Genomic DNA, 456,020 nt, shown 5'->3' on the forward strand with positions numbered 1-456,020 from the left:
GCAATGGCAGTGGTGGTAATAATCGCCGGGATCAGCGCGGAGAACGACGCGGCCACGTTAGGCGGCACGGTGTCCGGCATTCGGATCTTCAGCCCCGGGCGGTTCTCCAGCCAGCAGTAGATTTCAACGGACAGAATGGCGATAAACATGCCGAGGAACAGGCTGCGGGTATCTGAGAACTGGCGCAGCAGCACATCTTTCACCACGTGCATTTCGCCATCCACCAGCATCTCCACGGTGGTGGGCGTCACGCAAATAAAACAGATCACCGCCAGCAGCCCCGGGAAAAGGGATTTGATACCGTTGATGCGCCCCAGCTCAATGCCAATCAGGAATACCGCGCCAATGTTGAGGAAGTTCAGCGTGGCGTAATTCAGCGCGCTGGTGATCGGCTTTAGCGCGGCGAGGAACGACAGCGACGAGAAGCTCGCCAGGCCGTTTTTCGGATCCAGCACCATATTGGAGATCAGCACAGAGAACGCCCCAACGATGATGACCGGCATTAAGGTAATGAAGGCTGACTTGATCGCCATGATATAGCGATAGCTGTTGAATTTAGTGGCGAAACTGCCCAGAGCGTCGATCAGTTTTTCCTGCAATGCCATAGGGTATTACCTCAGTAAAAGGGCTTTTATTGGATAAGGTGTACAGCCGGATACTATTGGCATACCAAAAATAGCTTTATGAGGGTAATGGTTCTGTGATTAAGCTCTCAACACCACCAGCGGTATTCCAGATCGTGATTTATGACCAATTTGGTATACCAATTGCAGCAATTTCTTCGGTTATGTTGGATCGTTACTGAAAAGCGTGATCGTGATGGGCGTTTTGCCCTTCCCGCGTCGCTTATGCGCCGGATGGTCTGTGTTAAACTGCAGATCGTTACGTGGAATCAGGAATGTCTAATGGCAACAATGCTGGATGTCTCACTGCGCGCAGGTGTATCAAAAGCCACGGTATCGCGCGTGCTGAACGGCACAGGTCAGGTCAAAGAGAGCACGCGTCAGCAGGTGTTCGCGGCAATGGAAGAGCTGGGGTATCGCCCGAATTTTCTCGCGCGTTCGCTGGCTAACCAGACCAGCAACAGCATTGGTCTGGTGGTCTCGACCTTCGATGGCTTTTACTTTGGCCGCCTCCTTCAGCAGGCCTCCCGGCAGACCGAAACGCACGGGAAGCAGCTGATCGTCACCGATGGTCATGACGCGCCGGAACAGGAAGAACAGGCGGTACAGATGCTGGCCGATCGCAAGTGTGACGCCATTGTGCTCTACACGCGCTACATGAGCGAAAAAGCGATCATGAAGTTGATCCACTCCGTGCAAACCCCGCTGGTGGTCATCAACCGGGAAGTCAGCCAGGCTCCCGATCGCTGCGTCTTCTTCGAACAGCAGGATGCCGCCTTTAAGGCCGTGGATTACCTGATAAACCAGGGCCACCGGGAGATCGCCTGTATTACCGTCCCTATCCACACCCCTACCGGTAAAGCCCGCCTGATGGGCTACCGTAAGGCGCTGGAAAAGCACGGCATTCGTCTGGATGAGCGCCGGATTAAGTACGGCGATGCGGGCATGACGCGGGGGTATGAACTGTGCAGGGAGTTGATTGCTGACGGTGTGCCGTTTAGCGCCCTGTTTGCCTGTAACGATGATATGGCGCTGGGAGCCTCCAAAGCCTTGCGCCAGGCAGGGCTGAAGATCCCGCAGGATATTTCACTGTTTGGCTTTGACGATGCGCCCAGCGCAAAATGGCTGGAGCCTGCGCTCTCATCGGTCTATCTGCCGATAGATAATATGATTGTCACGGCCATCGACCAGGCGATCCGGCTGGCAAAAAACCAGCCGGTAGAAGCGATCCCGCCGTTTACCGGTACGCTAGTACTACGCGACTCGGTAACCACGGGGCCATATTTTACTCAGACGAGTTCCAGCGCCAGCAGCTCCTGAATGGTCTGGCGGCGACGGATCAGCCGCGCCTTGCCGTTATCAAACAGCACTTCCGGCAGCAGCGGGCGGCTATTGTAGTTAGAAGACATCGACGCCCCATAAGCGCCGGTATCGTGCAGCACCAGATAATCCCCGGGTTTCACCTCCGGCAGCGCGCGGGTTTCTACTTTACCCCCTTCCTGCTGGGTAAAGACATCGCCCGATTCACACAGCGGGCCTGCGACAACCGTATCAATACGTGGGGCGTCGGTTAAATCGCGGCCATCGGCGGCGAGCGCTGAAATATGGTGGTAGCTGCCATACATGGACGGACGCATCAGGTCATTAAAGCCCGCATCAATCAGCACGAAGTGTCGCGATCCCATCTCTTTCACGCTACGCACCTGAGCAACCAGCACGCCAGATTCCGCCACCAGGAAACGACCCGGTTCAATTTCGAGCTTCACCGGATGCCCCACATGCGCGGCAACTTTGTCGCGGGCGGCGCTCCACAGGCCGTAATAGTGATCGGTATCGATCGCCTCTTCCCCTTCACGATAAGGAATCGAAAGGCCGCCACCGGCGGAGATCGCCTCCAGATCCTGCCCAAAGTCGATAACCTGACGCACCATCGCGCCGCACACCTGTTCCAGGTGACCGTAATCCACGCCCGAACCAATGTGCATATGAATGCCCACCAGCTTCAGGTTGTAACGCTGTAATACCTCAAGGGCGGCGGGCATATCGGCATACCAGATGCCGTGTTTACTGTTTTCACCGCCAGTGTTGGTTTTCTGGCTGTGACCATGGCCAAAACCGGGGTTCACACGTAGCCAGACGCGGTGGCCGGGAGAAACCTGTCCAAGCTGTTCCAGCATATCCACAGACCCGGCATTAACCGGGATCTGCAGTTCATGCACGCGGGCAAGCGTCGCGTCGTCGATCAGATCCGCAGTAAAGACAATTGCGTCAGGATCGGTTTTAGGATCGAAGCCAGCCGCCAGCGCGCGCTCGATTTCACCCAGCGACACGGAGTCAACCTTCACGCCCTGCTCGCGCATCAGGCGCAGGATATGGATATTGGAGCACGCCTTCTGGGCAAAACGCACCACGTCAAACTGATGCAGCGCGGCAATCTTCTCGCGAACGATTTGCGCATCGTAGACCCATACCGGGCAGCCAAACTCGGCAGGCAGGCGCAGCAGGTTGTCGGCATTTAAATCGGTGTCAGTCTGGTTAAGCGGGCGTGGCATGGTCTTCTCCGGGTGGTCATCTTTTTTATGATTACGCCACAGCAGAAAGAGAATAAAAAATATCGTTTTATCGCGAGTCTATGCAAAAATGATATGGACAGTCCTTCGCTTCCAGGTGCCCTATGCCCGCCGTCAACTTACGCCATATTGAGATTTTTCACGCCGTGATGACCGCCGGCAACCTCACCGAAGCCGCGCAGATGCTGCACACCTCGCAGCCTACGGTAAGCCGCGAGCTGGCACGGTTCGAGAAAGTGCTGGGACTGAAACTGTTTGAACGCACCCGGGGCCGGCTGCACCCAACGGTACAAGGGCTGCGTCTGTTCGAGGAAGTGCAGCGCTCGTGGTATGGGCTGGACAGAATTGTCAGTGCGGCGGAAAGCCTGCGCGAGTTTCGTCAGGGCGAACTGTCGATTGTCTGCCTGCCCGTCTTTTCACAATCCTTTTTACCGATGCTGCTGCAGCCTTTTCTGGCCCGCTATCCGGAGGTCAGTCTCACTATCGTGCCGCAGGAATCTCCGCTACTGGAAGAGTGGCTTTCAGCGCAGCGTCACGACCTGGGGTTAACCGAAACCCTCACTACCCCCGCAGGTACGGAGCGCACGGAACTGCTCACGCTGGATGAGGTTTGCGTGCTTCCTGCCGGGCACCGGCTTGCCAGTAAAGCAATGCTGACCCCCGCTGATTTCCACGGGGAAAATTACATTAGCCTGTCGCAGACCGACAGCTATCGACAACTGCTGGACACGCTGTTTGCCGAACATCAGGTAAAACGCCGGATGGTGGTGGAAACGCACAGCGCGGCCTCAATATGCGCGATGGTACGTGCCGGGGTAGGCGTAGCCGTGGTTAACCCGCTTACGGCACTGGACTATGCCGGGAGCGAGATTGTGATTCGCCCGTTTAGCCTCTCCGTCCCGTTTACCGTCAGCCTGATCCGCCCCCTGCATCGCCCGGCGTCGGCACTGGTAGATGCCTTTACCGGGCATTTGATTGAGCATGCGCGTGAGGTGGCGCTTCGCTTACCTGACCGGCAAAATCCGTTATGACAGCATAAACTCAACGGCATCGGCAGCGTGAATGGCGGCAGTGTCGAATACCGGGATCGCGCTTCGCTCAGCCGGTACCAGCAGGCCGATCTCGGTACAGCCGAAGATCACCCCTTCTGCCCCCTGCCGGGCAAGTTGTTCAATCACGCTGACGTAATACGTCCGGGAAGACTCACTGAAGGTGCCGAGGCAAAGCTCATCAAAAATAATCTGATTAATGCGCGCCCGGTCGGCGTCATCCGGGATCAGACTTTCGATACCAAACTCACTGCTCAACCGGCCACGGTAAAAATCCTGCTCCATGGTGTAGCGCGTACCCAGCAGCGCCACGCGACGCATCCCCGCCGCGCCAATCGCGCGCCCGGTCGCATCCGCAATATGCAAAAACGGCAGCGGGCAACGCGCTTCAATGTGCGAAGCGACTTTATGCATCGTGTTGGTACAGAGCAAAATCCCTTCGGCACCGGCACGCTGAAGCCCGAGTGCCGCCTGCGCCAGTATCTCTCCGGCTTTGTCCCATTCACCGCTCGACTGGCACGCTTCGATCTCATGGAAGTCCACGCTGTGCAGCAGCAGACTGGCAGAATGCAGTCCCCCGAGGCGCTGCTTCACCCCTTCATTAATTAAACGATAGTAGGGAATGGTCGATTCCCAGCTCATGCCACCCAGCAGGCCGATTGTTTTCATTATCCCTCCTTCTCTGTTTATCTCAGTGAAGCAAACTTGTGATCGCGTTTCCAGTTCTTTGTCGCGCCGTTTCTTTTTAAAAAGAGGTGATATAAATTAAATGAAACAATATTTCATTTTATAATGAGGGAAGGCATGTTTATTTTCCACAACGAGACCACGCTTGACGATCTGGGTAACGGCGTAACCCGTCGGATCCTGGCCCATAGCGGTAAGATGATGGCGGTTGAAGTGAATTTCGCCCAGGGCGCGATTGGCCCGATGCATAGCCATCCGCATGAACAGCTAACCTATGTGCTGTCCGGTGAGTTCGAATTCACCATTGGTGAAGAGAAGCATATTGTCAGGGCCGGCGATACGCTCTACAAAGCGCCGCATGTCATGCACGGCTGCGTATGTCTTCAACCCGGCACCCTGCTGGATACCTTTACCCCCGTACGGGAAGATTTTCTGCAATAAAAAAGGGCGCTGATTTCAGCGCCCTTTTTCTCTGCGTCAGTTATTCCGCTACCGGCTCTGGCAGCGGGTTACGGCTAAGCATCGCTTCACGAAGCAGCACGCTACCGCAGGCGAACAGCCCACCCAGGATCCCCGCCAGCATGACAATCAGCGCTTTCCCCGGGCCATCTTTTTTCACCGGCATGGAAGGTGAAAGCTGATACTTGAAGGGTTCCAGTTTAACGTCTTCAACGGAGAGTTTTTTCAGCTGCGCCAGATAATATTCACGGTTCTGGAAGTCTGCATTCAGCTCAGACACATCCTTAAGATTTTTCTCAATCTGCAATTTCTGCGCGATACCGTCAGCGCCGAGGGCAACGGAGTAATCCGGATCGTCTTTTACGGCCTGTCCGTTGCTGTAGACAGGTTTCTTAATACCCGCCGCGTTAGCCACTTCCAGCGAATAGTTAAGACGCTGCAGATTGGTGTTGTGAATATTGGTCAGACGCACCCGATCCAGATCCAGCTGCTGCTCTACCACCTTCGTTTTCAGGGCGAGCTGGTTACGGATATTCAGCATGATCTCTTGCTCGACAATCGCGGCAATATACTTGATATACCCTTCCAGAACGGTTTGCGCATCTCCCGCCGTGGGGGCGGTAAAGCTGAGCGTCCAGGAGACGTAAGGCGCTTTATCCGCGTCTTTTACCTGAGTGTTATCAATCGCTTTCATCTTCTCAGAGATATTGACCACCGCACGATGCAGCTCCAGCGGATCCACGTTTGTCCCCTCAAGCTGTGACATAACGTAAGGGGAGGATTTCATATACTCTTCAAGCAATGACTGCGACTGAAACTTTTTGATAAACAGTCCAAACACTTCATCACGGGACACTTTTACGTCCACATCCAAAACCTGGAGTGCCACCATCATCTGGCGCAGCGGGTTCCACTGCGTCTGTTCGGCAGGCGTGATCACCGCTTTACTGGTCCATTTCTGCGGCAGTAAAAAGGCAATCGCCAGTCCGGCCAGCGCAAACGCGAACGCAATTGCGATGATGCGTTTTTTGGCGGCAAGCAGGATGTCTAACAGCCCCAAAAGGTCGATTTCTTTAGTGCTGACAGCCGGGGTGGCATAAGAAGGAAAATCGAGGTCCGTGTTTTTTTTGAAATCCATCGCTGACATAGACGTTCTTCTGTTAAGAGTGCAGGTAATTTCTGCCTCGTGAGTTCAAGTGGTCCGATGATACAAGAAAGTAAGAATAATCTGAACGCGATATTGATCTATCTGTGTACTGGCTATCAAAGTTGGTAGTTAGTACCTTTCCGGTATTATTGTTATTAATCATCCGCTTTTCTTTCTGCTTACATGCAAGACCTGCCTTGATCGCCAGAAATAGCGGCAAAATGCCACCCTCCTCACTTTATTGAAACAGCGTTTCGATGCTGATCACATTTCCATCATTAAGCGAATGACGCGGGAAAAAATAGCCATAATATAAAATAAAACACTGTTTTATTATTCGAAAACTACGGTTCGGATGTCATGAAACTCATACCGTCATTTCACCCACTGATTGCCAGGTAGGTCTGTATGAATGAAAACAAGCTGCTGGGGCTCGCATGGATATCACCCTACATTATTGGGTTGATACTCTTTACGGCTTTCCCCTTCGTCTCATCGTTTTTCCTCAGTTTTACGGATTACGATTTGATGAGCCCACCGGTGTTTAACGGCATCGAAAACTATCGCTATATGTTTACCGAAGACACGCTCTTCTGGACATCAATGGGTGTCACGTTCGCGTATGTATTTTTGACCATTCCGCTGAAGCTCGCGTTTGCATTAGGGATTGCGTTTGTTCTCAACTTCAAATTACGCGGGATCGGCTTTTTCCGTACCGCTTACTATATTCCGTCGATCCTCGGCAGTTCCGTGGCGATTGCTGTGTTGTGGCGCGCCTTATTTGCGATAGATGGTCTGCTGAACAGCTTTATTGGCGTATTTGGCTTCGACCCGGTGAACTGGCTGGGTGAGCCCTCTCTGGCGCTGATGTCCGTGACCCTGCTGCGCGTCTGGCAGTTCGGCTCCGCGATGGTCATCTTCCTGGCGGCGCTGCAAAACGTTCCGCAGTCTCAGTATGAAGCGGCAATGATCGACGGCGCGTCCAGATGGCAAATGTTCATGAAAGTGACCGTGCCGCTGATTACGCCGGTGATTTTCTTCAACTTCATCATGCAAACCACTCAGGCATTCCAGGAATTTACCGGGCCGTACGTCATTACCAGCGGCGGGCCAACCTACTCGACCTATCTGTTCTCGCTCTACATCTACGACACGGCGTTCAAATATTTCGATATGGGTTATGGCGCGGCGCTGGCGTGGATCCTGTTCCTGGTGGTGGCCGTCTTTGCAGGTATCGCCTTTAAGTCGTCGAAATACTGGGTGTTCTACTCCGCCGATAAAGGAGGCAAAAATGGCTGATATTCAACACCTTTCCGCGGCAAGAAGCGTCGCCGAACGCGAGGTTGCCCGTACGCAGCGCAGAGAGAAAATCAACGCCACCGTTCGCTATACGATCCTGCTGTTTGTCGGCCTGCTGATGCTCTACCCGCTGGTGTGGATGTTCTCAGCGTCGTTCAAACCGAACCACGAGATCTTCACTACCCTGAGCCTGTGGCCGGCGCATGCCACCTGGGACGGGTTTATCAACGGCTGGAAGACCGGGACCGAGTACACCTTCGGCCATTACATGCTGAACACCTTTAAGTATGTGATCCCCAAAGTGATCCTGACCATTATCTCCTCCACCATTGTGGCGTATGGTTTTGCCCGCTTTGAGATCCCGTGGAAAAAATTCTGGTTCGCCACGCTCATCACCACCATGCTGCTGCCCAGCACCGTGCTGTTGATTCCGCAGTACCTGATGTTCCGTGAAATGGGCATGTTGAACAGCTACATGCCGCTGTACCTGCCGCTGGCCTTCGCCACGCAGGGGTTCTTCGTCTTTATGCTGATCCAGTTCCTGCGCGGCGTGCCGCGTGACATGGAAGAGGCGGCGCAAATCGACGGCTGTAACTCCCTTCAGGTGCTGTGGTACGTGGTGGTGCCGATCCTGAAACCGGCCATTATCTCCGTCGCCCTGTTCCAGTTCATGTGGTCAATGAATGACTTTATCGGGCCGCTGATTTACGTCTACAGCGTGGATAAATACCCGATTGCATTAGCGCTGAAAATGTCCATCGACGTTACCGAAGGTGCGCCGTGGAACGAAATTCTGGCAATGGCGAGCATCTCCATTCTGCCATCCATCATTGTGTTCTTCCTGGCCCAACGCTACTTCGTGCAGGGCGTCTCCAGCAGCGGAATTAAAGGTTAAGAGGGAAATATCATGGCTGAAGTTGTCTTCAATAAACTGGAAAAGGTTTACTCCAACGGCTTCAAAGCCGTACATGCTATCGACCTGAAGATCGCCGAGGGGGAGTTTATGGTGATCGTCGGTCCATCCGGCTGTGCCAAGTCCACCACCCTTCGCATGCTGGCGGGGCTGGAAACCATCAGCGGCGGTGAAGTGCGGATCGGCGATAAGATCGTGAACAACCTCGCACCGAAGGAGCGCGGCATTGCGATGGTGTTCCAGAACTACGCGCTCTACCCGCACATGACGGTGCGCGAAAATCTGGCCTTTGGTCTGAAGCTGAGCAAACTGCCGAAAGAGCAAATTGAGTCGCAGGTAAACGAAGCGGCCAAAATCCTGGAGCTGGAGTCGCTGCTTGACCGCCTGCCGCGTCAGCTTTCCGGTGGACAGGCCCAGCGCGTCGCGGTTGGCCGCGCGATTGTGAAAAAGCCGGACGTGTTTCTCTTTGACGAACCGCTGTCAAACCTTGATGCCAAGCTCCGTGCCTCGATGCGTATTCGTATTTCAGATCTGCATAAGCAGCTGAAGCAGTCCGGTAAACCGGCCACCACCGTCTACGTCACGCATGACCAGACCGAAGCGATGACCATGGGCGACCGTATCTGTGTAATGAAGCTGGGCCACATCATGCAGGTCGATACCCCGGATAATCTTTACCACAAGCCCAACAACATGTTCGTCGCAGGATTCATCGGTGCACCGGAGATGAACATTCGTAAAAGCCAGTTGGTGGAAAAAGCCGGGCAACTGCACATCACCCTCGGCAATGAAACCATGCCGCTCAATGCGCAAACGCAGGAAAAAGTCGCTGCTTACGCCGGTCAGGACGTGTTCTACGGCGTGCGCCCGGAATTTGTGTCGATCTCAGACTCGCCTTTCCCGGATGGGTGCAGCGGCGAAATGGTGCGCGTGGAGAACATGGGCCACGAATTCTTTGTGTACCTGAAGGTAGCAGACCACGAACTGACCGCCAGAATCCCTTCGGAAGAGGCTAAGCCGATGATTACTAAAGGGCTTAATCGCAAAGTCTATTTCCGCTTCGACATGAATAAGTGCCATATTTTTGACGCAAAAACTGAACTGAACCTCTCTCTCTGATGGAGCAAGAAAAATGAAAAATGTGCTTTTAAGCGCAGCAATCTCCGCGACCCTGGGCCTTACTGCTTTGCCATCGATGGCGCAAAATACCGATTTACGTATGTCCTGGTGGGGCGGTAATGGCCGTCACCAGGTGACGCTGAAAGCGTTAGAAGAGTTCCATAAACAGAACCCTGACATTAACGTTAAGGCGGAATATACCGGCTGGGACGGGCATCTTTCCCGTCTGACCACCCAGATTGCAGGCGGCACAGAGCCGGATGTGATGCAAACCAACTGGAACTGGCTGCCGATCTTCTCGAAAACCGGCGACGGCTTTTACGATCTGAACAAAATGAAGGACGTGATAGATCTAAGCCAGTTTGATGCCAAAGAGCTCCAGTCCACAACGGTCAACGGCAAGCTGAACGGGATCCCAATCTCCGTGACCGCGCGCGTCTTCTACTTTAACGACGAAACGTGGAAAAAAGCGGGCATCGACTACCCAAAAACCTGGGACGAACTGATGGCCGCCGGTAAAACCTTCGAAAGCAAGCTCGGCAAGCAGTATTACCCTGTCATACTGGAACACCAGGACACGCTGGCGCTGCTGAATTCTTACATGGTTCAGAAATACAACATCCCTGCCGTGGACGAGAAAACCAAAAAATTCACCTACAGCAAGGCGCAATGGGTGGAGTTCTTCCAGACCTACAAAAAACTGATTGATAGCCATGTGATGCCGGACACCAAATACTATGCGTCGTTTGGCAAGAGCAACATGTATGAGATGAAGCCGTGGATCCAGGGGGAATGGGGCGGCACCTATATGTGGAACTCCACCATCAATAAATACTCCGATAACCTCAAGCCACCGGCAAAACTGGTGCTGGGCAGTTACCCGATGCTGCCGGGTGCCACGGATGCGGGCCTGTTCTTCAAACCGGCACAGATGCTGTCGATCGGTAAATCGACCAAAAACCCGGAAGCGGCGGCAAAGCTGATTAACTTCCTGCTGAACAGTAAAGAGGGCGTGGAGACGCTGGGCCTGGAGCGTGGCGTACCGCTGAGCAAAGTGGCGGTTCAGTACCTGACTGAAGCCGGTACCATTAAAGAAAACGACCCGTCGGTTGCAGGCCTGCGTCTGGCGCAGTCGCTGCCTGCAAAACTCAGCGTGTCCCCTTACTTTGACGATCCGCAGATTGTGGCGCAGTTCGGCACCTCGCTGCAGTATATCGACTATGGTCAGAAATCGGTGGAAGAGACCGCTGCAGATTTCCAGCGTCAGGCTGAGCGTATTTTGAAGCGGGCGATGCGTTAAAAGTCGACGCCTTACCGGGCCGACAAGGTATTGTAGGCCCGGTAAGCGAAGCGCCACCGGGCAATAACATTACACGCCAATATTACGTAATTTCTCCCCGCTCATCAGCTTGCGTTCAATATGCTCCAGCGTCACGCCTTTGGTTTCAGGAATCAGCCAGAAGGTCACCCCGATAAACACCACGTTCAGTACCGTGTAGAGCCAGAACGTTCCTGCTGCACCAATGGCATCCAGCAGCGTCAGGAAGGTTGCGCCGATGATCATGTTCGACACCCAGTTGGTGGTGGTGGAACAGGTGATGCCAAAGTCGCGGCACTTCAGCGGCTGAATTTCAGAGCACAGGATCCACACCACCGGTGCGGCGCTCATGGCATATCCGGCGATACACATCATGGTCATCCCGACAGAGAGCCAGGAGAGACCGCTCGAGGCGGTGCCATTATCAAACTGCATCAGACAGTAACCGAGGATCAGCGTACCGAGCGCCATTACGCTAAAGCCAATCTTCAGCGCCGGTTTACGACCGGCTTTATCCACGGTAAATACCGCGATAAACGTGGCAAACATAAAGGTCAGCCCGACCACCAGCGTTGCAATCATCTGCTGTTCAGTGGTGGTAAATCCGGCCATTTTGAAGATACGCGGCGCGTAATACATGATGATATTCATCCCGGTGAACTGCTGCATCGCCTGCAGCAGCATGCCAAGGAACACCGCGCGACGCACGTTGCGGTTGGCTTTAAACAGCGACCAGCCGCCCTGCTTCAGCTTCAGGCTTTCACGGATCTCGTTCAGCTCTTCACGCGCTTTCTCTGAGGTATCACGCAGCATGCGCAGCACCTCTTCCGCTTCCACGTGACGACCTTTCTGCGCCAGCCAGCGCGGGCTGTTCGGCAGGAAAATCACCAGCACAATCAGCAACAGCGCGGGCAGCGCCAGCACGCCCAGCATGGCGCGCCAGTTACCGCTGTAGCTGAAGTAAGTATCTGACAGAAACGCCAGTACGATACCCAGCGTGACCATCAGCTGGTACATACTGATCATCTTGCCGCGCACGTTCTCGCTCGCCATCTCCGAGAGATACAGCGGCGCGGTGTAGGAGGCAATCCCGACCGCCACGCCCAGCAGGACGCGGGAGAGCAACAGCACTTCCACGTTGGTGGCGAACGCAGAGCCAATGGAGCCTGCCACAAACAGGATCGCCCCAACCATCAGGCTATATTTGCGCCCGAGACGGAACGAGAGCCAGCCGTTGAACAGCGCGCCGATGGCCGCGCCAAGCATCATGCTGCTCACCACCCACTCCTGCAGGCGACTGCTCAGCGTAAAGTGATCGGTAATAAACGGTAATGCGCCAGCAATGACGCCGATATCCAGTCCAAATAACAAGCCAGCCACTGCCGCCGCAATGGAGACAAACTGGTTCATGCGGCGAGTATCGCGCAGCGCCGCGGGCATGAGGGTAGAGTCATTTATAGATGTCATAGTTTCCTGCCTGAACAGAGAAATTCGTTAAGTGAAATTACGAGATAGGGAAGAAAAGTGTCAGGCCGGAATTCGCGAAGATATGGATTATTTCGCTATGGCATGGCGATCTGTGATGGACATTACAATTTCAACTCGCGGTGAAATATCGCCATATTTTACTAATTGATTAATATTTAAGTAATAAAACTGTGATGCGTGTCATTTATGATTTTTTAGTATGGATTTTTCATCTTTGTCGATATGGATAATGACAATTTTTGAGCAAAAAAAACCTCCACCCGCAGGCAGAGGCTCTTTCGTCAGCGCGAATTAACGCGCCAGCCAGCCGCCATCAACCGCTACGGTATAACCGTTGATGTAGTCCGACGCCTTCGATGCCAGGAACACCACAGGTCCTTTCAGATCGTCCGGCAGCCCCCAACGCCCTGCCGGGATTCGGTCAAGGATTTCCGCGCTACGCTGCTCGTCCGCACGCAGCTGCTGGGTGTTGTTGGTCGCCATGTAGCCCGGGGCAATGGCGTTAACGTTGATATTGTGCTTCGCCCATTCGTTCGCCAGCAGACGGGTGACCCCCATCACTGCGCTTTTTGACGCGGTGTAAGACGGCACCCGGATGCCCCCCTGGAAGGAGAGCATGGAAGCGATATTGATAATCTTGCCGCCGTTCCCCTGAGCGATGAAGTGTTTCGCCGCCGCCTGAGACATAAAGAACACGCTTTTGATATTCAGGTTCATCACGTCGTCCCAGTCGCGCTCGCTGAAGTTAATCGCGTCTTCACGGCGGATCAGCCCGGCATTATTGACCAGAATATCGATATGACCGAATTCCGCCACGGCGCGATCCAGCAGGTCAGGAATGGCGTCGATTTTACGCAGATCCGCGGTCAGGCTCAGGAAACGGCGGCCCAGCGCGGTCACGCGCTCGATGGTTTCCGTAGGCTCGACGATGTTGATGCCCACGATATCGCAGCCCGCTTCTGCCAGCCCTAACGCCATGCCCTGGCCCAGACCGGTGTCACAACCGGAAACCACAGCCACTTTACCTTGCAGAGAGAATGCATCCAGAATCATGTTTGTTCCTTACTCTTTCGATGCCTGTCAGCAACAGGCAGATTTATGCTTAACTGCCCGCGACTAGCGCAGATCTTTTACCGCGACGTGGTCCATGTCATCAAAGACCTGGTTTTCACCGACCATTCCCCAGATGAAGGTATACGCCTTCGTCCCCACCCCGGAGTGAATTGACCAGCTTGGAGAGATAACCGCCTGCTCGTTATGCATCACGATATGGCGTGTTTCCTGCGGTTGCCCCATCATGTGGAATACGCAGGCATCCTCATCCATGTTGAAGTAGAAATAGACCTCCATACGGCGCTCGTGGGTATGGCACGGCATGGTGTTCCACAGGTTGCCCGGCGCCAGCTCGGTCAGCCCCATGCTGAGCTGGCAGGTCTCCAGCACATCCGGAACGAAGTATTTGTTGATGGTGCGACGGTTGCTGGTGAGGTTATCGCCCAGCGTCACCGGGGCTACGTCTGCCGGGGTAACTTTTTTGGTAGGACAAGTGGTGTGAGCCGGGGCGCAGTTGTAGTAAAACTTCGCTGGCGTGCTGCCGTCGACGCTGGCAAAAACCACCTCTTTCGCGCCCTTGCCGACATACAGCGCGTCACGGTGACCAATTTCGTAGCACTGGCCGTCAACCGTAATGGTGCCCGGCCCGCCAATGTTAATCACGCCCAGTTCACGCCGTTCCAGGAAATAGCTCACGCCGAGCTGCTTACCCACTTCCCCACCCACGGAGACAGTTTTGGTCACCGGCATAATTCCGCCCACAATAATGCGGTCAATGTGGCTGTAGACCATGGTGTAGCGATCGGCTTCGAACACCTGCTCAACTAAAAATTCACTGCGCAGCCCCTGCGTGTCGAGGGTTTTGGCGTGCGCGCTGTGGATGCTTTGTCTGACGTCCACGATAACCTCCAGAATGGATCGTGCCCGAAGGCAGAAAATTAACGAAACGACGTTCCGTTTTAAGGATAAGCACAGTGTAAACGCCCATAATGGGGTTTTCAATTACATTTAAAACATCGTTTCATTTTTTGTGATTCTTTATACCAGAAATGGTGTTCCGATCACGGAAGCGTCAGGATTCGCCGCTTCACCTCACTCAAACTGACAAACTGCGCGATAAGTCACACTAAATAAAACGGCGTTTTGATAATTTAACACCTACTTTTTAATCTTATTTTTATTGCCGAAAGGAGCGCATTATGGCTAAAGGTATGCGGGTCAAGCTGAACTACGAGATCGGCCGGGATCCGGATACAGGCGTCGAAGTCACGCGTCTGACCCCGCCTGAAGTAACCTGTCATCGCAACTACTTTTACCAGAAGTGCTTCTTTAATGACGGCAGTCATCTGCTGTTCGCCGGAGCGTTCGATGGTCACTGGAACTATTACCTGCTGGATCTGCAGAACGCCGAAGCCGTACAGCTGACAGAGGGCGCAGGCGATAACACCTTTGGCGGATTTCTCTCCCCGGACGATCGCGCCTTCTACTATGTGAAGAACGATCGCACGCTTATGGAGGTCTCTCTTGAGACACGGGCAGAGCGTGAAGTGTACCGCGTCCCGGATGACTGGGTCGGTTACGGCACCTGGGTGGCGAACAGCGACTGCACCAGCCTTGTGGGCATTGAAATTGCGAAACGCGACTGGACACCGCTGAACGACTGGCAAATTTTCCACGACTTCTTCCATAAAGGGCCACACTGCCGGCTGCTGCGCGTGGATCTGAAAACCGGCGAGAGCTCAATCATTCATGAAGAGAAGAAGTGGCTGGGGCATCCTATCTATCGTCCGTTTGATGACCATACGGTGGCGTTTTGTCACGAGGGACCACACGATCTGGTCGATGCCCGGATGTGGCTGGTCAACGAAGATGGCACCGACATACGTAAAGTCAAAACGCATGCACAAGGTGAAAGCTGTACCCACGAATTCTGGGTCCCGGATGGCTCCGCGCTGGTATACGTCTCGTATCTGAAAGGCCAGCAGGGTCGTTCCATCTGCCGCTTCGATCCACGAACCGGCGTAAATGAGACGATAATGCAGATGCCATCCTGTTCACATTTGATGAGTAATTTCGACGGCACGTTACTGGTAGGCGACGGTTCCGGCACACCGGTGGATGTGAAAGACACCCACGGTTACACCATCGATAACGATCCCTATCTCTACGCCTTTGACGTGGCCAAAAAGCGCTACTATCGCATCGCCCGTCATGACACCTCCTGGGCGACGGTAGAAAATAGCCGCCAGGTCACCCATCCGCATCCCTCCTTTACACCGGACGAGAAAGCGGTGCTATTCAGTTCCGATAAAGACGGTAAACCTGCCCTCTATATTGCGAAACTCCCCGCGCAACCGGAGATGTTGTCTGCATGATTTAAAAATGTGTTTCTGTAACTGGCCTTGCCCTCCTTACGGAGGGCTTTTTTTGCTCTGAACGTTTTGCCCGGTGACGCTGCGCTCACCGGGCCTGGAGGGAAATATCAGAAGGAATACGCCACGCCTAAACGGAAGCGGGTCTGACGTTCATCGCTCTCTTTCACACCCACGTTACCCACCTCAACATATGGCGCCCAGTTTTTATCCCATTTATACGCCAGCTTCGCGTTATATTCGGTGGAATAATCTTTATTATTATTACGGACCATCCCTTCCGTACTTTTTGCATAAACATAATTCAGTTCGGTACGCCAGTCTCCCATGACCCAGCCGACCCAGGCATCACCACGGTTAACTTTGTCATCGTCTTTATTAGAGCTCGACGGATAACGGGTATATTCATAACGGTAGCGCGCGGCCACGTAAAAGCCATTATCGAAACTGTATTGCAGGTGCAGGTTCGGTTTATAAATGGTACGGCTGTCGTTACTCTCAAGCGTGAACGCGGGAGTCAGCGCAATATTCTCTGTCGCTTTCCAGCGCCAGCTAATTTGATCTTCATGACCGTTACCCACCACATCCGCAAACGGCTGGTCGGCCTTATCACCACCCGATTTCCATTTCGCTTCTACAGAAAAACCGACGCCATTCGCAAAGCGATGCGAGACTGAAACACGGTCTGCATTTGCGCCGTTGTCGATGTATTCATGACGCAGATCGACGGTCACCGCCTGCGCGGCGAAAGAAGTACCAATAAGAGAAGCTACAACCAGAGATTTGTTAAACATGACAAAAACCCTCAATTAAAATAATGTTTCATTTTTATGAAATGGCAGTTTATTTTTTAATAAATGCTATTTTAGTGAGCAAGATCGTAATTATTTGTTTCATTTTTTTCGGTACAAATCGGCGTGATACACGTCAACAAACAAGTGGGATTTAGGCGAAATTAATGGAGGGAGATCACGTCATGCAGGAATAACGCGCATAAAAAAACCTCCCATCGGGAGGTTTTTTTATGAAGGAAGGGATTAACGTTCGATAGCCAGCGCTACTCCTTGCCCACCGCCGATACAGAGCGTGGCAATGCCTTTACGGGCGTTACGCTTTTTCATCTCGTGAACCAGCGATACCAGAATGCGGCAGCCCGAAGCACCGATGGGATGACCGAGCGCAATCGCACCGCCGTTGACATTCACCCGCAGCGGATCCCACTCCAGCATTTTGCCCACTGAGATCGCCTGCGCGGCAAAGGCCTCGTTGACTTCAATCAGATCCACATCGGAAAGCTGCCAGCCCGCGCGATCCAGGCAGCGGCGGGTCGCATACACCGGCGCGATCCCCATTAACGCCGGATCAACCCCCACGCTGGCAAACGCCTTAATCCGGGCCAGCACGGGGAGATCCAGTTCCTGCGCTTTGCTTTCGCTCATCATCATCACCGCTGCCGCACCGTCGTTAATCGAAGAGGCATTTCCCGCCGTGACCGACCCTTGCGTTTCAAAAGCAGGATTGAGCATGGCCAGCCCTTCTGCGCTGGCATCGGTTCGCGGCTGCTCATCGGTGTCGACGACAATCGTCTGACCGTTCTGGCGCTGGGTGCACACCGGGACAATTTCATCGCGAAAACGCCCGGAATCAATCGCGGCACGCGCTTTCTGCTGCGAGCTCAACGCGTAAGCATCCTGCAGCTCACGGCTTATACCGTACTCACGCGCCAGGTTTTCCGCCGTCACGCCCATATGATAATCATTAAACGCGTCCCACAGCCCGTCATGCACCAGGCTGTCGAGCAACTGGCTGTTACCCAACTGCGCGCCGGTGCGGCTGTCGGTGAGGACATGCGGCGCGCGGCTCATGTTCTCCTGCCCACCGGCAATGACCACATCCGCTTCGCCACACTGGATGGCCTGCGTGGCAAGATGCAGCGCCTTTAACCCTGAGCCACAGACGTCGTTGATGGTGATTGCCGAGACGGTGTTGGGCAGGCCGCCTTTTAGCGCCGCCTGACGGGCAGGGTTTTGCCCGGCGCCGGCCGTCAGGACCTGTCCGAGGATCACCTCATCGACTTCATGTGCCGGGATCCCGCTGCGCTCCACCAGCGCTTTCACCACCACGCTACCCAGTTCAACAGCCGAGTGACGCGCCAGCGCTCCCTGAAAACAGCCGATAGCTGTACGCAACGCACCCACTATAACGACATCTTTCATCACCACCTCTGCGTTAAAGGACATGACGATAGTAGAGGATTGTTACTGGCATTTATCTTAATTGTTTAAAAATAGTGAGTTTAATCACAAGGTTCAGCGTGCGTCCTGCAGATACTGCCGCAGCCAGCTTCCGGCGACGCCGGGAGGGGATCGTTTATTCCATAGCAAATCAATACCGATCGCGCGAGGCCAGCCAGGGACATTCAACTGCACCAGCGATTTCGCGGCGGCAAATTCTTCCACCAGCGCACACGGCAACACGCACCAGCCAAATCCCTGCACCGCCATACTCAGCAGTAACAGGTAATTCGGTGCCGACCAGACCGGCCCCCGGGCGAGCGTTGCCTCGCGCTCAAGGTAGGTGCTGAGCCGCAGTTCCCGCCAGCCGTGCAGCTCATCGGCCTGCACTTCATGTTGCCCGGCCAGAGGATGCGTGGTCGCGACATAAATCGCCATCCGGGTTTGCATCGGCAGCCGGGTGACGCCAATATCGGTCGGGTAAACGTCACGCGCCTCCGTCAGGCCAACCTGCGCCCTCTCCTTTTGCAGCAGATCGATGACGTCCTCTTCCTCGCCAATCAGGCACTCAAATTCCGTATGGGGAAAACGCTGGTCAAACTGGTTCATCAGATCTTCCAGCACGTCCGGGTTAAGCGTATCAGAGAGGACAAACGTCAGGCGCGCCTCCGTTTGCGCGGTCAACGATACCGCCAGTTCGTCCAGCCGCGTGCTGGCGGCGAGGATCGCCTGGACATAGCCCAGCACCTGCTCTCCCTGAGCGGTTAACACCGGCTGGCGCGCCGAACGGTCGAACAGATCAAAGCCGAGGTCAGCTTCAAGATTGGCAATCGAGGTGCTGATTGTTGACTGGCTTTTACGCAGCCGCCGTGCGGCAGCAGAGAAAGAGCCCGCTGCCACGGTTTCAACAAACGCGGTAAGGGCTTCAGGTGAGTAGCGCATAACCTATCTACTTTATCGATGGATACCATCTTTAATATATCACCTTTAGCGATAAAAATAGGCGCCATCAACGCCCATACCGGCGAATTAACGAGGTCGAAAGCTATGCAACATCAGGATGCACTCCAACGTAAACTGCCGGAGCGGATCTTCCACGCGGTCTGCTTTGAGGGGATTGCCACGGCGATCCTCGCCCCAACGGCAGCGTGGCTGATGCAGCGTTCCGTGGTGGAGATGGGTGGGTTGACCATTATCCTCGCCACTACGGCCATGCTCTGGAACATTATCTATAACTTCGGTTTCGACCGTTTCTGGCCTGTCCAGCGCGTAAAACGCACGGCAAAAGTCCGCGCGCTGCATGCCCTGGGGTTCGAATGTGGGTTTATCGTGATTGGCGTGTCGATTGTCGCTGCGGTTCTTGGCGTCACGCTGCTGCAGGCATTCACGCTGGAAATAGGTTTCTTCCTGTTCTTCCTGCCCTACACCATGTTCTACAACTGGGCGTATGACACGTTACGTGAGAAATTCCTGAAGCGCCGTCAGCAGCGACGCGCCCTGGCGGGCTAACTCCCCTCTGGCCGGACGACTGGTCCGGCCAAACTCCGTCGAAGCAACTGCGCTCTCAACGCATAACTATGGTAAATTGCACTCCATTCTGAATGGTTTGCTAGTTGATACGTTGCTCTAATGTCGAAAATTTGGTCAAAAGATGAGACTCTGTGGAGTTTCGCTCTCTATGGCACGGCCGTGGGCGCAGGAACGCTGTTCTTGCCCATCCAGCTGGGCTCCGCAGGCGCTATTGTCCTGTTCATTACCGCCCTTGTGGCCTACCCATTAACCTACTGGCCGCATAAAGCGCTGGCGCAATTTATCCTGTCGTCAAAAACGAAAGGCAATGAAGGGATCACCGGCGCGGTCTCCCACTACTACGGCAGGAAAATCGGGAATCTGATCACCACGCTCTATTTCATCGCCTTCTTCGTGGTGGTGCAGATTTACGCCGTGGCCATCACCAATTCATTAACCGAGCAACTGGCAAAAAGGATGACGGTGGATACCGCCACTCGCGTGTTGGTCAGTTTTGGCGTGGTACTGGTATTGAATCTTATCTTCCTGATGGGGCGACATATCACGATCAAAGTGATGGGCTTCCTGGTGTTTCCGCTGATCGCCTATTTCCTGTTTGTCTCCCTGTACCTGACCGGCAGCTGGCAACCCTCACTGCTCACCAGCCAGATGGCGTTTGATCGCCACACTTTGCATCAGGTGTGGATCTCAATCCCGGTGATGGTGTTCGCGTTTAGCCATACGCCGATTATCTCCACCTTTGCCGTCGATCGCCGCGAGAAGTTCGGTGACGCAGCCATGGACAAGTGCAAGAAAATCATGAAGGTGGCGTATCTGATCATCTGCCTGAGCGTGCTGTTCTTTGTGTTCAGCTGCCTGCTCTCGATTCCGCCGTCCTATATTGTGACCGCAAAAGAGCAAGGGGTGACGATCCTGTCAGCGCTGTCGATGATGCCCTCTTCTCCGGCCTGGCTCGGCATTTCCGGCATTATTGTTGCGATTATTGCCATGTCGAAATCGTTCCTGGGCACCTATTTTGGGGTGATTGAAGGGGCGACGGAAATCGTGAAGTCGTCGCTGAATCAGGTCGGCGTGAAGAAGAGCCGCGCCTTTAACCGTGCGATTTCTATTCTGGGCGTGTCGCTGATCACCTTTGCGGTCTGCTGCATTAACCCGAACGCCATTTCGATGATTTACGCCATCAGCGGTCCGCTTATCGCCATGATCCTGTTTATCATGCCGACGCTGTCGACGTACCTGATCCCCGCCCTTAAGCCGTATCGCTCCATTGGCAGCCTGCTCACGCTCATTGTTGGCGTGCTGTGCGTGTCGGTGATGTTTGTCGGCTAACCCTCGCGTGCCCGGCCTTCTGCCGGGCGCGTCTGATTTTTACAGTGGAAACGGTCTGTCCTGCACGACCGTTTTCATCACCAGCGTAGAGCGAAGATGCTGTACGCCTGGCATGGCAGAAAGTTTCTCGTCATACAGTTTCTGAAAAGCCGACAGATCGCGGGTGACAACATGCATCAGGTAGTCGGGATCGCCAAATAATCGTTGGGCCAGCACGATTTGCGGGATCTCTTCCACCGCCTCTTCGAACGCGCTGACCGCTTTCTTATCACCCTCTTTCAGGGTGGCAAACACAATCGCCAGGAAATTAAACCCCATTTTGGCGGGATCGAGATTGGCGCGATACCCCGTAATGGCTCCGTTCTGCTCCAGCGCACGTACGCGTCGGTGACACGGAGAGAGGCTCAGGTTCACCCGCTCCGCCAGCTCCGTAAGAGATAAACGGCCATCAGCCTGCAGTTCAGCAAGAATTTTTCGATCAATGCTATCCATATGGAAGATTTTCTTAATTTTAGCGTTTTATGAGCATAACATTGAAAACTCATTTCGTACCGATACCGATATTCTTTCTCTCCGGGTAATTCAGGTACAGGAGTTTCACAGACGATGGAAATGAGTATTGTGGCCGGTTTTTGGGTGGTGTCCTTCCTGCTCATCATGACACCGGGTGCAGACTGGGCCTATGCGATCAGCGCCGGGATCAACGGGCGGCGCGTAGTGCCGGCGGTGATGGGACTGATGTCCGGGCATCTGCTCGCCACGCTGGTCGTAGTGGCGGGCGTGGGTGTGTTGATGGCTCAACATCCACTGGCATTATCAGGGCTGACAATTGCGGGGGCGGTTTATCTGCTGTGGCTCGGCATCACGCTGTTACGCCATCCTGCCGCGCCGGAAAGCACCGTACAGCATGCAGGAAACTGGAAACAGTGGGCGGTGAAGGGATTATGTATCAGCGGGCTCAACCCAAAAGTCTTCTTACTGTTTCTGGCGTTGCTTCCGCAGTTTACCGATCCAAAGGGAAGCTGGTCGATTGCCACGCAGATGTCAGCCTTGGGTGTGATGCATCTTATCACCTGCACACTGGTCTATTTGCTGGTGGGATATGGTTCGAAAGCGGTGCTGGCGACCCGTCCGCAGGCGGCACGTGCGGTGAGCATGGCCTCAGGGGGGATTATGGTGGCGATCGCGCTGGGATTGCTGCTGGAGCAGGTGAGATAAAAAAACACCGGCCATCGCCGGTGTGTTTTACGCCCGAATATCGTCATATTCCCGCGTGTTATCAAACTCATGCTTTGCAAACGGGCACAGCGGGATAATTTTGCGATTCTCACCGCGCATTTTCTCCACCACCTTCGCCACCAGCTGCTTACCAACCCCTTGCCCCTTCAGGCTCGGATCGACATCGGTGTGCTCAATAATACTCAGATGCTCACCTGTGGGCACGAAGACAATCTCTGCAACCTGATTGCCGTTCGCATCGTTCACATAAAACTTGTTATGGCCTTCCAGAATATCCATGGTTCCTCGCTTATTTTTGGCGATACTGCAGCGCACCGCTCGGGCAGGTATCAATCACGCGTACAACGGTTTCCACGTCCACTTCATCAGGAATGATCCACGGTTTACGTTTCAGATTAAACAGCTTTGCGCTGCCGCGCACGCAGTTACCGGAGTGTTTGCAGATCCCGGTATTGAAGTAGACGTCAATTTTCTCCCCGGTATAGGCCCGGTAACCCGCTTCCAGTAGCTCTTTATCCATGACATTGCCTCTGTAATTATTATCGTGCTGAATGAAGCATAGCCTTACGGGATCCTGATGGCTATAACGTATAGCGTTTTCTTGCCGGATTGTTTCCCCCGCGTGCATGACTGACGCAGACGGGGTGGCTGCGTCAGCCTGGCTGATTATTCCCGCCGGGATATTTAAAATTAAACAAGTTTAATCTGAAGATGTATCGGTTGTTTACGATAATGTCCGCTCTGCTTATTTAACACGAGTCCCCCATGAAGAAACGGTCATTATTACTGACTCTGCTCAGCCTCAGTTTATTAACCGCCTGCAGCGCGTCTGCGCCTGATAAGGTTGAACAAATCCATCATCTGCAGATCCCATTAGTTTTGCCAGGAGAAAAACCGCCAGAAATTCCAGCATCGCGTATCGCTGCGCTGTATCAGGAAAATAAAGTTCAGATTGACCGTTTAACTGCGCAGTTGAAATCAGATTATTTACAACAGACTACCGCGAAAGATATTTTTACCGAAGATAGCCCTGTTCAGCCGGTCTTCGCCTCGCTGACTAAACTTGAGCAGCTGGAAATGGTTAATCAGCAGTACCTGAAAGATAAAAACGTCACGGGACTGCAAAAGATTAACATTGTCCTTCAACCTTTAGTCACCGGTTAAATGCCAAAAGCCCAACTGCTGAACAGTCGGGCTTTTGTAACGGAAAGGATGGCAAGGATTAATCGTGCTGTCCAAATCGCCATGTCAGTCCAGCAGTCACAGAGCTTACGTCGCTGCTGACGCCAATCTGGTTGGCATTACCCACGTTGCTTACCCATTGATATTCCAGACGGCCCGCTAAATTTTTGTTAAACGCATACTCCGTCCCGACTGCGGCAAGCGGGCGAACGCCTGTTTCAAAACGATTGTGACCACTTACATCAGATTCAGCACGATAGGCCATCGCCCCAGCACGACCATAGATATCCCAGCTGTCGGTCACGGCATAGCTGGCTTTTAAGGACATCTGCAGCCCCTGGCTTTTCATTTGTGCCCCCGCGCTATGTTTGCCTTTAATCTGCATATTGCCTAAATAATCGTAACCGCCTTCCAGTGCAAGCCACGGAGTCATCTGATAACCCGCGTATACCCCACCACCGACATTATCATGATCAATATTATACTGGTTCGAGCCATTATTATTATCGCTCGCTTTCGATCCGGTGCTGGCGTCAAAATAGTGTGACCAGCCGAATTTAGCACCGCTATACCAGGTGCCTGTATCTGCCGCTGCAAATGCAGCCGTTGCGGTAAAAGCGTTAGCCAGAATTAATGCAACAAGTGTCTTTTTCATAGAAATCCCGTTTACTCTGTTGAATATTTCAGTGAGCAAACGATATCGACAAACACGACAATCGCGAAATCATTTTCTGTTTATTTTTAAATTTTAAAATGACTCTGGCAAATGCCCTACCTCCAGTAAATATCCGCCACGTTTGAACGCGATATATTTACCTTGCTTAAGTGCAGATAATACATTGAGAATACTGCTGCGGGAAAGCAGCGTACGATCCTGAATATATTCCAGAATAGTTGTTCGCATCCGCACCTCATCGGGCAGTAATATCATCTCCTGCAGATAGCTGCGAATCACGGAATAGGTGCGCTGCTGCACAACCTGGGCATCACGATAAATGAGATAGGCCGTATGGTACGACAGCAAGGCTGCCACATCCTCCCAGACGCCCTGTTCACGAAATCGCACGGCGGCTTCATCTGCATCAGCACGCAAAATCAGAGACTCCTGTTCTGCGCGTAGTATATGTCCTTGCGTCGGCTGGATCATCTCGGCAATGCCGAACAGATGAGGCTCAAAAACGCTAACTAACAGCAACCCGTCAGATGCCCGCAGCAAAGAAAGCTCTCCTTCCTGAAAAAGATACATTTGCTGGCGGCCTTTATGTTTCCAGGTAATCCGCTTACGCGGCGCGAGCTTCACTTTTTCCGCAATGGGTTCAAGTACCGCCGTCAGACGTTCAATGGAGTGTTCAGGGCGAACAGGAGGCAATATATGCATGACACCACCTTTGGGTATTCGATAATGGCCAGTATAGACCACAGCGGCCATCACTCAGACTGGTATGAGGGAATGAAGGTATATCAGAGGGTATGGCATACGTAAAAAGATAATTTGTTTATTTTTGAACTTTACCCGCATGACACGTGATAAGTATGCCCGATTTCCTGAAGTGCTTACATGATTATCAACGTAAATAATGGGGAGAATAAACGATTAAAAAAACCCTGCACCCACTCTCTTATTACTTAAGATTATTCCTAATTCAGCGATAATTATTTTATTATTTTTAATTGATTACAAAATCGCAACCCTTAATAAAGCTTTTAGCGTTTTGAATTGTATATACCACCTGACTATTCTCATTCCTGCCGATAACAACCGGGTAATGATGATGAGAAGTTCGTGCTTCTCAGAATTTTATTTATTCAAATTATCAGGCGGTTAGCAGAACTGAGTGACTTAAATCACGCATTTCGTAAGGACTATCTTTCAATGGCGAAATTCTTCGCCACGCTGTCACAGGAGTCAGACATGAGCGAAAATTTAATCTGGTCAGGAAAAGTTGACGCAAAAAATGCCGAAGGGACAAATACAGGAATTGCCCTCAAAGCGGGAGAGATAATTACTATTCTGGCCAGTGGTTGGGCCAGGAATGGAAGTGAAAATTTTGCGCTTACCGCACCACAGGGGCGTATTCCCCGAGAGGGTGAAACGCTAACGTTACGCAATCCTTCGCTTCAGGCACGCCTTGGTAACGAAAATTATCCGGTTGGTAATCATAAATACCGCTGGTCGGTTCCAGCTGAAGGGACGTTGACGCTGTTTTTTGCCGATGGCAAAGACCAGTACAAAGACAACGCCGGTGAATTCAGCGTTGAAGTGTATCGCGAGGCGGATATTTCCGCCGCGGCGGCAGCTCCGTTTGAAGATTTAACCAACTTTGAGCGCGATAACTGGAATAACTGGCAGGCCGGACCTGCCGGGCACGATCTTTACCTGGTTGACGCCAGCACCCGCGCCGTCGAGTTTATTACCAGACCTAATAAAAACCATGCCGGTGAGATCCTCAAAAAGACGCTGACAGGTCTGACTGCCGGGCATGAATATACCTGGACGGTGAAAATTGCGCGCATCATAGGAAAATATGAAGCGCCAAAGGTTTCGCTGCGTGCTGATGGCAAAGACATTTCCACCCCCCTGGAACTGAAGCAGGCGAATGAATGGGTAACCCTGAGTGGAAAATTCAAAGCCACCGGCAGTCAGGCTGAACTCGCGGTAGTCAGCCATGTTTCAGCCAGTATGGGAAATGATTTCCGCATCAAGGAACTGAAAATAAAGGGTTAACGTCAAAAAAGTCGGACTGCTATTTAGCGAGAATGCTGGATGGCAGTGCGATGTTCAAAATTGCTTACAGTAAGTAAATCAGCCAGAAAGCTTTAAACAGAGTCGCTTAGGATTTAGTCTTTAAGAAAGGTCTGGAGCGGGCGAAGGGAATCGAACCCTCGTATAGAGCTTGGGAAGCTCTCGTTACTCCATCCCGACATTGTACATATGGCTGTACCTGATGGCGTGATTTTAGAGGATCAAAATCATGTCTATCAAGAACAATCAGTATCTTTTTCAAAGTCATTCGGGCGTATGGATCTTTCAAGTCTTTGTACCTGCGTACATGCGTCATCTGTTCGACAATAAACGAGCCTGGCGAAAATCCACAGGGACAAAGGACATACTTAAGGCTCGACACTTCAGAAATCACATGTTGATTGAGTTCAACAACCTGAAAGCCCTGTTGAACCCTGACCGCGATGACATTCGCATTCAGAATGCGATCAGCACTCTCCATACTACAATCAAACAGGCCAAGAGTGCGCCTGTAGCAATCTCCCCTATCCCAACGTTGGCAGTTATCCGTGATGAATACATGACGGTCTACAGCGAGCGCCGGGCATTCTCCACACTCAGCAAATCAGCCCGAGCGGTGGAAGTGTTTCTCCAGAGTATTGGTAAAGTTGATATTAGTCTGAACAAGATAGGACGCAGAACCGTTACTGATTTCATTGAAGGCCAACAGAAAAAAGCAGCACCGCAGACCGTGCAAAACTGGCTAACCTCTTTGGGGAGTCTGTACGAGTTCGCCAAACGTCGATATGACGCAATCCCGGACAGTAACCCGTTTCACGGTCACAACCTTGAAGCGCGGCGCACAATTGAAAGCTATCAGCCGTTTGAGCCTGAACAATTGCAAACCCTTGTCAGAGAAGCCGATGACGTTCTACGCGATGTAATATTGATTGGGCTGTACTCAGGCATGAGGTTAGACGAAATCGCCAGCATTAAGCGGGAGGAGATTGTGATGATGGAGGGTGTAAGGTGTTTCTTCGTCAGCAAATCTAAAACTGTCGCCGGAGTGCGATATGTTCCGATCCATTCGCTACTAATGGGGATTGTTGATAAGCATCTGGCAAATAACAGCGGTGAATATCTTCTGGCTCAGTCTAATAACATCATCCGGAAGGATGGCAAACGCGGTCCGTGGTACAGCCAAAAATTTACCCGGCTGCGTGATAGCGTCTTGCCTACAGCTACAGATAGGCAATGCTTCCACAGCTTGCGCGGGATGTTCATCACATGCTTAGACAGAGCAGGCGTACCAGAACAGCGCATAGGTGCTATCACCGGGCATACTGAACAGAAGGCCAAAACTGAAGCATTCAGGACATATAGCAAGGGCGCAGGTATGAGAGAGTTAGCCAAATATATTGAGTGTGTGTATTATCATGCTCTATAGATTAAAGGGGGGCTGCCCCCCTTATATTATTGTGGCCATTCAGCTTGAATACGAGCAGAAACTTCATCAGGAAGATTATACCAATAAGCATTATTATTTGTTGCATCCACAACAATTAATCTATCATCATTATCCATTGCAGCCTTAACTATCTTCGCTGCATTTTCAGCAGAATAGCCACTATTGACATACCAGTTAGATTCTGTCGCCTTTGCCCAGTTACCCAGCGTTTTAATGGCAGCATGAACAGCCGTGTAATCCTTATCTTTTATAAGATCATAGGTAATAAATAAGTTATTAGCCATTAACTTTCTCCCAAAGGACAATAAAAAATAAAGCGCCCCGTAAGGCGCTCATATTTCAATGGTCTTTAAGCCAAGCCTGCACTTTTTTAGCCGAATGACCTACGGCTTGAACAGCTTGAATAAGTTTAGCCTCACTAACGCCGAACTTTTTAGCCCAATCACGTCTTTCGTAATCCTGTTTGATACTTATTAAATCATTGTCAGGTGTACCAATTTTGGTCTTATCATCAGCCATTTTACTGATTCCTCGTGATACAGGCTTATACCTGCACACTACTTATATGACTCCTCTGCCGCTTCGTAAACGGTCAGTTATCAAACAATTGACACTGGTCATAAAACCAGTAAATAATTTTTTCCGAGCTTGCTAACTTTGCCGCTTCGCTTCTATCATAACCACTACATATTGTGTTTATTAATATAAGAAATACAATATATCCAAACATCCATCCTGTGAATAGGTGTTGAAATGGCGAACAATGATAAGCAATCCTCGAAAGATGTAGCACATCTGGCAGCAGAGACTCTAAACAACCCAAACGCCTCTGCGATTCAGAAAAGTTTAGCGGGTTCGGTGCTATCACAAGCAGGAACAAAAAATCAGACTGGCGCAAACATGGAAGCCAAAGCATCCGCAGCACTGAAAAACCCACGCTCAAGCGAGGTTACTAAAACCTTAGCTGGTTCGGTTGTTTCCCAATCGAATAAAAAGCGCTAAAAAAAAAGCCGGGATTAACCCGGCTCTCATGTTTTCAGTTTTCGTTGTCGCTGTTCGCTCAAGTAGTACTTGATAGCGCTGTCGAATCCATGCGTATGGATGCGGTCAAGAAGGCTGGAACGACTACACTCAAGCCTGCGTGCTAACGCTGACATGTTGATGATCGCATCATCGCCTTTACCGTCCAGAATCCACTGCATCAGCGGCATGTTGCCAGTACCGATCAAAGCTAATTTCATATGTATCTCCTCTTCTTTGCCTCGCCAGCAGCGGGGGCAATGCGCCCCCAAAATCCGCTGTCTTACGCTGCGTCGTCCATAGTGACCTTCAGAACGAAGTCCGGACGCATTGGGATCTGAATCTGTGATAACTCACTGACCACCTCATAGTTCATGAACTTATCACGCAGAACGTAATGGTAAGACGGATAAACCGGACCATTAGCAACTTCAGCATGACGGCTCGCCGGAGTCTGATAAGTCATATAAGGTGAAAGGTCGCCTTCAACAACATTGGAGAACGTCGCCAGCATGTAGCCTTCACCATCTGCAATGCTGTATAGCGGATCGTCAACCTGCACTACAGTTACGCGCCCAATGTTGTATCGATCATATGCGCCCAAAGTGTCAGGGAAAATGATGTCACGGGACGTAGCACCAAACAGAGCCGCCTGATATGCGGTTGGGTTGCCTTGAATGGCGGTGAAAAGACTCGGACTCGCCAGCAGATAAACCTGCTTGATGCTGGAAGACCAGCCACCCAGATTTTTCTTCAGTAGCGTGACAGCATTCTGCATCTCAGTAATGACGTTGGCACTGATGCCAGTTTTCACCACAGCAGACGGCTGGTTAATACCCCAGAACTGGTCCCAGTGAATGGTTGGGCCTTCGCGTAAATGCGTTGCTTCAGTCACGTTATGCAAAAGACTCTGCGCCATCTGGAATTCTACGTCACGGCGGGTTTGCAGGTAGTGCTTCAGGGTATGACTAGCAACTACATCTTCAGCGGTCATCTGGCGATTTGTTCCCGGCTGACGTTTCCCCTGCCAATCCTGGCTAGTGATGGTTGAGCTGTAGACATGCAGTGGAGCCTGAACGGTCACGTTAGCCGCTTTAGGGAAGTTTAGACCCGACATTTCAGAACCATAACGGGCAACTGATTTAGTCACTTCACGCTGCACATCTTCCAGTGTGTCGAGCGCGATGATTTGTGTGTCACTTGGACGGCTGGTAAAGATCCCCAGGCTGGACAGAAGGAACCCCTCGCCGCTTGGCTTCACGAACTGACCGGAAAGGTTAGTAAAATCACTTAATTTCATATTGTTATCTCTCCTTGATTAGATTGCGGTGTTTGCATCAGCAATGCGGTTGCCTTGCTTAACAAGGGCGGCGTAAGCAGCATCTTTTGCAGCCCCCGCCACAACCAGACCAGATGGATTGAACACACAGCCACGGTCTGAAATGACCAGGCTACGGGCATCACCTGCAATTTGGTTTTGCAGAGCTACAGCACAGTTATCAGCATCGGCTGCAACGTATGCCGCGCCAGTGGTCGGGTTAATCACATCACCACAAGTCACATCAGCAGCCAGATCAAGGATCACGGTGCGCTTATGAAAGATCGGTGAATCGGTATAAACCAATACATCTTGTGGGGTTTTGCTTTCGTATTCGAATGCCATATTTTGTATCTCCATACAGTTTTTATAATCCGGCGAATATGCCGGGTTGAGTTGAAAAAATACCGTCCATCGGACGGCATTCTTCTATTCGTGTTCCAACAGAAAAAGACCAAGGCGAGAATATCCCGCCTGGTGTAGGTCAGTAGTTTTCTGATGGAGAGATTTGGAAAGCATGAGTGTGGTTCACGCTTAAAAAATGAAGGAGCACGACAGCGGGAGACCTCATATCTTCGTTGCCGCACTCAATGCCAGTTTGCATCATGGCTGATGACCGGAGGAGAGCCGGATTTAATGGCAAATCCAGACCAGAGGCCCAGACTTTGTACGCCCTAAGGCGAATCTTTTGTGATGTACCGCCCGTTGGCAAACGTCCAGTGAGAGTCTGGAAGCGACACATCACAAAAGAGGCTCCACGGTGTCACAGAGCCTGCTTTATATTTCGGAATGACAATGGCTGTTGTAATTCAACTTGTATATTATTTTAACACGAATGATTATCATTTACAACAAATTTCACGAGAGATCTTTGATTTGTCGCTAAATTTGATACATGCGCATTGCGGTATTGAGATAGGGGCGACGAATTCGCCGCCAGTATATTAATTAGCCAGAAATACCCAAAATGAGATTGGTATTTTTCCTATCCTGCTCTTGTACTTCGGCCTTAATTGCATCGCTGAATTTGCTATCGTCAATGCTGAGTTTAACTTCGTTGGTCACAGTCAGATCGGCCTTACCTTCAATACTGAATGGCTTGCCAAGGTTCATACCATAAGCAAGATTATCAATGCCCGGTAGTTGTGCCATGCCTGCGGTAGCTGGTTGAATTCCAGGTAAGGTATTCATCCCCGCAAATGCATTGGTGAAACCTTGAGCATGATCAGCAAAGAAGTTTTTGATGTCAGTCCAAAGGGTAGGCCTGTCGTTGTTGGCCTGCACCTTCTTCATGAAGGCATCAGGATCAGCCTGAATCTCGCTAAGACGATTATTGAGACTTACACCAGCCATGATCGCAGGAAGACCGATAGAGAAGCCCCCACCTTTACCGCCTTTAGCTGGTTTGCCGTCTTTCCCTGGTTTGGTGTTGTCGGTTCCTGGGGTGGCAATGCCACCAAGAGCACCGATTCCGGCAAGAGTACCAAGCAGACCTTTCAACGGATTCGCGAAGCTGACAAGCCACCTCAACGCACCAGCTAACTTGAAGATCGCCCCAGTGAAGATCGCAATTCCTGCCGCATATGCTGCTGTATTGCCGAATCCCTCGAATGTCTTGGACAATTGAGGAGCATACTTCTTGATCAGCGCTTCAATGAGAATGAAGCTGTTATAGACCGTGTAACCAGCATCAGTGAAACCTTTAATCACGTTGCCTGCAATGGCTCCCAGCGTCTTAAATGCATCCTGGTTGCTGTCAATTGCATCTGTCAGACCGTTAAACGTATCGGTAAGCTGACTGCCGAAGCCCGATTCAAAGAAATTCTTCTGTGCAAGCTGCATCGTTGTGCGCAAGCGCATCATAGCAACACGGTTAGATTTCAGTGACTTCTCGAAAGCTCCGCCCTTCTGTGCTGCCGCTTTGAACTCGTCACCAACAAGGGGAAGGATATCCTTCGCCAGCAGTTCACCGTTTTTCATCATTGCCATGAGGTCTTTTTCGGTAAGGTCTGTCCGGCCTTTTAGCTTATTCAATGCCTTGACGAAGATTCCGACTGCGTTTGGTAAAGCGTCACCAAGCTGCCCCTTAAGCTCTTCGGCCTGCACCGTGCCTTTAGCATACATTTGGTTAAGGGCAAGTAGAGCGCGGCTCTGTTCTTCGCCTGTGGCCCCTAACACCGTTCCGTACTGGCTGACACCTTCAAACAGATTCTTGATCTGGCTGTCGGTCGCCTTGCCAGCGGCTGACGCATAAAATTTAACGTAGTCTTTCGATGTCTGTTGCAGGTCAAGACCAAGGGAAAGAGCCTGCTTCTGTAAGTAGGCCATTTGGTCAGATGCTTTTTGACTATCACCAGTAACCGCCTGTAAACCAGAAATCATTGATTCGAAGTCTTGCCCGGTCTGCATGATGGTTTTGCCGATCCCAATGGTCGCCGCGATGGTGATTGCTGTGCCTGCATGATCAAGGAGACTGGTATCAAGGCCCGTCACTTTAGCCTTAACGGGAATGGTCATCGGCTTTTTAACTAAACCGCCCTGCTGCCTTAATCCCTGCTGGAGCTTGCTTACACGGGCGTTGTACTCACCCAGCGCCATTGAGCCAGCATGATATTGTTTTGTGAGCTGGCTGAAGTCACTGATCGCCTGTGCTCGCTGACGTGGGGTCAGGTTGTAGCTATTGCTCGCAGTGCTGAAACGAATACCTTTAGCGCGGATCTGCTGAGTGCGTTTCTCTAGGTCGGCCTGTTCACGCTGTGCTCTGATTGCCTCACTGAGACCACGGACACTTTTAGGAGCCAGACCGCCCGCCGCTGGGTTACGTGCTGCAATCGCAGCCATACGTTGGGCGTGACGCTGTTCGTTGGTCGCCATACGTGCATTTATAGCACTTTGTTTATGAGCTTCAGCGCTTAATCGCTGATTGAGCTTCAATCTCTGTGTTTCTGCTCGCGCCTGCTGTAGCTGGGTCTTGCCGTTGGCTTGTTGTAGCTTTCGTGTCGCCTGATCGAAAGATTTTCCCGCTGACTCCGCATATTTTTTCAGGCTCTTGATTTTGTTGCGGGCGCGGTTGAAGGAGTTTTGATCGACCAGCCAGGAGACTGTATTAACCAGGCTGGTAACAATCTTATTTGTGCCAGACATCACACCCCCTGATTGATAACGTAGCCCAGACGCTCAAGCGCGGCGCGTTGTTCAGGTGTTAGCTCATCAAGGCTTGCCTTCATCATGAGGCTGACCGGACGCAGATTAGCGCTATAACCTTGGGCCTGGTGGCAGAGTGCGATACCCTTCTCTTTAAGGGTCTTGCCAGCTTTCGGGGCTGATTTGCTGGCTGTTGCAGTCGAAGCGGTCAGATATCCCTCGATAGCATCAGCCAATACCTGATCGGCGCTTTTATTCAGATCTCCGCTCTCCGGTTCGGCAGCGGCCTGCATTGCGGCGAGAATATCGGCGCGGATGTCGTTTACGTTTTTCATTTTTATGTTTCCTGTAGAGGTCCAGGCCGTCACGCAGCCATAGAAAACCGGCTACCGATAACGGCAGGTAAGATAAATATTCAAGTAAGGTCATAGTCCCCGGCAGGGGTATTAATAATGCAAACGTGGTGAACGTCGCTGCGGGTTCTTCTGTTTTCTGGCGACTGTTTCACGATAGGCCACAAACAACGGGTCATCACGATCCGGCATTCGGGATGCCATTTCTTTTTCAGTGATTCCTTCACGCTTAAGCAGCGTCACCACGGTGAATAGTGGCAGTTGAAGGTCAGCACAGATTTTTGCCAGCATTGCGCCGGATTCGTAGTACATTCGGGCCATTCGCTTAGTGGCATACTGACTGGTATTGCTTATCTTGCGACAGCGAGGATTCCACGAGTTATCGTAAAGGCCTTTTACCAGGTCATACGGCAAGCGTAGGAGCAGCGCCGTTTTGCCTGGGGTGTAACCATGCACGAGCATTTTTTTAGCAGTCTCGATCAGCGAAGAATCACGAGAGCGGGATTTGTAAAAGCGGGACAAATCAGGGGTTTCAGCACCGGAGGTGTTTACCTCTGGTAAAGTGCTTCGCACCGTAGGGTTTTCAGCCGTCAGGCTGTTGGCAATATCACACAATTATTCCTCCAGTATCAGAAAGGTATTTTTTCATCCCATTGAGGGATCTCTCCGGGTATCTGATGTGATACAGGCATCTGATAACGTTGGATAAACAGTGCCATACTGTCAGTATCATCATTTACACCCTGTGACAAACAGAATACCCGCGCCTCATCATCTAGCCCCCAATTGCGCCATTTCCTCAGCTTGGTGCTTAATTGTTCGCTGGTGTACTCGGTCTGTTCAGCCTTCATCGCATCAGTACTCCTTAACGAGTCTGGCTCTACCAAATCACTCAGTGATGGATCATCACCACCGGATAGATCAGCATCGCCGCCAGCATCCACAGGAGGTATAGATTTTCCGACTCCAGCAGCAGGCGCGGCAGTCGCAGGGGCATCAATAACAGGTTGTTTTTTAGTCTTTTCACCGTCGCTCTCCTCTTTCGGCGTGACCTTCTGATCTGTCCTCATCAGTAGAAATTGCTCTACAGATGTAGCGGTATAAATACTGCTCGTGCCTTTCCGTTTCTCAATTGTGAGCAAACCTAGTTCCTCAAGCCGTGCAGTTCGGCGGCTTACGGTGCGCTCATCACAGTCAAACCGATCTGATATGGTTTTCCGTGTCTGATAACACAGCGTTTTCTGGTGAAGAAAGGTAAAAAAGAACATCCACCACACAAGATCATCACCATCAACTCTCATGACTCGGCCATCAGGTGTGCGAATTTTTTTACCCAGCAGACTCAGGGCTTCAACTGGAAGCATCTCGAATTTGCCGGATATTGTCTGGTCGGTATCAGTTTTTGCTGTCTCGGTCATGGTCTTCTCCCTGTGGGTTCGTCATTTTTTCGTCGTTGGTTTTCTGGATGTGTTTTGCCAGGCGCTGGCACATGCTGCGGATCATTTTTGGAACCGGGATCCCTAAGCGGTCCGACTCTTCGCGTAAAATGAAATATGTTTCATCGTCTAATGAAAGTTTCATATGTGTCTCCTCGTTTTTGTTACAAAAGACCTGCCGCCAGTGGTCGCCAAAAGGCGAACCGGCTCAAGGTTTTATGGATGTGTTTAAACTGCTGCGGTTGAGGTCGGGAAGTCGCCCACGCACTGATAGCCGTAGCTCTCGAGCGCTTCGACACCGTCACTTGCGATCAGGAAAAGGATCACTTGTTCAGGGGTCAACTGTAGGTTCAGCTTATCGCGGTACAGCTCCTGATATCCACGGATCACCGGGTCCAGGATCTCAGTCAGTGTATGACCTTCAGCGTATTTATTACTCAGTGGTTTGAGGATGGTCTTAACTGCGCGAGCGTGCTTCGCTTTCTTCCGCTCCTGGCGGAGGATATCCATCGCCACGGCAAGTTGTGGGTAACGGCTGTGTGCAGCGTCTGCGCCGCCATTCCGATTAATAAAGGCCCACAGTGCAGGTTTAGTGTAGTTGCCGAACAGGATCGCTTGTGCAATTTGCTCGCCCGTCATGGTGGTCAGGTCGAGACGTGCATTTTTTGGTTTGTTCATTTTGGGTTCTCCGTATAGTTAAAAAATATTTTCGGAGGTCTTTTTGTACCCATTTAGTCGCACCACCGGGCGGCAGTGCTATTTCATTCGAGGATTCAGGTAAATCAATACCCTATAGATCTATTATATCAGTGATGTGCTTAAATAGGAAGTGTTATTTCACTTATTTTTATAATACTCCATGATCACATTATCAAGCATGGAAATCTTTGTCAATAGGGCTAAAACGCTCTAGGAAGCGTTTTGCGGGGCTATGTTGTTAAGCAGTACCATCGCATTACCAACATCATTTAAAGGCCGCAGAGAGACACTGAGGAAGTCAGTTAATGCAGTGCAAGATTGAGGGGGGCCGCCGACCCTCCAAGGGGGAGCTACGTCGCGTTTAAAGCTCCTGACTGCATCGCAGTCGTTCACATTGGACTGACGTGCTCGCGCTTGTCTTCCACACAGAGTGTAAACAGGCGTAGCCGTTCACATAACATCAACACCACCAACAATTGAACGCATGTTCAATCTGGCTTTGACTTAAAGTCTTTGAAAGATCTATTAAGAGATTTATTGGTTAGATGTATTAAAAGATATATTAGCGGGACACTATGCTGTCCCTACCCCTGGACTCTATGTTGTCCCTACTACCAGAGACACTATGCTGTCCCTACCCCCTGGACATTATAGTGTCCCTGCCTTACCACTCACATAGTCGAGACACTATGTGTCCCTACCCATTAGTGATGGTTTTTACGGGCGTGTGACGACCTTATAAAACCGATGACTTCACCGGGGCGCTATGTGTACAACTCGCCCATTCTCCTCAAAAGGATCTGATTCACAACCGCATACTGGTTTTGTGTAAAAATTTGGTGGATGATCTTCACTATCGATCAACCTGTGAACAAGATAGATTAAATGCACCTTAATAGGCCATTAATAGCAGAAAATTATGCTGACATGGTCGCTATGTGTACAACTCGCCAGCCTGAACCTGCTCACCGTTATGGTGTAAGATACACAACGAAGCCGCGCTATTGCTGGGTGCGTTAAATATGTCAACCAAATGTGTGTCAAACCAGTTTACGCCCCTCCTCATTTCAAGCCGCAAAAATTAATTTTCTTCGAAAAAACAATTGAAAACCCTCCATTCCTGGGCCTGTGAGAGCCTCTCAGCGGGGCGCTGTGATATGGGTGGGTCAGTTCACGATTGTGTGGAGATAACGCCGCTACGGGCTTCTGGTGGAGCATACGGGCTATTGGTGGGTTGGCTGTTTACATTGTTATAGGAAATGGTACGAAGTAGTGGCGGCCTGGCTCGGTGAATATAACCTGTTGGTGGCTGACGTAGTGGCCTGCTGGCAGGTATTAGAACTCACCTCTAACTTACACAATGTACATGTGTAATTTAGCAAGCTATTGATTCTTATGGATTGTGTTGTAGATGAACATCTAAGGGGTTGTCTTATGCAGAATTTATGCAGAATCAGGCAAGGATTATTCACTGGCAGAGCCAGCATGTGTGGTGTGCAAAGGACTACCCTTCGATATTTTAAAATGACGGTTCATTTTTATTGAACCACTGGAGAGACTGTCCAGCAGATCCCCAAGTGAGACCGGATCTTTTCCGACACTAATATCTGAAGAGCGGCCCCCACTTTCGTTTCCCACCGCGCAGGAGTGGGTGAAATAACATATAAAAAACCCTTTACAATGATCATATTATGATCAATATTTTCTTTGTAACTTACTTAATGAGACAGCAATGGGGGATTTTATGAAGAAGGTCGAACCAGTCAGAGACAAAGAGAAGATTGCAGAGGTTGAAAGACTGCTGCGCCAGAATAACAGCAGCGCTATCTACGGTGATTTGTGGGTGTTCCTGAATCAGACAGCGGCGCGGATTGGTGATGCTCTTAAGTTGCGGTATGCCGACTTTAACCATATCGAAGGGAACGTGTTGAACCTGAAGGAACAGAAGACCGGGAAGACACGCTCAATTATGTTGACACCAAAAGCACTTGAATTGGTGGCACAGCGCCGTGCTGATAATCCAGGTCAGGAATACCTGTTCGAAGTGGACAGCAACCGGGCCAAAGGAAAACCGATCAGCCGGGTGACGGTCTCAGCCAAATTCAAAGAGGCCGGGGATATGCTCAATCTTCACATCGCGGCGCACAGCCCACGCAAGAACCTTGGTTATCACGCTATAAAACGTGGGGTCAGTCTGCCGACACTCACGAAGCTTTACGGGCATTCATCGCAGGCGGTCACGCTGGCGTATTGTGGGATCATGGAAAAGGATGTTGAAGACGTATTCCAGGCAATCGATTATTGAGGGTGCAACTATGAAGAAAGTTTTACTCTGTGTTGTGGCAGTGCTGCCGCTGGCGGCTCATGCAGGAAAAATCACCCTGAGCAACCCCGACGAACAAGAGTTAAAGGGGGGAAAGCGGCTTTGCACCTACCAGAACAACATCTATCTGTTCACCTACGTAACTAGGGGGAAATGTCCGTATGCAAAAACATTTGACACAGAGGAATCAGAAGATTGAATAAGGAAGACAAGCCGATCACCAGCTTTGTCTGGCGCGGTGCATAAGTAATCACCGCTTCGTGTCACGAAGGATCATAGACAATATCCACCACCAGCGGCGACGCAGCCAACTAACATCACTGAACAGCTTCCCATCAGATGTAGTAACATACACCCCTCCGCGATGGTGCACCTTATTATGGTGAGCCTTATTGATGAATGGTACTTCTAAGATCATTTCATCACGGGCTTTTAATCGACGTGGCAACATGGGGCTGATCATGTATTCATCGCAATGTTCGTTAGAACAATCGCTAAGGCGTCCGCTTGCGGTTACTACGCCCGCCGAACTTAACGTCACATCATGGGCGCTTTTGTTGGAAACATAAATTCTGTCTTCATACTGATCGCAACCTAAGAAAAGGCGTAGAGCTGTTCTGGATTTTAATAGCTGGAAAATGGATAGTGCAAACCCAGCCCATGCGGCAAGCATGGTCAGATTATCAACATTTAGCAACCAATCTATCAAAGTTCCATCCCTTGAGAGCAAAGATAATTAGCAATTCCTTGATGCTGTAAGTCAGTCAATTGGAAGTAGGAATCGAGTACGCTTATGACTTGCGTGGCATTATCAGCATGAACAGAACCAGGGGCATCGGGATGAAGCGAACCATCAAGGATGGTAGTAAAGTAACCCGAGGAGATAGAGACTTTCAGGAAGCAACTGGGTAAGAATTCGTAACGTTCACTCATAACCACCTCATTTTCAGATTGTTTCTTCAAAGCGTACAGTACGAATTTTATCCTTTTACCGCATTTCAAGCCAAATGACAATTCCATTGAATCAGTGGAGGATTTTAACCCTCACCGAAGATAACATAACCTCAAAATGTCTATCGCTTCATTGAGGAAATGTATGTCTACAGAAAATTTTGTCACCTTCTGGCTAGCCAGAGCCGATCTTCCATACTTTCTTGAACCTCATGAATTTTACGTTTCTGAGGCAAGGCATCGTCTTCTCTCTCAGTTTGGTGATTTAGAAAAAGAAGCGGAGAAGAGAGAACAACAGTTTATGGAAGCTACTGCTGAGTATTTTGATCCCGATAACGATGATCCAATGGCTGCCCGCGAGCAAGCCTATCATGAAGGAATTAATTATGTATGGTCGCTTTTGGAGATGCAAAATACCGTGTTATTAGCAGTAACGGCAGGAATGTATCACCAGTTTGATAAAAAACTAAGAGAACATACGATCAAGCAGCTAAGTAACTGGTGTAAAGAAGAAATTATCATTCCAATGATCTGGAATTTCACCTTCAATCAACTGATTGATTTTCTTGAATGGATTGGACTTAAAATCAATGGAACTGCATACGGTGAAAAGATCAAAGCCTGCAACCTGGTCGTGAACGTTTACAAGCATGGTGATGGAGATTCTCATCATACCTTATCGTTAACCCATCCAGAATATTATCCTCATCCTACCGGTGTTAAAGATTATCAGACTATCCCTGTTCATGATGACTTGCAGGTTACGGAAGAGCAGTTTGTTGAATTTGCTGATGCAATAACTGCGTTCTGGAAAGCAGTTCCAGAGTATTGCCACTATGCAGACCTCGAAGATGAGCCTAAATGGATAGATAAAGTTATAGCAAACATCGAGCGAAAGAATAAAAAAGGTAATAGCAACCATAAAGCGCCGTGATGGGACACCATAAAAGCGCTGTAGGCGCATCATCAGGGGTGTTTGTCAGTTAACCGTTCTCTTATCGAGTACCGTTCGTTTATGGCACGGTGAACACCACGAGAGAGCCAGCCCCTTCCCCGGACTGGTTAGGATTCCCATCATTTGCTCGTTTATCCGTGGCGTGTCATCACGACAGGCCGTTACGGGACACCGCGCTAAGTGTGGAACGGTAAACTGTTTGGGAGTTATGCCAGGTATGCGGCTTTTTGTTCGTTGTTGTGCTGTCGCGGTAAGAACTTGGAACCACCGCCAGCGTGATGATATGCTCCCTTGTACCACAGACCAATCACGCGACAGGTGCGGGCGTAGAACAATGGGTAGTTTAAGTTGTACCTGCTAAAGCGGGGCAACGTAACTAACTGATAAATCATAACTTGTTGATTTATCAGGAGACTGGAGCGGGCGAAGGGAATCGAACCCTCGTATAGAGCTTGGGAAGCTCTCGTTCTACCATTGAACTACGCCCGCTTTGAGGTGCGTAAAGCATTATAGACCTTACGCCTCTTCATACAAGCCTCTTCGCAACTAAATGGCGATAAAATAATCACTTAGCACTTCGGCTTGCTGCCCTGTGCCGGAAGATAACGCTGCGGGTCGATGGCGGTGGCCTTATAACGGATCTGGAAGTGCAGCTTCACCGTATCCGTGCCCGTGCTGCCCATGGTGGCGATCTTCTGCCCCGCCTTCACGTTCTGGCCGTTATTAACCAGCATTGTGTCGTTATGCGCATAAGCCGTGATGTAGTCTTCACCATGCTTAATCATGATCAGATTACCGTAACCGCGCAGCTGGTTGCCCACGTACACGACCTTCCCTGCCCCGGAGGCATAAACCGGCGTACCGCGCGCGGCTGCAATATCGATTCCCTTATTGCCGCCTTCAGATAAGGAGTACGGCAACACAACTTTACCGCTGGCCGGCCAAATCCAGCAACGCTGTCCGACAGGCGGCCAGGAGGATTGCGGCACCGCATAGGATGGCGTCACTTTGGCGGTTTTGCCTTTCGACGACGATTTTTTGCCCGAGGATGAACCACCATTAACCTTCAGCTTCTGCCCCACTTCGATGGTATATGGCGGAGAGATATTATTCAGACGCGCCAGCTCCTTTACGCTGGTCCCCGTCGCGCGCGAAATCCGGTACAGCGTATCCCCGCGCTTCACGGTATAGACCGCACCGGAATAGCTGCCCATATCCGAAGATTTACTCCCTGAACAGCCTGCCAGTAATAGCGTCAGCATCAGGCAGAACACGGCAGTGATGGGGTTTCTCGTCAGGCTTCCTGCAAACAAAACAGATCCTCGGTCAGCGTGAATGGCGCCCTATAATACCAGCCCAAACAGATATGGGTCAGCCCTTTTCCGCTCTGTGGAACAAACCGTTCGTACCGGAATGCAGTATAATGACATCGCTGGTGGTGCTGAACCATCCGCATGGTTAGCACTGGAGCATCAATGAGTATTCAAGAACACGTTATTTTGGTAAATGACCAGGGAATGGTGATTGGCACTCAGGAAAAATACGCTGCACATACCTCCCATACCCCACTCCATCTGGCGTTCTCTTCCTGGCTCTTCAATGCCAAAGGGGAGTGTCTTATCACCCGTCGCGCATTAAGCAAAAAAGCCTGGCCGGGCGTCTGGACGAACTCAGTCTGCGGCCATCCGCAATCTGGTGAAGCGATTGATCAGGCCATTGTGCGCCGCTGCCGCTATGAAGTGGGAGCCGAAATTACCGGGATCACCCCTGTCGCCGCTGAGTTTCGCTACTGTGAAACCGATCCTTCCGGGATCGTCGAAAATGAGATTTGCCCGGTCTTTGCCGCCAGGATAACGAATGAGCTGACGATCAACAGTGATGAAGTGATGGCATACGAATGGGTTGATCTGGATGCGTTGTTCCAGGCTCTGGATGCCACACCGTGGGCCTTTAGCCCCTGGATGGTGATGGAAGCGACGGCGGCACGCGAAAAACTGCGGGCCTTCGCCGCCAAATAAAAAAGCCCCGGCGACTATCGCACGGGGCTTTTTACGATCTGCAGACGTTATTTTACCGGACGCATCGCCGGGAACAGGATCACGTCGCGGATGGTGTGGCTGTTGGTGAACAGCATTACCATACGGTCAATACCAATACCCAGACCCGCCGTTGGTGGCAGGCCGTGCTCCAGCGCCGTCACGTAGTCTTCGTCGAAGAACATCGCTTCGTCGTCGCCTGCCGCTTTTGCGTCAACCTGATCCTGGAAGCGCTGCGCCTGATCTTCTGCATCGTTCAGCTCGCTAAAGCCGTTGCCGATTTCACGGCCACCGATGAAGAATTCAAAGCGGTCAGTAATCTCCGGGTTCTCGTCATTACGACGCGCCAGCGGGGACACTTCAGCCGGATATTCAGTGATGAAGGTCGGCTGAATCAGGTGCGCTTCTGCCACTTCTTCGAAGATCTCGGTCACGATACGGCCCAGACCCCAGCTCTTCTCCACTTTAATACCGATGCTTTCAGCGATCGCTTTTGCAGAATCGAAGTTATCCAGATCCGCCATGTTGGTTTCCGGGCGGTATTTCTTGATGGCTTCGCGCATGGTCAGTTTTTCGAACGGCTTGCCGAAGTCGAACACTTCTTCACCGTAAGGTACCTGCGTGGTGCCCAGAATGTCCTGCGCCAGGGTGCGGAACAGGGATTCGGTCAGCTCGATCAGATCTTTGTAATCTGCATACGCCATATAGAGTTCCATCATGGTGAACTCTGGGTTATGACGCACGGAGATGCCTTCGTTACGGAAGTTACGGTTGATTTCGAACACGCGATCGAACCCACCTACCACCAGACGCTTCAGGTACAGTTCCGGCGCGATACGCAGGTACATGTCCAGGTCCAGGGCATTGTGATGGGTGATGAACGGACGTGCGGAAGCACCGCCTGGGATCACCTGCATCATCGGGGTTTCCACTTCCATAAAGTCGCGGTTAACCATGAACTGGCGGATACCGGCCATGATCTGGGAGCGAATTTTGAAGGTCTTGCGGGACTCATCGTTAGAGATGAGGTCCAGATAACGCTGGCGGTAGCGCGCTTCCTGATCCTGCAGGCCGTGGAATTTGTCCGGCAGCGGGCGCAGGGCTTTGGTCAACAGACGCAGTTCGGTGCAGTGGATAGACAGTTCACCGGTCTTGGTTTTGAACAGTTTACCTTTCGCGCCCAGGATATCGCCCAGGTCCCACTTCTTGAACTGCTCGTTGTAGATGCCTTCTGGCAGATCGTCACGGGAAACGTACAGCTGAATGCGGCCGCCCACGTCTTGCAGGGTAACGAAAGAGGCTTTACCCATGATACGACGGGTCATCATACGGCCCGCAACGGCCACTTCGATGTTCAGCGCTTCCAGCTCTTCGTTTTCTTTAGCGTCGAAGTCAGCGTGCAGTTGGTCTGAGGTGTGGTCACGACGAAAATCGTTCGGGAACGGCACGCCCTGCTCGCGCAGCGCTGCCAGCTTCTCGCGGCGGGTTTTCAGTTCGTTGTTAAGATCGACTACCGCGTCAGCGCCCTGTGCTTGTTGTTCAGACATGTTGGTTCCTCATAACCCTGCTTTCAAACTTGCTTCGATAAATTGGTCCAGGCTGCCGTCCAGCACCGCCTGCGTGTTACGGGTTTCAACCCCGGTACGCAGGTCTTTGATGCGGGAGTCATCAAGGACGTAAGAACGGATCTGGCTGCCCCAGCCGATATCAGACTTGTTGTCTTCCATCGCCTGTTTCTCAGCATTTTTCTTCTGCATCTCCAGCTCATAAAGCTTCGCTTTCATCTGCTTCATGGCCTGGTCTTTGTTCTTATGCTGGGAACGGTCGTTCTGGCACTGTGTTACCAGCCCGGTTGGAATGTGGGTAATACGTACCGCCGATTCCGTACGGTTAACGTGCTGTCCGCCCGCGCCAGATGCGCGGTAAACGTCGATACGCAGATCTGCCGGGTTGATTTCGATATCGATATCTTCGTCAACTTCGGGGTAAACAAACGCGGAGCTGAATGAGGTATGACGACGACCACCGGAGTCGAACGGGCTCTTACGTACCAGGCGGTGAACGCCGGTTTCAGTACGCAGCCAGCCGTAGGCGTAGTCACCAATGATCTTGATGGTGACGGACTTAATGCCAGCCACTTCGCCTTCAGACTCTTCGATAATCTCGGTTTTGAAGCCACGCGCTTCAGCCCAGCGCAGATACATGCGCATCAGCATGCTGGCCCAGTCCTGCGCTTCAGTACCGCCAGAACCTGCCTGGATATCGAGATAGCAGTCAGCGCTATCGTATTCGCCGGAGAACATACGACGGAACTCAAGCTGCGCCAGCTTCTCTTCCAGCACGTCGAGCTCTGCCACGGCTTCGTTAAAGGTTTCTTCGTCGTCGGCTTCTACAGCCAGCTCCAGCAAACCGGAAACGTCTTCCAGCCCCTGAGCCATTTGATCCAGCGTATCTACGATAGCTTCGAGAGAGGAACGCTCTTTACCCAGCGCCTGCGCGCGTTCAGGCTCGTTCCAGACGTCCGGCTGTTCCAGCTCGGCGTTTACTTCTTCAAGACGCTCTTTCTTGGCATCGTAGTCAAAGATACCCCCTAAGAACGTCAGAGCGCTCCGTGAGGTCCTGAATACGGTTTTTTACCGGATTAATTTCAAACATGGTCTGTTTTCTTTTATGGACTTGTCAAAATGCGGTGATAAGAGCGGGATTGTACCGAATCCACGCCCTTTTTTATAGAGATTACTGCCGCTAAATTGGCCAGATATTGTCGATGATGATTTGAAGGGAGCGGTTACCGCGAAACTCGTTGATATCCAGTTTGTAGGCCAGTTCGACCTCGCGTACGCCATTGTCCGGCCAGACAGCGGTATCGACGTTAAAGGCAATACCATCCAACAGCGGGCCGCCGCCCACCGGTTCCACCATCACTTTCAAGTGACGTTCGCCCACGATGCGCTGTTGCAGCAGACGGAAGCGGCCATCGAACAGTGGCTCCGGGAACATCTGTCCCCACGGGCCTGCATCGCGTAGCATTTGCGCCACTTCCATGGTCATCTCCATCGGTGCGAGCTCACCGTCGGAAATCACTTCACCCTGCAGCAGAGCAGGGTCGATCCAGTCAGTCACCAGTTCGCCAAACAGACGCTGGAACTCGTCGAATTTCGCCTCTTCCAGCGACAAGCCTGCCGCCATCGCGTGACCACCGAATTTGAGCATCAGGCCCGGGTAGAGCGTATCCAGACGCTCCAGCGCATCGCGCATGTGCAGCCCCTGAATCGAACGACCGGAGCCCTTCAGCGTGCCATCGCCTGCGGGCGCAAATGCAATCACCGGACGGTGGAAACGCTCTTTAATACGCGACGCCAGAATGCCCACCACCCCCTGATGCCACTCAGGGTGGTACATCGCCAGCCCGCCTGGCAATGTTTCACCGCTGCGTTCAAGCTTTTCACACAGGGTTAGTGCTTCAGCCTGCATTCCCTGTTCGATCTCTTTGCGGGTCTGGTTCAGCGCATCCAGTTCATTCGCCAGCACGCGCGCTTCACCAATGTTATCGCACAGCAGCAGCGCGACGCCGACGGACATATCGTCCAGCCTGCCAGCCGCGTTCAGGCGCGGGCCGAGGGCAAAGCCCAAATCGCTGGCGGCGAGCTTGAGCGGATCGCGGTTCGCAATCTCCAGCAGCGCCTTAATACCCGGACGACACTTGCCCGCACGAATGCGGCTTAACCCTTGCCAGGTGAGGATACGGTTATTGGTATCGAGCGGTACCACGTCCGCCACGGTGCCGAGCGCAACAAGATCGAGATACTCGGCCAGATTGGGCACGGCGATCCCGCGGGACTCGAACCAGCCTTTATCCCGCAGCAGGGTGCGCAGCGCCAGCATCAGATAAAACGCCACACCCACGCCCGCCAGTGATTTCGACGGGAAATCGCAGTCCCGCAGATTCGGGTTAATAATGGCTTCGGCGGCCGGCAGCGTTTCACCCGGCAGGTGGTGATCGGTGACCAGCACCGGGATCCCCAACTGATGCGCGTGATCGACACCCGCATGGGAGGAGATCCCGTTATCTACGGTCAGGATCATCTGCGCGCCACGGGCATGTGCCTGATCGACCACTTCCGGGCTAAGGCCATAACCATCTTCAAAGCGGTTAGGCACCAGATAGGTGACGTTTTCGCAGCCCAGCGCGCGCAGACTGAGCACGCTCAGCGCGGTGCTGGTGGCGCCGTCGGCATCGAAATCCCCCACCACCACAATGCGCGTGCCTTCACGAAGCGCGTTGTAGAGCATTTCAGTGGCTTTTTCGATGCCGTTCAGCTGCTGCCAGGGCAGCATCCCTTTGACGCTGCGCTCAAGATCGCCTGCACTCCGCACGCCGCGGCTGGCGTAGAGCCGCTTTAACAGCGGCGGAAGATCGGCTGGCAAATCAACCTGTTCAACCGCGTCGCGGCGGCGCAATTTTATTGGGGCTTTCACGCGGATTATTTACCACCAAACTGTTTCTGGTGCGCGTCGAGGAACTCTTTCATCTCTTTTGGCCCCTGATAGCCCGGGACAACGTAGCCGTTGCTTAAGACAATGGCTGGCGTACCGGTCACGCCAAACTGCACGCCCAGCGCGTAGTGGTTGGCAATATCAATATCACAGGAAGCCGGCTGTACACCCTTACCGTTCATCGCGTCATCAAACGCTTTGTTACGATCTTTTGCACACCAGATGGCCTTCATGTCCTGCTCAGGCTGGCTCTGCACACCCGCGCGAGGGAAAGCCAGATAACGCACGGTAATGCCCAGCGCGTTGTAATCTTTCATCTCTTCATGCAGCTTGTGGCAGTAGCCACAGGTGATGTCGGTAAAGACGGTTATAACGTGTTTTTCCTGCGCCGCCTTATAAACGATCATCTCTTTTTCGAGCGCATTCAGGTTTTTCATCAGCAGCTGGTTGGTCACGTTCACCGGCTGCGCGCCGCTTACGTCGTACATCGGACCCTGAATAATGTGTTTGCCATCTTCGGTCACGTACAGCACGCCGCTGTTGGTTAAAACGGTTTTCATCCCCGCCACCGGCGCAGGCTGAATATCGCTGCTGGTTACGCCGAGTTTCGTCAGCGACTGTTTGATAGCGGCGTCATCCGCATGGGCAAAACCGGTAAAAGAGGCTGCCAGCAGGGTGAACAGCGCAAAAGACTTTTTCATATAAGATCCTGTAACAATTCGTCGGCACTCACGCGCGAGGGTGGTGCTGTTGGTGTAGCTGCCGCAGGCGTTCCGTCGCGACATGGGTGTAAATTTGCGTCGTGGAAAGATCGCTGTGTCCCAGCAGCATCTGCACCACGCGCAGATCGGCGCCGTGGTTCAGCAGATGTGTCGCAAAGGCATGCCGCAACACGTGCGGCGACAGCTTTTCGCTGTCAATGCCCGCCAGTGTGGCGTAATGCTTGATGCGATGCCAGAACGTTTGCCGCGTCATCTGCTGCGCACGCTGGCTGGGGAACAAGACATCGATAGAAACGCCGTTCAGCAACCACGGACGACCGTGCTCCAGATACGTTTCCAGCCAGTACACCGCCTCTTCTCCCAGCGGGACCAGCCGTTCCTTGTTCCCTTTACCGATCACACGAACCACGCCCTGACGCAAGCTGATGTCGCTCATCGTCAGGCCAACCAGTTCCGAAACGCGCAAGCCGGTAGCATACAATAGCTCAAGCATGGCTTTATCGCGTAACTCCAGCGGCAGGTCAACAGCCGGTGATTGTAATAATCTCTCAACTTGTGCTTCGCTGAGATCTTTCGGTAGCCGCTGCGGGAGTTTAGGCGATGCCAGGAGGGCGCTGGGATCGTCCGCGCGAATTTTCTCGCGGTACAAATGCTGGAACAGTCGACGCATTGCACTGAGCAGACGCGCGGAACTGGTGGCTTTGTATCCCCCTTCCATACGCTCGCCCAGCAGCGCCTGCAGGTCGTCGCTTTGTGCGCTCTCCAGCGACAGTCCACGGTGTGCCAGCCACTCCACCAGCATGGTGAGGTCCCGCCGATAGGCGCTCAGCGTATTTTGGGCCAGGTTTTTCTCCAGCCACAGCGCGTCGAGAAACTGTTCGATGAGTGCGAGATCCTTTTCCACATCAGCCCCTTTGATTCTGCAATCCGGGCATTATGCCTGATTGCGAGCGGTTTCTGGTACACTACGCGCAAAGTCATAGCAAGAATTGAGATAGATACGCGATGAATATTGGTCTGTTTTATGGTTCCAGCACCTGCTACACCGAAATGGCGGCAGAGAAAATTCGCGACATCATTGGCCCGGAACTGGTGACGTTGCATAACCTGAAGGACGATGCGCTCACGCTGATGGAGCAGTACGACGTATTGATCCTCGGCATCCCGACCTGGGATTTCGGTGAGATACAGGAAGACTGGGAAGCCATCTGGGATCAGCTCGATACGCTCAACCTCGACGGCAAAATCATTGCCATGTACGGTATGGGCGACCAGTTCGGTTACGGGGAATGGTTCCTGGATGCTCTCGGCATGCTGCACGATAAGCTGGCACCAAAGGGCGTCACGTTTATCGGCTACTGGCCAACGGAAGGTTACGAATTTACCAGTAAAAAACCGATTATCGCAGACGGCCAGCTGTTTGTTGGGCTCGCGCTGGATGAAACCAACCAGTACGATCTGAGCGACGAGCGTCTGCAAACCTGGTGCGAACAGATTCTGGGCGAAATGGCCGAGAAGTTCAGTTAACGCGTATTATTCCTGCGTCGGTTGCTGCTGCAGTAGCATCCGGCGCAGTTCCCGCCACTCCGCAATATCCATACTGTCGGCGGCCAGCCACAGATGCTGGCACTTACCGCCGCCCACCTGGCGTAACCGTAGCATCATGCCGGAACTGAGCATCCAGGGCATACCGAGGATATCCCACTCTTTACCCTGCCAGCGCAGGCGGGAGTCCATCAGTAATTTGATCTCACCCTGGCGGGCATTGATCCGGCGCTGGCTGCGCACGCTGTCAAAAACGACGAACGACAGCAACAACAGCCACAGCGGCGTATAGCTAAGCGGCCACGGCATCAGTAAAACAAATGCCGCGACCAGGCCGTGGAGCAATAACGACATCCACTGCGAGCGCCACGAGACGCGAAGATCAGATTGCCACAGGACCACGTTCCCGATTCCGTGTTTGAATTAATTGCACCATCCGTTGCAACTCGGTGTCGGCGGGCTTGCCGTGGTTCATCAGCCAGTTGAATAAATCGGGATCGTCAGACTCAAGCAGGCGAACAAACAGACGCTTATCCTCATCGCTTAAGCTGTCATACTCATATTCGAAGAAAGGCATGATGGAGATATCAAGTTCACGCATGCCGCGTCGGCATGCCCAGTGAATACGGGCCTTGTTGTTAATATCCATGTTCTGTTTCCTGCATTACGTTTGGCACAGTCGGTACCCCGTTCAGTCTTCTTTATTTCTCTGCGGGGACACTCGCTAGTGTAACGTGTTTTTGACCGTTTCTTTACTGGAATATTGCGAAGCTGAAGCGGGCTTCCAGAATAACCCCTATAAAGACAGCGGATTACACTATTTTGCGTGGCGCTACGCATTGCTGCGTTATGGCACGAATGGCCTGCTGAAAGCACTTGCAATGGCTGTAGTCTCTTTTACCATTAGGCATTATCAAAGCGTTAAGCAATTCAGGATACCGTTATGGCATTTACACCATTTTCTCCTCGCCAGCCCGCCGCCTCTGCGCGTCTGCCGCTGACGCTTATTTCTCTTGATGACTGGGCACTGGCCACACTCGTTGGTGCCGACGCCGAAAAATACCTTCAGGGCCAGGTCACGGCAGACGTGAGCCAGATGACCGAACATCAGCACCTGCTGGCTGCGCATTGCGATCCAAAAGGCAAAATGTGGAGCAACCTGCGTCTGTTCCGCCGTCAGGATGGCTTTGCCTTTATTGAGCGCCGCAGCCTGCGTGATGACCAGCTTAAAGAGCTGAAGAAATATGCGATCTTTTCTAAAGTCACGATTGCGCCAGATGACGAGCACGTGCTGCTGGGCGTGGCCGGTTTTCAGGCGCGTGCCGCGCTGAAAAACCTGTTCAACGAACTGCCGGATGCAGAAAAACAGCTGGTTAGCGAAGGTGAGACCTCCATCCTGTGGTTTGAACATCCTGCAGAGCGTTTCCTGCTGGTGACCGACGCCGCGACCGCCGAGCGCGTAACTGAGGCCCTGCGCGGTGAAGCCCAGTTCAATAACAGCCAACAGTGGCTGGCACTGAACATTGAAGCGGGTCTGCCGGTGATTGACGCGGCCAACAGCGCGCAGTTTATTCCGCAGGCGACCAACCTGCAGGCGCTGGGCGGCATCAGCTTTAAAAAAGGCTGTTACACCGGCCAGGAGATGGTCGCGCGGGCAAAATTCCGCGGCGCGAATAAGCGCGCGCTGTGGACACTGGCGGGTCACGCCAGCCGTGTACCGGAAGCAGGTGAAGATTTAGAACTGAAGATGGGTGAAAACTGGCGCCGTACCGGCACCGTGTTAGCCGCCGTTCAGCTGGATGATGGCCGTCTGCTGGTGCAGGCGGTGATGAACAACGACATGGAAGCCGACAGCGTGTTCCGCGTGCGTGATGATGCCAATACCTTGAGTATTGAGCCGCTGCCGTATTCACTGGAAGAGTGATGCTGTATCGCCCGGTGGCGCTGCGCTTACCGGGCCTACGGTTTTGATGTTCTCCCTCTCGCTGTGGGAGAGGGTTAGGGTGAGGGCAACAGGCCGCAAGATGTAAAAACTACACCTGCCCCACATACAAATAAATTGCCAGGAAGTGACACACGCTGCCCCCAAGTACAAAGCCGTGCCAGATGGCATGGTTATAAGGGATGCGCTTGCAGACATAGAAAATGACGCCCAACGAGTAGACCACGCCGCCTACGGCAAGCAGGGTCACGCCCCCTACCGCCAGCTTAATCGCCAGCTGATAAACCACTATCAGCGACAGCCAGCCCATCGTCAGGTAGGTCACCAGCGACAGCACCTTAAACCGGTGCGCAATGGTCAGCTTAAAGAGGATCCCCAGCAGCGCCAGGCTCCAGATCACAATCATCAGGCCACGCGACAGCGGTGAGTTCAACCCCACCAGCAGGAATGGCGTGTAGGTGCCTGCAATAAGAAGATAGATAGCGCAGTGGTCAAATTTTTTTAGCCATATCTTCGCCCGCTGATGCGGAATGGCGTGATACAGCGTCGACGCCAGAAACAGCAGGATCATACTCCCGCCATACAGGCTGTAGCTGGTAATGGCCATGGCACTGGCGTTGGTGTCCACCGCCTGCACCAGTAATAACACTAAACCGACAATCCCAAACACCAGGCCAATGCCGTGGCTGATGCTGTTGGCTACTTCCTCAGCCAGTGAATATCCCTGTGCGATTAATGGTCTGCTCACCATACAAAACTCCGGGAAAACGAAAGATGATTATTCATCGCATGACTATGCTAACTGAGAATGATTCCAGTGAACACCTGTTAGCTAAAATAATTTCAATCCATAATTTATATATAAAAATCATAGATATAAAAAACAGTTTCACCTTACATTTGTTCACATTAAAATTTAATCATTATGAATCAAAGGCATAAAAATGGATCCTGCCCTCTGGCTGCATGTTATGATGGGCCAATGAAGTCTGAATGAGAGTTATGCCACTGTGAGTATGTTCACCCACGCCGCCATTGCCAGTCTCAATAATCTGGAGATGATGGTCTACAACTATGTCATCAAAAATCGTGACAAAGTGATGTACATGACTATCCGCGAACTGGCGGACGCGGCGGGTGTCTCCACCACCACTATCCTGCGCTTTTGCCGCAAACTCAACTGCGAAGGCTACTCTGAATTTCGCGTACGCTTTAAGCTCTATCTGGAGCAGAATGAGCCTCAGCAGATAAATTTTGGTGCCAGTGAAATTATCAGCTTCTTTAAAAGCGTTAATAATGAAGAGTTCGATACATTATTAGATGAAGCGGTGGAGATAATATTATCGTCCGAGCGAATTATCTTTGTCGGTGCGGGGACCTCAGGCTCGCTGGCAAAATATGGTGCACGCTTCTTTTCTAATATCGGTAAATTCAGCAACCATATCGACGATCCTTATTTCCCGGTGACCAATGATATGGCCAAAAATGCGCTGGCGATTGTACTGTCGGTATCCGGTGAAACGGAAGAGATCCTGCGCTTCGCCAGCCAGTTCAGCCTGCATCACTGCAAGGTACTCTCCATTACCAGCCATGAGCACTCGCGGCTGGCAAAACTGGCCGATTTTAATCTCTCCTGGCATGTTCCCCAGACGCGTATTGCAGGCGTGTATGATATCACCACCCAAATCCCCGTTATTTATATTCTGGAGTCGCTCGGGCGTAAACTGGCGAAGAAATTAACAGAATAAAACATCCTGTTTTTTGCATGTAACAAATTACAATTCAGGCAAATTGTTATATCGTGACATTTAATGTCGCTTTGCTAGACTCGATTCCAATAAGTCATGAATTGAGAATAGCAACGATGAAAAAATTAACCTTACCAAAAGATTTTTTATGGGGCGGCGCGGTTGCTGCTCACCAGGTGGAAGGCGGCTGGAACAAAGGCGGCAAAGGGCCGAGCATCTGTGACGTGCTGACCGGTGGCGCGCATGGCGTTCCCCGTGAAATCACCCAGGAAGTGGTGCCGGGTAAATACTACCCAAACCACGAGGCCATCGACTTTCACGGCCACTACAAAGAAGACATCAAGCTGTTTGCCGAGATGGGCTTCAAATGTTTCCGCACCTCTATCGCCTGGACGCGCATCTTCCCGAAAGGTGACGAAACGCAGCCCAATGAAGAAGGGCTGAAGTTTTACGACGATCTGTTCGATGAGTTGCTGAAGTACAACATCGAGCCGGTGATCACCCTCTCCCACTTCGAAATGCCGCTGCACCTGGTGCAGGAATATGGCGCCTGGACCAACCGTAAAGTGGTCGATTTCTTTGTCCGTTTCGCGGAAGTGGTCTTCGAGCGTTACAAAAACAAGGTCAAATACTGGATGACCTTCAACGAAATCAACAACCAGCGTAACTGGCGTGCCCCGCTGTTCGGTTACTGCTGCTCCGGTGTGGTCTATACCGAGCACGACAACCCGGAAGAGACCATGTACCAGGTGCTGCATCATCAGTTTGTGGCAAGCGCCCTGGCAGTGAAAGCTGCGCGTCGTATTAACCCGGAAATGAAGGTCGGCTGTATGCTGGCGATGGTGGCGCTCTATCCGTTCTCCTGTAAACCGGAGGACGTGATGTTTGCCCAGGAATCCATGCGTGAACGCTATGTCTTTACCGACGTTCAGCTGCGCGGTTATTACCCGTCTTATGTACTGAATGAGTGGGAGCGCCGTGGTTTCAACATTAACATGGAGCCGGGTGATGAGCAGATCCTGCGTGAAGGTACCTGCGACTACTTAGGTTTCAGCTATTACATGACTAACGCCGTCAAAGCAGAAGGCGGTACCGGCGATGCAATTTCAGGCTTTGAAGGCAGCGTGCCCAACCCGCATGTGAAAGCCTCTGACTGGGGCTGGCAGATTGACCCTGTGGGTCTGCGCTACTCTCTGTGTGAGCTATACGAGCGTTATCAGAAACCGCTGTTTATCGTCGAGAACGGTTTTGGCGCCTACGATAAAGTGGAAGAAGATGGCAGCATTAACGACGACTACCGCATCGATTATCTGCGCGCTCACGTGGAAGAGATGATCAAAGCCGTGACGCATGATGGCGTGGACCTGATGGGTTATACGCCGTGGGGCTGTATCGACTGCGTGTCGTTCACCACCGGCCAGTACAGCAAGCGCTATGGTTTTATCTACGTGAACAAGCACGACGACGGCACGGGCGACATGTCGCGCTCCCGTAAGAAAAGCTTCGAGTGGTATAAAGGTGTGATTGCCAGTCACGGTGAGACGCTTTAACTCTGTAACGCCGGGCGGCGCTACGATTGATCCCCTCTCCCTTTTGGGGAGAGGGTTAGGGTAAGGGGTTTACTTCCCGCCCGCTAACTCAATAAAACTGCCCGTCACGTACGACGCTTTCTCGCTCAGCAGCCAGACAATCGCCTGGGCTACCTCTTCAGGCTGGCCGCCGCGCTGCATCGGCAGCAACGACTTAACGCGATCCACACGTCCCGGCTCTCCACCGTCGGCATGGATGTCGGTATAGATAAGCCCAGGGCGCACGCAGTTAACGCGGATACCTTGCGCCGCCACTTCCAGCGCTAACCCGGTTGTCAGTGAATCCACCGCCCCTTTGGACGCCGCGTAATCCACATACTCACCCGGTGCGCCCAGTCGTGACGCCGCGGAGGAGACATTCACAATCGCCCCACCCTTGCCGCCATGTTTGTGCGACATACGCTTTACCGCTTCACGGCAGCAAAGGAAATACCCCGTGACGTTGGTTGCCAGCACGCGATTAATGCGTTCAGCCGAAAGATTTTCGATAGTGGATTGCTCAAACAGGATCCCGGCGTTATTCACCAGCGCGGTCAGCGGCTCAGCTTCTCGGTCAAGACTGTCGAACATCGCCAGTACCTGCGCTTCATCGCTAATATCTGCGCGCAGGGCAAAGGCTTTACCGCCCGCCCCGACGATCTGGTTGATAACGTCCGTCGCAGCCTTGATATTGTGGTGATAATTCACCGCCACGGTGTAGCCTTCGTTTGCCAGCTGCAGCGCGGTGGCTTTACCGATACCGCGGCTGGCGCCTGTTACAAGTGCAATACCCATTCTTTTCTCCCAATAAAAAAGCCGGGTATGGCGGCTTCGCCATACCCGGCCTACGTTACTACATCAACACGATTACTGGTATTCGCTCATTGGTACGCAGGAGCAGAACAGATTACGGTCACCGTAGACGTCATCAAGACGTTTCACGGTTGGCCAGTATTTGTTTGCCACACCGGCCGGGAAGACCGCCAGTTCACGGCTGTAACCGTGATTCCACTCCGCCACCATTTCATGCTGCGTGTGCGGCGCATTGACCAGCGGGTTGTCTTCCAGCGTCCATTCGCCGTCCTGCACGCGGTCGATCTCCATGCGGATGGCCAGCATCGCATCAATAAAGCGGTCCAGCTCGGCTTTGCTCTCGGACTCCGTTGGCTCCACCATCAGCGTACCCGCAACCGGGAACGACATGGTTGGCGCATGGAATCCATAGTCGATAAGACGTTTGGCAATATCCAGCTCGCTAATGCCGGTCTGCTCTTTCAGCGGACGAATATCCAGAATGCACTCGTGCGCCACGCGGCCATCACGACCGGTGTAGAGCACTGGGTAGGCCGACTTGAGGCGGGTCGCGATGTAGTTAGCGTTCAGGATCGCCACCTGGCTTGCCTTCTTCAGCCCTTCCGCGCCCATCATGCGGATGTACATCCAGCTGATTGGCAGGATAGAGGCGCTACCAAACGGTGCCGCTGACACCGCGCCCTGACGGGTCAGCATCCCTTCGATCTGCACCACGCTATGGCCTGGAACAAACGGTGCCAGGTGTGCTTTCACGCCGATTGGCCCCATACCCGGGCCGCCACCGCCGTGCGGAATGCAGAAGGTTTTATGCAGGTTCAGGTGCGAAACGTCCGCGCCGATGAAGCCCGGCGAGGTGATGCCCACCTGCGCATTCATGTTCGCACCGTCGAGATAGACCTGGCCGCCAAACTGATGCACCACTTCACACACTTCACGGATGGTCTCTTCGTACACGCCGTGAGTCGACGGGTAGGTCACCATGATGCAGGAGAGCTTATCGCCCGCCTGTTCGGCTTTCGCACGCAGGTCAGCGAGGTCAATGTTGCCGTTCTTATCGCACGCCACCACGACCACTTCCATCCCCGCCATCTGGGCGGAGGCCGGGTTGGTGCCGTGGGCAGAGCTTGGGATCAGGCAGATATCACGGTGGCCTTCGTTACGGCTCTCGTGATAGTGGCGGATCGCCAGCAGACCGGCGTACTCACCCTGCGCACCTGAGTTTGGCTGCATGCAGAGCGCATCGTAACCCGTCAGTTTCACCAGCCAGTCGGAGAGCTGGTTGATCATCAGGTGATACCCTTCCGCCTGTTCGGCCGGGCAGAACGGGTGCAGCTCGGCAAACTCAGGCCAGGTGATAGGGATCATCTCCGCCGCCGCGTTCAGCTTCATGGTGCAGGAACCCAGCGGGATCATCGCCTGGTTCAGCGCCAGATCCTTGCGCTCCAGAGAGTGCATGTAACGCATCATCTCGGTTTCGCTGTGGTAGCGGTTAAAGACCGGGTGCGTCAGGATCGCATCGTTACGCAGCATGCTTTCCTGAATTGAGCGGCTGTCGAGCGCGACCTCTTTGTCCAGCGTATCAATATCCAGACCGTGCGCGTCGCCCAGCAACACGTTAAACAGGTTGACGATATCTACACGGGTGGTGGATTCATCGAGGGTGATGCCGACCGCGTTATGGATGTCGCTGCGCAGGTTGATTTGCGCCGCATCAGCACGCGCCAGCACCGCCGCTTTGTCCGCCACTTCAACGCACAGGGTGTCGAAGTAGTGAGCGTGACGCAGTTTGAGGCCTTTCTGCTGCAGACCGCAGGCCAGAATATCGGCCAGACGGTGAATGCGGCTGGCGATGCGTTTCAGGCCAACCGGACCATGGAACACCGCATACAGGCTGGCAATGTTAGCCAGCAGAACCTGCGAGGTACAAATGTTGGAGTTCGCTTTCTCGCGGCGAATATGCTGCTCACGCGTCTGCATCGCCATGCGCAGCGCAGTGTTACCGGCAGCGTCTTTTGACACACCGATAATACGGCCAGGCATGGAGCGTTTGAATTCATCTTTTGCCGCAAAGAATGCCGCGTGCGGGCCGCCGTAGCCCATCGGCACGCCGAAGCGCTGCGCAGAGCCGAAGACGATATCCGCACCCTGTTTGCCAGGCGCCGTCAACAGTACCAGTGCCATAAAATCAGCGGCGACGCTGACAACGACTTTGCGGGATTTGAGTTCGGTCATCAGCGCGCTGTAGTCATGCACTTCGCCGGTGGTGCCCACCTGCTGTAGCAGCACGCCAAAGACATCCTGGTGATCCAGTACTTTGTCGGCATCGTCGACAATCACGTCGAAGCCAAAGGTTTCCGCACGAGTGCGTACCACGTCCAGCGTCTGCGGATGAACATCCGCCGCCACGAAGAAGCGGTTGGCGTTTTTCAGCTTGCTCACGCGTTTCGCCATTGCCATGGCTTCTGCCGCGGCGGTCGCTTCATCCAGCAGAGACGCAGAGGCGATGTCGAGACCGGTCAGATCCAGGGTCACCTGCTGGAAGTTCAACAGCGCTTCCAGACGGCCCTGGGACACTTCCGGCTGATAGGGGGTATACGCGGTATACCAGCCCGGGTTTTCCAGCATGTTGCGCAGGATCACCGGCGGTAACTGCACGTTGGTATAACCCATGCCAATGTAAGACTTATAGCGCTTGTTAAGGGCTGCAATGGCCTTTAATTCTGCCAGCGCAGCAAATTCAGTCGTCGCCTCGCCCACCTGTGGTGGCGTGGCAAGCTGGATGTCTTTTGGCACGATCTGGCCGATCAGTGCGTCTAATGAATCCGCGCCAACTGTCTTCAGCATCTCCTGCTGTTGCTGAGCATCCGGCCCTATGTGACGTTCAATGAAGGCGCCACGGTTTTCAAGCTGGCTTAAAGTCTGTGTCATGAGCGATGGTTCCTGAAACGTGCAGTGAATATAAGTTCCCTCTCCCACCGGGAGAGGGTTAGGGTGAGGGGAAGATGGGCACCCTCACCCCTGTCCTCTCCCGGAGGGAGAGGGATAATGGCTTACTCGTCTTCTAACAGGGCTTCGTATGCGGTGGCATCCAGCAGCGCAGCAACCTGTGATTCGTCGCTGGCTTTGATCTTAAAGATCCAGCCGCCTTCATACGGTTCGCTGTTGACCAGTTCCGGGGAGTCGCTCAGCGCGTCGTTGACGGCAATGATTTCGCCGCTCACCGGTGCATAGATATCGGATGCCGCCTTAACAGATTCCGCGACAGCGCAGTCATCGCCTGCGCTAACGGTCGCGCCCACTTCCGGCAGGTCAACAAACACCATGTCGCCCAGCAGCTCTTGCGCGTGCTCGGTGATCCCAACGGTATAAGAGCCGTCCGCCTCTTTGCGCAGCCACTCGTGTTCTTTGCTGTATTTCAGTTCTGCTGGCACATTGCTCATTGAAGTTCTCCTGATAAAAATGATTAGGCGACCGGCTTACCGGCGCGAACAAAAATCGGTTTGGTCACGTGGACCGGCATTTCGCGGTTGCGGATCTGTACCACCGCCGTTTCGCCAATGCCGGCCGGCACGCGTGCCAGTGCAATACTGTAGCCCAGCGTCGGGGAGAAGGTACCGCTGGTGATCACGCCTTCACGCGGATTGCCGTCTGCATCGGTAAAACGTACCGGCAGTTCGCCGCGCAGCACGCCTTTTTCCTTCATCACCAGGCCAACCAGCTGTTCAGTGCCCTTTTCGCGCTGCATCTCCAGCGCTTCACGGCCAATAAATTCGCGGTCAGCCGGTTCCCACGCGATGGTCCAGCCCATGTTAGCGGCCAGTGGAGAGACGCTTTCGTCCATCTCCTGACCATAAAGGTTCATGCCCGCTTCCAGACGCAGCGTATCGCGCGCGCCCAGTCCTGCTGGCTTGACGCCCGCTTCCACCAGCGCACGCCAGAAGTCGGCGGCTTTTTCATTCGGCATAGCAATTTCATAGCCCGCTTCACCGGTATAGCCGGTGGTGGCGATAAACAGATCGCCCGCCTGCACGCCGAAGAACGGCTTCATGCCAGCGGTGGCTTCACGCTGCTCGTTGTTGAACAGCGTGGCGGCTTTCGCCTGCGCGTTCGGCCCCTGTACGGCGATCAGCGACAGATCATCACGGACGGTGATGTCGATGGCATACGGTTCAGCGTGTTGGGTAATCCAGGAGAGGTCTTTTTCGCGGGTGGCGGAGTTTACAACGAGGCGGAAGAAATCTTCAGTGAAGTAGTAGACGATAAGGTCGTCAATCACGCCGCCAGAGGCATTTAGTATGCCGGTATAGAGCGCTTTACCTGGCGTCTTCAGTTTTGCGACGTCGTTTGCCAGCAGATAACGCAAAAACTCCCGGGTGCGGCTACCGCGCAGGTCGACAATTGTCATGTGGGAGACGTCGAACATACCGGCATCGGTACGCACTGCGTGGTGTTCATCAATCTGGGAGCCGTAATGCAGCGGCATCATCCAGCCATGAAAGTCCACCATACGTGCACCGCATAACACGTGTTGTTCGTACAAAGGAGTCTGTTGAGCCATCTTTTCCTCGTTGAAAAATTCACCGTGAATCCCGGTATCGGCCCCGTCATTCGGCACCGACGCAAACGTTCTCTTTTACCTGAACTTACCACCGAAACCGACGGTTAACCATAAGGTAAAACAGGTCATCACATTAGCTTATGACCAAAAAACGCTGAAAAGCCTACAGAGTTATTCACTGGTAAAATGCGATTCAACCCGCATAAAATTAACAACGATCTAACAATATTTAGCACATGGTGATATTTCATGCGGAAAAACGGGCCAAATTTCCGTAACGTAAAAATAGCCAGATTAGATTATCTAATGCGAAAAATGGCGTGAAATTAGATTATTTCAAACGAGGATATTTACCCGGCGCAGAGGCCGGGTAAATAAAGTGTGACGGGGATCGAGATTAACGTAACCAGTCGGGCAGATCGTTAAGACCCATCGCCTGACGAAGGAGTTGAGGTTTTACGCCCGGAAGGGTGTCGGCCAGTTTCAGGCCGATGTCGCGCAGCAGTTTTTTCGCCGGATTTGCCCCGGCAAACAGCTCGCGGAAGCCCTGCATGCCTGCCAGCATCACCGCCGCGCTGTGCTTGCGGCTGCGTTCGTAGCGACGCAGGTAGAGATGCTGGCCAATGTCTTTACCTTCGCGGTGCAGACGGCGCAGCTCATTCACCAGCTCTGCCGCATCCATAAAGCCAAGGTTAACTCCCTGTCCGGCCAGCGGATGAATGGTATGCGCCGCGTCACCCACCAGCGCGAGACGGTGCGCCGCAAACTGGCGCGCGTAACGGCCGGTCAACGGGAATACCAGGCGTTCGCTCTCAAGGGTGCACAGACCAAGACGGTTATCAAACGCCATGCACAGCGCCTGATTAAACGCCTCTGGCGTCGCCTCGCGCATCAGCTGTGCTTTTTCCGGCACCAGAGACCAGACGATCGAGCACAGGTGCGGATCGCTCAGCGGCAGAAATGCCAGAATACCGTCGTTATGGAAAATCTGGCGCGCAACGCCGCCGTGCGGCTCTTCAGTACGGATGGTTGCTACCAGCGCATGATGACGATAATCCCAGAAGGTCAGGGGAATATCCGCCTTGTTACGCAGCCACGAGTTTGCGCCATCCGCGCCCACCACCAGCCGCGCGGTAAGCATGTCGCCGCTCTGCAGGGTGAGAAACGCTTCGTTTTCGCCCCATGCCACCTGCTGGATTTGCGCGGGCGCCATCAGGGTGATATCGCTGCAGGATTGCGCTTTTTGCCATAACGCATGGTGAATGACGGCATTTTCGATGATATGACCCAGATGGCTATAGCCCATGCTTTCATCATCAAACGCGATATGGCCAAAGCTGTCTTTATCCCACACTTCCATTCCGTGATAGCAACTGGCACGCTGCGCCACGATATCTGACCAGACGCCAAGGCGCGTCAGTAGTTTTTCGCTGGCGGCATTGATTGCCGAGACGCGCAGTTCCGGCGGCGCATCGTGCGCAACGGGCTGAGGCAGATTTTGCTCCAGCACGGCCACGCGCAGACCGCTGCCCTCTAAACCACAGGCCAGCGCCAGCCCTACCATTCCGCCGCCCACAATGGCGACATCAACATTTTGCACGATGATAACTCCTTAACGCGCGACCCAACCAAGGGTCCGCTGCGCCAGCACGTCACGTGCCGGAATGAATAATTCCATCGCCATCAGCCCAAGGTTGCGGCCTGCAACCAGCGGTGCCCAGCGATTGGCAAACAGATGTACCAGGCCATCGGTGACGCCGATAGTCGCTTCTTTATCGGCCCGGCGTCGCTTCTGATAATGGCTGAGCACCGGATACGCACCGCAATCTTTTTGCTCATGCCACGCCTGAGACAGAGTCTCTGCCAGGCTCATCACGTCGCGTAGCCCAAGGTTGAAGCCTTGCCCGGCGATTGGGTGCAACGTCTGCGCGGCATTGCCGACCAGCGCCACGCGATGGGAGATGGACTGAGATGCCGTGGTCAGCGACAGCGGGTAAACAGCGCGTTTTCCCGCATGGGTAATACGCCCCAGCCGCCAGCCAAAGGCTTTTTGCAGTTCGGTACAGAAACGGTCGTCGGACCAGGCCTCAACGTCAGCCGCTTTATCCTGGGGATGACACCACACCAGCGAGCAGCGTCCGTTTGACATCGGCAGCATGGCCAGCGGGCCGTGCTGAGTGAAACGTTCAAACGCCCTGCCGTTGTGTTCTCCCGCCGTAGAAACGTTAGCAATAACGGCGACCTGTCCGTAAGGCTGGGCGCGCCATTCCACGCCGCACTGGGTGCCAAGCGCAGAACGTGAACCATCGGCGGCGACCAGAAGCTGGCCATCCAGAACCGTGCCGTTTTCCAGCGTCACGCTGACCGCCGCTTCGCTGCGGCTGAAGCTGGCGACGCGTGCCGGGCAATGGAGCGTCACGCCCGGGGCATCCTGCAATAAACGGAACAGACGCAGCCCGACGTCGTGAAGTTCAACCACCCGACCCAGGGCATCAATGCGGTAATCCTGCGCGTCCAGCGTCACAAACCCGGCATGGCCACGATCGCTGACGTGAACGGTGTTAATTGCCGTCGCACAATCCGCAATCGCCTGCCAGATGCCAATTCGAGCGAGCTGCTGGCAGGTCCCCTGAGCCAGGGCAATGGCGCGGGCATCAAAACCGGGATGGTCGGACGCCTCTGGCGCCACGGCCTCCACCAGATGGACCGGAAGTTGCCCTTTCGTCAAATGCGAGATGGCCAGCGCCAGCGTAGCTCCCGTCATCCCCCCACCAACGATAATCACGCTCATGGGCGTGCCGCTGCCATCAGCGCCTCAATGTCATCGGCGTTTTTCACCACGCCCGCGGTCAGGTTTTCGTTACCGGTTTCGGTGATGACAATGTCATCTTCGATGCGAATACCAATTCCACGGTACGCTTCCGGCACGTCGGCATCCGGCGCAATGTAGAGCCCCGGTTCAACGGTCAGCACCATACCCGGCTCCAGCACGCGAGAACGTTCTGAACCATACGCACCCACATCATGCACATCCAGCCCCAGCCAGTGGCTCAGGCCGTGCATAAAGTAGGGGCGATGCGCATTTTCAGCAATCAGGGTATCCACATCACCATTCAGAATCCCGAGCCTTACGAGGCCGGTAATCATGATGCGCACCACTTCGCCGGTCACTTCCTGGATGGAGGTGCCGGGGCGATAGAGCTTCAGCGCGGTTTCAAGTGATTCAAGAACGATGTCATAAATTTCGCGCTGCGCGGGAGTGAACTTACCGTTCACCGGGAACGTACGGGTGATGTCGCCCGCATAGCCCTGATATTCACAGCCTGCATCAATCAGCACCAGATCGCCGTCACGCAGTTCACTTTCATTTTCGGTGTAGTGCAGAATGCAGCCGTTTTCACCGCCGCCGACAATGGTGTTGTAAGAGGGATAACGCGCGCCGTGGCGGTTAAACTCGTGGTGAATCTCGCCTTCCAGCTGATATTCAAACAGGCCGGGATGGCACTTTTCCATCGCCCTTGTGTGAGCCAGCGCGCTGATTTCGCCTGCACGACGCATCACGTCCAGCTCTTCCTGCGATTTAAACAGGCGCATCTCGTGGACCACCGGGCGCCAGTCCGTCAGCGTGGCCGGGGCGGAGAGATTCTGCCGGGAGCCTTTACGCAGCTTATCCAGCGCGGTGAAGACTATCTCATCGGCGTACGCATACTCACCCTGCGCGTGGTAAAGCACATCCAGCCCGTTCAGCAACTGATAGAGCTGCTGGTTGATTTCGCTGAACGCCAGCGCACGGTCCACACCCAGTTTCGCGGGCGCGGCCTCTTGCCCCAGGCGGCGACCAAACCAGATCTCCGCGCTGAGATCCCGTATGCGGTTGAAAATCACGCTGTGGTTGTGGGTGTCATTGCTCTTGATCAGCACCAGTACCGCTTCCGGTTCATTGAACCCGGTGAAGTACCAGAAATCGCTGTTCTGGCGATAGGGGTATTCACTGTCAGCACTGCGCGTCACTTCGGGCGCGGCAAAAATCAGCGCAGCGCTTCCGGGCTGCATTTTTGCCAGCAGCGCCTGACGACGACGGGAATACTCTTGATGCGAGATAACCATGACACCCTCCTGTGCGTTATTTTTCTTAATGTAAGGTTGGCTTACGAACTTCCGGTGCGGTTGGCTGCGAGCGGGTGAAGTTATCGTGGCACAGCAGTGCCGCCACGCGAACGTACTCGATAATCTCTTCGAGAGACATCTCCAGCTCTTCCTGATCTTCTTCTTCGTCGTAACCCAGTTGCGCGATGTTACGCAGATCGTCGATCGCTTCACCCGCTTCGCCGGTCACTTTATCAAGCTTAGGCTGCGTTACGCCCAGCCCCAACAGATAGTGGTTTACCCAACCGGCCAGCGCATCGGCGCGATCGAACACGCTGACATCGTCGCCTTCAGGCAGATAAAGCTGAAAAAGGAAGCCATCGTCCTCCAGCGAATCGCTGATTGCCGAGTGCATTTTTCGCAGCGCTTCCGCCAGTTCATGACCAAACGCCAGCCCTTCGTTCGTCAGGTCGTGGATCAGCGGCTGCCATGAGCTGTCGCTGTTTCCGCCGCATAGCATGCCACTGATCAGACCGTGCATTTCGGCAGGGGTTAAACCCACACCCTGCTGGTTCAGTAACTGGTTTAAATCGTTGTAACCAGGCATTTCGTTCTGTATAGACATGAGCTTTCGTCATCAAAGGGAGGAATATTCATGATATGCTACCACTTTGGACCCTGGTGATACCAGAAAAGGGCTTGTATCTTCACATCAGGGTAGCTATAGTGTCGCCCCTTCGCAGCCCCCGGGGCAGTAAGCGAAGGCAGCGCAGTCAATCAGCAGGAAGGTGGCATGTCTGCACAACCCGTCGATCTCCAGATTTTTGGCCGTTCACTGCGAGTGAATTGTCCTCCTGAACAAAGGGATGCTTTGAATCAGGCTGCGGACGATTTGAATCAGCGGTTGCAAGATCTCAAAGAACGCACTAGAGTCACAAATACTGAGCAGCTGGTTTTTATCGCCGCGTTGAACATCAGCTATGAACTGACTCAGGAAAAAGCGAAGACCCGCGACTACGCGGCAAGCATGGAGCAGCGCATTAAAATGCTCCAGCAGACCATAGAACAGGCGTTGCTTGATCAAGGTCGCAATCCCGAAAGACCGGGACCAAAGTTTGAATAACACTTCTCAGTTGACTATGGTAGAGTAACTGTGAAGACAAAATTTCTCTGAGATGTTCGCAAGCGGGCCAGTCCCCTGAGCCGATATTTCATACCACAAGAATGTGGCGCTCCATGGTTGGTGAGCATGCTCGGTTCGTCCGAGAAGCCTTAAAACTATGACGACACATTCACCTTGAACCAAGGGTTCAAGGGTTACAGCCTGCGGCGGCATCTCGGAGATTCCCTCACTCTTCTTCTACCACTACCATGACTCAATTCCCTGAAGTTTCTGCCTCACGCCAGGATATTCGTCAACTCATTCGACAACGTCGCCGGGCGTTAACCCCTGAACAGCAAGCGCATTTTGCCCAGCAGGCCGCGGCACGCATGATGGCGTATCCGCCTGTAGTAATGGCGCATACCGTCGCGCTGTTTCTCTCTTTTGATGGTGAGCTGGATACGCAGCCACTCATTGAACAACTCTGGCGAGCCGGAAAGCGGGTCTATTTGCCGGTGCTGCATCCGTTTAGCGCAGGGAACCTGCTGTTTCTGCACTACCACCCGCACAGCGAACTGGTTGTGAATCGTCTGAAAATCACCGAGCCGAAGCTGGATGTGCGCGACGTGCTGCCGCTGTCACAGCTGGACGTGCTGATTACGCCGCTGGTGGCGTTTGATGAACAGGGCCAGCGTTTAGGAATGGGCGGGGGGTTCTATGACAGAACGTTGCAAAACTGGCAGCAGTACGGGTTGCAGCCGGTGGGTTATGCGCATGATTGCCAGGCGGTAGACGCCTTGCCGGTCGAGAAGTGGGATGTGCCGTTGCCGGCGGTGGTGACGCCATCGAAGTTGTGGGAATGGTGAAACAGGCGTGCAGCCTGATGCCCTCACCCCAGCCCTCTCCCACCGGGAGAGGGAGAAAAAAATAAAAAACGGTAACTATCGTTACCGTTTTGCATTTACCTCACACCCTCAGTACAGCAGACGCGCGCGAATCGTCCCCGGAATGGCCTTCATGCTCTGCAGCGCTTTCTCGGCCACATCTTCATCTGCTTCGATATCAATAACCACATAGCCCATCTGCGAGTTGGTTTGCAGATACTGCGCGGCAATGTTGACACTCTGCTCAGCAAAGATCTGGTTGATGGCGGTCAGCACGCCCGGACGGTTTTCGTGAATGTGCAGCAGACGACGGCCACCGTGCAGCGGCAGCGACACTTCCGGGAAGTTAACGGCAGAGAGCGTTGAACCGTTATCGGAGTATTTACTCAATTTACCCGCCACTTCCAGACCGATGTTCTCCTGCGCTTCCTGAGTAGAGCCACCGATGTGTGGCGTCAGGATCACGTTGTCGAACTCGCACAGCGGAGAGTTAAATGGATCGCTGTTGGTTGCAGGCTCCGTCGGGAAGACGTCGATAGCCGCCCCCGCCAGATGCTTACGCTTCAGGGCATCGCACAGCGCGGGAATGTCGACAACCGTACCGCGTGCGGCGTTGATCAGCAGGGAACCTGGCTTCATCAGCGCCAGCTCTTCCGCGCCCATCATATTTTTGGTTGAGGCGTTTTCCGGCACATGCAGGCTCACCACGTCGCTCATGTTCAGCAGGTCAGAAAGATGTTGAACCTGAGTGGCGTTCCCCAGCGGCAGTTTGCTTTCAATGTCGTAGAAGTAAACATGCATGCCCAGGGATTCAGCCAGGATACCCAGTTGGGTACCAATGTGGCCGTAACCAATGATACCCAGCTTTTTACCGCGCGCTTCATAAGAGCCCGCGGCCAGTTTGTTCCACACGCCGCGGTGGGCTTTGGCGTTGGCTTCCGGAATACCACGCAGCAGCAGCAGCAGTTCGCCAATCACCAGCTCCGCCACGGAACGGGTGTTGGAGAACGGGGCGTTAAAGACCGGGATACCGCGTTTTGCGGCAGCATTCAGGTCAACCTGGTTGGTACCGATGCAGAAACAGCCGATAGCGACCAGCTTTTCCGCCGCCGCAATAACATCTTCAGTCAGGTGAGTACGGGATCGCAGGCCGATGAAGTGGGCATCACGGATGGACGCTTTCAGCTCTTCAGTATCCAGCGCGCCTTTGTGAAATTCGATGTTGGTGTAACCTGCCGCGCGAAGGCTATCAAGTGCTTTTTGATGCACGCCTTCTACTAGCAGGAATTTAATCTTGTCTTTCTCCAGTGATACCTTTGCCATTTACCCGACCCTGTTTTTTTGTCTGAACTGATGTTGTGCTGGATTGAAATCCGCTTAGCCAACATATCAAAAAAAACTATTGCAGCAATATGAACGTTTGCGTCGGCACTCTGAAGAAAAGTCATACAGTGCAAAATAGCAGAGTAAAATGCTGTAAATATTTGTGAATGCGGAAGGTTCAGCAAGAGAGGGGCAAAAAACGTGACACAAGTCACCGAATTTAGCTTTTCAAAATTTTTTTAGCGGGGGGAGGACTCCCCCCGTCAGATCATTTTACGATGGTTTTCACGCCATCAGCCGTGCCGATCAGCGCAACATCCGCGCCACGGTTGGCGAATAACCCTACTGTTACCACGCCCGGAATGCCGTTGATGGCGTTTTCGAGCGCGATCGCGTCGAGAATTTCCAGGCCATGAACGTCGAGGATCACGTTGCCGTTATCGGTGACCACACCCTGACGGTATTCAGGACGTCCGCCCAGTTTTACCAGCTCACGTGCCACGGCGCTGCGCGCCATTGGGATCACTTCAACCGGAAGCGGGAATTTACCCAGAATATCAACCTGCTTGGATGCATCCGCGATACAGATGAATTTATCGGCCACGGAGGCGATGATCTTTTCACGCGTCAGCGCTGCGCCGCCGCCTTTGATCATCTGCATATGCCCGTTGATTTCATCCGCGCCATCAACGTAGATCCCCAGACGGTCCACTTCGTTCAGATCGAAAACGGTAATGCCGAGGCTTTTCAGCTTTTCCGTGGAAGCATCGGAGCTCGAAACCGCGCCCTCGATTTGCCCCTTCATCGTGCCCAGCGCATCGATAAAGTGTGCCGCCGTCGACCCCGTACCCACACCGACGATAGTACCCGGTTGCACGTACTGGAGCGCGGCCCATCCTACTGCTTTTTTCAGTTCATCCTGCGTCATGATCGTTTTGCCTGTGGTATGAAAACTTAGGGCGCATTATAGAACACGTGAGGTGGAATTCGTCTGCCACAAAGGGAAAATTGTGTCATAGTGCAGATTAAGCAAAATTAAGGAGTAAGCCAGAGCAATGAAACGTCCGGACTACAGAACACTACAGGCACTTGATGCAGTTATTCGTGAACGCGGTTTTGAGCGCGCAGCGCAAAAGCTGTGTATTACTCAGTCCGCCGTATCACAGCGTATCAAACAGCTTGAAAACATGTTCGGGCAGCCACTGCTGGTGCGTACCGTGCCACCGCGTCCAACAGAGCAAGGACAAAAGCTCCTCGCCCTGCTGCGTCAGGTTGAACTGCTGGAAGACGAATGGCTGGGTGATGAACAAACGGGTTCTACGCCGTTGCTGCTGTCACTGGCGGTGAACGCCGACAGTCTGGCAACCTGGCTGCTGCCCGCCCTCGCCCCGGTCCTGGCCGATTCCCCTATCCGTCTTAATCTGCAGGTTGAAGATGAAACCCGCACCCAGGAACGCCTGCGTCGCGGTGAAGTGGTCGGGGCAGTCAGTATTCAGCCTCAGGCACTGCCAAGCTGCCTGGTGGATCAACTGGGCGCGCTGGATTACCTGTTTGTCGGTTCAAAAGCCTTTGCGGAGCGCTACTTCCCCAATGGCGTCACCCGCGCCGCGCTGCTTAAGGCACCTGCCGTGGCGTTCGACCATCTGGATGATATGCATCAGGCTTTCCTGCAACAAAACTTCGACCTGCCGCCGGGCAGCGTGCCATGCCACATCGTGAACTCGTCTGAGGCCTTCGTGCAGCTTGCGCGTCAGGGAACCACCTGCTGCATGATCCCGCACCTGCAGATTGAAAAGGAGTTGAAAAGCGGTGAGCTGATTGATTTGACGCCGGGACTGTATCAGCGCCGGATGCTTTACTGGCACCGTTTTGCGCCGGAAAGCCGCATGATGCGCAACGTCACCGACGCGCTGCTGGCATACGGGCACAAGGTGTTGAGACAGGATTAATCGCTTGAATTCCCTCTCCCTGTGGGAGAGGGTTAGGGTGAGGGCAAATTACTGCGCCTTAGCCGTCTCAGTTTGCTGAGTTTGCGTCGGCTCCAGCTGGAACACCACATCAACCTGATCGTCGAACTGAATGGTCGGCTGCTCATAACTTTCCTGAGCAGATACCGGCGCCGCATCGGCTTTCATCATCCGTACCATCGGGCTTGGCTGATAGTTAGAGACGTGGTAACGCACGCTATACACCGGGCCGAGCTTACTCTTAAAGCCAGCGGCCAGCTGCTGCGCCTGATGCATCGCATCGTCAATTGCCGCTTTACGCGCTTCGTCTTTGTATTTCTCCGGTTGCGCAACGCCCAGTGAGACGGAACGAATTTCGTTCAGACCCGCCTTCAACGCGCCATCCAGAAGGGAGTTCAGCTTATCCAGCTGGCGGACGGTCACCTCAACGCTACGCACCGCGCGATAGCCTTTCAGGATACTTTTGCCGTTCTGGTAGTCGTAATCGGGCTGAGTACGCAGGTTCGCAGAGCTGATGTCTTTTTTGGCAACACCGTTCTGCTCCAGGAAAGAGAGATATTGCGCAACACGATCGTCAGCCTGCTTCTTGGCGGAAGCGGCATCCTTCGCGGCTACGTTGACTTCAATTGCCAGCGTCGCAACATCCGGTACCGCATCCACGCTGGCGGTGCCGGAAGTGACGATGTGCGGGCCATTTGGCAATTCATTCGCCTGAACAGACACCGCACCCAAACTTACTAATGCCGCCAGGGCCATCACGTTAAACTTCACTGTCATTCCTCCATGTTGCGAAGAGTGCCCTAACAACAGGGCGCATGCCAGCAAGCTTAGCGGGTCCTGCTCAGTTGTCCATAAGACAACGCTTAGTTGAACAATCCCTGAACATGATGAATCCCCTCTTTCGCCAGCTGAAAGGCAATGACCCACATCACCAGGCCCACCAGCGTGTTGATGATCCGCTGGGCTTTAGCGGTACGCAAACGGGGTGCCAGCCACGCCGCCAGAATGGCGAGGCCAAAGAACCAGAGGAAGGAGGCGCTCACCGTGCCCAGGGCAAACCAGCGCTTCGGCTCAACGTCCAGTTGCCCACCCAGGCTCCCGAGCACCACAAACGTGTCGAGATAGACGTGCGGGTTAAGCCACGTTACCGCCAGCATGGTGACGATGATCTTCCAGCGCCCCTGCTTCATCACTTCGGCGCTCGCCAGCTCCAGGTTACTACTCATTGCCGTTTTTAACGCACCGAATCCGTACCACAGCAGGAAGGCGACCCCGCCCCAGGTCACCAGCGCCAGCAGCCAGGGTGACTGCATCAGCAGCGCACTCCCGCCAAAAATCCCGGCACAAATCAGCAGTAAATCGCTTACCGCGCACAGCAGGGCAATCATCAGATGATACTGGCGGCGAATCCCCTGGTTCATGACAAACGCATTTTGCGGACCGAGGGGAAGGATCATGGCTGCGCCTAACGCAAGCCCCTGAAAATAATACGATAACATGACATTTATCTCGCAGAATTGTCTTTGGAGCAGACTATACTGCGAGAAGAACATTAGAGGAAATTGATAATATTAATTGGGTATTAGCATAGCTAATAAAAGATAAGCCCGGTGGCGCTAACGCTTACCGGGCCTACGGGAGACGTTATTCGGCTTCTTTTACTTTTTTGACGTTTACGTCCATCTGCGGATACGGGAAGCTGATGCCGTTGGCGTCAAACTCGCGCTTAATGCGCTCCAGCACGTCCCAGTACACGTTTTGCAGATCGCTGCTTTTGCTCCAGATACGCACCACGAAGTTAATAGAGGAAGCACCCAGCTCATGCAGGCGCACGGTCTGCTCTTTGTCCTTCAGAATGCGATCATCGGAGGCGATGATGTTAGCAATCAGCGATTTCACCTGATCAATATCGGAATCATACGCCACGCTGATAATTAACTCGTTACGGCGCACCGGCTCGCGAGAAAAGTTAATAATGTTGCCCGCGATGATTTTCCCGTTCGGGACCACAACGATACGCCCGTCAACGGTACGCAGAGTGGTAGAGAAAATTTGTACCTGCAGTACGGTACCGGCAATGCCGCCCAGATCAACATACTCACCGGAACGGAATGGACGGAAGGTGACCAGCAGAACGCCTGCAGCCAGGTTTGAGAGCGAGCCCTGTAACGCCAGACCAATAGCCAGACCCGCGGCACCAAGCACGGCGATCACCGATGCCGTTTGTACCCCCACGCGCCCCAGTGCAGCAATCAGCGTAAACGCGATGATGCCATAGCGCACCAGCGCAGAGAGGAAGTCAGCCACCGTGGCGTCGATATGTCGCGCTACCATCACCCGGTTGACCGCATTCGATACAATACGCGCCACGATCATCCCGACGATGATGATGGCAATCGCCGCGACGATATTCACGGCGTAGCTCAGCAGCAGCGCCTGGTTGCGCACCAGCCAGTTACCGGCGTTATTGATGCTGTCTACAACATCGAGTTGTTCCATTTATTCTTCCTTTTGTTAAACCAAAACACAAATCCATCCCCCATGGAGACAGGCAGGTCCGTAAAGGGTAAACAAAAAGCGCAAGTTTTGCCAAACAGATCACAAAAACCGATCTGACAGAGTATTGAAAAAGCATAAAAAAAGGCCCGCGTTTGCGGGCCTCCTGATGCTGTCAGCAGCTCAAATTACAGAACGTCGATCGCGTTCAGCTCTTTGAATGCCTGCTCCAGACGGGTCACCATGGACGTCTGCGCTGCGCGCAGCCATACGCGTGGATCGTAGTATTTCTTGTTCGGCTGGTCTTCGCCTTTCGGGTTGCCCAGCTGGCCCTGCAGGTAAGCTTCGTTCGCTTTGTAGTACTGCAGGATACCGTCCCAGGTTGCCCACTGGGTGTCGGTATCGATGTTCATTTTCACTACGCCGTAGCTTACGGAGTCTTTGATTTCCTGAGCAGAAGAACCGGAACCGCCGTGGAAGACGAAGTTCAGGCTGTTGTGCGGCAGGTTGTGTTTCTTGGACACGTATTCCTGAGAGTCACGCAGGATGGTTGGGGTCAGAACCACGTTACCTGGTTTGTAAACGCCGTGTACGTTACCGAAGGACGCTGCAATGGTGAAGCGTGGGCTGATTTTGCTCAGCTCGGTGTAAGCGTAATCAACGTCTTCTGGCTGAGTGTACAGAGCAGAAGCGTCCATGTGGCTGTTGTCCACGCCGTCTTCTTCACCGCCGGTGCAACCCAGTTCGATTTCCAGGGTCATGCCCATTTTGGACATACGCGCCAGGTATTTGGAGCAGATCTCGATGTTCTCTTCCAGAGACTCTTCAGACAGGTCGATCATGTGAGAAGAGAACAGTGGCTTACCGGTAGCCGCGAAGTGTTTTTCACCCGCGTCCAGCAGACCGTCGATCCACGGCAGCAGTTTCTTCGCGCAGTGGTCAGTGTGCAGGATAACTGGAACACCGTAGTGTTCAGCCATCTGGTGTACGTGGTGCGCACCAGAGATAGCGCCCAGGATTGCAGCACCCTGAGGAATGTCAGTTTTCACGCCTTTACCTGCGATGAACGCAGCGCCGCCGTTAGAGAACTGTACGATAACCGGTGCTTTAACTTTTGCAGCGGTTTCCAGTACGGCGTTGATGGAGTCAGTACCCACGCAGTTAACTGCTGGCAGAGCAAAGTTGTTTTCTTTAGCTACCTGGAACACTTTCTGAACGTCATCACCAGTGATCACGCCAGGTTTTACGAAATCAAAAATTTTAGACATGTTGCTTAGTCCTGTATCTTCGGCCGTTAGAAAAGGTGCGAGCTCTTAAAGCGCGCTGAAAATTGGGCAGGTTTCCCTGCCCTTGAATGGCTTACTTCTTAGCGCGCTCTTCGAGCATTGCTACTGCTGGCAGAACTTTGCCTTCCACGAATTCGAGGAATGCGCCGCCACCAGTGGAGATGTAGGAGATTTTGTCAGCGATACCGAACAGGTCGATTGCTGCCAGGGTGTCACCACCGCCTGCGATAGAGAACGCTTCGCTGTCTGCGATAGCGTTAGCAACAATTTCAGTCCCTTTACGGAAGTTCGGGAATTCGAACACGCCAACAGGACCGTTCCACAGGATAGTTTTTGCGTTTTTCAGGATTTCAGCCAGTTTCTGTGCAGAAACGTCGCCCAGGTCCAGAATCTGCTCTTCATCTTTGATGTCGTTTACAGATTTCAGGGTAGCAGTCGCCGTTTCGGAGAACTCAGTGGCAACGCGAACATCGGTTGGAACCGGGATATCACAGGTGCCCAGCAGGCGTTTGGCTTCGTCAACCAGGTCTGCTTCATACAGGGATTTACCAACGTTGTGGCCCTGAGCGGCAACGAAGGTGTTCGCGATACCACCGCCAACGATCAGCTGGTCAGCGATTTTAGACAGGGAATCCAGAACGGTCAGTTTGGTAGAAACTTTAGAACCACCCACGATGGCAACCATTGGACGAGCAGGCTCTTTCAGTGCTTTACCCAGCGCATCCAGTTCCGCGGCCAGCAGAGGACCAGCGCACGCAACGTCTGCGAATTTACCGATACCGTGGGTAGACGCCTGCGCACGGTGCGCAGTACCGAATGCATCCATTACGAATACGTCGCACAGCGCCGCGTATTTTTTGGAGAGTGCTTCGTCGTCTTTCTTCTCGCCTTTGTTGAAGCGAACGTTTTCCAGCACCACCAGCTCACCGGCAGCCACTTCCACGCCATCCAGGTAATCTTTCACCAGGCGAACCGGGCTGGACAGTTTGTCTTTCAGGTAATTAACAACCGGCAGCAGAGAGAACTCTTCGTTGTACTCGCCTTCAGTTGGACGACCCAGGTGGGAGGTCACCATCACTTTCGCACCCTGCTTCAGAGCCAGTTCGATGGTTGGCAGAGATGCACGGATACGCGCGTCACTGGTCACTTTGCCATCTTTAACTGGCACGTTCAGATCCGCACGGATGAAAACGCGTTTACCAGCCAGATCCAGATCGGTCATCTTAATTACAGACATGGTGAATCCTCTCGTTGATTCTTAAAGTTTTGCAGACGCACGATGCGTCTTACCTGAAACCTTTGGCAGCCATTGCTAACGTGGTGTCGAGCATTCGGTTAGCAAAGCCCCATTCGTTATCACACCAGACCAGCGTCTTGATAAGGTGTGCGCCACTGACGCGCGTTTGCGTGCCATCAACAATGGCGCTGTGCGGGTCGTGGTTAAAATCCACTGAGACCAACGGTAATTCCGTATAGTCAACTATACCATGAAATGCCCCCTGTGCCGCTTTTTGCAGCAACAGGTTGACTTCACAGGCTTTTACCGGTTTTTTTACCGTCACGCTGAGGTCAATTGCGGTGACGTTTATCGTCGGTACACGCACGGCAATCGCTTCAAAACGGTCATTAAACTGCGGGAAAATTCGGGTGATCCCGGCAGCCAGTTTTGTGTCCACCGGGATGATTGACTGGCTCGCAGCACGCGTGCGTCGTAAATCCGGGTGGTAGGCGTCGATGACCTGCTGATCGTGCATGGCGGAATGAATCGTGGTCACGGTGCCGGATTCAATGCCATATGCATCGTCTAACAGTTTAATGACCGGAATAATGCAGTTGGTGGTGCAGGAGGCGTTGGAGACAATACGGTGTTCGGCTTGTAGCTCATGCTGATTGACGCCGAAAACGACCGTTGCGTCGAGGTCGTTACTGCCGGGATGAGAGAACAGGACTTTTTTCGCGCCGGCGGTGAGATGCGCTTCGCCGTGTTCGCGGTTGCCATATACGCCGGTACAGTCAAGCACCACATCCACACCCAGTTCACGCCACGGTAGCGCGGCAATACTGCGCTCATGCAGTACGCGGATCGTATCGTCACCGACAAACAGCTGATCCCTTTCCTGGCGCACGTCCCAGGCAAAGCGTCCGTGGCTGGTGTCATATTTCAATAAATGCGCCATGCCCGCAGCATCCGCCAGTTCATTGATTGCCACCACGGTAATTTCCGCCCGACGCCCGGATTCATATAAAGCACGAACCACGTTGCGCCCGATGCGACCGAAGCCATTAATCGCTACGCGTACGGTCATAGATCTCCTGCAAAGCTATCCCTGAGTTCGAGGTGGCTGAAAGAGTAATCCAGCTACGCCCGAAGGGGAATCTTTGCTATCACAAACTGCGATTGATTGGTCAATTGTCGAACATTTAATCGACTGAAACGCTTCAGCAAGAATAAGCGAATCGGGGAATAAAAGGAATGTCTGTCCAGATGAATAAGCGAGCTATATGACTTGCGTCACATTTTAGGTGGAATAATGCTTACAAAAAAGCCGGGTGGCGCGCTAGCGCTTACCCGGCCTACTTTCGAGCCATTTGTAGGCCCGGTAAGCGTAAGCGCCACCGGGCAAAACGGCAATTACAGCAGTTCTTTCGCCTTAGCGACAACGTTCTCAACGGTGAAGCCGAACTCTTCGAACAGCTGCTCTGCCGGAGCAGATTCACCGAAGGTGGTCATACCGACGATAGCGCCGTTCAGACCCACGTATTTGAACCAGTAGTCAGCGATACCCGCTTCAACCGCCACGCGTGCGGAAACGGCTTTAGGCAGTACGGATTCACGGTAAGCAGCATCCTGCTTGTCGAACGCATCGGTAGACGGCATGGAAACCACGCGCGCTTTAACGCCTTCGGCAGTCAGTTTGTCCCAGGCTGCAACAGCCAGCTCAACTTCAGAACCGGTTGCGATGAAGATCAGCTCTGGCTGTCCCGCGCAATCCTTCAGCACGTAGCCACCGCGGGCGATGTTCGCCAGCTGCTCTTCGGTACGATCCTGCTGCGCCAGGTTCTGACGGGAGAGGATCAGCGCGGTTGGACCGTCCTGACGCTCAACGCCGTATTTCCATGCCACTGCAGATTCCACCTGGTCACATGGACGCCATGTGCTCATGTTCGGGGTGACACGCAGAGAAGCAACCTGCTCTACCGGCTGGTGAGTTGGACCATCTTCGCCCAGACCAATGGAGTCGTGGGTATAAACCATCACCTGACGCTGTTTCATCAGCGCAGCCATACGCACGGCGTTACGTGCATATTCCACGAACATCAGGAAGGTAGAGGTGTACGGCAGGAAACCACCGTGCAGGGAGATACCGTTCGCGATAGCGGTCATACCGAATTCACGTACACCATAATGGATGTAGTTACCGGCCGCATCTTCGTTGATTGGCTTAGAGCCAGACCACAGGGTCAGGTTAGACGGTGCCAGGTCAGCGGAGCCGCCGAGGAATTCTGGAAGCCATGGACCGAACGCTTCGATCGCATTCTGAGACGCTTTACGGCTGGCGATTTTAGATGGGTTCGCCTGCAGCTTAGCGATGAACTCGTTCGCTTTCGCGTCGAAGTCAGACGGCATTTCACCTTTCATACGACGGGTGAATTCAGCCGCTTCCTGTGGGAAGGCTTTAGCGTAAGCCGCGAACTTCTCGTTCCAGGCCGCTTCTTTCGCCTGACCCGCTTCTTTGGCATCCCACTGGGCATAGATTTCAGATGGGATTTCGAATGCAGGGTGTTTCCAGCCCAACGCTTCACGGGTCAGCGCGATTTCCGCGTCGCCCAGTGGCGCACCGTGGGAATCGTGGGTGCCCGCTTTGTTCGGAGAACCGAAGCCGATGATGGTTTTGCACATCAGCAGGGATGGTTTGTCAGTGACCGCACGCGCTTCTTCTACTGCACGTTTAATCGAGTCAGCATCGTGGCCATCAACGCCACGCACAACGTGCCAGCCGTAGGCTTCGAAACGTGCCGCAGTGTCATCAGTGAACCAGCCTTCAACATGACCGTCGATGGAGATACCGTTGTCGTCGTAGAACGCAACCAGTTTGCCCAGCTTCAGGGTACCTGCCAGGGAGCACACTTCGTGAGAAATGCCTTCCATCATGCATCCGTCGCCCATGAACGCGTAGGTGAAGTGGTCAACAATGTCGTGACCAGGACGGTTGAACTGCGCCGCCAGGGTCTTCTCAGCAATCGCCATACCCACCGCGTTCGCAATACCCTGACCCAGTGGGCCGGTCGTGGTTTCAACACCTGCGGTGTAACCCACTTCCGGGTGACCCGGGGTTTTGGAGTGCAGCTGACGGAAGTTTTTCAGCTCTTCGATAGGCAGATCGTAGCCAGTGAGGTGCAGCAGGCTGTAGATCAGCATTGAGCCGTGGCCGTTAGACAGCACGAAACGGTCGCGGTCAGCCCATGCCGGGTTCTGCGGGTTGTGGTTCAGGAAATCACGCCACAGGACTTCGGCGATATCAGCCATACCCATAGGGGCCCCTGGGTGGCCAGATTTGGCTTTCTGTACTGCGTCCATGCTCAGCGCACGAATAGCATTAGCAAGCTCTTTACGTGAGGACATTTTAACTCCAGATCGGACTGTTAAAGGCCATGCCCTTGACGACAGCGCGTTTTGGGCTACGCCGGAAAAAAGTGCCAACAATGTAACCCAAGCGGCATGCCATGTACATGGAGCATTCTTTTGCCGCTTAAGAAATCTCTGGATCATGCTCGCATGTTGCGCAATCTGCTCGCCCGGGCCCGTCGATATTCCTTATACTTAGCCCGACCCCGGCTTCGCTGTCGGTGTACTTTTCGGATTTTATTCAGATTAACGAGTACGGAAGCAACCTCATGAAAATGCGTGCATTAGTGCTGGCCCTGGGTACAACGTTCCTGCTGAGCGGTTGTCAGAGTATGGATTCTAACGGCCTGATGTCCTCAGGCGCAGAAGCTTTTCAGGCCTATTCCCTGAGCGACGCGCAGGTTAAAGCCCTGAGCGACCAGGCCTGTAAAGATATGGATGGAAAGGCTACGATTGCCCCGGCCAACAGTCCCTACACGCAGCGTCTGAATAAAATTGCCTCTGCGCTTGGCGATAACATTAACGGTCAGCCGGTGAACTATAAAGTGTACGTCGCGAAAGACGTGAACGCCTTTGCCATGGCGAACGGCTGTATCCGCGTTTACAGCGGGTTAATGGACATGATGACCGACAACGAAGTGGAAGCGGTGATCGGCCATGAAATGGGCCACGTTGCCCTCGGCCACGTGAAGAAAGGGATGCAGGTCGCCTTAGGCACTAACGCCATCCGCGCGGCGGCGGCTTCTGCGGGCGGTATTGTGGGCAGCCTGTCCCAGTCACAGCTTGGCGATGTGGGCGAAAAGCTGGTTAACTCCCAGTTCTCTCAACGTCAGGAGTCCGAAGCGGATGACTACTCCTACGATCTGTTGCGCAAACGCGGTATCAATCCAGCAGGTTTAGCCACCAGTTTTGAAAAGCTGGCTAAACTGGAAGCCGGACGTCAAAGCTCCATGTTTGACGATCACCCGGCCTCAGAAGCGCGTGCACAACATATTCGCGACCGTATGGCCGCAGACGGAATTAAATAATTTTGGAAGGAGGCAAATTTGCCTCCTTTTTATTTCGCATGAATTGCTAACTTAACCGCACATATCGGTAACACCCACAAAAGCCCCGTCACACCTGCCCTTCACCATTGAAATGTCTGGTCACATAATTATTGCAATCGGTTACTTTTCGGGTAATTATCGAATCCGCAGTAATTCAAATTAATATATTAAGACAGAGACGTTCCCTCCGTGAAAAAAGAATTATCGTTAGTTGCGTTAAGCATATTTGTCACATTACCTGCCGTTGCAAGCCAACAATCAGACAGCCAGGGTTTTATTAATGACAGCCATTTAGATCTGTTTTTACGCAATGCGTATATCAGCCGTGATTATCATCAGGGCCAGCAGGATAAAGCAGAATGGGGTCAGGGTATCATCGCCACCTTTGAATCAGGTTATACCGAAGGAGTGGTTGGTTTTGGCGTAGACGGCATTGCGCAGTATGGCGTGCGTCTGGACGGTGGCCGCGGTAAGAGCGGCGCAGGTGGCATTGACTTCTTTAAACAGGAAGACGACGGACGCGCAAAATCCGATCTGGCAAAATTTGGCGCGACCGCCAAAATGCGCATCTCGAATACCGTACTCAGCTACGGTAATCAGCGTCCCGAGCTGCCAATCATTAACGCCGACAGCTCCCGCCTGCTGTTTGAAAGCTACACCGGCACCATGCTGACTTCTAAAGAGATCGACGGTCTGGAAATCAACGCCGGTTATTTCACCGACGAGCAGCGTAAAAGTGACGATCGCCACGACAGCGGCCTCAAGGGTTTCTCCTTCGGCGGGGCGAGCTACCAGTTTAATGACCAGTTCAGCGGCGCGCTGTACGCCTCCCATAATGAAGAGGTGATGAACAAGCAATATCTGGGCATGAATTTCAAACAGCCGTTCAGCACTGGCCAGCAGCTGGTACTCGACTTTAACGGCTACAACTCGCGTCTGGATCAGGGCTACGCAGACAGCCTCGACACGGGCCGCAGCAACACCATCTGGAGCCTGGCGGCGAGCTACATCTGGGATATCCATACGTTCAAAGTGGCGTACCAGCAGAGCAGCGGAAGCACCGGCTACAACTATGGCGGCTACCGCGACCAGGGCGGTGTTGGTGACGGCGGCAACACCATCTGGCTGGCGAACTCCTACTGGTCTGATTTTAATGGTGAAGACGAACGTTCATGGCAGGCGTCTTACGGGCTGGACTTTGGCGGTCTCGGTTTGCCGGGTCTGAGCTGGACCACCGCCTACGTGCGTGGCGACAACATTAAAACCGCTGAAACCAGTAACGGCAAAGAGCATGAATGGTTTAACCAGATCCAGTATCAGGTGCAGGACGGCCCGGCGAAAGATCTGAAGCTGAAACTGCGCTATTCCGTACTGCGCGTCTCCAGCAACGCCAGCGATTACAACGTGGGTGGGGATGAGATCCGCGCTTACGTGGAATACCCGTTTAACGTGTTCTGAGTTTGTCCCCTCACCCTAACCCTCTCCCTTTGGGAGAGGGCCGGGGTGAGGGAAAAACAGCTAGTAAAGCGTCTTCTGTGGGGGCCCGGCAAACTTCAGCGCGCCAATTTGTCCCATCCGCACTTCCACTACCGACGGTCCCGGCATCGCCAGCGCTTCCGTCATCACCGCATCAAAATCCTCTGCCCGCTCAACGCTCCATGCCTGCAGGCCAATCGCCTGTGACAGCAGGGTAAAATCCGGCGTATGCAGCTCGTTATAGTACTGACGGCCACCGAAATACTTGTCCTGTATACCGCGCATAACGCCGTAACCGCCGTCATTCATGATAAGCAACGTCACGTTGGCCTTCTCCTGCGCCAGCGTCGCCAGTTCGCCCAGATTCAGGCTCAGACCGCCGTCCCCCACCAACCCCACCACTTTGCGTTGTGGGTTGGCAATCGCGGTGCCAATCGCCATCGGCAGGCCCATGCCAATTGCCCCGGCCAGAGAGTGAATATTCATCAGCGGCCCCCTGGCGCGGAACAGTCGGCTGCCCCACAGGCTGCCGGAAACGGTAATATCGCGCACCAGCAGGCCATCTTCAGGTAGCGCTTTCTCTATGGCATCGTTGAGTTGCGCATAGGCGCCGCACTGTTCACGCAGCCCACGTTCTGCCTGTGTCACCGCCTCCTGAACCAGACCATCCCACTGAGCATTCCCCCATTCACGCCCCTGTGCTTTTTCAGCCAGCGCGCTCAGCAACGCTGAGCAGTCGGCTACCAGCGTGTTATCCATCAGATAGTTACGGCTTGCCGCCGCCGGGTCGATATCGATCTGTACGCGCGGAGAAGGCAGTTCGAGCGTCCATGAACGGGTCTCATTGCTGCGCAGACGTGAACCGGCGATCAGCGTAAAGTCACACTGCGCGATCAGCGCTTCAACCGATGGCGAGTTGTGAAATGCCCGCAGGCTGGCGCGATGGCTGTCCGGCAGCACGCCGCGCGCGTGAGTGCTGGAGATCACGGTGATACCTGCATCCGCCAGCTTTTTCACTGCGTCCGCGCAGCCCAGCGCACCGCCGCCCAGCCACAGCAGCGGCTGTTTCGCCTGCTTGAGTTGCGCCCAAAGCGCAGTAACACTCCCGGCATCTACCGGCGAAACCGACGCCGGTTTCGCCGGTGCGGTCACCAGCGACAGCGGAATTTTCGCGCCCTGAATATCAATCGGGATCTCCACGGAGACCGGCCCGCACGGCGGCGTCTGCGCCTCCTGAATCGCTTTATGCAAAATCGCTATCGCCTGGCTGGCATTGCTGATGCGATACGCCCGTTTTGAGCTGGCCTTCAGGAAAGTCAGCTGGTCGCGGGTTTCATGGATAAACCCGGTGTCGGCATCCAGCCAGGCTTTTTCTACCTGCCCGGTCAGGTGCAGCAGCGGCGTGCAGGCGTTCATCGCCTCCACCAGCGCGCCTACGGCGTTACCCGCGCCCGCGCCGGTGCTGGTCAGCGCCACGCCAAGGCCGGAAAAACGTCCGTGGGCATCAGCCATGGTGACAGACCCCGCTTCGCCGCGTGCCGGTACAAAGCGGATGTTGCCGCGCTGCCCTACTGCATCCGCGATGGGCAGGTTGTGAATAGAGATGACGCCGTAGATGGCCTCAACCTGATACTGCTCCAGCGTTCTGGCGATGGCGTCGCCGACGGTTATCATTTCGCTCATTGCTCACCCTTTCTCAGTCACACCAGTGGTTGACGCTGTTACCCGTCGCCAGATAAATGCTCTTTTGCTGCATCCAGGCTTTCAGCCCCTGAATGCCCTTTTCGCGGCCCAGACCGCTCTCTTTAAAGCCCCCGAATGGGGTCGAAATCGCAAACACTTTGTAAGTGTTGATCCACACCGTGCCCGCCTCAAGCTGCTCGCTTAAGCGCAGCGCGCGCCCGGTATCGCGCGTCCAGATCCCGGCGGCCAGACCGTAAACCGAGTCGTTGGCCTCGCGGATAAGCGTGGCTTCATCGCGAAACGGCATCGCCACCAGCACCGGGCCGAAGATCTCCTCCTGGCAGGTGCGGGCGCTGTTGTTCAGCCCTTCAATAATCGTGGGCAGGAAGAAGCTGCCGTTTGCAAGATTAGGATCGGCCGGGATCTCCCCGCCACACAGCACGCGGCCCCCTTCACGCTTCGCCAGCTCAACGTACGCCTGTACGCTCTGACGATGGCTGGCGCTGATCAGCGGCCCAACGTGGACACCGTCGGTAAACGGATGTCCGACGCGCAGACCGCGGGTTAACTCCAGCAGCCGCGCCATCAGCGGCGCGTAAAGGCTCTCGTGGATAAACAGCCGCGAACCGGCGATGCACGCCTGCCCCGCCGAGCTGAAAATGCCGTAGCAGATCCCGCGCGCGGCCTGCTCGATATCCGCATCATCCAGCACGATAGTCGGCGATTTTCCGCCCAGCTCCAGCGATGCCGGGATCAGTTTTTCCGCCGCCACGTGCGCCAGGTGACGGCCCGTGGTGGTGCCGCCGGTAAAGGAAATTTTGCGTACCTTAGGGTGGCGTGCCAGCGCATCGCCAATCACCGAGCCTTTGCCCGGCAGCACACTCAGCAGCCCGGCGGGCAGCCCGGCCTGTTCAAATATCCGCGCCAGCTCCAGCGCCATCAGCGGCGTGGCTTCGGCGGGCTTGAGGATCACCGCGTTACCCGCGGCAATGGCCGGCGCGACCTTCTGCATCTCGCTGGCAATCGGCGAGTTCCACGGCGTGATGGCCGCCACCACGCCGAGCGGCTCATAGCGGCTCAGGGTCAGTAAATCCGGCTGGCGCGGCGTCGGAAGTTCCCCTTCCAGCAGCTCGCAGGCGGCGGCAAAGTAGCGCGCCGTTCCCGCCGCGCTCATTACCAGCCCGCGGGCCTCCGCCAGCGGCTTGCCGTTATCGCGGCTCTGCATCTGCGCCAGCTCGTCGACGCGGGATTCAATGAGATCTGCCACCTTGTGCAGGATCTTCGCCCGTGTATGCGGCAGGCTGTGGCGCCAGGCGGGATCGCGCCACGCGCGCTCGCCGGCCTCGATCGCGTCATGCAGGTCGTCCAGACTTGCCGCATTCAACGTCGCGTTGATCGACCCGTCAGCCGGAAACTGGCTCTGCATCGGGTTGCCGCTGCCGTGTCGCCAGTGGCCGCCGATAAATATCTTCAGATCGTCCATCGTCACTCCTCAGCTCAGGGCCAGCTCGCGGCAGGCGCGTACCGCGCTGAGTGCCGCCAGGGTGGAGGTTTTCGGGTTAGAGGCAAGCGGCAGGCCGCTTAGCTCCAGATGGAATTCACCAAACGCGCCCTCCACGTGCAGCGTGTGGGTGTTACGTTTCGTTGACGGGTCGACCATCAGCTGTACGCGCGTGTCGTCCATTCCCACGCCGCCGAGCGCCACGGTGGCCGCCACGTTGGCGTTGGCCGGGAACAGACGCGCCGCCTCGCGGGCGCTGCCTTCAAAAAAGACCTGCGCAACAGCCACCGAATTCAGATCGATAAGCTGCTCGGCATAGCTGCCGCGCCAGCTGGCCGGGCTTTTACGCGACTGGTAGGTCACGCGCGCCAGCCCGCCCTCTTTCGCCGCCGCCAGCCCGTCAATACCGGCCACCGCCCCGGAGAGCAGCGTCAGCCTGCCGCGTGCGTTGAGCAGGCGCTGTTCGAGCGCGCTGTCCGCCAGTGCGCCGGTCGAAATAACCGCCAGATGCCAGCCACGACGTAAAATGTCCTCGCCGTACTGCGCCACCGCCTGCTGGCTGGCGCACTCGAGCACCAGGTCGGGCGTTTGCGCGCATTGCAGCGGTGAGGTCAACGCCACTACCGCATCACCAAACTGCGCGTGAATCGCCGCATGATGGGCCTCGCGCGCCACAATCCAGCCGATAGCCACGCCAGCGGGCAGGCGCTCAATCACCGCCTGCGCCATGGCACCAAAACCAATCAACATAACCTTTTTCATGATGTGTCCTTACAGATGGCGGCAAAAGCCGCCGGAAACGTCCAGCGCCGCACCGGTGGTAAACGAGGCCAGCGGCGAGGCGAGGAACAGCAGCGCCTGCGCGGGCTCCTGCGGCTTGCCGAGGCGCGCCATCGGAATACCGCGTTTGCGGGCGATCTCCGCCGTCCACTCCGGCCAGCTCTGGCTTTTGTCTGTCCGGTTTTCAAAGCGACGCTGCCACTGCCCGGACTCCACCATGCCAAGCAATATCGAATTCACGCGAATGCCTTTACCCACCAGCTCTTTTGAGAGCGTCAGCGTCATGTTCAACAGCGCCGCGCGGGCGGCAGAGGTGGCAATCATGTGCTCCTCCGGCTGGAGCGCCAGCAGGGAGTTCACGCAGGTGATGGAAGCGATGTCGGACTGCTCCAGCAAAGGCTGAAACGCCTGCACCGGGTTGATCACACCAAACAGTTTGAGTTCGGCTTCATGCAGCCACGCCTCGCGCGGGGTGTCATGGAAATGCGCCACGTATCCCTGCCCGGCGTTATTGATCAGCATGTCCACAGCACCAAAGCGCGCCTGAACGGCAGCCGCGAAGGCCTGCATCTCGTCAGCGTTCAGTACGTCACAGCGATAAGAGAAAACCTCCCCGTCGGGGTATTCGTTATGCAGCGCGGCATGGGCGCTGGCGAGGCGATCCGGATCGCGGCCACAGAAGGCCACTTTTGCCCCCTCGCCCAGCAACAGGCGCAGCGTTTCGAAGCCAATACCAGAAGAACCGCCGGTGACGACCGCTACGCGTCCGTCAATTTGTGCATTCATCGCGCACCTCTTCGTTAATACGTAAAAGCTGTTGGTTAAAAAACGCATCGTTATCGAGATAGCTGGCGTGACCGGCCTGGGCAATGGCGATAAACGGCATGCCGTAGCGCAGCGCCAGCCCCTGCACCAGCTCGGGTTGCGTGATCGCATCCTGCTCGCCGCACCACACTTCAAAGTTGCCTGAATAGCGCTTCAGCCAGCCATGAATATCGTCGTGCGCCAGCATCCACGCGGCGGCGAGGTAGCCCTCGGGGCGAAGCCTGCGCATGCCCGCTGCCACGGTGGCGATATCCGCTTCACGCGCGCCGGGACGCAGCAGTTTTGCGGCGCGGGTCTGCGCGAGGATTTCGCCGCCGAGTGCCATCTGCTGCTCGCGACTGCGCCAGACCTGCTCGCGCTGCTCCGGCGCGGCGCGGCCGTAACCTTGCGCGGCGTCCGCCAGCACCAGATGCAGCACACGATCCGGATATTTCGCCGCAAAGGCGCTGGCAACCAGTGCCCCGAGTGAATGGCCCACCAGCACCGCCTGCCACACGCCAGCCCGGTCAAGCATCGCCGCCAGCGCATCGGCGTAATCCCCCGCGTTCGACCGTTCCGCGGCCAGCATCGGGCTTTCGCCATAACCGGGCATGTCCCACGCCAGCACGCGAAAACCGTTCAGCGCCATCTGCTTGTGCCAGGAGGCTGCGCCAGAGCTGATCCCGTGCAGCAGCATCAGCGGAATGCCGCTTCCCTGTTCACGAAAACCCGTCATCATGCCCCCTTAGTTCCGCTTCACTTTCGAGAGCGGATGGTCCGCCGGGTAGGTCGGAATTTCCGGCTTGTTGGTGCCCAGCATGACGCACATCAGCGCCTCTTCTTCGCCGTGGTTAAACAGCCCGCGATAGATCCCCGGCGGAACGGAGATCAGGTCACGCTCGCGCAGCACGGTTTCGGTGTAGTTATCGCCGTCCTGGATCATCAGCGTGATCTGCCCTTTGAGCATGAAGAACACCTCTTCCACATCGTCGTGCAGGTGCAGCGGCCCTTCGCACTTCGATGGCAGTACCATGGTGGAAAAGGTAAAATGCTCCGCCTGTACGGTGTTGGTGTCGCTCGCCACGCCGGTAGCACCGGTGCCGATATAGCGCATCTGCGCGCGGCGGTATTTCGGGTCAAAATCGGCCTGGAACTTCAGCGCGTTCCAGTCGTATTTACGGCCCTCAAAGCGCGCAATACGCGACTCGACCCACTCTTCCATCGTCAGGTGGTCAGGTTTGATGCCAGATGGGTTGGTTACGGTTGAATCAGTCATGACACTCTCCTCAGTAACGTCTCAGCAGCGGCAGTAACAGGACGCAGCCCACCGCCGCCATCACCGCCAGAAAAATCAGCCCGGAATCCATGCTGTGGGTGAAGGCGATAAGCGCGCCCATCACCGCTGGCGACAGCGCGCCCGCAAAGTTTCCCAGCCCGTTGAAAATGCCGCCCGCCGTGGCGCTCACCCTTGGATGGGTGGCCTTTGCCAGCAGGGCGAAAATGTTGGGTGCCCCGGTGCCCCACATGAATGTGCTGAAGCTCATCGCCGCAATGATGGTCAGCGGGGTATCGAGGTGCATTACGGCCGTGAGCCCGACAGCGGCCCCCGCCATGGAGATGAAGCAGGCCGCCGCGCGCTTATCGACCCGGTCAGAGAGCCATGCGCCAATCACTTCCCCCGCCAGCATGGCGATGAACGGCATCGACGACAGCCAGCCCGCATGCTCCAGATGAATGCCCTTCCCCTTGATCAGGTAGCCCGGCAGCCAGCCGTTAATGCCCCACAGGTAGGTCAGGAAAGCGATGTTAAAGATGCAGATGATCCAGAAGTGCGGGCTGACAAACAGCTCGCGCCGTGCGGCACGCCGTTCGTCCCGGGAGGTCTGTGACGTACTGCTCTTCGCCTCCAGACGGATCCCGCGCAGACCGACGCGCACGAAGATCAGCACCGGTACGGTCAGCATCGCCATCACGAAGAAGGTGCTCTGCCAGCCGAAGGTGTTCAGCAGCCAGAGTGAGAGCGGGAAGCCAATCGCCGCCCCTACCGGCGTGCCCAGCAGCCACAGCATGGTGGCGCGCGCCTGCAGATGCTGTGGGAAGTTGTGGCGCACAATGGCGAAGGCCAGCGGGAACAGCGGCCCCTCCGCCACGCCCAGCAGAATGCGCAGCACGATCATCAGCGTGTAGTTATGGGTAAAGCCCATCGCCACCATCAGCACGCACCACACCACCATCATCCCGGTGAGCAGGCGCAGCGGGGCAATTTTGTCCCCCAGCCCACTGAGAAAGACCGATGAAAAGCCGTAGCTCAACAGGAAGGCGCTCATCAGAATGCCGAGGCGCGTGGTGTCAAAATCGATGCCCATCGCCTGCTGGAAATGGCCATCAGAAAACAGCGCGGCAATGCTGATTTTGTCGAAAAACGCCAGCAGCACGCAGGCCAGCAGCGACAGCGGGATGGCCCAGCGCACCGCTTTTTCAGGCGTGCGGGTCCCCTCACCGCTCGCCTCAACGGGCGCGGTGTTAGTGTCTAATGTGGTCATGTCTCCCCCTACGGGTGCGGGTTAGCTATCGCAATGACATCAGTGAAAAAGTCGGGTCGGCGAGCGGCACGTCTGATAAATCCCGCCCGGCCGCCATCCAGCGCTTTGCCAGCTTGACGGTGCGCGCATCGTTGAACGCCACCAGCTGCGTCAGGCGCCCGTTTTCGTCCAGCGAAAAGTACAGCGCGTCTTCACGCACTATGGTGCGGCTGCCCGGCTGCGGAATGCCGAGGATCTGAATGTTGTGCTGGTATTGATCCGACCACAGCCACGGCGCGTCGTCATAGCCTGCGGCATCGGGGTTAAGCATCGCTTTTGCCGCCGCCACCGCCTGATTCTGGGCGAAGGCCCAGGACTGAATACACAGGCCGTAATGATGATGCTGTGCCACATCCCCGGCAGCGAAGATGGACGGATCCGACGTGCGGCCCTGCGCATCCACCACGATCCCGCGTTCGGTTTGCAGCCCCGCGTCACGCGCCAGTTCCAGATTGAGATCGACGCCGATCCCTACCACCACCGCATCAAAGGTTTCACGTTTGCCATCACAGTGAATGACCGGCAGACCGTTATCGTCCTCCAGCTCCAGCGCGCCGCAGCCGGTTCGGATCTCCACGTCCTGCTCACGGTGAATGGTCTCTAAGCGCTGCGATACCTCGCCGCTCACCGAGCGCATGCACAGCGCATGCTGCTGCTCGAACAGGGTGACCGCGACGCCGCTTTTGCGCGCAGAAGCGGCAATCTCCAGGCCTATCCAGCCGCCGCCCACAATCGCCAGCTTTTGACTTTCCGCAAGCCGACGTTTCAGGCGCTGCGCGTCCTGCCAGTGGCGGAGGGTGTAGACCTGCGGATGCGCAGCCCATGCCTCGCCCGGCAGGCGCGCCCGCCCTCCGGTGGCAATTAAAAGTATGTTGTAACTAAGATGTTCGCCGTTGCTTAAACGCACCGTTTTTGCGTTGCGGTCAATCTGCTCCGCGCGCAGCGGACGGTACCAGGTCAGATTCAGCGCCTGCTGAGCCTCTTCAGTAAAGAGTCGCGGAAGCGTCGCGTCCGCCTCCAGCAGAGCCGCCTTCGACAGCGGCGGACGTTCATAGAAATCCCACGCCTCTTCCGCCACTACGCAGATCTCACCGTCAAAGCCTTCGTCGCGCAGGGTTTTCGCCGCCCAGCCTCCCGCCTGACCGCCACCAATAATGACAATGCGCGACGTCATACCGCCTCCGGTTTTTTCTGCTGGCGGCGCGTGTCGTGATCGATCCCGCCTTCCACCGCCCACTCGGTAAAGGAGACCAGCGAATGCTCCAGCTCGCGCGGCTGCCAGTTTTCCGTCAGGTAGTCGTCATTGGTGTAATACTCGAACGCCCCGCCGGTCGGGCTGTTGACGTACCAGAAGTAAGCTGACGACACCGGATGGCGGCCGGGTCCGATAAACGTGCTCCAGGCGTTTTTGTTCATCGCAATCCCGCCGCCGATCACTTCGTGAATATCGCGCACGGTAAAGGCCACGTGGTTCAGGCCGCGCTTGCGGTTCGGCAGCTGCAGCAGGAACAGGTTGTGATGACCCCCGCGCACGCCGCAGCGCAGAAACACGGCGCGGTTGATGTAGCGGTCAGAGACCTGGAAGCCGAGCACCTCGCGGTAAAATGTCTCCACCGCCGCGAGCTCCTCCACGAAGAACACCACGTGCCCCACGTTAATGGGCTGGGCGCGATCGTAAACCGGGCTGGGGGTGTCGATACGGCGAGCGTCGCCCCACTGGTTGATCGGCTCAACATTCAGTTCCACCTCAGTCTGCTGGCTGACCTGCACACGCAACGTCATGCCGTTCGGGTCAAGACACTCCAGGGCGTCACCCACTTCGCGAAAGCCGGGCTGCTGCGCAAGCTTCGGACGCAGCGCATCCAGATCGGACTGTGCGGCAACCGCCCATGTCATGCGGCGCAGGGTGTTGCCCGCTTCAAACGCCGGGGGCAGGTCGGGGCTGTCGATCGGGTTTAGTTCCACGCGCGCGCCGCTCAGGGTGGTAAAACGCTGGCCGCTGGCATCGCCCGTCAGGCCAAAATCACGCATAAATTTGGCGCAGTGCGTCAGGTCTTCAACGCCAAATTCCAGCTTTTCAATTCCGGTTACACTCATCGTTCGTTGCCTCATCTGGCCCAAATTGGGCGTAAAACATGCCCGACGCAGCAAAGCGCCTGACGTTAACTCACTGATTTAACTGGCCTGTGATAAATACCCTAAGAAGCCAGAAATTTTGTCCGCCGCCAGACGAACCTCGTTTTGCAGTCGCTCGCGGTCGGCTTGTGGGATCTCTTCCGACGGCACCAGAATGCTCACTACCGCCGCCACGCGATGGCTTCGGTCAAACACCGGATAAACGATGGAGGAGATACCGTGGCGGAAGAAGGATTCACCGATCACGTATCCGCGGGCTTTATCCTGCTGCACCATCTGCCACAGGGCTTCACGATCGTGAAGCTGACCCGGCGTGTTGCCCGGCAGGCGCTCCTGCGGGAACAGCTGTTCGAAATCGGCGCGGGAAATATCGGTCAACAGCATGCGGCCAAGCGAGGTGCAGTGCACCGGCAAACGGGTACCAATGCTGACCTGGTTGATGCGTGATCCGGCGGCGCTGACGCGGGCGATGTAGATGATGTCGCGCCCGTCGCGGATCGCCAGATGGCTGCTGCACTGGCTCACGTCGCGCAGTTGTTCAATCACCGGCTGACCCACCTGCGCCACATCCAGCGAGGCGATGTACTCAAAGCCCAGACGCAGCACGTTCATGCCGAGCGAGAAGGTATTGGTACGGGTGTTGCGCTCCAGAAAGCCCATATACTCCAGGGTCTGCACCACGCGGTAGGCGGTGGCCTTCGGCATATCCACCAGTCGGTGCAGCTCGGCAAAGGTCAGTTCGCGATGCTGCTCGCCAAAGGCTAACAGCAGCTGCAGGCCACGCTCCAGCCCCGGCACCAGATACTTCACTTCCTGATCGTTTGCCATCATCGCCCTACCTTAGTTAAAGACAAAACCGCCGTTGACCGGGATCAGCTGCCCGGTGATAAACCGCGACAGATCGCTTAACAGCCAGACCACGCTGCCGGTGACATCTTCCGGCTGCTGTGCCCCCGTTAACGCCCGGCCGTTTTCGTAGAGTTGGTGTCGTTCGGCGGGAACATATTCCGTTGCCTCGACGCGAGTCAGCCCCGGCGCGATGGCGTTGATTCGAATACGCTTTTCACCAAGCTCGCGCGCCATTGAGCGGGTCATGGCAATCACGGCCCCTTTGCTGGCGACGTAGGCCATCAGGCGCGGCGCACCCCAAAGTGCTGTGTCGGACGCCACGTTCACGATCCCTGCGCCATCGCGCAGCAGCGGCACGGCGGCGCGCGTCACCAGCCAGGTGCCTTTGACGTTGACGCGCATTACCCGGTCCCACAGATCCGGGTCGTAATCGAGCATGTTTTTGCCGCCCACGCCGGTCGCCATCGCCGCGTTATTTACCAGCCCGTCAATCTGCCCCTGCTCGCCAATCGCATTGAACACCTGCTCAATGGAGGCCGGATCGGCGAGATCGATAACGTGCGATTCGATCGTAAAACCCTGTGCCCGCAGAGCGTGTGCGCTTTCGGCCAGCTCGCCTTCAAGAATGTCGCACATCACCACCGCGGCACCCTGCTCCGCGCAGGCGCTGGCGAAGTGATAGCCCAGCCCGCGCGCGGCGCCGGTCACCACGATGCGTTTCCCGCTCAGCAGCGCATTCATCAGGCCGCTCCCTGCTGCGCTTCACGCATCGCCAGTTGCTCTTTAGCGGCCTTTTGCATCATGCGGCGCAGGCGCGAGAGGCCGACATCATGCTGGTACAGGTATTCGTGGTCGCGGGCGTTTGGCGCCAGGCTTTCCAGCACCACGCGGTCCTGCTCCAGTACCTCCCAGTGCAGTTTTTCCAGGCGGTTACGGTACATGAATCGCCACATATCGCGCTGCCAGCCCTGTACGCGGCGGATACGCCAGAAGAAGACGCGGCAGTTGTCGTTATCTTCCGGCACCACCATGCCAACGATGAAGAAGTGGCCACCCGGTCCGAAACGCTTCTTATAGGGAATGGAGAGTCTCATCCAGCAGGTGCCACTATTGCCCAGCTCCACCCAGTCGAAGTTGACGCCGCTCTGCCCTTTTTTCTCGAAGATAAAGCCGGTCTTCGTCGGCTGCAGGACCATGTCGGCCTTGCGATCCCCTTCCGCCATCGAGTGCGAGGAGGAGTGGAGATACGTACCGTGCATCGGATCCATCACGTTTTCCAGCGCGTACTGATAGTTACATTTCCAGGATGCGGTGCAGAGGAAGTTGCTGAAATGTTCCGTGTCGGCGAGTTCATCCGGGAAGGTCAGCTCGTCCGGCTGCTGATCGGCGGTGACGCCAAACCACAGGAAGATGGCACCGTGCGCCTCCTGCACCTGATAGCTGCGCACGCACTGCTGGCCGACCAGCGGACATTTGTCCACGGCGGGCACGTCTTTCACTTCACCGTTTCCCGCCACTTCCACGCCGTGATACCAGCAGGCGATGCGGTCGCCGAGATTCCAGCCCATCGACAGACGCGCACCGCGGTGCGGACAGCGGTCTTCCAGCGCCTGCACCTGACCATCGTTATTGCGCCAGACCACAATCTGTTCGCCCAGACGAGTAATGCCCACGGGCGCAGACTGCACTTCCCAGCTCGCCAGCACCGGATACCAGAGGCCACGCAGACCTTTATCGAGATAGTTTTGTACGGTAGTTGTCATCGCGTCGTCCTCAGTAGCCGTTAACCTGTAAGAATGCCTGGAAGCTGGCGTCGCTCCACGGCTCGCCCTGCTGGTCATGCATGCGCACCGCATTCAGCCCGTTGACCAGCTCCGGCAAGGTTTCAACGCCCTGCTCAAAGAGATCTTCCAGCGTGGCGATAAGGCTCATTTCCCAGTTTTCCGGCACCCGGCTGCGGGTCTGCCAGATCAGGTTCTGATACTCACCCGGTTTATGAATGGCGCCGTTCCCGCCCTCTGCCGGGGGCGTAAACTGGCGGCTTTCTGGCAGCGCCGGGTTGAAGTTCAGGATGTCGCTCATGCCACGGTCTCCTCGACAAAAGTAATCTGGATTTGGTTTTCAAATACCCGAACCGGGTAGCGGTTGAGGTTTCGGCCGCCGGGGCCTTGCAGGCACTGGCCGGTTTTGACGTCGAACACCGCCTCGTGCAGCGGGCATTCCACTTTGCCGTCCTCGACAAAGCCCTGACTCAGCAGCGCATAGGCGTGCGGGCATACGTCTTCCAGCGCGTAATATTCGCCGTCGATTAAATAAACGCCGATCTCTTTACCTTCAACGTTGCCGCTAAAAGGGAAATCTTCCTGTACTTGTTCTGCGTCACATACGCCTATCCAGCTCATCACGATCCTCCAGGCTTTTGTTTCATATATGAAACTCTGTTTCTTATTTAATACGGTCAATATAAAAGCGATGAATGTTTCGTCAAGCGTCAATGTGACGAATTTGTTAATCAATCGACAATTAATAAGCTAAGTGTGCAAGGGATCACGAAAAAATGCAGCGATATGAAATTTTCATTATTAAGGCGTGAATGAATACGTTTTAGTGATGAACTCAAAGCGCAAATAAAAAACATTGACTTCTTTTCTTTTTCTTCCTTAAAAATAAACAACTGAAAAAGCACCGTGTTTCACCTGTGAAACACATTTAAAAATACATCTTTAAAAACAACAAGTTTCACTGGTGAACCATTTTACATCCGTGACAATCACATTGATAAAAATATAAATGCGAGAACGCATAAGGCGGGCAATATGACGGCAAGATGGCAAGGCACAATTGCACTGTTATTTCTCATTATTATTTCCTACATTGACCGGGTAAATATCTCGGTGATGATTTTAAACCCGGAATTTGCCGAACATTTTCAGTTAAATGAAAACAGAATGTTACAGGGAATGTTAATGACCTGCTTTCTTATGGGTTATGGATTATCGGCTTTATTATTAACACCGGTTATCGAAAGCAAACTGCATTATCGACATGGATTATTAAGCAGCATTGCGATTTGGGCTCTGGTCTGCGCCATTTCTCCCTTACTCGGATCGCTAATGGGAATGCTCATCGCCCGTGTGATTCTGGGGATCGCTGAGGGACCGCTCTTTTCACTGAAAACCCGCTTTATCAGCGATAACTTTCGTGCGGAAGAGGTTGGCAAACCCAACGCCGTGACCGCACTGGGCGTCTCACTCGGTCTGGCCGTGGGCTTTCCGCTGGTGACCTGGCTGATGGCGCATCTGGGCTGGGCCGGGTCGTTTTATGCGCTGGCGGCAATCAACCTGGTGCTCGGTGGCGGCCTGATCTGGCATTTCCTGCCGGCACCGCGCGGTACAGTAAAAATGCACAAACGGGGGCTTGCAGAGACAGTGATGCTTGCGTGGCAAACCCCGTTGTTGGGCTGGATCCTGCTGGTTGAAATCGCCACGCTGAGTTATCTCTGGGGGAGCAGCGCCTGGCTCCCGGCGTGGCTACGCGACGAACATCACTTCTCACTGCACGCCACGGGCATGCTCGCGGCCATCCCCTTCCTGTTGAGCCTGGGCTCAAAATTCCTTGGCGGGGTACTGCTCGATAAAATGCGGCCGGAACAGGCACCGCTGCTGTTTGTCGCGGGCGGGGCGCTGACGGCGTTGTCCGTGATCGCGCTGATGCTCAGCCATCAGCCTGCCTGGCTGGCGCTGTTTATGCTGTCGGCTAACGTCTTCTGGGGACTTCAGGGCGCGGCCATTCCGGCGGTGATCCAACATCACGCCGCGCGGGAGGCGGTGGGAAGCGCGTACGGCATCATTAATGGGATCGGCAATCTCTGCGCCGCCTTTATTCCGCTGCTGATGGGGATGGTGATGAGATCGGTGGGGTCGGTCAGCTCTGGCTTTTCCGTGCTGGTGGTGTCGCAGATTATCACTCTGCTGGCGGGGGGAATGTTGCTGCTGCGCATGCGTCGCGCAGCAGCAATCAGCGCGTAAGGTTTATTCGCCTTTTTTCGCAGCCTGGATATAGAGCATTTCCAGTGCCAGGGTCGCCGCGGCCAGCGCGGTGATCTCGGACTGGTCATAGGCAGGCGCCACTTCCACCACGTCCATCCCGACAATGTTCAGATCCTTCAGGCCGCGCACCAGTTTGATGGCGCGGTCTGAGGTCAGCCCGCCGATCACCGGCGTACCGGTGCCCGGCGCAAACGCCGGATCCAGACAGTCGATGTCGAAGGTCAGGTACACCGGCATATCACCGACGATCTGCTTAACCTGCGCGATGATGTCATCCACGCCGCGATCGTTGACCTGGCACGCGTCCAGCACGGTGAAGCCGTTGTCTTTGTCAAACTCAGTACGGATACCGATCTGCACGGAGTGGTTAGGATCGATCAGACCTTCGTTCGGTGCGGTGTAGAACATGGTGCCGTGGTCGAACTCGCAGCCGTTCGCGTAGGTGTCGGTGTGCGCATCGAAGTGCACCAGCGCCATTTTACCGAAGTGCTTCGCGTGGGCGCGCAGCAGCGGCAGGGTCACGAAGTGGTCGCCACCGAAGGAGAGCATGCGTTTACCGGCAGCCAGCAGTTTCTCGGCGTGGGCCTGCAGCTTTTCGCTCATTTCACGCGCGTCACCGAAGGCGTACACCAGGTCACCGCAGTCCACCACGTTCAGGCGTTCGCGCATGTCGAAGTTCCACGGGAAGCGGTTATGCTCCCAGGCCAGGTTGGTGGAAACCTGACGGATCGCCGCCGGGCCGTGACGACCGCCCGCACGGCCTGATGTGGCCATATCAAACGGCACGCCGGTGATGACCCAGTCTGCGTCGCTGTCGTACGGCTGGAAGTTCATCGGAAGGCGTAAAAAACCAAACGCGTTAGAAACCAGAGAGTTGTCGTACTGATGACCTAAAGTGCTCATGTCCTGACCTCTTTTAAAGTCGATGCGTTAAAAACAGATGAAAAAAAATCCCCTCCGCGTCGTTAAACCCGACGAGGAAGGGATTGATTCGTAAATCGCTTATTGGGGCGAATTATCGCCGTTAATTCATACGGGTTCAAGTGAGTATAGCATTCTGCCGGATGACGGCTCCGCCTTATCCGGCCTACATTCGTAGGCCCGGTAAGCGCAGCGCCACCGGGCATCAGCGGCACAGCAGCCTGTTGCCCTCACCCCGGCCCTCTCCCACAGGGAGAGGGAGGTCAACCTACTCGTCTTCCAGGTAGGTGTACCCGTACAGACCCGCTTCAAACTCTTCCAGGAACTGCTGCTGCAGCGCGTCATCCAGACCGGTGTTTTTCACCTGATCGCGGAATTGCGTCAGCAGGGTTTTCGGATCAAGCTGCACGTATTCCAGCATGTCCGCCACGGTGTCACCTTCGTCAGACAGCTCCACTTCCACGCTGCCGTCAGGGAAGACAAACACGTCAACCGCTTCGGTATCACCGAACAGGTTATGCATGTTGCCAAGGATCTCCTGATACGCGCCGACCATAAAGAAGCCCAGCATTGGCGGGTTCTCCGGGTCGTATTCCGGCATTGGCATGGTCGTTGCGATACCGTCGCCGTCAACATAGTGGTCGATGGCACCGTCGGAGTCACAGGTGATGTCCAGCAGCACCGCACGACGTTCCGGGGCGTGATTCAGCCCTTCCAGCGGCAGAACCGGGAACAGCTGATCGATACCCCAGGCATCCGGCATCGACTGGAACAGCGAGAAGTTGACGTAAATCTTGTCAGCCATACGTTCCTGCAATTCGTCGATAATCGGACGGTGCGCACGGTTGCTCGGGTCCAGCTGTTTCTGCACTTCATGGCACATGTTCAGATAAAGCTGCTCGGCCCACGCGCGCTCCTGCAGGCTAAAGGTGCCTGAAGAGTAGCCGACGTGAATATCATGCAGGTCCATCTGGCTGTCGTGCAGCCATTCGCGCAGTGAACGGCGCGTGCCCGGCTCGTGCATCTCCTGCCAGGTTTCCCACATGCTTTGCAGCGAACGCGGGGCATCGTCTTGCGGAGGCGTCGCTTCGGTGATTTCGCTGCGCTCAACGCCGATGATGTTCGAGACCAGCACCGTATGGTGCGCGGTCACCGCGCGGCCAGACTCGGTGATCACCGTCGGGTGCGGCAGGCCGTGCTCTTCACAGGCATCGCCAATCGCCCAGATAATGTTGTTCGCGTATTCGTTCAGGCCGTAGTTTACGGAGCAGTCGGACTGCGAGCGGGTACCTTCATAGTCCACGCCCAGGCCGCCGCCCACGTCAAAGCACTGAATATTGACGCCGAGCTTGTGCAGCTCAACGTAGAAACGCGCTGACTCACGCACGCCGGTGGCGATATCACGAATGTTGGCCATCTGCGAACCGAGGTGGAAGTGCAGCAGTTGAATGCTGTCCAGACGGCCGCGCTCGCGCAGAATTTCCACCAGCTGCAGTACCTGGTTTGCCGCCAGACCGAATTTAGATTTTTCGCCGCCGGAGGACTGCCATTTACCGGAACCCTGCGAGGCCAGACGCGCACGCACGCCAAGACGTGGCACCACGTTCAGGCGCTCGGCTTCTTCCAGTACGATGGCGATTTCTGTCATCTTCTCGATAACCAGATAGACCTTATGGCCCATCTTCTCGCCAATCAGCGCCAGACGAATGTATTCACGGTCTTTATAGCCGTTACAGACGATCACTGAACGGGTCATGCCCGCATGCGCCAGTACGGCCATCAGCTCTGCTTTTGAACCCGCTTCCAGGCCCAGCGGTTCGCCGGAGTGGATCAGGGATTCAATGACGCGGCGGTGCTGGTTCACCTTGATGGGGTAAACCAGGAAGTAGTCGCCTTTGTAACCGTAAGATTCACGCGCACGCTTGAACGCGGCGTTAATAGAACGCAGACGGTGTTGCAGGATCTGCGGGAAGCAGAACAGTGCAGGCAAACGCTGGCCCTGCGCCTCACGTGCTTTCACCAGTTTGGCGAGATCCACGCGCGCTTCAGGGACGTCCGGGTCCGGGCAGACGCTGATGTGGCCCAGCTCGTTGACGTCGTAGTAGTTATTGCCCCACCAGGCAATATTGTAAGTGCGCAGCATCTTGCTGGCTTCCTGGGAGCTCATCGCAACCTCCTGCATGGAACGTAGTACACCCTGTTCGCCCGCTGACGAAGGCGAAAAAGAAGACATGTCGTCAGACATAGCGAACCTCAACTCTTTGTATTAAGTGTAAAACAGTTGACTACTATCGCAGCGTTATACGGCGATAACAACCCATAAACGGCTCCGTTTCCCAGCAGAGTATGCTGAAATCCAGACCGTGCGACCGGTTTCTTATTCATATCATTGTAAAACACGTATCCGAACTCTGTATGACAAGGTTCGGCGAAACCACGAGAAAACTCTTGTATTAACAAGAGCGCCCTTGTTCAGTTTTCACAAAGCGTGACCGGCCCTGGAATCCTGAGAAGCGCCGAGATGGGTATAACATCGGCAGGTTTGCAGACTAGAAATGCGGGTTGCGGGAATCAAATGCGCGCCAGAACGGCTGCGCTGAATTAGCGGAAAACGATGGTTCATTATCTCGTATCACCTCCACGGCCGCCTCTGCTGAAACGGACCACAAGCCAAAGCTAAAAGTTCACTGCTTAACCCGGCTGGAAGTGGCGACACGATGAGTTCATCGAGCGCTTTTTTGGTATGAGCCGCGCGCCGCGTTTTATACCGAGAACAGGGGTAAAAAGCAAAAGATAAATACGCGGGTTGCCAGGAGCGTCAGGAAAAATTTCCAGTAATGAATTCAACTCAGTGAGAGCGTTGTCAAAAAAAACTGGAAATCGGGCGAAGAAGTGACCTAAAATAGCCATCCAGATGTTAATCCATCTATACTGATTAACACTCATACTGCCAGTGTCAAAAAACCTGCGGCCTTGGTAGAATTATCTCCTTTGGCTATTCCACACAGCAGCTTGAGCTAACCAAATTCCTCTTAGGTGAAATAAAACATGGCAAAACACCTGTTTACGTCCGAGTCCGTATCAGAAGGACATCCTGATAAAATTGCTGACCAAATCTCCGATGCGGTGCTGGATGCGATCCTGACTCAGGATCCGAAAGCGCGCGTAGCGTGTGAAACCTATGTCAAAACCGGCATGGTTCTGGTTGGCGGTGAGATCACCACCAGCGCATGGGTTGATATCGAAGAGATCACCCGTAACACGGTACGTGAGATCGGTTATGTACATTCTGATATGGGCTTTGATGCCAATTCCTGCGCGGTTCTGAGCGCAATTGGTAAACAGTCTCCAGACATCAACCAGGGCGTTGACCGTGCCGATCCGCTGGAACAGGGCGCGGGCGACCAGGGCCTGATGTTCGGCTATGCAACCAACGAAACCGACGTGCTGATGCCAGCACCGGTGACCTACGCGCACCGTCTGGTGCAGCGCCAGGCTGAAGTGCGTAAAAACGGCACCCTGCCATGGCTGCGCCCGGATGCAAAAAGCCAGGTGACCTTCCAGTACGACGACGGCAAAATCGTCGGCATTGACGCGGTGGTTCTGTCTACCCAGCATGCCGAAGATATCGATCAGAAATCCCTGCAGGAAGCAGTGATGGAAGAGATCATCAAGCCTGTTCTGCCAACCGAATGGCTGAGCAGCGCAACCAAATACTTCATCAACCCAACCGGACGCTTTGTGATTGGCGGCCCAATGGGTGACTGCGGTCTGACCGGTCGTAAAATCATCGTTGATACCTACGGCGGCATGGCGCGTCACGGTGGCGGTGCATTCTCCGGTAAAGATCCATCAAAAGTGGACCGTTCTGCTGCTTACGCTGCACGCTATGTGGCAAAAAACATCGTTGCTGCAGGCCTGGCTGACCGCTGTGAGATCCAGGTTTCCTACGCCATCGGCGTGGCAGAGCCAACCTCCATCATGGTTGAAACCTTCGGTACTGAAAAAGTGCCTTCAGAACAGCTGACCCTGCTGGTGCGCGAGTTCTTCGACCTGCGTCCATACGGCCTGATTCAGATGCTGGATCTGCTGCACCCAATCTACAAAGAAACCGCAGCATACGGTCACTTTGGTCGCGAACATTTCCCATGGGAAAAAACCGACAAAGCCGCTCTGCTGCGTGAAGCTGCCGGTCTGAAGTAATCGACTACCCGCTGCTTAAACAGGCCAGCCTTTGTGCTGGCCTTTTTTATGTCGGGTGGCGGCAATGTTTGGAACCGCTTACACCTCACTTTCTATACCCCGCTTTCAGAATATTCTCTTTGCATGATCGCCTTTCTTCTGCTGTTACATTTCCTTTCAGTTAAGTCTGAAATTCAAACAAACGCGATGCACATCAATTAATTTACCTCTATATTTTCAAAGCTTTAATTATTTTTACGGTTGCAGCTTAGTGTAACCGATTACACCATTGTGATTTGTCTCACATATTTTTACGGGTCGCTCACCTACCCTTAACATCGATAAAACTGATAACCCAACTGGAGGGCATAATGCCTGACAATAATAAACAGGGGCGTACGTCCAACAAGGCGATGACTTTCTTCGTCTGCTTCCTTGCCGCCCTGGCAGGATTACTCTTTGGCCTGGATATCGGCGTGATTGCCGGCGCTCTTCCCTTCATCGCAGACGAATTCCAGATTAATGCACATACCCAGGAATGGGTGGTCAGCTCCATGATGTTTGGCGCGGCCGTCGGGGCCGTCGGCAGCGGCTGGCTCTCTTTCAAACTGGGACGTAAAAAGAGCCTGATGATTGGCGCGATCCTCTTCGTCGCCGGTTCCCTCTTCTCTGCCGCCGCCCCTAACGTTGAAGTGCTTATTCTTTCCCGCGTGCTGTTGGGGCTGGCCGTGGGCGTCGCGTCTTATACCGCGCCGCTTTACCTGTCAGAAATCGCGCCGGAGAAAATCCGCGGCAGTATGATTTCGATGTACCAGCTGATGATCACCATCGGTATTTTGGGCGCTTACCTGTCCGATACCGCGTTCAGCTACAGCGGCGCATGGCGCTGGATGCTGGGCGTGATCATCATTCCTGCCGTTCTGCTGCTGATTGGCGTATTCTTCCTGCCGGACAGCCCGCGCTGGTTTGCCGCCAAACGCCGCTTCCACGATGCTGAACGGGTACTCTTACGCCTGCGAGATACCAGCGCAGAGGCGAAAAACGAGCTGGAAGAGATCCGCGAAAGCCTGAAGGTGAAACAGTCTGGCTGGGCGCTGTTCAAAGAGAACAGCAACTTCCGCCGCGCGGTATTCCTTGGCGTGCTGTTACAGGTAATGCAGCAGTTCACCGGGATGAACGTCATCATGTATTACGCGCCAAAAATCTTTGAACTGGCGGGTTATACCAATACCACCGAGCAGATGTGGGGCACCGTGATCGTGGGGCTGACCAACGTGCTGGCGACTTTCATCGCCATCGGTCTGGTCGACCGCTGGGGACGTAAGCCAACGCTGACTCTGGGCTTCCTGGTGATGGCCGCCGGTATGGGGATTCTCGGTACCATGATGCATATGGGCATTCACTCTCCAACCGCGCAGTACCTGGCGGTAGGTATGCTGCTGATGTTTATCGTCGGGTTTGCAATGAGTGCCGGTCCGCTGATTTGGGTTCTGTGCTCTGAAATCCAGCCGCTGAAAGGGCGTGATTTCGGTATCACCTGCTCTACCGCGACCAACTGGATTGCCAATATGATCGTCGGTGCCACGTTCCTCACCATGCTCAACACGCTGGGTAATGCGAACACCTTCTGGGTCTACGCCGGTCTGAACCTGTTCTTTATTGTTCTCACCGTCTGGCTGGTTCCTGAAACCAAACACGTTTCACTGGAACACATTGAACGTAACCTGATGAAAGGTCGTCCGCTGCGCGAAATCGGCGCACACGACTAATCCTCTTGCGGGAGGCGCCTCTTGCGCCTCCCCGCTTCGCGCTTTATGCTCTGCCCCTATGAAAGCACCCCGTCTCCCCATCGCCATTCAGCAAGCCGTTATGCGCAGCCTGCGGGAAAAACTCGCCCAGGCCAACCTGAAGCTCGGCCGTAATTATCCGGAACCGAAACTCGTCTACCAGCAGCGAGGAACCGCGGCGGGTACCGCCTGGCTGGAATCCTATGAGATCCGCCTGAACCCGGTTCTGATGATGGAAAACCAGCAGGCGTTTATCGAGGAGGTGGTACCGCACGAACTGGCACACCTTCTGGTATGGAAACACTTCGGCCGCGTGGCTCCGCACGGCAAAGAGTGGAAATGGATGATGGAGGCGGTGCTCGGCGTTCCGGCACGCCGGACTCATCAGTTTGAACTGGAATCGGTACGCCGTAATACCTTCCCCTACCGCTGCCAGTGCCAGCAGCATCAGCTCACCGTTCGTCGCCATAATCGTGTGGTACGCGGCGAGGCAACCTACCGCTGCGTGAAGTGCGGCGAGCCACTGGTCGCAGAATAACCAACTGAACTTTCAGGAACTTTCCTGATCTGGCTGATTGCATACCGGAACAACTTTCGCTACGTTGCGGGCTCGTTTTGACACGGAGTGTAAGATGTCCCGTAATTTCTCTCTCGCGGTTGCCTTTTTGACAACGGCCCTCTCCGGCCAGGCTCTGGCCGACGGTATCAACAGTTTTTCCCAGGCCAAAGCGGCAGGCGTGAAGGTCAACGCCGACGTGCCGGGCGATTTCTACTGTGGCTGCAAAATTAACTGGCAGGGTAAAAAAGGGATCGTTGACCTTGAATCCTGCGGCTATAAGGTGCGTAAAAACGAAAACCGCGCCAGCCGCATCGAGTGGGAGCATGTAGTTCCGGCATGGCAGTTTGGCCATCAGCGCCAGTGCTGGCAGGATGGCGGACGTAAAAACTGCGCCAAAGATCCGGTCTATCGTCAGATGGAAAGCGATATGCACAACCTGCAGCCGGCGGTTGGCGAAGTCAATGGCGATCGCGGCAACTTTATGTACAGCCAGTGGAACGGTGGCGAAGGTCAGTATGGCCAGTGCGGTATGAAGGTTGATTTTAAAGAGAAAGTCGCTGAACCACCCGCCCGGGCACGCGGCAGCATTGCCCGCACGTACTTCTATATGCGCGATCGTTACAACCTCAACCTTTCCCGCCAGCAAACCCAACTGTTTAACGCCTGGAATAAACAATACCCGGTCACCGAGTGGGAATGTCAGCGCGACGAACGCATCGCCAGGGTCCAGGGGAATCATAACCCTTACGTCCAGCGGGCTTGCCAGGCGCAAAAGAGCTAACCTACACTAGCGGCAATTCGCTTACACAGCATGACACATGGAATTTTTGACTATGCGTATTCCTCGCATCTATCACCCTGAACTGATTACCGCTGGCCGCGAAATCGCCCTGTCTGACGATGCCGCCAACCACGTTGGCCGCGTGCTGCGCATGGGGGCAGGCCAGGCGATTCAGCTGTTTGACGGCTCCAACCAGGTTTTCGACGCGGAAATTACGCGGGCGGATAAAAAAAGCGTGCACGTCAATGTGCTGCGCGGCGAAATCGATGACCGTGAATCGCCGCTGCACATTCATCTGGGCCAGGTGATGTCGCGCGGGGAAAAGATGGAGTTCACCATTCAGAAATCCATTGAACTGGGTGTAAGCCTCATTACGCCACTTTTTTCTGAGCGCTGCGGCGTTAAACTGGACGCGGAACGTCTGAACAAGAAGATCCAGCAGTGGCAGAAAATTGCCATTGCTGCCTGTGAACAGAGTGGCCGCAACCGTATTCCGGAGCTCCGCCCGGCGATGGACCTGGAAGACTGGTGTGCAGAAGAGGAGAGCGGGCTCAAGCTTAATCTCCATCCGCGCGCCAGCGCCAGCATCAATACGTTGCCGCTGCCCGTTGAGCGTGTACGCCTGCTGATTGGCCCGGAAGGCGGCCTGTCGGCAGATGAAATTGCCATGACGGCGCGTTACCAGTTTACTGATATTCTGTTGGGACCTCGCGTTCTGCGCACTGAGACAACGGCACTCACAGCCATCACCGCGCTACAGGTGCGGTTTGGCGATCTGGGTTGACCCATTAACGGAGAAGAACATGATCAAGCTCGGCATCGTGATGGACCCCATCGCAAACATTAACATCAAGAAAGATTCCAGCTTCGCCATGCTGCTGGAAGCGCAGCGACGCGGCTATGAGCTCCACTATATGGAGATGAACGATCTTTATCTGATCAACGGTGAAGCCCGCGCACTCACCCGCATCGTTAACGTCGAGCAGAATTACGACAAATGGTACGAATTCGGCAGCGAGCAGGATATTGCGCTCGCCGATCTCAACGTCATCCTGATGCGTAAAGATCCTCCGTTCGACACCGAATACATCTACTGCACCTATATCCTTGAGCGCGCAGAAGAAAAAGGGACGCTTATCGTCAATAAACCGCAGAGCCTGCGCGACTGCAACGAAAAGCTCTATACCGCCTGGTTCTCCGATCTGACGCCGGAAACGCTGGTGACCCGCAGCAAAACACAGCTTAAGGCATTCTGGCAGAAGCACGGTGATATCATCATGAAGCCGCTGGACGGCATGGGCGGTGCGTCTATTTTCCGCGTAAAAGAAGGCGACCCGAATATCGGCGTGATTGCCGAAACGCTGACCGAACTGGGTACGCGTTACTGCATGGCACAGAACTATCTGCCCGCGATTAAAGACGGCGATAAACGCGTCCTGATCGTGGATGGTGAACCCGTGCCTTACTGCCTGGCACGTATCCCGCAGGGGGGCGAAACCCGTGGCAATCTGGCGGCCGGTGGTCGTGGCGAACCGCGTCCGTTAACCGAAAGCGACTGGGAAATTGCCCGCCGCGTCGGCCCAACGCTGAAAGCCAAAGGCCTGATCTTTGTTGGCCTGGATATCATTGGCGATCGTCTGACCGAAGTGAACGTTACCAGCCCGACCTGCATTCGTGAAATTGAAGCGGAATTCCCGGTCTCGATCACCGGAATGCTGATGGACGCCATCGAAAAACGTCTCCAGAAATAACTTACCAATACTATTAGTGACAGCACCCCGGTTTGTCCGCATACTGGGGCTGTCGCTTTTTAAACCAGGAAACAGTACCTCTGACAATGAATTTACAGCATCACTTTCTTATTGCCATGCCTGCTCTCCAGGACCCGATTTTCCGCCGCTCCGTGGTTTATATTTGTGAATACAATGAAGACGGCGCGATGGGCATTATCATCAACAAACCGCTGGAAAACCTGCAGGTTGAAGGGATTCTGGAAAAGCTGAAAATTACAGCTGAAGCGCGCCTGCCGGAAATCCGTCTTGATAAACCGGTAATGCTGGGTGGCCCCCTTGCAGAGGATCGCGGTTTTATCCTGCATACGCCGCCCATTTTCTCTTCCAGTATTCGTATCTCTGACAACACGGTAATCACCACCTCCCGCGATGTGCTGGAAACGCTGGGCACCGCAGAGCAGCCTTCCGAAGTGCTGGTGGCTCTGGGTTACGCCTCCTGGGAGAAGGGTCAGCTTGAACAGGAGATCCTGGATAACGCCTGGCTCACCGCACCTGCGGATATGAATATCCTGTTTAAAACCCCTATCGCCGATCGCTGGCGTGATGCGGCGAAACTGATTGGCATTGATATTCTGACCATGCCAGGCGTAGCGGGGCACGCGTAATGAGCGGCACACTTCTGGCCTTCGACTTTGGCACGAAAAGCATTGGCGTCGCCGTCGGCCAGCGTATCACCGGCACCGCTCGCCCGCTCACGGCCCTTAAGGCGAACGACGGCACACCAGACTGGAACCTCATTGAGCGTCTGCTCAAAGAGTGGCAGCCAGACGATGTGATTGTCGGTCTGCCGCTGAACATGGATGGCACTGAACAGCCGCTTACCGCCCGCGCGCGTAAGTTTGCCAATAAAATCCACGGTCGCTTTGGCGTCTCCGTGAAGCTCCACGACGAACGATTGAGTACCGTCGAAGCGCGTGCCGGCCTGTTTGAGCACGGGGGTTTCCGCGCACTCAACAAAGGCAGCGTCGATTCGGCTTCTGCCGTCATTATCCTCGAAAGCTATTTCGAACAGGGTTACTGAGCGCCGGAGCCTACAACCGCCCCTGCGCCCGTCGCTCTGCCAGGCTCTGGTCAAAGTTCTGCATCCCCGCCTGCTGACCGGTTTGAATAATCCCGGGCAACTGCCACGTTTTACCTTCGCGGATAAGGTTCGCTGCCGCTGGCGTATTCACCAGCAGCTCATACAGCGCGACGCGACCACCCTGCAGGTCGGGAAGCAGTCTTTGCGCCAGCACCGCCCGCAGGCTGCCGGCCAGCTGATTACGCACCGGGTCTTTCTCCTGCGCCGGGAACGTATCGACCAGCCGTTCAATCGCCTGAGAGGCACCGCGCGTGTGCAGCGTCGCCAGCACCAGATGCCCGGTTTCAGCGGCCGTCAGCGCCAGGCGGATCGTTTCGCTGTCGCGCAGTTCTCCCAGCAGGATGACATCCGGATCTTCACGCAACGCAGCGCGCAGCGCCTCGGCAAATGAGGGACTGTGCAGGCCGATCTCTCGCTGCTGAATCAGGCAACGTTCACTCTGATAGACAAACTCCACCGGATCTTCCAGCGTCAGAATATGCCCATCCGTCTGGTGATTAAGAAAATCCACCATTGCCGCAAGGGTGGTCGATTTGCCGCTGCCGGTTGCCCCCGTCACCAGTATCAGCCCGCTGTCGTGGGATAAGAGTTCCGGGATAGCCCGGGGAACCCCCAGGGCGGAGAGCTGCGGACAGGCCCGGGGCAACAGGCGTAGCGTGATTGAGTTGCCCTTCATCTGTTTAAAGGCGCTTGCGCGCAGGCGCTGGTTTCCCGTAAGGGTCACGGCAAAATCCACCTGCCCGCTTGCCCACCATGCCCCCTGCTGCTCATCGTTGAGCCACGTTTTCAGTAACGCATCCACATCGGGAGAGGGAAAGGGAGCCGGTTCAAGGCGGCCTACTCTGCGCCAGCGCGGTGGCGAATCACTGCACAGGTGTAGATCGGAGACATTATGCTTTACACTAAGGGCCACAATTTCTTCCACATCCATACATTACTCTTCGGAAAATGAACAACATTGCGCATAACCTGGCACAGGTCCGGGACAAAATCTCAGCCGCAGCAACACGTTGCGGCCGTGCTTCAGAAGAAATTACGTTACTTGCAGTGAGCAAAACCAAGCCTGCGAGCGCCATCGCAGAAGCGATTGATGCAGGCCAGCGTGCATTTGGTGAAAACTACGTGCAGGAAGGCGTGGATAAAATTCGCTACTTCCAGGAGCAGGGGAATACCGGCCTGCAATGGCACTTTATTGGCCCACTGCAGTCGAATAAAAGCCGTCTGGTGGCAGAGCACTTTGACTGGTGCCACACCATTGACCGTCTGCGCATTGCCACACGTCTGAACGATCAGCGCCCGGCGGAGCTGCCCGCGCTTAACGTGCTGATTCAAATCAACATCAGCGATGAAAACAGCAAGTCCGGCATTGCGCTGAGCGAGCTGGATGCGCTGGCGGCTGAAGTGGCCGCGCTGCCGCGCTTAACCCTGCGCGGTTTGATGGCAATCCCGGCGCCTGAGTCAAGTTATGAAAGGCAGTTTGCCGTGGCACAGCAAATGGCTGTAGCATTTGGGGCGCTTAAAGCGCGCTATGAAACGGTAGACACGCTTTCTCTGGGCATGTCGGATGATATGGAAGCCGCCATCGCGGCAGGCAGCACTATGGTGCGCATCGGCACGGCAATTTTCGGTGCGCGCGACTACACCCAATAATAAGGAAACCTGAGGAACGCCATGAAGACGTTGACTTTCCTGCTCTCAACGGTCATTGAGCTGTATACGATGGCGCTTTTGCTGCGCGTCTGGATGCAGTGGGCCCGCTGTGATTTTTATAACCCGTTCTCGCAGTTTGTCGTGAAAATCACCCAACCTGTTGTGGGGCCGCTGCGCCGTATTATTCCGGCGATGGGCCCCATTGACAGCGCATCGCTGCTGGTGGCGTTTATTCTGAGCGTTATCAAAGCGATTGTGCTGTTTATGGTCATCACCTTCCAGCCGATCATCTGGATTGCTGCCGTCCTGATCCTGATTAAAACCATCGGTCTGCTGATCTTCTGGGTGCTGCTGGTCATGGCCATCATGAGTTGGGTCAGCCAGGGCCGCAGCCCGGTGGAATATGCATTGATTCAGCTGGCGGAACCGCTGCTGCGCCCTATCCGCAACCTGCTCCCGTCAATGGGCGGCATCGACTTTTCCCCGATGATCCTGGTTCTGCTGCTGTATGTCGTTAATATGGGCATTGCCGAGCTGTTACAGTCCACGGGCGATATGCTGCTGCCGGGGCTGTGGATGGCGCTATGAGTGCAGTAAGCACCTGCGCTGATGGGCTGGTTTTACGGCTGTATATTCAGCCGAAAGCCAGCCGTGACAATATTATTGGACTGCATGGCGACGAGTTAAAAGTCGCCATCACCGCCCCACCGGTAGATGGCCAGGCAAATGCGCATCTGACCAAATATCTGGCAAAACAGTTTCGCGTTGCTAAAAGCCAGGTCATCATAGAAAAGGGTGAACTTGGGCGGCATAAACAGGTAAAAATCCTTAATCCGCAATCCATCCCGACGGAAGTCGCGGCTCTGATTTAACAGGATAAAACGATGCAGAAAGTTGTTCTCGCTACCGGCAACGCCGGTAAAGTGCGCGAGCTGGCCTCGCTATTAAATGATTTTGGGCTGGATGTGGTGGCGCAGACCGAGCTGGGCGTGGAGTCCGCCGAAGAGACCGGCCTGACGTTTATCGAAAACGCGATCCTGAAAGCACGCCATGCCGCACAGGTCACCGGCCTGCCCGCGATTGCCGATGATTCCGGTCTGGCGGTTGATTTTCTGGGCGGTGCTCCGGGCATTTACTCTGCCCGCTATTCAGGCGTGGACGCCACCGACCAGCAGAATCTGGAAAAGCTGCTTGTCGCCCTGAAGGATGTGCCAGACGAACAGCGTACCGCGCAGTTCCACTGCGTGCTGGTTTATATGCGTCACGCTGAAGACCCCACGCCTGTCGTCTGCCACGGCAGCTGGCCGGGGGTGATTACCCGTGAAGCCACCGGTAACGGCGGCTTTGGCTACGATCCGATTTTCTTTGTCCCGACTGAGGGCAAAACCGCTGCGGAACTGACCCGCGAAGAAAAAAGCGCGCTTTCCCACCGTGGACGCGCCCTGAAACTGTTACTGGAAGCCCTGCGTAATGGCTAATTTGCCGCCTCTGAGTCTTTATATTCATATCCCCTGGTGCGTGCAGAAATGTCCGTACTGCGATTTCAACTCGCATGCGCTGAAAGGTGAAGTGCCGCACGATGATTACGTTGCACATCTGCTGGCCGACCTGGATGCCGATGTACCTTACGCACAGGGACGTGAAGTGAAGACCATTTTTATTGGTGGCGGTACGCCGAGCCTGCTGTCAGGCCCGGCGATGCAGACGCTGCTGGACGGCGTGCGTGCGCGCCTGAATCTGGCAGCGGATGCTGAAATTACGATGGAAGCCAACCCCGGTACCGTTGAGGCCGACCGTTTTGTCGAGTATCAGCGGGCGGGCGTGAACCGGATTTCCATCGGCGTGCAGAGCTTTAGCGAACCGAAGTTAAAACGACTGGGGCGTATTCACGGCCCGGAAGAGGCGAAGCGGGCGGCAAAGCTGGCTACTGGGCTGGGTCTGCGCAGTTTTAACCTCGACCTGATGCACGGCCTGCCGGATCAGTCGCTGGAAGAGGCGCTGGACGATTTGCGTCAGGCGATTGCCCTGAACCCGCCGCATCTTTCGTGGTATCAGCTGACCATCGAGCCCAATACGCTGTTTGGCTCTCGTCCGCCGGTGCTGCCGGATGACGATGCGCTGTGGGATATCTTCGAGCAGGGCCATCAACTGTTGACCGCCGCAGGCTATCAGCAGTACGAAACGTCGGCCTATGCGAAGCCGGGCTACCAGTGCCAGCACAACCTCAACTACTGGCGCTTTGGCGACTATCTGGGCATTGGCTGCGGCGCGCACGGTAAAGTGACGTTCCCTGACGGGCGTATCCTGCGTACCGCAAAAACGCGCCATCCGCGCGGATATATGGAAGGTCGTTATCTCGAACGGCAGCACGATGTCGAGGCGGTGGATAAGCCGTTTGAGTTCTTTATGAACCGCTTCCGCCTGCTGGAAGCCGCGCCGCGTAAAGAGTTTGCCCTTTATACCGGGTTGCCGGAAACCGTGATTCGCCCACAAATTGACGAGGCGCTGGCACAGGGGTATCTCACGGAATGTGAGGAATACTGGCAGATCACCGAGCACGGCAAACTGTTCTTAAACTCCCTTCTTGAGCTGTTCCTCGCCGAAGAATCTGAAGGCTGATTCAGGATTTTGCATCCCGTTCTGCCAGCTGAGGGAAAGGCTGGCAGAGTGTGGGGATGGAAAAATCAAAACAACTCCGCAAACAAATGACACCCGAAGAGATACGCCTCTGGTATTTGCTCAGAGGTCGTCGCTTCTTTGGGTATAAGTTTCGCCGTCAGATGCCAATTGGTGCGTATATCGTGGATTTTGCCTGCTTTAAGGCAAAGCTAATTGTTGAGCTGGATGGGGGGCAACATCAGGAAAAAGAGGAGTATGACTCGCATCGTACCGAGTTTTTAAATACCAACGGATGGGAAGTCGTACGGTTCTGGAATAATGAGTTTCGCGTTAACGAAGAGGAAGTGTTGCATATCATTCTTCAACGACTGCAGAGCCTGATGCCCTCACCCTAACCCTCTCCCACAGGGAGAGGGAACGGTTACTCCCTCACCCCAGGGGAGAGGGGCCCTGCGCGCAAAGGGGCTACTTCAACGTACCCACCAGCGCCTTCCTGCTATCTTCCAGCGACACCACGCGTTTACACACGTCTTTACCGAACTGCTGGAAATCGGCTTCCTGATTCTTCCACTCGTTCTGAATCGAGGTCTGCAGACCGCCCAGGCTACCCAGCACGCCCTGCAGCGGGTTACCGCCGCCTTTCAGTACCGCTTTGGCGCCCATCTCGTTAATGCTGTCCTGCAGGATACCGCCCATGGCCTGATTCACCAGCTGCTGGCCGTCAGCACGCACCTGATCAATCGCTTTGTAGTGGAACGTCAGGCCGTCGGTACGATGCTCGATAATCCGGTTCATCTGCTCTTTCAGCTGTTTGTCGAGCTTCGTCAGGCGGGTGCGCATGTTGCTGCTCTCACCCACCTCTTTGGTAATGATCTTATCCAGCGCAACGCGGCCTTTCTCAACGCGGGTCAGCGCACCTTCGTCAATCCACGGCAGCGCAGTACGCAAATCGGCCTGGTAGTCTCTGGCCTGCTCACGCTGCGCGGCGGTCAGGTTGTACTGTTTGCCATTGAACGTGACATCACCCTGCGGCGTGATGACCAGATTGCCGTTCTCACCTTTAACCTGAACGGTTTGCGGACTTAACACCACGTCATCACGCGGGGTGACGCTACATTTATACTCCGCATGGGCGGTGAATCCGGTTGCCATTAAGACAACAGCCAGCAACGTTTTGCGCATCTTTAACACTCCCTCAGACAAAATGGGCCAGCTAATGCTGGCCCCTGACTTCTTTATTAGTCCCACCAAACGTCGAAAAGTTCGCTGACGCGGACATCTTCCAGTTTGTGGTCTTCAAGCCATTTACGTACCAGCGCCTGATGTTCTTCGGTGCATTTACCCACTTCCTGGGTGCAGATAAGACCTTCCCACGCCAGATAGCCGCTACCGTCGAAGGCCAGCTTGTTTGGCTCGATCACCTCGTTGATGAACGCATCAACGTCCTGATCGATCTGCTCAACGCTGGTGCCTTCCGGGAAACGCCAGGCAACGGAGAAGCCCACTTCCTGGAATTCTTCGATGTGCATCTTTTTACGCAGACGACGGCTACGATTCTTTGCCATTATTTCACCCTCTCGAACATTAAGTCCCATACGCCGTGACCAAGACGATGGCCACGCTGTTCAAATTTCGTTACCGGACGCGATTCCGGACGCGGTACATAGTCGTTGCTCTCTGACTGGTTTTTATACCCGTCCAGAGACGACATCACTTCCAGCATATGTTCCGCATACGGTTCCCAGTCGGTCGCCATATGGAAGACACCGCCCAGTTTCAGCTTACTTTTTACCAGCTCAGCAAACGGCGCCTGAACGATACGGCGCTTATTATGACGTGCTTTGTGCCACGGGTCAGGGAAAAAGAGCTGAACCATGTTCAAAGAATTGTCAGGAATCATTTTGTGCAGCACTTCCACCGCGTCGTGACACATCACGCGCAGGTTCTCGACCCCCTCTTCGTGGGCGGTGGCCAGACACGCGCCAACGCCTGGAGAATGCACTTCTATGCCGAGGAAGTTCTGGTCCGGGCGGGCTTTCGCCATGGTCACCAGCGAGGTGCCCATACCAAAGCCGATCTCCAGGGTCACTGGCGCATCGCGACCGAACAGGTCGGCAAAGTCGAGCGGCTGCTCGCTGAACTCAACGCCCATCACCGGCCAGTAGTTGTCCAGCGCGTGTTGCTGCCCTTTTGTCAGGCGACCCTGACGGCGGACAAAGCTGCGAATACGGCGCAGCGGGCGACCGTTTTCATCAAATTCCGGTGAAATGACGTCGTTTTTCATAAAAGAGTTGTCTGCTTGTGAGAATGTTCGGGAAACGGGCATTATCCAAAGTTAAGGCTTCTATGCAAGCATGGGAAAGATCCGGTTTACAGCAGATTGACGCTGTGCTGCAATCGGCGTCCCTGATTATACGAATCGATGACCATGCAAGCCTCTCAATTTTCAGCCCAGGTGCTGGACTGGTACGACAAATACGGGCGTAAAACCCTGCCCTGGCAAATTGAAAAAACGCCTTACAAAGTATGGCTCTCCGAAGTGATGTTGCAACAAACGCAGGTTGCCACGGTGATCCCTTATTTTGAGCATTTTATGGCGCGCTTTCCCACGGTAACCGATCTGGCCAACGCGCCGTTAGACGAGGTGCTGCACCTGTGGACAGGGCTTGGCTATTACGCCCGCGCGCGCAATCTGCACAAAGCCGCACAGCAGGTCGCGACGCGCCACAACGGTAAATTCCCGGAAACCTTCGACGAGGTGGCGGATTTACCCGGCGTTGGGCGATCCACCGCGGGTGCCATCCTCTCACTGTCCCTCGGCAAACATTTCCCGATCCTTGACGGTAACGTGAAGCGCGTGCTGGCACGTTGCTATGCGGTTGACGGCTGGCCGGGGAAAAAAGAGGTCGAAAAGCGGCTGTGGGAGATCAGCGAAGCGGTGACCCCGGCAAAGGGCGTGGAGCGGTTTAACCAGGCGATGATGGATCTCGGTGCGATGGTCTGCACGCGCTCGAAACCAAAATGCGAGCTCTGCCCGCTTAATAACCTGTGCGTGGCGTACGCAAATCATTCCTGGGCGCAGTATCCCGGTAAAAAGCCGAAGCAGACGCTGCCGGAGCGCACCGGTTACATGCTGTTGATGCAGCACGGGGACGAGGTCTTTCTGGCGCAGCGCCCGCCGAGCGGCCTCTGGGGTGGTCTATACTGCTTCCCACAGTTTGAAGATGAGGCCACGCTCCGGGCCTGGCTTAAACAGCGCGGCATTGCTGCCGATAACCTGACGCAGCAGACCGCGTTTCGCCACACTTTCAGCCATTTCCATCTGGATATTGTGCCGATGTGGCTTCCCGTGTCCTCCTTCGCCTCGTGCATGGATGAAGGCACCGCTCTCTGGTATAACTTAGCGCAACCGCCATCAGTCGGGCTGGCGGCTCCCGTGGAGCGCCTGTTACAACAATTACGTGCCGGTGCAATGGTTTAGCATCGGCTAAAAAAGAGGAATGAGTATGGCCAGAACCATTTTTTGTACTTTCCTGCAGCGCGACGCTGAAGGCCAGGACTTCCAGCTCTATCCGGGCGAACTGGGTAAGCGCATTTATAACGAGATCTCCAAAGAAGCCTGGGGACAGTGGCAGAAAAAACAGACCATGCTGATTAACGAGAAAAAACTCAGCATGATGAACCCGGAACACCGCAAGCTGCTGGAGCAGGAGATGGTGAACTTCCTGTTCGAAGGTAAAGACGTGCACATCGAAGGCTATACGCCGCCGGAAAAATAACAGCGCGCGGGGGAAACCCCGCCGTTCAAGCAAACACAACACGCACTCCCGGAATGATGAAAAAAATTTTAGCGCTAGCCCTTGTTGCGCCGTTGCTTGTCTCGTGTTCATCAAAAAAAGGCGATGAATACAACGAAGCCTGGGTTAAGGACACCAACGGTTTTGATATTTTGATGGGGCAGTTTGCCCACAACATCGAGAACATATGGGGATTTAACGAAGTTCTTATCGCCGGACCTAAGGATTACGTTAAGTACACCGACGCCTACCAGACCCGTAGCCACATCAACTTCGATGACGGTACGATCACGGTTGAAACCATCGCGGGGACTGACCCTGCGGCGCATTTACGGCAGGCCATCATCAAAACCCTGCTGATGGGCGACGATCCGGGTTCTATCGATCTCTACTCCGACGCCGACGACATTACCATTTCTAAAGAGCCGTTCCTGTACGGTCAGGTCGTGGACCAGACCGGTCAGCCAATCCGCTGGGAAGGCCGCGCCACGAAATTCGCCGACTATCTGCTGCAAACGCGTCTGAAAAGCCGTACCAACGGCCTGAAAGTGATTTATAGCGTCACAATTAACCTGGTGCCGAACCACCTCGACAAGCGTGCGCATAAGTATCTGGGCATGGTGCGTCAGGCGTCACGTAAATATGGCGTGGATGAGTCGCTGATCCTGGCGATCATGCAGACCGAGTCGTCCTTTAACCCGTACGCCGTGAGCCGTTCCGACGCGCTGGGGCTAATGCAGGTTGTCCAGCACAGCGCCGGTAAAGACGTGTTCCGCGCACAGGGGAAATCGGGCACGCCGAGCCGTAGCTATCTGTTTGACCCGCAAAGCAACATTGATACCGGTACGGCCTATCTGGCGATGCTGAATAATGTTTATCTGGGCGGGATTGATAACCCAACCTCACGTCGTTATGCGGTCATTACCGCTTATAACGGCGGTGCAGGCAGCGTGCTGCGTGTCTTCTCGAATGACAAAGTGCAGGCCGCAAATATCATCAACAGCATGGCGCCGGGGGATGTCTACGCCACCCTCACCACCCGCCACCCGTCTGCGGAATCCCGTCGTTATCTGTATAAGGTGAATACGGCGCAGAAGAACTACCGTCGCCGCTAGAAAATAACACCCCTCACCCTGCCCTCTCCCAAAGGGAGAGGGTATTCAAGTTCCCTCTCCCTTTGGGAGAGGGTTAGGGTGAGGGGGCATCAGGCCGCACCTACCCCATCTCACCCCACCCATACGAAAATGTTATTTGCATCACAATCCAAACTGCAAATTAATATGGATTGCATTTTTTTGCGGGAGGTAACAAAACATATCGTTGCCAACTGATAGAATTGCATCAAATAACAACCCTGAATGTTCCTATAACAACATATCTCCCGCTCACTTGTGAGGAAAGTAACATGAACCTTAAGCTGCAGCTTAAAATATTGTCGTTTCTGCAGTTCTGCCTGTGGGGTAGCTGGCTGACTACACTCGGCTCCTATATGTTTGTGACGCTCAAGTTCGATGGTGCGTCAATCGGTGCCGTCTACAGCTCGCTGGGTATCGCGGCGGTCTTTATGCCAACGCTGCTGGGGATCGTGGCGGATAAATGGTTGAGTGCGAAATGGCTATACATGCTTTGCCACCTGGTGGGCGCGGGCACGCTGTTTATGGCAGCCCAGGTCACCACGCCGGGGGCGATGTTTATGGTGATCCTGCTTAACTCGCTGGCCTACATGCCAACACTTGGGCTGATCAACACCATCTCCTACTACCGCCTCAAATCCGCCGATATGGATATCGTGACCGACTTCCCGCCTATCCGTATCTGGGGCACCATCGGTTTTATTATGGCAATGTGGGGCGTGAGCTTCGCGGGCTTTGAACTGAGCCATATGCAGCTCTACATCGGTGCGGCGCTCTCCGTGGTGCTGGCACTGTTTACCCTGACGCTGCCGCATATTCCGGTATCTAACCAGCAGAAAAACCAGAGCTGGAGCACCATGCTCGGCCTGGACGCCTTCGCGCTGTTTAAAAACAAACGCATGGCGATCTTCTTTATCTTCTCCATGCTGCTGGGCGCGGAACTGCAAATCACCAACATGTTCGGCAATACCTTCCTGCACAGCTTCGATAATAACCCGCTGTTCTCAGGCAGCTTTATCGTTGAACATGCCTCGGTAATGATGTCCATCTCGCAGATCTCTGAGACGCTGTTCATCCTGACCATCCCGTTCTTCCTGAGCCGCTACGGCATCAAGAACGTCATGCTGATCAGTATTGCCGCGTGGATGTTGCGCTTCGGCCTGTTCGCCTACGGCGACCCAAGCCCGTTCGGCACCGTGCTGCTGGTTCTGTCGATGATTGTTTACGGCTGCGCCTTCGACTTCTTCAACATCTCCGGTTCGGTGTTTGTGGAAAAAGAGGTGAAACCTGAAATCCGCGCCAGCGCACAGGGTATGTTCCTGATGATGACCAACGGCTTCGGCTGTATCCTGGGCGGTGTGGTGAGCGGTAAAGTGGTTGAGATGTATACCACCAACGGCATTACCGACTGGCAGCCAGTGTGGCTTATCTTCGCCGCATACTCGCTGGTGCTGTTCTTCGCGTTTATCGTGCTGTTCCAGTACAAGCATGTACGCGAACCGCACGGCGCACAGCCAGTCGCGCATTGATTATTGTGCCGGGTAGGCGAAGCCGCCACCCGGCTATTTTATTGCAGCAAGCACCCACCCCACCGACAGCAAATCCGCGCTGCCGCCCGGGCTCAGGTTGCGTTCAATCAATGCGTTATCCATTCTACGCAACGCTTCACCATCCCAGCCGTCAGCCAGCAGTTCCCGCGCATAGTCCTGAACGTAGCCCAGCCCCTCAATGCCGCCGCGCGACACCAGATTGCTGTCCTGATTGATTGCCATCAGGCGTAACAGCAGGCCATGAAGCGAATGTCCGTTCCACTGCGCCAGCGCCTTACGCACCGTCGCAAAACCGCTCTCCGCCTCGCCGCGCGCGCCGGTTAAGCCGTACTGCCGGAACTGCCGCTCCCCCGCCGTCGCCTGCCCGCTGCGTGTGGCCAGCTCTCGCGAAACCAGCCCGTTGCAGATGTTACTCACCTCACAACAGAGGCTTTCTGCGGAGATATTTTTCACACGCCCGGCGGCAAAGCACAGTAACCCCAGGGCAAAAATGCCCCCTTTGTGCGTGTTCACCCCGTTCGTCGCGGCATACATCGCCTGCTCACAGGCCATCCCCATCGGGCGGAGGATCCGTAACTGTTCGCCAGCGGGTTTCTCGGCATGCGCGTTACCCAGCTCAGCAAAGCGCGAAAACCACGGCGTAATCGCCATAATGCTGCGGACAAACAGCGCGTGATCCATATCGCGATGGGAGCCGTTATTGAGCCTGTCCACCAGCCCCGGTTTCGGTGTCAGCTCCAGCTCCTGCCACAGCGCTTCTGCGGCAAGCGCGGGGACGTCAAGCGGGCGCGGTTTAGTCGCGAGCAAACCAGTCATCGATCATCTTCTCCACGCGCGCCACCACCTGCTCCACAGGATGTTTGCGCGAACGGGAACAGGCGTGGGCAGGTTCATCGCAAATCAGGCAGCGTCTGAGATGTGAGCCCAGCGACTGGCGTCCAACGTGGCCGTTTTCAGGGCAAATCACATCCAGATCCCACAGCCTGCCAAGCGGATGCGTCTGCTCCAGCTCCGCACAGTGGGCTTTGATTTCTGCCGCAGGATGGGCCACGCACCACAGCGCTTCGGGCCCGGTCGGCAGCCAGAGCACCTGGCGGTCCAGCACCTGCCAGCGGTTTTCCCACAGCAGCTGATCGCACATCTGTAACGCCACGCCCATGGTGTTGCGATAACGCAGGCTGTCTTTGATCTCCCCGGGTGTTACCAGCGTGAGGGAGATCACCGGTTGTTGATAGTGCGTAAGCCAGTCAGCCTGACGGGCTGCGCGGCGCTCTTTCGCCGCCAGCAGCGCGTCCAGGCTGACACCCGCCCGCACGGGTGTCGCAATGGTCATATTCACTCCTTTACCTGTCGAACGGTGTCGAGCACGCTGCCGTCGCGGTAGCGGATCACCCCGACAATTTTGTCTGTGAACTCAATCGGTTTCGGTACGCCTGTCAGCGAAATTGCCCGCTCATAGAGGGCGTTGATATCAACAACCTTCAGCCCTGCTTCCATGAGGCGTTCGCGGATCTCCGGGCGTGCCGGGTTAACCGCAATGCCGTGATCGGTGACCAGCACGTCGATGCTTTCGCCCGGCGTGAGGCGAGTGGTAACGCGCTTCACCACCGTCGGAATGCGGCTACGCAGCAGCGGCGCAACGACGATGGTCAGGTTCGCCGCGGCGGCCACGTCGCAGTGACCGCCGGACGCGCCACGCATCACGCCGTCGGAGCCGGTAATGACGTTAACGTTGAAATCGACGTCAATCTCCAGCGCGCTGAGGATCACTACGTCCAGCTGGTCGCAGCTTGCCGCCTTACTGCCGGGGTTGGCGTAGACGTTAGTGGAGATCTCCACGTGGTTCGGGTTGCGCGCCAGCGAGGCCGCCGCCTGGCCGTCGAAGCACTGGGTATCGAGCAGCTTTTCGACCAGCCCCTTCTCGTGCAGATCTACCAGGCTGCCGGTGATGCCACCCAGCGCAAAGCGTGCCTTCACGCCGCTGCGCTCCATCTTCTCTTCCATAAAGCGGGTGCAGGCGGTGGCCGCCGCGCCGGAGCCGGTCTGCATCGAGAAGCCCGGTTTAAAATAGCCGGAGTGCTCAATCACATCCGCCGCATAGCGGGCATTCATCAGCTCGCGCGGGTTACTGGTGACGCGCGCCGCGCCGACGCTGATTTTTGCCGGATCGCCCACGCTCTCCACCTGCACGATGTAGTCCACCTGATCCTGCACCAGGCTGGCAGGCATATTGGGGAACGGCACCAGCGCTTCCGTCAACAACACCACCTTGCGGGCAAAATGGGCGTCCACCATCGCGTAGCCCAGCGAGCCGCAGCACGATTTACCGTGCGTGCCGTTGGCGTTACCAAACTCATCGCTGCACGGCACGCCAAGAAACGCCACGTCAATGTTCAGCTCACCGTCCTGCAGCAGCTTTACGCGCCCGCCGTGAGAGTGAATTTGTACCGGCTCGTCCATCAGCCCGTGGGAGATGGCATCCGCCAGCTTGCCACGCATGCCGGAGGTGTAGATCCGGGCGATCACCCCGCTTGCAATATGCTCGATCAGCGCGTCGTTGCAGGTCATCAGCGAGCTGGAGGCGAGGGTCAGGTTTTTGAAGCCCATCCGCGCCAGCAGCGCCACGACGGTGTTGATCACCCGGTCGCCTTCACGAAACGCATGGTGGAAGGAGATGGTCATTCCGTCCTTCAGGCCGCTACGCCTCACCGCCTCTTCAATGGAGGCGCAGAGTTTACGGCTGTGTTTCGCGTCGCTGTCCGCCAGCCACGGCGTGGCGCTGTGGGCGGTATCAAACGGTTTTAACTCCCGCAGATGGGGAAAATTCACATGGAGAAGTTCTGTCTGGTTCATTGTGTCATCCTTACCGACGCACGCCGGAGGCCGCCGCGCGTTCAAGCACCACCTGCGCGTGGTTAATAATCGGTGCATCCACCATTTTGCCGTTGAGCGACACCACGCCAAGGCCGTTACGTTCGCCCTCTTCTGCCGCTTCAATCACCCGCAGGGCGTGATCCACCTCTTCCTGGGTCGGCGCGTAGGCGTTATGCAGCAGGTCTATCTGGCGCGGGTTGATCAGCGATTTGCCGTTAAAGCCCATCTTGCGGATCAGATCGACCTCGCGCAGGAATCCAGCCTCATCGTTAACGTCTGACCACACCACGTCGAAGGCGTCGATGCCTGCCGCGCGGGCGGCGTGCAGCACGGCGCAGCGGGCGTAGAACAACTCGGTGCCGTCGCCGCGCTCGGTCTGCATGTCCATCACGTAGTCAAAAGCCGCCAGCGCAATGCCGATCAGGCGAGGCGAGCTGCGGGCAATCGCCACGGCGTTGATGACGCCAATGGCCGATTCAATCGCCGCCATCACGCGGGTAGAACCAACCTCGCGCCCGCACTCCTGCTCGATACGCTCAAGGTGGCCTTCCAGCTCGTAGATGTCGTCCGGGGTGTCGGTTTTCGGCAGGCGGATCACGTCCACGCCGGCGCGCACGGCGGCTTCCAGATCCAGCAAGCCAAACGGCGTGCTCAGCGGGTTTATGCGCACCACGGTTTCGATGTCCTGATACATCGGGTGCTGCAGGGCGTGGAACACCAGCATTCGCGCGGTGTCTTTCTCGCGCAGAGCAACGGCATCTTCAAGGTCAAACATGATGGAGTCTGGACGGTAGATAAACGCGGTTGAAAGCATGGCGGCGTTGGCGCCCGGCAGGAACAACATACTGCGGCGGAGTTTGCTCATTTCAGCGCCCCCCAGTTAATGGCCTGTTCATCGGCAGCACGCAGAAGCGCACTTTGCAGGCGAGCGCGGATCACACAGTCCAGCGCCCCTTTGTCTTCAATAATGATAAGTCCCTGGTGCACGTTCATGGCGCGCAATGTCTCGTTGACCACCTGGCGAATTTGCTCGCCAAACTGCTTAATCACTTCACTGTGGATGACTATCTCCAGCTCGCCGTGAGCGGGAGCAATTTTCACCATCAGGTCGCTGGACTCCTGCGTTCCGGCCAGCGCCTCCCTTACAATTTTCATGATAAATTCCTGGTAGTTAAGCGACTTCGGCACTCGCACGGTAGTGTGTTTCGAGGTGCGCGAAGGTGGAGTCCGGGACAATCTCCCGGATCCGGGAAAACTGCTGAGTCTTGAGCAAGCGGCGCACTTCGGACGCTGAAATGGCATTGCCGGTGGCCTTGATGCGCGGCATTTCCACCACCTCAATCTGCGGGCTCAGCAAGGCGTGCAGCGTCTGGTTGTACTGACGGGTGATATCGCAAAACGGCTCGGAGCCGATAAAACGATGGGTAATGCCCAGCGCCGGTGCGATAAAGTCGCGGAAGATCAGCACGTCGATTTCGCTCCACGCCTGCTGCACTTTGCCGGTCTCTTTCAAAAAGTAGGCCGGGAAGGTGGCGCGGGAGATGATGTACTGTGAGCCTTCGTGCACGGTCACATTTGGCAGATGCGCGACGCCCGCACGCACCATTCCGAGGCGCGCGCTGAACGGAAAGAACGAGGCATCTTCACGCACCACAAACAGGTGCAGGGCGTCACACTGCTTCGCCGCCTGCTCCACCAGATGACGGTGGCCGAGGGTGAACGGGTTGGCGTTCATCACTATCGCGCCAGTCTTCTCCCCGCCCTTGCGCATCCTGCCCAGGGAACGGCAGTAACGCTCGATCCCCTGCGGGGTGTTCTCCATCAGCACGGCGTTGTTGCCGCTCTGGGCAATGGGCCAGAAGCCGCTGCGCGCAAAGCGCTCCTTATTGCACGGTCGCGTGCAGAGGAAGAGGTGAAAATGACCGCGCTCCAGCGCCGCATTCTGCACCTCCGCCAGCAAGCGCGCGCTGAGGTTCTCGCCGCGAAGCTGCTCGTTCACGGCCACACACTTGATGACGTTGGCGGCAAGACCGGCGCAACCCACCAGTTGCGCGCCGGACCAGGCTTCGACAAACAGCGTGATGTCGTTGTCCAGGCCAAGGCCGCTGTCTGCCAGCAGGTAACGGATCTGGCTTAAGCGTTCCGGGTGTTTCGCCACCAGCGTGTGGCGAAAATCGATGGGTTGACTGTTCATGCCGCCTTTCTCAGTGTGCCGCCGCAAGCCCGGTGGCTGGCGCTTCCACAATCACGTTGCTCAGATGACCGATATGCTCGATCTCCACTTCAATGCGATCCCCCTCTTTCATAAACAGCGGCGGATTACGCTTTTTACCCACCCCGCCCGGGGAGCCGGTGATGATCACATCGCCCGGACTTAAGCGGGTAAAGGTGCTGATGTACTCGATCAGCTCCGCAACCTTGTGGATCATGCTGCTGGTGTTATCTTCCTGCACCATGCGGCCGTTCAGCCAGGTGCGGATCGCCAGCCTGTGCGGGTCCGGGATCTCATCGGCCGTTGCCATCCACGGGCCAAACGCGCCGGTCTGACGCCAGTTCTTACCGGCTGTAAACCAGGTGTGCTGCCAGTCGCGGGCGGAGCCGTCCATGTAGCAGCTGTAGCCCGCCACGTGGCGCAGCGCCTCGTCACGGCTGATATTTTCCCCGCCCTTGCCGATGATCACCGCCAGCTCGCCTTCGTAGTCGAATTCGCTGGAGTGACGCGGCTTCAGCACCGGCTCGTTGTGGCCGGTCTGCGAATCCGGGAAGCGCACGAACAGCGTTGGTGCCGGGTTGTGCTGGTCAAACTCCTTGCGCTTGTCGGCGTAGTTCATGCCCACGCAGAGGATTTTTTCCGGCTGCTCAATCACCGGTAAGAAGGTGATGGCGCTCATCGGCACGTCCACGGCATCGTTCAGGTAACGGGTGGCCTGCGCCAGCCCGTTGCCCTGCAGCAGCGCTTTGAGGTCGCTGTAGCGGTCGCCGAGACGGCGACCTAAATCAATCACACCTTCGGCCTGGACGATGCCGTAGCTGCGTTTTCCCTGGTATAAAAAGCTTGCGAGTTTCATTGTTCTTTCCTGAAAACTTAAACGAGGAAGTTGCCCAGAATCAGCAGTGAGATAGAGACGTTAATCGCGCCGCCGATACGGGTAGCAATCTGGGCGAAGGGCATCAGGCTCATACGGTTGCCTGCGGTCAGGATTGCCACGTCACCGGTACCGCCCTGACCACTCTGGCAGCAGGAGACGATGGCGACATCAATCGGGTGCATACCAATTTTTTTGCCGACGAAGAAGCCGGTCGCCACTAGCGAAGAGACGGTACTGATAATCACCAGCAGGTTAGTCAGCGTGAAGGCCGCGACCAGTTCATGCCATGGGGTGATCGCCACACCGACCGCGAAGAGGATGGGATAGGTCACCGAGGTCTGGAAGAATTTGTACACCACCTGAGAGCCTTCCAGCAGACGCGGAGAGGCACCGTTGCAGAGCTTCACCAGCACCGCCATAAACAGCATGCCAACCGGCGCAGGCAGACCAATCAGCTTGTGGCCGAGCATGCCCAGCATGTAGAGCAGCACCGCCAGCAACGCACCGGAGGCGATGGTGGTGACGTCCGCTTTGCCAGAGAACGCCGGTTGAGAAACGGTGGCATCGGCATTCGCGCGGTTCGGCATCAGCTGACCTTCACCGGTCAGGTGTGGATAACGCTTGCCCAGCTGGTTCAGACAGCCGGAGATGATGATAGCGGTCAGCCCGCCGAGCATGACCATCGGCAGCACGCGACCGAGCGCCACGCCCTGATCCATGTGCAGCAGGGTGGCGTAGCCGATGGAGAGCGGGATAGCCCCTTCGCCCACGCCGCCTGCCATAATCGGCAGAATGATAAAGAAGAAGATCTGGAACGGCTCAAGACCCAGCGCCAGACCCACGCCCATCCCCACCAGCATGCCGACGATCTCGCCGCACAGCATCGGGAAGAAGATGCGCAGGAAGCCCTGAATCAGCACGGTGCGGTTCATGCTCATGATGCTGCCGACAATAATGCAGCAGATGTAGAGATAAAGAATGTTGGTGGATTTATAGAACTTAGTGGTGGATTCCACTACCACATCCGGCAACAGGCCGTAATAGACCAGCGCGGAGGGGATAAAGGTGGCGCAAATCGCCGCCGCGCCGAGCTTGCCGACAATCGGCAGGCGTTTGCCGAACTCACCGCAGGCAAAGCCGAAGAACGCCAGCGTCGCCACCATCACCACGATATCGCTTGGCAGTTTTCCGCCCAGACAATCAATGGCAATCAGCGCGCCCGCCAGGACAAACAGCGGCAGAGGAATAATCCCGATTTTCCAGGTATCCATAATATGCCACCAGCGCTCTTTGAGCGATGGCCGCTGAATATCAATCGGGTCGTGGGTAACAGAGAAAGAATCGTCAGTTGTGCTCATAATAAGCCCCTTAGTTATTTTGTGCGTTCAGCTTAGAGTCACAAAGGCTTACTTTATGTGAGGAATGGCATATTAAAAGCGAAGTTTTAATGGCGACTATGGTTTTAATGGTTTCTTTTATTTAATGTGATTTGCCCCTTATTTATTGCCGTGGTTTTTATGGTTTCTTTTCTAAACCGAACAAACAAATAACATTTACACGGTCGTGTTTAAGGGAAAACCCTTTCAGATAATCCTTTTGCAGGCCTTGCTGTGCAAGGGATCACAAGTTTTCGGCAAAGCGGGTATCCACGCGAAAAAAGATGATATATTGACAAACTTCGTTGATACCACGCGTGATTGTTATGAAAGTATCGTTTCAGATTAAGCTGTTTGTTTCGCTGGTTGTCTTTTTCTCAGTGCTTTTTGCTTTGCTGGGCGGATATTATTATGTCGACGTTAGCCGACAGCTTTATCAGGAAATGAGCGCACGCGCAAAAATACAGGCAGAAGAGATCGCCCTTATTCCATCATTACGAAAAGAGGTCGAACAAAAAGATATCAACGCCATTCACGATTTTATGCAGAAAATAGCCACCCACAGTGATGCCAGTTTTATTGTGATTGGCGATAACAAAGGGCTGCATCTGTTTCATTCCGTTTTTGCGGACAGAGTGGGCCATACGCTGGTCGGCGGAGACAACGAAGAGGTGCTGCGCGGTAAAAGCACCACCACTATCCGCAAGGGAGGATTAGGCATTTCGCTGCGCAGCAAAGCGCCCATTTTTAACGATGCCGGTCAGGTAGTGGGAATTGTCTCGGTAGGCTATCTCACCAGCTATCTTGAAACCATCACCGTCAGTAAAGTGGTTAACATCCTGATCGCCGCCGTACTGTTACTGCTTGCCCTTTTTATCTTCTCCTGGTTCTTTACCCGCAGTATCAAGAAGCAGATTTTCTCCCTGGAGCCGCGAGAGATTGGTCTGCTGGTGCGCCAGCAGAAGGCGATGATGGAGTCCATTTATGAAGGGGTGATCGCCATTGACGATGAACGGCGAATAGAAGTGATTAACCAGGCGGCACGCAAACTGCTGGGCCTGAGCCAGCCGGCCCGGGAACTGCGCGGGCAGCTGATAAGCGAGGTAATCGATCCTGTTCCGTTCTTCGAAACACAAACGATGCTCGCCAAAGATACCCATGACGAGATTTGCCGTTTTAACGATCTCACGGTGATCGCCAGCCGGGTGCGCATCATGCTTGAGAACTCTCTGCAGGGCTGGGTGATCACCTTCCGCGATCGCAACGAGATCGACTCGCTCAGCGCCCAGCTCAGCCAGGTCAAACGCTATGTTGATAACCTGCGCATTATGCGTCACGAGCAGCTAAACCGGATGACCACTCTCTCCGGCCTGCTGCATATGGGCCGCTACGAGGAGGCGATTGGCTACATTCAGGCGCAGTCGGAACACGCTCAGGAGCTGCTGGACTTTATCTCTTCGCGCTTCAGCTCCCCGACACTGTGCGGCCTGCTGCTGGGGAAAGCCGCGCGGGCGCGGGAGAAAGGCGTCGAGCTGAACTTCGACCCGACCTGTCGTCTGGACAGACCGTTCCTGGCGCTGCCTGAAGAGGCGCTGATTTCTATCATTGGCAACCTGCTGGATAACGCCATTGAAGCGACCCAGCGCTCGCCGCTTCCGCATGCTCCTGTGGAAGTGCTGATAAAACTGAGCGAACAAGAACTCATCATCGAAGTGGCCGATCAGGGCGTTGGCATTAAACCGGAGATCCGTGACAGGATATTTGAGCGCGGCATCACCACCAAAACGCGCGGCGATCACGGCATTGGTTTGTATCTGATCGAAAGCTATGTCACACAGGCTGGCGGTGCAATTGAGGTTGCCGATAATACGCCGCGGGGGGCGATTTTCTCACTGTTTATCCCCGCCACGGGAACCGCCCGGCATCCCGCACAGGAACAGGAAGATACCGATTATGCAACATGAACTTATCGACGTACTGATAGTTGAAGACGAGAACGAACTGGCGCAACTGCACGCAGAGCTGATCGGCAAACATCCGCGTCTTAGACTGGTGGGGATTGCCTCGTCGCTGGCGCAAGCGCAGGTTGAGCTTGAAAGTAAACAGCCGCAGCTGATGTTGCTGGATAACTACCTGCCGGACGGGAAAGGCATCACCCTTATCAGTAACCCGATGCTCGCCCGCGCCAACTGTTCAGTGATTTTCATCACCGCCGCCAGCGATATGGACACCTGCAGCCAGGCCATTCGTAACGGGGCGTTTGATTACATCCTGAAGCCGGTTTCCTGGAAGCGGCTCAGCCAGTCGCTGGAGCGTTTTGTGCAGTTTGCTGAGCAACAGCGGGTCTGGAAGATTGTTGACCAGCAGAACGTCGATTCTTTATACCAGCTACAGGCGAAAAACTACCGCCAGGACAACGGCAGCAAAGGTATTGAGGAAAATACGCTGGCGCGGGTGCAGGCGCTGTTTAACGACAAGGCGACGCACTGTTTTACGGTGGATGAGGTGGTGAGTGAAACGGGGCTGAGTAAAACCACCACCCGGCGCTATCTGGAGCACTGCGTGGAGGCAGGTTTTCTGACGGTGGAGATGCTGTACGGCAAGATTGGGCATCCGCGGAGGATGTACAAGCGTAGTGCGGCTTAACACCCCTCACCCCGGCCCTCTCCCCAAAGGGGCGAGGGTGAAAAGACGGCTCCGTGCAATCCCCTCTCCCCTTTGGGGAGAGGGTTAGGGTGAGGGGGCTACTTTAACACATACCCATAAAGCCGCTTAATCCCGTCGGCATCCTTTTCGCTGTAAACGCCCTGCAGCTCCGGCGAGAAGCCCGGCAGCAGGTTAATCCCCTCTTCCAGCGCCAGGAAGTAGCGCTGCACCGCCCCGCCCCAGACTTCTCCCGGCACCACGCACAGAACGCCAGGCGGATACGGCAGCGCGCCTTCAGCAGCAATGCGCCCTTGTGCATCACGGATGCGCACCAGCTCCACGTTCCCGCGAATGTACGCCTGATTGGCATCCTGCGGATTCATCACCACCGCGGGCAGGCTCTCCTTGCGGAACATCGCCTTCTGCAGATCTTTCACATCAAAACTGACGTAGAGATCGTGCATCTCCTGACACAGCTGGCGGAGTGTGTAATCCCGGTAGCGTACCGGGTATTTCTGATAGATGGTCGGCAACACGTCCGCCAGCGGCGTATCGTCTTCAATATGCTGTTCAAACTGGCCAAGCATCGCCACCAGCTGCGCCAGCTTCTCGCTGCTTTCGGCAGGCGTCAGCAGGAAGAGGATCGAGTTCAGATCGCACTTCTCCGGCACGATGCCATTTTCCCGCAGATAGTGCGCAAGGATGGTCGCCGGAATACCAAAATCAGTATATTCCCCGGTTTCAGCATCGATGCCCGGCGTGGTCAGCAGTAGCTTGCACGGATCGACAAAGTACTGATCGCGGGCATAGCCCTCAAATCCGTGCCATTTGGCCCCCGGCTCAAAGCTGAAGAAGCGACGTTCGCTGGCGATGACCTGAGTTGGGTGATCCTGCCACGGACGGCCTGCCACCACTGGCGGAATAAACGGTTTGATCATATGGCAATTTGCAATGATCGCCTTACGCGCTTCAATCCCCAGCTCGACGCACTCCGCCCACAGCCTGCGTCCGCTCTCCCCTTCGTGAATTTTTGCGTTCACATCCAGCGCCGCAAACAGGGGATAAAACGGGCTGGTGGAGGCGTGCAGCATAAATGCGTTGTTCAGACGTTTGTGCGGACAGAAACGCGCCTGACCCCGGATGTGGTTATCCTTTTTATGGATCTGCGAGGTTTGCGAGAACCCGGCCTGCTGTTTATGCACCGACTGGGTCACGAAAATGCCCGGATCGTTCTCGTTCAGCTCCAGCAACAGCGGGGAGGTTTCCGCCATCATCGGAATAAATTGCTCGTAGCCCACCCAGGCAGAGTCAAAGAGGATGTAATCGCACAGATGGCCGATCTTGTCGATCACCTGACGGGCGTTGTAGATCGTGCCATCGTAAGTACCAAGCTGGATCACTGCCAGGCGGAACGGGCGGGTCTCGTCTGCCTTCTCCGGCGCAACGTCGCGGATCAGATTGCGCAGGTACGCGTCGTCAAAGCAGTGTTCGTCAATCCCACCGATAAAGCCAAACGGGTTACGCGCCGCTTCCAGATACACCGGCGTCGCGCCCGCCTGAATCAGGGCCCCGTGATGGTTAGATTTGTGGTTATTGCGATCAAACAGCACCAGATCGCCACTGGTCAGCAGCGCATTGGTCACCACCTTGTTGGCCGCCGACGTACCGTTCAGCACGAAGTAGGTTTTATCCGCGTTGAACACTTTCGCGGCGAACTTTTGCGCATGCTTGGCGGAACCTTCGTGGATCAGCAGATCGCCGAGCTTCACGTCGGCATTGCACATATCGGCGCGAAAAACGTTCTCACCAAAGAAGTCATAGAACTGTCGTCCCGCCGGGTGTTTTTTGAAAAACGCCCCGTGCTGGTGGCCCGGACAGGCAAAGGTGCTGTTGCCCATTGCAACATACTGGCTCAGGGTGTCAAAAAACGGCGGTAACAGGTTCTCTTCGTAACGACTGGCGGCAGATTCCAGTTCCAGGAACTCCTGCGCTTTACCCGAGATGACAGCCGTGGCGCCCTCGGGCACGTCCGTCGGCTCTTGCGAGAATAGAAAGACCGGTAAATGAAAGCCCGTGCGTTTCAGCAACGCAAGAATGCCGCTGCGACTCTCCGCGAGCGTAATGACGACTGCCGCCACATCGGTAAAATCAGTGTTATCCAGCGTCACCTTTTCGCGATGCGTGGACACAGTGGAAACCAGCTCACGGCTGACGGCGATTTTCATGGTTTTCATAGGCGCTATATACCCTCACCGAACGGTGAGACAGGGAGGAGAAAATTCGCGCAATAATGTCACCTTTTATTTTGAGGTGCAAGAAGGAATCAGTATGCACTTCACCACCCAAAGCTAAGCGTAAAAAAGCGCTGGCGTGTCATAATCATGCAATACCTATGATTAAGTAACAGGAGTTTTCCGTGGTTATCGGGCCATTTATCAACGCGAGTGCCGTATTGCTGGGCGGCGTACTCGGTGCAGTGTTAAGTCAGCGATTACCGGAGCGTATTCGCGTCTCTATGCCCTCCATTTTTGGCCTGGCCTCCCTCGGGATTGGCATTCTGCTGGTGATCAAATGCGCCAACCTGCCGGTTATGGTGTTGGCCACTCTGCTCGGGGCGCTGATTGGTGAGTTTTGTTATCTGGAAAAGGGGATTAACAACGCGGTCAGCAAAGCGAAAAACCTGATAGCCCGTCCGGGCAAAGCCAAACACGGCACCCATGAGACGTTTATTCAAAACTACGTTGCCATCATTATTCTCTTTTGCGCCAGCGGCACCGGGATTTTCGGTTCGATGCAGGAAGGGATGACCGGTGACCCCAGCATTTTAATCGCGAAGGCGTTTCTCGATTTCTTCACCGCTACGATTTTTGCCACCACGCTCGGTATCGCGGTGGCCGCGATTTGTGTGCCAATGCTGCTGATTCAGCTGGCGCTCGCCACCTGCGCCACCCTGATCCTTCCGCTGACTACGCCCGCGATGATGGCGGATTTTACCGCCGTTGGCGGTCTGCTCCTGCTGGCAACAGGGCTGCGCATCTGCGGGATCAAAATGTTCGCGGTGGTGAATATGCTGCCCGCCCTGCTGCTCGCCATGCCGCTTTCCGCGCTGTGGACCCACTTTTTCGCTTAAGATTGCGACGAACTGGTGAGAGATTGTGCATCCTGTAACGAAAACAACATTTTTCGTTGACGGCGGAGAGTGAATCGGGTTTAATGCGCCCCGTTGCCCGGATAGCTCAGTCGGTAGAGCAGGGGATTGAAAATCCCCGTGTCCTTGGTTCGATTCCGAGTCCGGGCACCACTCATTTTAAACCCTCGCTTAGGCGGGGGTTTTTGCTTTCTGAGTCAGCAAAGTAGCTACCGCCCTTTTCTTTCCTCCATCCCCCGCTTCCCTGTGGTACGCAATTGGCGTGTTTACCGTCACATAGAAACAGAAAAACCTGACCTTCACCGATCTGTTCAAGTATTGTAAAGCACATATCAACCCCACAAAGCCCGACAGAATGGCGTCACGTATGCGTGAAGTGACTTCTGCTTCAGACCACGTAACCACATTGCTACTATATGGTGCGTTGGTACGCATGGCTGTCATGGGGAGTCGTTTATCAGTCTAAGCAGTGGCCGGTAAAGCAATGGAGAGAAATTACAATGGATGCAGCATTACTTAACATGATGCACTCAGGTGGAAGAAATAAAGCCTGGGCGGAAACTATGGTGAATATGGAAGCCAGGAAGCTGGTAAATACAGCCAACACTCTGTCGGCTTTTCATCTCAGCGATAGTCTGACTCGAATGAAGTTTATTCAGGAAATTCGTGACCTCATAGAACAACAGTTTACATTAGCTCGTCGGGCTAAATCAGATGAAGAATGCATGGAATGCGTTAAAGTTCTGAGAGAAGAAAACTGTAACCTCCTGGAACAAGCTCGTTTATTACGAACGAGGGCAGCCAAACTTTACGCTAAAGTCGAGTTCATCCGAGAGAATAACAAAATTGTTGGATATGTGATCTCGGCAGTTAGTGTTGTGCTGGCCGGTGCTGAAATAGCTGCGGGGCTTACCCTCATTGGCACTATGACCCCTCTCGGGGTTCTTGCTGGTGCGATACTGGTTACTGACGGGGCAAACAGCATCAGTAAAGAAGTGGCTCGCTACGCAACTCACAACACTACCAGTGAAGGGCTGGTCGCGAATGCCGCGATGTCTACAGCTGAGTTTATGGGCTTTAGTCGTGAGAATGGGTTAGGCGTCTACAAATCAATCTCACTGGCCGCTAATGCGTACACCATTTTTGGCTTGTTACGGCGACCTGGTACCTGGCGACTGTTTCGATATCTGCCTGCTGACTATTACCGAAAGGTAAGCACACTGAGCCGCCCGCAGCTAACAATGAAAATAGCGGGTTATGGCGTGAAAGCTAAGATTGTTTTTGATCTGTTGTCCGTCAGCGATCCGTCCCAGAATTAGTCTGCATTTTACGATAACGCCAGGATTTGTAGCCAAGTTTTGCTGGCGTTATATACCAGATAAAAGGTAGTACAATCAATAACGTGAGCGCAAGTGTCAGACTTGTATCCTTAGATGCAAGTAAAAGAGTTAAAGCCAGTATGATGAAGGCAATAATAGTTATCCACTTCATTGCCTTAAAACGATTGGCCAGATCATGAGTTACGCTATCAAACGAACCACCGTAATTCTCAATATTGTTTTTTAGCTTTTGAAGATCTCGTTTGCTAAAACCTGATTTTAAAAGTGCTTCTTCGCTGGTCATTCTGTTATCAGTCCCATAACTCACTGAACCTGGGACGAAGTTTAACTTAATTTGACGGATAAATCGCTACCTGACGATATTCGTCAAATTTATATTTATATCAACTAGTTGAACATATCTTAGAGTATACGCTCGAAAACTGACATCTACCTGGTACAAGAAACGTGCAGGACACCGCGAGCTAGCTGGCCTTACAGCCTGGCGACCGGGAGCAGGCAGTGAAGCTCAACGCTGCTGTCTATTCCCCTATCCACGACTCCCCGACCACTGTGTCAGCAGCGCATGAAGTTTAGCCGGCTCCAGAGGCTTGCGTAGCACCATGTACCCTTCCTGCTCCGCCTCCAGCAGAACCGGCGAATTAAATTCGCCGCTGACCATCGCGCCACTCATGTCCGGCAGACGTTCAAATAGCGCTTTCAGGATGTCGAAGCCGCTTTCACCGGATCGCAGACGCTGGTCGCACAGCACGGCGAACGGCGTGAAGCCATCGTCGATGATAGCGAACGCTTCTTCAGCGGAGGCCGCACAGCGCACGTTGATTCCCCAGATGCTCATCAGGCTCTCCCAGGCAGACGTCACCAGCGGGTCGTCATCAACCACCAGACAGGAACCGTGCAGCGGCGCATAGCGTACCGGCGTGGCGATGTTGTCATAGACGGGTGGCATCTCCGGCGCGATCTCTTCGCCAGCATATTGGGTAAAGCACATCCAGAAGCGTGAACCTTTACCTTCAATGGATTGCATCCCGTACTTCACCTTCATCAGCTTGGCACAGCGGGCAACGACGGCCAGACCCAGCCCGTGTCCTGCACTGTCGATCTTCCAGGCCAGTTCGGGGCGATAGTAAGGTGAGAAGATTTTACCTTTCTCGTCATCGGCAATACCGACACCTGTGTCCCACACCTCCACCCTACACCTGTCACCACGTGGTCGGATGGCGACCAGCACGCCGCCCTGTAGCGTGTAGCGGAGGGCATTTTGAATAAGGTTAATCAGCGATTGTCGCACCAGCAGCGGATCGCCCATCACGTAGATGCGGCGTTTAGGCCGCCAGGTGCGCAGCCTGAGTGCACGGCTGTTGGCCTCTTCGCGAAACAGCGTGATCACCGAGTCGAGCAGCGCGCCGATGTCCACTCTGGCAGGGGCAGTAAGCACATTCCCGGATTCAATCTTGCTGAGGTCAAGGAGGGAATTGAACATCAAATGCACCGAGCGGACGCTCTGCTGCAGATCAAGCAGCTGGGGCGTGAGGCTGTCGTCCCGGTTTCGGTGGATAATCGCTTCGATCAGAAACCCCATGGCGTGTACCGGCTGACGCAGGTCGTGGCTGGCGGTCGTCAGGAACTGATTTTTATCCAGCAGCGCCTGCTCAGCTTCCTCTTTGGCCTGGCGAAACTGTTCTGCCAGGCGTGAGCTTTTTTCCTCAAGCAGCGCCTGCTGAATAAAGAACGCGTGCGATGTTAATGCATGGCGGTAAATGGCGAAGCCGTACAGCAGGTTCAACATCAGCACAATGAACATCAGATCGTCCAGCCGCCAGATAATGCCAAGATTCAGTACACCCCAGGAGGCGAAGAAAAAGCATGTAAAGGTGCTGATGACCGGCGTCAGATGCGTCGCATTGGCGGCAACGATGGCGGCAATACTGATATTGAGGAGCAGGAAAAAGTCAAAGTTCTGCGTCTGCGGCGTAATTAAATAGAGAGATGAAATCCCCAGCCCGTGAATAAAAGCGATCTTATTTATACGCGGCAGCCAGCGGCGCAGGACGTCCGCTTCATCATGCTCTTTCGCTTCGCGCTGGTAGCGTCGGTGCAATATTCGGATCGCCACGGCACATAGCAGGTAAATAATTATCCAGGTAATGGTTGGGCCGAGTTCATCGCCCAGCAAATTAATCCAGATGGCGAAAGGAATACCGACGAAAGGGACAGCGCTGAAACTGAACACCAGCCGCAAAAAGGTATTATTTAGCAAACGGATCTGCGCGGGAGGAGAGATGCCAGCGTTCTGTAAGCTCTGTAAAAATCTCATTCCGACGGTTCCCGTTTGCCATGCAGAAGCGTGATGGCTTCGACCCGACTGTTAACGCCTATCTTTTTCAATATATTGCTGATGTGCTCTTTGACTGTAGGCTCAGAAATAGAAAGTTGCGCGGCAATTCTTTTATTTGGCAGGCCACGCATAATCATATTTAACACGTCTATTTGTCGCGGCGTTAAGTTAAATTTACTTAACTTCTCATTATTCGACTCAACGGAAAATTCGTTTCCCTCAGGAAACCAGGTGAGATTATCAGTGAGGGCAAAAACGGCCCGTGAAAACATTTCAGGTGGCTCGCTTTTCAATACGAAACCGTGCCCCCCGGCGGCGTGAACTTTCTGCCAGATATCGTTATTGTCATCCCCACTAACCACCAGGAGCCTTACCTGTGGGTAAAGTTGTTTTACTTCTTTGAGTAATTTCAACGCGGTACCGGACGAGAGCCAAAAATCGATTACCAGCAAACGTGGCGGGCCATTATCCCTAATTTGACGGTAGCAATCATCCTCATTCGTCACCACACTCGCCTGCTTAAATCGGCAATGTGTAATCAGAAAATTGGCGATACCGCTTGCTACCAATGGATGGTCATCAACGACCAACGCATAATTCTGCCCCAAAGGATCCTCCTTTTACCTTCGCATATTAGAGAGTACGGATGAATTATTATCTACCCACCCTACTTTAGGAGGGTTTTTTCGATTAGGAAAGGGAAATATATTATTCGCAGATTTGAGTAATAGAAAACATAAATACAATCAGCGAAATTAACTGATTGGATATAAAGGATAATTTATGAAAAAACCACTACTCTTTTTAACCGTTACGTTGATGCTAGCCGGTTGTTCCACGCTAAAAACCGATCAGGCCATTCCACTTCTGCAGGCGGAAACCGCTAAAATGCTGGGGCTGGGCTCATCGGATGAAATAACCGTAACCAATGTTAATGGCGCCCAACCGGATGCACTGGGAGGGCAAAAGCTGTCTTATCGCGCTACGACGGAAAAAGGGCGTATTTTCGATTGCTCATCGATGATGATGCCAGGGATTTTAGGATCCGCCCCGACGCTGAGCGCGCCAACCTGTACACCTGTGGTCACCCATAAATAATTAACTTCACATCAAAAGGCGTACACATATTACGCCTTTTACTTTTTCTGTCGTATCGCATTTTTCATATAAAACCGATTTTCCAGACATCACGCTAATGAGTACGGAGATACCCTGTGAATAACTCTACATCGCATTCTTTAGCGGTAAAGACGCCGCTTTCCAGGCTTTACCTCGCTCTATTTTCCGCGCCGCTGTTACTGCTTTCACCTGCCGATTTCGCGCGTGCAGCCGATGCCATTTTTGATGGCGACTCACGTATTACCGAAACGCTGGGTTACACCGGAGACGTTTACGTTGGACGCAATCAACGCGGAAACCTGCTGATCGATAATGGCAAAATCACCGCCTATAACATCAATATCGGTCGGCTGTTCGACGGCCAAATTTATGAAAGCGTGGTCACAGTCCGTGGGCCAAACGCTGAGCTTAACGCGGTGAACGATCAGTACGTCCTGCGCGGCGACCTGAATCTTGGCCTCGGCACCCTGCGAGTCGAAGAGGGCGCGCTGGCGAGCGCAAAAGAGATCGTTGTCGGCACCACCCGCGGCTACGACAGCCACCTTATCGCCACGGGCGCCGGATCTCGCGTAACCAGTAATTTCCTTAGCGTAGGTACCGATCTGGGCGCACGCTCCACGCTGGCTATTGAGGACGGCGCCGCGCTCAATACCACCTACGATGCGCGCATCGGCAATGGTACCGGGCCAGATGAAACCGACACAGTGAGCCCGAAAGCCACCGTCATGGGGAGCGGCTCACAGTGGAATGTTGGCCGTACGCTGACGCTTAATGGCGACCTGGACGTGCTGAACGGCGGAGCGGTTAACGTTGGCGGCGTGCAGGTGGCGGGCGTCTCCGGGGCCGGAAAAACCGCCGAGCTGGTTATTGCAGGCAAAGACTCGCGCTTTACCAGCGACAGCAGCGTTAGCGTGGGCGATTATGGCAATGGCGTGCTGTCGGTTATTGACGGCGGTTCATTTTCCGCAGGCAGCAATGCGCTGATTGTAGGGACATCGGGCTCCGGTTCGAACCGGGGGGCGCTCATCATCGGCAGCCGCGGCAACATGGACACCGGCACGGGTATAACTGAGCCAACGCTTGGTACGGCAGGCGGCGCGGGTACGCTCGATGCGAAGACGGCAATCAGTCTGCGTGGCGGGCTATTCGGCAGCTATGTCTATTTCAACCATACCGACGAAAATTACGTCTTCAGCAACAAGATGAGCGGCGAAGGTGAGGTGATAAATACCTCCGGACAGACAACGCTGAACGGCGATCTTTCGGCGCTTCAAGCGAACGTGACCGCGCGCGGTGGCAAAGTCATTATTGCCAGCAACATCAACACCCAGCCAGAAGACGATATTTTTGAGATTCAGACCCTTAGCGCCGAGAACGGCGGTACGCTGATCCTCAACGCAACGGCGGGATCCGACGTTAACAACGGACAAGGTTACAGTAGCGCCGCGTCAATCAAGGCCGGTGGCACGCTGGGGGGGAACGGCACGTTGGGCCAGACTGAGATCCTGTCCGGCGGGCATATCTCACCAGGGGATGGCGATATCGGCACGCTGACGCTGAAACGTTATCTGAATTTTATCGGCGAATCCTTCTATGACGTTGATATCGCGGGAGATGGCCGCAGTGACCAACTGCTGGTATCGGGCAAAACCACCATCAGCAATCAGGCTAAGGTACAGGTCACCGCGCTGGATCCGCAAACCAGCTACAAAACGGGCCAAAGCTATCGCATTTTAACCTCGAACGGGGGTATTGACGGCCAGTTCGCCGGAGCGATTTCCAAATCCGCCTTCCTGGACGTGGCGCTTAAGCAGAGCACCGACGCCGTCGATCTGACCATCGCGCAGAAAGAGACCGGCGGCGAGAATCCTGGAGGTGAAAACCCGGGCGGTGAAAACCCGGGGGGTGAGAATCCAGGAGGAGAAAACCCCGGCGGTGAAAACCCGGGTGGTGAGAACCCGGGAGGAGAAAACCCCGGCAGCGGCAAGCCAGGGATTTTCCAGACCGTGGCAAAGAGCAGCAACCAGTGGAATACCGCCGGCGCGCTCTCCACGCTCACGCAAAGCGGCCCGTCGCTGGCGCTGTATAACTCACTACTGGTGCTGAGCGCACCGGAAGCGCGCGAGGCGTTTAACCAGCTGTCCGGAGAAGTTTATCCGTCAATGCAATCCAACCTGATAGCCGGCAGCACGCAGGTGTTTAACGTGTTAAACCAGCGTATGCAGCGCGCGTTTGATAACGACAGCCTGCCGATACCACCGTTAGCGATGTCGCTGGTGCAGCAGCCGGAGCCGCAAAACAATGGCGTCTGGGGCCAGACCTTCAGCTCCTGGAGCCGAAGCAGCGGCGACGGTAACGTGGGCAAGCTGGACGGCAACACCACCGGTTTCCTGCTGGGGGCAGATCGTAAGCTGGCGGATCATAACGTACGTGTCGGTGGTTACTTCGGCTACAGCCGCGGTGATTACGACGTCGACAGCCGTCGTTCCTCAACAGATACCGACAACTATCACCTCGGCCTGTATGCAGCGGGTCAACAGGATGCGTTCTCCCTTCGCGGCGCACTGGGTTACACCTGGCACAAGATCGAAGGCGAGCGCAATGTTGATTTCAGCGGCTTCTCGGATCGGCTGAAGTCTGATTACGACGCCAACTCGCTGCTGGCGTTCACCGAAGCGGGCTACCGTTTCGGCCAGCCAGAGATGAATGTCGAGCCCTTTGTTAACCTCTCCTGGATTCGACTGCATACCGACAGTTTCAGGGAAGACGGCGGTGCCGCCGCGCTGAGCGTTCACAATGAAACCATGAACACCTTCTATTCCACGCTCGGGGTGCGTGGTGTGACCGGATTGCCGAAGAACGTTAACCTCTACGGTTCGTTGGGTTGGCAGCACGCCTATGGCGATAAGAATACCTCTTCGCGTATGGCATTTGCGGGCAGCGACGCGTTCATTACCCAGGGTCAGGCCGTGGATGAGGACGTGATGGTGGGTGATATCGGCGTGAGCGTACAACTGTCGCGTGCTGCGACGCTGGATGTGGGCTATCAGGGGCAATATGGTGCCGATACCCGCGTCAACTCGGTTAACGCTAATCTGCGCTGGTCGTTCTGATTGATATCAACGCTAAAGTGCCGGGTTGCGCTACGTCGACCCGGCCTTCGTGGCGGTTTTTTTTGGCCTATGACCCAATCAGGGATCGTTCCCATCTCCATCCAGCAGTTTGTTTTTAAAGATAAACAAACACGCCTCGTTAAAATTCTCCGCCCCCAGTCGTTCAGAGAGCGCCGTTCGCGTCCGGTAGAGGCTTTTAATCGAGGTGTTCAGTTCGTCCGCCACCTCTTCCATCGACATGCCCGCCCTGAGCAACCGCAGCATAATCGCTTCATGGGTACTCAACCGTAAGTTAAGCAGCCATTTGGTCGTCAGGCGCCTGCCTTTCATATTCAGCACCAGATTAAACAACGACGCCATGTCAGCCACCGGAAGCGCAGTATTCATAAACATCCTCATGCTGAGCTGATTCTCCTCCCGGTGCCGCATATCGAGCATGACGCAGCCGATTGTTTTTCTCGTTCTGGCCGGATGGCGTATCAGATAATCATACAGACGGAGCGGTGAACGGCTGTCAATCAGCACAGAATATTCATCTGCACTGTTATCAAATATCTTTCTGTCAATCGAGTCCAGCAGGATAATATCCGGAAAAAATATCCTCATTCCTCTGACGAGGTAGCGATCCTGTGTCACTAACACTATTGAAGTTGCCACTAACCATCCCTTTTAGATTAAAGCAAGAACGACCCTTCAGAAAGAAGACGCCTTCGTTTTATAGCGCTTTTACATGAACGATAAATGTATTCTGGCTTTGATCATCCCTCGACACGCACATTGATTTGTAAGACTTCCCATAGACTATCACTCAATGTCTGCTATTAATTATAAGTAAAAAACAATCGCAGAAAAGTCACCTCTCAAGATATTAAGAATTTTTGTCACGAAACTTCCCAAACATGCACCAGAAAGTACTTTAATTTATGCACCAAAGCCGCATTAAAAATATAAACAAAAACGTCACAATAAAAATAAATACATTATATATCAACACATTACAAATATTGGATTCGTTAAAAATAATCATAAAAATCACCCGGATACAGAATTATCTCAAAACAACAACCCAGCTTTTCAACATATTTATCCGTCAACATATCAGGTGTACATTACCTTTCACCGGTCCATAACGATAAGGATCCATAATTACCTTTAAGTAAGTACCTCATAACGTAACTGCATTCACATTTTACGCTCTCATTTATGGCCTTTAACGCTACGTATAAAGGCGGCCGTGTTGCGCAATGGATTTATGATAAACAAATGGCAAATAGATATGGAAAGATCACTTCGCTTCAATACTTTATTCTTTTACCGCGTTCCAAAATTATTGTGTCTGCTATTACTGTTTCCCATTCTGGTTCAGGCTGCCGAATCCGTATATGAGCAACAGATTCAGCAGGCGCGTAATGGTAATTACACTTCGTTTCTCCATTACCTGCAGCGTTATCAACAACAGCATGCCCTGACGCCAGAACAAGTGGCAGACTGGCTGCAGGTTGCCTCCTGGGCGGGACGCGATGATGAGGTTATTGAGGTGTGGTTGCGTTATCACGTTTATATGCCCCTGCCCGCCCGGGGAGTGGCCGCAGCCGCGCAATCCAGGAGAAATCAAAAGCAGTGGCAATCTGCACTCGCGCTCTGGAAGCAGGCCTGTAGCCTTGCACCGGAGAACGACGACTACCGTATCGGGTATATCAAAACCCTGGCCGATGCCCGCATGGATCGGCTGGCCCTGCAGGAAGCGCAAAAACGGGTAACAGCGCACCCCAGCCCGATAAACCTTGAGACGCTCGCCTATGTGTACTTACGCGAGGGGAAAAGCTGGGATCGTCTATTAGCGGACACCCGCGCCCTGAAGAGCGCCCCCGAGAATCACGTACTGCTCAGCGCGCTCGTCGACGCCCTGAACGATAACCGGGTCAGTACGCCTGCCCTGCGGCTGTCACAGGGGATTTCTCTGCCGCCCGCACAACGGCGCCAGCTTGAACTTAACGCCGCCGCCGAACAGGTACGCCTTGCCGATGCGCCGGGCCGGACGGAAAACGAGCGCCTGCGTCTCGCGCAAGCCGCACTGAATCGCTATGACGCCCTGCTTGCCCGCTGGCAACACGAACCGCAGGCGGCAGAAGATATCATTCGCGCCCGCGTCGACCGCCTTGGCGCGCTGTATGCGCATGGTGATTACCCGCAGGCGATCGCTGAATATCGCGCGCTGACGTCAGCTCACCATCCGGTGCCGGGCTGGGCAATCGGCTGGGTGATCTCTGCGTATCTGCAGGAGCAAAACGCCGATGCAGCCCTGGCACTCCTGCAAAAGTACCCTGACTATGCGCGTAACCCGCAGGATGAAGAACATCAGCTTTTCTATGCATATCTGGACACCGGTCAGTATCAGGCCGCCCGTCACTATCTTGCGCAGATAACCCGCAACGTTCCCTGGGCTCGCTACGATTACGGCTCGCCAACCGCCCAGCCCAACGATCAATGGCTTATCGGCCAGTCGCTCACGTTTCAGTATTTGCTGGCAACCCATGCCCTGCCGCAAGCAGAAGCCGTGGCGCACCGTCTGGCTGCCACGGCACCCGGCAACCAGGGGCTACAGATTGATTATGCCGCCCTGCTTCAGGCTCGTGGCCTGCCACGGGCGGCAGAGCAAAAGCTCAAAATGGCGGAGGTACTGGAGCCGTCAAATACAGAGCTGGAGCAGCAGCAGGCTTACGTCGCGATGGATCTGCAGGAGTGGCGACAAATGGAACTTCTGACCGACGACGTGCTCGCCCGTGCGCCACGTGACCGCAGCGTCCAGCGCCTGGACAGGCTCAGAAATGTGCATCATATGTCTGAACTGCGTCTGAACGCAGGCAAGGGATTGCACTCCGACAACCCGGTCAGCGGGACACACGATCTGAACTGGGACGCCACGCTCTATGGCCCACCAGTCGCTGATAACTGGCGACTATTTGGCGGCACCCGCTTTGCCGAGGGCAATTTTGACGAAGGCAAAGGCACCAGCCGCCATCTGGTCGGCGGCGTCGAATGGCGATCACGGGATATCTGGCTTGAAGCGGAGCTCTCCGGCAACCGTTATCACGGCACCCACACTCCTGGCGCTCGCCTCTCCGGTCAGTACAGCCTGAACGATCGCTGGCAATCTGGCGGCAGCCTTGAACGGCTGTCACGCACCACGCCGTTGCGGGCGTTACGCAATGGGATCCGTGCAGACCGCGCAGAAGGCTGGGTGCGCTGGTATCAGAACGAGCGTCGTGAGTACCAGCTCAGCGCCGCCATCAGCCATTTTTCCGACCATAACCGCCGACAGGAGTACACCCTCACCGGCAAGGAGCGGCTCTGGCAAACGCCGACCCTGACGCTGGATCTTGAACCGGGCATCTCCGCCAGCGCGAATAGCCAGCGGGATACGCTCTATTACAACCCCGAGCGGGATCTGTCCGCGACGGCTGCGTTGTCCGTCGATCATCAGCTGTACCGCTATTACGACACCCTCTGGAGCCAGCAACTGGTCGCCGGAGCCGGAGGATACTGGCAGAAAAATCAGTCTGCTGGCGCCATCACCCTGCTCGGCTACGGGCAACGCGTTCAATGGAACAACGTCGTGGATACCGGCGTGATGTTGAACTGGGATAAGCGCCCTTACGACGGCAAACGAGAAAGCAATCTCGCCGTCACTTTCGATGCGACTTTACGGTTTTAAGGATGAATATGTTGACCATTCGTTTTCCTGTGGGCCTGCTCATCATCGGCTGGTTATGCCTCAGCGCGAGCGTCTGCGCCCAGGCCATTTCGTTTATTTCGCCCAACGAGAGACCTCAGCCGGAAGCCAGTAAACCCTGGCCGAAGAATCACTTTTTCGTGCTGGCCTATCACGATGTGGAAGATGACGCCGCCGATCAGCGCTATCTCTCCGTGCGGACCAGCGCCTTAAACGAGCAGATAAGCTGGCTTGTGCATAACGGGTATAACGCCATCAGCGTGCAGGATATTCTGGATGCCCACGACGGTAAAAAAACGCTGCCGCCAAAGGCCTTTCTGCTCAGTTTTGATGACGGCTACAGCAGTTTTTATACCCGCGTCTGGCCGTTGATCCAGGCCTGGAATGTGCCGGCGCTGTGGGCCCCTGTTGGCAGTTGGGTGGATACGCCAGCACATCAAAACGTGAATTTTGGCGGTTTGATGACGCCCCGGGACCGTTTCGCGACGTGGGACATGGTGCGCGAGTTAAGCCAGTCCCCGCTGATTGAGATCGGCTCGCATACCTGGGCTTCGCATTACGGTATACCGGCCAATCCACAGGGAAGCCGCGAACCGGCTATTGCCAGCCGCTTTTACGATAACGCGACAGGGCGCTACGAAACTGACCAGCAGTTCAGCCAGCGCATCGGCAATGACGTGCGGAAAGTCACCGAAAAAATCGCGCAGGTGACGGGCAAAGCGCCGCGTGCCTGGGTGTGGCCCTACGGTGCTGCCAACGGCACGTCGCTCGCCATTGCCAGACAGCAGGGTTATCAGCTGGCCTTTACCCTTGAGGACGGGCTGGCAGATGTGCGTCACCTGGACAACATCCCGCGCCTGTTAATCTCCGGGAATCCCTCGCTTAAAGCCTTTGCCAGCAGCATCGCGCAGATTCAGGAGACCGACCCTGTGCGCGTGATGCATGTCGATCTGGATTACGTTTATGACCCCGATCCGGCTCAGCAGACCAAAAACATCAATACGCTGATCCAGCGGGTCTACGACATGAAAATCAGCCATGTTTTCCTGCAGGCATTTTCCGATCCCCTCGGCAACGGCACGATTAACGCGCTCTACTTCCCCAACCGTCGGCTGCCCGTGCGTGCCGATCTCTTTAACTTTGTCGCCTGGCAACTGCAAACCCGCGCGGGCGTAAAAGTCTACGCGTGGATGCCGGTTCTCTCGTTCGATCTCTCCCCTGCACTGCCGCGCGTGCAGCGTCGGGATCGGCAAACGGGCCAGGTACGCGCCGCCACCGAGCCCTATACCCGGCTTTCGCCGTGGGATCCGCAGGTTCGACAGCAGGTGACCGAAATCTATGAAGATCTGGCCCGCTATGCCAGCTTCAATGGGATCTTGTTCCATGACGATGCGGTGCTGACGGATCAGGATGATGCCGGGCAGCAGACAACGCGCCAGAAAAGCCAGACGCTAATCGGGTTTACCCACGCCCTGAGCCTGGCGGTGAAGCATATCCGCGGTCCGCAGATAAAAACCGCGCGCAATATGTTCGCCCTGCCGATCCTCGACCCGGCGAGCGAGGCGTGGTTTGCGCAGAATCTTGATGACTTCCTGGCGGAGTATGACTGGACGGTGCCGATGGCCATGCCGCTGATGGAGTCCGTCCCGGCAGACGAGAGCAACGCCTGGCTAACGCGCCTGGTTAAGACCGTCGCCACTCGCCCCGGCGCGCTGAATAAAACCATTTTTGAGCTGCAGGCTCGTGACTGGGCGCAGACACCACAACGCGCCGTACCCGATAGTCGCCTGGCGGAGTGGATGCGCGTGCTCCAGCTTAACGGCAGCAAACATTACGGTTACTACCCCGACGATTTCATCCATAACCAACCTGATCTTTCCCGTATCAGGCCTGAATTCTCTTCGTACTGGTATCCTGACAATGACTGATCGCCTTATCGCTTTCTCAATTTTGTGCCTGGTATTTGGGTTGCCATTAGGCGTGGCCGCCCTCTTTACCGGCGAACTGATTCTGGATTTTGTCTTCTTCTGGCCCCTGTTCATGTCCGTATTCTGGATCACCGGGGGGCTCTATTTCTGGTTTCAGCTGGAACGACACTGGTCATGGAACAGAAAAACACCCGCCCCGACGTTAGAGGGCGATCCGTTAATCTCGATCCTCATTCCCTGTTTCAATGAGGAACGCAACGCCCGGGAGACGATCGGTGCCGTGCTGGCCCAGCGTTACCCGAATATCGAGGTCATCGCCATCAATGATGGCTCTTCGGATAACACCGCGCAGGTGCTGCAACAGCTGGCGCAGGAGCAGCCGCGTCTGCGCGTCATTCATCTGGCGGAGAATCAGGGGAAAGCCGTGGCGCTGAAAGCGGGCGCAGCGGCGGCCAGGGGAGACCTTCTGGTCTGTATTGATGGCGATGCCCTGCTCGATCGCGATACCGCCGCTTATCTGGTTGCCCCGCTGATCCACTACCCCCACGTGGGCGCCGTGACCGGGAACCCGCGTATTCGCACGCGCTCCACGTTGATTGGCCGCATTCAGGTGGGCGAATTCTCCTCCATCATAGGGCTCATCAAACGCACGCAGCGGATCTATGGCCGGGTCTTTACCGTCTCTGGCGTCATCGCGGCCTTTCGCCGTCAGGCGCTGGCGGACGTGGGATACTGGAGCCCGGATATGATCACCGAAGATATCGACATCAGCTGGAAACTTCAGCTTCGCCACTGGGATATTTTTTTCGAGCCGCGCGCGCTGTGCTGGATCCTGATGCCGGAGACGCTAAAAGGGCTGTGGAAACAGCGCCTGCGCTGGGCTCAGGGCGGCGCGGAGGTGTTTCTGGTCAATCTTCGCAAGATCGTGCGCTGGGAGCATCATCGCATGTGGCCGCTGTTTTTAGAGTACGCCCTGTCAACGCTGTGGGCGTTTGCGTATGCGGTGACGGTGCTGTTATTTATTATCAGCTCCCTCACGCCGCTCCCGGCAAACCTGACCGTCACGAGCCTGTTCCCGCCGGAATTCACCGGGCTCCTGCTGGGGGTGATGTGCCTGATGCAGTTCCTCGTCAGTTTGTATATCGAGCGACGCTATGAACGTAACGTGGCGAGTTCGCTTTTCTGGATCATCTGGTTTCCGATGGTGTACTGGATGATCGGCCTGTTCACCACCCTCGTCGCCTTCCCAAAGGTCATGCTTAAACGCCAGCGCTCACGCGCGCGCTGGATCAGTCCGGACAGAGGTAAAGGGAGCATTCAATGAACGAAAACACGTTAATCCTGACTGAACATCGGCTGGTGCCCCGGCTGTTTGATGCAGCGTTAACCCTGCTGGCCTGGGGAGGATTTCTCTTTTTCCTCTATGCCAACCTGTGGATGCAGATAACCAACGAGAGCGACTACCGCTGGGGCGTGATTATTGCCTCCTTTAAGACGGTGCTGATCTATTTACTGATCGCCGCGCTAAACGGCTGGCTGCTGATCCTGTGGTATCAATATAATCGCCGCCGCGCGCATGCAAGACGACATCACCGCCCTGCAACGCTTAAGCACGACGAGCTGGCCCGCAGCTTTAACGTGACGCCGCAAATCATCTCAGAGATGAGTCAGTACAATTTACTGACGGTCTATCATGACCAGATTGGACGCATAATTGATTTGAAAATCAGTCAGCAGGACGAGGAATAAGGCTCGGGCATCCGCAGGTTCTCCCTGCGGATGCTGTTTCTGCGGGTCACTCTCAGCGCTTATACTGTGGCTGCATAGCGTCACAGGCGAGCTGACGTTTGCGTTGATATTGCTCCAGTAACGCTCTCTGACTTTTACCTTTATTATCGTAAAAAAGCGCGCCGCCTTCGTTAAGCACCTCGTAACACGCCTGGATCGACTGAGTAATGTACTCAATCCTTTTCAGGGTCAGTGGCGTACAGCTTTGCCCATGTAAATCATCCTCGACATCCAGAACGTGTGAGCGAAACGCCTCAAGGGTGAAACCGCGCTGCAGGCTTTGATTATCACGCAGTGCCTGTTGCCAGCGGGTAATAATCGCATCCAGCCAGACGAGCACCGCCGCATCCGCGCCTTGCGACGCCAGTTTTTCTCTTTTATGGCGATAATGCTTCAGGGCCACTTTTTTCAGGGCACGATACTGCGACAGTTGCACTGCTTCAGGCTGATTTTCTTCGAGCAGCCTTCCGAAGAAAAAGCGGGTTTCAAAACGCTCGCAGGCGTGAAAGAGGGGATCCTGCAGGCCATTGCTGTTGTAGCTGTGCAGTGGCTGGAAAGGATACATATACCCGAAATCGAATAACCAGAGATGTCCGTTATCCATAAGAAGATTGCCGGGACACAGATCCCACTCCATAAGACCGGCCTCTTCGCATGCCATTAGCGTTGATAAAACCTGTTCAAAAAGATCTTCATCGACCTTTACTGGCGAGTGGCCCGGCAACCAGGGCGAGAGAATAATCCCCTGGCGAAAGTTGGCATAAATCGTCGGTACGATGTGATCAAATCGTCCCGCCCACAACGGATCGTTTTTAAGCCGGGTGAAATCAGCTCGTCTCTGTACTTCATTGAGGAACGAGGTCTGGCCATCGGTATTTCGCACCAGCGCCTCGTGTCGTTTCTGCTTGAGGGTGTAGTGTCTGCCATCAATAGACAGATGCAGGACCTGAGCGGTAAGGCCGCCATCAAAGCATTCAACGACGCAGGGATCGGAAGACGAAAGCTGCATTAATTTCTCAGGGGACATCGGGCAATGGCGGCTGTCACCGACGACAATATTCTCTGCTGAGTCAATAAAAGAGAGCTGGGCTTGCTGGCGGGCATGGGTGAAAGTGTTCATACGCTGTCCATCAGGTTGAGGGTCATCATCAGCCTGGCCTGGCCGCAGCCAGAAATCTTCCTCCATGAGGCAGGATTTGAGGGAGGAACCTGAGGGTGGAGAGAGACAAAGAAAAGCCTCCGCAAGCGATCCTTGCGAAGGCTCGGTTACTGCCCGGTTACTTATCCTTCACCACAATCAGCGGTTCAATATCGCTCTCTTTTTTCACCACCAGCGTTTCATCCCCACGCAGGCAGGTTCCGCCGTAATTCCCGCCCACGGTAAAGGTACAGACCTGAATATATTTGCCGTCCACCTTCGGCAAACACCACAGCTGCTGGTAGATATTCTTGCGATCGACAAACTTGCCGCTGGATTTATCCAGCAGTTCATCCTGGGCGCTGATCAGATCGATATTACTGCCGCAACGGCCGGCAATGGGTTTGACGGCATAACCGGTCTGCTTCAGCAGTTCGTTAACCTCAAAATCGGTATCGAGCAGGTAGCGGTGGTTCGGGAACAACTGCCACAGCACCGGCAGGATCGCCTTATTGCCTGGGATCACCGTCCACAGTGGTTCAAACACCAGCACTTCCGGGCGCAGCAGGACGTCAATCAGCCGCACCTCGCCTGCCGGGTGGCCGGTGCGGATCGGCACGGCAGCGTATTCGGTTTCGCTGACCTCCCGAATCTGCTCGATTGCCGTCTCCCACGCCCAGGTTTTCCACACGCAGTTGACGTGGCGACCTTCGTCGTCGATTAACTGCCCGGCAGCATCCCAGCTCAGCGCGCCCAGACCGTGCAGAATTTTGGTGTCAAACCCGGCCTGCAGCAGCGAGCGCTGAATAAAGAGCGCGTGGTAGTCTTCTTCGACATCGTTGTCCTGCATGATGTGCACGAACGGACGCGCATGGCTGTGTTTCCATGCGCCGGTCAGCTCTTCCAGCAGACCTTCTGCCGGGTTGTGCCCATTGCCGCGATAACCGTTTTTGACCCACTCTTCCAGAATTAACCCGCCCTCGGTGTGGCAGGAGGCGGAATCAGCGTTGTACTCGTAAACCTTAATGCCGCGCTCATCCATACAGAAATCCATACGACCAGTGATCATATGGTGGCGACGCCACTGCCAGGAGAGACGCAGGCGCGGCCAGAGGATTTTGGGGATGTCGAAAAGCGCCAGTAAGTTATCATCTTTCAGCACTTTGTCGGTGGCATGCAGGTACATCAGATGCAGTTCATTGGTCGCTTTAATCAGCTCCTGCTCGGCGCTTTCGGTAATCGTGAAATAGTGGCAGGGATCGTTATTAATAACGTGGCCGTTGGCGCGGATGTAGGCCTGCTGCAGGGCGTCATTTTCGTTGAGCCATTTTCCGTCGTATTGACGTTTATTCTTCAACCGCGCACCGCTGATTTTCAGCAGTTCGCCGTCAGGTTCGGGCTGGAGAATGCTGTGCTCCGTGTCGTCCGTCTGGATCATCCAGCCAAGGATTTCAGTATCGCTGAAGGTGTCATGAAGCGTGTAACAGCCGTTCTCAACAGTCATGCGCAGCTCACGGGTCCACTGCTGTCCGAGCGGAAGCGGGGAGTGAATAACATTCTGCTCGGCAATACGGACCTTACCATCTAAAAGCTGGGTGATTACCGCGACATGGCCGGTTTCATGGAACTCGCCGCCCTTTTGCCAGATAAGCAGCGCCCCGGCCTGCGGCGCACGTTTCGAACCGTTGGCAAAAGCCTGTAACGGCAGAATATTATCGTTCACCACCTGGCGCAAAAAGCGCAGGGAGAAGATCTCCCACGCCATCCCGACATCGGTAAACACAAAGCCATAGTTGAGGAACAGAAAACGGCGGGCGAACTCCACACACTGCCACTTGTGGCCCATGTATTCGTTGCCGATATAGCTGCGGAAATCCGCGTCTTGCGGGTACTTACGCGGGTCCAGACTGCCGTAATTTGAAGAGTAAATCGCCACGCCACCGGGCGCATAGCCTAACAACGTCCCGAATGGCGCATCACTGCTTAACTTTCCTTTACGCATGTATCCAACCTAAAACAGGCAGGCGGCAATTTTTGGAAGGGTTGTCGTCTGCACGTTGTAATTAACCTGACAGAGGTAGGGTTATCATACACCTCCCCTGGCCTTTGCGCTCAGTTCGTTAAACGGTCTATTCATCTCCTGCTACACTGCCTCAACACATCACAAAAAAGGCAGGCCAACATGTCAGACGAAAATACCTATCAGCCACCCAAAGTGTGGGAATGGAAAAAGAACGGCGGCGGGGCGTTCGCCAACATCAACCGTCCTGTTTCTGGTGCCACGCATGAGAAAGATCTGCCCGTCGGTTCGCACCCGCTGCAGCTTTACTCCCTGGGCACGCCGAACGGCCAGAAAGTGACGATCATGCTCGAAGAGCTGCTGGCGCTGGGCGTAACGGGCGCGGAGTACGACGCGTGGCTGATCCGCATCGGTGAAGGCGATCAGTTCTCCAGTGGCTTTGTTGAGGTGAACCCGAACTCGAAAATACCGGCGCTTCGTGACCACTCCACCACCCCGCCAACGCGCGTATTTGAATCCGGCAACATCCTGCTCTATCTGGCAGAGAAGTTCGGGCATTTCCTGCCAAAAGATCCGGCTGGCCGCACGGAAACCCTGAACTGGCTGTTCTGGCTGCAGGGCGCGGCCCCGTTCCTCGGTGGCGGTTTCGGCCATTTCTACAACTATGCGCCGGTGAAGATCGAGTACGCGATTGACCGCTTCACGATGGAAGCCAAGCGCCTGTTCGACGTACTGGATAAACAGCTCGCCCGCGGCCGTTACGTGGCGGGTGAAGAATATACCATCGCCGATATGGCGGTCTGGCCGTGGTTTGGCTGCGTGGCGCTGGGCAGCGTCTACAACGCCGCCGAGTTCCTGGACGCAGAGAAGTACACCAACGTCCAGCGCTGGGCGAAAGACGTAGCGAACCGTCCTGCCGTGAAGCGCGGACGGATTGTGAACCGCACCAACGGCGAGCTTAACGAGCAACTCCACGAACGCCACGCGGCGAGCGACTTCGAGACCAAAACCGAAGATAAGCGTCAGGCGTGATGCACTGCCGGGCGGGTAACCGCCCGGTCGCGCAAATCCTTGCCCAGGGCATGATTAGCTTAAGGGTTGGGCCGGTATTACTGGCACTATGCGGACGTTTTTCTCCAGCCAGACGGCGAGAAGCGACGTTTCAACCGACAGCAGTCACAAAGGATTTGTTATGAAAGCAATCAATACAGCGCTGGTGATCAGCATCCTTCTTTTTTCTACCTCAGGTATGGCGATGGATAAAACCGCCGCCGGTGCGGTAGCAGGCGCGGCGATTGGGGCGGCCACAGGTAAAGATCTGAAATCCACCGTAGGCGGCGCGGTCGTGGGTGCAGGCACGGGTGCGATGTTCAAAAACGGTGACAAAGGTAAAGCCGCGCGTAAAGGCGGTGCCGTAGGCGCTGTTGTTGGTGCAGGTGCCGCTGCCGTGACGGGCAACAGCGTGCTGAAAGGTGCCGCTGTGGGTGCGGGTTCAGGCGCGCTGATTGGTGAAGCGACACACTGATAAACGCCGTGGTTCTGCTTTTCGAGCCGGTAGGTTGAGTTTAATGACACCCCCCCGCTATCAACAACTGAACCGCTTGTTTTGCCGGGTGGCGCTACGCTGACCCGGTCTACAATCGACAACAATATCAATAAATTGGCACTGTTCGTTGTAGGCCCGTGCAAGCGTAGCGCCGCCGGGCGAGGGGCACATCTCGCACGATGTCAGCAGCCTGAACCCAGCGCTTACGCTGGGTTTCTTGTTTTCTCTGGTCAGGCAACCAACCGCAACATTATGCCGTGAGACGGAACTTCTGCACCGAACGCTGAAGCTCTTCGGTCTGCCGCTCAAGTGCCGCTGCCGCGGCGGAGACCTGCTCCACCAGCGAGGCGTTTTGCTGGGTCACACCGTCCATCTGCGTAATGGCAACCCCGACCTGGGAAATGCCTTTGCTTTGCTCCTCAGAGGCTGACGCAATCTGCTTCATGATGGTGGTCACTTCCGTTACATCGCGCAGAATCGCTTCCATGGTGGTCCCCGTGTCGTTCACCAGTTGAGCCCCCTGCTCGACGCGAGCGACGGAATCGGCAATCAGCCCTTCAATCTCTTTCGCCGCGTTGGCGCTGCGGCTGGCCAGATTACGCACCTCACCTGCCACCACGGCAAAGCCACGGCCTTGCTCACCCGCTCGCGCCGCTTCCACTGCTGCGTTGAGCGCCAGGATATTGGTCTGGAAGGCGATACTGTTAATCACGGTGGTGATTTCAGCAATTTTCTTCGAGCTGTCGGAAATACCGCTCATGGTGGTCACCACCTCCTCCACCAGCGAGCCACCGCGGCTGGCCGTGGTCGATGCCACATCCGCCAGCTGGCTTGCCTGACGTGCGCTTTCGGCGTTCAGCTTCACGGTGGCAGTGAGTTGCTCCATGCTGGCTGCTGTCTCTTCCAGCGCGGCAGCCTGCTCTTCGGTACGGGAGGAGAGATCGTTGTTACCGCTGGAGATCTCGGTCGCCCCGCGCCAGATATTTTCACTGCCCGCGCGGATCGTGCTAACCGCCTCGCGCAGGCTGTCCTGCATGGCACTCAGCAACGGCACCAGTTGTCCCACACAATTACGACCAAACGGTTCAATGGGCTGGCTGAGATCGCCCTGCGCAATCTGGCGGAACTGCTGACGAATTCGGTCCAGCGGTTTCACCAGCATCGCCACCAGGTAACGGTCGCTAAAGAGCAGGATCAGCAGACCAATCACGGTGGCGGCAATAATCACCGTGCGGGTCATGCTGGTCAGGCCATCCACCACTACGCGGGTACTGTCGAGGGTCTTTGCAGCGGCGTTATTGAACTCCTCAGCGGCCGCACCGAACGCGCGGCTCAGCTGTGGCGTGACGTTATTAGCCTGCTGGCGATAACCATCCAGCGCGCCCAGCTTCGCCTGCTGCATTTGTGGCGTAACGCCCTGCTCGAGCAGCGCCTGCCAGGTGCCGATCACCCGGGAGGAGACCTGTTCATCCATCGGCCCCGGAGAGATCGCTTTCATCTCGGCCAGTTTTTTGCCCATGTTATCCAGCGCCTGCTGGGCGGAGGCCAGATCCGGCGTACCGCCGGCGGCTTTGACTTCCATCGCGCGGCTCAGTCGGGTGACAAAGCGGAAATACTGATCGTTGCCCTGGCTGAGTATGGTCATCTGTTTCACCAGCTGGCGATCGACTTCATTGCCATCCGAAACGCGAGAGAGGGACCAGGTGCTGTAGAGTCCAACGCCTGCCCACATTAAACAAAAGATCCCCAGGATCGTCAGCATGACGAAACGGATCGTGAAATTACGGAGCATGTTCATAAGTGTTCCTTGCCGTGAGGGTGAGTTCGCCCAGAGGCGAGTACTACTCTCGTTATCGGCAGGAAACGCGGAAATTATAACCTTTTGTAACTATTTTTCGTTAGCGTGACTTCACAGGTACCACAGCACCGATTAACGCTTAGAGGCCTTTCCCGCCGCGACATCGCTTCACGAACAGATTTATGGTTTGATAATCAAAGAATGAAAACGCTGTTTCGAAAATTCATCGATAAGAAAGGAGACATCATGTCCTGGCACCCTAACCCCGGCCGTTATGAAAATATGCAGTACCGCTACTGTGGCAAAAGCGGGCTGCGCCTGCCTGCGCTGTCGCTTGGCCTGTGGCATAGCTTCGGCCACGTTCAGCCGCTCGACACCCAGCGTGCGCTACTGCGTAAAGCCTTCGACCTCGGTATCACCCATTTCGATCTTGCCAATAACTACGGCCCGCCTGCGGGGAGCGCGGAAGAGAACTTTGGTCGCCTGCTGCGGGAGGATTTTGCCGCCTGTCGCGACGAGCTGATTATCTCCACCAAAGCGGGTTACGACATGTGGCCGGGACCGTATGGCTCGGGCGGCTCGCGCAAATATCTGCTCGCCAGCCTCGACCAGAGCCTGAAGCGTATGGGTCTGGAATATGTCGATATTTTCTATTCCCATCGCGTGGACGAGAACACGCCGATGGAAGAGACCGCTGCCGCGCTGGCCCATGCGGTGCAGAGCGGTAAAGCGCTGTATGTCGGAATTTCGTCCTATTCAACGGCGCGCACGCAGAAAATGGCTGACCTGCTTCGCGAATGGAAAATCCCACTGCTCATCCATCAGCCGTCGTACAACCTGCTTAACCGCTGGGTGGATAAAACCGGCCTGCTGGAGACGCTAAAGCAAAACGGTACTGGCTGTATTGCGTTTACCCCACTGGCGCAGGGGTTGCTGACCGGAAAATACCTCAACGGTATTCCTGAAGGTTCGCGGATGCAGCGCGAGGGGAATAAAGTGCGCGGGCTGACGCAGAAGATGCTGACCGAAGCCAATCTGAACAGTCTGCGCTTGCTCAATGAGATGGCACAGGCACGTGGTCAGACAATGGCGCAGATGGCGCTAAGCTGGCTGCTGAAAGATGAGCGCGTAACGTCCGTGCTGATTGGTGCGAGCCGCCCGGAACAGCTGGAAGAGAATGTTCAGGCGCTGAAAAACCTGCGCTTTAGCGAAGAGGAGCTGATACGCATTGATAAGCATGTTGCGGATGGAGAGTTGAATCTGTGGCAGGCGTCGTCGGATAAATAGTGCGGTCTGTTGCCCTCTCCCACAGGGAGAGGGTGGTTAAGAAGGAAATTACTTCTTGCTGATCTTATCCAGATACCCCATCACAAACGCCGAAAGCACAAACGTGAGATGGATAATGACATACCACATCAGTTTGTTGTCCGGGACATTCTTTGCGTCCATGAACACGCGTAACAGGTGGATGGAGGAGATCGCCACAATCGAGGCGGCCACTTTATTCTTCAGCGACGTGGCATCCATTTTGCCCAGCCAGCTCAGCTTTTCTTTACGCGCGTCGATATCAAGCTGGGAGACAAAATTCTCATAGCCAGAGAACATCACCATCACCAGTAAGCCCCCCACCAGCGTCATATCCACCAGTGACAGCAGAACCAGAATCAAATCTGCTTCGGCAATGGAAAAGATGTTCGGCAGAACATGCAAGATTTCCTGGAAGAACTTAATCGTGAGCGCAATCAGCGCCAGCGAAAGGCCAAAATAGACGGGTGCCAGTATCCAGCGCGAGGCGTACATAGCGTTTTCAAAGAAGCGTTCCATAAAGTCCTGTCTGCAAACGAAACCAGCACTCAGTATATCGCAACGGCGCTAACTGTTTGCAACAACTAACCATTACACGTTGTCAGGATCCACCTCAGGGCGCGCATACTCCGGCCAGACCAGCACCACCAGCTCCGGATAGGCTTCCAGGCTGAACTCGCGAAAGCACTGACGCAGGTTTAATACGTCTAAATCGGAATACGAGACCTTCTCACCATTCAGACAGCGCTTTTTGATATTGTCGTAATATTTATAGACCGCTGAATTCAGGTCACTGCAGCGACGCTGCGCTTCAAACAGGCCCGGCGTGTCATTAATTTCCGACATTTTCATCCGCTTTATTGTCGCGTGCAAAAAGTCGATATATTCATGGTTCACCCGCCAGTACCAAACCGGCGTCACCGAGTTCATCAAAACAGAGAAATGGTCTTCACCTTCCTCTTTAGTCATCAGTTCAGGCTGTGGGGTTTCACTGGTGTCTTTCGACTCTTTCGTTTTATTGAACTCCTGCATCAATAAAAGAACACCAGCGGTCAGTAATAGTAATGTAATGACCGTAAAAAAGATGCTGTTCATGGGTTGGCTCCATTTTTTTTGATTTTAAAATTGCCTCATGATATTGTCAACGAATCTCACGCCTTTATCTTCCCCACCTTGTTGAAATTAAAGGAAATTAAAAAATGTTGCCCGACTATCTCGTCCCGGCTAAGTACCACATCACGCCTGTGGAACAGCAACCGACGGAAGCAGAAAAAGAGGCTAATTTCACTCAGGGAAAAAGAAAGCTCGCTGATTTTGAGCCTGACATATTAATTGGTGTTTCCCGTAGCGGCAAATCCCGTAATATGTTGCTGGAAGAGCACGATCGTCATATAAAGGATCGCTTATTTCGCGCCATCAAAATTGAAGCCTTGGTCCACCTGTTGAATGACCTGCAGGCAGAAGGCGAAATAGATGCCCAGAAACTAAGTCAAATAATGGCCGAAAAGACCAAAGAAATAAATGAAGCGGGCAATGAAATTTGGCTTAATCTAATTACGCGAGAAAAAAACAACCCTATTTTTTATAACCTGGGGGAAGATTAATGTGAAAGACGTTAAAGATAACGATGTCTATTTGACTTTAGATGAGAAAAAAAGTGACGAATTTATCTTAAAGCAAAATCTCGAGGCTTTGCGTAACACCAAAAACGCCGAGATGACGCGTATTACCCAGGATCTGGTTTCCATTCCGGCGACGCTGGTGCGCCTGAAATGGCAGAACCGCCGCGAGATTTATCCCTTACAGGTCAAGGAAGAGATTTACGGCGCCGTGATGAATGCCATCATCGAACAACGGCCCGAGCTGAAAGAGAAGCTTCTGGGGCGTCTGGAGGCCAATTATCAGTATCTGCTGGCCAGAGAAACCGCGACCCTGCGCCTGACGCGCAAACTGTCCGACGGCGAGTATCGTACCTCAAACGTCACCAGCGTCGCGCTTGACGAGGACGCGCTGGCAGCCCTCTCTCCCGCGTCGACGGATAACAAACACGAATAACCCGACAGGCATAAAAAAAGCCGGCTTTCGCCAGCTTCTTCGTTATTTCGCGGCCGCTTTCTCTTCGCCGACCAGCCCAATCTTCAGATAACCCGCCTGATGCAGCGTATCCATGACCTTCATCATGGTCTCGTAATCAACGGTTTTATCCGCACGGAATAAGACCGTCGTGTCTTTCTTACCGCCAGTGAGCTGATCCAGCGCCGGGATGACAGAGTCAGCCGTCACCGGGTCGTTGCCGAGGAACATCGATTTATCTGCTTTCACCGACAGATAGATGGGCTTTTCCGGGCGCGGCTGCGGCTGGCTGGACGAGGCCGGCAGGTTTACCTTCACGTCGACCGTCGCCAGCGGCGCAGCAACCATGAAGATAATCAGCAGAACCAGCATAACGTCGATAAACGGCGTCACGTTGATTTCATGCATTTCGCCGTTATCGTCCAGATTTTCATTAAGACGCATTGCCATAATTCATTAACCTACGCGCAGTTTGGACGCCGCGTGCACCGGTTTAGCGGCACTGGCATTCAGATCAAGATCGCGGCTTTGCAGCAGCAGAACCTGCGCGGCGACGTCACCGAGGGTGGCTTTATAGCTGCCAATCATGCGCGCGAAGACGTTATAGATAACCACCGCAGGGATCGCCGCAACCAGACCGATAGCGGTCGCCAGCAGCGCTTCGGCGATACCCGGTGCAACTACCGCCAGGTTCGTCGTTTGGGTTTGCGCAATCCCGATAAAGCTGTTCATGATGCCCCAGACCGTACCGAACAGCCCCACGAACGGCGAGATGGCCCCGATGGTCGCCAGATATCCATTGCCCCGGCCCATATGGCGACCCACGGCGGCGACGCGACGCTCCAGACGGAAGCCGGTACGTTCTTTAATACCTTCGTTATCTTCACTGCCTGCGGAGAGTTCCAGCTCGTTTTGCGCTTCGTTAACTAACAGGGTGGTCAGGCTTTTCGCGTGGAAGGATGAGGTCATATCAGACGCCTGATCCAGAGAGCGGGCTTCAGCCAGCTGCTGTTGCTCACGCTTGAGGCGGCGCTTCTGAGAAATCAGCTCGGCGCTCTTGCCAAAGAAGATAGCCCACGTGATCACGGACGCCAGAATCAGGCCGATCATCACAATCTTAACCACGATGTCAGCATGATGATACATGCCCCAAACGGAGAGATCCGTCTGCATCAAATTATTACCCACTCTGTATCTCCAGGACGCAAATCACAAAATCTGAACGTAATAATATCAAAACATCGTCGAATTGATAGTCGTTCTCATTACTATTTACATAGTGCCGCAATTTTCGCTCATATTCCTTGCGCTTACGCAGTAAAAATTTCTTATGCGGTTTTTTGCTAATATTTTCTGCTTATTCGATAAGCATCCGGGTGTAGATTTTCACTTTCGTGGTAGTCTGGACGTCCAGACGTATAAAAACAGGGTTAGCGAACATGACCAAGAAGCATCTTGATACCACGCTGGTACAGGCCGGGCGCAGCAAGAAATATACTCAGGGTTCGGTGAACAGCGTGATCCAACGGGCCTCCTCGCTGGTGTTTGATACCGTAGAGGACAAAAAAATCGCCACGCGTAACCGCGCCAAAGGCGGGCTGTTTTACGGACGTCGTGGCACGCTAACCCACTTCTCACTGCAGGAAGCCATGTGCGAGCTGGAAGGCGGCGCAGGCTGTGCGCTGTTTCCGTGCGGTGCGGCGGCAGTCGCCAACACCATTCTGGCGTTCGTGGAACAGGGCGACCATATTCTGATGACCAACACCGCCTATGAACCGAGTCAGGATTTCTGCACCAAAATCCTCTCCCGACTCGGCGTAACCACGGGCTGGTTCGATCCGCTGATTGGCGAAGGCATCGCAGAGCTTATTCAGCCCAACACGCGCATTGTGTTCCTGGAATCTCCGGGTTCGATCACCATGGAAGTACACGACGTGCCGGCCATTGTGAAAGCCGTGCGCCGCAAAGCGCCAGAGGCGATTATCATGATCGACAACACCTGGGCGGCAGGCGTGCTGTTTAAAGCGCTGGAATTCGACATTGATATCTCCATTCAGGCGGCGACCAAATATCTGATTGGCCACTCAGACGGGATGATCGGCACGGCCGTGTCTAACGCCCGCTGCTGGGATCAGCTGCGGGAAAATGCCTACCTGATGGGGCAGATGGTCGATGCCGATACCGCCTACATGACCAGCCGCGGCATTCGCACGCTGGGGGTGCGCCTGCGTCAGCATCACGAAAGCAGCCTGAAGATAGCCGGGTGGCTGGCGCAGCACCCGCAGGTTGAGCGCGTCAACCATCCGGCACTGCCGGGCAGTAAAGGGCATGAATTCTGGCAACGAGACTTTACGGGCAGCAGCGGTTTGTTCTCATTCGTTCTAAAAAAACGGCTGAATAATGACGAGCTGGCAAGCTATCTGGATAATTTTACCCTCTTCAGCATGGCCTACTCCTGGGGCGGGTTTGAATCCCTGATCCTGCCTAATCAGCCGGAGCAGATTGCGGCCCTGCGCCCTGGCGGTGAAGTGGACTTCAGCGGCACCCTGATTCGCCTGCATATCGGTTTAGAAAACGCGGACGATTTAATTGCCGATTTAGCAGCAGGGTTTGCGCGTATCGTGTAGAGTGCTGGCAAACATGTACTCCATGGATGCTTTTGTGGACACCGCCACCAGAAAAGTCTGCATTAGTTGCGCCCGCGATCAACCCCATCGGGCAAATAAGGGAGTACAATAGTGCTATATCTGTTGTTCCACAGGAAAGTCCATGGCTGTTATTCAAGATATTATCGCGGCGCTCTGGCAACACGACTTCGCCGCACTGACCGATCCTCACGTTGTAGGTATCGTCTATTTCGTGATGTTCGCGACCCTGTTTCTGGAAAATGGATTACTGCCAGCCTCATTTTTACCCGGTGATAGCCTCCTTTTGCTTGCGGGGGCGTTAATCGGTAAAGGTGTCATGGACTTCGCGCCGACCATGGTGATCCTCACCTCCGCGGCAAGCCTGGGCTGCTGGCTGAGCTATCTGCAGGGCCGCTGGCTCGGCAACACGCGCGTCGTGAAGGGCTGGCTGGCGCAGCTACCGCATAAATACCATCAGCGTGCGACCTGCATGTTTGACAGGCATGGCCTGCTGGCCTTGCTGGCCGGGCGTTTTCTGGCCTTTGTTCGCACCCTGCTGCCCACCATGGCAGGCATTTCCGGCCTGTCGAACCGCCGCTTCCAGTTCTTCAACTGGCTGAGCGCGTTGTTATGGGTGGGTGTCGTTACCACTCTCGGCTATGCGCTGAACATGATCCCGTTTGTGAAGCACCATGAAGACCAGGTAATGACCTTCCTGATGGTGCTGCCGATGTTCCTGCTGGTGGCTGGACTGGTGGGAACGATTGCGGTGGTGATTAAGAAGAAGTACTGCAGTGCATAAATAAAAGCCGGGTGGCGCTATCGCTTACCCGGCCTACGTTTGCCGTCAGACTCCCTGCATGGTTCGGATGCGTGACGCATCTTCCCCCGGCGTGACGCCGAAGTAGCGCTTAAACTCCCGACTAAACTGCGACGCACTCTCATACCCGACCCGCATCGCCGCCGCGCTGGCCTTCATGCCGTCGTGGATCATCAGCATCCGCGCCTTATGCAGCCGGTAGGTTTTGAGGTATTGCAGCGGCGAGGTGCTGGTCACCGACTTAAAGTTGTGGTGAAACGCCGAGACGCTCATGTTCGCTTCCGCCGCCAGCTGGTCAACGCTGAGGTTTTCCGTGTACTGGCTTTCGATGCGCTTGAGCACGCGGCTTATCAGGCTGAAGTGGGTCTGCCGACTGACCAGCGCCAGTAGTGCCCCGCCACCCGGCCCCAGCAGCACATGATAGAGAATTTCGCGGATGATTTGCTTACCCAGAATACGCGCATCCAGCGGCCTCTCCATCACGTCCAGCAGACGCTCAATGGCACAGAGGATCTCCTCTGACAGCGTGGCAGAGTTAATGCCGCTCGCCGCCATCGACGGCTGGAAAAGCTCGTCTTCGCCAATGTCCATCAGCAGCTCCTGAAGCTGAAGAATATCGACATTTACGCGGATCCCCGCCAGCGGTACTTCCTCTGTCGCGAAGGTTTCACATTCGAAGGGTAAAGGTACTGTCAGCAGCAGATATTCATTGGTGTCATAACGGAACACGCGTTCATTGATATAACCAATTTTATGGCCGGAAAAGAGAAAAACGATGCCCGGCTGATACATCACCGGCGTCCGCGTTCCCGGCTGCGTCCCGTAGAGCAGGCGAATATCCGGCAGCAGTTCGCCTGGGTTATTTTGCTTATCAATCAGTCGTTTAATCTGCGAAGTGAGCTGAAGACAGATGGCTTCACGGTTCATTTAGCGTTACTCCGGGTACGGTTTGCGGCCCTCACAGTCTGCGCATTTTCCTGACGTTTCTCCAGTGCTCTGTAGAAATGGGCAAGACATCGGCAGGAATGTGCATTGAGAGGATATCCCCGGGCAGCCACAATGTGCAGCATCAGGTAGCCATCCGCGCCGCCACGATTTTTCACCCACGATAGGGAACGAGCCATGAATAATTTTAATCTCCACACCCCAACCCGCATCCTGTTTGGTAAAGGCGCTATCGCCGATCTGCGTGCACAGATCCCCGCTGACGCCCGCGTGCTGATCACCTACGGTGGCGGCAGCGTGAAAAAAACCGGCGTGCTGGATCAGGTTTACAGCGCACTGGAAGGTCTGGACGTGCGCGAGTTTGGCGGTATCGAGCCAAACCCTTCTTATGAAACGCTGATGAACGCGGTGAAAATCGCCCGCGAAGAAAACATCACCTTCCTGCTGGCTGTCGGCGGGGGTTCCGTGCTGGACGGCACGAAGTTCATCGCCGCGGCAGCACACTACGCCGACGGTATCGACCCATGGCATATCCTGGAAACCCGCGGCAGCGACATTAAAAGCGCGATCCCGATGGGCTCCGTGCTGACCCTGCCAGCTACCGGTTCTGAATCCAACAAAGGCGCGGTGATCTCCCGTAAAACCACCGGAGACAAACAGGCCTTTATGAACGAGCACGTTCAGCCCGTATTCGCGATCCTCGATCCGGTGTACACCTACACCCTGCCCGCGCGTCAGGTCGCGAACGGCGTGGTCGACGCCTTTGTTCACACCGTTGAGCAGTACGTGACTTATCCGGTGGATGCCAAAATTCAGGATCGTTTTGCGGAAGGCATTCTGCTGACGCTGGTCGAAGAGGGTCCGAAGGCGCTGAAAGAGCCAGAAAACTACGATGTGCGTGCCAACGTGATGTGGGCTGCAACGCAGGCGCTGAACGGCCTGATTGGCGCAGGCGTGCCGCAGGACTGGGCAACCCACATGCTGGGCCATGAACTGACGGCGATGCACGGTCTGGATCACGCCCAGACGCTGGCGGTGGTTCTGCCGGCCCTGTGGAACGAAAAACGTGATACCAAACGTGCCAAACTGCTGCAGTACGCGGAACGCGTCTGGAATATCACCGAAGGTTCTGACGACGCGCGTATCGATGCGGCAATCGAAGCGACCCGCAACTTCTTTGAAGGCCTGGGCGTGCCGACGCGTCTGTCCGGTTATGGTCTGGATGGCAGCTCTATCCCTGCCCTGCTGGCTAAACTTGAAGAACACGGCATGACTCAGCTGGGCGAACACGGCGACATTACGCTGGACGTTAGCCGTCGTATCTACGAGGCGGCGCGCTAAGCGTTTTTGGCATCCTGCCTTTCGTTTTTTGACATTTCGTCCAGACTTAATGCACACCCCATCGCCGGAGTCCCCCTCCGGCGATGCGCACCTGAAGGAGGAAAAATGGCAAACCAAACCGTAATCAAGCTGCAGGACGGCAACGTGATGCCCCAGTTGGGGCTAGGTGTATGGAAAGCCGGTAACGACGAGGTCGTCTCCGCCATTCATAAAGCACTGGAAGTCGGCTATCGGTCCATTGATACCGCCGCCGCCTACAAAAACGAGGACGGCGTGGGGAAAGCACTGGCCAGCGCCGGTATGTCCCGCGACGACCTTTTTATCACCACCAAACTGTGGAACGACGACCAAAAGCGCCCGCGCGAAGCGCTGCAGGAGAGCCTGGAGAAACTCCAGCTCGATTTCGTCGATCTGTATCTGATGCACTGGCCGGTTCCGGCTATCGACCATTATGTTGATGCCTGGAAAGGGATGATTGAACTGCAAAAAGAGGGGCTGGTGAAAAGCATCGGCGTCTGTAACTTCCAGGTTCATCACCTGCAGCGTCTGATTGACGAAACGGGCGTTGTGCCGGTGATTAACCAGATTGAACTGCACCCGTTGATGCAGCAGCGCCAGCTTCACGCCTGGAACGCCACGCACAAAATCCAGACCGAATCCTGGAGCCCGCTGGCTCAGGGCGGTGAAGGAGTGTTCGACCAGAAAATTATCCGCGATCTGGCGGATAAATATGGCAAAACCCCGGCGCAGATTGTCATTCGCTGGCACCTGGACAACGGCCTGGTGGTGATCCCGAAATCGGTCACGCCATCGCGCATCGCCGAGAACTTCGACGTCTGGGATTTCCGCCTGGATAAAGATGAGCTGGGCGAGATTGCGAAACTGGATCAGGGCAAGCGTTTAGGGCCCGATCCGGATCAGTTTGGCGGTTAATCCCCTCACCCTGCCCTCTCCCCGAAGGGGAGAGGGTGTTCAAGTTCCCTCTCCCCTTCGGGGAGAGGGTTAGGGTGAGGGGTGAGGGCATCATCGTTATCCGATCTTACGTTTTCCCGCTTTTTTCGTCCCCGTAGTCCCACCATTCGAACGCTGATGCACAATCGGCGTATGCTTGGTCAGCGCCGGGCGCGTATGGCGGTTCTGGCGACGCGCTTCGCGCATCTCATCCAGCGTTGGTGCCGGCACCAGACAGTCGCGACGCGAGCCAATCAGATGCTTTTTCCCCATCTCTTCCAGCGCCTGGCGGATCAGCGGCCAGTTAGCCGGATCGTGGTAGCGCAGCAGCGCTTTGTGCAGACGACGCTGTTTATCCCCTTTCGGCACCACCACGTCTTCACTCTTGTAACCAATTTTACTCAGCGGGTTTTTGCCGGTGTAGTACATGGTTGTGGAGTTGGCGAGCGGTGACGGATAGAAGTTTTGCACCTGATCCAGACGGAAGCGACGCTGTTTCAGCCACAGCGCCAGGTTCACCATGTCTTCATCGCGCGTACCCGGGTGGGCGGAGATGAAGTACGGGATCAGGTACTGCTCTTTCCCTGCCTGCTTTGAGTAGGTATCGAACAGCTGTTTAAAGCGATCGTAGCTGCCCATCCCCGGCTTCATCATTTTTGACAGCGGGCCTTCTTCGGTGTGCTCCGGCGCAATCTTCAGATAGCCACCGACGTGGTGCGTCGCCAGCTCTTTGATGTAGCGCGGATCTTCCACAGCGATGTCGTAACGTACCCCGGAGGCAATCAGGATTTTCTTGATGCCCTTCAAATCACGCGCGCGGCGATAGAGGTTGATCGTCGGCTCGTGGTTGGTGTCCATATGTTCGCAAATGCTTGGATAGACACAGGAGAGACGGCGGCAGGTTTGCTCCGCGCGCGGCGATTTACAGCGCAGCATGTACATATTGGCCGTTGGGCCGCCGAGGTCGGAGATCACCCCGGTAAAGCCAGGCACGGTATCGCGAATGGCTTCGATCTCGTTGATGATCGAATCTTCAGAACGGCTCTGAATAATGCGCCCCTCGTGCTCGGTAATGGAGCAGAAGGAACAGCCGCCGAAGCAGCCGCGCATGATGTTGATCGAGAAGCGGATCATCTCATACGCCGGGATACGGGCGTTGCCGTACGCCGGGTGCGGCACGCGTTTGTACGGCAGCGCAAAGACGCTGTCCATCTCTTCGGTGGAGAGCGGGATCGCCGGTGGGTTGATCCAGATAAAACGCTCGCCGTGCTTCTGCATCAACGCACGCGCACAGCCGGGGTTGGTTTCATGGTGCAGAATACGGGACGCGTGGGCGTAGAGCACCTTATCGGCTTTCACCTTCTCGTAGGACGGCAGCAGCACATAGGTCTTTTCCCACGGTTTCGGGCGCGGCGGCTGCACGACGATTGCCTTCGCTTCCGCTTTCTTTGGCTCAACCGGTTTGTTATCGGCGCACGGCAGATCTTCGCCATACGGGTGCGGGATAGGATCGATTTTGCCCGGCATATCGATGATGCGGGAATCCACCCCGCGCCAGCCCGGCAGCGCTTCTTTCACCATGATGGCGGTGTTGCGCACGTCGCGGATGCTGCTCACCGGCTCGCCCTGCGACAGACGGTGCGCCACTTCTACCAATGGACGCTCGCCGTTACCGTAAATCAGCATGTCGGCTTTGGAGTCCACCAGCACCGAGCGGCGCACGGTATCAGACCAGTAATCATAGTGCGCGGTACGACGCAGGCTCGCCTCGATGCCGCCCAGGATCACCGGCACATCTTTCCAGGCTTCTTTACAGCGCTGAGTGTAGACCAGCGTGGCGCGGTCAGGGCGTTTGCCCGCCACGTTATCCGGTGTGTACGCATCGTCATGGCGCAGCTTACGGTCGGCGGTATAACGGTTGATCATCGAGTCCATGTTGCCGGCGGTCACGCCGAAGAACAGGTTCGGTTTACCCAGACGCATAAAGTCGTCTTTGCTGTTCCAGTCTGGCTGGGAGATGATCCCCACGCGGAAGCCCTGCGCTTCAAGCATGCGGCCGCAGATGGCCATACCGAAGCTCGGGTGGTCAACGTAGGCATCGCCCGTGACCAGAATGATATCGCAGCTATCCCAGCCCAGTTGGTCCATCTCTTCCCGGGACATCGGCAGGAACGGCGCCGGTCCAAAGCAGGCCGCCCAGTACTGGGGCCACGAGAAAAGGTCACGATCCGGCTGGATCAGGGAAATTGCGCTCATAATGCTTCCGAAGAAAAAATAGACAAAAGGGCGGGGATTATACGCTGGATCGTTGGGGGAATTGAAGGGGTATTGTGCGGGCTGTTGCCCTCACCCCAACCCTCTCCCACAGGGGAGAGGGATCCCCAGTAATGTTTACCGAAAGCGATGAATGTTGCTTCAGGAAAATAAATGACTTACAGCGACGCCCTGGTCCGGCTGTAAATCGCTGAGGCGTTTCCTGCAGGCCGGGGCGAGGCGCATGGATGCGCCGAGAGGGCGGATTTACAGGGATAATGAGATGGACGCTCCAGATTTTGCGGTATCAAGGTACCAGACTGGATCGTTGCAATACGTCCTGAAAAATGAGGAGCGTCCACATGAAAGTATCAACTCTTGGTATCGACCTGGCAAAGAACGTTTTCCAGCTTCATGGTGTCGATCACGAAGGTCATACAGTTTTGCGTAAAAGGCTAACCCGGGCCAAATTCGTTCAGTTTGTCATTCAACTGGAACCTTGCCTGATTGGCATGGAGGCCTGCTCGTCCAGCCATCATTTTGCACGATTATTCAGTCGTCACGGCCATGAGGTAAAACTGATTCCTCCGCAATATGTGAAGCCATATGTCAAAACGAACAAGACGGATGCAGCAGATGCTGAAGCAATCTGCGAAGCGGTAACCCGCCCGAATATGCGTTTTGTACAGATAAAAACCGAAGAGCAGCAGGCCGTTTTAGCGTTACACACTGAACGGGGAATACTTATCCGCGAGCGGATCGCCTGTTCCAATAGTTTAAGAGCCACACTTGCTGAGTTTGGTATTACGATTGCAGCCGGACAAAGCCATTTAACCCGTGAGCTACCAGCCATTCTGGAAGACAGCGAAAATGGTTTATCTCCCTTTGTCAGAGCCAGCATCTACAGACAGGCTAACCATATCCGGGAACTTGAGGAGCAGATTAAACAGGTAGAAGAAGCTCTGGCCTCCTGGTATAAAACGCAGACGGCCTGCCAGAGACTGGCCAAAATCCCTGGGGTAGGCATGCTAACGGCCACTTATGTGGTAGCAGCAGTGGGTAATGCCCAACAATTCAGCACCGCAAAGCAATTCGCTTCATGGCTGGGGCTGACACCAAAAGAACATTCCAGTGGCGGCAAACAGCAACTGGGCGGGATAAGCAAACGCGGAGATGGATATTTCCGATACCTTCTGGTTCACGGCGCACGAGCACTGACAGCCTGGGTCAACCGGAAAGGCTCAGTTGAGGAGAATGCCTGGCTTCAGGGGCTGCTTGAGCGGAAGCACTACAATGTTGCAGTTGTCGCGATGGCGGCAAAAACGTCGAGAATAATGTGGTCAATGCTGACACACGACACGGAATATAAGCCTCGTCAGGCCGCCTGACACAAGGCCAGTCAACCTGACGAGGTGCTGAAAAAGAGTTACGTCCTGGTAGGTGCAGTTGACTTCAGAAGATGGCAAAACAGGTAAGACCGCAGGCAGGATACACCGAGAGGCAACAAGGGCAAGTCAGCCCGAAGAGGATGATTGGTACCTGTCTGGCGGATTTCATCATGGTTCGGGATAAATAAATCCTATCAGAAACCGGATATATGGCTGCATCTACCCGTTTAATTGCTGAACTGAAGAAAACGTTGCATTCCGGGAGCGTCCATATATGTTACCTCCGCCCGTCCCCGATAAGCCGGAAGGAATAAGCCGAGGGCACCGCGAAGCGGCGATTTACCGCCGGGAGCCCGGGTCGCCAGGGGGGTGGCGACTGAGCCACCCTGGCACGTTCACGGGCTATGTCGTTACAGAGTAGCAAGGAACATAAAGTGAACGGAATGACCTCCACAGCCGTATGTTCCCCCTCACCCCAGCCCTCTCCCTCAAGGGAGAGGGGGTCCTCCGTGCAGGCATTATTTTGTGGGGAACCCTCAGCCCAAAGGGAGAGGGGGCCGTCTGTGCAGGCATTATTTATGGGGATCCCTCAGCCCACAGGGAGAGGGAGAAAAGCAATTTACGGCGCCGGGTTAACCAACATTTGCCCTACGGAGCCCCTGTCCATCATCTCCAGCGTCTGGCTGTGGAACAGGAACGGGAAGTGCGGCCAGGAAGGCTGGCCGTAGTAGACAAGCAGTTCAACCTGACCATCCACCCAGACGGTGTCTTTCCAGCCCCTGTCTTCCGGGAATGGCATCGCGCCGTTCACGTTGCGGATCAGGAATGACACACCTTCAATATGGAACGACTGCGGCATGTCGGAGCGAACGGTCCAGCGCTCCCAGGTGCCCTGCTGGGCAGTAATGTCGATACGGTTAACGTCCCACAGCGCGCCGTTGATGCCCGGGTCGTCGCCGAGGCTGATATCACGGCTGCGCACCGGCGAACCGCTCATGATCTCCTGCGGCAGCAGGCGCATGGGCAGGCTGTCGGTCACCAGCGGCAGGAGACCGGTTGGGCGCAGGGTCAGCACCAGCGTGGAGACCAGAATGCTCGACGGCTCAAAGAAGCCACGAATGCGATCCACAATGCTCGCCGCTTCGCCGCAGGTCACCGAGACTTCATCGCCGTTGGTCATATCCACGAGGATTTCACGGCGTTCACCCGGGGCAAGCGCCAGCTGTTTAACGGACACCGGCGCCGGTAAAAAGCCCTGGTCGCCAGAGATCACATGCAGCGGGCGGCCATCGCTCATCTGCAACAGATAGCGGCGCGAGTTAGAGGCGTTCAGCAGACGCAGGCGAACCCAGCCGCGCGAGACTTCGACATACGGACTTTGCGCGCCGTTGACCAGCAGCGTGTCGCCAACAAAGCCACCGCTACCCGGCTCGCTGTATTCCGGTGTGCCAAAGTTATCCAGACGCTTGTCCTGGATAATGACCGGGAAATCATCCACGCCGTAGTGGTTTGGAATGGGCAGAGATTTACTGACCTCGTCTTCTATCAGCCACATCCCGGCCAGGCCGTTATAAACCTGCTGGGCAGTGCGGTTAGGGGTATTAGCGTGATACCACAGCGTCGCCGCGCTCTGACGGATCGGCAGTACGGGAGCCCAGTCGGCGTTAGGCGACATCATGCGCGCGGCCCCGCCAATCAACGGGCCGGGAACCTGCAATCCGCTGATGGTCATCGCCACATTTTCAGGCGTGCGGTTGCTGTAGATGAGCTTCACGTCATCGCCATTCCACACGCGGATGGTCGGCCCAAGGTAGCGCCCGTTAATACCCCAGACCGGCGCGCGGGTTCCCTGGGTAAACGACCAGTGGCTTCGCTGTAGCGTCAGGAATAGCGGCTGCCCGCGACGGGATTCAATCAACGGCGGAATGGGCAGCGGCTGTTGCTGCCCGGCGGCGCTGGCTGTCAGCGGCATCGCTCCCGCACAAAGGGCGATCCCTGAAGCCTGAATAAACTGACGCCGACTGAGTGACATATAAGCTCCATCTGAAACGACTAACAACGCGGGAATTCGTTTTCCCTTTTAACGCCGGATTAGATCTTCCCGGCGGCTTCTCTCTCTGCGACTTCTTTGTCGAGCTGAGCAATATGCTGAACCATCAGTTCACGGCAGTGCGCTGCCAGCTCGCGGACCTGATCTTTACCGTATTTGCTGGTATCGACCGGCGGCAGCATCTCGACAATCACCAGCCCGTTATTCAGGCGGTTAAGATTAATCTTATTCGATGTATTGGAAACACACACGGGAATAATTGGAACGCCCGCCGCAATTGCGGCATGAAACGCCCCGGTTTTAAACGGCAGCAGACCGCGACCGCGGCTGCGCGTACCTTCCGGGAACATCCAGATAGAAATGCGGCGCTTTTTGAAGTGGTTCACCACTTCCGCAATGGTACCGTGCGCTTTTGCGCGGTTATTACGGTCAATCAGCAGGTTACCCGTCAGCCAGTAGAGCTGGCCGAAAAAGGGGATCCACAGCAGGCTCTTCTTACCCACCGTCACGGTCGGCGGCAGCACGATGTTAGAGGCAGTCACCATATCGTAATTATTTTGATGGTTTGCGATATAGATGGCGTTACCAAAATTCTCCGCCCCTTCCGGCAGACGCTTTTCAACCTTCAGGCCAAACAGCGGTGCAAGACGACCAAACATGTGGCCGAAGGTGGCGACATGCTTCGGGTTACGCGGGCTGAACAGGCAATAGATGCAGCCGAAAACACAGACCAGAATGCAGTAGATAACGGTAAGAATAAGACGAACAATGTATAGCATAGCGACCTCTGAAGCCCTGACAGCTGACAATTATACTTCACCTGTGGCCAGGTAAGGACTTTATTACGAGCGCGTATTGTTAATCGCAACGCACGAATTAACAACGGTTTTACGGGAAATTTTATTGGATATCCCCCTCCGGAACAGAGGGGGATCGAAACGCGTTACTCTTCGCTGTCGCCCGCGCTGCTGCGTGCAGGAGAATCGATCTCCACGCGGTCGATACGCTGCAGGCCGCGCATCAGCGAACCGCGGCGTCCGCGCTCGCCCACCACCTTCTGCAACTCTTCCGGACGCAGCTTGATTTTACGCTTGCCGACATGAATGGTCAGCGTGCTCTGCGGCGGCAGAATGAAGAGATGCGCCAGGCCATCTTGACCTTTCGCGGCTTCCGCCGACGGGATGTTGATGATCTTATTGCCCTTCCCTTTTGACAACTCCGGCAGGTCGCTGACCGGGAACATCAGCATGCGCCCGGCAGACGTGATGGCCAGCAGCATGTCGCTCTCGTTCTCAACCACCAGCGGCGGCATAACGTGTGCGTTATCCGGCAGGCTGATCATGGCTTTACCGGCACGGTTACGTGACACGAGATCGTTAAAGGTACAGATAAAGCCGTAACCCGCATCAGAGGCCAACAGCAGTTTCTGGTCGTCGGCTTCCATCAGCATGTGGTCAACCGTCGCCCCTGGCGGCAGCGTCAGCTTGCCGGTCAGCGGTTCGCCCTGACCGCGCGCGGAAGGCAGCGTGATCGGATCGATGGCGTAACTGCGGCCCGTGGAGTCAATAAACGCCACCGGCTGGTTGCTCTTGCCTTTCACGGCCGCCTTGAAGCTGTCGCCCGCTTTGTAGCTCAGCCCCGGCGCGTCGATATCATGGCCTTTGGCGCTACGCACCCAGCCGCTCTGGGACAGGACGATGGTGACCGGCTCTGAAGGCTGCATGTCATGCTCGTTCATCGCCTTCGCTTCTTCGCGCTCATGCAGCGGAGAACGGCGGTCGTCGCCGAAGGCATCGGCATCGGCCTGCAACTCTTTCTTCAGCAGGGTGTTCATCTTGCGTTCGGACGCGAGGATCGCCTGCAGCTGATCGCGCTCTTTTTCCAGCTCGTTCTGCTCACCGCGGATCTTCATCTCTTCCAGCTTAGCGAGATGGCGCAGCTTCAGTTCGAGGATCGCTTCGGCCTGGGTTTCACTGATACCAAAGCGCGACATTAACGCGGGCTTCGGCTCGTCCTCGGTACGGATGATCTCAATGACTTCATCGATATTGAGGAACGCCACCAGCAAACCTTCGAGGATATGCAGGCGCTTAAGCACTTTCTCCAGACGGTGGTTCAGACGACGGCGCACCGTATCGCGACGGAAGGTCAGCCATTCGGAGAGGATCTCCAGCAGGTTTTTCACCGCCGGGCGTCCGTCCAGACCGATCATGTTCAGGTTGATGCGGTAGCTTTTTTCCAGGTCGGTGGTGGCGAACAGGTGGTTCATCACCTGCTCCATGTCCACGCGGTTAGAGCGCGGCACGATCACCAGACGGGTTGGGTTTTCGTGGTCGGATTCATCGCGCAGGTCGTCCACCATCGGCAGCTTTTTATTGCGCATCTGGGAGGCGATCTGCTCCAGCACCTTGGCCCCAGAGACCTGATGCGGCAGCGCGGTGATCACCACGGCGCCGTCCTCTTTGGTCCACACCGCGCGCATGCGCACGGAGCCACGGCCATTCTGGTAGATTTTGCGGATTTCCGCACGCGAGGTGATGATCTCAGCTTCGGTCGGGAAGTCCGGCCCCTGAACGATATCCAGCAGCTCGTCCAGCGAGGTTTTCGGCTGTTCAATCAGGGTGATGGCGGCTTTCGCCACTTCACGCAGGTTGTGTGGCGGGATGTCCGTCGCCATACCGACCGCGATACCGGTGGTGCCGTTCAGCAGGATATTCGGCAGACGCGCAGGCAGCATTTTCGGCTCCTGCAGCGTGCCGTCGAAGTTTGGCACCCAGTCCACCGTCCCCTGGCCGAGTTCGCCCAGCAGCACTTCGGCATATTTAGACAGGCGGGATTCGGTATAACGCATCGCCGCGAAGGATTTCGGATCGTCCGGTGCCCCCCAGTTCCCCTGACCGTCCACCAGCGGGTAACGATAAGAGAACGGCTGGGCCATCAGCACCATCGCTTCATAGCAGGCGATGTCGCCGTGCGGATGGTATTTACCCAGTACGTCACCGACGGTACGGGCGGATTTCTTGAACTTGGCGGTGGCGTTCAGCCCCAGCTCGGACATCGCATAGACGATGCGACGCTGAACGGGCTTCAGGCCATCCCCGATAAACGGCAATGCCCTGTCCATGATGACGTACATGGAGTAGTTCAGGTAGGCGTTTTCCGTGAATTCATGTAGCGCGAGGCGCTCTGCCATATCGCTCATTACGTGTGATTCCTCAACTCAGAAACCGATGGGTTTCAGGCAATATTGCCGCAGATACTACCCTATCTGGCGAGTTGAGTCACAAAGAAAAAGGGCCGGATAAGCGGCCCTTTCTGGGTTATTTCGTCAGCTTGATAACCTGCTTCACGTCGATTTCAAATTCGTTCCAGTCTTTATCGACCTTACCCTGCAGCTCGACTTTATCTTGCGGGGACACGGTCACACCGTTCCAGCGCTTATGATCAATCTCAACCACCACCGTGCCGGTCTCGTCGCGGAAGGTGTAGCGGTCATCGGACAGGCGTTCGGTGATGTTCCCGCGCAGCTTCACCCAGGCGTCGTCCTTCAGGTCTTTGACTTTCGCGGCCGTTGTCAGGTTGGCGTTGTTATCAACAAAACCGCCTGCCTGCGTCTGAGTCTGGGGTTGGGTAGCTGATGGGCCCGTAAAACCGCCCTGAGCAGCGAAGACCGGTGCGGTGGTCATCATCATGATAGCAGCCATTGCAGCGAATTTTTTCATATTCTTCTCTCCCTTTAATGTGGTGTCGCAATCCATTAAACAGGGTAATCCTTAACAACTTCTTAAGGGGAAAATTTATATTTTTTTACTGTACAGCAGGCGGATCCAGAGGGTTTACTGACGCCATCAAGGAGGGGATATGCGCATATTACTGGTAGAAGACGACAAGCTGATTGGTGATGGCATCAAAGCGGGCTTAAGCAAAATGGGCTTCAGCGTGGACTGGTTCACCGACGGAAAAACCGGCCAGGCGGCGCTCTGTTCTGCCCCTTACGATGCGGTAGTGCTTGACCTGACGCTACCGGAGATCGACGGTCTGGCGATCCTGCGCGCCTGGCGCGAAAGCGGGCGCAGCGAGCCGGTGCTTATCCTGACCGCGCGGGATGCGCTGAATCAGCGCGTCGAGGGGTTACGCCTGGGGGCCGATGATTACCTCTGCAAACCCTTCGCGCTGATCGAAGTGGCCGCCCGCCTTGAGGCGCTGGTGCGTCGCAGCCACGGTCAGACGCGCAGCGAGCTGCGTCACGGCAAAGTGACGCTCGACCCGACAAGCCTCGTCGCCACGCTGGCGGGGGAAACGCTGGCCCTCAAGCCCAAAGAGTTCGCCCTGCTGGAGTTACTGATGCGCAATGCGGGCCGCGTCCTGCCGCGTAAAGCGATCGAAGAGAAGCTCTATACGTGGGACGATGACGTCTCCAGTAACGCCGTGGAAGTTCACGTCCATCATCTGCGGCGTAAGCTGGGCAGCGAGTTTATCCGCACGGTTCATGGCATCGGCTATACCCTGGGTGACGCATGAAACTGAGCCTGAAACTCCGTCTGACGCTTCTTTTTCTGCTGCTGTCGCTGACGGCCTGGTTTGCCGCAAGCCTTGTCGCCTGGCAGCAGACGACCCACAAGCTCGATAAGCTGTTTGATACCCAGCAGATGCTGTTTGCTAAACGGCTGCTGACGATGGATCTGGATGAGATCCGCGCTCCGGAGCGGATGCGCGAGATCCCCAAAAAAGTGAAGCACGGTCGCCTGGACGACGATGCTCTGGCCTTCGCCATTTACGCTACCGACGGCACGATGATCCTCAATGACGGGGAAAACGGCCGCGACATCCCGTATCACTATCGCCGCGATGGGTTTGATGACGGCAGGCTCAAAGACGACAACGATGACTGGCGTTTCTTATGGCTGACCTCGCCGGACGGGAAGTACCGCGTGGTGGTCGGTCAGGAGTGGGAATACCGGCAGGAGATGGCGCTTGATGTGGTCAGCTCGCAGCTGACGCCGTGGCTGGTGGCGCTACCGGTGATGCTGCTGTTGCTGATTGTCCTGCTGAGCCGGGAGCTTAAGCCATTGAAAAAACTGGCGCAGACGTTGCGCCTGCGCTCGCCGGATGCCACCGACACTCTGCCGACACAGGGCGTGCCATCAGAAGTGCGCCCCCTTCTGGACTCCCTGAACCACCTCTTTACCCGAACCCAGGAGATGATGAGCCGCGAGCGCCGCTTTACCTCCGATGCCGCCCACGAATTACGTAGCCCGCTGGCGGCCCTGAAGGTGCAAACCGACGTGGCGCAACTCTCTCTGGACGACCCGCAGGCGCAGGAAAAAGCGCTCTCGCAGCTCCACGCGGGGATCGACCGGGCATCCCGGCTGGTGGATCAACTCCTCACTCTCTCGCGTCTGGACTCTCTGGAAAATCTCGACGATGTCGAACCGATAAAGATGGCCGATTTACTGCAATCAGCGGTTCTGGACATCTGGCATCCGGCGCAGCAGGCGGGTATCGACGTTCGCCTGAACATCAACGCCCCGCAGGCTGAACGCACGGGTCAGCCGCTGCTGTTGAGCCTGCTGGTGCGTAACCTGCTGGATAACGCCGTTCGTTACAGCCCGCGCAGCAGCGTGGTTGACGTTACGCTGGACGCCCGTTGCTTCTCCGTACGCGACAACGGACCAGGGATCGCCCCCGAGGCGTTGGCCCGTATTGGCGAGCGTTTTTATCGTCCACCCGGCCAGGATGCCACGGGCAGCGGGCTGGGATTATCGATTGTAAAACGCATTGCTGCCCTGCACGGTATGCGCGTTTCACTGGATAATGCTGCGGAAGGCGGCGTTGATGTGAAGGTGTGCTGGTAAGGGATTATTGCATTTAACGCAAAAGACTTTGCACATTTTGCTCATTTTACCGTATCGCCCTCGCGCGTAGAATACTCGCCATACTCTCATCGACGAGGACAAATAATGAGCAACATTCTGATTATCAACGGTGCGAAAGAATTCGCCCACTCTAAAGGCCAGTTGAATGACACCCTGACCGAGGTCGCGGACGGCTTCCTGCGCGACGCCGGGCATGATGTTAAGGTTGTTCGCGCAGACAGCCATTACGACGTGAAAGCCGAAGTGCAGAACTTCCTGTGGGCTGACGTGGTTATCTGGCAGATGCCGGGCTGGTGGATGGGCGCACCGTGGACCGTGAAAAAATACATGGATGACGTGTTCACTGAGGGCCACGGTTCACTGTATGCCAGCGACGGCCGTACCCGTTCAGACGCGTCTAAAAAATATGGCTCAGGCGGCCTGATTCAGGGCAAGAAATATATGCTCTCCCTGACCTGGAACGCCCCGCTGGACGCGTTCACCGATAAAGATCAGTTCTTTGAAGGCGTAGGGGTAGACGGCGCATACCTGCCGTTTCACAAGGCTAACCAGTTCCTCGGCATGGACCCGCTGCCGACCTTTATCGTCAACGACGTGATTAAAATGCCTGACGTCCCGCGCTATATCGCAGAATATCGCAAGCATCTGGCTGAAATTTTTGCTTAACTGGTAACCTGGAATTAGAAGGAGTTAATTATGCTTACCGTTATTGCTGAAATCCGTACCCGTCCTGGCCAACATCACCGCCAGGCGGTGCTGGATCAGTTCGCGAAAATTATCCCAACCGTACTGCAAGAAGAAGGCTGCCACGGCTATGCGCCGATGGTTGACGCCGCAACCAGCGCCAGCTTCCAGGCCACCGCGCCGGACTCCATCATCATGGTTGAGCAGTGGGAAACCGTGGCGCATCTCGAAGCGCACCTGCAGACAGCACACATGAAAGCGTGGAGCGATGCGGTAAAAGGTGACGTGCTGGAAACCCACATCCGTATTCTGGAGCAAGGGGTGTAAAACCTGCCTTCCCTCTCCTTTCGGAGAGGGAGATCTCTCTGACCTGCTATGCTTATTCTGACTTCATGATTAACAGGAGGATGGAATGGGACTTTTTAACTTCGTAAAAGAAGCAGGCGAAAAGCTGTGGGACAACCTGACCGATCATAAAGGCCAGAGCGACAAAATCACCGAGCATCTCAAGAAACTCAACATTCCCGGCGCGGATAAAGTGCAGGTCAACGTTACCGACGGTAAAGCCAGCGTAACGGGCGACGGGCTGACCCAAGAGCAGAAAGAAAAAATCCAGGTCGCCGTCGGCAATATTGCGGGCGTCAGCGAGGTGGAAAACAACATCACCGCCACTGATGCCAAAGATGAAGCCACTTACTATACGGTGAAATCAGGCGACACCCTCAGCGCCATCTCCAAAACCGTTTACGGGGATGCCAACCAGTACAACAAGATTTTTGAAGCGAACCGCCCGATGCTCTCCAGCCCGGACAAGATTTATCCCGGCCAGACGCTGCGTATTCCTAAGGCGTAACCCACACGTCGGGGGCGCGCCCCCGACCTTTTACCAGTACGGCTTCCAGCTCTGGGTGAACCGCACCAGCGCCTCAACGTAGAAGTAATCGCCCCAGCTCGCACACTCATCCACGCCTTTGTTGCTCGCCAGGTGATAGACAGCGTGCTTAAGCAGCCCGTTCCCCTTCTCGTCTTTGCCCATCAGATAGTGCTTTGTCAGCGACGACATAATCCCTTTAGCCCAGTCCAGATAACGTTCACGATCCGGATCCGTGACCGGCAACTGTTTTACCAGCTCCAGCAGCCCGCAGACGGCAATGGCCGCCGAGGAGGAATCCCGCAGTGCATCTGTCCCCAGCAGCGCCAGATCCCAGTGGCAGACATAATCCTCCGGCAGACGATTAAGAAAGTAGTTTGCCAGGCGTTTTGACAGCACAATCATCGTCTTATCGCCGGTATAGAGATAGCTCAGCATAAAACCGTAGATCCCCCACGCCTGCCCGCGGGACCAGCAGGAGTCGTCCGCGTATCCTTGCTGCGTGTTGCCGTAACGAGGCGCGCCGGTAACCACGTCCATGTAGTAGGTGTGGAACGTCGAGGCATCTTCACGAATCAGGTACGTAGCGGCCTGCATCACGTGGGCTTTTGCGGCGTTAGCAAAGCGCGCGTCGCCGGTTTGTTCCGTCGCCCAGTAGAGCAGCGGCAGATTCATGTTGCAGTCGATTATCATCCGTCCGGCCTGCTCCGGGTCTGACAGATCGCCCCAGGCCTGAATAATCTTCGCCTTCGGGTGAAAGCGCTCCAGCAGGGCTTCAGCCGCCAGCAGGGCGAACCCGCGCGCCTCGCGGTTGCCGGTCAGTCGCCAGGCCGCCACGCAGGAGAGCGTATACAGGAACCCCAAATCATGAGTGTTGGTATCATTACGCCCGGCGATGCGCAGGCCAAACGAGCGCACGTGTTTTTCAGCCATCTCGCGGAACGTTGTCTCACCGCTCATCTCCCACGCCAGCCATAGCTGACCGGTCCAGAAGCTGGTGGTCCACTCCACATTCTCCGTCAGCGGATAAACCCCGTTCTGGCAGGTTTCTGCCGGGAATCGGTCACCGAACGCCACCAAATGACGGCTAATCAGCTCAAGCACGTGACTGCGGGCAGAGCTGAGTTCATCACGTAATGTCCGCGATTCAACGGGGACAGGAATAGCCTGCAGGTGTTCCTCTTTGATACGACTTAACATGTTTCGGGTCCTTTAAATTACCGGGATGAGGGTTCTGCTGCGTTCAGCGAGCGGGTACCGCGCCATTTGCTCTGGCAGGCGGATAGCGTAAAGGCAGAGATAAACGTAAAGGTCAGCGCCGTGGCTCCCATAATGATATAGGTGTGCTCAAAGCCGATGCGGTCATACAGATAGCCGGCAGGCGAAGAGACAACCACGTTGCCCACGTAGAGCATGGCCTGATAGCCCAGCAGATACATGGTGGCGTTAACGCGTTTATCGAAATGCTCAGCAATATATTTAAAGACCGATACCAGCAGCAGACATATTTCCAGGCCATACAGCGGTTTCAGTACGGAAATTAACAGATGGGAATCGCACAGGCCGGAAATAATCAGTCGTGCACCGACCACCAGCCCGACAATTAACAGCCCACGCTTGGCACCAATACTATTCACCAACAGCGGGATCACCATATACATCACAAATTCCATACCCGACTGTACGGTTCCCAGATAACCGAACACCGCGTTACCCTGGTGAATATCGTCAAAGAACGTGACGAAATAGCGTGAGAACTGCTGCTCGGCAATAAACATCATCCACGCCACGCCCGCCACATACAGGCAGAACGCCCAGAACTTGCGGTTACGCAGCAGGGCATAGACATCCGCAGGGGCGATTTTCTCTTTGGTCAGCACCTCGCTGGCGTGAGCGGAGTTAGTGTTCACTTTCAGGCTCACAAGGACGATCAGCATGATGATGGATGCGACGCTGCCCAGAATAAAGTTATACGCCGGAGAGAGATTAAACAGCAGACCGGAGAACGAGGACGCCACGGCCCAGCCAAGCGATCCCCACATGCGAATTTGCCCGAACTCCATACCGTTTAAACGGCTAAAGCGGTCAGAATAGGATTCACACGCCGCCACGCCCGCGTACCAGGCAAAACTTAAATAGAGCGCGCCAATGATGATCCCCACCAGGGTATTGGACATCAGCAGCGGCTGGTAAACATAAATAAAGAACGGCGCCATCAGTGCGGACATGGCAACCACGAAATAGAGCAGGTATTTACTCATGCCGATCTTATCGAGAATATAGCCGTAGATCGGTTTAAGAATGACTGAGAAGACACCGTTGACCGCAAAGACAGTGCCAATTACCGAGCCGCTGAGATTCGCCTTTTGGCCGAGCCAGATGGCTAATAGCCCAATACTGGCAGACCAGGTAAAGAAATAGAGAAATATAAAGCTGCTGATTTTGTAATATTCGGTTCTGTTCGTTGTAGATGCACTTTTCATATCATCCTCGCCGACGTGTAGGGTCAGATTTTTTATAATGTGAACGACAGCTTACGTTCGCCTCCGGGTTCGCGGATCGCGACCTGGTCAGGGGTCATCTTCAATTCAGGTGCCAATGCCGCGGGGGGGTTCTCGCTGGCCACGACGGCGCAACAGAGCCAGCTCTCTCCCTGAGGGAGATCGGTTTTTAACAACGGAATGGATGCGCATTCCGGGAACATAATGCTGCTGTTCGGCGGCGTGACGATGCTGTCTGGCTCCCGGGCAATGGCCGGGGAGAGATCGACAATCACGCTGCTGCCGTTGCTGGCCGTCAGGTAACAGCCACGCTCATGAATGTGGGGTTCGGTTTTCATCACCGCAAAACCGCCCTCCACGGCCTGAAGGGTGCGAGCGCTGTTAATGCGGTGCAGACGCACGTGCCACTCGCCAAAGGGAATTTGCCAGGTTTCGACATGGACATCATGCCAGGGTGACCAGCGTGAATAGAGGTAGTTCTCATCGACCCGCACCTCCGCGCATTCACGACGCCCGCGGAAGTAGTTATCCCCCTCCGCCAGCAGTAACATCGAGTCGCAGGCGGCATGTTTCAGGCCAAAGCGCCCCCGCTCGAGGGTGAAGCCAAAGCGGCTTGAGTACGCAAATTTGGTGTATTTGGCTTCGGTGTTGACGTAGTTATTCAGCTCAAGCTGACCGGCAGTGAGCATCGTGACGTGCTGTGAGCTATCCGCATGCATCAGGATGTGCTGCGCTGGGTGGATCACACGTTTTTCCGCCAGCGAGGGGAGCGGCTGCTCTTCTGCCTGCCAGAACGGGTGTGACTCCGGCAAGGCCAGAATCAGGTACGTTTTCAGCGCCCAGTACGGCGAGCCGGGGGCGTTATAATCCTCGCACATCACCAGGTTGGGATAAGTAAAACCGAGGGTCAAAATACCGTCGCGATCGGTCATCGGCTGCCGCTGCCACCAGCGAAGATGGCGCAGTACAATGCCCTTCACGATGCCCGGCGAGAAGACATTCAGCCCGGAAAAGGCCACGGCGCTCCAGAAAGCGACCATCGCGAAGCGATAGGTGAGGCTCCGGCCAAACGGTACCGACGCGCCGTCGGCGGCAGACCAGTAAATAAAATCTTCGGCGAACTGACGGGCACGCTCACGTAACACCTCCGCCCTTTTTTCATCACCGCTGAGGGTGGCATAAATCAGGCCGTAGAAGTGGAACGCCATTGAGATGTAGTAATCCTTCGGGCGGCCCGGACCGTCAGAATACCAGCCGTCACCCAGATAATACGCCTCCATCATCGCAAACCGACGGTCGATGGCGCGCGGATCATACGGTAGCCCGGCACATTTGAAGCCAAGCTGCACCATAATCGCGAAGTAGTTCCAGTTGCTGTCCGGCATCTGCGCATCGGTGATCTGGTTGAGCCACGCGTGCAGGTTCATTACCTCACGTTCGCTGAAGCGGCGGGTGAGCTTATCCCCCAGCAGCGCCAGCCCCAGGCCGTAAGCCGCCATCTCCACCAGACGCTGGTCGTACGGGCCGGTTTCCCCCCAATAGCCCGGGCTCTGCGGATCGGTGCCGAGCTTAATGGCGGTCAGGTACTTCTCACTAAACGGCTCGCCCCCGCCGCCCGCCATCAGCGGAAACAGCCCCCACAGCGCGCGGGATAGCCCTTCCATCTGCGCAATCTCCGTGGGGTAGTGCGCACAGGTTTCTCCCAGCGAGAACCGTGAACAATCCTGCGGAAAGGACTTATCCAGCGCGCCCAGCAGGTCATGTAACGACGCCACCACCTCCTGGCGCGAAGACAATGGATTTGATTTTTTAGACATACGCTCGCCCTCGTCATCAACTGCGACGAAGGATAGTGAATCCGCAAGGGGGATAAATGTTAGCCACGTCACAGCCGTGAAGGCTAAATAAACCTCCAGTTGAGAAAATTTAAAAAGGTGGTTTATAACGAGAATATAACGGCAGAAAATTGAGTTTTATTGCACTATGCGCGACACGCCCACCTCCGACCGGCTGGAACTGATCACCTTAAATGACACCGTCGTGTCATTCAGCCGTCTGTTTGCCAATACCGTGCGTTACCATCACTGGCATCAGTGTCTGGAGATTCTGTATGTGGAAGAAGGATTTGGCGTCGCCATTGTCGATAACCGTCACTACACCATGCGCCCCGGGCGGCTGTTTTTCTTTCCGCCGTTTACCCTGCATAAAGTGAGGGTGGATGAGCAGGCAGAAGCGATTTACCGACGTACCATTATTCATCTCGACCCTCACGCGGTGCTTACAGCCCTGCGCGATTTTCCCCACACGCAGCAACGGCTGCAGAAACTTTCTGCCCGCGGTGCCGGAGCGTGGGTCGCCGATCTGGCGCACTGCCATCACCATGTCGATCATCTGCTCGGCTGTTACCCGTCGCCTTTAACCCGCGAGGGAATAGCCGCGCTGTTGATTGGTTTATTCGCCATGCTCCCGGACGATAATGCCAGTGCGCCGGGCAGTAGCCTTGGGCTCGCCAGCCAGGTGATGTTCTGGCTGGACGAACATTACCAGGAGAAATTTCGCCTGGATGCACTGGCAGAAACGCTGGGGAAATCCCGCAGCTACGTATCGCGAAAATTCCATGCGGAAACGGGCGAGAAGATCCATGACTATCTGAATACGCTAAGGCTGCGCAAGGCCTGCGAGCGCCTGCTGCACAGCGAGGCGAGCGTACGCGAGATTGCCACCCAGGTGGGATTTTCCGACGTGACGTGGTTTATCAGCGCGTTTAAGAAGGGGATTGGCGAGACGCCGTTGCAGTACCGGAAGAACCATGCTGACCGATGAACGGCGTGAGCGCCCGGCATGCTTTAACCGCTCTTCTTCCCCGGCTTTAACCCACGATGAAACTCGTTGATGCGCTTCATGGATTTGATGGTGCGCTGCGGCTCGGTGGAGGCGACGGACAAAATAATCATCTCCAGGCACAGCAGCACCGTACCGTGCAGCGGGATTTTGCCCTTTTCTCCGCCGCGCGGCACATGGATCACCACGCTGGCCTCTTTGCTGAAACGCGAGTCCAGGGCGTTGGTCAGCAAAATCGTCGGGATCCCCAGACGTTTGGCTTCCCGCAACGTGGTTTGTCCTTCCCGGTGTGCAGATTTTTGCGCCATCATGACCAGCACATCGCCGCGCTGGAGCGCAATCAACTGTTCGGCAAGGCCTATCCCGGTGCGGTTGAGCGGCATGGCGGGGAGCCCCATCCGGCTGAATAATCTGGCGGTGTACTCGGCCAGAATACCGGAGGCACCAATGCCGAAGATCGCCACCTGCCTGGCCTGCGCCAGCAGCGACACCGCCTGCGCCATCGCATAGCGGTTGTGCGGTTGCGACAAGACCTCACAGGTGTGCTGATGCCCTTCCAGCACAAAATCGATGCTCGCGTTAACGTCGCTGGTGAGCGTGTTGACCGTTGAGGAGATCTTTTCGCTGGATGTCACCACCGGACCAAACCACTGCTCCAGCGTCTGCTTCAGATCGCGCAGCCCGGCAAAACCCAGCGCCTGAATCGCGCGGACCACGGTGGCGTCCGAGGTTTTTAGCAGCGTGGCGATCTCCATTGCCGTCTGCTCCATCACCGCTTCCCGGTTCTCGTTGATGTAGCGCGCCACCTGCAGCAGACGCGGCGTCAGGTGATGCGCACGTGCGCGAAAGCGCTCCCCGTAAACATCCACGCGCCCTTTCTCTTTACGGATCACGGTGATACCTCCGGCAATGGCCGCCCGGCAATCTGCGACTGTACCTGCGCGGCCATCAGCCCTAAAGAGGCGAAGGAGTTCGAAATGGCCTCTTCGCGTGAAATCAGCACGTAGTGGCCGGTCCGACAGGCGTTCAGGAACTGGCACCAGCCCGGCATCACCGCCTCCATCGCCGCAAGCTCGTCCTGCGGTTTACCCCCGGTGTCGCCGCGCCAGGTGGCAAAGACAAAATCGGCGTCCAGCTCCGGCAGACGTTCGGCGCTGACATCAATCCGTCCCCCTTCAGGGATTTTCTCAATCAGCGGCGGGAAGGTAAATCCGGCGTCACGCAGCACGCGGCCTAAAGAGTGGTAGCTGTGCATGGCATTGATTTTTCCCTGGTTAGCCTGAATCACCGACACGGTGATTTTGCGCGTATCGATGGTCGCCTTCAGCGCCTTGATTTGCTCCTGATAGCGGCGCTCCAGGATTTTCAGCCGCGCCTGCGTACCGGTGAGCTGCGCCAGCTTGCGGTAGATCTCCGGTGCACCGCCATCGAGATGATCGATACTCACCGTCGGGGCAATCTTCTCCAGCTGTTCCACCGGCGTGTTGCGGGTCGGCTCAGTGATGATCAGATCGGGTTTGGCGGCGGCAATGGCTTCAATGTCGATATCCGCCGTGCCGATGAATTTGATGTCGGAATTATCGAAATCCACCCCCGTCAGCATGCCGCTGGCGCGCAGAAAATGGCTGCCGTCCGGGCGCGTGCGGCCATGGCTGGCGACGGGCGGTACGCCAAGCTCAATCAGTGGAATGGTGATATCCAGGTCGTGCAGCGAGACGATCCGCTTCGGGTGAAGCGGCACCTCCACCTTACGCCCCAGATCGTCAGTGAACGTCTGCGTCGGCTCCGCCGCACCCACCGCAAACCCTATCAGCAAAAGCATCGAAACAAGTACGCGCATCTTAGTCCTCTAAAATCTGTCCCGACGCTGCCAGAGCAGCAGCAGGAAAAACGGTCCGCCAATCAGTGAAATCACAATCCCCGCCGGTAACTGCAACGGCAGGAATGCCAGCCGCCCGACGGTATCCGCCAGCAGCACCAGCAGCGCCCCCAGCACGGCACTGCCCATCAACAACGCGGTTTGCCCACCGCGCATCACCAGACGCGCCATATGTGGCGCAATCAGCCCCACAAAACCAATACTCCCCACGCAGGAGACACAGGCCGCCGTTAACACCACCGGCGCGAGAACGCGCAGTAGCGCTAATCGTGCGGTGCGAACCCCGAGCCCCGTTGCGGCGTGGTTACCCAGCAATGCCACGTCAGCCGCGCGGGCGGTAAAGAGCAGTAGCGCAAACGCCGGGGCCGCCCAGGCTGCGGCGATACCGACCAGCGTCCAGTTTGCCGCGTGCAGGCTCCCTGCCAGCCACAGCATCGCCGTCTGCACATCGCGCACGTCGGCGGTGGTCATAAAGATCCCCATTGCCGCAGAGAAAGCCCATGACACGCCAATCCCAATCAGAATAAAACGCGGACGCGAGATATCGCGGGCCAGCGCCACCACCAGCAACGCGGTAATGAGGCCACCGGCCATCCCGACCAGCGGACGCCAGGCCAGCCCCAGCGCAGGGAACTGAAAAATCAGCAGCAGCACCGCCGCGCTGCAGCCCTCTTTCACACCAATAAGCCCCGGATCGGCCAGGCCGTTGCGGGTGATGGACTGCATCGCCGCTCCCGCCATGCCCAGCATCGCGCCGCTTAAAATGGCCATCAGCAGCCGTGGCAGGCGGATATCCATCACGATATAGCGCGCATCGGCCTCCAGGGGTTCTCCGGAGAACAGCGCGCGCCCGATGGCGGAAGTGGGAATGGGAAGCGAACCGTGCGTCAGGCCAAACCCCAGCAGGAGAATGCCCATTAGAGCGATAAGCGTAACGCGCGCCACTGCCGCCGGGCGTACCTGCCCGGAAAACGGCCCGACACGCCATGCACGCAGTCCGGCCCGGCTCATTTGAACATCCTCGATGCCATCAGGATAAAGAGAGGAGCCCCCACCAGCGCGGTCATGATCCCGGTGGCCAGCTCATACGGCGTAAACAGCGTACGGGCCGCGATATCCGCCAGCAGTAACACCAGCGCCCCGCACAGGGCAGAAAGCGGCACCATCACGCGTAAGTCCACCGACACCAGACGGTGGATCAGCTGTGGCACGACCAGGCCAATAAAACCAATTGGTCCGGCAATGGAGACGGCTGCGCCGCAAAGCAGCGCAATCGCCAGCAGAGCCAAAAGGCGAGTTTTGAGCAGCGACACGCCCAGCCCCTGCGCCATCCGGTCGCCCAGGGCCAGCATATTGAGCGATGGCGACAGCCAGAGCGCCAGAGCGAACCCCACAGCGGCAACCCAGGATGCACTGCGAACGATCTCCGCGTTAAGCCCGGCAAGATCTCCCGCCAGCCAGGTGCGCATGGCAAGCAGCGTCTGTTCATCCAGAATCAGCACCGTGGCGGTAATCGACGACGCAAACGCCGACATCGCCACGCCGCATAAGGTAATTTTCATTGGCGTGAGGCCGGTTCGCCCTGAAGAGGAGAACGTCAGAACCAGCATAAACAGCGCGGCGGCACCGACAGCGGCAATCAGCGGGCGGCCAAACGGCAAGGTAAACCCGAGCGCGCTGGTCAGCACCACTGCCAGCGCCGCCCCCGCGTTAAGCCCCAGAATATGCGGCTCGCCCAGCGGATTACGGATCACCGACTGTAACAACACGCCCGCCACGCCCAGCGCCGCCCCGGTGACCATGGCGGCAGCCAGCCGTATCAGGCGTAATCTGACAATCACGTTGTGATCGAAATTGCGCGGGTCGAAATGAAGCAAGGCCTGCACCACCGTCTGGGGAGCAATGACACGCGCACCGATACCCAGGTGGGCAATCGCGCCCATCACCAGCAGCAAGGCAAACAGCAGGAAAGCCAGTGACGTTCGCATCATGATTTTTCCGCCGCCTGGCGGAATGGCATAAAGAACGGCTTACCGGTCAGGGGATTAACCGACATATGGACATCGACATCAAACACCGCTTTGATGAGTTCCGGCGTGCAGACGTCGCCTTCATGCAATACCCCCTCGACTTTGCCCTGGCGTAAAAAGACCAGGGAATCGCCATAGTTGACGGCGAAGTTGAGATCGTGGAGCACCACCACCACCGTACGGCCATGCTGGCGGGTCAGGGTATGCAGCAGCTCGAGAATCTCCACCTGATAGCGGAGATCGAGAAAGGTTGTCGGTTCATCCAGCAGGATATAGGGCGTTTGCTGGGCCAGGGCCATTGCGATCCAGCAGCGCTGGCGCTGGCCGCCGGAGAGGCTTTCGACGGGCTGATGTGCAAACTCTGCCGTACCGGTCAGGTGCAGAGCCTCTTCAACGGCCTGCTCGTCTTCATCGCTCCACTGGCGCATAAAATTTTGCCAGGGAAAACGGCCGCGTGATACCAGCTCAAACACGGTCAGCCCTTCCGGCAGCAGCGGAGATTGCGGCAGGATCCCCAGCTGGCGGGCTACCGCTCTGGTTGGTTGCTCGTGAATGGCTTTGCCATCAAGCAGTGCGGCCCCGCCAAGCGGCTGCAGCAGACGCGCGATAGTGCTCAGCAGCGTGGATTTTCCACAGCCGTTCGCCCCTACCAGCACGGTCATTTTCTGCTGGGGGATCGCAAGGGAGATATCATCGACGATGATTTTTTTCTGATAGCCCGCGGAGAGGTTCTCCAGAACCAGCCCCGGTTTATGGGTGTTGTGCGCCACGTGAATGCCAACTTAATAAAAAATCGAACAAATAAAAATAAAACTCATTCTCTTTTGAGAGTTTGCCGCTGCGCCATGTAGTAGTCAAGGGGATAAACACCCTGATAAAGCCAGGGTTAAATAACAGGTACTTCAGCGGCGGTGTTATTTTTTATTTAAGATTTTTCAATGAATTATATGGAATCTACTTATATCAGGACGGGAGGTTTCAGGCTGTAGCCGATTTTTGCTTTTTTCCATTTACTACTACATTGCCGCATGATTGAATGATTCTCAATTACATGTTCGATGCCACACGGCTAACGAGCAGACAATTAAGGGCAATGACTCATACATTCTTCCGCGCCCTTCATGCGCGGGATCTTTTGGGAAAACAGATGTAATGGCTACGTTCACACCTTCTCTCTCTGGGGTAAAAGGGCGCGCGCTCTTTTCACTGCTGTTTATGGCACCGCTGGTGCAGGCGGCCGACACCGCAACGGCTAACGACGGCGAAACGCTGACCGTCACCGCCGATCCCCATGCCGTGGCCGAGGCCACAAACGGCTATCAGCCGCTTAACACCTCCACCGCCACGCTAACCAACATGCCGATGCTGGATATTCCGCAGGTGGTGAATACCGTCAGTGATAAAGTGCTGGAAGATCAGCACGCTACTTCGCTTGATGAAGCCCTTTATAACGTCAGCAACGTGGTGCAGACCAACACCCTGGGCGGTACGCAGGATGCGTTTGTGCGCCGGGGATTTGGTACGAACCGCGACGGGTCAATAATGACCAACGGCCTGCGCACCGTGCTGCCGCGCAGCTTTAATGCCGCGACCGAGCGCGTGGAGGTGCTGAAAGGGCCGGCCTCAACGCTGTATGGCATTCTCGATCCTGGCGGCCTGATCAACGTGGTTACCAAACGCCCGGAAACCCGCTTCGGCGGCTCAATTTCCGCTACCTCCTCAAGCTTTGGCGGCGGCACCGGGCAGATTGATGTCACCGGCCCGATTGACGGCACGCGGCTGGCGTATCGCCTGACGGGCGAGTATCAGGATGAAGATTACTGGCGTAATTTTGGCAACGAGCGCAGCACCTTTATCGCCCCGTCGTTGACCTGGTTTGGTGATGATGCCACCGTGACCGTGCTCTATTCACATCGCGACTATAAAACGCCGTTCGATCGGGGAACCATTTTCGATCTCAACACCAAACAACCGGTAAACGTGGATCGTAAAACCCGCTTTGACGAGCCGTTTAACGTTACCGACGGGCAGTCCGATCTGGCGCAGCTGAACGCCGAATACCGACTTAACAGCCAGTGGACCGCGAAGTTTGACTACAGCTTTAGCCAGGATAAATACAGTGATAACCAGGCGCGCGTGATGGCCTATGACGCCAAAACGGGTAACCTGACCCGTCGCGTGGATGCAACCCAGGGCTCGACTCAGCGTATGCACAGTACGCGTGCGGATCTGCAGGGGAACGTAGATATCGCGGGCTTTTACAATGAGATCCTGACCGGTGTGTCGTATGAGAATTACGATCTGCTGCGTACGGACATGATGCGCTGTAAGAACGTTAAAGATTTCAATATCTACCATCCGACCTACGGCAATCTCAGCAAATGCACCACCGTCTCCGCCGCTGATAGCGACCAGACGCTCAAACAGGAAAGCTACTCCGCCTACGCGCAGGACGCCCTGTATCTCACCGATAAGTGGATTGCCGTTGCCGGGCTGCGTTACCAGTATTACACCCAGTATGCGGGCAAGGGCCGCCCGTTCAATGTGAATACCGACAGCCGCGACGAACAGTGGACGCCGAAGCTGGGGCTGGTCTACAAGCTCACGCCATCCGTCTCGCTGTTTGCTAACTATTCCCAGACGTTTATGCCGCAATCGTCCATTGCGAGCTACATTGGTGACCTGCCGCCGGAAACGTCTAATGCTTACGAAGTGGGGGCTAAATTTGACCTGTTCGATGGCATTACCGCCAACATCGCGCTGTTTGATATTCACAAGCGCAACGTGCTGTACAACGAAAGCGTGGGGGGTGAAACCATCGCCAAAACCGCTGGCCGCGTACGCTCGCAGGGAGTGGAGGTGGATCTTGCCGGATCGCTGACTGAGAATACCAATATTATCGCCAGCTACGGCTACACCGACGCCAAAGTGCTGGAGGATCCAGACTACGCGGGTAAGCCCCTGCCAAACGTGCCGCGTCATACCGGTTCCCTGTTCCTGACTTACGACATTCATAACGCGATCGGCGGGAATACCCTGACGCTTGGCGGCGGTGGACACGGCGTGAGCCGTCGTTCAGCGACCAACGGTGCGGATTATTATTTACCGGGATACTTTGTTGCCGATGCCTTTGTGGCCTACAAAATGAAGCTGCAGTATCCGGTGACGCTGCAGGTGAACGTGAAGAACCTGTTTGATAAAACCTACTACACCTCGTCCATTGCGACCAACAACCTGGGCAACCAGATTGGCGACCCGCGCGAAGTGCAGTTTACGGTGAAGATGGCGTTTTGATTTCAGTGCGGGGTGTTCCCCTCACCCCAGCCCTCTCCCCAAAGGGGAGAGGGTGTTCAATTCCCCTCTCCCCTTTGGGGAGAGGGTTAGGGTGAGGGGACATCAGGCCTCAATATCCGCCATATCGCCTTTCTCCTGCAGCCAGTTACGTCGGTCTTCCGAGCGTTTTTTGGCCAGCAGCATATCCATCATGGCGTTGGTTTGCTGTTCATCTTCATCGCTGATGGTCAACTGAACCAGACGACGGGTGTTAGGATCCAGCGTGGTTTCGCGCAGCTGCATTGGGTTCATCTCGCCCAGCCCTTTGAAGCGCTGAACGTTTGGTTTGCCCTTCTTGCGCTTGAGCTGCTCCAGCACGCCCGCTTTCTCTTCTTCCGTCAGCGCGTAGTACACCTCTTTGCCGAGATCGATACGGTAGAGCGGCGGCAACGCGACGTAGACGTGGCCGTTTTTCACCAGCGTGCGGAAGTGCTTCACGAACAGTGCGCACAATAGCGTGGCGATATGCAGACCATCGGAGTCCGCATCCGCGAGGATACAGATCTTGCCGTAGCGCAGCTGACTAAGATCTTCGCTGTCCGGATCGATACCGATCGCAACAGAGATATCATGCACTTCCTGCGAGGCCAGCACTTCATCGGACGAGACTTCCCAGGTATTCAGGATTTTACCTTTAAGCGGCATGATCGCCTGGTATTCGCGGTCGCGCGCCTGCTTGGCCGATCCCCCTGCCGAGTCCCCTTCCACCAGGAACAGCTCGGTACGGTTAAGATCCTGCGCGGTACAGTCCGCCAGCTTGCCCGGCAGCGCAGGGCCGCTGGTGAGTTTTTTGCGTACCACTTTCTTCGCCGCACGCAGACGACGCTGCGCACTGGAGATCGCCATTTCCGCCAGCATCTCTGCGGCCTGAACGTTCTGGTTCAGCCACAGGGTGAAGGCATCTTTGACCACGCCGGAAACAAAGGCCGCGCACTGACGCGAGGAGAGACGCTCTTTGGTTTGCCCCGCAAACTGCGGATCCTGCATCTTCACGGAAAGCACGTAGGCGCAGCGATCCCAGATATCTTCCGCCGACAGCTTCACGCCGCGCGGCAGAATGTTGCGGTATTCGCAGAATTCACGCATCGCATCCAGCAGACCCTGACGCAGCCCGTTAACGTGCGTACCGCCGAGCATGGTTGGGATCAGGTTGACGTAACTTTCGGTCAGCAGCTCACCGCCTTCCGGCAGCCACAGCAGCGCCCAGTCCACCGCTTCGGTGTCACCGGTGAAATTACCGACGAACGGTTTTTCCGGCAGCGTCGGCAGGCCGTTTACCGCTTCGCACAGGTAGTCGTTCAGACCGTCGGCATAGCACCAGCTCTGCTCGGTATTGTTGACGTTATCTTTAAACGTGATTTCCACGCCAGGGCACAGTACCGCTTTGGCTTTCAGCAGGTGCGTCAGGCGAGAAACGGAGAAACGTGGGCTGTCGAAGAAGCTTTCGTCAGGCCAGAAGTGGACGCTGGTGCCGGTGTTGCGTTTACCGCACGTGCCGACAACCTGCAGATCCTGCACTTTCTCGCCGTTTTCAAACGCGATGTTATACACCTGGCCGTCGCGGCGAACATTCACTTCCACGCGCTTAGACAGGGCGTTAACCACGGAGATCCCCACACCGTGCAAACCACCGGAGAACTGGTAGTTCTTGTTGGAGAACTTACCGCCCGCATGCAGTCGGCAGAGGATCAGCTCAACGGCCGGTACGCCCTCTTCCGGGTGGATATCCACCGGCATGCCGCGACCGTCGTCGATAACTTCCAGCGACTGATCGGCATGCAGGATAACGTCGACGCGTTTGGCATGGCCTGCCAGCGCTTCGTCGACACTGTTATCAATAACTTCCTGGCCCAGATGGTTTGGGCGCGTCGTATCGGTGTACATCCCCGGGCGGCGGCGAACCGGCTCAAGCCCGGTGAGTACCTCAATGGCATCAGCGTTATAGGTTTGCGTCATGATTTAAACTAGCAATTCGCATTGATTGTCAGAGGCTGTGCAGTCCAAGAAAATCGACAATCTGGGTGAAATGATCTTCAAAGCCCGTGAAAGCATGGTTTCCGCCCTCTTCTATAGTCTGGCGGCAGGAGGCGTAATACGCCACTGCCTGGCGGTAATCCAGCACTTCATCACCCGTTTGTTGCAGCAGCCAGATCAGGTCCGGTGCTTCAAGCGGGTCGACCTGCATAACTTTGAGATCGTAAATATGGCGTGACTCTAGCACATATTGTTGGCCGGTGTAGGGGTTCTCGTTTTCGCCAAGAAAGTCCCGCAGCAGCTCAAACGGTCGAACCGCCGGGTTAACCACAACGGCGGGCAGCATAAAGCATTGCGAGAGCCATGTGGCGTAATACCCTCCCAGCGAGGAACCCACCACGCCGAAAGATTCGCCGCCGTGTTCCAGAACAATGGATTCCAGCATCTCCGCCGCCTCTGCCGGATAAGGCGGCAGCTGCGGGATAATCATCTCAACGTGCGGATGATGCTCGCTCAGCCACTGGCGTAACTGTGTCGCTTTGGCAGATCGCGGCGAGCTGTTGAACCCATGCAGGTAGAGGAGCGTAGACATCAATAGCCTTCTGAAGCGGTATCGGGGCGGAATTGCGCGCCTGCCAGACGGCAGACTTCCGTGGTCAGTGAACCATCCGCATGCAGTTCCAGCCAGCGCCAGCCCGGCGCGATGGTATCCAGGGTAAAGTTCGCGCAGTGCGGCTTAAACTGAACGCAGGTCGACGGCGTCGCCAGCAGACGGCGGCCATTCCAGTCGAGATCCTGTTCCTGATGAATGTGTCCGCACAGCAGATTCTTCACGCGCGGGAATTTCACCAGCACGCTATCCAGGGCGGCAGAATTGCGCAGGCTGTGTTGATCGAGCCAGCTACAGCCCGCCGGAAGCGGATGATGATGAAGCAAAAGCAGCGTATGTCGCGCCGGTTCGGCGGCCAGTTTGGTCTCCAGCCAGTCGAGCTGAAACTCGCTTAACTCACCGTGCGGGACGCCAAACACCTGGCTGTCGAGCAGCAGGATCTGCCACTGCTCACCGGCAAACACACACTTCGCCGGAGAGATCCCCGCCTCCTGAAGAGAGCTGTACATCGCAGGCTGAAAGTCGTGGTTGCCCGGAAGCCAGACGCACGGCACGCTAAAGCTCGCGATGCCTTCAGCAAAATGCTGGTAGGCCGCGGAGGATTGATCCTGCGCCAGATCGCCCGTTGCAACGATCAGATCGCAGGCACGATTTTCTGCGTGAATAGCGCTAAGTACAGCCTGATAACTCTCCCAGGTGTTCACCCCCAGCAGCGTTTCATGCTTTTCGGCAAAAAGGTGAGTATCGGTGATTTGTAATATCCTGACTGGTGCCCCACCAGCAACAGTCAGGTTCAACAGGCTTTCCAAATGGTGTCCTTAGGTAGGTTTATGACGCTAACAAACCGGAATCGCCATTGCTCCATGTGCTAAACAATATCTTAGCCAGTCGGCTAAAAACTGGTTAATTTGATGCTTTTCGTCGCGTTGATGCAACTTTTTATTCGGGTAATCATACCGCGCTTTAAAACGAAAGATCTGCTGACTTGAACACACTTCAGCGACCATCGCGTCGTGGTAGAGCCGCACCGTCATTGACGGCAGGCTCCAGTAGCTAATGCTGGGTGCCGTTTGTTCGATTTCCACCAGCGTAGTGTAGCGCGTTGATTCTGTTATCGTTAATCGATACTGCGCGTTGCTCACCTGATAGCTTACCGTTTCGCCGGGTGCGTCGTTTCTCGGCAGCAGGCGGCGCAATTGTGCGAAATTGGTTTCGCACAGGCGCATCATTTCTGGGAAGTCAGGTGTATAACGCTTCATTTTTTCCACTCGTTTCGTAATGTCTGATAATGCAGTTGCAGCCATTGCAGGGCGATGACAGACGCTGCGTTGTCGATTTTCCCCTCTTCTACCCACTGGTAAGCCTGCTCCCGACTCACCACATGAACCCGAATATCTTCGTTTTCATCTGCCAGACCGTGGATCCCATCCGCGGTCGTGGCGTCCACTTCGCCCACCATGATGGACAAGCGCTCGCTGGTGCCTCCCGGACTGGCCAGATAGCTGAGCACCGGTTTTGTGCGGCCAACGATCAGCCCCGCCTCTTCCAGCGCCTCGCGGCGGGCAACGTCTTCAACCGACTCGCCCTCTTCGATCATGCCGGCGACCATCTCCAGCAACCACGGGCTTTCACTGACGTCATACGCCGCAATGCGAATCTGCTCAACCAGTACGACTTCATCACGCACTGGGTCAAAGGGTAGCAAGACTGCTGCATGCCCGCGCTCAAAAATTTCGCGCCTGATTTCGCCGCTCATCTCACCGTTAAACAGGCGATGCCTGAAACGGTAAAGTTCCATTGAAAAAAAACCGCTATAAAGCGTTTCTCGTGCAATAATTTCTACATCGTTTTTGGCGAATGTCACGGGCAACTTATCTGGTTTTTGCATGAGTCGAGTCCTGGTAGCAATGGTGATGAAATTATGAATTTCAAGGCTGTTTGGCTGCCGTTTGCAAGGCTATATGGTAGATTGGTGCAAATTAACGCCACATGGCACATTACGCCAACCTTTTGGTGTGGATGATTCTGTTAGAATCGGCAATTATTTTTAATTAGATCAGCGCTAATACTGCTTCACAACAAGGAATGCAAATGAAGAAATTGCTCCCCATCCTTATCGGCCTGAGCCTGACGGGCTTCAGTGCAATGAGCCAGGCGGAAAACCTGTTACAGGTCTACCAGCAGGCACGTCTGGGCAACCCTGATTTACGTAAATCAGCGGCCGATCGTGATGCTGCGTTTGAAAAGATTAACGAAGCGCGTAGCCCACTGCTGCCGCAGTTAGGTTTAGGTGCAGATTATACCTACAGCAACGGTTTCCGCGACGCTAACGGCGTTAACTCCAATGCTACCAGCGCCTCACTGCAATTAACACAGACCCTGTTTGATATGTCCAAATGGCGCGCCCTGACCCTGCAGGAAAAGAGCGCGGGTATCCAGGATGTGACCTATCAGACCGACCAGCAAACGCTGATCCTGAACACGGCGACTGCGTACTTCAACGTGCTGAGCGCGATTGACTCGCTCTCCTATACTGAAGCGCAGAAACAGGCAATTTACCGTCAGTTAGATCAAACCACCCAGCGTTTCAACGTGGGCCTGGTCGCCATCACTGACGTGCAGAACGCCCGTTCACAGTACGACAGCGTACTGGCCAACGAAGTGACCGCGCGTAACAACCTCGACAACGCGCTGGAATCTCTGCGTCAGGTCACCGGTAATTACTATCCAGAACTGGCTTCCCTGAACGTAGATAACTTCAAGACCGATAAGCCGCAGGCGGTGAATGCCCTGCTGAAAGAAGCAGAAAACCGCAACCTGACCTTACTGCAGGCGCGTTTGAGCCAGGACCTGGCCCGCGAGCAGATTCGTCAGGCACAGGATGGCCATCTGCCAACCCTGAGCCTGAGCGCCTCCACCGGCGTGTCTGATACCAGCTACAGCGGTTCTAAAACCAACACCGCCCAGTATGACGACAGCAACCAGGGCCAGAACAAAGTCGGCCTGAGCTTCTCCCTGCCGCTGTATCAGGGCGGTTTGGTGAATTCTCAGGTGAAACAGGCGCAGTACAACTTCGTTGGCGCAAGCGAGCAGTTGGAAAGCGCCCACCGCAACGTGGTGCAGACCGTGCGCTCTTCGTTCAACAACGTGAACGCCTCGATCAGCAGCATCAACGCGTATAAACAGGCCGTTGTGTCTGCCCAAAGCTCCCTGGATGCAATGGAAGCTGGTTACTCCGTCGGTACCCGTACCATTGTTGACGTGCTGGACGCGACCACCACGCTGTATAACGCGAAACAACAGCTCTCCAGTGCACGTTACCAGTACCTGATTAACCAGCTGAACATCAAGCAGGCGCTGGGTACGCTGAACGAGCAGGACCTGCTGGCGCTGAACAATGCGCTGGGTAAACCGGTCTCAACCTCGCCGGACAGCGTGGCACCGGAGAATCCGGAGCAGGTTGCTGCGGTTGATAACTTCAACGCTAACAGCAACGCCCCTGCTGCACAGCCAGCGGCTGCGCGTACCAACACCGGCAGCAATCCGTTCCGTCACTAAGAGTGTCATCAGGCCCACTGCGGCCTGATGCCCTCACCCCAGCCCTCTCCCACAGGGAGAGGGAGCATCTGAATCACATCCGAACGTAAGCCAACGTAAAGATCCCCCTGATTCCGACCCTCTTCGCTTCATTTTCAACCACTCATCCTCTATCCTGAGCGTTATAACCACTGGGTCCTGGAAGACAAATATGAAACGGACAAAATCCATAAATCACGCTTCGTTCCGCAAAAGCTGGAACGCGCGTCACCTCACCCCTGTTGCGCTGGCGGTTACCGCTGTCTTTATGCTGGCAGGCTGTGAGAAAAGCGATGAAACGGTCTCTCTGTATCAAAACGCAGAGGACTGCTCAGCCGCAACCGGTAACGCGGCAGAATGTAAGACCGCGTATAACAACGCCCTGAAAGAAGCGGAACGTACCGCACCGAAATATGCCACACGCGAAGACTGCGTGGCAGAGTTCGGTGAAGGCCAGTGTCAACAGACACCGGCTCAGGCGGGAACGGCGCCAGAAAATCAGGCGCAGGCTCAGTCCAGCGGCAGCTTCTGGATGCCACTGATGGCCGGCTATATGATGGGCCGCCTGATGGGCGGCGGGGCGGGTTACCAACAGCAGCCGCTGTTTAGCTCGAAAAACCCGGCCAGCCCGGCCTACGGCCAATACACCGATGCCAGCGGCAAAGGCTATGGCGCAGCAACGCCTGGCCGCACCGTGACCGTACCGAAAACGGCGATGGCTCCGAAACCGGCTACCACCAGCACCATCACCCGCGGCGGGTTCGGTGAATCTGTGGCGAAACAGACCAGCATGCAGCGCAGCGCGACGGGTACGTCAACTCGCTCAATGGGCGGCTGATCATGGAACGAGTCAGTATCACCGAGCGCCCGGACTGGCGCGAAAAAGCGACCGAATACGGTTTTAACTTCCACACCATGTATGGCGAGCCGTACTGGTGTGAAGACGCTTACTACAAACTGACGCTCGCTCAGGTGGAAAAACTGGAAGCGGTGACGGCAGAACTGCATCAGATGTGCCTGAAGGTCGTCGAGAAAGTGATCGACAGCGACGAGCTGATGGCTAAATTCCGCATTCCGAAGCACACCTGGGGCTTTGTGCGCCAGTCGTGGAAAACCAGCCAGCCCTCGCTCTATTCTCGCCTTGATCTGGCGTGGGATGGCGTGGGTGAACCTAAGCTTCTGGAAAATAACGCCGATACGCCAACCTCTCTGTATGAAGCGGCCTTCTTCCAGTGGATCTGGCTGGAAGACCAGATGAACGCCGGAAACCTGCCGGAAGAGAGCGACCAGTTCAATAGCCTGCAGGAAAAGTTGATTGAGCGTTTCGCCGAGCTGCGTGAACAGCACGGTTTCAACCTGCTGCATCTCGCCTGCTGCCGTGACACGGAAGAAGATCGTGGAACGGTTCAGTATCTGCAGGATTGTGCTGCCGAAGCGGAAGTCGCCACCGAGTTTCTCTATATAGAGGATATCGGTCTGGGCGAGAAAGGTCAGTTTACTGACCTGCAGGATCAGGTAATCAGCAACCTGTTCAAACTCTACCCGTGGGAATATATGCTGCGTGAGATGTTCTCCACCAAGCTGGAAGACGCTGGCGTGCGCTGGCTGGAACCGGCATGGAAGAGCATCATCTCCAACAAAGCCCTGCTGCCGATGCTGTGGGAAATGTTCCCGAACCACCCGAACCTGCTGCCGGCATACTTTGCGGAAGATGATTATCCGCAAATGGAAAAATATGTCGTGAAGCCAATCTTCTCCCGCGAGGGGGCAAACGTCTCCATTATCGAAAACGGTAAAACGCTGGAAGCGGTTGAAGGGCCTTACGGCGAAGAAGGAATGATCGTCCAGGCGTTTTATCAGCTGCCGAAATTTGGCGACAGCTATACGCTGATTGGCAGCTGGCTCATCAACGATCAGCCTGCCGGGATTGGCATCCGCGAAGATCGCGCGCTGATCACGCAGGATCTGTCACGGTTCTATCCGCACATCTTCGTCGAATAAGGCTTGCCCGGTGGCGCTACGCTTACCGGGCCTACACGCGAGATGTAGGCCGGGTAAGGCGAAGCCGCCACCCGGCATGTTTTTTACCCCACCTGCACCGACAACATACTCAAACTCCCCATCTCAATACCGTCGACCGGGATCGTCACCGGTTCCTGACCATCCCACGCGCCAAGAACGTACAGCAGCGGCAGGAAGTGTTCCGGCGTTGGGTTAGAGAGCGAACCGCCTTCGTGATCCAGATAGTTCACCAGCGGATGCTGCTCAACCGGGCCCTGCCAGGTCAGATTGTCTTTGACGTAATCGTTAAAGGACGTTGCCCATGGGTAAGGTGTATTTTCACCGTGCCAGCGCGCCGTACGCAGGTTGTGTACCACGTTACCGCTTGCCACCAGCATAATGCCTTTATCACGAAGCGTAGCCAGCTTGCGGCCCATCTCCATGTGCCAGGCTGCCGGTTTAGTGCTGTCGATACTCAACTGCACCATCGGGATGTCGGCGTCCGGGTACATTTTTATCAGCACGCCCCATGAGCCGTGGTCAAAGCCCCAGGCCTCTTTATCCAGCGCGACCGGGACAGGTGCCAGCAAATCCACCAGCTTCTGTGCCAGCTCGGGCGAGCCGGGGGCCGGATAATGCGTGTCGTACAACGCCTGCGGGAAACCGCCAAAATCATGGATTGTTTTTGGCGCCTCCATGGCAGTTACGCCAGTGCCACGGGTGAACCAATGTGCAGACACCACCACAATCGCCTTCGGACGCGGCAACGTCTCGCCCAGGTGACGCCATGTGCGGGTGTAGACGTTGTCTTCCAGAACGTTCATTGGGCTACCGTGGCCTAAAAACAGTGCTGGCATACGTGAAGAAGTCATGGTGATATCCTTACAGAAGGTGTCAATTTGATGGTGCTACATTACGCTTAACACGATGAAGATGAACGCAGATAAGCGTGAAGATCATCATCAGGAAATTTGAATGTAAGGAATATGTAAAACAGAGGTTTCCCTCTCGCTTTGGCCAACGTGAATTATTAGTATTAATGAGAATCATTATCACAAGGAGCATTGCATGTCCGTCCCCTTGATCCTGACCATCCTGGCGGGTGCCGCCACCTTTATCGGTGCGATCCTCGGTGTGCTTGGTCAAAAGCCGTCTAACCGCGTGCTGGCCTTTTCACTGGGATTTGCTGCCGGCATTATGCTGCTCATCTCTCTGATGGAGATGCTGCCTGCCGCACTGGGCACAGAAGGCATGTCTCCGGTACTGGGTTATGGCATGTTTGTTTTTGGTCTGCTGGGCTATTTTGCCCTCGATCGCATGCTGCCACATGCACATCCGCAGGATTTAATGCAAAAAAGCGTCGCGCCGGTGCCGCAAAAGATTAAACGTACTGCCATCCTCCTGACGCTCGGCATCAGCCTGCACAACTTCCCGGAGGGTGTCGCGACCTATGTCACCGCCAGCAGCAATCTGGAGATGGGTCTGGGTATCGCCCTGGCGGTGGCCTTACACAATATTCCTGAAGGGCTGGCCGTTGCCGGACCGGTTTATGCCGCCACGGGGTCAAAACGCACCGCCGTGTTCTGGGCCGGGATATCTGGAATGGCAGAAATTCTCGGGGGCGTACTGGCGTGGCTGATACTGGGAAGCCTGGTTTCACCGGTGGTAATGGCCGCTATTATGGCCGGGGTTGCCGGGATTATGGTGGCGCTGTCGGTTGATGAACTGATGCCGCTGGCGAAAGAGATCGATCCTAACAACAATCCGAGTTATGGGGTGTTGTGCGGAATGTCTGTAATGGGATTAAGCCTGGTGTTGTTACAAACGGCGGGTATTGGCTGAACGGTTGCGCTTCCTTATTTGAGGGAGCGCAATTTCTTTTAATGTCAGTGAATGCCAACTATCAGTATTAATGATACAAAGTCCGGCACTATACTTTCTAATCGCCATAGAATTCACTTAAGAAATATTATTTATAACTATTTCCCGTAAAATAATTACCGCTTCGTGTATTTAAAAAAACTCAAAAGATTGATGTCAATCACTATTTAAACCAAGCATTCTGGCTGTTGAGCAACAGCTTTTTTTTCATTCATAACTTCAAATGATTTATTAATAGCCTCTAAATCCACCATTTAGAAATATTCACAAGATGAACCATATTGCGACTGGTATATTTCGACCGCTTTAATGAAACTAAAGTGTTGCAATATTAATTCATTAAAAGTATTGCGCCATCCACTCTTAGATAAAGGATTATATCTTCATGTTTAACAAGACTATTCTGGCAGTTGCGACAACTGCATTGCTTTCTGGTCTGTCATTTACTGCTGTGGCGGCAGATAACCAGGGCTCGGGGAAGATCACGTTTACCGGTGAAGTGATCAGTGCCCCTTGCTCAATCACCCCGGGAGATGAAAATCAGACTATTGAATTAGGCGAAGTCGCGGATAGCGTGCTGAATAGCGGTAAAAACTCGCTGCCGGTTGACGTCAATATCCACCTGCAGGACTGCATTCTCTCAACGACAACTGGGCAAACCACCACCACTATCGACAAAGTAAAAGTGACCTTTACTTCCGCAAGCACCGATGCAACCGACACCAGCCTGATGAAAAACACGCTGGATGGAAACATCGGCGGTGCAACAGGTGTAGGCATTCGCTTACTGGATAGCGGCAGTAATAAAGTCACACTGGGTACCCCGATTGAAGTGTCCTTCCCTACCACAAATGCCTATCAGGAACTGAACTTCAAAGCCCGCATGGAACCGGTATCTGGCAGCACGGCTACCCCGGGTAACGTTCAGGCCCAGGCGAATTATATTCTTGATTATAAGTAATTTGATTGTCGTCTGAAAACGTAGCCGATGAAGGACTCATCGGCTTTTATGCCTTCTTTTTAAAAGCGAAACGGATTTATGCTAAAACACTCAGCACATCAACTCTCCCGCCTCTCTGCTTTTATAAAGTATTCGCTGAGTGCCACATTTTACTCAGCTTTATTTGTGTTGCCTGTCTCCGCGGTTCAATTCAACACAGATATGATTGACGTTGAAGACCGAAGTAATATTGATATTTCCCAGTTTGAGAAAAAAGGCCACATCGCGCCGGGTAGCTATCTCGTCCGCATTCAGGTCAATAAAAACACGTTGCCTCAATCCGCAACAATGGAGTGGATCGCAACGGAAAACGAAAGCGGTTCGCAAATTTGCGTGAATGCCGGGCAGTTATCCGCTTTCGGACTGAGCACCGATTTTATTTCGCGGCTCCATTATTCTCAGGGCGGACGTTGCCTTGATCTTTCTGCTGTTCCTGAGCTGGGCTTTTCCCTTAATAAAGGGACGATGGTGCTTTCCGTCACCGTTCCCCAGGCATGGATGAAATATCAGGCGAAGAACTGGACGCCGCCGGAATATTGGGATGAAGGCATTGCGGGTGTTTTACTTGATTATAATCTCTATGCCAGCCAGTACGATCCGCACGGGGGTGACGACAGCCAGAATGTCAGCGCCTACGGCACGCTCGGGTTTAACCTCGGCGCGTGGCGTCTGCGTTCAGATTATCAGTATAACCAAAACTTTCGTCACGGTGAGTCTACAGGCAGCGACAGCAGTCTGGCACGGACCTATCTCTACCGCCCTATCCCTTCGCTGTCATCAAAAATGACGCTGGGGCAATATGATTTAAGCTCAGATATTTTTGATACCTTCCACTTTACCGGTGCCTCACTGGAAAGTGATGAAAGTATGCTGCCGCCTGATTTACAAGGTTATGCACCACAAATTAACGGCATCGCGCAGACCAATGCCAAAGTGACCGTCTCCCAGTCTGGCCGCGTTCTTTATCAAACAACCGTCGCGCCGGGCCCGTTCACCATTTCAGACCTGGGTGAAACCTACCAGGGACAGCTGGATGTGGTGGTCGAAGAGGAAGATGGGCGCAAAACCACCTTCCAGGTGGGTTCATCCTCAATCCCCTTCCTGACCCGAAAAGGCCAGGTGCGCTATAAAACATCCATCGGTAAGCCCACCGCTACGGGCCATAACGATATCAATAACCCGCTTTTCTGGACAGGTGAACTCTCCTGGGGCTGGCTGAGTAATGTGTCACTGTATGGCGGCACCCTGCTGACCGCGGATGATTATCAGGCCATGACCACCGGTATCGGCTTCAACCTGGATTCGTTCGGCTCGATCTCTTTTGATGTGACGGGCGCCGAGGCCACGCTCCATCAGGGAAAAAATGAGACACAGCGTGGGTACAGCTATCGCGCCAACTACGCAAAACGTTTTGAGGCGACCGGCAGCCAGATCACCTTCGCAGGTTATCGATTCTCGGATAAAGAATATGTCTCAATGAGTGAATATCTCGCCTCCCGGGACGGAGATACCTCAACGACAAACGAAAAAGAGAGTTATGTTATCTCCTTCAACCAGTACCTTGATTCGCTGGCATTAAATACCTATCTCAACGTCACCCGTAACACCTACTGGGACAACAGCAGCAACACAAACTACTCCTTTTCGCTGAGCCGCAATTTTGATATCGGCAATTTAAGAGGCCTGTCCGCTTCGCTGGCGCTGAGCCGCGTGCGCTGGGACGATAGCGACGAAAATCAGGTTTATTTCTCGTTCACGCTACCGCTGGAGCAGAGTCGCAGCATTATGTATAGCTATCAGCGCTCGGGCGGAGACAGCGCATCGCATATGGCTTCTTATTTTGACTCCTCCGACCGCAATAACACCTGGAATATCTCGGCCTCGGCCACGGAAGAAGATCTGCGCGAGGGTGAACCTTCCCTGCGCGGCGGGTATCAGCACTACTCTCCTTACGGACGACTGAATCTTTCCGGAAGCGTCCAACCCAATCAATACCGCTCCATCACTGCGGGCTGGAATGGCTCATTCACCGCCACGCGCCACGGCATGGCGCTGCATGATTACAGCCCGGCGAACAACGCCCGCATGATGCTTGATGCCAACGGCGTGGCAGGCATTGAAGTCAACAGCTCGCGCACGCGTACAAATGCTTTTGGTATTGCCGTACTGCCTTCATTGACTAACTACACCACGTCTACCGTCCGGGTTAACAGCAACACGCTCCCGGATGGGGTAGATATCGAAACCTCCGTCATTCGAACCACGCTGACGGAAGGTGCCATAGGCTATAGCAAGCTCAACGCCACCAGCGGATACCAGATCGTTGGCATCATTCGCCAGGAAAACGGTCAGTATCCCCCTCTGGGCGTTAGCGTCATCGACAAGGCCTCAGGCAAAGAGGTCGGCCTCGTGGCGGAAGAAGGTTTCGTATACCTCAGCGGGATTCAGGAAGACAGCGCTTTACGCCTGAGCTGGTCTGACAAAACGTGCGAAATCACGCCCCCAAACCAAAGTAACCTCAGCGGCGAGGCAATCTTACTCCCTTGTAAAACCGTGCATTAATTCAGGATGAAACAATGAACCTATCGTTAATTTCAAAAGGACTTATCTGCCTTCTCGGCGCGTGTAATCTTGCATACGCCACCGTGTCCCCCGACAGAACACGCATCATTTTCAACGCCTCCGCAAAAAGCGTGTCGGTCAGATTGATAAACCAGAGTAAAACCGATCCTTATCTGGCTCAGTCATGGATAGAGGATAAAGAGGGTAAAAAAACGCGCGAGTTTATCTCTCCTGTTCCGCCACTGTTGCGTATCGAGCCTGAGGAACAAGCGCAGGTTCGCCTGATGGCGCAGCAAAACCTCAGCCGACTTCCAGCCGATCGCGAGTCGCTGTTTTATTACAACATGCGGGAGATCCCACCCAAAGCCGAGCAGAAGAACGTGATGCAAATTGCCATGCAAAGCCGCCTTAAGCTGTTCTGGCGGCCAAAAGCCATTGAGCTGAAGGAGGGCCAGTTTGTTCCGCTGGATAAGGTAGTTATATCCCGCGCCTCGGGTACGCTGCAGTTTAAAAACAGCAGCCCCTATTACATCACCGTGGGCTATATCGGCCTGAACGGTAAAACCTTATTGCCGGGTGCGGAGAGCGTCATGATCGAGCCGTTCGGTCAGGCCAGCCAAGCGCTGGCTAATCTGCCCGCTGATTTCCAAATTGGCTATATCGGCGATTATGGTGGCCTGGAAATGTTTAAGGTGAGCTGTAACACAGTGCAACCCACCTGCCAGAGCAAGCCGGTGAAAAAGGGATAATGATGAAAAAAATATACCTCGCGGCAATTACCCTTTTTTGTCTGTTCTCATCATCCGCATGGGCGCTGGACTGCTACAAAGGTTCAAAAGGGGGAGCAAGTCTGGTGACAACTACGTTGCCAACATTCACGGTACCGGCAAACGCCCCTGCCGGGCAAAAAATCTGGGAAAGCGGCGATTTGCTGGTAACAGTGTATTGCGATAATGCGACGCGCGATCACACCAAGCCGGTCGAACAGGATCCCTGGAGCGAAAACATTTATGCCTATATCCTGGACAGTTTTCATAATACCGATAGCCTGATGACCAACAATCCCTATCTGGCATTTGGCGTGACTTATAACGGTGTTGACTATGATACCCCTGACATCAAAATTGATACCGGCGTCTGTCTTGACCGGGGCGATGACGAGTGGCACAAGTATAGCGAAGCGGCCTGCAATGGCACCACCATTCAGAAAAACGTCACTTTCACCGTGCGGTTTCGCCTCTATGTGAAGTTAAAAGAGGTACCAAAAGAGCAGTTTGACTTCACATTCCCTTCGGTCACCGTACTTACCTTTGATGGTGTCGGAGGGATAAATGTCATGCCCTATGCAAAAAACCTGCATTACGACATTACCGGGCTTTCAAATATTCACTTCCTGGATTGCGGTGTGGATATCCGGATCTACCCTGAAAATCAGATTGTGAATTTTGGCCAGTTTACGGAGAGCGCAGTCAATACTAACGCCGTCACCTCACCGTTTAGCATTTCGACAATCCGGGATGCCACTGCTGGCTGTTCAGAACAATTTGACGTAACGACCAGCTTTTACACCACCGATACGCTCTACGATAATACGCATCTGGACATGGGAAATGGTTTACTCATGCGTCTCATTGATAAAACCAATGGCGATGTGACGTACAACCAGTATCTTCCTTTTGCAACCTATCACCCTGATGATACGGAGACGACGCTGACGCATGACTATACGGCGGAGCTAACCCGTAAACCTGGTGAAGCCGTTATTCCTGGACCATTCAGTAAAGACATTATTGTCAAAATCAATTATCAATAATTGTTCAAAAAGCAGACCAGCATCTCCTGTTGGTCTGCTTATTTAGCCCCTCGCCCTCTTTTTTCTATGTAAGCCATTCACTTCAATAATTAATAAACGCATACTTAAAATGTCTTTAATTATTTTTTAATCACGCATTGTTACAATTAGTTTTAGAATACAACCGCCTCAAACATCAATATCTCTTAAATATTATTCATAACAAGGATATTTCATGCGAAATATTTCAAAAACACTTTTGGCGGTTGCTTTAGGCTCTTTTATCTCTGGCAATGCACTGGCAAGCGATCAGAGCTCCGGTAAAATCACCTTTAAGGGCGTTATTATTGACGCACCATGCAATATTGCACCAGACAGTATTGATAAAGAGATTGAACTTGGCCAGTTCACCACGGCGGTGATGAATGTGAATAAAAAATCCACGGCGGTACCGGTTGATATCAACCTGGAAAACTGCCAGCTTGACGCTGCAGATGAAACCGCAACACCCGTCACCAAAGTGGACGTAACCTTCAGCAGCACTGCAACCGACGCAACCGATACCAGCCTGATGAGCAACACCTATGCGGGCGGCGCGCAGAACGTGGGCGTTCGTTTGCTGGATAATGCAGAGACCCCTATCACGCTTGGTACGGCTCAAACTGTCGATCTTTCTGCGGGTTCAGCGACCCAGACGCTGCACTTCAAAGCGCAGATGGAAGTGGTCGATGGTAAAACAGCAACGGCAGGCCAGGTCGAATCTACCGCGAATTACGTCCTGTTGTATAAATAAGCCCATACCGTTAATTATATTTCGGCTGGCAATATATTTGCCAGCCATTGCCGTAATTTTATTTGAGAGCTGAATGATGAAATACAGTGCATTTTCGATCATCATTGCTGGCTTTCTTACGCCTCTTCCACTGGCCGCCGTTGAATTTAATATTAACGCTATCGATAAAGATCAGCGCGGCAATGTTGATTTATCCCAGTTCAAAGATAAGAACCATGTTGCGCCGGGTCATTATTTCGTTAACGTTGCAATTAATAATACGCCACTCGCTAGCGGCTGGCAGTTAGCCTGGTATAAAAAAGACGATACAACGGAAGTCTGCATTCCGTCCGATCTGGCGGACACTTTTGGTCTGGACGATAAATACCGCAGCATGCTGACGGTTAACGCGGGCTGTGTCGACTTTTCCCCGCTGCCGCAGGTTCGTTTCGAGTTTATTCAGGCGACGCAAACGCTGGAAGTCACCCTACCTCAGGCCTGGCTACAGTACCGTTCCACCAACTGGATGCCGCCCGCGACCTGGGACAACGGTGTCTCAGGCGTGCTGCTGGATTACAATCTGTTTGCCAGCCGCTATCAGTCCGATGAGGGGTCAAGCAGCGATAACGTCAATACCTACGGGACCGCTGGCGCCAACCTGGGCGCCTGGCGACTGCGGGGAGATTATCAGTACGCCCTTAACCGTACGGAAGGGAGGTCGCAGAGCGACGGGCGCCTTTCTCGCGCCTACCTTTTTCGCCCTCTGCCTGCACTCGGCTCAAAGTTCACGCTGGGTGAGTCAGATTTTCAGTCGGATATTTTCGACGGATTTTCCTACACCGGAGCCTCACTGATCAGCGACGAGCGTATGCTTCCCTGGTCTCTGCGCGGCTACGCGCCACAAATTTCTGGTATTGCTCAGACGAATGCCACCGTGACCGTCAGCCAGGCAGACAGAATTATCTATCAAACCAAAGTCCCACCGGGCCCTTTCGTCATCCAGGATATCAACCAGTCCGTACAGGGAACGTTGGACGTCACCGTCGCCGAAGAAGACGGTCATACCAGCACCTTTCAGGTTTCTGCTGCCTCTGTGCCTTTCCTGACGCGACAAGGCCAGGTTCGCTATAAGCTGGCGGGCGGTAAACCCCGTCAGGACAGCTCGCATCAGGTCGAAAGCGAGGCCTTTTTAAGCAGCGAATTCTCCTGGGGCGTACTGTCCCGAACATCCCTGTACGGTGGGATCCTGAACAGCGGTAATGATTACCGCGCGCTGGCGGCAGGTATCGGGCAGAACATGGATATGCTGGGCGCGCTGTCATTTGATGTCACCCAGGCCAGCAGCCAGCACGAGGGGGAAGCAAAGCAGACGGGATACAGTTACCGCATCAACTACAGCAAGCGTTTCGACACCACCGGGAGTCAGCTCACGCTTGCCAGCTACCGCTACTCCGACAGCCGCTTTCTCAGCTATGCCCGCTTTCTTGAAAAAGACCAGGATAACGCGGAAACGGAAAAACAGACGCTAAGCATCACTGCCAGCCAGTACATCCCCGCCCTGTCGCTAAACCTTTACCTTGGTCTGCTGCGCCAGACCTGGTGGGAAAGAGCCCCTTCCACCACCGGCACGCTCACGGCAGGATACAACTTCGACCTTGGCCGCTGGAAAAATCTTGGCGTGACGGCCTCATGGAGCAAAACACATTATCAGGATCAAGGCGATGACACGCAGGTTTACTTCTCTTTAAGCCTCCCCCTCGATCCGGATCATCGCCTCAATTACGATCTGAGAAACAGCGACACGACGCGTCAAACGCTCTCCTGGTATGACTCTTCAGACAGTAACAATACCTGGGGGATATCCGCTGGTACCGAGAGCGAAAAAACTGACGCCGGGGCGCAAGTCAGCGCGAATTATCAGCACTATGCCGGGACGGGAGATCTGAACCTGTCCGGAAGCTACAAGGCCCATGACTACCGTTCCGTCAGCGCGAGCTGGAACGGCTCGTTTACGGCAACCGCCCACGGGGCGTCGCTTCATCGCCGGAGCTACGGCAACGAACCGCGCGTGATGGTCAGCACGGAAGGGATCGGCAATATACCGCTAAATATGTCCCGCGATGCCACCAACATGTTTGGTATTGGCGTCCTGCCCGCCTTTTCGAGCTATATGCCCGCCAGCGTACAGGTCAATCTGAATAACCTGCCAGAGGGTGTCGATGTCGATAACCACGTCATTCGCTCCACCTGGACCGAGGGTGCAATTGGTTATCGGCTGATTGCCTCCCGTCAGGGTCAGGATGTTGCCGGGATCGTGCGTACCGCCAGCGGCACGCCGCCTCTCGGCGCCCAGGTGCGTGAGCAGGATTCAGGCAAAGAGGTGGGCATTATCGCCCAGGACGGACATATCTGGCTGGGGGCGGTAAAAGCTGAACAGCACTTTATCGTCACCTGGGGAGACGATCAGCAGTGTCATTTCTCCCTGCCAGCCTCTCTTGACAACACCACGCAGCTGATGCTGCCCTGCCAGTAACTTATCACTATGAAATCATACGTTTATTTAGCAGCACTCCTGTTTTGTGGCTCCAGCGTCTCGCAGGCGGCAATTAACCTGGACAGGACGCGCATCGTCTTTGCCGAAAGCGATAAAGCCAGCAGCCTGACCATTGAAAACCAGAGCAAATCGCTTCCCTATCTTGCCCTCGCCTGGGTGGAGGATCGGGACGGGCGCAAAGAGGACCCCCATTTTATGGTCCTGCCGCCTATTCAGCGCATTGAACCCGGCGCCTCGTCACAGGTGCGGATCGTGAAACAGGCCGCGACGCAACAGCTGCCTGAGGATCGGGAAACGCTATTTTATTTCAATCTGCGTGAAGTGCCGCCCAAAAGCGGGAGCCTGAAAGAGGAGCGCAGCGTCATGCAGGTGGCTATGCAGAGCCGCATAAAGTTGTTCTGGCGGCCGGACAGCATTCGTAAAAAATCAGGTGAAGAGACGGAAATGCAGCTGTCGGTGACGCTGTCGGGCAAAACCATGCGCCTGAAAAACCCAACGCCCTATTTCATTACTCTGGCGTGGCTGAGCAATAACGGAAAAACCATGATGCCAGGCTTCGACAGCCTGATGATTAGCCCGTTTGCGACCAGTACGCTGACGCTGAGTGAAACAGAAGGAACGGGCTACAGCATAGGTTATATTGATGATTATGGTGCGCTACGCAAGGTCAATTTAACCTGTACCGGGTCAGCACCATGCACGCTAACGCCGCGCAAGGCAGGGCAAAATGCGACATCTCGCTAAGCTTTTCCTTTTAATGCTGGTGATGTGTCCCCTTAAGCAGGCGCTGGCGCTGAACTGCTACCTTGGCACACAAAATGGTCCGGTGGAGCAAACCAAAACGGTGTCAGAATTCTCAATCCCCAGCACAGCAAAAGTTGGGCAAAAGATTTGGGAATCCAGCGATATCAAAATCCCCGTGTATTGCGACAGAAATACCGCGTCAAACCATGAGAACGAAGACGTCTTCGCCTGGGTGAACCCTTATCCGTCGGTGTCGGATCCTTACTACGAGCTCGGTGTTACCTACGAGGGTGCGGATTACGATGCCATCGGGCAAACCTACGGCGTGGATACCCGTCAGTGTCTGGACAACAACAGCCTGAGCAAATACACGGCCGAACAGCTAAAAGCGATGGGCTGGGAGAAATACATCTGTTCGGGGAATGCGTGGGATGTACATACCTCACGAACCTTTGCGGCACGCTTCAGGCTGTACGTTAAGCTCAAAGCGATACCGCCTCAGGGCTACGTCAGCACGCTTGGTGATTACATCGTCGTGCAGTTTGACGGCAAAGGCGGCGTAAATGCGCTTCCTGATGCCAAAAACCTCAAATACCACATTAACGGGCTGGAAAACATCAGGGTACTGGACTGCGGAGCGACGTTCAGTATTTACCCTGAGAATCAGGAGATCGACTTTGGCACCTTCAGCGCACGTGACATCGTCAATCAGGGCACGCGTAAGCGAACGTTCTCGGTTAAAACCAGTAAAGTACAGGATGCGCAGTGTTCAGACGGATTTAAGATTGACTCGTCGTTCTATACCGATAGCGAGCTGACGGCCAGTGATACGGCGTTGCTGATTGGTAATGGCCTGAAGCTGCGTATTCTTAACGGCACACAGCCCTACACCTTCAATCAGTATGACGAGTACGCTGATTTTACCGGTTCGGTGCTGCATTTCGAGACCACGTACACCGCTGAGCTTTCACGTGCAGAGGGAAAGGGTATCGATTCTGGCCCTTTTGAAACGGTCGTGCTGTTTAAAATTAACTACCACTAGAGACAAAAAAGCCGGGTTTCCCCGGCTTTTTCATTCGTGCACCGTTCAGCTGGCTTTGCGCTCGTGCGCCTGACGGTACTCGATCAGATCTTCAATTGTCACGACCGGCATGTTGTGCAGGCGTGCAAAGGTAATGCACTCTGGTGCGCGCGCCATGGTGCCGTCATCGTTGGTCAGTTCACACAGTACGCCTGCAGGTTTGAAGCCTGCCAGCGTCACCAGATCGATGGTCGCTTCAGTGTGGCCACCACGGGTCAGCACACCGCCCGCCTGCGCACGCAGCGGGAAGACGTGGCCAGGACGGTGCAGGTCGGATGGCTTGGCGTCATCGGCAATTGCTGCACGGACGGTAGTCAGACGGTCAGCCGCGGAGACACCGGTAGTCACTCCATGCGCGGCTTCGATGGTCACGGTAAAGCCGGTACCAAAGGCGCTGGTGTTGTTTTCGACCATCATCGGCAGCTCGAGCTGCTTACGGCGGTCTTCGGTAATACACAGGCATACGATGCCGCTGCCGTGACGGATGGTCAGTGCCATCTGCTCAACGGTCATGTTTTCGGCGGCGAAAATCATGTCGCCTTCGTTTTCACGGTTTTCATCGTCAAGCACCATCACGCCGCGGCCTTCGCGCAGGGCATCCAGTGCATGTTCAACACGTTGAGTTGAAGTGCCAAAAGAGGAAAGTAGCGTCTGATTCATGGTAAAAAAACCTCATTAACATTATGGTTACCAGAATCAGGGCAGTCTTAGGAGCGCCGTATAAGCGGCAAAAAGATAACGTGAGCGGGCCCATGCCCGACTGGATCGTTACTCTCTCCCATCCGGACTTTAACCGTCGGCCCCGGAATTACACCGGATCTGCTGACCTTTGAGAGTTCACCCAAAGCGCTCGCGGGCTTTCAGCATGACGCTGATTTACCGCCGGTGGGGAATTTCGCCCCGCCCTGAGAATAAGCGAGATAACTATAACGCTATTGATTAACCTGGGCAATGCATAAGCTTCAAACAAATCTGCTTTATCCTGGAGCATGACGCGCTACAATGTTCATCAACACCGTCTTATCAAGGGAAGCCACTATGATTGACCCGAAGAAAATTGAGCAAATTGCGCGTCAGGTTCATGAGTCCATGCCAAAAGGCATTCGTGAATTTGGTGATGACGTTGAGAAGAAAATCCGCCAGACGCTGCAGGCGCAGTTGGTTCGCCTTGATTTAGTGAGCCGCGAAGAGTTTGACGTGCAGACACAGGTTCTGCTGCGCACCCGTGAAAAGCTGGCGCTGCTGGAACAGCGTCTTACCGAGCTGGAAAACCGCAATACCCCGGAAGAAGTGAAGCCGGCACCAGCGATACCGCCGGTGGATGACCAGGCCTAAGTGCGGCCTGATGCCCTCACCCCAGCCCTCTCCCACGGGGAGAGGGTGAAATAACGGGCCAACTGGCCCGTTTTTTACTGACTGTCTTTCTGGATCTTTTTGATGATGTTGGTGGTTGAACACCCGTCCTCAAAGTTGAGCACCATCACTTCACCGCCGTTGGCCCAGACCTCTTCGCTGCCCGCGATTTGCTCCGGTTTGTAATCGCCGCCTTTCACCAGCAGGTCAGGCAGAATGCCGGCAATCAGGCGCTGAGGCGTGTCTTCTTCAAACGGCACAACCCAGTCCACTGCTTCCAGCGCGCCGAGCACAATCATACGCTGCTCCAGCGGATTCACTGGACGCGTTTCGCCCTTCAGACGTTTGGTCGAGGCATCGCTGTTCACCGCCACAATCAGACGATCGCCCAGCTTGCGTGCATTCGCCAGATAAGAGACATGGCCCGCGTGCAGAATGTCGAATACGCCGTTGGTCATCACCACTTTCTCACCGCGTTTACGCGCGGCGGCAACGGCCACTTTCAGCTCTTCTTCCGTCATGACGCCAAAACCGGTATCGGCGCGGCCGCGCACGGCGTTTTCCAGTTCAATTGGCGAAACGGTAGAGGTCCCAAGTTTACCGACAACCACGCCCGCCGCGGCGTTCGCAAAGTAGCACGCTTCTTCGAGGGAGTTACCCGCCGCCAGCGTTGCCGCCAGTACGCCAATCACCGTATCACCGGCACCGGTCACGTCATAGACTTCCTGCGCCTGGGTTGGCATATGCAGCGGCGCCTTGCCCGGCTGCAGCAGCGTCATTCCCTGCTCGGAGCGGGTCACCAGCAGTGCAGACAGCTCGAAGTCAGCGATGATCTTCATGCCGCGCTCGACGATCTCCGCTTCCGACTTGCACTTGCCCGCCACCGCTTCAAACTCAGAGAGATTAGGCGTCAGCAGCGTTGCGCCGCGATAGCGCTCAAAGTCGGTGCCTTTCGGATCGATCAGTACCGGCACATTGGCTTTACGCGCCAGCTGGATCATCTGTTGTACGCTTGCCAGTGCCCCTTTGGCGTAATCAGACAGTACCAGCGCGCCGATATTGCCCAGCGCCTGATTAATGCGCTCGTGCAGCGGCTCAGGATCCACACCCTCAAACCCTTCTTCAAAGTCGAGGCGGATCAGCTGCTGGTTACGCGACAACACGCGCAGCTTGGTAATGGTCGGGTGCGTCGGAACAGAAACGAAATCGCACTTCACGTTCACGTCCGCCAGCGACTTGCTCAGCGCGCGCGCCGCATCGTCGATACCGGTGAGGCCCACCAGACGCGAATGCGCGCCCAGAGAAGCAATGTTCATCGCCACGTTTGCCGCGCCGCCAGGACGCTCTTCAATGGTATCGACCTTAACGACCGGTACCGGTGCTTCCGGGGAGATACGGCTGGTCGGCCCATACCAGTAGCGATCAAGCATTACATCGCCGACAACCATAACTCCAGCACGTTCAAACTCTGGCAGTGTTACTTTCATTCCTGACTCCAGAAAGATTCACAATTTGCGCGCGATGATATCACACTTGTTTTGTTACGCACGGTTCCACCAGCCACTTCTGCCAGCTCGCTTTCACCTGGTCGCGTTCACGGGTAAAGCAGTCGAGCGCCACGTGGCCCGGCTGTTCCTGCAAGGCGAGGTGGTGCAACTCATCGCGCAGCGTGGTGTAGGCGCGGGTTAAGGCCTGCGCCTCCTGCTCATCCATGATGTCGTTTTGCGCAAGCAGCTCCAGAATGCGCACATTATCCGACCAGCGGGTCAGCTTCGGCTTGTCATGCGCGTGCAGGAGCACCAGATACTGGGTGATAAACTCAATGTCGGTAATGCCACCCTCATCGGCTTTAATATCAAACCGATCGCGGTGTTTATTGCCCAAATGCGCGCGCATCTTTTCACGCATTTCGCGCACTTCGGTCTGCAACTTACTGCCTTCACGCGGGGTGGTCATCACCGCTTTACGAATGGCATCAAACTGCGTTTTTAACTGCGGATCGCCATACACCACGCGGGCGCGCACCAGCGCCTGATGCTCCCACGTCCAGGCTTCGTTTTTCTGATAATCGGCGAAGGATTCCGTTGAGGTCACCAGCATACCAGCCGCGCCGGACGGACGCAGACGGGCATCCACTTCGTACAGAATGCCCGATGACGTGCGGGTGCTGAACAGGTGCATAATGCGCTGGGCCAGACGCAGATAGAACTGGCGCCCGTCAATTTCTCGCTCGCCGTCGGTCATCACGTCGGCCGGACAGTCGTGCAGGAAGATTAAATCCAGATCGGAGCTGTATCCCAGCTCCCACCCGCCGAGCTTACCGTAGCCCACCACGGCAAAACCGCGGCCTTCTCGTTCAGCAAGATGCTTCGGCTGGCCGTAACGCGCCACCATCTGGATCCACGCCTGGTGCACCACCGCATCGATGATCGCTTCCGCAAGCCAGGTTAAGTGATCGCTCACTTTCATCACCGGCAGCGTTTCGGCAATATCCGCCGCCGCGACGCGCAGCATCTGGGCCTGTTTGAACTGGCGCAGCGCTTCCAACTGCTGCTCTTCATCTTCTTCCGGCACGCGTAGCAGATACTGGCGCAACTCATCGCGGTAGGCATCGGTCGCCGTCGGCTGATAGAGGGTATTGGGATCGAGCAGTTCATCCAGCAGCAGCGGGTAACGCGCCAGCTTGTTGGCCACCATCGGTGACGCCGCGCAGAGCGTGATCAGGTGCTTCAGCGCCCCCGGGAATTCGCTCAGCAGTTCAAGATAGGTGGTACGCGTAATAATGCCGCTCAACAGCGGCATCATGCGGGAAAGCGGCACCGGGGCGTCGGCACGGGAACAGACATCGCTCAGCAGGTGCGGCATCAGGTGATCCAGCACCTGGCGACCACGCGGACCAATGGCACGCTTGTTGAGTTCAAGGCGGAAATCGGCGATCAGCGCCACCACCCGATGGCGATCGTCGTCGCTCAGGTGCGCCAGCACGGGCGTAGTGTCATCTTCCTGCAGGGCATCCTGCCACAGTTCACGCCAGTGTTCAGAGAGCGTATCGTCCTGCGATTCGCTTTCATCATCGCCAATCAGCTCGTTAAAGATACGGCGCACGCCTGCCATATGCGCCTCCAGCCGTTCGGTCAGTGCGGCCCAGTCGTCCACGCGCATGCCCCACGCCAGACGCGCCCGGTTCAGGTCATCCCCCGGCAGGGTCTGGGTTTGCTCGTCATTGATGCTTTGCAGCAGGTTTTCCAGACGACGCAGGAACAGGTATGCCTCACGCAGGGTTTGCGCGTCCCCCTCTGGCAGGAGATGGAGTTGCTCAATCGCTGACAGCGTCGGGAGCAACGAGCGGGATTGCAGCGACGGCTCGCGACCACCGCGGATAAGCTGGAAGACCTGGACAATAAACTCGATTTCACGAATGCCACCCGCGCCGAGCTTAATGTTATCTTTCAGCCCACGACGGCGTACCTCACGGGCGATCATCCCTTTCATGTTACGCAGGGACTGGATCACGCTGAAGTCGATATAGCGACGGAACACAAACGGGCGCAGCATGGCGCGTAGCTCGTTGGCGTAAGCGTCGTCGCTGTCACCCATGATCCGCGCTTTGACCATCGCGTAACGCTCCCAGTCGCGCCCCTGCTCCTGGTAGTAATCTTCCAGCGCCGCAAAGCTCAGCACCAGCGGGCCGCTGTCGCCAAACGGACGCAGACGCATATCCACGCGATAGACAAAACCGTCCTGCGTCGGCTGATCCAGCGCCTTGATCAGACGCTGGCCAAGACGGGTGAAGAACTGGGCATTGTCCAGTTCACGACGGCCTCCGCGCGTGGAGCCGTTCTCCGGCCAGGCAAAAATCAGGTCGATATCGGAGGAGAAGTTCAGCTCGCAGCCGCCCAGCTTACCCATCCCCAGAATCAACAGCGGCTGAGGAACCCCTTCCTCGCTGCACGGCGTGCCCCACTCTTTACAGCAGGCGGCGTAGAGCCAGTCTCGCGCAGCGACAATCAGCGTCTGCGCCAGCTCGCTCAACTGCTGGAGCGTGCTCTCTTCACTGACCAGCTCAAGCGACTGCGCCCAGGCTATGCGCACCATCACCCGGCGGCGAAACTGGCGCAAAACGCGCATCAGCGTGGCTTCATCCGCCACCTCAGCCAGCGCGCTTTGCAGCCAGCCTGCATAATGCCGCCACTCGTCAGCCTGCGGCGGGGCGTTTTCAAGCTCCACCAGCCAGTCCGGGTTAGCAGTAATACTTTCCTGCACAAAATCACTGAACGTGAGCACGCACTTTGCCTGCTCGCTTAACGATGACGCCGGTAATGACTCAGGCAGACGTTCGCAAACGGTCTGCCACTGCTGCTGTAACTGCGAAGAAAGCGGCATTATAGGGGTTCCTTGCCAGAATTAACGTTTTCCGCTGTGCAGCCAGAATGGCTCCTGCGAAATGGCCTCGTTGCGGAAATGCTCAATCTCAATATGCTGACGGGTTTCGATGGCATGTTTCAGCCCCTGCCAGTTTTCCAGCCACGCCTGCGTTTTGACGTCATCATAGGCACCCGACAGCAGTAGCATGCAGTCGATGTTGCGCGTCAGACGGATCAGCTGGTCGCCGTACTGGTCACCCAGCGGATAAGCAAAGGTGGTTTTCAGCTCTGCGGCATGGCGGGAGAGGTGGATATCCGCGAAACGTTTAAAGTTTTCTGCGATTTTTGTCTGGGCTTTCGCGTCCAGGAAAGTGCGCCAGCCGCGCGTCACCAGAAACTCGGTCAGCGCCAGTTTGGCGGCCGCGGTTTGCGGGCTGTAGATCGCCGTTTGCGCAGACACATCAGAGAGCATCAGCGTTTCAGTTTGCGTCAGCAGATCGCGTAAGTGAGCACTTGCTTTGCGAGGCACGATGCCGCCAAACAGCATCAGAGTATGACGAACCAGACCGATGGCGGCCAGGACGTGGGCTTTTGCGTTTTTCACATTACGCACCCAGAGCTCTTCGTGGTACTGCCACTGCGAAAGCGCCAGCTCCAGAGCCGCCTCCATGCCCTGCTCAACGCTGGCTTTTGGGGCTACGCGTAACACAGGGGTCTCTTTCAGCGCCCGTGGCGCATTCCCGGCGGCCAGATGATATCCGCGGGCGGCTTTGCTGAGGCTGCCCTGACGCAAGCCTGACTGACTCACTAGCTTACGCGCCAGCTTCAGCACATCGTTCGTCTCGCCTTCCAGCAGTTCAAGCTCCAGTTCGCAAATTGGCTCCTGGTATTCCCCCGCTTTCACCTCGCCCAAATCAAGGGCGATTTCAATGCGGCTTTTGCCTTCCGTTACCAGCCATTTCTCGCGCCAGAAATCGGTGCTGAACAGCGGCTGCACCTCAGCTGCCAGGGTGGATGGCAATTCGCCATTTGGCCACACTTCTGCCGGAAAACGTTCCAGCTCAAGTTCTGGCTGATTGATGTCGATATTGTATTCGGGGCGCTGATGCAAACCGCCCACAACGCGACCGGCGATTTTCATCGTCATCTCGTAGCGCCCGTTCGCGCCGCGGATGCGCAAGCCCATATCATGACGACGCAGCCAGTTGTCCGGCGTTTCGTAATAGATATTGAGCAGCTGTACGGGTTCATGGTGTTCGCCGGACAGCGTTTGCAGATGCTGGCGGAGCGCGTCAACGCTGTCTTTTTCGACGATAAACTTTAATTCGATCTCTTGTGCCATAGCCTTGTACTTTTGCGTGCGTCACAGACGCGTCGATGAAGGCGAACTTCCTCGCCATTTGTTTGTCAGTACATAGTATTTTGCGCCAAATTGCCACGCAATGACCAATTTGACGGGCGTAAAAAGTTTGCAGCGGCGGCGATCGGGACACAGATGATTCTGATTGATGACGAATCCTTTGCGTAGAGACACTGATGCCACTACTATCGTTCCACTATTTATGAAAATAACGACTGATATGCTTAAATTACGCCTGATTGGACTTACTTTACTCGCTTTTAGCGCCGCGACTGCGGTCCACGCTGAAGAAAAGCGTTACGTTTCTGACGAACTGAACACCTGGGTACGTAGCGGCCCCGGAGATAATTATCGCCTCGTGGGTACGGTAAATGCCGGCGAGGAAGTCACCCTGTTACAGACCAACACCGAGACCAATTATGGTCAGGTTCGCGACAGTTCCGGCCGTACCTCCTGGATCCCCCTGAAAGAGCTGAGCACCGTGCCAAGCCTGCGCACCCGCGTGCCGGATCTGGAAAACCAGGTGAAAACCCTGACCGACAAGCTGAACAACATTGACGGCACCTGGAACCAGCGTACCGCGGAAATGCAGCAGAAAGTCGCGCAGAGCGACAGCGTGATTAACGGTCTGAAAGAAGAGAACCAGAAACTGAAGAATGAGCTGATTGTGGCGCAGAAGAAAGTGAATGCCGCCAATCTGCAGCTCGATGACAAACAGCGCACCATCATCATGCAGTGGTTTATGTATGGCGGCGGCGTGCTGGGTGTCGGCCTGGTGCTGGGTCTTGTTCTGCCACACCTGATCCCAAGCCGTAAACGTAAAGACCGCTGGATGAACTAATTCGTCTTCTCTGCCAGACTTACGTATTATCTTGCCAAAAGAGAAAACGGGAGTGTAGGGCGTGAAGAGTTATCTGGTCGGTGGTGCGGTACGTGATGCGTTGTTAGGTCTGCCGGTCAAAGATAAAGACTGGGTGGTGGTAGGCGCCACCCCCGAAGAGATGCTTAACGCGGGCTACCAGCAGGTAGGCCGCGATTTTCCCGTGTTTCTCCATCCGCAAAGCCGGGAAGAGTACGCCCTGGCGCGTACGGAGCGTAAATCCGGTTCCGGCTATACTGGCTTCACTTGCTATGCCGCGCCCGACGTCACGCTGGAGCAGGATCTCCTGCGTCGCGATCTCACCATCAACGCGCTGGCGCAGGACGAGAACGGCCAGATCGTTGATGCTTATGGCGGCCAGGACGATCTGCGCAACCGTCTTTTACGTCACATCTCCCCGGCGTTTTCGGAAGATCCGCTCCGGGTGCTGCGCGTGGCGCGCTTTGCCGCACGTTACGCCCATCTCAGTTTCCGTATTGCCGATGAGACGATGGCGCTGATGACCGCCATGACCGAGGCGGGTGAGCTTGAACACCTGACGCCAGAACGCGTCTGGAAAGAGACGGAGAACGCCCTCACCACCCGCAATCCACAGGTCTTTTTCCAGGTGCTGCGCGACTGCGGCGCCCTGAAGGTGCTGTTCCCGGAGATAGACGCGTTGTTTGGTGTACCCGCCCCGGCGAAATGGCACCCGGAAATCGACACTGGTGTGCACACCCTGATGACGCTCAGTATGGCGGCCATGCTCAGCCCGGAGGTGGACGTGCGCTTCTCGACGCTGTGCCACGATCTCGGCAAAGGCTTAACGCCAAAAGAGTTCTGGCCTCGTCACCACGGGCACGGCCCGGCTGGGGTGAAGCTGGTCGAGGGGCTGTGCCAGCGCCTGCGGGTGCCGAACGAGATCCGCGATCTGGCGAAACTGGTGGCCGAATTCCACGACCTTATCCACACCTTCCCGATCCTGAAACCGGCCACCATCGTTAAGCTGTTCGATAACATCGACGCCTGGCGTAAACCCCAGCGCGTCGAGCAGATCGCGCTCACCAGCGAGGCTGACGTGCGCGGGCGCACCGGGTTCGAAGCGTGCGACTATCCGCAGGGGCGTTTGCTGCGCGCCGCGTGGGAGGTGGCCAAAGCCGTGCCAACCAAAGAGGTCGTCGAAGCAGGATTTAAAGGCCCGGAAATTCGCGAAGAGCTGACGAAACGGCGGATTCAGGCGGTATCAGAGTGGAAGGAAAAGCATTGCCCTCAGCCAAAAGACTGAGGGCAGCCGGTCAGAAGAAGACCACGTAAACCGCAGCCGCGACGATAAAGCGGTAGATCGCGAACGGGATAAACGAGATACGCTTAATCAGTTGCAGGAAGGTTTTAATGGCAATCAGCGCCACGATAAAGGCGGTGATAAAGCCCACGGCGAACATCGGAATATCGCCCGTGGTGAGAAAACCAATGCTTTTGTAGAGGTCCAGCGCGGTGGCGCCCATCATCATCGGCACCGCCAGCAGGAACGAGAACTCAGATGCCGCGTAACGGCTTACACCCATCAGCATCCCGCCGGAAATCGTTGCTCCTGAACGGGAGAAGCCCGGCCACAGCGCCAGACACTGGAAACAGCCAATGATAAAGGCCTGGCGATACGTCATATCGTCCAGACCTTCTGCGCGCGGCGTTTTTGGCTTCAGCACTTCCGCCGCAATCAGCAGGAAACCACCGACCACCAGCGCGTACATCACGTTAATCGGGTTAAACAGCGATTTGATGGTGTCGTGGAAAACCAGCCCCAGCACCACCGCCGGGATCATCCCGAGCAGGATATGAATCAGCGTCAGGCGGCCCTTGCTCTCTCCTTCACGCTGTGGCAAACGCCCGAAGTGGATGCCGATCAGCCCAAACAGACGACGCCAGAACATCACGACCACAGCCAGAATGGACCCCAACTGAATGACCACCTCGAACGTCTTTGCGGTATCGCCTTCAAAGCCCAGCAGGTGGCCAACAATAATCATATGGCCCGTACTGGAAACCGGCAAAAACTCCGTCAATCCTTCGACCACACCCAGAATTGCCGCCACCAGCAGCGAGTGCATATCGCTCATCTATAAACCCCTAAAAAAATATAAAAAAAACGGTCGCCCCAACAGCTACCGTGAAAGATACAGCTTTAAGACCGATATAACCTAAAATGGTTTAGCTATTATGACGTTAAATCTTTCCTTTCAGATTTGTGCCACGCTCAATGATGACCCCCACATTGGCGGCACGCGCCACCGCGCCCGGCTTACTCAGCTTAATGCGCACCCACGGCGAGTTGAATTTGGTCAGCAGTAACTCTGCCACCTCTTCTGCCACGCGCTCCACCAGCGCAAAACGCTGCCCTTCAACGTGGGCGATGACCGTTTCACTGATGTCGGCATAGCTCAGACAGTCATTCACGTCGTCACTTTTTGCCGACTTGCGGTTATCCCAGCCCATTTCGATATCGAACACCAGCTTCTGCTCGATGGTCTGTTCCCAGTCGTAAACACCAATAGTGGTGATTACCGAAAGTTGCTCTATAAATACAATATCCATCACGACCTGCCTGCTTTTTGGCTAAACCGGATACCACTTCCGGTGAATTATGCGTATTATCCACAGATGCTGAGAATACAGATACATTTTCAAAACGGAACAGCGTTATGAGTGCAATCGCGCCTGGAATGATTCTCCTCGCCTACCTTTGCGGCTCAATCTCCAGCGCCATTCTGGTCTGCCGCATTGCCGGGTTACCTGACCCGCGCGAAAGTGGCTCCGGGAATCCGGGAGCGACCAATGTACTACGAATTGGCGGCAAGGGAGCAGCCGTAGCGGTTTTGATTTTTGACGTTCTGAAAGGGATGTTACCCGTCTGGGGCGCGTATGCGCTGGGCGTGACCCCGTTCTGGCTGGGGCTTATTGCCATCGCCGCCTGTGTCGGCCACATCTGGCCCGTATTCTTCGGTTTTAAAGGTGGCAAAGGCGTCGCGACGGCCTTTGGTGCCATCGCGCCCATCGGCTGGGATCTCACCGGCGTGATGGCAGGCACCTGGCTGCTGACTATTCTTCTGAGCGGCTATTCGTCGCTGGGCGCCATCGTCAGCGCGCTGATTGCCCCGTTCTATGTCTGGTGGTTTAAACCCCAGTTCACCTTCCCGGTGTCGATGCTCTCCTGCCTTATCCTGCTGCGTCATCACGATAATATTCAGCGTCTGTGGCGACGTCAGGAGACGAAAATCTGGGCGCGGTTAAAGCGGAAGAAGAGAGAGACGCGGTAGGGTTTTATTTACTTTTAGTGGAATTGTTCCGTTCACTTTATGACCAACAGAATATGACGTTCCGGAACCCGTGAACGTGATACCCATAAAGCAGAAAAGCTATAGTGAACGGAACCCTTCCACCGCAGCCCCAAAATACAGGCCCCCATCCATAAGCGACTCATATGACAGCCTTCATTTCCGCCAGGGCATACTGAAACGTATCTCCCGGGCGCGCGAATGGAAGCACCATGTTAGCAACTCAGGTCACTGATAGTTCGTACAAAGGCTGGCAGGCCTCGCTTGACCTGCGGTTTTGCCACACGCCTGAGAAAACCCTCCTCCATGCCGCGCACCACGTCGGGCCGCTCACGGTACAGCGTCCGTTCTACCCCGAAGGGGAAACCTGCCACCTTTATCTGCTGCACCCGCCGGGTGGCGTGGTGGGCGGTGACAGGCTGGATATTACCGTAAGTCTGGACGCCAATAGCCACGCGCTTATCACCATGCCCGGCGCCAGTAAGTTCTATCGCAGCAGCGGCCCACAGGCTCGCCTTAACCAGCACTTTTATCTCGATGAGGCGTCCACGCTGGAGTGGCTGCCGCAGGACACCATTATCTTTCCCGGCGCCAATGCCGCGCTGCGCTCCGTCTTCCACCTGAAGGCCTCCAGCACGCTGCTGGCGTGGGAGCTGTACTGTCTGGGTCGCCCGGTGATCGGCGAGACCTTCAGCCACGGCACGCTGGAGAGCCGCCTTAAGGTCTGGGTGGATGACGAGCCACGTCTGATTGAGCGTCAGCATCTCAGCGACGGCGATCTTACCCCTGTTGCCGGGCAGCCGTGGCTCGGCACTCTGCTGTTCTATCCGGCCGGAGAAACGCACCTCGACACGGCGCGTGAGCTGCTCGCACCACTAAATACCTTTGCCGGGGCGACGCTCACTGACGATCTGCTGTCGGTGCGTTTTCTCTCCCACGACAACCTGATTTGCCAGCGGGTGATGCGCGATATCTGGCAGTCGCTTCGCCCGCTTCTCACCACCAAAACCGCCTGTTCGCCGCGTATCTGGCAGACATAAGAGAAACGTTATGGAACTGACCCCCAGAGAAAAAGACAAGCTGTTGCTGTTCACCGCCGCGCTGGTTGCCGAACGCCGCCTTGCGCGCGGGGTAAAGCTCAATTACCCGGAATCGGTCGCGCTGATCAGCGCCTTCATTATGGAAGGCGCGCGCGATGGCGAAACCGTCGCCTCGCTGATGGAAGCGGGCCGTCACGTCCTGACGCGTGACCAGGTGATGGAAGGCGTACCGGAGATGATCCCGGATATTCAGGTGGAAGCCACCTTCCCGGACGGGTCAAAACTCGTCACCGTGCATAACCCGATCGTGTAAGGAGCGCGTGATGATCCCAGGCGAATACCAGATCCAGTCCGGCAATATTGCCCTCAACGTCGGGCGAGAAACCCGGCTTATCATCGTCGAAAACCACGGCGACCGACCTATACAGGTGGGATCGCACTATCACTTTTACGAGGTGAATCCGGCGCTGAAATTTGACCGGGAAGCCACCCGGGGCTTTCGACTGAATATCCCGGCAGGCACCGCGGTGCGGTTCGAACCCGGCCAGAAGCGCGAAGTGACGCTGGTGAAGGTCACCGGGGCGCAACGCATTTTCGGTTTCCGGGGTGACGTGATGGGAGAAGTGAAAAATGGCTGAGATTTCGCGCCAGGCTTATGCCGATATGTTCGGCCCCACCACTGGCGATAAAGTGCGTTTAGCCGACAGCGAGCTGTGGATCGAAGTCGAAAACGATCTCACCGTCTACGGCGAAGAGGTCAAATTCGGCGGCGGGAAAGTGATCCGCGACGGTATGGGCCAGGGGCAGATGACCGCAGATGACTGCGTGGATCTGGTGCTGACTAACGCGTTGATTGTCGATCACTGGGGGATCGTGAAAGCGGATATCGGCGTGAAGAACGGGCGGATCTTTGCCGTCGGTAAAGCTGGCAACCCGGACATTCAGCCCGGGGTGACGATCCCGATCGGTGCCGCCACGGAAGCGATCGCCGCCGAAGGGAAGATCGTTACCGCTGGCGGGATCGACACTCATATCCACTGGATCTGCCCGCAGCAGGCCGAAGAGGCGCTGGTTTCCGGCGTCACGACGATGATCGGCGGCGGCACAGGTCCCGCGGCAGGGACCAACGCCACCACCTGCACGCCGGGGCCGTGGTATATCGCCCGCATGCTGCAGGCTGCCGATACCCTGCCGGTGAATATCGGCCTGCTGGGTAAAGGCAACGGTTCTAACCCGGATGCCCTGCGCGAGCAAATAGCCGCCGGGGCCATCGGGCTGAAGATCCACGAAGACTGGGGCGCAACGCCTGCGGCCATCAACTGCTCGCTGGAGGTGGCGGAAGAGATGGATATCCAGGTGGCGCTGCACAGCGACACGCTGAACGAATCCGGTTTCGTCGAAGACACGCTGGCGGCCATCGGCGGGCGCACCATCCATACCTTCCACACGGAAGGGGCCGGTGGCGGCCACGCGCCGGATATTATTACCGCCTGTGCGCACCCGAATATTCTGCCCTCCTCCACCAACCCGACCCTGCCCTATACGGTCAATACCATCGATGAACATCTCGATATGCTGATGGTCTGCCACCACCTCGACCCGGATATCGCCGAGGATGTGGCTTTTGCCGAATCGCGTATTCGCCGGGAAACCATCGCTGCGGAAGATGTGTTGCACGATATCGGCGCATTCTCGCTAACTTCCTCTGATTCCCAGGCGATGGGCCGCGTGGGCGAAGTGATTCTCCGCACCTGGCAGGTGGCGCACCGCATGAAGGTGCAGCGCGGCGCACTGCCGGAAGAGACTGGCGATAACGACAACTTTCGCGTGAAGCGCTACATCGCCAAATACACCATTAACCCGGCGCTGACGCACGGTATCGCCCATGAAGTGGGCTCCATCGAAGCGGGCAAGCTGGCGGATTTAGTGGTCTGGTCCCCGGCGTTCTTTGGCGTGAAACCCGCCACCATCGTCAAGGGTGGGATGATCGCCTGCGCCCCGATGGGCGATATCAACGCCTCGATTCCCACGCCGCAACCGGTCCATTATCGTCCGATGTTTGGCGCACTGGGTGCCGCACGTCACGCCACCCGGCTGACGTTTGTCTCGCAGGCTGCGGCCGCGCAGGGGATAGCGCAACAGCTCAACCTGCAGAGCGCCACGGCGGTGGTCAAAGGCTGCCGCACGGTGAAAAAGGCCGACATGATCCACAACGGCCTGCAGCCAAATATCACCGTCGATTCGCAAACCTATGAAGTGCGCGTCGACGGCGAACTGATAACCAGCGAACCGGCTGACGTACTGCCGATGGCGCAACGCTATTTCCTGTTTTGAGGAGTGATGATGATCTATTTAACCCAACGCCTGGACCATGCGCATCCGATTACCGCCAGCGTCACGCTGCCGATTGACGTGCGGGTGAAAAGCCGCGCCCGCGTGGCACTGAACGACGGGCGCGAAGCCGGGCTCATGCTGCCGCGCGGTTTACTGTTGCGCGGCGGCGACCTGCTCTGTAACGAAGACGGCAGCGAAGTCATCGAAGTGATTGCCGCCCCGGAGTCCGTCTCCGTGGTGCGCTGCGACGATCCGTTCCTCCTCGCCCGCGCCTGCTATCACCTGGGCAACCGCCACGTGCCGCTGCAAATCATGCCCGGCGAGTTGCGCTATCACCACGATCACGTCCTCGACGACATGCTGCGCCAGTTTGGGCTGGCGGTCACCTTCGCCAGCCTGCCGTTTGAACCTGAAGCGGGGGCCTACACCAGCGAGGCCCACAGCCATAGCCACTCTCACGCTCATTCACATTAAGGATTAATCATGCGTAAGTATTTACCCCTGTTACTGCTGGCCTTTTCCCTGCCTGCACTGGCACATCCGGGACACGGTGCCGACAGCTTCCATGCTGGTTTTTTCCACCCGCTGACCGGACTTGATCATCTGCTGATGCTTGCCGGTGCGGGCGTGCTCTCCGCGCTGAGCGGCCGCAAGCTGCTGCTGCCTTTTGCCACCCTCGGGATGATGCTTGTCGGTGCCATTGCGGGCAGCCTGCTCGGCGGCTTTAGCGGCATGGAGATGCTGATTATCGCCTCGCTGGGCGTCTGCGGCGTGATGATGTTTAAAACCGAAAATCGTCTGCTGCTGGCGGTGCCTGCCCTGGCGATGTTCCACGGCTGGGCGCACGGGGTGGAGATGTCCGGCCACAGCTTCTGGCTCTTCACCAGCGGCTTTATGCTGGCCAGCGCCACGGTGCTGTGCGCCAGCTTCGCCGCCGGGTTACTGCTGCGCCGCCACGACGGACTGCGTAAAACCTTTGGCGGTGGGCTTATCGTCTCTGCCCTGCTGGCGCTGATGAGCTGATGGAACTCGCCCGCCAGCGGCTGCGTCTGATGCAGCTCTCCAGCAGCAGCCTGCCGGTCGGGTCGTTTACCTGGTCGCAGGGGCTGGAATGGGCCGTCGAGACAGGCTGGGTTACCGACGCAGAGGCGTTCAAAAACTGGCAAACCCTGCAGATGGAGCAGAGCTTTTTCTGCGTCGACCTGCCGCTATTTGCCCGGCTCTATCGGGCCTGTGAAGAGGGCGATCTGGCGGCAGCAAAACGCTGGACGTCATACCTGCTCGCCTGTCGGGAAACCCGTGAACTGCGGGAAGAAGAACGCAATCGCGGCGCCGCCTTTACGCGGCTCATCAAAAGCTGGGAGCCAGACTGCCCGTCCCTCTGGCAGCCGCTGTTTATGCAAAGCCAGCTCAGCGGCATGGCGTGGCTCGGCGTGCGTTGGGGTATTAGCGCGCACGAGCTGGCCCTGAGTCTGGGCTACAGCTGGATTGAGAGCGCGGTAATGGCCGGCGTCAAGCTGGTACCGTTTGGGCAACAGGCCGCACAACAGCTGATTATCGAACTCAGCGACCATTTTGCCGCCGGGTTTGAACAGGCATTTTTACGTGACGATGAGGCACTGGGCGCGGCGACGCCGCTTTCCGCCATCGCCTCTGCCCGCCACGAAACACAATATTCACGGTTATTCCGTTCCTGAGGATGCAACATGGCTGATTACAAACATCCCCTGCGCGTTGGCGTGGGCGGCCCGGTCGGTTCGGGCAAAACCGCGCTGCTGGAAGCGCTCTGCAAGGCGATGCGCGACACGTATCATCTGGCGGTAGTGACGAACGATATCTACACCAAAGAGGATCAACGCATTCTGACCGAAGCGGGCGCACTTGAGCCGGAGCGCATTGTGGGCGTAGAGACGGGTGGCTGCCCGCACACGGCCATTCGCGAAGATGCCTCGATGAACCTGGCCGCAGTGGAAGCGCTCAGCGAGAAGTTCGGCAATCTGGATCTGATCTTCGTCGAAAGCGGCGGCGATAACCTGAGCGCGACCTTCAGCCCGGAGCTGGCGGATCTGACGATCTACGTGATCGACGTGGCTGAAGGGGAGAAGATCCCGCGCAAGGGAGGGCCAGGGATCACCAAATCCGATTTTCTGGTGATCAACAAAACCGATCTCGCGCCGTACGTGGGTGCCTCGCTGGAGGTGATGGCGCGCGACACCAACCGCATGCGCGGCGAGCGTCCGTGGACCTTTACCAACCTGAAGGCAGGAGACGGCCTGGCAACGATTATTGCGTTTCTGGAAGAGAAAGGGATGCTGCGGATCTGAAAAAAGGCCTGGCGCAATGCCAGGCCGTAATGGTTATTTACAGCTGTTACTGGAAGAACCCTGCTCGCGCCACGCGCCCCACTGGCCGCCGGTGCCCGGGGTTTCCTGACCCGGGTTGACATACCACTGGTTGAACCAAATTTTACCGTTGTAAGAGACTTTGGTGCATTTGGTCGGGTAAGCGATTTTGGCGTTATAGGCCGGTGCGGCAGGTTTTACCGGCGTATCATCTTTTTCCGTGGTGTCGTCTTTCGCGGGTACCGCAGGCTTAGTGACCTTAATGGTCATGCTGTCCGTCGCGGTCCGGCCATCTGCGCCGGTTGTGGTCAGCGTGAAGACCGCTTCTCCTTCGCTGTTGGCAGGAATAACGGCATAAGCATGCGCGCTATCCACGCTCTTCACCAGCGTGCCGTTCAGGTTCGCCTCCAGCGAGAAGGTTTCCGCCCCTTTTGTCACGCTCCAGTTATACGATTTGGCATTCAGGCTCTTGCTGCCATCCAGCGGGTAGGTGCTCACGCCCGTGGTCGGGGAGACCATGGTGTAATCCGCGCCTGCCGCAGCGGTTGGGGCCGGAGCGACAGGGGTGTTACCGTCTTTCAGCGCCATAATACGGGCTACCGCACGCTCCATGTCAGGCTGTGTCCCCACTTTTGCCGAATCCCCGTTCGCCAGCGGCGTACCGGTCTCCGCCAGAATCTGACGCATCTGACGCGGTGTCACGGTAATACCGTTGGCTTTGGCGATGCCTGACAGGCTTGCTACCACACCCGCAATAATCGGGTTCGCGGAAGAGGTTCCGGCAAAAGTCGCGGTATAGGAATCGTTAACGCCAGCGTTTTTATACAGATCGCCATAACCGGTGGTCACCACATCCCAGCAGCCCCAGGCAGAACTGGTAATGCGCGAGCCATAGGAGCTGAACGACGCTTTTTTACCGTCTTTCGCACAAAACGCACCCGCCAAAATAGCCCCGGAGTCCCGGACATTCACGTCATACTCCCCCCGGAACCCTGGGCTGTCCATGTTGATATTCCCGTTACCTGCCGCCTCAATAACGTGAACACCTTTGTCGGTCAGCGCCTTAATAATATCGTAATAGGCGGTCTGGGATTCCATTGCGACCCAGCAATCCTTCTGACAACCCGATGGATAACCACCCGCAACTTGTATCCCGATCTGCACCACATCACCCGCTTTTAGCTGGGGGATTAAATTATAGAGGTTATTACTCGCGGAGGCCGCATACCCCATCCGGCTTTTCCAGGCTAAACCGCGAATACCGGTGCCCATATCTTTCGCCGCCATAATCCCCACTGAAGCGGTGTCGTGATCATGGCTTGCAACATACGTCGTCTTGCCAGAGCTGAGGCTCATCGGCGGTAAGTTGGCATGGCTGGTATTCCAGGCATCAATCTCCGCCGAAATAATCGTTACCCCTTCACCCGCACTGCCTGCATAGCGATCAACACTGTCGCGGTTGACGCCCCCCATATAATAACCGGTGCGCTTAACATCCGGCGCTTTGAGATAATCCTGCTTATTGCGGAAATCCGGAACGGCGGCAGACGTTAAATTATCATTCAGTGAGGACTTTAACTGTGGCGTAAGGGCCGTATCATCCAGCGATACCGGCTCGGCTTCCGGGTACACAAACTCTACGTTCTGATTTTGCTCAAGCTCGGTGATAATATGGTTAATATATGTTTTATCCTGACTTTTATCTTTCGGTAACTCGATGCGCAGATAACGGTCAAAACCATAGCGTTTATTAAGCTCCGTCAATTCAGAGGATTGAGTAGAACTACGCAAGTTAGTCGGACGGAACATATTTGTTGTTGTCAGGGAAGCGTCGCTCAAGGTAATTTTATTGTTTGTGGTTTTTAACAGACCTGTGGTCGGTTTAAGCTTGAGCACAATTGCGGTGTAGATGGCATTATCCTGTGCAAATTCATTTTGCACCAGAGTTTCAGCCGCAGCAGAGAATGAAATTGCTGCACAAATAAAAAGAGATAAAGCGCTTTTTTTCATGATAATCACGGTTCCTGTGTGAATTGAAATTTTTCCTTTTTCAGTATCACTGACACACGGACCGCGAAGAATAAGAGTGGCCTACTCTGATGAACAGAGTTCTCTCTAAATAATTAAGAAAATTCCATACTGCGTTAATTTATATTTCGCAATGCAACGATACACTTAGATACAAAAAACGTAAAGCTTAATCATTATGAAATAATCAAGAGCCGTCGGCGTTAAAAATATTCTCGTTGCTACTGCGACTTTACCGCAAAATGAATTTTAATAACATTATATCTTGCGAGGTGTTCCAACCGCCGTTGGCCCCGCCATTTCATGAAAGGGTTAATACGACGCATCATTATGGACATTAAAATCGTTATCGCTGAAGAATCCTCGTTAATTCGACGCGGCTTATCCTCCATGATGCAGTCCCTCTCGTTACCCGCCGTTGGCATGGATCAGAGGTGCGTTCTGATCGGTGAGGCAGCGGCCTCCGCTGAACTTCAGTCGCTTCTTGGCCAGCATAATCCGGATATCGCTATTCTTGGCTATTCGCTGACAACCAGCCTCAGCCGCCCTCCGCTCGGGGGAATGGACGGGCTGAAGCTCTTGAGATGGCTTAAACAGACCTATCCTGCGCTTAACATTATCCTGCTCTCGCCTTATGCAAACGCCACGCTTATCCGTCAGGCGCTAAAGGAAGGAGTCAGAGCGTACTTATCACGTGATATCAACGAGAAAACCTTAAGCCAGGCGATTACCACGGTCCTGAAAGGCGAGATTTATATCGAAAACCAGCTGGTGAATATGCTTTTCCGTCATGAAAAGACGGACGTGGAGAAACTCTCTCCACGGGAAATTGACGTGCTGCGCCTGATATGTAAGGGGTTAAATTTGAAGGAGATTTCACAGTTTATGCATTTGAGCATCAAAACGGTCAGCGCACATAAGGTCCGGGCGATGGAAAAGCTGGACGTACAAAACGATTGCCAGCTTTACTCTTTGATCATCAAGAACCAGATGTTTGAGATCGGAATGTAAACGTCTCCCGCCGCTAAGACGGGAGCGTCGGTCAAGCTTCCGGCAGCTCCGCCAGCGGCCAGCGTGGACGTACGGAGACGCTCAGATCCGCCGTTGCGCCAGCGTTCAGGCGCACCATCCCGGCGTAGGCGATCATCGCCCCGTTATCGGTACAGAATTCCGGGCGCGCATAAAACACTTCCCCGCGACGCTTTTGCATCATCTCCGCCAGCTTCGCACGCAGCGTACGGTTAGCGCTGACGCCCCCCGCCATCACCAGGCGCTTAAAGCCGGTCTGATCCAGCGCGCGTTTACACTTGATCATCAGCGTATCGACCACCGCATCTTCGAATGCGCGAGCGATGTCCGCACGGGTCTGCTCGCTGTCATCATTATTGCGGATGGTATTGGCGGCGAAGGTTTTCAGGCCGGAGAAGCTGAAATCCAGCCCCGGACGGTCGGTCATCGGACGCGGGAAGACAAAACGCCCTTCCGTGCCCTGCGACGCCATTTTCGAGAGCATCGGGCCGCCCGGGTAATCCAGACCCAGCAGCTTAGCGGTTTTGTCGAAGGCTTCTCCGGCGGCGTCATCAATCGACTCGCCCAGCAGCTCATACTTGCCAATACCCGTCACGCTAATCAGCTGGGTATGGCCGCCAGAAACCAGCAGCGCCACAAACGGGAATTCGGGCGGATTCTCTTCCAGCATTGGTGCCAGAAGATGCCCTTCCATATGGTGAACCGGAATGGCCGGAACATCCCACGCGAAGGCCAGGGAACGGCCCACCGTCGCACCGACCAGCAGCGCGCCGACCAGACCCGGGCCTGCCGTGTAGGCGACGGCATCAATATCAGTTGAGTTCAATCCGGCCTCTTTCAGCGCCGCCTGAATCAGGGGAACCGTTTTACGTACGTGGTCACGAGAGGCCAGTTCAGGCACGACGCCGCCGTAGTCAGCATGCAATTTCACCTGACTATACAGTTGGTTGGCAAGAAGCCCTTTTTCGTCGTCGTAAATGGCGATGCCGGTTTCATCGCAGGATGTTTCAATACCCAGTACACGCATGACTTGTTTTACCTCGTTTCAGTACCGCGCAGTGTAGAGCCTGGGCGGGTTGATGTAAAACTTTGTTCGCCCCAGGACATCCGCTCGTGTATACTCTTCCCCCTTATAAAAGTCCCTTTCAAAAACGCGTCGGTGCTTTACAAAGCAGCAGCATTTGCAGTAAAATTCCGCACCATTTTGAAATAAGCTGGCGTTGATGCCAGCGGCAAACCGAATTTATCAAAGGTGAGAGTTACATGCCGGTAATTAAAGTACGTGAAAACGAGCCGTTCGACGTAGCACTGCGTCGCTTCAAACGTTCATGCGAGAAAGCAGGTGTTCTGGCTGAAGTTCGTCGTCGTGAGTTCTATGAAAAACCAACGACTGAACGTAAGCGCGCTAAAGCTTCTGCAGTGAAACGTCACGCGAAGAAACTGGCTCGCGAAAACGCACGCCGTACTCGTCTGTACTAATCCGTTGAGGGCGACAGTCCTCAATTGACAGACAGAGTAATAGTCGTAAGGCCGTGCTTCCGGAAGGAATGCGCGGCTTGTTTTCGTTTATGAGTTGCTAAAAACTTTTGGGGCATATGGCCGGACGAATCCCACGCGTTTTCATCAATGACCTGCTGGCAAGAACCGACATCGTCGATCTTATCGACGCGCGGGTAAAGCTGAAAAAGCAGGGCAAGAACTACCATGCGTGCTGTCCTTTCCATAACGAAAAAACCCCCTCCTTCACCGTCAACGGTGAAAAGCAGTTTTACCATTGCTTCGGCTGTGGCGCACACGGTAATGCCGTCGATTTTTTAATGAACTACGACAAGCTCGAGTTTGTTGAAACCGTCGAAGAGCTGGCGGCGATGCACAACCTTGAAGTGCCGTATGAAGCGGGCAGTGGACCAAGCCAGATAGAGCGCCATCAGCGTCAAACGCTGTATCAACTGATGGATGGCCTGAATTCGTTTTACCAACAGTCTCTTAAGCACTCTGCGGCTGAGCCTGCGCGTCAGTATCTGAACAAGCGCGGACTGAGCGACGATGTCATTGCGCGTTTCGCTATTGGTTACGCCCCGCCCGGCTGGGACAACGTGTTAAAGCGTTTTGGCGGCAATAGCGAAGATCGTAAATCGTTGATCGACGCAGGTATGCTGGTCACTAACGACCAGGGACGAAGCTATGACCGCTTCCGCGAACGGGTGATGTTCCCGATCCGCGACAAGCGTGGCCGGGTGATTGGTTTTGGTGGTCGCGTGCTGGGTGATGCCCTGCCCAAGTACCTCAACTCCCCGGAAACCGACATTTTCCATAAGGGCCGTCAGCTTTACGGCCTTTATGAGGCGCAGCAGGCAAATGCGGAACCTCCGCGCCTTCTCGTCGTCGAAGGGTATATGGATGTCGTTGCGCTGGCGCAGTATGACATCAATTACGCAGTAGCCTCGTTGGGCACGTCCACCACGGCCGATCATATTCAGCTGCTGTTTCGGGTGACCAACAACGTCATCTGCTGCTACGACGGTGACCGCGCAGGGCGCGATGCCGCCTGGCGTGCGCTGGAAACTGCGCTACCTTATATGACCGACGGGCGGCAGTTACGCTTTATGTTCCTGCCCGACGGTGAAGACCCGGATACGCTGGTGCGTAAAGAGGGCAAAGCGGCGTTTGAAGCGCGGATGGAGCAGGCTCAGCCGCTCTCCACGTTCTTGTTTAACAGCCTGATGCCGCAGGTTGATTTAAGTACCCCTGACGGGCGCGCGCAGCTCAGTACGCTGGCGCTGCCGTTAATCAGCCAGGTGCCCGGCGAAACGCTGCGCATCTATCTGCGTCAGGAGTTAGGCAACAAGCTCGGCATTCTGGATGACAGCCAGCTTGAACGTTTAATGCCAAAACAGGCTGAAAACGGCACGGTTCGCCCCGCGCCTCAGCTAAAACGCACAACCATGCGTATACTGATAGGGTTACTGGTCCAAAACCCCGAACTTGCACCGCAAGTGCCATCGCTGGCGGGTTTGAACCACGAAAAATTGCCCGGGCTTGGCTTATTTTCAGAACTGGTCAACACATGTTTGTCTCAGCCAGGTCTGACCACCGGACAACTTTTAGAACATTATCGCGGCACAAAAGAGGCCGCTACCCTTGAAAAATTGTCGATGTGGGACGATATAGCAGATAAGGACATTGCAGAAAAAACGTTCACCGACTCACTCAACCATATGTTTGATTCGATGCTCGAGCTGCGCCAGGAAGAGTTGATTGCTCGCGAGCGCACACACGGTTTGAGCAGCGAAGAACGCCGGGAGCTCTGGATGATAAACCAGGAACTGGCGAAGAAATAAGCAAAAAGACAAAAGTATTTAACGGCTTAAGTGCCGAATATCGATCGGGAAGCCCCCGGCAGCCGCACTGAGAGGCAGCGGCAAAAATATAAGTACGCCCTCGCTTTAAAGGTTGGCAAACCATCGCCGACACCAATCAAACGAATTAAGTGTGGATACCGTCTTATGGAGCAAAACCCGCAGTCACAGCTGAAACTTCTTGTCCAACGTGGTAAGGAGCAAGGCTATCTGACCTATGCCGAGGTCAATGACCATCTGCCGGAAGATATCGTCGATTCAGATCAAATCGAAGACATCATCCAAATGATCAATGACATGGGCATTCAGGTGATGGAAGAAGCACCGGATGCCGATGATCTGTTGCTGGCTGAAACCTCCAACAACACTGACGAAGATGCGGAAGAAGCTGCTGCACAGGTACTGTCCAGCGTGGAATCTGAAATCGGGCGTACCACTGACCCGGTCCGCATGTACATGCGCGAAATGGGTACCGTTGAACTGTTGACCCGCGAAGGCGAAATTGACATCGCAAAACGCATCGAAGACGGGATCAACCAGGTTCAGTGCTCTGTTGCTGAGTACCCGGAAGCGATCACCTATCTGCTGGAGCAATACGATCGCGTTGAAGCGGAAGAAGCGCGTCTGTCCGATCTGATCACCGGTTTTGTCGACCCAAACGCTGAAGAAGATATGGCGCCAACCGCCACTCACGTCGGTTCTGAACTGTCTCAGGAAGAGATGGATGACGACGAAGACGAAGATGAAGAAGAGAGCGACGACGACAGCGCCGATGATGACAACAGCATCGACCCGGAACTGGCACGTGAGAAGTTCGCCGAGCTGCGTACCCAGTACGAAGTGACGCGTGACACCATCAAAGCCAAAGGTCGCAGTCACGCTGCTGCCCAGGAAGAGATCCTGAAACTGTCTGAAGTCTTCAAACAGTTCCGCCTGGTGCCAAAACAGTTCGACTACCTGGTGAACAGCATGCGCGTGATGATGGATCGCGTACGTACCCAGGAACGCATCATCATGAAGCTGTGCGTTGAGCAGTGCAAAATGCCGAAGAAGAACTTCATCACCCTCTTCACCGGCAACGAAACCAGCGAAACCTGGTTCAACGCGGCTATCGCGATGAACAAACCGTGGTCTGAAAAACTGCACGACGTGAAAGAAGACGTGCATCGCGGTCTGCAGAAGCTGCAGCAGATTGAAGAAGAGACCGGCCTGACCATCGAGCAGGTGAAAGACATCAACCGTCGTATGTCCATCGGTGAAGCGAAAGCCCGTCGTGCGAAGAAAGAGATGGTTGAAGCAAACTTACGTCTGGTTATCTCTATCGCCAAGAAATACACCAACCGCGGTCTGCAGTTCCTGGATCTGATTCAGGAAGGCAACATCGGTCTGATGAAAGCGGTAGATAAGTTTGAATACCGTCGTGGTTACAAGTTCTCCACCTATGCGACCTGGTGGATCCGTCAGGCAATTACCCGCTCTATCGCGGATCAGGCGCGCACCATCCGTATTCCGGTGCATATGATTGAGACCATCAACAAGCTCAACCGTATTTCCCGCCAGATGCTGCAGGAGATGGGTCGCGAGCCGACGCCGGAAGAGCTGGCTGAACGCATGCTGATGCCGGAAGACAAGATCCGTAAAGTGCTGAAGATCGCCAAAGAGCCAATCTCCATGGAAACACCAATCGGTGATGATGAAGATTCGCATCTGGGTGATTTCATCGAGGATACCACCCTCGAGCTGCCGCTGGACTCTGCCACCACCGAGAGCCTGCGTGCTGCCACGCACGACGTTCTGGCTGGCCTGACCGCCCGTGAAGCGAAAGTACTGCGTATGCGTTTTGGTATTGATATGAACACCGACCACACGCTGGAAGAAGTGGGTAAACAGTTTGACGTTACCCGCGAACGTATCCGTCAGATCGAAGCGAAGGCGCTGCGTAAACTGCGCCATCCGAGCCGCTCTGAAGTGCTGCGTAGCTTCCTGGACGATTAATCCAGATAAACAGCAAAAAGCTCCCAATCGGGAGCTTTTTTTTTGTTTATTCCCTCTCCCTGTGAGAGAGGGCCAGGACGAGGCATCAGGCCGCAGAGCCCCCTAAAGCCCCCGCACCACCAGCGCCTCGTCGAGCTCCCTGTAAGCTTCCACCAGTTTATCCAGCGTTGCCCTGTTAAGTCCGCTCGGGTTTGGCAGCACCCATACCTGCGTCACACCGATGGTGATGGCCTGTTTACCCCATTTCACCCCGCGCTGGCTGAACGCCTGCTCATAGGCCTGTTTCCCCAGAATCGCCAGCGCGGCAGGCTGGAAGTCTTCGATCTTCTTAATCAGTTCCCGCCCGCCAGTGCGCAGCTCATGCAGGTTGACTTCGCTCGCCTGCACGGTTGGTCGCTCCACCAGCATGGTGATCCCGCAGCGCGTATCCAGCAGATGCTGCTCCTCTTCAGGCTTGAGTAACCGGTCGGTAAACCCGGCCTGGTAGATCACTTTCCAGAAGCGGTTCCCCGGATGAGCAAAGTGAAAACCGGTATGCGCCGAGGATTTACCGGGGTTGATCCCACAGAACACCACCCGTAATCCCGGGGCCAGAATATCGTTGATCATATTTACTCCCGATTGATACATCATCATGGAAGTATAAAGGATTGATTATGCGTTGTTTATAAAAACAGCAGGCGGGTGTGAATGGCTGGATTGCTGCGGGGAGTTACATTATAATCCACCGCCACGGCCCCTTAGCTCAGTGGTTAGAGCAGGCGACTCATAATCGCTTGGTCGCTGGTTCAAGTCCAGCAGGGGCCACCAAATTTTAGCTGTAAAATCATATAATTAAGCCACTCTAGCGAGTGGCTTTTTTGTTTATGGTTTCATCGTTGGCAGCAAAATGGCAGCAGAAAATAAGCTGCCACCAATAAAAAACCCGCCGAAGCGGGTTAGTTTGTCAAAAATTCATATGTCCCTGACCACTGTTTAAAGGGTGCGGAGGCACATGATCGACCTGTCCGGGTGTTACGATAAAGCGCACTACGGTTTCATGAGTAACAAAAGTGGTTCCACAGTTAATGTTTTGGCACTGGCAATAACGCTCTTTCGTATTATCTGATACACGAAAGCTACTGCGAGTATGTGCCGCGTGTCCGCATTTCGGACAATTCATCATATCCGTTTCTCCCCAAGTCATTACCCGCAATCCCATAATGATACACGAACATCCCTTTTGTGAACATTATCATTCCATTTCTAAATCATCTATCTTTACCTCAAGCTCCAGTGTCGTAGTGAAACCATTATCTGCACTGACATTATGCGTCAGCGTGGTAATGGTCCATTCGGCATCATCAATGGGCTGCTTAAAGCCGCTCACCTTCACCGGCATTTCGGTATACAGATCAGCCCTTCCCTCTGCGAGCTGCAGGGAGAATGTTGCAACCCCGCGCTGCAGGCGCTCCCACTGCATCTTTGCCGCACGCTCTGCGTTGCTGCGGTTTGCATAAGTTCTGTTGAGTACCAGCACGTTTTCATCCGTTCCAACCAGGTAATCACCCTGTTTTGCTTCCGGCTCCTTTGCCGCAGTGGTTTTCTTTCGACGGCGCTTAACCTTTGCTGTCTCTTTTTTCTTTGGCTCACGGGTATGGAGCCAGCTGGCAATCACCCCCGTATAGGCATCGCGGTCGGCCAGGGTAAAACGATGACCGTCACCGGCCTGGCGGGTTATGGTGATAACCGGCAGCGGCTTACCGCTTGCCGTTCTGCCCTGCCCCTGGCGGATAAACAACAGATTGCCGTCCTTAACTGTGGCTATCGCCCCATACTGTCGCGCCAGCTTCATCAGGAAACTCGCATCGCTCTCGTTGGTCTGGTCAAGATGATCCACAGGTTTGTCCATCAGGTCCTGCCCCAGCGCCATTTTTAATTTATGCCTGGCGGCGATTTCCTTCACGACTTCGCCCACCGTTGTCTGATGCCAGGACTTTTCACGCCGCGTATTAAGGGTTTCACGGAAATCTGCACTACGCGCGCGAATTGTGAGACGGTCAGGCGCGCCGCTGTGCTCAATCTCATCGACAGTAAAGGCCCCTTTCGGAAAAAGCGGCTGGCCTTTCCACCCCAGCGCAAACTGAATAATGGCCCCCCGACGCGGCAGAACGATTTGCCCGTCCGAGTCGTCCAGTTCCAGATCAAGCTGGTCCGCTTCAAAGCCCCGGTTATCCGTCAGCGTCAGACTCATCAGGCGTGCATCCAGCACGGTAGTTACATCTTTACCTTCAATGATGATGCTGAAACCGGGGGTTTTGCTGTTCAGGTTCAGGAGATCAGAGCTGAAATTCACTGCAGTAACCCCCCAACCGTATTTTTCATATTGCCTATCGCAGAGGTGGCGGAGTCCTTCAAATTACTGAGCTGATCGCTGAGGCTGCCAAACATATCAGACAGCGATTCATCCACCCGTTTCAGGCTCAGCGAAAATTCGATGCGCCGGGGCATACCGCTCTCAAAAAATTCTGTTTTTGTCTGGCTCAGACTCTCGATCACAAACATGCCGTAAATCGTCCCGCTCCCCTCAATCAAGGGCCAGGCTTTCCCCAGCTCCGCCATCTGCTCCAGCGCCAGCAAAGACAACCTGCCGCCGGTAATCTCCGGCAGCAGGACGCCGGACAGCGTAAGCGAATCGTTATCCGGCCCAAGAAACTGCGTTGTCGGGCGCCGGTTTACCCGGCTGTTAGCTGCGTGCCGCCAGCTGCGCTGATACTGCAGCTCCTGATAGGGTACGGTTCGCAGCATGAATACGTACAACCCCAGCACCATCATCATTATTCGTAACCCCCTCGATCACTAAAATTACTGCGTGTTTTTGCCCTGGCCCTGCGCTCTCGCTCATCAAGCTGCCGGGCCACCTCTCGGGCGATATCCTGCGCGCTTTGCCCTGGCTGGGCGACAATATGAATTGGCGCGCTTATCTCGTACTTAATTACCTGTGGCTGTCTCTCTGCCTTTGCCGACGGCGCCGGTTGCGTCCTGACAGGCACACTGTACGGATGAAGTGGTGCGGCTTCTGCCGGGGCAGCCGCCAGGCCCATTACGCCAGCGACGACGGAAGCGAACATCTTCTGGCGCATAGCCACCGGGTCAGCCCTGTTATCCGTGATTTCCATAATGGCCGGTGCTGGCATGACGGCAGCAGCGATATCAGCCAGCTCCGCAGCACGATCCCGACCAGGAAGTTTTACCGGGGCGTTAACACTGCTTTCAGGCCGTTGCTCCGGGCTGGCTGTTACATCACGAACGGGGCCTACTGTTGCCGCCAGTTTCACCAGTTCAGTAGTGCGATTGATTACCGGAAGATTTGCCGGACCATTCACACTATCAGGCGGCAGAACTATCCCGCGTTCAGGACGTTGTTTAGCGCTGGCCGGTTCCGTCCGGGAAGGATTGAGCGTTGCCGCCACCCTCGCCAGATCAGCAGTCCGTTTCCTGCCGGTGACACTGGCGGGTCCGTTAACAATCTCAGGGCCATTCTCGCCCACGATGCCGAACTGGCCGCGCGGAATGGTACCGCCGCTGTCGTACATGCCCGCAAAACCCATCGTCGGGAATCCGCCAGGCGGCAGCACCACTTTACCGTCTGTGTTTACCGTGGCTGGCTGCTGCCGCGTGACCTGCTCAGGAAGCTTCGCTTTGGCCGCCTCCTTGCTGACAATGCCGAGTTTTTCAAGCAGCCAGGACACGCCCGATTTAAGCGAATCCAGCGGGTGCATGACCATGTTCAGTCCTGCCGCCAGCGCTTCGCCAAACTGCCGCCCCATCGACGCCGCGTTTTGCAGTTCTGCAGAGGTGGATTTAACCGGCGTAAGCAGATCAGTAAACCAGCCCCACAACGCCTGGACCTTGTCACCTATCCACTGGAAAACAGGCTGCAGTGGCTCAAACGCCGCACTGATAGGCGCAGCTGCAGCCTTGAATCCTTCAACCACTCCGCCTAAAAATGCGCTTATCGGCTGCCAGTATTTCCAGACAACCAGCGCCACGCCAGCCAGGGCCGCCACGACTAACCCTATCGGACTAAGCAGGGCGCCCAGCAATCCAGAAATCCCGTACAGCGCGACGCGAAGGAGGGCCAGCGGGCCGGACGCCAGAAAACGCACCACGCCACCGGCTGCGGATAATCCCCCGCGCAACGCGGTCAGCGGATTCATTACCATGCCGATAATGTTGCGAATACCAGACATTCCGCCGCGAAGGACAGCAAGCGGCGCACCGGCCAGCGCTTTCAGCGCATTGCCAGCCAGCCCGGCAGAACGTCGCAGGGAGTTAAGGGGAGTAGTCAGCAATCCGGTGCTGCTACCGGATGCCTCCATGCCACGGCGCAACAGGGAAAGCGGCGCATTTGCCAGCCAGGACAGCGCACCGCCGGTGCGGGTCACTGCGGACATAACGGAGGGGAGTGTTTTTACACCCAGCACGGACAGGCCCAAACGGATCACCGCCAGTGGCCCCAGCACGGCAGCCACGGCCACCGCCAGTGTGCCGAGTACAACGGTGATCGCAGCAGTGGCAGCCGCCACTTTCATCAGTGTGCCCGCCAGCTGCGGGTTAGCCTCAACCCATCGACGCAGTGCCCCGGTAACGCTTTTGACGTACCCCATGATATCCATCAGCGGCTGGCGCAGGGTTTCACCCAGGCTACTGAAAGCGTTCTGCGCGCCCGTTTTAACAAGCAACCACTGCGCGGAAAGTGAATCCTTATTGATATCGGATTCTTTCTGCATGGAGCCGTTAGCCTCAGTGCCTGAGGTAAGTTTCAGCTGTCGCTGCAGCTCCGGCAGGTTGTTTGCCAGCTTCGCCGCATCGTCGCCAAACTCCTTGCCAAATATCATCGTCATGGCGGACAGGCGTTTGTCCTGCGGCAGTTTGTTGACCTTCTCCAGCACACGCTGAATGGTCCCCATTGCGTCCTTTGTCATCTGCTTTTCAATCTCTTCTGGATTGAGTTTCAGCAGATCCATACCTTCCATGAACCGCTTGCTCTGCATGGTTGCAATCGACAGTTCGCGCACCATCGCATTTGATGCGCTGGCGGCAATTTCAGGCGCGGCGCCCAGAGACAGGAAGGTGGAACCCAGCGCGGCCGCCTTGCGGAAATCAAGCCGGTCAGCCACGCCGCCCATGCGCTGCAGCACATTGATGATATCGCCACCCTTAGACATGGCGTTATCGTCCAGGTAGTTCAGGGCATCGCCAAGCTGTTCAATATTGCGGGTCGGCACTTTATAGAGCTGCGCGATTTTCCCCAGCCCCTCCGCCAGCTCATCAGCGGGCAGCTCGAATGCCGTTGCGGCCTTTGCTGCAGTGGATGCAAAGGCCAGCAGGTCACGCTTCTGGTCTTCGTAAGAATCGTTCTGGTTTGTCACGCCCATGCGGGCGCCACCTTCAACCAGCGCGGCATAGTCGATGGCGCCATTCTCCATCGGCAGCTGTTCACTGGCGGCCTTGATGGCATCCTGCATGTCATAAAACTGTTTTGTGCGGTTGCCGTTGTCGTCCCGCAGCCCGTTAACCTGCTTTGCCACGCCTTTCATCGCATCTTCCATGCTGGCATAGCTTTTAACGGCAGCCATCACCGGCGCGCCCATCGCCAGCCCGGCGGCAGTAGTCGTTGCTCCGGCGCCTGCAATACGATCCCGCACCTCAAGGCGCCGCGAATACTGATCGCGGACGGCGTTCATACGGGCCTGCTGCTCGCCCAGGCGTTTAAGGGATTTCTGCTGTCGGTCCAGCGCCTGCCGGGTTTCGTCGGCATTCTGCCGCAGCTCCCGCTGCGCACTGCTCAGCTTTTTGGTGTCCAGCCCGGCCTCATTGAGCGCAAGACGCTGACGCTGCACCGACTGACGCAGGCCGTTGTATTTGCTCTGCAGCTCGTTAACGCGGTTTTTTGCCTGCTCCAGCAGACGCGCCTGCGCCGCCGTCGGCCGGTTTGTGACCGAGAACTGCGTGGCAAGTTTCGCCGCTTCTTCGCGTGCGGCTTTAAGACTGTTGCCGGTGACGGCCAGCTGCGCGCTTGCCTTGCGGAAACCGTCAATACGGCCCGCCTGGGCGTCCAGTTCTTTTAATCTTGCGCGGCTTTGCTGAATGGCGGTAGCCAGCTCTTTAGAACTGGCCTGCGCTGATCGGAATGGGCGGGTGAGCTTATCAACCGCATTTAGAATTACCTGCAAACGCAGGTTAGTGTCACTCATCGCTGGCCCCGCTTCTCTGAATCGCTTTATGCCGCCACTCCAGCACTTCGGTCAGCGGCATAACGTCAGTGACGGACGGCGGCCAGTGAAAAATGGTGGCGATATCAGCCACCAGGTCTTCTACCGTCAGGCTGTCGGCAAACCGGCAAGCACCGATTTCTTCAACAAAAAAGTGACCACCTCAACCGACAGCGCGGTGAGATCGGCGGGGTCCATTTCAGCCATTTCCTGAGCGGTCAGCGCGGGCGTGGAGATGCGGGGAATAATCGTCATCATCGCGCCGACGTCCATATCCATGATCGCCTGCAGACGGGTGCCACGCAGCGCGCCGGACTGCGGCTTGCGCAGCACAATTTCGGCAATTTCGGTTTTACCGCGTTTGATTGGGGTGTCCAGCTGTACGGTTTTTTCAGTCAGTTGTTCGCTCATTGTCATTTCCTGTTAATAAGGTACTGGCGCGGCTGCCCGCGCCTTTAAAGTAGATCAGAGGCCCAGGGCGTTGCGGTGTTCTTCCATCAGGTCCACGCCATCAACGATTTCAATCATGTTGATCACATCAACCTCATAGAGCACCTCGCCGTTAATGGTCAGCTTCGCGTAGCTGTTGGTGCTGCTGACTTTTGTGGTGTTGCTCTCGCCGGTTTTCCATTCGCCGGAATCGACTTCTTTATGTCGCCCGCGCACAACCAGCTCAACGGCCTGCACTTCGCCGGTATCGTCACGCTGAATGGAGCCGGTGAAACGTAGCTGGATGCCGTCAACGGTGGCTTTACCCATCTGCTTGAATAACAGCAGTTCGGTGCCACCGATTGAAAATTCCGTATCCAGCGCACCATCATCCAGCCCCAGATCAACATCAGCCGAACCGGGCATACCGCCGCCGCGATACTTTTCAAACTTGCGGCCGAATTTTGGCAGGGTCAGAGACTCAACGATCCCCTGATAGTTATTCCCGTCGTTAAACAGGTTCAGGTGTTTTAACTTGCGTGGTAAAGCCATATTGTCCCCTTACGCGCTGACCTGGCTGGAGAAATCCAGCAGATACTGATCGGTGATGCGCTGGCGCAGCATCAGGTTTTCCAGAGGTGGTACCGGCGTATAGTCGTAATCGATAGTGAGCTTCCCGGCTTTCAGGGAATCTTTATCGTTTACGGACTCATCCAGCCAGCAGTCGGCGCCGATGATGTAGCCCTGCGTTTTCAGGTTGCGCAGTTTGGCGCGAATACCTTCGATAATGTCGCGGGCCAGTGACGGGTTAAGCACGCCATCCACCGCCCACATGTGCGCTTCGGCGATGGTGTCAGCCAGTACCTGCGCGGTTCGGGTGTAGTTTTCAAAGGCAAACAGAGGATCGTCACTGAGGCAGCGGGAGCCCCAGAAGCGGAAACCGTCTTTGCGGATCAGCGTGGTGACATCGTTCTGGTTCAGCAGCCCCGCATCGGTTGCAGGGTCCTGCAAATCCCAGAACACATCAGCAGAAATGCCGGTGACGCCATTCACGCCCACGTTGGACAGGGATTTGTGCCAGCCGGTCTGCTCGTCAATTTTGGCACGCAGGCCAAGCGCACGGGCTGAGGCGTAAGCCGTCGCGTCTGCATTCAGCACGGTGTCAAAACTGATGAAATCAGGCCAGATCAGCATCCCCTCGCGCTGGCTGAAATTAGCGCGGTAGGCAATGGCCTCCTCTACCGTTTTGCAGCCGTAGGCTGACAGATAGGCGAACCCGCGCAGACTCTGCGCCACGCTCAGCAGCTCAGTGGCAACTGCCTGCGTGTCGTGCCCCGGCACGCCCAGAATGCGCGGCTTAACGCCGAGCTGGGACTGCGCAGATAACAGCGCTTTCATCCCCGTTTTTTTACCGTCGGCTGTCACGCCGCCGATAATGTTGGAGGTTGTTTCCGCTTCGGTTTCACCCTGTGCAACGCGCACAACGACGGTCACGGGTTTAGCCTGGTCGGCAATTGCATCCAGCGAGCGGGCCAGCGTACCGGACTCGCCTGCTTTACCGCTGGCGGTCAGCACGTCGGTAAGCAGGACCGGTTTATTGAGGGGGAACACGGACGCATCTGCATCATCGCCGGTACAGACCATACCGACAATTGCCGTGCTTACTGTTGAAATAGGGCGGGTGCCATCGTTGACCTCAACGACACGCACACCGTGGTGATAATCCTGAGCCATACGGCGAACCCTCCGGTGTTTAGGTTTCGCCCTATGGTGAAGTGAATCAACTTTGTAGACAGCTTCGCTGCATTGTCCTGTTATCCATACAATGCCGCAGGGAATTTCCGGTACAGTGTAGACATACCCACATCAAAAATTAATGCGACACGTTGCCGCGACTCTCCTGCTTCCAGCAGTCTCCCCGCCTGCGCCCATTGTTCCTCTGTGAGTTTTGGCCGCCTACCACCAATACGCCCTTGCTGCCTGGCCGCTGCCAGTCCGGCCCGGGTGCGCTCAACGATTAGCTCACGTTCCATTTCAGCCAGGGCGCCCATAACATGGAAAAAGAAACGCCCCATAGGAGTTGATGTGTCAATGCTATCCGTCAGGCTGCGGAAATTTATCCCTCTCCCGCGCAGGTCTTCGATTAGCGTCACAAGATGTCGCATGCTCCGGCCTAATCTGTCCAGTTTCCAGACTACCAGCGTGTCACCTTCTGAGAGCGTACGCAGGACCTTCTTTAGCCCTGGACGATCTGAGGTTTTGCCGCTCATTTTATCCTCAAATATCAGCTCACATCCTGCGCACTCCAGCGCATTTCGCTGCAAAGCTGTGTTTTGGTCATTTGTTGACACCCTCACGTAACCTATTTGCATGATTTTTCGCCCATAAAAAAGTGGTGAATGATGCCACCATTTTATTGAGCATGGTCATTTCTGACTGTACTGCAGAGAATAGCCAACACGGACAATCATGACCGTGGTGGATAAAAAACCTTCGTTTGGGGGAAGCGGCGAAAAGAGCTGTTGGAACCGGCGCAAATCAGATACCGGATATGACTGCATTCACATCTGATCTGCGATGGTTCAAATTACCCAGCGGCCATATTGTGCAGGTATTTTCGGTTGATGTTTACAGCACGGATGTAGAGGGAACGCCAGCAGTTTATCCGATTGCATTCCCTTATTCGTTATTGGCGATATCCGCCATATGGGTAGACCCAACCCAGACAGAAGCACCAACGTACAAAATCATCGGTGGTGATCGAACTCTCGCAAAAATTAAAACATCAAAGGCAGGAAAGTACGGGACCATGATTATAGCCATCGGTAAATAACGTTCGTTTGGGAGAAGCGGCAAAAATGGAGGCGGCCACCGCCCAGATCGGTGCTAATGGCTGGCTATATATTCCCGTTTCTGGCGGCAAAAAAATGCTGCTGCAGTGGGGGCTTTTAACCGGTGCGAGTAATTATTCTTTTAAATTCCCAATTGCATTTCCCGTAGGTGGTTTATGCCTGGTTGCAATGGCCCATACAACTGATTCCGCTGATGTGAGCATGGTAACTATGACTAATGGATTTATCAGGGATAAAACCAGCGCGTTTGCTTTGTGCGCCAGAACAGTGAACGGCGTGCAGCAACCTTTTGAACGTAGCGTTTACTGGTTCGCTGTTGGCTACTGACGTCAAAAAATTGTGTGATTACTCACACATGGTAGCTAGATAATTATTTTACAAAACCGCACTTACGATCTGAGTCTCAAACTAAGGAGTGCGTTATGAACTATTGGTTTAGCCCTGCAAATAATGCTTTTTACCCCGTAGCTTTAAAGGAGTCTTATGTAAATGCAGGTAGTCTTCCTAATGATTTAATCGAAGTGGAGGATAGTGTTTTTAGCGAATTTTCCGCGACGCCACCAGAAGGGAAATTGCGTGGCATTGGATCTGATGGTTTTCCGATCTGGATTGATATTCCCATTGTGGAAGAAAGCCCGGAACAAATCCAGGCACGCGCCCGTGCTTTGCGGGATGAATTCATCGTCAGTACAGATCGGATGCTTGTTTCTGATTACACTATCAACAATGTTTTATTAACCTCTGAGCAGCAAGCGGAACTTTTGGACGTAAGGCAAAAGTTTAAAGTTTGGCCTGAGAGTGAGGGTTGGCCGGGCATAGCGTTGCCTGCGATACCTCAATGGATTCTCATTGAGGCAGTAAACAACGGTTACATAGTAAAAAATTGGCCTGAGTGAAATAAAGCCCGTAAGGGCTTTATTTTTTAATAACCCATTCCAGTCAGGTTCGCTACCGGATTAAATTAAAAACCTATTGCAAACCACGTAAACATACGGGAGTTACCAGGCAGCGTATCATCAAGGAAAAACTGAGCATTAGCGCCGGTTTTCGTTGGGTAGCCGACTGAAACAGCTTGCCTTAAGGTTCTATACGATGGCACATAATCATAATTTGATGCCCTTACGCCTGCGCTTGAATATACACCGAAGCAAGCCGCCGGGAACGCGACTGGAAACGTAATATCACAATTATATGTAGTGCTTGTTACGCCTCCCTCCCATCGCCCCCACTGCACTATTAACGTAACACCGCCGGTTAGCGGGAATTTCGCCCAGCCGCTGTTAGACAAAACGCCGCTCGCTGCTGCGAGTTTTGCCGCTTCTCCCAAACGAAGGTATTCGATAATCCCATCAGCTGTCTTTCCTGACAAATTTGTCAGCGTGCTATCAAGAGGCTGTTTGCCTGCGAGGGCATTTGTCATGGTGGTTGCAAAGTTAGGATCGTTTCCTAACGCCGCCGCCAGCTCGTTCAGGGTATCAAGCGCCGCAGGTGATGAGCCAACAAGCGCAGCCAGAGCTGATTTTACGAAAGCAGTAGTGGCAATTTGCGTATTGTTGACAGTCTGCGCAGCCGTGGGCGCCGTCGGCGTTCCGGTCAGGGCAGGGCTTGCCAGTGGGGCTTTCAGTGCAAGCGCGTTAGTAATAGTGGTGCTGAAATTAGGATCGTTGTTGATAGCCGCAGCAATTTCTTTCAGCGTGTCCAGCGTAGCAGGGGCGCCATTCACCAGGGCGATCAGAGCCGCCTGCACAAACGCAGTCGTGGCAAGCTGAGTGGTATTGTTACCTGCAGCTGCAGTCGGGGCTTTTGGGGTGCCGGTAAACGTCGGGCTGGCTTTTGTCGCATATTGCGTATGCGGATCAGCTGCAGCAAGATGCGCCGCCATCAGCTCATCGACATACACCTTCAGTTCCAGGACCTTGTCATCAACATATTTTCGGGTAGCCAGCACTACGGACGGATCAATTTTCAGCGTAATGTTATCGGTGCTGCTGGTAATCAGTACCATGCGCACTGTCTGCGTGCGGCCGCTTCCCTCTGCCAGCTGCGGCTTATAGCTCTCCGGGCAGTTGCCCACTGCGATCAGCGCGCCCGTTTCATCAAACAGCCCAACCTCACGAATCCACCAACCGCCCTCAGTTTCAGGAATCACCTGCTCAGCAATAATCTGGCTGCTGTTCTGCGGATCGATGTAAAGCATGTTCAGGTCAGCGCGCCGCTTTTCGGAAACTAGCTTCGTCTGTTGTGCGCTGGGAGTTGGAAGCACGCCGCCGCCATCCCCCACCGCCATCTGGGTAATTTTCAGCGGCACACCGAGCGCGGCAGCGCTTGCCAGTTTCGCCGCGCCAATATCCGTCAGCAGGGTATAAAATTTTGCGCTCATGGGTTCACTCTCATTGTGTCAATAACATGGACAGCGCCGCCCTCGTAGGCAGTGCCACCGGAAATGATGGTTTCGTTGATATACGGGTAAATCGTGATTTCTTCGCCGGTATAAGTGGCAGCCCCAACAAAATATGGTCCGCTCGTCTGCAGGTTTATGGACATGCCGATCAGATGCCGACTGCAGGGTTTGGCATCACCAATCAGGCGCTCCAGCTCCAGATAGGTTTCCTCTGTTATGCCCTGGTCCTGCACCCCAATATCCAGGCGAAACGTGCCCGGCGCCTCGCCGGTCTGCCACCATTCAATAATGCGGATCAGAAAGCCGAACGGCTCCACCACACGCCGCACCGCGCTGGTTGTGCCCTTGTGCTGATGGATATAGAAAGCATCCTGCACCACGCGGCGCTTCACACTCTCCGCCCATCCTTCATCCCAGCGATCAACCGAAAAGGCCCACGCCAGATACGGCAGAAACTTGACCGGGCATGTTGCCGGATTCCATAAATCCCGCAGCGGCACCTGCAGATCGGAAATTCCGCTGCAGGTCTGGGCAAGTCGGCGCTCAAGCGCCGATGAACCAGGAGGAAGCAGACTATTCATCCGTTCCCCCGTTGGTTACGCTCCATTCCGTACATGAAGCGGCTTGTGTCTTATCCAGCACCACATCAGCAAGCGGCGAGGCCAGTTCAACACGCTGCACACCTTCAACATGCAGCGCGGCATAAATAGCACTGCGGCGAATATCACGCCCCAGCCTCGTCTGGCTGGCGATATATTTCTGCAGGCTGGCTTTTGCCGCCTCCATCACCGGCTCAGCTTCTGGCCCAGGGTAAAGAAAGATCGTCGCATCCACGCTGTACGGAATAATTTCAGCGCTGCGCACCGTCAGACGGTCAGCAACCGGCCGCACGTTCTCACTGTTAAGCGCCTGTTCAACCACGGCCAGCAGATCCGCCGCTGCCGTTCCGTCGCCCTCACGGCTCAGCACGGTAAGCACCACCTCCGCCGGTGCCGGGCTGGTTGCGCTGGCGTCAGCCACTCGCCCGTCGGCGCTTTTAGCGTGAAACTCATAGGCCGCCGTCGGCCCCGCCACGGACACCCCCTCAAATGCAGCAGGAACACGCAGGCGCAGCGCCTCATCACTTTCCATTACCGCTGCGACCGGCGGCACCGCGTCGTTATCCGCAGGTGTAACCGTCAGCCGCTTCACGTTGTAGTTGGCCGCCATCTGATCGAGATCGCCGCCAATTGCATAAGCCACCATGACCGCCTGCGCCGCCTCGTTAATGCGCTGGCGCAGGAGGATTTCACGATACGCATTTTCCTGCAGGAGCTTGGTCACGGGTTCAGACTCCAGCTCAAGCGTGCGCCTTACCGCGTCCTGCTCGTCTGCCGGATACAGGGCCACAAAGGCGGCCTTACGCTCAGCCAGCAGGGATTCAAAGTCCGGCACGTCAACGATTTGCGGTGCGGGGAGCTGGGAAAGGTCAATGACTGCCATTGTCTGCTCCTGTTGACACCGAAAGAGAAACAGGTGCACCGTTATTGCGCTTCCCGGTTAGCTCAACCACCATGGAGCCGTCAAAGCTGCTGCTGATGGTGATGGAATCCAGCGTAAGCCGTGGTTCCCAGCGGCTCAGGGCCACATAGACCGCAGACATGACCTGCAGGCGCAGCGCCGGGGTCTGGGGCTGGTCAATCAATGCTGACAGCAGGGAACCATATTCCCGGCGGGCTATACGGCTTCCCTGGGGAGTCAGCAGAATATCCCTGACCGACTGCCGCAAATGGTCCGCATCAGAAATGGCTTTGCCATTGTCCTGATTCATACCGATATACAGCGTCATACAGGACCTCCCGATGTATCGCCGCCTGACTTAACGCCGGTATGACCGTGTTTATCGACTACGATACCGTTAGAACTCATGGCGCCGCCGCCCTGGGTGACGCCACCATTGATCACCACCTCGCTGTTTATGCGCGTGTTACTTGCCTCCACCACAAACTCCCCCGTTTTCAGGGTTATGTTATCTGCCGCCTCGATCACCATGGATTTGATACCCCGCACATGCCAGCGGCCGGTCGCGGGTTCATATTCAAACCAGCCACCGTCCGGGTATTCCGTTACGCAGCCGTCCACGGAGTCCGACGGCGGCGCGAACTGGTTTGAATAGATCGCAGGTAAGGCAAAAGCGGTTTCCAGATTGCCGCCCATACTCAGCACGACCACCTGCTCATCCGGTGACGGGCACCACCATGTACGGGCACCGCCTGCGCGCAGAGTCAGCCAGTTAATCCAGTTGGTTTCAAGCTCGCCCACTTTCACCCGGCACAGCCAGTTTTCCCGGTCCACTTCGGTTACGGTGCCGGTGCGGATCAGGTTGGTGATAAGGCGCATGATTTCGGTTAGTTGTGCGTTCATGCCGCGTACACTGGCAGAAAATTAGGTTCAACACTTCATGGAGGTAATGTATGGTTGACGGTACAAATTGAACCTTCAGGATGATACGTTATGGAAAGTTATATATATAAAACCCAAAAAGACGAATTGGGCTATTTCCAAATAGAGAATGGGAGTTGTTATACCTTCCCAATGGATAATTCAACAATTCACGTTGGCAAGGGGGATTGGGACCGACATTTTGCCTTTGAAAGACTTGGCTCTAGTTATACAGGAACACAATCTTTGACTGATGAGAACATCCGCGAAGGAATGGCTTATTTTTTAAGTAAGCACTTGGGTAGAGGGGGGATCTCAATAGTTGATAAAATTCAAACTCATGACGCTGGCTTATACTTTTATCGACTTAATAGAGGAGAACCTCTTCTCAGCGACACACAAATCCTAAGTAATTCGCTACTAGATGAAGTGAGAGCATATGAAAACATCACGGAATCACTAATAGATATTTTTCGCACTCTAGAACCTGAAACTAACAATTTCAATGCCTACGGTAATAAAATCCGTGAATTATTAATCATTTCATGTACAGAGGTTGAATATTTATTAAAAAAATTCCTTGCTGACAATAACATCCCCCATGCTGGGTCATTCTATACCACAAGTGATTACGTTTCTTGCTTACCAATACTTAAACTTGAGAAATATTGTGTTGAGGCTATGTTGTTCCCGGGACTAGGCACTCTCACCCCATTCTTAAACTGGAGTGTATCTAAGCCTACCAAATCTCTTTCATGGTATGATGCCTATAACGAAGTTAAGCATGATAGGGGCGGCACAAAAAACAAAGCAACGCTAAAAGCCTTACTAGACTCAATTGCCGCAATTCATATCTTGCTCGAATCTCAATATGGAAAAGAGCTTTTTGAATATAGATTTCAGCATACATTCAGAACTATTTTCCAAACAAAAACAAGACCAACATGGAATTTAATCGACTATGCAACCCCTTTATTAACAAATCAAAAGGTAGAGTGGTTAGCCCCCAAAACATACCCTTAGCCATTTAATAGATATAGGTAAAAATAATTTCTTGTGAGGGCCAGTATTCTGTCATTGAAACCTAGCAAATTTCGACTGGCATAGCGCACTATTGGCCCATTACGATTAATTCGTTCTCGTAAGCCGTAGTGGTGAACACGGGCAATGCGCTGCACTGAGCCGTCAAACTGAACGCTGGCAGAATCCGAGCTGGCAGCGGTTTTCAAGTATTTGGTGGTACGAAGTTTTGCAAACATTTGTCGCTTAATGCGGCCCTTCTTGCTGCGAGCCGTTACCCGGCGTGGTTCATAACTGCTCCCGTCCGGGTTTCGCTGCAACCTGATGTTTTGCTGTTGCGACCGGCGCAGCTCCTGCGCCAGCTGTCGCATCATACGGTTGCGGGCTGCCGGTTCCAGATTCGCCAGCAGGGCCGCCAGCCAGTCATCCACCCTCTGCAGGTCATCCACGTTTCACCGTCCACATTTCGTCGGGTACGTCGGGTTCCGGCACCGCTTCTACGCTCGATACAGTGCCGTCTGTGCTGACAATCACGCGCTCCGTGAGCTGCAGATTGAGGCTGATATCACACAGATCGTTGCTCAGGATATCGACGTCAAAGGTAAAAAGTTTTTCGCGCAGCTCCGGGTTGTTGATGGCGTCCGGTTGATTGGTCATTAACCAGAGCAATACGGGCGCCATCACTAAATTCTGGTTGCCGCTAAAGTCTTCAATCACCACGTTCAGGGTGTAGCGATATTCCCATGACATTGAACGGGCGCCGGTTACGACCAGCGAACCGTTATCAACAAAAAGGTGCAGTTTGTCCGGGTTGTCACGGACATACGCCACCGATTTATTCAGGGCGTTGCGTAAGGACTGCGGCTTGTTCACTGTCTCGCTCCTGACACGTTATGATCGTGTCCACTTTGTCGGCACATATCGCCCAGGCGGCCTCAGTCTCATCCAGCACCTGGTTCAGATCCCCATTACTGCGCGGCACTGACCTGTCCAGGCGGCACTGCGTCACTTTTGGACAACCACTCACGGTAAGCTGCACCTCCGGCGAGGGCCGGGCGGTCCCGCAGCCGGATAATGTCAGCAGGCAAAGGAGTGTCAGCCCAGCGGCGTAAATCCTCTTTTTCACGTTTTAGTTCCTCGATCCGGCGCTGGCGACTCCGCAACAGTGCGGAAGTCTCCTCCGCTGCAGCATAAAGTTGCATCTGCGCCCTGCTGTTGGTTTCGGAAAGAATGGACAGGCTGATGAGCTGGCTGTTTTTCTTCGCCAGCTCCTGCTTGTTCTTTTTAAGCGCCTCAGCCTGCGTCCCGATGGTGTGATCGGCATTGTTAAGCCGCCATGACTGCCAGCCCAGCAATGCCAGCACCAGAGCCAGGATCACCGCCAGCGCGCGCGTCATGCCCCTGCCCCTTTAAGACACCAGGCAAGCTCACGGGCGCGCCGGTTTTCCAGCCCTTTATTCCGTTGACCATTTACATAAACCCAGCGGGGGAGCTGGTTGCACGCCTGCCACCATTGCTGGCGATTGATGTAAGAAACCATTGTTGACCGGCAGATTGCCCCCGTTCCGACATTGAAACCGATACTGATCAGGGCATCGTAAACATGCTGAGGTGGCTTAACCTGCAGGCAGGCTTCAATCCTTTTTTCCGTCAGCAACACGTTATTAATCAGCCCCTGCGCGGCCTGTCGCTCCGTTATGGTTTTGCCCGGCACAACCCCGGACGTATTGCCGATCCCGTCAGTCCAGACCCCGGCGCTGCACTGGTATGGCTGCAGGCGGCACCCTTCCAAATCAGCAATCAGTTTCAGCCCCTCAACAGAGATATGAAGCGACTGAAAGCCCGGTAGCGTGACGGCAATCGCCAGCACCGCGCCGACCATGCAACGCTTAACGATTGAAGGACTCATATTCCCCCCTGGTTATTCTGCCGTCCCGCAGCAGCTGGTACGCTTTCCAGCGTAAATAACAGGTCACCGCTGCAGTAATAATCCCCAGCGCAAGACCGGTAATGGTCGATACATCTTTAAGAGACAAATCGCCGAGCCATGCCAGAAGCAGGGCAACGCAGTAAGTGATAAAGGCGCTGATTCGTTCAAGCGTCATAGTTCAGTCCCATAACTGGACAGTCTGCGCAGTGGTTGACGCCGTAATGTCCGGCAGCTCCACCTGCAGCCCGTGCGGTAAAAAGGGGCCATACTCAGCCAGCCCCGGATTCGCCTGCAGCACCTGTTCAGTGACTCCCTGCGTGCGCCCGTAATGGCGCCAGCAGAGTGCGTCCACCGTGTCATACTGATGCGCACGCACTTTCATCAAATCAGCTCCACCGTCATATGTGGCATATCGCGCAGGCGGGACTCCGCCCAGCGCACATCGCGCCACAGCTCGCCTAAGGTTGTTTCGATATCTTCGGCTTTCTTGCTTCCGTCGCCGGTTGCGTCAAAATCGCGATAGCGCTCAACCAGGTTTGCTTTTGCCCAGCAAAACACCGCACGGCGATACAGCATGAGCCGCTGGCTTTCGCCGTCGATCACATCAGCAGGGACGTCGGCCAGGCTTGCATACCCCTGCACCCGTTGTTTCTCGCGGAACTCATAAAGATCGGCGTTAACTTCAGCAATCGCTGTCAGCAACGCCAGACGCAGGCGTGGATCGGTGACACTCCCATCCATGCGCATATCACGGCGGAACTCTGAAACCCTGACATCAGGCCAGAAACTGGTGTTTTTAATAACGTCCTGGGTACTTTCCCCGGCCTGTTCCGGCGAAACGAATTGCATATTTCTGGCACTCCCAAATGGTTGGGCGGTGGACGGGGTTTTGACGCGGCATAAAGCCTGTCGCCACCCCGTGCCGCCCCGCGCGTTGGCACGATTCGTTAAGCCGACATTGCCTGTCGCAATCGGCTTTCAAGCTTGTTGATTTCGGTTTTGACGCCAGAACTGTTATCCAGCTGCAGGGCACGCTTCAGATGGTTAAGTGCCGCCACTGCCTGATCGTTATTCCGCAGCGCGTAGCCCATCGCCTTATGAAGTCGGGCGCGGGACTGATCCGGCATATCCTGACCTTCAACGATATCGAGCACCTGGGTAAGAATGGCGGCACTGAATGATTCACCGGCAGAAAAAGCGCGCATTGCCGCGTCGGCAAACTCTTCGGCAACAGCGGTCCCGCAGGTCCGGTTGAAGCGCTGCGGCAGGACCCAGCCGTGTTTGATGGCATGACGGGCAATGTCCAGCGCGCCGGTATAGTCTCCGGCATCAATGCGCCAGATCATGACGTACATCGCCACGTCGTCCTGGCCTGACGCGTCAGCATCCAGCAAACCGGCAATCCATGAGGCATAAGCGGGAAGAAACTCACGTTTGAGCTGAGCCTTGCGCTCATTTGACTGGACGGTTTTAAGGCGCCTGCGGTGTTCTGTCAGCTGTAACAGCATCTGGTTATAACCCGTCATACTGGCTTTACTGCCGCCCTGCCGGGCGGCATCCTGTGCCTGTACATACTGAGTGTGAGCACGGAACGGATTCATTTATCACGCTCCGGCGCCAGTGCCGCCCGTATTCTGAGCATCAAGCGCGCCCTGCACTGCTGCAGCAACGATGGTCTGAATATTTTCAGCCGTCAGCGCCGCGCCTGGATTGCCGTCTGCCTGCGCTGGTAACATCTCGATGTTCTCAACCAGGCAAACGCCATCGTAATCTTCGACAACATACGCCTCGTTAACGGATTCGTAGTTCTCCACGCGGTCACGCTTCGGATTGTCGATAACTGAACGACGACGGGTACCGGCTTGCCAGTAAATAGACAGGTTATCCAGACGGGTGATCAGCATGGCGTTAGCCGGGAAGAACGGCGCGCGAACGGCCGGGAGGTTGCCGATACGCTTCTGGCTGATGATGAGATCGGCCGCCATCGCTTCGCTGTTTGGCTGGTCGCGGTTGACGATCGGGAAATATTTATCCGCCAGCAACTGGCGCCCGACGATAACCACAAGCTCTGTATCTTCCTGATACCACGGCGCGATTTTCTCATTCACGGCGCCCATAACCAGCGCGTCCAGATTCAGGAAATCGCCGCCTTTACCGACACGGATAGTCTGAGAAACCACCTCGCCCTCGGACACGATTTTGTCCACAACCTGAACGGGTTTCTCCTGGCGGATTTTCTCCAGCCAGCCGATATTCACATCCTGCAGCAGCGGATAGGTCTTGCGGTCTGACGTTTTTTCACGCTTCACGCCGTTGAAGCCGATCATGATGCGGTCAAGCGCCTGGCGAATAATGATGGCGTCACGGATGCGCGTCTGGAAGTCCTGGAATTTAGCCCACAAATCCAGTTTTGCATAAGGCAGCGCCGTATCAGAGTTAGTCTGGGTACACTTGTACCCTTCACCGTCGATGTAAGTCGGATCAACGGGTTCACGGTCTTTCTGGGTGGTATCAGTATTACCGGCGATACTGGCGCCAATCCCCAGCCCCAGACGTTCGCCGGACTGCTCATCAACCGGGATAATGTTGATTTTCTGCAGGAACGAGGAAGACTCCTGGATTTTCGTTTCCAGCGTCTGCGCAACGGACGGCTCTGCCGTATATTTTGAGGTGATACCGCTCACAGGCACACCATTGAGTGTGGCGAGCTGCGTCAGATAGCCGTTGAATTTAAAACGTGTCTCTTTTTTCATTGTGCTTTTGCTCCGTCAGCAATCGGTGGTTTGTTCTGCGCCGTTATTGCCGGTCGCATCAGGGCGGCGTTCGCTGCGGCTGTCCTGAGTGGAAAGCTGCTCACGCAGGGTGGAGAGTGCGTTGGTTGTCTCATCAACAACCTTCTGCATATCGCTCAGCTTGTTGCTGAAATCGGTTTGATGGGTGCTGACCTGCTCCGCCAGCGTCTGATGCTCACGCGCGATGGTTTCAACAGCCTGATTCACATCAGCAAAGCGGGCGTTATCATCGGCGCCTTTGCGGGACAGCAGCTCTTTCACGCGGGTAAACAGGCTGGTTTTTTCCGGCACGTCCTCAAACTCGATGAGCGTTTCAACAGCAGCGGTAAACAGGTTGTCTTTGTCCAGCTTGCGGCGCGCCAGGGGGTTATGTTCTGCGCTGGCGCTGAACTGCAGCATTTCAGTGCCGAGGCTTGCCGGATCGTCAGTAATCGCCAGGCCAACCAGATAAGCAGAGCCGGTATCGGCAAAGCTGGTGTTAACTTCCATTGAGGTGAAAAGCTTCTGCCAGTTGCTGGTCATCGTGACCAGATCGTCAGTCGGGGCAATCCAGCCATACAGCGCCATTTTACCGGACAATGCCCCTTCGGTAATTTCTTCCGCTTCCAGCTTTTCCACCATGCCAAAACGACGGAAGGGCCCATCAGGAGTAAAGCCCTTGATGTGCTCCATATTGATCAGCGCGGTGTATACCTGCGGGTTATAGCTCGCTGCCATCTGGGTGAGCCATTCACGCTCAATAACGCGCCCGTCAGTAGTGGCCCCTTCGACCCCAATACGAAAACGCTTAGATTTTTTTGCCATCGGTCCGGCTCCGGTTAGTTAGTTCGTAACACGTTCAGAGCCTTATGTTTGCGGTGATGGGCGCGTGTAAACAACGCGTTGGGCTTGTGCGAACTCCCACACAATGCGAAGCCGGGGAAAGTGCTGATTTGAGGCCGTATGTTTGTGCCATGACAACACTGACCCCCGCAGACCTCGATCCCCGTCGTCAGGCAATGCTGATGTACTTTCAGGGATACCGCGTAGCCCGCATTGCTGAAATGCTGGGCGAGAAAGTTGCAACCGTTCACAGCTGGAAAAAACGCGATAAGTGGGGCGAATATGGCCCACTGGATCAGATGCAGCTCACCACCGCCGCACGTTACTGCCAGCTCGTCATGAAGGAGCAGAAGGAAGGAAAGGATTTTAAAGAAATTGACCTTCTGGCGCGTCAGTCCGAACGACAGGCCAGAATCGGCAAATTTAACAATGGCGGGAATGAAGCAGACCTGAATCCGAACGTGGCGAACCGCAATAAAGGCCCGCGCAAGCCGCCGGAAAAAAACCTGTTTACCGACGAGCAGATCGAAAAGCTGGAAGAGATTTTCCGCGCCGGTATGTTCGAGTACCAGCGCCACTGGTGGGACGCTGGCATCAAACACCGTATCCGCAACCTCTTAAAGTCACGCCAGATCGGTGCAACCTACTATTTCGCCCGTGAAGCGTTGATAGACGCCCTGACCACGGGCCGAAATCAAATCTTTCTGTCAGCGAGTAAAGCTCAGGCGCACGTTTTTAAACAGTACATCATCGACTTTGCAAAAGAGGTGGACGTTGAACTGAAAGGCGATCCGATGGTGCTGCCTAACGGCGCGTGTCTTTACTTCCTCGGTACAAATGCCCGTACCGCGCAGAGCTATCACGGCAATCTGTATCTTGATGAGTATTTCTGGATTCCGAAATTCCAGGAGCTGCGCAAGGTGGCCTCCGGTATGGCGCTGCACAAAAAATGGCGTCAAACCTATTTCTCTACCCCTTCCAGCCTGACGCACAGCGCCTACCCGTTCTGGTCTGGCGCCCTGTTCAATAAAGGGCGCCCGAAAGCCGACAGGGTAGAATTTGACATTTCTCACAGTAGCCTGGCGCACGGCGTTTTATGCCCTGACGGCCAGTACCGCCAGATAGTCACCATTGAGGATGCCGTAAACGGCGGGTGTAACCTTTTCGACCTGGACCAGCTGCGCCTGGAGTACAGCCCGGACGAATACAACAACCTGCTGATGTGTCAGTTTGTTGACGACCTGGCGTCCGTGTTCCCGCTGGCGTTGCTGCAGTCCTGCATGGTTGACAGCTGGGATGTGTGGGACGATTTCGAGCCGCTTTTACTGCGTCCGTTTGCATACCACCCTGTCTGGATCGGCTATGACCCGGCAAAAGGAACGCAGAACGGTGACAGCGCCGGTTGCGTGGTCATCGCGCCTCCCGTCGTTCCCGGCGGTAAATTCCGTATCCTTGAGCGTCACCAGTGGCGCGGGATGGACTTTCGCGCCCAGGCCTCAGCGATTGAGGAAATCACCAGACGCTACAACGTGACCTACATCGGCATTGACTCGACCGGCGTTGGCGATGGCGTTTACAAAACGGTTAAGCAGTTTTTCCCTGCCGCGCGTGAGTTTGTCTACAACCCGACCGTAAAAAATGCCCTGGTGCTTAAAGCCTACGACATCATCAGCGGGCGCCGTCTGGAGTTTGACGCGGGAATGCTGGATATCGCGCAGTCCTTTATGTCCATTCGCCGTTCAACCACCGCCAGTGGCAACCGGCCAACCTACGAAGCAGCCCGCACAGAGGAAGCCAGCCACGCGGATTTAGCCTGGGCAACCATGCACGCACTTTATAACGAACCACTGGCAGGAGCTTCCGCCAGTACCAGCAACATTGTGGAGATTTTTTAATGGCTAACCGCAAAAACCGCAGCAAGGCACCGCGCGGCCAGACCGCCACCGATACGGCCAACATGGTCAGTAATGCACATGCGGAGGCGTTTACGTTTGGCGATCCGATCCCCGTGATGGACCGCCGGGAGTTATTTGATTACCTGGAGTGCGTGCAGGTAGACCGCTGGTACGAACCACCGATCAGCATGGATGGCCTGGCGCGAACTTACCGCGCCGCCGTGCATCACTCCAGCGCTATTCAGGTAAAACGCAATATTCTTACCAGTACCTTCATTCCTCACCGCTGGCTGTCTAAACAAGCCTTTTCCCGGTTCGCCCAGGACTTTCTGGTATTCGGTAATGCCTACCTTGAAAAACGCATGAACCGGTTAGGGCAGATCATGGAGCTGCGCGCCTCGCTTGCCAAATATACCCGTCGTGGCATTGACCCGGACATCTACTGGTTTGCACAGTATGGCTACAACTCACAGCCCTATCAATTCGATGAGGGAAGCGTGTTTCACCTGATGGAACCCGACGTTAACCAGGAGCTTTACGGGATGCCCGAATACCTCTCCGCCATTCCCTCCGCCCTGCTGAATGAATCGGCCACGCTGTTTCGCCGGAAATATTACCTTAACGGGAGCCATGCTGGTTTCATCATGTACATGAGCGACCCCGCAGCCGATCAGAAAGACGTGGACAACATACGCGAAGCACTGAAAAAATCGAAAGGGCCAGGCAACTTCCGCAACCTGTTTATGTACAGCCCTAACGGCAAGAAAGACGGCATTCAGATCATCCCGCTGTCAGAAGTCGCCGCGAAAGATGAGTTTCTTAACATCAAGAATGTGAGCCGTGATGACATGCTGGCAGCTCATCGCGTGCCGCCGCAGCTGATGGGGATTATGCCTAATAACGTTGGCGGTTTTGGCGATGTAGAAAAGGCGAGCCGTGTATTTGTTCGTAATGAATTGACTGCACTTCAAAAAAGATTAATGGAAGTAAATGAATGGGTTAAAGAAGAAATTATCCAGTTTGATGAGTATAGACTTAGTGAAGGTTGAATAAAGAAATGAAAACTGGCTGTAATAACAGCCAGTTCATACACCTGCGCCAATAAAGTCTCCATAAGACTCATCTTCAAGACTGATGTATTCCACCCTCCACTGATCCATTCTTCGCAAGGCATAAAGTGAAAAATGAGTATCAGCAACTGCTACACAATTAGTTAATTCGATGAGTTCCGAATGCCCCTGTTTCGGATCACCATAGAATTTAAAAAATAGCTCTTTCAAAGCAAGACAGGTATTTTCTGCAGCAGTTCTTGCATCTGGACCGCCCTCTGTCGCATCGTACACCACATTGATGGCAAGCTCGTAAGGTTCACCTTCCTCGAGATCGATGAATCTCTCCTCACCCAAATCAAAAAACACACCAATCAAATGCTCTGAGTTTGTTGAAATTATGTCAGCAACTGCTTTTTCAAAAACGAATTTAACATCTTCGCCATTTTTTTCCAGGTCAAAGGCGCGCAACCGCTCTTCGAAGGAGTCAGGGAACGCGGGACGACCGTACTTAGCAGCTAACCACTGTTTAAGTCCCTGTTTCTCTTCTGACGAAATAGTATATGCCGGATCATTTTCCGTAAAAGGGAAATCCTTTTTAGAAATTATTGCTTTCCTTTCATGTCGAAGTTCAACTGCCCCTTTCTTAGGGCTTTCAGGGTTCTCAAAACAAAGATCAAGGATTCTTGGGTGTTTTGCTCTCTTCATCTTGCTTGACCCCTTTTTCAAGGGGCCAAACATGAGTTCAACATTCTTTTCAGAATCACTCTGTAAATCACAATCATGTGTAATAACAACAACTTTATGGTTAGTTTCATCAGGGCTCAGAAGTCCAAGTGAAACGGCATCATCATGTTTAAGAACATGCCCCTGACGCCATGATGTTCCTCGTACCAACATAAATGTGATTTATTCCTCTACAGTGCCAGGAATTGAAACAGATGATTTCCAACCATCTGTAGGCTTCGCCTTACTTGCTGCAAAATTGGCGGCCTCTGCAGCCGCATTCATCGCTTTAGATTCATCAATCAGTATCTGGACAGGCTTATGCCAATCTTCTCCTTCCTTGACCAAGTCCATTAACGACCGGCCATTGAAGGCTTTCATTTTGACTAACATTTTTGCATCAGCGATTCCTGCCTCAGAAAAGGCATCAGCAATGTTACTCAGATTTGTGATAACAAGCGTTTTGACGTCATCTTCAGGCTGATTTTCTCCAGAAAGCCACTTATAGAGAGCTTGTCGTGTTATCCCCAAATCCTTTGCCAATTCAGACATTGAAGGGGACAGAATCTCTCGTATATTAGCCAAATGCTGGGCAACGCTTCTTACATCAACATCAGGGGCAGAAGCAGAAAAAATCAATGCATCACTTGAGTCAAAAGCAAACTGAACCCTTGGCTGTACATAATGACGCCAATGCTTATACCCATCAACTGGATAAGAGGCACCAGTACCAACAAGCAATAATGAGGCAGCGACCACGATACCCGGCATTTTCGAACTGTTTTGCGTACAACTCAGCGGAGGAGTCGCATAACGCTCGATTCGTCCAGTACCGCCAGTAGGAGTTGCAAACATATTAATTCCTCCGATGTATCATTTCCATTTTGCCCAAGCAAAATCTGAAACCATACCTTTAAACGCTTCTTTAACTTTACTATGCAAGGAAAGTATCTGTTCTTCAACCATTTGCAAGTCAAATGGCATATTACCTTCTACATAGTGATCAGTATCAATGACCGCATGACGACGCTGTTCCGTATCTCTAAACCTTGGTAGTGCAACCAAACCATTAGGCACCATGTCCGGAGGAAAACCAAGTTGAGTGTTCGTTTTGTAAATACGCGAAACCATGAAGCCATTTTGAATCATTGGTCCCACGGAAGTTTGATATACGGCCTCCTGTAAGGATTGAATAGGAGTTAATCCAAGGTTAACCCCATGCAATTCATTTACGAGGTATTGTTCTATAACCTCTTCACCTTCAGGAAATACAGCATCAAGATATCTTAGCCCAATACGGCTCACCAAGGACGGCCTTGCAAACTCAAGAACTTTACTAAGTCCCAGCATCAGTGCAGAAACAAATGGTTCGTGCGTATTATAGTCCGTTGTATGAAAGGTAATAAAGTCGTTACCTATGACGAACCCAGCAGTTCTTTCAGCGTTAAAGATTATCCACTGCGTGACGGGCTCAAATGAATGAACCGGCGGCTCGTTCGGATTAACGATCTCGAACTTTAGTTGGGTAGTACTTTGAGTCTCATAAAAAGGGTAGCCCTCAACTCGCAACGCTTCCTGTATGTCAGGAATGTACATGGCCATTTTTGCCACAGGCGTGAACTTAGCCTGTACCAATGCGTAATAAACGGGCGCATTGGACATGCGTTCAGTGTTAGCACTCATGTCGCCCTCCTTGATAATGTTTCATTTAATATCTCTTGTTTCATGACGCCTAGTTTACACATAGGTTGACACTTTCTCCACCGATAAGTTCACGATTACATCGATAGTACGGGCCTATAGATTCGAAAAGGAACAATACCGCTTTCCACGAACGCGCGCTCGTAGCCCCGCCACGCCTGCCCGCTTTATGTAGTGGTTTTCATGCGCCTGCATGACATAAGCAAAAGCCCGCCATTCCTGGCGGGCCCCAGCTAAAACGATCCTCAAACGATCATGCGGATTCATGCGCCATAGTCATGCACAAGATCCCATTTCGGAAAAAAACTTCCGACATGCCTGCTTGCACTCCTATCAGAGTCTTTTTTTAACAACCAGTTATGACATATTTTAAACCGTCCATTACCGGGAATGAAGATTGCAGACCCGATCCATTATAAAAATCAGGAGTATAAAAAAATGTCTGTTCACAAGATCTCTGGAGCGTTTTACCAAGATAAGCAAGTGGAATGGCCATGCCCGCAGTGCGGACAAAAAACCCTGCAAATAATTACCGAAAGCTTTGTCCTTAAAGACACGCACGCTACGATCAAATACAGAAGCGAAGAGTGGTTTGAACCAGATATGGACTCATCAGTTTTCAGTTGCATGGCCCGCTGCTCAAGAAAACAATGTGGCGAAGTTGTTGCCTGCACAGGCAAAGGGGGATGGGAGCAGGGCTGGGATGAAAGCACAAATCAAGATGAATACTATCAGTGGTATAAACCTTTCACATTCTTCCCCACTCTTCACCCTTTTGAACTACCTGAGAAGTGCCCAGAAGAAATTTCAGAGCCACTTGAAGCCTCATTCTCCATTTTCTTAGTACAGCCTGGGGCTGCAGCAAATCTTATCCGGATTTCAGTTGAAAGAATGCTAACAGCAATGGGGGTTGCAGAACGGAATGACAAGGATAAACGCATCACATTACACCACCGATTAAAGATGCTTCCAGAATTATATAGCTCGTTTTCAGAGCAACTTATGGCTATAAAATTCTTAGGCAATGCCGGGAGTCATACCTATGACGGAGTTAAAACTGGAGACATTGAAGATGCGTTTGTGATTATGGAGTATGTAGTTAGCGATTTGTTCTCCGGCAAGAAAGAGTCAGTTGAAGTCCTGACAAAGCGATTAAGCGATAAATTTAAAGAATAAAATAAAAGTCAGGGCGGCCAGCTGCTTATTTCAAGCCTTTCCCCCTGACAAGCTTACCTACTAGGTTTAATCAAATAGAGAATAATTCGCATCAAATTCATCGCTTCGCTGCTCTACCCTGGTGACTTCCATCAAAGACCCCAGGCCGTCATACAGCGAAACGGGAAATTCCAGCTCAAGCCAGAAGCAGTCCTCATAGGTGCGGCCCAACCAAAACCCCCCGCCGCACTCTTTTGGACGCTGAAAAAAGACCCAGCCGCCAGGGGTAAACCGTTCCAGCATCTGGCCCCGATAGATAATCTGGTGATTACTGTCTTTTTTACCCATGGCTAACGCCTCGCTACTCTCGTTATTCAACCTTGCTGACGCCAGAAATAAGTTCTTACGCCAGCAACGCTCCTTAATGTAACCAGCTGTCGTCTTCCCAAACCTGCTGCATAATTTCCATCACTCGCTTTTTGTCTTCATCAAGCTTTAAGCCGCTCAACTTAACGCCGTTTGCCGACCCTTTACGGATGCGGATCGCTGTCTTTGGATAGATGGGCTGCAGGTTGCGGTAAAGTTCGGACTCCAGAGCGTCCAGAGTTGCCTGGCTAATCTTCTGCTCTTTATCGATCATTATCTCAATTCGCATAGGGACCCCCTAACTGGAAACATCCATTGACCGACCATATTCATGGGTACGAATTTTCGCCATAAGCTCATCGGTCAACTCAGAAACCCACTGGATAGCCAGCCGCTTTTCTTCGTCGTTACACTCACTAGCCGCTACAAGCTTGATAAAAAAATCAATGCGCTGGAGCTTCAACGACTCCAAAAGGTAATCCTGCATTTTCCCTCCTATCACTACTATCGGATAAACATAACTGTATGTATATCCACTGTTTATATATACAGTATAGTGGGCATTTCTATTTGTAAAATCCTTTTTTCAATTTCAATCAGATACCTCTGAGGGGATCACTAAACCGGAAGATACAGACGATACTCACGAATACCACTGCCGCCATTTATTATCTTCCTGCAGGCGCTGGTTGCGGTAGAAAAGACGTAACCCAGCCCCAGACGGAATACTGCCACCACGTAGAAGCAGATCCACCTCCGTTTCACTCGCTTCAAACCCTCTGGACCTCAGTTCAGCATCGAGCTGATGGCGCTGGAGATCGTTAATTTCTTGCTTGTACCCTTTCCACCGCTTCGGTTTTACCAGCCTCAGCCGGGCTGTCAGCTCCCGCCGTTCCTTAGCGCTCAGTTCGTGGAGATTCGGCAGCGCCTCCGGTTCTTTGGTTTCAGGTAATTTGCCCCCTGATTGGTTCAAAATTTCAACAGGGGGACAGTTATTGCCACGAGTCCAAGGGGCGCAAGCGCCCTGGTCGGCTGCCGCCTCCTGAACGTCAACGGCCTTACGAACCTTTTTCCACTTCACCGCGTGCGTGCAAATCTTGCCCTCTGCAATCGGGGACCAGATTCCATAGATACGGATACCGTGATCGCCGTAGGTACTCGGCTCGTCGTTAAGCTCATAAGCCGTGCGGACAAGGTGATGTTTGCGGGGAACCAGCACACCGCCCTGCTTCATGATGTAGGTGGCAAAGCAGCCCGCATCAGCTGCCGCCAGTACCGCATCCAGACGCGGGTTATCCAGTACCGGTGCGCCCGCTTTGCGTTCGCCCTGCACTCTCGCCGCCTGACCAGCCAGCAAGCGCAGCTCCCGGTATGCCTGACGCCCCGGAATACCAAAGAAACGAAATTGCTGGACACGGTGCAGTGACGCCCATGCGCTGACATGCTCGGCGCTGTCACGCAGCGATCTGCCGGTTTCTTTGCTGATTTCTTTAGCCAGCCCGCGCCCGTCAATGTTTTTGCTGATGTATTTAGCGATATAGCTGGTCGGCGTGCCCTTGCGCGGGTTGATAAGCTCGGACTTGAAGCGCGGCCCTGTATTGTTGCCCAGCTCCTCGCGGTCTTCACGGATGGCAAACTTACGCAGCAGCGCGGTGATGGAACGGCGGTCTTTTTTACGCATGAAGCACAGAAGATGCCAGTGCACGGTGCCGTCATGGTGCGGCTCTGCAACGCGGACGCCGTACCAGCGCAGCCCGGCCTTGTGCATTGCCTTGCGAAAAGCGGCGAACGTATCAACCAGATAGTCACTGCTCTGACGGACGGTGGCGCTGGTCCACTTAGGATTAGGTCTGCCGTTGTTGAGGGTTGCGTGGAAGCGTGACGGGCAGGTGATGGTATAGAACACCGCACAGTCTCCGCGCATTTCCGCGATCAGCTCCAGTCCCTTAACACAGGCCATCATTTCATTACGGCGGTGTGCCGGGTTGCTGTTGCTGGCGTTCACCACGTCTTCCATGTCCAGCGTGTCGCCGTCTTCATTGACCAGCTCATGCGAGCGGAAGAACTCCAGCGATTTGCGGCGCTGCTCGCGTTTGTGGATCACGGCTTCATAGCTGACATACGGGGACGCTTTTTTGTTGACAAGGCAGACGGCGCGCAGCTGTTCCTCCCGCCACTCGCAGCGCATCTGCCACAGTTTGCGATACCACCAGTCCGCGCACAACATACGCGCCAGCGATGGTGGGATCAGTTCATAAGGCACCGGCTTGCGGCGGCGCTTTTTGCGGCGTAACTGCTCAAACGCAGGCGGGATGATCTCAAGGCGCATCGCCTCTGCTGCAACCCTTTCCCATGCCTGGCGGATTTCTTCTGGTTTAACATCGTCGCTGACAAACAGATCACCGCAGGCCGCATCAAGACACATGCTCATATGAGCCGCAACCAGCGTGGAAAGACGCTTGACCTGATCCTGATTCATTTCAGGCAGTACCAGCAGCCCCTCCAGCCCGTCATGACTTGCCATGAACCGGAAAGAGGCAGACACCTGACTGTCACGCACGCGCTCCAGCCGCTCAAGACACGGCCTGATTGTTTCGCGCAGGTAGCGGGAATAGGCTTTTGCTCTGCCCAGGCTATGGAAATATTTAATCCGCTCCAGCAGAGGCTTGCTGATATGGGACGGCATGGCGTTAACGTCAGCCAGAATGACCAGATCGGGATTAAAACGCTGCTGCTCGCGCGCCATTTTGGCACGACTAATCAGCCGGTCCTGCTCCATTTCGCGCTGGACAGGATCACGGGATTCATTGAAGAAATAGCGTTCCCAGACCTCATCGCTCAGCGCCTCACGGCGCAGCTGCTCCTGCTCGTTATCCGCAGCGTAAAGAGCAATCAGGTTTGAAAGCGCAGACTCCGGCGCAACTTCCGCCGGGTCCAGATATGGGTTAACCGCTTTTTTGGGGTTATTCCATGAAAAGGCCACGGCGGCCTCATTCGAGCCGCCGGTGGTTGCTACATTGTGGGGCGCGAACTTACCTACCGTCACGCCCGCACCTCTAAAATAACCGAGCACACACCCCCGTGTGTGGAATAAACCCGGTTAAAGCGGGTAGCTCCTGAAACAGCGATGATTTCCACGGCGGACTTACCATCACCGGCAGCCACGCCCATGCTGCGCTTTGCCGTCAGCCGATAGCGGGAGAAATTACGATAGAGAGAACGGGTCAGGGATGTGTCGCTGTTGGACACGATAACCGGATGACCTTCTGATGACCGGCGCTCAAGAATAGACGCCAGATGATACTGGTCGTCCTCTGTAAAACCGGCAGTGTGATAACCGCTAAATGTACCATCGTATGGCGGATCACAATAAACAACATCACCAGCCTGCAGCAGCGCCAGTGTTTCATCATAGCTGGCACAAATAAACGTTGCGCGTTGAGACTTTTCAGCAAAAGCGCGTATTTCATTTTCAGGGAAATACGGATTTTTATAATTACCGTAAGGAACATTAAAATGACCGCTCAAGTTATAGCGGCACAGCCCACGATAACCATGACGATTGAGATAAAGGAAATATACTGCTTTCATGAAATCAGTAATTTCAGAGGAATGATTAAATTCATGCCTAATGTTGTAATAAGCAACTTCTCTATTCGCAATCGCAAAAATATTTTTTGCGCGTGATATGAAAGCTTCACAATCAAGGGCAATTTTTTTATAGAGATTGATAAGATCTGGATTAATATCCGCGACAAGATAATGAGGATAGTCTGTCGCCATCATCACAGCGCAGGAACCCGCAAAAGGTTCAACCAGTCGCAGACCAGCGGGAAGGTGCTTAATCAGTTCCGGCATGATGGCGGTTTTATTTCCCGCCCATTTCAGGATGGTGCTCATACAGCACTTCCATTGTAGTGTTTGCCTTTCAGCTCTGCGATTTCCTGACAGGTGACGCAGCACTGCACGCCCGGAATGGCGTGGCGGCGTGCTGGCGGGATCGGTGCATCGCAATCAATGCAGAGAACACGGGAAACGCCCGGTGTTTTATTGCGGGCGGTGTGGATGTGGCGCTGGCGTTCTTCTTCAACGCGCTGCTGTACAAGGTCCATTGAATCAGCCATCAGTGGATCTCCTGCGCTTCGTTCTGAATCTTCACAGCTTCCTGACGCAGCAACTCAGCCGCTTCCGTGTGGTTAAGCTGACGTGACACGATACGAGCAGCTAAAGAATCCAGACGCGCAGCCATCACATCTGCGCGTCCCCGGCGTTCTTCTTTGCGTGCCTCAGTTAGCAGCAGGTTGAGTCCAGCATCATCTGCTCCGGTTTTAGTGGTACGAGTTTCAATATTTCGCATAGTTGTTTCTCCTGAATTTGGGCAATAAGAAGCCCGGCGGGTTTACGCCATTAATTTCTGTTGTGGATTAATTCGGCATGGTTAGCCGTTTGGGAAATAAGCTCACCACTGCACGAAAATGATTCATTGCTTTCACCAGTTCCCGCTTTTCGTCAGTAGTCAGATCACTAATATTGACGCCGTGACGTTCTGCCGGAATTTTTGCCATATAAAAAATGGCTGCGAGTGCCCGTTCATTTTGTTTATTATTTACGTCGCGTGGATCGCGCATATCTTTAATAAACCTTTCAAGCTCCGACTCAATATTCAGGCCAAACACTTTAGCTCTCAATTCCGCAATATGATTCAATGCGTCCAGCCTTTTACCGGGGCTTAATGGAACAGTCGCTGCAGCGCCTTCAATAGCCATGATTTCCCCTGTTTGGTTGTGGACAGGTCAGCCAGCAGTTCATCCTGAGAACGGCACGGATGCCAGCGCTTGCCATCCTTCCCCATGATCCAGCCGTGACCGTAGTGCATCGCCGGACTTTGCTTAACGAGAAGTGACGCGAAAGATGGTTCTTTAGTCAGCATAACCACCTCAAATCAGACCGAACGAAGCACCGAGGCCCGTCACGGTATCCACCGCGCTTGCCATCGCCGGGTTAGCCTGTAAACGCGCCTGCATCGAAACGGCAGCCAGTGCCATCAGGCGAGTTACTGAGTTAATGCTGCTGATCACATCACGGCGTCCAGCAGTGGTTTTCACATCGCCAGTAACGGCACCGGCAGCAACGCGCCCTATCTCAGCGGTGGCGCTCATGACATAGTGCGGCAGTTTCTCTTTTGCCACTTCGTTCAGCGGCACGCACGGCAGGCAATGAATTTGAGCAAGGAAACCATCAACCAGCGTGGAGTCCTCAGTGATATCCGTCAGCAGCCAGATTTCCGGCGGCGTGAGCTGATGGGGCTGCTCAGGGTTAAGCTTGTTGCGCAGCGTCTGGACATTCATGCCCACGCGCTGTGCCAGCTTCGCCATGTTGTGACGCAATGCGAAAGCCCTGCAAGCTTCATCAAAATGGGGATGCTGAGAAATTCGATAATCAAACATATTGAATCCTTGCAATTCTCACCGTGGATTAAGAACCAATGACAAGTTGAAAACGGGAATGCCCAAGAGCTTTTCTCAGTTGCTCCTCTTTCCAGCGAGCGTAATAAATACGGATTGGCCCTCCGGCTTTTTTGCATCCCTTGCGGATTTTACGTGGCTCGATGGGAACGCAAGGATTGTCCCCTGTTGTCCAGCGATAAGCTGTACGCACAGAAATACCCTCCAGTTCCGCAAACTGCTGCAAAGTGACTATTGCTGCAGGTATTTTTAAGATGGTGATTTCAGAAGCCATAAAGTTACTTTTCCTTATGCAAACGATTCAGGGTTCATCTGCAGCATGTTTGGAAACGACGTAAACAAACATGTGGTTAATCCCTAACTATCCCAAAATGGAACTATCAGGCTTGCATTGTGACTTCGCAGCCCTGAGCGGCTTCCATCGTCAAAGCAAACATGTTTATTTCGATAAGGCTGTTAACTCCGGCCTTCTTCCTGATAGGAAGTCGGTTTTCACGGATCATTTGGCGGGCATAGCTTGGCTTGTAACCAGTGCGGCGGCAGAACTCATCCAGTGTGATGAATGGCTCAGATACCACAAGGTTGATGCTGGGGCGCATTGTAAAATTACGATTCATGATGCACTATTCCTCAGTTTGTGTTTTAAAACTTCACCATTCGGAACTATTCGCAATCATTCCGAACACCACAAAACCGATGATAGGATCGCATTTTAAATATGTCAAACACAAAAGAAACCCCTAAAGCGATCTCAGCTTACAATTTCACATCTCAAAGTGGAGGTAAAGAGGCAATTACTCGCATCCTTCAGGCTTATGGATTCAGTACCAGACAGGCTTTGTGCGATCATCTAGGAGTATCTCAAAGTACAATGGCAAACCGTTGGATGCGCGATACTTTTCCGCACGACTGGCTTATTGCATGTCACCTTGATACTGGCGCATCTATGCTTTGGCTAACTACAGGGCAAGGCAGTCCCACCACAAAAATAATCAATGACAGTGGATTGCTTTTGCAATTAAAAGAAATCTCAAATGGGATTTACTCATCATCTGAACAGGTCCGTTATGACGCCTGCCTTATCCCCGCAGATTCATCAGCTCCTTTCTTGGTGAAGTTTGAAAAGGCTTTCTATCTTGTGGATGAGTTCAAGGGAGAAATCAATGATGGAATCTGGCTGATTAAATTAGATGGTTTTCTGAGCATCAGGCAAGTTTATCGCCTTCCAGGCGGGCGCTTACGTGTAGAGAATGGCCCAGCATCCTTTGAATGCACCCCATCGGATATTGAGGTTAACGGTAGGGTGATCAGCAAAACAGCATTTACAGAATGATCGAATACGACTTTATACGGAAATGAGTTGAGGCTACTAGCATGAAAAAATTAATGGCAATCGTAACGTTAGGTTTAGTGTTTTTGGCAACACAGCCCTCATATGCACGCAATTATCCATGCTCAGGGAAAAAAGGTGGCGTCTCACACTGTACATCTGATGGCAAATTTGTTTGCAATGACGGCACTATCAGTAAATCAAAACGAATTTGCTCTAAAAACTGATTATGGCTGTTTCAAAGTTAGCTAATGGTAAGTGGCAGGCTCAGGTCTTCCCTAACGGTAGGGATGGGCGGCGCATCCGTCGCCAATTCGCCACCAAGGGGGAAGCCATGGCTTTTGAGCGCCACATTAAGGATCAAGCGCAGGACAAGCCCTGGTTAGGAGAAAAAGCAGATAAGCGTCGAGTTACTGACCTCGTAGATACTTGGTTCAATGCACATGGTGTTACACTCTCTGATGGCCTCAAGCGTAAGGGCGCAATGGAATTTGCCTGCTTTGCTATGGGAAATCCTCTTGCAACAGAATTCAACGCCAAGCTTTTTGCAACCTACCGCGAGCAACGTTTAAGCGGGAAAATCACACGTTCGGATCGTGTAAAAACCGTGGCTCCCCGTACTGTTAATCTTGAGCTGGCGTATTTCCGTGCTATGTTCAACGAACTAAAAAGGCTGGATCACTGGAGTTTGCCAAACCCACTCGAAAACGTTAGGGAATTTAAAATTGATGAGGCTGAACTGACATGGCTTACAGTTGAAGAAATTAAGCAATTGCTAGCTGAGTGTGAGAAAAGCAAAGCGACAGATTTAGTGACTATTGTTAAAATCTGCCTTGCAACCGGCGCAAGGTGGGGCGAAGCGGAATCACTAACAGGCAAGCAAATCAGCCCCGGAAAAATCACTTACATCAAAACTAAAGGCAAGAAAAACCGCGCCGTTCCGATATCTGATGAACTTTATGAAGCTCTCCCCAAAATACGGAATTCAAAACCAATATTTACGAGGTGTTATTCTGCGTTTCGTGGTGCAATTAAGCGAGCAGGAATTGAATTGCCTGACGGGCAGTTATCGCACGTTCTAAGGCATACCTTTGCGAGCCACTTTATGATGCGCGGAGGTAATATTCTCGTACTACAACGAATACTTGGACATACCGATATCAAGGTAACAATGCGATATGCCCATTTTGCTCCAGATCATTTAACTGAAGCAATATCTTTGAACCCCTTAAATGGTATATAAAAATGGATATTGAAAAAGAAATGCAGCAAAAAATGCGTCCTTTTTTACCCATCAAGAGAGTATTTGACAATGAATTTATCTCTTTAGTCACAGAACTAATTTTCCTGATAAGAAGTTATGGAATAGATAAAGTCGGTTTTTCTAATATAAAAAAAGATTATAAATTATTTATTTCTGCAGTACATGATGGTTGGAAAAAAGCACAAATAAAAATCTCTCACAATGTCATCAATAAACTCAGTGAAATTGAAAGTCTGGAGATAAAGAAAAAAGAATTTCATCGACAAAAAAACAAAGATGCCAAACAAGAGTGCATTAACAAAATCAACACTTTAAAATCAGAAATTTTAATTCTAAGACGTTTTATTGACTCTATCGTTTGGACTATTCTCGAAGATGAACACTCAACGATTAGGCGATTACCTTTAGATGATAATCTTGACAACCTCTCAATCAAGAATTTAAAAGAAGCAATACAAACACTTGAGGAGATTAATTCCAACCCATTTACAATTGGTATCTCATCTGATCTAACGACATTCATACACACAGGAGATTTATTAGTAAGAAACTATTTTGATGGCACTCTATCTATTGTCGAGCTGAAAACAGGCAAAAAAAACCTTGAGTTTTGCGATGCTGCTAATTTTTCTCTACATTCAGAATGTCCTATTTTTGATGAGCAATATACAAAAGAGTTATCGCCTGTCGATTTAAAACACTATCAAAGAACGAAAAAACAACTACAACATATGAAAGATGTAACAAACACAATAAATACAGGAGAGGGATATGATCACTTTCATAAACAAACAGTAAAAATCCAAGATAATAACTATATACCTAATTACTTTTCAGAAAAAATAATGGATTCTTGGCGACGCATATCTCTTGGAAAACTTTGGGATATACACGTTATAGACGAATGCTTATTCATTGGAACTTACAAAAACGTTGAAATGGGGTTTGTTGGGTTCAATAGCTGGATGAAAGTCTCAAATTTCAATGGCACTGTATTTAACATCAACGATAGCTTTAAATTAAAATTAACCAAGCCATTGTTAAACTTGAACCTTCCCAATGAGACTATCAAAGATATTCTTCTTGGAGAATTTATTGTCGTTTTATGCTTAGATACTGAAAAATTCTATAATGAAGCAAATAAGATACATCCGGGGATTTTGAAGAGAAAAAGGGTAACTAACAGTAAACTAAACACAATGGATTTGGTTACTGTCAATGAAGAGGCCATTTACAGTGAAAATAACGGACAAGAGATTTATTTAGGGACAGGTTTTCTCAGCAGAATTATTTTCGACTTTCAGCGGCCGAAAAATATCATAAATTGGATTTATAAAGATAGTGATGTAAAAAGACGTGACAATAGAGAAAAAAACAAGAAAAAGAAAATTACTCAAAATGCCAAAAAAAGCAAGTCAAAGATAGCTAAGCTTAGCAGGAGAAAACAAAATTAACTTTAGGAGTGGGGTGTTTTGGCAGCAAAAAGGCAGCACACCTCTTTACCATAAGCAATTATTCGGCACTATTCTACCTTGCAACCTTTTGAAAAATATATAAATCATTGTTTTACATAGACATAATATGGGACTCATAATCGCTTGGTCGCTGGTTCAAGTCCAGCAGGGGCCACCAAATAAAACAAGGAGTTAGATGAGAAATCGTCTGACTCCTTTTTCATTTTATACAAATTGGGTCAGGTAAGGAATCGCCTCTCTTCCCTCTTCATCTCGCAGCCAGCATCCACGGATAGTACTTCGCCACGATATCATTCATCTTTTCTGTCAGATCACACCGCTTAAAAGTGATGTGCGCTGTTCCCTTCCGGAAGTAACGGATACTGAAGAAATCATCTTCGTAAATATCCTTCGACGGATTGTCCCGAATATGATCCATCAAACGTATAGTGACATCGCCACGGTTGTCGGGTATCGGTTTACCATCTAGCAGAAACAACATTCTCTCCAGGTCCGCTAGTTGATCCCGTCGCCAACCCCAGTTCAAACTAAACCCCCAGCGGTTATGCGTCACCAAATTGTTGACGATGATCTTTTTACCAAAGCTGCAGGGACTATTGGTTTTGTAATCCCACGACAGCCCTTTGAAGACATTGATAATGCCACGCTCAAATACATCCATTTTGTTCAGATGTAGCTGCTCAAAAGTACTGAGGATATTCGCCTCGCTGATGGCAGGCAGATCCCCCTCTTCCAGGTTCTTATGCCACTGGTCACGGGCCTGAGCATCCATCAAGGCCATCATGCCGGACCGCAGCATCAGGTCTCGCCAGATACTGCGATCTATATTGCGAGTGACGGCGGGCATCGCTTTATCAGTTTTCTCAGTCAGCCAGTTATCGTAACGATGCCCGGCTTTCATCGCCCAGTCTTGCGCTGTACCACCACCAATTTCAGATGTTAGCCGTGAAATGCTGTCAAGTTGCTGGATTAGTTGCTCGATCTGTTTTAGTGCGGCATCACGGCCTGTCACTATGCGTTCAATGCTGGTCGAGCAAATTAGCTCGCTATGATCGGTTAATACTTCAGCTTCTGTTTGCATGATAGTTTGTCCGTAAAAAGCAAATGCGCCCACCAGGTAATGGCAGGCGCATTATGCAATAAGTAAACAAGGGAGAGAGATCAGGAATGTAATTCGGGAAGGTTGTACGCAATATTTACCGTACTGTATTGTTACGGCTTTGTCGCAATAAGCCAGTTGCCTGCCGCGCTCGCAAAATATCTACCGCCCGAAGATAAGGCGATTGTTCCTGCCGGCTAAACCCTCTGCGATCGATACGAACCAGCTCGTACTTATCCAACAGAAAATTAACGGCATCAGCCAGAGTGATACCAGCATCAATGTGTTCCTGAATCACAGTTTCATCACTCAACGGCGTGTCGTTTAGCGTCAGGTCATAGTGTTGATCCAACAGGCGTGTCAGTAACATTTGCCAGACAGCCACGGGCGACAGACAGGGCTTCGTCGCCCGCAAAATTGTAGCAGGTAGAGTTTTCATGCTTTCTCTCGTGAAATTCGTTATCGTTGGGTGGGGTAAACGGCGATGTATACGTAGCCGCAACTGCCAAGAGTGTCGGCTTCGCAGGTAAAACCGTTGTGGTACAGGGTGACACAGTGGGCATGCCGAGGATTCATTTCACCAGTGGTCAGCATCGATTCCATCTGGCTGATAAAGTGCGGGAATGTTTCTTCCAGCTTCCGGCATTCGGCGTCACTGAATTTACCGGTGATACTGGCCCGGTCAGCCAGAGAATGCAGTTGGTTCCCCTCCTGTACCAGACGGGCTCCCAGACGCGGCGTGGTATCCCGCTGTAGGCCCCATGTAATGTTGCTCATTTATAATCACCTTTATTGTCAGTTCAGAGTGATACTCATCAGACAGGTATAGGACCCGTTGCGGTCCTGGCGGCGTTCGGCGTATACCGCCAGCACGCCGGGAATGTCAGGAACGGCCAGACCGGTGTAATGACAGATACTGCCATGCCACTGGTATCTGCCGGTGCAGTATCGAAAAATGCGGGAGGCCGGATGCTAACGGTAAATCGTCATCGCCCGGCGTTTACTGATAATTCTCATGTCATACCTCAAAGCAGACCGTGTTCAGCGAACGACAATATCTGCGTACCACCTACGATAAGGTGGTCAGGCACACGGATATCAACGAGCTGAAGCGCCTGCACCAGACGCCAAGTGATGGTCTTATCTGCCTTGCTGGTCGAGGTGTCGCCGGAAGGATGGTTATGCGCCAGTATCACTGCTGCCGCATTGAAGTACAGGGCGCGTTTGACCACCTCAAGGGGATGTACCTCGGTACTGCTAATAGAGCCGGCAAACAGGGTTTCGTGGGGCAATCAACCGGTTCTGCTGGTTCAGATACAGCATCATAAACTCTTCGCGCTCCAGTCATTGGCTCGTAATTTTTCAGTTGACGAATTTGCTGCAAGACTTGTTCTGAGGCCCATTCTGGGAAGCTTATAAGTGAGCCCTGCAGCGAATGCAAGCCTTCCTGATTTCTCATGGCATCTCCTGAAACAAAGAGAAAAAAAACGGCGAATCCTTATGGATTCGCCGTAATGATGTTGCGTTCAGGGAAAAAATATATGTCTGAAAAACTTTAGATAACAGAAATTCAAAAAATAAAACCAGCAATATAATAAGAAGCGTAAATAATATTCTCGCTAATGATTGGCTGGATATAATTCAAGCTAACTTAGATCATGCTGCCCTCGAATTGCCGATACTGGGAATAAATTTTGCTCAACGATTGCCGCTTGAGCGACGGCAACATCTGGAACAAAGATGACAACAGCCAAGTCTTTCAGTGCACGGGAGCAACATACATAAAAAAGGCGACGAGTACGATCGAGAACTGACTCTTTGCCCTCTTCAAGATTGGCTAGATCATTGTCGGATAGGGGAATGTATTGAAAATATTTCCCATACGAATATTGGCTGAAGCGAGCCTCTTCATCATCGATAACAACCAATACGCGCTCGAACTGTGCACCTTTTACACCATGGTGAGTGGCAAAAGGTGACTCCTCTGAAAGGTAGCGTCTATACGCCCAAAGTTCATGGGCATCGCATCTTAGATAGTTCTGAACATTTTCGAAGTCATCATTACCATCATTCACAGGTTCATCACTTAAGTGGTTATCAAAGCGATCGTCAAGACGTAGCAGTTCACAGTCTCTAACGTGTAGCAATATATCCCGAACTGTTGCTTGCGATCCTTCTTCCAGCAGTGCAAGTAGGCTATTGATGCCTTGTTGTAGTTCATTTAAAACTGCCACCATACCTTGACCATGCAGTCGTGATGGCTCCAGCTTTGGGCACTCGTTACGCATAATCGACATAATCTGAAATTGATCGTTTGCCTGAGCCGCCGCAAAAATTGGAAGGATATGCTGGACAAATGGGCGAAGCGGCCAAGCTGACCCATCGTTCACCCCTTCACTCAAGCTCATCGGTGCTTTATCAGTAAGGGCAGAAAATAAATGAGGGAATCCCAATCGATTAGCTGCCATACGATGTACCAAAACAAGCAGACGAACATCACCTTCGCGTGTATCACTTAGCCATTGTTCATCGCTAGTTTCATTTGCAAGGTAACGTCTGACAGATGTGAGATAGGCACTTCGTTCCACATTTGAAGGCAAGATGAAAAGATTCACTGTGCCTAATACAGTCTGTTCAACACCATCAACTATAGTTGTTCGGCCACGAATTTGTTGGAGGCCATCCCCAGAAGCACGAATCGAATTGATAACACCAAGTACAGACGTCGGACATCTGAAATTCTCTGGTTTTGTAATTTCAGCCCACCCATCACTTAACGGAATAGCACCAGCTCCGCTCATATAGATTTTCTGCATCGGATCACCAAAAAATCCTATGCACATGTCAGGATTGTCATTAGCAATAGTTCGAAGCGCAGAGATCACATCAGGATCGGTATCCTGACTTTCATCGACAAAAACAAATGGAAAGCGCTTGGCTACAATCCTTCTCAAAAGTGGATGAGCCTCAACACAAGCAGGGACGAGTTTAAGAATATCATCGTGCCCTAAAATACCCTTCGCATAGTTACTTCCTGTCCCGTAGATAAATTTATCAACATCATCAATGCACTCAAGTTGAGCAGAGAGATAGGCAATTTCATCTTCAAGACGAGATTTTGTTTTAGCTTGTGTTCTGGGCTTATCATAATGGGCTTGCTTTTCAGCTATTTTTTCATGTATTCGCGCTACGACCCACTTTGCGATATCTAAATGAAAAGGTCGGATGACCGACCAAAGAAAGCTATGAATGGTTGAAATATGAAATAACTGTGAATTACCAACGTCAGCGGCAATCTCACCAACAGCTACCTCTGTATACGTGATACAGGATATTTTTTGCCCGGCACGACGTAAAGCAGAACCACGGGTATCAGCCAAATGTGCCAGGGCTTTAATGAGAGATGTTGTTTTACCTGAACCAGCACCGGCGACCATGACAAATGAACGTGGTGGCGAGCTATCCAGACAAGCACGAACATCAATATCTGCCTGTGTGTCAGGGCTACCAATGCGACTGGTCATGCAACCCTCCCACCATCTGTTTCAGCCAAAGCGACGGACATATCCTCAACATCCTCTTCCTGACCTTCTGCAACTTCTAGTTCCGGCGGGGCTATTTCAGCTTCGAGCCATTTTAATCCTTCAGCAATGTATGTTGGGACAGACCATTCATCCGGTTTTTTAAGAAGTAAATTCAGAGCAAAATCAGTTTTACTGAAGCTTTTTGATTGCACGCGCTTGTGAATGCGCTGGGCCAGTTGCAGTAGATCCATACTTATAGCTCTGGCAATACGTAGCTTGAGTGGCTTACAGCCCACATCTTGACACCAGGACAGATTTTCAAGTGCAAAAGCTTCTTCTAAAGTACGGCCAGCAAGCGCCAGTGTTTCCTCTTTCCATGTAACATCTGTCTGGCACTGGTAAGCAACACGAACCAAAGCGTCACACTCAGCTGTGCGGCTTTGTATTTTCATTTCCTCAGTTGCTTCCCATAAAGCGGCAACGGTGTCACATTTCGGTAACCACTTCCGAAGTGTTTGATTAGAGGTCATAGCTCCAGGATGACTGGCAATACAAGCCTTTCCTGGTGTTTCTGTGTTGGCCTGTTCTTCCTCATCATCAGGTTCCTCGCCATCATCATTTGCAGCCGGATTTTCTGCAAGACCATCTAACTCATCTGCTCGAGCTTCTGTTGCATCTTGTACCGGAGGGGTACAGTACACACTATCCAGATCAGTAATAATGAGTGTAGTAAGCCCAAGATATTCAATTAATTTTTGGAATCGATAGCCAAAAGCACCGCCAATCTCAAGGACTGTTAGGTAAGAGGATTTTAATCTAGGTGCGGCGGTAGCAATCATTTGCGGTAGCAGTAGCCGCTCAACATTGCCTTCTACAAGTACAGCCCCGTCGGCAAAAAACAAGTCACAATGGGTCAGCTTCAAGTAACGCTCAAGAAAGTCTCGAATTTCAGGGTCAGTATTATCATAAAAAACAGAAAGATTGAGCACATCTGTTGCCGACATATTTGATGATCGCTTCCGCCGAAAGTAACGGATCGGCCGAAAACCACGTTCGTAAAGAATATGAGTTGAATGAGAAGTCACCACCACTTGAGTGGTGTAATGCATAAGCTCCTGACTCTCCATGGCAAGAAGGTCCATTATCTTGCGTATAAAAGCCTGCTGTAACTGTGCGTGGAGATGAGCTTCTGGCTCTTCAATAAAAATCAGGTGAACCGGTGGTCGATTCTCTTCTATTGCTAACCATTGGTTGTGGATGTCAAGTAATTCAACAACCATAAAGATCAGATTCTTAAATCCAAGCCCGTTATAACTATCGGGTAGTGTTGGTGGGGTAGGATTACCGTCATCCTCCCCCAGCGCGTAATGTATTACGGCCCCATTTTGGTTGTTCATGATCTGCGCCGGGTCTAAGGCCGAACGAATCATCATACGTGGGTTTGAAAGTCCAGGGTATCCGAGTTTCGCCAGACTTTTCAGCGTAGGTGCAAAAACACGTTCAAGATGCTGATTGAAAGCTGATTCAGACGCAGCTAAAGCAATTAATGCTTCGTAATCTTCACCTTTTTGTTCAAGATTTCGTCCGTAAAAACGGCTGAGAACACGAGAAAGATCCTCCGAACGGGAACCTCCGGAACCATCTGAAAGATGACGCTGAGCATTCAAAAAGTTGATTTGGATAAGGCTGTTCAGTATTTCGCGACCACTTCGATCACGCCCTGTGAGCGGAGTAGGCTCATAGCCTCCCTCAGATATCATTTCCGCATTGAAACGTGCGGGATCAAGTACAAAATAGCGGAGTTCATATTCGTCATTGAGTCTATCGCGAAGATATTCCCAAAGATTACGAGGTGAAGGATCGTATTTGGGAGTTCCATTTTCATCTTTAGGAGTGGCATCGATAGCAAGCTGACGTACTGCGAGGAAGCGCGAACGGATTTCTTCAGGATTGATGGGGGAAAAAGCAATGCGCATTCCAACCAGAGAACCTGACCACGATAGGCTGGGGAGAAGATCGACTACACGATGAACATCATTCGGTGTTACTTCAAACCAAATATCAAGTTCCAGTGAAGGTAGCGACGCAGCATCCGCCCCTTCTCCAAATGTGACAATTTCAGTCCAACATTCAGCATTGAAGTCATGAATATTGAATCGGCTTTTACCGGTGAATAATTGAAGTGCATGACCGACAGAAGTCTTACCACTGTTATTCGCCCCTACGAAAATCGAAATGTCTGAAGCAAGATCGATTACAACATCGTGTAGCCTTCTGAAATTACGGATTGCCAGCTTTTTCAAATGCATTCTCATTATCCTTTAATGAAAGACTGCCTTGCCAATAAAAATCATTAATTTCAATAACATTTACATTTAGCATCAGCAAGCTATTTAGGGTTCTCATGCATTAAAACTTGAAGTTATGAATGATTTTTTAGTGTTCAACCTGATATCTGAGCACTATATAACGCTATTCTTACCAGAAAAAATTTGATCACGAGCACGTGTAATAAATTTAAATTACTTGATTTAATCTATTCGGCATGAATATGCTACACCGCACAAAGCATATGTATTTATCTTTATTCGGAGTTTGAATGCTGCTCACCTACAAGGAAATAGCTACGTTTACGGCAGGCTCGCACATCAGCCGTATCAAGCAAAGCGCAGATGGGCAGGCATTTCGTTTCTATGCAACCGAGCAGTTTATGGTCGATGATTGGCAGTCAGCTATTGTGTCAGCCGAGAAGGAGCTGTGGGTTAAAACGCAGCAGGAGATTGTGCTTACGCAGAAAGGAGATGTTGTCATCAGCCTGATCCATGGCAAGGCTGTTCGTGTGAGTGCCGAAAATGCCGGGCGTATCTTAGGTAATAACTACGTCAAAGTGGATGTGGATACCAGCCGGATTGATGCCGCGTGGTTTCTCTGGCATTTCAATGAAAGCCTGGAGGGACGACGTCAGCGGATTCAGACCACCCAGGGTTCTACCGTAGTACAACGTATCGCTGTGAATGAACTAAAAAATTTTACCGTTACCCTCCCGCCACTCGCACAGCAAAACGCGATGGGGGGACTCTATCTGGCGGCGCGAGAAAAACGCTTTTATCAGCAGCGGATTGCCACCCTGAGTGAACAGCAGATCCTGAGCCTGCTCAGTGGTATGATTTGACTTATTACGTCACCCCTTTGTGACGAAGAAAAACAACAGGAAGAACTATGTCTCCCCAGATTGAAGCGCAAAATTTAAGTGAACTGCAAGGCCGCCTGTGGAATATCGCCGATACCCTGCGCGGTAAGATGAATGCCGATGAATTCCGCGACTACTGCTTAGGCTTTATCTTCTATAAATATCTTTCTGAAAAATTCGTTGCTTACGCGAACAAAATCCTGGCGGAAGATGGCATTCAGTACAATGAACTGACTGCGGAACATCCGGCTTATCAGGATATCGTTGATGCGGTAAAAGAGGACAGTGTCCAGACTTTAGGCTATTTCCTGCCGCCGACAGATTTGTTCCACACCATGGCAGAACGTGTGGCTAAAGACCCCAAAGGCACAGGTACTGGCTTTATTCTGGAAGACCTCGCCACTACCCTACGCAACATTGAACAGAGCACGCTGGGTACCGACTCCGCGGATGACTTCAGCAACCTGTTTGAAGATCTCGATTTAGGTTCCAGCAAACTCGGCAACACGGCGAAAGCGAAAAACGAATTGATCGGCAAAGTCGTCACAGAACTCGATAAACTGAGCTTTAACCTGAGCGAAGCGAGTTCCGACATTCTGGGTGATGCCTACGAGTACTTGATCGGCCAGTTCGCCTCAGGCGCTGGTAAGAAAGCCGGTGAGTTCTATACCCCGCAGCCGGTTTCCACCCTGTTGGCTAAAATCGTCACCACCCACAAGCTGAAGCTGAAAAACGTCTATGACCCGACCTGTGGCTCTGGCTCTTTGTTATTGCGCGTGAAACGCGAAGCCTCGTCGGTAGGTAAAATTTACGGTCAGGAGATGAACCGTACTACCTATAACCTGGCGCGTATGAACATGATTCTGCACGGGGTTCACTATGCAGATTTTGAGATCATTCAGGAAGATACGCTGGAGCACCCGCAGCATACGCATCTGAAATTTGACGCCATCGTCGCCAACCCACCGTTCTCCGCCAAGTGGAGCGCCAGCCCGCTGTTTATGAACGATGACCGCTTTGCTCAGTACGGTAAACTGGCCCCGTCCAGCAAAGCAGATATGGCGTTTGTACAGCATATGTTCCATCACCTGGAAGATGACGGCACTATGGCGGTGGTGTTGCCCCACGGCGTACTGTTCCGTGGCGCAGCGGAAAGCCATATTCGTCAGTTTATGATTGAGAAGCTGAACTGCATTGATGCGGTTATTGGCCTGCCTGCCAATATCTTCTACGGCACCAGCATTCCGACCTGCGTATTGGTACTGCGCAAGTGTCGTAAGCACAACGACAGCATTCTCTTTATCGATGCCAGCAATGACTTTGAAAAGGTGAAAACTCAGAACCGTCTATTGCCAGTACATATCGACAAGATTGCCGATACATACAACGACTGGAAAACTGTCGAGAAGTACAGCCATATCGCTACTTTGGAGGAGATCCGTAACAACGATTACAACCTCAATATTCCGCGCTATGTTGATACTTTTGAAGCGGAAGAAGAGATTGACCTCAACACCGTGGCGCAGGAAATCCGCGATCTGGAAGGGAAAGTTGCGGAGATTGATAAGACTATCGCTGGGTTCTGTAAGGAACTAGGGATTGATGTGCCGTTTGTGCTGGCTGGGGGGATCAAGTGATGTTACCGAAGTTGCGTTTTAGGGGGTTTAAAGAGCAATGGGAACTCACTCTATTGGGAGATGTGACATCTAAGATTGGTAGCGGTAGCACACCAAAAGGTGGATCTGAAGTATATCAGTCTACAGGTATTCCATTTATTCGCAGCCAAAATGTAAATGATAATCAACTTAAGTTGAATGATTTAGCTTATATTTCTCACGAAATAGATGAGAAAATGAAGGGTAGCCGGGTTGAACCTAATGATATATTGCTAAATATAACGGGGGCGTCAATTGGGCGTAGCTGTGTTGTCCCTCAAGATTTCTCTAAGGGAAATGTTAATCAGCATGTATGTATTATTCGTTTAGCACGAGGAGTACCAAAATTCTACCAAACATATTTGAGTAGTCAAAAGGGACAAAACCTGATCAACTCTTCACAGAGTGGCAGCGGTCGTGAAGGGTTGAATTTTGAAAATATTCGTAATTTCAAAATTTATGCATGCTCTAAAGCAGAGCAACTTAAAATCGCTGATTTTTTGTCTTCTGTTGACAGAAAAATCAATCTGCTAAACAAACAGTACGAACTTCTGGGTCAGTATAAAAAAGGCATAATACAGAAGATTTTTAATCAGAAACTACGGTTTAAAGATGATAGCGGGAGGGCGTTTCCTGAGTGGAAAAGTACGATTCTTGATGAAGTTGTTGATCTTATAACAAATGGACTAGCCCTAGATCAGAATGATTCAAAAAATGGTTATCCTGTAAGTAGGATAGAAACTATTTCTGAACGTTGTATTAACATGAAAAAAGTAGGATTTGTTGATACTGACAATGACATTTCAAATTATAAGTTGAATTATGGGGATATGCTCTTCAGCAATATAAATAGCATCTCACATATAGGTAAGATAGCTTATTTTGACATAGATGACACACTTTATCACGGAATGAATCTTTTACGGATAGTCATTAAAAATAGCCACTGTAAGTTGTTCTTTTACTATCAACTTATTACAGATACTAACAAGAAATATTTCGAATCACGAGCAAATCAAGCCGTTAGTCAAGCCAGCATTAATCAAACAGAGCTGAGAAAAACACCTGTTCAAGTCCCATGTAAGGAAGAACAAACCAAAATTGCCAACTTTCTCTCTGCTCTTGACAATAAAATAGCCGTCAAAAAAGCAGAACTAGATAAATTAAAAACCTGGAAGCAAGGCTTGCTCCAGCAAATGTTTATATAATAATCATCCGGTCCGACCCACTCCGGGCCAGCACAATAACAAAAGGCACTACACACTGATGGCAACGCAAAGCGAATACGAGTTAGAAACGCAGCTGGTGGAACAGCTGGTGGGCATGCACTATGAACGGGTGAATGTCACCGACGAAACCAGTATGAAAACCAATCTGCGAAAGCAGATTGAAATCCATAACCGACTGGAATCTGCGCCACTCACGGACGGCGAATTTAACCGTATTTTTTTGCATCTGACAAAAGGCAATGAAGTCATCGATCGCGCTAAGATCCTGCGCGATCGCTACCAGTTATTGCGTGATGACGGCACTGAGAAGTGGCTCAGCTTTATCAATAAAGAAGAGTGGTGCCAGAACGAGTTCCAGGTGACGAGCCAGGTGAAGCAGTTCAACGCCGAGCAAAACACGCGTAAAACTCGCTTTGACGTTACGTTACTGATCAACGGCCTGCCGCTGGTGCAGATCGAACTTAAACGTCGCGGCCTGGGGCTGAAAGAGGCTTTTAACCAGATCGATCGTTACCATCGGGATGCGTTCTGGGTCGGCAGCGGCCTGTTCCAGTATGTGCAGATCTTTATTATCAGCAACGGCGTGGATACCAAATACTACGCTAACAACCGCGCCAACCATTTCGAGCAGACCTTCTTCTGGACCGATGAAAAGAATAACCCGCTCAAAGCGCTGGAGAAATTCACCGACGCATTTCTGAAAGTCTGTCACATCGCCAAAATGATCACCCACTACACGGTGCTGAACGAAACCCGTAAATGCCTGATGGTGATGCGCCCGTACCAGTTTTACGCCTGCGAAGCGATGATCCGCCATGTGAAGGAAAATCTCCACAAGCAAGGTCGGCCGGAGAACGGCTATATCTGGCACACCACCGGCTCCGGTAAAACGCTGACCTCGTTTAAGGCCAGCCAGGTGATCATGGAGATGCCGGAAGTGGATCGGGTCATTTTTGTGGTCGATCGGCGGGATCTGGATTATCAGACGGCGAAAGAATTCAACGGCTTTGCAAAAGACAGCGTGGACACCACCAACAACACCAGTACGCTGATAAAACATCTCAAGCAAAGCAGCACCAAACTGACGCTGACCACCATTCAGAAGTTGAATAATGCCATCGCCCATGAAGGGTATAAAGCGCAGCTCGCACATCTGCGAAAAGAACGCATCGTCTTTATCTTCGATGAATGCCACCGCAGTCAGTTCGGTGATACGCATAAAGCGATCGTGAATTTCTTCGAGAATGCGCAACTGTTTGGTTTTACCGGGACGCCAATCTTTGCCGATAACGTCAATATCACCAATGGTGTCAAACAGACCACCGAACTGTTGTTCGATAAATGTCTGCATAAATACGTGATTGTCGACGCCATCCGGGATGAAAACGTTCTGCGCTTTGCCGTGGAATATGTCGGTACTTACAAGCGCAAAGAGAGCAGCAATGAGATCGATATTGATGTGGAAGATATCGACACTAAAGAGGTGATGGAAAGCGACATCCGGTTGGGCAAAATCACCGACTATATCCTTGCCCACCATAACGCCAAGACCCGGAACCGCGAGTTCACCGCGATGTTCTGCGTCGGGTCAGTCGATATGCTGATCACCTACTACAAACTCTTTAAAGAAAAGCAGGCCGCACTGCAGGCGGCGGATGCCAACTACAAGCCATTAAAAATTGCCACCATCTTCACTTATGCCGCCAATGAAGCGGACAAAAATGATAAAGAGGCTGTAAACGGCCTGCTGGATGAAGAGGATATTAGCCTGCCGCAGGGCGCGAAAGTTGATACCTCAAGTCGCGATCATCTGGACAGTTTTATCAAGGATTATAACGAGTTGTATGGCACCAGCTACTCAGCCAATGATTCAAAGAGCTTCTACAATTACTACAAAAATATTGCCCAGCGCACCAAAGAGAAAGGCATAGATATTCTTCTGGTGGTGAATATGTTCCTCACCGGTTTCGACAGCCCGGCGCTGAACACGCTGTACGTCGATAAAAACCTGCGTTTTCACGGCCTGGTGCAAGCGTTTTCCCGCACCAACCGCATCCTCAACGAGAAGAAAAGCCACGGGAATATCGTCTGCTTCCGTAATCTGAAGAAAGCCACCGACGATGCTATTGCCTTGTTCTCGAATAAAGATGCTTCTTCTACGGTGCTGGTCAAACCCTTTGAGGAGTACTTCGGGGATTATCAGGACGCAGTCGATCGCTTGTTAACGCTGACGCCAACGGTAGAAAGCGTGGACGATTTACAGGATGAAGAGGCACAGCTGGCGTTTGTAACGGCATTCCGTGATGTGATGCGTTTGAAAAATATCCTCGAAAGCTTTGCCGATTTTGACGATGCGGCGAAACCGCTGTCGGACCAGACGCTGGCCGATTTCACCAGTAAATACCTCGATATCCACGACAAGGTGAAAAAGCACTCCAGCAAAGAGAAAGTCTCGATTCTTGAAGACGTGGATTTTGAAGTTTCGCTGATTCATCGCGACGAAATTAACGTTGGCTACATTCTGCGTCTACTGGCGGGCATACAGGCGATGCCACCAAAAGAGCAGCAGGAGCAGAAGAAAAAGATCATGGATATTGTCGACAGCGACGTCACGCTGCGTAGTAAACGTGAGCTTATTGATAACTTTATCGAAAAAAACCTGCTGCATACCTCGCATGACGAGGATATCACTCAGGTGTTTGAAGCTTATGTCGAACAGGAAAAAGGTAAGGCGCTGACAGCCTTGTGCAGCGAAGAGCGACTTGATTCCATCAAACTAACCGGCTTACTGGACAACTACCTCTTTACCGACGTGATGCCGCGAGAGGATGAAGTGGCAGAAACGCTAACCTGGACGCCGAAGATTCTGGAACGCAAGAACGTGCGGGCACGTGTCTACGACCGTGTGCGCAATGTGATTGAAACGTTTATCAATGGGATGCGCGGGTTTTAATGGATTTTGGTGATGAATATGGCAGAGGTATTTTCATGAGTGAGATAGATATCCAGGGTGATGACGCGTTGGTTCAACTGCTGTTGAACGCAGACAAAGGCGATATAGATCTGCTGATCGATTACGTCACTAACACCGGTAAGTTTGGTTTTTCCATGTCAGACAGCGTAAAGGCCGTATTACAGGATGCCAAACGCCAGGATATACCCGATGAAGAAACCCTCCGTCTCCTTGTACGGGAGTTGCAGCATTTCGGTGGTAATACGTTCGTGAATCTGTTTCGTCGCAATGGGGTTAACTACAGCGAAATTGTAGATGACGTTGCCAGCCATCTGAAGATGAAAGTCCCGACAACTGCATCGGTAGAAGAAAAAGAAGCGCTGATTATTGACTGCGTATTTACCTCGTCATGGAAAAAAATGTCGGATGATGAGCGCAGCCAGATTATGCGTGATATGGGCATAAACGGCTCTGCCAGTATGGATATTCCTGTCTGGCAGAGAGCGGCACTCGTAGCCAATAGTCTTGCACAAACAACAGCAGGCAAAGTACTGCCTTTAATTGCAGGGCTAGGCATCGGGCGTGTTTTGGGCGTATTAACCGGGCCGGTTGGCCTGGCTATTACGGGTCTTTATACCGCCTATGACATCTCAAACCCCGCGTTTCGAGTGACACTGCCTTGCGTGGTGCAAATTGCCTGGATTCGCTTAAAAAACGCCCGCCAGTTCCGGCTTGCCTCCCAGCCATCACCCACAACGATGCCTGCTCTCACATACGATCAACGCTGGGGTTTTGGGCATGATATTCACCAACCTGCGCTTACGGTTGCAATAATTCCATCTTCGGAAAGTATCAACACCGGTGCGATGCGGGAGCAGGATATTACCGGTATTTCACGTCTGAGCCCGCTGTTGCAAACATTACCCTCATTGGCTACCTCTGCACATGTTGCCAGCCATCAATATATGGAGGTCATTATTAATGGTCCTTTGGCGAGTGTAAAAGATGGCCCTGGTTTCCGAGGCTTCAGCCTGGGAGAAAAAGGCATCAAAGAACATGCCGTTCTGCTGAGTCCTGACAAACTTAGCCAACTTGTTAACGCCGGTATGTTGTTGAATGTTGCCTCTGCCGTATTAGCGCAAAAGCACCTGGCTGATATCAGCAAAAAATTGACGGAGATTGTTGAAGCAGTACGCGAGGTTTCTGCATTCCAGAACAATGCACGTAAGTCAGAGATCATTGGGGCCATACAGTATTTGCAGCAAATTACCCCCGTGGTTATTGAGGAGCAATGTTCGCCTGCAATACGCCAAAAACTAGAGGATATTGAAGTCCAGTTCTCCGCCCTGCAAGCACACTTGCTAACTGATATTACTGCTGCTGGCGACAAAGTGGCAGCGCTTAAAGACCGTGGGCTCTTTGGCAGCACGGAGGTTACGAATAAGATCCAGACCCAACAAAATATCCTTGATGAACGAATCCATGAATGGGACCTGGCAATGAAGGTTCGTGCGCAAGCGTTGCATCTTCTGACTCATGCCGAAGGTAACACAACACTCGTCAGGCACCGCCAACAAACCATTGTTCATAATTATCAGGAGTTCGAAAGCGTTGTTGACAAAGTTGAGCGTCAGGTTCACCAGAGGATACAAGGTATCAGCGCATTGACGGAACAGAGCAATACCACCAATGCCAATAAAGTATTACTGCGGAAATGGACGACAACGACGTTAAAGCAGCGAAAGATGGCTATTGAAGAAGCACATTCGTCGTTCGGGAAATTCCAACAAGGATTGTTGGCTGAGCAGCCGCAATCTGCACGATTACTGGTAGAAATGCAGGATGGGAAACCGGTGAAGTGTTTTGAATTGCCGCTAGTATGAACAATTCGTCTTTTTTGAGTGGGCATCTAATGGAACATGACAATTCTTCACTGGTTGAGTTGCTACCGGAATTTTTTCGCCAATGGCCAAAAAACATGGAGTGGGCCAGAGAAAAAGATAAAAAAACAAATATTGATGCATCTCAGCTAACTGAGTTCTTCAGCCTGATCTCTGAACCACTGAAAGTTGTTCAGCATCGAGCTTTATCTTTTGAACCCTGGGAAGTAGCAGGCCTTGGGCGTAAAGAAGTTCGTAACACGGCTGTTCTTGCCTGGCTTCTTGATCCCGAGGGGACTCATGGTTTCGGGAGACTATCTTTACAGGCATTCCTGCAGGCAATACGACACAGGTTTAATTGAGTAGAGGAAACATGATGAAAATAATCAATGCTGCTTTATATGAGCGATTAAAAAGATGAAACGAGCAATACTATGGTTTCTGCAATCATATATTTATTACATCCCTATAGCACTTATCATTGCCGGTGCTTATATATTCGCGCGTTTCGTCCCTGACTATTTTGGTATTCTTACACTGGCATGGATCATCATCGTTACCTATTTCTATGTTAAACATAATCGTTGGTTCTGATCTGGCTCGGGCAATCAACATGCCACACCTGCGCAATAAAAAAGCCAACCCCGCACTCCCACGGTGTTGGCCCTGTTTTAAAGCAGTGACGGTCACAACAGGTTAAAACACGTAACGCATACCCAGCGTAAATTCGTTAGAGACAATATGCGCTTTCATCTGCTCGTCTTTTAAGCCGCGCGCGTTAGTGAAATTGTTATATCCGCTTTCGATCTTGCCCATATCGATATAGCGATAGCCCAGATCGACATACAGACGTTCAACCGGCGTGTAGCTTACGCCCGCTCCTAACGCGTAGGTCAGGTTGCTTTGGGTGGTCGAGGCGTATTCACGTCCGGCGTTACCCTGCCAGCCGCCCGCTTTGATCTTGCTCACGCCAAGCCCTGCGGTTCCGTAAACAGAGACACCGTAACCGAGTTCATAATCGCGGTAGACATTCAGCATCAGTCGTTCAGTTTCGGTCTGCAGGTGGTTAAAGCTGTTCGCGAATGTGCTGGAGCCGCTGGTGTACTCCGTTTTTTGTTTAAAGGTGTATTCACCTTCGGTACGCCAGCCGTTACCGAACTGGTAACCTGCGGCAATCGCCGCGCCGCCAAAATGCTCTTTCTCTTTACCGCCCACAAACTGCCCGACACCCGGACGCGCGCTGGTATCCATCTCTTTCGCACGCTGTTCAATCTGCAGGTATTTTGCCGAACCGTAATACCCTTCTTCCGTATTTGCCGCCAGAACGGTAGCCGGGATCATCGCCACAGGCAGGGCGATTAAAAGTGCTTTCATCTTCATCTACACTCCATTGAAAAACAGTCAGTGAGACGAATCATAAGCAGTCCCGAAAGGGCAAACTATTAGGATGAATACGCGTTTTACCTGGTAATTTTACGTAGGGATTTGTCTCGCTTTTTGTCCTGTTTATTTTAATTTCAATCGGTTACTGGTTGGGGAAAACGCAGCAGAACAATCGCGCCATCGGTGGGCACCGATTCCAGTTCCGTCACATCCAGCGCGGTGTTTTCCGGCAAGCTCAGGCTATCGACCGTAATGCGGTTCACTCGCCACGGCGTTAAGTAACTCACCAGCAGCTCGCCTCTGGCATTGGTTGTGGAGCCAAACTGGTTATAGAAGCCAATGCCCGGCGAGTCCGGCACGTCCACCAGCGCAGCGGTGCTGCCGAGCTGTTGGCCAAGCGTCACGCCGCCTGCGTGTACCAGAATGCTGCCGCTGGTGTCGGCGTGATAATCACGGCGCGCTCCGCCGCGTACCATACTGAGGTTCAGCTCGCCCGCGTTGTACTGATAGCCCAGGCTCGCAGACAACTCATCATTGCGGTGTACGGTATGCGTCGCCTGCAAATCGTAACGCAGGCTGTAATCACTCAACGCCGAACCGTACACATTCACTCCATGACTATCTTCCCCCCGGCTGGCGAGCTCGGTGATATAGCCGACATTACTCGTCGTCCCCCAAAGGGATAAAGGCACACTGATGTTGATACCCACGGTGGTTTCATCCGGGTTTTTACCGTAGCGTTCATAACCGCCGTACAGGCTGACATCCACGTTCTGTAAGGTCGCATCCAGGCTCAGCGTCATCCCCATGCTGCCTGCGTCAGGTTCACGTGACTTCAACCCGTGCCACGACAGGCTCAGGCTGGCGTCCTCGCCAAGATTCTGGTTAAGCTCCAGCTGCCCGCGCAGCGCCCGCCGGGTGACGTCATCGTCCCAGCCGTATCTCAGCAGCTCCGCCCGCGTGATTTTTTCTTCCAGCGACCGGTAATGTTCATTACGTGGATACCACTGGAGCTGAGCGGTGAGGCTGGTTTCGGTTGTAAAGAACGCTTTGGCATAGCGCAGACGCCACACCTTGCCCCGTTGCGTCTCCGCCTCTTGCGTATAGCGAGCCGCGCTGACATCTGCGGAAAACGCCCCCCACCGCCCAAGGTTAGCGCCAAAACCCGCGACCTGGCTGAAATAGTGCTCCCCTTGCTGCAGCCCGGCAAACACGGTGACCTGCGGGGCAACTCCCCACGAGAACGTACTCTGCCAGAAGCGATCCGTGTCCCTGTCGATACCGTGAAAAGGCTTATACCGACCGGCGGCCAGTTCGTAGCTAAAGAGCCCGTGATGCACAAGATTGGGCATGCTGGAATAAGGCAGCAGGCGGGTACGCTCCGTACCGTCGCTCTCCTGCACCGTCAGTTCCAGGTTGCCGTCCGGGTCCGGTGGATAAAAATCGCGAATGGTAAACGGCCCGGGCGGGACGTGAATACGGTAAACACGTACCCCGTTCTGGTGAATGGTGACTTCCGCCTCTGTGCGGGCATAGCCGTTTATCCACGGGGAATAGGGTCGCCAGCTATCAGGGTACATCGCCTCGTCACTGCCGAGTGACGCACCGCGAAACGCCAGGCTGTCGAACATATTTGAAGAGGTATTGCCGTCGCCCAGCGTCACACGCGAACGCAGCGGCGTGATGCTGCGCCAGAGCGACATCGCATTGGTGTACGAACCGTGTTGTCCCTCTTTTTCACGCCAGAAGGTGTTTTGATAACGCAGACGCCAGGGGCCCACATTAAGGCCGTTGTCCAGGCTCAGCGTGGCGTCAGTACCGGAACGCTCCCAGTCATACTGCGCCTGGCTGTGATCCGCATCCAGACGGTAGTTGATAAACAGCGCGTTGATGCCATCATCCCAGCGGCTGGTGCTGACGCCGTTCTGCTGCGGGCTAATGGCGTCTGTCGGGAACAGAAGCGTCAGCAGTTGCGCCTGCGGGCGATACCAGTATTTGAGGTTAAACTGCTCTGCAGACTGTGGTGTCAGGCACCCTTTGGCATCCCAGACCAGACGCGCAAGCACCGCGTCACGTACACCCCATTCCTCCATCAGCGGCTGGCTAAGGCAAGGCCCCGAGGCAGACACCTCAAACGAAATCGCCCCTTTATAGAGGTTATTGAGGATCACCCACGTCTTTTGGCTTACCGCACGACTTTCTGCCATGGCGAACAGCAGCATAAAAAAGAGAAGATGGAGTCGCATCATGATGGCAGGCAGCGCAAAAAGGTGAGGAGGCTCACGCCCCCTCACCTGTTTTACAAAAAAGCGTTATTTCTGCAGGGAGGCAAGCGCGGCGCGTGCGCGGCTCAGCTCTTGCTGAATGCTGCTCAGATCGCTCTGTTTTTCAGCCAGTTTGCGCTGGTATTTCGCCACTTTCTTGCTGTCGCCTTTGGCTTTCGCTTCACGCAGATCGGCCTGAACCTCGGCAATGTCTTCACGCTTCTCGGCCAGTTTCTTCTCCAGCTTCTTCACCTCTTTTTGCGCGTCAGCCTGTACGCTTGCCGGGGTGCAGTGCGCTTTCACTTCAGCCAGCGCTTTTTTCAGGCCGTTGACCTTGTAGGTATTACCGTACTGCTGGGCGATACGGATCTCTTTTTCCAGTGCCGCGGCTTTGGCAGAGCAGCTTTCTGCCGCCTGGGCGGAGGTGAACATACCAACAGAGGCAATAACGGCCAGGGCGGATACGAGTTTTTTCATCGGGATATCTCCTTTATATGTGAACGTCCTCGAATAAAAGAGTACCCCGGCGGAGGGGAAGCTTACGCTGTACGCCCGTCCTCATTCTGCTGTAGGACGGTCTCGCCCGGTTGTAGTCCCGTCTCGCGCCAGCGCTGTAATGCAGCCCTTAATGCCTGAATCTCCTCCTCAAGCTGACGGATGCCGCCGCTGTCGGCAGCCCGCTCATGCTCCAGACAGCGCGCCTCAAGCGCCGTCATACCGAGCAGTTGAATACCGCCCCGCAGTCGGTGCAGCGCGTCCTTCAAGGGTGTACCGGGGTCCTTTCGCCACAGCGCAATATCGCCCAGCGTCTCCTCCAGCACGGTTATCTGCAAATCCAGAAACGTTGCCAGATGCTCACCGTCCAGCAGTGCTGGGGGGAGCGTGATGGAATATGGCGAAGCAACCGGCGATTTACCGGAGGGGGCCAGAGGGGCAAGCAGATTTTCCAGTGCAACCAGCGTGACCGGCTTGAAGATACAGTCGCGCATGCCTGCTTCCCGCGCCTCATCCCGCACGGATTCACGCGCGTCCGCCGTCATGCCAAACACCGTGACATCCGGGTAATATTCATTGATGATGCGCGACAGGGCATAGCCACTCATCTCGGGCATGTTGCAGTCGGTGATCACCGCGTCCGGCTGTCGGATTGCCAGGCTCTCAAGCAGCTTTGCCGGGCTGTCGTACTGGGTGACCGCATGCCCCAGCCACTCAAGCTGCTGGGTAAGCAGCATCCGCCCGACCGGATTATCGTCTACCACCATGATGGTCAAGGCTGCGCGTTTACCAGTTGACACGCAAGCTTTAGCCTCTTTCTCTGGCAGTGCGGCCATGACGGGCAGCCTGAGCGTCACCGTGACCGTTGTCCCCTCACCCGGCACGCTATTCAGCGTGAGATCCCCGTCCATCATGTCCGCGAGCTGGCGGCAGATATAGAGCCCCAGCCCACTGCCCTGCGCCCGGGTACGACTCTCACCCTGACTAAAAGGCTGGAACAGACGCTGTTGCGTCGCGATATCAATCCCCTCGCCGGTGTCTGCTATTGTCAGCTCCAGCAGCATAAACTCACCGTCCTGCCATTGCGGCTGAACCTGCAGCATCACCTGTCCATGGTCGGTGAATTTAATAGCGTTGCCCAGCAGGTTGGTGACAATCTGACGAAAACGCATCACATCGATCAATACGTCCCCTTTCAGGGCGGTATCCATTTCCAGCAGCAGCTTCAATGATTTCTGCGCCGCCAGCCCCTCAAACTGCGACACCGTTCCTTCAATCAGGTTTCGAAGCGAGGCGCGCTCCGGGCGGAGCACCAGACGGCCGGACGCAATACGCTCCACATCCAGGATATTCCCGATAAGCAGCAACAGCGACTGCGCTGCGTCCCAGGCGACCCGTATCGACTGCGGGTTTTGCGGGGCATGGTCAGGACGTTTCATCACCAGCTCCAGCATGCCGATAATGGCGCTGACGGGCGTGCGAATTTCATGGCTCATGGTCGCCAGAAAGGCGCTTTTTCCCCGACGGGCTCGCTCTGCGCGCTGTTTCGCCGCACGCAGCGACTGAATAAGCTTGCGGATGCGCGCCTGTTGGATGCGCCGACGACGGTAGATCCACCCGGCCACCAGCGCCAGCAAGGCCAGACCGGCGGCGGTGAACGTCACCATCCACGTAATCGACAGCGCCGACGTCGACACAGAGGCAAACGCATTGCCCGTATTGCTGCCGCGCGTCAGGGCGTGGAGATCTTCCGGCGGAATGTTGATCAGCGCTTTATTCAGAATGGTGATCAGCGGCCAGGCCTGCCGCGATGCGCCAAAGGCAAAGCGCAACGGTTCGGCATCGATGCTGGCGAGAATTTTCAGTGAGGCAAATTCTTTGCGGGTGAGCTGGGCGTTGGCAATGATCAGCGGCACCACCATCATGTCGTTTTTATCCTTCACCACGCTGTTAAAACCCTGCCACCAGGTATCGACCTTCGCCGTCTGGCCGCTATTTTGTCGGCCAAGCCAGTCATCAGGCGCTTCACCGCGCAGGCTCACCACACGGGGCTGAAGCGCCTCCTTCCCCGGAAGCGCGCGTCCAACCATAACCCAGGAGTTATACAACCAGGTTCGGGTGGTGAGGAGATCCGCCTGCCAGATCCCTTCCTGCGTAACGCCTGCAATCAGCTCGGCCTCTCCGCGATTTATAGCTCTGAAAGCGGCGGCCTGGCTGGGATAACGGCGGATTTCAAAGGTGAACCCGGTACGCAGGCGGAGCGCGGTCAGCAGATCCGCCAGGATGCCGCGCAACTGCCCGCGCTCGTTGAAAAAGGCAATGGGGGCGTTATCCTGCGCCACCGCGACGCGGATCCGGGAATGTTCTTTGATCCATTTATGTTCGAGCGAGGTGTAACGCGGTGGCTCTTCGCTCAGGGAGAGCGGGATCCCCCCGCTCCAGCGACGGTGGATCTCCACCCCCGCGTTCTCCGGCAGCGCCGTCAGCATCTTGTTGAGGATCGCCATCCAGACCGCCATCTTTGGCATCGCGGCGAATGAGAATCCCGACGCCTCGAACGTGTCCGCCACCGGACGAATACTGAGATTGCTTAAATTGGACTGACTCGCCAGATAGCGCGCGGTGATCGCATCGCTGAAGAACAGATCGATTTCGCGAAACGCCAGCGCCTCCAGCGCATGCCGCGTGGAGGAGAAATTCACAATGTCAGCCCCCGGATAACGGGCCAGCACGTCGCTGCTGCTGTAGACAGGCGAAACGGCGATCCGTTTCACCGGCTCATCGGGCGAGGCATCGGTATTCACCACTTCAACCGGGATGTTGTCGCTGTAGGGCACACTCAGCATCAGCCCCTGTTTTTGCTGGCTATCCCCTGCCTGAGGCATAAAATCCGCCTTGCCTGCCCGCAATGCTGACAAGGCATCCTCATAGGTGGGATAACGCACCACCTCGATCTCCAGGCCAAGGTTTTCTGCCACCAGCCCGGTGAAATCCGCGTTGATACCACCGTAATCATTCAGCCCGGTGGTGATGTCGTAAGGGGGCATCATCGGCTCCCAGACCGCCAGACGGATTTTGCGGTGTTCGCGCACCCAGCGCCATTCGCTGCCGCTGAGTCCCGGCTCGATCACCTTTTCATGGCTACGCGCCAGCAGGCGAAGGGATTCCCCCGGTTGCGTGGCGCACACGGTAAAGGCAATACAAAAAAGCAGGATAAAGGTAACGGCTCTCACGTCTCTGGCTCTGAAGTATCAATAAGATCGAAAAGTTGTTCAAAATGCGCAAAGCCGCTCTTTTTCATCATTCGCGCCTTATAGGTGCTGATGGTTTTGTTGCTGAGCGCCAGCCGGTCGGCAATCTCCTTGTTGCTTTTGCCCTGCTTCAGATAGTTCAGCACCGCGATTTCACGATCGGAGAAACTCGCCAGCAGCGCCCGGGTATCATGTTGTATTTCAGTAGCCTCGACGATTTTCGTGAACGTCTCTTCCGGGAAACAGTGATAGCCGTCCAGCAACAGCTGGCAAACCGGCTCGACGCGCTCCAGCGCCAGGCTTTTATTGATAAACCCGCTCGCCCCGGCCTTCAGCGTACGCAGTGCGTAGATCCCCGCAGGCTGGTTGGTATAAACCAGCACCCTGAGCGCAGGGAAGTGGTGCTTGATACGCGGGAGAAGATCCAGCCCGTCAGCGTTTTTGAGTTCCAGGTCGAGGATCAGCAGCGACGGCTGTTCCCGATGCAGCAGCGCCAGCAGGTTCTCGCCGGAGGATGTCGTCACGATAAAATCCGGATTCTTTTCCAGCAGCACCTTGAGCGCAAAGCAGATTGCCGGATGGTCATCCACAAGCAGTATTTTTGTCATTGGTGTTTATTCTTTCCTGAGGCATTAACGGCTCCATTACACGCTGTACACCATAGCCTACCACGTGTTGAATCAGGACAAGGTTTGTCTGGTTTGAGAATAATTCAGAAAAAATACGGAATACGCGAACACATCCTACTTTTCATTAGGCATAATGATTTAAACAAATGGGTTGTGAATTTTAATGCCAGATATAACAGGGGGGTTTTAATGCAGAAAAACGCTAAACCTGTCCTGTGATGAAAAAGGTTCTGGAAACCTCAGTCACAAACTCAAAATCACTTATCAGGCCATGAGAATGACTCAGAAAAACAGGCGGAACAGAACTTTCTTTCCTTTCAAAACAAGCAGTCTGGATGCTTTGTATTTTTGTTTTATCATCCTTACCCTCAATTAATGAGAGCAGGAAATGCATACCATCCGAATGGATGCTGAGCGTTTTTTGATTATCAACATCTACAATATTAACGCTTCCCGTATTCGACCTGAGCTGATGAAGCGCATCGTAAACATCTGACCATAAGGGGAAGTCCTTTTTACTTAAACCTGTATTTGCGCAAAACAGGGAAAGCTTCATTTTCATCGTTTGTCCTTTAACAATGTTGTTTGCTACGTATTTTAACATGGAAGATGAACAATCCAGAGCAGGATAAAGTGATGTCGCTGGCAAATTACACATTTTAGGAATTTTATGGCCTGCGTTCTGGCTATGCCTGCCATCTGCTCGCCGATATCAATGCTCTGCTACTGAGCAGCCCAGTAAATAATTACTGGGCTAACAGGAATGTCAATTTATGAAGAAATATTAAATCGCAAAATGCTATTAGCGTTTACGATTATGATTTGACATTGATACGCCATCTAGAACTTACTTTTAATATTTTCGTATTTTTCATTATAACTATCCGCATTGCCAATACCTCTTCCCTGAATAATTTGCACAGTAGCTGAAATAACATTTTTTACTTTTTCATCTTTACTCATCTCAATATAGAGTCTTTCTGATACACCAGACTCTGTCCCACTTATCATGTTAACCACTGGGATATAAGATGAGGCATCTCTGGAAACATCCGTTTTAGAATAGATAAGCAGAAGGTTACCCTCATCCGTGAACGTCATACCATCAGGATTACCTAATAAATTTATTACTTTCGTTTTATCACTACCTTTTTCTAATTCTGTAAACGCCAAATTACGGGCACTTACATAATCAAGATTATATTTATTAGGATTATGCAAATCTTTTACAAAGATACCATGATTAATGACAATATTATCAGGCCCATAGACTACTGAAAGAACTCTATGTGCATAAGTGCCGGTCATGCCGTTCAAAAATCCTGTATATGAAGCAACCGAAAGCTTCCCATCAGGGAATGTTTTCTTTAAAGCAGAGCGGGATTCATCTTTTTTTCCAATAACACTGGACAAAGAAGAGACATTTGTTTCTCCATCTATTATTTTTGAATTAATTAAAGCATCACTGTTATTCTTATCAGACAATAATTCACTACCGCCGTTAAATGCAGAGCAAGCAGACAGTAACATTGATGCTACAGCAACACTTAATAGTAATTTTTTTGACATATTTAAATATCCTTAATGAATTTTATCCTAATTTAGAAGGCACCATAATGCCCTCATCCCACAAGGATTCCGAGCAGGTGCTCAGAACCGCTATTACTTCTTTTTTTTAGTAATACTGATAAATATGTATTGTTCAAATTCATGAAGTTCAGCATCAGTAATCATATTGCTCTTACCTTTTTGACGGAATAGAATCTGCTCTGGTGATACATGTGTATCACTATGTGTACCAGTGACACCTGTAGCAGGATGGTTTCCGCAACATTTAACAAAACCGGCGGTCTACCAATAATTAAGCACAGGAACGGGCATTGTTGGTAAGCCTGACGATTAAAAACCAGATCCCGGTTCGGTGGCCGGGATCACTGTTAATCATCATAATGAAGACTTATACTTATTTTTTCTTCAGGTATATCAACAGTTATTTCACATTTTGACCATATTGGTTTCCCATTCGTCATATTATTTTCTAAGAAAAAATTTTTATACGCAACTAAGGCGTCAGTTAAATCTGCAACGGCTCGCCCATCAGGAGAAAACCAGTCCAAATCACCATTTCCATCAACATAATCAAATTCATATGTACCACCATCATTGTCAGCAAAGACCTCTGCCATTACGATAATTTTATGCGCATTATGAGGGCCGCAATCAAATAGGATTTGACCTATTTTTTTTCAAGATCTTGATTCTGCATTATTTACCTCCAGGGGAGTTTTTGAAGTCAACATTCACAGGCCTGCCCCCATTAATTGAGTACTGAAAGATGACTCTATTTGGTCTTGTATTATTCCCAGAATAAATTGATTGAATATTAGCACCCACTGTTTTGCCATCTTTTAATGCACTAGCCCATGTATTTTCCATCTGCTTCCATGCACTTTTGTTCAAATTGTCGTCCATATGCGTATAGTGATAAACAAAAAATTATATGATTTTTTCCAAAACAATTTTTTTTCCGATAGCAACAACCTCTGAGTCATTTTCATCAAATCGCCCCAACAGAAAAAAAACAACCCCATCATTATGCAGTATATTCTCAATCCATTTTATTAATCGTTTTGGTTGGGGTTCACAAGAATCACTCAAGTCTGGTGATAAATTAGAAAAAAATAATTTCTCTTCAGCATTTATTAGCTGCTGAACCTCACCATAAACAGAACAAGAAATACGACAAGTTCCTGTTAGTATCAACCCACGACCTCCCTTATCAATAAAGGAAGACTTATCTTGAAAACATTCTAACTTCACACCTGAATTTTCAATCAATCCCCATGTTTTTTTATAATTAACTATCGCCGTATCAGGCTGCTCAGGAACTAACTGTACCATCACATGGTAACAACTTAACTCACCACCAGTAACTGTAGAATACATTTCATTTAACAGGAACGCACCAAACTCCCTTCGAGAACAATTAGGTAATTCCCAACTTACGGCTGAAATCTCATCGATACCAGGGAGTAAGCTGCTAAGATCACAAATATCATTTTTGATACTTATGTTTTCAGCATATCGCTTGACATAGTTAGTAGTCATAATGATTACCTTTTTCATCATTAAAATGTGGGCCTCTGTTTTGGCCTGGGTCATCCGTAAAGAAATGACCACCCGCATCATCACGAATATATACTTTCTGTGTTCCGCCGCCAGGTCTGGGTACTTCAAATTCATATATATATCCTGGCTGAGGATTATTTCGTTTATCAACATTTGGATATACTTTACTCGGACTTTGACTTACAGGGATACCTGATTGTCTTTTAGCTTCATTAAAAGCACCAGACCTTGCGGAACCTTCAGGTGATAAGTTTGCAGGTTTATCCAGATAAGCCAAATCATCTTTACTTGGGCCTTCTGGAATCGGTGTAACCGTAGTATTACCGCCAGTATCCGGATTTCCATCAATGTTACCGGTATTGGTTGCACCCTGACCCGAGGACTGGTTATTCCCTGTATTTGAAGGCACATTTCCGGTTACAGTCTGGTCTCCTCCAGTGTTTGACGGCCCCGGATTGATAACCTGCGTACCACCAGTACTGGTGATAGCTTTACCAGTCAGGGACTCATAGGCCGCTTTCTGGGCATCGTTTAACTGGCTGAGCAGGGCAGGGTCATTGAGCGATGCCACATAAATCATGTTCATCTTCTCATCATTCGACAGCGCATCCATTGCCGATGTGGATGCACCTACGCCCAGCAAAGCACCAAGCCCGCTACCGACCAAGCGATCGCGACATGCTGAAATCTTTATACAGCCCTGTGCGGCCAGTTTCCCACCCTGTATTACAGCACTAAGGCTATTATTCTCCACCGCATTCTTCCCGCCCTGAGCCCCCGCAGCCGCTGAAGCCGTGCTGTCTCCCGCTATTCCTCCGGCCATCCCCGCCGATATCGTCGCCAGCGTGCTGACAGTCTGCTTCTGCTCCTCGCTCAGGTCACTCACCGCTTTGCCCGGATACATCGCCTGCATGATTGCACGCGCAGCCAGTTCCCCCGTAGCGGCACCGGCCGCGCCCGCCGCTGCACTGTTCCCCTGCAGTGCCGCAACCGCGCCGCCCAGTATCGCGTGCGCAATGGTGTTGACCGCCGGATTGCCCTCCGTCGATTTCAGCAGATGCGCCAGCTCCGGTGCCGAGGCTCCCGCCAGCGCGCCGGCGATATCTCCGCCCGCCAGTCCCTGAAGCGCAGCCGTCGCCGCCTGAATGCCACGCTGAATGGTGCTGCCCGTGCCAAACTTCGCCTGCTCATCCCTGTACGTCTGCGTCTCTTTCAGTTGCTCAACCGTCAGGTCAGGGTGCGTCTTACGCGCTTCCTTCAGCGCATTCAGCTCGCCCTGCGTTCTGGCGATGTCTGCCACCTGCCCGCCGATATCGCTGATGGCACTCACCTGCGCAAGCCGCTTCTGCTCCTTCTCCTTGTCAAATATCGGGCTGATGCTGTCGTTTGCGTGTTCTGTATCCCGGCTCAGGCTGGCCACATCCTGCTGCTGGTTTTCGGTATCACGGATGGTGATGTTACCCTCGCCCACCGCCGCCTGTGTCGTACCCTCCGCATGACCGCTGCTGCCCGCTGCCGATACCACGCCGCCCGGCAGGTTGCCCTTGAATGCATCACCGCCAAAGTCACCGCCGCCGCTCAGGCTGACGCCGCTGTGGCTGACCTTGTAATCCGCCTCGTTGTGGATATCCCGGAAGCCCAGCGTGCCCGTATCGAGACTGTTTTTGTCCGCCGTCGCCGTTGAGGCAATCACCGCACCGTCAAGCTGCGTGTGGCGTCCCACCGTCACATCAAAACCGCCATCGCCCGCGAAGAGCCCTGTCTGCTCCTGCACCGAGTCATACGTGCTCTTCATTTTGTCCTGGCTGGCACTGATGTAGCCGGACCCCGTCATACTGCCGAACGAGAAGCTGCCGCCTGCCGCCGTGCTGTTCTGCGTCGATTTATAATCGTTGCTGTCCTGCTGGCTGCTCATCCACAGATCGCGCCCGATATCCGCAACGATTTTATCGCCACTCACCTGCGCGCCGTTCAGAATGGCGTCCCGACCGCTGGTCATGGAGACCGTCCCGCCGCTGTCGAGCGTCGTTTCCGTCCAGGCCGTACCGTCGCCCTTTTCACTGCCTTTCGAAGCATTCACATTCGCAAACACGCCGATGCCGTAACCGCTCTTGCCGCCGCCAATGCTGACGCCTGCACCGCCACCGCTGCTGCTGTTCTTTCCTGTCGTCTGCTGTGTGCTGGCCGCACCGCCCAGCACAATGTCGTTCGCTGCGACAAGCGCGGTGTCGCCGCCCGCCTTCAGCTGGCTGCCGCCGATAAGGATGTCGCCGCTGTTCTCCCCTTTCCCTTTTCCGGTCGCGGTAATGGACAGATTATTCCCCGCATTCAGCGTACTGCCCGCAACCGTGTCACTCTGCATGTGCTGCTCGGATTTCGATTTCTGCGAAGAGAGCGAAACGCTGACGCCGATACCGCTGTTGGGATCGCCGTTAATCTGCGCCATTTCTGCACCTTGCGACGCCTGTACGCCTGACAGTGCCGCTTTGGTGGCCTTCAGCGCCGCAAGGCGGTCATCGCTCTCGCCTTTCGCGTCACGTGCCGTCTGCACTGCACTGTTCACCGCACTCCCCGCCGCCCCGGACAGCGCCACTGTCAGCCCGCTGCTCTTCTGCTCAAATTTCTCATCGCGGGTGCGTTTGTCATGCCCCGGCTCAATCACCACGCTGTCACCGGTCAGGCTGATATCCTTCTGCGCGATGATATCTGCCCCGCCGATATGCGCCTGTTTGCCCGCTGCAATCCTGACGTTACCGCCCGTCGAGCCGACGGTGCTGAAGCTCTCGCTCTGGGTGGTACCCTGCTCGCGAAGATCGTGGGTGGACTTGCTGCTGCCGATGGTGAAGCCAATGCCGCCCGTGCCCATCAGGCCGGACTTTTTGGTCTCCTTAAAGCGCCAGGCCGTGTCGGTGTTGGTCGCCGCCACGATGTCCACATTGTTGCCCGCGGAAAGGGCCACATCGCCGTCGCCAGCGACCGCAGAACCTAACACCCGCAGGTTGTTACCCGCCGACACCGTTACATTGTCGCCGCTCAGCAGCGAGCCTTTCTCCCGCGTCGCGCTGTCTTCCTCAATGGTGTGGGTGGTCTTTTTGCTCAGGAAGCCGCTACTGGTTTTAGTTTGTTCCCGATAGCGGTAATCGCTCTCCGTCGCCGTCGTCAGATTTACGTCGCGGCCTGCCGCCACGCCAATATCGCCCTGCGCTGTCACGTCAGCTGCCTGCGCGGTTACGTCGCGCCCTGCGAGGATCACCGTATTCCCCCCGCTGGCAATCTCCGTACCCTGCTGACGAACAGATTCGTCAATGGCGGTTTTTTTCTTCGCCTGGCTGCTGGAGCGTTCCGTCGACGCTTCCGCCAGCAGGTTCACATCCCGACCGGCCTGAATGCCCACATCCCCTTCCGCCGCTATCGCCGCCGCACGGGCATTCACATCGTTACCTGCCTGCAGGGTGAGGTCACCGCCCGCGCTCAGGGTGCTGCCCTGATGCGCGACGGACGCCGTCTCCGTGGTTGCGCGGTTGCGCCCGGCGCGTCCTTCGCTGGTCGCAATCTCGTTGGCGGTGATGTTGATATCATTCTCCGCCGCCATACCCAGGCTGCCACCCGCCGACACGTTTGCGCCGGTCACGTTGATATCCTGTCCGGCGCGCATCGTCAGCCCGTCGGTGGCGGTGATGGAGGCCCTCTTGCCGACATCGGTGCCACTGAAATGCACATTTCCCGCATCGACATTCCACTGCTGTGCGCGGGTGATGTTGTTAATGCTGCCCGCGACGCTCTCCAGCCCTACCGTTTTGCCGCTGATGGTGGATCCGATGTTATTGATATCCCCCAGCGCGCTCAGGTTCAGCCCGCCGCCTGCGCTCAGCAGTCCGGAGTTGAGGTTGCTCAGGCTGTTGCTGCTGTCGATTGAGAGCCCATTCTGCGCCGCAATTGTACTGCCGCTGTTAATGACGTTACCGCCCGCCAGCTGGACGTTATTGCCGCTAATCACGCTGCCGCTGTGCACGGTGACATCCTTCGGCGACAGGTAGACTTTCGGGATCATCACCGTCTGGCCATTGATGATCGCTGACTCCCACCAGAGCATGCTTTTATCGAGTGCAGCAACCTGCTCAGCCGTGAGCGCCACGCCGAATTTCAGCCCCAGCTTTTTTTGTTGCTCTGCGGCGCTGTCCATCAGGTAGCGCATCTGATCGAGATCGGAGCCAATGCCGTTGATATAGCGGCTGCCGGTCTGGTTCAGAATCGCGTTGCTGACGTAACGGGTATCAAACGCCGCGTCGCCGAGGAACCGGTAGTCGCGATCCGGGTTCAGGCCGAGCCTGTCCAGGAAATAGGACGAGCCAAGGAACTGGTTCCGATCGGTATACGCGCTGTTGGTTTCACGCGGTGTGGCACCGGGTGTTATGCCAAGCAGGTCATGCAGTCCATTAAACAAGCTGTCGTCCATGTTGCCGAGGTCATCGAGCTTCGGGTTCACCGTAATCAGATACGGGCTATCGGGATCGGTGGATGGAACAAAATAGCCGTTGTTGCCGGACGGCAGTGGATAGTTACCGCTGCTGCCGTTTTGGTCGGAGAGCGATGAACCGCCGGAGATATCTTTCAGGGCGTCACTCACCGCATCACGCCATTGCGGGGTGGTGATGTCCTGCGCATCCGCTTCGACAAGGGACTGCGCCTGCTCGCCGCTGGTAATGGACTGGTTGCTGAGCGGGGTCAGCGTAGGGGCGGCAATCGTATTGCTAAAGCCGTCCGTGTTGGCGGTGACGAGAGTGTTGCTGATGTCGTTGGTGAAGGTGGCGTGAATATTACCGCCTGCCTGAATAACGGCACGGTAACTCGTTGCTGTTCCCTCGGTTGCAGTGTATCTCTCGCCAGTAGCAAGGTACCGGATGGTATCGTGCACATCCCCTGTTTTTGCCGGGTTAGGCTTCATGCTTCCCAGGCGTCCCTGCGTCTGGGATACATCATAGTGGTAAACCTGATAAGTGATCCGCTTACCCGATTCCCATGACTGATTGTTTAATACGCTCCCGCTTAACGTGGCGTCACGTTGCGCAAGAATAAAACTCGCCTGATTATCAAGTTCTCCCGCAGTAATAAAGAGATCGCGCCCGGAGGCGATCCTGGCGGCTTTGCCCGTCGCGTTTACCCGAACTTCAGACTCAAGAACGGCAAAAGCTTTTTCATAGTATGCTTCGTAAGGTGTCGCCCAGGATTCCGGTTTGAAACCAGGGGCTCCAGTACCACTGCCACCGAAGTCTGTCACAAACCAATCATATTCCTCACGGGGCAACCAGCCTGCTGGGATCAACGCTTCCGTCATTGTTACCCACGGCAACGAAGTCACCGCCTGCTCAGGCAGCACTTCCACATCCAACTGCTCCCATTTATTGCTCAGCAGCCCTGTTGCGACGGTCAAATCACCCTTCTGCGTCTCAATATTCCCGGACGTATTCACCACTTCACTGTTCGCTGCACCCGCCGCATTTTTCTGCATCCACAGGCTATTCCCTGCCAGAATATCGCCGTAGACGTTATGAATACGGTCGGCAAAGAGCTGCATATTATTCGCGGCATAAATCAGTGCGGTATTAAGCAAGGTGCCCACAGCATTCATCGTCAGGCTGCCAGCCGTACCGGTAAAGCCATTTACGGTTATGTCACTCAGGCTGTTAAATACCACGTCGCCGCCTGCCGAGAGGCTACCGGCTGCATTGAGCACAATACGTTGCGCGCTGAACGTGCTGTCACCCTTACCTGCAGTGAACTGGCCGTTGTTGGTTAATACTCCACCCGTGCTCAGAACGAGGCTGTTTCCCTGTAAGGTGCCATTATTGGTGATATCCCCCTGAGCGGTGAGAGACAGGGTGTTGCTGGCGGCCAGCGTTCCACTGAACTCAAGCGCATTTAACAGATGAAGCGTGACATCTCCCAGCGCCACAATCTGTCCGGCGTTTTTCAGCGTGCCGCTGTTGAGCGTGAGGTTACCCGCGCTGAACAAGTTACCGCTGATGGAATGGGTAATCTCATCGCCCTTCACCGTAAGCGAACGGGTACCGAGAGCCGTACCGCTGTTACTCAGTTTTTGATAATTAACCAGCAGGTCTGCACCCTGCAGCATGCCGTCGTTGGTCAGCGTCGTTCCCCGTAGCTCAGCGTTGTCAGTGGCGAGTATCCGCCCACTATTTGCCGCGTTCACCACATCCAGCAGCAACCTCACCGCCTGAAGCAGACCACTGCTGCTGTTCGCCAGTTCCGGTGCGGTCAGCGTGAGCTTGCCACCGGAGAGCATTTTGCCGTCGTTCTGTACGCGGGTGGTGGCCTTCACCGAAGATTCCCCACCGCCCTGCAGCGTGCCCTGATTGTTCAGCGTGGCTGTCGATACCGTCAGCGCATTCTCGCTCAGCAGCACACCGCTGGCGGTATTGTTCAGCGCGCCCGAGGCATTCAGCGTCAGCGCTTCTCCCTGAAGCCGTCCGCTGTTAATGAGTTGCCCGGCGGTAACCGTGGTCGCTTTCCCCTGGATTTGCCCGGCATTCGTTGCATTGTCCGCATCAAGCGTCAACACGCCTGCGCTGAGCAGTTTTCCTCCGGCCTGGTTATTCAGTTGCGTAAGGGCAACCGAAAGCGCATCAACGCCGGTGATCTCACCGCTGTTGTTCAGCGTACTGGCCCCCAGCGTGAGGTGTTTTGCAATCCACTGCCCGCTGTTTGCCAGCGTCAGTGCTGAGAGCGCCAGTTCGCCATTGGAGGTGATTTTGCTGCCCGCTGTCCCGGTAAGGGTGCTGTCGATTTGCGCATCCAGTAAATTTTCTGCCTGGATCGCACCGCCGTTCGTAAGCGCCTGCGCATGAATAAGTACCCGTTTCCCCTGCCATTGCCCTGCGTTACGCAGATCGCCGCCTGTCACGGACAACTCGCCCGCAGTCAGTAACGATCCCGACGCGTCATTTACCAGCGTCAGTAATGGCGCCGCCATCTCCAGGCGGGCGGCCAGCGTCAGGGCGGCAATCCCGGTCAGCGTTCCGCTGTTCGTGATGGTGTCCTGATGCGCGGTGACGCGATTCCCCTGAAGAGTACCGCTGTTGCGCAGCGTCTTTCCGTTAAGCGAAAGGTCACCGGCCGACAACATATTGCCGCTGTTAACGGTATTGACCGCATTCAGCGTGCCGTTGCCCTGGCTCATCAGTTCGCCGGTATTGCTGAGCGTTCCAGCGGTCGTAACGTCAAGTGAGCCGGTCGCGAGGGAACTTCCGCGGTTAGTCCAGTCGTGGGAACGGATGCTGACATCCTGTCCCTGGAGCTGCCCTGCGGTAGCCAGCGTGGTACCTGAAAGGCCGAGCGCTCCCCCCGTCAGCGTGCGGGAGCCTGTCAGTAAATTCAGGATTCCGGCGGTCAGTGATAATGCGCTATCGCCCTGTAACAGACCGGCACTTTCCAGGCGTTCGGCATTCAGCGTCAGGGTGTTGCCCACCATGCTGCCCGCACTGGACACCGACTGTGCCGTGATGCGGTTTGCTCCTTGAGCCAGCAGCATCCCCTCCGCACTGTTCTTCAGCGTCTCGTAATCAATTGCCAGTGAAGTCCCGCTCAGCTCGCCGCTGTTGGTCAGATTTGAACCAGAGAGGGAAAGCGCTGCGTCGCTGGTGATAATACCGGCGTTGTTCAGTTCAGAGAGGGAAAGTGACAGTGCCGACGGGCTGTACAGCACGCCGCTGCTGCGGTTATCCAGCAGACGGGTAACCAGCGACAGCGTTTGTCCGGCGTGGATCAGACCACCGTTAATGACCTCAGGGCTGTCGATTACAAGCGCGGAGGCCGTCAGGGTTCCACCGTTGCTGAGATGGCCGGTTTCAACCTTAAGTCCTGAAGCTGATGATTTCCCCGTATGGTTGAGACTGCTGTCAGCCTTCAACGTCATGTTGCCTTTGGCAGCCTGAGTTCCTTCAAGTTTTGCGTTTTGCACGGCCACGCCGACGCTGTTGCCCTGTGTCTGTGCCGTGGCCGTGGTGTTGAGGCTGCGGCCCTGCACGGTAACGGCGCCACCGGCACTGGTTTCACCAGCAAGTGTGGTATCGGTGTTGTTCAGCGCCACATCCCCGCCGCTGTGGGTCACTGACGTTGCGCTGGCGGTGAACGTCTTCCCTGAGGTGGTGAGCCCCCGGACACCGGAAAGCGTACCGCTATTGACGATCTGCGCCGCGTTCAGCGTTAGCGTGTCATCGCTGATAAGCGTGCCGCTGTTGTTCAGATTGCCGCTGGCGGTTACGGTGGTTTTCCCTTTCGCACCGGTCTCACCGGAAAGCGTGGCATTGCCTGCGCGGATATCCAGCGTGGAGGCGCTCTTCAGCGCGCCGGAGCTGGTGATATCCGTCCCGGAGACGGTCAGGCTGTTGCCCTGAACGGTGCCGGTATTGCTGAATATACCGGTGTTAATCCGGGTATCCGCCACGGCGGCTAATGCGCCATGGTTCGCGAGGCTGCCCGCGCTGACGGCGAGAGATTGTCCGGCGGTTGTGCTGCCTTTCAGTTGGCTGTGGCCAGACGTGGTAAGCGTGATGTTCCCGCTGGCATTTGTTGTGCTGCGGCTCTCCTGCGTCAGCGTCTGCGCGTTGAGGGCAATCTCGGAAGCACTGAGATTTCCCTGCTGCACCAGCTCGCCTCCCTTGACCAACAGCTGCTGACCCGCCACAACAGAACCGTTAAGCGCCGCGTTTTTCTCAGCATTTACGGCAAGATGACGACCCGCGCTTGCCTGGGCATCTGCACTCTGGATCAGGGTGGTCGCGGCAAGCGTAGCGTCATTTGCTGCCGTGAACGCACCGCCGTTTTGCGTCAGCGTGCCGCGGGTTGTTAACTGAAGGTTGTTATCCGCGGCAACGTGAGCCTGGTCAAGCGTCAGCGCCGTCTGGCCGGAGACCGTGACATTGCCACCCGCTTTATGGTCCCCGCGTAACGTTACGTCCGCCGCGCTGACCGTGGTGCTGCCGCTGGCAAGGGTGTTTTTCAGCACCACTTTTCCCGCACTGCTGAGCGCAATATCCCCCTGTCGCGCGTTAAGGTTGCCCAGGTTTACGCCCACCCCCGTTTCACTGGAGACCAGACGGATCCGGTTTGCGTACATGCCGCCCAGCGCGCCGGTGTCTACCGCGACCTTCGGGGCTGTACCTTCACCTTTTAACACATTGACGCTGCCATCCGCCGCTACGCGGTTCGCCCCTGCAACGACACGTAAATCTTTCGCATGCAGTTGCGCGTTGATCTCTGTCGCACGGGAGATGATCGACACCGCATCGCTCTGCGAGCCATTCAGGCCCGCGCCCTCGATGGTGACCGCCCCCTGGGTTACATCAAGAGATTGCAGCTTACCGCTGGCATCAAGCACCGGTTTACCCGTGGTGAGGGTCACATTCGGCGTGTTGATAAATCCGCAGCCGTTACAGGTGATACCGTAGGGATTCGCCACGATGACGTTCGCCGCCTTGCCGGCCACTTCGGTATAGCCCTGCAAATTTGAGCGGTTAGCGCCGGTGACTTCGTTGATGATGCCTTTGGCTTCCTGCCCGGCCTTCAGGTTGGGGTTATTCTGGATAAGCCCGCCAAGCCGGGTCTGGTTAAGCTGCCCGGTCGCGTTATTGAGGATCAGCCCCTCTTTCCCGACGTTGTAGTCGTTGTATTTGTTATGGGAAATACCGGACTGGTTCGGCGTGGCGATGTTCACCACCGGCACGCCGTTGGCCGCCTTATCCATCTGCGTATTGCCGGACGGGGTGATGGATGCCGCCACCGCAGGTAACAGCGGCTGCGTCGCCAGCAGAACGCTCAGTAACGCGCTCAGCGCGCGCTGTGAAAAACGAACCTGATCCTGTTTCATCATCCCTGTCCCTTAGAAAGCCACTGATACGCGGTAGTAAATCGTGAGGTGATCCGGTGCCAGCCAGTCCGGATACGCCATCGGTGTGCCAACGGTAAACTGGCTTGAATAGCCGCGATGAGCCGTCGTCAGACCAAACGCGGCGCCCCACAGCGTGCCGGAGGCGTAACGGTCAAATCCGTCCTTCTTCAGCCAGCCGCCGTCGACTGCCGCCAGCAGGCCAACATCCCCCACCCACGGCAGCGTAAAGAGCGAATAATTGAGTTCATTTCGCCAGTAACCGCCGTTATCACCGGAGAGGTACTGCTCTTTGAAGCCGCGCACGGAGGTCTCTCCCCCCAGCGTCAGGCGCTCGCTGCCGTACAGCCGGTCCGGCGACCACTGAAAATAGACGCTGGTCAGCCACCACAGCCCGTCAGCAACCGGGCGCTGAAAACTGCCGTTGACGCTCCATTTGCGGAACTCGGCTTTCGGCACATCGCCATGTTTGTCGTTATCATCTTCGGCGCCAAACCACGGCACACCCTGAGTGAAGGTCGGGTTCAGGGTCGCCACGCCGGAGGCAATTTTTTGCGTGTGGTTAAGGCCCAGGGAGAAACTTGAAAGTTTGCGGCTGCTGGTAGCCAGCAGAACATCGTCGAGATAGTTATGGTTGATGCGGTGGGTGATGCCCGCCGACACGCCGGTTTTGATATCGCCATTGCGGAACAGGACCCAGGAGCCATTCAGACGGTGGGTTTCGGTGTCGCCCGTCGAACGCCAGAGCCAGCCGTTATTATCGATGGTGCTGAGGTAGTTGCTCCAGCTGTAGCTGTAGTCCAGCAAGCCGTAGCCATAAGGCACGCTGACCCCGGCGGCAAAATTCTGAGCATCATGGCTGTTCGAAAAATCACTGCTGCGCCCGCCGCTGATAAACCACTTATCCGCCAGCCCCAGCAGGTTATTGCCGTACAGCGCGCCATTGAGTTGTCCGGTACCGGTACTCTTTTGCCCGCTGTTATCGAAACTCACTGAACCGCTGAGCGGGAATTCAGGCGAAGCCGTCAGATTGACGATTGAATAGCCCTGCCTGTCGCCGGGCAAAATTTCTATTTCAACCGGCGTCTGGCGCACGCGATTAAGCTGCTCCATGCCCTGTTCGATATCGCGCAGGTTAAGAATTTTCCCTTCGAGGCCAGGGAAGGTCATGCTCAGCGTGCGGGCGGGAACCCCTTCAAGCCGGATTTGCTGGAGTTTGCCTTCCAGTACCGCGAGATGCAGTACGCCACCAGAGAGATCCTGTTCGGTTAAAAATGCGCGGCTGGTGATATACCCCCGGCTGATATACCAGTCAGAGACGGCGTTGGTCAGGGCGTTGAGACGCGCCATATCAAGACACTGGTTCACCCACGGCGCAACCAGGCGATCTTTGGCTAACGGAGAAAGAAGGGTGGTACCCGTCAGCTCAATGCGCGAGATAACAAAACAGGGACCTTGCGGGGTCGCGGCACTGTCGGGCTGAACAGGACGCGGTAATACCACGCTGCGCTCCAGCTCTTCACGCTGGCGCTGGTTTTCATCCAGCAACTGCTGCTGTTGCTGCTGAATAGTATTACGGTCGGCCGGAGACAGGGGGGCCGCCTGCGCAGCACCTGCCAGCAAGGCCATGCCAGCCAGCACCTGTAGTATCGACGTTTTCCCTGTCATCACTGCCACTCCTTGCTAAAAGTCCGTTTTCAGACTTGCCTGTCAAAAAACGCGCAACTTATGTCAAAAAGTAAACAGTGTAAATACACACATTTAATTTAAGGTCTATTTTGCTGCATTTTCAGAATTTAGCGGGTGACACTGCGTAAATCTAAAGAAATCCCCCATCGCGCCGATCATCATCCGTGTGTATTATTTCCTGTAGCGTTTCCAACAACTAACCTTAACTCAAATACTTAAGCGCCAAAGCGAAAGGCATCATGAGCACACCGATCAAACGGCTAGAAATCATTAAAAATGCCATTGAACTGGAAGATGACGACATCATTCAGAGCCAGCTAACCCGGCTGAAAAATGAAGCGTTTGACGATGAGCTACAGGCAATCGTCGTGGCGCTTGAGCAGAAAAACTACACTGCGGCCATCGCCGCGATCGTCGCGTGGCTACAAAGCCAGCGTGCCGTGACGCCATGGCGCGATCCGCAGATCGCCGCGAGCAAACTGGAACTGAAAGCGCTGGAAGAGCGACTGCGCGATCTGATTGACCGCCGTAACGCGCGCGTACAGCAGCTTGATGAGTTCAACGATCTCTATTTCTCCCGCCTGGGCCCGCTGATGCAGCAGATCCTCGCCCTGCGTAAAACGCTGGCCGAGCTGAACCTGCGCCGCCAGCAGGCTGAGGCGCGTCGTCGCGAGGAAGACTATCGCCGCTGTCAGCGCTACATGGCCCAGGCCGTGGAGGTGCTGGCAACACTCACCCAGCGCTGGCGCGAACTTCCTGCCGATTCCGTACAGGCAGCCGAGGCGCGTAAGCATCTGCAGCAGCAAAGTAACCTGATTGCCAACCTGCTTGCCGAGGCGCTGGAGCTGGAGAGCGGCTTAACGCGTGAGGAAGAGCCTGCGCGTCAGGCGCGTGACGAGGCCAACGAAGAGTACGAGAAATACCGCGAGCAGCAACAGGATGCCGAAGTGCGTCTGCGTAAAGGGAAAGATCTTTCACAGGAGGATCGGGACGAGTTGAAACGGCTCTGGCGGCAGGCAAGCAAGTTGTGTCACCCGGATCTGGTGGCAGACGATTTGAAAGAAGAAGCCAACGCGATGATGGTGCAGCTCAACCAGGCCAAACAGCGTGGAGACGTCAAAGCCATTCGTTCTCTGGTGGCGCGCCTGCAGCAGGGCTTCGAGCCGCTGATGGCCAGCGACAGGCTGAACGATCTGGAGCGCATCCGCAAAAAAATGGCTCAGGTTCGCGAGCAGATCGACACCTTAGTGAACGAGCTGGCAGAACTGGAGAAAGAAGAATCCTGGCTGCTGGTGTCGTCGCTCAGCAATATGGAAGCGTACTTCGCTCAGCAGGAAAAGGCGCTGAACGAGGTCCGCGCCTCGCTCGAACATCAGGTGAGCGAAGCGCAGCTCGATTCAGCAGCGTAATTATTTCGCGTGCCAGTACGCGCTGGCACGCACCAGCTGCTGATCGATAGCCTCAGTCTCAAACAGTCGGCTCAGGTTTTTAACCACCTTCCCTTCCCCGGTCAGCCAGATAAAGTAATCTTCCGCCGGAACGTTCAGCGACGCCAGCTGCTCAACCACCGCCTGCTCGCTGTGGCCGATCACCCAGGTGATGTTGAACGCGCTCAGGTGCGCCAGATAATCCTTGTATGATTCATCCCCGACGGTGACCACCGCGTGAAGTTCCGGGCGTTTCGGCAAGCTGGCGATGCCTTCCAGGCGGCGACGCAACGCCGGCATCCCGGACTCATCGCACACATACAGCTGCCAGGCGTAATCCTCCGGTACCACCAGCGAACCGCGCGGGCCACCAATCGTCAGCCTGTCGCCCACTTTCGCCTCTAGCGCCCACTGGCTGGCAACGCCACCGTCATGCACGAAGAAATCGAGCGCCAGCTCATGCTTCGCGGCGTCGTACAGCGGCGTGTAATCCCGGCTTTGCGGGCGCACGCCGTCGCCCCAGTCAATGCCCTCGTCGGTGACCACCGGTGGCACAAACGTCGTTCCCGGTGCCGGGAAAAACACTTTGGTGTGATCGTCGAAACCGCGGGAGCTAAAGCCCTCCAGCGCTTCGCCGCCTAAAACTATGCGCTGAAAACCAGCGCTTACGCGCTCAACACGGAGCACGGTCAGTTCACGAAAACGCAGTTCGTTACGCACGCGTTGTGGATAGCGGGTGGTTGCCATGTTAAGACCCTTCTCAGGTGAATACGATATATCTAAATTGATTTTAAATGATAATGATTGCTAATCAGCAAGAATGCAAGATCTTTTAGATTGCATCTGAATATATCTTAGATATAGTTTAGATATATCAATTTACGAGGCACACTATGCGACACGAACATGATGGCGGCGGACGTCGACCGCGCTTTTTTGGTCACGGCGATCTGCGGCTGGTGATTCTGGATATTCTGACCCGCAACGCGAGCCACGGTTATGAGCTGATCAAAGAGATTGAGAACCTGACCCAGGGGAACTACACCCCGAGTCCTGGCGTGATTTACCCGACGCTGGATTATCTTCAGGATCAGGCGTTTATCACCATTACGGAAGAAGAGAATGGGCGTAAGCGCATTGCCATCAATGCGGCAGGACAGCAGTGGCTGGAGGAAAACCAGGAACAGCTTGAGCAGATTCAGGCGCGTATCAAAGCCCGCGCGGTCGGTTTCCAGCTACGCAAAAACCCGCAGATGAAGCGGGCACTGGATAACTTCAAAGCGGTGTTAGATTTGAAGGTTAATCAGGGAGCGCTCAGCGACGCGCAGCTTAAGCAGATCGTTGGCGTGATCGACCGCGCGGCGCTGGAGATCTCCCAGCTGGATTAAGCCGGTGCGTGCGCGCTCACGCGGAAGACGCGTACCAGCTCTTTCAGGTGCATCGCCTGCTCGTTGAGGGAGGCCGCCGCGGCAACAGACTCCTCCACCAGCGCGGAGTTTTGCTGGGTGGTGGCATCAATCAGGCCAATCGCGCTGTTAATCTGCGAGATCCCCTCTGTCTGCTCGTGGCTGGCCTGGCGGATCTCACGCAGGATCACATCCATCTCTTCCACGTTGCCCACCATGCCATTGATAAGCTCGCTCGCCTTCTCGACCAGGTTCATCCCGTCCTGCGTCTGGCTGGTGGAGCTTTCAATCAGCTCACGGATCTCACTGGCTGACGAAGCACTCTTCTGCGCGAGCTGGCGCACTTCACCAGCCACCACCGCAAAGCCACGACCGTGCTCGCCCGCCCGGGCCGCTTCCACCGCCGCGTTCAGCGCCAGAATATTGGTCTGGAAGGCAATGGCATCGATCAGGTCGATGATGTCGGACATCCGGTTCGAGGTCTCGTTAATCAGGCGCATTTTGCTGGTCACCTGCTTCATCATCTCACCGTTGTTTTTGACCACCTTCGCGGCATCCGCCGACAGGTTGGTCGCTTCTCCGGTATGCGAAGCGGTGTTTTTCACCGTCGCGGTGATCTGCTCCATCGAGGCGGCGGTCTGCTCCACAGAGCTGGCCTGCTCTTCCGTGCGCGCAGCCAGATCCTGGTTCCCGGCGACAATCTGCGCGGCGGCGCTGGAGATATTCTCCGAGCCGGTCTGCACCTGCTGCACAATGTCCAGCAGACGCGTTTTCATCTCCATCAGGGCATGCAGCAACAGGCCGGTTTCGTCTTTACCGTGCGAGGTGATACTGCCGGTGAGATCGCCATCCGCAATCGCCGCCGCAAAATCCACGGCCTGGCCCAGCGGACGGGTAATGGAACGCACGATAAACCAGCCAATCAGGCTGCCTGCCGCCACGCTGAAGAGAGTAATGAGGATGAGCAGCAGACGGTTGCTCCTGAAATCACTTTCCACCTGCACCCCGGCGTTCTGCATCTCAGTGTTCTGAATCGCAATCAGCTGCTGCACTTTGGCTTTATAGGCCTGCTGCAGTTTGAGGGTGTTGGTCATCATCTCCTGAAGCGCCCCGGCGCGATCGTGATTCTGCACCGCCTGCAAAATACGATAGCGCGAGTCCAGATACTGCTGGCGCACGCCGCGTATCTCGGCGAGCACCTGCTGCGATTGCTGATCCTGCAGCACGTTGTTCAGCTCACCGAGGAGCACCGTGATGTGCTCACTAATCTCTTTAAGATGCTGCTGCGACTGCGCCGTGTACGTTCCCTGTTCATCCAGCAGCATGAGCTGCTGAGTGCTAATAAATTCCTGGAAGTTATCGATTAACTGGTTCGCTTTTACCGTGGTTGGATAATCACTGGTAATAATGGATTGCATCCCGTTGTTTGCCCGGTTCAGACTCATTAAAGACAAACTCGCGCTCACCACCATCAGGACAATAAAGAATCCAAACGCCAGAAATAATTTCGTGCCGATTTTTACGTCATGTAAGAACATATTTACTCCATCGATGTAATTATTTCTCAGACGATCACCGTTATCGGTAACGAAACCGCTAACTTTATGACTTTGATCGTTTTTTTATTTCATAACCATCACAATGGATAGGCAGAGGCTATTAATATAGCCGTATCGATCGTTACTCAACCACCAGACGGGGCATTTCTGAAATAGCATCGGGGAAAAATGACTTAGGCAGGGATAAATAACTGAGTCACTTTCTTTAGTTATTTAATATAAAATTAACAATAAATCGCAAGAATAATTACAAATGAAGCGACGAAAGCCGTTTACGCCTGGCAGAATAAACGGCTTTTCTGGAACATTACAGATTCAATGGAGAACCGTCACTGCATCCTGAAGACGTCCGGCCCGGTGCTTTACCATCGCGGAGATCTGCGCACTCTCTTCAACCAGATCGGCGTTTTTCTGCGTGATGCTGTCCAGTTCAGCCACCGCGCGGGTTAACTCCGAAAGCCCGGTAGCCTGTTCAGAGGTGGCATGGCTAATCTGCGCGATCAGCTGCGTGACGTTTTTCACCTGCTCAACGATATCATCCATGGTGCGCCCTGCGGCGTGTACCTGCTCGGAGCCGGACTGTACCTTACTGGCGCTGGCATCAATCAGCTTACGGATATCATTGGCGGCGTTAGCACTGCGGCTGGCAAGATGGCGAACTTCCCCTGCCACCACCGCAAAGCCTTTTCCCTGCTCACCGGCCCGTGCCGCTTCTACCGCCGCATTCAGGGCGAGGATATTGGTCTGGAAGGCAATATCGTTGATCAGGGTGGTAATGGAGCCGATACGCTGGGTACTGTCGGCGATATCGTCCATGGTTTTGACCACCGTCTGCATCGCGTTCCCGCCTTTGGTCGCCGCACTGCTGGCGGCTACGGAGAGCTTATCGACCTCGGTGGCGGTTTCAGAATTACTCTGAACGGAGGCCGCCATCTGGTTCATCGTCGCCACGGTCTGCTGCACGTTTGCAACGGTCTGACGCGTGCGGTCGTTCAGATCCTCATTACCCTGCGCCAGCTTGTCGCTGCCGTCGCGCACGCTCACCACCTGGCTTGATACGTCATTGATTAACCAGCGACACATCAGCCCCAGTTGCCCCACCGCGCGAAGGGTCAGGCCCAGTTCGTCGCTGCGGTTCAGGTGCTGCACGCTATTGCGCTCGCCGGTTGCCACCTTCAGCGCCTGTCGCGCCACGTTCTCTACCGGCCGGACAATCTGCTGTTCAAACAACAACGTGCCCAGCAGCATCATTATCGCTGCTGCGACCAACGACACCCAGCCTGCTGAGGTTGCCACAAGCGTGGCGGCGAGCGCGCCAAAGAGCACCGCCATCACGCCGCGTACCCGCCAGCGCAGCGGCATTGCCGGCAGCTTTCCGAACCAGCCCTGACGCACCACCAGCCCTTTATGGATCCGTTTGGTACAGCGTCCGGCATTCAGGGCCTTATAGAGTGGCTCCACGGTGGCGATCTCTTCTGCCGTCGCTTTGGTGCGAATCGACATATAGCCGGTGACCTTCCCGTGGCGCACCATCGGCACCGCGTTGGCGCGCACCCAGTAGTGATCGCCATTTTTACGGCGGTTTTTGACAATTCCGCTCCACGGCTCGCCCTGTTGCAGGGTGTACCACATATCGGCAAAAGCGGCTTTAGGCATATCAGGATGGCGCACCAGATTATGCGGCTGACCCATCAGCTCATTAAGCTGATAGCCACTCACCTGAACAAAGGTGTCGTTAGCATGAGTCAGATAGCTGTGGACGTCTGTGGTAGACATTAAGGTGGTGTCATCGTCCAGAAGATATTCATTCTGGGTGACATAGGTTGGAGAGGACATCGTGAGCATCCCTTGCAGGTTATTTGAATGTTAATTTTGTGGTTTATTGTTTTTTCGGCGGTAAACAATTTATCTTTAGTTGTTAAACTTGATGGAGATCGCAGATTTCACTTAAACCGCACTTTTTGTGAGATTTTATAATTGATTGATTTTAAATACTTTCACAATGAAATTACCTGCAAAGGATGATCTGTTAACGCCCACTTAAGTCGCACCGTCTGCACCCCCCTGGTGCAATTGACCCCATCCACGTCTTCCTGCCCCCGTTTTCCGTACCGCTAAATCCCGTCTGGAAAACATCGGCATGATTAAATATTGCGCAACATTATTTTAACCTGGTGTTTATCCCGATTTTCGTTAAGTCCGCTGAAGTGGCGTAATCCCTGCAATACTTAACGCAGTATCATGTGATACGCGATCCCCGGGAGCATATTTTGAACAGGTTACCTTCCAGCGCCTCGGCTCTTGCCTGTACCGCGCACGCACTGAATCTCATTGAGAAGCGAACGCTTGATCATGAGGAGATGAAACAACTTAACCGAGAGGTCATCGATTACTTTAAAGAGCACGTCAATCCAGGTTTTCTGGAGTATCGCAAATCTGTTACCGCCGGCGGGGATTACGGAGCCGTAGAGTGGCAAGCGGGAAGTCTGAATACGCTTGTCGACACCCAGGGACAGGAGTTTATTGATTGCCTGGGTGGTTTTGGCATTTTCAACGTGGGGCACCGTAATCCAGTAGTGGTTTCCGCCGTACAGAATCAACTCGCGAAACAACCTCTCCATAGCCAGGAACTGCTCGACCCGCTTCGCGCCATGCTCGCGAAAACGCTGGCAGCCTTAACGCCCGGCAAACTGAAATACAGCTTCTTCAGCAACAGCGGCACGGAATCGGTCGAAGCGGCGCTTAAGCTCGCCAAAGCGTACCAGTCGCCGCGCGGGAAATTCACTTTTGTCGCCACCAGCGGCGCGTTCCATGGTAAATCCCTGGGCGCCCTGTCTGCGACCGCCAAATCCACCTTCCGCAAACCGTTTATGCCGCTGCTGCCGGGCTTCCGCCACGTGCCGTTCGGCGACATTAATGCCATGCGCACCGTGCTCAGCGAATGCCGTAAAACCGGCGATGACGTAGCCGCGGTGATCCTGGAGCCGATTCAGGGCGAAGGCGGCGTGATCCTGCCTCCACAGGGCTATCTGCCTGCCGTACGTCAGCTGTGCGATGAGTTTGGCGCGCTGCTGATCTTCGACGAAGTGCAGACCGGCATGGGGCGTACCGGCAAGATGTTCGCCTGCGAGCACGAGAATGTTCAGCCGGACATTTTGTGTCTGGCGAAAGCGCTCGGCGGCGGCGTAATGCCGATTGGTGCGACGGTTGCCACCGAAGAGGTCTTCTCGGTGCTGTTCGACAACCCGTTCCTGCATACCACCACTTTTGGCGGTAACCCGCTGGCCTGTGCGGCCGCGCTGGCCACCATCAACGTGCTGCTGGAGCAAAACCTGCCTGCGCAGGCGGAGCAGAAAGGCGACATGCTGCTGGACGGTTTCCGTCAGCTGGGACGTGAATACCCGGATCTGATCCAGGAGGCACGAGGTAAAGGGATGCTGATGGCTATTGAGTTTGTTGATAACGAAATCGGCTATAGCTTCGCGAGCGAGATGTTCCGCCAGCGGGTGCTGGTGGCCGGCACGCTCAACAATTCCAAAACCATCCGCATTGAGCCACCGCTGACGCTGACCATTGAGCAGTGTGAGCAGGTGCTGAAGGCGGCACGTAAAGCGCTGGCGGCACTGCGCGTGAGTGTGGAAGAGGCGTAAAAAAAAGCCGGGTGGCGCTGCGCTTACCCGGCCTACTACACCAGCCCGGTAAGCGTAGCGCCACCGGGCTGCTTTTTATCGGTGAAACTCCGCCACCGTCATGGTAAAGCGCAGCACCTTTTTTCCCTCATTGGCATAGCCGTGCGCGGCTTCCGTTTTCGCCACCGCCGATGCCCCGGCAGCAACCTGCGTAACCGTCTCGTCCACCGTCAGGGTTAATATGCCTTCGTTCACGTGCAGCAGCTCAAAGGTGACCGCCGGATGCCCCGAAGAGGTAAAACGCTCTCCCGGCTGCATCTCCCACTGCCATAGCTCAATCATATCCGGGCCCGCGGTTCCTGCCAGCAGTCTGGCGCGTCCGCCCTTTTCCCCCTGCCACAGCACCGGGATCGCGGCTTCTTCGATAACGTGCACCAGCGGCTCGCTGGAGACGTTAACGATATCCGCCACTGAGATACCGAGCGCGGCAGCCAGCTTGCACAAAATGGCGATGCTGGGGTTGGCTGCGCCCTTTTCGATCTCCACCAGCATGCCTTTGCTGACGCTGGCACGCCGCGAGAGCTCATCCAGCGACAGTTTTTTCTCTTTACGCCAGTTGCGTATGCGGTTCGCTACGGCCAGGCTTACCTGGGCGATATCGGCACCCTGTTCAGTCATTATATTGACTTTTTCAGTCATTGGTCACTACCATGGTATAAAACAGTCAATACAGGATTATTTATGTCTCTCGTTACGCCGTCAATAGACCCGCGCCTTGCCGCAATTGCCCCGGGCTTTCGGGCGCTGAGCATTCTGGTGGAAGCTGCGCCGGTTACCCACCCGGAAGTCGCTCCGGCCGTGCTCACGCAAGCCTGCCAGCAGATGCTTAATGATGATGTGCCGTGGGCTGACGCGCACCTTTCCGGCTGGGATGAGGTATTTAAGGCCTTCGGCGCAAAACCGAAACGTACGCCCTGCTCGGCATCCGCCTTACGTAAGCGGGTCTTAAAAGACGGCTCGCTGCCACCGCTCGATCCGGTGGTGGATATCTACAACGCGGTGAGCATTCGCTACGCCATCCCGGTTGGTGGAGAAAATCTTGCGACTTATTCAGGCGCGCCGCGCCTGACGCTGGCGGACGGCAGCGAGCCGTTTGATACCTTCAAAGAGGGGCAGCCGGTGGTGGAATACCCGGAGCCGGGCGAGGTTATCTGGCGCGACGACCTCGGTGTTACCTGCCGTCGCTGGAACTGGCGCCAGGGTATACGGACGCGTCTTGACAGTCAGGCGCAAACCATGTGGTTTATTCTGGAAAGTCTGCCGTCAATGCCGCTTACGGCACTGGAAGAAGCCGGAGCGGATCTGATTGATAACCTGCAACGTCTGATGCCGGGTGCAGTGGTGCACAGGCAGTTACTGACCCTGTAAGAGGATAAAAAATGTTTCGTGGAGTCAGCGCATTTCCGTTAACGCCCCTGAAAAACGGCACGTTTGATGAGCAGGCCTTTACGCATCTGCTCTCTCCTGTGGTTGAGGCAGGCGTGGATTCACTGGGCATTCTTGGCTCGACCGGGAGCTATGCCTATCTGACCGTTGAAGAGCGTGCCCGGGTGACACGCTGTGCGGTGGAACATGCCGGTAACATACCGGTTATCGTCAGCATCGGCGCAATGCGGCTGGACGATATTCTGCGTCTGGCTGACGACGCGCAAACGGCCGGAGTCTCCGGCGTGCTGATGGCACCCGTGTCGTACCAGCGATTAACGGATGAGGAAGTATTTAAGCTCTATGAAACGGTGACCCGCCAGCTCTCCGTACCGCTGTGCATTTACGATAACCCTGCCACGACCGGTTTTGCGTTTAGCGATGAATTGCTGTTTGCCGTCGCATCTATGCCAAATGTGGGCTCCATCAAGCTTGGCCGCGTGCCGGAGGACCTGTCGCAGGTACGTGCCCGGCTTCCTGATACGGTCACACTGGGTATCGCCGGTGACTGGCGAGCAGCCTCAGCCTTGCAGGCCGGGTTTGACGTCTGGTATTCGGTTCTCGCGGGGTTGTTCCCAAAAGCGGCGCTGGCGATAGCGCGTTCGGGGAAAAGTACAGAGTCAGAACGGTTAGAGCCGCTATGGGATCTGTTCCGTCATTACGGTAGCGTAAGGGTCATCGCGGCAGCGGCGGAAATGAGGGGAAAAGTGGCAACACCCGGCTTGCCGTTCCCGTTGCAGGCAATTCAGGGAGAGCCGCGCGAGGCGCTTTCAGCGATCCTTGCGGAATTGGAACTGGCCTGAAAAACGCCGGGTGGCGCTGCGCTTACCCGGCCACACCGCATCATTCATAAAGTAATCATTCTCAGGAATGGTTGAGAAAGCAACGTCCCCGCCCTCGCAGTTTGTCCTCTGTCTACGTGTAATTAACCCGGTAAAAATACGTCTTCTCGACTCTTAATAGAAATCATAAGATTGAATAATAGTAGCGCTAAAATTATAATGCGTAGATTCATTTGCGAGGACGTTTAAGCTATGCAGTACCTACTTGACGGGATAGTGCATTATAATGATGAATCGCGCATTTTAACCGATAATAAACGCGAAGTTGAGCTTTCACTGGCGACGTCGCGATTATTAAATGCACTTATTGACGCCAATAATTCTCAGGTCAGCCGTACTGAACTCCTTGAAAAAGTCTGGGAAGAACATGGTCTGGTTGCTTCTGATAACAACCTGAATCGAAACATATCTCTGTTGCGAAAAGCATTTCTTGAATTCTCGCTTGAAGACAAAATCGAAACAATACCAAAGCAAGGATTTGTACTGCACTGTCAGTGTAACCGTGTTAGTACTACACGTAGTAGCACGTACGAAAAATTTAAAAAAATCTGTTCCTCGCACAAAGGTTTTTACATTAGCACAATAGCATTAACCGTTTTAATGGTGAGCACCATCACTGCCTTTTATTTGTACCATTTAAACGATAGCACTATGCATAAATATAAGTCAGTCGGATTATGTGATGTCTATACTGACGAAAATGGCGTCAAACAAGAGAATATTGACTCATTTTTTAATACAAATTTATGGCAAAGAATCACATTAAAATGCCAGCAATATCCCAAAAATATCTATTTTGATGACAACAGAGCGCCTTTAAAAAGCAAGGTGTACTCAACTCACATTGCCCTGTGTGGCAAACAAAATACAGGGAAAGGACATGAATGCGAAAACTTCGTCAATATTAACAACAATTAATATTGTTTTATGCCTGTTGATGCTTCCCTTGCTTGCAATGGGAATATACAAGCTTGTTGGTGTTTATGATTACCTACCGATGAACTGTATGTCGACGGTACATATCAACTATGAAGATTCAAATAATGTCCAGCAAGGGATTAATGGAAATATCAAAATTGTTTTCCACATTACCAACGATGGTCTCGTCACGGTGAGCGAATACGGCACGTTGAACTATTATGGTAAAGAGTATCTTGTCGATCGTACAGGAAACATGACCATCGACACAGACGTGCAAAACGGATTCCATAAAGTTACGAAAGGTAAATTTCTTGCTAATCCGCAGGATAATGCACCTTCTGTGCTGGTTGAGAAACTCACCTCAAGCCAGCCTGTCCTGCACTATAAGATCCAGAAGCTTGACACCAAAACCTGGCGAATAAGCGATTTGCAGCGTGCCATATTTATTTGCCGAAAATGAGTTTATTGACGCAAGCACATGACTCATTGTGCTAATGTTATGATTGCAAGACAGATGTATATATTGTTAAATCAAAAAATAAAACTCGCACTTAACTCTTAACAAAAATCCAACCAGAAAGCAATTGGAGCAACCATACGTTCATCTAAACAAACACTCTACACGCCAAAAAATCAGAACAAAAACCTTATTAAATGTTATTTTTCTTGATTTAATTCTACTTCCTCTACTTTTCTCATACTCTTTCCTTCACTTCTTTTATTCTGCATTTTTTTATTTTGTATTTCTAATATCCCTCATAAAAGAATTGTTTGAATTTATTTCGAAAGTATTATTTAGCCAACTTTTTGGTGACGATGCTTTTATCTGTAAAGCATAGAAATCCATTTCATAAAATGTCAAAAACCCTAACAGGCGAAACAACAAAGTGAGAGGAAGATATGCGCGTGTTAATATTAGATCCTAACATTATAAATCAGCATTATTTGAAAACCCAAATTGAAGAGGCAGGTATTTTAACTGATGTATCTTCGAGTATTGAGGAAGTGGAAATGTTTATGTTTTCAAATAAAGCTGAACTCCTGATTATGGCATCTGAAACGCTTTCCACTACTGAGTTACAGGCGATTCGTAAGTGGCGACGCGAAGGGCGCACTATCCGCATCATGATCCTTAACAGCAGCAACGATATTGAACACAAGGTGAAAGCGTTTGAAAGCGGTGCTGACGATTATGTTGTCAAGTCTAGTCATATTGAAGAGATTATCATCAGAATTTGGGTTTTAGTACGCCGGAATTATCTCACCCCTTCCAGCCGTATTACTGCAGGTAATTTAGAACTCGACTTAAACAGCAAGGTACTCTTCATCAACAAGCAAAAAATTCGACTGACCCGTTTTGAATTTGAAATTATGAAGCTACTGGTGAAGAACAAAGGCAAGGCGCTGAGCAAACGTAAAATCATGAAACATCTCTACCACGACTGGATGGGTAAAGAAAACAATACCGTCGAGGTGCTTATTGGTCGTCTGAGAAAGAAACTGGCACCCTACAACAGCGGGCAAATCAGAAATCAAAGAGAAGAGGGTTATTATTACGATCTAAACGGTGCGATCTGAGTTACCCCCAGCCCTGTGCTGCCTTGATGGCATAAAAATTAACTTCATTTAAGTACGGTATATTTAACGCTTTTAAACTCACACTTCATCAATCACAGCTTCATTGTTAAGAAAATTATATGAACAAATCTACGACCAATACGCTATCGCTTTGGTCTTTAACGACGCTTGTCGTCGGAGCGATGATCGGAGCGGGTATATTTTCATTACCTGCTGCATTCGGACGAGCAACCGGTGGGCTTGGTGCAATTATTGCCTGGGTGATTGCCGGTGGCGGTATGCTGATGCTGGCATTTGTATTCCAGAACCTTGCGCAAAGAAAGCCTGAACTCAATGCGGGCGTCTTTAGCTACGCTAAAGCCGGTTTCGGCGAATATCCGGGCTTCATTTCGGCACTCGGTTTCTGGGCGGGTACATGTATCGGCAACGTATCCTATTTTATTTTAATTAAATCAACATTAGGCGCGTTTTTCCCTGCATTTGGCGAAGGTAATACGCTGCTGGCAATCGCTGTCTCATCAGTTGTTTTATGGTCTTTTCATCTCCTGGTATTGCGGGGTATTAAAGAAGCGGCCTTTATCAATACCCTGGCCACCTGTGCCAAGATCATCCCTATTTTTGTATTTATCGCCATTCTGATAATGGCATTCAAAAAAGAGATGTTTATGCTTAATTTCTGGGGCGGGGCCGCCGGAGAGCCACCTCTCTTCAGATCAATCTTTTCCCAGGTCAGAAGCACCATGTTGGTGACCGTATTCGTATTCCTTGGAATCGAAGGGGCAAGTATTTACTCGCGTTATGCAACTAACCGGAAAGACGTTGGCCTGGCGACCGTATTCGGCTTCATCGGGGTGCTGTGCTTACTGATGTTAGTCACCATGCTTTCTTATGGCGTTATGCCCCAGGCCGAGCTGGGAGCCTTACGGCAACCCTCAATGGCCGGTGTTCTCGAAAGCATAGTGGGACGCTGGGGCATGATTTTCATCAGCGTGGGGTTAATTATCTCTGTACTCGGAGCCTATCTTTCCTGGTCATTGCTCGCTGCGGAGGTTATTTATTCCGCGGCGTTGAAAAAGAGCATGCCTGCCATTTTTGCACGCGAGAATCGCTGGCGCGTTCCCTCTTCAGCCGTATGGTTGACGAATATCTCGATACAGCTGTTCTTAATTATCACTTTTTTCAGCGATTACGCATTCCTGTTAGCCCTTGAGCTAACCAGCGCGATGACGCTTATCCCCTATCTTCTGGTTGCCGCGTATAGCCTGAAGCTGGTAATTACACGAGAAACCTACGAACAGTGCACAAAGGGATATTATAAAGACCTGGTGATCTCTGTCATTGCCACTGCCTATGCCTCGTTGATGATTTATGCCGGCGGATTAACGTATGTGCTGCTGTCCGCCGTTATTTATGCGCCTGGCACACTGCTTTATTACATTGCTAAGCGTGAGCAAAACAAAAAAATATTCTCTGGTACGGAACGAATATTATTTACCGCCATCGTGCTCGCGGCTTTGGCCTGTATTTATGGAATTATAAACGGAAATATTACCATTTAATTACTCTCTTAAGGAGATACTATGCAAGATATACCACTAGGTGTTCACTCCGAGGTCGGCCAGTTACGCAAAGTAATGGTGTGCGCCCCTGGGTTAGCACATAGCCGTCTTACGCCGGGCAATTGCGACCGACTGTTATTTGATGATGTCATGTGGGTAGAGCGTGCCCGTCAGGATCATCTCGATTTTATTAACAAAATGCGCGGATGCGGTGTTGACGTTGTTGAGATGCATGATCTGCTCTCCGAAACGCTGGCTAACCGTCAGGCACGCAACTGGCTCATCGAACAGCAGATTACTGCTGATGAAATCCCGTTGGGTTTGCTTAATGAAACACGCTCGTTCCTGGATTCGTTACCCTCAGAGCGGCTGGCTGAGTTTATGATCGGCGGACTTTCAACCTATGATTTGCTGAACAGACACAGGGGCGATAAAGAAGAACTTGAACTCGTCGGAAGAGCGACAGGGCTGCGTGAATATTTGCTCCCGCCGTTGCCGAATACGCTTTATACGCGAGATACCACCAGCTGGATTTATAACGGGGTTACGCTTAATCCCCTTTACTGGCAGGCTCGTCGTGAAGAAACGTTACTGACCACTGCTATCTATAAGTTCCATCCGGACTTCACCCGTCAGACGATCAATACATGGTGGGGAGATCCAACGCGTTATCACGGATCCGCCACCCTTGAAGGCGGCGATGTTATGCCTATTGGCAACAAGACCGTTTTAATCGGTATGAGCGAACGAACGTCCTATCAGGCCATTGCCCAGCTTGCATCTGCCCTGTTTTCGAACCCGCTTAGCCATGTCGAGCGCGTTATTATTGCCGCGATGCCGAAGCTCAGAGCGGCGATGCACCTGGATACCGTATTCACCTTTTGTGACAGAGATTTAGTGACGCTTTATCCCGCCATTGTTGATCAAATCGAAGTCTTTTCACTGATTAAGGACGACTCCCCAGGCGGAATGCGTCTGGAGCATTATTCAGAGCCGTTAACAGAGGTGGTAGCCAGGGCACTCAATTTACGCTCGCTCAGGGTCGTTGAAACCGAAGGCAATGTTTACGACACCGAGCGTCAGCAATGGGATAGCGGAAATAACGTGGTCGCCATGTCTCCAGGTGTCGTTATCGCCTATGACCGCAATACCAAAACAAACGACCGTTTGCGTAAGGAAGGCGTTGAGGTCATTGAAATTGTTGGGAGTGAATTAGGGCGTGGACGCGGTGGCGGCCACTGTATGACATGTCCATTAATTCGTGATGCCGTTGATTACTCATAAGGAATAGAGATGTTTACACGTTCTGTTTTAATTTTGGCCGGTTTGCTGGCATTGGCTGGCTGTACTGAAAAACCCGTTGGTTCTGCCCATCATGCAAGTGCTGCGCTTTCCGGTCAGGTGATGGCACTGTCGCACGGCACAATCACAGGGGTGAGATACATAACAATCCAAAACGACACCGGAAGCAGCGCTGCCGGTACAGTCGGGGGCGCGTTGATTGGCGGTGCTGCCGGTAATGCTATTGGTGGCGGAAGCGGCCGTCTGCTGGCGACGGCTGGCGGTACCGTTGCTGGCGCGATGGCAGGACAGTCGATACAACGAGGAATGGCGCGACATAATGCGGCTGAACTCTTTATTCGTCCTGATAACGGGCAAGAGTTCGTTACCGTGCAGCCCGCCCGTGAAGGTGAATTTGTCGTAGGGCAACGTGTAAATATTACCTCGCATCGCGGTCAGGTAACGATCTCTCCAGCTCAATAACACGCTTTATCATATCTGCCACAACAGGATGATTGTCCTTTTCATTAAGGATAAAAATTTTTTGTGGCAGGTTTTTATCTTTTATTCATTCCATGTGACCATTTATATCCTTAAGAGGGCATCATTGTGACGACTCATCTATTACAATTCTGGAATATGGCAGCCACCCTGTTTTCTATATTCTTTTTTATTGCGTATCTGTTTGTTATTTTCCAGATCGTTACTGATTTATTCCGTGACAATACACTCAACGGCTTCTTTAAATCGCTTTGGATAATGCTGTTACTTTTCATCCCGCTGATCACCTCTGTTTTTTATCTCATTCTGAGAGGTAAGGGAATGGCCAAAAGACAACGTGCTTACAGACTGGATGCGAATGCCGCAGCACAATATAGTCTTTGTAAATCCCCAGCGGAACAAATATCAGACGCCAAAAGACTATTAGACCAGGACGTTATTAGCCAGGAGGAGTTCGAACTCCTTAAAAAGAAAGCCATAAATTAAATCACAATGACTAAGGATGGCGTAATATCCAACCTTAGTCATTTCGTTTTAGAAAATCAGTCATCTCTGGCGCTATTAACAATTCGTCTCATGTTTTGTTAATGCGCTGGCCTATTTATTATTTTTTAACTACTTTTATCCACTGGAGTGTTCGCAATGAAAAGCACTACCCCCTGGCAGCCCTGTAAGGAAAAAATCGACTTTATCGGCGGCTTTTATCATTTATTTTTGTTGATTTGCTCTGTTTTACTCTGGAGCGGGTTACTTCTTTTTGCTACACGTGCCTATGGCCAGACTCATGCTGATGAAAATGCAGCAAGCTGGGGCAGCAGGATTGTTTCCGATATTACGCAAACCTGGACAGATTATGATAGCCACGATATTTATCTTCCTTTTATCAGCTGGCATAACCGGTTCATGTACGATAAAGAAAAGACCGATCGCTATAATGAAATGCCCTGGGGTGCCGGAGTGGGTGTTTCTCGTCATCACAGCAATGGCAACTGGAGTGCACTGTATGGAATGGTGTTTAAAGACTCACATAATGAGTGGCAACCGGTCACCGGCTATGCATGGGAGAAAGGATGGCATCCAGACCAACAAAAAGATTTCAGGTTGGGATTAGGGGTGACCGCCGGGATAACGGCGCGTAAAGATATGGGCAACTACATTCCCTTACCGATTATATTCCCGCTTTTTTCAGCGAGTTATAAAAATGTGAATGTCCAGTTCACCTATATTCCTGGCACCTATAATAACGGAAACGTACTCTTCGGGTGGTTACGTTACAACCTGTAGCAGGGCTCAGCCCTGCATTACACTCTCGGTCTTTTTACTATCAGCGCAGGAAAGGAAACGTTTTAAGAGAAGAAGGAAGAAGAGTCTCTGGATAAAAAGGAGGGTAAAGAAAAATGACTGGATTATATGCAACGACTCACCGCGAGCGTAGGGCTCGCGGTGAGTGTTTGTTTAGAATTGAAGTGCGGCGCCCAGGTAAGCACCATCAAGCAGCGTATGATTAGGCGTACCGGATTTACCATGAACGCTAATATGACGGTAACCCGCTTTGAGTTTCACCTCATCTCGTACCTGCCAGGCCAACCCTGCATCAACTTCAACATAATTTTCGACGGCATTGTTCAGGCCACGTGGCGCGGTATAACCTTCACCATAGGCATACACCTCATCGCTAAAATGGACACGAACCCCGCCACCAATCGGTGCCGCAAATCCATTATCACCTTTCTTAGGCGCCATATAGATGGCCTTGGCACCTGCGTAAAGATCGGCTTTACCCAGAGACACCTGATAACCCAGGCCGACACCGCCAGAATTACGGCCATCATTATAATTGTTAGCCCAGTTTGCAGTATAAAAAATACCGGTCGGCTCTGGCGCAATTAGTGCATTTAACTCCGTATGTTGTGTACCTAACTGAGCGCCAATTTCAGCGGCGTTAGCACCAACAGAAAGAGTTGAAAGAATTGCCACTACTGTGAGTGTTTTTTTAAACATTTGTTATCACCTAATCTACATTAAAAAAAAGAAGTCAGAACCTTAAACAAGCTCTGTCTGGTGGCTTATTTTAGGGGGCGATGTTATATGAAGTTCAAACAAACAAGAGATCCTCACTCACCATACTCTCATTCATTAATCAGCGAGGTGGCAGCTGCGCACGCTATAAAATGACGTGTGTTTAAGTTCCATCTATCTTTTCGCACTAGAATGCCTTTTTATTTTCACCGAAACCAGTGAGGAAACCATGTTCCCGGAAGAAAATATCAGACGTCCCAGAAAACCAAACTTTATCCGTTATCTTTTTCTGTTCAACCTTTTATTGCTGCCCCTTTTCATGATTGTGGCACGCCTGGTCTGGGGACAGGATTTCTTTTCTGTTTCTCCCAATGGCGCTTTGTTCTGGCCGGGTGCAGTCTCGCACGTTTTGTTGCTGGGCGGGGTTTGGTTGTTTTTAGATGTTCTGTTTATGATTTGGTTTTACCTTACCAACAAAAAAAACTGAGGAGCAACGCTTATGCTGTTATTTATTTCATGGCTTTTTGCATTAGTTGGCAGTGAATTACTGCTGTTACAAATCAATTCAGTAAGCATTATCATGCCTCTCTTATATTTATCTATGGGGATAATGTATTTATATCAAAAGAATAAAATAAGGAATATGTTATGGCTGGATGCAAACTTAAAAAAAACACGCATCCTCAACCTCAAGGTTCTGTTTGTGGCAGCGCTTAGTATTATGTTATCTATCGTCGCGCATATTAATTTCGCCATTAACTCCTTGCTTATCATGCAATGGTTAAAAGCATAGTTTATGCGATGTCCATATCTTTATTCTGTGCCCCCATCATCAACCACGCTGCGCTTTAAAACCTAAATACAGCAGATATCAGGTTGAATATCTATGTTTAGAGGATTTATGCGCAAGAAAAGTATTAGAGTGTTGAAGCGTTGTATTTTTATCCTTTTGGGCTTCACGCTTTGTGCAATGACAGGCTTGTTTTATTGGGTACAGCGTAGCGGCGAACTCCAGCCCTGGCATACTTTTGTCCCTAATGAATTACGCGAACACGAGATCGATCGGGCCGATTGGGATGACTATATCAATGCTGAAAACGCCCTCTTCATGGAGGTGCATAACAATGTCGTTATGAAGCAAACCGATCAGGATACAACGAGTTTAAATCGTTATAACCCGTCAAGCCCGGTATTTCCGGACACCCTTCCCACAGACTGGAATCGATCCTACATCATGCGCCCACAGGCGGAACCGAGAGGGGCTGTCGTGTTACTGCATGGACTTACGGACTCCCCTTACAGCCTGCAGCATATTGCCCGGCTCTATCAAAAAGAAGGGTTTGTCGCCATCGGGATCCGTCTACCTGCCCATGGAACCGTACCCGGGGCATTAACGGATGTAAAATGGCAGGACTGGCTGGCAGCAACGCGCCTTGCGGTGCGCGAGGCAACAAAAATGACCCATGCGGATGCGCCGCTGCATATTGTTGGTTTTTCCAATGGTGGGGCGCTGGCCATGAAATATGCCATCGATGCCCTTGATGATGAGAGCCTGAAGAAGCCACAACAAATTGTCCTGATTTCTCCCATGATAGGCATAAGCCGCTTTGCTCGGTTTTCGGGAATGGCCGAATGGACAGCCTTTCTCCCGGCCTTTTCTCGTGCGGCCTGGTTAGGTCTGGTACCAGAATTTAATCCTTTTAAATATAACTCTTTTCCCGTGAATGGTGCGCGGCAGGCTTATCTTCTGACTGAGACATTGAAACGGGATCTTACGCGGCGCAAGTCATCGGCTGGCTGGAAAGATCTTCCTCATGTGCTTACGTTTCAGTCCGTTCTTGATTCCACAGTCAGTACCCGGGCAGTGCTGGACGTGCTCCATCAAAATCTACCGGATAACGGTAGCGAACTGGTGTTGTTTGATATTAATCGTGCGGTCAATTTTCGTGCACTGTTTCGCCACTCTTCGGATCGCGCGCTATCACACTTACTGGCAACACCACAGCGTACTTACACGACGACTATCGTCAAAAATGCCTCTTCAGAGAGTATGAACATGGTCGCTTCGACGCACTTAGCACACTCAACAACAGCAGACGTGCAGCCCCTTAATGTGCGCTATCCGAGAGATGTTTTTTCTCTATCTCATGTCGCCCTCCCGTTTCCTGTCCATGACTCTTTATATGGAAGTGAACCCTATGAACCGAATCACTATGGTCTGAGTCTGGGTGTTTTACGCGTCAGAGGGGAGCGAGCGGTACTGCTGGCAGATATGGACTCCTTAATGCGTATCACCTCGAATCCGTTCTATCCCTATCTGATTGAAAGGATTGCTGGCGTCATAAGATAATGGAAGAGGCGTTTTTTAACGTCTCCTCTTCATAGGGGATAGATGAAATAAAAGACAACCGGCGCCAGGGTATAACATCCGTAATTCTTCGCCTCTTTCACCACTATCCCCATTGAATCGCTGGCTGCCGGTTAATTTGTCACTCCGGCAGCAGCCCCACAAAACTGCGTTTTTTGCGCGGCTCCGACATCAGCTCTTCGAGCTTATCCACGCAGGCCAGGTAGTGCGGCGTTTTTTTATGCGCCAGCACCGCCTCTTCGTCTTTATAGGCCTCGTAGATAAAGAACCGGGTTTTCACCCGGGGGTCCTGCAATACGTCAAAACGCAGGTTTCCCGGCTCCTGAATTGCGCCCTCGTGGTTGGCGCGAAACACCTCCAGAAACTCGTCCACCCGCTCGGGTTTGATATTGATCTCCACTAACGTCACGTTCATTTCGCTTCTCCCTGTTTCTCTTCCTGCCAGAACTGGAACGCCTCCCGGGCGCTCATGTTCTCGTGAACCACTTTCTTCACCGCCTTCAGCATGGCGAGCGGCGCGCTGGACTGGAAGATGTTGCGCCCCATGTCCACGCCGGAGGCTCCCTGGTCAATCGCGCGCCAGCACATCTCCAGTGCCTCGTGCTCCGGCAGCTTTTTCCCCCCGGCGATGACGATCGGCACCGGGCAGCTGGCGGTCACTTTTTCGAATCCTTCATCCACATAGTAGGTTTTGACAAACTGCGCCCCCATTTCGGCGGCAATACGGCTGGCGAGCGAGAAGTAACGCGCATCGCGCGCCATCTCCTTGCCGACGCCCGTCACCGCCAGCACGGGCATCCCGTAGCGTGCCCCCGCATCCACCAGCTTGATGATGTTATTGATCGACTGATGCTCGAATTCACTGCCAATGTACACCTGCGCCGCCACCGCACAGACGTTCAGGCGCAGCGCGTCTTCCATTGCCACTGCCACGCACTCGTTCGACAGCTCGCCCAGAATTGAGTTACCGCCGGAGGCGCGCAGGACCACCGGTTTATTGGTGGCGGCCGGTACGGTGCTGCGCAAAATACCACGGGTACACATCAACACGTCGGTTTCGGCGAACAGCGGCGCGATAGAGAGATCGATACGCTCAAGACCGGTGGTCGGCCCCTGGAAGTAACCGTGGTCAAAGGCCAGCATCACCGTGCGGTTGCTTTTTGGGTTGAAGATGCGCGAAAGCCGGGACTGCATGCCCCAGTCCAGCGAGCCACAGCCCTTCAGGGTGAACGGTACATTTTGCTGCGGTGTACCGATGCCAAAATCCTTACCGTCTTTGATGTCGTCTAAATCAGCCATTTGCTCCCCCGTCAGAAATCGTATTTGTTGATGTTCTCTTTGGTGAACACCACGCGCTCTGGCAGCAGCACGATGCCGTTGCCTTTTGCTTCATACTGGTAGCCCTGGACGCTGTTCGGCTCGACCTTCAGCGTACCGATATCTTTTACCTCCACGCTGTCGCCGACGTTAAGATCGCCTTTTTTCAATAAACGATCGGCGACATTGACCGCAATTTTGCCCTGTTGCACCACATCCCACAGGCCGAAGGCTTTAACCGTGCCGCGCTCGACGTACGGACGCATGACGTTAGGCGTACTGAATCCGACAATCGCCACCCCTTCCCGCTTCAGGTTTTCCGCCGCCTGCGCCGCGGCAGGCAGAGCGTTGGCATCCGGGGCGATGATCGCATCCAGATCCGGGTACGCTTTTAAGATCCCTTCGGCGGTTTGCAGGGATTTGGTGGCGTCGTTATAGCCAAACTGGGTGGTCACAATCTGCCACTGGGGATGATCTTTTTCGATTTTGGCCTTCGCCTCTTTCACCCATTGGTTCTGGTCGGTGACGGTCGGGCTGGAGTAGAAGAACGCCACTTTGGCATTCGGTTTTGTCACCTGCTTCCCGGCCATCTCCACCAGCAGGCCACCGAGCTGCTCCGGGGTACCCTGGTTGATGTAAATGCTGCGGCACTCCGGTTTGGTGTCGGAATCCCAGGTCAGCACTTTGACGCCGCGCTGCATGGCGCGCTTTAGCGCCGGGCAGAGGCCATCCGGCGACACGGCGGAGACGATAATGGCGTTATAGCCCTGGTTGACGAAGTTATTGATGAGCTGCACCTGGCCGGAGACGCTCGGCTCGGTGGGGCCGTCGTAGGTGACGTCCACGCCGAGGTCTTTCCCCGCCTCTTTTGCGCCGTTGCCGCCGCTGGTGAAGAAGCCCACCCCCACCAGCTTCGGGATAAAGGCGATGCGGTCCGCCGCCTGCGCCGAGGCGAAGCTGAGGGCCATTGCCAGGACTATCAGTTTTGTTTTCATCTTACGCTCCGGATAGTTTTCTAAAGAGAGAACGCACCCATTCACGGTGCAGACTCAGCGAACGTCCCATCACCACCACAACCAACAGCGCCCCTGACAGCGCGCTCGACACCTGGTTGGGGATGCCGACCATCTGTAACCCCTGCTGCAGGTACCCCACCAGCAGCGCTGCCAGTGCCGTACCGATAACCGAACCTGACCCACCATAAATATTCGCCCCGCCGAGTACGGCAGCGGTGAGGGCAGGCATCAGCAGATCGCGCCCCAGATCCGAGCGCGCGGAACCGAAATAGGAGACCATCACCAGGGCGGCAATGGCCGAGGCGACGCCCACCAGGCCATACAGCGCGTAGGACATGCCGTTAACCGACAGCGCCGCATAGCGCGCGGCGCGCGGGTTCTGGCCGATTAAGAACAGATGCCGCCCAAAGCGTCCGCGGTGGGTAATCAGCCAGAAGAAGAGCGTAATGAGCGCAAACAGCACCAGCGGAACGGGCAGACCTGACACGGTCAGGTTAGCGAACGCGGTAAAGCTGTCCGGGAAGCCGCCGATGCCCTCATAGCCCGTCGCGCCCGCCATGCCGGAGAGCAGCAGCGCCCCGCCGCCGTAGAGGTAGAGCGTGCCGAGAGTGATAACTAAAGGGCTGATACCCGTGTAGTGGATCAGCGCCGCATTCACCAGCCCGCACAGCAGGCCCAGCAGCAGCGCCAGAGGAATGGCGACCGCCATCGGCCAGCCCGATTGCATCATCACTCCCAGCGCAATGGCGCACAGGCCAATGGTTGAACCGAGGGAGATATCGATCCCGCCGCTGATAATCACCAGCGTCAGCGGCAGCGCCACAATGCCGATGCAGATAAAATCGCTGGTGCTGAACAGCAGCATGTTGATGTCGAGCATCCGCGGGTTGATGGCGCCAAAGAGCAGGATCTCCAGCACCAGTAAGATCAGCAGCGCGCTTTCCCAGTTAAGCTTCATTTACGCCACCTCTTTTTTGCGTTTGGGAAATGGGGTGACGTGCTTTCCCCCTCTGTTACCCGGCTGGAAGCGACCGTATTTCAGCGCCCGCTGATGACGCGCCAGCGCCTGGCGCAGACGCCCGTCGAGCACCAGAACGCCCAGCAGCACCAGCCCGGCGATAAAGTCATTCCACCACGCCGGGAGCTTAAACAGCACCAGTACGGTGTCGATTTGCGTCAGGAAAAAGGCCCCAAGCAGTGCGCCAATCAGCGTGCCCGTCCCGCCCAGCAGCGAAATGCCGCCGAGCACGCAGGCGGCGATGGCTTTCATCTCCAGCCCGCTCCCGGTCTGGTTTGGCACAAAGCCAATCTGCGCGGCAAAGACAATCCCGGCGCAGGCCGCCAGCATGCCGTTGAGAGTAAAGGCGATCATCCGCGTGCGGTTAACCGCCACGCCCAACTGGCGCGCGGCGGCAAGGTTATCGCCCACGGCATAGAAATCGCGTCCGAACGCGGTGCGCGAGAGCGTCAACGCGCCGACGGCGGCCAAAAACAGCACCACCATGCCGAGCGGCGAAATGCCCACGGCTACGGGTTCAGAGAGGGATTTCAGCCCCGGCGGTAACCCTTCAATCCACTTTCCACCGGTCCAGAGCAGCATTGCCCCGCGATACAGCCCCAGCGTGCCGAGGGTGGCGACAATCGCCGGGATGCGCAGCGCCACCACCAGAAACCCGTTGAACGCTCCTGCCAGCGCGCCGACAGACAGCGCGAACAGCATCGATACCGGCAGGCTGTAGCCATTGTTCAGCGCCACGCCGACGGCGATGGCGGAGAGCCCCACGGTGGAGCCCACGGAGACGTCAATATTGCGGGTCAGCATCACCAGCGCGGCGCCAAGCGCCAGCAGGATCAGGATTTGCGCGCTGGCGAAGATCATCCCCAGCGTCTGAAGGCTCAGGTACGCCGGATTAAGCGCCACCAGCACGGCAAACAGCGCCAGAATGGCGAGAAACGCGCTCAGCTCGCGGTTTTTCAGTAACGTCTTCATGATTGTCCTCCGAACGCCAGCGCCATCATCCGATCGAGGCTGACGGCATGGCGCGGCAACTCGCCGCTGAGCACGCCCTGATGCATGACCAGCACGCGATCGGCAAGGCCAGGAAACTCATCGAGATCGCTTGAGATCATCAGCACCGCCACGTTCTGCGCGGCCACGCTTTTGATGAGCTGGTAGATATCAGCACGTGCCGACACGTCCACGCCGCGCGTCGGTTCATCGACGATCAGCAGTAACGGGTTGGCTTCCAGACAGCGGGCCAGCAGCACTTTCTGTTGATTCCCGCCGGAGAGGGTGCGCACGGTTTGATCCGCATGGTTGAGTTTGATCCCCAGCGCGCGGTGGTAACGCTCCACCACCGCGGACTCCCGCTTGCGCTGCTGCCAGAGAGACGGCTCGTTCAGCGCCACGGTGTTCCAGCGGATGGGTGCATCCAGGAACAGGCCGGACACCTGCCTGTCTTCCGGCAGATAAACCAGGCCTTTGTCCAGCCGGGCGCCCACGCTCTCGTGAGTGATCTCCTGATTCTCCAGCCAGACCCGTCCGCCACGCACCGGACGCAGGCCGTAGAGCGTCTCGGCAAATTCGGTGCGCCCGGATCCGACCAGCCCGGCCAGACCGACGATCTCGCCTGCGTAGATCTCAAGCGAGAGATCGATAAACCCCTCCCCGGTAAGATCGTCCACGCGCAATACCGGAAAATCCTGCGGCTGGGTGCGACGGTTTCCCGGCAGCGCCAGCCACAGTTTTTGCGCATCGCTTAAGCCTTTCTCCCGGCTCACCGGCGTCATGGCGGCAATCAGCGCGTTATCGTCGAACTGCGCGGTTTCCCCGCTGAGCACTACGGCACCGTCGCGCATCACCGAGACGTGGCTTGCCAGCTGGCGGATCTCCGGCAATTTATGCGAGATAAAGACGATGCCGACGCCCAGATCCTGCAGGGCGCGGATCTGGCGAAACAGACGTTCGGTTTCACCCGGCGTAAGGGAGGCCGTGGGCTCGTCGAGGATCAGGATCGTTGCGTTACGCATCAGACCGCGCAGGATCTCCACCATCTGCTGATCCGCCACTTCCAGCGTACTGGCGGTGGCGTCGAGATTTAGCTGGCACTGCAGCTGCTGCAGCTTCTCCGTCAGCCGATTCTCTCTTTCCCGTTCACGCGGCAGGCGGAAAAGGATGTTTTCCCGCACCGTCAGATTGGGGAACAGGAGCGGTTCCTGGGGCACCAGATAGATACCTAACTTATGGGCCTGCACGGGCGTGAGCCGCGCATATGAATGACCTGCTACGGAAAGTTCACCGCTGTCCGGCGTCTCCACCCCGGCGATAATCTTCATCAGCGTCGATTTACCCGCGCCGTTCCCGCCCATCAGCGCATGCACCTGGCCCGCAAGCAGCGTGAAATCAATACCTTTCAAAACCGGCACCCCGGAAAACTGCTTGCAGATGGCTCGTGCTTCGATAAGTGGGGTCATCATCGCTCCGCTATTGAACAAATGATTTTTAGATTTAATAATGTTCAAAAGCGTAGACGGTGAACTATATTTACAACCGTGCAGGGATCACAGTTTTATCGATTAAGATCCATCTGAGAAAGAAACTATCTAAATGATCCGTTTTGCCGCGTGGCTCACACTTTCGACCTGCGCCGTCACGAACATATGATCTAAATTTTTATAAGAGTTCAATTATGAGCGATAAACGCACTGCGGAAGAAGGTCGGTTTGCCGGGCTGGCACTGGCGGAAGAGGAGCTGGTTGCCCGCGTGGCCTGGTGTTACTACCACGACGGATTGACGCAAAACGACATTGGCGAACGGCTCGGCCTGCCGCGCCTGAAGATCTCTCGCCTGCTGGAGAAAGGTCGCCAGTCCGGGGTGATCCGCGTGCAGATCAACTCCCGCTATGAGGGCTGTCTGGCACTGGAAACCGAACTGCAGCAGCGCTTTGGGCTAAAGCTGGTGCGCGTGCTGCCAGCACTGAATACCCCGCCAATGAACGTGCGGTTAGGCATTGGTGCCGCGCAGTCGTTAATGGGCGTGCTGGAACCCGGCCAGCTGTTAGCGGTGGGATTTGGTGAAACCACCATGAGCAGCCTGCAACATTTAAGCGGCTTTATCAGCTCGCAGCAGATCCGCCTGGTGACGCTCTCCGGCGGCGTGGGGCCCTATATGACCGGTATCGGCCAGCTGGACGCGGCATGCAGCGTCAGCATGATCCCCGCCCCGCTTCGCGTCTCCTCCGCCGAGGTGGCCGGGATCTTAAAACGTGAAACCAGCGTGCGGGACGTGATCCTCGCCGCAACGGCGGCCGACGTGGCGGTGGTCGGGATTGGGTCCGTGAACCAGCGTCGTGATGCAACGATATTGCGCTCAGGCTACATCAGCGAAGGTGAACAGCTGATGTATGCCCGTAAAGGGGCGGTCGGCGACATTCTCGGTTATTTCCTCACTGCCGAAGGAGAGTGCGTTGAGGAGCTGGAGATCCACAAAGAACTGCTGGGCGTCACGCTTGATGAACTGGCGCAGTTACCTACCATCGTCGGCGTGGCTGGCGGTGTTGAGAAAGCCGATGCGATTTACGCCGCACTGAAAGGTCGCCGTATCAATGGCCTGGTGACGGAAGAGACAACAGCCCGCGCGGTGCTGGCCCTGACGTAACGGGGTAAGCCCTGCGCTAACAACGAGGCAAACTCATGAGTTACCTTTTAGCGTTAGATGCAGGGACAGGCAGCGTGCGTGCCGTTATTTTCGATCTGCTGGGCAACCAGGTTGCCGTGGGTCAGGCCGAGTGGCAGCACCTGAGCGTGGAAAATGTGCCGGGCTCGATGGAGTTCGACCTCAATACCAACTGGCGGCTTACCTGCCAGTGCATCCACCAGGCGCTGGATCGCGCGCACCTGAGCGCGGCGGATATCCAGTCCGTCGCCTGCTGCTCCATGCGCGAAGGGATCGTGCTGTATGACCGCAACGGTGAGGCCATCTGGGCCTGCGCCAACGTCGACGCCCGCGCCAGCCGCGAGGTGGCCGAACTCAAAGAGATCCACGACAACCAGTTTGAATCCGAAGTGTACGACGTTTCCGGCCAGACCCTGGCCCTGAGCGCCATGCCGCGTCTGCTGTGGCTGGCGCACCATCGCCCGGATATCTATCGCAAGGCTGCCACTATTACCATGATCAGCGACTGGCTGGCGGCGAAGCTCTCCGGCGAGCTGGCGGTCGATCCATCAAATGCGGGCACTACGGGGATGCTGGATCTCTTCTCCCGCGACTGGCGGCCAGCACTGCTGGATATGGCCGGGCTGCGCGCCGATATCCTCTCTCCGGTGAAAGAGACCGGCACCGTGCTGGGCGCTATCACTAAAGAGGCCGCGCAGCAGAGCGGCCTGCGTGAAGGCACCCCTGTGGTGATGGGCGGTGGCGACGTACAGTTGGGCTGTCTGGGGCTGGGCGTGGTCCGCGCCGGGCAAACGGCGGTGCTGGGTGGTACCTTCTGGCAGCAGGTGGTCAATCTGCCGCAGGTGCGCACCGATCCTGAGATGAATATTCGCGTGAACCCACACGTCATCCCCGGTATGGCGCAGGCGGAATCGATCAGCTTCTTCACCGGCCTGACCATGCGCTGGTTCCGCGACGCCTTCTGCGCGGAAGAGAAGCTGATCGCCGAACGTATGGGGATGGACACCTATTCCCTGCTCGAGGAGATGGCGAGCCGGGTGCCCGCGGGTTCGCATGGCGTGATGCCCATCTTCTCCGACGCGATGCATTTTAAGCAGTGGTACCACGCCGCCCCGTCGTTTATTAACCTCTCCATCGACCCGGAAAAGTGCAACAAAGCGACGCTGTTCCGCGCGCTGGAAGAGAACGCGGCAATTGTCTCGGCCTGCAACCTGGCGCAGATCTCACGTTTCTCCAGCGTTAACTTCGAGAGCCTGGTGTTTGCCGGAGGCGGTTCGAAGGGGGCGCTATGGAGCCAGATTTTAAGTGACGTCACCGGTTTGCCGGTGCGCGTACCGGAAGTGAAAGAGGCGACGGCGCTGGGTTGCGCCATTGCCGCCGGAGCCGGGGCCGGACTGTTTGCGGATATGGCCACCACCGGCGAGCGGCTGGTGAAATGGAGCCGCGAGTTTACCCCGAACCCGCAGCACCGGGCGCTGTACGATGGCATGATGCAGAAGTGGCAGGCGGTGTACGCCGACCAGCTCGGGCTGGTGGACAGCGGGCTGACGACGTCGATGTGGCAGGCGCCGGGGCTGGTGCGGGCATCCCCCTCACCCCGCCCCTCTCCCTGTGGGAGAGGGTTAGGGTGAGGGCATTATTTGAATCCCATCACAATCACTGCATTCCCCTTTTCCCTTTTACTTTCTGCTGGCTAAATTAGTAACTCATCCGACCACATAACAATAATTTTACACTGGAAGAGACTATGAGCCGCTACCCGTCGCTATTCGCCCCCCTCGATCTGGGGTTCACAACGCTCAAAAACCGCGTGTTGATGGGCTCAATGCATACCGGGCTGGAGGAGCATCCGGACGGGGCCGAGCGTCTGGCGGCCTTTTATGCCGAACGCGCACGCCACGGGGTGGCGCTGATCGTCACCGGGGGTGTGGCTCCCGCGCCCTCAGGGGTGGGGATGGAAGGCGGAGCGGTGCTTAACGATGCGTCACAACTGCCGCACCATCGCATTGTGACCGATGCCGTTCACAGCGAAGGCGGTAAAATTGCCCTGCAAATCCTGCATACCGGGCGTTATAGCTATCAGCCCAATCTGGTGGCACCGTCGGCCATTCAGGCACCGATTAACCGCTTCAAGCCGCATGCCCTCAGCCACGATGAAGTGCTGGCGCTGATTGACGACTTCGCCCGCTGTGCGGCGCTGGCGCGTGAAGCAGGTTATGACGGCGTCGAGGTAATGGGCTCCGAGGGCTATCTGATTAACGAATTCCTCGCCGCCCGCACTAACCAGCGTGACGACGAATGGGGTGGCGATTATGCGCGACGTATGCGCTTTGCCGTCGAAGTGGTACGCGCCGTGCGCGAACGTGCGGGCGCTGACTTTATTATCATCTTCCGCCTGTCGATGCTGGATCTGGTGGAAGGCGGCGGAACGTTTGACGAGACCGTCCAGCTGGCGCAGGCGATTGAAGCCGCCGGTGCTACCCTCATCAATACCGGGATTGGCTGGCACGAGGCGCGTATCCCGACTATCGCCACGCCGGTACCGCGCGCGGCATTCACCTGGGTTACGCGCAAGCTGAAAGGCAAAGTGTCTGTTCCGCTGGTGACCACTAACCGTATTAACGATCCGCAGGTGGCGGATGATGTCATCTCACGCGGCGATGCCGATATGGTGTCGATGGCGCGTCCGTTCCTGGCAGATGCAGAACTGCTTTCCAAAGCGCAAAGCGGGCGGGCGGATGAGATCAACACCTGCATCGGCTGTAATCAGGCCTGTCTGGATCAGATCTTCGTCGGGAAAGTGACCTCCTGCCTGGTTAACCCCCGCGCCTGCCATGAAACCAAAATGCCGGTGCTCCCGGTAGACAAATCAAAACGCCTGGCGGTTGTTGGGGCGGGCCCCGCGGGGCTGGCGTTTGCGGTAAATGCGGCGTCGCGCGGGCACAACGTGACGCTGTTCGATGCCGCAGGCGAAATTGGCGGGCAGTTTAATATTGCCAAACAGATCCCCGGCAAAGAGGAGTTCTATGAAACGCTGCGCTACTACCGCCGGATGATCGAGCTAACGGGTGTGGATCTGCGGCTCAACCAGTGGGTAAGTGCGCCAGATCTGCTGGATTACGACGAGGTGATTCTGGCGAGCGGGATCGCCCCGCGCACGCCTGCGATCGAGGGTATCGATCATCCTAAGGTGCTGAGCTATCTCGATGTGCTGCGCGATAAAGCGCCGGTTGGGGAAAACGTGGCCATTATCGGCTGCGGTGGGATCGGCTTTGATACCGCCATGTATTTAAGCCAGCCGGGCGAGGCCACCAGCCAGAACATTGCCGAATTTTGCGTGGAATGGGGCATCGACACCAGCCTGAGCCAGTCCGGCGGCCTGCGCCCGGAAGGGCCACAGCTGCCGAAAAGCCCACGGCAGATCGTCATGCTGCAGCGCAAAGCGAGTAAGCCGGGTGAAGGACTGGGGAAAACAACCGGCTGGATCCACCGCGCCACCCTGCTTTCGCGCGGCGTGAAGATGATCCCGGCGGTGAGCTATCAGAAGATCGACGACGACGGCCTGCACGTCACGATCGGCGATGAGCCACAGCTGCTGCGCGTGGATCATGTGATTTTATGTGCCGGGCAGGAGCCAAAGCGCGATCTGGCGGATCCGCTGCGTGAGGCAGGTAAAACGGTACATTTGATCGGCGGGTGCGATGTGGCGATGGAGCTGGATGCGCGGCGGGCCATTGCGCAGGGCACCCAGCTTGCACTGGTTATTTAGCGACGACGTCCCAGCTTCACCGCTTTCAGCACCACGAACTTGTTGTTGGTGGCGATGGTGACGCAGTTACCGAAAATCTTCTTCAGCTTGTGGAAGTAGTCCAGGTGACGGTTCGCCACAATATACAGCTCGCCGTTGATTTTCAGGCAGCGGCGCGCATGGTGGAACATCTCCCACGCGACGTTATCCGTCAGGGCGTGCTTCTGGTGGAACGGTGGGTTGCAGAACACGGCGTTGAAGCGGAAAGGCTCTACGCCGGACAGCGCGTTATTGATCATAAACTCACAGCGATCCAGCGCCTCTGGCATGTTGGTTTCCACGTTCAGACGGCTCGACGCCACCGCCATTGGCGATTCGTCGCTGAAGACCACGCTGACTTGTGGGTTCTTTGCCAGCAGCGTCAGGCCAATCACGCCATTACCGCAGCCGAGATCCACAATCTCCCCTTCCAGATTTTCCGGCAGATGTTCAATAAAGAAACGTGCGCCGATATCAAGGCCGGTACGTGAGAAGACGTTCGCATGGTTGTGGATGGTCCAGTCGGTGCCTTCCATCTTCCAGCTCAGCGTCTCTGGCGCGTCAGCCAGTTCCGGCGCGCTGAAGGTACAGTTGATCAGGCGCGCTTTTTTCCAGGCCAGCGTCGTGGTGGTCGGGCCCAGCACTTTCTCGAACAGCTCCAGCGTTGAGGTATGAATATCACGCGCCTTCGCGCCTGCGATGATGCGCGTCTCTGGCGTGACGACTTTCCGTAATGCACGCAGTTGCTGCTCCAGCAACGCCATGGTTTTTGGCACTTTGATCAGCACCACGCCCGGCGCCTGCGGGTAGTCTGCGGTGCTGTCGAGGAACTTCACGCTGGATTCATCGAGATCGTTGTGACGCAGGTTTTCACGCGTCGCCAGCTCGCTTAAGTAAGAATCGCCAATGCTGTAAGGCGTGTGCGCCGCCAGGGCGCAGCCCAGCGCACCAAAGGCATCATTCAGGATCAGAACCGGGCCGCGGATTTCAGTGTCATCCAACTGTTGCAGCAGATATTCATCCGCCGCTTCCCACGCCTGAAGCGGGTTAACGTCGTCCGTCTCCGGGAAACGTTTAAGGTTGAGTGAACGGAAACCGTTGTCTAAGTGGCTCATCGGCCCTCCTGAATGGTAAAATTTCGGCGTTATCCCTGAAAAGGGTGCGTGAGTATACCCGTTTTCAACTTATTTTGGGGTTTTGATGAACCAGCTGACTTATCTCCAGGGCTACCCGGAGCATTTGCTCTCCCAGGTACGCACGTTAATTGCCGAGCAAAAACTGGGGACGGTGCTGGAAAAACGTTATCCCGGCACGCACGATGTCGCGACCGATAAGGCCCTCTGGCAGTATACGCAGGATCTCAAAAACCGGTATCTGAAGAGTGCACCACCCATCAATAAAGTGATGTACGACAACAAGATCCATGTGCTGAAAAACGCGCTCGGCCTGCATACGGCCATTTCACGCGTACAGGGCGGTAAGCTAAAAGCAAAAGCCGAGATCCGCGTCGCCACCGTCTTTCGCAACGCACCGGAAGCCTTTCTGCGGATGATCGTGGTGCACGAGCTGGCGCACCTGAAGGAAAAAGAGCATGACAAGGCGTTCTATTCCCTGTGCTGCCATATGGAGCCACAGTACCATCAGCTGGAGTTTGATACCCGTTTGTGGCTTACGCATTTATCGTTAAAGAGTAATGCGCAGTAGCGCACTGGTTTTGCAACAATCACGTGCTACAGTGGCTAAAGGTTCCCCGCTATGGAGTACGTAAACGTTTATGATACGTTTCGCAGTCATTGGTACGAACTGGATCACGCGCCAGTTCGTCGACGCCGCCCACGAAACCGGCAAACTTAAGCTCACCGCCGTCTATTCCCGCAGCCTTGAACAGGCGCAGGCCTTCGCGAACGATTATCTGGTTGAACATCTGTTCACCTCGCTTGATGAGATGGCGCAAAGCGACGCCATTGACGCGGTCTATATTGCCAGCCCGAACGCCCTGCACTTCCCGCAAACCCGGCTCTTCCTCAGCCATAAAAAGCATGTCATTTGCGAGAAGCCGTTGGCCTCGAATATCGAGGAAGTGGAAGCCGCTATTCAGTGCGCCCGCGACAACCAGGTGGTGCTGTTCGAAGCGTTCAAAACCGCCAGCCTGCCGAACTTCCTGCTGCTACAGCAGTCTTTGCCGAAGGTGGGCAAAGTGCGCAAAGCCTTTATTAACTACTGTCAGTACTCGTCGCGCTACCAGCGTTATCTGGACGGCGAGAACCCGAACACCTTTAATCCGGCCTTCTCCAACGGCTCGATTATGGATATCGGTTTCTATTGCCTGGCCTCTGCGGTTGCCCTGTGGGGCGAGCCGCACGGCGTAACGGCCACTGCCAGCCTGCTGGAGAGCGGCGTGGATGCGCACGGTGTCGTGGTGCTGGATTACGGTGATTTCAGCGTCACGCTGCAGCACTCCAAAGTGAGTGACTCAGTCCTGCCAAGTGAAATTCAGGGTGAAAACGGATCGCTGGTTATCGAGAAGATCTCCGAATGCCAGAAGCTGAGCTTTGTGCCGCGCGGCGGTAAAGCGCAGGAGCTGACGCAGCCTCAGCATATTAACACTATGCTCTATGAGGCAGAGGTCTTCGCCCGTCTGGTGGAAGACAACGAAGTGAATCACCCGGGGCTTGCGATAAGCCGCACCACGGCGAAGCTGCAAACGGAAATCCGTCGCCAGACCGGCGTGGTTTTCCCGGCAGACGGCGTGAGCACAGAAGCTATCGCGTAAAGCTGTGTAATGAATGACTGAGGACCATTGACGAAACTGATGGTCTGACATATTTTGTTACGAGCAAAGGGGAGTAACTTCCTTGCCGGTGGATCGTCATTACGATGCGTGCAAAACCGCATCCGGTCGCCGGGCAACCTTCGTGGTTGTAAGTGAGACCTTGCCGGAAGGCGAGGTCTATGCATAAAAAGCTAACGGCTATCGTCTTCTGACCATGGCCGTTTTTGTTTTTTATGTGTAAGGAAAATAGTATGCATTCTGTCGGCACTCCAATGTTGTGGGGCGGATTCGCGGTTGTCGTGCTCATCATGCTGGCAATCGACCTCTTTTTGCAGGGCCGTCGCGGCGAGCACGGTATGAGCGTCAAGCAAGCCGCCGTCTGGTCGCTGGTGTGGGTATCCCTCTCACTCCTTTTCTGCGCCGCCTTCTGGTGGTATCTGGCCTCGACCGAAGGCCGTGCGGTGGCTGATCCTCAGGCGCTCGCCTTCCTCACCGGTTATCTGATTGAAAAAGCGCTGGCGGTTGATAACGTCTTCGTCTGGCTGATGCTGTTCAGCTACTTTGCCGTGCCTGCTGCCCTGCAGCGTCGCGTGCTGGTTTACGGCGTGCTGGGGGCAATCGTCCTGCGTACCATCATGATCTTCGCCGGTAGCTGGCTGATAACCCAGTTCGAATGGCTGCTGTACGTCTTTGGCGCGTTCCTGCTGTTCACCGGGGTTAAAATGGCGCTGGCGAAAGAAGACGAAACCGGTATTGGTGATAAGCCGCTGGTGAAGTGGATCCGTGGTCATCTGCGCATGACGGACAAAATCGAGAGCGAGCATTTCTTTGTCCGCAAGAATGGCCTGCTGTTCGCCACCCCGCTGCTGCTGGTGCTGATTCTGGTGGAGCTGAGCGATGTGATCTTCGCCGTGGACAGTATCCCGGCTATCTTCGCCGTCACTACCGACCCGTTCATTGTGCTGACCTCTAACCTGTTCGCTATTCTCGGTCTGCGTGCGATGTACTTCCTGCTGGCAGGCGCGGCTGAGCGCTTCTCAATGCTGAAGTACGGTCTGTCGGTGATCCTGGTGTTTATCGGTATCAAGATGCTGATTGTTGATTTCTATCATATCCCGATTGCCATCTCGCTCGGCGTGGTGTTTGGCATTCTGCTGGTAACGCTGATTATCAATACCTGGGTTAACCGCCAGCACGATAAAAAGCAGCAGGCGTAGTGCGTTTTGCCGGGTGGCGCAGCGCCACCCGGCACTTTCGTTAATCAATAGTTAAAAAACATGACGCAACACGTAAAATCCAGCATTTTACTCTTCCGCCTTTCCTCGCTTTCCCTGATACTCAACCAGGCAAACAAATACTTACATCCGGACATAAATGTGCCTTAGAGCACAGCCAGGATGGAACGCAATTTCACTCAGGAATAACGTATGAGCACACAATCACGCGGTCTGTTCGCGCGCCTGGCGCAGGGCAGCCTTGTAAAACAAATTCTGGTCGGGTTGGTACTGGGTATTCTGCTGGCTATGGTGTCAAAACCTGCTGCAGAAGCCACGGGACTGCTTGGAACCCTTTTCGTTGGCGCTCTGAAGGCCGTGGCACCGGTTCTGGTTCTGATGCTGGTCATGGCGTCGATTGCCAACCACCAACACGGACAAAAAACCAACATTCGGCCGATCCTGTTCCTGTATCTTCTGGGTACCTTCTCCGCTGCCTTAACCGCCGTGGTATTTAGCTTCCTGTTCCCGTCTACGCTGCACCTGACCAGCGCGGCCGGTGATATCACGCCCCCATCGGGGATTGTGGAAGTGCTTCGTGGTCTGCTGATGAGCATGGTCTCCAACCCAATCACAGCGCTGATGAACGCAAACTACATTGGCATCCTGGTCTGGGCAATTGGGCTGGGCTTCGCGCTGCGTCATGGTAATGAGACCACGAAAAACCTGGTTAACGATGTCTCGAACGCCGTGACCTTCATGGTGAAACTGGTGATTCGTTTTGCACCAATCGGTATTTTTGGTCTGGTCTCCTCTACGCTGGCAACCACCGGTTTTGACGCGCTGTGGGGCTACGCCCAGTTACTGGTCGTGCTGGTTGGCTGTATGCTGCTGGTGGCACTGGTGATTAATCCCCTGCTGGTGTTCTGGCAGATCCGCCGCAACCCGTATCCACTGGTGCTGACCTGCCTGCGTGAAAGCGGCGTGTACGCCTTCTTTACCCGCAGCTCCGCAGCTAACATTCCGGTTAACATGGCGCTGGCGGAGAAGCTGAATCTGGATCGTGATACTTACTCCGTGTCTATCCCGCTGGGTGCAACCGTGAACATGGCGGGCGCGGCGATCACCATCACCGTGCTGACCCTGGCGGCTGTGCATACGCTGGGTATTCCTGTGGATCTGCCTACGGCGCTGCTGTTGAGCGTGGTGGCCTCGCTGTGTGCCTGTGGCGCATCTGGCGTGGCGGGCGGCTCTCTGCTGCTGATCCCGCTGGCGTGCAATATGTTTGGTATTCCGAACGAAATTGCCATGCAGGTGGTCGCAGTCGGCTTCATTATCGGTGTGCTGCAGGATTCCTGTGAGACGGCGCTGAACTCTTCTACCGACGTGCTGTTCACCGCTGCGGCCTGTCAGGCGGAAGATGCGCGTTTAGCGAAGAACGCATTACGAGGTTAACAGCAAAACGGCAACCCTGAGGTTGCCGTTTTTAGTGTTTGTCCCCTCTCCCGTGGGAGAGGGTCAGGGTGAGGGCACCAGCCCGCACCCAACTTACAACGTCACCCCACTCTTAAAGATCGCCAGCTCGCGGAAGTCGTTTTTCTCGTTGCAGGTCTGCTTGCCGTTGGCAAATTCCACAATACTGTCCACAAACTCCGTCAGCAGTTGCGGCATTTCTTTACCGTGAATGAGTTGACCGGCATCAAAGTCGATCCAGTGCTTTTTCTTCGCCGCCAGTTCACTGTTGGTGGCAATTTTGACCGTCGGGACAAACCCGCCGTACGGCGTACCGCGGCCGGTGCTGAACAGCACCATGTGGCAGCCGGCACCGGCCAGCGCGCTGGTGGCAACCGCATCGTTCCCCGGGGCGCTCAGCAGGTTCAGTCCGTGGGTTTTCAGGCGTTCGCCGTAGCGCAGGACATCCACCACCTGGCTGGCGCCCGCTTTCTGGGTGCAACCCAGTGACTTCTCTTCAAGCGTGGTGATCCCACCCGCTTTGTTACCCGGCGACGGGTTCTCATAAATCGGCTGGTTGTGAGCGATGAAGTACTGTTTGAAATCATTCACCATGGTGACCGTTTTCTCAAACGTCGCTTCATCACGGCAGTGGCTCATCAGGATACGCTCGGCACCGAACATCTCCGGCACTTCCGTCAGCACCGTCGTTCCCCCGTTGGCGATCACATAGTCCGAGAAGCGGCCCAGCATCGGGTTCGCGGTGATGCCGGAAAGACCGTCCGAGCCACCACACTCCAGCCCAAACTTAAGCTCGCTCAGCTTGCCCGGCTCACGTTTATCGTGGCGCATCGCCTCATACAGCTGGTGCAGTTGCTCAACGCCCGCTTCCACTTCATCATCCTGATGCTGACACACCATAAAGTGCACGCGCTCAGGGTCAAACTCGCCCAGCGTCTCCCGGAAGGCATCCACCTGGTTGTTCTCGCAGCCCAGGCCAATCACCAGCACCGCCCCCGCGTTCGGATGACGCACCATGTTTTGCAGCATGGTACGGGTGTTGATGTGATCGTCACCCAGCTGTGAACAGCCGTAGGTGTGGCTGAACAGGTGCACGCCGTCAATGCCTTCGGCATCGTGAGTCTCTTTCAGGAAACGCGTCTGGATTTGACGCGCGATCCCGTTCACGCAACCGACTGTCGGGAGGATCCAGAGTTCGTTGCGGATCCCTACCTCACCGTTGGCGCGGCGGTAGATCTGCACCTCACGATCTGCCGCCTGCTCCTCTTGCGCATGGAAATCAGGTTGATAGCTGTACTCGTCCAGATCGCTCAGATTGGTGCGGGTATTGTGGGAATGAATGTATTCACCCGGCGCAATATCCGCCAGCGCATGGCCAATCGGTAAACCGTACTTCACCACGTTCTCCCCTTTCATAATGGGGATCAGGGCAAACTTATGTCCACGTCCAATGGCCTGGCGCAACGTGACCGATTGATTACCGAAAGTGACCTCTGTTCCTTCGGTCAGATCTGCCAGCGCGACGCCGACGTTATCCAGCGAATGGATTTTGATGTAGTGCATATCAACCTCAAACGGGCTTAGTTCAGTTCAATGGCGAAGTAGTCACGCGCATTGTTAAAGCAGATGTTTCTCACCATCTCGCCAAGCAGCTGGATATCCGCCGGTGCTTCACCCGCGTGCACCCAGCGGCCAATCATCTGGCACAGAATGCGGCGGAAGTATTCGTGGCGGGTGTAGGAGAGGAAACTGCGGCTGTCGGTCAGCATGCCGACAAAGCGGCTTAACAGACCCAACTGCGCCAGTTGCGTCATCTGACGCTCCATGCCATCTTTCTGGTCATTGAACCACCAGCCGGAGCCGAACTGCATCTTGCCCGGCATCCCTTCCCCCTGGAAGTTGCCGATCATGGTGCCCAGCACTTCGTTATCGCGCGGGTTCAGGCAGTAGAGGATGGTTTTGGGCAGCAGGTTTTGCTCGTTCTGTTTGCTCAGCAGTTTAGAGAGCGCTTCGGCCAGCGGACGGTCGTTGATGGAGTCAAAGCCCACGTCCGCGCCCAGCAGTTTGAACTGACGCTGGTTGTTATTACGCAGCGCGCCAATGTGGTACTGCTGCACCCAGCCGCGACGGGCATATTCAGCGCCAAGGAAGACCAGTACCGCAGTTTTGAACTGGGCGACTTCATGCTCGCTCAGGGCTTCACCGGAGAGACGGCGCGCCAGAATGCTATCCAGCTCGGCTTCGTTAGATTCTGCAAACAGCACCACATCCAGGGCATGGTCAGAGACTTTACAGCCGTGTGCCGCAAAGTGATCCAGACGTTTGATCAGCGCACTCTGCAGGTCCGCAAAACGACGGATGTCGGTGTCAGAAACCTCGCCCAGCTTCACCATATAGTCGCTAAAAGTGTCGAGTTCGATGTTAAAGGCTTTATCCGGACGCCAGCTTGGCAGCACTTTGATATCAAACGCGGTGTCTTTTGCAATGACCGCGTGATGTTCAAGCGAGTCGATCGGGTCGTCGGTGGTGCCCACCATCTTCACGTTCATCTGCTTCATGATGCCGCGCGCGGAGAAGTTATCCTGAGCCAGCAAGTCGTTGCACTGCTCCCAGATCTCATCCGCCGTAGCCGGTGAAAGCAGCTTACCGGTAATGCCAAACGGACGGCGCAGTTCGAGGTGCGTCCAGTGATAGAGCGGGTTACCGATGGTCTGCGGCACGGTAGTCGCCCAGGCATCAAATTTCTCGCGGTCGCTTGCGTCGCCGGTACACAGGCGTTCAGCGACGCCGTTGGTGCGCATGGCGCGCCATTTATAGTGATCGCCCTTCAGCCAGATGTCATACAGGTTTTTAAAACGGTAATTGTCGGCAACCTGCTGCGGCGGTAAATGGCAGTGGTAATCAAAAATGGGCTGGTCTTTTGCGTAGTCGTGATACAGGCGGCGGGCAAATTCAGTGTCTAACAGAAAATCGTCGGTCATAAACGGTGTCATTATCGTCTTCCTCGTAACGGGAGCGGCAGAAAGCTTATGTTCAGATGCTGCAAAGTTATCACACCAATTTCCAGAATCTGAGGTTTTTTTCGTGAGTTGGATCAATAAACCCGGACAAAAAAATTACCCCGAATGAGGTAAACCCTTCTGCAGGCCGCGTCGGAACTGGCTTCGCCTGCGCCAGATAATGCCCCTACAAAGAATCATACATTTGTGATGTCACTCACCTTTTAAAGTTGTATGACAAGTTATCTTTTCGCCGTCGCAAACACGCAGCCGACGGAATGCATTACCGGTGTCAGACATCGGATTTAACGGTACGGAAACCGACTTATGCACGCTTATTTATGGCAAGGTTCGGGCCGTTCCGGGACGTTCTCCCGGTTACGCCCCTCCCGTTACACAGCCCTCCCCCAAACCGGTGAGAGGTTGCCGTGCCCTGGCACGGAAATAACATAACGATGAGGTTTTAGATGCGTAAAATTAAAGGGTTACGTTGGTATATGATCGCACTGGTGACGCTCGGCACCGTGCTGGGCTACCTGACGCGTAACACCGTGGCAGCCGCCGCGCCCACGTTGATGGAAGAGCTGCACATCTCCACGCAGCAATACTCCTACATCATTGCCGCCTACTCCGCGGCTTATACCATCATGCAGCCTGTTGCAGGCTATGTGCTGGACATTCTCGGTACCAAAATCGGTTATGCCTTCTTCGCCATCGCCTGGGCGGTGTTCTGCGGTGCAACGGCGCTGGCAGGCAGTTGGGGTGGCCTGGCGCTGGCACGCGGCGCGGTAGGTGCGGCGGAAGCGGCGATGATCCCGGCAGGGCTGAAAGCCAGCTCTGAGTGGTTCCCGGCAAAAGAGCGTTCTATTGCGGTCGGTTACTTCAACGTCGGCTCGTCCATCGGGGCGATGATTGCCCCCCCACTGGTAGTGTGGGCCATCGTCATGCACAGCTGGCAGATGGCGTTTATTATCTCTGGCGTACTGAGCTTTGCCTGGGCCATGGCGTGGCTGGTGTTCTATAAACACCCGCGTGACCAGAAAAAACTGTCTGAAGAAGAACGCGAGTACATCATTGGCGGTCAGGAAGCGCAGCACCAGACCAACAACGGCAAAAAAATGTCCGTCTGGCAGATCCTGGGGACCCGTCAGTTCTGGGGTATCGCGCTGCCACGTTTCCTGGCTGAACCGGCCTGGGGCACCTTTAACGCCTGGATCCCACTGTTCATGTTTAAGGTCTATGGCTTTAACCTGAAAGAGATCGCCATGTTCGCCTGGATGCCCATGCTGTTCGCTGACCTGGGCTGTATCGTGGGTGGTTACCTGCCGCCACTGTTCCAGCGCTGGTTTGGGGTGAACCTGATTGTTTCCCGTAAGATGGTCGTGACCATGGGCGCGCTGCTGATGATTGGCCCGGGGATGATCGGCCTGTTCACCAGCCCGTACGTGGCTATCGCCCTGCTGTGCATCGGTGGCTTTGCTCACCAGTCGTTATCCGGTGCGCTGATTACCCTCTCGTCTGACGTGTTCGGCCGTAACGAAGTGGCAACGGCCAACGGCCTGACCGGGATGGCCGCCTGGACCGCAAGTACCCTGTTCGCGCTGGTGGTGGGTGCGCTGGCGGATACCATCGGTTTCAGCCCGCTGTTCGCGGTACTGGCTATCTTCGACCTGATGGGGGCAGTCGTTATCTGGACGGTGCTGAAAAGCAAATCTGCCGACGAACTGGCGAAAGAGTCCCTCGGGAAACCGGCGACGCAGAGTTAGCATTGCTGTGCCGGGTGGCGCTGCGCTTACCCGAGCTATAAAACCAGCCGCCTCCGGGCGGCTTTTTTAATGGCAAAATCTGGAGAGTGGCATGCAAAAGTGGTATAACAAATCATCCGCCGTACCCTGCCTGGAGCGCATATGGAAATCACCGAACCACGTCGTTTATATCAACAACTTGCTGCCGAGCTGAAAGATCGCATCGAGCAAGGGGTCTATCTTGTCGGTGACAAACTCCCCGCTGAGCGCTTCATAGCCGATGAAAAAAACGTGAGCCGCACCGTGGTGCGTGAAGCGATCATCATGCTCGAAGTGGAAGGTTACGTTGAGGTTCGCAAAGGTTCCGGCATTCATGTGATTTCTAATCAGCCTAAACACTCGCCTGTTGCGGACGAAAGCCTGGAATTTGCCAGCTATGGTCCGTTTGAGCTGCTCCAGGCCCGCCAGCTCATTGAAAGCAACATTGCGGAATTTGCGGCAACCCAGGTGACCAAGCAGGACATCATGAAACTGATGGAGATCCAGGAGAACGCCCGCAAGGAAAAATGTTTCCGCGATTCGGAGTGGGATCTGCAGTTCCACGTTCAGGTGGCACTGGCAACGCAAAATACCGCGCTGGCCGCAATTGTAGAAAAAATGTGGACTCAGCGCGTTCACAACCCGTACTGGAAAAAACTGCACGATCATATCGATTCACGTACGGTGGATAACTGGTGTGACGATCACGACCAAATCCTCAAGGCGCTGATTCGTAAAGATCCCCACGCCGCGAAACTGGCCATGTGGCAGCACCTCGAGAACACCAAGCAGATGCTGTTCAATGAGACCAGTGACGACTTCGAATTTAACGCCGACCGTTATCTTTTTGCGGATAATCCTGTCGTTCACCTCGATACCGCGTCAAGTCAGGCAAAATAGTTTGCCTCCGTGCTGGCAGGCGCTTCGCTGCGCCTTCCCGCGCTTATGGGTAAGCAAAACATATATAGTGTCAGCCTTTGTAAATCCCCTCGCTCACTTCCAGGGCTTACGCCAAAATCATCACACCCTGCAAATTCTGTGACGCAGAACGTTGGGCTTTGTTACAATTGGATTCAATTCCTTATTTTGTAAGTTAGTGCTTGCTAACCAGCCAATTAACAGGGAACAGTGTTGGCCACACCGCAATGTGTCCGCGAGCGACCATAATGAAATCACAACAATGTCGCCGTGCTGTTTGTCCCGGATAACAGGCGTGACGTTAACCGATTTCCAGGAACACTGAATGGAACTTTTGACCCAACTACTGAATGCCCTCTGGGCTCAGGATTTCGAAACGCTGGCCAACCCTTCCATGATTGGCATGCTCTATTTTGTCCTGTTTATGATCCTGTTCCTTGAGAACGGTCTGCTGCCTGCGGCCTTTTTGCCCGGCGACAGTTTGCTGGTGCTCGTCGGCGTGCTGTGTGCCAAAGGGGCGATGGCGTTTCCGCAAACCATTTTTTTACTGACCGTCGCCGCCAGCCTCGGCTGCTGGGTGAGCTACATCCAGGGACGATGGCTTGGCAATACGCGGATCGTGCAGAACTGGCTTTCGCACCTTCCGGCGCATTATCACCAGCGGGCGCACCATCTTTTCCATAAGCACGGTCTTTCCGCACTGCTGATTGGCCGCTTTATTGCGTTTGTACGTACTTTGTTGCCGACCATCGCGGGTCTGTCAGGTCTCAGCAGCACTCGCTTCCAGTTCTTTAACTGGATGAGCGGCCTGCTGTGGGTGCTGATCCTCACCACGCTGGGCTATGCGCTGGGTAAAACGCCGGTCTTCATGAAGTATGAAGATCAGCTGATGTCATGCCTGATGCTGCTGCCTGTCGTCCTGCTGGTCTTCGGCCTGATCGGTTCGCTGGTTGTCCTGTGGAAGAAAAAATACGGAGCCAGGAGCTAACCATGGTTATCTCAGCGCTCTCCCTGCGTCGTTGTGCGTACGCACTAATCGCCCTGGTGCTTATCAGCGCCATGCTTCTGGTCTGGAGCGCGCTTTCGCATCAGGAATCTACGCTGGCCATTCGCCCGGTTAATCAGGGTGTCAGCGTACCGGATGGGTTTTCTGTCTGGCACCATCTGGATGCCAACGGGATCCGCTTTAAAAGTATTACCCCACAAAATGATGTGTTACTGATCAAGTTTGACTCCCGTGCGCAGAGCGCGGCCGCGAAAGTGGTGCTTGACCGCACGCTGCCGCAGGGATACATAATTGCCCAGCAGGACGATGACAGCCGGCCAGCGGCCTGGCTGTCGCTGATTCGCGATACGTCGCATCGATTTGGATAATTACCAGGATTCCGAATCTTTTCACTCACTTTGGTGAATCCCCCGTTTACTTACTATGCTTAAGTACGCGGAGCACCCCTCAAATGTTCTCCGCTTAGTCTGGATAGCGGCGTATGCCGCAACACAATGGAAGGTTTCGATAATGAAATTCCGCATTACTCTGGCTTTGGCCCTTTTATCTTTAAGCACTGCCTCCTTCGCCACTTCTCTCTGTCAGGAGAAAGAGCAGGATATTCAGCGTGAGATCGGTTATGCCGAAAAGCACAACAATCAGCATCGTGTTGAGGGGCTGAAAAAAGCGCTGAGCGAAGTGAAAGCGAACTGTTCAGACAGCCAACTGCGTGCCGATCACCAGAAAAAAATCGCTGAACAGAAGGACGAGATAGCCGAGCGTCGTCACGACCTGCAGGAAGCGAAAGAGAAAGGGGATGCGGAAAAAATTGCCAAGCGCGAGAGAAAGCTGAAAGAAGCGCAGGACGACCTGAAAGCGCTGGAAGCTCGCGATTATTGAGTTAACGGAAATCTCAACAGGAGAAAATCATGTCAAAAGATACGACGTCTGAACATCTGCGCGCTGAACTGAAATCCCTGGCTGACACCCTTGAAGAGGTGCTGAACTCCTCCGCCGATAAGTCAAAAGAAGAGGTCAGCAAATTGCGCAGTAAAGCGGAACAAGCGCTGAAAGAGAGCCGTTATCGCCTGGGTGAAACCGGTGATGCGCTGGCAAAACAGACCCGTGAAGCCGCAGCGCGTGCTGACGAATATGTTCGCGATAATCCGTGGACGGGTGTCGGTATTGGTGCCGCAATCGGTGTGGTACTGGGCGTACTGCTGACGCGTCGTTGATATGGAAGATCCTCGTCACGCACAAGGGCCTGCTAACAACGTCCTCGGCATCGGCCAGCGTATCTTAACGACGCTGGTCGGGATTGCCGAAACGCGCGTCCGGCTGGCAGTGGTAGAGCTGGAAGAGGAGAAAGCCAACCTCTTCCAGATGCTGCTGATGCTTGGACTGACCATGCTCTTCGCCGCGTTTGGTCTGATGAGCCTGATGGTACTCATCATCTGGGCCATCGATCCGCAATATCGACTCAACGCGATGATTGCCACCACCGTCGTTTTGCTGGTTGCAGCACTGATTGGCGGTATCTGGACGATGCGCAAAGCGCGTAAGTCCACTTTCCTGCGCCATACGCGCCAGGAGCTGGCGAACGATCGCGCTCTGCTGGAGGATGACAAGCCGTGAGCGATAAAGCCGAACGTGAAAAGCGAAAAGCCTTTCTGTTAAGCCAGATCCAGCAGCAACGGCTGGATCTGGCTGCCAGCCGCCGCGACTGGATTGACGCGACGCGTCGGTTTGACCGTGGCTGGAACACCTTCCTGAGCCTGCGTTCCTGGGCTCTGGTTGGCAGCAGTGTGATGGCTATCTGGACGATCCGTCATCCGAATATGCTGATCCGTTGGGCCCGACGCGGCTTTGGTGCCTGGAGCGCCTGGCGTCTGGTGAAAGCGACGATTCGCCAGCAGCAGCTTCGGTGATAAAAGCAAAACGGTAACCCTGGTTACCGTTTTTTGTTTTTACGCCCTCTCCCTGTGGGAGAGGGTTGGGGTGAGGGCACCAGCGCGCTCCTGCCCTTACTCAATATCTTTGAAAAAGATTGACAGTTTTCCTTGCTAACAATCGCCAACCGTCACGTTTATGATGCTCTCCATCGACAGCAAAGACGCGGTATCTACCCGAATTTGCAGAGAAATAATGTTCAGCCGCTGATGTGGTTTCCTGGAGAGTAAAATGAAAAAATTAGAAGATGTTGGTGTACTGGTAGCACGTATTCTGATGCCAATTCTGTTCATCGTTGCAGGTTGGGGCAAAATCACCGGTTATGCAGGTACCCAGCAGTATATGGAAGCCATGGGCGTTCCGGGCTTTATGCTGCCACTGACCATTCTGCTTGAGTTCGGCGGCGGCCTGGCGGTACTGTTCGGCTTCCTGACCCGTACCACGGCGCTGTTTACTGCGGGCTTCACCCTGCTGACGGCGTTCATCTTCCACAGCAACTTTGCTGAAGGCGTGAATTCCCTGATGTTCATGAAAAACCTGACCATTGCGGGTGGCTTCCTGCTGCTGGCTGTCACCGGCCCGGGCGCATACAGCATCGACCGCGTTCTGAATAAGAAATGGTAAGCACGCTATACTGAATAAACACAAAGCGAGGAGACCTCTCCTCGCTTTTGCTATCTGACGGAGGAGAAAAAAATGGGACAACTCGTAGACGGCGTCTGGCAGGATGTCTGGTATGACACCAAATCCACCGGTGGACGCTTCAAGCGCTCTGTTTCGGCCTTCCGTAACTGGCTTACCGCCGATGGTGCTGCCGGCCCGAGTGGCGAAGGTGGCTTTGCGGCCGAGAAAGATCGTTATCACCTCTATGTTTCCCTCGCCTGCCCGTGGGCGCACCGCACGCTGATTGTGCGCAAGCTGAAAGGCCTCGAATCCTTAATTCCGGTGTCGGTGGTGAACCCGCTAATGCTGGAAAACGGCTGGACGTTCGACCGTGATTTCCCTGCTGCGACGGGTGATGAACTGTATCATCACGATTTCCTCTACCAGCTTTATCTGCGCGCCGACCCGCACTACACCGGGCGCGTCACCGTACCGGTTCTGTGGGATAAGAAAAACCAGACGATTGTCAGCAATGAATCTGCGGAGATCATCCGCATGTTCAACACCGCCTTCGACGCCCATGGCGCGCGCGCCGGGGATTACTATCCGGTTGAGCTGCGAGACAAAATCGATGAGCTGAACAGCTGGATTTACGACAACGTTAATAACGGCGTTTACAAGGCCGGTTTTGCCACCAGCCAGGAAGCCTACGACGAAGCGGTCGGAAAAGTCTTTGAATCTCTTGAGCGTCTGGAGCAGATCCTCGGCCAGCACCGCTACCTGACGGGCGATCGTCTGACGGAAGCGGATATCCGCCTTTGGACGACGCTGGTTCGCTTTGATCCGGTCTATGTCACCCACTTTAAGTGTGACAAACACCGCATCAGCGATTATCTGAACCTGTATGGTTTCCTGCGCGACATCTACCAGATGCCGGGAATTGCCGAAACGGTCGATTTTGACCATATCCGCACCCACTATTTCCGCAGCCACAAAACCATTAACCCGACGGGTATTATCTCCATCGGTCCGTGGCAGGATCTGAATGAACCCCACGGGCGCGACGTTCGTTTTGGATAAATATTAAGGGCATCGTGAGATGCCCTTTTTTAATTCACAATCTCCATCTATCCTTACCTCGATCGCTTAGAAAACAAGTGATTGACTGATAAAAGAGGCAAGGAAATGGATTGGTATTTAAACGTACTGCGCAACTACATTGGATTTGGTGGCCGCGCGCGCCGCAAAGAGTACTGGATGTTCATTCTGGTGAACTTCATTTTTGCTCTGGTGCTGAGCATCGTGGATAAAATTCTGGGCTGGGAGTGGGCGAGTGGGGAAGGCGTCCTTACATCGATTTATGCCATCTTTATTCTTCTGCCGTCCTGGGCCGTACAGTTCCGCCGGCTTCACGACACGGATCGTTCCGCCTGGTGGTTACTGCTGCTGTTAATCCCGGTAGTGGGGTGGATTGTGATTTTAATCTTCAACTGTCAGAGCGGGACGCCGGGTGAAAACCGCTTTGGTCCGGATCCGAAGATCGGCGCGTAAATTTATGCCCGATGGCGCTTAGGCACATCGGGCTTACACTTTTATTTGTTGTGATGCGCAAAGAGCTTTGGAATTTCGCGCAAACACCACGACTTCGCTTCGCCCATGCTGTCGCGACGCCACGCCATAATGATATCCACTTCGCTGGTGTACTCCGGGCTGACGACGCGCAGACGCCCTTCAGCAATGTCTTTTTCAACAAACGGATACGGCATGGTCGCTACGCCCAGTCCTGCCAGCAATGCCTGGCGCTTATCTTCCAGCGATGTGACCGTCAGACGCGGCTGTTTATCCAGCAACTGCACCGTTAGCACCGGACGTTCGCGCGCGGTATCCGCAACCGCCACGCCCCTGTACTTCACGCGCGTCACTTCAGAAAGCGGCTCCGGCTCCTGGTGAATCGGGTGATTTGGCGCGGCGACGTAAACGTTCATCACGCTGTAGAGTTTACGGGAGTTGATCTCAGACGATGAACGGAAGTGCATATCCGGCGCAATCACGATATCCGCCCTGCCCGTCTCCAGACGCTCCCACGCGCCTGCCAGCACCTCGGTGATGATTGAAAGCTGCGTGTTCGCTTTGTCTGCCAGCCTGTCTACCAGCGGGAATAACGCCTCGGTAGGCACCAGAGCCTCAGTGACCAGCGTCAGGTGGGTTTCCCAGCCGCGTGCCAGCGCCTCGGCGTCCGTCGTCAGTTTATCCGCCGCTTCCAGCAGTACGCGACCACGTTCCAGCAACATCCGTCCAACGTTCGTGAATTTTGTTCGATGACCGGAACGGTCAAAGAGCACCACGTCCAGCTCTTCCTCCAGCTTTTGCATGGTATAGCTGAGCGCAGACGGAACGCGCCCCAGTTCATCTGCCGCGGCGGCAAAGCTGCCACGCCTGTCAATCGCGTCCATGACGCGAAGCGCCTCAAGCGTCAATGCTCTCTCTTTAGCCATCTCGTTCTCATTCAGGAAATTTGAACATACCGGGCAGAATATCTGGCTAACAATGAAGCGTCCATACCTTTACCATTGTTTAGTGTAAAGAGAGGTCAAGTTTATGATTACGACAAGAACAGCTAAACAGTGCGGACAAGCCGATTTCGGTTGGCTGCAGGCCCGCTACACCTTTTCCTTTGGACACTACTTTGACCCTAAACTCCTCGGTTACGCTTCACTGCGCGTGTTAAATCAGGAAGTGCTCGCCCCGGGCGCCTCCTTCCAGCCGCGTACGTATCCGAAAGTCGATATCCTGAACCTGATCCTGGAAGGCGAGGCAGAATACCGCGATAGCGAGGGCAATCATGTCCAGGCAAAGGCTGGCGAAGCGCTGTTAATTTCCACGCAGCCGGGCATTAGCTATAGCGAGCATAACCTCAGCAAAGACAAAACGCTGACCCGCATGCAGCTGTGGCTGGATGCCTGCCCTGAGCGGGAAAATCCGCTGGTGCAAAAAATCGATCTGCAGAGCGAAAAGCAACAGCTGATCGCTTCTCCGGACGGGAGCAAAGGCAGCCTGCAACTGCGTCAGCAGGTATGGCTGCACCATATTGAACTGAAGAAAGGTGAACAGGCGAGCTTCCAGCTTCATGGCCCGCGCGCCTACCTGCAATCGATTCACGGTACGGTGCATGCGGTAACGCACACGGAAGAGAAAGAGGCGCTCACCTGCGGCGACGGGGCATTTATTCGTGATGAAGCGAATATTACGCTGGTGGCCGATACGCCGCTGCGTGCGCTGCTGATTGATTTGCCGGTGTAGAGAATGCCTCACCCTAACCCTCTCCCACAGGGAGAGGGAACCGATCGAGCCCCTGAACTCGCTACACCTTACTCGCCATAATCTCAATAATCTGCCGGTCCGTTGCCTGCATTGAGCGGCACGCTAACGCGCACAGGTTAGAGATAGACTGCTCCACATCGTGCGCCACAATCCCTTCATTGCCCGTCACGGCAGACTCATCCAGCGCCATCATCACCGCTTTCCAGGCACTGCTGACGCTGGTTGAGACTTTCATCGCACAACTGTTTGACGCGCCGTCGCAAATCATCCCGCTGACGTCACCGATCATGCTGCTGATGGCCATCGCGATCGTTTGATAGTTTCCCCCCATCAGCCAGGCCATGCCGCCTGCCGCCCCCATCGCTGCGGTTGTCGCAGCGCACAGCGCCGACAGGCGCGGAAGCTGGGCGTGGATATAGATCGCCGAAAGATGGGACAGCATCAGCGCTCTGGCCAGCCGTTCCTCATCAGCCTGAACGTGCTCCGCCACAACCACTACCGGCATGGTGGCGGTGATCCCCTGATTGCCGGACCCTGAATTGCTCATTGCCGGAAGCGTAGCACCGCCCATTCGGGCGTCAGAAGCCGCGCTGGTGCGGATAACAATGTCCGAGCCAACATCCTTCGCCATCCATCCGCGCATACGCTGCTTATTCAGCGTCGCGCCAATATGCAGCCCCCATTTTCCGCTCAGCCCTTCACGAGAAAGGGCATCGTTAAGCTGCCCCGCCTGCAGAATAAAGCGGATCGCCTCACACGGAACCTGCTCCACGAACGTGAGGATCGCCGACAGCGTGGTGTGAGAGAACACCTCCAGCGGATCGTCACCCGCCTCTCCCGGCTGTTCATCACGGATGAAGCGTGTTTCGCCCTCACAGACCACCTCCACCACGCGAGTATGCCCGCCTGCGATGGTCACCATGGCCGAGGCCTCTCCGGCATAAACACAGGCGCGCGAATAGAGGATTTCCTCGCACGGCACCTGCAGTTTCACCTGGACCTGACCCGCATTGAGCAGGGCTTTGGCGCGTTCCAGCGCATCGGCTGACGCCCCTTTTAGCACCTCCAGCCCGGCGCGGGCATTCCCGCCCGTCGCTCCCAGCGCCGCCGCAATGGGTAGCCCGACCATGCCGGTGCCGGGTACCGTTACGCCAAGCCCGTTTTTCATCAGATTGGGCGATACCCATGCTTCAATGCGCGTTACCTCACCGGGCAGGTGCTCAGCGGCTATCGCACAGGCCAGCGCCAGAGAGATAGGTTCAGTGCACCCCAACGCAGGTTTAACCTCTTCCTGCACCGCGCGAATAAAATGATTCCATAAAGGGTTAGTTTGCTCAGACATCGTTACGACCTTAATTGCTCCTCAGGAGAATGCGAGGAAAGGAGAAACACAAAGCAGCAGCCCGGTAATGATGATAATCACCAGTGATACGCCTTTATATTTATGCAGGGCGGGCACCTTGTAGACCAGCCATGCAGGGATCAGACAGCCCACCATGCCGAAGATGGGGCTGCAAATAGACGTGAAGCTCAGCACCGGCGCGTTTAACACAATCGCGCTCCAGGCCAGCAGGATGGCGAACAGCATGATCCCACGCTGGACGGTGTTTTCATTGATTTTCTCTGCCGACATTTTGCGACGCAGGATGTTCATCACGATGCCCTGCGTGGCCTCGCGAAAACCAAGATAGACGCCGAAGAAGGCCGTCATAACAGCAAAAATATTGAGGATCACGCTGACGATTTTGACCCAGCCCGCACCCTCTCCGCTGATAAACTGCGCCGCAATCGCCAGGGCAGAGATGTTCTGCTCATAGGCTTTTACCGCTTCATCGTGCCCCATCGCCAGCGTGAAGGAGACGGCGTAGAAGAATACCGTCACAAACAGCACGCCAAAGGCGATATTCATGGCCCGTAGCGCTTTATGACGCGCCACCTCAACGGACTTTTCCCGTGAACGGTAGGAGATCACCATCGGGCTTAAGGTCTGAATAAACAGAATTGAGGTTAAGGTAAAGGGAAGCGTAATGATGGCATTTTTAATCAGCAGCCCCATCGGCGGCAGCATGCCTACGTTGGCTAAATGCCAGAGGCCAATCATCGACAAGCCCAGCGCGGCAACCACAAATAGCTTGGTCAACACCATCAGGCTGGAGACTTTAAACAGCAGCTTTTCACCGCGGGAAGAGATGGCCACCAGAATACAGATCAGCACTAACCCGTAGAACGGGTTTTCTGAGAGTAGCCCGTCGGTAACGCCAAAGGTCTGCAAATAAGAGGCGCTGTCGTTGGTAATGGCGGTGGAATAGACAAACATCCAGATGACCAGCATCACAAAATAGAGTGCGCCTAATAAGATGCCCCAGTTTTTCCCGAGATATCCACTAATGACGCTCGGATAATCTTTGCATTCCGGTGATTCCGCCAGCGTATTAATAAACAGGCGCTGGAATAAATACATCGCCGGATATCCAATCACGGACGAGAGCAAAAAGACCCACAGCCCCATTAATCCGACCTGCACCGGGAGAAAAACAATCCCCGCGCCGATGGCCATCCCGATACTCATGATGACCCAGCCCGTATCAGTACTGTCGAACTTGATCGCCTCGCGCCATTCGCTCTCACGCATTCCCGCCCGCCTTGCCGCGGGGGAATCATTCACAATCACACTGCTGTTTGTAGCCGTATCCATAAGGCACTCGCTTTTTTGTAGGGTAAGACATTGTTTTTATGTTGTTCTTATCGCCAGCGATAGCGAGTAAGAGGAGTGCAGGTGCGTATTATTGGTGTGGGAAAATAGTAACCGGAGCGAAGGAGAAAAAAGTCACAAGATAAATAAGGATATTCTTTTTTTAGAGGAAATTTTGCTTCGTGGTGAGGCTTTTTAGCGAGTAATTTCTAAAAGTGACGGCGATCAAGAAATAAATACCCGCGTCATGCGCGGGTACGACATTACTCTGCCAGCGCGTTAGCCATATCGGTTCTGATCTGTTTACGCTGTTCCGGCGTCAATACCTGGCTGACGTCGAAGTAATATTTCACGCGATAATAACGGGTTTGCTCCTCAATTTTACTGAAAGCGGCAAGCTGGCTTTTCACCGTACTTTCATCCCATTTACCCGCCTGGAACATGTCGATCAGTGCGCCGTTCTTCACGCCGGTCATCGGGATCATGCTGACATTTTGTTCCAGCTGTTTGTGGAGATCGTCAATCTTCTTAACCTGGTCATTGCTGAGCTTCAGGTGCTGTACCAGCGGATCCTGCGATGGTGCTGGAGCAGCTTCCACATTTGCGGCCTGCGCCGTGAAACTGCATGCCATCAGAGACGCAGCGACCACAGCAATACGGGTCATTTTCATCATCTTACTGTCCTTACATTCTGTTAGCGGGAAAAGCAGGAGCATTGTTTTTCAAGAGCGGATGAATATGTGTGAGTAATTATATAAACAATTTTGTATGTTTAGCGGGCTTGTTTATTTATCCCCTTCTCTTCATGCCCTATACCGCTATTCTCACTTAATAAGATCATGCATTTACAATAAATTTGCGTTATGTAACCATCCCGATTTAACCACACATAAAATCAGGTCTTTGTTATGGATAACTGGCTGGTGCTTTTCGACGGACAGACCCGCTACACCCTGGAGATAAACGACTCCCCCGTCACGCCCGACGTGCTGAAGTTTACTGGGCACGAGGCCCTGAGCGAGCCCTTTCGCTGGACCATCGATTTCACCACCCCGCAGAACAATCTCGCCCCTGAAGACGTGCTGATGAAACACGCCACCCTGAGGATGCGCAGCGGCAAGGCGGTGCACGGCATCATCACCCGCCTGGAGTGGATTTCCACCACCGCTGACCAGTCTCATTACCAGGTGGTGCTCAGTTCCCGTCTGGCGCTGCTCAGCCGCACCCGCCAGTGCCGCATTTTCCAGCACCAGCCGGTGCCGGAGGTGGTGGAGCAGGTCTTGCGCCAGCATGGTCTGGAAGGCGCGGATTTTGACTTCCGCCTGGAGCGGGCGTACCCGGCGCGGGAGCTGATTACCCAGTGGCGGGAGACGGACCTCGAATTTATCCAGCGCATACTGTCAGAGGTGGGGATTTTCTGGCGCACGGAAATGGACGAGGCGCGCGGGCTGGACAGTTATATTTTTGCCGACAGCCAGCTGAACTACCGGTTTGACGTCCGCCTGCCGTACCGCGAGCCGTCCGGGCTGTATGACGGGGCACTGGAGTCAGTGTGGGACGTGCGCACCCGGTATAAGGTGGTGCCGGGCATGGTCAGCGTACGGGATTACAACTACCGTACCGCCGGAACACCGATGGACGCCACGGTGAGCGTGCGCAGTGACGCGGTGACCACCGGAGAGCACTACCGCTACGCAGAGCCGTACCGGGAGGCGGGCGACGATGCTGACCCGGAGCCGGAGACCGAATCCGGTGCCTTTTATGCCCGCATTCACCATGAGCGGGAGCTGAACGCCTCGGCGCGTGTTCATCTGGAGAGTAACGCCGCCGGCCTGCTGCCGGGCCAGGTGCTGGAGCCGCAGGGCGAGGTGATTCGCGCACTGCAGGAGGGTGTGGTCATCACGGAGGTGAAGTACCACGCCGCCCGCGACACCCGCCTGCACGTCTCCGTTGACGGGATGCCGTACACGGAACGTTACTGCTTCCGCCCGGCGGAAACAGCGCGCCCGGAGGTACACGGCACGTTGCCTGCCCGCATCGAGAGCCGGAAGAAAAATGACATCTGCGCGCACCTGGATGAACAGGGGCGCTACCGCGTCAGACTGGATTTCGACCGGGACGAGGCAGAGCAGGGATTCGCGTATCTGTGGCTGCGGATGGCGAAGCCGTACAGCGGTGGGACGTACGGCTGGCACACCCCGCTTCTTGACGGTACGGAAGTGGCGATTGCGTACAGCAACGGCGACATCGACCTGCCGTATATCTCCCACGCCCTGCACGATTCTGAACACCCGGACCACGTCACCCGCGACAACCACACCCGCAATGTGCTGCGCACGCCCGCGAACAACAAGCTGAGGATGGAAGACCGGCGCGGCGAGGAGCATATCAAACTCGCCACGGAGTACGGCAAAACCCAGCTGAATACCGGGCATCTGGTGGATGCGCAGGCGAAACCCCGTGGCAAGGGGTTTGAACTCAGAACCGATGAACACGGCGTGATTCGCGTCGCAAAAGGGCTGTTTATCACCGCGGACGGGCAGCAGAAGGCGGCGGGTGAGGTGCTGGAGATGGAGACCGCCCTGAAAGAAATTGATATCTGCCTGCAGCAGCTCCGGCAACTGGAAAGAGCCGCTGAGCAGGCGCAGGCGCTGAAGGCGGACATTGACAGCCAGATACGGATGTTTGAAAAGCGCCTGAAGCCGCTGAATGAAACCCTGCTGTTCTCCGCCCCGGAAGGGATGGCATTCACCAGCGGTGAGCACCTGCAGATGACGGCCACAAAAAACGTTGCCATCAACGCCGGAGGCGATATCAGCACCGGCGTCACGGGCAACATGACGGCGCTGGCGGGAGAAAAGCTCGGGCTGTTCGCCAGAACGGGCCAGCTGAGCCTGAAAGCCAGCGAAGGCCCGGTGGAGATGCAGGCGCAGAACGGGAAGATGGCGCTGTTTGCAGAGAAGAAGCTGACGATGAGCTCGGCGAGCGACATCACGTTTGCCGGGAAAAAGCGCATCACGCTGACTGGCGGCGGGAGCTACCTGCGGCTGGAGGCGGGGAAAATCGAATACGGCACCCTGGGGACATACCTGCGCCGGGTGAAAAGGACGATGGCGGCGGGGGCGGCTTCACAACAGCCGGAAATGCCCTGGCTTGCCGCTCCGGTTAAATACTCTGCCGCTGCACTGATGCAGTATCTGTATCACGACGATGCCCCGGTAGTGGGCGCGCCTTTCACAGCGACTCTGGCCGATGGCGTTGTCAGGAAGGGTAACCTTGACGGCGCGGGATATCTGCATCTGGAAGACGTTCCGCCGGGGAGTGTGCAGGTGGAGTTCGGGCCGGATACCCGGAATTATTTACGAAAAAATAAAACTGAGAATCAACAGTTCACCGGAACCTCTCTGAGCGAGGCAGATATTGACTCACTGATAGCAAAACACAGCGGAGGTGTGGAATGAGCGGGATGAGTGTCGCCTGGTTTAAGGAAACCAGCCTGGAAACCGGACAGTGGATCTGGGGTACGCTTCAGGGGGCATTTAATGAAAAACAGACCATCGGGCAGATCATCGTTGATGCGGCGATCGGCATGATCCCGCTGGTCGGTGATGTGACGGCAGTGCGCGATCTGATTGCTGTTTCGATGGGACTGGCAAAAGAACCGAAGAAACGGGAAAGCGTGAGTGAATGGGTATTTCTGGTGATCCTGCTGTTTGCGCTAATCCCGGTAATTGGCGGCGTGATAAAAGGTGTTGGACGTCTGGCCCTGCGTGTGACAACAAAAGCAGCAGAGAATGTGGAAACCCTTGGGGCTGTGATTAAGTTTCTGAACCGTATCGGCGAAGGTGATGCGGTGAAGTGGCTGAATAAGCTGAATGTCGTTGAGTATCAGGCGCAGTTGATTGAAAAGATGAGTGATTTTTGCAACACGATGATCACCGTAATCAATCAGATCCTGAAGGCCCGGGTCGGGCAGATGCTGCCGGAGAAATGGCAGGCGGACTTACTCTGGGTACGGGATGGTTTTGCGGCACTGCAACCGCTGGCGGCGAAAATGATCCCACAGGCGCTGAAAGAACTGGATGCGAAACTGCGGGCGTTGCAGGCGCTGGTGTACAAAGGAGAAATCCATACCATAGCAACGGGAACAGGACGCGCTGAAGTCCGGCGTGAGGCTGAGGCGTATTTGATTGAACGCCCGCTGCGGGAAGCGCCGAAGCAGGGGACGCGGTATCCGAGTGTTCATGCCGAGGAGCGACATGAAATGACATTGCGGCGGAAATATTCAAAAGCTGGTTACCCGGATTTATTCGCCCGACTTCCGGAGAAAAGCCCGGCATTTGGTAAGTCGTTAGTCTACGCCAATATCGCTTCTTTCAGCGGTGAAATTACTGCCAAAAGCGCCCGTGAGATGGGCGGTAGCACGATTTTTCGTGCTTTTGGTAATCCGACTGATTTAGCGCCCTATGGCTCGTGGGCTGCTGGTGGATTCTGGGGCTACCAGAAAGTACCGGGCAGTGCAGAAGAGTGGCGGCAGTTATCAGCAGTCCTGGATGAGTGGAACGGTAACGGCTTTTTAGTGGTGCTGCACCTACCGGAAGATCTGGCGAACCGTATGCCGGGTTCTAACGCCTGGCACGGTAAGATCGCCGAACAGTTCGGGAAAGAGATTCCCGCCCAGTATCTGCAAGGCGGGGGCGAGCAGGTGATTATTAATCTGGATGAGATGCTGAAACAGGAACTGAATCGGGTTGGTGAGCAGGTGAAAGCTACCGGCAGGGTAGCCAGTACTGACATTAACGGCGTAAAAGCTGAGTTTTATCCGACGGGCTGGCAAGACGTGGAAGGTGTTCACGGTTACAGCAAGCCCGAGGGAATTGAACCGCCCTATGCCACCACTACCCGGGATCTGCATGATGATGAACTGCGCAGCAAGGTGGTGGACAGAACGATTGTTAATGCAGCTCGTATTGAGCGCCAGACCACTACAGGAAGTGAGCAATGATTACGATTGAAAAAACAAAATACCCGATGAGTGATGACCAGGTACGCCGCCGGTTGTTCTGGCTGCTACAACGACTGAGCAGTTACACCCTGTGGCAGCGCAAACGGGATGCCTGGGCATATTTTGTGCAGAAATATGAAGAGGCACTGAAAACCTGGCCGGAGGATAAATCGGCGGGTTTTCATCCAAAGAATATTATCTGGGCCTATGATGCCCTGCGTCTTTATGACGAAGGGTTACCGGAACTGGCGACAGGTAACCGGCAGGTATGGCAAATTAATACAGGGGTATTTGATCAGCTTGACCGACCGATAGATTTAATTAATTCATTTTTTTATTTGCCTTGTCATGAACGCGGAGGTCAAGAGGAATCGTATCCACCTGAAATAGAAATATTGAATAAATTAAAAAATGCTGCAGAATTCAGAGGAGACAATCTGCTGTATCCGCCGCATGATAATAGTTGTAATATTCTTGATGCAGCATATTTACTGGACCCGGTGAAATATAACCATCATTTTAAGATGTTGCCTTATCCGGTTTTCCCGAAAAAACTCCCCCCCGTTCCTGAGCATAGCGATATCATTATTAAAACCGATGACCCGGTTCCCTGTGACGGTATATGGGAGCCAGTAAAAATTCAGTACAGCCATAAGTTACTGGTGATTAAAGATGGTATTAGTGGATTTAAAAACCTCGGTGCTTATAACTATTTTATCCGTGGCATGAATGCCCCCCGCCAGGTTTATTACGATGTGTTGATTGAAAGTGATAAAGAAATGGTGATATCCGATAATCCCATCCGTCATCGTGATGTTCACTGGCGTCTGATCTGGGAAGATACCCGCTACTGTGACGGCATTATTCCTGATGAATCAGAATATTTTCTGGATGATGCGCCAAGTAAACATATTACCTGCGCAAGTGGGGAACGTTGCCCGCATTCAGGCCGCTGGGCGACCATAACCGGAGGGCATCAGCAGTTTACTGATATTCAGGCCGGGCAGTTGATGCCGGAAGCGACAAAATATCAGAGCGATATGTACGCGGCTGAAATTCATCTTCCGGCGATATGGAGCCTTTTAAACCGGGAGGACGGAGGCAGTGTTTATATAAAACCAGGAGATGATTAAATACTGGTTTTCGCTATGGGCAACTGGCTGGCGCTGTTTGACGGACAGCCCTGTTATCATCTGGAGATTAACGACAGCTCGGTAAAACTCGATGCACTGAACTTCACCGGGAATGAAGCCCTGAGCGAGCCATTTCAATGGGGAATCGACTTCACCACCCCACAGAACAATCTCGCCCCGGAACAGGTGCTGATGAAATACGCCACCCTGCGGATGCGCAGCGGGAAGGCGGTGCACGACATTATCACCCGCCTGGAGTGGATTTCCACCACCGCTGACCAGTCGCATTACCAGGTGGTGCTCAGTTCCCGTCTGGCGCTGCTCAGCCGCACCCGCCAGTGCCGCATTTTCCAGCACCAGCCGGTGCCGGAGGTGGTGGAACAGGTACTGCGCCAGCATGGACTTGAAGACGCAGATTTCGATTTCCGTCTGGAGCGGGTGTATCCGGTGCGGGAGCTGATTACCCAGTGGCGGGAGACGGACCTCAAATTTATTCAGCGCATACTTTCAGAGGTGGGGATTTTCTGGCGCACGGAAATGGACGAGGCGCGCGGGCTGGATATTTATATTTTTGCCGACAGCCAGCTGAACTACCGGTTTGACGTACGCCTGCCGTACCGCGAGCCGTCCGGGCTGTATGACGGGGCACAGGAGTCGGTGTGGGACGTGCGCACCCGGTATAAGGTGGTGCCGGGCATGGTCAGCGTACGGGATTACAACTACCGTACCGCCGGGACACCGATGGACGCCACGGTGAGCGTGCGCAGTGACGCGATGACCACCGGAGAGCGTTTGACAAGCGCCTGAAGCCGCTGAACGAAACCCTGCTGTTCTCCGCGCCGGAAGGAATGGCATTCACCAGCGGTGAGCATATGCAGATGACGGCCACAAAAAACGTTGCCATTAACGCCGGAGGCGATATCAGCACCGGCGTCACGGGCAACATGACGGCGCTGGCGGGAGAAAAGCTCGGGCTGTTCGCCAGAACGGGCCAGCTGAGCCTGAAAGCCAGCGAAGGCCCGGTGGAGGTACAGGCGCAGAACGGGAAAATGGCGCTGTTTGCAGAGCAGAAGCTGACGATGAACTCGGCGAGTGACATCTCGTTTGCCGGAAAAAAACGCATCACGCTGACTGGCGGCGGGAGCTACCTGCGACTCGAAGCGGGGAAAATTGAGTACGGCACCCTGGGGACGTACCTGCGGCGGACAAATCGGACGATGGCGGCGGCACCAGCCACAATGCCGTTAAAGATGCCCCGGCTGGGCACCTCGTATATCTATTCCGCAATCTATCAGTTACAGGATGAGCAGAGCACCCTTCTGGCAGGTAAACCCTACAGGCTCACAACACCTTCCGGGCAGACTGCGACAGGTTATACCGATGACGAAGGGAAAACGGTGCCCGTATATACCCGCAATCAGGAAAACGTCGAACTACACGTTGTGCAGAAAAAACCGCAGCCACAGGAAACGCTGTGGTTTATCGGTGACGGCTCAGAGCAACAAATGGAAACTGAACTCAGGGAGCAGCCATAATGGAACTACCGGATTTACCCACATCGCCTGACTCGCCCGATATTCCCTCGGGCAAAAACAACCAGCCGTGGGACTGTACCACCACCGGCGTCGAGATGGTGGAGAAGCAGTCGCAGCTGCCGACTGAGAACAACCGTCAGTATCTGCATATCAAGGTTGAATATGCGATGCGCTTTCCTCGCCTGTCGGCAAAAATTCGTCGCAACAACAAAAGCTATCAGATGAGCCTAAAGCAGCTGATGATGAGTGGACTCATCCGCGCAGATGAAATCGCGGCACAATACTACTGGTGGTACAAAGCGGAAGTACCGTTTGATATCCGCACCACGCCGCCCCGCCCTTATCTCAGCAGTACGCAGACAGGGCCGGGCAGACGGCATACCACCAATCCTTTTCCCGAACCGGGAAAAGGCATTTATCGCCGTCCGGACGTGATTATTGTGAAGAACAAGCATGACCGCTGGCCGGGGCTTGCGGGGCCAGATACCGAGGGAGTGATGCATGCGGATAATCTGGAGCGGCTGGTGGAGGTTAAATTTCCGGAGGATGAGTTTAAGCAAGGGCAGTACGATGACTATATGCTGATTGTTGGCGGGCCAGGAAATGAAGAACGAATGACTATCCTGGAGATCCACGACTGCCGCCCACAGGAGCAGCAGTGGAGCGACCAGGTGGTCAACGTAACCCTGCAGAACTGGGTGAAAAGCGGGGCGAAATACTGGCCGCTGTTCCTCTATCCCCCCATTTTTACCCCGCGTCCGCCAGATGTGCCAGCGCCTGCCCGAATCCAGCCGTGGACCTATGTGGGTGATACCGTTGCCGATCTCAGTGAAGGAGCCATACGCGGCATCGCCGAAGGCTGGAGTGCGCTGTCAAAAGAGATGCAGCAGAAACTCCAGCGCGCTGCGGGCTGGCTGAACGACAGCGGCGAGTGGGTCTATTTGCAGGGCAGCCAGGCATGGCGCTGGGCCAGCCGGACCGGCCGTACGGTGGCCTCCTGGACGGATGCGCAGCTGCGTGCCGCCTGGCGGGAGATCCAGCAGGCGACGGATATGACGCTGGAGATGTTAAACCAGGTGGACTGGGTGCAGGTGCTAACCGATGCGGCTACCGCCATAGGGGTCATACTGGTGGCGGTCGGCGTCGGGGTGCTGGTAGTGACGCTGGGTATCCCGGAAGCCATTATCGGTGCTTTTTTACTGATTGTACGCCTGGCGATAAGCGCCTGGGGGGCGCTGGCAGCGGTCCTCGGCGCAGGAACCGTGGCGGTAGCCCAATAATAGGGATTGAAGATGTTAAAGGATCTGGAACTAAACTATATCGAAAAATGGCTGCCGGAAGCATCGGTGAAATACAAAGACGGCAGCCCGGCGGTCAATCTCGGGCTGATTATCACCGTATTTTTTAAAAACGGCCATACGCCGGATGTCCGCCGCAAAATGGTGGAATGTGTGGATCGTTATTACGAGGAGTTTAAGCTGTATCTGAAGAAAACCATGGCACCGAAGTGGGTTGGCATTACAGATAAAAACTATCAGAAAAAACGGCAGCAGATCCTGGACTCAACGCCTGAGGAGATCTTTTCCTGGTATTTGGGAAGCGTCGATACGGATTACCATGCTCCGGATTATGAAATTCTTATTATGGGAAAACGTATATTCCACAATGAAAATAACCGCTCCGTTATTAAACTGATTTTTCCCCTTTCCCTGCTGAAAGAGCCGGACGGTAAGGAACGGTATGAATCCTGGCTGGTGTGGTTATGTAACACTTTTAAAGTTGAAAGCGGCTATGCCGGGCTGTCATTTATTCTGCCCTATGCCTTTGAACGGATGTTCCCGTATGAGTATGCCCTGGCACAGCGCTTTTCCGGTGTAATAGTGGACTCTCTGGGCACACTGGAGGGCGGGGAGGCGGTTGAAGGACTCAAGAGTGCCTGCTGGTACACCATTCTGGGTACGCCGTGGCTGGAAAAGCTCGGTGGAGAAGGTGCCGTCACACGCCGCCTGGCGAAAACACCGGAAATCAGCCTGCTCTCCTATAGCAACGGGGTCATTATGAAAGCCGGTGAGTTACCTCCGTCACTGGGGGAAAAGCAGACGGAAAGCCTTCCGCCCTTACTGGTAAAAGTGAACCAGATTATTCGCCCGATTCGTTATGACGGGCATAAGGGGTTGCATTTCTATTCAGAATACGAAAACTATCAGTTTGATGAAGCTTCCTCCATGAAATGGTTTGCCCGCTTCGACGACGCCAGCGCCCTGCTGGACATCGAGGAGCCCGAAACCTCATCTGAACCGGTACGCATTACCCGCTGGACCGGTGAAACCGCCCCGCACGCCGGGCAGTGGGCCGCCATTGTTAACGGCACAACGGAGTATATCCAGACCCGGGAAGGAGAAAAAATGCCCGCCTTTGAGGATAAATACGGCAAAAAACACCGCGCCTGCTGGTCGCTGCTTAAGCGCGATGATAAGGGCAGCGTATTTATTATTCCGTAATAAGGGAGCGGCTGAGATGGAACTAAACTATATCGAAAAATGGCTGCCGGAAGCATCGGTGAAATACAAAGACGGCAGCCCGGCGGTCAATCTCGGGCTGATTATCACCGTGTTTTTTAAAAACGGCCATACGGCGGACGTCCGCCGTAAAATGGTGGAATGTGTGGATCGTTATTACGAGGAGTTTAAGCTGTATCTGAAGAAAACCATGGCACCGAAGTGGGTTGGCATTACGGATAAAAACTATCAGAAAAAACGGCAGCAGATCCTGGACTCAACGCCTGAGGAGATTTTTTCTTGGTATTTGGGAAGCGTCGATACGGATTACCATGCTCCGGATTATGAAATTCTTATTATGGGAAAACGTATATTCCACAATGAAAATAGCCGCTCTGTTATTAAACTGATTTTCCCCCTCTCCCTGCTGAAAGAGCCGGACGGTAAGGAACGCTATGAAGCCTGGCTGCTGTGGCTATGCAACACCTTCGACGTTGAAAGCGGCTATGCCGGGCTGTCATTTATTCTGCCCTACGCCTTTGAACGGATGTTCCCGTATGAATATGCCCTGGCGCAACGTTTTTCCGGCGTGATGGTGGATTCCATTGGAACACTGGAAGGCGGTGCAGCAGTCATTGGTCTGAAAGGTGCCTGCTGGTACACCATTCTTGGAACTCCGTGGCTGGAAAAGCTCGGTGGAGAAGACGCCGTCACACGACGCCTGGTGAAAACACCGGAAATCAGCCTGCTCTCCTATAATAACGGGGTAATTATGAAAGCCGGTGAATTACCTCCGTCAGTGGGTGAGATGAAAACTGAAGGCCTTCCTCCGCTACTGGTGAAGATAAATCAAATCATTAAGCCGGTTCGCTATGATGAACCCCGTTCCCTGCATTTTTACTCGTCATACGAGAACCATCAGTTTAACAAAGAATCGACCATGAAGTGGTATCGACGCTTCGACGACGCCAGCGCCCTGCTGGATTGAAACCGCCCCCTTTTAACAAAGGGGGCTAAGAGCCTTACTTAGCTTACATCGCCTGCGTAAACGTCCTTGAAATCACATCCTGCTGCTGCTCGCGCGTCAGGGCATTAAAGCGCACGGCGTAGCCCGAAACGCGGATCGTCAGGTTCGGGTAATTTTCCGGGTGCGCAATGGCATCCAGCAGCATTTCCCGGTTCATGACGTTGACGTTCAGATGCTGCCCGCCCTCGATGGCTGTTTCGTGGTGGAAGTACCCGTCCAGCAGCCCCACAAGGTTGGTTTTGCGTACCAGCTCGTCCTTGCCCAGCGCCTGCGGCACGATGGAGAAAGTGTAAGAGATCCCGTCCTTGGCGTAGGTGAACGGCAACTTGGCAACCGAGGTTAACGACGCCACTGCCCCTTTTCTGTCACGTCCGTGCATTGGGTTGGCACCCGGCGCAAACGGCGTGCCGCCCCGGCGTCCGTCTGGCGTGTTGCCGGTCTTCTGGCCGTACACCACGTTCGAGGTGATGGTCAGGATCGACTGGGTCGGCACCGCGTTACGATAGGTTGGTAACGCCTGAATTTTCTTCATAAAGCGCTCCACCAGGTCACAGGCGATGCTGTCCACGCGATCGTCGTTGTTACCGTACTGCGGATAATCCCCTTCAATGACGAAATCGACCGCCAGACCGGTATGGTCGCGCACCGGTTTCACCGTCGCATATTTAATGGCCGACAGGGAATCGGCGGCCACCGACAGTCCGGCGATACCGCAGGCCATGGTGCGGTAGACGTCCCGATCGTGCAGCGCCATCAGCGAGGCTTCGTAGCTGTACTTATCATGCATGTAGTGAATGAGATTCAGCGCGCTGATGTACTGCACCGCCAGCCAGTCCATAAAGTGATCCAGGCTCGCCATCACGGTGTCGTAGTCCAGCACCTCGTCCAGCAGCGGCGCGGTTTTCGGCCCGACCTGGATCTTCAGCTTCTCATCCACCCCGCCGTTGATCGCATACAGCAGCGTTTTGGCGAGGTTGGCGCGGGCACCAAAGAACTGCATTTGCTTGCCGATCACCATCGGGCTGACGCAGCAGGCAATGGCGTAGTCGTCGCTGTTGAAGTCGGCACGCATCAGATCGTCGTTCTCATACTGCAGCGACGAGGTGACAATCGAGACCTGCGCGGCGTATTTCTTGAACGCGATCGGCAGTTGTTCAGACCACAGGATCGTCAGGTTTGGCTCTGGCGCAGGCCCCATGGTGTGCAGCGTGTGCAGATAGCGGAAGCTGTTTTTGGTCACCAGCGTGCGGCCGTCCAGCCCCATTCCGCCAATCACCTCCGTCGCCCAGATCGGATCGCCAGAGAAGAGCGTGTCGAACTCCGGCGTACGCAGGAAACGCACCATACGGATCTTCATGATGAAGTGGTCGATAAGCTCCTGGGCCTGTACCTCGCTCAGGCGTCCGGCCTGCATATCGCGTTCAATGTAGATATCGAGGAATGACGCGGTACGCCCCAGCGACATCGCCCCACCGTTCTGGGATTTCACCGCGGCCAGGTAGGTAAAGTACAGCCACTGCACCGCTTCCTGCGCGTTCATCGCCGGACGCGAGATATCAAAGCCGTAGTTCGCCGCCATCTGCTGGATCTGCAGCAGCGCACGCTTATGCTCCGCCAGCTCTTCGCGCAGGCGGATCGTCGCCTCCAGATCCTCGCCGCGTTCCAGTCTCGGCTGCAGATCCGCGAACTGCAGTTCACGCTCACGCACCAGATAGCTGATGCCGTACAGCGCCACGCGGCGGTAGTCGCCGATGATGCGCCCGCGTCCGTAGCCGTCCGGCAGCCCGGTCAGTACGCCCGATTTACGGCAACGCATCATCTCCGGTGAGTAGACGTCAAACACGCCCTGGTTATGGGTTTTACGCAGGTCGGTAAACAGGTATTCGAACTGCGGATCCATCTCGCGGCCGTAGGCTTCGAACGAGCTGCGGATCATGTTGATCCCACCATACGGATGCAGGGCACGCTTGAGCGGCTTATCGGTTTGCAGGCCGACGATGGTCTCCAGCTCCCGGTCGATATAGCCCGGTCCGTGAGCGGTAATGGTGGTGGCGATGTTGGTATCGAAATCCACCGGGGCGTGGGTGGCATTTTCCTGGCGAATCCCCACCATCACCTTTTGCCACAGCGCCGTCGTTGCTGGCGTCGCCTGCGCGAGGAAAGTTTCGTCGCCTTCATAAGGGGTGTAGTTATGCTGAATAAAATCGCGCACGTTAACGGCGTCTTTCCATTCTTCACCGCGAAACCCGGCCCATGCGTCGCTGTAGGGCGCAACGCGCGTATCAATCGTTACTTTCATGAGATTCTCGCTCTGTCAGGCGTAAGCCGCAGCCGGGGTAACCTTCCCAAGACGGAGGGCGTCCAGCGCGATCATTTTTTCTTCATTGGTAGGGATCACCGCACACGCCACGCGGGACGTATCGGCGCTGATGATGCGTTCACCCGCGCTGCCAGGCAGGGCGTTGCGGGTCTCGTCGAGGATGAGGCCAAAGACCTTGAGATGTTCTGCTACCAGCCTGCGGATGAGCGTAGAGTTCTCGCCAATCCCTCCGGTAAACACCACCCCGTCCAGGCGATGCAGCGACGCCGCGTGGCCAGCGATATGCCGTGCAATGCGGTGCACAAAGGTTTTTATCGCCAGCTGCGCCCGCGGATTTCCCTCGCGCCAGGCTTTTTCCAGCGTCCTGAGATCGGCGGAAATCCCGGAGATCCCCAGCAAGCCAGATTCTTTGTTAACCACACGCTCCAGCTCCTCGAACGACTGGCCGGTTTGCTGGGCAATCCACGCCATCGCGCCAAAATCCACGTCGCCACAGCGCGTGCCCATCATCAGCCCTTCCAGCGGCGTCATCCCCATCGAGGTATCGACGCTTTTGCCATTACGAACCGCGCAAATCGACGCGCCATTACCCAGGTGGGCAATCACTAACCCGTTGTCGTCCGGTGAAAGTCCGAGAAGCGCATGCGCCTGCCCGGCAACGTAGCGGTGGGAAGTACCGTGAAAACCGTAGCGCCGCACGCCCAGCTCCTCAAAATAGCGGTACGGCAACCCATACAAATACGCCTGCGGCGGCAGCGTCTGATGGAAACTGGTGTCAAACACCGCCACCTGCTGAACGTTCGGGAACAGGCGTTCCGCCGCTTCCACACCGCTTAAGTTGGCGTAGTTGTGCAGTGGTGCCAGAGAAGAAACCTGGCGGATCTCGTTGATAACCTGCTCCGTGATAAGGGTCGACTCGCTGAAGCGTTCACCGCCGTGGGCAATGCGGTGGCCAATTAAGGCCACGCTGCTCATCAGGTCACGCTTCTCCAGCTCCAGGGCGATGGCAGCCAGCGCCCCTTCGTAGTCATGGTGAGCCAGTGTGGCTGGCTCACCCCCGTTCACGGAAATAAAGGCTTTTTCAGTGTTGATACCGTCGGCAATGCCCGTCATCAAGGCATCGCAGCTGCTGGCATCGAGCACTGAAAACTTAACAGAGGACGAACCGCAGTTAATAACCAGTACAACCGGAAACTCAATCATGGTGTGACTCCGCTCTTCCTGAGCATTGATTTAGAACAGTTTGTAAACGATGTTCAGAATGGTCAGCAGGCCGACAACAGTGACGAAGATGTTCTCGGGTCTGCCCTTATACTTCGCCATTGCCGGGGCTTTGCGGATGGCATACATCGGCAGCAGACACAGCAGAGAAGCGATGATGGGTGCTCCCATGGCCTCAATAAGGTCCAGAATGTTCGGGTTGGCATACGCGACAACCCAGGTGGAGCCCATGATGAAGACCATGCTGATGGTGTTCAGTTTGCCCACCGAGACCTTCTTCTTATCGCCCTTGTACCCGAACTTCAGGATCAGGCCGTTCAGCCCTTCCAGCGTGCCCAGATAGTGGCCGAAGAAAGATTTGAAGATTGCGACCAGCGCGATGATAGAGGCGCCGTATTCCAGCACCGTCGCAAACGTCGATTTGGTGCCTGACATCGACGCAAAATGGTTCGCCAGATAAGAGAGCACCGGAATGTTCTGCGCTTTGGCATCAGCCATGTTCTGCGGAGAGAGCGTAAACAGGCAGCTAAAGGCGAAGAACATCACTACGGCGACCATCAGCAGGCTGGCGCGGCCGATGATTCTGGAACATTTCTGCTCGGTGAAGTCTTTACCGAATTCCGGTTCGTACTCTTCGCGCTTGGAGACCACAAACGAGGAGACAATTGGTGAGAAGTTAAAGGAGAAGACCATGATGGAGATCCCCAGCCACACCGTCACCAGTATGCCGTCATGGCCGGTGAAGGCGATATCGCTCAGGTTAACCTGGTCGATCACCGCCGAGTTCCAGTAAGGGATCAGCGACAGGGAAATCAGCACCAGACTGGCGATAAACGGGAATACCAGATAGCTCATGACCTTCACCATCAGGTCTTTACCGAACCAGATCACAAAGGCCATCAGCAGCAGCAGGAACAGCGCCACCACGCCGCGGTTTAGCGCCGGCATCTGGAGCTGGTTTTCCCAGAAGGTCATAAAGGTGTTGGTAATGGTGACGCCGTAAATCCACAGCAGCGGGCAAATGGCGAAGAAGTAGAGGAACGTGATGACCACTCCGCCTGTTTTACCAAAATGCTCCTCCACCGTTTCGGTGATATTGCCGGAAACGTTGCTACCGGACAGGCACAGACGCGCCAGCGCGCGGTGGCAGTAGAACGCAATCGGGAACGCGAGAAGCAGCATCAGCAGGATAGGGATCAAGCCACCGAAACCTGCACGTATAGGGAAGAACAGCACGCCTGCGCCAATGGCGGTACCAAACAATCCCAGCGTCCAGGTGGTGTCTGACTTACGCCAGGAGGACGTTTTTGTCTGGCCAACGATAATGCTTTCAGTGTTGCTCATAGGTCATCCTTATGCGTCAACGAAGCCGGTAATTTGGGAAACACGAGAGAGATCGATATTGCCGCCGGAAATAATGCAGACGGTTTTGCGCCCCTGAATATAATGGTCGAGCTTGCCGCTCAATAACGCCGCGCAGGCCAGCGCCCCCGCCCCTTCGGTCACCACTTTGTTTCGCTGAATTAACGCAATCATGCTGTTACGAATATCGTCTTCGCTGACCAGCACAATGTCGTCGACTAATTCACGAACAATTTCGAAGGTTAATTTACCCGGACGAGAAACGTCGCAGCCGTCTGCTAATGTGCCGGTAACCCGATGGTTAATAATTTCACCCGCCTGATACGACGCCGCCATGCCGTGAACGTTTTCAGACTGTACGCCGATAATATTAATGGTCGGGTTAATCGATTTTATTGCCGTTGCGATGCCAGCAATTAATCCGCCACCGCCGATGGGCACAATGATGTTATCCACATCGTATAAATCTTCGAGAATTTCGAGGCCGATCGTGCCCTGGCCGGCGATCACTTTCGGGTCATCGTAAGGCGGGATAAAAATACGCCCTTCCATCTCAACGATTTCGCTCACTTTGGCGATCGTGTCGTTGAAGTTCTCGCCGTGCAGCACCACTTCCGCCGAGTAGTCACGCGTGGCGGCAACTTTGGATTTTGGCGCGCCCATCGGCATCACCACTTTGCCGTCGATGCCGAGCATGGCACAGGAAAGGGAGACGCCCTGCGCATGGTTTCCCGCAGAGCAGGCCACAACCCCTTTACGTCTTTCAGCATCGGTCAGCGAGCTTAATTTATTGAACGCGCCGCGAATTTTGAAGGAGCCGGTACGCTGCATATTTTCAAACTTCAGAAAGATTTCACCCTTACAGCGTTCGCTGAGATAATTCGAGCGCGGCATGCCGGTTTTATATATCTTTCCTGCCAGTCGTTTTCTGGCGTCCTGAATATCTTCAATGGTTACCGGGAGATCGTAGGTAATATGCATAATATCCTCGTTATAATAATTCATTCTTTTCGGGCAAAGTCAGGGTATCAGAGCACAGCTAAAATAAGCTCTGGGGTGTTTTTCAAAAACAGGAATTACTTATTTGGAAATTAATTATTCATCGTCGTCGTTCACTGGTCAGTGACGCATATTGTTTCGCCAGCTCAACTAACACTGACGCTGATTTTTTAATTCTGTAATTTTTGGACCACACGGCGGCATAGCGTGCCACCGGTAATTCATCTTCCACTGGCAGCACAATAAACTGGTCTGAACCGAACGGCGCAATCATGTCGCGGGGGATCACCGTCAGGTAGTCGGCATTGAGGACAAGGTTATAAATGGTGACGACGGAATCGGTCTGGACGATGTTTTCAATACTGATGTGGTTGTCTTGCAGGGTGGTCAGAAGTTCTTTGTAGTAGCCCATGTCGGTTTGCGGCATCACCCACTGCTCATGGGTGAGCGATGCCAGTGTCGTCGGGGCGGTGCACGTTCGTGATTTGCTGGCCACCAGCACAAATTCAGACTCGAACAGCGGTTCGACATGCAGATCTTGCAGCAGCATTTCATCACTCAGCGTGCCGATGGCAAAGTCCAGCCGCCCGTCACGAATGGCGGGAAGGAAAGAAGAGAGCTGCGCTTCATACATGGAGACCCGCGCTTTCGGGAACACTTCCTTGAATTTTTTGATCATTTCAGAGAGGAACGTGAAGCCAATCAGCGATGGATAACCAAACGAGACGTCCATGACGGTGCTGAAACTGAGGCTGTTAATCTCGCTCACCATGTTTTTCATCTCACGGGTGATCGACTCTGAGTACGAGAGCAGAACCTGGCCCGCCGCCGTCAGTTTTACGCCCGTGTTTTTACGCACCATCACTTCCACACCGAAGTAAGATTCGATGTCACTGATAATTTTGCTGACGGCGGGTTGCGTCAGACCCAGTTGTCTTGCTGCAGAACCTATGGAGCCACTTTTAATGACTTCCTGAAATACCACGAGGTGCTGTGTTTTCGGTAGAATAATAGTGTTCATAATATTCTGCGCTTATTTCCCTATGACGGGGTGGATTCTACTCAATATTGTTTCAGGGGGTATGTGCTGTTACTCACAATTTGCCTTTTCACACCCTTACCAGCAACTACCAAACCTCATCAAAAACCTTTTAAATCAATAAAATACAACCAACCAAATACGCTATTACGCTGATATTGATCAACAAAAATGGCGGTAATAAATTTATTTTATGGCGATAACCCGGATAAATTTTGCTGCGTTTAAAAAATCAATAAAGACTATCTTTCAGGCAATTAAAGAACAATAAATAGCCATTATTCATGTGAAACATTCTTTCAGTTTTTCGAAATTTACGGGCGTAATTTGACAGAGGTTCGGGAAAGAGTGGAATACGTCACACATTCTTAGGGTGAATGTTTTTAATTTCAAAATATGCATATCAAATAAGAAAACATTCGGGATCATCAAGTTAACATTCATAACAAATTAATCATACTCAGAATTCAGGATTTTTTAGCGGTAAATTTTGTGATAACGATCAGGATTAGACAGCAGAGCGGCAATGAATGGAGAAAACAGTGAAATGTGCTTAATGTCGCAAATATGAGAATTGGTGTCGTTTGGGGGGTTGCCGGGTGGCGCTGCGCTTAACCTGCGTACATGCCCCATTAAGCAAAAACCCCGCCGAAGCGGGGTTCTCTAAGAAGTTGAAGCTGACCGATAAGTCAGCTTTGTATCCCATTTGAAGTGCACGATACGTCGGGATCAAATGCCAAGAGCTGGGGATGCATCCACCCTGGGGGTTCATATGCATTCAGACCCTTGATAGACACACCTGCACTTATTCACTTAATTAATCAAGGAAAGTTTGCTGGCTCCCCTTCCGTTTCTGTGGAAAAATTGAGCTTCGAACTTTCAGACAACAGAGGGATGCTTATGTCGGTTTTTCAGGAATGGCTGCTCAGGATAGCTGGTGACAATTACTTTCTCTATATCAAACGATTGTCTGCCAATGATACTGGCGCAACAGGTGGACATCAGGTAGGACTATATATTTCTTCCGACATCGCTGAAAAACTACTTCCTTCCATCAACAATACCCAAGAACTGAACCCGTCTGTTTTTCTTACTGCGCATGTTTCATCACATGAGTATCCGGACAGCGAGGCTCGGGCCATCTATTACAATAATCGTTTCTTTGGCGGGACCCGGAATGAGAGAAGAATTACTCGCTGGGGAAGAGGAAGCCCACTCCAAGATCCTGAAAATACAGGAGCCCTTACGCTTCTGGCGTTTAAGCAGGATGAGCAAGGCGGTGATAGTTCAGAGGTGAACATATGGGTCTGCGTCAATCCTGATGAAGAGAATATTATTGAGTCCGTTATAGGGGAAGTCATCCCTGGGACGCTTATATTTGGGCCATCCAGTGAAATTCTGGGGGGATTGTCTCTACAACATGCCCCAGTGAATCATAAATACAATATACCTGACGCTTGGAAGCAGCAGTTCCCATCAGGAAGTGAAATTATCCAGTATGCTGGAAGGCACTACGCAAAAAACTCCAATGATCCAGACGAACAGTTGATTGATAGACGCCGTATAGAGTACGACATTTTTCTTCTCGTAGAAGAGCTCCACGTACTGGACATCATTCGTAAGGGGTTCGGCTCTGTCGATGAGTTCATTGCACTGGCTAATTCCGTCAGTAATCGCCGAAAATCAAGAGCGGGAAAGTCACTTGAGCTACATCTTGAACATCTTTTCGTTGAGCATGGTCTACGACACTTCGCCACGCAGGCAGTAACTGAGGGCAATAAAAAACCTGACTTTCTATTCCCATCTGCTGAGGCTTACCACGATATCGGATATCCCGAAGAAAATCTCCGTATGTTAGCGGTGAAGACAACATGCAAAGACCGTTGGCGTCAGATACTAAACGAGGCGGATAAAATCAGGCAGATACACCTTTTCACTCTACAGGAGGGAGTTTCTCAGGCTCAGCATAGTGAAATGCGAGATGCAGGAGTCAAGCTGGTTGTACCATCATCATTACACAGGAAATATCCGGAAGCGGTGAGAGGCGAACTAATGACGCTGGGGGCTTTTATCGCTGAACTTACAGGGCTTTACGCAGAACTGCCATAAAAAGCTCCCGGCATGTGAAGGCCGGGAGTATCCATTATGCTTTATCAGTCTTGGCAGAAACAGCCTTGAGGATGTAGGGCTCCAGTAGTCTGGCTACGGCTTCAAAGACAGGAACCACAACGGAGTTACCGAACTGACGATATGACTGCGTGTCAGAAACCGGAATTCGAAAAGGCTTGCCATCTGGCTTTTCAAAGCCCATGAGGCGTGCGCACTCGCGGGGAGTCAGTCTCCGTGGGCGGCGAGCTTGGTTTTCAACATTCGAAAAATCTACTTCCCCAGCAGCCATATCCCACCCACGGTCTATTAGAATTTCGGATCCGTCTTTATGATAACGGGCAGAAAGTGTGCGAGCCACGCTTTCTTTATCTTCCGGGTTAACGAGGCCAAAACCAAAGCCGTTACCCTTAGCGGCATGCTTTTTAGCATAGTTATAAAGGTACTCCCAGAGTTTAGGCGTCAAGATATATTTGCTGTCAACCACCGGCTCCAGTAGCTCACCAAACGATGGACGTCGTTCGGGATAAAATCGACTGACGTCACGGAGAGTGAAGCCATTGTGAATATTCAGGTCGCGCCGGAACCCCACCAGAACGATACGTTCACGATGCTGAGGAAGAAAATGCTTGCCATCGATGACCTTAGGATCACTTTTCCCCATGTCCTTCGCATCGGCAACTTCATAGCCCAACTCGTCAAGCGTCTCCATGATGACTTTAAAAGTTTTACCTTTGTCATGGCTTTTCAGGTTTTTGACGTTCTCAAGCACAAAAATGGCTGGTTTTTTTGCCCGGATAATACGTGCCACATCAAAGAAAAGTGTTCCTTGAGCTTCACACTCGAACCCATGCGCGCGACCCAGCGAATTTTTCTTACTCACTCCTGCAAGGCTAAACGGCTGGCAAGGGAAGCCAGCCAAAAGCACGTCATGATCAGGAACATGTTCGTCGATATAGGCATAAGCATCTGTCTCTGATACCTCAGGCTTGTCACTGAGAGTGACTTCTCGGATATCGAGATTAAATGTATGTGCTCGCTCGTCATTAAACCAGTTAGCTTTATATGTACGAACCGCTTGTTTATTCCATTCGCTTGTAAAGACGCACTGGCCCCCGATCGCTTCGAATCCCTTACGAATACCGCCAATCCCGGCAAACAGATCAACGAAACGAAATGCATACTCTGGATGATTTGCTGGTGGTTCCGGAAGCATTTTTCGAAGAAGTGCCTCCTCGGCTGAAATCAGTGACCTAGGGGAGCATTTATCATTGATCCAACGGTTAAGCGTTTCCCGACTCCAGTCGTTTTTACCAACTTTTCTTAAGAGCTCTGCCACAAACTTCTGATCATAGATTTCCAGTACTTGCTCAATAAGTTTTCTATCATTTTCCTGTCGCTGCTTTTCTTCTACTTCAACTTTCTCAAGCAGATCCTGCGCCAGTAATTCAAATTCAGACATAACGCCTCCAAAGGGTCTTATGAGTGACACTCTATCACTCATTTAACCCAGATGGAAATTTTATTACTGGTTTTTTAAACAGTATTTAACATAATTTCGGCTAATCCTTAAAGTCTGTTATAAGGGATGCTGCTCAAAAGACAAAGAAAGCCTTTCAGAACAACTTGCTAATGACCAATACTGAAATAAGTTAAGTGTTTTACCACGCCAATGCTTAAGGGGTTAAGCGCCGTTCAAAAGAGCCCCTCCTAACGCACTGGTATCCCCACCAAATATCAGCAGGTGATTATGCAGGATTTTTCCAATGACAATCGAATTTAGGTATAAATATTAATTAGTTAGGCTATATTGGCATGTTAAGACGGCGATAGGTTCTAACCTTAAGAGATCCTTCAAAATGATTGAAATGACTTTTTTAGTCATTATAATCAGTAGTGTTACCACCCCGGGTGCCTCTTCACCTTACCTGTTACGTGCTTGTACACAGGGTACAAGGACTAACCAGTGTCTCACTGGATAGAAAAGGAGAGCCATCATGGGCCCGAAAGTCGTTAATGTATGCAAATACAAACGCTTTCGTTTCGGTCGCTGGGAAGATGTGTGCAAGCACAAACGCTCGTTACCGAATCGCTAAGTGATACACCCGTCGGTGGTAACCTAAGATATGCGAAGGCCGAAATTTAGCTTTTCGACCATCCATAAATTAATTTTATGCTATCACCTCATCACTCATCATCGCATTAAAATGTGCATCATCGCCGGTATCTTTAAATATTCTTTCAAACATTTCCAAATAAACATGAGCGTCGATCGCTCCGATCGTTTGAATATTTTTACCATCAGAGTGTGAATGTCTATTTATAAATCGATAAAATGAGTTGTATCGTGGTTCTGCATGGGAATCTGCGAGAGTCCTTAGTACCTCTTTTAGTCGATCCTTTTTACATGAAAAGCTGAAATAATATTCAAGAATATTTCTCATCACATTCGGTAAAATTACAGGATTGACTATGCCATTTTTTGCATCTTTTAGAGTTTGCCACAATGATTGATATTCATTGAGAAGCTCATCTTTCTTGAGCTTGAGGCATTGACTATGCGCCCCTTTAATTATTCGATAAAAAGCCCAGTCTTTTATTATTTTTTTCTCAGAACTGGCTGTTATGACTAACTCTTGAAAGAAAAAGAGACTATGTGTTAATACAATAAATTTCTTAGCTATCTCTTTTAATATTAAATCATTGAAAATCATTGAAGATATTTCATATATGTAATTATGAGAAAGGCTTGATATTGGATCATCAATGACGATAAATTTATCTTTGATAATATCATTTTTATTCTTGAGGCCTTTGCATTGCTCTATGAAATATAAAAATGAGATTATTGTTTTCTCACCCTCACTTAATGATTTGAAAACACTATTAGCATTGCTTTGACCTTCCCGGTGTAATTTATATGTTTCCGATTCATCCTGATGCTTGATCAAGGTAAACCCTGTAATACCAAGAGATACAAGACTATCATTTATCTTATTAATAGTTTCTTCAATATTAACAACTTCACTTGCTTTTAACCTGTTTTCCTCCTGCAATTTTGCGTTTTGACTGTTAATGGTTTTAACTTCATCATTAAGCCTGTCAATTAAATCATCCAGTTCTTTTTCTTGCTCATGATAACGATTGAGAGACGTTTCGTTAATAAACTTTAAATGGGAAAGAAGGTCTTGCGTCAGAATGCTGCGTTCATCATCATAATTATCAATCTTTTTGTTATGGGCTTCTATTTGTTCATTTATATGATTAACTTGCTTGTTAAGGTTATCAACAACATCAATATCGCTAATCAAATCCACTGATTTTGATGGCGACGAAAGTTTCTTTACAATAAGCCTCTCATTAGAATCATAATGATTTCTAATGTCACTTATATTCTTAGCCAAAAGGCTCTCATCTGTTATTGCGGCAAGACCTTCGAAATTCACTAAGTAATTATCTATATTGCTTTTCCAAACTGAGTATCGTTCTTTTAGAGCCTCGATTTGCGACAAACTTTCTTTATAAGTTTCATTAAATATGCTATCTAACTCTTCTTTTAACTGTTCACTATCTAAATGTTGCTGGCAAAATGGACATTGATCTTCTGAAAGATACCGTACACCATTTCTCACCCAATCAGAGTTAGAGAGCCTCTCAATGAATTTAGACAGATGGCTATTACCAGAACTCAACAGTGGAGATTTTAATATTTGATGTTCTTCATCAGATAATATTGGTAAAATCAACTTTGGAACGGGAGTATACTTTACCTCTTTAAATCTTTCCAAATAGTTATATCGTTCCTCCAGTTCAGTGAATTCATTGCTTTTAACTTTATCATGAAGATCAATAGCCTCGAAGAACTTTTGTTTTCTTGACATCCAATTTACGAGGCCGCTAATTTCCGATTTCCTAATATTTGCCGTTCTATTCCAGATCTCATCAATTATTTTAGAGAGAACAGATTCTTTTGATTCTCTTTTTTCTTGAATCTCAGTTTGTTTTAGAACTATCTTCTTATTATTCTTAATTAGCGTTTGCTTATTTTCTTCAATTTTTTTTGTTATCTCAGCATTTTCATTATTGAGAGTGAATACACCAGGTTGAGTTTGACTATTATGAAAATTTTCATCGATATAATCCTGATTAAAGACAAGAAACTGGACATCCTCCTCTGGTGCCAACCTGCACTTTTCATACTCTGGATTTTTTGGATTGAAGAAGTATCCAGATATCGTAGATTTACCGCTCCCATTTAGTCCATAAATCAAAGTGACCTTAGAACTAAAATCAAATTCAGTATCAATATCAGGATGGTAGCTTCTAACAGACTTAATAAATAATTTTGTCATTTGTTGTCCCTACATTGTAACAAAAATTATGTTTTGAACCCTAAAGAAGATTGATGAGATTAACCTCAAGGTTAGGAAGAAACATGGCTGTTACCTTCCACGAGAGGTTACCCGCTACAAAGCATACTTCCTGTGGACTAAGGCTTTCCATCAAATTTTGGGGAGAATGTGAAGATTAATTGATTTGTATTAAAGTCACGCTGGGAGAGTTTTTTTGATCATTCGTATGATTCTCTGTAACTGATCGCTGTGGATAGAACCAAATCGCAAAAGAATGAAGAATGGCGTTAGTCGGAAGATCAGGAACTGACATCGACGTGGGTAGTCCGTACCAAGCGAGCAACAGAAAAATTGATTATCTAACAAACTGGAGTAGGTAACAATCGTTGATGTATCCCATTATGTATCTCATTTATGCTTCTAATTACCTGAGATACATCAACTTATTGTTTTTAAAGAAGTTGAAGCTGACCGATAAGCCGGGTTCTGTCGTGGACAGTCATTCATCTAGGCCAGCAATCGCTCACTGGCTCAAGCAGCCTACCCGGGTTCAGTACGGGCCGTACCATGTGAACCCCTATTTGGCCTTGCTCCGGGTGGAGTTTACCGTGCCACGGACTGTTACCAGCCGCGCGGTGCGCTCTTACCGCACCCTTTCACCCTTACCTGATCCCACTTGCGTGGGCCATCGGCGGTTTGCTCTCTGTTGCACTGGTCGTGGGTTTCCCCCCCAGGCGTTACCTGGCACCCTGCCCTATGGAGCCCGGACTTTCCTCCCCTCCGCCCGTCTCCACCCGAAGGTGGACGACGACGAAGCGGCGACTGTCTGGTCAGCTTCGGCGCGCAGTATAGTGGGTTTGCACGCCGCTGTCACCCTTGGTTGTAGGGAAGCCGAAATTAGCGGGAGACTTCCACCTTCGCCAGTTTTTCGTAGTAGCACGCAATGGCACTGTGGTCAGCGGTGCCCAGGCCATCGGCACGTAGCGCCTGCATCATCTCCATGACGGCGGCGGTCAGCGGCAGTTGGGCCCCTACGCCGTGAGAAGTGTCCAGCGCGTTAGCCAGATCTTTAATGTGCAGGTCGATACGGAAACCGGGTTTGAAGTTACGATCCATCACCATCGGCGCTTTAGCGTCCAGCACCGTGCTACCCGCCAGCCCACCGCGGATCGCCTGGTAAACCAGATCCGGGTTGACGCCCGCTTTGGTGGCCAGAGTGAGCGCCTCCGACATGGCGGCAATATTCAGCGCCACAATCACCTGGTTTGCCAGCTTGGTTACGTTACCCGCGCCAATCTCCCCGGTGTGCACCACGGAACCGGCCATCGCTTTCATCAGATCGTAGTATTTGTCGAAAATCGCCTTATCGCCGCCGACCATGACCGACAACGTGCCGTCGATGGCTTTCGGTTCACCGCCGCTCACCGGGGCATCGAGCATCTCGACGCCTTTCGCTTTCAGCGCCTCGCTGATTTCCCGGCTGGCCAGCGGTGCGATGGAGCTCATGTCGATCAACACCAGGCCCGGCTTCGCGCCGTCGATAATGCCGTTCTCACCCAGCGCGACCTCTTTTACATGGGGAGAGTTTGGCAGCATGGTGATAATGACATCGCACTGCTCGGCAATGGCTTTGGCTGTGGTGGCGGTTTCTGCGCCAGCCGCCATCACTTCGGCCACGGCCTGCGAATTATGGTCTGAAACCACCAGGGAGTATCCTGCTTTGATGAGGTTTTTACTCATTGGTTTGCCCATAATGCCGAGGCCAATAAAACCCACTTTCAGCGTCATAATCTGTTTTCCTCAAGATGGTTATTTTTTAAAAGCGTCCGCTAATTTCTGCGTCGCAGAACGGAATACGCCGAGGTCGCTGCCGACGGCAACGAAGGTCGCGCCCCACTCCAGATAGCGGCGTGCGTCTGCTTCAACCGGCGCCAGAATGCCACACGGTTTGCCGTGCGCTTTGGCGCGGGCAAAGATGTGCTGAATGGCGCGCTGCACATCCGGGTGACCCGCATTGCCCAGGTGCCCAAACGCGGCCGCCAGATCGCTTGGGCCGACGAAAATGCCGTCCACGCCCTCGGTGGCGGCGATGGTATCCACGCTATCGACACCCTGCTGACTCTCAATCTGTACCAGAATGGTGATGTTGCTGTTGGACTGCGCAAAGTAGTCCGGTACGGTGCCAAACATGTTGGCGCGATGCGAAACGGAGACGCCGCGGATCCCTTCCGGCGGATAGCGTGTTGACGCCACGGCCTGTGCCGCCTCCTCCTGCGTTTCGACAAACGGGATCAGGAAGTTGTAGAAGCCGATATCCAGCAGGCGCTTGATGATCACCGGCTCGTTCGTGGGGACGCGGACCACCGGCGCGCTCTGGCTGCCTTTGAGCGCCATCAACTGCGGAATAAAGGTGCTGATATCGTTCGGCGCATGCTCGCCATCAAGCACCAGCCAGTCGAACCCCGCCAGACCCAGCACTTCGGTACTGATTGGGTTTGCCAGTGCGGACCAGCATCCAATCTGAATCTGGTGCGCCGCAAGCGCCGCTTTAAATTTATTTGGGAAGATAGCGTTATTCATCGTATTTACCTTTTTAATTCCGCAGCCCTGGTCAGTATATTTATTACCAGCGTTATATTTATTCTCTATTTCGGCGTGATAAAATCGTCATTCAGTATAATCGCCACTTTCCGGCAGCACATTGTTTTAATGCTCAAGTGTTACGCTCTGTTTCAATAATATTTTGAGCATATGCACAAACCACTGGGCGCTGATGCACAGAATCAGCCATTACTGGTTCGGGAGCGATCGCGATCACATTCTCACGCTCTGTCTCCTGACATGCTCTATTTTCGCAAGCTGCGTTTTTATTTTTGCCATAAGAAAATTGGCTGTATTTATTATCAGATTCTTTGCTGGAGAATATTGAACAATGGCCGACATTGAAATTCGACAAGCGTTGCCGACGGCGTTCTATATAAAAGTTCACGACACGGATAATGTGGCAATTATTGTGAACGACAATGGCTTAAAAGCCGGAACCCGCTTCCCGGATGGCCTGGAGCTGATTGAACATATTCCGCAGGGGCATAAAGTGGCGCTGGTGGATATCCCGGCTCAGGGTGAAATCGTGCGTTATGGTGAAGTCATTGGCTATGCCGTCCGTGCCATTCCGCAAGGCAGCTGGATTGATGAGTCTCTGGTTGAGCTGCCAGAAGCCCCACCGTTGAACACCCTGCCGCTGGCGACCCGCGTCCCGGAGCCGCTGCCACCGCTGGAAGGGTACACCTTTGAAGGCTATCGCAACGCAGACGGCAGCGTTGGAACCAAGAATCTGCTCGGCATTACCACCAGCGTTCACTGTGTGGCAGGCGTGGTGGATTATGTGGTGAAACTCATCGAGCGCGATCTGCTGCCAAAGTACCCGAACGTTGATGGCGTGGTGGGGCTGAATCACCTTTACGGCTGCGGCGTGGCGATCAATGCCCCTGCTGCCGTGGTGCCAATCCGAACTATCCACAATATCGCCCTGAACCCGAACTTTGGTGGCGAAGTGATGGTGATAGGCCTGGGTTGTGAAAAGCTACAGCCTGAGCGCCTGCTGCAGGGCACCGAGGATCTAAAAGCCATTCCGGCCGATGAGGCCAGCATTGTACGTCTGCAGGACGAACACCACGTTGGTTTCCGTTCGATGGTTGACGATATCCTTCAGGTTGCAGAGCGTCATCTGGCTAAACTCAATACGCGTCAACGTGAGACCTGCCCGGCTTCCGAGCTGGTGATTGGTACACAATGTGGCGGCAGCGATGCGTTTTCCGGCGTGACCGCCAACCCGGCGGTGGGTTATGCCTCCGACCTGTTTGTTCGCTGCGGGGCCACGGTGATGTTCTCTGAAGTGACAGAAGTGCGAGATGCCATCCATCTACTCACGCCGCGCGCCATCAACGAAGAGGTGGGCAAACGCCTGCTCGAAGAGATGGCCTGGTATGATAACTACCTCAATATGGGAAAAACCGACCGCAGCGCCAACCCCTCTCCGGGGAACAAAAAAGGGGGCCTGGCGAACGTGGTGGAAAAAGCGCTCGGCTCTATCGCCAAATCCGGTCAAAGTGCCATTGTAGAAGTCCTCTCGCCGGGCCAGCGTCCAACGAAACGCGGCCTGATCTACGCGGCAACCCCGGCCAGTGACTTTGTTTGCGGCACCCAGCAGGTGGCTTCCGGCATTACGGTGCAGGTCTTTACCACCGGACGCGGTACGCCGTACGGCCTGATGGCGGTGCCTGTGATTAAAATGGCCACCCGCACTGAGCTGGCTAACCGCTGGTATGACTTAATGGACATTAACGCAGGCACCATCGCCACCGGGGAAGAGAGCATAGAAGAGGTAGGCTGGAAGCTGTTCCACTTTATTCTGGATGTGGCGAGCGGCAGGAAGAAAACCTTCTCGGACCAGTGGGGGCTGCATAATCAGCTGGCGGTGTTTAACCCGGCACCGGTGACGTGAGTTTACTGTAAAACCTCCCATAGCATGGCTTCGGCCATGCTTTTTTTTGCTTTCGATTCTTTCGCATTCTTACCTTTCATTTCGATTCTTTCATTTTTAAGATACCAATCACAAAAAAACATTCCGAAACCCTATATTGTCTTTCGCATATACAAAACGAAAGGTTTCGGAGGAAAGATGTATATCATCTCGTCGAAAGCGATGCTGATAAAGGCACAGCGTGAAGGTTACGCTGTTCCGGCATTCAATATTCATAATCTCGAAACGCTGCAGGTGGTCGTCGAAACGGCCTCTGAGATGCGAGCTCCCCTGATCGTCGCGGGTACGCCCGGTACGTTTAGCTATGCCGGAACCGGGAACGTGGTCGCCATCGCCAGCGATCTGGCCAAAACGTACAACCAGCCACTGGCGATCCACCTCGATCATCACGAAGATTTCGACGATATCGCGCAGAAAGTACAGAGCGGGATCCGCTCTGCAATGATCGACGGATCTCATCATCCGTTCAGTGAAAATGTGGCGCTGGTAAAGAGAGTGACGGACTACTGCCACCGCTACGACGTTAGCGTGGAGGCCGAACTTGGGCGTTTGGGTGGTCAGGAAGATGACCTGGTCGTCGACAGTAAAGATGCGCTTTACACCAACCCACAACAGGCGCGTGAGTTTGTTGAACTCACGGGTATCGACTCGCTGGCTGTTGCCATCGGCACTGCGCACGGTCTGTACAAAGCCACGCCAAAGCTCGATTTCGAGCGCCTGGCAGAGATCCGTAATCAGGTTGATATTCCGCTGGTACTGCACGGTGCCTCAGGATTGTCGACAGAAGATATCCGTAAGGCAATTAGCCTCGGGATCTGCAAAGTCAATGTCGCCACAGAACTCAAAATCGCCTTCTCAAACGCGCTGAAAACCTATCTCGCTTCACATCCCGATGCCAGCGATCCGCGTCATTACATGGTACCAGCCAAAAGTGCCATGCAAGAGGTGGTACGCAAGGTGATTATCGATTGTGGTTGTGAAGGAAAACTCTAACGTCCTGACCCGGAGGAATTGTGAAAGATATTATTGCTCGCCATAAGGCGGGAGAACACCTCGGTATTTGTTCTGTCTGTTCAGCTCACCCGCTGGTCATCGAAGCTGCACTGCGGTTTGATTTGAACACCAACAATAAAGTGCTGATTGAGGCCACTTCGAATCAGGTGAATCAGTTTGGTGGCTATACCGGCATGACTCCTGCCCATTTTCGCGATTTTGTATTGAACATTGCCAAACACGTTGGTTTTCCACGAGAGCGCCTGATTCTTGGAGGGGATCACCTGGGGCCTAACTGCTGGCAAAACGAACCGGCGGAAGCCGCGATGGATAAATCCGTTGAGCTGATCAAAGCCTATGTCGCTGCCGGATTTACCAAGATCCATCTGGACGCATCCATGTCCTGCGCCGACGACGCCATCCCGCTAGCGCCAGTGGTGGTAGCACAGCGCGCTGCGCGGCTGTGTAAAGCAGCTGAAGAGACGGCTACGGAGGAACAAAAGGCGGCACTGACCTACGTCATTGGTACTGAAGTTCCCGTACCAGGTGGAGAAACCAGCAGTATTAACAGCGTGCATGTTACCCGTGTCGAAGATGCTGCACAGACGCTGGACACCCATCGCGCAGCCTTTAGCGAGCTCGGTCTGGAAGACGCCATGACGCGCGTGATTGCTATCGTGGTGCAACCAGGCGTGGAGTTCGACCATACCCAAATTATTCACTATCAGCCCCATGCGGCAGAGGCGCTTTCCGGCTGGATCCGCCAGACACCGATGGTCTACGAGGCGCATTCGACCGATTACCAGACCCGCCAGGCCTATCGCGCCCTGGTACGCGATCACTTCGCGATTCTGAAAGTTGGCCCGGCGCTCACTTTTGCCCTGCGTGAAGCCATCTTTGCCCTTGCGCAAATGGAGAAAGAACTTATCGCTCCTGAGCAGCGCAGCCACGTGCTGGCGGTGATCGACGAGGTGATGCTGAACGAGCCGGACTACTGGAAAAAGTACTACCGCCCGACCTGGAGCCAGGCGATGGTGGATATTCATTTCAGCTTGTCTGACCGCATTCGCTACTACTGGCCGCATCCGCGTATCCGTCAGGGTGTGGAGAAATTACTCGCCAACCTGAGTAACACCCCACTGCCACTTGGGCTGATCAGCCAGTTTATGCCCGTTCAGTTCGAACGATTGTCGATGAATGAGATCGTTGCAACACCGCAAAATCTCATCATCGACAAAATACAGGATGTATTACGCGCCTATCGATTTGGCTGTACCCCTGAATACGTCTGATGCCCGGAGAGTCTATGAGTCACGTTTTTGTCCGTACCGGAATTGAGTTTGAAAATAGCCAGCTTGCGCTGGCACATATTGGCGAGGAGATGCTGGCGAAAGGGGTTGTGCATGCCACTTACCCAGCCGCACTTCTCGAAAGGGAGCTCAACTACCCCACCGGCATTACCCTCGAACGCCATGCGGTTGCGATCCCGCATTGTGAAGCGGTACATGCCAAAAGCCCTGCGATTTACCTGATTCGCCCGGACAAACCGGTGAATTTTCAGCAGGCAGATGATGATGGAGAGGTCGCGGTTTCACTCATTATCGCGTTAATTGTTGAAAACCCTACGGCGCAAATAAAACTGCTGCGCCGTCTTTTCAGCGAGCTACAAAACCCGGACACGCTGGACATGTTGCTGGCTACGCCAGCCGATCGCCTGGCCGAGCAATTCCGGGAGACTATCCTTGAGCCTGCCTCCTGTGCACAGGCTTCATAACATACTGATAATAAAAAGGAGTACCCTATGAAACGTAAAGTTATTGTTGCCTGTGGTGGTGCCGTAGCCACCTCAACCATGGCGGCTGAAGAGATCAAAGAACTGTGTGAAGCCCACAACATAACGCTGGATCTGGTTCAGTGTCGGGTGACCGAAATTGAAACCTATATGGACGGTGCAGACCTGATCTGCACCACGGCAAAAGTCGACAGATCTTTTGGTGACATTCCGGTAGTTCATGGGATGCCGTTTGTATCAGGCGTCGGTATCGAAGCCCTGCAACAAAAAATCCTTACTATCCTCGAGGGGTAAGATCATGTTTACCGAAATCATGCGGTATATCCTCGACCTCGGTCCCACCGTCATGCTGCCCATCGTCATTATTATCTTCTCTAAACTTCTGGGGATGAAACTGGGCGATTGCTTCAAGTCCGGCCTGCATATCGGCATCGGCTTCGTGGGAATTGGGCTGGTCATTGGCCTGATGCTCGACTCCATTGGCCCTGCAGCCAAAGCGATGGCGGAACAATTCCAGATTAACCTGCACGTGGTGGACATCGGCTGGCCAGGTTCTTCCCCCATGACCTGGGCTTCCCAAATCGCACTGGTGGCGATCCCGGTAGCCATTGGGGTCAATGTCATCATGCTGGTCACCCGTATGACCCGTGTAGTGAATGTGGATATCTGGAACATCTGGCATATGACATTCACCGGGGCAATGCTGCACCTGGCCACTGGCTCTTACTGGCTGGGGATCCTTGGCGTGGTGGTTCACGCGGCCTTTGTCTACAAGCTGGGGGACTGGTTTGCCAAAGACACGCGAGACTTCTTCGGTCTGGAGGGAATTGCCATTCCTCACGGCTCGTCGGCGTATCTCGGTCCTGTCGCGGTGCTGGTCGATACGATTATCAACCACATTCCAGGTCTGAAGCAGATCCACTTTAGCGCCGACGATGTACAGAAACGCTTTGGTCCGTTTGGCGAGCCCGTCACCGTCGGTTTTGTCATGGGGCTGGTCATCGGCATGCTGGCAGGATACGACGCGAAATCCGTTCTGCAACTGGCGGTGAAAACCGCTGCGGTGATGCTGCTGATGCCGCGTGTCATCAAGCCGATTATGGACGGCCTGACGCCAATTGCTAAACACGCCCGCAAACGCCTGCAGGCCAAATTTGGTGGTCAGGAATTCTTAATTGGTCTTGATCCCGCGCTGCTGCTGGGCCATACGTCAGTGGTCTCCGCCAGTCTCATTTTCATCCCATTAACAATTCTGATTGCGGTACTGGTGCCGGGTAACCAGGTGCTGCCTTTCGGCGACCTTGCGACTATCGGCTTCTTCGTGGCAATGGCGGTCGCGGTTCATCAGGGTAATCTGTTCCGTACTCTCATCTCCGGCGTCATCATAATGGGTATCACATTGTGGATCGCCACACAGACCATCGGCCTGCACACCCTGCTTGCACAGAACGCGGGGGCGTTAAAAGCAGGTGGGCTTGTGGCATCCATGGATCAGGGCGGTTCGCCGATCACCTGGCTGCTCATTCAGCTCTTTACCTGGCAAAACGTGGTGGGATTCATCGTGATTGGTGCGATCTATTTTACTGGCGTACTGCTCACCTGGCGACGTGCCCGGGCGTTTACGGCGGCGGAGAAAAACGCCGATAACCCGCAAAGCCAGACGGTATCTTAATATCCGGGGAGCCATGCTCCCCTTCTTTTTCTGGAGTGAATCATGAAATCAGTGGTAATTCACGCTGAGGGCAACGTGCGCGTTGAAGAACGCCCGGTCCCTCAAATACAGGATGCGGATGATGTTCTGGTACGCATCGTTTGCTCAGGATTATGCGGCTCAGACATCCCGCGTATTTTTGCCAAAGGGGCGCACTACTACCCGATCACCCTGGGCCACGAATTTAGCGGACACGTCGAAGCCTGTGGTGCAGATATAAAGGATCTCCAGGCCGGAGATCCTGTAGCCTGCATTCCACTCCTGCCCTGTTTTTCCTGCCCGGAGTGTGAAAAAGGCTACTACTCGCTGTGTAATAAGTACCAGTTTGTCGGCTCACGCAGTGACGGTGGCAATGCAGAATATATTGTCGTGAAGCGCGCGAACCTGTTCCGCCTGCCAGCAGAGATGGCGATCGAAGACGGGGCATTTATCGAGCCTATCACCGTAGGGCTGCACGCGTTCCATCTGGCTTCGGGCTGCAAAGATAAAAATGTCATTATCGTCGGTGCAGGGACGATCGGTCTGCTGGCGATGCAGTGCGCGCTGGCACTGGGGGCAAAGAGCGTGACTGCAATTGATATCAACGACGATAAACTCGCCCTGGCGACAACCTTGGGCGCGACCCAGGTGTTCAACAGCCGGACCCTGAGCACCGATGACATTCTCAACGCGCTGAAGGACAACCGGTTTGATCAACTCGTGCTGGAAACCGCTGGAACACCACAAACTGTCTCGCTTGCCATTGATATTGCCGGTCCTCACGCCCAGGTGGCGCTGGTCGGTACATTACATCATGACCTGAATTTACCTGCCGCAACCTTTGGCAAAATATTGCGTAAGGAGCTGACGCTTCTGGGTAGTTGGATGAACTACTCAGCACCATGGCCAGGGGAAGAGTGGGAAACGGCAGTCCGCCTGCTCACCGGGAAAAAACTGCAACTGGAGCCACTCATTGCCCATACCGGCGACAGTGAGAGCTTCGCCCAGGCCGTGCAGGCTCTGAACGGCGCACCGATGCAGGGCAAAATTATGCTGCGTTTCGCCTAATCCCTCGAGCCAGCAACCTGAGCTGGCTCACATTTACTTTCGAATATTGCCTTACACCTTTCGCATACCTTCGATTAGAATAGGGACAATTAATTATCAGGCAATTCAATATGAACTCATTTGAGCGAAGGAACAAAATCGTTGACCTCGTCAACGCTCAGGGCAGCGTGATGGTGCAGGATCTATCAAATCTGTTTGGCATCTCTGAAGTGACCATTCGAAACGACCTGCGTCTGCTGGAAGAAAAAGGGCTGGTCACGCGCTTCCATGGGGGCGCCGCAAAGCCGGGCAGTAACCTGGCTGAAAGTGAGAATCAGGAAGTCGTACTGGAGGAACGCTACCAGCTGGCAAGCGATCCGAAAAAACGTATTGCTCAGGCCGCCGCCGCCCTGATCGAAGAAGGGATGACGGTTATTTTAGACAGCGGCAGTACCACTATGCTGATAGCCGAAGCGCTGGTGAGGAAAGCCAATATTACCGTTATCACCAACAGCTTGCCCGCTGCGTTTGCTCTTTCGGAAAATAAAGATATTACGCTGGTGGTTTGCGGCGGCACGGTACGCCATAAAACGCACTCCATGCACGGAACCATTGCCGAGCGTTCGCTTGCAGGTATTAGCGCGGATTTAATGTTTGTTGGGGCTGACGGCATTGATGCCACAAACGGTATCACCACCTTCAATGAAGGCTACTCCATCAGCAGCGTGATGGCCGCAGCCGCCCATAAAGTGATTGCCGTACTGGATGCCAGCAAGTTTAATCGTCGCGGGTTCAATCAGGTGCTGCCGATGGAGAAGATTGACTGTGTGATTACGGATGATGGGATCGGAAAACACGATAAAGACTTGCTGAGCAAAACGGGCACTGAGATCATTACGGTTTAGCGAAAGACGCAGATCGCCGGTTGGCCTGCGCAATTTTCTTTTCCGACATTTATTCCGACACTCTGGATTTTGTAGGCCGGGCAAGCGCAGCGACGCCCGGCAAAAACAGGCGAAGTATGACTTACTCCCCCTGCTGCTCCAGCGCATATTTATAGAGCGCATTCTTCTTCACGCCGTGAATTTCTGCCGCCAGTGCTGCCGCTTTCTTAAGCGGCAATTCAGCCTGTAGCAGTGCCAGAGTACGCAGCGCATCGGCAGGCAGTGCGTCCTCCTCCGCTTTATGCCCTTCGACAATCAGCACCATCTCACCCTTGCGACGGTTTTCGTCCTCTTTTACCCACGCCAGCAGTTCGCCGACCGGCGCGCCGTGAATGGTTTCCCAGGTTTTGGTCAGCTCGCGCGCCAGCACCACGTAGCGGCTCTCTCCCCAGACGGTCACCATATCTTCCAGGCTTTCCAGCAGGCGATGAGTGGATTCGTAGAAAATCAGCGTACGCGGTTCAGCTTCCAGCTCTTTTAACACGTCACGGCGGCCTTTGGATTTGGCGGGCAGGAAACCTTCATAGCAGAAACGATCGGACGGCAGGCCCGCTGCGCTCAACGCAGCAATCGCAGCACACGGTCCTGGCAGAGGGACCACCCGGATCCCGGCTTCACGGCAGGTACGCACCAGATGGTAGCCCGGGTCGTTAATCAGCGGCGTACCGGCGTCAGAGACGAGCGCAATGTTCTGCCCCTCTTTGAGCTTCGCCACCAGCGTTTCTGCTTTTTGCTGCTCATTATGATCGTGCAGGGCGAAGAGACGAGCGTTAATCGCAAAGTGTTGCAGCAATAAACCGGTATGCCGGGTATCTTCAGCAGCAATTAAATCAACAGCTTGCAATACGGTCAGCGCACGTTGGGTAATATCAGACAAATTCCCGATAGGAGTAGGTACAATATAAAGCTGGCCTTGAGAATTCTCTGCCGTTTCGTGTTGTTTCATTGTTTCGTCCGTATTGCCGATTTAATATTGAGCATTGCGTAAAAAAAATCACTGGATACAGTATGGTACCGTTAACGTTTCTTCGAAAAAAAGCCACGCGCAGCGTGCCGCTTCTGCTGGCAGCCCTGATCTTTGCAGGCTGTGGCACCCAGGCACCTGACCAGAGCACGGCCCATCTGCAGGGATCCGCTCAGGCTGATTCTGGCTTTTATCTGCAACAAATGTCGCAAAGCTCAAATGATACCAGGATCAACTGGCAATTACTCGCCATTCGTGCACTGCTGAAAGAGGGCAAAACCCAGCAGGCCGCCGAACTGTTCAACCAGCTTCCGCACGAGCTTAACGATGCCCAGCGTCTTGAGCAGAGCCTGCTCTCTGCCGAGCTGAAAGTCGCGCTGAAAGATTATGCCGCCGCGAAAAAGATCCTTGGCGACATCGACGTAAGCGCACTGGATAAAAATCAGCAGGCCCGTTTCTGGCAGGCGGGGATTACCGCTGAGCAGGGACGTCCTTCCCTGACGCTGCTGCGGGCGCTGATCGCCCAGGAGCCGCTGCTCGGCGGTGCGGACAAGCAGAAAAATATCGATGCCACCTGGCAGGCGCTCGCCTCAATGACCCAGGAACAGGCGCAGGCGCTGGTCATCAATGCTGATGAAAACGTGTTGCAGGGGTGGCTGGATCTGCAACAGATGTGGTTTAACAACCGCAGCGATCCAAACATGCTGAAAGCCGGTATTACCGACTGGCAAACGCGCTACCCACAAAACCCGGGCGCGAAAATGCTGCCGACACAGCTGGTGAACGTGCAGAACTTTAAGCCTGCCTCCACCAGCAAAATCGCCCTGCTTCTGCCGTTAAACGGCCAGGCGGCGGTATTTGGCCGCACCATTCAACAAGGTTTTGAAGCGGCGAAGAACGGTACCACGCCAGTGACCGGCAGTGCAGTTCCGGCGCAGGCAGCTCAGGCGGCAAACGTGAACGACGTTGTCAGCCCTTCCGCCGCGGAAACCAGCGACCTGACCACAGCACAAACGCCGCCGCAGGGGACGATGCAGAACCCGGTGACGGCACCGACTACACCTGCGGCCTCAGCACCCGCGCCTGCGACTCCGGTAGAGACACAATCCGCACCGGCGACGGAGCCTGCGACAGAGGAGCAACCTCAACCGCAGACCACTGAGCCCGCAGCACAACCTGCCGCTCAGCCTGCCGCCCAGCCACAGGCCGTAGCTACCACCAGCGCTAACCCGGCCGCTGAGCTGAAAATCTACGACACCAGTTCTCAGCCGCTCGATCAGGTTCTGGCGCAGGTGCAACAGGACGGTGCCAGCATCGTTGTGGGTCCGCTGCTGAAAAACAACGTCGAAGAGTTGATGAAGAGCAACACTGCGCTGAACGTGCTGGCGCTCAACCAGCCTGAACAGGTTCAGAACCGCGCCAATATCTGCTATTTCGCCCTCTCTCCGGAAGATGAAGCCCGCGATGCGGCGCGTCATATTCACGAGCAAGGGAAACAGTCTCCGCTGCTGCTGATCCCTCGCAGTACGCTGGGCGATCGCGTCGCCAACGCCTTTGCCGAAGAGTGGCAGAAGCTGGGCGGCGGCATCGTGCTGCAGCAGAAATTCGGCTCCGTCTCTGAACTGCGCGCGGGCGTTAACGGCGGCGCGGGTATTGCGCTTAACGGCAGCCCGGTGAGTGCAAGCCTGCCACAGCAGCAGAGCGTGACGATTGGCGGTCTGACCATCCCTGCCCCACCTACCGACGCGCAGATTAGCGGTGGCGGTAAAGTGGATGCGGCCTATATTGTCGCTACGCCGCAAGAGATTGCCTTCATCAAGCCGATGATCGCCATGCGTAACGGCAGCCAGAGCGGCGCCACGCTCTACGCCAGCTCTCGCAGCGCACAAGGCACCGCAGGCCCGGATTTCCGCCTGGAGATGGACGGCCTGCAATACAGCGAAATTCCGATGCTGGCGGGCAGCAATCCGGCCCTGATGCAGCAGGCGCTGAGCGCAGTCCGTAACGACTACTCGCTGGCGCGTCTGTACGCGATGGGCGTCGATGCCTGGACGCTGGCGAACCACTTTACCCAAATGCGTCAGGTGCCGGGCTTTGAGCTAAACGGCAATACCGGCGATCTGACGGCCACTCAGGATTGCGTGATTAACAGGAAGTTATCATGGCTCAAATACCAGCAGGGACAAATCGTCCCGGCCAGTTAAGCCGTAAAGAGACCGGCGACGCCTGGGAATTAAAAGCGCGTCGCTGGCTTGAGAGCAAAGGACTGCGCTTTATCGCCGCTAACGTTCGCGGACGTGGCGGCGAAATCGATCTGATCATGAAAGAGGGTCAGGTCATTGTGTTTGTGGAAGTACGCTACCGACAGTCTTCCCGTTTTGGCGGTGCTGCCGCCAGCGTGACGCCCACCAAACAACATAAATTATTACAGACTGCCCACTTGTGGCTTGCCCGCCATAATGGGAGTTTTGATACTGTGGATTGCCGGTTCGATGTGTTAGCCTTCACCGGAAACGAGATCGAATGGCTGAAAAACGCTTTTGGCGAAGACGCATAATTAAGATTTAAAAGGGATAACGTGCTCGAAAGAATTAAAGTGTGCTTCACAGAAAGCATTCAGACTCAGATTGCCGCGGCAGAAGCCCTCCCTGACGCAATCTCTCGCGCCGCCATGACGCTGGTGCAGTCCCTGCTCAATGGCAACAAAATCCTCTGTTGTGGCAATGGCACGTCCGCTGCCAACGCACAGCATTTTGCTGCCAGTATGATCAATCGTTTTGAAACAGAACGCCCCAGTTTACCTGCCATTGCACTTAATACCGATAATGTGGTCTTAACAGCGATTGCTAACGATCGTCTGCATGACGAGATTTACGCTAAGCAGGTGCGTGCCCTGGGCCATGCGGGCGATGTGCTGCTGGCCATCTCCACGCGCGGCAATAGCCGTGACATTGTCAAAGCCGTCGAAGCCGCCGTTACCCGCGATATGACTATCGTTGCCTTAACCGGCTATGACGGGGGCGAGCTGGCGGGCCTGCTGGGGCCGCAGGATGTGGAAATCCGCATTCCGTCTCACCGTAGCGCACGCATTCAGGAGATGCATATGCTCACGGTGAACTGCTTATGTGATTTGATCGATAACACGCTTTTCCCTCACCAGGATGATTAAGGAGTTCTCATGAAGGCTTTATCGACCCTCGCAGTCCTTATGTCTGCATTACTGCTGCAGGGATGTATCGCTGCGGCTGTTGTGGGTACCGCTGCCGTCGGCACCAAAGCAGCGACCGATCCGCGCACCGTTGGCACCCAGGTAGATGACGGTACTCTGGAGCTGCGCGTTAACAGTGCGCTGTCGAAAGACGAACAAATCAAGAAAGAAGCGCGGATCAACGTGACGGCTTACCAGGGCAAAGTGCTGCTGACAGGCCAGGCGCCAAATAGCGAACTCTCCAGCCGCGCGAAACAGATCGCGATGGGCGTAGAGGGCACTGCGGAAGTCTTCAACGAAGTCCGTCAGGGGCAGCCAATCAGCCTTGGTACCGCCTCCAATGACACGTGGATCACCACCAAAGTCCGTTCCCAGCTGCTGGGTTCAGACCAGGTGAAATCATCCAACGTGAAAGTGACGACCGAAAACGGCGAAGTGTTCCTGCTGGGTCTGGTTACCGACCGTGAAGGGAAAGCGGCGGCCGATATCGCCAGCCGGGTGAGCGGCGTGAAACACGTCACCACCGCATTTACCTACATTAAGTAATTCCCACCTGACTGTAAGCCCGGTGCGTGCTCGCGCCACCGGGCTTTTTTCACAGAAGCGCAATACTCCCCACAATCACCCCACTCAACGCCACCAGCCCTGCGGTGAGCCACAGCGCTTTCGCCGGGAATGACTTACGCAGCATGATAAGCGACGGCAGGCTGATGGCAGGCAAGGTAATGAGCAACGCCAGTGCCGGTGCGGTGCCCATGCCGGCCAACATCATGGTCTGAACAATCGGAATTTCAGCCGCCGTTGGGATCACAAACAGACAACCGGCAACGGCCATCGCAATGACCCACATCAGGGTATTGTCGATGGCGCCGTCGGCATGCGGGAATAGCCAGACGCGTGCGGCCCCGAGCACCAGCACCGCCAGGATATACACAGGAATGGTGCTCCAGAAAAGCTGCCACAGTGCATTCCCCCAGCGCGCAAAGAAGCTTCCCTGTGGCTCGCTGACATCAAGCTCAATGGCGGCCGGTTCAACGGCGTTATCTTTCACCCATTTCTGCACCAGCGTTGCCACCACCAGCACCGTCAGCAGACCGGCCACCAGGCGGATAAAGGCGAAATGCCAACCCAGCACAAAGCCCATAAACACCAGCGTTGCCGGGTTTAACAGCGGGTTGCCCATCCAGAACGCCAGCGCACCGCCCATAGAGACTCGCTGACGGCGCATACCGGCGGCGACAGGCGCGGCACAGCACGAACACATCATGCCCGGCAGGGAGAAAATGGTCCCCAGCAGGGTGCCCTGAAAGCGTGGCTGCCCCAGGGTTTTCACCAGCCAGTGACGCGGGATAAGCACCTGAATCAACGAGCCCAGAATGACGCCTAATACGGCGGCTTTCCAGACGGCAAGGAAATAGACCATGGCATAATCCCACGCCGCGCGAAGCGGGCTGGAATCAGCCTGAGCGAGAATAGATTTACCGATGCTGTGCGTTTCGGCGGCAGTGAAGGCTTTACCGTAGTACGGCTGCCATTTCACATACCAGAGGCCGATAATGACCACGAGAAAGAAGAGCGCGGGCTTCCACCATTGGACAGGTGTTGCCGCCTGAGATGAAGACTGACCAGTCATAGCATTCCCCGGAGAGTGTTATTTAATTAGCCGGGGGGAGTTTACGCCTCGCCCTGCGCGATTTCACGCAGTTTCGCCGAAGGGATGATATTCACTCCCTCCTGCGATGGTGACAGCCCCTCTTTTAACATCGCACGCGCCACATCGCGCGCCTCGATGGATTTCCAGTTACCAGGGAGAATGCGGAACAACGGGGCAAACATCGACTCGTTAAAACGACGCTCGTCGCGATGCCCCAGCAGCATGGAGGGACGGACTATTGTCAACCGCTCCCACTTCTGGGCAATCAGGGCCTCTTCCATCTCGCCCTTCACCTTGCTGTAAAAGAACGGCGAACGGGCGCTGGCGCCCAGCGAGCTGACCACCACAAAATGGGTGGCACCCAGCTTTTTCGCCGTTAGCGCCGTATCGACCACCAGCGTATAGTCAGCATGAACAAACGCCTCTTTACTGCCCGCCTCACGCCGCGTTGTCCCGAGGCAGCAAAAGGCGATATCGATGGGATCCTGCACCTGCGCCAGTGCGTCGGTCAGCTGTGGATCGTGAGGATTAAAGACGCCAGAGATGTCCGCCAGCGGTCGACGTGTCGGGGCCGCAATGTAGTTCACCCTGCGATCCTGGATCAGCAGCCGCAGCAGATGATCGCCCACCAGCCCGGTTGCCCCCGTAATCAGTACCTGACTCATTTCATCCCCTTTACAGAATAGTCCGTTTGCGAACTCAGCATGGTCAACCACACTTAGAAGTCTGTTACCGGTAAGTATTTACCACAAACGGGAAAAAAACAGTCTGAAGCGAAAACAACGGAGGAAGCATGGGTAAAAAAATCGCAGTCCTGATTACCGACGAGTTTGAAGATTCAGAATTCACCTCACCTGCTGAGGCGTTCCGCAAGGCGGGACATGAGGTCATCACCATTGAGAAAGAGGCGGGAAAAACGGTGAAAGGCCATAAGGGCGAGGCCAGCGTGACCATCGATGAGACCATCGATAACGTCAGCCCGTCTGATTTTGATGCCCTGCTGTTACCCGGCGGTCATTCACCGGACTCCCTGCGCGGCGACGAGCGCTTCGTAACGTTCACCCGCGATTTTGTCTCCACCGGAAAACCGGTCTTTGCTATCTGCCATGGTCCGCAACTGCTTATCAGCGCGGATGTGGTGCGCGGACGTAAACTCACTGCCGTGAAACCGATCGTTGTCGATCTGAAAAACGCGGGGGCCGAGTTTTACGATCAGGAGGTGGTCAACGACAAAGACCAGCTGATCACCAGCCGAACCCCGGACGATCTGCCGGCGTTCAACCGCGAAGCGCTACGCCTGCTCGGCGCGTAGCCAGTGCAGCTTTTTGCCAAAGCCCAGCGTGTTGTCGGTAAATTTCAGCTCATCAAGGCGGATTTCCCACACTGGGGCTTTTAAAGCGGCGGCTACCGGAAAGCGGCGCGTGTAGTGCTTACGGCGCGCGTCGCTCTCTTCACCGTCCAGACGACGGATCTCCCCTTTAAACTGCACCCCACGGATCAGTGCCACCGTTTTAGGCTGACCGTTAACTGTCCCTGCCACCTTCGCCTGCTGACCGGTCATCTGCGCATGGCGCGTTTTATCTTCGCTCATCACATAAAACGCAACGCGCTCAGGGTCATAATAGTAAAACGCATTCGCGCACCACATTTCACCGTCGTCATACACGCACCAGGTGACAACATGCTGTTTCGCCAGCCAGCGGTTAATGGCAGCCAGAGTTTCCATTTTCGTTCTCTCTCATGCTATGGTGCGTTCACCTTAACATACTGAATCTGTTTACCGTGTGCTGGTTTCTCTATCTTGTCCGTACCGCCGATAACGCTCTCTACACCGGGATCACGACCGATGTGGCGCGGCGTTTTCTTCAGCATCAAACGGGAAAAGGGGCAAAAGCGCTGCGGGGGAAAGGAGAATTGACGCTCGCCTTTTCTGCCCCCGTGGGTGACAGATCGCTGGCGTTAAGAGTGGAATACCGCATTAAGCAGTTGACGAAGCGCCAGAAAGAGCGCCTCGTCACCGGAGACGGATCGTTTGAGGCGCTGTGTGAAAGCCTGATTAGAAGCGATTAAAATGGTCGTGATACTCCACGAGGCCATTTACGCCGTTGAGCGCGTCATCCGCCAGACGGTGCACCTGGAAGGCAGTTTCGGTGCCCGGCCAGCGACAGCGGAGATCGTACTGCGCCGCCGGCTCGAAGCCCAGGCGACCATAGAAAGCAGGATCGCCCAGCGTCACCACCGCGGCATAGCCAAACTCATTGAGCGAGTCCAGCCCTTCATACACCAGCTGACGTGCCAGCCCTTGTCCACGGTAGTGTTCATCTACCGCCAGCGGCGCCATTCCTACCCACTGTAATTCTTCACCCTGAACGGTTACCGGGCTGAAGGCAACGTAGCCCACCACCTGACCTTCGTCATCGGTGGCAACCAGCCCCAGCGTGATCAGGCCGTCTTCGCGGAGATCGTGGACCAGTTGGGCTTCTGCGTCGCTCGCAAAAGAGCGGCGTAACAACGCATCGATACCCGGTGCATCAATCCCAATTTCGACTCGAATCAGCATGGCTCACCTACTGAAGTGTGTTTACTGTCAGGCGGGGTTTTCAGCCCGGCCTCAACGAAATCTGCCATTTGCATTAACATCACGCGCAGCGCTTTTGGCATCTGCTCCAGCTCAATGGCATCCATTAAATTTTTGACGTACAGACCCAGTTCCGTATCGCCTTCAATGACCAGACGGCGCTGGAAAAAGAGGGTATCCGGATCCTGCTTACGCGCGGCGATCATCAGCAGATCGCAGGCGTCGGCGCTAAAGCTCACATCCGCGTCGGCGGACTGGCGCACAATCAGCTGGTCATTCTCGACGGAGGTAAACCAGCGCAGACCGATATCACGCACTTCAATGCTTAACCAGCGGCCTTCCAGGAACGCCAGTTCGCCTTCCTGCAGCGCCTGGCGGAACTGCCAGCTCAGGAGCTGCTCCAGCACCTGACGTTTAAGCGCGAACGGCGCCAGTTTTACCGGCACGCTCAGCATTGATGGACCAAATTGTACGAGACGTGAACGCAGTTTATCCAGCACGAGCTTTACTCCCTGATAGCGATAGTCCGGGTATTTTGCCATATCCGGAGGAGAACATAGCGGCGTAAATCAACAAACCGTCGTCCGGTGTACCTCATTATTGGTGCCATCAATACGCCATTAGCTGCCTTAAATCAAAAATTGTCGCGTATGGGTTAATTAAAATCCCAGCTCGTTAACATTTTTGCTCTCGACGACATCAGGATAAATTATGGAGCTGCTCTGCCCTGCCGGAAACCTTCCGGCGCTTAAGGCGGCCATCGAAAATGGGGCCGATGCGGTCTATATCGGGCTGAAAGATGATACTAACGCCCGCCATTTTGCTGGCCTCAACTTTACGGAGAAAAAGCTTCAGGAAGCCGTTAACTTCGTACATCAGCACCGCCGCAAATTGCATATTGCCATCAATACCTTTGCCCATCCTGATGGCTATGCCCGCTGGCAGCGCGCGGTGGATATGGCAGCACAGCTGGGTGCCGATGCGCTGATTCTGGCCGACCTCGCCATGCTAGAGTATGCGGCAGAACGCTATCCTCATATTGAGCGCCATGTCTCTGTTCAGGCCTCTGCCACCAACGAAGAGGCGATACGTTTTTATCATCAAAACTTTGACGTGGCCCGGGTGGTTTTACCGCGCGTGCTCTCTATTCATCAGGTTAAGCAACTCGCGCGCGTCACGCCAGTGCCGCTGGAAGTTTTTGCCTTTGGTAGCCTGTGCATCATGGCTGAAGGCCGCTGCTATCTCTCCTCGTATTTAACCGGTGAATCTCCTAATACCGTTGGTGCCTGCTCGCCTGCCCGCTTTGTTCGCTGGCAGCAAACCACACAGGGTCTGGAATCTCGCCTGAATGAGGTACTGATTGACCGCTATCAGGACGGTGAAAACGCTGGCTACCCGACGCTGTGCAAAGGCCGCTATCTGGTTGACGGCGAGCGTTATCACGCGCTGGAAGAACCCACCAGCCTCAACACGCTGGAACTGCTGCCGGAACTGCTGGCCGCTAATATTGCCTCGGTGAAGATTGAAGGTCGCCAGCGCAGCCCGGCCTACGTCAGTCAGGTGGCGAAAGTCTGGCGTCAGGCCATTGACCGCTGCATGGCAGATCCGCAGAACTACGCCCCGCAATCGGCCTGGATGGAGACGCTCGGCGCAATGTCTGAAGGCACCCAAACCACGCTTGGCGCGTATCACCGTAAATGGCAGTGAGATAACCATGAAATATTCATTAGGACCGGTGCTCTACTACTGGCCAAAAGAGACGCTGGAAGATTTTTATCAACAGGCCGCGACCAGCAGCGCCGATGTGATTTACCTTGGCGAAGCGGTATGCAGCAAGCGCCGTGCCACCAAAGTGGGCGACTGGCTGGAGATGGCGAAAAGCCTGGCCGGGAGCGGCAAACAGGTGGTGCTCTCTACGCTGGCGCTGGTACAGGCCTCATCTGAACTGGGTGAGCTGAAGCGCTACGTGGAGAACGGCGAGTTTCTGCTGGAGGCCAGCGATCTGGGCGTGGTGAACATGTGCGCCGAACGCAAGCTGCCGTTTGTCGCGGGCCATGCATTGAACTGCTATAACGCCGTGACCCTGCGCCTGCTGCTGAAACAGGGGATGACGCGCTGGTGCATGCCGGTAGAGCTGTCGCGTGACTGGCTGGTAAACCTCCTGAACCAGTGTGACGAGCTGGGTATTCGCAACCAGTTTGAAGTGGAAGTGTTGAGCTATGGCCATCTGCCGCTGGCGTACTCTGCCCGCTGCTTCACTGCCCGCTCTGAAGATCGCCCGAAAGACGAGTGCGAAACCTGCTGCATCAAGTACCCGAACGGACGCAGCATGCTGTCGCAGGAGAATCAGCAGGTGTTTGTCCTGAACGGCATTCAGACCATGAGTGGTTATGTGTATAACCTTGGTAACGAGCTGGCGTCGATGGACGGACTGGTGGACATGGTACGTCTGTCCCCGCTGGACACCAGCGTGTTTGCCATGCTGGATGCTTTTCGCGCCAATGAAAACGGCGCATCGCCGCTGCCGCTGACGGCAAACAGTGACTGTAACGGCTACTGGAAGCGGCTGGCCGGACTGGAACTGCAGGCCTGAAAAGGCTCACTTTGTTAACAACGGTTATCATTATTTAATGCAGTATTAAAGATTGACCGTCGACAAAGTGAGCTGTTATGACTGACAAAACCCTTCCGTTTTCGGTGCTGGATCTGGCGCCGATCCCACAAGGCTCCTCGGCAAGAGAAGCCTTTTCGCACTCTCTCGATCTGGCTCAACTGGCCGAAAAGCGTGGTTATCACCGTTACTGGCTGGCGGAGCATCACAACATGGTCGGCATCGCCAGCGCTGCCACCTCGGTGCTGATTGGCTATCTGGCCGCGAACACCACTACCCTGCACCTGGGATCCGGTGGCGTGATGCTGCCAAACCATGCTCCGCTGGTGATCGCCGAGCAGTTTGGTACGCTGAATACCCTCTACCCGGGCCGTATTGATTTAGGCCTTGGCCGTGCGCCGGGCAGCGACCAGCCCACCATGCGCGCCCTGCGTCGCCATATGAGCGGTGACATCGACAATTTCCCGCGTGATGTGGCTGAACTGGTGGACTGGTTCGATGCGCGTGACCCGAACCCGCACGTGCGCCCGGTGCCGGGCTACGGCGAGAAGATCCCGGTATGGCTGTTAGGCTCAAGTCTTTATAGCGCGCAGCTTGCTGCACAGCTGGGGCTGCCCTTCGCGTTCGCCTCCCACTTCGCACCGGATATGCTGCATCAGGCGCTGCATCTCTACCGCACGAACTTCAAACCTTCTGAAAGGCTGGAGAAACCGTACGCGATGGTGTGTATCAATATCATTGCCGCCGACAGCAATCGCGATGCGGAATTCCTGTTTACCTCCATGCAGCAGGCGTTTGTGAAGCTGCGTCGCGGTGAGACCGGCCAGCTTCCACCGCCGGTGGAGAATATGCATCAGCTGTGGTCAGCTTCCGAGCAGTATGGTGTTCAACAGGCGCTGAGCATGTCGCTGGTGGGAGATAAAGCGAAGGTGCGTCACGGGCTTGAGGCGGTGCTGCGCGAAACGCAGGCTGATGAGATTATGGTTAACGGCCAGATTTTCGATCATCAGGCGCGTTTGCACTCGTTTGAGCTGGCGATGCAGGTGAAAGAGGAGTTGGTGGGGTAGTTTTTTTGCCCGGTGGCGCTTCGCTTACCGGGCCTACGGGATCGCGTAGGCCGGATAAGGCGTAGCCGCCATCCGGCACAAAAACTTACTGATATACCGGCAACAGATTAAAGCTCGACAGCACGTGGACCAGCGCGTTACCAACACCAAACACCAGAATCAGTGCAATCATCGGTTTACCGCCCCAGACGCGGAATTTCGGGCTACCGAAGCGCTGACGGGATTTACGCGCCAGCAGCGCCGGCACAATTGCCGCCCAGATGGTAGCCGCCAGACCGGCATAACCAATGGCGTACAGGAAGCCGTTCGGCCACAGCAGGCCGCCCACCATCGGTGGCAGGAAGGTCAGCAGTGCGGTTTTGAAGCGCCCCATCGCGGAGTCATCAAAGCCAAACAGGTCCGCCAGATAGTCAAACAGGCCGAGCGTCACGCCGAGGAAAGAGCTCGCAACCGCAAAGTTGGAGAATACCACCAGCAGCAGATCCAGACTGCGGCTGTTCAGCACGCCGCTCAGCGCCTGCACCAGCACATCAATATTCCCGCCCTTCTGCGCAATACCGATAAACTCAGGACGCGGGATGTTGCCCATCGTCCCCAGCAGCCAAATCACATACAGCCCCAGCGCCAGCAGCGTACCGTAGACCAGGCACTTGACGATTGTCCGCGGGTCTTTGCCGTAGTACTTCATCAGGCTCGGTACGTTGCCGTGGTAGCCAAACGACGCCAGACAGAACGGCAGGGTCATCAGCAGATACGGCGTATACGACGTATTGGTTTCAGCCACGTTAAACAGTGTTGACGGGGTAACGTGCCCCAGCAGGCTACCGAAGGTCAGGAAGAAAGTGATGACCTTTGCGCCCAGAACGATGGCCGTCATCCGGCTTACCGCTTTGGTACTCATCCAGACGATAAACGCGACACCCAGCGCAAAGCACAACCCGGCGAGACGCGCCGGAACGTTCAACGACATCTCCGAAAAGGTGTGATGCAGAATCGAGCCGCTTGCTGAGATGTACGCGTAGGTCAGGATGTAGAGCACAAACGCGATGGAAAGACCGTTCACCAGGTTCCAGCCTTTACCCAGCAGATCTTTCGTGATGGTGTCGAAGCTGGAGCCAATGCGGTAGTTCAGGTTGGCTTCAAGGATCATCAGCCCTGAATGGAGCATACAGAACCAGGTGAAGACCAGCGCAGCCAGCGACCAGAAGAACCACGCACCGGACATGACCACTGGCAGGGAGAACATCCCGGCACCAATAATGGTTCCGCCGATGATCACCACGCCGCCAAGCAGCGAAGGTGACGTTTGGGTGGTGGTTAGTGTCGCCATACAGCCATATCTCCAGTCAAAAATGTGGTTTGCATTTTAATGTGCTGCACTGTACCAGTACAAGAGTACAAAGGGAATAAAAAAAGCCCCGATAGTCTTTATCGGGGCTGTATATATTACTTTACGTCAGAAACGAAAGGCTTAAGCGTCACCAAAACGACGACGGCTGGTGCCTTCTTCACGACGTGGGCCACGGCTATCACGGCGTTCACCGGAGAAACGACGACCTTCACCACCGCGACCTTCGCTGCGACCGCCTTCACGACGCTCGCCACCGAAACCGCGACCACCGCCACGACGTTCACCGCCACGGTCAGGACGTGGCTGTGCATCGCCCAGCAGCTGCATGTTCATCGGCTTGTTCAGGATGCGGGTGCGAGTAAAGTGCTGCAGTACTTCGCCCGGCATGCCTTTTGGCAGCTCGATGGTGGAGTGAGATGCGAACAGCTTGATGTTACCGATGTAACGGCTGCTGATGTCGCCTTCGTTCGCGATCGCGCCAACGATATGACGAACTTCAACACCATCATCACGGCCCACTTCAATGCGGTACAGTTCCATTTCGCCAGCGTCACGACGTTCACGACGTGGACGGTCTTCGCCACCACGCTCTGAACGGTCACCACGTGGGCCACGATCGTTACGGTCACCACGGCGTTCGAAGCGATCGTCACGATCGCGGAACTCACGACGAGGACGCATCGGTGCATCTGGTGGCACGATCAGGGTACGTTCGCCCTGTGCCATCTTCAGCAGTGCTGCAGCCAGCGTTTCGATATCCAGCTCTTCGCCTTCAGCGGTTGGCTGAATCTGCGCCAGCAGCGCACGGTACTGATCCAGATCGCTGCTTTCCAGCTGCTGCTGGACTTTCGCGGCGAATTTTTCCAGACGGCGTTTGCCCAGCAGTTCTGCGTTTGGCAGCTCCGCTTCCGGAATGGTCAGCTTCATGGTGCGTTCAATGTTACGCAGCAGACGACGCTCGCGGTTCTCAACGAACAGCAGGGCACGACCCGCACGACCTGCACGACCGGTACGGCCGATACGGTGAACGTAAGACTCAGAGTCCATTGGGATGTCGTAGTTTACAACCAGGCTGATACGCTCAACGTCCAGACCACGTGCTGCCACGTCGGTTGCAATCAGGATATCCAGACGACCGTCTTTCAGACGCTCCAGCGTCTGCTCACGCAGAGCCTGGTTCATGTCGCCATTCAGCGCTGCGCTGTTGTAGCCGTTACGCTCCAGGGCTTCAGCCACTTCCAGGGTCGCGTTTTTGGTACGAACGAAGATAATCGCCGCATCAAAATCTTCCGCTTCCAGGAAACGCACCAGCGCTTCGTTTTTGCGCATGCCGTACACAGACCAGTAGCTCTGGCTGATGTCCGGGCGAGTGGTAACGCTGGACTGAATGCGCACTTCCTGCGGCTCTTTCATGAAGCGGCGGGTAATGCGACGGATTGCTTCTGGCATGGTGGCAGAGAACAGAGCGGTCTGGTGACCTTCCGGGATCTGCGCCATGATGGTTTCTACGTCTTCGATGAAGCCCATACGCAGCATTTCGTCGGCTTCATCCAGTACCAGACCGCTCAGTTTAGAGAGATCCAGTGTACCGCGCTTCAGGTGATCCAGCAGACGGCCCGGCGTACCGACAACAATCTGTGGGCCCTGGCGCAGGGCGCGTAACTGCACGTCATAACGCTGGCCGCCGTACAGGGCTACCACGTTTACGCTGCGCATGTGTTTAGAGAATTCCGTCATCGCTTCCGCAACCTGAACCGCCAGTTCACGGGTTGGAGCCAGGACGAGGATCTGCGGTGCACGCAGGTCCGGATCAATGTTGTTCAGCAGCGGCAGCGAGAATGCTGCGGTTTTGCCGCTACCAGTCTGGGCCATGCCCAGCACGTCACGACCAGAGAGCAGATGTGGGATACATTCTGCCTGGATCGGAGATGGTTTTTCGTAACCGAGATCGTTAAGAGCTTCAAGGATAGGAGCCTTCAGGCCCAGATCTGCAAAAGTGGTTTCGAATTCAGCCATGTAGTACGAGTGCCTCAATGTCAATGGCGGCCAGTCTACTTAGCTCATCGTGAAAATGATCTGCAATTTTCATTGAAAAGTGTGAACCGGCTCAAATTAGGTGTATTGACGAACAACAACGCCCTCACCAGTGAAGGTGATGGCAATCAAAAAGATTACGGGCTGATGTTTATGTCGTCAGCTATTGCTGGTCCGATTCTGCCAGGTCATCTTGCTCCTGGCCCAAGAGCGATAATTCCAACAATGCATAACGGTGCTCAACGAAGTTGTGTACGTTGTTAGCAACCGCTAATTTGAACAGTGCCGTAGCGCTGTCCTTATCCCCCAGACTTAGGTAGTACTTACCTAAATAGAAGTTGGTTTCACTGAGATGCTCAGCGAGCGAGGTGTTATCCGTTGCGTCCGCCTTGAGGCGTTCCATCAGCGTTGCTTCGCTAATGTTGCCCAGGTAGAACTCGACAATGTTCCATCCCCACTGTTCCTTGTCCGATTTGTCGAAGCGCTGTTTCAGTGCCTCTTTTGCCTGCTTCTCATCGAGCTTCTGCTCAACGATGTAAAGCCACAGGCTACGGAAAGGATCATTAGGATCGTCTTGATAAAACGCCAGCAGATCATCTTGCGCTAACTTATCACGACCGCCGTAATACAATGCGATACCGCGATTCAAGTGCGCGTAGTTGTAAGTTGGATCAAGCTCAAGTACAGAATCAAACGCTTCATAGGCAGCATCAAAATTGCCTGCCTGCGTTAAATAAATGCCTAAGTAATTGAATACTTCAGGCATATCAGGTCGGATAGCCAGCGCTTGTGAGAAATCATTTCGCGCTAATGCCCTCAGACCGAGACTATCATACAACACTCCGCGCTCATATAAAAGCTGTGCGCGTTCGTCATCGGTTAAAGCCCGACTGGCAAGAATTTGTTCCATGCGTGCCAGAATCACTTCCTGCTGCAAAGTCGGTTGCAATGGCACTGCGAGGACTTCGCTCTTACGCCAGGCAGAGTTGCTGCATCCTGCCAGCGTTAAAGCTGTCGCAACGAAACACCAGCGCAAAAAAGGCTTCATTTCCCACTCCCGAAGACAACTATTGGATGAACGTCCTGTCCCCCGGCGGCTTAACAAGGCGTCCTGCCTGATAATGGCCCTCCGCGATGCGGAGGGCAAATGGCAACCTTACTCGCCTTGCTGTTCTGCTGCCGGTGCTTCTGGCGCAGCAGCTGGCTGAGACTGCTCGGTTGCTTCTTTAATGCTCAGACGGATACGGCCCTGGCGGTCAACTTCCAGAACTTTAACCGGTACTTCCTGACCCATCTGCAGGTAATCGGTCACTTTCTCAACGCGCTTGTCAGCGATTTGAGAGATGTGTACCAGACCTTCTTTACCGCCACCGATGGCAACGAACGCGCCAAAGTCAACGATACGGGTCACTTTACCATTGTAGATACGGCCCACTTCGATTTCTGCAGTGATTTCTTCGATGCGACGAATCGCGAATTTCGCTTTTTCGCCGTCCGTCGCTGCGATCTTCACCGTACCGTCATCTTCGATTTCAATGGTGGTGCCGGTCTCTTCGGTCAGCGCGCGGATCACGGAACCGCCCTTACCGATAACATCTTTGATCTTGTCTGGATTGATCTTGATGGTGTGAATACGCGGAGCGAATTCGGAGATATCACCGCGTGGCGCGTTGATAGCCTGTTCCATCACGCCCAGGATGTGCAGACGCGCACCTTTAGCCTGGTTCAGAGCAACCTGCATGATCTCTTTGGTGATACCTTCAATTTTGATATCCATCTGCAGTGCAGAGATACCGTCGCGGGAACCCGCCACTTTGAAGTCCATATCGCCCAGGTGGTCTTCGTCGCCCAGAATGTCAGACAGAACAACAAAGTTGTCGCCCTCTTTCACCAGACCCATTGCGATACCCGCAACGGCGGCTTTGATTGGCACGCCTGCATCCATCAGCGCCAGAGAGGCACCACACACGGAAGCCATGGAAGAAGAACCGTTGGATTCGGTGATTTCAGAAACCACACGAACGGTGTACGGGAATTTGTCTGCGTCTGGCATCACTGCCAGCACGCCGCGCTTCGCCAGACGACCGTGACCAATTTCACGACGCTTAGGCGAACCCACCATACCGGTTTCCCCTACGGAGTACGGAGGGAAGTTATAGTGGAACAGGAAGCTGTCAGTGCGCTCGCCCATCAGCTCGTCGATGATCTGTGCGTCACGTGCAGTACCCAGGGTCGCGGTAACCAGCGCCTGCGTTTCGCCACGGGTGAACAGCGCAGAACCGTGAGTACGTGGCAGTACGCCAGTACGCACGTCCAGACCACGGATCATGTCTTTTTCACGGCCATCGATACGCGGCTCGCCAGCCAGTACGCGGCTACGAACAACGTTTTTCTCGATTGCGTGCAGAATTTCGCTCAGCTCGTTAGCGTCCAGCGTTTCGTCTTCAGCAACCAGCGTGGCGATGGTTTCGTCTTTGATCACGTCAACCTGAGCATAACGCTCCTGCTTGTCGGTGATACGATATGCATCGCTCAGACGCGCTTCAGCCAGTGCAGCAACGCGTGCGTTCAGCGCGTCGTTAGCGGCTTCAGGCTGCCAGTCCCAACGTGGTTTACCGGCTTCTTTCACCAGCTCGTTGATGTTCTGGATAACAACCTGCTGTTGGTCGTGGCCGAAGACCACAGCGCCCAGCATCTGGTCTTCGCTCAGCAGCTCTGCTTCAGACTCAACCATCAGAACGGCGGCTTCCGTACCGGCAACAACCAGGTCCAGCTTACTTTCTTTCAGCTCTTCCTGAGTCGGGTTCAGCACGTACTGGTCGTTGATGTAACCAACGCGCGCGGCACCGATAGGACCATTGAATGGAATACCGGACAGAGACAGCGCAGCGGAGGCACCGATCATCGCAACGATATCCGGGTTAACCTGTGGGTTAACGGAAACCACGGTCGCGATAACCTGCACTTCGTTTACAAAGCCTTCCGGGAACAGCGGACGAACCGGGCGGTCAATCAGACGCGCGATCAGGGTTTCGCCTTCGCTTGGACGGCCTTCACGACGGAAGAAGCCACCCGGGATTTTACCGGCAGCGTAAGTACGCTCCTGGTAGTTAACGGTCAGTGGGAAGAAGTCCTGACCTGGTTTAGCTTTTTTCTGGCCAACAACGGTCACGAATACCGCGGTGTCATCCATGCTTACCATAACGGCAGCAGTAGCCTGACGTGCCATCATGCCGGTTTCCAGCGTGACGGTATGCTGACCATACTGGAATTTACGAACGATCGGATTCAGCAAAATTCTGTCCTTTCTTAAATGTTTGACAGCACACCACCGGTGTGCTGACGATTTAACCCGACCTTCTTCGCATCCTCGCGACTAATGACAACCAACACCCCCATGGGTGAAGCCTCTCATTAGCCGCGCGAACCTCTGCAAGGAAGATCATTTATAGCAACAATACAATAGTTTCCAGTGAATTGCTGCGGTCCGGTTGAAAAAAGGGGCCATCAGGCCCCCTTTTCTGAAACTCGCAAGACTTAGCGACGCAGACCCAGACGCTCGATCAGCGCGGAGTAACGTGCAACATCTTTACGTTTCAGGTAGTCGAGCAGTTTACGACGCTGAGAAACCATACGCAGCAGACCACGACGGCTGTGGTGATCTTTTTTGTGCTCTGCAAAGTGACCCTGCAGGTGGTTAATCTGTGCAGTCAGCAGTGCAACCTGAACTTCGGTAGAACCGCTGTCGTTAGTACCACGACCAAACTCAGAAACGATTTTAGCTTTAGCTTCAACGCTTAGAGACATTTTCAAACTCCAAAGTATAAAGAATGTAAGGATGCCGATCTCTAATTCAGCGATCCCCGTATACGCCCCACAAAATTGTTAAACAATTTGCCGGACGTTAAGCCGCGATATTCTACTCGCCTCACCGGTTTACCGCAAGGTGAGCTGATATCGCCGTCAGCCTTCGACCGGGTATTCCACCACCAGACGGCGGGGCGCAACGCGTCCTTCACCGTCCATTTCACCCATGCCGATAAACTTACCGTCATCCCCTTCGGTCACGCGTACCAGGCCTTCCAGCGGTGCATTCGTGGTCCGAACCGGGTTTCCGTTCTTAAAGTAAACGGACGATGTTAAAGGAAGATTAACAACCGGGAAGTCGGCCGCCGGGCTATCCATCGGCATCAGCAGCGGGTCAAGCAAATCTGCCGCGGCAACACCCTGCGCTTGCGCCTGTTCAACCAGCGCGTGCAGATGCTCAAGGGTCACCATCCGCTCAACCGGATATTTACTGACTGCCAGGCGACGCAGGTAGATAACATGCGCACCGCAGCCCAGCTTCTCGCCCAGGTCGTCGATAATGGTGCGAATATAGGTACCTTTCGAACAGTGCACTTCCAGCTCCAGTTCGTCACCCTCGTGGCGAATAAAGAGCAGTTCATACACGGTGATCGGGCGGGCTTCACGCGGCACTTCAATACCCTGGCGCGCATATTCGTAGAGCTTTTTACCCTGATATTTCAGTGCCGAATACATCGACGGCACCTGCAGCGTATCGCCACGGAAGCTCTCCAGCGCCGCATCCAGTTGCTCTGCGCTAAACGTCACAGGACGCTCTTCCACCACCTGACCATCGGCATCGGAGGTGTCCGTGCGCTGGCCCAGCCTGGCGATAACGCGATAACGCTTATCGGAATCCAGCAGGTACTGAGAAAACTTTGTTGCCTCCCCCAGGCAGATGGGCAGCATGCCCGTCGCCAGGGGGTCCAGCGCGCCCGTATGGCCCGCACGGTTGGCATTATAAATACGCTTCACTTTTTGCAGCACGTCGTTGCTGGATGCGCCCTGGGGTTTATCCAGCAGCAGCACACCATGCACGTCGCGACCACGACGACGAGGACGACTCATCAGTCCTCCTTGCTGTCGTCCGCCGGGTTAACACGACGTTCGTCGTCATGTTTCACCACGCTGGTCACCAGGTTGGACATACGCATACCTTCGACCAGGGAGTTGTCGTAGAAGAAGGTCAGCTCAGGCACAATACGCAGGCGCATCGCTTTGCCGAGCAGAGAGCGGATGAAACCAGAGGCTTCCTGCAGCGCTTTAATGCCATTTTTCACTGCTGCTTCGTCCTGATCGTTCAGGAACGTCACGAACACTTTGGCATACGCGAGGTCACGGGACATCTCCACGCCGGACACGGTGGTCATCATGCCCACACGCGGATCTTTAATTTCGCGTTGCAGAATGAGCGCGATCTCTTTCTGCATTTCCTGCGCTACGCGCTGCGGGCGACCAAATTCTTTCGCCATAATAAATTCTCCAGACAAAAAAGGGGCTAAAGCCCCTTTTTAAAATTATTGCCGGGTGGCACGAGGCGATCCCGGCCGACATATGGACCTATCCCAACAGGATTAGTCGATGCTGCGTTGGATCTCGATGATTTCGAACACTTCGATCATATCGCCAACGCGAACGTCGTTGTAGTTCTTCACGCCGATACCACATTCCATGCCGTTACGGACTTCGTTAACGTCATCTTTGAAGCGGCGCAGGGATTCCAGCTCGCCTTCGTAGATAACCACGTTGTCACGCAGTACGCGGATTGGGTTGTGACGCTTGATGGTACCTTCGGTAACCATACAGCCCGCGATCGCACCGAATTTCGGTGATTTGAACACATCGCGCACTTCGGCCAGACCGATGATCTGCTGTTTCAGCTCTGGAGACAGCATACCGCTCATCGCTGCTTTCACTTCGTCGATCAGGTTATAGATGACGGAGTAGTAACGCAGATCCAGGCTTTCTGCTTCGATCACGCGGCGAGCAGACGCGTCAGCACGCACGTTGAAGCCAACCAGAATGGCGTTAGAGGCAGCCGCCAGGGTTGCGTCGGTTTCGGTGATACCACCTACGCCAGAACCGATGATCTTCACTTTAACTTCGTCAGTAGACAGTTTCAGCAAGGAGTCGGAAATCGCTTCCACAGAACCCTGAACGTCAGCTTTCAGTACGACGTTCACTTCGTGAACTTCGCCTTCAGCCATGTTCGCGAACATGTTCTCGAGTTTAGATTTCTGCTGACGAGCCAGTTTAACTTCACGGAATTTGCCCTGACGGTACAGTGCAACTTCACGCGCTTTCTTCTCGTCACGCACAACGGTCACTTCGTCACCGGCAGCCGGCACACCGGACAGACCGAGGATTTCCACTGGAATGGACGGACCTGCTTCCAGCACTTCCTGACCCAGTTCGTTACGCATCGCACGAACACGACCGTATTCGAAACCACACAGGACGATATCGCCTTTATGCAGTGTACCTTCGCGAACCAGAACGGTAGCCACCGGGCCACGGCCTTTATCCAGGAAGGATTCGATGACCGCGCCGCTCGCCATACCGTTACGGATCGCTTTCAGCTCCAGAACTTCAGCCTGCAGCAGGATCGCGTCCAGCAGCTCGTCGATACCAGTACCTGCTTTCGCAGACACGTGTACGAACTGGCTTTCACCGCCCCACTCTTCTGGCAGGATGCCGTACTGGGACAGTTCGTTTTTAACACGATCTGGATCCGCTTCTGGCTTATCGATCTTGTTCACTGCAACCACAACCGGCACACCCGCCGCTTTCGCGTGCTGGATAGCTTCGATGGTCTGTGGCATGACGCCATCGTCTGCAGCAACAACCAGAACAACGATATCTGTCGCCTGAGCACCACGAGCACGCATTGAGGTAAACGCGGCGTGGCCTGGGGTATCCAGGAAGGTGATCATACCGTTGTCAGTTTCTACGTGATATGCACCGATGTGCTGGGTAATACCACCCGCTTCACCGGAAGCCACTTTCGTAGAACGAATGTAGTCGAGCAGAGAGGTTTTACCGTGGTCAACGTGACCCATGATGGTCACAACTGGCGCACGCGGTTCTGCCGCAGCACCGGTATCACGGTCGCTCATTACTGCTTCTTCCAGCTCGTTTTCACGACGCAGGATAACTTTGTGGCCCATCTCTTCGGCAACCAGCTGTGCGGTTTCCTGGTCGATCACCTGGTTGATGGTCGCCATTGCGCCCAGTTTCATCATCGCTTTGATGACCTGAGAGCCTTTAACCGCCATTTTGTTCGCCAGATCGCCAACGGTGATGGTTTCGCCGATCACAACGTCACGGTTAACGGCCTGAGCTGGCTTCTGGAAGCCCTGCTGCAGGGAAGAACCTTTACGCTGTTTGCCGCCTTTACCGCCACGCACGGCTGCACGCGCTTCTTCACGGTCAGCTTTAGACTCGGCATGTTTGTTGCCTTTTTTCGCCGGACGCGCTGCTTTCGCATTGCGACCACGACCACGGCCGCCTTCTACTTCACGGTCGTTATCATCTTCAGCCTGACGCGCGTGCTGAGAAGTGGTCACGTGATAGTCGCTGGTATCTTCAGACTGCTCAGCGGTATCAATACCGTTCTTCTCGTTTTCTTCTGCCATACGGCGCGCTTCTTCAGCCACACGACGCGCTTCTTCTTCAAGCTTGCGGCGTGCTTCTTCTTCGGCTTTACGCTTCAGTTCGGCAGCTTCATTTTCACGACGGGCTTTTTCAGCCTGGGCGGTTTTGGTCATTTCGTCTGTCTGTTGATTGCTCACTTTGTCTTTTTCCGCAGCTTCACGCTTCACTTTTTCACTTGCGTCGCGTTTCGCTTTTTCTGCGGCCTCACGTTCAGCTTTTAATTCTGCCTCACGTTTGGCAGTTGCTTCTGCCTCACGCTGAGCTTGTTCTTCCGCTTCACGCTGTGCCTGCTCTTCCGCGGCAAGGCGCTCTGCCTCTTGCGGATCACGTTTTACAAAGGTGCGCGTCTTGCGGACTTCAATTTGTACCGATTTACTTTTGCCTCCGGTACCTGGAATATTCAACGTGCTGCGCGTTTTGCGCTGCAGCGTCAGTTTGTCAGGCGCAGAGCCGTGTTCACGGTTGAGGTGCGCTAACAAGGTTTGTTTTTCGTTTGCCGTCACTGAGTCATCAGCGGTCTTCGGGATCCCTGCATCAGCAAATTGCTGTACCAGGCGGTCCACGGAGGTCTGAATCTCAGCAGCCAGCGATTTTACAGTTACATCAGTCATGCTGTTCCTTCCTGCTACAGTTTATTACGCTTCGTCGCCGAACCAGCAAATATTACGTGCGGCCATGATGAGTTCGCCGGCTTTCTCGTCGGTTAAACCTTCGATATCAGCCAGGTCATCAACGCCTTGCTCAGCGAGATCTTCCAGCGTACAAACACCACGGGCAGCCAGCTTGAACGCAATCGCACGATCAAGACCTTCCAGATTCAGCAGGTCATCAGCCGGCTTTTTATCGCCAAGGCTTTCTTCCTGAGCCAGTGCCAGGGTGGTCAGTGCGTTTTTAGCGCGTTCACGCAGGGCTTCAACGGTTGGTTCATCCAGACCGTCAATTTCCAGCAGCTCTTTCATTGGCACATAGGCCAGTTCTTCCAGCGTAGAGAAACCTTCTTCTACCAGAACCGTGGCGAACTCTTCGTCAATGTCCAGGTATTTCGTGAAGGTATCGATCGCCGCATGGGCTTCAGCCTGATGCTTGGCCTGCAGGTCATCAACGGTCATCACGTTGAGTTCCCAGCCGCTCAGCTGTGACGCCAGGCGTACGTTCTGACCGTTACGGCCGATTGCCTGCGCCAGGTTACCCGCTTCAACAGCGATATCCATGGTGTGTTTGTCTTCGTCAACAACGATAGACGCCACATCCGCCGGAGCCATTGCGTTGATCACGAACTGCGCCGGGTTGTCATCCCACAGAACGATATCGATACGTTCGCCGCCCAGCTCGGTAGAGACCGCCTGAACACGCGCACCACGCATACCGACGCAAGCACCGACCGGGTCGATACGCTTGTCGTTGGTTTTCACCGCAATTTTCGCACGGGAGCCCGGATCGCGAGCCGCCGCTTTAATTTCGATAACTTCTTCACCGATTTCCGGCACTTCGATACGGAACAGTTCAACCAGCATTTCTGGTTTAGAACGGGTCACGAACAGCTGTGCACCACGCGCTTCAGGGCGAACGGCATACAGCACACCACGGATACGGTCGCCAGGGCGGAAGTTTTCACGCGGCAGCATGTCTTCACGGAGAATCACAGCTTCAGCGTTGCCCGGCATCCCTTCGGATTTGATCTCCAGAGAGATGTTGTCGCGGTTCACTTTCTTCACCACGCCAGTGATGATTTCGCCTTCCTGATCGCGGAACTGATCGACAACCAGCGCACGCTCGGCTTCGCGAACTTTCTGCACGATAACCTGTTTTGCGGTCTGGGTGGTGATACGGTCGAAGGTCACAGATTCAATCTGATCTTCAACATAGTCACCAACGTTCAGGCTTTCGTCTTCAAAACGCGCCGCTTCCAGGGTGATCTCTTTGGTTGGCTGGGTCACTTCTTCAACGATTACCCAACGACGGAATGTATCGAAGTCACCGCTTTTACGATCGATTTCTACGCGAACATCGATCTCTTGTTCGTATTTTTTCTTGGTTGCTGTAGCCAGTGCACTTTCCAGCGCTTCGAAAATCTTTTCACGCGGCAGTGATTTCTCGTTGGAGACGGCTTCAACAACAGCCAAAATTTCTTTGTTCATCGCGGGCTTTTCACCTCAATCCAGACTGTTAAAAGTGGGGAACCAGGTTCGCCTTCTGGATATTACTCAGCGCGAACACTTCATCTTTGCCTTCGACTGTTACCGTGATCATTTCACCATCAACGGCTTTGATAATTCCCTGCCATTTACGGCGGTTCTGTACGGCCATACGCAGAACGAGAGCCACTTCTTCACCGGTAAAGCGCACATAGTGCTCGGCCGTGAACATCGGGCGATCGAGGCCAGGTGAGGAAACTTCCAGGTTGTACGCAACGGTAATTGGGTCTTCAACATCAAGAACCGCACTCACCTGGTGGCTAACATCAGCACAATCATCAACATTGATGCCATCTTCACTATCAATATAGATGCGCAGCGTCGATGTGCGGCCGCGAACGAATTCGATGCCGACCAGTTCGTAGCCCAGTGCTTCGACCGGTGCAGTAATCATCTCTGTTAATTTTTGCTCTAATGTGGACAAGCCCACCCCCAAGACATAAAAAAAGGGCGTAAAGCCCAGTTATTCTGTAGTCAGATAACAAAAAACCCCGATAAATCGGGGCTTTAGATAACTGAACCCTATAGCCACAACTGTGGCCTGGAGCACTCTCCGAAAGAATTTTTTCAAATCCAGCTACGAAGGCTCTGAGTCTTCACAGTATATTTGAAAAATGACTTTATGGGAAAGTGGTTGCGGGGGCCGGATTTGAACCGACGACCTTCGGGTTATGAGCCCGACGAGCTACCAGGCTGCTCCACCCCGCGCCTGAAACGTGGCAAATTCTACGCGTTTTGGACAGAATTTGCAAATAATGCTGGGATTTGGTACCGAAGACGGGACGTAAAACCGGCATTTAGTATATTGATAGTGAGCCCCATCTGTCAACTCAGTTTCCGCCAGGGCATACGGAGGGAAATTTTTACAAAAAACGCACGAGTCTCTTCCGGTCATCGACAAAAGATGATTAAATGAATACTCACTTATTTTGCATAAACATGCATCGAGAGCGAAAGCGGTCTCTAATCAGTCAATCACGCAGGGTTTTATTTTATGACGACGATTCTCAAGCATCTTCCGGTAGGACAACGTATTGGCATCGCTTTTTCAGGCGGCCTGGATACCAGCGCTGCACTGCTGTGGATGCGCCAAAAGGGAGCGGTTCCGTATGCATATACTGCGAACCTGGGTCAGCCGGATGAGGACGACTATGATGCCATTCCTCGTCGTGCTAAAGAGTATGGCGCAGAGAACGCACGTCTGATTGATTGTCGTAAGCAGCTGGTCGCCGAAGGTATTGCCGCTATCCAGTGTGGCGCGTTCCATAATACCACTGGCGGTCTGACCTATTTCAACACCACCCCACTGGGCCGTGCCGTGACCGGCACCATGCTGGTTGCCGCCATGAAAGAAGATGGCGTGAACATCTGGGGTGACGGCAGTACCTATAAAGGCAACGACATTGAACGTTTCTATCGTTATGGCCTGCTGACCAACGCCGAGCTGCAGATTTACAAACCGTGGCTGGACACCGATTTTATCGATGAGCTGGGCGGCCGTCATGAAATGTCTGAATTTATGATCGCCTGCGGCTTCGACTATAAAATGTCCGTCGAAAAAGCCTACTCCACTGACTCCAACATGCTGGGCGCAACGCACGAAGCAAAAGATCTGGAGTTCCTGAACTCCAGCGTGAAAATCGTTAACCCAATCATGGGCGTGAAATTCTGGGATGAAAGCGTCAAAATCCCGGCAGAAGAAGTGACCGTGCGTTTCGAGCGTGGCCACCCGGTAGCCCTGAACGGCAAGACCTTCTCTGATGATGTGGAACTGATGCTGGAAGCGAACCGCATCGGCGGTCGTCACGGCCTGGGTATGAGCGATCAGATCGAAAACCGTATCATCGAAGCGAAAAGCCGTGGCATCTATGAAGCCCCGGGGATGGCGCTGCTGCATATTGCCTATGAGCGTCTGCTGACCGGCATTCACAACGAAGATACCATCGAGCAGTATCACTCTCATGGCCGTCAGTTGGGTAAACTGCTGTATCAGGGCCGCTGGTTCGATCCACAGGCACTGATGCTGCGTGATGCCCTGCAGCGTTGGGTGGCAAGCGCTATCACTGGCGAAGTCACTCTTGAACTGCGTCGCGGGAATGATTACTCCATTCTGAACACTGTGTCTGACAACCTGACCTACAAAGCAGAACGTCTGACTATGGAAAAAGGTGAATCCGTGTTCTCACCTGATGACCGTATCGGCCAGCTGACCATGCGTAATCTGGATATCACCGATACACGTGAGAAGCTGTTCAACTACGTTGAGAATGGCCTGCTGTCAGCCAGTTCCGGCAACGGCCTGCCGCAGGTTGAAAACCTGGAGCACAGCGATAGGAAGTAATCGAGAGAAGACATCCAAAAGGCGCCCAACAGGCGCCTTTTTTGTAGCCTTCGTAGGCCCGGTAAGCGCAGCGCCACCGGGCAATGGCGGGTGGCGCTGCGCTTACCCGCCCTACAAAAGATCAAATCCACAGAAGACAGACGAAAAAAAAGACGTCTTTCGACGTCTTTTTTCTGGAATATTGGTACCGAGGATGGGACTCGAACCCACAAGCCCGTTAGGGCACTACCACCTCAAGGTAGCGTGTCTACCAATTCCACCACCTCGGTACGGAATACTTACTGCGGGATATCGCTGGTTGGCTTAGCCGGTGCAGCTGGCTGAGTCTGCTCAGTTTTCGCTGGCGCGCTCAGGTTTTCCCACTCGCTTCCTTTGCTGGTCTTATTGCTGTTGATATTGCCAAGCACCAGGCTGATGATGAAGAACAGCGTAGCCAGAATCGCTGTAGTACGGGTCATGAAGTTCGCAGAACCACTTGAACCGAACAGCGTACCGGAAGCGCCTGCTCCGAAGGAGGCTCCCATATCAGCGCCTTTACCTTGCTGCAGCATAATCAGCGCTACGAGAGCGATGGCTACAATAAGGAAAATAACTAAAAGAGCTTCGTACATAATCAACCTGTTCCTTGCGGATTTGCCGCATACCAATGCTTCGACCAATTAGCAGGATTTTTGTTTCCCACTGAAGCGGGTGTGAATACTAACCAAAGCGAATGACCTTCGCAAGGGCAATTTTGACGCATTGTATCAACTGCAGAAAAAAACAGCAAAAAGCCATTAAATGCTTAAAACTAAGGCGGCAAGCGCCGCCTTTTTAAACACTTACTGTGAAAAGTTATGCAGCTTTTACAGCATCTGCAATACGGTGCGCAAATTCAGTCACCTGCGCTTCGTCTTCGCCTTCCACCATTACGCGGATCAGCGGTTCAGTACCTGACTTACGCAGCAGAACACGCCCACGGTTGCCAAGCGCAGCTTCAACGTCTGCCATCACCGCTTTGACGTTATCATTTTCCAGCGGATCGCCTTTGCCTGCGGTGAAGCGCACGTTCACAAGGATCTGCGGGAACATTTTCATGCCGCTGCACAGATCGTGCAGGCTCATATGGTTGCGTGCCATCGCGGCAACAACCTGAAGCGCTGCCACAATGCCGTCACCGGTGGTGGTTTTATCAAGCAGGATCACATGGCCGGAGTTTTCAGCGCCAATGCGCCAGCCTTTCTCCTGCAGTTTTTCCAGCACGTAGCGGTCACCCACCTTCGCGCGAACAAACGGGATCCCCAGCTGTTTCAATGCCAGCTCCAGACCCATGTTGCTCATCAGCGTGCCAACCGCACCGCCGCGCAGCTGTCCCTGACGCAGACCTTCACGCGCAATAATGTAGAGGATCTGGTCGCCATCGACCTTGTTCCCTTCGTGGTCAACCATGATCACACGGTCGCCGTCGCCGTCCAGGGCAATACCCAGGTCCGCTTTTTCTGCCAGCACGCGTGCCTGCAGGGCACGAACATCCGTCGCACCAACCTGTTCGTTAATGTTCAGACCATCAGGCTCACAGCCAATGGTGATCACCTTCGCCCCCAGCTCGCGGAAAACATTCGGCGCAATGTGATACGTCGCGCCGTTTGCACAGTCCACCACAATTTTGAGGTGAGCCAGGCTTAGCTCGTTCGGGAAGGTCCCTTTGCAGAATTCAATGTAACGGCCAGCCGCATCGACAATACGGTTTGCTTTGCCCAGCTCAGCGGAATCAACACAGGTGATCTCTTTTTCCATTTCGGCTTCGATCGCCTCTTCCACATCATCCGGCAGCTTGGTGCCATCGATGGAGAAGAACTTGATACCGTTATCATAGAACGGGTTATGTGAGGCTGAAATCACGATGCCGGCTTCCGCGCGGAAGGTACGCGTCAGATAGGCGACAGCAGGTGTTGGCATTGGGCCAGTAAAGGATGCTGAAAGCCCGGCAGCGGCGAGACCGGCTTCCAGTGCGGACTCCAGCATATAGCCGGAAATGCGGGTGTCTTTGCCAATGATGATCTTACGCGAGCCATGACGTGCCAGAACCTTGCCAGCAGCCCAGCCAAGCTTAAGCACAAAATCAGGGGTGATTGGAGCATCGCCTACGCGCCCACGGATACCATCGGTACCAAAATATTTACGATTACTCATAGCGTTTCTTTTCCTTCGCTGCCAGTGTGGCTTCCACCACACGCATGGCTTCTACTGTTTCTTTAACATCATGGACACGGATAATATGCGCGCCTTGCATTGCTGCAATCACCGCGCAGGCCAGACTGCCGCTCAGGCGTTCACTCGGCCCGACATTCAGCAGTTGCCCAATCATCGACTTTCTCGACATGCCAACCAGCAACGGCAGGCCGAAATGATGAAACTCTGATAGGCGCGCAAGCAACGCATAATTGTGGGAGAGATTTTTACCGAAACCGAACCCCGGGTCGAGCAGCAATTTCTCTTTTGCGATACCTGCACGCTCACAGCGTGCAATATGCTCAATAAAGAAGCGATTCACATCTGCAAAGACATCCTCATACTTAGGCGCATCCTGCATCGTTTTCGGTTTTCCCTGCATATGCATCAGACAAACCGGCAGCCCGGTTTCCGCAGCCGCTTCAATCGCCCCCGGCTCGGTCAGAGAGCGGATATCATTGATGATGTGAGCACCCACTCGCGCCACTTCACGAATCACCTCTGGCTTAGACGTGTCCACGGATATCCACACCTCAAAACGTTGTGCGATGGCTTCAACCACCGGGACCACACGCGCCAGTTCTTCCTCCACTGAAACCTCTGCCGCCCCCGGACGCGTCGACTCACCGCCAACGTCAATGATGGTAGCGCCCGCGTTGATCATCAGATTGGCGTGCTTAACCGCCTCAATAAGCGTGTTATGCGTTCCGCCATCTGAGAAGGAGTCAGGGGTAACATTCAGGATCCCCATCACATGCGGATGTGAGAGATCGAGATGCGAGTCCTGGGCGAAAAGTTTCATGGCTAAATCCCTGGTATTAATGTGGTTAAACAAAAAAGAAAAACCCCGGAGCAAGCTCCAGGGTTTGAGGTACAGACACACTCGCCAACAGCAGTGACTTACTTGTCGCCCAACTGTTCTGACATGGTGTTACCCGGGTTCGGCGTACGCGGTTCATCAACCGGACGCGGCGCACGCGGGGTGCCATTGTTGTCAGAATTGTTGGAAGCGCCTGGGTCTTCCCAGCCTGCTGGCGGACGCACTTCGCGGCGAGCCATCAGGTCGTCAATCTGCGGAGCATCGATGGTCTCATATTTCATGAGCGCATCTTTCATCGAATGCAGGATGTCCATATTGTCGTTCAGGATCTGACGTGCGCGACCGTAGTTACGTTCAATCAGCGCTTTCACTTCCTGGTCGATGATACGAGCCGTTTCATCAGACATATGTTTCGCTTTCGCCACAGAACGGCCCAGGAATACTTCGCCCTCTTCCTCTGCATAGAGCAGTGGACCGAGTTTGTCGGAGAAGCCCCACTGAGTCACCATGTTACGCGCCAGGTTTGTCGCCACTTTAATATCGTTGGACGCACCGGTAGAAACATGTTCCGGACCGTAGATAATCTCTTCCGCCAGACGACCGCCGTACAGGGTTGAAATCTGGCTTTCCAGCTTCTGACGGCTGGCGCTGATCGCGTCGCCTTCAGGCAGGAAGAAGGTCACACCCAGCGCACGACCGCGCGGAATGATTGTCACTTTATGCACCGGATCGTGTTCCGGCACCAGTCGACCGATAATCGCGTGGCCCGCTTCGTGGTATGCTGTGGACTCTTTTTGCGCTTCCGTCATCACCATGGAGCGACGTTCCGCACCCATCATGATTTTGTCTTTCGCTTTTTCGAATTCCACCATCGACACTACACGTTTGTTACCGCGAGCGGCAAACAGTGCAGCTTCGTTGACCAGGTTAGCCAGGTCCGCACCGGAGAAGCCCGGAGTACCGCGCGCAATGATTGCCGCGTCGATATCTGGCGCCAGCGGTACGCGACGCATGTGCACTTTCAGAATCTGTTCACGACCACGAACATCCGGCAGACCGACCACAACCTGACGGTCGAAACGGCCTGGACGCAGCAGCGCAGGGTCAAGAACGTCCGGACGGTTAGTTGCCGCGATAACGATAATACCCTCGTTACCTTCGAAGCCGTCCATCTCAACCAGCATCTGGTTCAGGGTCTGCTCACGTTCATCGTGACCACCGCCCAGACCAGCGCCACGCTGGCGGCCTACGGCGTCGATTTCATCGATGAAGATAATGCACGGTGCTGCCTTTTTAGCCTGCTCGAACATGTCACGCACACGAGATGCACCGACACCCACGAACATTTCTACGAAGTCAGAACCTGAAATAGTAAAGAACGGTACCTTCGCTTCACCCGCGATGGCTTTCGCCAGCAGGGTCTTACCGGTACCCGGAGGGCCGACCATCAGGACGCCTTTCGGGATCTTACCGCCCAGCTTCTGGAAACGGCTCGGCTCGCGCAGGTATTCAACCAGTTCACCCACCTCTTCTTTTGCTTCGTCACAACCGGCGACGTCTGCAAACGTGGTTTTGATCTGATCTTCCGTCAACATACGCGCCTTGCTCTTACCGAACGACATGGCACCTTTGCCACCGCCGCCCTGCATCTGGCGCATAAAGAAGATCCAGACGCCGATAAGAAGCAGCATCGGGAACCAGGAGATGAAGATAGAAGCCAGCAGGCTCGGTTCTTCTGGCGGCTCACCTACCACCTTGACGTTTTTAGTCAGAAGGTTATCAAGCAGCTTAGGATCGTTCACCGGGATGTAAGTCGTGTAACGGTTACTATCTTTCTTGGTAACGTTGATCTCACGTCCGTTGATACGCGCTTCGCGAACCTGGTCCTGATTGACCTCCTGCAGGAAGGTAGAATAATCCACCTTGCGGCCATTCGACTCGCTGGGCCCAAAGCTCTGGAATACTGACATCAGCACAACGGCAATGACCAGCCAGAGTATTAGGTTTTTCGCCATGTCACTCAAGGGATTAACCTCATATTACAACTGTGTTAAAAACAGCGTCAGGATACTCTATATCCAGTGTCATTCAAACTTTCGTCTGAAATCTACCGGTTATCATTTTCGCCCGGTCGCTACAATATACACTTCACGGGAACGGGCCCGGGAAGAGTCCGGCTTACGAACTTTAACCTTCGCAAACAGGGAGCGAATTTCCTTAAGATACTCCTCGAAACCTTCGCCCTGAAACACCTTCACAACAAAACTACCACCAGGCGCTAGTACATCACGACACATTTCTAACGCTAGCTCCACCAGATACATGGCGCGGGGGATATCCACCGCCGGTGTTCCACACATATTTGGTGCCATATCCGACATGACAACCTGGACCTTACTGTCACCAACACGATCAAGTAACGCTTTCAGCACTAATTCATCACGAAAGTCGCCTTGAAGGAAGTCGACACCAACGATGGGATCCATTGGTAAAAGATCGCATGCGATGATGCGGCCCGTGCCGCCAATCTGCGTTACCGCATACTGCGACCATCCGCCAGGTGCCGCACCGAGGTCAACCACCGTCATCCCCGGCTTAAAAAGTTTGTCACTTTGCTGTATTTCATCAAGTTTAAACCAGGCACGGGAACGCAACCCCTTTTTCTGTGCCTGTTGAACATATTTATCGCTAAAGTGTTCCTGAAGCCAGCGGCTGGAGCTGGCAGAACGCTTTTTACCTGTCATTTAACATTTCCGTCCTGGTTCATCGTTGCTTGCCTGTGACGTAAATTTCTACGCAGCTATTTGGCGATATAAGGGAGATGGCGGTAGAATGAACCGTTTTCAATCCCAACGTAAGCAAAAATATACGATGAATCTGAGTACTAAACAAAAACAGCACCTTAAAGGTCTGGCACATCCGCTCAAGCCTGTAGTCATGCTTGGCAACAATGGTTTGACCGAAGGGGTGCTTGCCGAGATTGAACAAGCGCTGGAACACCACGAGCTGATCAAGGTGAAAATTGCCTCTGAAGACAGAGACACGAAGAACTTGATCGTGGAAGCCATCGTGCGCGAAACCGGTGCCTGTAACGTGCAGGTCATCGGTAAAACGCTGGTGCTCTATCGCCCAACTAAAGAGCGTAAAATCTCGCTGCCACGCTAAGGATATCCTGAATTAAACACATTTTCTGTGTAAAACGAGGGATTTCTGTCAGCAGGTGAGCAAAATGCCATGCTCCTTGAGTTGATAAAAGGCCGCTATGCGGCCTTTTTCCTTTCTTTACAATGTATCAACATCTTCGTGGAGAGGCGAATTACAGGTACTCAACCTTAATAATTTCGTATTCCACTTCGCCACCCGGGGTACGGATGGTCACGACATCGTCCTGCTCTTTGCCAATCAGGCCGCGAGCAATCGGTGAGTTCACTGAAATCAGGTTCTGTTTGAAGTCTGCTTCATCGTCACCCACGATGCGGTAAGTCTGCTCTTCGTCAGTGTCCAGGTTCAGCACGCTAACGGTTGAACCAAAGATCACACGCCCATTGTTTGGCATTTTGGTGATATCGATAACCTGCGCATTGGACAGCTTAGCTTCGATATCTTTAATACGCCCTTCACAGAAACCCTGCTGCTCACGCGCCGCGTGGTATTCAGCGTTCTCTTTCAGGTCGCCATGCTCACGCGCTTCCGCGATAGCGGCGATGATTTCAGGGCGACGAACAGATTTCAGGAAATCCAGCTCTTCGCGCAGTTTTTCGGCACCACGTAAGGTCATCGGAATAGCTTGCATTTGTTATACCTCTTAAACATTCCTGTTGGGAGCAGTGTTCCCTGCCCCGGCCCTCATGAGCGGGCCAGAAGCAAAAAGAAAACCGACCCGGGAGCAACGCCCCAGGTCAGCAGCAATTTTCAATTTGATACGTATTTTACCGCGAAGTTCACTATGGGTCATCGTTTACTTTGCAGTGCCATGCACCGTAGTATGACGGTTTGTTTTCGGGTTGTTAGCGCGAGATTATGCGATTTTCCAGATTTATCATCGGATTGACTACCAGTATAACGTTCAGCGTTCAGGCCGCGAATGTTGATGAATACATTAATCAGCTCCCTGCCGGGGCCAACCTTGCTCTGATGGTGCAGAAGGTCGGCGCGCAGGCACCTGAGATTGACTACCACAGTCAACAAATGGCGCTGCCTGCCAGTACTCAGAAGGTGATCACTGCGCTCGCTGCCCTGCTTCAGCTTGGTCCTGACTTCCGTTTTACCACGACTCTTGAGACTAAAGGAGAGGTTAAAGACGGTGAGCTGAAAGGCGATCTTATTGCCCGTTTTGGCGGTGACCCCACCTTCAAACGTCAGGATATCCGCAACATGGTGGCGGTGCTGAAAAAATCTGGCGTGCAGAAGATCGATGGTAACGTGTTGATCGACACCTCCATCTTTGCCAGCCACGATAAAGCGCCGGGCTGGCCGTGGAACGACATGACGCAGTGCTTTAGCGCACCACCATCGGCAGCGATTGTTGATCGTAACTGCTTCTCGATTTCGCTTTACAGCGCGCCAAAACCGGACGATTTAGCGTTTATTCGCGTGGCGTCTTACTACCCGGTCACCATGTTTAGCCAGGTCCGAACGCTGGCAAAAGGCTCCCCGGATGCGCAATATTGCGAACTCGATGTGGTGCCCGGCGACCTTAACCGCTTCACGCTTACCGGTTGCCTGACGCAACGCGCCGATCCCCTCCCGCTGGCCTTCGCCATCCAGGATGGCGCAAGCTACGCGGGCGCAATTCTCAAGGACGAACTGAAACAGGCTGGGATCACCTATACCGGTACCCTGCTCCGCCAGACGCAGGTTAATCAACCCGGCACGGTTGTCGCCAGCAAACAGTCTGCACCGTTGCACGATTTGCTAAGGATCATGCTGAAGAAGTCTGACAATATGATTGCCGACACCGTGTTCCGCATGATTGGTCACGCGCGTTTTGGCGTTCCGGGAACCTGGCGTGCGGGTTCCGACGCTGTGCGTCAGATCCTTCGTCAGCAGGCGGGGATCGATCTGGGCAACACCATCGCTGTCGATGGTTCCGGGTTATCACGTCACAATTTGATCTCCCCGGCGACCATGATGCAAGTGCTTCAGTACATTGCACAACATGACACTGAGCTAAACTTTATTTCGATGCTGCCACTTGCCGGGCATGACGGTTCACTTCAGTACCGGGCCGGTCTTCACGCGGCCGGTGTGGACGGTAAGGTATCAGCCAAAACAGGTTCACTGCAGGGTGTTTACAACCTTGCAGGCTTCATCACCACCGCCAGCGGGCAGCGTCTGGCATTCGTGCAGTATCTTTCCGGCTATGCCGTCGAACCGGCCGACCAGCGCAATCGCCGTATCCCGCTGGTGCGCTTCGAAAGCAGGCTTTATAAGGACATCTACCAGAATAACTAGCGATGAAACTACTTATAGTTGAAGACGATCTGTTATTACAGGAAGGGCTGGCGCTGGCGCTGTCCAATGAAGGCTATGCCCTCGACTGCGCCGCCACGGCGGCAGAGGCGGATGCCCTGATCCAGAGCGGTGAATACAGTCTGGTGATCCTCGATCTGGGCCTCCCGGATAAAGACGGGGCCACGTTGTTAAGCCAGTGGCGGCGTCGCGGTGTCGACAACCCGGTGTTGATCCTGACGGCGCGCGATGCCATCGAAGATCGTATCAACGGCCTGGATTCCGGCGCGGATGATTATCTGGTGAAGCCGTTTGCCCTTGCAGAGCTACAGGCGCGCGTGCGTGCGTTAATTCGCCGCTATCAGGGGCACAGTGATAACTTACTGACCGACGGTGATATTACCCTGAATCTGCAAACTCAGCAGGTGCTCTGCCAGTCTCTGCCTGTTGAGGTCACACCGAAAGAGTTCGCCCTGCTTACGCGTCTGATCATGCGTAGCGGGCAGACGGTACACCGTGAAACCCTCCAGCAGGATATCTACTCTTGGCAGGACGATCCGGGGTCAAATACCCTTGAAGTCCACATTCACAATTTGCGACGCAAACTTGGCAAAGACCGGATAAAAACCGTTCGTGGCGTGGGTTATCGTCTGGAGAGACAGAAATGAACAGTATGCGTCGGCGATTAATGGTTTTGCTGGCGGTGATCCTGTTATTTTTCCAGTTGATAAGCGTGATTTGGCTGTGGCATGAAAGCCGCGAACAGATTGGCTTTCTGGTCAATGAAACGCTGTCTGCAAAGGCACGCAACAACCACGTTGAAAAAGAGATCCGCGAAGCGATTGCCTCGCTGCTGGTCCCTTCCCTGGTGATGGTCGGTTTTACCCTGCTCTTCTCCTTCTGGGCAGTCACCTGGATAACTCGTCCGCTGAAACAATTGCGGGCCAGTCTGGCGAATCGTTCGGCGGACAACCTCACTCCGCTGCCCATGTATTCAGACATGGAAGAGATTGGCGCCGTCACAACTTCTCTTAACCAATTGCTCGCCAGGCTTGATCACACCATACAACAGGAAAGGCTCTTTACCGCCGATGCCGCGCATGAACTGCGAACCCCACTCGCCGGGATCAGGTTGCATCTGGAACTGATGGCACAGTCAGGTTCGCCACAGGCTTCAGCATTAATCAGCCGTATCGATCAACTCATGCATACCATTGAACAGCTGCTGATGCTGGCGCGGGCCGGGCAGGCAATGGCGAGCGGCCACTATGAGACGGTAAACTGGACAGACAATATCATCACCCCGCTTGGCCTTGAGCATGAAGCCAAAGAACATACGGTGATATGGCCGGCCAAAAGTCCGCTAACGGTGCAGGGGGACGCGGTGCTTCTGCGACTCATGCTGCGTAACCTGCTGGAGAATGCCGGGCGCTACAGCCCCGCAGGGACCACCATCACAGTGACATTGACCGCACAGGACGGCGGTACGCGGGTCAGCGTAATCGATCAGGGTCCCGGTATTGATGAAGCACACCGGCAGTCAATTACCGAGCCGTTCCGTCGTCTCGATCAGCGCTACGGTGGCAGTGGCCTGGGTCTGAGCATTGTGCAACGCATTGTGCAGCTTCACCACGGAAAGCTGACGCTGGAGAATGCCGCAGAAGGCGGTCTCATTGCCAGTTGCTGGCTGCCTTCAACGTTAGAATAAAAAAAAGCCCCTGTATCAACAGGGGCCTTATCGGGTCATTAGTGCTTGTAGATGAACTCGACGCCTTCTTCGTCGTCTTCATCCCAGTCGTCGTCCCAGTCGTCTTCCTCTTCCGCTTCCAGCTCTTCAAGCTGTTGACGGTGGTAGTCATCCCACATGAATTCGACTTTTTCAGGCTGCTTCGCTTCTTCAGCCTGAACAACCGGGTTCTCGATGATAAAGGTCATCACATCCCAGCAGAGATCTTTCACGCCAACCTGGCTTGCCGCGGAGATCAGGTAGTACTTATCTTCCCACCCCATCGCTTCAGCAATGGCTTTCGCTTTTGCTTCCGCTTCGGCTTTATCCATCAGGTCAATCTTGTTAAAGACCAGCCAGCGCGGTTTGTTCGCCAGTTTCTCGCTGTATTTCTCCAGCTCGCCGACGATGATACGGGCATTTTCTACCGGATCGGACCCGTCGATCGGATCGATATCGATGAGGTGCAGCAGTACGCGGCAGCGCTCAAGGTGTTTCAGGAAGCGGATACCCAGACCGGCACCTTCCGCTGCGCCTTCAATCAGACCCGGGATATCGGCAACCACAAAGCTCTTCTCGTTATCCATACGGACAACGCCCAGGCTTGGCACCAGCGTGGTAAACGGATAGTCCGCCACTTTTGGCTTAGCGGCAGAGACGGCGCGAATAAACGTGGATTTACCAGCGTTTGGCATTCCCAGCATCCCCACATCGGCCAGCAGCATCAGCTCCAGCTGCAGGTCGCGCTTATCGCCCGGCGTACCCATTGTTTTCTGACGCGGCGTACGGTTGACGGAAGATTTGAAACGGCTGTTGCCCAGACCGTGCCAACCCCCTTTTGCAACCATCAGACGCTGACCGTGTTTGGTCATGTCGCCCATGGTCTCACCTGTACCCTGATCGATCACACGCGTACCCACCGGTACTTTGATGGTGACGTCTTTACCACGTTTACCGGTACAGTCACGGCTCTGGCCGTTCTGGCCACGCTCAGCGCGGAAAGATTTTTCGAAACGGTAGTCGATCAGCGTGTTGAGGTTCTCATCCGCCTCCAGCCATACGTCGCCGCCGTCGCCGCCGTCGCCGCCGTCAGGGCCACCACGAGGAATATATTTTTCACGGCGGAAGCTTACGCAACCGTTGCCGCCATCACCTGCCACGACCAGGATCGTCGCTTCATCAACAAACTTCATTTTACTCTCCGTAAATCATTCGCCTGAGCGGGGACCGCTTCATTTTTGCGCCAACGCCCCCAGAGACGATGACCAATGGCGGAATACATCGCGCCCGCAACCACGACAAACGCACCGAGATAGCCCAACAGGTTGAGCATCGGTCTGACGAAGACATCGGGCCAGGCCATTGATAACAAATCTGAAAATAACAGCGTAAACAGCGGAGTGAGCGTAATCAATGCGCTCACCTGTGCTGCCTGCCAGCGCGCCATTGCTTCGGCCAGCGCGCCATAACCGACCAGCGTATTCAGCCCACAAAATATGAGGCACGCCAGCTGCCAGTCACTAAGCTGGGTGATCACCCCCGGCTTCGCTAACGGCAATAATGCCATTGTACACAAAGTGTACAGCAAAAAGAGGATCTGCTGTGAGGCAAGACGACGCAATAACACCTTTTGCGCGACGCCATAGCTCACCCAAACCGTTGCTGCCCCCACACCGAAGATTACACCCCAGGTGTAATCGGTCAGGCGGGTAAAAATCTCTATCAGGCTGGTATTGAAGAACATTACCAGGCCACATAGCAGCATGCTCGCCCCGACGATCTGCGTACCGCGCATCTTCTCCTTGAGGATAACGACGCTGGCAACCATCATGCCGACCGGTGAAAGTTGACCAATCACTTGCGACGCCGTCGGGCTGAGATATTGCAGGGAAGAACTGAACAGAATGAAGTTACCAAACAGTCCCCCCGTCGCGATAGCCAGTAATACCAGCCAGCGCGGTTTACGGAAGAGACGCAGGGGCGGAAGCTTGCCTTTAACAGCAAGGATGGCCCCCAGGCCGATACTTGCCATCAGAAAGCGATAAAACACCACCGTAGGCGGTTCCATCACTTCCAGTACCTGCTTCATTGCAATTGGCAGCGCACCCCAGCACATTGCGGTTGTGAGCGCCAAAAGAATTCCAATGCCGGCCTGCTGCTTCATGCCCGTTTTCCCTACAGAAAAAATTACCGGGTTTCCAATGTAAAAAGCCCCGCAACAGGTTGCGGGGCTTTAATCCGTTACCGGACCGAGAAAACCTTACTCAGCAACGATGCTGATGTATTTACGGTTGTTCGGGCCTTTAACTTCAAATTTCACTTTACCGTCTGCTTTAGCAAACAGAGTGTGGTCACGACCGCAACCTACGTTGTTGCCAGCGTGGAATTTGGTACCACGTTGACGAACGATGATGCTACCCGCCAGAACGGATTCGCCACCGAAACGCTTAACGCCCAGGCGTTTAGCTTCTGAATCGCGACCGTTACGTGTGGAGCCGCCAGCCTTTTTATGTGCCATTTAAATCTCTCCTCAGGTCTTAGGCGCTGATGCCAGTAATTTTCACATCAGTGAACCACTGACGGTGGCCCTGCTGCTTACGGTAGTGTTTACGACGACGAAACTTAACGATTTTAACTTTCTCGCCACGACCGTGAGCAACAACTTCAGCTTTGATAACGCCGCCATCAACGAAAGGAACGCCGATTTTGACTTCTTCACCGTTTGCGATCATCAGAACTTCTGCGAACTCAACAGATTCGCCAGTTGCGATGTCCAGCTTTTCCAGGCGAACGGTCTGACCTTCGCTTACTCGGTGTTGTTTACCACCACTTTGGAAAACCGCGTACATATAAACTCCGCTTCCGCGCACATCCTCGTATGAATCAGAGTGCGCTATAAATATTCACAATAGGGCGCGAATATTACGCAAAACGCGAGCCTTTGACAAGTGCTACCATCAATACATGAAGAAAAAAAACACAACACGTACGGTAGCGTTTATCTGAGCCGTTTTTTCAGTACAATCAGCAATACTATTGATAAACCGAAACCCTTCGTTACCCCATTAAAGATGGGATAAACAGGATAAAAAGCCCGGCTTTTGCGATGAATTTAGAAAAAATCAACGAGTTAACCGCGCAAGATATGGCGGGTGTGAATGCAGCAATCCTGGAACAACTCAACTCTGATGTTCAGCTAATCAATCAGTTGGGCTATTACATCGTCAGCGGCGGCGGTAAACGTATTCGCCCGATGATTGCCATACTGGCCGCCAGAGCCGTGGGTTATCAGGGAAAGGCTCATGTCACTATCGCAGCACTGATCGAATTTATTCACACTGCGACGCTTCTGCATGATGATGTTGTGGATGAATCAGACATGCGTCGTGGCAAAGCCACGGCAAACGCCGCCTTCGGCAACGCAGCCAGCGTTCTGGTCGGTGACTTTATCTATACCCGTGCCTTCCAGATGATGACCAGCCTCGGCTCTCTGAAAGTGCTGGAAGTGATGTCTGAAGCCGTTAACGTGATCGCGGAAGGCGAAGTGCTGCAGCTGATGAACGTCAACGATCCTGACATCACCGAAGAAAATTACATGCGCGTAATCTACAGCAAAACCGCGCGCCTGTTTGAAGCCGCGGCGCAATGTTCCGGCATTCTGGCTGGCTGTACCGCTGCGCAGGAAAAAGGGCTGCAGGACTATGGCCGTTATCTGGGGACCGCATTCCAGCTGATTGACGATTTGCTGGACTACAGTGCTGATGGCGAAACGCTCGGCAAAAACGTCGGCGATGACCTCAACGAAGGTAAACCGACCCTGCCGCTGCTCCATGCCATGCACAACGGATCCGCTGACCAGGCGAAAATGATCCGTGAAGCGATTGAGCAGGGAAATGGTCGCCATCTACTGGAACCGGTACTGGAAACAATGGCCATCTGCGGCTCGCTGGAGTGGACGCGTCAGCGCGCTGAAGAAGAGGCGGATAAAGCCATCGCGGCACTGCAGGTCATTCCAGACAGCCCATGGCGCGATGCGTTAATCGGCCTTGCCCACATCGCCGTACAGCGCGATCGTTAACCTCTCGCTTCTCCCCGCGGCCTTCGCGGGGAGATTTCAATAAGTTCTTATAAATTCCATATTCGCGTAAAATCATCGGCTTACAGACCGCATGAATAAAGCCATGTCTTATTCTGAATATTCCTTCAAGTAACGCGAACTTTTTAGAGCCTGTGTTCAAAATGAGTATAGTAACCCCGTCGTTTCGGTAGAAATGACGTGGGTGATTACGAACACAAGGACAGCTTTATGGATATGAAATTTATCGACTGGCACTCAGCAGATATTATTGCTGCGCTGCGCAAAAAAGGAACATCGCTCGCCGCTGAATCACGTCGCAATGGATTGAGCTCATCAACGCTGGCAAATGCCCTGACTCGCCCCTGGCCAAAGGGTGAATTGATTATTGCATCGGCGCTGGAGACGCACCCGTGGGTCATTTGGCCCTCGCGTTACCACGATCCCATTACCCATGAGTTTATTGACAGAACACGCATGATTCGCCAGAAAAAAACCAGGAAAGAGCAACCGGCCTGACGCGCTTTTTTTGACAGGAACAGCAACCCCCCGGCCATCTCTGGCAGGGGGCTGCCGGAACGATTACTCGCCCTTCACACGCTCGATATTGGCACCCAGCGCGCGCAGTTTGTCTTCAATACGCTCGTAACCACGATCGATGTGGTAGATACGATCCACAACCGTCGTTCCTTCCGCGATACAACCCGCTAATACCAGGCTCGCAGACGCACGCAGATCGGTTGCCATAACCTGCGCACCGGAGAGCTTCTCAACACCGTGGCAAATCACTGTGTTACTTTCGATCTCTGCATGTGCGCCCATACGGATCAGCTCCGGTACGTGCATGAAGCGATTCTCGAAGATAGTCTCGGTGATCACACCGGTACCTTCCGCCACCAGGTTCAGCAGCGTGAACTGAGCCTGCATATCGGTCGGGAATGCCGGATGCGGCGCCGTGCGAACGGTTACCGCTTTTGGACGTTTACCGTGCATATCAAGGCTGATCCAGTCTTCACCGGTTTCGATATCCGCACCCGCTTCACGCAGCTTCGCCAGCACCGCATCCAGGGTGTCAGGCTGCGCATTACGGCAAACAATCTTGCCGCCAGAAATGGCCGCAGCCACCAGGAAAGTCCCGGTTTCAATACGGTCTGGCAGAACGCGATACACACCGCCCCCCAGACGCTCAACGCCTTCAATGGTGATGCGATCGGTACCCTGGCCAGAGATTTTTGCACCCAGCGCCACGAGGAAGTTGGCAGTATCCACAATTTCCGGCTCGCGCGCGGCGTTTTCGATAATGGTGGTACCTTCTGCCAGCGTTGCCGCGGACATAATGGTGACGGTTGCGCCAACGCTCACTTTGTCCATGACAATGTGCGCGCCTTTCAGGCGGCCATTAACGGACGCTTTAACGTAACCTTCTTCCAGTTTGATCTCCGCGCCCAGCTTCTCCAGACCGAAGATATGCAGGTCAACAGGACGCGCGCCAATGGCGCAACCACCAGGCAGTGACACCTGTCCCTGACCAAAACGCGCTACCAGCGGGCCAAGCGCCCAGATGGATGCACGCATGGTTTTCACCAGGTCGTACGGTGCTGAGAAGTTGTTCACGTTGCTGGCATCGATCCAGACGGAGCCATTACGCTCGACTTTCGTCCCCAACTGGGTGAGCAGCTTCATGGTGGTGTCGATATCTTTCAGCTTCGGTACGTTCTGAATTTCTACCGGCTCTTCCGCGAGCAGCGCAGCAAAGAGGATCGGCAGCGCGGCGTTTTTCGCGCCAGAAATTGTGACTTCGCCCTGGAGGCGCGTCGGCCCCTGTACACGAAATTTATCCATGGTGTGCTCTCTTATAAATTCAACCGTGCTGCGGGCGCATCGCCCTCAGCTCAAAAACCGTTTAGTTTGCGATCGCGTGCCCACTCTTGCGGGGTGAACGCTTTAATCGACAGGGCGTGGATGCGGTTATCCGCAATATATTCCATCAGCGGCGCGTACACAGCCTGCTGTTTCTTCACACGGCTCATACCGTCGAACATCTCACCCACAGCAATAACCTGGAAGTGACTGCCATCGCCTGTGACGTGGGCTTCCTGAAGGGAGAGTGCATTCATCAGCACTGTCTGGATTTCATGATTTTCCATGGGTTCTTAATCATCTGATAGTGAAAACAAGCCCAACATCTTAGAGCAAAGTGGCGTCGTCTTAAACAAGCAAAAAGCCCCGACGATGAAACTGTCAGGGCTTTCAGAAGTAACGCACTGAAAATATTAATGCGGCAGTACGTCCTGAGGAAGATTGTAGAGCTGCGCCAGGGTGACGACATTATCGCTGGCCCCGTGAAGCATTACGGTTGCCCCCTGCTTTTTCCCCACGGCAATGAGGTGGGCAAGCAGCGCCACCCCAGCCGTATCTACCCGCGTGACACCGCTCAAATCGATCAGCGTAACGCCCTGCATGGCGTCATGGCGTTTATCCCATAACGGGTTGAGCAGATCCTGATCGAGTTCACCGGACAGCTTTAATGTTTCGCCCTCACGCGACCAGCTCAGTTGCTGCGACATTACTTCTTCTCATCCAGGGTGATTTTCTGGCGAGAGATAGACTGCAGCTGGGCGGTCAGGCCATCAATGCCTTTAGTACGCAGCAGGTCGCTCCACTCATTCTGTTTAGTCGTGATCATGCTCACCCCTTCGGCGATCATGTCATACGCCTGCCAGTTGCCGGTCTGGCTGTTTTTACGCCACTGGAAATCCAGGCGAACCGGTGGACGACCGTTAGGATCGATGATCGTGACGCGAATAGGCACAATGGTGGCATCACCCAGCGGCTGTTCCGGTGCAATCTGGTAGGTCTGGCCGTGGTACATCGCCAGCGCCTGGCCGTAAGCCTGTTTCAGGTATTCACGGAAGGCAGCAAAGTAGGCTTCACGCTGCGCAGGGGTAGCGTCTTTGTAATAACGCCCCAGCACCAGCGCACCGGCATATTTGATCTGCACATACGGCAGCAGCTCCTGATCGACCACGTCACGCAGATAATCAGGATTAGAACGAATTTTAGTCTGTTCGTTTTTAAGACGATCGAAGGTTTTCTTCGCGGCTTCGTCCATCAGTTTGTACGGGTTGCTCTGATCCGCGGCGTGTGCTGCCGTGAGAGGGGCAATAACCAGCATGGCAACCATTAACAGTCGTTTAAACATGAATGACTTCTCCTGATATTAATTCGTCGTGCCAGGTGTCGGTGCGACGTTGGTATGATCTTCAGTCTGCGCAGGGGCAGCATCGGACTTTTTATCATCTCCCTTACTGTTGTAAAGGAACTGACCAATCATGTCCTCCAGCACCATCGCGGACTTGGTATCCTGGATCACGCTACCGTCTTTAAGGATAGTCGTTCCAAGCTCAGGATCTTCAAAGCCAACGTTCAGTGCCAGATATTGTTCGCCCAGCAGGCCGGAGGTGCGGATAGAAAGCGAGCTGGTATCCGGGATATGGTTGTAACGCTCTTCAATATCCATCGCCACGCGCGGCAGATAGGTTTTTTCATCAAGCGTAATGTCAGCCACACGGCCAATAACCACACCGCCAATACGCACAGGAGAGCGCGCCTTCAGCCCTCCGATATTGTCGAAAGTGGCATAGATGCGATAAGTCGGTTCGGTACGCACTGAGGTGATATCCGCCGCTCTCAGGCAGATAAACAGTGCGGCAAGCAGTGCCAGCAACAGGAACACGCCGACCCAAATTTCATTTTTTCTCGTTTGCATGAACTCAATTCCCAAACATCAGTGCGGTGAGCACAAAATCCAGACCCAGTACGGCCAGCGACGAATGTACGACAGTACGTGTAGTTGCACGGCTAATGCCCGCCGACGTCGGGATGGCATCGTAACCATTAAATAACGCAATCCAGGTGACCGTAATGGCAAATACCACGCTTTTAATCAAACAGTTAACCAGATCCATTCGCAGATCGATGGCGTCCTGCATGGCAGACCAGAAGAAACCGGCATCAATCCCTTTCCAGTGAACGCCCACCAGCGAACCGCCCCAGATACCGACGGCCACAAACAGGATAGTCAGCAACGGTAAGGAGATAACCCCTGCCCAGAAACGGGGGGAGATAACACGCCGCAACGGATCGACCGCCATCATTTCCATACTGGAAAGCTGCTCGGTAGCACGCATCAGACCAATCTCTGCGGTGAGTGCCGACCCCGCGCGTCCGGCAAACAGCAGTGCCGCCACCACCGGCCCCAGTTCACGCAGCAGCGAAAGCGCCACCAGCATGCCGAGGCTGGTTTCCGCGCTGTAGGTCGTCAGCACAAGGTAGCCCTGCAGCCCCAGCACCATGCCGATAAACAGACCGGACACAATGATGATGAGCATCGACAGCACGCCGACGTTATAGAGTTGCCGTACCAGTAAAGGCGCGTGCTTGCGGAACTCCGGCTTGCCGACCAGCGCGTTGAACAACATCAATCCGGCGCGCCCGAACGTCCTGATGGTTTTTATGCCACGGTGTCCAAGAGCGGCCAACGCATTTAACAGCATGAGTGGCTTAACTCCCTATTCCCAATAAATCGTCACGATAGTCGCCCGCAGGGTAGCGGAACGGCACAGGCCCATCCGCAATACCGTCGAGGAACTGCCGTACTCGCGGATCGCAGTTTTCCTGCAACGCCTGGGCGCTGCCGTGCGCGACGATCCTTTTGTCTGCCACAATGTAGGCATAGTCGGCAATACTCAACACTTCCGGCACATCGTGAGACACCACAATGCAGGTGACGCCGAGCGCGCTGTTCAATTCAGAGATGAGCTTCACCAGCACGCCCATCGTAATTGGATCCTGTCCGACAAACGGTTCGTCGAACATGATTAAATCGGGTTCCAGCGCAATGGCTCTCGCCAGCGCGGCACGGCGCGCCATGCCACCAGACAGCTCTGACGGCATCAGCTTTGCGGCGCCACGCAGCCCTACCGCCTCCAGCTTCATCATTACCGTGCTTTTCAGCAGCTCTGGCGGAAGCTGCGTATGCTCGCGCAGCGGATAGGCGACATTATCAAAGACGTTCATGTCGGTGAACAAGGCTCCCGACTGAAAGAGCATGCTCATCCGCTTGCGCACAGTATACAGGCGCGACCGCGACATCTCCGGTACGTTTTCGCCATCGAAGAGGATTTCACCGCTATCGGGTGGGATCTGCCCACCGATAAGTCGCAGCAGGGTCGTTTTACCGATCCCGGACGGTCCCATGATGGCTGTGATTTTGCCATGCGGCACGGTCAACGAAATATCATCAAATATCAATCTGTTGCCGCGAGAAAAGCTCACCCCACGGACATCGACTAAATTCGCCATCGTTTGGCTCATTTACGGTTCCTTTCTTACCCTGCTTCATGCGAAGCGTGAAGCTTAAATCAGCCCTAAACCCCACATTTTTACAGAATATTAGCCGTAGAGGTTAGCGAAAGCTGGCATTTGTTTTACTTTTCCGGCGCATAAAGTCAAAATTAGGAATTCGTTACGTCTTAGGCTGTATGCAGCGCTAACAATTCCCGCGCGGTGGACCGGCGAGTATACCTGAAGAAAGGACTTTTGATGCTTTTAGCAACAGCACTGTTAATAATTGGTTTACTTTTGGTGGTCTACAGTGCTGACCGTTTGGTGTTTGCTGCATCGATCCTGTGCCGCCTCACTGGCGTCCCCCCTGTTGTCATCGGGATGACCGTGGTCAGTGTTGGAACCTCCCTGCCTGAAATCATCGTCTCTGTGACGGCATCGCTGCATGGTCAGATAGACCTTGCTGTTGGCACCGCGATTGGCTCTAACATCGTCAATATTCTGCTTATTCTGGGCCTGGCCGCGTTGCTCCATCCATTTCGCGTGCATTCTGATGTTCTGCGCCGGGAATTGCCGCTAATGTTGATCGTAAGCCTGTTGGCAGGATGCGTATTTTACGATGGCGTTCTGAGCTACAGTGACGGCATTTTCTTGCTGGCGCTGGCGGTCATCTGGCTGCTCTATAGTGTTAACATTGCCCGCCTGGCGGAAAAACAGGGTCAGGACAGCCTGACGCGTGAGCAGGTCGCCGAGCTACCGCGTGAAGGTACGCTGCCAGTTGCACTGCTCTGGCTGGGTGTCGCGTTGATCATTATGCCCATGGCAACACGGATGGTCGTGGATAACGCGACGGTACTGGCGAATTATTTCGCCATGAGCGAACTGACCATTGGCCTGACCGTGATCGCCATCGGCACCAGCCTGCCGGAGCTGGCCACGGCCATTGCCGGGGCACGTAAAGGTGAAGATGACATCGCCATCGGCAATATTATCGGCTCGAACATCTTCAATATTGCCATCGTCATGGGCCTGCCAGCCCTGATAACGCCAGGGCCGTTTAACCCGCTGGTCTTCTCACGTGATTACGGGGTGATGTTGCTGGTGAGCGTTATCTTTGCACTGCTCTGCTGGCGGCGGCAACGACAGATCGGCAAAGGCGCAGGCGCGCTGCTGACGGGTGGATTTATTGTATGGATGGCGATGCTGTACTGGCTTTCGCCTCTTCTCTCTGGGTAAACGGAAACGCATTATGTCGCAAATAGAATTGCAGCCGGGTTTTGACTTTCAGAAAGCAGGCAAAGACGTTCTGGAGATTGAACGTGAAGGTCTGGCGCAGTTAGATCAGTACATTAATCAGGATTTTAGTCTGGCCTGTGAGAAGATGTTCTACTGTGCCGGTAAAGTCGTGGTAATGGGGATGGGCAAGTCCGGCCACATTGGACGCAAAATGGCCGCCACTTTCGCCAGCACCGGCACCTCCTCCTTCTTTGTACATCCAGGAGAAGCGGCACACGGCGATCTGGGCATGGTGACGCCGCAGGATGTCGTCATTGCGCTGTCAAACTCCGGGGAGTCCAACGAGATCCTGGCACTGATACCGGTTCTGAAGCGGCTGCAGGTCCCGCTCATTTGCATGACCAGCCGCCCGGAAAGCAGCATGGCACGTGCGGCGGATATTCACCTGTGCGTGAAAGTGCCGAAAGAGGCCTGCCCACTGGGTCTCGCGCCAACATCCAGCACCACCGCGGCGCTGGTGATGGGCGACGCGCTTGCCGTTGCGCTCCTTGAAGCCCGCGGTTTTACCCCTGAAGATTTCGCGCTTTCCCATCCTGGCGGTGCGCTGGGTCGGAAACTGCTGCTGCGGGTTAACGATATTATGCATACTGGCGATGAAATCCCTCACGTCAGTAAAGAGGCCTCCCTGCGTGATGCGCTGCTGGAAATCACCCGTAAAAACCTGGGCATGACGGTGGTGTGTGACGATCTGATGAAGATCGAAGGGATTTTCACCGACGGTGACCTGCGTCGCGTGTTCGACATGGGCGTGGATGTTCGCACGCTGGGTATTGCCGATGTGATGACGCCCGGCGGGATTCGCGTTCGCCCGGGCACGCTGGCGGTGGATGTACTGAACCTGATGCAGTCCCGACATATCACCTCAGTGATGGTTGCCGATGGCGACCAATTGCTGGGTGTGGTACATATGCATGATCTGCTGCGCGCAGGCGTAGTGTAATGAAGGATAAGACAATGAGTAATGCGGGTGCATCCCTTGCAACCTGTTATGGTCCGGTCAGTGCCCACGTGATGGTAAAGGCAGAAAATATTCGCCTGCTGATTCTGGATGTGGACGGCGTACTGTCCGATGGCCTGATTTACATGGGCAATAATGGTGAAGAGCTGAAAGCGTTCAACGTTCGCGATGGCTACGGTATTCGTTGTGCGCTCACATCGGATATCGAGGTTGCCATCATCACCGGGCGAAAAGCTAAACTGGTAGAAGATCGCTGTGAAACGTTGGGCATTACCCATCTGTATCAGGGGCAATCCGATAAGATGGCGGCTTTCAACGATTTACTGGGTAAACTGTCAATCGCGCCAGAACAGGTGGCCTATGTCGGGGACGACCTGATCGACTGGCCGGTTATGGCCGAGATTGGCCTCAGTGTCGCGGTTGCGGATGCGCATCCGCTGCTGATCCCGCGGGCTGATTATGTTACCCACATCAACGGTGGCCGTGGTGCCGTACGTGAAGTCTGCGATCTGCTTCTGCTGGCGCAGGGCAAGCTTGATGAGGCCAAAGGGCAATCGATATGAGTAAAACCAGACGTTGGGTTATCATTCTGCTTTCGCTTGTCGCACTGATACTGATTGGCGTGAACCTTGCCGATCGTGACGATACGCAAACGGAAGTGATCAACAATAACGATCCAACCTATAAAAGCGATCACAGTGATACCGTAGTCTATAGCCCGGAAGGTGCGCTGAACTATCGCCTGATTGCCCAGCACGTTGAATATTTTTCAGATGACGGTATTTCGTGGTTTACCCAGCCGGTCATGACGACGTTTGATAAGGACAAAGTGCCGACGTGGTCGATTAAGTCTGACCGGGCAAAACTGACGAATGACCGTATGCTTTATCTTTATGGCCATGTTGAAGTCAACGCCCTGACCGCTGACTCACAACTGCGCAAAATTACGACAGATAATGCCCAGATCAACCTGGTTACTCAGGATGTGACGTCGCAGGATCTGGTCACTCTGTACGGCACAACATTTAATTCCAGCGGTTTAAGAATGCGCGGGAACTTACGCAGCAAAAACGCCGAGCTGATTGAAAAGGTTAGAACCTCCTATGAAATTCAAAACAAACAAACTCAGCCTTAAAGTAATTATCGCCAGCGCGATGCTGGCGGCCAGTCTTCCCGCGCTTGCTGTTACTGGCGATACCGAACAGCCGATCCATATCGAGTCCGATACGCAGTCTCTTGATATGCAGGGTAATGTCGTTACCTTTACCGGCAACGTGGTCATGACCCAGGGCACCATCAAGATTAATGCCGATAAGGTGGTCGTTACCCGTCCAGGTGGCGAACAGGGCAAAGAGATCATTGATGGCTACGGCAACCCGGCCACGTTCTACCAGATGCAGGACAACGGCAAGCCAGTGAAGGGCCATGCCAGCCACATGCATTATGAACTGGCGAAAGATCTGGTCATCCTTACCGGTAACGCCTATCTGGAACAGCTCGATAGCAATATCACCGGCGATAAGATCACCTATCTGGTGAAAGAGCAAAAAATGCAGGCCTCCAGCGAGAAAGGCAAACGCGTCACCACCGTGTTAGTGCCGTCTCAGCTGCAGGACAAAGGCAAGGGCCAGGCCCCGGCACAGAAGAAGAGTAACTAATTCGTTATGGCAACATTAACTGCAAAAAATCTCGCGAAGGCCTATAAGGGCCGCCGTGTCGTGGAAGATGTCAGTCTGACCGTCAACTCCGGCGAAATTGTAGGCCTGCTTGGTCCAAACGGTGCAGGTAAAACCACGACCTTCTACATGGTCGTGGGTATTGTCCCACGCGATGCCGGTAACATCATCATTGATGATGAAGACATCAGCCTTCTGCCACTGCACGCGCGCGCGCGCCGTGGTATTGGCTACCTGCCGCAGGAAGCCTCTATTTTCCGTCGCCTGAGCGTCTTCGATAACCTGATGGCCGTTCTGCAAATTCGTGACGACCTGACCAGCGAACAGCGTCAGGATCGCGCCAACGAGCTGATGGAAGAGTTTCACATTGAGCACCTGCGCGATAGCCTTGGTCAGGCGCTGTCCGGGGGGGAACGCCGCCGTGTTGAAATTGCACGCGCGTTGGCAGCAAACCCGAAGTTCATCCTGCTGGATGAACCATTTGCAGGCGTTGACCCCATCTCCGTTATCGACATTAAACGTATTATTGAGCATCTGCGCGACAGCGGTCTTGGCGTGTTGATTACCGACCACAACGTCCGTGAAACACTGGCCGTATGTGAACGTGCGTATATCGTGAGCCAGGGCAACCTGATCGCCCACGGTACGCCACAGCAGATCCTCGAAGATGATCATGTTAAGCGCGTCTATCTTGGGGAAGACTTCAGACTCTGATAGGGTAGAGGTAAAGTAACGCCGAACCGGAGAAAAATGCTCTGAACATGAAGCAAGGTTTGCAATTAAGGCTCAGCCAACAACTGGCGATGACGCCGCAGTTACAGCAGGCGATTCGCCTGTTGCAACTGTCCACATTAGAACTCCAGCAGGAGCTCCAGCAAGCGCTGGACAGCAATCCGCTGCTGGAGCAAGCCGATCTTCATGACGAGGTAGACACTCAGCAATCACAGGACACGGAAGCCCTCGATACCGCCGATGCACTCGAACAAAAAGAGATGCCGGACGAGCTTCCGCTGGATGCCAGCTGGGATGAAATCTACACCGCCGGAACCCCTTCCGGCACGCGTGCAGACTACCAGGACGATGAGCTACCGGTCTATCAGGGTGAAACCACCCAGTCACTACAGGATTACCTGATGTGGCAGGTGGAGCTGACCCCTTTCTCCGATACCGATCGCGCGATTGCCACCTCCATCGTCGATGCCGTTGACGACACCGGCTATCTGACCGTCACGCTGGACGATATTCTGGAAAGCATGGGCGATGACGAGATTGAACTTGAAGAAATAGAAGCCGTTCTGAAGCGCATTCAGCGTTTCGACCCGGTGGGCGTAGCAGCGAAAGACCTGCGCGACTGTCTGCTGATCCAGCTTTCGCAGTTCAGCAAAGAGACGCCCTGGATCGATGAAGCCCGCTTAATCATCAGCGATCATCTGGATCTGCTGGCTAACCATGATTTCCGTACCCTGATGCGCGTTACGCGTCTGAAAGAAGAGGTGCTGAAAGAGGCGGTTAACCTGATTCAGTCGCTCGATCCTCGCCCCGGCCAGTCGATCCAGACCAGTGAGCCTGAATACGTCATACCTGACGTGCTGGTCAGAAAACACAACGGCCGCTGGGTCGTAGAACTCAATTCAGACAGCATTCCTCGCCTGCAAATCAATCAGCAATATGCCTCCATGTGCACCAGCGCGCGTAACGACGCCGACAACCAGTATATTCGTAGCAATCTGCAGGAAGCGCGTTGGTTAATCAAAAGCCTGGAGAGCCGCAATGATACGCTGTTGCGTGTGAGCCGCTGTATCGTCGAACAACAGCAGGCTTTCTTTGAGCAGGGCGAAGAGTATATGAAACCGATGGTGCTGGCGGATATCGCCCAGGCCGTCGAGATGCATGAATCAACGATTTCCCGCGTGACCACGCAGAAGTATCTGCACAGTCCTCGCGGTATATTTGAGCTTAAGTATTTCTTCTCCAGCCATGTGAATACCGAAGGCGGTGGCGAAGCCTCGTCAACGGCGATTCGTGCACTGGTGAAGAAGTTGATCGCCGCGGAGAACCCCGCGAAGCCACTGAGCGACAGTAAGTTAACCACCATGCTGTCCGACCAGGGTATTATGGTGGCACGTCGTACTGTTGCGAAGTATCGAGAGTCTTTATCCATTCCGCCGTCTAACCAGCGTAAACAGCTGGTCTGACACAACCGATAAGGAAGACACTATGCAGCTCAACATCACTGGACAAAACGTCGAAATTACTGAAGCTTTACGCGACTTTGTGAACACGAAATTCGCAAAACTCGAGCAGTATTTCGAAAGGATCAATCAGGTCTATATTGTGTTGAAAGTGGAGAAAGTGACTCATATCTCGGATGCAACCCTGCATGTCAATGGGGGCGAACTCCACGCCAGTGCGGAAGGGCAAGACATGTACGCTGCTATCGATGGCTTGATTGATAAGCTTGCAAGACAGCTCAATAAACATAAAGATAAACTGAAACAACACTAATTGTCCGGGCAGTTAACGGGTGCAGGAAGGCCTGTTGTGGAGCACAACAGGCCATTTGTACAGTTAGCGCTTAGGTGAAATTATGATGAACAACGATTCCGCTCTTCAATTGAGCAATGTCCTTAACCAGGAATGTACCCGCAGTGGCGTTCACTGCCAGAGCAAAAAACGTGCGCTGGAGATTATCAGTGAACTGGCCGCAAAACAGCTGGGCCTGCCACCGCAGGTCGTATTCGAAGCCATCCTGACCCGTGAAAAAATGGGCAGTACCGGTATCGGTAACGGCATTGCGATCCCGCATGGCAAACTGGAAGAGGACACCCTGCGTGCCGTCGGTGTGTTTGTGCAACTGGAAACGCCTATTGCCTTTGATGCCATCGATAACCAGCCCGTTGATCTCCTCTTCGCGCTGCTGGTTCCTGCCGATCAGACGAAAACCCATCTGCATACGCTTTCACTGGTCGCTAAACGCCTGGCCGATAAAACCATCTGCCGTCGACTGCGCTCAGCGCAAAGTGATGAAGAGCTTTATGAAATTATCACTGAAGCAGAAGGCAGTCAGGATGAGGCATAACCAGGAGATGGCCTTCACATCTGTTGTCCTGAGGAGAAACGGAACATGGTGCTGATGATTGTCAGTGGCCGTTCAGGGTCGGGGAAATCCGTCGCCCTGCGCGCGCTGGAAGACATGGGTTTTTACTGCGTAGATAACCTGCCGGTGGTACTGCTGCCCGAGCTGGCACGCACCCTTGCAGACAGACAAATCTCTGCCGCCGTCAGCATCGACGTCCGTAACATGCCTGAATCGCCCGAAATCTTTGAACAGGCGATGAGCAACCTGCCGGACACCTTTTCACCTCAGCTGTTGTTCCTTGATGCGGACCGCAACACGCTGATCCGTCGCTACAGCGATACCCGTCGTTTGCACCCGCTTTCCAGCAAGAACCTCTCTCTGGAGAGCGCAATCGACGAAGAGAGCGACCTGCTGGAGCCCCTGCGCTCACGTGCCGATTTGATTGTCGACACCTCCGAAATGTCCGTTCACGAGCTGGCAGAAATGCTACGTACCCGTTTACTGGGCAAACGCGAGCGTGAACTGACAATGGTGTTTGAGTCATTCGGCTTTAAGCACGGCATTCCTATCGATGCGGATTATGTTTTCGACGTGCGCTTCCTGCCAAACCCGCACTGGGATCCGAAACTGCGTCCAATGACCGGTCTGGATAAACCCGTCGCGGCGTTCCTCGACAGGCACACAGAAGTTCACAATTTTATCTACCAGACGCGAAGCTACCTTGAGCTATGGTTACCTATGCTGGAGACAAACAATCGTAGCTATCTGACGGTGGCGATTGGCTGTACCGGCGGTAAACATCGTTCGGTCTATATCGCCGAACAGCTGGCCGACTATTTCCGTTCACGCGGAAAGAACGTTCAGTCCCGTCATCGCACGCTGGAAAAACGTAAAACATGACCGTAAAACAAACCGTTGAGATCACCAATAAGCTGGGCATGCACGCACGCCCGGCGATGAAGCTGTTCGAACTGATGCAGGGTTTCGATGCGGAAGTTCTGCTGCGAAATGATGAAGGGACCGAAGCGGAAGCAAACAGCGTCATTGCGCTGCTGATGCTGGACTCCGCCAAAGGTCGCCAGATTGAAGTCGAAGCCACCGGCCCACAGGAAGAAGAAGCGCTGGCGGCGGTGATTGCGCTGTTTAACGCCGGGTTTGACGAGGATTAATTTCAGCCCCGCTGGCGGGTGGCGCTGTGCTTACCCGCCCTACATCAGCTTATTACGCTGCATAAACCCTTCCCCGCCTAACTGACGCATCTGGCGCATGATCCACGCCTGACGGCTTCGCACGTACCCTGAAGGGGCATTAGCCTTAAAGCGGATGGGATTAGGCAAGACGGCAGCCAGGAGCGCCGCTTCGGACATACTCAGTCGGCTGGCCGGTTTATTGAAATAGCGCTGCGCGGCGGCCTCCACACCAAACACGTCATCGCCAAACTCAGCAATATTGAGATAGACGGTCAGAATGCGTTTTTTGCTCCAGACCGTTTCCATCCCCAGCGTCAACCCCGCTTCCAGCCCTTTTCGTACCCAGCTGCGACCGTCCCACAGGAACAGATTCTTTGCGGTTTGCTGCGATAACGTCGATGCCCCACGGACGCGGTTTTCGTGGCGTTCATTGTGCGCCAGCGCCTTCTCGATTGCCGCCACGTCAAAACCCCAGTGTTCCGGGAATTTCTGATCCTCTGCCGCAATGACCGCCAGCCCCATAAAAGGTGAGATCTCATCCATACTTACCCAGTCCGAGTGGGCCACATAGCTGAAATCACCGCTGAGCCATGCCCCAAGCTGACGCTCGACCATCACGGCCGAAAACGGGACCGGCATAATGCTGAATAAGGCGAGTCCACCGCCCCAGAATACCGCGAGCACGAGAACGATGCGCAACAGGGCGCGTTTCACCCACGCGCCTGCGCCGAATTTACGACTCATTCAGTCATCACCAGCACTCTGGCCACCAGTTTTTCGATGCCTGCAGCGGCCTCGGCAATATTCTGCGCCAGCATCCAGGCAGGTGTGGTAACGACCTTGTTGTCTTCATCCACCACAATGTCATCCACCGGACAAGGTACGTGCTCGCCGCCCATCTCCTCGATGATTTCTGCGGTATCAATATCGGTGCCGATTGTCAGCCGCAGCGGGAAATCAAAAATTTTAGGCAGCATTGCCGGCGCGATACAGATAAAGCCCTGCGGTTTACCTGCCGCGTGCATTGCTTGCGACAGCGCTTTTAAATGGGGATCGATCTGACACGCCGCCCCTTCTGAAGCAAAGGTACTGAGATTTTTGGCCGCCCCAAACCCGCCCGGCACGACTAACGCATCGAGCTCAGCGGCATCCGCCTGAATAAGAGGGTGGACATCGCCACGCGCAATACGCGCCGCTTCAATCAGTACGTTACGGGTTTCCGCCATGGCCTCTCCGGTCAGATGATTAATCACATCTGCCTGTTTTTTGTCTGGCGCGAAACAGATCGCTTCCGCCCCCTGTCTTGCCAGGGCCAGCAGCGTAATGACGGCTTCATGAATTTCTGAACCATCGTAAACACCGCATCCGCTCAGTACGACACCAACCTTTTTCATCCTGACGTTCCTTCTTTGCAACTTGCTGAAGCACATAATTAATTTTGATTAAAACGCTATGCTTCACACATTTCACTGATTCATGTAACAAACCATTTAAGATTTGCTATCTTATCTGCGTGCGGCCTAAATTTTCAGGCGGCGCCCATGCGAAAACAACACGAAAAATCAGGCGCAGCCACGATTTCCCTGGTGTTGGCGCAGTATTCGCGCACCCCGGTTAAGCCGGGGTCATTTTTTTCTGGCATCCACCCAGGCTTTGAGCACCGCCACATCGTTCTGCCACTCTTGTTTCATCTCTTCGACCCAATCACCCACGTTATCTTCCCATGCCGGTAAATCAGGTGACTGAATCTGTTGTCCCAACTGCTGTAAGTGGCGTAACCCGACAGAGCCTGCAGCGCCTTTGATCTTATGTCCTTCTTCCACAATGCCTTTCTGATCGCGTGCGGTCAGGTTGGACTCCAGCACGCTCAGGTAGCCAGGCATCATTTTTTCGAACACGGCCAGACCATCGGTTATCAGTTTTGGGCCAACCAGGTCGATGTACTGCTCCAGCATCGCAGTATCCAGAATCGTTTGGGTCTTCGCGCTATCAACAGACGTCATGGTGCTCTCCTCTTCATCATGGGTATCCCAGAACTTCTTGATCATGGCGGTCAGAGCAGGCACCGCCAGCGGCTTGCTGAGCACATCATCCATACCGGCATCGAGGTACTCTTTTTTATCTTTCAGGACGTTGGCCGTCAGCGCGACCAGCGGCGGCAGTTCATCGGCGGCATACTGCGTTGTCAGCGCACGGGAGATATCCAGCCCGGTCATGTCCGGCAGTTGAATATCCAGCAGGACGAGGTCATATTCGCCCGGTTTAAACATCTCCAGCGCGGCTTTTCCGGTCATCGCCACGTCCACGCTGTTACCCAGTTTTTCCAGCACCGAGCGCGCCACAATCACGTTCAGCTCGATGTCTTCTACCAGCAGAACATGCAGCGCCGGGAGCGGCATATCGTCTTGTTCAAAGGTATCCTCAACCTCTTCTGCCACCGCCGGGGCATGCACCGTCAGCGTAAAGGTAGAGCCTTTGCCCGCCTGGCTGGCCACGGTGATATCACCGCCCATGCTCTTCGCGAGCCGTTTCGATACCGCCAGGCCAATGCCCGTGCCGGTAGCAGGCTTACCACCGTTGCTGTCCTTCACCTGATAATACATGGCAAAGATTTTGTCCTGCTCTTCCTGCGGAATGCCAATGCCTGAGTCTTCCACCTCAAAGTGCAGCATGTCTCCTTCGTCATAACGGATACGCACCGCCACCTGCCCCTGCTGGGTAAATTTCACCGCGTTACTGATCAGGTTCCAGAGGATTTGGCGCAGACGCGTGCCGTCCGTGACCACTTTGTGCGGCAGCGGCAGGGTTGGCTCCATGACAAAGCTCAGCCCCTTCTGCTGCGCCTGCAGGCCGGACAGGTTTTCCAGATCGGCAAGGAAGCTGGTGAAATCAACCGGCTGGTTATCAAGCTGGACTTTACGGCGCTCCATCTTATCCATGTCAATAATATCGTTGAAGATATTCCCCAGCGTGACCGCCGAGACATGGATCGTTTTGAGGTATTTTTCCTGTTCCGCCGTCAGGTCGGTGTCCAGCAGAATACGGCTTAAGCCGACGATGCCGTTCAACGGGGTACGCAGTTCATGGCTTATGGTGGAGATGAAGGTCGTCTTATCGCGGCTGGCGCGCTCAAGGGCATCCTGATAACGCTTACGCTCGGTGATATCGCGGCCAAAGCCCATCAGGCCGTGGCGTTTCCCGACGCGGTCGTAGTACGGCACTTTACGGATTTCAAAGCAGGCTTTACGCCCGTCCGGGTAATCCAGCCACTGTTCATAGGTCAGCGAGACATTGTGGCGGAAGACTTTTTCGTCCGTCTCCATGACCTTGGCGGCCGCCTCTTCGGAGTACACATCCTGGGGTTTCAGGTGGATCAGCTGCTTTTCGCTTTTGCCGGTCAGCAGCTCCATCGCCCGGTTACAGCCGGAGAACTCTTTGTCTTCGTTACGGTAGAAAACCAGATCCGGAGAAGCATCAAGGAATGAACGCAGGAAAGAGGATTGCTGCTCAAGCTGGATCTGCGTCACCTCACGCTCTTTCATTTCGATTTTCAGCTGCTCAAGCGTCGCCTGACGCTCGGCTTCCGCCTTCTCACGATCTGAAATCTCCTGGTTAAGCTGGGCAATGTTGTCTTTCAGCTGGACGTTGAGCTTTAAATCGCGCTCGCGCATCTCTTCCAGCTTATCAACCAGTTTTGACAGGCGCTGACGGGACTCCTCCAGCTGTTCAACGACGACGGAAAGAAAATAGACCGCCCAGGGGGTGATCAGCAAACCGAAGAAGATAGAGCGGATGACGTCGATACTCTCGACCTGACCATGCAACACCATGGTCACGGCCATTTGCACGACAATGGCCAGAACAACCAGCGCCAGCGCCAGCAGCATGGAGAAACGCACCAGCCCGAGCTTCATCATCAGGTCGACGTAGTACTGGGCAAGCATTCGAATTTGCTTCATAGAGGATCCCTTCACGACTTTATCGCTCAATAATACTCAAATTCGCGGCGGGACGTTGAAGGTTGTGAGAAAAAGTGCGGGGTGAAACAGGAGATTAGCCTCGCTTCCGGCTAACCGGAAGCGAGGAGAGGACAATCAGGAGCGTTTCAGCAGCAGCCAGAGGCTGATCAGCAGGAAGCTGGCGCTCGGCAGCAGCGCACCAATAATTGGCGGAATGCCGTAAACCAGCGTCAGCGGGCCAAAGATCTGATCGAGGACGTAGAATACAAAGCCGAAGCTGATCCCGGTGACCACTCGAACACCCATCGGTACGCTACGCAGCGGGCCAAAGATAAACGACAGGGCCATCAGCATCATCACCGCCACGGACATCGGCTGGAAGATTTTGCTCCACATATTGAGCTGATAACGCCCGGCATCCTGCCCGCTCGACTTCAGGTATTTGACGTAGTTGTGCAACCCGCTGATGGAGAGCGCGTCCGGATCCAGCGCCACCACCCCGAGTTTGTCCGGCGTGAGGTTGGTTTTCCACGTCCCGGACACCGTCTGAGAGCCGGTGATCTGTTTTGGGTTCGTCAGGTCAGACTCGTCAACCTGGGATAACCGCCACTGCTTGTGTTCGGGGTCAAACTTCGCTGACGATGCGTGACGTACAGACTGTAAACGACGCTCATCATTGAAGGCGTAAATACTCACGCCGCCCAGCTCATCATCCCCTTTCACGCGTTCGATATAGACGAAGTTCTGGCCA

442 protein-coding genes, 5 tRNA genes, 2 other RNA genes, 3 pseudogenes and 1 riboswitch (2 of these 453 only partly in view) are annotated in these 456,020 nt (G+C 54.1%); of the genes and pseudogenes, 199 read left to right on the top strand and 253 right to left on the bottom strand.

Features of this window, described 5'->3' with window-relative positions:
- Window positions 1-605, bottom strand: the beginning of a protein-coding gene (locus ACQG2G_RS17545) for a PTS sugar transporter subunit IIC (protein ID WP_013098563.1). 721 nt of this gene lie to the left of the window's left edge; 605 of the gene's 1,326 nt are visible here — the first part of the coding sequence; its start codon is at window positions 603-605; its stop codon lies off the left edge, out of view.
- 300 nt (window positions 606-905) lie between these two features.
- Between ACQG2G_RS17545 and ACQG2G_RS17550 the strand changes: the two genes are divergently transcribed.
- Window positions 906-1,943, top strand: coding sequence for a LacI family DNA-binding transcriptional regulator (locus tag ACQG2G_RS17550; protein ID WP_348595960.1), 1,038 nt, complete (start codon window positions 906-908; stop codon window positions 1,941-1,943).
- Here ACQG2G_RS17550 and lysA read toward each other — a convergent pair.
- Window positions 1,913-3,175, bottom strand: a complete 1,263-nt coding sequence (lysA, locus tag ACQG2G_RS17555; protein ID WP_040021662.1) for a diaminopimelate decarboxylase — start codon at window positions 3,173-3,175, stop codon at window positions 1,913-1,915. The genes ACQG2G_RS17550 and lysA overlap by 31 nt on opposite strands.
- Window positions 3,176-3,297: 122 nt before the next feature.
- Between lysA and ACQG2G_RS17560 the strand changes: the two genes are divergently transcribed.
- Window positions 3,298-4,224 carry a LysR family transcriptional regulator gene (locus ACQG2G_RS17560; RefSeq protein WP_038983870.1) on the top strand — a complete coding sequence of 309 codons (927 nt, stop codon included), beginning with the start codon at window positions 3,298-3,300 and terminating at the stop codon, window positions 4,222-4,224.
- On the opposite strand, the gene ACQG2G_RS17565 is transcribed toward ACQG2G_RS17560, so the two are convergent.
- On the bottom strand, window positions 4,219-4,911 hold the full coding sequence (locus ACQG2G_RS17565; protein ID WP_038983872.1) for an aspartate/glutamate racemase: 693 nt from the start codon (window positions 4,909-4,911) through the stop codon (window positions 4,219-4,221). The two genes, ACQG2G_RS17560 and ACQG2G_RS17565, sit on opposite strands and share 6 nt — an antisense overlap.
- 135 nt (window positions 4,912-5,046) lie before the next feature.
- Between ACQG2G_RS17565 and ACQG2G_RS17570 the strand changes: the two genes are divergently transcribed.
- The gene (locus tag ACQG2G_RS17570; protein ID WP_013098568.1) at window positions 5,047-5,370 is read left to right on the top strand and encodes a cupin domain-containing protein; all 324 of its coding nucleotides are present in this window, start codon (window positions 5,047-5,049) and stop codon (window positions 5,368-5,370) included.
- Between the two features lie 40 nt (window positions 5,371-5,410).
- Here ACQG2G_RS17570 and wzz(fepE) read toward each other — a convergent pair whose 3' ends face one another.
- Entirely contained in the window at window positions 5,411-6,535 is a 1,125-nt protein-coding gene (gene wzz(fepE), locus ACQG2G_RS17575) for an LPS O-antigen length regulator Wzz(fepE) (RefSeq protein WP_013098569.1), read from the bottom strand.
- A gap of 408 nt (window positions 6,536-6,943) precedes the next feature.
- Between wzz(fepE) and ACQG2G_RS17580 the strand changes: the two genes are divergently transcribed.
- From ACQG2G_RS17580 to ACQG2G_RS17595, 4 genes are read left to right on the top strand one after another with little or no spacing between them, the layout of a single operon-like run.
- Entirely contained in the window at window positions 6,944-7,834 is an 891-nt protein-coding gene (locus tag ACQG2G_RS17580; protein WP_426769290.1) for a carbohydrate ABC transporter permease, read from the top strand.
- On the top strand, window positions 7,827-8,729 hold the full coding sequence (locus ACQG2G_RS17585; protein WP_023620436.1) for a carbohydrate ABC transporter permease: 903 nt from the start codon (window positions 7,827-7,829) through the stop codon (window positions 8,727-8,729). The genes ACQG2G_RS17580 and ACQG2G_RS17585 overlap by 8 nt, the downstream gene beginning before the upstream one ends.
- Window positions 8,730-8,741: 12 nt before the next feature.
- Window positions 8,742-9,866: a sn-glycerol-3-phosphate ABC transporter ATP-binding protein UgpC gene (locus ACQG2G_RS17590; RefSeq protein ID WP_348595961.1), complete on the top strand. Its 1,125-nt coding sequence runs from the start codon at window positions 8,742-8,744 to the stop codon at window positions 9,864-9,866.
- Window positions 9,867-9,879: 13 nt separating this feature from the next.
- Window positions 9,880-11,166, top strand: coding sequence for an ABC transporter substrate-binding protein (locus ACQG2G_RS17595; RefSeq protein ID WP_040021666.1), 1,287 nt, complete (start codon window positions 9,880-9,882; stop codon window positions 11,164-11,166).
- Window positions 11,167-11,235: 69 nt separating this feature from the next.
- On the opposite strand, the gene araE is transcribed toward ACQG2G_RS17595, so the two are convergent.
- The 3 genes from araE to kduI form a co-directional block, all read right to left on the bottom strand.
- Entirely contained in the window at window positions 11,236-12,669 is a 1,434-nt protein-coding gene (gene araE / locus ACQG2G_RS17600; protein WP_286012102.1) for an arabinose-proton symporter AraE, read from the bottom strand.
- A 294-nt stretch (window positions 12,670-12,963) separates the two neighbouring features.
- Window positions 12,964-13,725, bottom strand: a complete 762-nt coding sequence (gene kduD, locus ACQG2G_RS17605) for a 2-dehydro-3-deoxy-D-gluconate 5-dehydrogenase KduD (RefSeq protein ID WP_013098575.1) — start codon at window positions 13,723-13,725, stop codon at window positions 12,964-12,966.
- A gap of 63 nt (window positions 13,726-13,788) precedes the next feature.
- Window positions 13,789-14,625, bottom strand: a complete 837-nt coding sequence (gene kduI / locus ACQG2G_RS17610; RefSeq protein ID WP_013098576.1) for a 5-dehydro-4-deoxy-D-glucuronate isomerase — start codon at window positions 14,623-14,625, stop codon at window positions 13,789-13,791.
- Between the two features lie 299 nt (window positions 14,626-14,924).
- Between kduI and ACQG2G_RS17615 the strand changes: the two genes are divergently transcribed.
- On the top strand, window positions 14,925-16,100 hold the full coding sequence (locus ACQG2G_RS17615; RefSeq protein ID WP_061771863.1) for an oligogalacturonate lyase family protein: 1,176 nt from the start codon (window positions 14,925-14,927) through the stop codon (window positions 16,098-16,100).
- A gap of 107 nt (window positions 16,101-16,207) precedes the next feature.
- Here the strand turns inward: ACQG2G_RS17615 and ACQG2G_RS17620 are convergent, their stop codons facing one another.
- From ACQG2G_RS17620 to ACQG2G_RS17630, 3 genes are all read right to left on the bottom strand, one after another.
- Window positions 16,208-16,891, bottom strand: a complete 684-nt coding sequence (locus tag ACQG2G_RS17620) for a porin (protein WP_020687115.1) — start codon at window positions 16,889-16,891, stop codon at window positions 16,208-16,210.
- 243 nt (window positions 16,892-17,134) lie between these two features.
- Window positions 17,135-18,313, bottom strand: coding sequence for an acetyl-CoA C-acetyltransferase (locus tag ACQG2G_RS17625; RefSeq protein ID WP_023620438.1), 1,179 nt, complete (start codon window positions 18,311-18,313; stop codon window positions 17,135-17,137).
- A gap of 93 nt (window positions 18,314-18,406) precedes the next feature.
- Complete coding sequence (locus tag ACQG2G_RS17630) at window positions 18,407-19,273, bottom strand: LysR family transcriptional regulator (protein ID WP_094084728.1); 867 nt, start codon at window positions 19,271-19,273, stop codon at window positions 18,407-18,409.
- A 105-nt stretch (window positions 19,274-19,378) separates the two neighbouring features.
- On the opposite strand from ACQG2G_RS17630, the gene ACQG2G_RS17635 reads away from it, so the two are divergent.
- Window positions 19,379-19,840, top strand: coding sequence for a multidrug/biocide efflux PACE transporter (locus ACQG2G_RS17635; protein ID WP_020687112.1), 462 nt, complete (start codon window positions 19,379-19,381; stop codon window positions 19,838-19,840).
- Window positions 19,841-19,960: 120 nt separating this feature from the next.
- Window positions 19,961-21,190 (top strand): amino acid permease, encoded by a 1,230-nt coding sequence (locus ACQG2G_RS17640; RefSeq protein ID WP_023620440.1) that lies wholly within the window; start codon window positions 19,961-19,963, stop codon window positions 21,188-21,190.
- Window positions 21,191-21,229: 39 nt separating this feature from the next.
- On the opposite strand, the gene ACQG2G_RS17645 is transcribed toward ACQG2G_RS17640, so the two are convergent.
- Window positions 21,230-21,682, bottom strand: coding sequence for an Lrp/AsnC family transcriptional regulator (locus ACQG2G_RS17645; protein ID WP_248766616.1), 453 nt, complete (start codon window positions 21,680-21,682; stop codon window positions 21,230-21,232).
- Window positions 21,683-21,796: 114 nt separating this feature from the next.
- Between ACQG2G_RS17645 and ACQG2G_RS17650 the strand changes: the two genes are divergently transcribed.
- Complete coding sequence (locus tag ACQG2G_RS17650; protein ID WP_013098584.1) at window positions 21,797-22,408, top strand: LysE family translocator; 612 nt, start codon at window positions 21,797-21,799, stop codon at window positions 22,406-22,408.
- A 27-nt stretch (window positions 22,409-22,435) separates the two neighbouring features.
- Here the strand turns inward: ACQG2G_RS17650 and ACQG2G_RS17655 are convergent, their stop codons facing one another.
- A complete protein-coding gene (locus ACQG2G_RS17655) occupies window positions 22,436-22,708 on the bottom strand; it encodes a GNAT family N-acetyltransferase (RefSeq protein WP_013098585.1) in 273 nt (90 codons plus the stop codon).
- A 10-nt stretch (window positions 22,709-22,718) separates the two neighbouring features.
- Window positions 22,719-22,949, bottom strand: coding sequence for a 4Fe-4S mono-cluster protein YjdI (gene yjdI / locus ACQG2G_RS17660; protein WP_020687109.1), 231 nt, complete (start codon window positions 22,947-22,949; stop codon window positions 22,719-22,721).
- A gap of 245 nt (window positions 22,950-23,194) precedes the next feature.
- On the opposite strand from yjdI, the gene ACQG2G_RS17665 reads away from it, so the two are divergent.
- Window positions 23,195-23,593 (top strand): hypothetical protein, encoded by a 399-nt coding sequence (locus ACQG2G_RS17665; protein ID WP_038983889.1) that lies wholly within the window; start codon window positions 23,195-23,197, stop codon window positions 23,591-23,593.
- A gap of 58 nt (window positions 23,594-23,651) precedes the next feature.
- Here ACQG2G_RS17665 and ACQG2G_RS17670 read toward each other — a convergent pair whose 3' ends face one another.
- Window positions 23,652-24,266, bottom strand: coding sequence for an outer membrane beta-barrel protein (locus ACQG2G_RS17670; protein ID WP_061772532.1), 615 nt, complete (start codon window positions 24,264-24,266; stop codon window positions 23,652-23,654).
- A gap of 93 nt (window positions 24,267-24,359) precedes the next feature.
- Window positions 24,360-24,989: a helix-turn-helix domain-containing protein gene (locus ACQG2G_RS17675; RefSeq protein ID WP_061772531.1), complete on the bottom strand. Its 630-nt coding sequence runs from the start codon at window positions 24,987-24,989 to the stop codon at window positions 24,360-24,362.
- A 405-nt stretch (window positions 24,990-25,394) separates the two neighbouring features.
- Here ACQG2G_RS17675 and ACQG2G_RS17680 point away from each other — a divergent pair, with 405 nt between their 5' ends.
- Both ACQG2G_RS17680 and ACQG2G_RS17685 read left to right on the top strand, forming a co-directional pair.
- The gene (locus ACQG2G_RS17680) at window positions 25,395-26,336 is read left to right on the top strand and encodes a LecA/PA-IL family lectin (protein WP_240514609.1); all 942 of its coding nucleotides are present in this window, start codon (window positions 25,395-25,397) and stop codon (window positions 26,334-26,336) included.
- Between the two features lie 247 nt (window positions 26,337-26,583).
- On the top strand, window positions 26,584-27,780 hold the full coding sequence (locus ACQG2G_RS17685) for a tyrosine-type recombinase/integrase (protein ID WP_221666669.1): 1,197 nt from the start codon (window positions 26,584-26,586) through the stop codon (window positions 27,778-27,780).
- A gap of 26 nt (window positions 27,781-27,806) precedes the next feature.
- On the opposite strand, the gene ACQG2G_RS17690 is transcribed toward ACQG2G_RS17685, so the two are convergent.
- Window positions 27,807-28,085, bottom strand: a complete 279-nt coding sequence (locus ACQG2G_RS17690) for a hypothetical protein (RefSeq protein WP_072058732.1) — start codon at window positions 28,083-28,085, stop codon at window positions 27,807-27,809.
- Between the two features lie 55 nt (window positions 28,086-28,140).
- The gene (locus tag ACQG2G_RS17695) at window positions 28,141-28,320 is read right to left on the bottom strand and encodes a DUF3606 domain-containing protein (protein ID WP_032968401.1); all 180 of its coding nucleotides are present in this window, start codon (window positions 28,318-28,320) and stop codon (window positions 28,141-28,143) included.
- A 234-nt stretch (window positions 28,321-28,554) separates the two neighbouring features.
- Between ACQG2G_RS17695 and ACQG2G_RS17700 the strand changes: the two genes are divergently transcribed.
- Entirely contained in the window at window positions 28,555-28,803 is a 249-nt protein-coding gene (locus tag ACQG2G_RS17700; RefSeq protein ID WP_000002667.1) for a hypothetical protein, read from the top strand.
- Between the two features lie 26 nt (window positions 28,804-28,829).
- Here the strand turns inward: ACQG2G_RS17700 and ACQG2G_RS17705 are convergent, their stop codons facing one another.
- From ACQG2G_RS17705 to ACQG2G_RS17745, 9 genes are all read right to left on the bottom strand, one after another.
- Window positions 28,830-29,042 (bottom strand): hypothetical protein, encoded by a 213-nt coding sequence (locus tag ACQG2G_RS17705; RefSeq protein ID WP_221666670.1) that lies wholly within the window; start codon window positions 29,040-29,042, stop codon window positions 28,830-28,832.
- A gap of 62 nt (window positions 29,043-29,104) precedes the next feature.
- Window positions 29,105-30,121, bottom strand: a complete 1,017-nt coding sequence (locus ACQG2G_RS17710) for a major capsid protein (protein ID WP_182272015.1) — start codon at window positions 30,119-30,121, stop codon at window positions 29,105-29,107.
- Window positions 30,122-30,139: 18 nt separating this feature from the next.
- Complete coding sequence (locus ACQG2G_RS17715; RefSeq protein ID WP_182272016.1) at window positions 30,140-30,484, bottom strand: hypothetical protein; 345 nt, start codon at window positions 30,482-30,484, stop codon at window positions 30,140-30,142.
- Window positions 30,485-31,087: 603 nt separating this feature from the next.
- On the bottom strand, window positions 31,088-33,283 hold the full coding sequence (locus ACQG2G_RS17720; RefSeq protein WP_426769293.1) for a tape measure protein: 2,196 nt from the start codon (window positions 33,281-33,283) through the stop codon (window positions 31,088-31,090).
- Window positions 33,283-33,618 carry a hypothetical protein gene (locus ACQG2G_RS17725; protein ID WP_221666673.1) on the bottom strand — a complete coding sequence of 112 codons (336 nt, stop codon included), beginning with the start codon at window positions 33,616-33,618 and terminating at the stop codon, window positions 33,283-33,285. Before ACQG2G_RS17725 ends, ACQG2G_RS17720 begins: the two co-directional genes overlap by 1 nt.
- A gap of 111 nt (window positions 33,619-33,729) precedes the next feature.
- On the bottom strand, window positions 33,730-34,251 hold the full coding sequence (locus tag ACQG2G_RS17730) for a hypothetical protein (protein WP_221666674.1): 522 nt from the start codon (window positions 34,249-34,251) through the stop codon (window positions 33,730-33,732).
- A gap of 14 nt (window positions 34,252-34,265) precedes the next feature.
- A complete protein-coding gene (locus ACQG2G_RS17735) occupies window positions 34,266-35,054 on the bottom strand; it encodes a helix-turn-helix domain-containing protein (protein WP_221666675.1) in 789 nt (262 codons plus the stop codon).
- Window positions 35,032-35,217: a hypothetical protein gene (locus ACQG2G_RS17740; RefSeq protein WP_221666676.1), complete on the bottom strand. Its 186-nt coding sequence runs from the start codon at window positions 35,215-35,217 to the stop codon at window positions 35,032-35,034. The genes ACQG2G_RS17735 and ACQG2G_RS17740 overlap by 23 nt, the downstream gene beginning before the upstream one ends.
- Before the next feature lie 83 nt (window positions 35,218-35,300).
- Window positions 35,301-35,750 carry a hypothetical protein gene (locus ACQG2G_RS17745; RefSeq protein ID WP_221666677.1) on the bottom strand — a complete coding sequence of 150 codons (450 nt, stop codon included), beginning with the start codon at window positions 35,748-35,750 and terminating at the stop codon, window positions 35,301-35,303.
- Window positions 35,751-37,515: 1,765 nt separating this feature from the next.
- On the opposite strand from ACQG2G_RS17745, the gene ACQG2G_RS17750 reads away from it, so the two are divergent.
- Together ACQG2G_RS17750 and ACQG2G_RS17755 are read left to right on the top strand one after the other, a co-directional pair.
- Complete coding sequence (locus tag ACQG2G_RS17750) at window positions 37,516-38,076, top strand: tyrosine-type recombinase/integrase (protein ID WP_032669563.1); 561 nt, start codon at window positions 37,516-37,518, stop codon at window positions 38,074-38,076.
- Window positions 38,077-38,086: 10 nt separating this feature from the next.
- Entirely contained in the window at window positions 38,087-38,293 is a 207-nt protein-coding gene (locus ACQG2G_RS17755; RefSeq protein ID WP_221666678.1) for a hypothetical protein, read from the top strand.
- A 51-nt stretch (window positions 38,294-38,344) separates the two neighbouring features.
- Here ACQG2G_RS17755 and ACQG2G_RS17760 read toward each other — a convergent pair whose 3' ends face one another.
- Together ACQG2G_RS17760 and ACQG2G_RS17765 are read right to left on the bottom strand one after the other, a co-directional pair.
- Entirely contained in the window at window positions 38,345-38,803 is a 459-nt protein-coding gene (locus tag ACQG2G_RS17760; RefSeq protein WP_221666679.1) for a hypothetical protein, read from the bottom strand.
- Window positions 38,800-39,027, bottom strand: a complete 228-nt coding sequence (locus ACQG2G_RS17765) for a hypothetical protein (RefSeq protein WP_221666680.1) — start codon at window positions 39,025-39,027, stop codon at window positions 38,800-38,802. Before ACQG2G_RS17765 ends, ACQG2G_RS17760 begins: the two co-directional genes overlap by 4 nt.
- Window positions 39,028-39,190: 163 nt before the next feature.
- On the opposite strand from ACQG2G_RS17765, the gene ACQG2G_RS17770 reads away from it, so the two are divergent.
- Window positions 39,191-39,979 carry a hypothetical protein gene (locus tag ACQG2G_RS17770; RefSeq protein ID WP_221666681.1) on the top strand — a complete coding sequence of 263 codons (789 nt, stop codon included), beginning with the start codon at window positions 39,191-39,193 and terminating at the stop codon, window positions 39,977-39,979.
- Between the two features lie 436 nt (window positions 39,980-40,415).
- On the opposite strand, the gene ACQG2G_RS17775 is transcribed toward ACQG2G_RS17770, so the two are convergent.
- A tRNA-Gly gene (locus ACQG2G_RS17775) sits at window positions 40,416-40,489 on the bottom strand.
- Between the two features lie 80 nt (window positions 40,490-40,569).
- Window positions 40,570-41,313 (bottom strand): amidase activator ActS, encoded by a 744-nt coding sequence (gene actS / locus ACQG2G_RS17780; RefSeq protein WP_013098606.1) that lies wholly within the window; start codon window positions 41,311-41,313, stop codon window positions 40,570-40,572.
- 162 nt (window positions 41,314-41,475) lie between these two features.
- On the opposite strand from actS, the gene idi reads away from it, so the two are divergent.
- Window positions 41,476-42,018 carry an isopentenyl-diphosphate Delta-isomerase gene (gene idi / locus ACQG2G_RS17785; RefSeq protein WP_020687092.1) on the top strand — a complete coding sequence of 181 codons (543 nt, stop codon included), beginning with the start codon at window positions 41,476-41,478 and terminating at the stop codon, window positions 42,016-42,018.
- 47 nt (window positions 42,019-42,065) lie between these two features.
- On the opposite strand, the gene lysS is transcribed toward idi, so the two are convergent.
- The 5 genes from lysS to xerD all read right to left on the bottom strand — a co-directional run bounded on the left by lysS (window position 42,066) and on the right by xerD (window position 48,159).
- Entirely contained in the window at window positions 42,066-43,583 is a 1,518-nt protein-coding gene (gene lysS, locus ACQG2G_RS17790) for a lysine--tRNA ligase (protein WP_013098608.1), read from the bottom strand.
- Window positions 43,584-43,592: 9 nt separating this feature from the next.
- A protein-coding gene (gene prfB, locus ACQG2G_RS17795) for a peptide chain release factor 2 (RefSeq protein ID WP_095908218.1) occupies window positions 43,593-44,691 on the bottom strand; the annotation gives its coding sequence in 2 pieces (ribosomal slippage) (window positions 43,593-44,615 and window positions 44,617-44,691; 1,098 coding nt in all).
- Window positions 44,692-44,781: 90 nt separating this feature from the next.
- A complete protein-coding gene (recJ, locus tag ACQG2G_RS17800) occupies window positions 44,782-46,515 on the bottom strand; it encodes a single-stranded-DNA-specific exonuclease RecJ (RefSeq protein ID WP_029883158.1) in 1,734 nt (577 codons plus the stop codon).
- Window positions 46,516-46,520: 5 nt separating this feature from the next.
- A complete protein-coding gene (dsbC, locus tag ACQG2G_RS17805) occupies window positions 46,521-47,234 on the bottom strand; it encodes a bifunctional protein-disulfide isomerase/oxidoreductase DsbC (protein ID WP_013098611.1) in 714 nt (237 codons plus the stop codon).
- Between the two features lie 28 nt (window positions 47,235-47,262).
- Window positions 47,263-48,159: a site-specific tyrosine recombinase XerD gene (xerD, locus tag ACQG2G_RS17810; RefSeq protein WP_013098612.1), complete on the bottom strand. Its 897-nt coding sequence runs from the start codon at window positions 48,157-48,159 to the stop codon at window positions 47,263-47,265.
- Window positions 48,160-48,260: 101 nt separating this feature from the next.
- Between xerD and fldB the strand changes: the two genes are divergently transcribed.
- Complete coding sequence (gene fldB, locus ACQG2G_RS17815) at window positions 48,261-48,782, top strand: flavodoxin FldB (protein WP_013098613.1); 522 nt, start codon at window positions 48,261-48,263, stop codon at window positions 48,780-48,782.
- A 6-nt stretch (window positions 48,783-48,788) separates the two neighbouring features.
- Here fldB and ACQG2G_RS17820 read toward each other — a convergent pair whose 3' ends face one another.
- Together ACQG2G_RS17820 and sdhE are read right to left on the bottom strand one after the other, a co-directional pair.
- The gene (locus ACQG2G_RS17820; RefSeq protein ID WP_023620447.1) at window positions 48,789-49,202 is read right to left on the bottom strand and encodes a protein YgfX; all 414 of its coding nucleotides are present in this window, start codon (window positions 49,200-49,202) and stop codon (window positions 48,789-48,791) included.
- Entirely contained in the window at window positions 49,183-49,449 is a 267-nt protein-coding gene (sdhE, locus tag ACQG2G_RS17825; RefSeq protein ID WP_013098615.1) for an FAD assembly factor SdhE, read from the bottom strand. The genes ACQG2G_RS17820 and sdhE overlap by 20 nt, the downstream gene beginning before the upstream one ends.
- A gap of 294 nt (window positions 49,450-49,743) precedes the next feature.
- Here sdhE and ygfZ point away from each other — a divergent pair, with 294 nt between their 5' ends.
- Entirely contained in the window at window positions 49,744-50,724 is a 981-nt protein-coding gene (gene ygfZ, locus ACQG2G_RS17830; protein WP_248078896.1) for a tRNA-modifying protein YgfZ, read from the top strand.
- A 109-nt stretch (window positions 50,725-50,833) separates the two neighbouring features.
- Here the strand turns inward: ygfZ and trhA are convergent, their stop codons facing one another.
- Window positions 50,834-51,493: a PAQR family membrane homeostasis protein TrhA gene (gene trhA, locus ACQG2G_RS17835; protein WP_003863433.1), complete on the bottom strand. Its 660-nt coding sequence runs from the start codon at window positions 51,491-51,493 to the stop codon at window positions 50,834-50,836.
- Window positions 51,494-51,758: 265 nt separating this feature from the next.
- On the opposite strand from trhA, the gene ACQG2G_RS17840 reads away from it, so the two are divergent.
- Both ACQG2G_RS17840 and ACQG2G_RS17845 read left to right on the top strand, forming a co-directional pair.
- Window positions 51,759-52,490, top strand: a complete 732-nt coding sequence (locus tag ACQG2G_RS17840; RefSeq protein WP_020687085.1) for a MurR/RpiR family transcriptional regulator — start codon at window positions 51,759-51,761, stop codon at window positions 52,488-52,490.
- Window positions 52,491-52,606: 116 nt separating this feature from the next.
- Entirely contained in the window at window positions 52,607-54,040 is a 1,434-nt protein-coding gene (locus tag ACQG2G_RS17845) for a 6-phospho-beta-glucosidase (protein ID WP_061771669.1), read from the top strand.
- A gap of 69 nt (window positions 54,041-54,109) precedes the next feature.
- Here ACQG2G_RS17845 and ACQG2G_RS17850 read toward each other — a convergent pair whose 3' ends face one another.
- From ACQG2G_RS17850 to ACQG2G_RS17885, 8 genes are all read right to left on the bottom strand, one after another.
- Window positions 54,110-54,853 carry an SDR family oxidoreductase gene (locus ACQG2G_RS17850; protein ID WP_013098620.1) on the bottom strand — a complete coding sequence of 248 codons (744 nt, stop codon included), beginning with the start codon at window positions 54,851-54,853 and terminating at the stop codon, window positions 54,110-54,112.
- 72 nt (window positions 54,854-54,925) lie between these two features.
- Complete coding sequence (gene gcvP, locus ACQG2G_RS17855) at window positions 54,926-57,799, bottom strand: aminomethyl-transferring glycine dehydrogenase (RefSeq protein WP_029883155.1); 2,874 nt, start codon at window positions 57,797-57,799, stop codon at window positions 54,926-54,928.
- Window positions 57,800-57,921: 122 nt separating this feature from the next.
- Window positions 57,922-58,311, bottom strand: a complete 390-nt coding sequence (gene gcvH / locus ACQG2G_RS17860) for a glycine cleavage system protein GcvH (protein WP_013098622.1) — start codon at window positions 58,309-58,311, stop codon at window positions 57,922-57,924.
- Between the two features lie 23 nt (window positions 58,312-58,334).
- Entirely contained in the window at window positions 58,335-59,429 is a 1,095-nt protein-coding gene (gene gcvT / locus ACQG2G_RS17865) for a glycine cleavage system aminomethyltransferase GcvT (RefSeq protein WP_061773042.1), read from the bottom strand.
- Between the two features lie 397 nt (window positions 59,430-59,826).
- Window positions 59,827-61,029, bottom strand: coding sequence for an FAD-dependent 2-octaprenylphenol hydroxylase (gene ubiI, locus ACQG2G_RS17870; protein WP_061771668.1), 1,203 nt, complete (start codon window positions 61,027-61,029; stop codon window positions 59,827-59,829).
- A 12-nt stretch (window positions 61,030-61,041) separates the two neighbouring features.
- Complete coding sequence (ubiH, locus tag ACQG2G_RS17875) at window positions 61,042-62,220, bottom strand: 2-octaprenyl-6-methoxyphenyl hydroxylase (RefSeq protein ID WP_020687080.1); 1,179 nt, start codon at window positions 62,218-62,220, stop codon at window positions 61,042-61,044.
- A complete protein-coding gene (gene pepP / locus ACQG2G_RS17880; protein ID WP_096897022.1) occupies window positions 62,217-63,530 on the bottom strand; it encodes a Xaa-Pro aminopeptidase in 1,314 nt (437 codons plus the stop codon). The genes ubiH and pepP overlap by 4 nt, the downstream gene beginning before the upstream one ends.
- A gap of 31 nt (window positions 63,531-63,561) precedes the next feature.
- Window positions 63,562-64,140: a YecA family protein gene (locus ACQG2G_RS17885; RefSeq protein WP_013098627.1), complete on the bottom strand. Its 579-nt coding sequence runs from the start codon at window positions 64,138-64,140 to the stop codon at window positions 63,562-63,564.
- 168 nt (window positions 64,141-64,308) lie between these two features.
- On the opposite strand from ACQG2G_RS17885, the gene zapA reads away from it, so the two are divergent.
- From zapA to ACQG2G_RS17900, 3 genes are all read left to right on the top strand, one after another.
- Window positions 64,309-64,638: a cell division protein ZapA gene (gene zapA / locus ACQG2G_RS17890; RefSeq protein WP_006811891.1), complete on the top strand. Its 330-nt coding sequence runs from the start codon at window positions 64,309-64,311 to the stop codon at window positions 64,636-64,638.
- A 41-nt stretch (window positions 64,639-64,679) separates the two neighbouring features.
- Window positions 64,680-64,863, top strand: a non-coding RNA gene (gene ssrS, locus ACQG2G_RS17895) — 6S RNA.
- A gap of 23 nt (window positions 64,864-64,886) precedes the next feature.
- Window positions 64,887-65,483 carry a 5-formyltetrahydrofolate cyclo-ligase gene (locus ACQG2G_RS17900; protein ID WP_058660761.1) on the top strand — a complete coding sequence of 199 codons (597 nt, stop codon included), beginning with the start codon at window positions 64,887-64,889 and terminating at the stop codon, window positions 65,481-65,483.
- Between the two features lie 108 nt (window positions 65,484-65,591).
- Here ACQG2G_RS17900 and serA read toward each other — a convergent pair whose 3' ends face one another.
- Together serA and rpiA are read right to left on the bottom strand one after the other, a co-directional pair.
- On the bottom strand, window positions 65,592-66,824 hold the full coding sequence (gene serA / locus ACQG2G_RS17905; RefSeq protein ID WP_013098629.1) for a phosphoglycerate dehydrogenase: 1,233 nt from the start codon (window positions 66,822-66,824) through the stop codon (window positions 65,592-65,594).
- Window positions 66,825-67,092: 268 nt separating this feature from the next.
- Window positions 67,093-67,752, bottom strand: coding sequence for a ribose-5-phosphate isomerase RpiA (gene rpiA / locus ACQG2G_RS17910; RefSeq protein WP_013098630.1), 660 nt, complete (start codon window positions 67,750-67,752; stop codon window positions 67,093-67,095).
- Window positions 67,753-67,879: 127 nt separating this feature from the next.
- Between rpiA and argP the strand changes: the two genes are divergently transcribed.
- On the top strand, window positions 67,880-68,773 hold the full coding sequence (argP, locus tag ACQG2G_RS17915) for a DNA-binding transcriptional regulator ArgP (protein WP_008499727.1): 894 nt from the start codon (window positions 67,880-67,882) through the stop codon (window positions 68,771-68,773).
- Between the two features lie 48 nt (window positions 68,774-68,821).
- On the opposite strand, the gene ACQG2G_RS17920 is transcribed toward argP, so the two are convergent.
- The 7 genes from ACQG2G_RS17920 to tkt all read right to left on the bottom strand — a co-directional run bounded on the left by ACQG2G_RS17920 (window position 68,822) and on the right by tkt (window position 77,197).
- Window positions 68,822-69,562, bottom strand: a complete 741-nt coding sequence (locus ACQG2G_RS17920) for an oxidative stress defense protein (protein WP_013098631.1) — start codon at window positions 69,560-69,562, stop codon at window positions 68,822-68,824.
- Between the two features lie 92 nt (window positions 69,563-69,654).
- Entirely contained in the window at window positions 69,655-70,290 is a 636-nt protein-coding gene (gene argO, locus ACQG2G_RS17925) for an arginine exporter ArgO (protein ID WP_061771667.1), read from the bottom strand.
- A gap of 145 nt (window positions 70,291-70,435) precedes the next feature.
- A complete protein-coding gene (locus ACQG2G_RS17930) occupies window positions 70,436-71,290 on the bottom strand; it encodes a small-conductance mechanosensitive channel MscS (protein WP_013098633.1) in 855 nt (284 codons plus the stop codon).
- Between the two features lie 185 nt (window positions 71,291-71,475).
- Window positions 71,476-72,555, bottom strand: coding sequence for a class II fructose-bisphosphate aldolase (gene fbaA / locus ACQG2G_RS17935; RefSeq protein ID WP_013098634.1), 1,080 nt, complete (start codon window positions 72,553-72,555; stop codon window positions 71,476-71,478).
- 91 nt (window positions 72,556-72,646) lie between these two features.
- Complete coding sequence (gene pgk / locus ACQG2G_RS17940; RefSeq protein ID WP_013098635.1) at window positions 72,647-73,810, bottom strand: phosphoglycerate kinase; 1,164 nt, start codon at window positions 73,808-73,810, stop codon at window positions 72,647-72,649.
- A 49-nt stretch (window positions 73,811-73,859) separates the two neighbouring features.
- A complete protein-coding gene (gene epd / locus ACQG2G_RS17945; protein ID WP_014833195.1) occupies window positions 73,860-74,879 on the bottom strand; it encodes an erythrose-4-phosphate dehydrogenase in 1,020 nt (339 codons plus the stop codon).
- Between the two features lie 326 nt (window positions 74,880-75,205).
- Window positions 75,206-77,197, bottom strand: a complete 1,992-nt coding sequence (gene tkt / locus ACQG2G_RS17950) for a transketolase (RefSeq protein WP_038420542.1) — start codon at window positions 77,195-77,197, stop codon at window positions 75,206-75,208.
- A gap of 272 nt (window positions 77,198-77,469) precedes the next feature.
- Here tkt and ACQG2G_RS17955 point away from each other — a divergent pair, with 272 nt between their 5' ends.
- Both ACQG2G_RS17955 and ACQG2G_RS17960 read left to right on the top strand, forming a co-directional pair.
- Entirely contained in the window at window positions 77,470-78,228 is a 759-nt protein-coding gene (locus tag ACQG2G_RS17955) for a M48 family metallopeptidase (RefSeq protein WP_047024506.1), read from the top strand.
- Between the two features lie 210 nt (window positions 78,229-78,438).
- The gene (locus tag ACQG2G_RS17960; RefSeq protein ID WP_013098639.1) at window positions 78,439-79,707 is read left to right on the top strand and encodes an OprD family outer membrane porin; all 1,269 of its coding nucleotides are present in this window, start codon (window positions 78,439-78,441) and stop codon (window positions 79,705-79,707) included.
- A 60-nt stretch (window positions 79,708-79,767) separates the two neighbouring features.
- On the opposite strand, the gene ACQG2G_RS17965 is transcribed toward ACQG2G_RS17960, so the two are convergent.
- The 14 genes from ACQG2G_RS17965 to ACQG2G_RS18030 all read right to left on the bottom strand — a co-directional run bounded on the left by ACQG2G_RS17965 (window position 79,768) and on the right by ACQG2G_RS18030 (window position 92,462).
- Window positions 79,768-81,408 (bottom strand): thiamine pyrophosphate-binding protein, encoded by a 1,641-nt coding sequence (locus ACQG2G_RS17965; RefSeq protein ID WP_061771666.1) that lies wholly within the window; start codon window positions 81,406-81,408, stop codon window positions 79,768-79,770.
- A 13-nt stretch (window positions 81,409-81,421) separates the two neighbouring features.
- Window positions 81,422-82,891 carry an aldehyde dehydrogenase gene (locus tag ACQG2G_RS17970; RefSeq protein WP_061771665.1) on the bottom strand — a complete coding sequence of 490 codons (1,470 nt, stop codon included), beginning with the start codon at window positions 82,889-82,891 and terminating at the stop codon, window positions 81,422-81,424.
- 9 nt (window positions 82,892-82,900) lie between these two features.
- The gene (locus tag ACQG2G_RS17975) at window positions 82,901-83,671 is read right to left on the bottom strand and encodes an aspartate dehydrogenase (protein WP_061771664.1); all 771 of its coding nucleotides are present in this window, start codon (window positions 83,669-83,671) and stop codon (window positions 82,901-82,903) included.
- A gap of 9 nt (window positions 83,672-83,680) precedes the next feature.
- Window positions 83,681-84,475, bottom strand: a complete 795-nt coding sequence (locus tag ACQG2G_RS17980; protein WP_014833202.1) for an SDR family oxidoreductase — start codon at window positions 84,473-84,475, stop codon at window positions 83,681-83,683.
- Entirely contained in the window at window positions 84,459-85,229 is a 771-nt protein-coding gene (locus tag ACQG2G_RS17985; protein ID WP_061771737.1) for an alpha/beta fold hydrolase, read from the bottom strand. The genes ACQG2G_RS17980 and ACQG2G_RS17985 overlap by 17 nt, the downstream gene beginning before the upstream one ends.
- A gap of 9 nt (window positions 85,230-85,238) precedes the next feature.
- Window positions 85,239-85,769, bottom strand: a complete 531-nt coding sequence (locus ACQG2G_RS17990; RefSeq protein WP_013098646.1) for a cupin domain-containing protein — start codon at window positions 85,767-85,769, stop codon at window positions 85,239-85,241.
- Between the two features lie 10 nt (window positions 85,770-85,779).
- Window positions 85,780-87,036 (bottom strand): MFS transporter, encoded by a 1,257-nt coding sequence (locus ACQG2G_RS17995; protein ID WP_061771738.1) that lies wholly within the window; start codon window positions 87,034-87,036, stop codon window positions 85,780-85,782.
- Between the two features lie 25 nt (window positions 87,037-87,061).
- A complete protein-coding gene (locus ACQG2G_RS18000) occupies window positions 87,062-88,249 on the bottom strand; it encodes an NAD(P)/FAD-dependent oxidoreductase (RefSeq protein ID WP_348595962.1) in 1,188 nt (395 codons plus the stop codon).
- The gene (locus tag ACQG2G_RS18005; protein WP_020687066.1) at window positions 88,246-89,172 is read right to left on the bottom strand and encodes a VOC family protein; all 927 of its coding nucleotides are present in this window, start codon (window positions 89,170-89,172) and stop codon (window positions 88,246-88,248) included. Before ACQG2G_RS18005 ends, ACQG2G_RS18000 begins: the two co-directional genes overlap by 4 nt.
- Before the next feature lie 78 nt (window positions 89,173-89,250).
- Window positions 89,251-90,039 carry an IclR family transcriptional regulator gene (locus ACQG2G_RS18010; RefSeq protein ID WP_028028063.1) on the bottom strand — a complete coding sequence of 263 codons (789 nt, stop codon included), beginning with the start codon at window positions 90,037-90,039 and terminating at the stop codon, window positions 89,251-89,253.
- Window positions 90,040-90,051: 12 nt separating this feature from the next.
- Window positions 90,052-90,801 (bottom strand): SDR family oxidoreductase, encoded by a 750-nt coding sequence (locus ACQG2G_RS18015; protein ID WP_013098651.1) that lies wholly within the window; start codon window positions 90,799-90,801, stop codon window positions 90,052-90,054.
- Window positions 90,801-91,823 carry an aromatic ring-hydroxylating oxygenase subunit alpha gene (locus tag ACQG2G_RS18020; RefSeq protein ID WP_248078893.1) on the bottom strand — a complete coding sequence of 341 codons (1,023 nt, stop codon included), beginning with the start codon at window positions 91,821-91,823 and terminating at the stop codon, window positions 90,801-90,803. The genes ACQG2G_RS18015 and ACQG2G_RS18020 overlap by 1 nt, the downstream gene beginning before the upstream one ends.
- Window positions 91,824-91,833: 10 nt before the next feature.
- Window positions 91,834-92,142, bottom strand: a complete 309-nt coding sequence (locus ACQG2G_RS18025; RefSeq protein ID WP_020687064.1) for a recombinase-like helix-turn-helix domain-containing protein — start codon at window positions 92,140-92,142, stop codon at window positions 91,834-91,836.
- A complete protein-coding gene (locus ACQG2G_RS18030) occupies window positions 92,139-92,462 on the bottom strand; it encodes a Rieske (2Fe-2S) protein (protein ID WP_038983552.1) in 324 nt (107 codons plus the stop codon). Before ACQG2G_RS18030 ends, ACQG2G_RS18025 begins: the two co-directional genes overlap by 4 nt.
- 414 nt (window positions 92,463-92,876) lie before the next feature.
- Here ACQG2G_RS18030 and ACQG2G_RS18035 point away from each other — a divergent pair, with 414 nt between their 5' ends.
- Complete coding sequence (locus tag ACQG2G_RS18035; RefSeq protein ID WP_061771719.1) at window positions 92,877-94,088, top strand: MFS transporter; 1,212 nt, start codon at window positions 92,877-92,879, stop codon at window positions 94,086-94,088.
- A 3-nt stretch (window positions 94,089-94,091) separates the two neighbouring features.
- On the opposite strand, the gene speB is transcribed toward ACQG2G_RS18035, so the two are convergent.
- The 4 genes from speB to ACQG2G_RS18055 form a co-directional block, all read right to left on the bottom strand.
- Entirely contained in the window at window positions 94,092-95,012 is a 921-nt protein-coding gene (gene speB / locus ACQG2G_RS18040; protein WP_002434404.1) for an agmatinase, read from the bottom strand.
- A gap of 286 nt (window positions 95,013-95,298) precedes the next feature.
- On the bottom strand, window positions 95,299-97,275 hold the full coding sequence (speA, locus tag ACQG2G_RS18045) for a biosynthetic arginine decarboxylase (protein WP_014833212.1): 1,977 nt from the start codon (window positions 97,273-97,275) through the stop codon (window positions 95,299-95,301).
- An 8-nt stretch (window positions 97,276-97,283) separates the two neighbouring features.
- Window positions 97,284-97,415 (bottom strand): acid stress response protein YqgB, encoded by a 132-nt coding sequence (gene yqgB, locus ACQG2G_RS18050; RefSeq protein WP_127312443.1) that lies wholly within the window; start codon window positions 97,413-97,415, stop codon window positions 97,284-97,286.
- A 94-nt stretch (window positions 97,416-97,509) separates the two neighbouring features.
- Window positions 97,510-97,653 carry a hypothetical protein gene (locus tag ACQG2G_RS18055; protein WP_418250466.1) on the bottom strand — a complete coding sequence of 48 codons (144 nt, stop codon included), beginning with the start codon at window positions 97,651-97,653 and terminating at the stop codon, window positions 97,510-97,512.
- A gap of 425 nt (window positions 97,654-98,078) precedes the next feature.
- Between ACQG2G_RS18055 and metK the strand changes: the two genes are divergently transcribed.
- The 8 genes from metK (at window position 98,079) to ruvX (ending at window position 105,153) form a co-directional block, all read left to right on the top strand.
- Window positions 98,079-99,233 (top strand): methionine adenosyltransferase, encoded by a 1,155-nt coding sequence (metK, locus tag ACQG2G_RS18060; RefSeq protein WP_013098658.1) that lies wholly within the window; start codon window positions 98,079-98,081, stop codon window positions 99,231-99,233.
- A 350-nt stretch (window positions 99,234-99,583) separates the two neighbouring features.
- A complete protein-coding gene (gene galP / locus ACQG2G_RS18065; RefSeq protein WP_020687062.1) occupies window positions 99,584-100,981 on the top strand; it encodes a galactose/proton symporter in 1,398 nt (465 codons plus the stop codon).
- 58 nt (window positions 100,982-101,039) lie between these two features.
- A complete protein-coding gene (locus tag ACQG2G_RS18070) occupies window positions 101,040-101,537 on the top strand; it encodes a SprT family zinc-dependent metalloprotease (RefSeq protein WP_003860035.1) in 498 nt (165 codons plus the stop codon).
- Window positions 101,538-101,631: 94 nt separating this feature from the next.
- Window positions 101,632-102,339 (top strand): deoxyribonuclease I, encoded by a 708-nt coding sequence (gene endA / locus ACQG2G_RS18075; protein ID WP_013098661.1) that lies wholly within the window; start codon window positions 101,632-101,634, stop codon window positions 102,337-102,339.
- A gap of 52 nt (window positions 102,340-102,391) precedes the next feature.
- Window positions 102,392-103,123, top strand: a complete 732-nt coding sequence (rsmE, locus tag ACQG2G_RS18080) for a 16S rRNA (uracil(1498)-N(3))-methyltransferase (RefSeq protein WP_061772123.1) — start codon at window positions 102,392-102,394, stop codon at window positions 103,121-103,123.
- 19 nt (window positions 103,124-103,142) lie between these two features.
- Window positions 103,143-104,090, top strand: coding sequence for a glutathione synthase (gene gshB / locus ACQG2G_RS18085; RefSeq protein WP_061772122.1), 948 nt, complete (start codon window positions 103,143-103,145; stop codon window positions 104,088-104,090).
- A gap of 86 nt (window positions 104,091-104,176) precedes the next feature.
- Window positions 104,177-104,737, top strand: coding sequence for a YqgE/AlgH family protein (locus tag ACQG2G_RS18090; RefSeq protein WP_013098664.1), 561 nt, complete (start codon window positions 104,177-104,179; stop codon window positions 104,735-104,737).
- On the top strand, window positions 104,737-105,153 hold the full coding sequence (gene ruvX, locus ACQG2G_RS18095) for a Holliday junction resolvase RuvX (protein ID WP_006811925.1): 417 nt from the start codon (window positions 104,737-104,739) through the stop codon (window positions 105,151-105,153). The genes ACQG2G_RS18090 and ruvX overlap by 1 nt, the downstream gene beginning before the upstream one ends.
- 10 nt (window positions 105,154-105,163) lie before the next feature.
- On the opposite strand, the gene ACQG2G_RS18100 is transcribed toward ruvX, so the two are convergent.
- Window positions 105,164-106,144: a type IV pilus twitching motility protein PilT gene (locus tag ACQG2G_RS18100; protein WP_029883139.1), complete on the bottom strand. Its 981-nt coding sequence runs from the start codon at window positions 106,142-106,144 to the stop codon at window positions 105,164-105,166.
- 17 nt (window positions 106,145-106,161) lie between these two features.
- Here ACQG2G_RS18100 and ACQG2G_RS18105 point away from each other — a divergent pair, with 17 nt between their 5' ends.
- Genes ACQG2G_RS18105 through ACQG2G_RS18130 form a run of 6 tightly spaced genes read left to right on the top strand, consistent with a single transcriptional unit; the run spans window position 106,162 to window position 109,877 of the window.
- Window positions 106,162-106,863, top strand: coding sequence for a YggS family pyridoxal phosphate-dependent enzyme (locus tag ACQG2G_RS18105; RefSeq protein WP_061772121.1), 702 nt, complete (start codon window positions 106,162-106,164; stop codon window positions 106,861-106,863).
- A gap of 21 nt (window positions 106,864-106,884) precedes the next feature.
- Window positions 106,885-107,451 carry a YggT family protein gene (locus ACQG2G_RS18110; protein WP_013098667.1) on the top strand — a complete coding sequence of 189 codons (567 nt, stop codon included), beginning with the start codon at window positions 106,885-106,887 and terminating at the stop codon, window positions 107,449-107,451.
- On the top strand, window positions 107,448-107,735 hold the full coding sequence (yggU, locus tag ACQG2G_RS18115) for a DUF167 family protein YggU (protein WP_038983536.1): 288 nt from the start codon (window positions 107,448-107,450) through the stop codon (window positions 107,733-107,735). Before ACQG2G_RS18110 ends, yggU begins: the two co-directional genes overlap by 4 nt.
- A 12-nt stretch (window positions 107,736-107,747) precedes the next feature.
- Window positions 107,748-108,341, top strand: a complete 594-nt coding sequence (locus ACQG2G_RS18120) for an XTP/dITP diphosphatase (RefSeq protein ID WP_061772120.1) — start codon at window positions 107,748-107,750, stop codon at window positions 108,339-108,341.
- Window positions 108,334-109,482 carry a radical SAM family heme chaperone HemW gene (hemW, locus tag ACQG2G_RS18125; protein ID WP_020687055.1) on the top strand — a complete coding sequence of 383 codons (1,149 nt, stop codon included), beginning with the start codon at window positions 108,334-108,336 and terminating at the stop codon, window positions 109,480-109,482. Before ACQG2G_RS18120 ends, hemW begins: the two co-directional genes overlap by 8 nt.
- 56 nt (window positions 109,483-109,538) lie before the next feature.
- Window positions 109,539-109,877 carry an endonuclease domain-containing protein gene (locus ACQG2G_RS18130; protein WP_038420556.1) on the top strand — a complete coding sequence of 113 codons (339 nt, stop codon included), beginning with the start codon at window positions 109,539-109,541 and terminating at the stop codon, window positions 109,875-109,877.
- Window positions 109,878-109,947: 70 nt separating this feature from the next.
- Here ACQG2G_RS18130 and ACQG2G_RS18135 read toward each other — a convergent pair whose 3' ends face one another.
- From ACQG2G_RS18135 to trmB, 3 genes are read right to left on the bottom strand one after another with little or no spacing between them, the layout of a single operon-like run.
- Complete coding sequence (locus tag ACQG2G_RS18135) at window positions 109,948-110,664, bottom strand: DUF2884 domain-containing protein (RefSeq protein ID WP_023621456.1); 717 nt, start codon at window positions 110,662-110,664, stop codon at window positions 109,948-109,950.
- 56 nt (window positions 110,665-110,720) lie between these two features.
- Window positions 110,721-111,047: a YggL family protein gene (locus ACQG2G_RS18140; protein WP_003862421.1), complete on the bottom strand. Its 327-nt coding sequence runs from the start codon at window positions 111,045-111,047 to the stop codon at window positions 110,721-110,723.
- Window positions 111,047-111,766 (bottom strand): tRNA (guanosine(46)-N7)-methyltransferase TrmB, encoded by a 720-nt coding sequence (gene trmB / locus ACQG2G_RS18145; protein ID WP_013098672.1) that lies wholly within the window; start codon window positions 111,764-111,766, stop codon window positions 111,047-111,049. The genes ACQG2G_RS18140 and trmB overlap by 1 nt, the downstream gene beginning before the upstream one ends.
- A gap of 144 nt (window positions 111,767-111,910) precedes the next feature.
- Between trmB and mutY the strand changes: the two genes are divergently transcribed.
- The 4 genes from mutY (at window position 111,911) to ACQG2G_RS18165 (ending at window position 115,941) form a co-directional block, all read left to right on the top strand.
- On the top strand, window positions 111,911-112,963 hold the full coding sequence (mutY, locus tag ACQG2G_RS18150) for an A/G-specific adenine glycosylase (protein WP_248078888.1): 1,053 nt from the start codon (window positions 111,911-111,913) through the stop codon (window positions 112,961-112,963).
- Window positions 112,964-112,988: 25 nt separating this feature from the next.
- Window positions 112,989-113,261 carry an oxidative damage protection protein gene (locus tag ACQG2G_RS18155; RefSeq protein WP_013098674.1) on the top strand — a complete coding sequence of 91 codons (273 nt, stop codon included), beginning with the start codon at window positions 112,989-112,991 and terminating at the stop codon, window positions 113,259-113,261.
- Between the two features lie 56 nt (window positions 113,262-113,317).
- Window positions 113,318-114,394, top strand: coding sequence for a membrane-bound lytic murein transglycosylase MltC (mltC, locus tag ACQG2G_RS18160; RefSeq protein WP_013098675.1), 1,077 nt, complete (start codon window positions 113,318-113,320; stop codon window positions 114,392-114,394).
- Between the two features lie 290 nt (window positions 114,395-114,684).
- The gene (locus ACQG2G_RS18165) at window positions 114,685-115,941 is read left to right on the top strand and encodes a nucleoside permease (RefSeq protein ID WP_013098677.1); all 1,257 of its coding nucleotides are present in this window, start codon (window positions 114,685-114,687) and stop codon (window positions 115,939-115,941) included.
- Between the two features lie 33 nt (window positions 115,942-115,974).
- Here ACQG2G_RS18165 and citG read toward each other — a convergent pair whose 3' ends face one another.
- From citG to ACQG2G_RS18205, 8 genes are read right to left on the bottom strand one after another with little or no spacing between them, the layout of a single operon-like run.
- Complete coding sequence (gene citG / locus ACQG2G_RS18170) at window positions 115,975-116,778, bottom strand: triphosphoribosyl-dephospho-CoA synthase CitG (RefSeq protein ID WP_236275491.1); 804 nt, start codon at window positions 116,776-116,778, stop codon at window positions 115,975-115,977.
- The gene (citX, locus tag ACQG2G_RS18175) at window positions 116,756-117,295 is read right to left on the bottom strand and encodes a citrate lyase holo-[acyl-carrier protein] synthase (RefSeq protein ID WP_013098679.1); all 540 of its coding nucleotides are present in this window, start codon (window positions 117,293-117,295) and stop codon (window positions 116,756-116,758) included. Before citX ends, citG begins: the two co-directional genes overlap by 23 nt.
- Before the next feature lie 2 nt (window positions 117,296-117,297).
- Window positions 117,298-118,815, bottom strand: coding sequence for a citrate lyase subunit alpha (citF, locus tag ACQG2G_RS18180; protein WP_426769298.1), 1,518 nt, complete (start codon window positions 118,813-118,815; stop codon window positions 117,298-117,300).
- Between the two features lie 10 nt (window positions 118,816-118,825).
- On the bottom strand, window positions 118,826-119,701 hold the full coding sequence (gene citE / locus ACQG2G_RS18185; RefSeq protein WP_013098681.1) for a citrate (pro-3S)-lyase subunit beta: 876 nt from the start codon (window positions 119,699-119,701) through the stop codon (window positions 118,826-118,828).
- A complete protein-coding gene (gene citD, locus ACQG2G_RS18190) occupies window positions 119,698-119,991 on the bottom strand; it encodes a citrate lyase acyl carrier protein (RefSeq protein WP_013098682.1) in 294 nt (97 codons plus the stop codon). The genes citE and citD overlap by 4 nt, the downstream gene beginning before the upstream one ends.
- 16 nt (window positions 119,992-120,007) lie before the next feature.
- Window positions 120,008-121,030: a [citrate (pro-3S)-lyase] ligase gene (citC, locus tag ACQG2G_RS18195; protein WP_038983522.1), complete on the bottom strand. Its 1,023-nt coding sequence runs from the start codon at window positions 121,028-121,030 to the stop codon at window positions 120,008-120,010.
- 10 nt (window positions 121,031-121,040) lie between these two features.
- The gene (locus ACQG2G_RS18200; RefSeq protein ID WP_023621451.1) at window positions 121,041-121,904 is read right to left on the bottom strand and encodes a fumarylacetoacetate hydrolase family protein; all 864 of its coding nucleotides are present in this window, start codon (window positions 121,902-121,904) and stop codon (window positions 121,041-121,043) included.
- 17 nt (window positions 121,905-121,921) lie between these two features.
- The gene (locus ACQG2G_RS18205) at window positions 121,922-123,283 is read right to left on the bottom strand and encodes a 2-hydroxycarboxylate transporter family protein (protein ID WP_013098685.1); all 1,362 of its coding nucleotides are present in this window, start codon (window positions 123,281-123,283) and stop codon (window positions 121,922-121,924) included.
- Between the two features lie 344 nt (window positions 123,284-123,627).
- Here ACQG2G_RS18205 and ACQG2G_RS18210 point away from each other — a divergent pair, with 344 nt between their 5' ends.
- Both ACQG2G_RS18210 and ACQG2G_RS18215 read left to right on the top strand, forming a co-directional pair.
- On the top strand, window positions 123,628-125,265 hold the full coding sequence (locus ACQG2G_RS18210) for an ATP-binding protein (RefSeq protein ID WP_029882969.1): 1,638 nt from the start codon (window positions 123,628-123,630) through the stop codon (window positions 125,263-125,265).
- Window positions 125,255-125,947 (top strand): response regulator, encoded by a 693-nt coding sequence (locus tag ACQG2G_RS18215; RefSeq protein ID WP_013098687.1) that lies wholly within the window; start codon window positions 125,255-125,257, stop codon window positions 125,945-125,947. Before ACQG2G_RS18210 ends, ACQG2G_RS18215 begins: the two co-directional genes overlap by 11 nt.
- Before the next feature lie 98 nt (window positions 125,948-126,045).
- On the opposite strand, the gene ACQG2G_RS18220 is transcribed toward ACQG2G_RS18215, so the two are convergent.
- A complete protein-coding gene (locus ACQG2G_RS18220; protein WP_369118625.1) occupies window positions 126,046-128,181 on the bottom strand; it encodes an ornithine decarboxylase in 2,136 nt (711 codons plus the stop codon).
- 182 nt (window positions 128,182-128,363) lie between these two features.
- On the opposite strand from ACQG2G_RS18220, the gene ACQG2G_RS18225 reads away from it, so the two are divergent.
- From ACQG2G_RS18225 to ACQG2G_RS18235, 3 genes are all read left to right on the top strand, one after another.
- Complete coding sequence (locus tag ACQG2G_RS18225; RefSeq protein WP_013098689.1) at window positions 128,364-129,077, top strand: DUF554 domain-containing protein; 714 nt, start codon at window positions 128,364-128,366, stop codon at window positions 129,075-129,077.
- Between the two features lie 95 nt (window positions 129,078-129,172).
- Window positions 129,173-129,248 (top strand) — tRNA-Phe (locus ACQG2G_RS18230).
- A gap of 347 nt (window positions 129,249-129,595) precedes the next feature.
- On the top strand, window positions 129,596-130,414 hold the full coding sequence (locus ACQG2G_RS18235; RefSeq protein ID WP_014833243.1) for a DUF4225 domain-containing protein: 819 nt from the start codon (window positions 129,596-129,598) through the stop codon (window positions 130,412-130,414).
- Here the strand turns inward: ACQG2G_RS18235 and ACQG2G_RS18240 are convergent.
- From ACQG2G_RS18240 to ACQG2G_RS18250, 3 genes are all read right to left on the bottom strand, one after another.
- The gene (locus tag ACQG2G_RS18240) at window positions 130,392-130,718 is read right to left on the bottom strand and encodes a hypothetical protein (RefSeq protein WP_038983510.1); all 327 of its coding nucleotides are present in this window, start codon (window positions 130,716-130,718) and stop codon (window positions 130,392-130,394) included. The genes ACQG2G_RS18235 and ACQG2G_RS18240 overlap by 23 nt on opposite strands.
- Window positions 130,719-130,964: 246 nt before the next feature.
- Window positions 130,965-132,752: a hybrid sensor histidine kinase/response regulator gene (locus ACQG2G_RS18245; protein ID WP_061771885.1), complete on the bottom strand. Its 1,788-nt coding sequence runs from the start codon at window positions 132,750-132,752 to the stop codon at window positions 130,965-130,967.
- Window positions 132,749-133,381: a response regulator transcription factor gene (locus ACQG2G_RS18250; protein WP_013098693.1), complete on the bottom strand. Its 633-nt coding sequence runs from the start codon at window positions 133,379-133,381 to the stop codon at window positions 132,749-132,751. The genes ACQG2G_RS18245 and ACQG2G_RS18250 overlap by 4 nt, the downstream gene beginning before the upstream one ends.
- Before the next feature lie 175 nt (window positions 133,382-133,556).
- Here ACQG2G_RS18250 and ACQG2G_RS18255 point away from each other — a divergent pair, with 175 nt between their 5' ends.
- A complete protein-coding gene (locus tag ACQG2G_RS18255; RefSeq protein WP_013098694.1) occupies window positions 133,557-133,871 on the top strand; it encodes a lipoprotein in 315 nt (104 codons plus the stop codon).
- Window positions 133,872-133,987: 116 nt separating this feature from the next.
- Window positions 133,988-137,005, top strand: a complete 3,018-nt coding sequence (locus tag ACQG2G_RS18260; protein ID WP_061771886.1) for an autotransporter outer membrane beta-barrel domain-containing protein — start codon at window positions 133,988-133,990, stop codon at window positions 137,003-137,005.
- A gap of 78 nt (window positions 137,006-137,083) precedes the next feature.
- Here ACQG2G_RS18260 and ACQG2G_RS18265 read toward each other — a convergent pair whose 3' ends face one another.
- On the bottom strand, window positions 137,084-137,611 hold the full coding sequence (locus ACQG2G_RS18265) for a LuxR C-terminal-related transcriptional regulator (RefSeq protein ID WP_013098695.1): 528 nt from the start codon (window positions 137,609-137,611) through the stop codon (window positions 137,084-137,086).
- 670 nt (window positions 137,612-138,281) lie between these two features.
- On the opposite strand from ACQG2G_RS18265, the gene pgaA reads away from it, so the two are divergent.
- From pgaA to pgaD, 4 genes are read left to right on the top strand one after another with little or no spacing between them, the layout of a single operon-like run.
- Entirely contained in the window at window positions 138,282-140,720 is a 2,439-nt protein-coding gene (gene pgaA, locus ACQG2G_RS18270) for a poly-beta-1,6 N-acetyl-D-glucosamine export porin PgaA (RefSeq protein ID WP_348596146.1), read from the top strand.
- 8 nt (window positions 140,721-140,728) lie between these two features.
- Window positions 140,729-142,666, top strand: a complete 1,938-nt coding sequence (gene pgaB, locus ACQG2G_RS18275; protein WP_248067931.1) for a poly-beta-1,6-N-acetyl-D-glucosamine N-deacetylase PgaB — start codon at window positions 140,729-140,731, stop codon at window positions 142,664-142,666.
- Entirely contained in the window at window positions 142,659-143,990 is a 1,332-nt protein-coding gene (gene pgaC / locus ACQG2G_RS18280; protein ID WP_426769300.1) for a poly-beta-1,6-N-acetyl-D-glucosamine synthase, read from the top strand. The genes pgaB and pgaC overlap by 8 nt, the downstream gene beginning before the upstream one ends.
- A complete protein-coding gene (pgaD, locus tag ACQG2G_RS18285) occupies window positions 143,987-144,415 on the top strand; it encodes a poly-beta-1,6-N-acetyl-D-glucosamine biosynthesis protein PgaD (protein WP_038420574.1) in 429 nt (142 codons plus the stop codon). Before pgaC ends, pgaD begins: the two co-directional genes overlap by 4 nt.
- Before the next feature lie 52 nt (window positions 144,416-144,467).
- Here the strand turns inward: pgaD and ACQG2G_RS18290 are convergent, their stop codons facing one another.
- On the bottom strand, window positions 144,468-145,574 hold the full coding sequence (locus tag ACQG2G_RS18290; RefSeq protein WP_061773026.1) for a hypothetical protein: 1,107 nt from the start codon (window positions 145,572-145,574) through the stop codon (window positions 144,468-144,470).
- A 157-nt stretch (window positions 145,575-145,731) separates the two neighbouring features.
- Complete coding sequence (gene gss, locus ACQG2G_RS18295) at window positions 145,732-147,594, bottom strand: bifunctional glutathionylspermidine amidase/synthase (RefSeq protein WP_061771382.1); 1,863 nt, start codon at window positions 147,592-147,594, stop codon at window positions 145,732-145,734.
- 180 nt (window positions 147,595-147,774) lie between these two features.
- On the opposite strand from gss, the gene yghU reads away from it, so the two are divergent.
- Window positions 147,775-148,644 (top strand): glutathione-dependent disulfide-bond oxidoreductase, encoded by an 870-nt coding sequence (yghU, locus tag ACQG2G_RS18300; RefSeq protein ID WP_013098701.1) that lies wholly within the window; start codon window positions 147,775-147,777, stop codon window positions 148,642-148,644.
- A 160-nt stretch (window positions 148,645-148,804) separates the two neighbouring features.
- Window positions 148,805-149,137 carry a glycine zipper domain-containing protein gene (locus ACQG2G_RS18305; protein ID WP_048971475.1) on the top strand — a complete coding sequence of 111 codons (333 nt, stop codon included), beginning with the start codon at window positions 148,805-148,807 and terminating at the stop codon, window positions 149,135-149,137.
- Window positions 149,138-149,408: 271 nt separating this feature from the next.
- Here ACQG2G_RS18305 and ACQG2G_RS18310 read toward each other — a convergent pair whose 3' ends face one another.
- Window positions 149,409-150,956, bottom strand: coding sequence for a methyl-accepting chemotaxis protein (locus ACQG2G_RS18310; RefSeq protein ID WP_029882958.1), 1,548 nt, complete (start codon window positions 150,954-150,956; stop codon window positions 149,409-149,411).
- 246 nt (window positions 150,957-151,202) lie between these two features.
- Here ACQG2G_RS18310 and ACQG2G_RS18315 point away from each other — a divergent pair, with 246 nt between their 5' ends.
- On the top strand, window positions 151,203-152,243 hold the full coding sequence (locus ACQG2G_RS18315) for an aldo/keto reductase (RefSeq protein WP_023622102.1): 1,041 nt from the start codon (window positions 151,203-151,205) through the stop codon (window positions 152,241-152,243).
- A gap of 48 nt (window positions 152,244-152,291) precedes the next feature.
- On the opposite strand, the gene ACQG2G_RS18320 is transcribed toward ACQG2G_RS18315, so the two are convergent.
- Both ACQG2G_RS18320 and ACQG2G_RS18325 read right to left on the bottom strand, forming a co-directional pair.
- The gene (locus ACQG2G_RS18320; RefSeq protein WP_013098707.1) at window positions 152,292-152,780 is read right to left on the bottom strand and encodes a TIGR00645 family protein; all 489 of its coding nucleotides are present in this window, start codon (window positions 152,778-152,780) and stop codon (window positions 152,292-152,294) included.
- A 72-nt stretch (window positions 152,781-152,852) separates the two neighbouring features.
- Window positions 152,853-153,356, bottom strand: a complete 504-nt coding sequence (locus tag ACQG2G_RS18325; RefSeq protein ID WP_013098708.1) for an ESA_00282 family adhesion-associated protein — start codon at window positions 153,354-153,356, stop codon at window positions 152,853-152,855.
- 104 nt (window positions 153,357-153,460) lie between these two features.
- Between ACQG2G_RS18325 and ACQG2G_RS18330 the strand changes: the two genes are divergently transcribed.
- Together ACQG2G_RS18330 and ACQG2G_RS18335 are read left to right on the top strand one after the other, a co-directional pair.
- Window positions 153,461-153,865 carry a hypothetical protein gene (locus ACQG2G_RS18330; protein ID WP_020689505.1) on the top strand — a complete coding sequence of 135 codons (405 nt, stop codon included), beginning with the start codon at window positions 153,461-153,463 and terminating at the stop codon, window positions 153,863-153,865.
- A 1-nt stretch (window position 153,866) separates the two neighbouring features.
- Window positions 153,867-154,316, top strand: coding sequence for a hypothetical protein (locus ACQG2G_RS18335; RefSeq protein ID WP_029883022.1), 450 nt, complete (start codon window positions 153,867-153,869; stop codon window positions 154,314-154,316).
- A gap of 42 nt (window positions 154,317-154,358) precedes the next feature.
- Here the strand turns inward: ACQG2G_RS18335 and exbD are convergent, their stop codons facing one another.
- Together exbD and exbB are read right to left on the bottom strand one after the other, a co-directional pair.
- A complete protein-coding gene (gene exbD / locus ACQG2G_RS18340; protein WP_061771384.1) occupies window positions 154,359-154,784 on the bottom strand; it encodes a TonB system transport protein ExbD in 426 nt (141 codons plus the stop codon).
- A 6-nt stretch (window positions 154,785-154,790) separates the two neighbouring features.
- Window positions 154,791-155,522, bottom strand: a complete 732-nt coding sequence (gene exbB, locus ACQG2G_RS18345) for a tol-pal system-associated acyl-CoA thioesterase (protein ID WP_013098712.1) — start codon at window positions 155,520-155,522, stop codon at window positions 154,791-154,793.
- 251 nt (window positions 155,523-155,773) lie between these two features.
- Here exbB and metC point away from each other — a divergent pair, with 251 nt between their 5' ends.
- Together metC and yghB are read left to right on the top strand one after the other, a co-directional pair.
- A complete protein-coding gene (gene metC, locus ACQG2G_RS18350) occupies window positions 155,774-156,961 on the top strand; it encodes a cystathionine beta-lyase (protein ID WP_061771386.1) in 1,188 nt (395 codons plus the stop codon).
- 142 nt (window positions 156,962-157,103) lie between these two features.
- Entirely contained in the window at window positions 157,104-157,763 is a 660-nt protein-coding gene (yghB, locus tag ACQG2G_RS18355; protein WP_013098714.1) for a DedA family general envelope maintenance protein YghB, read from the top strand.
- Window positions 157,764-157,808: 45 nt separating this feature from the next.
- Here yghB and ACQG2G_RS18360 read toward each other — a convergent pair whose 3' ends face one another.
- Window positions 157,809-158,708 carry an AraC family transcriptional regulator gene (locus ACQG2G_RS18360; RefSeq protein WP_023619917.1) on the bottom strand — a complete coding sequence of 300 codons (900 nt, stop codon included), beginning with the start codon at window positions 158,706-158,708 and terminating at the stop codon, window positions 157,809-157,811.
- Window positions 158,709-158,903: 195 nt separating this feature from the next.
- Between ACQG2G_RS18360 and yqhD the strand changes: the two genes are divergently transcribed.
- A complete protein-coding gene (gene yqhD / locus ACQG2G_RS18365) occupies window positions 158,904-160,067 on the top strand; it encodes an alcohol dehydrogenase (protein ID WP_013098716.1) in 1,164 nt (387 codons plus the stop codon).
- 105 nt (window positions 160,068-160,172) lie between these two features.
- On the top strand, window positions 160,173-161,000 hold the full coding sequence (gene dkgA / locus ACQG2G_RS18370) for a 2,5-didehydrogluconate reductase DkgA (protein ID WP_013098717.1): 828 nt from the start codon (window positions 160,173-160,175) through the stop codon (window positions 160,998-161,000).
- Window positions 161,001-161,096: 96 nt separating this feature from the next.
- On the opposite strand, the gene ACQG2G_RS18375 is transcribed toward dkgA, so the two are convergent.
- Window positions 161,097-163,274: a YgiQ family radical SAM protein gene (locus tag ACQG2G_RS18375; RefSeq protein WP_061771388.1), complete on the bottom strand. Its 2,178-nt coding sequence runs from the start codon at window positions 163,272-163,274 to the stop codon at window positions 161,097-161,099.
- A 359-nt stretch (window positions 163,275-163,633) separates the two neighbouring features.
- On the opposite strand from ACQG2G_RS18375, the gene ACQG2G_RS18380 reads away from it, so the two are divergent.
- On the top strand, window positions 163,634-164,659 hold the full coding sequence (locus ACQG2G_RS18380; protein ID WP_048971459.1) for an IS110 family transposase: 1,026 nt from the start codon (window positions 163,634-163,636) through the stop codon (window positions 164,657-164,659).
- A gap of 619 nt (window positions 164,660-165,278) precedes the next feature.
- On the opposite strand, the gene ftsP is transcribed toward ACQG2G_RS18380, so the two are convergent.
- From ftsP to ACQG2G_RS18400, 4 genes are all read right to left on the bottom strand, one after another.
- Window positions 165,279-166,691, bottom strand: a complete 1,413-nt coding sequence (gene ftsP / locus ACQG2G_RS18385) for a cell division protein FtsP (protein ID WP_013098721.1) — start codon at window positions 166,689-166,691, stop codon at window positions 165,279-165,281.
- Between the two features lie 59 nt (window positions 166,692-166,750).
- Window positions 166,751-167,488, bottom strand: coding sequence for a 1-acylglycerol-3-phosphate O-acyltransferase (gene plsC / locus ACQG2G_RS18390; RefSeq protein WP_013098722.1), 738 nt, complete (start codon window positions 167,486-167,488; stop codon window positions 166,751-166,753).
- 164 nt (window positions 167,489-167,652) lie between these two features.
- A complete protein-coding gene (gene parC / locus ACQG2G_RS18395) occupies window positions 167,653-169,911 on the bottom strand; it encodes a DNA topoisomerase IV subunit A (protein WP_061771814.1) in 2,259 nt (752 codons plus the stop codon).
- Between the two features lie 118 nt (window positions 169,912-170,029).
- Window positions 170,030-170,431: a YgiW/YdeI family stress tolerance OB fold protein gene (locus tag ACQG2G_RS18400; RefSeq protein WP_020689494.1), complete on the bottom strand. Its 402-nt coding sequence runs from the start codon at window positions 170,429-170,431 to the stop codon at window positions 170,030-170,032.
- Window positions 170,432-170,570: 139 nt separating this feature from the next.
- Here ACQG2G_RS18400 and qseB point away from each other — a divergent pair, with 139 nt between their 5' ends.
- The 5 genes from qseB to lysM all read left to right on the top strand — a co-directional run bounded on the left by qseB (window position 170,571) and on the right by lysM (window position 174,122).
- Window positions 170,571-171,230 (top strand): quorum sensing response regulator transcription factor QseB, encoded by a 660-nt coding sequence (gene qseB, locus ACQG2G_RS18405; RefSeq protein ID WP_029883026.1) that lies wholly within the window; start codon window positions 170,571-170,573, stop codon window positions 171,228-171,230.
- A complete protein-coding gene (qseC, locus tag ACQG2G_RS18410) occupies window positions 171,227-172,564 on the top strand; it encodes a quorum sensing histidine kinase QseC (RefSeq protein WP_248766625.1) in 1,338 nt (445 codons plus the stop codon). The genes qseB and qseC overlap by 4 nt, the downstream gene beginning before the upstream one ends.
- 105 nt (window positions 172,565-172,669) lie before the next feature.
- The gene (locus ACQG2G_RS18415; protein ID WP_013098727.1) at window positions 172,670-173,251 is read left to right on the top strand and encodes an NAD(P)H-dependent oxidoreductase; all 582 of its coding nucleotides are present in this window, start codon (window positions 172,670-172,672) and stop codon (window positions 173,249-173,251) included.
- 30 nt (window positions 173,252-173,281) lie between these two features.
- Window positions 173,282-173,596, top strand: a complete 315-nt coding sequence (locus tag ACQG2G_RS18420) for a putative quinol monooxygenase (protein WP_020689491.1) — start codon at window positions 173,282-173,284, stop codon at window positions 173,594-173,596.
- A gap of 85 nt (window positions 173,597-173,681) precedes the next feature.
- Window positions 173,682-174,122 (top strand): peptidoglycan-binding protein LysM, encoded by a 441-nt coding sequence (gene lysM / locus ACQG2G_RS18425; protein ID WP_013098729.1) that lies wholly within the window; start codon window positions 173,682-173,684, stop codon window positions 174,120-174,122.
- A 30-nt stretch (window positions 174,123-174,152) separates the two neighbouring features.
- On the opposite strand, the gene ACQG2G_RS18430 is transcribed toward lysM, so the two are convergent.
- Genes ACQG2G_RS18430 through ACQG2G_RS18440 form a run of 3 tightly spaced genes read right to left on the bottom strand, consistent with a single transcriptional unit; the run spans window position 174,153 to window position 178,458 of the window.
- The gene (locus ACQG2G_RS18430; RefSeq protein ID WP_061771935.1) at window positions 174,153-175,340 is read right to left on the bottom strand and encodes a glycoside hydrolase family 88 protein; all 1,188 of its coding nucleotides are present in this window, start codon (window positions 175,338-175,340) and stop codon (window positions 174,153-174,155) included.
- Window positions 175,341-175,357: 17 nt separating this feature from the next.
- The gene (locus ACQG2G_RS18435; protein ID WP_029883029.1) at window positions 175,358-176,623 is read right to left on the bottom strand and encodes an oligosaccharide MFS transporter; all 1,266 of its coding nucleotides are present in this window, start codon (window positions 176,621-176,623) and stop codon (window positions 175,358-175,360) included.
- A gap of 32 nt (window positions 176,624-176,655) precedes the next feature.
- Complete coding sequence (locus ACQG2G_RS18440; RefSeq protein WP_248078984.1) at window positions 176,656-178,458, bottom strand: DUF2264 domain-containing protein; 1,803 nt, start codon at window positions 178,456-178,458, stop codon at window positions 176,656-176,658.
- 166 nt (window positions 178,459-178,624) lie between these two features.
- Between ACQG2G_RS18440 and ACQG2G_RS18445 the strand changes: the two genes are divergently transcribed.
- A complete protein-coding gene (locus ACQG2G_RS18445; protein WP_047351846.1) occupies window positions 178,625-179,464 on the top strand; it encodes a helix-turn-helix transcriptional regulator in 840 nt (279 codons plus the stop codon).
- A 23-nt stretch (window positions 179,465-179,487) separates the two neighbouring features.
- Here ACQG2G_RS18445 and ACQG2G_RS18450 read toward each other — a convergent pair whose 3' ends face one another.
- The 5 genes from ACQG2G_RS18450 to ACQG2G_RS18470 are packed head-to-tail and all read right to left on the bottom strand — an operon-like array spanning window position 179,488 to window position 184,161.
- The gene (locus tag ACQG2G_RS18450) at window positions 179,488-180,375 is read right to left on the bottom strand and encodes a MurR/RpiR family transcriptional regulator (protein ID WP_013098734.1); all 888 of its coding nucleotides are present in this window, start codon (window positions 180,373-180,375) and stop codon (window positions 179,488-179,490) included.
- On the bottom strand, window positions 180,372-181,322 hold the full coding sequence (locus ACQG2G_RS18455; protein WP_061772060.1) for an iron-siderophore ABC transporter substrate-binding protein: 951 nt from the start codon (window positions 181,320-181,322) through the stop codon (window positions 180,372-180,374). Before ACQG2G_RS18455 ends, ACQG2G_RS18450 begins: the two co-directional genes overlap by 4 nt.
- A gap of 9 nt (window positions 181,323-181,331) precedes the next feature.
- Window positions 181,332-182,372 carry a FecCD family ABC transporter permease gene (locus ACQG2G_RS18460; protein WP_038983471.1) on the bottom strand — a complete coding sequence of 347 codons (1,041 nt, stop codon included), beginning with the start codon at window positions 182,370-182,372 and terminating at the stop codon, window positions 181,332-181,334.
- The gene (locus tag ACQG2G_RS18465; RefSeq protein WP_248078987.1) at window positions 182,369-183,352 is read right to left on the bottom strand and encodes a FecCD family ABC transporter permease; all 984 of its coding nucleotides are present in this window, start codon (window positions 183,350-183,352) and stop codon (window positions 182,369-182,371) included. Before ACQG2G_RS18465 ends, ACQG2G_RS18460 begins: the two co-directional genes overlap by 4 nt.
- Window positions 183,349-184,161, bottom strand: coding sequence for an ABC transporter ATP-binding protein (locus ACQG2G_RS18470; protein WP_130626681.1), 813 nt, complete (start codon window positions 184,159-184,161; stop codon window positions 183,349-183,351). Before ACQG2G_RS18470 ends, ACQG2G_RS18465 begins: the two co-directional genes overlap by 4 nt.
- A gap of 382 nt (window positions 184,162-184,543) precedes the next feature.
- Between ACQG2G_RS18470 and ACQG2G_RS18475 the strand changes: the two genes are divergently transcribed.
- Window positions 184,544-186,685, top strand: coding sequence for a TonB-dependent siderophore receptor (locus ACQG2G_RS18475; RefSeq protein ID WP_097534834.1), 2,142 nt, complete (start codon window positions 184,544-184,546; stop codon window positions 186,683-186,685).
- Between the two features lie 102 nt (window positions 186,686-186,787).
- Here the strand turns inward: ACQG2G_RS18475 and parE are convergent, their stop codons facing one another.
- From parE to nudF, 5 genes are read right to left on the bottom strand one after another with little or no spacing between them, the layout of a single operon-like run.
- On the bottom strand, window positions 186,788-188,680 hold the full coding sequence (parE, locus tag ACQG2G_RS18480) for a DNA topoisomerase IV subunit B (RefSeq protein WP_013098740.1): 1,893 nt from the start codon (window positions 188,678-188,680) through the stop codon (window positions 186,788-186,790).
- 28 nt (window positions 188,681-188,708) lie between these two features.
- The gene (yqiA, locus tag ACQG2G_RS18485; protein ID WP_014833291.1) at window positions 188,709-189,290 is read right to left on the bottom strand and encodes an esterase YqiA; all 582 of its coding nucleotides are present in this window, start codon (window positions 189,288-189,290) and stop codon (window positions 188,709-188,711) included.
- Window positions 189,290-190,117 carry a 3',5'-cyclic-AMP phosphodiesterase gene (cpdA, locus tag ACQG2G_RS18490; RefSeq protein WP_020689480.1) on the bottom strand — a complete coding sequence of 276 codons (828 nt, stop codon included), beginning with the start codon at window positions 190,115-190,117 and terminating at the stop codon, window positions 189,290-189,292. The genes yqiA and cpdA overlap by 1 nt, the downstream gene beginning before the upstream one ends.
- A gap of 27 nt (window positions 190,118-190,144) precedes the next feature.
- Window positions 190,145-190,567, bottom strand: a complete 423-nt coding sequence (locus tag ACQG2G_RS18495) for a DUF1249 family protein (protein ID WP_003862516.1) — start codon at window positions 190,565-190,567, stop codon at window positions 190,145-190,147.
- A complete protein-coding gene (nudF, locus tag ACQG2G_RS18500) occupies window positions 190,564-191,196 on the bottom strand; it encodes an ADP-ribose diphosphatase (RefSeq protein WP_013098743.1) in 633 nt (210 codons plus the stop codon). The genes ACQG2G_RS18495 and nudF overlap by 4 nt, the downstream gene beginning before the upstream one ends.
- Window positions 191,197-191,399: 203 nt before the next feature.
- Here nudF and tolC point away from each other — a divergent pair, with 203 nt between their 5' ends.
- From tolC to ACQG2G_RS18515, 3 genes are all read left to right on the top strand, one after another.
- Entirely contained in the window at window positions 191,400-192,866 is a 1,467-nt protein-coding gene (tolC, locus tag ACQG2G_RS18505) for an outer membrane channel protein TolC (protein WP_047023594.1), read from the top strand.
- A 190-nt stretch (window positions 192,867-193,056) separates the two neighbouring features.
- The gene (locus ACQG2G_RS18510; protein WP_013098745.1) at window positions 193,057-193,722 is read left to right on the top strand and encodes a DUF1190 family protein; all 666 of its coding nucleotides are present in this window, start codon (window positions 193,057-193,059) and stop codon (window positions 193,720-193,722) included.
- 2 nt (window positions 193,723-193,724) lie between these two features.
- Window positions 193,725-194,885: a glutathionylspermidine synthase family protein gene (locus tag ACQG2G_RS18515; RefSeq protein WP_029883040.1), complete on the top strand. Its 1,161-nt coding sequence runs from the start codon at window positions 193,725-193,727 to the stop codon at window positions 194,883-194,885.
- An 83-nt stretch (window positions 194,886-194,968) separates the two neighbouring features.
- On the opposite strand, the gene ygiD is transcribed toward ACQG2G_RS18515, so the two are convergent.
- Window positions 194,969-195,757 (bottom strand): 4,5-DOPA dioxygenase extradiol, encoded by a 789-nt coding sequence (ygiD, locus tag ACQG2G_RS18520; protein WP_348595952.1) that lies wholly within the window; start codon window positions 195,755-195,757, stop codon window positions 194,969-194,971.
- A 196-nt stretch (window positions 195,758-195,953) separates the two neighbouring features.
- Here ygiD and zupT point away from each other — a divergent pair, with 196 nt between their 5' ends.
- From zupT to ACQG2G_RS18565, 9 genes are all read left to right on the top strand, one after another.
- The gene (zupT, locus tag ACQG2G_RS18525; protein WP_061771670.1) at window positions 195,954-196,727 is read left to right on the top strand and encodes a zinc transporter ZupT; all 774 of its coding nucleotides are present in this window, start codon (window positions 195,954-195,956) and stop codon (window positions 196,725-196,727) included.
- 424 nt (window positions 196,728-197,151) lie between these two features.
- A complete protein-coding gene (locus ACQG2G_RS18530) occupies window positions 197,152-197,727 on the top strand; it encodes a fimbrial-like protein (RefSeq protein WP_348595951.1) in 576 nt (191 codons plus the stop codon).
- Window positions 197,728-197,805: 78 nt separating this feature from the next.
- The gene (locus ACQG2G_RS18535) at window positions 197,806-200,328 is read left to right on the top strand and encodes a fimbria/pilus outer membrane usher protein (RefSeq protein ID WP_348595950.1); all 2,523 of its coding nucleotides are present in this window, start codon (window positions 197,806-197,808) and stop codon (window positions 200,326-200,328) included.
- A gap of 14 nt (window positions 200,329-200,342) precedes the next feature.
- Window positions 200,343-201,077, top strand: coding sequence for a fimbrial biogenesis chaperone (locus ACQG2G_RS18540; RefSeq protein WP_248766634.1), 735 nt, complete (start codon window positions 200,343-200,345; stop codon window positions 201,075-201,077).
- Between the two features lie 2 nt (window positions 201,078-201,079).
- On the top strand, window positions 201,080-202,141 hold the full coding sequence (locus tag ACQG2G_RS18545; RefSeq protein ID WP_248766908.1) for a fimbrial protein: 1,062 nt from the start codon (window positions 201,080-201,082) through the stop codon (window positions 202,139-202,141).
- A 214-nt stretch (window positions 202,142-202,355) separates the two neighbouring features.
- Window positions 202,356-202,913, top strand: a complete 558-nt coding sequence (locus tag ACQG2G_RS18550; RefSeq protein ID WP_348595949.1) for a fimbrial protein — start codon at window positions 202,356-202,358, stop codon at window positions 202,911-202,913.
- A gap of 76 nt (window positions 202,914-202,989) precedes the next feature.
- Window positions 202,990-205,425: a fimbria/pilus outer membrane usher protein gene (locus ACQG2G_RS18555; RefSeq protein WP_348595953.1), complete on the top strand. Its 2,436-nt coding sequence runs from the start codon at window positions 202,990-202,992 to the stop codon at window positions 205,423-205,425.
- 9 nt (window positions 205,426-205,434) lie between these two features.
- Complete coding sequence (locus ACQG2G_RS18560; protein WP_348595948.1) at window positions 205,435-206,190, top strand: molecular chaperone; 756 nt, start codon at window positions 205,435-205,437, stop codon at window positions 206,188-206,190.
- A complete protein-coding gene (locus ACQG2G_RS18565; protein WP_348595947.1) occupies window positions 206,174-207,232 on the top strand; it encodes a type 1 fimbrial protein in 1,059 nt (352 codons plus the stop codon). The genes ACQG2G_RS18560 and ACQG2G_RS18565 overlap by 17 nt, the downstream gene beginning before the upstream one ends.
- A gap of 45 nt (window positions 207,233-207,277) precedes the next feature.
- Here the strand turns inward: ACQG2G_RS18565 and ribB are convergent, their stop codons facing one another.
- Window positions 207,278-207,931 (bottom strand): 3,4-dihydroxy-2-butanone-4-phosphate synthase, encoded by a 654-nt coding sequence (gene ribB, locus ACQG2G_RS18570; protein ID WP_008502964.1) that lies wholly within the window; start codon window positions 207,929-207,931, stop codon window positions 207,278-207,280.
- Window positions 207,932-208,037: 106 nt separating this feature from the next.
- Window positions 208,038-208,188: riboswitch (FMN riboswitch) on the bottom strand.
- A gap of 121 nt (window positions 208,189-208,309) precedes the next feature.
- On the opposite strand from ribB, the gene ubiK reads away from it, so the two are divergent.
- Entirely contained in the window at window positions 208,310-208,606 is a 297-nt protein-coding gene (gene ubiK, locus ACQG2G_RS18575; protein ID WP_013098757.1) for a ubiquinone biosynthesis accessory factor UbiK, read from the top strand.
- Between the two features lie 74 nt (window positions 208,607-208,680).
- Here ubiK and hldE read toward each other — a convergent pair whose 3' ends face one another.
- Genes hldE through ACQG2G_RS18590 form a run of 3 tightly spaced genes read right to left on the bottom strand, consistent with a single transcriptional unit; the run spans window position 208,681 to window position 214,330 of the window.
- Window positions 208,681-210,111, bottom strand: coding sequence for a bifunctional D-glycero-beta-D-manno-heptose-7-phosphate kinase/D-glycero-beta-D-manno-heptose 1-phosphate adenylyltransferase HldE (hldE, locus tag ACQG2G_RS18580; RefSeq protein WP_013098758.1), 1,431 nt, complete (start codon window positions 210,109-210,111; stop codon window positions 208,681-208,683).
- Between the two features lie 40 nt (window positions 210,112-210,151).
- The gene (gene glnE, locus ACQG2G_RS18585) at window positions 210,152-213,010 is read right to left on the bottom strand and encodes a bifunctional [glutamate--ammonia ligase]-adenylyl-L-tyrosine phosphorylase/[glutamate--ammonia-ligase] adenylyltransferase (protein ID WP_094915927.1); all 2,859 of its coding nucleotides are present in this window, start codon (window positions 213,008-213,010) and stop codon (window positions 210,152-210,154) included.
- An 18-nt stretch (window positions 213,011-213,028) separates the two neighbouring features.
- Window positions 213,029-214,330, bottom strand: a complete 1,302-nt coding sequence (locus tag ACQG2G_RS18590; RefSeq protein WP_013098760.1) for an inorganic triphosphatase — start codon at window positions 214,328-214,330, stop codon at window positions 213,029-213,031.
- Between the two features lie 238 nt (window positions 214,331-214,568).
- Here ACQG2G_RS18590 and ACQG2G_RS18595 point away from each other — a divergent pair, with 238 nt between their 5' ends.
- Window positions 214,569-215,189 carry a TIGR04211 family SH3 domain-containing protein gene (locus ACQG2G_RS18595; RefSeq protein WP_013098761.1) on the top strand — a complete coding sequence of 207 codons (621 nt, stop codon included), beginning with the start codon at window positions 214,569-214,571 and terminating at the stop codon, window positions 215,187-215,189.
- Between the two features lie 61 nt (window positions 215,190-215,250).
- Entirely contained in the window at window positions 215,251-216,492 is a 1,242-nt protein-coding gene (locus ACQG2G_RS18600) for a multifunctional CCA addition/repair protein (protein ID WP_023620520.1), read from the top strand.
- A gap of 10 nt (window positions 216,493-216,502) precedes the next feature.
- Here the strand turns inward: ACQG2G_RS18600 and bacA are convergent, their stop codons facing one another.
- Both bacA and folB read right to left on the bottom strand, forming a co-directional pair.
- Window positions 216,503-217,324: an undecaprenyl-diphosphate phosphatase gene (gene bacA, locus ACQG2G_RS18605; RefSeq protein ID WP_014833310.1), complete on the bottom strand. Its 822-nt coding sequence runs from the start codon at window positions 217,322-217,324 to the stop codon at window positions 216,503-216,505.
- Between the two features lie 106 nt (window positions 217,325-217,430).
- Window positions 217,431-217,799, bottom strand: a complete 369-nt coding sequence (gene folB / locus ACQG2G_RS18610; RefSeq protein ID WP_013098764.1) for a bifunctional dihydroneopterin aldolase/7,8-dihydroneopterin epimerase — start codon at window positions 217,797-217,799, stop codon at window positions 217,431-217,433.
- 107 nt (window positions 217,800-217,906) lie between these two features.
- On the opposite strand from folB, the gene plsY reads away from it, so the two are divergent.
- The 9 genes from plsY (at window position 217,907) to ureG (ending at window position 224,237) form a co-directional block, all read left to right on the top strand.
- On the top strand, window positions 217,907-218,521 hold the full coding sequence (gene plsY / locus ACQG2G_RS18615) for a glycerol-3-phosphate 1-O-acyltransferase PlsY (RefSeq protein ID WP_013098765.1): 615 nt from the start codon (window positions 217,907-217,909) through the stop codon (window positions 218,519-218,521).
- 230 nt (window positions 218,522-218,751) lie between these two features.
- Window positions 218,752-219,579 carry an urease accessory protein UreD gene (locus ACQG2G_RS18620; protein ID WP_348595946.1) on the top strand — a complete coding sequence of 276 codons (828 nt, stop codon included), beginning with the start codon at window positions 218,752-218,754 and terminating at the stop codon, window positions 219,577-219,579.
- A gap of 10 nt (window positions 219,580-219,589) precedes the next feature.
- Window positions 219,590-219,892, top strand: coding sequence for an urease subunit gamma (locus ACQG2G_RS18625; RefSeq protein ID WP_003862556.1), 303 nt, complete (start codon window positions 219,590-219,592; stop codon window positions 219,890-219,892).
- 10 nt (window positions 219,893-219,902) lie between these two features.
- Window positions 219,903-220,217, top strand: coding sequence for an urease subunit beta (locus tag ACQG2G_RS18630; RefSeq protein ID WP_013098767.1), 315 nt, complete (start codon window positions 219,903-219,905; stop codon window positions 220,215-220,217).
- Window positions 220,210-221,913, top strand: coding sequence for an urease subunit alpha (gene ureC / locus ACQG2G_RS18635; protein WP_058651369.1), 1,704 nt, complete (start codon window positions 220,210-220,212; stop codon window positions 221,911-221,913). Before ACQG2G_RS18630 ends, ureC begins: the two co-directional genes overlap by 8 nt.
- Window positions 221,914-221,922: 9 nt before the next feature.
- Window positions 221,923-222,387, top strand: a complete 465-nt coding sequence (ureE, locus tag ACQG2G_RS18640; RefSeq protein WP_020689459.1) for an urease accessory protein UreE — start codon at window positions 221,923-221,925, stop codon at window positions 222,385-222,387.
- A gap of 9 nt (window positions 222,388-222,396) precedes the next feature.
- Window positions 222,397-222,936 carry a HupE/UreJ family protein gene (locus ACQG2G_RS18645; RefSeq protein WP_020689458.1) on the top strand — a complete coding sequence of 180 codons (540 nt, stop codon included), beginning with the start codon at window positions 222,397-222,399 and terminating at the stop codon, window positions 222,934-222,936.
- Window positions 222,936-223,610: an urease accessory protein UreF gene (locus ACQG2G_RS18650; protein WP_205918516.1), complete on the top strand. Its 675-nt coding sequence runs from the start codon at window positions 222,936-222,938 to the stop codon at window positions 223,608-223,610. Before ACQG2G_RS18645 ends, ACQG2G_RS18650 begins: the two co-directional genes overlap by 1 nt.
- Window positions 223,611-223,619: 9 nt before the next feature.
- The gene (gene ureG, locus ACQG2G_RS18655) at window positions 223,620-224,237 is read left to right on the top strand and encodes an urease accessory protein UreG (protein WP_013098772.1); all 618 of its coding nucleotides are present in this window, start codon (window positions 223,620-223,622) and stop codon (window positions 224,235-224,237) included.
- Between the two features lie 33 nt (window positions 224,238-224,270).
- Here ureG and ACQG2G_RS18660 read toward each other — a convergent pair whose 3' ends face one another.
- Window positions 224,271-226,265: a S8 family peptidase gene (locus tag ACQG2G_RS18660; RefSeq protein WP_061772167.1), complete on the bottom strand. Its 1,995-nt coding sequence runs from the start codon at window positions 226,263-226,265 to the stop codon at window positions 224,271-224,273.
- Window positions 226,266-226,613: 348 nt separating this feature from the next.
- On the opposite strand from ACQG2G_RS18660, the gene ACQG2G_RS18665 reads away from it, so the two are divergent.
- Entirely contained in the window at window positions 226,614-227,294 is a 681-nt protein-coding gene (locus ACQG2G_RS18665; RefSeq protein ID WP_248766639.1) for a LuxR C-terminal-related transcriptional regulator, read from the top strand.
- A gap of 31 nt (window positions 227,295-227,325) precedes the next feature.
- Here the strand turns inward: ACQG2G_RS18665 and tsaD are convergent, their stop codons facing one another.
- On the bottom strand, window positions 227,326-228,339 hold the full coding sequence (gene tsaD, locus ACQG2G_RS18670) for a tRNA (adenosine(37)-N6)-threonylcarbamoyltransferase complex transferase subunit TsaD (RefSeq protein WP_013098775.1): 1,014 nt from the start codon (window positions 228,337-228,339) through the stop codon (window positions 227,326-227,328).
- 236 nt (window positions 228,340-228,575) lie between these two features.
- Here tsaD and rpsU point away from each other — a divergent pair, with 236 nt between their 5' ends.
- The 3 genes from rpsU (at window position 228,576) to rpoD (ending at window position 232,666) form a co-directional block, all read left to right on the top strand.
- Window positions 228,576-228,791 carry a 30S ribosomal protein S21 gene (rpsU, locus tag ACQG2G_RS18675; RefSeq protein WP_001144069.1) on the top strand — a complete coding sequence of 72 codons (216 nt, stop codon included), beginning with the start codon at window positions 228,576-228,578 and terminating at the stop codon, window positions 228,789-228,791.
- Between the two features lie 116 nt (window positions 228,792-228,907).
- A complete protein-coding gene (dnaG, locus tag ACQG2G_RS18680) occupies window positions 228,908-230,653 on the top strand; it encodes a DNA primase (RefSeq protein WP_014833324.1) in 1,746 nt (581 codons plus the stop codon).
- Between the two features lie 165 nt (window positions 230,654-230,818).
- Window positions 230,819-232,666 (top strand): RNA polymerase sigma factor RpoD, encoded by a 1,848-nt coding sequence (rpoD, locus tag ACQG2G_RS18685; RefSeq protein WP_013098777.1) that lies wholly within the window; start codon window positions 230,819-230,821, stop codon window positions 232,664-232,666.
- A 102-nt stretch (window positions 232,667-232,768) separates the two neighbouring features.
- Here the strand turns inward: rpoD and mug are convergent, their stop codons facing one another.
- On the bottom strand, window positions 232,769-233,275 hold the full coding sequence (gene mug, locus ACQG2G_RS18690) for a G/U mismatch-specific DNA glycosylase (RefSeq protein WP_061771562.1): 507 nt from the start codon (window positions 233,273-233,275) through the stop codon (window positions 232,769-232,771).
- 125 nt (window positions 233,276-233,400) lie between these two features.
- Here mug and ACQG2G_RS18695 point away from each other — a divergent pair.
- Window positions 233,401-233,476 (top strand) — tRNA-Ile (locus ACQG2G_RS18695).
- Window positions 233,477-233,612: 136 nt separating this feature from the next.
- Here ACQG2G_RS18695 and ACQG2G_RS18700 read toward each other — a convergent pair.
- From ACQG2G_RS18700 to ACQG2G_RS18740, 9 genes are all read right to left on the bottom strand, one after another.
- Entirely contained in the window at window positions 233,613-233,831 is a 219-nt protein-coding gene (locus ACQG2G_RS18700) for a DNA-binding transcriptional regulator (RefSeq protein WP_015386379.1), read from the bottom strand.
- A 69-nt stretch (window positions 233,832-233,900) separates the two neighbouring features.
- The gene (locus ACQG2G_RS18705; protein ID WP_248197193.1) at window positions 233,901-235,001 is read right to left on the bottom strand and encodes a phage late control D family protein; all 1,101 of its coding nucleotides are present in this window, start codon (window positions 234,999-235,001) and stop codon (window positions 233,901-233,903) included.
- Window positions 234,998-235,483: a phage tail protein gene (locus tag ACQG2G_RS18710; protein WP_161670348.1), complete on the bottom strand. Its 486-nt coding sequence runs from the start codon at window positions 235,481-235,483 to the stop codon at window positions 234,998-235,000. Before ACQG2G_RS18710 ends, ACQG2G_RS18705 begins: the two co-directional genes overlap by 4 nt.
- Window positions 235,483-238,905 (bottom strand): phage tail tape measure protein, encoded by a 3,423-nt coding sequence (locus tag ACQG2G_RS18715; RefSeq protein WP_161670347.1) that lies wholly within the window; start codon window positions 238,903-238,905, stop codon window positions 235,483-235,485. The genes ACQG2G_RS18710 and ACQG2G_RS18715 overlap by 1 nt, the downstream gene beginning before the upstream one ends.
- Complete coding sequence (locus tag ACQG2G_RS18720; RefSeq protein WP_007848878.1) at window positions 238,898-239,017, bottom strand: GpE family phage tail protein; 120 nt, start codon at window positions 239,015-239,017, stop codon at window positions 238,898-238,900. The genes ACQG2G_RS18715 and ACQG2G_RS18720 overlap by 8 nt, the downstream gene beginning before the upstream one ends.
- Window positions 239,018-239,031: 14 nt before the next feature.
- Window positions 239,032-239,334 (bottom strand): phage tail assembly protein, encoded by a 303-nt coding sequence (locus ACQG2G_RS18725; RefSeq protein WP_007848877.1) that lies wholly within the window; start codon window positions 239,332-239,334, stop codon window positions 239,032-239,034.
- Window positions 239,335-239,388: 54 nt separating this feature from the next.
- Window positions 239,389-239,904 (bottom strand): phage major tail tube protein, encoded by a 516-nt coding sequence (locus ACQG2G_RS18730; protein ID WP_007848874.1) that lies wholly within the window; start codon window positions 239,902-239,904, stop codon window positions 239,389-239,391.
- A 9-nt stretch (window positions 239,905-239,913) separates the two neighbouring features.
- Window positions 239,914-241,086, bottom strand: a complete 1,173-nt coding sequence (locus ACQG2G_RS18735; protein WP_007848866.1) for a phage tail sheath protein — start codon at window positions 241,084-241,086, stop codon at window positions 239,914-239,916.
- 80 nt (window positions 241,087-241,166) lie between these two features.
- Complete coding sequence (locus ACQG2G_RS18740) at window positions 241,167-241,724, bottom strand: recombinase family protein (protein ID WP_161670346.1); 558 nt, start codon at window positions 241,722-241,724, stop codon at window positions 241,167-241,169.
- A gap of 179 nt (window positions 241,725-241,903) precedes the next feature.
- Here ACQG2G_RS18740 and ACQG2G_RS18745 point away from each other — a divergent pair, with 179 nt between their 5' ends.
- From ACQG2G_RS18745 to ACQG2G_RS18755, 3 genes are all read left to right on the top strand, one after another.
- Window positions 241,904-242,185, top strand: coding sequence for a hypothetical protein (locus ACQG2G_RS18745; RefSeq protein WP_161670345.1), 282 nt, complete (start codon window positions 241,904-241,906; stop codon window positions 242,183-242,185).
- 25 nt (window positions 242,186-242,210) lie between these two features.
- Entirely contained in the window at window positions 242,211-242,531 is a 321-nt protein-coding gene (locus ACQG2G_RS18750) for a gp53-like domain-containing protein (RefSeq protein WP_032679844.1), read from the top strand.
- A 95-nt stretch (window positions 242,532-242,626) separates the two neighbouring features.
- Window positions 242,627-243,100 (top strand): tail fiber assembly protein, encoded by a 474-nt coding sequence (locus tag ACQG2G_RS18755; protein WP_161670713.1) that lies wholly within the window; start codon window positions 242,627-242,629, stop codon window positions 243,098-243,100.
- Window positions 243,101-243,165: 65 nt separating this feature from the next.
- Here ACQG2G_RS18755 and ACQG2G_RS18760 read toward each other — a convergent pair whose 3' ends face one another.
- Genes ACQG2G_RS18760 through ACQG2G_RS18780 form a run of 5 tightly spaced genes read right to left on the bottom strand, consistent with a single transcriptional unit; the run spans window position 243,166 to window position 247,008 of the window.
- Complete coding sequence (locus ACQG2G_RS18760) at window positions 243,166-244,584, bottom strand: phage tail protein (RefSeq protein WP_248766640.1); 1,419 nt, start codon at window positions 244,582-244,584, stop codon at window positions 243,166-243,168.
- Window positions 244,581-245,186, bottom strand: coding sequence for a phage tail protein I (locus ACQG2G_RS18765; protein ID WP_044704139.1), 606 nt, complete (start codon window positions 245,184-245,186; stop codon window positions 244,581-244,583). Before ACQG2G_RS18765 ends, ACQG2G_RS18760 begins: the two co-directional genes overlap by 4 nt.
- A complete protein-coding gene (locus tag ACQG2G_RS18770) occupies window positions 245,179-246,087 on the bottom strand; it encodes a baseplate assembly protein (RefSeq protein WP_161669897.1) in 909 nt (302 codons plus the stop codon). Before ACQG2G_RS18770 ends, ACQG2G_RS18765 begins: the two co-directional genes overlap by 8 nt.
- A complete protein-coding gene (locus ACQG2G_RS18775; protein ID WP_161669895.1) occupies window positions 246,074-246,433 on the bottom strand; it encodes a GPW/gp25 family protein in 360 nt (119 codons plus the stop codon). The genes ACQG2G_RS18770 and ACQG2G_RS18775 overlap by 14 nt, the downstream gene beginning before the upstream one ends.
- Complete coding sequence (locus ACQG2G_RS18780; RefSeq protein WP_014884896.1) at window positions 246,430-247,008, bottom strand: phage baseplate assembly protein V; 579 nt, start codon at window positions 247,006-247,008, stop codon at window positions 246,430-246,432. Before ACQG2G_RS18780 ends, ACQG2G_RS18775 begins: the two co-directional genes overlap by 4 nt.
- A gap of 90 nt (window positions 247,009-247,098) precedes the next feature.
- Between ACQG2G_RS18780 and ACQG2G_RS18785 the strand changes: the two genes are divergently transcribed.
- Window positions 247,099-248,049 (top strand): hypothetical protein, encoded by a 951-nt coding sequence (locus ACQG2G_RS18785; RefSeq protein ID WP_161669893.1) that lies wholly within the window; start codon window positions 247,099-247,101, stop codon window positions 248,047-248,049.
- Here ACQG2G_RS18785 and ACQG2G_RS18790 read toward each other — a convergent pair.
- The 11 genes from ACQG2G_RS18790 to ACQG2G_RS18840 form a co-directional block, all read right to left on the bottom strand.
- Complete coding sequence (locus ACQG2G_RS18790; RefSeq protein ID WP_161669891.1) at window positions 248,046-248,495, bottom strand: phage virion morphogenesis protein; 450 nt, start codon at window positions 248,493-248,495, stop codon at window positions 248,046-248,048. The genes ACQG2G_RS18785 and ACQG2G_RS18790 overlap by 4 nt on opposite strands.
- Entirely contained in the window at window positions 248,488-248,919 is a 432-nt protein-coding gene (locus tag ACQG2G_RS18795; RefSeq protein WP_161669889.1) for a phage tail protein, read from the bottom strand. The genes ACQG2G_RS18790 and ACQG2G_RS18795 overlap by 8 nt, the downstream gene beginning before the upstream one ends.
- On the bottom strand, window positions 248,882-249,130 hold the full coding sequence (lysC, locus tag ACQG2G_RS18800) for an Rz1-like lysis system protein LysC (RefSeq protein WP_236651361.1): 249 nt from the start codon (window positions 249,128-249,130) through the stop codon (window positions 248,882-248,884). Before lysC ends, ACQG2G_RS18795 begins: the two co-directional genes overlap by 38 nt.
- Window positions 249,015-249,443: an Rz-like lysis system protein LysB gene (gene lysB / locus ACQG2G_RS18805; RefSeq protein ID WP_161669887.1), complete on the bottom strand. Its 429-nt coding sequence runs from the start codon at window positions 249,441-249,443 to the stop codon at window positions 249,015-249,017. The genes lysC and lysB overlap by 116 nt, the downstream gene beginning before the upstream one ends.
- Entirely contained in the window at window positions 249,440-249,955 is a 516-nt protein-coding gene (locus tag ACQG2G_RS18810) for a lysozyme (RefSeq protein ID WP_161669885.1), read from the bottom strand. Before ACQG2G_RS18810 ends, lysB begins: the two co-directional genes overlap by 4 nt.
- Window positions 249,936-250,151, bottom strand: coding sequence for a hypothetical protein (locus ACQG2G_RS18815; protein WP_161669883.1), 216 nt, complete (start codon window positions 250,149-250,151; stop codon window positions 249,936-249,938). The genes ACQG2G_RS18810 and ACQG2G_RS18815 overlap by 20 nt, the downstream gene beginning before the upstream one ends.
- Window positions 250,152-250,154: 3 nt before the next feature.
- A complete protein-coding gene (locus tag ACQG2G_RS18820; RefSeq protein ID WP_000868184.1) occupies window positions 250,155-250,358 on the bottom strand; it encodes a tail protein X in 204 nt (67 codons plus the stop codon).
- Complete coding sequence (locus tag ACQG2G_RS18825) at window positions 250,358-250,825, bottom strand: head completion/stabilization protein (protein WP_161669881.1); 468 nt, start codon at window positions 250,823-250,825, stop codon at window positions 250,358-250,360. Before ACQG2G_RS18825 ends, ACQG2G_RS18820 begins: the two co-directional genes overlap by 1 nt.
- 98 nt (window positions 250,826-250,923) lie before the next feature.
- Window positions 250,924-251,577 (bottom strand): phage terminase small subunit, encoded by a 654-nt coding sequence (gene gpM / locus ACQG2G_RS18830; protein WP_161669879.1) that lies wholly within the window; start codon window positions 251,575-251,577, stop codon window positions 250,924-250,926.
- Window positions 251,578-251,580: 3 nt separating this feature from the next.
- Window positions 251,581-252,729, bottom strand: coding sequence for a phage major capsid protein, P2 family (locus ACQG2G_RS18835; RefSeq protein WP_161669876.1), 1,149 nt, complete (start codon window positions 252,727-252,729; stop codon window positions 251,581-251,583).
- Between the two features lie 15 nt (window positions 252,730-252,744).
- Complete coding sequence (locus ACQG2G_RS18840; RefSeq protein WP_161669875.1) at window positions 252,745-253,572, bottom strand: GPO family capsid scaffolding protein; 828 nt, start codon at window positions 253,570-253,572, stop codon at window positions 252,745-252,747.
- A gap of 149 nt (window positions 253,573-253,721) precedes the next feature.
- Between ACQG2G_RS18840 and ACQG2G_RS18845 the strand changes: the two genes are divergently transcribed.
- Both ACQG2G_RS18845 and ACQG2G_RS18850 read left to right on the top strand, forming a co-directional pair.
- Entirely contained in the window at window positions 253,722-255,485 is a 1,764-nt protein-coding gene (locus tag ACQG2G_RS18845; protein ID WP_045334074.1) for a terminase ATPase subunit family protein, read from the top strand.
- Window positions 255,485-256,534, top strand: a complete 1,050-nt coding sequence (locus ACQG2G_RS18850) for a phage portal protein (RefSeq protein ID WP_014884907.1) — start codon at window positions 255,485-255,487, stop codon at window positions 256,532-256,534. The genes ACQG2G_RS18845 and ACQG2G_RS18850 overlap by 1 nt, the downstream gene beginning before the upstream one ends.
- 36 nt (window positions 256,535-256,570) lie before the next feature.
- Here the strand turns inward: ACQG2G_RS18850 and ACQG2G_RS18855 are convergent, their stop codons facing one another.
- Genes ACQG2G_RS18855 through ACQG2G_RS18865 form a run of 3 tightly spaced genes read right to left on the bottom strand, consistent with a single transcriptional unit; the run spans window position 256,571 to window position 258,943 of the window.
- Window positions 256,571-257,434 carry a hypothetical protein gene (locus tag ACQG2G_RS18855; RefSeq protein ID WP_014884908.1) on the bottom strand — a complete coding sequence of 288 codons (864 nt, stop codon included), beginning with the start codon at window positions 257,432-257,434 and terminating at the stop codon, window positions 256,571-256,573.
- A gap of 9 nt (window positions 257,435-257,443) precedes the next feature.
- A complete protein-coding gene (locus ACQG2G_RS18860; protein ID WP_014884909.1) occupies window positions 257,444-258,115 on the bottom strand; it encodes a helix-turn-helix domain-containing protein in 672 nt (223 codons plus the stop codon).
- An 18-nt stretch (window positions 258,116-258,133) separates the two neighbouring features.
- Entirely contained in the window at window positions 258,134-258,943 is an 810-nt protein-coding gene (locus ACQG2G_RS18865; protein ID WP_014884910.1) for a TIGR04255 family protein, read from the bottom strand.
- Window positions 258,944-259,399: 456 nt separating this feature from the next.
- Between ACQG2G_RS18865 and ACQG2G_RS18870 the strand changes: the two genes are divergently transcribed.
- Window positions 259,400-260,137: a DUF4145 domain-containing protein gene (locus ACQG2G_RS18870; RefSeq protein WP_039025460.1), complete on the top strand. Its 738-nt coding sequence runs from the start codon at window positions 259,400-259,402 to the stop codon at window positions 260,135-260,137.
- A gap of 66 nt (window positions 260,138-260,203) precedes the next feature.
- Here the strand turns inward: ACQG2G_RS18870 and ACQG2G_RS18875 are convergent, their stop codons facing one another.
- The 12 genes from ACQG2G_RS18875 to ACQG2G_RS18930 form a co-directional block, all read right to left on the bottom strand.
- Window positions 260,204-260,464: a hypothetical protein gene (locus ACQG2G_RS18875; protein WP_063855325.1), complete on the bottom strand. Its 261-nt coding sequence runs from the start codon at window positions 260,462-260,464 to the stop codon at window positions 260,204-260,206.
- A 73-nt stretch (window positions 260,465-260,537) separates the two neighbouring features.
- The gene (locus ACQG2G_RS18880) at window positions 260,538-260,771 is read right to left on the bottom strand and encodes a DinI family protein (protein ID WP_039025458.1); all 234 of its coding nucleotides are present in this window, start codon (window positions 260,769-260,771) and stop codon (window positions 260,538-260,540) included.
- A 9-nt stretch (window positions 260,772-260,780) separates the two neighbouring features.
- Window positions 260,781-260,969 (bottom strand): hypothetical protein, encoded by a 189-nt coding sequence (locus ACQG2G_RS18885; protein WP_039025457.1) that lies wholly within the window; start codon window positions 260,967-260,969, stop codon window positions 260,781-260,783.
- A 156-nt stretch (window positions 260,970-261,125) separates the two neighbouring features.
- Window positions 261,126-263,528, bottom strand: a complete 2,403-nt coding sequence (locus tag ACQG2G_RS18890; protein ID WP_219978520.1) for a replication endonuclease — start codon at window positions 263,526-263,528, stop codon at window positions 261,126-261,128.
- Window positions 263,525-264,382, bottom strand: coding sequence for a DNA adenine methylase (locus tag ACQG2G_RS18895; protein WP_248766641.1), 858 nt, complete (start codon window positions 264,380-264,382; stop codon window positions 263,525-263,527). Before ACQG2G_RS18895 ends, ACQG2G_RS18890 begins: the two co-directional genes overlap by 4 nt.
- Complete coding sequence (locus ACQG2G_RS18900; protein WP_248766642.1) at window positions 264,379-264,606, bottom strand: TraR/DksA family transcriptional regulator; 228 nt, start codon at window positions 264,604-264,606, stop codon at window positions 264,379-264,381. Before ACQG2G_RS18900 ends, ACQG2G_RS18895 begins: the two co-directional genes overlap by 4 nt.
- Window positions 264,606-264,839 carry a DUF2732 family protein gene (locus ACQG2G_RS18905; protein ID WP_076751183.1) on the bottom strand — a complete coding sequence of 78 codons (234 nt, stop codon included), beginning with the start codon at window positions 264,837-264,839 and terminating at the stop codon, window positions 264,606-264,608. The genes ACQG2G_RS18900 and ACQG2G_RS18905 overlap by 1 nt, the downstream gene beginning before the upstream one ends.
- 67 nt (window positions 264,840-264,906) lie before the next feature.
- The gene (locus ACQG2G_RS18910) at window positions 264,907-265,248 is read right to left on the bottom strand and encodes a DUF5347 domain-containing protein (RefSeq protein ID WP_219978516.1); all 342 of its coding nucleotides are present in this window, start codon (window positions 265,246-265,248) and stop codon (window positions 264,907-264,909) included.
- Window positions 265,212-265,412 (bottom strand): phage filamentation protein Fil family protein, encoded by a 201-nt coding sequence (locus tag ACQG2G_RS18915; protein WP_248766643.1) that lies wholly within the window; start codon window positions 265,410-265,412, stop codon window positions 265,212-265,214. The genes ACQG2G_RS18910 and ACQG2G_RS18915 overlap by 37 nt, the downstream gene beginning before the upstream one ends.
- 7 nt (window positions 265,413-265,419) lie before the next feature.
- On the bottom strand, window positions 265,420-265,929 hold the full coding sequence (locus tag ACQG2G_RS18920; RefSeq protein ID WP_248766644.1) for a phage regulatory CII family protein: 510 nt from the start codon (window positions 265,927-265,929) through the stop codon (window positions 265,420-265,422).
- A 28-nt stretch (window positions 265,930-265,957) separates the two neighbouring features.
- Window positions 265,958-266,221, bottom strand: a complete 264-nt coding sequence (locus ACQG2G_RS18925; protein WP_063855319.1) for a hypothetical protein — start codon at window positions 266,219-266,221, stop codon at window positions 265,958-265,960.
- Window positions 266,222-266,327: 106 nt separating this feature from the next.
- Window positions 266,328-266,564 carry a regulator gene (locus ACQG2G_RS18930; protein ID WP_248766645.1) on the bottom strand — a complete coding sequence of 79 codons (237 nt, stop codon included), beginning with the start codon at window positions 266,562-266,564 and terminating at the stop codon, window positions 266,328-266,330.
- 101 nt (window positions 266,565-266,665) lie between these two features.
- On the opposite strand from ACQG2G_RS18930, the gene ACQG2G_RS18935 reads away from it, so the two are divergent.
- The 3 genes from ACQG2G_RS18935 to ACQG2G_RS18945 all read left to right on the top strand — a co-directional run bounded on the left by ACQG2G_RS18935 (window position 266,666) and on the right by ACQG2G_RS18945 (window position 269,995).
- A complete protein-coding gene (locus ACQG2G_RS18935; protein WP_063855318.1) occupies window positions 266,666-267,280 on the top strand; it encodes a phage repressor protein CI in 615 nt (204 codons plus the stop codon).
- A gap of 226 nt (window positions 267,281-267,506) precedes the next feature.
- Complete coding sequence (locus tag ACQG2G_RS18940; RefSeq protein ID WP_063855317.1) at window positions 267,507-268,520, top strand: phage integrase; 1,014 nt, start codon at window positions 267,507-267,509, stop codon at window positions 268,518-268,520.
- Window positions 268,521-268,522: 2 nt separating this feature from the next.
- The gene (locus ACQG2G_RS18945) at window positions 268,523-269,995 is read left to right on the top strand and encodes a hypothetical protein (protein ID WP_219274236.1); all 1,473 of its coding nucleotides are present in this window, start codon (window positions 268,523-268,525) and stop codon (window positions 269,993-269,995) included.
- A 268-nt stretch (window positions 269,996-270,263) separates the two neighbouring features.
- Here the strand turns inward: ACQG2G_RS18945 and ACQG2G_RS18950 are convergent, their stop codons facing one another.
- The 7 genes and pseudogenes from ACQG2G_RS18950 to ACQG2G_RS18980 form a co-directional block, all read right to left on the bottom strand.
- Complete coding sequence (locus ACQG2G_RS18950; RefSeq protein WP_061771561.1) at window positions 270,264-271,097, bottom strand: DUF4942 domain-containing protein; 834 nt, start codon at window positions 271,095-271,097, stop codon at window positions 270,264-270,266.
- 115 nt (window positions 271,098-271,212) lie between these two features.
- Window positions 271,213-271,554: a TA system toxin CbtA family protein gene (locus tag ACQG2G_RS18955; protein ID WP_061771560.1), complete on the bottom strand. Its 342-nt coding sequence runs from the start codon at window positions 271,552-271,554 to the stop codon at window positions 271,213-271,215.
- Between the two features lie 20 nt (window positions 271,555-271,574).
- Window positions 271,575-271,892: a type IV toxin-antitoxin system YeeU family antitoxin gene (locus tag ACQG2G_RS18960; RefSeq protein WP_061771559.1), complete on the bottom strand. Its 318-nt coding sequence runs from the start codon at window positions 271,890-271,892 to the stop codon at window positions 271,575-271,577.
- Between the two features lie 18 nt (window positions 271,893-271,910).
- A pseudogene (locus ACQG2G_RS18965) lies at window positions 271,911-272,132 on the bottom strand (DUF987 domain-containing protein).
- Window positions 272,133-272,140: 8 nt separating this feature from the next.
- Window positions 272,141-272,459 (bottom strand): annotated as a pseudogene (locus ACQG2G_RS18970) (JAB domain-containing protein); the annotation flags it as partial.
- A gap of 302 nt (window positions 272,460-272,761) precedes the next feature.
- Complete coding sequence (locus ACQG2G_RS18975; RefSeq protein WP_061771558.1) at window positions 272,762-274,639, bottom strand: UvrD-helicase domain-containing protein; 1,878 nt, start codon at window positions 274,637-274,639, stop codon at window positions 272,762-272,764.
- Complete coding sequence (locus tag ACQG2G_RS18980) at window positions 274,636-276,948, bottom strand: ATP-dependent nuclease (protein WP_061771557.1); 2,313 nt, start codon at window positions 276,946-276,948, stop codon at window positions 274,636-274,638. The genes ACQG2G_RS18975 and ACQG2G_RS18980 overlap by 4 nt, the downstream gene beginning before the upstream one ends.
- Window positions 276,949-277,238: 290 nt before the next feature.
- On the opposite strand from ACQG2G_RS18980, the gene ACQG2G_RS18985 reads away from it, so the two are divergent.
- The 6 genes from ACQG2G_RS18985 to ACQG2G_RS19010 are packed head-to-tail and all read left to right on the top strand — an operon-like array spanning window position 277,239 to window position 285,908.
- On the top strand, window positions 277,239-277,811 hold the full coding sequence (locus ACQG2G_RS18985) for a restriction endonuclease subunit S (RefSeq protein WP_248078997.1): 573 nt from the start codon (window positions 277,239-277,241) through the stop codon (window positions 277,809-277,811).
- A 47-nt stretch (window positions 277,812-277,858) separates the two neighbouring features.
- Window positions 277,859-279,466: a type I restriction-modification system subunit M gene (locus ACQG2G_RS18990; protein WP_061771924.1), complete on the top strand. Its 1,608-nt coding sequence runs from the start codon at window positions 277,859-277,861 to the stop codon at window positions 279,464-279,466.
- The gene (locus ACQG2G_RS18995) at window positions 279,466-280,692 is read left to right on the top strand and encodes a restriction endonuclease subunit S (protein ID WP_061771923.1); all 1,227 of its coding nucleotides are present in this window, start codon (window positions 279,466-279,468) and stop codon (window positions 280,690-280,692) included. The genes ACQG2G_RS18990 and ACQG2G_RS18995 overlap by 1 nt, the downstream gene beginning before the upstream one ends.
- 58 nt (window positions 280,693-280,750) lie before the next feature.
- On the top strand, window positions 280,751-283,666 hold the full coding sequence (locus ACQG2G_RS19000) for a type I restriction endonuclease subunit R (protein WP_061771922.1): 2,916 nt from the start codon (window positions 280,751-280,753) through the stop codon (window positions 283,664-283,666).
- 35 nt (window positions 283,667-283,701) lie between these two features.
- Window positions 283,702-285,549 (top strand): YaaW family protein, encoded by a 1,848-nt coding sequence (locus tag ACQG2G_RS19005; protein ID WP_061773056.1) that lies wholly within the window; start codon window positions 283,702-283,704, stop codon window positions 285,547-285,549.
- 29 nt (window positions 285,550-285,578) lie between these two features.
- Window positions 285,579-285,908: a PD-(D/E)XK nuclease family protein gene (locus ACQG2G_RS19010; RefSeq protein WP_248079002.1), complete on the top strand. Its 330-nt coding sequence runs from the start codon at window positions 285,579-285,581 to the stop codon at window positions 285,906-285,908.
- A 334-nt stretch (window positions 285,909-286,242) separates the two neighbouring features.
- Here ACQG2G_RS19010 and ACQG2G_RS19015 read toward each other — a convergent pair whose 3' ends face one another.
- From ACQG2G_RS19015 to ACQG2G_RS19070, 12 genes are all read right to left on the bottom strand, one after another.
- A complete protein-coding gene (locus ACQG2G_RS19015) occupies window positions 286,243-286,926 on the bottom strand; it encodes an outer membrane protein (protein WP_061771921.1) in 684 nt (227 codons plus the stop codon).
- A gap of 137 nt (window positions 286,927-287,063) precedes the next feature.
- Window positions 287,064-289,136 (bottom strand): fimbria/pilus outer membrane usher protein, encoded by a 2,073-nt coding sequence (locus tag ACQG2G_RS19020; RefSeq protein ID WP_248078715.1) that lies wholly within the window; start codon window positions 289,134-289,136, stop codon window positions 287,064-287,066.
- A gap of 105 nt (window positions 289,137-289,241) precedes the next feature.
- Window positions 289,242-289,670: a DUF1090 domain-containing protein gene (locus ACQG2G_RS19025; protein ID WP_013098815.1), complete on the bottom strand. Its 429-nt coding sequence runs from the start codon at window positions 289,668-289,670 to the stop codon at window positions 289,242-289,244.
- A gap of 62 nt (window positions 289,671-289,732) precedes the next feature.
- The gene (locus tag ACQG2G_RS19030) at window positions 289,733-292,921 is read right to left on the bottom strand and encodes an ATP-binding protein (RefSeq protein ID WP_061771919.1); all 3,189 of its coding nucleotides are present in this window, start codon (window positions 292,919-292,921) and stop codon (window positions 289,733-289,735) included.
- Window positions 292,918-293,547 (bottom strand): response regulator transcription factor, encoded by a 630-nt coding sequence (locus ACQG2G_RS19035; protein WP_061771918.1) that lies wholly within the window; start codon window positions 293,545-293,547, stop codon window positions 292,918-292,920. Before ACQG2G_RS19035 ends, ACQG2G_RS19030 begins: the two co-directional genes overlap by 4 nt.
- A gap of 223 nt (window positions 293,548-293,770) precedes the next feature.
- Window positions 293,771-294,130, bottom strand: coding sequence for a DUF6911 family protein (locus tag ACQG2G_RS19040; protein ID WP_248078713.1), 360 nt, complete (start codon window positions 294,128-294,130; stop codon window positions 293,771-293,773).
- A gap of 278 nt (window positions 294,131-294,408) precedes the next feature.
- Complete coding sequence (locus tag ACQG2G_RS19045) at window positions 294,409-295,137, bottom strand: hypothetical protein (protein ID WP_038985733.1); 729 nt, start codon at window positions 295,135-295,137, stop codon at window positions 294,409-294,411.
- 368 nt (window positions 295,138-295,505) lie between these two features.
- Complete coding sequence (locus tag ACQG2G_RS19050) at window positions 295,506-295,754, bottom strand: hypothetical protein (protein ID WP_248078710.1); 249 nt, start codon at window positions 295,752-295,754, stop codon at window positions 295,506-295,508.
- A 79-nt stretch (window positions 295,755-295,833) separates the two neighbouring features.
- The gene (locus ACQG2G_RS19055) at window positions 295,834-296,040 is read right to left on the bottom strand and encodes a DNA/RNA non-specific endonuclease (protein ID WP_071830027.1); all 207 of its coding nucleotides are present in this window, start codon (window positions 296,038-296,040) and stop codon (window positions 295,834-295,836) included.
- Between the two features lie 24 nt (window positions 296,041-296,064).
- Window positions 296,065-296,676, bottom strand: a complete 612-nt coding sequence (locus ACQG2G_RS19060) for a hypothetical protein (protein ID WP_248078704.1) — start codon at window positions 296,674-296,676, stop codon at window positions 296,065-296,067.
- On the bottom strand, window positions 296,666-306,583 hold the full coding sequence (locus ACQG2G_RS19065; protein ID WP_248766910.1) for a hemagglutinin repeat-containing protein: 9,918 nt from the start codon (window positions 306,581-306,583) through the stop codon (window positions 296,666-296,668). The genes ACQG2G_RS19060 and ACQG2G_RS19065 overlap by 11 nt, the downstream gene beginning before the upstream one ends.
- A gap of 12 nt (window positions 306,584-306,595) precedes the next feature.
- Window positions 306,596-308,269 (bottom strand): ShlB/FhaC/HecB family hemolysin secretion/activation protein, encoded by a 1,674-nt coding sequence (locus ACQG2G_RS19070; protein ID WP_095453217.1) that lies wholly within the window; start codon window positions 308,267-308,269, stop codon window positions 306,596-306,598.
- Between the two features lie 260 nt (window positions 308,270-308,529).
- On the opposite strand from ACQG2G_RS19070, the gene ACQG2G_RS19075 reads away from it, so the two are divergent.
- Complete coding sequence (locus ACQG2G_RS19075) at window positions 308,530-309,699, top strand: DNA repair protein (RefSeq protein ID WP_248766648.1); 1,170 nt, start codon at window positions 308,530-308,532, stop codon at window positions 309,697-309,699.
- On the opposite strand, the gene ACQG2G_RS19080 is transcribed toward ACQG2G_RS19075, so the two are convergent.
- The gene (locus ACQG2G_RS19080) at window positions 309,700-310,464 is read right to left on the bottom strand and encodes a siderophore-interacting protein (protein WP_214554757.1); all 765 of its coding nucleotides are present in this window, start codon (window positions 310,462-310,464) and stop codon (window positions 309,700-309,702) included.
- Window positions 310,465-310,610: 146 nt separating this feature from the next.
- Between ACQG2G_RS19080 and ACQG2G_RS19085 the strand changes: the two genes are divergently transcribed.
- Window positions 310,611-311,105, top strand: a complete 495-nt coding sequence (locus ACQG2G_RS19085) for a PadR family transcriptional regulator (protein WP_013098824.1) — start codon at window positions 310,611-310,613, stop codon at window positions 311,103-311,105.
- On the opposite strand, the gene ACQG2G_RS19090 is transcribed toward ACQG2G_RS19085, so the two are convergent.
- Both ACQG2G_RS19090 and ACQG2G_RS19095 read right to left on the bottom strand, forming a co-directional pair.
- A complete protein-coding gene (locus ACQG2G_RS19090; RefSeq protein WP_013098825.1) occupies window positions 311,102-312,661 on the bottom strand; it encodes a methyl-accepting chemotaxis protein in 1,560 nt (519 codons plus the stop codon). The two genes, ACQG2G_RS19085 and ACQG2G_RS19090, sit on opposite strands and share 4 nt — an antisense overlap.
- 336 nt (window positions 312,662-312,997) lie before the next feature.
- A complete protein-coding gene (locus ACQG2G_RS19095; protein ID WP_013098826.1) occupies window positions 312,998-314,518 on the bottom strand; it encodes a methyl-accepting chemotaxis protein in 1,521 nt (506 codons plus the stop codon).
- Between the two features lie 434 nt (window positions 314,519-314,952).
- On the opposite strand from ACQG2G_RS19095, the gene ygjG reads away from it, so the two are divergent.
- Window positions 314,953-316,332, top strand: coding sequence for a putrescine aminotransferase (gene ygjG / locus ACQG2G_RS19100; protein ID WP_013098827.1), 1,380 nt, complete (start codon window positions 314,953-314,955; stop codon window positions 316,330-316,332).
- Between the two features lie 75 nt (window positions 316,333-316,407).
- Here the strand turns inward: ygjG and ACQG2G_RS19105 are convergent, their stop codons facing one another.
- Window positions 316,408-317,010: a helix-turn-helix domain-containing protein gene (locus ACQG2G_RS19105; protein ID WP_248766649.1), complete on the bottom strand. Its 603-nt coding sequence runs from the start codon at window positions 317,008-317,010 to the stop codon at window positions 316,408-316,410.
- A 42-nt stretch (window positions 317,011-317,052) separates the two neighbouring features.
- Here ACQG2G_RS19105 and ACQG2G_RS19110 point away from each other — a divergent pair, with 42 nt between their 5' ends.
- The 10 genes from ACQG2G_RS19110 (at window position 317,053) to pagP (ending at window position 325,762) form a co-directional block, all read left to right on the top strand.
- Complete coding sequence (locus ACQG2G_RS19110; RefSeq protein ID WP_013098829.1) at window positions 317,053-317,739, top strand: B3/B4 domain-containing protein; 687 nt, start codon at window positions 317,053-317,055, stop codon at window positions 317,737-317,739.
- Between the two features lie 11 nt (window positions 317,740-317,750).
- Window positions 317,751-318,599 carry a dihydrodipicolinate synthase family protein gene (locus tag ACQG2G_RS19115; RefSeq protein WP_248766650.1) on the top strand — a complete coding sequence of 283 codons (849 nt, stop codon included), beginning with the start codon at window positions 317,751-317,753 and terminating at the stop codon, window positions 318,597-318,599.
- 231 nt (window positions 318,600-318,830) lie between these two features.
- The gene (locus ACQG2G_RS19120; protein ID WP_348595945.1) at window positions 318,831-319,556 is read left to right on the top strand and encodes a winged helix-turn-helix domain-containing protein; all 726 of its coding nucleotides are present in this window, start codon (window positions 318,831-318,833) and stop codon (window positions 319,554-319,556) included.
- Window positions 319,519-320,019, top strand: a complete 501-nt coding sequence (locus tag ACQG2G_RS19125) for a hypothetical protein (protein WP_038985752.1) — start codon at window positions 319,519-319,521, stop codon at window positions 320,017-320,019. The genes ACQG2G_RS19120 and ACQG2G_RS19125 overlap by 38 nt, the downstream gene beginning before the upstream one ends.
- Before the next feature lie 440 nt (window positions 320,020-320,459).
- Window positions 320,460-321,137, top strand: coding sequence for a winged helix-turn-helix domain-containing protein (locus ACQG2G_RS19130; protein ID WP_038420666.1), 678 nt, complete (start codon window positions 320,460-320,462; stop codon window positions 321,135-321,137).
- A gap of 119 nt (window positions 321,138-321,256) precedes the next feature.
- Window positions 321,257-322,696 carry a basic amino acid/polyamine antiporter gene (locus tag ACQG2G_RS19135; protein WP_061771437.1) on the top strand — a complete coding sequence of 480 codons (1,440 nt, stop codon included), beginning with the start codon at window positions 321,257-321,259 and terminating at the stop codon, window positions 322,694-322,696.
- Between the two features lie 21 nt (window positions 322,697-322,717).
- Window positions 322,718-323,980 carry an arginine deiminase gene (locus tag ACQG2G_RS19140; protein ID WP_061771436.1) on the top strand — a complete coding sequence of 421 codons (1,263 nt, stop codon included), beginning with the start codon at window positions 322,718-322,720 and terminating at the stop codon, window positions 323,978-323,980.
- A gap of 9 nt (window positions 323,981-323,989) precedes the next feature.
- Entirely contained in the window at window positions 323,990-324,460 is a 471-nt protein-coding gene (locus tag ACQG2G_RS19145; protein WP_038420668.1) for a glycine zipper 2TM domain-containing protein, read from the top strand.
- Window positions 324,461-324,586: 126 nt separating this feature from the next.
- A complete protein-coding gene (locus tag ACQG2G_RS19150; RefSeq protein WP_061772173.1) occupies window positions 324,587-324,964 on the top strand; it encodes a zinc metalloprotease HtpX family protein in 378 nt (125 codons plus the stop codon).
- 156 nt (window positions 324,965-325,120) lie between these two features.
- Window positions 325,121-325,762 (top strand): lipid IV(A) palmitoyltransferase PagP, encoded by a 642-nt coding sequence (gene pagP, locus ACQG2G_RS19155; protein WP_080453053.1) that lies wholly within the window; start codon window positions 325,121-325,123, stop codon window positions 325,760-325,762.
- A 171-nt stretch (window positions 325,763-325,933) separates the two neighbouring features.
- Here the strand turns inward: pagP and ACQG2G_RS19160 are convergent, their stop codons facing one another.
- Complete coding sequence (locus tag ACQG2G_RS19160; protein WP_013098838.1) at window positions 325,934-326,479, bottom strand: YfaZ family outer membrane protein; 546 nt, start codon at window positions 326,477-326,479, stop codon at window positions 325,934-325,936.
- 247 nt (window positions 326,480-326,726) lie between these two features.
- Between ACQG2G_RS19160 and ACQG2G_RS19165 the strand changes: the two genes are divergently transcribed.
- From ACQG2G_RS19165 to ACQG2G_RS19175, 3 genes are all read left to right on the top strand, one after another.
- Window positions 326,727-326,984, top strand: coding sequence for a hypothetical protein (locus tag ACQG2G_RS19165; protein ID WP_045902634.1), 258 nt, complete (start codon window positions 326,727-326,729; stop codon window positions 326,982-326,984).
- Window positions 326,985-326,996: 12 nt separating this feature from the next.
- Window positions 326,997-327,290, top strand: a complete 294-nt coding sequence (locus tag ACQG2G_RS19170) for a hypothetical protein (protein WP_020689402.1) — start codon at window positions 326,997-326,999, stop codon at window positions 327,288-327,290.
- Window positions 327,291-327,398: 108 nt separating this feature from the next.
- Window positions 327,399-328,847, top strand: coding sequence for an alpha/beta hydrolase (locus tag ACQG2G_RS19175; protein ID WP_061773067.1), 1,449 nt, complete (start codon window positions 327,399-327,401; stop codon window positions 328,845-328,847).
- A 139-nt stretch (window positions 328,848-328,986) separates the two neighbouring features.
- Here the strand turns inward: ACQG2G_RS19175 and lsrG are convergent, their stop codons facing one another.
- From lsrG to lsrA, 6 genes are read right to left on the bottom strand one after another with little or no spacing between them, the layout of a single operon-like run.
- A complete protein-coding gene (gene lsrG, locus ACQG2G_RS19180; protein WP_013098845.1) occupies window positions 328,987-329,280 on the bottom strand; it encodes a (4S)-4-hydroxy-5-phosphonooxypentane-2,3-dione isomerase in 294 nt (97 codons plus the stop codon).
- Window positions 329,277-330,164 (bottom strand): 3-hydroxy-5-phosphonooxypentane-2,4-dione thiolase, encoded by an 888-nt coding sequence (gene lsrF / locus ACQG2G_RS19185; RefSeq protein ID WP_029883832.1) that lies wholly within the window; start codon window positions 330,162-330,164, stop codon window positions 329,277-329,279. Before lsrF ends, lsrG begins: the two co-directional genes overlap by 4 nt.
- Before the next feature lie 11 nt (window positions 330,165-330,175).
- A complete protein-coding gene (gene lsrB, locus ACQG2G_RS19190) occupies window positions 330,176-331,177 on the bottom strand; it encodes an autoinducer 2 ABC transporter substrate-binding protein LsrB (RefSeq protein ID WP_020689399.1) in 1,002 nt (333 codons plus the stop codon).
- Window position 331,178: 1 nt separating this feature from the next.
- A complete protein-coding gene (gene lsrD, locus ACQG2G_RS19195; RefSeq protein WP_061772172.1) occupies window positions 331,179-332,156 on the bottom strand; it encodes an autoinducer 2 ABC transporter permease LsrD in 978 nt (325 codons plus the stop codon).
- Complete coding sequence (gene lsrC, locus ACQG2G_RS19200) at window positions 332,157-333,188, bottom strand: autoinducer 2 ABC transporter permease LsrC (RefSeq protein ID WP_061772171.1); 1,032 nt, start codon at window positions 333,186-333,188, stop codon at window positions 332,157-332,159.
- Window positions 333,185-334,672 carry an autoinducer 2 ABC transporter ATP-binding protein LsrA gene (gene lsrA, locus ACQG2G_RS19205; RefSeq protein WP_013098850.1) on the bottom strand — a complete coding sequence of 496 codons (1,488 nt, stop codon included), beginning with the start codon at window positions 334,670-334,672 and terminating at the stop codon, window positions 333,185-333,187. The genes lsrC and lsrA overlap by 4 nt, the downstream gene beginning before the upstream one ends.
- 215 nt (window positions 334,673-334,887) lie before the next feature.
- Between lsrA and lsrR the strand changes: the two genes are divergently transcribed.
- The 3 genes from lsrR to ACQG2G_RS19220 all read left to right on the top strand — a co-directional run bounded on the left by lsrR (window position 334,888) and on the right by ACQG2G_RS19220 (window position 339,643).
- The gene (lsrR, locus tag ACQG2G_RS19210; protein ID WP_013098851.1) at window positions 334,888-335,856 is read left to right on the top strand and encodes a transcriptional regulator LsrR; all 969 of its coding nucleotides are present in this window, start codon (window positions 334,888-334,890) and stop codon (window positions 335,854-335,856) included.
- A gap of 35 nt (window positions 335,857-335,891) precedes the next feature.
- Complete coding sequence (gene lsrK / locus ACQG2G_RS19215) at window positions 335,892-337,505, top strand: autoinducer-2 kinase (protein WP_061772170.1); 1,614 nt, start codon at window positions 335,892-335,894, stop codon at window positions 337,503-337,505.
- A gap of 116 nt (window positions 337,506-337,621) precedes the next feature.
- Window positions 337,622-339,643 carry an NADPH-dependent 2,4-dienoyl-CoA reductase gene (locus ACQG2G_RS19220; RefSeq protein WP_248078696.1) on the top strand — a complete coding sequence of 674 codons (2,022 nt, stop codon included), beginning with the start codon at window positions 337,622-337,624 and terminating at the stop codon, window positions 339,641-339,643.
- Here ACQG2G_RS19220 and rlmG read toward each other — a convergent pair.
- Entirely contained in the window at window positions 339,640-340,776 is a 1,137-nt protein-coding gene (gene rlmG / locus ACQG2G_RS19225; RefSeq protein WP_061771847.1) for a 23S rRNA (guanine(1835)-N(2))-methyltransferase RlmG, read from the bottom strand. The two genes, ACQG2G_RS19220 and rlmG, sit on opposite strands and share 4 nt — an antisense overlap.
- 85 nt (window positions 340,777-340,861) lie before the next feature.
- Between rlmG and ACQG2G_RS19230 the strand changes: the two genes are divergently transcribed.
- From ACQG2G_RS19230 to sstT, 4 genes are all read left to right on the top strand, one after another.
- Window positions 340,862-341,365, top strand: a complete 504-nt coding sequence (locus ACQG2G_RS19230) for a YgjP-like metallopeptidase domain-containing protein (RefSeq protein ID WP_038985775.1) — start codon at window positions 340,862-340,864, stop codon at window positions 341,363-341,365.
- A gap of 70 nt (window positions 341,366-341,435) precedes the next feature.
- Window positions 341,436-342,434, top strand: a complete 999-nt coding sequence (locus ACQG2G_RS19235) for a Gfo/Idh/MocA family protein (RefSeq protein WP_013098856.1) — start codon at window positions 341,436-341,438, stop codon at window positions 342,432-342,434.
- A gap of 251 nt (window positions 342,435-342,685) precedes the next feature.
- Window positions 342,686-343,651, top strand: a complete 966-nt coding sequence (locus ACQG2G_RS19240) for a TerC family protein (RefSeq protein ID WP_013098857.1) — start codon at window positions 342,686-342,688, stop codon at window positions 343,649-343,651.
- Between the two features lie 210 nt (window positions 343,652-343,861).
- Window positions 343,862-345,103 (top strand): serine/threonine transporter SstT, encoded by a 1,242-nt coding sequence (sstT, locus tag ACQG2G_RS19245; protein ID WP_014833385.1) that lies wholly within the window; start codon window positions 343,862-343,864, stop codon window positions 345,101-345,103.
- Between the two features lie 93 nt (window positions 345,104-345,196).
- On the opposite strand, the gene ACQG2G_RS19250 is transcribed toward sstT, so the two are convergent.
- A complete protein-coding gene (locus tag ACQG2G_RS19250; protein ID WP_061771846.1) occupies window positions 345,197-346,684 on the bottom strand; it encodes a UxaA family hydrolase in 1,488 nt (495 codons plus the stop codon).
- A gap of 17 nt (window positions 346,685-346,701) precedes the next feature.
- Window positions 346,702-348,114, bottom strand: coding sequence for a glucuronate isomerase (gene uxaC, locus ACQG2G_RS19255; RefSeq protein ID WP_348595944.1), 1,413 nt, complete (start codon window positions 348,112-348,114; stop codon window positions 346,702-346,704).
- 473 nt (window positions 348,115-348,587) lie between these two features.
- Between uxaC and ACQG2G_RS19260 the strand changes: the two genes are divergently transcribed.
- The 11 genes from ACQG2G_RS19260 (at window position 348,588) to ACQG2G_RS19310 (ending at window position 355,911) form a co-directional block, all read left to right on the top strand.
- Window positions 348,588-349,886, top strand: coding sequence for an MFS transporter (locus tag ACQG2G_RS19260; protein WP_029883511.1), 1,299 nt, complete (start codon window positions 348,588-348,590; stop codon window positions 349,884-349,886).
- Between the two features lie 141 nt (window positions 349,887-350,027).
- Window positions 350,028-350,804 carry a transcriptional regulator ExuR gene (gene exuR, locus ACQG2G_RS19265; RefSeq protein WP_013098862.1) on the top strand — a complete coding sequence of 259 codons (777 nt, stop codon included), beginning with the start codon at window positions 350,028-350,030 and terminating at the stop codon, window positions 350,802-350,804.
- A 343-nt stretch (window positions 350,805-351,147) separates the two neighbouring features.
- The gene (gene yqjA, locus ACQG2G_RS19270; RefSeq protein ID WP_013098863.1) at window positions 351,148-351,810 is read left to right on the top strand and encodes a DedA family general envelope maintenance protein YqjA; all 663 of its coding nucleotides are present in this window, start codon (window positions 351,148-351,150) and stop codon (window positions 351,808-351,810) included.
- A gap of 2 nt (window positions 351,811-351,812) precedes the next feature.
- Complete coding sequence (mzrA, locus tag ACQG2G_RS19275; RefSeq protein ID WP_020689389.1) at window positions 351,813-352,196, top strand: EnvZ/OmpR regulon moderator MzrA; 384 nt, start codon at window positions 351,813-351,815, stop codon at window positions 352,194-352,196.
- 142 nt (window positions 352,197-352,338) lie between these two features.
- Window positions 352,339-352,707: a DUF1090 domain-containing protein gene (locus tag ACQG2G_RS19280; protein WP_020689388.1), complete on the top strand. Its 369-nt coding sequence runs from the start codon at window positions 352,339-352,341 to the stop codon at window positions 352,705-352,707.
- A gap of 29 nt (window positions 352,708-352,736) precedes the next feature.
- On the top strand, window positions 352,737-353,042 hold the full coding sequence (locus ACQG2G_RS19285) for a DUF883 family protein (RefSeq protein WP_013098866.1): 306 nt from the start codon (window positions 352,737-352,739) through the stop codon (window positions 353,040-353,042).
- Window position 353,043: 1 nt separating this feature from the next.
- The gene (locus ACQG2G_RS19290) at window positions 353,044-353,442 is read left to right on the top strand and encodes a phage holin family protein (protein WP_013098867.1); all 399 of its coding nucleotides are present in this window, start codon (window positions 353,044-353,046) and stop codon (window positions 353,440-353,442) included.
- Window positions 353,439-353,735, top strand: a complete 297-nt coding sequence (locus tag ACQG2G_RS19295; protein ID WP_061771844.1) for a YqjK-like family protein — start codon at window positions 353,439-353,441, stop codon at window positions 353,733-353,735. The genes ACQG2G_RS19290 and ACQG2G_RS19295 overlap by 4 nt, the downstream gene beginning before the upstream one ends.
- Window positions 353,736-353,988: 253 nt before the next feature.
- Window positions 353,989-354,381, top strand: coding sequence for a DoxX family protein (locus tag ACQG2G_RS19300; protein ID WP_013098869.1), 393 nt, complete (start codon window positions 353,989-353,991; stop codon window positions 354,379-354,381).
- A 72-nt stretch (window positions 354,382-354,453) separates the two neighbouring features.
- Window positions 354,454-355,440, top strand: coding sequence for a glutathione S-transferase family protein (locus ACQG2G_RS19305; RefSeq protein WP_029883513.1), 987 nt, complete (start codon window positions 354,454-354,456; stop codon window positions 355,438-355,440).
- Window positions 355,441-355,545: 105 nt separating this feature from the next.
- Window positions 355,546-355,911 carry a DUF805 domain-containing protein gene (locus tag ACQG2G_RS19310; protein WP_013098871.1) on the top strand — a complete coding sequence of 122 codons (366 nt, stop codon included), beginning with the start codon at window positions 355,546-355,548 and terminating at the stop codon, window positions 355,909-355,911.
- Window positions 355,912-355,952: 41 nt separating this feature from the next.
- Here ACQG2G_RS19310 and ACQG2G_RS19315 read toward each other — a convergent pair whose 3' ends face one another.
- The gene (locus tag ACQG2G_RS19315; RefSeq protein ID WP_014885334.1) at window positions 355,953-356,855 is read right to left on the bottom strand and encodes a LysR family transcriptional regulator; all 903 of its coding nucleotides are present in this window, start codon (window positions 356,853-356,855) and stop codon (window positions 355,953-355,955) included.
- Window positions 356,856-356,958: 103 nt separating this feature from the next.
- On the opposite strand from ACQG2G_RS19315, the gene ACQG2G_RS19320 reads away from it, so the two are divergent.
- Window positions 356,959-357,660: a pirin family protein gene (locus tag ACQG2G_RS19320; RefSeq protein WP_013098873.1), complete on the top strand. Its 702-nt coding sequence runs from the start codon at window positions 356,959-356,961 to the stop codon at window positions 357,658-357,660.
- 61 nt (window positions 357,661-357,721) lie between these two features.
- Here the strand turns inward: ACQG2G_RS19320 and ACQG2G_RS19325 are convergent, their stop codons facing one another.
- The 3 genes from ACQG2G_RS19325 to ACQG2G_RS19335 form a co-directional block, all read right to left on the bottom strand.
- A complete protein-coding gene (locus tag ACQG2G_RS19325) occupies window positions 357,722-359,023 on the bottom strand; it encodes a serine dehydratase subunit alpha family protein (protein ID WP_248766652.1) in 1,302 nt (433 codons plus the stop codon).
- Between the two features lie 21 nt (window positions 359,024-359,044).
- Window positions 359,045-360,376, bottom strand: a complete 1,332-nt coding sequence (locus ACQG2G_RS19330; protein WP_058651406.1) for an amino acid permease — start codon at window positions 360,374-360,376, stop codon at window positions 359,045-359,047.
- A gap of 260 nt (window positions 360,377-360,636) precedes the next feature.
- A complete protein-coding gene (locus ACQG2G_RS19335; protein ID WP_020689383.1) occupies window positions 360,637-361,047 on the bottom strand; it encodes a Spy/CpxP family protein refolding chaperone in 411 nt (136 codons plus the stop codon).
- Between the two features lie 234 nt (window positions 361,048-361,281).
- Here ACQG2G_RS19335 and ACQG2G_RS19340 point away from each other — a divergent pair, with 234 nt between their 5' ends.
- The 7 genes and pseudogenes from ACQG2G_RS19340 to ACQG2G_RS19370 all read left to right on the top strand — a co-directional run bounded on the left by ACQG2G_RS19340 (window position 361,282) and on the right by ACQG2G_RS19370 (window position 371,532).
- The gene (locus ACQG2G_RS19340; protein ID WP_248078692.1) at window positions 361,282-363,834 is read left to right on the top strand and encodes a type VI secretion system Vgr family protein; all 2,553 of its coding nucleotides are present in this window, start codon (window positions 361,282-361,284) and stop codon (window positions 363,832-363,834) included.
- Entirely contained in the window at window positions 363,831-365,378 is a 1,548-nt protein-coding gene (locus ACQG2G_RS19345) for a hypothetical protein (protein WP_061772112.1), read from the top strand. Before ACQG2G_RS19340 ends, ACQG2G_RS19345 begins: the two co-directional genes overlap by 4 nt.
- Window positions 365,375-366,511 carry an Imm72 family immunity protein gene (locus tag ACQG2G_RS19350; protein ID WP_194501226.1) on the top strand — a complete coding sequence of 379 codons (1,137 nt, stop codon included), beginning with the start codon at window positions 365,375-365,377 and terminating at the stop codon, window positions 366,509-366,511. The genes ACQG2G_RS19345 and ACQG2G_RS19350 overlap by 4 nt, the downstream gene beginning before the upstream one ends.
- Before the next feature lie 15 nt (window positions 366,512-366,526).
- Window positions 366,527-368,046, top strand: a pseudogene (gene vgrG, locus ACQG2G_RS19355) (type VI secretion system tip protein VgrG).
- On the top strand, window positions 368,046-369,326 hold the full coding sequence (locus ACQG2G_RS19360) for a VRR-NUC domain-containing protein (protein ID WP_061771933.1): 1,281 nt from the start codon (window positions 368,046-368,048) through the stop codon (window positions 369,324-369,326). The pseudogene vgrG and the gene ACQG2G_RS19360 overlap by 1 nt, the downstream one beginning before the upstream one ends.
- A 12-nt stretch (window positions 369,327-369,338) precedes the next feature.
- Window positions 369,339-370,547, top strand: a complete 1,209-nt coding sequence (locus ACQG2G_RS19365; RefSeq protein ID WP_061771934.1) for a DUF3396 domain-containing protein — start codon at window positions 369,339-369,341, stop codon at window positions 370,545-370,547.
- Window positions 370,548-370,563: 16 nt separating this feature from the next.
- Window positions 370,564-371,532 (top strand): DUF3396 domain-containing protein, encoded by a 969-nt coding sequence (locus tag ACQG2G_RS19370; RefSeq protein ID WP_236275786.1) that lies wholly within the window; start codon window positions 370,564-370,566, stop codon window positions 371,530-371,532.
- Window positions 371,533-371,575: 43 nt separating this feature from the next.
- On the opposite strand, the gene pflB is transcribed toward ACQG2G_RS19370, so the two are convergent.
- The 5 genes from pflB to tdcA all read right to left on the bottom strand — a co-directional run bounded on the left by pflB (window position 371,576) and on the right by tdcA (window position 378,494).
- A complete protein-coding gene (gene pflB / locus ACQG2G_RS19375; RefSeq protein ID WP_248766653.1) occupies window positions 371,576-373,870 on the bottom strand; it encodes a formate C-acetyltransferase in 2,295 nt (764 codons plus the stop codon).
- A gap of 15 nt (window positions 373,871-373,885) precedes the next feature.
- Window positions 373,886-375,094: a propionate kinase gene (gene tdcD, locus ACQG2G_RS19380; RefSeq protein WP_061772082.1), complete on the bottom strand. Its 1,209-nt coding sequence runs from the start codon at window positions 375,092-375,094 to the stop codon at window positions 373,886-373,888.
- A gap of 30 nt (window positions 375,095-375,124) precedes the next feature.
- Complete coding sequence (gene tdcC, locus ACQG2G_RS19385) at window positions 375,125-376,456, bottom strand: threonine/serine transporter TdcC (protein ID WP_013098878.1); 1,332 nt, start codon at window positions 376,454-376,456, stop codon at window positions 375,125-375,127.
- 9 nt (window positions 376,457-376,465) lie between these two features.
- Window positions 376,466-377,455: a bifunctional threonine ammonia-lyase/L-serine ammonia-lyase TdcB gene (gene tdcB / locus ACQG2G_RS19390; RefSeq protein WP_045293766.1), complete on the bottom strand. Its 990-nt coding sequence runs from the start codon at window positions 377,453-377,455 to the stop codon at window positions 376,466-376,468.
- Between the two features lie 118 nt (window positions 377,456-377,573).
- Window positions 377,574-378,494 carry a transcriptional regulator TdcA gene (gene tdcA / locus ACQG2G_RS19395; RefSeq protein ID WP_038983586.1) on the bottom strand — a complete coding sequence of 307 codons (921 nt, stop codon included), beginning with the start codon at window positions 378,492-378,494 and terminating at the stop codon, window positions 377,574-377,576.
- A 918-nt stretch (window positions 378,495-379,412) separates the two neighbouring features.
- On the opposite strand from tdcA, the gene ACQG2G_RS19400 reads away from it, so the two are divergent.
- Complete coding sequence (locus ACQG2G_RS19400; protein WP_045260156.1) at window positions 379,413-380,621, top strand: type II restriction endonuclease; 1,209 nt, start codon at window positions 379,413-379,415, stop codon at window positions 380,619-380,621.
- Between the two features lie 34 nt (window positions 380,622-380,655).
- Here the strand turns inward: ACQG2G_RS19400 and ACQG2G_RS19405 are convergent, their stop codons facing one another.
- The 5 genes from ACQG2G_RS19405 to garL form a co-directional block, all read right to left on the bottom strand.
- Window positions 380,656-382,080: a DNA cytosine methyltransferase gene (locus tag ACQG2G_RS19405; protein WP_003845273.1), complete on the bottom strand. Its 1,425-nt coding sequence runs from the start codon at window positions 382,078-382,080 to the stop codon at window positions 380,656-380,658.
- A gap of 709 nt (window positions 382,081-382,789) precedes the next feature.
- Window positions 382,790-384,970, bottom strand: coding sequence for an AAA family ATPase (locus ACQG2G_RS19410; protein ID WP_061772083.1), 2,181 nt, complete (start codon window positions 384,968-384,970; stop codon window positions 382,790-382,792).
- 459 nt (window positions 384,971-385,429) lie between these two features.
- Window positions 385,430-385,808, bottom strand: an RNA gene (gene rnpB / locus ACQG2G_RS19415) — RNase P RNA component class A.
- 59 nt (window positions 385,809-385,867) lie between these two features.
- Window positions 385,868-386,758: a 2-hydroxy-3-oxopropionate reductase gene (gene garR / locus ACQG2G_RS19420; RefSeq protein WP_013098882.1), complete on the bottom strand. Its 891-nt coding sequence runs from the start codon at window positions 386,756-386,758 to the stop codon at window positions 385,868-385,870.
- A gap of 21 nt (window positions 386,759-386,779) precedes the next feature.
- Window positions 386,780-387,550, bottom strand: coding sequence for a 2-dehydro-3-deoxyglucarate aldolase (gene garL / locus ACQG2G_RS19425; RefSeq protein WP_061771566.1), 771 nt, complete (start codon window positions 387,548-387,550; stop codon window positions 386,780-386,782).
- 352 nt (window positions 387,551-387,902) lie between these two features.
- Between garL and garD the strand changes: the two genes are divergently transcribed.
- From garD to ACQG2G_RS19465, 8 genes are all read left to right on the top strand, one after another.
- Window positions 387,903-389,474 (top strand): galactarate dehydratase, encoded by a 1,572-nt coding sequence (gene garD, locus ACQG2G_RS19430; RefSeq protein ID WP_061771565.1) that lies wholly within the window; start codon window positions 387,903-387,905, stop codon window positions 389,472-389,474.
- Window positions 389,475-389,651: 177 nt separating this feature from the next.
- A complete protein-coding gene (locus ACQG2G_RS19435) occupies window positions 389,652-390,506 on the top strand; it encodes a tagatose bisphosphate family class II aldolase (RefSeq protein ID WP_061771564.1) in 855 nt (284 codons plus the stop codon).
- A gap of 20 nt (window positions 390,507-390,526) precedes the next feature.
- Window positions 390,527-391,798: a tagatose-bisphosphate aldolase subunit GatZ gene (gatZ, locus tag ACQG2G_RS19440; protein ID WP_061771563.1), complete on the top strand. Its 1,272-nt coding sequence runs from the start codon at window positions 390,527-390,529 to the stop codon at window positions 391,796-391,798.
- A 14-nt stretch (window positions 391,799-391,812) separates the two neighbouring features.
- A complete protein-coding gene (gene gatA / locus ACQG2G_RS19445; protein ID WP_020687324.1) occupies window positions 391,813-392,280 on the top strand; it encodes a PTS galactitol transporter subunit IIA in 468 nt (155 codons plus the stop codon).
- A gap of 27 nt (window positions 392,281-392,307) precedes the next feature.
- Window positions 392,308-392,592, top strand: a complete 285-nt coding sequence (gene gatB / locus ACQG2G_RS19450; RefSeq protein ID WP_058651412.1) for a PTS galactitol transporter subunit IIB — start codon at window positions 392,308-392,310, stop codon at window positions 392,590-392,592.
- A 4-nt stretch (window positions 392,593-392,596) separates the two neighbouring features.
- Window positions 392,597-393,970 carry a galactitol-specific PTS transporter subunit IIC gene (locus tag ACQG2G_RS19455; RefSeq protein WP_020687326.1) on the top strand — a complete coding sequence of 458 codons (1,374 nt, stop codon included), beginning with the start codon at window positions 392,597-392,599 and terminating at the stop codon, window positions 393,968-393,970.
- A 42-nt stretch (window positions 393,971-394,012) separates the two neighbouring features.
- Window positions 394,013-395,056: a galactitol-1-phosphate 5-dehydrogenase gene (gene gatD / locus ACQG2G_RS19460; protein WP_020687327.1), complete on the top strand. Its 1,044-nt coding sequence runs from the start codon at window positions 394,013-394,015 to the stop codon at window positions 395,054-395,056.
- A 110-nt stretch (window positions 395,057-395,166) separates the two neighbouring features.
- Window positions 395,167-395,940 (top strand): DeoR/GlpR family DNA-binding transcription regulator, encoded by a 774-nt coding sequence (locus ACQG2G_RS19465; RefSeq protein ID WP_061771402.1) that lies wholly within the window; start codon window positions 395,167-395,169, stop codon window positions 395,938-395,940.
- A gap of 121 nt (window positions 395,941-396,061) precedes the next feature.
- Here ACQG2G_RS19465 and rsmI read toward each other — a convergent pair whose 3' ends face one another.
- Window positions 396,062-396,925: a 16S rRNA (cytidine(1402)-2'-O)-methyltransferase gene (gene rsmI, locus ACQG2G_RS19470; protein WP_013098896.1), complete on the bottom strand. Its 864-nt coding sequence runs from the start codon at window positions 396,923-396,925 to the stop codon at window positions 396,062-396,064.
- A gap of 62 nt (window positions 396,926-396,987) precedes the next feature.
- Between rsmI and ACQG2G_RS19475 the strand changes: the two genes are divergently transcribed.
- The 4 genes from ACQG2G_RS19475 to dolP are packed head-to-tail and all read left to right on the top strand — an operon-like array spanning window position 396,988 to window position 400,697.
- Window positions 396,988-399,147, top strand: a complete 2,160-nt coding sequence (locus ACQG2G_RS19475; RefSeq protein ID WP_040021951.1) for a penicillin-binding protein activator — start codon at window positions 396,988-396,990, stop codon at window positions 399,145-399,147.
- The gene (locus ACQG2G_RS19480) at window positions 399,105-399,500 is read left to right on the top strand and encodes a YraN family protein (RefSeq protein WP_061771401.1); all 396 of its coding nucleotides are present in this window, start codon (window positions 399,105-399,107) and stop codon (window positions 399,498-399,500) included. The genes ACQG2G_RS19475 and ACQG2G_RS19480 overlap by 43 nt, the downstream gene beginning before the upstream one ends.
- Window positions 399,501-399,521: 21 nt before the next feature.
- Window positions 399,522-400,112, top strand: a complete 591-nt coding sequence (gene diaA / locus ACQG2G_RS19485) for a DnaA initiator-associating protein DiaA (RefSeq protein WP_003861754.1) — start codon at window positions 399,522-399,524, stop codon at window positions 400,110-400,112.
- A gap of 9 nt (window positions 400,113-400,121) precedes the next feature.
- On the top strand, window positions 400,122-400,697 hold the full coding sequence (dolP, locus tag ACQG2G_RS19490; RefSeq protein WP_013098899.1) for a division/outer membrane stress-associated lipid-binding lipoprotein: 576 nt from the start codon (window positions 400,122-400,124) through the stop codon (window positions 400,695-400,697).
- Window positions 400,698-400,746: 49 nt separating this feature from the next.
- On the opposite strand, the gene ACQG2G_RS19495 is transcribed toward dolP, so the two are convergent.
- Window positions 400,747-401,784: a permease gene (locus ACQG2G_RS19495; RefSeq protein ID WP_050859754.1), complete on the bottom strand. Its 1,038-nt coding sequence runs from the start codon at window positions 401,782-401,784 to the stop codon at window positions 400,747-400,749.
- 41 nt (window positions 401,785-401,825) lie between these two features.
- Window positions 401,826-402,470, bottom strand: a complete 645-nt coding sequence (locus ACQG2G_RS19500) for an NAD(P)H-binding protein (RefSeq protein ID WP_013098901.1) — start codon at window positions 402,468-402,470, stop codon at window positions 401,826-401,828.
- Between the two features lie 128 nt (window positions 402,471-402,598).
- Here ACQG2G_RS19500 and ACQG2G_RS19505 point away from each other — a divergent pair, with 128 nt between their 5' ends.
- Window positions 402,599-403,117, top strand: a complete 519-nt coding sequence (locus ACQG2G_RS19505; protein WP_013098902.1) for a type 1 glutamine amidotransferase domain-containing protein — start codon at window positions 402,599-402,601, stop codon at window positions 403,115-403,117.
- Here the strand turns inward: ACQG2G_RS19505 and ACQG2G_RS19510 are convergent.
- Window positions 403,097-403,531 carry a YhbP family protein gene (locus tag ACQG2G_RS19510; RefSeq protein ID WP_013098903.1) on the bottom strand — a complete coding sequence of 145 codons (435 nt, stop codon included), beginning with the start codon at window positions 403,529-403,531 and terminating at the stop codon, window positions 403,097-403,099. The two genes, ACQG2G_RS19505 and ACQG2G_RS19510, sit on opposite strands and share 21 nt — an antisense overlap.
- A 14-nt stretch (window positions 403,532-403,545) precedes the next feature.
- Here ACQG2G_RS19510 and ACQG2G_RS19515 point away from each other — a divergent pair, with 14 nt between their 5' ends.
- A complete protein-coding gene (locus tag ACQG2G_RS19515) occupies window positions 403,546-403,875 on the top strand; it encodes a GIY-YIG nuclease family protein (protein ID WP_020687335.1) in 330 nt (109 codons plus the stop codon).
- On the opposite strand, the gene ACQG2G_RS19520 is transcribed toward ACQG2G_RS19515, so the two are convergent.
- Together ACQG2G_RS19520 and ubiT are read right to left on the bottom strand one after the other, a co-directional pair.
- A complete protein-coding gene (locus tag ACQG2G_RS19520) occupies window positions 403,862-404,365 on the bottom strand; it encodes a GNAT family N-acetyltransferase (protein ID WP_020687336.1) in 504 nt (167 codons plus the stop codon). The genes ACQG2G_RS19515 and ACQG2G_RS19520 overlap by 14 nt on opposite strands.
- Window positions 404,359-404,883, bottom strand: a complete 525-nt coding sequence (gene ubiT / locus ACQG2G_RS19525) for a ubiquinone anaerobic biosynthesis accessory factor UbiT (protein WP_038420959.1) — start codon at window positions 404,881-404,883, stop codon at window positions 404,359-404,361. Before ubiT ends, ACQG2G_RS19520 begins: the two co-directional genes overlap by 7 nt.
- A gap of 211 nt (window positions 404,884-405,094) precedes the next feature.
- On the opposite strand from ubiT, the gene ubiU reads away from it, so the two are divergent.
- The 3 genes from ubiU (at window position 405,095) to ACQG2G_RS19540 (ending at window position 408,061) form a co-directional block, all read left to right on the top strand.
- On the top strand, window positions 405,095-406,090 hold the full coding sequence (gene ubiU / locus ACQG2G_RS19530) for a ubiquinone anaerobic biosynthesis protein UbiU (RefSeq protein WP_061771400.1): 996 nt from the start codon (window positions 405,095-405,097) through the stop codon (window positions 406,088-406,090).
- A 7-nt stretch (window positions 406,091-406,097) separates the two neighbouring features.
- The gene (locus tag ACQG2G_RS19535) at window positions 406,098-406,976 is read left to right on the top strand and encodes a U32 family peptidase (protein WP_038420694.1); all 879 of its coding nucleotides are present in this window, start codon (window positions 406,098-406,100) and stop codon (window positions 406,974-406,976) included.
- Between the two features lie 77 nt (window positions 406,977-407,053).
- Window positions 407,054-408,061 carry a luciferase-like monooxygenase gene (locus tag ACQG2G_RS19540; RefSeq protein ID WP_023621081.1) on the top strand — a complete coding sequence of 336 codons (1,008 nt, stop codon included), beginning with the start codon at window positions 407,054-407,056 and terminating at the stop codon, window positions 408,059-408,061.
- 85 nt (window positions 408,062-408,146) lie between these two features.
- Here ACQG2G_RS19540 and mtr read toward each other — a convergent pair whose 3' ends face one another.
- From mtr to ACQG2G_RS19600, 12 genes are all read right to left on the bottom strand, one after another.
- Entirely contained in the window at window positions 408,147-409,391 is a 1,245-nt protein-coding gene (gene mtr / locus ACQG2G_RS19545) for a tryptophan permease (RefSeq protein ID WP_038420695.1), read from the bottom strand.
- Between the two features lie 141 nt (window positions 409,392-409,532).
- A complete protein-coding gene (locus ACQG2G_RS19550; RefSeq protein ID WP_348595942.1) occupies window positions 409,533-411,428 on the bottom strand; it encodes a DEAD/DEAH family ATP-dependent RNA helicase in 1,896 nt (631 codons plus the stop codon).
- Window positions 411,421-411,501 (bottom strand): protein YrbN, encoded by an 81-nt coding sequence (gene yrbN, locus ACQG2G_RS19555; protein ID WP_097533792.1) that lies wholly within the window; start codon window positions 411,499-411,501, stop codon window positions 411,421-411,423. Before yrbN ends, ACQG2G_RS19550 begins: the two co-directional genes overlap by 8 nt.
- Before the next feature lie 108 nt (window positions 411,502-411,609).
- Window positions 411,610-412,494, bottom strand: a complete 885-nt coding sequence (gene nlpI / locus ACQG2G_RS19560; RefSeq protein WP_013098912.1) for a lipoprotein NlpI — start codon at window positions 412,492-412,494, stop codon at window positions 411,610-411,612.
- Between the two features lie 108 nt (window positions 412,495-412,602).
- Window positions 412,603-414,741 (bottom strand): polyribonucleotide nucleotidyltransferase, encoded by a 2,139-nt coding sequence (pnp, locus tag ACQG2G_RS19565; RefSeq protein ID WP_013098913.1) that lies wholly within the window; start codon window positions 414,739-414,741, stop codon window positions 412,603-412,605.
- A 242-nt stretch (window positions 414,742-414,983) separates the two neighbouring features.
- The gene (gene rpsO / locus ACQG2G_RS19570) at window positions 414,984-415,253 is read right to left on the bottom strand and encodes a 30S ribosomal protein S15 (protein WP_013098914.1); all 270 of its coding nucleotides are present in this window, start codon (window positions 415,251-415,253) and stop codon (window positions 414,984-414,986) included.
- A 156-nt stretch (window positions 415,254-415,409) separates the two neighbouring features.
- Window positions 415,410-416,360 carry a tRNA pseudouridine(55) synthase TruB gene (gene truB / locus ACQG2G_RS19575; protein ID WP_013098915.1) on the bottom strand — a complete coding sequence of 317 codons (951 nt, stop codon included), beginning with the start codon at window positions 416,358-416,360 and terminating at the stop codon, window positions 415,410-415,412.
- Window positions 416,360-416,764: a 30S ribosome-binding factor RbfA gene (gene rbfA / locus ACQG2G_RS19580; RefSeq protein WP_003024988.1), complete on the bottom strand. Its 405-nt coding sequence runs from the start codon at window positions 416,762-416,764 to the stop codon at window positions 416,360-416,362. Before rbfA ends, truB begins: the two co-directional genes overlap by 1 nt.
- A gap of 102 nt (window positions 416,765-416,866) precedes the next feature.
- Complete coding sequence (gene infB, locus ACQG2G_RS19585) at window positions 416,867-419,557, bottom strand: translation initiation factor IF-2 (RefSeq protein ID WP_013098916.1); 2,691 nt, start codon at window positions 419,555-419,557, stop codon at window positions 416,867-416,869.
- Between the two features lie 24 nt (window positions 419,558-419,581).
- Window positions 419,582-421,084: a transcription termination factor NusA gene (gene nusA / locus ACQG2G_RS19590; RefSeq protein ID WP_013098917.1), complete on the bottom strand. Its 1,503-nt coding sequence runs from the start codon at window positions 421,082-421,084 to the stop codon at window positions 419,582-419,584.
- 28 nt (window positions 421,085-421,112) lie between these two features.
- Entirely contained in the window at window positions 421,113-421,565 is a 453-nt protein-coding gene (rimP, locus tag ACQG2G_RS19595; protein ID WP_014833432.1) for a ribosome maturation factor RimP, read from the bottom strand.
- A gap of 207 nt (window positions 421,566-421,772) precedes the next feature.
- Window positions 421,773-421,849: transfer RNA gene (locus ACQG2G_RS19600), tRNA-Met, on the bottom strand.
- A 286-nt stretch (window positions 421,850-422,135) separates the two neighbouring features.
- On the opposite strand from ACQG2G_RS19600, the gene argG reads away from it, so the two are divergent.
- A complete protein-coding gene (gene argG, locus ACQG2G_RS19605) occupies window positions 422,136-423,482 on the top strand; it encodes an argininosuccinate synthase (protein WP_061772785.1) in 1,347 nt (448 codons plus the stop codon).
- 182 nt (window positions 423,483-423,664) lie between these two features.
- Here the strand turns inward: argG and ACQG2G_RS19610 are convergent.
- The 6 genes from ACQG2G_RS19610 to rlmE all read right to left on the bottom strand — a co-directional run bounded on the left by ACQG2G_RS19610 (window position 423,665) and on the right by rlmE (window position 429,257).
- Window positions 423,665-423,751: transfer RNA gene (locus ACQG2G_RS19610), tRNA-Leu, on the bottom strand.
- A 9-nt stretch (window positions 423,752-423,760) separates the two neighbouring features.
- The gene (secG, locus tag ACQG2G_RS19615; RefSeq protein WP_003861803.1) at window positions 423,761-424,093 is read right to left on the bottom strand and encodes a preprotein translocase subunit SecG; all 333 of its coding nucleotides are present in this window, start codon (window positions 424,091-424,093) and stop codon (window positions 423,761-423,763) included.
- A gap of 223 nt (window positions 424,094-424,316) precedes the next feature.
- Window positions 424,317-425,654, bottom strand: coding sequence for a phosphoglucosamine mutase (gene glmM, locus ACQG2G_RS19620; protein WP_013098919.1), 1,338 nt, complete (start codon window positions 425,652-425,654; stop codon window positions 424,317-424,319).
- Window positions 425,647-426,495, bottom strand: coding sequence for a dihydropteroate synthase (folP, locus tag ACQG2G_RS19625; RefSeq protein ID WP_020687345.1), 849 nt, complete (start codon window positions 426,493-426,495; stop codon window positions 425,647-425,649). Before folP ends, glmM begins: the two co-directional genes overlap by 8 nt.
- 98 nt (window positions 426,496-426,593) lie before the next feature.
- Window positions 426,594-428,528, bottom strand: a complete 1,935-nt coding sequence (ftsH, locus tag ACQG2G_RS19630) for an ATP-dependent zinc metalloprotease FtsH (RefSeq protein ID WP_013098921.1) — start codon at window positions 428,526-428,528, stop codon at window positions 426,594-426,596.
- A 102-nt stretch (window positions 428,529-428,630) separates the two neighbouring features.
- Window positions 428,631-429,257, bottom strand: a complete 627-nt coding sequence (rlmE, locus tag ACQG2G_RS19635) for a 23S rRNA (uridine(2552)-2'-O)-methyltransferase RlmE (RefSeq protein WP_003861812.1) — start codon at window positions 429,255-429,257, stop codon at window positions 428,631-428,633.
- Between the two features lie 127 nt (window positions 429,258-429,384).
- Between rlmE and yhbY the strand changes: the two genes are divergently transcribed.
- A complete protein-coding gene (gene yhbY, locus ACQG2G_RS19640) occupies window positions 429,385-429,678 on the top strand; it encodes a ribosome assembly RNA-binding protein YhbY (protein ID WP_014833438.1) in 294 nt (97 codons plus the stop codon).
- Window positions 429,679-429,829: 151 nt separating this feature from the next.
- Here yhbY and greA read toward each other — a convergent pair whose 3' ends face one another.
- Window positions 429,830-430,306, bottom strand: coding sequence for a transcription elongation factor GreA (gene greA, locus ACQG2G_RS19645; RefSeq protein ID WP_013098923.1), 477 nt, complete (start codon window positions 430,304-430,306; stop codon window positions 429,830-429,832).
- A 227-nt stretch (window positions 430,307-430,533) separates the two neighbouring features.
- On the opposite strand from greA, the gene dacB reads away from it, so the two are divergent.
- From dacB to pmrB, 3 genes are read left to right on the top strand one after another with little or no spacing between them, the layout of a single operon-like run.
- Entirely contained in the window at window positions 430,534-431,967 is a 1,434-nt protein-coding gene (gene dacB / locus ACQG2G_RS19650) for a serine-type D-Ala-D-Ala carboxypeptidase (RefSeq protein ID WP_045293570.1), read from the top strand.
- Window positions 431,968-431,969: 2 nt separating this feature from the next.
- A complete protein-coding gene (gene pmrA / locus ACQG2G_RS19655; protein WP_013098925.1) occupies window positions 431,970-432,632 on the top strand; it encodes a two-component system response regulator PmrA in 663 nt (220 codons plus the stop codon).
- Window positions 432,629-433,672, top strand: coding sequence for a two-component system sensor histidine kinase PmrB (pmrB, locus tag ACQG2G_RS19660; RefSeq protein ID WP_058651423.1), 1,044 nt, complete (start codon window positions 432,629-432,631; stop codon window positions 433,670-433,672). Before pmrA ends, pmrB begins: the two co-directional genes overlap by 4 nt.
- Window positions 433,673-433,710: 38 nt before the next feature.
- Here the strand turns inward: pmrB and cgtA are convergent, their stop codons facing one another.
- The 4 genes from cgtA to rplU all read right to left on the bottom strand — a co-directional run bounded on the left by cgtA (window position 433,711) and on the right by rplU (window position 436,539).
- Window positions 433,711-434,883 (bottom strand): Obg family GTPase CgtA, encoded by a 1,173-nt coding sequence (gene cgtA, locus ACQG2G_RS19665; RefSeq protein WP_013098927.1) that lies wholly within the window; start codon window positions 434,881-434,883, stop codon window positions 433,711-433,713.
- The gene (locus tag ACQG2G_RS19670; RefSeq protein WP_040021935.1) at window positions 434,880-435,854 is read right to left on the bottom strand and encodes a DMT family transporter; all 975 of its coding nucleotides are present in this window, start codon (window positions 435,852-435,854) and stop codon (window positions 434,880-434,882) included. Before ACQG2G_RS19670 ends, cgtA begins: the two co-directional genes overlap by 4 nt.
- A gap of 96 nt (window positions 435,855-435,950) precedes the next feature.
- On the bottom strand, window positions 435,951-436,208 hold the full coding sequence (rpmA, locus tag ACQG2G_RS19675) for a 50S ribosomal protein L27 (protein ID WP_004385076.1): 258 nt from the start codon (window positions 436,206-436,208) through the stop codon (window positions 435,951-435,953).
- A 19-nt stretch (window positions 436,209-436,227) separates the two neighbouring features.
- A complete protein-coding gene (gene rplU / locus ACQG2G_RS19680; protein WP_003025032.1) occupies window positions 436,228-436,539 on the bottom strand; it encodes a 50S ribosomal protein L21 in 312 nt (103 codons plus the stop codon).
- Window positions 436,540-436,796: 257 nt separating this feature from the next.
- On the opposite strand from rplU, the gene ispB reads away from it, so the two are divergent.
- Both ispB and sfsB read left to right on the top strand, forming a co-directional pair.
- Window positions 436,797-437,768 (top strand): octaprenyl diphosphate synthase, encoded by a 972-nt coding sequence (gene ispB / locus ACQG2G_RS19685; protein WP_013098929.1) that lies wholly within the window; start codon window positions 436,797-436,799, stop codon window positions 437,766-437,768.
- Window positions 437,769-437,996: 228 nt separating this feature from the next.
- Entirely contained in the window at window positions 437,997-438,284 is a 288-nt protein-coding gene (sfsB, locus tag ACQG2G_RS19690; RefSeq protein ID WP_013098930.1) for a DNA-binding transcriptional regulator SfsB, read from the top strand.
- Window positions 438,285-438,347: 63 nt separating this feature from the next.
- On the opposite strand, the gene murA is transcribed toward sfsB, so the two are convergent.
- The 7 genes from murA to mlaF form a co-directional block, all read right to left on the bottom strand.
- Complete coding sequence (gene murA, locus ACQG2G_RS19695) at window positions 438,348-439,607, bottom strand: UDP-N-acetylglucosamine 1-carboxyvinyltransferase (RefSeq protein WP_013098931.1); 1,260 nt, start codon at window positions 439,605-439,607, stop codon at window positions 438,348-438,350.
- 50 nt (window positions 439,608-439,657) lie between these two features.
- Window positions 439,658-439,912 carry a BolA family iron metabolism protein IbaG gene (gene ibaG / locus ACQG2G_RS19700; protein ID WP_008501458.1) on the bottom strand — a complete coding sequence of 85 codons (255 nt, stop codon included), beginning with the start codon at window positions 439,910-439,912 and terminating at the stop codon, window positions 439,658-439,660.
- Between the two features lie 126 nt (window positions 439,913-440,038).
- Window positions 440,039-440,332, bottom strand: coding sequence for a lipid asymmetry maintenance protein MlaB (gene mlaB / locus ACQG2G_RS19705; RefSeq protein ID WP_023622313.1), 294 nt, complete (start codon window positions 440,330-440,332; stop codon window positions 440,039-440,041).
- Window positions 440,332-440,967: a phospholipid-binding protein MlaC gene (mlaC, locus tag ACQG2G_RS19710; RefSeq protein WP_061771694.1), complete on the bottom strand. Its 636-nt coding sequence runs from the start codon at window positions 440,965-440,967 to the stop codon at window positions 440,332-440,334. Before mlaC ends, mlaB begins: the two co-directional genes overlap by 1 nt.
- Window positions 440,968-440,985: 18 nt before the next feature.
- A complete protein-coding gene (gene mlaD, locus ACQG2G_RS19715; RefSeq protein WP_013098934.1) occupies window positions 440,986-441,534 on the bottom strand; it encodes an outer membrane lipid asymmetry maintenance protein MlaD in 549 nt (182 codons plus the stop codon).
- 4 nt (window positions 441,535-441,538) lie between these two features.
- Window positions 441,539-442,321: a lipid asymmetry maintenance ABC transporter permease subunit MlaE gene (gene mlaE / locus ACQG2G_RS19720; RefSeq protein ID WP_010436044.1), complete on the bottom strand. Its 783-nt coding sequence runs from the start codon at window positions 442,319-442,321 to the stop codon at window positions 441,539-441,541.
- A 7-nt stretch (window positions 442,322-442,328) separates the two neighbouring features.
- Window positions 442,329-443,141, bottom strand: coding sequence for a phospholipid ABC transporter ATP-binding protein MlaF (gene mlaF, locus ACQG2G_RS19725; RefSeq protein ID WP_013098935.1), 813 nt, complete (start codon window positions 443,139-443,141; stop codon window positions 442,329-442,331).
- 228 nt (window positions 443,142-443,369) lie between these two features.
- Between mlaF and ACQG2G_RS19730 the strand changes: the two genes are divergently transcribed.
- The 11 genes from ACQG2G_RS19730 to npr all read left to right on the top strand — a co-directional run bounded on the left by ACQG2G_RS19730 (window position 443,370) and on the right by npr (window position 451,289).
- Window positions 443,370-444,347, top strand: a complete 978-nt coding sequence (locus tag ACQG2G_RS19730; RefSeq protein WP_061771693.1) for a calcium/sodium antiporter — start codon at window positions 443,370-443,372, stop codon at window positions 444,345-444,347.
- Between the two features lie 13 nt (window positions 444,348-444,360).
- A complete protein-coding gene (kdsD, locus tag ACQG2G_RS19735) occupies window positions 444,361-445,347 on the top strand; it encodes an arabinose-5-phosphate isomerase KdsD (protein WP_014833452.1) in 987 nt (328 codons plus the stop codon).
- A gap of 14 nt (window positions 445,348-445,361) precedes the next feature.
- Window positions 445,362-445,928 carry a 3-deoxy-manno-octulosonate-8-phosphatase KdsC gene (gene kdsC / locus ACQG2G_RS19740; protein ID WP_061773046.1) on the top strand — a complete coding sequence of 189 codons (567 nt, stop codon included), beginning with the start codon at window positions 445,362-445,364 and terminating at the stop codon, window positions 445,926-445,928.
- On the top strand, window positions 445,925-446,500 hold the full coding sequence (gene lptC, locus ACQG2G_RS19745; protein WP_013098939.1) for an LPS export ABC transporter periplasmic protein LptC: 576 nt from the start codon (window positions 445,925-445,927) through the stop codon (window positions 446,498-446,500). Before kdsC ends, lptC begins: the two co-directional genes overlap by 4 nt.
- Window positions 446,469-447,023, top strand: a complete 555-nt coding sequence (lptA, locus tag ACQG2G_RS19750; RefSeq protein WP_013098940.1) for a lipopolysaccharide ABC transporter substrate-binding protein LptA — start codon at window positions 446,469-446,471, stop codon at window positions 447,021-447,023. Before lptC ends, lptA begins: the two co-directional genes overlap by 32 nt.
- A 6-nt stretch (window positions 447,024-447,029) precedes the next feature.
- Window positions 447,030-447,755: an LPS export ABC transporter ATP-binding protein gene (lptB, locus tag ACQG2G_RS19755; RefSeq protein WP_013098941.1), complete on the top strand. Its 726-nt coding sequence runs from the start codon at window positions 447,030-447,032 to the stop codon at window positions 447,753-447,755.
- Between the two features lie 47 nt (window positions 447,756-447,802).
- The gene (gene rpoN, locus ACQG2G_RS19760; protein WP_013098942.1) at window positions 447,803-449,236 is read left to right on the top strand and encodes an RNA polymerase factor sigma-54; all 1,434 of its coding nucleotides are present in this window, start codon (window positions 447,803-447,805) and stop codon (window positions 449,234-449,236) included.
- A 22-nt stretch (window positions 449,237-449,258) separates the two neighbouring features.
- A complete protein-coding gene (hpf, locus tag ACQG2G_RS19765) occupies window positions 449,259-449,546 on the top strand; it encodes a ribosome hibernation promoting factor (protein WP_013098943.1) in 288 nt (95 codons plus the stop codon).
- Between the two features lie 82 nt (window positions 449,547-449,628).
- Window positions 449,629-450,120: a PTS IIA-like nitrogen regulatory protein PtsN gene (ptsN, locus tag ACQG2G_RS19770; RefSeq protein WP_013098944.1), complete on the top strand. Its 492-nt coding sequence runs from the start codon at window positions 449,629-449,631 to the stop codon at window positions 450,118-450,120.
- Window positions 450,121-450,165: 45 nt separating this feature from the next.
- Complete coding sequence (rapZ, locus tag ACQG2G_RS19775) at window positions 450,166-451,020, top strand: RNase adapter RapZ (protein ID WP_013098945.1); 855 nt, start codon at window positions 450,166-450,168, stop codon at window positions 451,018-451,020.
- Window positions 451,017-451,289 carry a PTS phosphocarrier protein NPr gene (npr, locus tag ACQG2G_RS19780; protein WP_003861872.1) on the top strand — a complete coding sequence of 91 codons (273 nt, stop codon included), beginning with the start codon at window positions 451,017-451,019 and terminating at the stop codon, window positions 451,287-451,289. The genes rapZ and npr overlap by 4 nt, the downstream gene beginning before the upstream one ends.
- Before the next feature lie 39 nt (window positions 451,290-451,328).
- On the opposite strand, the gene mtgA is transcribed toward npr, so the two are convergent.
- The 4 genes from mtgA to lptG form a co-directional block, all read right to left on the bottom strand.
- Window positions 451,329-452,054: a monofunctional biosynthetic peptidoglycan transglycosylase gene (gene mtgA / locus ACQG2G_RS19785; protein ID WP_061771692.1), complete on the bottom strand. Its 726-nt coding sequence runs from the start codon at window positions 452,052-452,054 to the stop codon at window positions 451,329-451,331.
- Window positions 452,051-452,704 carry an isoprenoid biosynthesis glyoxalase ElbB gene (gene elbB, locus ACQG2G_RS19790; protein WP_061771691.1) on the bottom strand — a complete coding sequence of 218 codons (654 nt, stop codon included), beginning with the start codon at window positions 452,702-452,704 and terminating at the stop codon, window positions 452,051-452,053. Before elbB ends, mtgA begins: the two co-directional genes overlap by 4 nt.
- A 231-nt stretch (window positions 452,705-452,935) precedes the next feature.
- Window positions 452,936-455,269: an aerobic respiration two-component sensor histidine kinase ArcB gene (gene arcB / locus ACQG2G_RS19795; RefSeq protein WP_029883392.1), complete on the bottom strand. Its 2,334-nt coding sequence runs from the start codon at window positions 455,267-455,269 to the stop codon at window positions 452,936-452,938.
- 135 nt (window positions 455,270-455,404) lie between these two features.
- A protein-coding gene (gene lptG / locus ACQG2G_RS19800; RefSeq protein ID WP_013098949.1) for an LPS export ABC transporter permease LptG crosses the window boundary here: on the bottom strand, window positions 455,405-456,020 show its 3' portion. The gene runs 467 nt beyond the window's last position; 616 of the gene's 1,083 nt are visible here — the last part of the coding sequence; its start codon lies beyond the right edge, outside the window; its stop codon occupies window positions 455,405-455,407.

This window comes from Enterobacter cloacae complex sp. 382A5 (genome assembly GCF_050031095.1).
GTDB lineage: Bacteria > Pseudomonadota > Gammaproteobacteria > Enterobacterales > Enterobacteriaceae > Enterobacter > Enterobacter cloacae.

Excerpts from the sequence above, each read along its gene's own strand:
- pgaA (WP_348596146.1), top strand. The coding sequence starts at position 138,282 with ATGGAAAGATCACTTCGCTTCAATACTTTATTCTTTTACCGCGTTCCA.
- yrbN (WP_097533792.1), bottom strand. The coding sequence starts at position 411,501 with ATGAAAATTGCAGATCATTTTCACGATGAGCTAAGTAGACTGGCCGCC.
- mlaB (WP_023622313.1), bottom strand. The coding sequence starts at position 440,332 with ATGTCGCAGCAACTGAGCTGGTCGCGTGAGGGCGAAACATTAAAGCTG.
- ACQG2G_RS17595 (WP_040021666.1), top strand. The coding sequence starts at position 9,880 with ATGAAAAATGTGCTTTTAAGCGCAGCAATCTCCGCGACCCTGGGCCTT.
- speB (WP_002434404.1), bottom strand. The coding sequence starts at position 95,012 with ATGAGCACTTTAGGTCATCAGTACGACAACTCTCTGGTTTCTAACGCG.
- ACQG2G_RS18015 (WP_013098651.1), bottom strand. The coding sequence starts at position 90,801 with ATGAATGCGCTGCTGAGCGGGAAACGCATCGTGGTGACCGGCGCCGCG.
- ACQG2G_RS18320 (WP_013098707.1), bottom strand. The coding sequence starts at position 152,780 with ATGGAACGCTTCTTTGAAAACGCTATGTACGCCTCGCGCTGGATACTG.
- yqgB (WP_127312443.1), bottom strand. The coding sequence starts at position 97,415 with ATGAATAAGAAACCGGTCGCACGGTCTGGATTTCAGCATACTCTGCTG.
- ACQG2G_RS19540 (WP_023621081.1), top strand. The coding sequence starts at position 407,054 with ATGACTGACAAAACCCTTCCGTTTTCGGTGCTGGATCTGGCGCCGATC.
- ACQG2G_RS19250 (WP_061771846.1), bottom strand. The coding sequence starts at position 346,684 with ATGCACTACATCAAAATCCATTCGCTGGATAACGTCGGCGTCGCGCTG.
- ACQG2G_RS19335 (WP_020689383.1), bottom strand. The coding sequence starts at position 361,047 with ATGATGAAAATGACCCGTATTGCTGTGGTCGCTGCGTCTCTGATGGCA.
- lsrA (WP_013098850.1), bottom strand. The coding sequence starts at position 334,672 with ATGACCCCACTTATCGAAGCACGAGCCATCTGCAAGCAGTTTTCCGGG.
- ACQG2G_RS18595 (WP_013098761.1), top strand. The coding sequence starts at position 214,569 with ATGCTTAAATTACGCCTGATTGGACTTACTTTACTCGCTTTTAGCGCC.
- ACQG2G_RS19465 (WP_061771402.1), top strand. The coding sequence starts at position 395,167 with ATGAACTCATTTGAGCGAAGGAACAAAATCGTTGACCTCGTCAACGCT.
- lysS (WP_013098608.1), bottom strand. The coding sequence starts at position 43,583 with ATGTCTGAACAACAAGCACAGGGCGCTGACGCGGTAGTCGATCTTAAC.
- ACQG2G_RS18325 (WP_013098708.1), bottom strand. The coding sequence starts at position 153,356 with ATGAACAGCATCTTTTTTACGGTCATTACATTACTATTACTGACCGCT.
- pmrA (WP_013098925.1), top strand. The coding sequence starts at position 431,970 with ATGAAACTACTTATAGTTGAAGACGATCTGTTATTACAGGAAGGGCTG.
- idi (WP_020687092.1), top strand. The coding sequence starts at position 41,476 with ATGAGTATTCAAGAACACGTTATTTTGGTAAATGACCAGGGAATGGTG.
- ACQG2G_RS18845 (WP_045334074.1), top strand. The coding sequence starts at position 253,722 with ATGACAACACTGACCCCCGCAGACCTCGATCCCCGTCGTCAGGCAATG.
- ACQG2G_RS17715 (WP_182272016.1), bottom strand. The coding sequence starts at position 30,484 with ATGGCATTCGAATACGAAAGCAAAACCCCACAAGATGTATTGGTTTAT.
- exuR (WP_013098862.1), top strand. The coding sequence starts at position 350,028 with ATGGAAATCACCGAACCACGTCGTTTATATCAACAACTTGCTGCCGAG.
- truB (WP_013098915.1), bottom strand. The coding sequence starts at position 416,360 with ATGAGTCGTCCTCGTCGTCGTGGTCGCGACGTGCATGGTGTGCTGCTG.
- ACQG2G_RS18810 (WP_161669885.1), bottom strand. The coding sequence starts at position 249,955 with ATGAGTCCTTCAATCGTTAAGCGTTGCATGGTCGGCGCGGTGCTGGCG.
- ACQG2G_RS19110 (WP_013098829.1), top strand. The coding sequence starts at position 317,053 with ATGTCTCTCGTTACGCCGTCAATAGACCCGCGCCTTGCCGCAATTGCC.
- ACQG2G_RS18020 (WP_248078893.1), bottom strand. The coding sequence starts at position 91,823 with ATGACAACTACCGTACAAAACTATCTCGATAAAGGTCTGCGTGGCCTC.
- ACQG2G_RS18915 (WP_248766643.1), bottom strand. The coding sequence starts at position 265,412 with ATGCTGACTAAAGAACCATCTTTCGCGTCACTTCTCGTTAAGCAAAGT.
- ubiU (WP_061771400.1), top strand. The coding sequence starts at position 405,095 with ATGGAGCTGCTCTGCCCTGCCGGAAACCTTCCGGCGCTTAAGGCGGCC.
- ACQG2G_RS18435 (WP_029883029.1), bottom strand. The coding sequence starts at position 176,623 with ATGAAAAGTGCATCTACAACGAACAGAACCGAATATTACAAAATCAGC.
- fbaA (WP_013098634.1), bottom strand. The coding sequence starts at position 72,555 with ATGTCTAAAATTTTTGATTTCGTAAAACCTGGCGTGATCACTGGTGAT.
- ACQG2G_RS18560 (WP_348595948.1), top strand. The coding sequence starts at position 205,435 with ATGAAATCATACGTTTATTTAGCAGCACTCCTGTTTTGTGGCTCCAGC.
- ACQG2G_RS18865 (WP_014884910.1), bottom strand. The coding sequence starts at position 258,943 with ATGAGTGCTAACACTGAACGCATGTCCAATGCGCCCGTTTATTACGCA.
- ACQG2G_RS17635 (WP_020687112.1), top strand. The coding sequence starts at position 19,379 with ATGCAACATCAGGATGCACTCCAACGTAAACTGCCGGAGCGGATCTTC.
- mug (WP_061771562.1), bottom strand. The coding sequence starts at position 233,275 with ATGATCAACGATATTCTGGCCCCGGGATTACGGGTGGTGTTCTGTGGG.
- ACQG2G_RS19230 (WP_038985775.1), top strand. The coding sequence starts at position 340,862 with ATGAACCAGCTGACTTATCTCCAGGGCTACCCGGAGCATTTGCTCTCC.
- ACQG2G_RS17675 (WP_061772531.1), bottom strand. The coding sequence starts at position 24,989 with ATGCATATATTGCCTCCTGTTCGCCCTGAACACTCCATTGAACGTCTG.
- mlaD (WP_013098934.1), bottom strand. The coding sequence starts at position 441,534 with ATGCAAACGAGAAAAAATGAAATTTGGGTCGGCGTGTTCCTGTTGCTG.
- ACQG2G_RS18215 (WP_013098687.1), top strand. The coding sequence starts at position 125,255 with ATGCAACATGAACTTATCGACGTACTGATAGTTGAAGACGAGAACGAA.
- rapZ (WP_013098945.1), top strand. The coding sequence starts at position 450,166 with ATGGTGCTGATGATTGTCAGTGGCCGTTCAGGGTCGGGGAAATCCGTC.
- lptB (WP_013098941.1), top strand. The coding sequence starts at position 447,030 with ATGGCAACATTAACTGCAAAAAATCTCGCGAAGGCCTATAAGGGCCGC.
- ibaG (WP_008501458.1), bottom strand. The coding sequence starts at position 439,912 with ATGGAAAATCATGAAATCCAGACAGTGCTGATGAATGCACTCTCCCTT.
- ACQG2G_RS18495 (WP_003862516.1), bottom strand. The coding sequence starts at position 190,567 with ATGAAGCGTTATACACCTGACTTCCCAGAAATGATGCGCCTGTGCGAA.
- ACQG2G_RS18770 (WP_161669897.1), bottom strand. The coding sequence starts at position 246,087 with ATGGCAGTCATTGACCTTTCCCAGCTCCCCGCACCGCAAATCGTTGAC.
- npr (WP_003861872.1), top strand. The coding sequence starts at position 451,017 with ATGACCGTAAAACAAACCGTTGAGATCACCAATAAGCTGGGCATGCAC.
- ACQG2G_RS19070 (WP_095453217.1), bottom strand. The coding sequence starts at position 308,269 with ATGACAGGGAAAACGTCGATACTACAGGTGCTGGCTGGCATGGCCTTG.
- ACQG2G_RS17840 (WP_020687085.1), top strand. The coding sequence starts at position 51,759 with ATGTTCACCCACGCCGCCATTGCCAGTCTCAATAATCTGGAGATGATG.
- ACQG2G_RS18090 (WP_013098664.1), top strand. The coding sequence starts at position 104,177 with ATGAATTTACAGCATCACTTTCTTATTGCCATGCCTGCTCTCCAGGAC.
- ACQG2G_RS17755 (WP_221666678.1), top strand. The coding sequence starts at position 38,087 with ATGAAGAAAGTTTTACTCTGTGTTGTGGCAGTGCTGCCGCTGGCGGCT.
- lsrC (WP_061772171.1), bottom strand. The coding sequence starts at position 333,188 with ATGAAGACGTTACTGAAAAACCGCGAGCTGAGCGCGTTTCTCGCCATT.
- lptA (WP_013098940.1), top strand. The coding sequence starts at position 446,469 with ATGAAATTCAAAACAAACAAACTCAGCCTTAAAGTAATTATCGCCAGC.
- trmB (WP_013098672.1), bottom strand. The coding sequence starts at position 111,766 with ATGAAAAACGACGTCATTTCACCGGAATTTGATGAAAACGGTCGCCCG.
- mtr (WP_038420695.1), bottom strand. The coding sequence starts at position 409,391 with ATGGCGACACTAACCACCACCCAAACGTCACCTTCGCTGCTTGGCGGC.
- rlmG (WP_061771847.1), bottom strand. The coding sequence starts at position 340,776 with ATGAGCCACTTAGACAACGGTTTCCGTTCACTCAACCTTAAACGTTTC.
- secG (WP_003861803.1), bottom strand. The coding sequence starts at position 424,093 with ATGTACGAAGCTCTTTTAGTTATTTTCCTTATTGTAGCCATCGCTCTC.
- dkgA (WP_013098717.1), top strand. The coding sequence starts at position 160,173 with ATGGCAAACCAAACCGTAATCAAGCTGCAGGACGGCAACGTGATGCCC.
- yqjA (WP_013098863.1), top strand. The coding sequence starts at position 351,148 with ATGGAACTTTTGACCCAACTACTGAATGCCCTCTGGGCTCAGGATTTC.
- ACQG2G_RS19135 (WP_061771437.1), top strand. The coding sequence starts at position 321,257 with ATGAACAAATCTACGACCAATACGCTATCGCTTTGGTCTTTAACGACG.
- ygfZ (WP_248078896.1), top strand. The coding sequence starts at position 49,744 with ATGGCATTTACACCATTTTCTCCTCGCCAGCCCGCCGCCTCTGCGCGT.
- ureE (WP_020689459.1), top strand. The coding sequence starts at position 221,923 with ATGATCTATTTAACCCAACGCCTGGACCATGCGCATCCGATTACCGCC.
- ACQG2G_RS18380 (WP_048971459.1), top strand. The coding sequence starts at position 163,634 with ATGAAAGTATCAACTCTTGGTATCGACCTGGCAAAGAACGTTTTCCAG.
- gatB (WP_058651412.1), top strand. The coding sequence starts at position 392,308 with ATGAAACGTAAAGTTATTGTTGCCTGTGGTGGTGCCGTAGCCACCTCA.
- uxaC (WP_348595944.1), bottom strand. The coding sequence starts at position 348,114 with ATGACACCGTTTATGACCGACGATTTTCTGTTAGACACTGAATTTGCC.
- ACQG2G_RS18950 (WP_061771561.1), bottom strand. The coding sequence starts at position 271,097 with ATGCAAACAGAAGCTGAAGTATTAACCGATCATAGCGAGCTAATTTGC.
- ACQG2G_RS18630 (WP_013098767.1), top strand. The coding sequence starts at position 219,903 with ATGATCCCAGGCGAATACCAGATCCAGTCCGGCAATATTGCCCTCAAC.
- pgaB (WP_248067931.1), top strand. The coding sequence starts at position 140,729 with ATGTTGACCATTCGTTTTCCTGTGGGCCTGCTCATCATCGGCTGGTTA.
- ACQG2G_RS18100 (WP_029883139.1), bottom strand. The coding sequence starts at position 106,144 with ATGGATGTGGAAGAAATTGTGGCCCTTAGTGTAAAGCATAATGTCTCC.
- argO (WP_061771667.1), bottom strand. The coding sequence starts at position 70,290 with ATGTTATCGTATTATTTTCAGGGGCTTGCGTTAGGCGCAGCCATGATC.
- ftsP (WP_013098721.1), bottom strand. The coding sequence starts at position 166,691 with ATGTCACTCAGTCGGCGTCAGTTTATTCAGGCTTCAGGGATCGCCCTT.
- ACQG2G_RS19000 (WP_061771922.1), top strand. The coding sequence starts at position 280,751 with ATGGCAACGCAAAGCGAATACGAGTTAGAAACGCAGCTGGTGGAACAG.
- ACQG2G_RS18290 (WP_061773026.1), bottom strand. The coding sequence starts at position 145,574 with ATGAACACTTTCACCCATGCCCGCCAGCAAGCCCAGCTCTCTTTTATT.
- rpoD (WP_013098777.1), top strand. The coding sequence starts at position 230,819 with ATGGAGCAAAACCCGCAGTCACAGCTGAAACTTCTTGTCCAACGTGGT.
- ACQG2G_RS18415 (WP_013098727.1), top strand. The coding sequence starts at position 172,670 with ATGAGCAACATTCTGATTATCAACGGTGCGAAAGAATTCGCCCACTCT.
- ACQG2G_RS18985 (WP_248078997.1), top strand. The coding sequence starts at position 277,239 with ATGCTGCTCACCTACAAGGAAATAGCTACGTTTACGGCAGGCTCGCAC.
- ACQG2G_RS18510 (WP_013098745.1), top strand. The coding sequence starts at position 193,057 with ATGAAACGGACAAAATCCATAAATCACGCTTCGTTCCGCAAAAGCTGG.
- lsrF (WP_029883832.1), bottom strand. The coding sequence starts at position 330,164 with ATGGCTGATTTAGACGACATCAAAGACGGTAAGGATTTTGGCATCGGT.
- ACQG2G_RS17665 (WP_038983889.1), top strand. The coding sequence starts at position 23,195 with ATGAAGAAACGGTCATTATTACTGACTCTGCTCAGCCTCAGTTTATTA.
- ACQG2G_RS17985 (WP_061771737.1), bottom strand. The coding sequence starts at position 85,229 with ATGACGGGTTTTCGTGAACAGGGAAGCGGCATTCCGCTGATGCTGCTG.
- dacB (WP_045293570.1), top strand. The coding sequence starts at position 430,534 with ATGCGATTTTCCAGATTTATCATCGGATTGACTACCAGTATAACGTTC.
- ACQG2G_RS17970 (WP_061771665.1), bottom strand. The coding sequence starts at position 82,891 with ATGGACGATCTGAAGATATTTATCGGCGGCCACTGGCGACACGGCAGC.
- ACQG2G_RS18785 (WP_161669893.1), top strand. The coding sequence starts at position 247,099 with ATGGAAAGTTATATATATAAAACCCAAAAAGACGAATTGGGCTATTTC.
- exbD (WP_061771384.1), bottom strand. The coding sequence starts at position 154,784 with ATGGCAATGCGTCTTAATGAAAATCTGGACGATAACGGCGAAATGCAT.
- lysM (WP_013098729.1), top strand. The coding sequence starts at position 173,682 with ATGGGACTTTTTAACTTCGTAAAAGAAGCAGGCGAAAAGCTGTGGGAC.
- ACQG2G_RS18210 (WP_029882969.1), top strand. The coding sequence starts at position 123,628 with ATGAAAGTATCGTTTCAGATTAAGCTGTTTGTTTCGCTGGTTGTCTTT.
- ACQG2G_RS18030 (WP_038983552.1), bottom strand. The coding sequence starts at position 92,462 with ATGAGCTGGATAGGCGTATGTGACGCAGAACAAGTACAGGAAGATTTC.
- ACQG2G_RS18760 (WP_248766640.1), bottom strand. The coding sequence starts at position 244,584 with ATGAGCGCAAAATTTTATACCCTGCTGACGGATATTGGCGCGGCGAAA.
- yqhD (WP_013098716.1), top strand. The coding sequence starts at position 158,904 with ATGAATAATTTTAATCTCCACACCCCAACCCGCATCCTGTTTGGTAAA.
- dnaG (WP_014833324.1), top strand. The coding sequence starts at position 228,908 with ATGGCCGGACGAATCCCACGCGTTTTCATCAATGACCTGCTGGCAAGA.
- ACQG2G_RS18880 (WP_039025458.1), bottom strand. The coding sequence starts at position 260,771 with ATGCGAATTGAGATAATGATCGATAAAGAGCAGAAGATTAGCCAGGCA.
- ACQG2G_RS18005 (WP_020687066.1), bottom strand. The coding sequence starts at position 89,172 with ATGAGTGTAACCGGAATTGAAAAGCTGGAATTTGGCGTTGAAGACCTG.
- ACQG2G_RS19350 (WP_194501226.1), top strand. The coding sequence starts at position 365,375 with ATGATTACGATTGAAAAAACAAAATACCCGATGAGTGATGACCAGGTA.
- ACQG2G_RS19130 (WP_038420666.1), top strand. The coding sequence starts at position 320,460 with ATGCGCGTGTTAATATTAGATCCTAACATTATAAATCAGCATTATTTG.
- ACQG2G_RS17620 (WP_020687115.1), bottom strand. The coding sequence starts at position 16,891 with ATGTTTAACAAATCTCTGGTTGTAGCTTCTCTTATTGGTACTTCTTTC.
- ACQG2G_RS18165 (WP_013098677.1), top strand. The coding sequence starts at position 114,685 with ATGAACCTTAAGCTGCAGCTTAAAATATTGTCGTTTCTGCAGTTCTGC.
- pgaC (WP_426769300.1), top strand. The coding sequence starts at position 142,659 with ATGACTGATCGCCTTATCGCTTTCTCAATTTTGTGCCTGGTATTTGGG.
- ACQG2G_RS17625 (WP_023620438.1), bottom strand. The coding sequence starts at position 18,313 with ATGAAAGATGTCGTTATAGTGGGTGCGTTGCGTACAGCTATCGGCTGT.
- qseC (WP_248766625.1), top strand. The coding sequence starts at position 171,227 with ATGAAACTGAGCCTGAAACTCCGTCTGACGCTTCTTTTTCTGCTGCTG.
- lsrR (WP_013098851.1), top strand. The coding sequence starts at position 334,888 with ATGAGCGATAAACGCACTGCGGAAGAAGGTCGGTTTGCCGGGCTGGCA.
- ACQG2G_RS19290 (WP_013098867.1), top strand. The coding sequence starts at position 353,044 with ATGGAAGATCCTCGTCACGCACAAGGGCCTGCTAACAACGTCCTCGGC.
- mzrA (WP_020689389.1), top strand. The coding sequence starts at position 351,813 with ATGGTTATCTCAGCGCTCTCCCTGCGTCGTTGTGCGTACGCACTAATC.
- ACQG2G_RS18750 (WP_032679844.1), top strand. The coding sequence starts at position 242,211 with ATGGAGGCGGCCACCGCCCAGATCGGTGCTAATGGCTGGCTATATATT.
- ACQG2G_RS18925 (WP_063855319.1), bottom strand. The coding sequence starts at position 266,221 with ATGGCTTCTGAAATCACCATCTTAAAAATACCTGCAGCAATAGTCACT.
- ACQG2G_RS18730 (WP_007848874.1), bottom strand. The coding sequence starts at position 239,904 with ATGGCTTTACCACGCAAGTTAAAACACCTGAACCTGTTTAACGACGGG.
- ACQG2G_RS18620 (WP_348595946.1), top strand. The coding sequence starts at position 218,752 with ATGTTAGCAACTCAGGTCACTGATAGTTCGTACAAAGGCTGGCAGGCC.
- ACQG2G_RS18135 (WP_023621456.1), bottom strand. The coding sequence starts at position 110,664 with ATGCGCAAAACGTTGCTGGCTGTTGTCTTAATGGCAACCGGATTCACC.
- ACQG2G_RS17560 (WP_038983870.1), top strand. The coding sequence starts at position 3,298 with ATGCCCGCCGTCAACTTACGCCATATTGAGATTTTTCACGCCGTGATG.
- ACQG2G_RS19095 (WP_013098826.1), bottom strand. The coding sequence starts at position 314,518 with ATGTCCTCTCCAACCTATGTCACCCAGAATGAATATCTTCTGGACGAT.
- citE (WP_013098681.1), bottom strand. The coding sequence starts at position 119,701 with ATGAGCAAACTCCGCCGCAGTATGTTGTTCCTGCCGGGCGCCAACGCC.
- ACQG2G_RS18855 (WP_014884908.1), bottom strand. The coding sequence starts at position 257,434 with ATGTTGGTACGAGGAACATCATGGCGTCAGGGGCATGTTCTTAAACAT.
- ACQG2G_RS19480 (WP_061771401.1), top strand. The coding sequence starts at position 399,105 with ATGGCTCAAATACCAGCAGGGACAAATCGTCCCGGCCAGTTAAGCCGT.
- citF (WP_426769298.1), bottom strand. The coding sequence starts at position 118,815 with ATGAACCAGACAGAACTTCTCCATGTGAATTTTCCCCATCTGCGGGAG.
- ubiH (WP_020687080.1), bottom strand. The coding sequence starts at position 62,220 with ATGAGCGTGATTATCGTTGGTGGGGGGATGACGGGAGCTACGCTGGCG.
- ACQG2G_RS19040 (WP_248078713.1), bottom strand. The coding sequence starts at position 294,130 with ATGAAAATGAAGCTTTCCCTGTTTTGCGCAAATACAGGTTTAAGTAAA.
- ACQG2G_RS19670 (WP_040021935.1), bottom strand. The coding sequence starts at position 435,854 with ATGAAGCAGCAGGCCGGCATTGGAATTCTTTTGGCGCTCACAACCGCA.
- ACQG2G_RS18700 (WP_015386379.1), bottom strand. The coding sequence starts at position 233,831 with ATGATGAATTGTCCGAAATGCGGACACGCGGCACATACTCGCAGTAGC.
- rpmA (WP_004385076.1), bottom strand. The coding sequence starts at position 436,208 with ATGGCACATAAAAAGGCTGGCGGCTCCACACGTAACGGTCGCGATTCA.
- mlaF (WP_013098935.1), bottom strand. The coding sequence starts at position 443,141 with ATGAGCCAAACGATGGCGAATTTAGTCGATGTCCGTGGGGTGAGCTTT.
- ACQG2G_RS19325 (WP_248766652.1), bottom strand. The coding sequence starts at position 359,023 with ATGTCTGAGCAAACTAACCCTTTATGGAATCATTTTATTCGCGCGGTG.
- ACQG2G_RS19360 (WP_061771933.1), top strand. The coding sequence starts at position 368,046 with ATGGAACTACCGGATTTACCCACATCGCCTGACTCGCCCGATATTCCC.
- argP (WP_008499727.1), top strand. The coding sequence starts at position 67,880 with ATGAAACGTCCGGACTACAGAACACTACAGGCACTTGATGCAGTTATT.
- ACQG2G_RS19080 (WP_214554757.1), bottom strand. The coding sequence starts at position 310,464 with ATGGCAACCACCCGCTATCCACAACGCGTGCGTAACGAACTGCGTTTT.
- garD (WP_061771565.1), top strand. The coding sequence starts at position 387,903 with ATGGCCGACATTGAAATTCGACAAGCGTTGCCGACGGCGTTCTATATA.
- ACQG2G_RS18765 (WP_044704139.1), bottom strand. The coding sequence starts at position 245,186 with ATGAATAGTCTGCTTCCTCCTGGTTCATCGGCGCTTGAGCGCCGACTT.
- ACQG2G_RS17550 (WP_348595960.1), top strand. The coding sequence starts at position 906 with ATGGCAACAATGCTGGATGTCTCACTGCGCGCAGGTGTATCAAAAGCC.
- ACQG2G_RS19220 (WP_248078696.1), top strand. The coding sequence starts at position 337,622 with ATGAGCCGCTACCCGTCGCTATTCGCCCCCCTCGATCTGGGGTTCACA.
- ACQG2G_RS19045 (WP_038985733.1), bottom strand. The coding sequence starts at position 295,137 with ATGTCAAAAAAATTACTATTAAGTGTTGCTGTAGCATCAATGTTACTG.
- ACQG2G_RS19055 (WP_071830027.1), bottom strand. The coding sequence starts at position 296,040 with ATGGACGACAATTTGAACAAAAGTGCATGGAAGCAGATGGAAAATACA.
- ACQG2G_RS18310 (WP_029882958.1), bottom strand. The coding sequence starts at position 150,956 with ATGAACATGCTCCGTAATTTCACGATCCGTTTCGTCATGCTGACGATC.
- ACQG2G_RS18420 (WP_020689491.1), top strand. The coding sequence starts at position 173,282 with ATGCTTACCGTTATTGCTGAAATCCGTACCCGTCCTGGCCAACATCAC.
- ACQG2G_RS18870 (WP_039025460.1), top strand. The coding sequence starts at position 259,400 with ATGTCTGTTCACAAGATCTCTGGAGCGTTTTACCAAGATAAGCAAGTG.
- ACQG2G_RS19025 (WP_013098815.1), bottom strand. The coding sequence starts at position 289,670 with ATGAAAAAACTCGTATCCGCCCTGGCCGTTATTGCCTCTGTTGGTATG.
- hldE (WP_013098758.1), bottom strand. The coding sequence starts at position 210,111 with ATGAAAGTAACACTGCCAGAGTTTGAACGTGCTGGAGTTATGGTTGTC.
- ACQG2G_RS17670 (WP_061772532.1), bottom strand. The coding sequence starts at position 24,266 with ATGAAAAAGACACTTGTTGCATTAATTCTGGCTAACGCTTTTACCGCA.
- ACQG2G_RS17640 (WP_023620440.1), top strand. The coding sequence starts at position 19,961 with ATGTCGAAAATTTGGTCAAAAGATGAGACTCTGTGGAGTTTCGCTCTC.
- ACQG2G_RS18935 (WP_063855318.1), top strand. The coding sequence starts at position 266,666 with ATGTCAAACACAAAAGAAACCCCTAAAGCGATCTCAGCTTACAATTTC.
- ACQG2G_RS18120 (WP_061772120.1), top strand. The coding sequence starts at position 107,748 with ATGCAGAAAGTTGTTCTCGCTACCGGCAACGCCGGTAAAGTGCGCGAG.
- rlmE (WP_003861812.1), bottom strand. The coding sequence starts at position 429,257 with ATGACAGGTAAAAAGCGTTCTGCCAGCTCCAGCCGCTGGCTTCAGGAA.
- elbB (WP_061771691.1), bottom strand. The coding sequence starts at position 452,704 with ATGAAAAAGGTTGGTGTCGTACTGAGCGGATGCGGTGTTTACGATGGT.
- citC (WP_038983522.1), bottom strand. The coding sequence starts at position 121,030 with ATGAACAGTCAACCCATCGATTTTCGCCACACGCTGGTGGCGAAACAC.
- ACQG2G_RS18025 (WP_020687064.1), bottom strand. The coding sequence starts at position 92,142 with ATGAGCGACATCCTGAACTTCAACCCGGCGCTGCCAGAAAGCCGCCAG.
- ACQG2G_RS17645 (WP_248766616.1), bottom strand. The coding sequence starts at position 21,682 with ATGGATAGCATTGATCGAAAAATTCTTGCTGAACTGCAGGCTGATGGC.
- lysB (WP_161669887.1), bottom strand. The coding sequence starts at position 249,443 with ATGACGCGCGCGCTGGCGGTGATCCTGGCTCTGGTGCTGGCATTGCTG.
- argG (WP_061772785.1), top strand. The coding sequence starts at position 422,136 with ATGACGACGATTCTCAAGCATCTTCCGGTAGGACAACGTATTGGCATC.
- ACQG2G_RS17750 (WP_032669563.1), top strand. The coding sequence starts at position 37,516 with ATGAAGAAGGTCGAACCAGTCAGAGACAAAGAGAAGATTGCAGAGGTT.
- ACQG2G_RS18900 (WP_248766642.1), bottom strand. The coding sequence starts at position 264,606 with ATGGCTGATTCAATGGACCTTGTACAGCAGCGCGTTGAAGAAGAACGC.
- ACQG2G_RS18550 (WP_348595949.1), top strand. The coding sequence starts at position 202,356 with ATGCGAAATATTTCAAAAACACTTTTGGCGGTTGCTTTAGGCTCTTTT.
- garL (WP_061771566.1), bottom strand. The coding sequence starts at position 387,550 with ATGAATAACGCTATCTTCCCAAATAAATTTAAAGCGGCGCTTGCGGCG.
- sfsB (WP_013098930.1), top strand. The coding sequence starts at position 437,997 with ATGGATATGAAATTTATCGACTGGCACTCAGCAGATATTATTGCTGCG.
- zupT (WP_061771670.1), top strand. The coding sequence starts at position 195,954 with ATGTCCGTCCCCTTGATCCTGACCATCCTGGCGGGTGCCGCCACCTTT.
- ACQG2G_RS18875 (WP_063855325.1), bottom strand. The coding sequence starts at position 260,464 with ATGGGTAAAAAAGACAGTAATCACCAGATTATCTATCGGGGCCAGATG.
- citX (WP_013098679.1), bottom strand. The coding sequence starts at position 117,295 with ATGACCATTGCGACACCCGTGCGGGCGGGTGTCAGCCTGGACGCGCTG.
- serA (WP_013098629.1), bottom strand. The coding sequence starts at position 66,824 with ATGGCAAAGGTATCACTGGAGAAAGACAAGATTAAATTCCTGCTAGTA.
- tolC (WP_047023594.1), top strand. The coding sequence starts at position 191,400 with ATGAAGAAATTGCTCCCCATCCTTATCGGCCTGAGCCTGACGGGCTTC.
- hemW (WP_020687055.1), top strand. The coding sequence starts at position 108,334 with ATGGCTAATTTGCCGCCTCTGAGTCTTTATATTCATATCCCCTGGTGC.
- tdcB (WP_045293766.1), bottom strand. The coding sequence starts at position 377,455 with ATGCATATTACCTACGATCTCCCGGTAACCATTGAAGATATTCAGGAC.
- arcB (WP_029883392.1), bottom strand. The coding sequence starts at position 455,269 with ATGAAGCAAATTCGAATGCTTGCCCAGTACTACGTCGACCTGATGATG.
- sstT (WP_014833385.1), top strand. The coding sequence starts at position 343,862 with ATGAGCACACAATCACGCGGTCTGTTCGCGCGCCTGGCGCAGGGCAGC.
- ACQG2G_RS17850 (WP_013098620.1), bottom strand. The coding sequence starts at position 54,853 with ATGGGTATTGCACTTGTAACAGGCGCCAGCCGCGGTATCGGTAAAGCC.
- mlaE (WP_010436044.1), bottom strand. The coding sequence starts at position 442,321 with ATGCTGTTAAATGCGTTGGCCGCTCTTGGACACCGTGGCATAAAAACC.
- ACQG2G_RS17965 (WP_061771666.1), bottom strand. The coding sequence starts at position 81,408 with ATGAGCGAAATGATAACCGTCGGCGACGCCATCGCCAGAACGCTGGAG.
- ACQG2G_RS18945 (WP_219274236.1), top strand. The coding sequence starts at position 268,523 with ATGGATATTGAAAAAGAAATGCAGCAAAAAATGCGTCCTTTTTTACCC.
- ACQG2G_RS18245 (WP_061771885.1), bottom strand. The coding sequence starts at position 132,752 with ATGAGATTTTTACAGAGCTTACAGAACGCTGGCATCTCTCCTCCCGCG.
- ACQG2G_RS17990 (WP_013098646.1), bottom strand. The coding sequence starts at position 85,769 with ATGACTGATTCAACCGTAACCAACCCATCTGGCATCAAACCTGACCAC.
- ACQG2G_RS18665 (WP_248766639.1), top strand. The coding sequence starts at position 226,614 with ATGGACATTAAAATCGTTATCGCTGAAGAATCCTCGTTAATTCGACGC.
- ACQG2G_RS18990 (WP_061771924.1), top strand. The coding sequence starts at position 277,859 with ATGTCTCCCCAGATTGAAGCGCAAAATTTAAGTGAACTGCAAGGCCGC.
- dolP (WP_013098899.1), top strand. The coding sequence starts at position 400,122 with ATGAAGGCTTTATCGACCCTCGCAGTCCTTATGTCTGCATTACTGCTG.
- ACQG2G_RS19510 (WP_013098903.1), bottom strand. The coding sequence starts at position 403,531 with ATGGAAACTCTGGCTGCCATTAACCGCTGGCTGGCGAAACAGCATGTT.
- bacA (WP_014833310.1), bottom strand. The coding sequence starts at position 217,324 with ATGAGCGATATGCACTCGCTGCTGGTGGCGGCAATTCTGGGTGTGGTC.
- ACQG2G_RS18035 (WP_061771719.1), top strand. The coding sequence starts at position 92,877 with ATGACGGCAAGATGGCAAGGCACAATTGCACTGTTATTTCTCATTATT.
- ACQG2G_RS17570 (WP_013098568.1), top strand. The coding sequence starts at position 5,047 with ATGTTTATTTTCCACAACGAGACCACGCTTGACGATCTGGGTAACGGC.
- ureG (WP_013098772.1), top strand. The coding sequence starts at position 223,620 with ATGGCTGATTACAAACATCCCCTGCGCGTTGGCGTGGGCGGCCCGGTC.
- plsC (WP_013098722.1), bottom strand. The coding sequence starts at position 167,488 with ATGCTATACATTGTTCGTCTTATTCTTACCGTTATCTACTGCATTCTG.
- sdhE (WP_013098615.1), bottom strand. The coding sequence starts at position 49,449 with ATGGATATTAACAACAAGGCCCGTATTCACTGGGCATGCCGACGCGGC.
- ACQG2G_RS17740 (WP_221666676.1), bottom strand. The coding sequence starts at position 35,217 with ATGAAACTTTCATTAGACGATGAAACATATTTCATTTTACGCGAAGAG.
- ACQG2G_RS18545 (WP_248766908.1), top strand. The coding sequence starts at position 201,080 with ATGAAAAAAATATACCTCGCGGCAATTACCCTTTTTTGTCTGTTCTCA.
- ACQG2G_RS17710 (WP_182272015.1), bottom strand. The coding sequence starts at position 30,121 with ATGAAATTAAGTGATTTTACTAACCTTTCCGGTCAGTTCGTGAAGCCA.
- hpf (WP_013098943.1), top strand. The coding sequence starts at position 449,259 with ATGCAGCTCAACATCACTGGACAAAACGTCGAAATTACTGAAGCTTTA.
- ACQG2G_RS18850 (WP_014884907.1), top strand. The coding sequence starts at position 255,485 with ATGGCTAACCGCAAAAACCGCAGCAAGGCACCGCGCGGCCAGACCGCC.
- tkt (WP_038420542.1), bottom strand. The coding sequence starts at position 77,197 with ATGTCCTCACGTAAAGAGCTTGCTAATGCTATTCGTGCGCTGAGCATG.
- ACQG2G_RS19310 (WP_013098871.1), top strand. The coding sequence starts at position 355,546 with ATGGATTGGTATTTAAACGTACTGCGCAACTACATTGGATTTGGTGGC.
- ACQG2G_RS19535 (WP_038420694.1), top strand. The coding sequence starts at position 406,098 with ATGAAATATTCATTAGGACCGGTGCTCTACTACTGGCCAAAAGAGACG.
- ACQG2G_RS19330 (WP_058651406.1), bottom strand. The coding sequence starts at position 360,376 with ATGGATACGGCTACAAACAGCAGTGTGATTGTGAATGATTCCCCCGCG.
- ACQG2G_RS19165 (WP_045902634.1), top strand. The coding sequence starts at position 326,727 with ATGTTCCCGGAAGAAAATATCAGACGTCCCAGAAAACCAAACTTTATC.
- glmM (WP_013098919.1), bottom strand. The coding sequence starts at position 425,654 with ATGAGTAATCGTAAATATTTTGGTACCGATGGTATCCGTGGGCGCGTA.
- ACQG2G_RS19090 (WP_013098825.1), bottom strand. The coding sequence starts at position 312,661 with ATGTTCTTACATGACGTAAAAATCGGCACGAAATTATTTCTGGCGTTT.
- ACQG2G_RS18885 (WP_039025457.1), bottom strand. The coding sequence starts at position 260,969 with ATGCAGGATTACCTTTTGGAGTCGTTGAAGCTCCAGCGCATTGATTTT.
- ACQG2G_RS18725 (WP_007848877.1), bottom strand. The coding sequence starts at position 239,334 with ATGAGCGAACAACTGACTGAAAAAACCGTACAGCTGGACACCCCAATC.
- lsrK (WP_061772170.1), top strand. The coding sequence starts at position 335,892 with ATGAGTTACCTTTTAGCGTTAGATGCAGGGACAGGCAGCGTGCGTGCC.
- ACQG2G_RS17995 (WP_061771738.1), bottom strand. The coding sequence starts at position 87,036 with ATGACCACATTAGACACTAACACCGCGCCCGTTGAGGCGAGCGGTGAG.
- ACQG2G_RS18835 (WP_161669876.1), bottom strand. The coding sequence starts at position 252,729 with ATGAAAAAAGAGACACGTTTTAAATTCAACGGCTATCTGACGCAGCTC.
- ACQG2G_RS17630 (WP_094084728.1), bottom strand. The coding sequence starts at position 19,273 with ATGCGCTACTCACCTGAAGCCCTTACCGCGTTTGTTGAAACCGTGGCA.
- rpiA (WP_013098630.1), bottom strand. The coding sequence starts at position 67,752 with ATGACGCAGGATGAACTGAAAAAAGCAGTAGGATGGGCCGCGCTCCAG.
- rsmI (WP_013098896.1), bottom strand. The coding sequence starts at position 396,925 with ATGAAACAACACGAAACGGCAGAGAATTCTCAAGGCCAGCTTTATATT.
- rpsO (WP_013098914.1), bottom strand. The coding sequence starts at position 415,253 with ATGTCTCTAAGCGTTGAAGCTAAAGCTAAAATCGTTTCTGAGTTTGGT.
- ACQG2G_RS19435 (WP_061771564.1), top strand. The coding sequence starts at position 389,652 with ATGTATATCATCTCGTCGAAAGCGATGCTGATAAAGGCACAGCGTGAA.
- murA (WP_013098931.1), bottom strand. The coding sequence starts at position 439,607 with ATGGATAAATTTCGTGTACAGGGGCCGACGCGCCTCCAGGGCGAAGTC.
- ACQG2G_RS18220 (WP_369118625.1), bottom strand. The coding sequence starts at position 128,181 with ATGAAAACCATGAAAATCGCCGTCAGCCGTGAGCTGGTTTCCACTGTG.
- gatA (WP_020687324.1), top strand. The coding sequence starts at position 391,813 with ATGAGTCACGTTTTTGTCCGTACCGGAATTGAGTTTGAAAATAGCCAG.
- citG (WP_236275491.1), bottom strand. The coding sequence starts at position 116,778 with ATGACTGGTTTGCTCGCGACTAAACCGCGCCCGCTTGACGTCCCCGCG.
- parE (WP_013098740.1), bottom strand. The coding sequence starts at position 188,680 with ATGACGCAAACCTATAACGCTGATGCCATTGAGGTACTCACCGGGCTT.
- ACQG2G_RS19340 (WP_248078692.1), top strand. The coding sequence starts at position 361,282 with ATGGATAACTGGCTGGTGCTTTTCGACGGACAGACCCGCTACACCCTG.
- ACQG2G_RS19345 (WP_061772112.1), top strand. The coding sequence starts at position 363,831 with ATGAGCGGGATGAGTGTCGCCTGGTTTAAGGAAACCAGCCTGGAAACC.
- ACQG2G_RS17900 (WP_058660761.1), top strand. The coding sequence starts at position 64,887 with ATGACTCAATTCCCTGAAGTTTCTGCCTCACGCCAGGATATTCGTCAA.
- ACQG2G_RS19315 (WP_014885334.1), bottom strand. The coding sequence starts at position 356,855 with ATGGCTAAAGAGAGAGCATTGACGCTTGAGGCGCTTCGCGTCATGGAC.
- ACQG2G_RS19550 (WP_348595942.1), bottom strand. The coding sequence starts at position 411,428 with ATGGCTGAATTCGAAACCACTTTTGCAGATCTGGGCCTGAAGGCTCCT.
- infB (WP_013098916.1), bottom strand. The coding sequence starts at position 419,557 with ATGACTGATGTAACTGTAAAATCGCTGGCTGCTGAGATTCAGACCTCC.
- ACQG2G_RS18715 (WP_161670347.1), bottom strand. The coding sequence starts at position 238,905 with ATGAGTGACACTAACCTGCGTTTGCAGGTAATTCTAAATGCGGTTGAT.
- ubiK (WP_013098757.1), top strand. The coding sequence starts at position 208,310 with ATGATTGACCCGAAGAAAATTGAGCAAATTGCGCGTCAGGTTCATGAG.
- ACQG2G_RS19400 (WP_045260156.1), top strand. The coding sequence starts at position 379,413 with ATGTCGGTTTTTCAGGAATGGCTGCTCAGGATAGCTGGTGACAATTAC.
- ACQG2G_RS18650 (WP_205918516.1), top strand. The coding sequence starts at position 222,936 with ATGGAACTCGCCCGCCAGCGGCTGCGTCTGATGCAGCTCTCCAGCAGC.
- ACQG2G_RS18130 (WP_038420556.1), top strand. The coding sequence starts at position 109,539 with ATGGAAAAATCAAAACAACTCCGCAAACAAATGACACCCGAAGAGATA.
- ACQG2G_RS18235 (WP_014833243.1), top strand. The coding sequence starts at position 129,596 with ATGGATGCAGCATTACTTAACATGATGCACTCAGGTGGAAGAAATAAA.
- ACQG2G_RS18940 (WP_063855317.1), top strand. The coding sequence starts at position 267,507 with ATGGCTGTTTCAAAGTTAGCTAATGGTAAGTGGCAGGCTCAGGTCTTC.
- nusA (WP_013098917.1), bottom strand. The coding sequence starts at position 421,084 with ATGAACAAAGAAATTTTGGCTGTTGTTGAAGCCGTCTCCAACGAGAAA.
- gcvP (WP_029883155.1), bottom strand. The coding sequence starts at position 57,799 with ATGACACAGACTTTAAGCCAGCTTGAAAACCGTGGCGCCTTCATTGAA.
- ACQG2G_RS17650 (WP_013098584.1), top strand. The coding sequence starts at position 21,797 with ATGGAAATGAGTATTGTGGCCGGTTTTTGGGTGGTGTCCTTCCTGCTC.
- ACQG2G_RS18105 (WP_061772121.1), top strand. The coding sequence starts at position 106,162 with ATGAACAACATTGCGCATAACCTGGCACAGGTCCGGGACAAAATCTCA.
- ACQG2G_RS17745 (WP_221666677.1), bottom strand. The coding sequence starts at position 35,750 with ATGAACAAACCAAAAAATGCACGTCTCGACCTGACCACCATGACGGGC.
- ACQG2G_RS18070 (WP_003860035.1), top strand. The coding sequence starts at position 101,040 with ATGAAAGCACCCCGTCTCCCCATCGCCATTCAGCAAGCCGTTATGCGC.
- ACQG2G_RS19500 (WP_013098901.1), bottom strand. The coding sequence starts at position 402,470 with ATGAGTCAGGTACTGATTACGGGGGCAACCGGGCTGGTGGGCGATCAT.
- ACQG2G_RS18530 (WP_348595951.1), top strand. The coding sequence starts at position 197,152 with ATGTTTAACAAGACTATTCTGGCAGTTGCGACAACTGCATTGCTTTCT.
- rpoN (WP_013098942.1), top strand. The coding sequence starts at position 447,803 with ATGAAGCAAGGTTTGCAATTAAGGCTCAGCCAACAACTGGCGATGACG.
- lysA (WP_040021662.1), bottom strand. The coding sequence starts at position 3,175 with ATGCCACGCCCGCTTAACCAGACTGACACCGATTTAAATGCCGACAAC.
- ACQG2G_RS17975 (WP_061771664.1), bottom strand. The coding sequence starts at position 83,671 with ATGAAAAAGGTTATGTTGATTGGTTTTGGTGCCATGGCGCAGGCGGTG.
- ACQG2G_RS19120 (WP_348595945.1), top strand. The coding sequence starts at position 318,831 with ATGCAGTACCTACTTGACGGGATAGTGCATTATAATGATGAATCGCGC.
- folB (WP_013098764.1), bottom strand. The coding sequence starts at position 217,799 with ATGGATATTGTATTTATAGAGCAACTTTCGGTAATCACCACTATTGGT.
- ACQG2G_RS17765 (WP_221666680.1), bottom strand. The coding sequence starts at position 39,027 with ATGAGTGAACGTTACGAATTCTTACCCAGTTGCTTCCTGAAAGTCTCT.
- ureC (WP_058651369.1), top strand. The coding sequence starts at position 220,210 with ATGGCTGAGATTTCGCGCCAGGCTTATGCCGATATGTTCGGCCCCACC.
- ACQG2G_RS18555 (WP_348595953.1), top strand. The coding sequence starts at position 202,990 with ATGAAATACAGTGCATTTTCGATCATCATTGCTGGCTTTCTTACGCCT.
- nlpI (WP_013098912.1), bottom strand. The coding sequence starts at position 412,494 with ATGAAGCCTTTTTTGCGCTGGTGTTTCGTTGCGACAGCTTTAACGCTG.
- yhbY (WP_014833438.1), top strand. The coding sequence starts at position 429,385 with ATGAATCTGAGTACTAAACAAAAACAGCACCTTAAAGGTCTGGCACAT.
- ACQG2G_RS17585 (WP_023620436.1), top strand. The coding sequence starts at position 7,827 with ATGGCTGATATTCAACACCTTTCCGCGGCAAGAAGCGTCGCCGAACGC.
- ACQG2G_RS19405 (WP_003845273.1), bottom strand. The coding sequence starts at position 382,080 with ATGTCTGAATTTGAATTACTGGCGCAGGATCTGCTTGAGAAAGTTGAA.
- ACQG2G_RS18445 (WP_047351846.1), top strand. The coding sequence starts at position 178,625 with ATGCGCGACACGCCCACCTCCGACCGGCTGGAACTGATCACCTTAAAT.
- ACQG2G_RS18515 (WP_029883040.1), top strand. The coding sequence starts at position 193,725 with ATGGAACGAGTCAGTATCACCGAGCGCCCGGACTGGCGCGAAAAAGCG.
- ruvX (WP_006811925.1), top strand. The coding sequence starts at position 104,737 with ATGAGCGGCACACTTCTGGCCTTCGACTTTGGCACGAAAAGCATTGGC.
- mutY (WP_248078888.1), top strand. The coding sequence starts at position 111,911 with ATGCAAGCCTCTCAATTTTCAGCCCAGGTGCTGGACTGGTACGACAAA.
- ACQG2G_RS17690 (WP_072058732.1), bottom strand. The coding sequence starts at position 28,085 with ATGGCTAATAACTTATTTATTACCTATGATCTTATAAAAGATAAGGAT.
- trhA (WP_003863433.1), bottom strand. The coding sequence starts at position 51,493 with ATGGTGAGCAGACCATTAATCGCACAGGGATATTCACTGGCTGAGGAA.
- ACQG2G_RS17580 (WP_426769290.1), top strand. The coding sequence starts at position 6,944 with ATGAATGAAAACAAGCTGCTGGGGCTCGCATGGATATCACCCTACATT.
- ACQG2G_RS18240 (WP_038983510.1), bottom strand. The coding sequence starts at position 130,718 with ATGACCAGCGAAGAAGCACTTTTAAAATCAGGTTTTAGCAAACGAGAT.
- ACQG2G_RS18205 (WP_013098685.1), bottom strand. The coding sequence starts at position 123,283 with ATGAGCACAACTGACGATTCTTTCTCTGTTACCCACGACCCGATTGAT.
- ACQG2G_RS18540 (WP_248766634.1), top strand. The coding sequence starts at position 200,343 with ATGAACCTATCGTTAATTTCAAAAGGACTTATCTGCCTTCTCGGCGCG.
- gcvT (WP_061773042.1), bottom strand. The coding sequence starts at position 59,429 with ATGGCTCAACAGACTCCTTTGTACGAACAACACGTGTTATGCGGTGCA.
- ACQG2G_RS17705 (WP_221666670.1), bottom strand. The coding sequence starts at position 29,042 with ATGAAATTAGCTTTGATCGGTACTGGCAACATGCCGCTGATGCAGTGG.
- ACQG2G_RS17720 (WP_426769293.1), bottom strand. The coding sequence starts at position 33,283 with ATGTCTGGCACAAATAAGATTGTTACCAGCCTGGTTAATACAGTCTCC.
- gshB (WP_061772122.1), top strand. The coding sequence starts at position 103,143 with ATGATCAAGCTCGGCATCGTGATGGACCCCATCGCAAACATTAACATC.
- pgk (WP_013098635.1), bottom strand. The coding sequence starts at position 73,810 with ATGTCTGTAATTAAGATGACCGATCTGGATCTGGCTGGTAAACGCGTT.
- gatD (WP_020687327.1), top strand. The coding sequence starts at position 394,013 with ATGAAATCAGTGGTAATTCACGCTGAGGGCAACGTGCGCGTTGAAGAA.
- lsrB (WP_020689399.1), bottom strand. The coding sequence starts at position 331,177 with ATGAAAACAAAACTGATAGTCCTGGCAATGGCCCTCAGCTTCGCCTCG.
- cgtA (WP_013098927.1), bottom strand. The coding sequence starts at position 434,883 with ATGAAGTTTGTTGATGAAGCGACGATCCTGGTCGTGGCAGGTGATGGC.
- ACQG2G_RS18755 (WP_161670713.1), top strand. The coding sequence starts at position 242,627 with ATGAACTATTGGTTTAGCCCTGCAAATAATGCTTTTTACCCCGTAGCT.
- ACQG2G_RS17845 (WP_061771669.1), top strand. The coding sequence starts at position 52,607 with ATGAAAAAATTAACCTTACCAAAAGATTTTTTATGGGGCGGCGCGGTT.
- ACQG2G_RS18110 (WP_013098667.1), top strand. The coding sequence starts at position 106,885 with ATGAAGACGTTGACTTTCCTGCTCTCAACGGTCATTGAGCTGTATACG.
- yqiA (WP_014833291.1), bottom strand. The coding sequence starts at position 189,290 with ATGTCTACGCTCCTCTACCTGCATGGGTTCAACAGCTCGCCGCGATCT.
- ACQG2G_RS19170 (WP_020689402.1), top strand. The coding sequence starts at position 326,997 with ATGCTGTTATTTATTTCATGGCTTTTTGCATTAGTTGGCAGTGAATTA.
- metK (WP_013098658.1), top strand. The coding sequence starts at position 98,079 with ATGGCAAAACACCTGTTTACGTCCGAGTCCGTATCAGAAGGACATCCT.
- ACQG2G_RS18330 (WP_020689505.1), top strand. The coding sequence starts at position 153,461 with ATGTTGCCCGACTATCTCGTCCCGGCTAAGTACCACATCACGCCTGTG.
- ACQG2G_RS19520 (WP_020687336.1), bottom strand. The coding sequence starts at position 404,365 with ATGCTGATTCGAGTCGAAATTGGGATTGATGCACCGGGTATCGATGCG.
- yghB (WP_013098714.1), top strand. The coding sequence starts at position 157,104 with ATGGCTGTTATTCAAGATATTATCGCGGCGCTCTGGCAACACGACTTC.
- ACQG2G_RS19140 (WP_061771436.1), top strand. The coding sequence starts at position 322,718 with ATGCAAGATATACCACTAGGTGTTCACTCCGAGGTCGGCCAGTTACGC.
- epd (WP_014833195.1), bottom strand. The coding sequence starts at position 74,879 with ATGACCGTACGCGTAGCGATTAATGGCTTCGGTCGCATCGGGCGCAAC.
- yjdI (WP_020687109.1), bottom strand. The coding sequence starts at position 22,949 with ATGGATAAAGAGCTACTGGAAGCGGGTTACCGGGCCTATACCGGGGAG.
- ACQG2G_RS17700 (WP_000002667.1), top strand. The coding sequence starts at position 28,555 with ATGGCGAACAATGATAAGCAATCCTCGAAAGATGTAGCACATCTGGCA.
- ACQG2G_RS18375 (WP_061771388.1), bottom strand. The coding sequence starts at position 163,274 with ATGAGCGCAATTTCCCTGATCCAGCCGGATCGTGACCTTTTCTCGTGG.
- ACQG2G_RS19280 (WP_020689388.1), top strand. The coding sequence starts at position 352,339 with ATGAAATTCCGCATTACTCTGGCTTTGGCCCTTTTATCTTTAAGCACT.
- folP (WP_020687345.1), bottom strand. The coding sequence starts at position 426,495 with ATGAAACTTTTCGCCCAGGACTCGCATCTCGATCTCTCACATCCGCAT.
- ACQG2G_RS18745 (WP_161670345.1), top strand. The coding sequence starts at position 241,904 with ATGACTGCATTCACATCTGATCTGCGATGGTTCAAATTACCCAGCGGC.
- ACQG2G_RS19010 (WP_248079002.1), top strand. The coding sequence starts at position 285,579 with ATGGAACATGACAATTCTTCACTGGTTGAGTTGCTACCGGAATTTTTT.
- gpM (WP_161669879.1), bottom strand. The coding sequence starts at position 251,577 with ATGAATCCGTTCCGTGCTCACACTCAGTATGTACAGGCACAGGATGCC.
- lptC (WP_013098939.1), top strand. The coding sequence starts at position 445,925 with ATGAGTAAAACCAGACGTTGGGTTATCATTCTGCTTTCGCTTGTCGCA.
- ACQG2G_RS19305 (WP_029883513.1), top strand. The coding sequence starts at position 354,454 with ATGGGACAACTCGTAGACGGCGTCTGGCAGGATGTCTGGTATGACACC.
- gss (WP_061771382.1), bottom strand. The coding sequence starts at position 147,594 with ATGCGTAAAGGAAAGTTAAGCAGTGATGCGCCATTCGGGACGTTGTTA.
- fldB (WP_013098613.1), top strand. The coding sequence starts at position 48,261 with ATGAATATTGGTCTGTTTTATGGTTCCAGCACCTGCTACACCGAAATG.
- ACQG2G_RS17615 (WP_061771863.1), top strand. The coding sequence starts at position 14,925 with ATGGCTAAAGGTATGCGGGTCAAGCTGAACTACGAGATCGGCCGGGAT.
- kduD (WP_013098575.1), bottom strand. The coding sequence starts at position 13,725 with ATGATTCTGGATGCATTCTCTCTGCAAGGTAAAGTGGCTGTGGTTTCC.
- ptsN (WP_013098944.1), top strand. The coding sequence starts at position 449,629 with ATGATGAACAACGATTCCGCTCTTCAATTGAGCAATGTCCTTAACCAG.
- yghU (WP_013098701.1), top strand. The coding sequence starts at position 147,775 with ATGTCAGACGAAAATACCTATCAGCCACCCAAAGTGTGGGAATGGAAA.
- ACQG2G_RS18465 (WP_248078987.1), bottom strand. The coding sequence starts at position 183,352 with ATGATGCGAACGTCACTGGCTTTCCTGCTGTTTGCCTTGCTGCTGGTG.
- gcvH (WP_013098622.1), bottom strand. The coding sequence starts at position 58,311 with ATGAGCAATGTGCCAGCAGAACTGAAATACAGCAAAGAACACGAGTGG.
- ACQG2G_RS19020 (WP_248078715.1), bottom strand. The coding sequence starts at position 289,136 with ATGGCAGAAAGTCGTGCGGTAAGCCAAAAGACGTGGGTGATCCTCAAT.
- ACQG2G_RS18625 (WP_003862556.1), top strand. The coding sequence starts at position 219,590 with ATGGAACTGACCCCCAGAGAAAAAGACAAGCTGTTGCTGTTCACCGCC.
- ACQG2G_RS19115 (WP_248766650.1), top strand. The coding sequence starts at position 317,751 with ATGTTTCGTGGAGTCAGCGCATTTCCGTTAACGCCCCTGAAAAACGGC.
- ACQG2G_RS19495 (WP_050859754.1), bottom strand. The coding sequence starts at position 401,784 with ATGACTGGTCAGTCTTCATCTCAGGCGGCAACACCTGTCCAATGGTGG.
- ACQG2G_RS19105 (WP_248766649.1), bottom strand. The coding sequence starts at position 317,010 with ATGACTGAAAAAGTCAATATAATGACTGAACAGGGTGCCGATATCGCC.
- ACQG2G_RS19160 (WP_013098838.1), bottom strand. The coding sequence starts at position 326,479 with ATGTTTAAAAAAACACTCACAGTAGTGGCAATTCTTTCAACTCTTTCT.
- pagP (WP_080453053.1), top strand. The coding sequence starts at position 325,121 with ATGAAAAGCACTACCCCCTGGCAGCCCTGTAAGGAAAAAATCGACTTT.
- rplU (WP_003025032.1), bottom strand. The coding sequence starts at position 436,539 with ATGTACGCGGTTTTCCAAAGTGGTGGTAAACAACACCGAGTAAGCGAA.
- tdcD (WP_061772082.1), bottom strand. The coding sequence starts at position 375,094 with ATGATTGAGTTTCCGGTTGTACTGGTTATTAACTGCGGTTCGTCCTCT.
- nudF (WP_013098743.1), bottom strand. The coding sequence starts at position 191,196 with ATGCAAAAACCAGATAAGTTGCCCGTGACATTCGCCAAAAACGATGTA.
- ACQG2G_RS18960 (WP_061771559.1), bottom strand. The coding sequence starts at position 271,892 with ATGAGCAACATTACATGGGGCCTACAGCGGGATACCACGCCGCGTCTG.
- ACQG2G_RS18000 (WP_348595962.1), bottom strand. The coding sequence starts at position 88,249 with ATGACGTCGCGCATTGTCATTATTGGTGGCGGTCAGGCGGGAGGCTGG.
- ACQG2G_RS18735 (WP_007848866.1), bottom strand. The coding sequence starts at position 241,086 with ATGGCTCAGGATTATCACCACGGTGTGCGTGTCGTTGAGGTCAACGAT.
- rsmE (WP_061772123.1), top strand. The coding sequence starts at position 102,392 with ATGCGTATTCCTCGCATCTATCACCCTGAACTGATTACCGCTGGCCGC.
- pgaD (WP_038420574.1), top strand. The coding sequence starts at position 143,987 with ATGAACGAAAACACGTTAATCCTGACTGAACATCGGCTGGTGCCCCGG.
- dsbC (WP_013098611.1), bottom strand. The coding sequence starts at position 47,234 with ATGAAAAAGTCTTTTGCGCTGTTCACCCTGCTGGCAGCCTCTTTTACC.
- ACQG2G_RS18535 (WP_348595950.1), top strand. The coding sequence starts at position 197,806 with ATGCTAAAACACTCAGCACATCAACTCTCCCGCCTCTCTGCTTTTATA.
- ftsH (WP_013098921.1), bottom strand. The coding sequence starts at position 428,528 with ATGGCGAAAAACCTAATACTCTGGCTGGTCATTGCCGTTGTGCTGATG.
- garR (WP_013098882.1), bottom strand. The coding sequence starts at position 386,758 with ATGACGCTGAAAGTGGGTTTTATTGGCCTCGGCATTATGGGCAAACCA.
- lsrD (WP_061772172.1), bottom strand. The coding sequence starts at position 332,156 with ATGAAGCTTAACTGGGAAAGCGCGCTGCTGATCTTACTGGTGCTGGAG.
- ACQG2G_RS18360 (WP_023619917.1), bottom strand. The coding sequence starts at position 158,708 with ATGAACCGTGAAGCCATCTGTCTTCAGCTCACTTCGCAGATTAAACGA.
- ACQG2G_RS18455 (WP_061772060.1), bottom strand. The coding sequence starts at position 181,322 with ATGCGCGTACTTGTTTCGATGCTTTTGCTGATAGGGTTTGCGGTGGGT.
- ACQG2G_RS18140 (WP_003862421.1), bottom strand. The coding sequence starts at position 111,047 with ATGGCAAAGAATCGTAGCCGTCGTCTGCGTAAAAAGATGCACATCGAA.
- ACQG2G_RS18815 (WP_161669883.1), bottom strand. The coding sequence starts at position 250,151 with ATGACGCTTGAACGAATCAGCGCCTTTATCACTTACTGCGTTGCCCTG.
- ACQG2G_RS17590 (WP_348595961.1), top strand. The coding sequence starts at position 8,742 with ATGGCTGAAGTTGTCTTCAATAAACTGGAAAAGGTTTACTCCAACGGC.
- ACQG2G_RS19005 (WP_061773056.1), top strand. The coding sequence starts at position 283,702 with ATGAGTGAGATAGATATCCAGGGTGATGACGCGTTGGTTCAACTGCTG.
- rbfA (WP_003024988.1), bottom strand. The coding sequence starts at position 416,764 with ATGGCGAAAGAATTTGGTCGCCCGCAGCGCGTAGCGCAGGAAATGCAG.
- zapA (WP_006811891.1), top strand. The coding sequence starts at position 64,309 with ATGTCTGCACAACCCGTCGATCTCCAGATTTTTGGCCGTTCACTGCGA.
- ACQG2G_RS19515 (WP_020687335.1), top strand. The coding sequence starts at position 403,546 with ATGCTATGGTGCGTTCACCTTAACATACTGAATCTGTTTACCGTGTGC.
- ACQG2G_RS19050 (WP_248078710.1), bottom strand. The coding sequence starts at position 295,754 with ATGGCAGAGGTCTTTGCTGACAATGATGGTGGTACATATGAATTTGAT.
- galP (WP_020687062.1), top strand. The coding sequence starts at position 99,584 with ATGCCTGACAATAATAAACAGGGGCGTACGTCCAACAAGGCGATGACT.
- ACQG2G_RS18930 (WP_248766645.1), bottom strand. The coding sequence starts at position 266,564 with ATGAATCGTAATTTTACAATGCGCCCCAGCATCAACCTTGTGGTATCT.
- citD (WP_013098682.1), bottom strand. The coding sequence starts at position 119,991 with ATGAAAATTGTAAGGGAGGCGCTGGCCGGAACGCAGGAGTCCAGCGAC.
- ACQG2G_RS19475 (WP_040021951.1), top strand. The coding sequence starts at position 396,988 with ATGGTACCGTTAACGTTTCTTCGAAAAAAAGCCACGCGCAGCGTGCCG.
- ACQG2G_RS19015 (WP_061771921.1), bottom strand. The coding sequence starts at position 286,926 with ATGAAGATGAAAGCACTTTTAATCGCCCTGCCTGTGGCGATGATCCCG.
- ACQG2G_RS19125 (WP_038985752.1), top strand. The coding sequence starts at position 319,519 with ATGAATGCGAAAACTTCGTCAATATTAACAACAATTAATATTGTTTTA.
- tdcC (WP_013098878.1), bottom strand. The coding sequence starts at position 376,456 with ATGAGCAACACTGAAAGCATTATCGTTGGCCAGACAAAAACGTCCTCC.
- ACQG2G_RS18895 (WP_248766641.1), bottom strand. The coding sequence starts at position 264,382 with ATGAGCACCATCCTGAAATGGGCGGGAAATAAAACCGCCATCATGCCG.
- ACQG2G_RS18255 (WP_013098694.1), top strand. The coding sequence starts at position 133,557 with ATGAAAAAACCACTACTCTTTTTAACCGTTACGTTGATGCTAGCCGGT.
- ACQG2G_RS18645 (WP_020689458.1), top strand. The coding sequence starts at position 222,397 with ATGCGTAAGTATTTACCCCTGTTACTGCTGGCCTTTTCCCTGCCTGCA.
- ACQG2G_RS18980 (WP_061771557.1), bottom strand. The coding sequence starts at position 276,948 with ATGCATTTGAAAAAGCTGGCAATCCGTAATTTCAGAAGGCTACACGAT.
- ACQG2G_RS18400 (WP_020689494.1), bottom strand. The coding sequence starts at position 170,431 with ATGAAAAAATTCGCTGCAATGGCTGCTATCATGATGATGACCACCGCA.
- ACQG2G_RS18565 (WP_348595947.1), top strand. The coding sequence starts at position 206,174 with ATGCGACATCTCGCTAAGCTTTTCCTTTTAATGCTGGTGATGTGTCCC.
- kdsD (WP_014833452.1), top strand. The coding sequence starts at position 444,361 with ATGTCGCAAATAGAATTGCAGCCGGGTTTTGACTTTCAGAAAGCAGGC.
- ACQG2G_RS17980 (WP_014833202.1), bottom strand. The coding sequence starts at position 84,475 with ATGAATGCACAAATTGACGGACGCGTAGCGGTCGTCACCGGCGGTTCT.
- ACQG2G_RS18475 (WP_097534834.1), top strand. The coding sequence starts at position 184,544 with ATGGCTACGTTCACACCTTCTCTCTCTGGGGTAAAAGGGCGCGCGCTC.
- ACQG2G_RS19410 (WP_061772083.1), bottom strand. The coding sequence starts at position 384,970 with ATGACAAAATTATTTATTAAGTCTGTTAGAAGCTACCATCCTGATATT.
- ACQG2G_RS17565 (WP_038983872.1), bottom strand. The coding sequence starts at position 4,911 with ATGAAAACAATCGGCCTGCTGGGTGGCATGAGCTGGGAATCGACCATT.
- ACQG2G_RS18200 (WP_023621451.1), bottom strand. The coding sequence starts at position 121,904 with ATGAAACTCGCAAGCTTTTTATACCAGGGAAAACGCAGCTACGGCATC.
- ribB (WP_008502964.1), bottom strand. The coding sequence starts at position 207,931 with ATGAATCAGACGCTACTTTCCTCTTTTGGCACTTCAACTCAACGTGTT.
- ACQG2G_RS17685 (WP_221666669.1), top strand. The coding sequence starts at position 26,584 with ATGTCTATCAAGAACAATCAGTATCTTTTTCAAAGTCATTCGGGCGTA.
- ACQG2G_RS18710 (WP_161670348.1), bottom strand. The coding sequence starts at position 235,483 with ATGATGATGGTGCTGGGGTTGTACGTATTCATGCTGCGAACCGTACCC.
- tdcA (WP_038983586.1), bottom strand. The coding sequence starts at position 378,494 with ATGAACACTATTATTCTACCGAAAACACAGCACCTCGTGGTATTTCAG.
- pflB (WP_248766653.1), bottom strand. The coding sequence starts at position 373,870 with ATGAAAGTAACGATTGATACGCGCGTTGCGCCCTACAGCGACGCATGG.
- mltC (WP_013098675.1), top strand. The coding sequence starts at position 113,318 with ATGAAAAAAATTTTAGCGCTAGCCCTTGTTGCGCCGTTGCTTGTCTCG.
- ACQG2G_RS19260 (WP_029883511.1), top strand. The coding sequence starts at position 348,588 with ATGCGTAAAATTAAAGGGTTACGTTGGTATATGATCGCACTGGTGACG.
- ACQG2G_RS18440 (WP_248078984.1), bottom strand. The coding sequence starts at position 178,458 with ATGTCTAAAAAATCAAATCCATTGTCTTCGCGCCAGGAGGTGGTGGCG.
- ACQG2G_RS17725 (WP_221666673.1), bottom strand. The coding sequence starts at position 33,618 with ATGAAAAACGTAAACGACATCCGCGCCGATATTCTCGCCGCAATGCAG.
- ACQG2G_RS19365 (WP_061771934.1), top strand. The coding sequence starts at position 369,339 with ATGTTAAAGGATCTGGAACTAAACTATATCGAAAAATGGCTGCCGGAA.
- ACQG2G_RS18975 (WP_061771558.1), bottom strand. The coding sequence starts at position 274,639 with ATGACCAGTCGCATTGGTAGCCCTGACACACAGGCAGATATTGATGTT.
- ACQG2G_RS18995 (WP_061771923.1), top strand. The coding sequence starts at position 279,466 with ATGTTACCGAAGTTGCGTTTTAGGGGGTTTAAAGAGCAATGGGAACTC.
- ACQG2G_RS18820 (WP_000868184.1), bottom strand. The coding sequence starts at position 250,358 with ATGAAAGTGCGTGCGCATCAGTATGACACGGTGGACGCACTCTGCTGG.
- ACQG2G_RS18660 (WP_061772167.1), bottom strand. The coding sequence starts at position 226,265 with ATGAAAAAAAGCGCTTTATCTCTTTTTATTTGTGCAGCAATTTCATTC.
- pmrB (WP_058651423.1), top strand. The coding sequence starts at position 432,629 with ATGAACAGTATGCGTCGGCGATTAATGGTTTTGCTGGCGGTGATCCTG.
- ACQG2G_RS18740 (WP_161670346.1), bottom strand. The coding sequence starts at position 241,724 with ATGCAAATAGGTTACGTGAGGGTGTCAACAAATGACCAAAACACAGCT.
- ACQG2G_RS17695 (WP_032968401.1), bottom strand. The coding sequence starts at position 28,320 with ATGGCTGATGATAAGACCAAAATTGGTACACCTGACAATGATTTAATA.
- ACQG2G_RS19505 (WP_013098902.1), top strand. The coding sequence starts at position 402,599 with ATGGGTAAAAAAATCGCAGTCCTGATTACCGACGAGTTTGAAGATTCA.
- greA (WP_013098923.1), bottom strand. The coding sequence starts at position 430,306 with ATGCAAGCTATTCCGATGACCTTACGTGGTGCCGAAAAACTGCGCGAA.
- ACQG2G_RS18265 (WP_013098695.1), bottom strand. The coding sequence starts at position 137,611 with ATGAGGATATTTTTTCCGGATATTATCCTGCTGGACTCGATTGACAGA.
- endA (WP_013098661.1), top strand. The coding sequence starts at position 101,632 with ATGTCCCGTAATTTCTCTCTCGCGGTTGCCTTTTTGACAACGGCCCTC.
- ACQG2G_RS18780 (WP_014884896.1), bottom strand. The coding sequence starts at position 247,008 with ATGAACGCACAACTAACCGAAATCATGCGCCTTATCACCAACCTGATC.
- ACQG2G_RS17885 (WP_013098627.1), bottom strand. The coding sequence starts at position 64,140 with ATGTCTATACAGAACGAAATGCCTGGTTACAACGATTTAAACCAGTTA.
- ACQG2G_RS18055 (WP_418250466.1), bottom strand. The coding sequence starts at position 97,653 with ATGAACCATCGTTTTCCGCTAATTCAGCGCAGCCGTTCTGGCGCGCAT.
- ACQG2G_RS19240 (WP_013098857.1), top strand. The coding sequence starts at position 342,686 with ATGCATTCTGTCGGCACTCCAATGTTGTGGGGCGGATTCGCGGTTGTC.
- ACQG2G_RS19285 (WP_013098866.1), top strand. The coding sequence starts at position 352,737 with ATGTCAAAAGATACGACGTCTGAACATCTGCGCGCTGAACTGAAATCC.
- ACQG2G_RS18920 (WP_248766644.1), bottom strand. The coding sequence starts at position 265,929 with ATGTTTGATTATCGAATTTCTCAGCATCCCCATTTTGATGAAGCTTGC.
- ACQG2G_RS19235 (WP_013098856.1), top strand. The coding sequence starts at position 341,436 with ATGATACGTTTCGCAGTCATTGGTACGAACTGGATCACGCGCCAGTTC.
- kdsC (WP_061773046.1), top strand. The coding sequence starts at position 445,362 with ATGAGTAATGCGGGTGCATCCCTTGCAACCTGTTATGGTCCGGTCAGT.
- mtgA (WP_061771692.1), bottom strand. The coding sequence starts at position 452,054 with ATGAGTCGTAAATTCGGCGCAGGCGCGTGGGTGAAACGCGCCCTGTTG.
- ACQG2G_RS19035 (WP_061771918.1), bottom strand. The coding sequence starts at position 293,547 with ATGACAAAAATACTGCTTGTGGATGACCATCCGGCAATCTGCTTTGCG.
- ACQG2G_RS18430 (WP_061771935.1), bottom strand. The coding sequence starts at position 175,340 with ATGTTAAGTCGTATCAAAGAGGAACACCTGCAGGCTATTCCTGTCCCC.
- ACQG2G_RS18955 (WP_061771560.1), bottom strand. The coding sequence starts at position 271,554 with ATGAAAACTCTACCTGCTACAATTTTGCGGGCGACGAAGCCCTGTCTG.
- ACQG2G_RS18010 (WP_028028063.1), bottom strand. The coding sequence starts at position 90,039 with ATGGCAAACGATCAGGAAGTGAAGTATCTGGTGCCGGGGCTGGAGCGT.
- qseB (WP_029883026.1), top strand. The coding sequence starts at position 170,571 with ATGCGCATATTACTGGTAGAAGACGACAAGCTGATTGGTGATGGCATC.
- ACQG2G_RS18825 (WP_161669881.1), bottom strand. The coding sequence starts at position 250,825 with ATGCAATTCGTTTCGCCGGAACAGGCCGGGGAAAGTACCCAGGACGTT.
- ACQG2G_RS18910 (WP_219978516.1), bottom strand. The coding sequence starts at position 265,248 with ATGGCTATTGAAGGCGCTGCAGCGACTGTTCCATTAAGCCCCGGTAAA.
- ACQG2G_RS17735 (WP_221666675.1), bottom strand. The coding sequence starts at position 35,054 with ATGACCGAGACAGCAAAAACTGATACCGACCAGACAATATCCGGCAAA.
- ACQG2G_RS18860 (WP_014884909.1), bottom strand. The coding sequence starts at position 258,115 with ATGTTTGCAACTCCTACTGGCGGTACTGGACGAATCGAGCGTTATGCG.
- ACQG2G_RS18305 (WP_048971475.1), top strand. The coding sequence starts at position 148,805 with ATGAAAGCAATCAATACAGCGCTGGTGATCAGCATCCTTCTTTTTTCT.
- ACQG2G_RS19320 (WP_013098873.1), top strand. The coding sequence starts at position 356,959 with ATGATTACGACAAGAACAGCTAAACAGTGCGGACAAGCCGATTTCGGT.
- ACQG2G_RS18315 (WP_023622102.1), top strand. The coding sequence starts at position 151,203 with ATGTCCTGGCACCCTAACCCCGGCCGTTATGAAAATATGCAGTACCGC.
- ACQG2G_RS18460 (WP_038983471.1), bottom strand. The coding sequence starts at position 182,372 with ATGAGCCGGGCCGGACTGCGTGCATGGCGTGTCGGGCCGTTTTCCGGG.
- ACQG2G_RS19370 (WP_236275786.1), top strand. The coding sequence starts at position 370,564 with ATGGAACTAAACTATATCGAAAAATGGCTGCCGGAAGCATCGGTGAAA.
- ACQG2G_RS19145 (WP_038420668.1), top strand. The coding sequence starts at position 323,990 with ATGTTTACACGTTCTGTTTTAATTTTGGCCGGTTTGCTGGCATTGGCT.
- ACQG2G_RS18155 (WP_013098674.1), top strand. The coding sequence starts at position 112,989 with ATGGCCAGAACCATTTTTTGTACTTTCCTGCAGCGCGACGCTGAAGGC.
- ACQG2G_RS18775 (WP_161669895.1), bottom strand. The coding sequence starts at position 246,433 with ATGACGCTGTATATCGGTATGAATCAGGACAATGGCAAAGCCATTTCT.
- ACQG2G_RS19065 (WP_248766910.1), bottom strand. The coding sequence starts at position 306,583 with ATGAAACAGGATCAGGTTCGTTTTTCACAGCGCGCGCTGAGCGCGTTA.
- ACQG2G_RS17655 (WP_013098585.1), bottom strand. The coding sequence starts at position 22,708 with ATGGATATTCTGGAAGGCCATAACAAGTTTTATGTGAACGATGCGAAC.
- ACQG2G_RS17955 (WP_047024506.1), top strand. The coding sequence starts at position 77,470 with ATGAAAATGCGTGCATTAGTGCTGGCCCTGGGTACAACGTTCCTGCTG.
- ACQG2G_RS19075 (WP_248766648.1), top strand. The coding sequence starts at position 308,530 with ATGAGCACACCGATCAAACGGCTAGAAATCATTAAAAATGCCATTGAA.
- rpsU (WP_001144069.1), top strand. The coding sequence starts at position 228,576 with ATGCCGGTAATTAAAGTACGTGAAAACGAGCCGTTCGACGTAGCACTG.
- plsY (WP_013098765.1), top strand. The coding sequence starts at position 217,907 with ATGAGTGCAATCGCGCCTGGAATGATTCTCCTCGCCTACCTTTGCGGC.
- ACQG2G_RS19455 (WP_020687326.1), top strand. The coding sequence starts at position 392,597 with ATGTTTACCGAAATCATGCGGTATATCCTCGACCTCGGTCCCACCGTC.
- ACQG2G_RS19175 (WP_061773067.1), top strand. The coding sequence starts at position 327,399 with ATGCGCAAGAAAAGTATTAGAGTGTTGAAGCGTTGTATTTTTATCCTT.
- ACQG2G_RS18905 (WP_076751183.1), bottom strand. The coding sequence starts at position 264,839 with ATGCGAAATATTGAAACTCGTACCACTAAAACCGGAGCAGATGATGCT.
- tsaD (WP_013098775.1), bottom strand. The coding sequence starts at position 228,339 with ATGCGTGTACTGGGTATTGAAACATCCTGCGATGAAACCGGCATCGCC.
- ispB (WP_013098929.1), top strand. The coding sequence starts at position 436,797 with ATGAATTTAGAAAAAATCAACGAGTTAACCGCGCAAGATATGGCGGGT.
- ACQG2G_RS17930 (WP_013098633.1), bottom strand. The coding sequence starts at position 71,290 with ATGGAACAACTCGATGTTGTAGACAGCATCAATAACGCCGGTAACTGG.
- metC (WP_061771386.1), top strand. The coding sequence starts at position 155,774 with ATGACCAAGAAGCATCTTGATACCACGCTGGTACAGGCCGGGCGCAGC.
- ygiD (WP_348595952.1), bottom strand. The coding sequence starts at position 195,757 with ATGACTTCTTCACGTATGCCAGCACTGTTTTTAGGCCACGGTAGCCCA.
- ACQG2G_RS18840 (WP_161669875.1), bottom strand. The coding sequence starts at position 253,572 with ATGGCAAAAAAATCTAAGCGTTTTCGTATTGGGGTCGAAGGGGCCACT.
- lsrG (WP_013098845.1), bottom strand. The coding sequence starts at position 329,280 with ATGAACGTGACGTTAGTGGAGATCAATATCAAACCCGAGCGGGTGGAC.
- mlaC (WP_061771694.1), bottom strand. The coding sequence starts at position 440,967 with ATGTTTAAACGACTGTTAATGGTTGCCATGCTGGTTATTGCCCCTCTC.
- ACQG2G_RS18590 (WP_013098760.1), bottom strand. The coding sequence starts at position 214,330 with ATGGCACAAGAGATCGAATTAAAGTTTATCGTCGAAAAAGACAGCGTT.
- parC (WP_061771814.1), bottom strand. The coding sequence starts at position 169,911 with ATGAGCGATATGGCAGAGCGCCTCGCGCTACATGAATTCACGGAAAAC.
- yggU (WP_038983536.1), top strand. The coding sequence starts at position 107,448 with ATGAGTGCAGTAAGCACCTGCGCTGATGGGCTGGTTTTACGGCTGTAT.
- ACQG2G_RS19730 (WP_061771693.1), top strand. The coding sequence starts at position 443,370 with ATGCTTTTAGCAACAGCACTGTTAATAATTGGTTTACTTTTGGTGGTC.
- ACQG2G_RS17770 (WP_221666681.1), top strand. The coding sequence starts at position 39,191 with ATGTCTACAGAAAATTTTGTCACCTTCTGGCTAGCCAGAGCCGATCTT.
- ACQG2G_RS19085 (WP_013098824.1), top strand. The coding sequence starts at position 310,611 with ATGCGACACGAACATGATGGCGGCGGACGTCGACCGCGCTTTTTTGGT.
- ACQG2G_RS19060 (WP_248078704.1), bottom strand. The coding sequence starts at position 296,676 with ATGACTACTAACTATGTCAAGCGATATGCTGAAAACATAAGTATCAAA.
- speA (WP_014833212.1), bottom strand. The coding sequence starts at position 97,275 with ATGTCTGACGACATGTCTTCTTTTTCGCCTTCGTCAGCGGGCGAACAG.
- ACQG2G_RS19300 (WP_013098869.1), top strand. The coding sequence starts at position 353,989 with ATGAAAAAATTAGAAGATGTTGGTGTACTGGTAGCACGTATTCTGATG.